This is a genomic window from Serratia sp. Je.1.23.a (assembly GCF_051129805.1).
In the GTDB taxonomy this organism is placed as follows: Bacteria; Pseudomonadota; Gammaproteobacteria; order Enterobacterales; family Enterobacteriaceae; genus Serratia; species Serratia liquefaciens.
Genome location: NZ_JBCPSR010000001.1, coordinates 399,477 through 860,849, shown reverse-complemented (window position 1 = coordinate 860,849; position 461,373 = coordinate 399,477). Strand labels below are relative to the sequence as shown.

The 461,373-nt window shown below is 54.9% G+C and carries 435 protein-coding genes, 5 tRNA genes, 1 other RNA gene, 1 pseudogene, 1 riboswitch and 1 other annotated feature (2 of these 444 running past the window's edge); of the genes and pseudogenes, 191 read left to right on the top strand and 251 right to left on the bottom strand.

Translation table 11 applies throughout. The features are described 5' to 3' along the window. Together artM and artJ are read left to right on the top strand one after the other, a co-directional pair. A protein-coding gene (artM, locus tag AAZT04_RS04180) for an arginine ABC transporter permease ArtM (protein WP_129940212.1) crosses the window boundary here: on the top strand, positions 1 to 258 show its end. 411 nt of this gene lie to the left of the window's left edge; only the last 258 of its 669 coding nucleotides appear in the window; its start codon lies off the left edge, out of view; the stop codon is at positions 256 to 258. A 207-nt stretch (positions 259 to 465) separates the two neighbouring features. Beyond that, positions 466 to 1,200: an arginine ABC transporter substrate-binding protein gene (gene artJ, locus AAZT04_RS04175; RefSeq protein ID WP_115059312.1), complete on the top strand. Its 735-nt coding sequence runs from the start codon at positions 466 to 468 to the stop codon at positions 1,198 to 1,200. A 64-nt stretch (positions 1,201 to 1,264) separates the two neighbouring features. On the opposite strand, the gene rlmC is transcribed toward artJ, so the two are convergent. From rlmC to AAZT04_RS04130, 9 genes are all read right to left on the bottom strand, one after another. After that, complete coding sequence (gene rlmC / locus AAZT04_RS04170; protein ID WP_129940211.1) at positions 1,265 to 2,392, bottom strand: 23S rRNA (uracil(747)-C(5))-methyltransferase RlmC; 1,128 nt, start codon at positions 2,390 to 2,392, stop codon at positions 1,265 to 1,267. Positions 2,393 to 2,460: 68 nt separating this feature from the next. Next, positions 2,461 to 2,940, bottom strand: coding sequence for a YbjO family protein (locus AAZT04_RS04165; protein WP_116691166.1), 480 nt, complete (start codon positions 2,938 to 2,940; stop codon positions 2,461 to 2,463). A gap of 222 nt (positions 2,941 to 3,162) precedes the next feature. Next, positions 3,163 to 4,008 carry a putrescine ABC transporter permease PotI gene (potI, locus tag AAZT04_RS04160; protein ID WP_020826081.1) on the bottom strand — a complete coding sequence of 282 codons (846 nt, stop codon included), beginning with the start codon at positions 4,006 to 4,008 and terminating at the stop codon, positions 3,163 to 3,165. Further along, the gene (gene potH, locus AAZT04_RS04155) at positions 4,005 to 4,970 is read right to left on the bottom strand and encodes a putrescine ABC transporter permease PotH (RefSeq protein ID WP_020826080.1); all 966 of its coding nucleotides are present in this window, start codon (positions 4,968 to 4,970) and stop codon (positions 4,005 to 4,007) included. The genes potI and potH overlap by 4 nt, the downstream gene beginning before the upstream one ends. Before the next feature lie 25 nt (positions 4,971 to 4,995). After that, on the bottom strand, positions 4,996 to 6,129 hold the full coding sequence (gene potG, locus AAZT04_RS04150) for a putrescine ABC transporter ATP-binding subunit PotG (protein WP_020826079.1): 1,134 nt from the start codon (positions 6,127 to 6,129) through the stop codon (positions 4,996 to 4,998). 137 nt (positions 6,130 to 6,266) lie between these two features. Beyond that, positions 6,267 to 7,376, bottom strand: a complete 1,110-nt coding sequence (gene potF, locus AAZT04_RS04145) for a spermidine/putrescine ABC transporter substrate-binding protein PotF (protein ID WP_020826078.1) — start codon at positions 7,374 to 7,376, stop codon at positions 6,267 to 6,269. Between the two features lie 408 nt (positions 7,377 to 7,784). Continuing rightward, positions 7,785 to 8,264 carry a YbjN domain-containing protein gene (locus AAZT04_RS04140; RefSeq protein ID WP_048761800.1) on the bottom strand — a complete coding sequence of 160 codons (480 nt, stop codon included), beginning with the start codon at positions 8,262 to 8,264 and terminating at the stop codon, positions 7,785 to 7,787. A gap of 161 nt (positions 8,265 to 8,425) precedes the next feature. Further along, complete coding sequence (gene rimK / locus AAZT04_RS04135; RefSeq protein ID WP_046374023.1) at positions 8,426 to 9,328, bottom strand: 30S ribosomal protein S6--L-glutamate ligase; 903 nt, start codon at positions 9,326 to 9,328, stop codon at positions 8,426 to 8,428. A gap of 56 nt (positions 9,329 to 9,384) precedes the next feature. Continuing rightward, positions 9,385 to 9,690 carry a YbjC family protein gene (locus tag AAZT04_RS04130; protein WP_044549449.1) on the bottom strand — a complete coding sequence of 102 codons (306 nt, stop codon included), beginning with the start codon at positions 9,688 to 9,690 and terminating at the stop codon, positions 9,385 to 9,387. 242 nt (positions 9,691 to 9,932) lie between these two features. Here AAZT04_RS04130 and AAZT04_RS04125 point away from each other — a divergent pair, with 242 nt between their 5' ends. Further along, positions 9,933 to 10,196 carry a GrxA family glutaredoxin gene (locus tag AAZT04_RS04125; RefSeq protein ID WP_012006074.1) on the top strand — a complete coding sequence of 88 codons (264 nt, stop codon included), beginning with the start codon at positions 9,933 to 9,935 and terminating at the stop codon, positions 10,194 to 10,196. 43 nt (positions 10,197 to 10,239) lie between these two features. Here the strand turns inward: AAZT04_RS04125 and AAZT04_RS04120 are convergent, their stop codons facing one another. Next, positions 10,240 to 10,629 (bottom strand): inner membrane protein YbjM, encoded by a 390-nt coding sequence (locus tag AAZT04_RS04120; protein ID WP_048761796.1) that lies wholly within the window; start codon positions 10,627 to 10,629, stop codon positions 10,240 to 10,242. 166 nt (positions 10,630 to 10,795) lie between these two features. On the opposite strand from AAZT04_RS04120, the gene AAZT04_RS04115 reads away from it, so the two are divergent. Together AAZT04_RS04115 and AAZT04_RS04110 are read left to right on the top strand one after the other, a co-directional pair. Then, positions 10,796 to 10,924, top strand: a complete 129-nt coding sequence (locus AAZT04_RS04115; protein WP_434679044.1) for a hypothetical protein — start codon at positions 10,796 to 10,798, stop codon at positions 10,922 to 10,924. A gap of 132 nt (positions 10,925 to 11,056) precedes the next feature. Then, a complete protein-coding gene (locus tag AAZT04_RS04110; RefSeq protein WP_041414378.1) occupies positions 11,057 to 12,745 on the top strand; it encodes an aspartate:alanine antiporter in 1,689 nt (562 codons plus the stop codon). A gap of 284 nt (positions 12,746 to 13,029) precedes the next feature. Here AAZT04_RS04110 and AAZT04_RS04105 read toward each other — a convergent pair whose 3' ends face one another. The 3 genes from AAZT04_RS04105 to AAZT04_RS04095 form a co-directional block, all read right to left on the bottom strand. Then, positions 13,030 to 13,998 (bottom strand): threonine ammonia-lyase, encoded by a 969-nt coding sequence (locus tag AAZT04_RS04105; RefSeq protein WP_129983586.1) that lies wholly within the window; start codon positions 13,996 to 13,998, stop codon positions 13,030 to 13,032. Between the two features lie 204 nt (positions 13,999 to 14,202). Continuing rightward, a complete protein-coding gene (gene eco, locus AAZT04_RS04100) occupies positions 14,203 to 14,715 on the bottom strand; it encodes a serine protease inhibitor ecotin (RefSeq protein WP_020826071.1) in 513 nt (170 codons plus the stop codon). Between the two features lie 140 nt (positions 14,716 to 14,855). After that, entirely contained in the window at positions 14,856 to 15,704 is an 849-nt protein-coding gene (locus AAZT04_RS04095; RefSeq protein WP_129940208.1) for a 5'-methylthioadenosine/S-adenosylhomocysteine nucleosidase, read from the bottom strand. Between the two features lie 160 nt (positions 15,705 to 15,864). Here AAZT04_RS04095 and AAZT04_RS04090 point away from each other — a divergent pair, with 160 nt between their 5' ends. Both AAZT04_RS04090 and ybjG read left to right on the top strand, forming a co-directional pair. Continuing rightward, the gene (locus tag AAZT04_RS04090; RefSeq protein WP_262032769.1) at positions 15,865 to 16,599 is read left to right on the top strand and encodes a phosphatase PAP2 family protein; all 735 of its coding nucleotides are present in this window, start codon (positions 15,865 to 15,867) and stop codon (positions 16,597 to 16,599) included. A 5-nt stretch (positions 16,600 to 16,604) separates the two neighbouring features. Then, positions 16,605 to 17,210: an undecaprenyl-diphosphate phosphatase gene (gene ybjG, locus AAZT04_RS04085; protein WP_261159378.1), complete on the top strand. Its 606-nt coding sequence runs from the start codon at positions 16,605 to 16,607 to the stop codon at positions 17,208 to 17,210. Positions 17,211 to 17,244: 34 nt separating this feature from the next. Here the strand turns inward: ybjG and AAZT04_RS04080 are convergent, their stop codons facing one another. Next, positions 17,245 to 18,084 carry a hypothetical protein gene (locus AAZT04_RS04080; protein WP_262032768.1) on the bottom strand — a complete coding sequence of 280 codons (840 nt, stop codon included), beginning with the start codon at positions 18,082 to 18,084 and terminating at the stop codon, positions 17,245 to 17,247. Positions 18,085 to 18,302: 218 nt separating this feature from the next. Between AAZT04_RS04080 and deoC the strand changes: the two genes are divergently transcribed. From deoC to AAZT04_RS04060, 4 genes are all read left to right on the top strand, one after another. After that, positions 18,303 to 18,983, top strand: a complete 681-nt coding sequence (gene deoC, locus AAZT04_RS04075) for a deoxyribose-phosphate aldolase (RefSeq protein WP_020826066.1) — start codon at positions 18,303 to 18,305, stop codon at positions 18,981 to 18,983. A gap of 141 nt (positions 18,984 to 19,124) precedes the next feature. After that, positions 19,125 to 19,889 (top strand): DNA-binding transcriptional repressor DeoR, encoded by a 765-nt coding sequence (gene deoR / locus AAZT04_RS04070; protein ID WP_046374028.1) that lies wholly within the window; start codon positions 19,125 to 19,127, stop codon positions 19,887 to 19,889. Between the two features lie 968 nt (positions 19,890 to 20,857). Further along, on the top strand, positions 20,858 to 22,153 hold the full coding sequence (locus AAZT04_RS04065) for an HAAAP family serine/threonine permease (RefSeq protein WP_020826064.1): 1,296 nt from the start codon (positions 20,858 to 20,860) through the stop codon (positions 22,151 to 22,153). A gap of 90 nt (positions 22,154 to 22,243) precedes the next feature. Continuing rightward, positions 22,244 to 23,611, top strand: coding sequence for an L-serine ammonia-lyase (locus AAZT04_RS04060; RefSeq protein WP_020826063.1), 1,368 nt, complete (start codon positions 22,244 to 22,246; stop codon positions 23,609 to 23,611). A gap of 68 nt (positions 23,612 to 23,679) precedes the next feature. Here the strand turns inward: AAZT04_RS04060 and AAZT04_RS04055 are convergent, their stop codons facing one another. After that, the gene (locus AAZT04_RS04055) at positions 23,680 to 24,885 is read right to left on the bottom strand and encodes a serine hydrolase (RefSeq protein ID WP_165366431.1); all 1,206 of its coding nucleotides are present in this window, start codon (positions 24,883 to 24,885) and stop codon (positions 23,680 to 23,682) included. 464 nt (positions 24,886 to 25,349) lie between these two features. Between AAZT04_RS04055 and AAZT04_RS04050 the strand changes: the two genes are divergently transcribed. Further along, positions 25,350 to 26,717 (top strand): pyridoxal-phosphate dependent enzyme, encoded by a 1,368-nt coding sequence (locus tag AAZT04_RS04050; RefSeq protein WP_115059325.1) that lies wholly within the window; start codon positions 25,350 to 25,352, stop codon positions 26,715 to 26,717. A gap of 14 nt (positions 26,718 to 26,731) precedes the next feature. Beyond that, positions 26,732 to 27,877 (top strand): trans-sulfuration enzyme family protein, encoded by a 1,146-nt coding sequence (locus AAZT04_RS04045; RefSeq protein ID WP_129940203.1) that lies wholly within the window; start codon positions 26,732 to 26,734, stop codon positions 27,875 to 27,877. Between the two features lie 69 nt (positions 27,878 to 27,946). On the opposite strand, the gene AAZT04_RS04040 is transcribed toward AAZT04_RS04045, so the two are convergent. Beyond that, a complete protein-coding gene (locus tag AAZT04_RS04040; RefSeq protein ID WP_129940971.1) occupies positions 27,947 to 28,966 on the bottom strand; it encodes an isopenicillin N synthase family dioxygenase in 1,020 nt (339 codons plus the stop codon). Between the two features lie 293 nt (positions 28,967 to 29,259). On the opposite strand from AAZT04_RS04040, the gene AAZT04_RS04035 reads away from it, so the two are divergent. Next, positions 29,260 to 29,916 (top strand): HAD family hydrolase, encoded by a 657-nt coding sequence (locus AAZT04_RS04035; RefSeq protein WP_048761769.1) that lies wholly within the window; start codon positions 29,260 to 29,262, stop codon positions 29,914 to 29,916. A 106-nt stretch (positions 29,917 to 30,022) separates the two neighbouring features. Then, positions 30,023 to 30,643 (top strand): glutathione S-transferase family protein, encoded by a 621-nt coding sequence (locus AAZT04_RS04030; protein ID WP_129940202.1) that lies wholly within the window; start codon positions 30,023 to 30,025, stop codon positions 30,641 to 30,643. Positions 30,644 to 30,682: 39 nt separating this feature from the next. On the opposite strand, the gene AAZT04_RS04025 is transcribed toward AAZT04_RS04030, so the two are convergent. Continuing rightward, the gene (locus AAZT04_RS04025; protein ID WP_434679036.1) at positions 30,683 to 31,780 is read right to left on the bottom strand and encodes a PQQ-dependent sugar dehydrogenase; all 1,098 of its coding nucleotides are present in this window, start codon (positions 31,778 to 31,780) and stop codon (positions 30,683 to 30,685) included. Between the two features lie 131 nt (positions 31,781 to 31,911). Here AAZT04_RS04025 and AAZT04_RS04020 point away from each other — a divergent pair, with 131 nt between their 5' ends. Together AAZT04_RS04020 and corA are read left to right on the top strand one after the other, a co-directional pair. Then, the gene (locus tag AAZT04_RS04020; RefSeq protein WP_434679034.1) at positions 31,912 to 32,331 is read left to right on the top strand and encodes a GNAT family N-acetyltransferase; all 420 of its coding nucleotides are present in this window, start codon (positions 31,912 to 31,914) and stop codon (positions 32,329 to 32,331) included. Between the two features lie 11 nt (positions 32,332 to 32,342). Next, complete coding sequence (gene corA, locus AAZT04_RS04015; protein ID WP_129983581.1) at positions 32,343 to 33,323, top strand: magnesium/cobalt transporter CorA; 981 nt, start codon at positions 32,343 to 32,345, stop codon at positions 33,321 to 33,323. Positions 33,324 to 33,362: 39 nt separating this feature from the next. Here the strand turns inward: corA and AAZT04_RS04010 are convergent, their stop codons facing one another. Continuing rightward, positions 33,363 to 34,745 carry a sodium:solute symporter gene (locus AAZT04_RS04010; protein WP_115059337.1) on the bottom strand — a complete coding sequence of 461 codons (1,383 nt, stop codon included), beginning with the start codon at positions 34,743 to 34,745 and terminating at the stop codon, positions 33,363 to 33,365. A 73-nt stretch (positions 34,746 to 34,818) separates the two neighbouring features. Further along, positions 34,819 to 35,751, bottom strand: a complete 933-nt coding sequence (speB, locus tag AAZT04_RS04005; RefSeq protein ID WP_128864056.1) for an agmatinase — start codon at positions 35,749 to 35,751, stop codon at positions 34,819 to 34,821. Positions 35,752 to 35,997: 246 nt separating this feature from the next. Between speB and AAZT04_RS04000 the strand changes: the two genes are divergently transcribed. Continuing rightward, positions 35,998 to 36,939 (top strand): LysR family transcriptional regulator, encoded by a 942-nt coding sequence (locus tag AAZT04_RS04000; RefSeq protein ID WP_020826050.1) that lies wholly within the window; start codon positions 35,998 to 36,000, stop codon positions 36,937 to 36,939. Here the strand turns inward: AAZT04_RS04000 and AAZT04_RS03995 are convergent. Next, entirely contained in the window at positions 36,932 to 37,756 is an 825-nt protein-coding gene (locus AAZT04_RS03995; RefSeq protein WP_020826049.1) for an SDR family oxidoreductase, read from the bottom strand. The two genes, AAZT04_RS04000 and AAZT04_RS03995, sit on opposite strands and share 8 nt — an antisense overlap. Before the next feature lie 229 nt (positions 37,757 to 37,985). On the opposite strand from AAZT04_RS03995, the gene hisL reads away from it, so the two are divergent. From hisL to hisIE, 9 genes are all read left to right on the top strand, one after another. After that, a complete protein-coding gene (hisL, locus tag AAZT04_RS03990) occupies positions 37,986 to 38,033 on the top strand; it encodes a his operon leader peptide (protein ID WP_101495319.1) in 48 nt (15 codons plus the stop codon). After that, positions 38,009 to 38,135 (top strand) — a sequence feature (His leader region). It overlaps the preceding gene by 25 nt. Positions 38,136 to 38,330: 195 nt before the next feature. Further along, on the top strand, positions 38,331 to 39,230 hold the full coding sequence (gene hisG, locus AAZT04_RS03985; RefSeq protein ID WP_041414374.1) for an ATP phosphoribosyltransferase: 900 nt from the start codon (positions 38,331 to 38,333) through the stop codon (positions 39,228 to 39,230). 4 nt (positions 39,231 to 39,234) lie between these two features. Next, the gene (gene hisD / locus AAZT04_RS03980) at positions 39,235 to 40,542 is read left to right on the top strand and encodes a histidinol dehydrogenase (protein WP_258089964.1); all 1,308 of its coding nucleotides are present in this window, start codon (positions 39,235 to 39,237) and stop codon (positions 40,540 to 40,542) included. Beyond that, entirely contained in the window at positions 40,539 to 41,627 is a 1,089-nt protein-coding gene (gene hisC / locus AAZT04_RS03975; protein ID WP_187962584.1) for a histidinol-phosphate transaminase, read from the top strand. The genes hisD and hisC overlap by 4 nt, the downstream gene beginning before the upstream one ends. Next, on the top strand, positions 41,624 to 42,691 hold the full coding sequence (gene hisB / locus AAZT04_RS03970; protein WP_129940200.1) for a bifunctional histidinol-phosphatase/imidazoleglycerol-phosphate dehydratase HisB: 1,068 nt from the start codon (positions 41,624 to 41,626) through the stop codon (positions 42,689 to 42,691). The genes hisC and hisB overlap by 4 nt, the downstream gene beginning before the upstream one ends. Then, on the top strand, positions 42,691 to 43,281 hold the full coding sequence (hisH, locus tag AAZT04_RS03965; RefSeq protein ID WP_048761755.1) for an imidazole glycerol phosphate synthase subunit HisH: 591 nt from the start codon (positions 42,691 to 42,693) through the stop codon (positions 43,279 to 43,281). Before hisB ends, hisH begins: the two co-directional genes overlap by 1 nt. Positions 43,282 to 43,286: 5 nt before the next feature. Further along, a complete protein-coding gene (gene hisA / locus AAZT04_RS03960; protein WP_020826043.1) occupies positions 43,287 to 44,024 on the top strand; it encodes a 1-(5-phosphoribosyl)-5-[(5-phosphoribosylamino)methylideneamino]imidazole-4-carboxamide isomerase in 738 nt (245 codons plus the stop codon). Further along, positions 44,006 to 44,782 (top strand): imidazole glycerol phosphate synthase subunit HisF, encoded by a 777-nt coding sequence (hisF, locus tag AAZT04_RS03955; protein WP_046374042.1) that lies wholly within the window; start codon positions 44,006 to 44,008, stop codon positions 44,780 to 44,782. The genes hisA and hisF overlap by 19 nt, the downstream gene beginning before the upstream one ends. After that, on the top strand, positions 44,776 to 45,390 hold the full coding sequence (gene hisIE, locus AAZT04_RS03950) for a bifunctional phosphoribosyl-AMP cyclohydrolase/phosphoribosyl-ATP diphosphatase HisIE (RefSeq protein ID WP_046374043.1): 615 nt from the start codon (positions 44,776 to 44,778) through the stop codon (positions 45,388 to 45,390). Before hisF ends, hisIE begins: the two co-directional genes overlap by 7 nt. A 74-nt stretch (positions 45,391 to 45,464) precedes the next feature. Here the strand turns inward: hisIE and gndA are convergent, their stop codons facing one another. Further along, positions 45,465 to 46,871: an NADP-dependent phosphogluconate dehydrogenase gene (gndA, locus tag AAZT04_RS03945; protein WP_020826040.1), complete on the bottom strand. Its 1,407-nt coding sequence runs from the start codon at positions 46,869 to 46,871 to the stop codon at positions 45,465 to 45,467. A 277-nt stretch (positions 46,872 to 47,148) separates the two neighbouring features. Between gndA and AAZT04_RS03940 the strand changes: the two genes are divergently transcribed. From AAZT04_RS03940 to AAZT04_RS03920, 5 genes are all read left to right on the top strand, one after another. After that, positions 47,149 to 48,450 (top strand): hypothetical protein, encoded by a 1,302-nt coding sequence (locus AAZT04_RS03940; protein ID WP_235437177.1) that lies wholly within the window; start codon positions 47,149 to 47,151, stop codon positions 48,448 to 48,450. Next, on the top strand, positions 48,431 to 49,669 hold the full coding sequence (locus tag AAZT04_RS03935) for an oligosaccharide flippase family protein (protein ID WP_434679027.1): 1,239 nt from the start codon (positions 48,431 to 48,433) through the stop codon (positions 49,667 to 49,669). Before AAZT04_RS03940 ends, AAZT04_RS03935 begins: the two co-directional genes overlap by 20 nt. Positions 49,670 to 49,747: 78 nt before the next feature. Further along, positions 49,748 to 50,641: a glycosyltransferase family 2 protein gene (locus AAZT04_RS03930; RefSeq protein ID WP_434679025.1), complete on the top strand. Its 894-nt coding sequence runs from the start codon at positions 49,748 to 49,750 to the stop codon at positions 50,639 to 50,641. Next, positions 50,581 to 51,738 carry a glycosyltransferase gene (locus AAZT04_RS03925; RefSeq protein WP_234530998.1) on the top strand — a complete coding sequence of 386 codons (1,158 nt, stop codon included), beginning with the start codon at positions 50,581 to 50,583 and terminating at the stop codon, positions 51,736 to 51,738. The genes AAZT04_RS03930 and AAZT04_RS03925 overlap by 61 nt, the downstream gene beginning before the upstream one ends. Before the next feature lie 14 nt (positions 51,739 to 51,752). After that, positions 51,753 to 52,901, top strand: a complete 1,149-nt coding sequence (locus tag AAZT04_RS03920; protein ID WP_048761744.1) for a glycosyltransferase family 4 protein — start codon at positions 51,753 to 51,755, stop codon at positions 52,899 to 52,901. A gap of 153 nt (positions 52,902 to 53,054) precedes the next feature. Here the strand turns inward: AAZT04_RS03920 and wecA are convergent, their stop codons facing one another. From wecA to galU, 22 genes are all read right to left on the bottom strand, one after another. Beyond that, positions 53,055 to 54,092 carry a UDP-N-acetylglucosamine--undecaprenyl-phosphate N-acetylglucosaminephosphotransferase gene (gene wecA, locus AAZT04_RS03915; RefSeq protein WP_048761739.1) on the bottom strand — a complete coding sequence of 346 codons (1,038 nt, stop codon included), beginning with the start codon at positions 54,090 to 54,092 and terminating at the stop codon, positions 53,055 to 53,057. Positions 54,093 to 54,605: 513 nt separating this feature from the next. Beyond that, positions 54,606 to 55,619, bottom strand: a complete 1,014-nt coding sequence (gene galE, locus AAZT04_RS03910) for a UDP-glucose 4-epimerase GalE (RefSeq protein ID WP_048761738.1) — start codon at positions 55,617 to 55,619, stop codon at positions 54,606 to 54,608. Positions 55,620 to 55,835: 216 nt separating this feature from the next. Beyond that, positions 55,836 to 57,203 carry a phosphomannomutase CpsG gene (gene cpsG, locus AAZT04_RS03905; protein WP_048761736.1) on the bottom strand — a complete coding sequence of 456 codons (1,368 nt, stop codon included), beginning with the start codon at positions 57,201 to 57,203 and terminating at the stop codon, positions 55,836 to 55,838. 15 nt (positions 57,204 to 57,218) lie between these two features. Next, a complete protein-coding gene (locus tag AAZT04_RS03900; RefSeq protein ID WP_048761733.1) occupies positions 57,219 to 58,643 on the bottom strand; it encodes a mannose-1-phosphate guanylyltransferase/mannose-6-phosphate isomerase in 1,425 nt (474 codons plus the stop codon). Between the two features lie 306 nt (positions 58,644 to 58,949). Beyond that, entirely contained in the window at positions 58,950 to 60,329 is a 1,380-nt protein-coding gene (locus AAZT04_RS03895) for a TolC family outer membrane protein (RefSeq protein ID WP_044549370.1), read from the bottom strand. A 2-nt stretch (positions 60,330 to 60,331) separates the two neighbouring features. Next, positions 60,332 to 61,663, bottom strand: coding sequence for an HlyD family type I secretion periplasmic adaptor subunit (locus AAZT04_RS03890; protein WP_020826026.1), 1,332 nt, complete (start codon positions 61,661 to 61,663; stop codon positions 60,332 to 60,334). A 54-nt stretch (positions 61,664 to 61,717) separates the two neighbouring features. Then, positions 61,718 to 63,484 carry a type I secretion system permease/ATPase gene (locus AAZT04_RS03885; protein WP_434679020.1) on the bottom strand — a complete coding sequence of 589 codons (1,767 nt, stop codon included), beginning with the start codon at positions 63,482 to 63,484 and terminating at the stop codon, positions 61,718 to 61,720. A 385-nt stretch (positions 63,485 to 63,869) separates the two neighbouring features. Next, entirely contained in the window at positions 63,870 to 66,467 is a 2,598-nt protein-coding gene (locus AAZT04_RS03880) for a beta strand repeat-containing protein (protein WP_048761728.1), read from the bottom strand. A 467-nt stretch (positions 66,468 to 66,934) separates the two neighbouring features. After that, a complete protein-coding gene (gene wcaJ / locus AAZT04_RS03875) occupies positions 66,935 to 68,329 on the bottom strand; it encodes an undecaprenyl-phosphate glucose phosphotransferase (protein WP_048761725.1) in 1,395 nt (464 codons plus the stop codon). 203 nt (positions 68,330 to 68,532) lie between these two features. Further along, positions 68,533 to 69,495 (bottom strand): cellulase family glycosylhydrolase, encoded by a 963-nt coding sequence (locus tag AAZT04_RS03870; RefSeq protein WP_434679017.1) that lies wholly within the window; start codon positions 69,493 to 69,495, stop codon positions 68,533 to 68,535. Between the two features lie 88 nt (positions 69,496 to 69,583). Beyond that, positions 69,584 to 70,645 (bottom strand): glycosyltransferase, encoded by a 1,062-nt coding sequence (locus AAZT04_RS03865; protein ID WP_237142405.1) that lies wholly within the window; start codon positions 70,643 to 70,645, stop codon positions 69,584 to 69,586. 39 nt (positions 70,646 to 70,684) lie between these two features. Next, the gene (locus tag AAZT04_RS03860; protein ID WP_048761721.1) at positions 70,685 to 72,124 is read right to left on the bottom strand and encodes a lipopolysaccharide biosynthesis protein; all 1,440 of its coding nucleotides are present in this window, start codon (positions 72,122 to 72,124) and stop codon (positions 70,685 to 70,687) included. A gap of 88 nt (positions 72,125 to 72,212) precedes the next feature. Beyond that, a complete protein-coding gene (locus tag AAZT04_RS03855; RefSeq protein WP_237142406.1) occupies positions 72,213 to 73,355 on the bottom strand; it encodes a glycosyltransferase in 1,143 nt (380 codons plus the stop codon). A 32-nt stretch (positions 73,356 to 73,387) separates the two neighbouring features. Continuing rightward, the gene (locus tag AAZT04_RS03850) at positions 73,388 to 74,461 is read right to left on the bottom strand and encodes a polysaccharide pyruvyl transferase family protein (protein WP_048761718.1); all 1,074 of its coding nucleotides are present in this window, start codon (positions 74,459 to 74,461) and stop codon (positions 73,388 to 73,390) included. Between the two features lie 60 nt (positions 74,462 to 74,521). After that, the gene (locus AAZT04_RS03845) at positions 74,522 to 75,670 is read right to left on the bottom strand and encodes a glycosyltransferase family 4 protein (protein WP_048761715.1); all 1,149 of its coding nucleotides are present in this window, start codon (positions 75,668 to 75,670) and stop codon (positions 74,522 to 74,524) included. Positions 75,671 to 75,726: 56 nt separating this feature from the next. Beyond that, entirely contained in the window at positions 75,727 to 76,824 is a 1,098-nt protein-coding gene (locus AAZT04_RS03840) for a glycosyltransferase family 4 protein (protein WP_048761711.1), read from the bottom strand. A gap of 210 nt (positions 76,825 to 77,034) precedes the next feature. Continuing rightward, positions 77,035 to 78,342, bottom strand: coding sequence for an O-antigen ligase family protein (locus AAZT04_RS03835; protein WP_129983573.1), 1,308 nt, complete (start codon positions 78,340 to 78,342; stop codon positions 77,035 to 77,037). A gap of 131 nt (positions 78,343 to 78,473) precedes the next feature. Then, complete coding sequence (locus AAZT04_RS03830) at positions 78,474 to 80,648, bottom strand: polysaccharide biosynthesis tyrosine autokinase (protein ID WP_012006018.1); 2,175 nt, start codon at positions 80,646 to 80,648, stop codon at positions 78,474 to 78,476. 19 nt (positions 80,649 to 80,667) lie between these two features. Beyond that, positions 80,668 to 81,102, bottom strand: a complete 435-nt coding sequence (locus AAZT04_RS03825) for a protein-tyrosine-phosphatase (RefSeq protein ID WP_012006017.1) — start codon at positions 81,100 to 81,102, stop codon at positions 80,668 to 80,670. Positions 81,103 to 81,111: 9 nt separating this feature from the next. Beyond that, positions 81,112 to 82,248, bottom strand: coding sequence for a polysaccharide export protein (locus AAZT04_RS03820; RefSeq protein ID WP_048761701.1), 1,137 nt, complete (start codon positions 82,246 to 82,248; stop codon positions 81,112 to 81,114). A gap of 292 nt (positions 82,249 to 82,540) precedes the next feature. Further along, a complete protein-coding gene (locus AAZT04_RS03815) occupies positions 82,541 to 83,434 on the bottom strand; it encodes a UTP--glucose-1-phosphate uridylyltransferase (protein ID WP_129983572.1) in 894 nt (297 codons plus the stop codon). A gap of 45 nt (positions 83,435 to 83,479) precedes the next feature. Then, on the bottom strand, positions 83,480 to 84,379 hold the full coding sequence (gene galU / locus AAZT04_RS03810; protein ID WP_129983571.1) for a UTP--glucose-1-phosphate uridylyltransferase GalU: 900 nt from the start codon (positions 84,377 to 84,379) through the stop codon (positions 83,480 to 83,482). Positions 84,380 to 85,073: 694 nt separating this feature from the next. Here galU and AAZT04_RS03805 point away from each other — a divergent pair. Further along, complete coding sequence (locus tag AAZT04_RS03805; RefSeq protein ID WP_129940179.1) at positions 85,074 to 86,660, top strand: TerC family protein; 1,587 nt, start codon at positions 85,074 to 85,076, stop codon at positions 86,658 to 86,660. 28 nt (positions 86,661 to 86,688) lie between these two features. Here AAZT04_RS03805 and dcuC read toward each other — a convergent pair whose 3' ends face one another. From dcuC to udk, 4 genes are all read right to left on the bottom strand, one after another. Further along, positions 86,689 to 88,047, bottom strand: coding sequence for an anaerobic C4-dicarboxylate transporter DcuC (gene dcuC, locus AAZT04_RS03800; RefSeq protein ID WP_020826005.1), 1,359 nt, complete (start codon positions 88,045 to 88,047; stop codon positions 86,689 to 86,691). A gap of 193 nt (positions 88,048 to 88,240) precedes the next feature. Then, on the bottom strand, positions 88,241 to 90,076 hold the full coding sequence (gene asmA / locus AAZT04_RS03795) for an outer membrane assembly protein AsmA (protein ID WP_129983569.1): 1,836 nt from the start codon (positions 90,074 to 90,076) through the stop codon (positions 88,241 to 88,243). A gap of 44 nt (positions 90,077 to 90,120) precedes the next feature. After that, a complete protein-coding gene (gene dcd / locus AAZT04_RS03790) occupies positions 90,121 to 90,702 on the bottom strand; it encodes a dCTP deaminase (RefSeq protein WP_012006010.1) in 582 nt (193 codons plus the stop codon). Positions 90,703 to 90,828: 126 nt separating this feature from the next. Further along, positions 90,829 to 91,470, bottom strand: a complete 642-nt coding sequence (gene udk, locus AAZT04_RS03785; RefSeq protein WP_020826003.1) for a uridine kinase — start codon at positions 91,468 to 91,470, stop codon at positions 90,829 to 90,831. Between the two features lie 243 nt (positions 91,471 to 91,713). Between udk and AAZT04_RS03780 the strand changes: the two genes are divergently transcribed. Continuing rightward, complete coding sequence (locus AAZT04_RS03780) at positions 91,714 to 92,328, top strand: phosphatase PAP2 family protein (protein WP_020826002.1); 615 nt, start codon at positions 91,714 to 91,716, stop codon at positions 92,326 to 92,328. 68 nt (positions 92,329 to 92,396) lie between these two features. On the opposite strand, the gene apbC is transcribed toward AAZT04_RS03780, so the two are convergent. Beyond that, positions 92,397 to 93,509: an iron-sulfur cluster carrier protein ApbC gene (gene apbC / locus AAZT04_RS03775; protein ID WP_048761692.1), complete on the bottom strand. Its 1,113-nt coding sequence runs from the start codon at positions 93,507 to 93,509 to the stop codon at positions 92,397 to 92,399. Positions 93,510 to 93,669: 160 nt separating this feature from the next. On the opposite strand from apbC, the gene metG reads away from it, so the two are divergent. From metG to sanA, 7 genes are all read left to right on the top strand, one after another. Next, on the top strand, positions 93,670 to 95,697 hold the full coding sequence (gene metG, locus AAZT04_RS03770) for a methionine--tRNA ligase (RefSeq protein ID WP_020826000.1): 2,028 nt from the start codon (positions 93,670 to 93,672) through the stop codon (positions 95,695 to 95,697). A 219-nt stretch (positions 95,698 to 95,916) separates the two neighbouring features. Next, positions 95,917 to 97,140 carry an MFS transporter gene (locus AAZT04_RS03765; RefSeq protein WP_048761683.1) on the top strand — a complete coding sequence of 408 codons (1,224 nt, stop codon included), beginning with the start codon at positions 95,917 to 95,919 and terminating at the stop codon, positions 97,138 to 97,140. A gap of 136 nt (positions 97,141 to 97,276) precedes the next feature. After that, positions 97,277 to 97,684: a CidA/LrgA family protein gene (locus AAZT04_RS03760; protein WP_020825998.1), complete on the top strand. Its 408-nt coding sequence runs from the start codon at positions 97,277 to 97,279 to the stop codon at positions 97,682 to 97,684. Next, the gene (locus AAZT04_RS03755) at positions 97,681 to 98,376 is read left to right on the top strand and encodes a CidB/LrgB family autolysis modulator (RefSeq protein ID WP_434679007.1); all 696 of its coding nucleotides are present in this window, start codon (positions 97,681 to 97,683) and stop codon (positions 98,374 to 98,376) included. The genes AAZT04_RS03760 and AAZT04_RS03755 overlap by 4 nt, the downstream gene beginning before the upstream one ends. 135 nt (positions 98,377 to 98,511) lie before the next feature. Next, entirely contained in the window at positions 98,512 to 99,396 is an 885-nt protein-coding gene (gene cdd, locus AAZT04_RS03750) for a cytidine deaminase (RefSeq protein WP_048761681.1), read from the top strand. Positions 99,397 to 99,618: 222 nt separating this feature from the next. Next, positions 99,619 to 101,316: an NAD-dependent malic enzyme gene (locus tag AAZT04_RS03745; protein WP_434679005.1), complete on the top strand. Its 1,698-nt coding sequence runs from the start codon at positions 99,619 to 99,621 to the stop codon at positions 101,314 to 101,316. Positions 101,317 to 101,484: 168 nt separating this feature from the next. Next, complete coding sequence (gene sanA, locus AAZT04_RS03740) at positions 101,485 to 102,222, top strand: outer membrane permeability protein SanA (protein ID WP_020825994.1); 738 nt, start codon at positions 101,485 to 101,487, stop codon at positions 102,220 to 102,222. A 66-nt stretch (positions 102,223 to 102,288) separates the two neighbouring features. Here sanA and mglC read toward each other — a convergent pair whose 3' ends face one another. From mglC to AAZT04_RS03705, 7 genes are all read right to left on the bottom strand, one after another. Then, the gene (mglC, locus tag AAZT04_RS03735) at positions 102,289 to 103,299 is read right to left on the bottom strand and encodes a galactose/methyl galactoside ABC transporter permease MglC (protein WP_012005998.1); all 1,011 of its coding nucleotides are present in this window, start codon (positions 103,297 to 103,299) and stop codon (positions 102,289 to 102,291) included. 11 nt (positions 103,300 to 103,310) lie between these two features. Then, positions 103,311 to 104,819 (bottom strand): galactose/methyl galactoside ABC transporter ATP-binding protein MglA, encoded by a 1,509-nt coding sequence (mglA, locus tag AAZT04_RS03730; protein ID WP_020825993.1) that lies wholly within the window; start codon positions 104,817 to 104,819, stop codon positions 103,311 to 103,313. A 164-nt stretch (positions 104,820 to 104,983) separates the two neighbouring features. Continuing rightward, on the bottom strand, positions 104,984 to 105,976 hold the full coding sequence (gene mglB, locus AAZT04_RS03725; RefSeq protein ID WP_020825992.1) for a galactose/glucose ABC transporter substrate-binding protein MglB: 993 nt from the start codon (positions 105,974 to 105,976) through the stop codon (positions 104,984 to 104,986). Between the two features lie 254 nt (positions 105,977 to 106,230). Next, complete coding sequence (galS, locus tag AAZT04_RS03720; protein ID WP_048761671.1) at positions 106,231 to 107,268, bottom strand: HTH-type transcriptional regulator GalS; 1,038 nt, start codon at positions 107,266 to 107,268, stop codon at positions 106,231 to 106,233. Between the two features lie 129 nt (positions 107,269 to 107,397). Next, entirely contained in the window at positions 107,398 to 108,579 is a 1,182-nt protein-coding gene (yeiB, locus tag AAZT04_RS03715; RefSeq protein WP_129983567.1) for a DUF418 domain-containing protein YeiB, read from the bottom strand. Between the two features lie 68 nt (positions 108,580 to 108,647). Further along, on the bottom strand, positions 108,648 to 109,316 hold the full coding sequence (gene folE / locus AAZT04_RS03710) for a GTP cyclohydrolase I FolE (protein WP_041414357.1): 669 nt from the start codon (positions 109,314 to 109,316) through the stop codon (positions 108,648 to 108,650). Between the two features lie 247 nt (positions 109,317 to 109,563). Further along, positions 109,564 to 110,721, bottom strand: a complete 1,158-nt coding sequence (locus tag AAZT04_RS03705) for a YbfB/YjiJ family MFS transporter (protein ID WP_434679000.1) — start codon at positions 110,719 to 110,721, stop codon at positions 109,564 to 109,566. A gap of 107 nt (positions 110,722 to 110,828) precedes the next feature. On the opposite strand from AAZT04_RS03705, the gene ptrR reads away from it, so the two are divergent. Genes ptrR through fghA form a run of 3 tightly spaced genes read left to right on the top strand, consistent with a single transcriptional unit; the run spans position 110,829 to position 113,759 of the window. After that, the gene (gene ptrR / locus AAZT04_RS03700) at positions 110,829 to 111,746 is read left to right on the top strand and encodes a putrescine utilization regulator PtrR (protein WP_046374078.1); all 918 of its coding nucleotides are present in this window, start codon (positions 110,829 to 110,831) and stop codon (positions 111,744 to 111,746) included. Positions 111,747 to 111,774: 28 nt separating this feature from the next. Beyond that, positions 111,775 to 112,902 (top strand): S-(hydroxymethyl)glutathione dehydrogenase/class III alcohol dehydrogenase, encoded by a 1,128-nt coding sequence (locus AAZT04_RS03695; protein WP_020825986.1) that lies wholly within the window; start codon positions 111,775 to 111,777, stop codon positions 112,900 to 112,902. A gap of 14 nt (positions 112,903 to 112,916) precedes the next feature. Then, entirely contained in the window at positions 112,917 to 113,759 is an 843-nt protein-coding gene (fghA, locus tag AAZT04_RS03690) for an S-formylglutathione hydrolase (protein ID WP_020825985.1), read from the top strand. A gap of 685 nt (positions 113,760 to 114,444) precedes the next feature. Here the strand turns inward: fghA and AAZT04_RS03685 are convergent. From AAZT04_RS03685 to AAZT04_RS03655, 7 genes are all read right to left on the bottom strand, one after another. Next, positions 114,445 to 114,669, bottom strand: coding sequence for a hypothetical protein (locus AAZT04_RS03685; protein WP_434678997.1), 225 nt, complete (start codon positions 114,667 to 114,669; stop codon positions 114,445 to 114,447). A gap of 27 nt (positions 114,670 to 114,696) precedes the next feature. Further along, complete coding sequence (gene gsiD, locus AAZT04_RS03680; RefSeq protein ID WP_434678995.1) at positions 114,697 to 115,605, bottom strand: glutathione ABC transporter permease GsiD; 909 nt, start codon at positions 115,603 to 115,605, stop codon at positions 114,697 to 114,699. A gap of 9 nt (positions 115,606 to 115,614) precedes the next feature. Further along, positions 115,615 to 116,535, bottom strand: coding sequence for a glutathione ABC transporter permease GsiC (gene gsiC / locus AAZT04_RS03675; RefSeq protein WP_046374081.1), 921 nt, complete (start codon positions 116,533 to 116,535; stop codon positions 115,615 to 115,617). A gap of 50 nt (positions 116,536 to 116,585) precedes the next feature. Beyond that, complete coding sequence (gene gsiB, locus AAZT04_RS03670) at positions 116,586 to 118,124, bottom strand: glutathione ABC transporter substrate-binding protein GsiB (RefSeq protein ID WP_020825980.1); 1,539 nt, start codon at positions 118,122 to 118,124, stop codon at positions 116,586 to 116,588. 23 nt (positions 118,125 to 118,147) lie between these two features. Further along, positions 118,148 to 120,025, bottom strand: a complete 1,878-nt coding sequence (locus AAZT04_RS03665; protein WP_371078422.1) for a dipeptide ABC transporter ATP-binding protein — start codon at positions 120,023 to 120,025, stop codon at positions 118,148 to 118,150. A 19-nt stretch (positions 120,026 to 120,044) separates the two neighbouring features. Then, on the bottom strand, positions 120,045 to 121,001 hold the full coding sequence (locus AAZT04_RS03660) for an isoaspartyl peptidase/L-asparaginase family protein (protein WP_020825978.1): 957 nt from the start codon (positions 120,999 to 121,001) through the stop codon (positions 120,045 to 120,047). A 408-nt stretch (positions 121,002 to 121,409) separates the two neighbouring features. Further along, the gene (locus tag AAZT04_RS03655) at positions 121,410 to 121,946 is read right to left on the bottom strand and encodes a DUF924 family protein (RefSeq protein ID WP_020825977.1); all 537 of its coding nucleotides are present in this window, start codon (positions 121,944 to 121,946) and stop codon (positions 121,410 to 121,412) included. 92 nt (positions 121,947 to 122,038) lie between these two features. Between AAZT04_RS03655 and moeA the strand changes: the two genes are divergently transcribed. Together moeA and moeB are read left to right on the top strand one after the other, a co-directional pair. Next, a complete protein-coding gene (moeA, locus tag AAZT04_RS03650; RefSeq protein WP_261439824.1) occupies positions 122,039 to 123,277 on the top strand; it encodes a molybdopterin molybdotransferase MoeA in 1,239 nt (412 codons plus the stop codon). A gap of 2 nt (positions 123,278 to 123,279) precedes the next feature. Then, entirely contained in the window at positions 123,280 to 124,035 is a 756-nt protein-coding gene (gene moeB / locus AAZT04_RS03645; protein WP_334647389.1) for a molybdopterin-synthase adenylyltransferase MoeB, read from the top strand. A gap of 99 nt (positions 124,036 to 124,134) precedes the next feature. On the opposite strand, the gene AAZT04_RS03640 is transcribed toward moeB, so the two are convergent. The 3 genes from AAZT04_RS03640 to cynR all read right to left on the bottom strand — a co-directional run bounded on the left by AAZT04_RS03640 (position 124,135) and on the right by cynR (position 127,288). Beyond that, on the bottom strand, positions 124,135 to 125,727 hold the full coding sequence (locus AAZT04_RS03640) for an ABC-F family ATPase (protein WP_071827008.1): 1,593 nt from the start codon (positions 125,725 to 125,727) through the stop codon (positions 124,135 to 124,137). Between the two features lie 159 nt (positions 125,728 to 125,886). Next, entirely contained in the window at positions 125,887 to 126,303 is a 417-nt protein-coding gene (gene mchS3 / locus AAZT04_RS03635; RefSeq protein ID WP_020825974.1) for an MchS3 family protein, read from the bottom strand. Between the two features lie 103 nt (positions 126,304 to 126,406). After that, positions 126,407 to 127,288, bottom strand: coding sequence for a transcriptional regulator CynR (gene cynR / locus AAZT04_RS03630; protein WP_197820389.1), 882 nt, complete (start codon positions 127,286 to 127,288; stop codon positions 126,407 to 126,409). A gap of 114 nt (positions 127,289 to 127,402) precedes the next feature. Here cynR and AAZT04_RS03625 point away from each other — a divergent pair, with 114 nt between their 5' ends. Next, a complete protein-coding gene (locus AAZT04_RS03625; RefSeq protein ID WP_046374088.1) occupies positions 127,403 to 128,056 on the top strand; it encodes a carbonic anhydrase in 654 nt (217 codons plus the stop codon). Between the two features lie 17 nt (positions 128,057 to 128,073). Beyond that, positions 128,074 to 128,544 carry a cyanase gene (gene cynS / locus AAZT04_RS03620; protein WP_434678989.1) on the top strand — a complete coding sequence of 157 codons (471 nt, stop codon included), beginning with the start codon at positions 128,074 to 128,076 and terminating at the stop codon, positions 128,542 to 128,544. Positions 128,545 to 128,615: 71 nt separating this feature from the next. On the opposite strand, the gene AAZT04_RS03615 is transcribed toward cynS, so the two are convergent. The 3 genes from AAZT04_RS03615 to AAZT04_RS03605 form a co-directional block, all read right to left on the bottom strand. Beyond that, the gene (locus tag AAZT04_RS03615; protein ID WP_434678987.1) at positions 128,616 to 129,110 is read right to left on the bottom strand and encodes an AAA family ATPase; all 495 of its coding nucleotides are present in this window, start codon (positions 129,108 to 129,110) and stop codon (positions 128,616 to 128,618) included. Between the two features lie 224 nt (positions 129,111 to 129,334). Then, complete coding sequence (locus AAZT04_RS03610; RefSeq protein ID WP_020825969.1) at positions 129,335 to 129,682, bottom strand: antibiotic biosynthesis monooxygenase family protein; 348 nt, start codon at positions 129,680 to 129,682, stop codon at positions 129,335 to 129,337. Beyond that, positions 129,679 to 130,662 (bottom strand): cytochrome P450, encoded by a 984-nt coding sequence (locus AAZT04_RS03605; RefSeq protein WP_234529094.1) that lies wholly within the window; start codon positions 130,660 to 130,662, stop codon positions 129,679 to 129,681. The genes AAZT04_RS03610 and AAZT04_RS03605 overlap by 4 nt, the downstream gene beginning before the upstream one ends. 160 nt (positions 130,663 to 130,822) lie before the next feature. Between AAZT04_RS03605 and AAZT04_RS03600 the strand changes: the two genes are divergently transcribed. From AAZT04_RS03600 to AAZT04_RS03575, 6 genes are all read left to right on the top strand, one after another. After that, positions 130,823 to 131,506 carry an ArsR/SmtB family transcription factor gene (locus AAZT04_RS03600; RefSeq protein ID WP_020825967.1) on the top strand — a complete coding sequence of 228 codons (684 nt, stop codon included), beginning with the start codon at positions 130,823 to 130,825 and terminating at the stop codon, positions 131,504 to 131,506. A 63-nt stretch (positions 131,507 to 131,569) separates the two neighbouring features. Beyond that, complete coding sequence (locus AAZT04_RS03595) at positions 131,570 to 132,277, top strand: glutathione S-transferase N-terminal domain-containing protein (protein ID WP_434678984.1); 708 nt, start codon at positions 131,570 to 131,572, stop codon at positions 132,275 to 132,277. Positions 132,278 to 132,543: 266 nt separating this feature from the next. Continuing rightward, positions 132,544 to 133,971 carry an alkaline phosphatase gene (gene phoA, locus AAZT04_RS03590; RefSeq protein ID WP_165366430.1) on the top strand — a complete coding sequence of 476 codons (1,428 nt, stop codon included), beginning with the start codon at positions 132,544 to 132,546 and terminating at the stop codon, positions 133,969 to 133,971. A 188-nt stretch (positions 133,972 to 134,159) separates the two neighbouring features. After that, the gene (locus AAZT04_RS03585; RefSeq protein WP_434678981.1) at positions 134,160 to 134,732 is read left to right on the top strand and encodes a GNAT family N-acetyltransferase; all 573 of its coding nucleotides are present in this window, start codon (positions 134,160 to 134,162) and stop codon (positions 134,730 to 134,732) included. A 447-nt stretch (positions 134,733 to 135,179) separates the two neighbouring features. Next, positions 135,180 to 136,757 (top strand): malate:quinone oxidoreductase, encoded by a 1,578-nt coding sequence (locus AAZT04_RS03580; protein ID WP_020825962.1) that lies wholly within the window; start codon positions 135,180 to 135,182, stop codon positions 136,755 to 136,757. 205 nt (positions 136,758 to 136,962) lie between these two features. After that, the gene (locus tag AAZT04_RS03575; protein WP_044549267.1) at positions 136,963 to 137,421 is read left to right on the top strand and encodes a helix-turn-helix domain-containing protein; all 459 of its coding nucleotides are present in this window, start codon (positions 136,963 to 136,965) and stop codon (positions 137,419 to 137,421) included. Between the two features lie 61 nt (positions 137,422 to 137,482). On the opposite strand, the gene AAZT04_RS03570 is transcribed toward AAZT04_RS03575, so the two are convergent. The 4 genes from AAZT04_RS03570 to AAZT04_RS03555 form a co-directional block, all read right to left on the bottom strand. Continuing rightward, a complete protein-coding gene (locus tag AAZT04_RS03570; RefSeq protein ID WP_434678978.1) occupies positions 137,483 to 138,529 on the bottom strand; it encodes a fimbrial protein in 1,047 nt (348 codons plus the stop codon). Between the two features lie 11 nt (positions 138,530 to 138,540). Continuing rightward, complete coding sequence (locus tag AAZT04_RS03565; RefSeq protein WP_020825959.1) at positions 138,541 to 141,156, bottom strand: fimbria/pilus outer membrane usher protein; 2,616 nt, start codon at positions 141,154 to 141,156, stop codon at positions 138,541 to 138,543. A 28-nt stretch (positions 141,157 to 141,184) separates the two neighbouring features. Then, a complete protein-coding gene (locus AAZT04_RS03560) occupies positions 141,185 to 141,868 on the bottom strand; it encodes a fimbrial biogenesis chaperone (protein ID WP_020825958.1) in 684 nt (227 codons plus the stop codon). A 71-nt stretch (positions 141,869 to 141,939) separates the two neighbouring features. Further along, positions 141,940 to 142,467 carry a fimbrial protein gene (locus tag AAZT04_RS03555; RefSeq protein ID WP_012005952.1) on the bottom strand — a complete coding sequence of 176 codons (528 nt, stop codon included), beginning with the start codon at positions 142,465 to 142,467 and terminating at the stop codon, positions 141,940 to 141,942. Between the two features lie 516 nt (positions 142,468 to 142,983). Between AAZT04_RS03555 and AAZT04_RS03550 the strand changes: the two genes are divergently transcribed. The 3 genes from AAZT04_RS03550 to AAZT04_RS03540 all read left to right on the top strand — a co-directional run bounded on the left by AAZT04_RS03550 (position 142,984) and on the right by AAZT04_RS03540 (position 146,119). After that, on the top strand, positions 142,984 to 143,700 hold the full coding sequence (locus AAZT04_RS03550; RefSeq protein WP_020825956.1) for an EAL domain-containing protein: 717 nt from the start codon (positions 142,984 to 142,986) through the stop codon (positions 143,698 to 143,700). 22 nt (positions 143,701 to 143,722) lie between these two features. Further along, the gene (locus AAZT04_RS03545; protein WP_020825955.1) at positions 143,723 to 144,313 is read left to right on the top strand and encodes a LuxR family transcriptional regulator; all 591 of its coding nucleotides are present in this window, start codon (positions 143,723 to 143,725) and stop codon (positions 144,311 to 144,313) included. 183 nt (positions 144,314 to 144,496) lie between these two features. Further along, a complete protein-coding gene (locus AAZT04_RS03540) occupies positions 144,497 to 146,119 on the top strand; it encodes an FMN-binding glutamate synthase family protein (protein ID WP_020825954.1) in 1,623 nt (540 codons plus the stop codon). Positions 146,120 to 146,249: 130 nt separating this feature from the next. Here the strand turns inward: AAZT04_RS03540 and betA are convergent, their stop codons facing one another. The 3 genes from betA to betI all read right to left on the bottom strand — a co-directional run bounded on the left by betA (position 146,250) and on the right by betI (position 150,226). Further along, positions 146,250 to 147,917 carry a choline dehydrogenase gene (betA, locus tag AAZT04_RS03535; protein ID WP_046374096.1) on the bottom strand — a complete coding sequence of 556 codons (1,668 nt, stop codon included), beginning with the start codon at positions 147,915 to 147,917 and terminating at the stop codon, positions 146,250 to 146,252. Positions 147,918 to 148,136: 219 nt separating this feature from the next. Then, positions 148,137 to 149,609 (bottom strand): betaine-aldehyde dehydrogenase, encoded by a 1,473-nt coding sequence (gene betB / locus AAZT04_RS03530; protein ID WP_020825952.1) that lies wholly within the window; start codon positions 149,607 to 149,609, stop codon positions 148,137 to 148,139. A 20-nt stretch (positions 149,610 to 149,629) separates the two neighbouring features. Then, the gene (betI, locus tag AAZT04_RS03525) at positions 149,630 to 150,226 is read right to left on the bottom strand and encodes a transcriptional regulator BetI (protein WP_048761613.1); all 597 of its coding nucleotides are present in this window, start codon (positions 150,224 to 150,226) and stop codon (positions 149,630 to 149,632) included. A 413-nt stretch (positions 150,227 to 150,639) separates the two neighbouring features. Between betI and AAZT04_RS03520 the strand changes: the two genes are divergently transcribed. After that, positions 150,640 to 152,679 (top strand): choline transporter, encoded by a 2,040-nt coding sequence (locus AAZT04_RS03520; RefSeq protein ID WP_020825950.1) that lies wholly within the window; start codon positions 150,640 to 150,642, stop codon positions 152,677 to 152,679. Between the two features lie 47 nt (positions 152,680 to 152,726). On the opposite strand, the gene AAZT04_RS03515 is transcribed toward AAZT04_RS03520, so the two are convergent. From AAZT04_RS03515 to AAZT04_RS03500, 4 genes are all read right to left on the bottom strand, one after another. Beyond that, positions 152,727 to 153,197 carry a YkgB family protein gene (locus AAZT04_RS03515; RefSeq protein WP_046374100.1) on the bottom strand — a complete coding sequence of 157 codons (471 nt, stop codon included), beginning with the start codon at positions 153,195 to 153,197 and terminating at the stop codon, positions 152,727 to 152,729. 70 nt (positions 153,198 to 153,267) lie between these two features. Next, complete coding sequence (locus AAZT04_RS03510; protein WP_046374101.1) at positions 153,268 to 153,588, bottom strand: pentapeptide MXKDX repeat protein; 321 nt, start codon at positions 153,586 to 153,588, stop codon at positions 153,268 to 153,270. Between the two features lie 58 nt (positions 153,589 to 153,646). Then, the gene (locus AAZT04_RS03505) at positions 153,647 to 154,435 is read right to left on the bottom strand and encodes a molybdopterin-dependent oxidoreductase (protein WP_048761602.1); all 789 of its coding nucleotides are present in this window, start codon (positions 154,433 to 154,435) and stop codon (positions 153,647 to 153,649) included. 10 nt (positions 154,436 to 154,445) lie between these two features. Next, a complete protein-coding gene (locus AAZT04_RS03500) occupies positions 154,446 to 155,057 on the bottom strand; it encodes a cytochrome b/b6 domain-containing protein (RefSeq protein ID WP_048761600.1) in 612 nt (203 codons plus the stop codon). Positions 155,058 to 155,207: 150 nt separating this feature from the next. Here AAZT04_RS03500 and AAZT04_RS03495 point away from each other — a divergent pair, with 150 nt between their 5' ends. Beyond that, positions 155,208 to 155,921 carry a response regulator transcription factor gene (locus AAZT04_RS03495; RefSeq protein WP_020825945.1) on the top strand — a complete coding sequence of 238 codons (714 nt, stop codon included), beginning with the start codon at positions 155,208 to 155,210 and terminating at the stop codon, positions 155,919 to 155,921. A 3-nt stretch (positions 155,922 to 155,924) separates the two neighbouring features. Beyond that, entirely contained in the window at positions 155,925 to 157,391 is a 1,467-nt protein-coding gene (locus AAZT04_RS03490; protein ID WP_020825944.1) for a sensor histidine kinase, read from the top strand. 7 nt (positions 157,392 to 157,398) lie between these two features. Here the strand turns inward: AAZT04_RS03490 and AAZT04_RS03485 are convergent, their stop codons facing one another. The 9 genes from AAZT04_RS03485 to AAZT04_RS03445 all read right to left on the bottom strand — a co-directional run bounded on the left by AAZT04_RS03485 (position 157,399) and on the right by AAZT04_RS03445 (position 168,402). Further along, positions 157,399 to 158,106: a fimbria/pilus periplasmic chaperone gene (locus AAZT04_RS03485; RefSeq protein WP_048761595.1), complete on the bottom strand. Its 708-nt coding sequence runs from the start codon at positions 158,104 to 158,106 to the stop codon at positions 157,399 to 157,401. Beyond that, positions 158,075 to 159,709, bottom strand: coding sequence for a fimbrial adhesin EcpD (gene ecpD, locus AAZT04_RS03480; RefSeq protein ID WP_434678970.1), 1,635 nt, complete (start codon positions 159,707 to 159,709; stop codon positions 158,075 to 158,077). Before ecpD ends, AAZT04_RS03485 begins: the two co-directional genes overlap by 32 nt. Continuing rightward, positions 159,699 to 162,224: a CS1-pili formation C-terminal domain-containing protein gene (locus tag AAZT04_RS03475; protein ID WP_314725651.1), complete on the bottom strand. Its 2,526-nt coding sequence runs from the start codon at positions 162,222 to 162,224 to the stop codon at positions 159,699 to 159,701. The genes ecpD and AAZT04_RS03475 overlap by 11 nt, the downstream gene beginning before the upstream one ends. A gap of 79 nt (positions 162,225 to 162,303) precedes the next feature. After that, positions 162,304 to 162,972, bottom strand: a complete 669-nt coding sequence (locus tag AAZT04_RS03470) for a hypothetical protein (RefSeq protein WP_020825940.1) — start codon at positions 162,970 to 162,972, stop codon at positions 162,304 to 162,306. 79 nt (positions 162,973 to 163,051) lie between these two features. After that, positions 163,052 to 163,639: a common pilus major fimbrillin subunit EcpA gene (gene ecpA, locus AAZT04_RS03465; protein ID WP_020825939.1), complete on the bottom strand. Its 588-nt coding sequence runs from the start codon at positions 163,637 to 163,639 to the stop codon at positions 163,052 to 163,054. 464 nt (positions 163,640 to 164,103) lie between these two features. Further along, positions 164,104 to 164,733: a LuxR C-terminal-related transcriptional regulator gene (locus AAZT04_RS03460; protein ID WP_261138507.1), complete on the bottom strand. Its 630-nt coding sequence runs from the start codon at positions 164,731 to 164,733 to the stop codon at positions 164,104 to 164,106. A gap of 205 nt (positions 164,734 to 164,938) precedes the next feature. After that, positions 164,939 to 165,778 carry a winged helix-turn-helix domain-containing protein gene (locus tag AAZT04_RS03455; RefSeq protein WP_046374108.1) on the bottom strand — a complete coding sequence of 280 codons (840 nt, stop codon included), beginning with the start codon at positions 165,776 to 165,778 and terminating at the stop codon, positions 164,939 to 164,941. Between the two features lie 531 nt (positions 165,779 to 166,309). Then, positions 166,310 to 167,734, bottom strand: a complete 1,425-nt coding sequence (locus AAZT04_RS03450; RefSeq protein ID WP_115059443.1) for a heavy metal sensor histidine kinase — start codon at positions 167,732 to 167,734, stop codon at positions 166,310 to 166,312. Further along, complete coding sequence (locus AAZT04_RS03445) at positions 167,731 to 168,402, bottom strand: heavy metal response regulator transcription factor (RefSeq protein ID WP_020825935.1); 672 nt, start codon at positions 168,400 to 168,402, stop codon at positions 167,731 to 167,733. The genes AAZT04_RS03450 and AAZT04_RS03445 overlap by 4 nt, the downstream gene beginning before the upstream one ends. Before the next feature lie 140 nt (positions 168,403 to 168,542). Here AAZT04_RS03445 and AAZT04_RS03440 point away from each other — a divergent pair, with 140 nt between their 5' ends. Genes AAZT04_RS03440 through AAZT04_RS03430 form a run of 3 tightly spaced genes read left to right on the top strand, consistent with a single transcriptional unit; the run spans position 168,543 to position 170,549 of the window. Further along, on the top strand, positions 168,543 to 169,169 hold the full coding sequence (locus AAZT04_RS03440; RefSeq protein ID WP_046374110.1) for a hypothetical protein: 627 nt from the start codon (positions 168,543 to 168,545) through the stop codon (positions 169,167 to 169,169). 14 nt (positions 169,170 to 169,183) lie between these two features. Further along, positions 169,184 to 169,792: a cytochrome b/b6 domain-containing protein gene (locus tag AAZT04_RS03435; RefSeq protein WP_048761578.1), complete on the top strand. Its 609-nt coding sequence runs from the start codon at positions 169,184 to 169,186 to the stop codon at positions 169,790 to 169,792. Then, positions 169,782 to 170,549, top strand: a complete 768-nt coding sequence (locus AAZT04_RS03430; RefSeq protein ID WP_020825932.1) for a molybdopterin-dependent oxidoreductase — start codon at positions 169,782 to 169,784, stop codon at positions 170,547 to 170,549. Before AAZT04_RS03435 ends, AAZT04_RS03430 begins: the two co-directional genes overlap by 11 nt. Positions 170,550 to 170,624: 75 nt before the next feature. Here the strand turns inward: AAZT04_RS03430 and ygbI are convergent, their stop codons facing one another. Continuing rightward, the gene (gene ygbI, locus AAZT04_RS03425; RefSeq protein WP_020825931.1) at positions 170,625 to 171,395 is read right to left on the bottom strand and encodes a DNA-binding transcriptional repressor YgbI; all 771 of its coding nucleotides are present in this window, start codon (positions 171,393 to 171,395) and stop codon (positions 170,625 to 170,627) included. Positions 171,396 to 171,680: 285 nt separating this feature from the next. On the opposite strand from ygbI, the gene ltnD reads away from it, so the two are divergent. The 6 genes from ltnD to AAZT04_RS03395 all read left to right on the top strand — a co-directional run bounded on the left by ltnD (position 171,681) and on the right by AAZT04_RS03395 (position 177,325). Beyond that, positions 171,681 to 172,595 (top strand): L-threonate dehydrogenase, encoded by a 915-nt coding sequence (gene ltnD / locus AAZT04_RS03420; protein WP_115059444.1) that lies wholly within the window; start codon positions 171,681 to 171,683, stop codon positions 172,593 to 172,595. Then, the gene (gene otnK, locus AAZT04_RS03415; RefSeq protein WP_427691032.1) at positions 172,595 to 173,857 is read left to right on the top strand and encodes a 3-oxo-tetronate kinase; all 1,263 of its coding nucleotides are present in this window, start codon (positions 172,595 to 172,597) and stop codon (positions 173,855 to 173,857) included. Before ltnD ends, otnK begins: the two co-directional genes overlap by 1 nt. Next, entirely contained in the window at positions 173,854 to 174,486 is a 633-nt protein-coding gene (locus AAZT04_RS03410; RefSeq protein WP_122077830.1) for an aldolase, read from the top strand. The genes otnK and AAZT04_RS03410 overlap by 4 nt, the downstream gene beginning before the upstream one ends. Positions 174,487 to 174,489: 3 nt before the next feature. Next, entirely contained in the window at positions 174,490 to 175,266 is a 777-nt protein-coding gene (locus tag AAZT04_RS03405) for an HPr family phosphocarrier protein (protein ID WP_434678964.1), read from the top strand. 105 nt (positions 175,267 to 175,371) lie between these two features. Further along, the gene (locus AAZT04_RS03400) at positions 175,372 to 176,742 is read left to right on the top strand and encodes a GntP family transporter (protein ID WP_256813891.1); all 1,371 of its coding nucleotides are present in this window, start codon (positions 175,372 to 175,374) and stop codon (positions 176,740 to 176,742) included. A 52-nt stretch (positions 176,743 to 176,794) separates the two neighbouring features. Further along, on the top strand, positions 176,795 to 177,325 hold the full coding sequence (locus AAZT04_RS03395; RefSeq protein WP_020825925.1) for a GNAT family N-acetyltransferase: 531 nt from the start codon (positions 176,795 to 176,797) through the stop codon (positions 177,323 to 177,325). Here AAZT04_RS03395 and AAZT04_RS03390 read toward each other — a convergent pair. After that, positions 177,320 to 178,207, bottom strand: a complete 888-nt coding sequence (locus AAZT04_RS03390; protein ID WP_420283167.1) for a LysR family transcriptional regulator — start codon at positions 178,205 to 178,207, stop codon at positions 177,320 to 177,322. The genes AAZT04_RS03395 and AAZT04_RS03390 overlap by 6 nt on opposite strands. Before the next feature lie 94 nt (positions 178,208 to 178,301). On the opposite strand from AAZT04_RS03390, the gene AAZT04_RS03385 reads away from it, so the two are divergent. Further along, entirely contained in the window at positions 178,302 to 179,285 is a 984-nt protein-coding gene (locus AAZT04_RS03385) for a nitrilase family protein (RefSeq protein ID WP_020825923.1), read from the top strand. A 102-nt stretch (positions 179,286 to 179,387) separates the two neighbouring features. On the opposite strand, the gene ompX is transcribed toward AAZT04_RS03385, so the two are convergent. After that, positions 179,388 to 179,906 carry an outer membrane protein OmpX gene (gene ompX / locus AAZT04_RS03380; RefSeq protein WP_020825922.1) on the bottom strand — a complete coding sequence of 173 codons (519 nt, stop codon included), beginning with the start codon at positions 179,904 to 179,906 and terminating at the stop codon, positions 179,388 to 179,390. Between the two features lie 396 nt (positions 179,907 to 180,302). On the opposite strand from ompX, the gene rhtA reads away from it, so the two are divergent. Both rhtA and AAZT04_RS03370 read left to right on the top strand, forming a co-directional pair. Then, positions 180,303 to 181,190, top strand: coding sequence for a threonine/homoserine exporter RhtA (gene rhtA / locus AAZT04_RS03375; protein WP_020825921.1), 888 nt, complete (start codon positions 180,303 to 180,305; stop codon positions 181,188 to 181,190). Positions 181,191 to 181,335: 145 nt separating this feature from the next. Next, on the top strand, positions 181,336 to 181,803 hold the full coding sequence (locus AAZT04_RS03370; RefSeq protein ID WP_115059446.1) for a YhcH/YjgK/YiaL family protein: 468 nt from the start codon (positions 181,336 to 181,338) through the stop codon (positions 181,801 to 181,803). Positions 181,804 to 181,860: 57 nt separating this feature from the next. Here AAZT04_RS03370 and AAZT04_RS03365 read toward each other — a convergent pair whose 3' ends face one another. Next, positions 181,861 to 182,400, bottom strand: coding sequence for an adenylate kinase (locus tag AAZT04_RS03365; protein WP_261286567.1), 540 nt, complete (start codon positions 182,398 to 182,400; stop codon positions 181,861 to 181,863). A 393-nt stretch (positions 182,401 to 182,793) separates the two neighbouring features. On the opposite strand from AAZT04_RS03365, the gene dps reads away from it, so the two are divergent. The 6 genes from dps (at position 182,794) to ybiO (ending at position 188,684) form a co-directional block, all read left to right on the top strand. Further along, complete coding sequence (dps, locus tag AAZT04_RS03360) at positions 182,794 to 183,297, top strand: DNA starvation/stationary phase protection protein Dps (protein ID WP_020825918.1); 504 nt, start codon at positions 182,794 to 182,796, stop codon at positions 183,295 to 183,297. 159 nt (positions 183,298 to 183,456) lie between these two features. Beyond that, complete coding sequence (locus tag AAZT04_RS03355; protein ID WP_020825917.1) at positions 183,457 to 183,723, top strand: DksA/TraR family C4-type zinc finger protein; 267 nt, start codon at positions 183,457 to 183,459, stop codon at positions 183,721 to 183,723. A gap of 359 nt (positions 183,724 to 184,082) precedes the next feature. Beyond that, a complete protein-coding gene (glnH, locus tag AAZT04_RS03350; RefSeq protein ID WP_046374121.1) occupies positions 184,083 to 184,826 on the top strand; it encodes a glutamine ABC transporter substrate-binding protein GlnH in 744 nt (247 codons plus the stop codon). A 105-nt stretch (positions 184,827 to 184,931) separates the two neighbouring features. Then, complete coding sequence (glnP, locus tag AAZT04_RS03345; protein ID WP_020825914.1) at positions 184,932 to 185,591, top strand: glutamine ABC transporter permease GlnP; 660 nt, start codon at positions 184,932 to 184,934, stop codon at positions 185,589 to 185,591. Beyond that, positions 185,588 to 186,310 (top strand): glutamine ABC transporter ATP-binding protein GlnQ, encoded by a 723-nt coding sequence (glnQ, locus tag AAZT04_RS03340; RefSeq protein ID WP_020825913.1) that lies wholly within the window; start codon positions 185,588 to 185,590, stop codon positions 186,308 to 186,310. The genes glnP and glnQ overlap by 4 nt, the downstream gene beginning before the upstream one ends. Before the next feature lie 160 nt (positions 186,311 to 186,470). After that, positions 186,471 to 188,684, top strand: coding sequence for a mechanosensitive channel protein (ybiO, locus tag AAZT04_RS03335; protein ID WP_129942151.1), 2,214 nt, complete (start codon positions 186,471 to 186,473; stop codon positions 188,682 to 188,684). A 3-nt stretch (positions 188,685 to 188,687) separates the two neighbouring features. Here the strand turns inward: ybiO and AAZT04_RS03330 are convergent, their stop codons facing one another. The 9 genes from AAZT04_RS03330 to AAZT04_RS03290 all read right to left on the bottom strand — a co-directional run bounded on the left by AAZT04_RS03330 (position 188,688) and on the right by AAZT04_RS03290 (position 197,093). Further along, positions 188,688 to 189,698: an alpha/beta hydrolase family protein gene (locus AAZT04_RS03330; protein ID WP_129983551.1), complete on the bottom strand. Its 1,011-nt coding sequence runs from the start codon at positions 189,696 to 189,698 to the stop codon at positions 188,688 to 188,690. Then, positions 189,695 to 190,324: a GNAT family N-acetyltransferase gene (locus AAZT04_RS03325; protein ID WP_020825910.1), complete on the bottom strand. Its 630-nt coding sequence runs from the start codon at positions 190,322 to 190,324 to the stop codon at positions 189,695 to 189,697. The genes AAZT04_RS03330 and AAZT04_RS03325 overlap by 4 nt, the downstream gene beginning before the upstream one ends. A 15-nt stretch (positions 190,325 to 190,339) precedes the next feature. Next, positions 190,340 to 190,906, bottom strand: coding sequence for a TetR/AcrR family transcriptional regulator (locus tag AAZT04_RS03320; RefSeq protein WP_129983550.1), 567 nt, complete (start codon positions 190,904 to 190,906; stop codon positions 190,340 to 190,342). A 225-nt stretch (positions 190,907 to 191,131) separates the two neighbouring features. Beyond that, positions 191,132 to 191,674: a fimbrial protein gene (locus AAZT04_RS03315; RefSeq protein ID WP_046374125.1), complete on the bottom strand. Its 543-nt coding sequence runs from the start codon at positions 191,672 to 191,674 to the stop codon at positions 191,132 to 191,134. A 112-nt stretch (positions 191,675 to 191,786) separates the two neighbouring features. After that, the gene (locus AAZT04_RS03310; protein ID WP_158499685.1) at positions 191,787 to 192,329 is read right to left on the bottom strand and encodes a fimbrial protein; all 543 of its coding nucleotides are present in this window, start codon (positions 192,327 to 192,329) and stop codon (positions 191,787 to 191,789) included. A gap of 169 nt (positions 192,330 to 192,498) precedes the next feature. Beyond that, on the bottom strand, positions 192,499 to 193,245 hold the full coding sequence (locus tag AAZT04_RS03305; RefSeq protein WP_401660898.1) for a fimbria/pilus periplasmic chaperone: 747 nt from the start codon (positions 193,243 to 193,245) through the stop codon (positions 192,499 to 192,501). A gap of 54 nt (positions 193,246 to 193,299) precedes the next feature. Then, complete coding sequence (locus AAZT04_RS03300) at positions 193,300 to 195,822, bottom strand: outer membrane usher protein (protein ID WP_129983549.1); 2,523 nt, start codon at positions 195,820 to 195,822, stop codon at positions 193,300 to 193,302. 126 nt (positions 195,823 to 195,948) lie between these two features. Continuing rightward, positions 195,949 to 196,485 (bottom strand): fimbrial protein, encoded by a 537-nt coding sequence (locus tag AAZT04_RS03295; protein ID WP_020825904.1) that lies wholly within the window; start codon positions 196,483 to 196,485, stop codon positions 195,949 to 195,951. 74 nt (positions 196,486 to 196,559) lie between these two features. After that, complete coding sequence (locus AAZT04_RS03290) at positions 196,560 to 197,093, bottom strand: fimbrial protein (RefSeq protein ID WP_020825903.1); 534 nt, start codon at positions 197,091 to 197,093, stop codon at positions 196,560 to 196,562. 667 nt (positions 197,094 to 197,760) lie between these two features. Between AAZT04_RS03290 and AAZT04_RS03285 the strand changes: the two genes are divergently transcribed. Further along, positions 197,761 to 198,042 (top strand): FaeA/PapI family transcriptional regulator, encoded by a 282-nt coding sequence (locus AAZT04_RS03285; protein WP_071888871.1) that lies wholly within the window; start codon positions 197,761 to 197,763, stop codon positions 198,040 to 198,042. Between the two features lie 69 nt (positions 198,043 to 198,111). Here AAZT04_RS03285 and AAZT04_RS03280 read toward each other — a convergent pair whose 3' ends face one another. The 3 genes from AAZT04_RS03280 to rlmF form a co-directional block, all read right to left on the bottom strand. Continuing rightward, the gene (locus AAZT04_RS03280; RefSeq protein ID WP_260629006.1) at positions 198,112 to 199,416 is read right to left on the bottom strand and encodes a methyl-accepting chemotaxis protein; all 1,305 of its coding nucleotides are present in this window, start codon (positions 199,414 to 199,416) and stop codon (positions 198,112 to 198,114) included. Positions 199,417 to 199,739: 323 nt separating this feature from the next. Next, a complete protein-coding gene (locus tag AAZT04_RS03275; RefSeq protein ID WP_434678952.1) occupies positions 199,740 to 202,748 on the bottom strand; it encodes a DUF4214 domain-containing protein in 3,009 nt (1,002 codons plus the stop codon). A gap of 221 nt (positions 202,749 to 202,969) precedes the next feature. Next, positions 202,970 to 203,935: a 23S rRNA (adenine(1618)-N(6))-methyltransferase RlmF gene (gene rlmF, locus AAZT04_RS03270; protein WP_020825901.1), complete on the bottom strand. Its 966-nt coding sequence runs from the start codon at positions 203,933 to 203,935 to the stop codon at positions 202,970 to 202,972. 119 nt (positions 203,936 to 204,054) lie between these two features. Here rlmF and AAZT04_RS03265 point away from each other — a divergent pair, with 119 nt between their 5' ends. Beyond that, positions 204,055 to 204,693: a flavin reductase family protein gene (locus AAZT04_RS03265; protein WP_115059456.1), complete on the top strand. Its 639-nt coding sequence runs from the start codon at positions 204,055 to 204,057 to the stop codon at positions 204,691 to 204,693. Between the two features lie 165 nt (positions 204,694 to 204,858). Beyond that, positions 204,859 to 205,119, top strand: coding sequence for a multiple stress resistance protein BhsA (bhsA, locus tag AAZT04_RS03260; RefSeq protein WP_020825899.1), 261 nt, complete (start codon positions 204,859 to 204,861; stop codon positions 205,117 to 205,119). Positions 205,120 to 205,181: 62 nt separating this feature from the next. On the opposite strand, the gene AAZT04_RS03255 is transcribed toward bhsA (AAZT04_RS03260), so the two are convergent. The 4 genes from AAZT04_RS03255 to AAZT04_RS03240 are packed head-to-tail and all read right to left on the bottom strand — an operon-like array spanning position 205,182 to position 210,205. Further along, positions 205,182 to 207,038 (bottom strand): M3 family metallopeptidase, encoded by a 1,857-nt coding sequence (locus tag AAZT04_RS03255; protein ID WP_129983545.1) that lies wholly within the window; start codon positions 207,036 to 207,038, stop codon positions 205,182 to 205,184. Positions 207,039 to 207,087: 49 nt separating this feature from the next. Further along, entirely contained in the window at positions 207,088 to 208,047 is a 960-nt protein-coding gene (ybiB, locus tag AAZT04_RS03250) for a DNA-binding protein YbiB (RefSeq protein ID WP_434678949.1), read from the bottom strand. 40 nt (positions 208,048 to 208,087) lie between these two features. Next, positions 208,088 to 208,720: an FMN-binding negative transcriptional regulator gene (locus AAZT04_RS03245; protein WP_046374132.1), complete on the bottom strand. Its 633-nt coding sequence runs from the start codon at positions 208,718 to 208,720 to the stop codon at positions 208,088 to 208,090. A 60-nt stretch (positions 208,721 to 208,780) separates the two neighbouring features. After that, positions 208,781 to 210,205 (bottom strand): MFS transporter, encoded by a 1,425-nt coding sequence (locus AAZT04_RS03240; protein ID WP_129983543.1) that lies wholly within the window; start codon positions 210,203 to 210,205, stop codon positions 208,781 to 208,783. 100 nt (positions 210,206 to 210,305) lie between these two features. Between AAZT04_RS03240 and AAZT04_RS03235 the strand changes: the two genes are divergently transcribed. After that, positions 210,306 to 211,142, top strand: coding sequence for a helix-turn-helix transcriptional regulator (locus AAZT04_RS03235; protein ID WP_262259269.1), 837 nt, complete (start codon positions 210,306 to 210,308; stop codon positions 211,140 to 211,142). 2 nt (positions 211,143 to 211,144) lie between these two features. On the opposite strand, the gene AAZT04_RS03230 is transcribed toward AAZT04_RS03235, so the two are convergent. Next, positions 211,145 to 211,774: a LysE family translocator gene (locus AAZT04_RS03230; protein ID WP_020825893.1), complete on the bottom strand. Its 630-nt coding sequence runs from the start codon at positions 211,772 to 211,774 to the stop codon at positions 211,145 to 211,147. A gap of 73 nt (positions 211,775 to 211,847) precedes the next feature. Further along, on the bottom strand, positions 211,848 to 212,762 hold the full coding sequence (locus AAZT04_RS03225) for a LysR family transcriptional regulator (RefSeq protein ID WP_048761500.1): 915 nt from the start codon (positions 212,760 to 212,762) through the stop codon (positions 211,848 to 211,850). A gap of 113 nt (positions 212,763 to 212,875) precedes the next feature. On the opposite strand from AAZT04_RS03225, the gene AAZT04_RS03220 reads away from it, so the two are divergent. Beyond that, positions 212,876 to 214,228: an MFS transporter gene (locus tag AAZT04_RS03220; RefSeq protein ID WP_262259268.1), complete on the top strand. Its 1,353-nt coding sequence runs from the start codon at positions 212,876 to 212,878 to the stop codon at positions 214,226 to 214,228. On the opposite strand, the gene AAZT04_RS03215 is transcribed toward AAZT04_RS03220, so the two are convergent. Beyond that, on the bottom strand, positions 214,187 to 215,101 hold the full coding sequence (locus AAZT04_RS03215; protein ID WP_046374138.1) for a DMT family transporter: 915 nt from the start codon (positions 215,099 to 215,101) through the stop codon (positions 214,187 to 214,189). The genes AAZT04_RS03220 and AAZT04_RS03215 overlap by 42 nt on opposite strands. A 136-nt stretch (positions 215,102 to 215,237) precedes the next feature. Between AAZT04_RS03215 and AAZT04_RS03210 the strand changes: the two genes are divergently transcribed. Next, positions 215,238 to 215,672 carry an Lrp/AsnC family transcriptional regulator gene (locus tag AAZT04_RS03210; protein ID WP_020825889.1) on the top strand — a complete coding sequence of 145 codons (435 nt, stop codon included), beginning with the start codon at positions 215,238 to 215,240 and terminating at the stop codon, positions 215,670 to 215,672. On the opposite strand, the gene dinG is transcribed toward AAZT04_RS03210, so the two are convergent. From dinG to AAZT04_RS03195, 3 genes are all read right to left on the bottom strand, one after another. Then, on the bottom strand, positions 215,673 to 217,871 hold the full coding sequence (gene dinG, locus AAZT04_RS03205; protein ID WP_262259267.1) for an ATP-dependent DNA helicase DinG: 2,199 nt from the start codon (positions 217,869 to 217,871) through the stop codon (positions 215,673 to 215,675). A gap of 62 nt (positions 217,872 to 217,933) precedes the next feature. Continuing rightward, positions 217,934 to 218,320 (bottom strand): tautomerase family protein, encoded by a 387-nt coding sequence (locus AAZT04_RS03200; RefSeq protein ID WP_020825887.1) that lies wholly within the window; start codon positions 218,318 to 218,320, stop codon positions 217,934 to 217,936. 4 nt (positions 218,321 to 218,324) lie between these two features. Continuing rightward, the gene (locus AAZT04_RS03195) at positions 218,325 to 218,642 is read right to left on the bottom strand and encodes a carboxymuconolactone decarboxylase family protein (protein ID WP_020825886.1); all 318 of its coding nucleotides are present in this window, start codon (positions 218,640 to 218,642) and stop codon (positions 218,325 to 218,327) included. A gap of 380 nt (positions 218,643 to 219,022) precedes the next feature. Between AAZT04_RS03195 and ompC the strand changes: the two genes are divergently transcribed. The 3 genes from ompC to AAZT04_RS03180 all read left to right on the top strand — a co-directional run bounded on the left by ompC (position 219,023) and on the right by AAZT04_RS03180 (position 222,030). Continuing rightward, positions 219,023 to 220,120: a porin OmpC gene (gene ompC / locus AAZT04_RS03190; protein ID WP_020825885.1), complete on the top strand. Its 1,098-nt coding sequence runs from the start codon at positions 219,023 to 219,025 to the stop codon at positions 220,118 to 220,120. A 209-nt stretch (positions 220,121 to 220,329) separates the two neighbouring features. Next, complete coding sequence (locus AAZT04_RS03185) at positions 220,330 to 221,178, top strand: GNAT family N-acetyltransferase (protein ID WP_129983538.1); 849 nt, start codon at positions 220,330 to 220,332, stop codon at positions 221,176 to 221,178. A 33-nt stretch (positions 221,179 to 221,211) separates the two neighbouring features. Further along, on the top strand, positions 221,212 to 222,030 hold the full coding sequence (locus AAZT04_RS03180) for a 5'-nucleotidase, lipoprotein e(P4) family (protein ID WP_371078401.1): 819 nt from the start codon (positions 221,212 to 221,214) through the stop codon (positions 222,028 to 222,030). Positions 222,031 to 222,128: 98 nt separating this feature from the next. On the opposite strand, the gene AAZT04_RS03175 is transcribed toward AAZT04_RS03180, so the two are convergent. The 3 genes from AAZT04_RS03175 to AAZT04_RS03165 form a co-directional block, all read right to left on the bottom strand. Beyond that, the gene (locus AAZT04_RS03175) at positions 222,129 to 222,653 is read right to left on the bottom strand and encodes a GNAT family N-acetyltransferase (protein ID WP_020825882.1); all 525 of its coding nucleotides are present in this window, start codon (positions 222,651 to 222,653) and stop codon (positions 222,129 to 222,131) included. A 2-nt stretch (positions 222,654 to 222,655) separates the two neighbouring features. Beyond that, the gene (locus AAZT04_RS03170; protein ID WP_048761487.1) at positions 222,656 to 223,225 is read right to left on the bottom strand and encodes a helix-turn-helix domain-containing protein; all 570 of its coding nucleotides are present in this window, start codon (positions 223,223 to 223,225) and stop codon (positions 222,656 to 222,658) included. Between the two features lie 122 nt (positions 223,226 to 223,347). Beyond that, on the bottom strand, positions 223,348 to 224,844 hold the full coding sequence (locus AAZT04_RS03165; RefSeq protein WP_048761485.1) for an MFS transporter: 1,497 nt from the start codon (positions 224,842 to 224,844) through the stop codon (positions 223,348 to 223,350). Positions 224,845 to 224,948: 104 nt separating this feature from the next. On the opposite strand from AAZT04_RS03165, the gene AAZT04_RS03160 reads away from it, so the two are divergent. The 5 genes from AAZT04_RS03160 (at position 224,949) to AAZT04_RS03140 (ending at position 228,112) form a co-directional block, all read left to right on the top strand. Then, on the top strand, positions 224,949 to 225,602 hold the full coding sequence (locus tag AAZT04_RS03160; RefSeq protein WP_434678941.1) for a helix-turn-helix transcriptional regulator: 654 nt from the start codon (positions 224,949 to 224,951) through the stop codon (positions 225,600 to 225,602). 165 nt (positions 225,603 to 225,767) lie between these two features. Continuing rightward, entirely contained in the window at positions 225,768 to 226,682 is a 915-nt protein-coding gene (gene yedA, locus AAZT04_RS03155) for a drug/metabolite exporter YedA (protein ID WP_142815664.1), read from the top strand. A 193-nt stretch (positions 226,683 to 226,875) separates the two neighbouring features. Next, on the top strand, positions 226,876 to 227,052 hold the full coding sequence (locus tag AAZT04_RS03150; RefSeq protein ID WP_162838007.1) for a hypothetical protein: 177 nt from the start codon (positions 226,876 to 226,878) through the stop codon (positions 227,050 to 227,052). Positions 227,053 to 227,366: 314 nt separating this feature from the next. Further along, positions 227,367 to 227,732 (top strand): DUF6516 family protein, encoded by a 366-nt coding sequence (locus tag AAZT04_RS03145; protein ID WP_046374149.1) that lies wholly within the window; start codon positions 227,367 to 227,369, stop codon positions 227,730 to 227,732. Between the two features lie 2 nt (positions 227,733 to 227,734). Continuing rightward, a complete protein-coding gene (locus tag AAZT04_RS03140) occupies positions 227,735 to 228,112 on the top strand; it encodes a transcriptional regulator (RefSeq protein WP_048761481.1) in 378 nt (125 codons plus the stop codon). A 19-nt stretch (positions 228,113 to 228,131) separates the two neighbouring features. On the opposite strand, the gene AAZT04_RS03135 is transcribed toward AAZT04_RS03140, so the two are convergent. The 8 genes from AAZT04_RS03135 to AAZT04_RS03100 all read right to left on the bottom strand — a co-directional run bounded on the left by AAZT04_RS03135 (position 228,132) and on the right by AAZT04_RS03100 (position 235,379). Beyond that, positions 228,132 to 228,911: a phosphate/phosphite/phosphonate ABC transporter substrate-binding protein gene (locus AAZT04_RS03135; protein WP_434678938.1), complete on the bottom strand. Its 780-nt coding sequence runs from the start codon at positions 228,909 to 228,911 to the stop codon at positions 228,132 to 228,134. Between the two features lie 9 nt (positions 228,912 to 228,920). After that, positions 228,921 to 229,697 (bottom strand): ABC transporter permease, encoded by a 777-nt coding sequence (locus AAZT04_RS03130; RefSeq protein ID WP_116690916.1) that lies wholly within the window; start codon positions 229,695 to 229,697, stop codon positions 228,921 to 228,923. Continuing rightward, positions 229,694 to 230,629 carry an ABC transporter ATP-binding protein gene (locus AAZT04_RS03125; RefSeq protein ID WP_434678936.1) on the bottom strand — a complete coding sequence of 312 codons (936 nt, stop codon included), beginning with the start codon at positions 230,627 to 230,629 and terminating at the stop codon, positions 229,694 to 229,696. The genes AAZT04_RS03130 and AAZT04_RS03125 overlap by 4 nt, the downstream gene beginning before the upstream one ends. Next, a complete protein-coding gene (locus AAZT04_RS03120; protein ID WP_197821228.1) occupies positions 230,626 to 231,780 on the bottom strand; it encodes an ABC transporter permease in 1,155 nt (384 codons plus the stop codon). The genes AAZT04_RS03125 and AAZT04_RS03120 overlap by 4 nt, the downstream gene beginning before the upstream one ends. Positions 231,781 to 231,859: 79 nt before the next feature. Next, positions 231,860 to 232,792 (bottom strand): glycine betaine ABC transporter substrate-binding protein OsmF, encoded by a 933-nt coding sequence (gene osmF / locus AAZT04_RS03115; protein ID WP_434678934.1) that lies wholly within the window; start codon positions 232,790 to 232,792, stop codon positions 231,860 to 231,862. Positions 232,793 to 232,821: 29 nt separating this feature from the next. Next, entirely contained in the window at positions 232,822 to 233,889 is a 1,068-nt protein-coding gene (locus AAZT04_RS03110; RefSeq protein WP_349525982.1) for a fatty acid desaturase, read from the bottom strand. 159 nt (positions 233,890 to 234,048) lie between these two features. After that, entirely contained in the window at positions 234,049 to 234,435 is a 387-nt protein-coding gene (locus AAZT04_RS03105; protein ID WP_434678931.1) for a cell envelope integrity TolA C-terminal domain-containing protein, read from the bottom strand. A 35-nt stretch (positions 234,436 to 234,470) separates the two neighbouring features. Continuing rightward, the gene (locus tag AAZT04_RS03100; protein ID WP_116690920.1) at positions 234,471 to 235,379 is read right to left on the bottom strand and encodes a LysR family transcriptional regulator; all 909 of its coding nucleotides are present in this window, start codon (positions 235,377 to 235,379) and stop codon (positions 234,471 to 234,473) included. Between the two features lie 142 nt (positions 235,380 to 235,521). On the opposite strand from AAZT04_RS03100, the gene AAZT04_RS03095 reads away from it, so the two are divergent. From AAZT04_RS03095 to AAZT04_RS03085, 3 genes are read left to right on the top strand one after another with little or no spacing between them, the layout of a single operon-like run. After that, positions 235,522 to 236,166, top strand: a complete 645-nt coding sequence (locus AAZT04_RS03095) for a hydrolase (protein WP_020825867.1) — start codon at positions 235,522 to 235,524, stop codon at positions 236,164 to 236,166. Between the two features lie 46 nt (positions 236,167 to 236,212). Next, positions 236,213 to 236,758 (top strand): antibiotic biosynthesis monooxygenase, encoded by a 546-nt coding sequence (locus AAZT04_RS03090; RefSeq protein ID WP_115059469.1) that lies wholly within the window; start codon positions 236,213 to 236,215, stop codon positions 236,756 to 236,758. Positions 236,759 to 236,779: 21 nt separating this feature from the next. Then, entirely contained in the window at positions 236,780 to 238,651 is a 1,872-nt protein-coding gene (locus AAZT04_RS03085) for an amidohydrolase (protein WP_434678928.1), read from the top strand. A gap of 102 nt (positions 238,652 to 238,753) precedes the next feature. On the opposite strand, the gene AAZT04_RS03080 is transcribed toward AAZT04_RS03085, so the two are convergent. From AAZT04_RS03080 to AAZT04_RS03070, 3 genes are all read right to left on the bottom strand, one after another. Next, entirely contained in the window at positions 238,754 to 239,884 is a 1,131-nt protein-coding gene (locus AAZT04_RS03080) for a Gfo/Idh/MocA family protein (RefSeq protein WP_020825864.1), read from the bottom strand. A 238-nt stretch (positions 239,885 to 240,122) separates the two neighbouring features. After that, positions 240,123 to 240,746, bottom strand: coding sequence for a glutathione S-transferase family protein (locus AAZT04_RS03075; RefSeq protein ID WP_261103411.1), 624 nt, complete (start codon positions 240,744 to 240,746; stop codon positions 240,123 to 240,125). Beyond that, positions 240,747 to 240,932: a DUF1127 domain-containing protein gene (locus AAZT04_RS03070; RefSeq protein ID WP_390901165.1), complete on the bottom strand. Its 186-nt coding sequence runs from the start codon at positions 240,930 to 240,932 to the stop codon at positions 240,747 to 240,749. Between the two features lie 178 nt (positions 240,933 to 241,110). On the opposite strand from AAZT04_RS03070, the gene AAZT04_RS03065 reads away from it, so the two are divergent. The 5 genes from AAZT04_RS03065 (at position 241,111) to AAZT04_RS03045 (ending at position 245,810) form a co-directional block, all read left to right on the top strand. Next, positions 241,111 to 242,565 (top strand): PLP-dependent aminotransferase family protein, encoded by a 1,455-nt coding sequence (locus AAZT04_RS03065; protein ID WP_048761448.1) that lies wholly within the window; start codon positions 241,111 to 241,113, stop codon positions 242,563 to 242,565. An 83-nt stretch (positions 242,566 to 242,648) separates the two neighbouring features. After that, on the top strand, positions 242,649 to 243,533 hold the full coding sequence (locus tag AAZT04_RS03060; protein WP_434678925.1) for an oxidoreductase: 885 nt from the start codon (positions 242,649 to 242,651) through the stop codon (positions 243,531 to 243,533). An 8-nt stretch (positions 243,534 to 243,541) separates the two neighbouring features. Beyond that, the gene (locus AAZT04_RS03055; protein ID WP_020825859.1) at positions 243,542 to 244,567 is read left to right on the top strand and encodes an AraC family transcriptional regulator; all 1,026 of its coding nucleotides are present in this window, start codon (positions 243,542 to 243,544) and stop codon (positions 244,565 to 244,567) included. Next, positions 244,564 to 245,238: an epimerase gene (locus AAZT04_RS03050; RefSeq protein WP_434678922.1), complete on the top strand. Its 675-nt coding sequence runs from the start codon at positions 244,564 to 244,566 to the stop codon at positions 245,236 to 245,238. The genes AAZT04_RS03055 and AAZT04_RS03050 overlap by 4 nt, the downstream gene beginning before the upstream one ends. Before the next feature lie 71 nt (positions 245,239 to 245,309). Beyond that, positions 245,310 to 245,810, top strand: coding sequence for a DUF523 domain-containing protein (locus AAZT04_RS03045; protein WP_174573934.1), 501 nt, complete (start codon positions 245,310 to 245,312; stop codon positions 245,808 to 245,810). On the opposite strand, the gene AAZT04_RS03040 is transcribed toward AAZT04_RS03045, so the two are convergent. After that, the gene (locus tag AAZT04_RS03040; protein ID WP_149573435.1) at positions 245,807 to 246,223 is read right to left on the bottom strand and encodes an NUDIX hydrolase; all 417 of its coding nucleotides are present in this window, start codon (positions 246,221 to 246,223) and stop codon (positions 245,807 to 245,809) included. The two genes, AAZT04_RS03045 and AAZT04_RS03040, sit on opposite strands and share 4 nt — an antisense overlap. Positions 246,224 to 246,326: 103 nt before the next feature. On the opposite strand from AAZT04_RS03040, the gene sseA reads away from it, so the two are divergent. Then, positions 246,327 to 247,172 carry a 3-mercaptopyruvate sulfurtransferase gene (gene sseA, locus AAZT04_RS03035; RefSeq protein WP_434679514.1) on the top strand — a complete coding sequence of 282 codons (846 nt, stop codon included), beginning with the start codon at positions 246,327 to 246,329 and terminating at the stop codon, positions 247,170 to 247,172. Here the strand turns inward: sseA and AAZT04_RS03030 are convergent. Further along, positions 247,169 to 248,038: a LysR substrate-binding domain-containing protein gene (locus tag AAZT04_RS03030; RefSeq protein WP_261439856.1), complete on the bottom strand. Its 870-nt coding sequence runs from the start codon at positions 248,036 to 248,038 to the stop codon at positions 247,169 to 247,171. The two genes, sseA and AAZT04_RS03030, sit on opposite strands and share 4 nt — an antisense overlap. A gap of 315 nt (positions 248,039 to 248,353) precedes the next feature. Between AAZT04_RS03030 and AAZT04_RS03025 the strand changes: the two genes are divergently transcribed. Beyond that, complete coding sequence (locus AAZT04_RS03025; RefSeq protein ID WP_349525979.1) at positions 248,354 to 249,568, top strand: FAD-dependent oxidoreductase; 1,215 nt, start codon at positions 248,354 to 248,356, stop codon at positions 249,566 to 249,568. A 327-nt stretch (positions 249,569 to 249,895) separates the two neighbouring features. On the opposite strand, the gene AAZT04_RS03020 is transcribed toward AAZT04_RS03025, so the two are convergent. Then, a complete protein-coding gene (locus AAZT04_RS03020) occupies positions 249,896 to 250,051 on the bottom strand; it encodes a hypothetical protein (RefSeq protein WP_164171085.1) in 156 nt (51 codons plus the stop codon). A gap of 128 nt (positions 250,052 to 250,179) precedes the next feature. Between AAZT04_RS03020 and AAZT04_RS03015 the strand changes: the two genes are divergently transcribed. Beyond that, complete coding sequence (locus AAZT04_RS03015) at positions 250,180 to 250,692, top strand: GNAT family N-acetyltransferase (protein ID WP_198640175.1); 513 nt, start codon at positions 250,180 to 250,182, stop codon at positions 250,690 to 250,692. 21 nt (positions 250,693 to 250,713) lie between these two features. On the opposite strand, the gene acpA is transcribed toward AAZT04_RS03015, so the two are convergent. Together acpA and AAZT04_RS03005 are read right to left on the bottom strand one after the other, a co-directional pair. Next, entirely contained in the window at positions 250,714 to 252,426 is a 1,713-nt protein-coding gene (gene acpA, locus AAZT04_RS03010; RefSeq protein WP_434678918.1) for an acid phosphatase, read from the bottom strand. A 169-nt stretch (positions 252,427 to 252,595) separates the two neighbouring features. Further along, positions 252,596 to 253,108: a DUF2165 family protein gene (locus AAZT04_RS03005; RefSeq protein WP_130015971.1), complete on the bottom strand. Its 513-nt coding sequence runs from the start codon at positions 253,106 to 253,108 to the stop codon at positions 252,596 to 252,598. A 140-nt stretch (positions 253,109 to 253,248) separates the two neighbouring features. On the opposite strand from AAZT04_RS03005, the gene AAZT04_RS03000 reads away from it, so the two are divergent. Together AAZT04_RS03000 and AAZT04_RS02995 are read left to right on the top strand one after the other, a co-directional pair. Further along, entirely contained in the window at positions 253,249 to 253,512 is a 264-nt protein-coding gene (locus tag AAZT04_RS03000; protein ID WP_046374171.1) for a type II toxin-antitoxin system ParD family antitoxin, read from the top strand. Positions 253,513 to 253,538: 26 nt separating this feature from the next. Beyond that, positions 253,539 to 253,796: a type II toxin-antitoxin system RelE/ParE family toxin gene (locus AAZT04_RS02995; RefSeq protein ID WP_234529547.1), complete on the top strand. Its 258-nt coding sequence runs from the start codon at positions 253,539 to 253,541 to the stop codon at positions 253,794 to 253,796. Positions 253,797 to 253,805: 9 nt separating this feature from the next. Here AAZT04_RS02995 and urtE read toward each other — a convergent pair whose 3' ends face one another. From urtE to AAZT04_RS02950, 9 genes are all read right to left on the bottom strand, one after another. After that, on the bottom strand, positions 253,806 to 254,504 hold the full coding sequence (urtE, locus tag AAZT04_RS02990; protein WP_020825846.1) for an urea ABC transporter ATP-binding subunit UrtE: 699 nt from the start codon (positions 254,502 to 254,504) through the stop codon (positions 253,806 to 253,808). Positions 254,505 to 254,513: 9 nt separating this feature from the next. After that, on the bottom strand, positions 254,514 to 255,320 hold the full coding sequence (gene urtD / locus AAZT04_RS02985) for an urea ABC transporter ATP-binding protein UrtD (RefSeq protein ID WP_020825845.1): 807 nt from the start codon (positions 255,318 to 255,320) through the stop codon (positions 254,514 to 254,516). After that, positions 255,317 to 256,393 carry an urea ABC transporter permease subunit UrtC gene (urtC, locus tag AAZT04_RS02980; protein ID WP_434678914.1) on the bottom strand — a complete coding sequence of 359 codons (1,077 nt, stop codon included), beginning with the start codon at positions 256,391 to 256,393 and terminating at the stop codon, positions 255,317 to 255,319. The genes urtD and urtC overlap by 4 nt, the downstream gene beginning before the upstream one ends. After that, the gene (urtB, locus tag AAZT04_RS02975; protein ID WP_434678912.1) at positions 256,393 to 257,973 is read right to left on the bottom strand and encodes an urea ABC transporter permease subunit UrtB; all 1,581 of its coding nucleotides are present in this window, start codon (positions 257,971 to 257,973) and stop codon (positions 256,393 to 256,395) included. Before urtB ends, urtC begins: the two co-directional genes overlap by 1 nt. 61 nt (positions 257,974 to 258,034) lie before the next feature. Further along, entirely contained in the window at positions 258,035 to 259,303 is a 1,269-nt protein-coding gene (urtA, locus tag AAZT04_RS02970; protein WP_262244499.1) for an urea ABC transporter substrate-binding protein, read from the bottom strand. Positions 259,304 to 259,410: 107 nt separating this feature from the next. Further along, the gene (locus AAZT04_RS02965) at positions 259,411 to 260,109 is read right to left on the bottom strand and encodes a GntR family transcriptional regulator (protein ID WP_261156789.1); all 699 of its coding nucleotides are present in this window, start codon (positions 260,107 to 260,109) and stop codon (positions 259,411 to 259,413) included. 54 nt (positions 260,110 to 260,163) lie between these two features. Continuing rightward, positions 260,164 to 263,787 carry an urea carboxylase gene (gene uca / locus AAZT04_RS02960; RefSeq protein ID WP_434678909.1) on the bottom strand — a complete coding sequence of 1,208 codons (3,624 nt, stop codon included), beginning with the start codon at positions 263,785 to 263,787 and terminating at the stop codon, positions 260,164 to 260,166. Between the two features lie 89 nt (positions 263,788 to 263,876). Continuing rightward, on the bottom strand, positions 263,877 to 265,748 hold the full coding sequence (gene atzF, locus AAZT04_RS02955) for an allophanate hydrolase (protein ID WP_434678907.1): 1,872 nt from the start codon (positions 265,746 to 265,748) through the stop codon (positions 263,877 to 263,879). Positions 265,749 to 266,069: 321 nt separating this feature from the next. After that, positions 266,070 to 267,956: an aliphatic sulfonate ABC transporter substrate-binding protein gene (locus tag AAZT04_RS02950; RefSeq protein WP_427690966.1), complete on the bottom strand. Its 1,887-nt coding sequence runs from the start codon at positions 267,954 to 267,956 to the stop codon at positions 266,070 to 266,072. A 273-nt stretch (positions 267,957 to 268,229) separates the two neighbouring features. Here AAZT04_RS02950 and ssuD point away from each other — a divergent pair, with 273 nt between their 5' ends. The 4 genes from ssuD (at position 268,230) to AAZT04_RS02930 (ending at position 274,016) form a co-directional block, all read left to right on the top strand. Next, positions 268,230 to 269,390, top strand: coding sequence for an FMNH2-dependent alkanesulfonate monooxygenase (gene ssuD, locus AAZT04_RS02945; RefSeq protein WP_048761395.1), 1,161 nt, complete (start codon positions 268,230 to 268,232; stop codon positions 269,388 to 269,390). Positions 269,391 to 269,406: 16 nt separating this feature from the next. Next, the gene (gene sfnG / locus AAZT04_RS02940) at positions 269,407 to 270,498 is read left to right on the top strand and encodes a dimethylsulfone monooxygenase SfnG (RefSeq protein ID WP_020825836.1); all 1,092 of its coding nucleotides are present in this window, start codon (positions 269,407 to 269,409) and stop codon (positions 270,496 to 270,498) included. Continuing rightward, complete coding sequence (locus tag AAZT04_RS02935; RefSeq protein WP_434678904.1) at positions 270,491 to 271,885, top strand: FAD/NAD(P)-binding protein; 1,395 nt, start codon at positions 270,491 to 270,493, stop codon at positions 271,883 to 271,885. The genes sfnG and AAZT04_RS02935 overlap by 8 nt, the downstream gene beginning before the upstream one ends. A 484-nt stretch (positions 271,886 to 272,369) precedes the next feature. Continuing rightward, a complete protein-coding gene (locus tag AAZT04_RS02930; RefSeq protein ID WP_434678902.1) occupies positions 272,370 to 274,016 on the top strand; it encodes a methyl-accepting chemotaxis protein in 1,647 nt (548 codons plus the stop codon). Between the two features lie 104 nt (positions 274,017 to 274,120). Here AAZT04_RS02930 and AAZT04_RS02925 read toward each other — a convergent pair whose 3' ends face one another. The 7 genes from AAZT04_RS02925 to AAZT04_RS02895 all read right to left on the bottom strand — a co-directional run bounded on the left by AAZT04_RS02925 (position 274,121) and on the right by AAZT04_RS02895 (position 282,486). Further along, positions 274,121 to 274,585, bottom strand: coding sequence for a DUF1456 family protein (locus AAZT04_RS02925; protein WP_020825833.1), 465 nt, complete (start codon positions 274,583 to 274,585; stop codon positions 274,121 to 274,123). Positions 274,586 to 274,864: 279 nt separating this feature from the next. Continuing rightward, positions 274,865 to 277,363: a putative mucin/carbohydrate-binding domain-containing protein gene (locus AAZT04_RS02920; protein ID WP_434678900.1), complete on the bottom strand. Its 2,499-nt coding sequence runs from the start codon at positions 277,361 to 277,363 to the stop codon at positions 274,865 to 274,867. A gap of 341 nt (positions 277,364 to 277,704) precedes the next feature. After that, the gene (gene phnE, locus AAZT04_RS02915; protein WP_041414326.1) at positions 277,705 to 278,604 is read right to left on the bottom strand and encodes a phosphonate ABC transporter, permease protein PhnE; all 900 of its coding nucleotides are present in this window, start codon (positions 278,602 to 278,604) and stop codon (positions 277,705 to 277,707) included. Beyond that, positions 278,601 to 279,464, bottom strand: coding sequence for a phosphonate ABC transporter, permease protein PhnE (phnE, locus tag AAZT04_RS02910; protein WP_020825830.1), 864 nt, complete (start codon positions 279,462 to 279,464; stop codon positions 278,601 to 278,603). Before phnE (AAZT04_RS02910) ends, phnE (AAZT04_RS02915) begins: the two co-directional genes overlap by 4 nt. A gap of 58 nt (positions 279,465 to 279,522) precedes the next feature. After that, a complete protein-coding gene (phnD, locus tag AAZT04_RS02905; RefSeq protein WP_020825829.1) occupies positions 279,523 to 280,455 on the bottom strand; it encodes a phosphonate ABC transporter substrate-binding protein in 933 nt (310 codons plus the stop codon). Between the two features lie 51 nt (positions 280,456 to 280,506). Beyond that, on the bottom strand, positions 280,507 to 281,340 hold the full coding sequence (gene phnC, locus AAZT04_RS02900) for a phosphonate ABC transporter ATP-binding protein (protein WP_020825828.1): 834 nt from the start codon (positions 281,338 to 281,340) through the stop codon (positions 280,507 to 280,509). A gap of 120 nt (positions 281,341 to 281,460) precedes the next feature. Then, complete coding sequence (locus AAZT04_RS02895; protein ID WP_128863973.1) at positions 281,461 to 282,486, bottom strand: zinc-binding alcohol dehydrogenase family protein; 1,026 nt, start codon at positions 282,484 to 282,486, stop codon at positions 281,461 to 281,463. Between the two features lie 141 nt (positions 282,487 to 282,627). Here AAZT04_RS02895 and AAZT04_RS02890 point away from each other — a divergent pair, with 141 nt between their 5' ends. Both AAZT04_RS02890 and AAZT04_RS02885 read left to right on the top strand, forming a co-directional pair. After that, entirely contained in the window at positions 282,628 to 283,533 is a 906-nt protein-coding gene (locus AAZT04_RS02890) for a GntR family transcriptional regulator (protein ID WP_261138559.1), read from the top strand. A 218-nt stretch (positions 283,534 to 283,751) separates the two neighbouring features. Further along, a complete protein-coding gene (locus AAZT04_RS02885; protein WP_046374184.1) occupies positions 283,752 to 285,110 on the top strand; it encodes an MFS transporter in 1,359 nt (452 codons plus the stop codon). A 43-nt stretch (positions 285,111 to 285,153) separates the two neighbouring features. Here AAZT04_RS02885 and trpS read toward each other — a convergent pair whose 3' ends face one another. Further along, positions 285,154 to 286,161 carry a tryptophan--tRNA ligase gene (gene trpS, locus AAZT04_RS02880; RefSeq protein ID WP_261135078.1) on the bottom strand — a complete coding sequence of 336 codons (1,008 nt, stop codon included), beginning with the start codon at positions 286,159 to 286,161 and terminating at the stop codon, positions 285,154 to 285,156. A gap of 157 nt (positions 286,162 to 286,318) precedes the next feature. Continuing rightward, positions 286,319 to 287,254 (bottom strand): LysR family transcriptional regulator, encoded by a 936-nt coding sequence (locus AAZT04_RS02875; RefSeq protein ID WP_261135077.1) that lies wholly within the window; start codon positions 287,252 to 287,254, stop codon positions 286,319 to 286,321. Positions 287,255 to 287,383: 129 nt separating this feature from the next. Here AAZT04_RS02875 and AAZT04_RS02870 point away from each other — a divergent pair, with 129 nt between their 5' ends. Next, a complete protein-coding gene (locus AAZT04_RS02870; RefSeq protein ID WP_129942149.1) occupies positions 287,384 to 288,130 on the top strand; it encodes an SDR family NAD(P)-dependent oxidoreductase in 747 nt (248 codons plus the stop codon). An 81-nt stretch (positions 288,131 to 288,211) separates the two neighbouring features. Further along, positions 288,212 to 289,087, top strand: coding sequence for an NAD(P)-dependent oxidoreductase (locus AAZT04_RS02865; protein ID WP_434678894.1), 876 nt, complete (start codon positions 288,212 to 288,214; stop codon positions 289,085 to 289,087). Positions 289,088 to 289,128: 41 nt separating this feature from the next. On the opposite strand, the gene AAZT04_RS02860 is transcribed toward AAZT04_RS02865, so the two are convergent. The 4 genes from AAZT04_RS02860 to AAZT04_RS02845 form a co-directional block, all read right to left on the bottom strand. Continuing rightward, positions 289,129 to 289,656 carry a cysteine hydrolase family protein gene (locus tag AAZT04_RS02860; protein WP_020825820.1) on the bottom strand — a complete coding sequence of 176 codons (528 nt, stop codon included), beginning with the start codon at positions 289,654 to 289,656 and terminating at the stop codon, positions 289,129 to 289,131. Between the two features lie 27 nt (positions 289,657 to 289,683). Next, positions 289,684 to 290,787, bottom strand: a complete 1,104-nt coding sequence (locus AAZT04_RS02855; RefSeq protein WP_020825819.1) for a suppressor of fused domain protein — start codon at positions 290,785 to 290,787, stop codon at positions 289,684 to 289,686. 164 nt (positions 290,788 to 290,951) lie between these two features. Continuing rightward, positions 290,952 to 291,824, bottom strand: a complete 873-nt coding sequence (locus tag AAZT04_RS02850; RefSeq protein ID WP_261135074.1) for an oxygenase MpaB family protein — start codon at positions 291,822 to 291,824, stop codon at positions 290,952 to 290,954. 58 nt (positions 291,825 to 291,882) lie between these two features. Further along, a complete protein-coding gene (locus tag AAZT04_RS02845) occupies positions 291,883 to 292,863 on the bottom strand; it encodes a quinone oxidoreductase family protein (protein WP_261138566.1) in 981 nt (326 codons plus the stop codon). 120 nt (positions 292,864 to 292,983) lie between these two features. Between AAZT04_RS02845 and AAZT04_RS02840 the strand changes: the two genes are divergently transcribed. The 5 genes from AAZT04_RS02840 to AAZT04_RS02820 all read left to right on the top strand — a co-directional run bounded on the left by AAZT04_RS02840 (position 292,984) and on the right by AAZT04_RS02820 (position 297,125). After that, on the top strand, positions 292,984 to 293,874 hold the full coding sequence (locus AAZT04_RS02840; protein ID WP_020825816.1) for a LysR family transcriptional regulator: 891 nt from the start codon (positions 292,984 to 292,986) through the stop codon (positions 293,872 to 293,874). A gap of 29 nt (positions 293,875 to 293,903) precedes the next feature. Continuing rightward, complete coding sequence (locus tag AAZT04_RS02835) at positions 293,904 to 294,347, top strand: acetyltransferase (protein WP_130015952.1); 444 nt, start codon at positions 293,904 to 293,906, stop codon at positions 294,345 to 294,347. Positions 294,348 to 294,599: 252 nt separating this feature from the next. Continuing rightward, entirely contained in the window at positions 294,600 to 295,625 is a 1,026-nt protein-coding gene (locus AAZT04_RS02830) for a methionine ABC transporter ATP-binding protein (RefSeq protein ID WP_048761358.1), read from the top strand. Then, complete coding sequence (locus AAZT04_RS02825; RefSeq protein ID WP_434678889.1) at positions 295,618 to 296,286, top strand: methionine ABC transporter permease; 669 nt, start codon at positions 295,618 to 295,620, stop codon at positions 296,284 to 296,286. Before AAZT04_RS02830 ends, AAZT04_RS02825 begins: the two co-directional genes overlap by 8 nt. A gap of 17 nt (positions 296,287 to 296,303) precedes the next feature. After that, a complete protein-coding gene (locus AAZT04_RS02820; RefSeq protein ID WP_020825812.1) occupies positions 296,304 to 297,125 on the top strand; it encodes a MetQ/NlpA family ABC transporter substrate-binding protein in 822 nt (273 codons plus the stop codon). Between the two features lie 51 nt (positions 297,126 to 297,176). On the opposite strand, the gene AAZT04_RS02815 is transcribed toward AAZT04_RS02820, so the two are convergent. Continuing rightward, positions 297,177 to 297,821, bottom strand: a complete 645-nt coding sequence (locus AAZT04_RS02815; RefSeq protein WP_046374192.1) for a TetR/AcrR family transcriptional regulator — start codon at positions 297,819 to 297,821, stop codon at positions 297,177 to 297,179. Between the two features lie 175 nt (positions 297,822 to 297,996). On the opposite strand from AAZT04_RS02815, the gene bhsA (AAZT04_RS02810) reads away from it, so the two are divergent. Continuing rightward, positions 297,997 to 298,254 (top strand): multiple stress resistance protein BhsA, encoded by a 258-nt coding sequence (gene bhsA, locus AAZT04_RS02810; protein ID WP_020825810.1) that lies wholly within the window; start codon positions 297,997 to 297,999, stop codon positions 298,252 to 298,254. 203 nt (positions 298,255 to 298,457) lie between these two features. Next, positions 298,458 to 298,715 carry a multiple stress resistance protein BhsA gene (gene bhsA / locus AAZT04_RS02805; protein WP_020825809.1) on the top strand — a complete coding sequence of 86 codons (258 nt, stop codon included), beginning with the start codon at positions 298,458 to 298,460 and terminating at the stop codon, positions 298,713 to 298,715. A gap of 63 nt (positions 298,716 to 298,778) precedes the next feature. On the opposite strand, the gene AAZT04_RS02800 is transcribed toward bhsA (AAZT04_RS02805), so the two are convergent. Continuing rightward, the gene (locus AAZT04_RS02800; protein ID WP_041414322.1) at positions 298,779 to 299,702 is read right to left on the bottom strand and encodes a bifunctional helix-turn-helix transcriptional regulator/GNAT family N-acetyltransferase; all 924 of its coding nucleotides are present in this window, start codon (positions 299,700 to 299,702) and stop codon (positions 298,779 to 298,781) included. A 465-nt stretch (positions 299,703 to 300,167) separates the two neighbouring features. Between AAZT04_RS02800 and AAZT04_RS02795 the strand changes: the two genes are divergently transcribed. The 5 genes from AAZT04_RS02795 (at position 300,168) to AAZT04_RS02775 (ending at position 304,464) form a co-directional block, all read left to right on the top strand. Then, the gene (locus AAZT04_RS02795) at positions 300,168 to 300,839 is read left to right on the top strand and encodes a CsgG/HfaB family protein (RefSeq protein ID WP_020825807.1); all 672 of its coding nucleotides are present in this window, start codon (positions 300,168 to 300,170) and stop codon (positions 300,837 to 300,839) included. An 18-nt stretch (positions 300,840 to 300,857) separates the two neighbouring features. Continuing rightward, the gene (locus AAZT04_RS02790; RefSeq protein WP_041414320.1) at positions 300,858 to 301,214 is read left to right on the top strand and encodes a DUF4810 domain-containing protein; all 357 of its coding nucleotides are present in this window, start codon (positions 300,858 to 300,860) and stop codon (positions 301,212 to 301,214) included. Next, complete coding sequence (locus AAZT04_RS02785) at positions 301,211 to 301,870, top strand: DUF799 domain-containing protein (RefSeq protein ID WP_020825805.1); 660 nt, start codon at positions 301,211 to 301,213, stop codon at positions 301,868 to 301,870. The genes AAZT04_RS02790 and AAZT04_RS02785 overlap by 4 nt, the downstream gene beginning before the upstream one ends. A gap of 131 nt (positions 301,871 to 302,001) precedes the next feature. Further along, positions 302,002 to 303,492 carry an alpha-amylase gene (gene amyA, locus AAZT04_RS02780; protein WP_046374194.1) on the top strand — a complete coding sequence of 497 codons (1,491 nt, stop codon included), beginning with the start codon at positions 302,002 to 302,004 and terminating at the stop codon, positions 303,490 to 303,492. Between the two features lie 123 nt (positions 303,493 to 303,615). Continuing rightward, positions 303,616 to 304,464, top strand: a complete 849-nt coding sequence (locus AAZT04_RS02775) for a PA4780 family RIO1-like protein kinase (protein ID WP_020825803.1) — start codon at positions 303,616 to 303,618, stop codon at positions 304,462 to 304,464. A gap of 29 nt (positions 304,465 to 304,493) precedes the next feature. On the opposite strand, the gene AAZT04_RS02770 is transcribed toward AAZT04_RS02775, so the two are convergent. Beyond that, a complete protein-coding gene (locus AAZT04_RS02770) occupies positions 304,494 to 304,712 on the bottom strand; it encodes a DUF7661 family protein (protein ID WP_041414319.1) in 219 nt (72 codons plus the stop codon). Positions 304,713 to 304,782: 70 nt separating this feature from the next. Between AAZT04_RS02770 and AAZT04_RS02765 the strand changes: the two genes are divergently transcribed. Further along, positions 304,783 to 305,595, top strand: a complete 813-nt coding sequence (locus AAZT04_RS02765; RefSeq protein WP_129940106.1) for an AraC family transcriptional regulator — start codon at positions 304,783 to 304,785, stop codon at positions 305,593 to 305,595. Here AAZT04_RS02765 and AAZT04_RS02760 read toward each other — a convergent pair. Both AAZT04_RS02760 and lsrG read right to left on the bottom strand, forming a co-directional pair. Beyond that, the gene (locus AAZT04_RS02760; protein WP_434678883.1) at positions 305,592 to 306,185 is read right to left on the bottom strand and encodes a LysE family translocator; all 594 of its coding nucleotides are present in this window, start codon (positions 306,183 to 306,185) and stop codon (positions 305,592 to 305,594) included. The genes AAZT04_RS02765 and AAZT04_RS02760 overlap by 4 nt on opposite strands. A gap of 85 nt (positions 306,186 to 306,270) precedes the next feature. Beyond that, positions 306,271 to 306,564, bottom strand: coding sequence for a (4S)-4-hydroxy-5-phosphonooxypentane-2,3-dione isomerase (gene lsrG, locus AAZT04_RS02755; RefSeq protein WP_020825799.1), 294 nt, complete (start codon positions 306,562 to 306,564; stop codon positions 306,271 to 306,273). A 186-nt stretch (positions 306,565 to 306,750) separates the two neighbouring features. Between lsrG and lsrK the strand changes: the two genes are divergently transcribed. The 7 genes from lsrK (at position 306,751) to AAZT04_RS02720 (ending at position 312,810) form a co-directional block, all read left to right on the top strand. After that, on the top strand, positions 306,751 to 308,316 hold the full coding sequence (lsrK, locus tag AAZT04_RS02750) for an autoinducer-2 kinase (RefSeq protein WP_434678881.1): 1,566 nt from the start codon (positions 306,751 to 306,753) through the stop codon (positions 308,314 to 308,316). 235 nt (positions 308,317 to 308,551) lie between these two features. Next, complete coding sequence (locus AAZT04_RS02745) at positions 308,552 to 309,736, top strand: MFS transporter (protein WP_020825797.1); 1,185 nt, start codon at positions 308,552 to 308,554, stop codon at positions 309,734 to 309,736. A gap of 60 nt (positions 309,737 to 309,796) precedes the next feature. Then, the gene (locus AAZT04_RS02740; RefSeq protein ID WP_020825796.1) at positions 309,797 to 310,690 is read left to right on the top strand and encodes a LysR family transcriptional regulator; all 894 of its coding nucleotides are present in this window, start codon (positions 309,797 to 309,799) and stop codon (positions 310,688 to 310,690) included. A 52-nt stretch (positions 310,691 to 310,742) separates the two neighbouring features. Beyond that, the gene (locus AAZT04_RS02735) at positions 310,743 to 311,204 is read left to right on the top strand and encodes a GNAT family N-acetyltransferase (protein ID WP_129983948.1); all 462 of its coding nucleotides are present in this window, start codon (positions 310,743 to 310,745) and stop codon (positions 311,202 to 311,204) included. Between the two features lie 58 nt (positions 311,205 to 311,262). Beyond that, on the top strand, positions 311,263 to 311,604 hold the full coding sequence (yajD, locus tag AAZT04_RS02730; RefSeq protein WP_020825794.1) for an HNH nuclease YajD: 342 nt from the start codon (positions 311,263 to 311,265) through the stop codon (positions 311,602 to 311,604). Between the two features lie 277 nt (positions 311,605 to 311,881). Continuing rightward, on the top strand, positions 311,882 to 312,517 hold the full coding sequence (locus AAZT04_RS02725) for an AAA family ATPase (RefSeq protein ID WP_129983947.1): 636 nt from the start codon (positions 311,882 to 311,884) through the stop codon (positions 312,515 to 312,517). Beyond that, positions 312,514 to 312,810 (top strand): hypothetical protein, encoded by a 297-nt coding sequence (locus tag AAZT04_RS02720; protein WP_020825792.1) that lies wholly within the window; start codon positions 312,514 to 312,516, stop codon positions 312,808 to 312,810. The genes AAZT04_RS02725 and AAZT04_RS02720 overlap by 4 nt, the downstream gene beginning before the upstream one ends. Positions 312,811 to 312,841: 31 nt before the next feature. On the opposite strand, the gene AAZT04_RS02715 is transcribed toward AAZT04_RS02720, so the two are convergent. The 6 genes from AAZT04_RS02715 to AAZT04_RS02690 all read right to left on the bottom strand — a co-directional run bounded on the left by AAZT04_RS02715 (position 312,842) and on the right by AAZT04_RS02690 (position 319,903). Beyond that, positions 312,842 to 313,573: a substrate-binding domain-containing protein gene (locus tag AAZT04_RS02715; RefSeq protein WP_129983946.1), complete on the bottom strand. Its 732-nt coding sequence runs from the start codon at positions 313,571 to 313,573 to the stop codon at positions 312,842 to 312,844. Next, a complete protein-coding gene (locus AAZT04_RS02710; RefSeq protein WP_129983945.1) occupies positions 313,566 to 314,345 on the bottom strand; it encodes an ABC transporter ATP-binding protein in 780 nt (259 codons plus the stop codon). The genes AAZT04_RS02715 and AAZT04_RS02710 overlap by 8 nt, the downstream gene beginning before the upstream one ends. Next, complete coding sequence (locus tag AAZT04_RS02705) at positions 314,338 to 315,336, bottom strand: FecCD family ABC transporter permease (protein WP_129983944.1); 999 nt, start codon at positions 315,334 to 315,336, stop codon at positions 314,338 to 314,340. Before AAZT04_RS02705 ends, AAZT04_RS02710 begins: the two co-directional genes overlap by 8 nt. Next, positions 315,333 to 316,373: an ABC transporter substrate-binding protein gene (locus tag AAZT04_RS02700; RefSeq protein ID WP_434678876.1), complete on the bottom strand. Its 1,041-nt coding sequence runs from the start codon at positions 316,371 to 316,373 to the stop codon at positions 315,333 to 315,335. Before AAZT04_RS02700 ends, AAZT04_RS02705 begins: the two co-directional genes overlap by 4 nt. A gap of 187 nt (positions 316,374 to 316,560) precedes the next feature. Further along, positions 316,561 to 318,858 carry a beta-glucosidase BglX gene (bglX, locus tag AAZT04_RS02695; RefSeq protein ID WP_142815700.1) on the bottom strand — a complete coding sequence of 766 codons (2,298 nt, stop codon included), beginning with the start codon at positions 318,856 to 318,858 and terminating at the stop codon, positions 316,561 to 316,563. Positions 318,859 to 318,973: 115 nt separating this feature from the next. Continuing rightward, positions 318,974 to 319,903 (bottom strand): LysR substrate-binding domain-containing protein, encoded by a 930-nt coding sequence (locus tag AAZT04_RS02690; protein WP_197820294.1) that lies wholly within the window; start codon positions 319,901 to 319,903, stop codon positions 318,974 to 318,976. Positions 319,904 to 320,168: 265 nt separating this feature from the next. On the opposite strand from AAZT04_RS02690, the gene AAZT04_RS02685 reads away from it, so the two are divergent. Together AAZT04_RS02685 and AAZT04_RS02680 are read left to right on the top strand one after the other, a co-directional pair. Further along, positions 320,169 to 321,323, top strand: coding sequence for a pyridoxal phosphate-dependent aminotransferase (locus AAZT04_RS02685; protein ID WP_048761321.1), 1,155 nt, complete (start codon positions 320,169 to 320,171; stop codon positions 321,321 to 321,323). A gap of 42 nt (positions 321,324 to 321,365) precedes the next feature. Beyond that, complete coding sequence (locus tag AAZT04_RS02680; protein ID WP_020825784.1) at positions 321,366 to 322,145, top strand: ABC transporter substrate-binding protein; 780 nt, start codon at positions 321,366 to 321,368, stop codon at positions 322,143 to 322,145. A gap of 36 nt (positions 322,146 to 322,181) precedes the next feature. Here the strand turns inward: AAZT04_RS02680 and ddlA are convergent, their stop codons facing one another. Further along, complete coding sequence (gene ddlA / locus AAZT04_RS02675; RefSeq protein ID WP_020825783.1) at positions 322,182 to 323,285, bottom strand: D-alanine--D-alanine ligase; 1,104 nt, start codon at positions 323,283 to 323,285, stop codon at positions 322,182 to 322,184. A 167-nt stretch (positions 323,286 to 323,452) separates the two neighbouring features. Here ddlA and AAZT04_RS02670 point away from each other — a divergent pair, with 167 nt between their 5' ends. The 6 genes from AAZT04_RS02670 (at position 323,453) to AAZT04_RS02645 (ending at position 329,660) form a co-directional block, all read left to right on the top strand. Beyond that, entirely contained in the window at positions 323,453 to 323,656 is a 204-nt protein-coding gene (locus AAZT04_RS02670) for a ParD-like family protein (protein WP_020825782.1), read from the top strand. Then, positions 323,653 to 324,447: a type I methionyl aminopeptidase gene (gene map, locus AAZT04_RS02665; protein WP_129983941.1), complete on the top strand. Its 795-nt coding sequence runs from the start codon at positions 323,653 to 323,655 to the stop codon at positions 324,445 to 324,447. Before AAZT04_RS02670 ends, map begins: the two co-directional genes overlap by 4 nt. Positions 324,448 to 324,566: 119 nt before the next feature. Next, positions 324,567 to 326,285, top strand: a complete 1,719-nt coding sequence (gene dld / locus AAZT04_RS02660) for a D-lactate dehydrogenase (RefSeq protein ID WP_020825780.1) — start codon at positions 324,567 to 324,569, stop codon at positions 326,283 to 326,285. Positions 326,286 to 326,493: 208 nt separating this feature from the next. Continuing rightward, the gene (locus AAZT04_RS02655) at positions 326,494 to 326,919 is read left to right on the top strand and encodes a PAS domain-containing protein (RefSeq protein WP_020825779.1); all 426 of its coding nucleotides are present in this window, start codon (positions 326,494 to 326,496) and stop codon (positions 326,917 to 326,919) included. A gap of 5 nt (positions 326,920 to 326,924) precedes the next feature. After that, complete coding sequence (locus AAZT04_RS02650) at positions 326,925 to 328,466, top strand: flavodoxin domain-containing protein (protein WP_434678871.1); 1,542 nt, start codon at positions 326,925 to 326,927, stop codon at positions 328,464 to 328,466. Positions 328,467 to 328,808: 342 nt separating this feature from the next. Beyond that, positions 328,809 to 329,660, top strand: a complete 852-nt coding sequence (locus AAZT04_RS02645) for a DMT family transporter (RefSeq protein WP_020825777.1) — start codon at positions 328,809 to 328,811, stop codon at positions 329,658 to 329,660. A 53-nt stretch (positions 329,661 to 329,713) separates the two neighbouring features. Here the strand turns inward: AAZT04_RS02645 and AAZT04_RS02640 are convergent, their stop codons facing one another. Next, a complete protein-coding gene (locus AAZT04_RS02640) occupies positions 329,714 to 330,304 on the bottom strand; it encodes a Yip1 family protein (protein ID WP_020825776.1) in 591 nt (196 codons plus the stop codon). A gap of 204 nt (positions 330,305 to 330,508) precedes the next feature. Here AAZT04_RS02640 and AAZT04_RS02635 point away from each other — a divergent pair, with 204 nt between their 5' ends. The 8 genes from AAZT04_RS02635 to AAZT04_RS02600 all read left to right on the top strand — a co-directional run bounded on the left by AAZT04_RS02635 (position 330,509) and on the right by AAZT04_RS02600 (position 337,744). Next, positions 330,509 to 330,979 carry an acyltransferase gene (locus AAZT04_RS02635; RefSeq protein WP_115059540.1) on the top strand — a complete coding sequence of 157 codons (471 nt, stop codon included), beginning with the start codon at positions 330,509 to 330,511 and terminating at the stop codon, positions 330,977 to 330,979. Continuing rightward, complete coding sequence (locus tag AAZT04_RS02630; RefSeq protein WP_046374208.1) at positions 330,976 to 331,518, top strand: GNAT family N-acetyltransferase; 543 nt, start codon at positions 330,976 to 330,978, stop codon at positions 331,516 to 331,518. Before AAZT04_RS02635 ends, AAZT04_RS02630 begins: the two co-directional genes overlap by 4 nt. Before the next feature lie 103 nt (positions 331,519 to 331,621). After that, positions 331,622 to 332,458 (top strand): DUF1460 domain-containing protein, encoded by an 837-nt coding sequence (locus AAZT04_RS02625; protein WP_041414317.1) that lies wholly within the window; start codon positions 331,622 to 331,624, stop codon positions 332,456 to 332,458. A gap of 190 nt (positions 332,459 to 332,648) precedes the next feature. After that, positions 332,649 to 333,461, top strand: coding sequence for a MetQ/NlpA family lipoprotein (locus AAZT04_RS02620; RefSeq protein ID WP_020825771.1), 813 nt, complete (start codon positions 332,649 to 332,651; stop codon positions 333,459 to 333,461). A 347-nt stretch (positions 333,462 to 333,808) separates the two neighbouring features. Then, positions 333,809 to 334,423, top strand: a complete 615-nt coding sequence (locus tag AAZT04_RS02615; protein ID WP_104410908.1) for a 2OG-Fe dioxygenase family protein — start codon at positions 333,809 to 333,811, stop codon at positions 334,421 to 334,423. Next, the gene (locus AAZT04_RS02610; RefSeq protein WP_115059546.1) at positions 334,420 to 335,649 is read left to right on the top strand and encodes a cysteine desulfurase-like protein; all 1,230 of its coding nucleotides are present in this window, start codon (positions 334,420 to 334,422) and stop codon (positions 335,647 to 335,649) included. The genes AAZT04_RS02615 and AAZT04_RS02610 overlap by 4 nt, the downstream gene beginning before the upstream one ends. Before the next feature lie 288 nt (positions 335,650 to 335,937). Beyond that, positions 335,938 to 336,963: a MerR family transcriptional regulator gene (locus tag AAZT04_RS02605; protein WP_020825768.1), complete on the top strand. Its 1,026-nt coding sequence runs from the start codon at positions 335,938 to 335,940 to the stop codon at positions 336,961 to 336,963. Positions 336,964 to 337,162: 199 nt separating this feature from the next. After that, a complete protein-coding gene (locus AAZT04_RS02600; RefSeq protein WP_048761301.1) occupies positions 337,163 to 337,744 on the top strand; it encodes a GNAT family N-acetyltransferase in 582 nt (193 codons plus the stop codon). Between the two features lie 173 nt (positions 337,745 to 337,917). Here AAZT04_RS02600 and AAZT04_RS02595 read toward each other — a convergent pair whose 3' ends face one another. The 5 genes from AAZT04_RS02595 to AAZT04_RS02575 all read right to left on the bottom strand — a co-directional run bounded on the left by AAZT04_RS02595 (position 337,918) and on the right by AAZT04_RS02575 (position 342,163). After that, entirely contained in the window at positions 337,918 to 338,838 is a 921-nt protein-coding gene (locus AAZT04_RS02595) for a DUF808 domain-containing protein (protein ID WP_046374213.1), read from the bottom strand. A 258-nt stretch (positions 338,839 to 339,096) separates the two neighbouring features. Further along, positions 339,097 to 339,594 carry a GlcG/HbpS family heme-binding protein gene (locus tag AAZT04_RS02590; protein ID WP_048761298.1) on the bottom strand — a complete coding sequence of 166 codons (498 nt, stop codon included), beginning with the start codon at positions 339,592 to 339,594 and terminating at the stop codon, positions 339,097 to 339,099. Between the two features lie 159 nt (positions 339,595 to 339,753). Further along, positions 339,754 to 340,374: a response regulator transcription factor gene (locus tag AAZT04_RS02585; protein ID WP_020825762.1), complete on the bottom strand. Its 621-nt coding sequence runs from the start codon at positions 340,372 to 340,374 to the stop codon at positions 339,754 to 339,756. Beyond that, positions 340,374 to 341,693, bottom strand: coding sequence for a sensor histidine kinase (locus tag AAZT04_RS02580; protein WP_046374216.1), 1,320 nt, complete (start codon positions 341,691 to 341,693; stop codon positions 340,374 to 340,376). Before AAZT04_RS02580 ends, AAZT04_RS02585 begins: the two co-directional genes overlap by 1 nt. Positions 341,694 to 341,758: 65 nt before the next feature. After that, positions 341,759 to 342,163 (bottom strand): VOC family protein, encoded by a 405-nt coding sequence (locus AAZT04_RS02575; protein ID WP_041414313.1) that lies wholly within the window; start codon positions 342,161 to 342,163, stop codon positions 341,759 to 341,761. An 82-nt stretch (positions 342,164 to 342,245) separates the two neighbouring features. Between AAZT04_RS02575 and AAZT04_RS02570 the strand changes: the two genes are divergently transcribed. Beyond that, positions 342,246 to 342,701: a GNAT family N-acetyltransferase gene (locus tag AAZT04_RS02570; protein WP_048761291.1), complete on the top strand. Its 456-nt coding sequence runs from the start codon at positions 342,246 to 342,248 to the stop codon at positions 342,699 to 342,701. Positions 342,702 to 342,736: 35 nt separating this feature from the next. On the opposite strand, the gene pbpG is transcribed toward AAZT04_RS02570, so the two are convergent. The 3 genes from pbpG to AAZT04_RS02555 all read right to left on the bottom strand — a co-directional run bounded on the left by pbpG (position 342,737) and on the right by AAZT04_RS02555 (position 345,924). Further along, positions 342,737 to 343,666: a D-alanyl-D-alanine endopeptidase gene (gene pbpG, locus AAZT04_RS02565; RefSeq protein WP_020825758.1), complete on the bottom strand. Its 930-nt coding sequence runs from the start codon at positions 343,664 to 343,666 to the stop codon at positions 342,737 to 342,739. A gap of 162 nt (positions 343,667 to 343,828) precedes the next feature. Continuing rightward, positions 343,829 to 344,932 carry an adenosylhomocysteinase gene (locus AAZT04_RS02560; protein ID WP_046374218.1) on the bottom strand — a complete coding sequence of 368 codons (1,104 nt, stop codon included), beginning with the start codon at positions 344,930 to 344,932 and terminating at the stop codon, positions 343,829 to 343,831. 47 nt (positions 344,933 to 344,979) lie between these two features. Further along, positions 344,980 to 345,924 carry a GlxA family transcriptional regulator gene (locus AAZT04_RS02555; RefSeq protein WP_046375069.1) on the bottom strand — a complete coding sequence of 315 codons (945 nt, stop codon included), beginning with the start codon at positions 345,922 to 345,924 and terminating at the stop codon, positions 344,980 to 344,982. Between the two features lie 91 nt (positions 345,925 to 346,015). Here AAZT04_RS02555 and AAZT04_RS02550 point away from each other — a divergent pair, with 91 nt between their 5' ends. Together AAZT04_RS02550 and AAZT04_RS02545 are read left to right on the top strand one after the other, a co-directional pair. Beyond that, positions 346,016 to 346,696 carry a DJ-1/PfpI family protein gene (locus tag AAZT04_RS02550; RefSeq protein ID WP_046374219.1) on the top strand — a complete coding sequence of 227 codons (681 nt, stop codon included), beginning with the start codon at positions 346,016 to 346,018 and terminating at the stop codon, positions 346,694 to 346,696. 50 nt (positions 346,697 to 346,746) lie between these two features. Further along, complete coding sequence (locus tag AAZT04_RS02545) at positions 346,747 to 347,310, top strand: DedA family protein (protein ID WP_020825754.1); 564 nt, start codon at positions 346,747 to 346,749, stop codon at positions 347,308 to 347,310. 2 nt (positions 347,311 to 347,312) lie between these two features. On the opposite strand, the gene AAZT04_RS02540 is transcribed toward AAZT04_RS02545, so the two are convergent. Then, positions 347,313 to 347,939 (bottom strand): LysE family translocator, encoded by a 627-nt coding sequence (locus tag AAZT04_RS02540; protein ID WP_046374220.1) that lies wholly within the window; start codon positions 347,937 to 347,939, stop codon positions 347,313 to 347,315. Positions 347,940 to 348,017: 78 nt separating this feature from the next. Beyond that, positions 348,018 to 348,911: a LysR family transcriptional regulator gene (locus AAZT04_RS02535; RefSeq protein WP_020825752.1), complete on the bottom strand. Its 894-nt coding sequence runs from the start codon at positions 348,909 to 348,911 to the stop codon at positions 348,018 to 348,020. A 128-nt stretch (positions 348,912 to 349,039) separates the two neighbouring features. On the opposite strand from AAZT04_RS02535, the gene AAZT04_RS02530 reads away from it, so the two are divergent. Both AAZT04_RS02530 and ansP read left to right on the top strand, forming a co-directional pair. Further along, positions 349,040 to 349,477: a PACE efflux transporter gene (locus AAZT04_RS02530; RefSeq protein ID WP_048761278.1), complete on the top strand. Its 438-nt coding sequence runs from the start codon at positions 349,040 to 349,042 to the stop codon at positions 349,475 to 349,477. A gap of 446 nt (positions 349,478 to 349,923) precedes the next feature. After that, the gene (gene ansP, locus AAZT04_RS02525) at positions 349,924 to 351,387 is read left to right on the top strand and encodes an L-asparagine permease (RefSeq protein WP_046374222.1); all 1,464 of its coding nucleotides are present in this window, start codon (positions 349,924 to 349,926) and stop codon (positions 351,385 to 351,387) included. A 155-nt stretch (positions 351,388 to 351,542) separates the two neighbouring features. Here ansP and AAZT04_RS02520 read toward each other — a convergent pair whose 3' ends face one another. Next, positions 351,543 to 352,322, bottom strand: a complete 780-nt coding sequence (locus AAZT04_RS02520; RefSeq protein ID WP_116690972.1) for a HalD/BesD family halogenase — start codon at positions 352,320 to 352,322, stop codon at positions 351,543 to 351,545. A gap of 113 nt (positions 352,323 to 352,435) precedes the next feature. On the opposite strand from AAZT04_RS02520, the gene AAZT04_RS02515 reads away from it, so the two are divergent. Then, positions 352,436 to 353,338: a LysR substrate-binding domain-containing protein gene (locus AAZT04_RS02515; RefSeq protein ID WP_334647435.1), complete on the top strand. Its 903-nt coding sequence runs from the start codon at positions 352,436 to 352,438 to the stop codon at positions 353,336 to 353,338. Between the two features lie 15 nt (positions 353,339 to 353,353). Here AAZT04_RS02515 and AAZT04_RS02510 read toward each other — a convergent pair whose 3' ends face one another. Beyond that, the gene (locus AAZT04_RS02510; RefSeq protein ID WP_174573893.1) at positions 353,354 to 354,208 is read right to left on the bottom strand and encodes an ATP-grasp fold amidoligase family protein; all 855 of its coding nucleotides are present in this window, start codon (positions 354,206 to 354,208) and stop codon (positions 353,354 to 353,356) included. Between the two features lie 154 nt (positions 354,209 to 354,362). Between AAZT04_RS02510 and AAZT04_RS02505 the strand changes: the two genes are divergently transcribed. After that, positions 354,363 to 355,655: an oligosaccharide flippase family protein gene (locus AAZT04_RS02505; protein ID WP_261158503.1), complete on the top strand. Its 1,293-nt coding sequence runs from the start codon at positions 354,363 to 354,365 to the stop codon at positions 355,653 to 355,655. Between the two features lie 97 nt (positions 355,656 to 355,752). Beyond that, positions 355,753 to 356,796 carry an NAD(P)/FAD-dependent oxidoreductase gene (locus tag AAZT04_RS02500; protein WP_434678859.1) on the top strand — a complete coding sequence of 348 codons (1,044 nt, stop codon included), beginning with the start codon at positions 355,753 to 355,755 and terminating at the stop codon, positions 356,794 to 356,796. A 111-nt stretch (positions 356,797 to 356,907) separates the two neighbouring features. Here the strand turns inward: AAZT04_RS02500 and AAZT04_RS02495 are convergent, their stop codons facing one another. Then, complete coding sequence (locus tag AAZT04_RS02495; protein WP_337047656.1) at positions 356,908 to 357,753, bottom strand: DMT family transporter; 846 nt, start codon at positions 357,751 to 357,753, stop codon at positions 356,908 to 356,910. Between the two features lie 90 nt (positions 357,754 to 357,843). On the opposite strand from AAZT04_RS02495, the gene AAZT04_RS02490 reads away from it, so the two are divergent. From AAZT04_RS02490 to AAZT04_RS02480, 3 genes are all read left to right on the top strand, one after another. Further along, a complete protein-coding gene (locus AAZT04_RS02490; protein ID WP_434678857.1) occupies positions 357,844 to 358,782 on the top strand; it encodes a LysR substrate-binding domain-containing protein in 939 nt (312 codons plus the stop codon). A gap of 200 nt (positions 358,783 to 358,982) precedes the next feature. Continuing rightward, positions 358,983 to 359,744, top strand: coding sequence for an arylamine N-acetyltransferase family protein (locus AAZT04_RS02485; RefSeq protein WP_129983933.1), 762 nt, complete (start codon positions 358,983 to 358,985; stop codon positions 359,742 to 359,744). A gap of 385 nt (positions 359,745 to 360,129) precedes the next feature. Continuing rightward, complete coding sequence (locus AAZT04_RS02480; protein WP_020825741.1) at positions 360,130 to 360,396, top strand: hypothetical protein; 267 nt, start codon at positions 360,130 to 360,132, stop codon at positions 360,394 to 360,396. Between the two features lie 40 nt (positions 360,397 to 360,436). Here the strand turns inward: AAZT04_RS02480 and dusC are convergent, their stop codons facing one another. The 4 genes from dusC to AAZT04_RS02460 all read right to left on the bottom strand — a co-directional run bounded on the left by dusC (position 360,437) and on the right by AAZT04_RS02460 (position 363,679). Then, positions 360,437 to 361,372 (bottom strand): tRNA dihydrouridine(16) synthase DusC, encoded by a 936-nt coding sequence (gene dusC, locus AAZT04_RS02475; protein WP_020825740.1) that lies wholly within the window; start codon positions 361,370 to 361,372, stop codon positions 360,437 to 360,439. An 80-nt stretch (positions 361,373 to 361,452) separates the two neighbouring features. Next, complete coding sequence (locus AAZT04_RS02470; RefSeq protein WP_129983932.1) at positions 361,453 to 362,412, bottom strand: D-2-hydroxyacid dehydrogenase family protein; 960 nt, start codon at positions 362,410 to 362,412, stop codon at positions 361,453 to 361,455. 25 nt (positions 362,413 to 362,437) lie between these two features. Next, positions 362,438 to 362,887 (bottom strand): universal stress protein, encoded by a 450-nt coding sequence (locus AAZT04_RS02465; protein WP_129983931.1) that lies wholly within the window; start codon positions 362,885 to 362,887, stop codon positions 362,438 to 362,440. A 12-nt stretch (positions 362,888 to 362,899) separates the two neighbouring features. After that, a complete protein-coding gene (locus AAZT04_RS02460; protein WP_046374232.1) occupies positions 362,900 to 363,679 on the bottom strand; it encodes an IclR family transcriptional regulator in 780 nt (259 codons plus the stop codon). A gap of 160 nt (positions 363,680 to 363,839) precedes the next feature. Between AAZT04_RS02460 and AAZT04_RS02455 the strand changes: the two genes are divergently transcribed. Then, positions 363,840 to 365,444 (top strand): MFS transporter, encoded by a 1,605-nt coding sequence (locus AAZT04_RS02455; RefSeq protein WP_434678853.1) that lies wholly within the window; start codon positions 363,840 to 363,842, stop codon positions 365,442 to 365,444. A gap of 2 nt (positions 365,445 to 365,446) precedes the next feature. After that, entirely contained in the window at positions 365,447 to 366,475 is a 1,029-nt protein-coding gene (locus AAZT04_RS02450; RefSeq protein WP_020825735.1) for an HlyD family secretion protein, read from the top strand. A 94-nt stretch (positions 366,476 to 366,569) separates the two neighbouring features. Here AAZT04_RS02450 and rhlE read toward each other — a convergent pair whose 3' ends face one another. After that, on the bottom strand, positions 366,570 to 367,931 hold the full coding sequence (gene rhlE, locus AAZT04_RS02445; RefSeq protein WP_149574079.1) for an ATP-dependent RNA helicase RhlE: 1,362 nt from the start codon (positions 367,929 to 367,931) through the stop codon (positions 366,570 to 366,572). Between the two features lie 302 nt (positions 367,932 to 368,233). Between rhlE and cecR the strand changes: the two genes are divergently transcribed. From cecR to AAZT04_RS02420, 5 genes are read left to right on the top strand one after another with little or no spacing between them, the layout of a single operon-like run. Next, positions 368,234 to 368,923: a transcriptional regulator CecR gene (gene cecR, locus AAZT04_RS02440; RefSeq protein WP_258090054.1), complete on the top strand. Its 690-nt coding sequence runs from the start codon at positions 368,234 to 368,236 to the stop codon at positions 368,921 to 368,923. Between the two features lie 18 nt (positions 368,924 to 368,941). After that, complete coding sequence (gene hlyD / locus AAZT04_RS02435; RefSeq protein WP_048761240.1) at positions 368,942 to 369,928, top strand: secretion protein HlyD; 987 nt, start codon at positions 368,942 to 368,944, stop codon at positions 369,926 to 369,928. 10 nt (positions 369,929 to 369,938) lie between these two features. Continuing rightward, positions 369,939 to 371,669, top strand: a complete 1,731-nt coding sequence (locus AAZT04_RS02430) for an ATP-binding cassette domain-containing protein (protein ID WP_122077653.1) — start codon at positions 369,939 to 369,941, stop codon at positions 371,667 to 371,669. Further along, on the top strand, positions 371,666 to 372,820 hold the full coding sequence (locus tag AAZT04_RS02425; RefSeq protein WP_048761234.1) for an ABC transporter permease: 1,155 nt from the start codon (positions 371,666 to 371,668) through the stop codon (positions 372,818 to 372,820). Before AAZT04_RS02430 ends, AAZT04_RS02425 begins: the two co-directional genes overlap by 4 nt. A gap of 11 nt (positions 372,821 to 372,831) precedes the next feature. Continuing rightward, on the top strand, positions 372,832 to 373,938 hold the full coding sequence (locus AAZT04_RS02420) for an ABC transporter permease (RefSeq protein ID WP_020825729.1): 1,107 nt from the start codon (positions 372,832 to 372,834) through the stop codon (positions 373,936 to 373,938). A 116-nt stretch (positions 373,939 to 374,054) separates the two neighbouring features. Here the strand turns inward: AAZT04_RS02420 and AAZT04_RS02415 are convergent, their stop codons facing one another. From AAZT04_RS02415 to moaA, 6 genes are all read right to left on the bottom strand, one after another. Beyond that, a complete protein-coding gene (locus tag AAZT04_RS02415) occupies positions 374,055 to 374,765 on the bottom strand; it encodes a Bax inhibitor-1/YccA family protein (protein WP_020825728.1) in 711 nt (236 codons plus the stop codon). Between the two features lie 129 nt (positions 374,766 to 374,894). Beyond that, on the bottom strand, positions 374,895 to 375,362 hold the full coding sequence (gene moaE / locus AAZT04_RS02410) for a molybdopterin synthase catalytic subunit MoaE (RefSeq protein WP_020825727.1): 468 nt from the start codon (positions 375,360 to 375,362) through the stop codon (positions 374,895 to 374,897). Positions 375,363 to 375,364: 2 nt separating this feature from the next. Next, a complete protein-coding gene (gene moaD, locus AAZT04_RS02405) occupies positions 375,365 to 375,610 on the bottom strand; it encodes a molybdopterin synthase sulfur carrier subunit (protein ID WP_129983926.1) in 246 nt (81 codons plus the stop codon). Further along, on the bottom strand, positions 375,607 to 376,086 hold the full coding sequence (gene moaC, locus AAZT04_RS02400; protein WP_012005756.1) for a cyclic pyranopterin monophosphate synthase MoaC: 480 nt from the start codon (positions 376,084 to 376,086) through the stop codon (positions 375,607 to 375,609). The genes moaD and moaC overlap by 4 nt, the downstream gene beginning before the upstream one ends. 5 nt (positions 376,087 to 376,091) lie before the next feature. Further along, a complete protein-coding gene (gene moaB / locus AAZT04_RS02395; protein WP_129983925.1) occupies positions 376,092 to 376,604 on the bottom strand; it encodes a molybdenum cofactor biosynthesis protein B in 513 nt (170 codons plus the stop codon). 149 nt (positions 376,605 to 376,753) lie between these two features. Beyond that, on the bottom strand, positions 376,754 to 377,740 hold the full coding sequence (gene moaA, locus AAZT04_RS02390) for a GTP 3',8-cyclase MoaA (protein ID WP_020825724.1): 987 nt from the start codon (positions 377,738 to 377,740) through the stop codon (positions 376,754 to 376,756). Continuing rightward, a riboswitch (molybdenum cofactor riboswitch) is annotated at positions 377,727 to 377,869 on the bottom strand. (Overlaps the previous gene by 14 nt.) Before the next feature lie 260 nt (positions 377,870 to 378,129). On the opposite strand from moaA, the gene AAZT04_RS02385 reads away from it, so the two are divergent. Continuing rightward, positions 378,130 to 379,047 carry a gluconeogenesis factor YvcK family protein gene (locus AAZT04_RS02385; RefSeq protein ID WP_116690984.1) on the top strand — a complete coding sequence of 306 codons (918 nt, stop codon included), beginning with the start codon at positions 378,130 to 378,132 and terminating at the stop codon, positions 379,045 to 379,047. Between the two features lie 4 nt (positions 379,048 to 379,051). Here AAZT04_RS02385 and AAZT04_RS02380 read toward each other — a convergent pair whose 3' ends face one another. Then, positions 379,052 to 379,309, bottom strand: coding sequence for a VF530 family DNA-binding protein (locus AAZT04_RS02380; protein WP_129983956.1), 258 nt, complete (start codon positions 379,307 to 379,309; stop codon positions 379,052 to 379,054). A gap of 108 nt (positions 379,310 to 379,417) precedes the next feature. Continuing rightward, positions 379,418 to 381,430, bottom strand: a complete 2,013-nt coding sequence (uvrB, locus tag AAZT04_RS02375; protein WP_020825721.1) for an excinuclease ABC subunit UvrB — start codon at positions 381,428 to 381,430, stop codon at positions 379,418 to 379,420. Positions 381,431 to 382,700: 1,270 nt separating this feature from the next. On the opposite strand from uvrB, the gene AAZT04_RS02370 reads away from it, so the two are divergent. Next, on the top strand, positions 382,701 to 383,411 hold the full coding sequence (locus AAZT04_RS02370; protein WP_041414306.1) for an ATP-binding cassette domain-containing protein: 711 nt from the start codon (positions 382,701 to 382,703) through the stop codon (positions 383,409 to 383,411). Between the two features lie 38 nt (positions 383,412 to 383,449). Here the strand turns inward: AAZT04_RS02370 and bioD are convergent, their stop codons facing one another. From bioD to bioB, 4 genes are read right to left on the bottom strand one after another with little or no spacing between them, the layout of a single operon-like run. Further along, a complete protein-coding gene (gene bioD / locus AAZT04_RS02365) occupies positions 383,450 to 384,124 on the bottom strand; it encodes a dethiobiotin synthase (protein ID WP_129983923.1) in 675 nt (224 codons plus the stop codon). Beyond that, the gene (bioC, locus tag AAZT04_RS02360) at positions 384,117 to 384,884 is read right to left on the bottom strand and encodes a malonyl-ACP O-methyltransferase BioC (RefSeq protein WP_129983922.1); all 768 of its coding nucleotides are present in this window, start codon (positions 384,882 to 384,884) and stop codon (positions 384,117 to 384,119) included. Before bioC ends, bioD begins: the two co-directional genes overlap by 8 nt. Beyond that, a complete protein-coding gene (gene bioF, locus AAZT04_RS02355; RefSeq protein WP_129983921.1) occupies positions 384,868 to 386,019 on the bottom strand; it encodes an 8-amino-7-oxononanoate synthase in 1,152 nt (383 codons plus the stop codon). Before bioF ends, bioC begins: the two co-directional genes overlap by 17 nt. Further along, a complete protein-coding gene (gene bioB / locus AAZT04_RS02350) occupies positions 386,019 to 387,056 on the bottom strand; it encodes a biotin synthase BioB (protein WP_020825716.1) in 1,038 nt (345 codons plus the stop codon). Before bioB ends, bioF begins: the two co-directional genes overlap by 1 nt. Positions 387,057 to 387,146: 90 nt before the next feature. Here bioB and bioA point away from each other — a divergent pair, with 90 nt between their 5' ends. Next, positions 387,147 to 388,421: an adenosylmethionine--8-amino-7-oxononanoate transaminase gene (bioA, locus tag AAZT04_RS02345; RefSeq protein WP_048762180.1), complete on the top strand. Its 1,275-nt coding sequence runs from the start codon at positions 387,147 to 387,149 to the stop codon at positions 388,419 to 388,421. A gap of 4 nt (positions 388,422 to 388,425) precedes the next feature. On the opposite strand, the gene AAZT04_RS02340 is transcribed toward bioA, so the two are convergent. After that, positions 388,426 to 388,827 (bottom strand): YkvA family protein, encoded by a 402-nt coding sequence (locus AAZT04_RS02340; protein ID WP_048761208.1) that lies wholly within the window; start codon positions 388,825 to 388,827, stop codon positions 388,426 to 388,428. Positions 388,828 to 388,992: 165 nt separating this feature from the next. Between AAZT04_RS02340 and AAZT04_RS02335 the strand changes: the two genes are divergently transcribed. Then, positions 388,993 to 389,475, top strand: coding sequence for a kinase inhibitor (locus tag AAZT04_RS02335; protein ID WP_020825713.1), 483 nt, complete (start codon positions 388,993 to 388,995; stop codon positions 389,473 to 389,475). 100 nt (positions 389,476 to 389,575) lie between these two features. Here AAZT04_RS02335 and pgl read toward each other — a convergent pair whose 3' ends face one another. Continuing rightward, positions 389,576 to 390,571, bottom strand: coding sequence for a 6-phosphogluconolactonase (gene pgl / locus AAZT04_RS02330; protein ID WP_116690989.1), 996 nt, complete (start codon positions 390,569 to 390,571; stop codon positions 389,576 to 389,578). A gap of 178 nt (positions 390,572 to 390,749) precedes the next feature. Here pgl and AAZT04_RS02325 point away from each other — a divergent pair, with 178 nt between their 5' ends. Further along, complete coding sequence (locus tag AAZT04_RS02325; RefSeq protein WP_129983919.1) at positions 390,750 to 391,574, top strand: pyridoxal phosphatase; 825 nt, start codon at positions 390,750 to 390,752, stop codon at positions 391,572 to 391,574. Between the two features lie 33 nt (positions 391,575 to 391,607). On the opposite strand, the gene modC is transcribed toward AAZT04_RS02325, so the two are convergent. The 9 genes from modC to AAZT04_RS02280 form a co-directional block, all read right to left on the bottom strand. Further along, entirely contained in the window at positions 391,608 to 392,675 is a 1,068-nt protein-coding gene (gene modC / locus AAZT04_RS02320; RefSeq protein ID WP_046374245.1) for a molybdenum ABC transporter ATP-binding protein ModC, read from the bottom strand. Then, a complete protein-coding gene (modB, locus tag AAZT04_RS02315) occupies positions 392,676 to 393,365 on the bottom strand; it encodes a molybdate ABC transporter permease subunit (RefSeq protein ID WP_020825709.1) in 690 nt (229 codons plus the stop codon). Next, positions 393,362 to 394,135, bottom strand: a complete 774-nt coding sequence (gene modA, locus AAZT04_RS02310; RefSeq protein WP_434678842.1) for a molybdate ABC transporter substrate-binding protein — start codon at positions 394,133 to 394,135, stop codon at positions 393,362 to 393,364. The genes modB and modA overlap by 4 nt, the downstream gene beginning before the upstream one ends. Before the next feature lie 290 nt (positions 394,136 to 394,425). After that, entirely contained in the window at positions 394,426 to 394,575 is a 150-nt protein-coding gene (locus AAZT04_RS02305) for an AcrZ family multidrug efflux pump-associated protein (RefSeq protein WP_020825707.1), read from the bottom strand. Positions 394,576 to 394,744: 169 nt separating this feature from the next. Beyond that, complete coding sequence (locus AAZT04_RS02300) at positions 394,745 to 395,530, bottom strand: ABC transporter ATP-binding protein (protein WP_262032706.1); 786 nt, start codon at positions 395,528 to 395,530, stop codon at positions 394,745 to 394,747. Continuing rightward, a complete protein-coding gene (locus tag AAZT04_RS02295) occupies positions 395,527 to 396,561 on the bottom strand; it encodes a FecCD family ABC transporter permease (protein ID WP_129983916.1) in 1,035 nt (344 codons plus the stop codon). Before AAZT04_RS02295 ends, AAZT04_RS02300 begins: the two co-directional genes overlap by 4 nt. A 1-nt stretch (position 396,562) precedes the next feature. Next, positions 396,563 to 397,318, bottom strand: a complete 756-nt coding sequence (locus tag AAZT04_RS02290; RefSeq protein WP_046374248.1) for a class I SAM-dependent methyltransferase — start codon at positions 397,316 to 397,318, stop codon at positions 396,563 to 396,565. 1 nt (position 397,319) lies between these two features. Further along, positions 397,320 to 398,315 carry an ABC transporter substrate-binding protein gene (locus tag AAZT04_RS02285; RefSeq protein WP_129983915.1) on the bottom strand — a complete coding sequence of 332 codons (996 nt, stop codon included), beginning with the start codon at positions 398,313 to 398,315 and terminating at the stop codon, positions 397,320 to 397,322. Between the two features lie 7 nt (positions 398,316 to 398,322). Continuing rightward, positions 398,323 to 400,488, bottom strand: coding sequence for a TonB-dependent receptor (locus AAZT04_RS02280; RefSeq protein ID WP_434678838.1), 2,166 nt, complete (start codon positions 400,486 to 400,488; stop codon positions 398,323 to 398,325). Between the two features lie 195 nt (positions 400,489 to 400,683). On the opposite strand from AAZT04_RS02280, the gene modE reads away from it, so the two are divergent. From modE to gpmA, 9 genes are all read left to right on the top strand, one after another. Then, the gene (gene modE, locus AAZT04_RS02275) at positions 400,684 to 401,475 is read left to right on the top strand and encodes a molybdenum-dependent transcriptional regulator (RefSeq protein WP_046374251.1); all 792 of its coding nucleotides are present in this window, start codon (positions 400,684 to 400,686) and stop codon (positions 401,473 to 401,475) included. A gap of 90 nt (positions 401,476 to 401,565) precedes the next feature. Continuing rightward, positions 401,566 to 403,038, top strand: coding sequence for a molybdate ABC transporter ATP-binding protein ModF (gene modF, locus AAZT04_RS02270; protein WP_048761185.1), 1,473 nt, complete (start codon positions 401,566 to 401,568; stop codon positions 403,036 to 403,038). A gap of 131 nt (positions 403,039 to 403,169) precedes the next feature. Then, a complete protein-coding gene (locus AAZT04_RS02265; RefSeq protein ID WP_048761181.1) occupies positions 403,170 to 403,742 on the top strand; it encodes a cysteine hydrolase family protein in 573 nt (190 codons plus the stop codon). 153 nt (positions 403,743 to 403,895) lie between these two features. Beyond that, entirely contained in the window at positions 403,896 to 404,717 is an 822-nt protein-coding gene (locus tag AAZT04_RS02260; protein ID WP_129940073.1) for a CPBP family intramembrane glutamic endopeptidase, read from the top strand. 286 nt (positions 404,718 to 405,003) lie between these two features. Continuing rightward, entirely contained in the window at positions 405,004 to 406,056 is a 1,053-nt protein-coding gene (gene galT, locus AAZT04_RS02255; RefSeq protein WP_349525953.1) for a galactose-1-phosphate uridylyltransferase, read from the top strand. Beyond that, the gene (galK, locus tag AAZT04_RS02250; protein ID WP_048761174.1) at positions 406,053 to 407,204 is read left to right on the top strand and encodes a galactokinase; all 1,152 of its coding nucleotides are present in this window, start codon (positions 406,053 to 406,055) and stop codon (positions 407,202 to 407,204) included. The genes galT and galK overlap by 4 nt, the downstream gene beginning before the upstream one ends. Beyond that, positions 407,198 to 408,241: a galactose-1-epimerase gene (gene galM, locus AAZT04_RS02245; RefSeq protein WP_048761171.1), complete on the top strand. Its 1,044-nt coding sequence runs from the start codon at positions 407,198 to 407,200 to the stop codon at positions 408,239 to 408,241. Before galK ends, galM begins: the two co-directional genes overlap by 7 nt. Positions 408,242 to 408,437: 196 nt before the next feature. Next, positions 408,438 to 408,776: a PsiF family protein gene (locus AAZT04_RS02240; RefSeq protein ID WP_020825694.1), complete on the top strand. Its 339-nt coding sequence runs from the start codon at positions 408,438 to 408,440 to the stop codon at positions 408,774 to 408,776. A 213-nt stretch (positions 408,777 to 408,989) separates the two neighbouring features. After that, the gene (gene gpmA, locus AAZT04_RS02235; RefSeq protein WP_004941818.1) at positions 408,990 to 409,742 is read left to right on the top strand and encodes a 2,3-diphosphoglycerate-dependent phosphoglycerate mutase; all 753 of its coding nucleotides are present in this window, start codon (positions 408,990 to 408,992) and stop codon (positions 409,740 to 409,742) included. Between the two features lie 73 nt (positions 409,743 to 409,815). On the opposite strand, the gene AAZT04_RS02230 is transcribed toward gpmA, so the two are convergent. Beyond that, complete coding sequence (locus AAZT04_RS02230) at positions 409,816 to 410,967, bottom strand: YjgN family protein (RefSeq protein WP_020825693.1); 1,152 nt, start codon at positions 410,965 to 410,967, stop codon at positions 409,816 to 409,818. Between the two features lie 274 nt (positions 410,968 to 411,241). Further along, positions 411,242 to 412,294 (bottom strand): 3-deoxy-7-phosphoheptulonate synthase AroG, encoded by a 1,053-nt coding sequence (gene aroG / locus AAZT04_RS02225; protein WP_048761164.1) that lies wholly within the window; start codon positions 412,292 to 412,294, stop codon positions 411,242 to 411,244. A 206-nt stretch (positions 412,295 to 412,500) separates the two neighbouring features. On the opposite strand from aroG, the gene AAZT04_RS02220 reads away from it, so the two are divergent. From AAZT04_RS02220 to zitB, 3 genes are read left to right on the top strand one after another with little or no spacing between them, the layout of a single operon-like run. Continuing rightward, positions 412,501 to 413,106: a response regulator gene (locus AAZT04_RS02220; RefSeq protein WP_048761161.1), complete on the top strand. Its 606-nt coding sequence runs from the start codon at positions 412,501 to 412,503 to the stop codon at positions 413,104 to 413,106. Further along, positions 413,103 to 416,318, top strand: a complete 3,216-nt coding sequence (locus AAZT04_RS02215; protein ID WP_048761158.1) for an ATP-binding protein — start codon at positions 413,103 to 413,105, stop codon at positions 416,316 to 416,318. The genes AAZT04_RS02220 and AAZT04_RS02215 overlap by 4 nt, the downstream gene beginning before the upstream one ends. Continuing rightward, positions 416,318 to 417,280: a CDF family zinc transporter ZitB gene (zitB, locus tag AAZT04_RS02210; protein WP_046374259.1), complete on the top strand. Its 963-nt coding sequence runs from the start codon at positions 416,318 to 416,320 to the stop codon at positions 417,278 to 417,280. The genes AAZT04_RS02215 and zitB overlap by 1 nt, the downstream gene beginning before the upstream one ends. 38 nt (positions 417,281 to 417,318) lie before the next feature. On the opposite strand, the gene pnuC is transcribed toward zitB, so the two are convergent. From pnuC to sdhC, 27 genes are all read right to left on the bottom strand, one after another. Beyond that, positions 417,319 to 418,044, bottom strand: coding sequence for a nicotinamide riboside transporter PnuC (gene pnuC / locus AAZT04_RS02205; RefSeq protein WP_048761155.1), 726 nt, complete (start codon positions 418,042 to 418,044; stop codon positions 417,319 to 417,321). 21 nt (positions 418,045 to 418,065) lie between these two features. Next, a complete protein-coding gene (gene nadA, locus AAZT04_RS02200; protein WP_041415250.1) occupies positions 418,066 to 419,127 on the bottom strand; it encodes a quinolinate synthase NadA in 1,062 nt (353 codons plus the stop codon). Between the two features lie 345 nt (positions 419,128 to 419,472). After that, positions 419,473 to 419,600, bottom strand: a non-coding RNA gene (locus AAZT04_RS02195) — RtT sRNA. Between the two features lie 42 nt (positions 419,601 to 419,642). Beyond that, positions 419,643 to 419,718 (bottom strand) — tRNA-Lys (locus AAZT04_RS02190). Positions 419,719 to 419,773: 55 nt separating this feature from the next. After that, positions 419,774 to 419,849 (bottom strand) — tRNA-Lys (locus tag AAZT04_RS02185). 69 nt (positions 419,850 to 419,918) lie between these two features. Next, positions 419,919 to 419,994, bottom strand: a tRNA-Lys gene (locus tag AAZT04_RS02180). A gap of 7 nt (positions 419,995 to 420,001) precedes the next feature. Further along, a tRNA-Val gene (locus tag AAZT04_RS02175) sits at positions 420,002 to 420,077 on the bottom strand. A 32-nt stretch (positions 420,078 to 420,109) separates the two neighbouring features. Next, a tRNA-Lys gene (locus AAZT04_RS02170) sits at positions 420,110 to 420,185 on the bottom strand. A 179-nt stretch (positions 420,186 to 420,364) separates the two neighbouring features. Next, positions 420,365 to 421,165 carry a cell division protein CpoB gene (gene cpoB / locus AAZT04_RS02165; protein ID WP_020825687.1) on the bottom strand — a complete coding sequence of 267 codons (801 nt, stop codon included), beginning with the start codon at positions 421,163 to 421,165 and terminating at the stop codon, positions 420,365 to 420,367. 9 nt (positions 421,166 to 421,174) lie between these two features. Then, entirely contained in the window at positions 421,175 to 421,690 is a 516-nt protein-coding gene (pal, locus tag AAZT04_RS02160; RefSeq protein ID WP_020825686.1) for a peptidoglycan-associated lipoprotein Pal, read from the bottom strand. 44 nt (positions 421,691 to 421,734) lie between these two features. Continuing rightward, positions 421,735 to 423,027, bottom strand: coding sequence for a Tol-Pal system beta propeller repeat protein TolB (tolB, locus tag AAZT04_RS02155; protein ID WP_020825685.1), 1,293 nt, complete (start codon positions 423,025 to 423,027; stop codon positions 421,735 to 421,737). Between the two features lie 132 nt (positions 423,028 to 423,159). Further along, complete coding sequence (gene tolA / locus AAZT04_RS02150; protein WP_434678829.1) at positions 423,160 to 424,425, bottom strand: cell envelope integrity protein TolA; 1,266 nt, start codon at positions 424,423 to 424,425, stop codon at positions 423,160 to 423,162. Between the two features lie 82 nt (positions 424,426 to 424,507). Beyond that, on the bottom strand, positions 424,508 to 424,936 hold the full coding sequence (gene tolR, locus AAZT04_RS02145; RefSeq protein ID WP_020825683.1) for a colicin uptake protein TolR: 429 nt from the start codon (positions 424,934 to 424,936) through the stop codon (positions 424,508 to 424,510). A 12-nt stretch (positions 424,937 to 424,948) separates the two neighbouring features. Next, a complete protein-coding gene (gene tolQ, locus AAZT04_RS02140; RefSeq protein ID WP_039992358.1) occupies positions 424,949 to 425,632 on the bottom strand; it encodes a Tol-Pal system protein TolQ in 684 nt (227 codons plus the stop codon). Further along, positions 425,629 to 426,033 (bottom strand): tol-pal system-associated acyl-CoA thioesterase, encoded by a 405-nt coding sequence (gene ybgC / locus AAZT04_RS02135; protein ID WP_020825682.1) that lies wholly within the window; start codon positions 426,031 to 426,033, stop codon positions 425,629 to 425,631. The genes tolQ and ybgC overlap by 4 nt, the downstream gene beginning before the upstream one ends. Positions 426,034 to 426,163: 130 nt before the next feature. Then, positions 426,164 to 426,460 (bottom strand): cyd operon protein YbgE, encoded by a 297-nt coding sequence (ybgE, locus tag AAZT04_RS02130; protein WP_020825681.1) that lies wholly within the window; start codon positions 426,458 to 426,460, stop codon positions 426,164 to 426,166. Next, positions 426,460 to 426,573: a cytochrome bd-I oxidase subunit CydX gene (gene cydX, locus AAZT04_RS02125; RefSeq protein WP_004949761.1), complete on the bottom strand. Its 114-nt coding sequence runs from the start codon at positions 426,571 to 426,573 to the stop codon at positions 426,460 to 426,462. The genes ybgE and cydX overlap by 1 nt, the downstream gene beginning before the upstream one ends. A gap of 17 nt (positions 426,574 to 426,590) precedes the next feature. Then, complete coding sequence (cydB, locus tag AAZT04_RS02120; protein WP_020825680.1) at positions 426,591 to 427,730, bottom strand: cytochrome d ubiquinol oxidase subunit II; 1,140 nt, start codon at positions 427,728 to 427,730, stop codon at positions 426,591 to 426,593. A gap of 14 nt (positions 427,731 to 427,744) precedes the next feature. Continuing rightward, the gene (gene cydA, locus AAZT04_RS02115) at positions 427,745 to 429,313 is read right to left on the bottom strand and encodes a cytochrome ubiquinol oxidase subunit I (protein WP_020825679.1); all 1,569 of its coding nucleotides are present in this window, start codon (positions 429,311 to 429,313) and stop codon (positions 427,745 to 427,747) included. A 775-nt stretch (positions 429,314 to 430,088) separates the two neighbouring features. Next, positions 430,089 to 430,961 (bottom strand): succinate--CoA ligase subunit alpha, encoded by an 873-nt coding sequence (sucD, locus tag AAZT04_RS02110; protein ID WP_020825678.1) that lies wholly within the window; start codon positions 430,959 to 430,961, stop codon positions 430,089 to 430,091. Then, complete coding sequence (gene sucC, locus AAZT04_RS02105; RefSeq protein WP_020825677.1) at positions 430,961 to 432,127, bottom strand: ADP-forming succinate--CoA ligase subunit beta; 1,167 nt, start codon at positions 432,125 to 432,127, stop codon at positions 430,961 to 430,963. The genes sucD and sucC overlap by 1 nt, the downstream gene beginning before the upstream one ends. 240 nt (positions 432,128 to 432,367) lie before the next feature. Then, positions 432,368 to 433,582, bottom strand: coding sequence for a 2-oxoglutarate dehydrogenase complex dihydrolipoyllysine-residue succinyltransferase (odhB, locus tag AAZT04_RS02100; protein ID WP_044548916.1), 1,215 nt, complete (start codon positions 433,580 to 433,582; stop codon positions 432,368 to 432,370). Positions 433,583 to 433,593: 11 nt separating this feature from the next. Further along, entirely contained in the window at positions 433,594 to 436,407 is a 2,814-nt protein-coding gene (gene sucA, locus AAZT04_RS02095) for a 2-oxoglutarate dehydrogenase E1 component (protein ID WP_020825675.1), read from the bottom strand. Positions 436,408 to 436,668: 261 nt separating this feature from the next. Further along, entirely contained in the window at positions 436,669 to 437,385 is a 717-nt protein-coding gene (locus AAZT04_RS02090) for a succinate dehydrogenase iron-sulfur subunit (protein WP_020825674.1), read from the bottom strand. 16 nt (positions 437,386 to 437,401) lie between these two features. Further along, positions 437,402 to 439,168, bottom strand: a complete 1,767-nt coding sequence (gene sdhA / locus AAZT04_RS02085; protein ID WP_020825673.1) for a succinate dehydrogenase flavoprotein subunit — start codon at positions 439,166 to 439,168, stop codon at positions 437,402 to 437,404. A 1-nt stretch (position 439,169) separates the two neighbouring features. Continuing rightward, complete coding sequence (gene sdhD, locus AAZT04_RS02080) at positions 439,170 to 439,517, bottom strand: succinate dehydrogenase membrane anchor subunit (RefSeq protein WP_020825672.1); 348 nt, start codon at positions 439,515 to 439,517, stop codon at positions 439,170 to 439,172. Beyond that, complete coding sequence (gene sdhC / locus AAZT04_RS02075) at positions 439,511 to 439,900, bottom strand: succinate dehydrogenase cytochrome b556 subunit (protein ID WP_020825671.1); 390 nt, start codon at positions 439,898 to 439,900, stop codon at positions 439,511 to 439,513. Before sdhC ends, sdhD begins: the two co-directional genes overlap by 7 nt. Before the next feature lie 733 nt (positions 439,901 to 440,633). Here sdhC and AAZT04_RS02070 point away from each other — a divergent pair. Continuing rightward, positions 440,634 to 441,926, top strand: coding sequence for a citrate synthase (locus tag AAZT04_RS02070; RefSeq protein WP_020825670.1), 1,293 nt, complete (start codon positions 440,634 to 440,636; stop codon positions 441,924 to 441,926). Positions 441,927 to 441,983: 57 nt separating this feature from the next. Here AAZT04_RS02070 and nei read toward each other — a convergent pair whose 3' ends face one another. From nei to AAZT04_RS02010, 12 genes and pseudogenes are all read right to left on the bottom strand, one after another. Continuing rightward, the gene (gene nei, locus AAZT04_RS02065; protein ID WP_197820252.1) at positions 441,984 to 442,775 is read right to left on the bottom strand and encodes an endonuclease VIII; all 792 of its coding nucleotides are present in this window, start codon (positions 442,773 to 442,775) and stop codon (positions 441,984 to 441,986) included. Between the two features lie 56 nt (positions 442,776 to 442,831). After that, positions 442,832 to 443,476, bottom strand: coding sequence for a pyroglutamyl-peptidase I (gene pcp, locus AAZT04_RS02060; protein ID WP_020825668.1), 645 nt, complete (start codon positions 443,474 to 443,476; stop codon positions 442,832 to 442,834). Positions 443,477 to 443,485: 9 nt separating this feature from the next. Continuing rightward, entirely contained in the window at positions 443,486 to 444,505 is a 1,020-nt protein-coding gene (locus AAZT04_RS02055; RefSeq protein ID WP_048759462.1) for a DUF979 domain-containing protein, read from the bottom strand. Continuing rightward, positions 444,502 to 445,232, bottom strand: a pseudogene (locus AAZT04_RS02050) (DUF969 domain-containing protein). Before AAZT04_RS02050 ends, AAZT04_RS02055 begins: the two are co-directional and overlap by 4 nt. A gap of 170 nt (positions 445,233 to 445,402) precedes the next feature. Continuing rightward, positions 445,403 to 446,140 carry a 5-oxoprolinase subunit PxpA gene (gene pxpA, locus AAZT04_RS02045; RefSeq protein WP_020825665.1) on the bottom strand — a complete coding sequence of 246 codons (738 nt, stop codon included), beginning with the start codon at positions 446,138 to 446,140 and terminating at the stop codon, positions 445,403 to 445,405. Beyond that, positions 446,130 to 447,062, bottom strand: a complete 933-nt coding sequence (gene pxpC / locus AAZT04_RS02040) for a 5-oxoprolinase subunit PxpC (protein WP_046374265.1) — start codon at positions 447,060 to 447,062, stop codon at positions 446,130 to 446,132. Before pxpC ends, pxpA begins: the two co-directional genes overlap by 11 nt. After that, complete coding sequence (gene pxpB / locus AAZT04_RS02035) at positions 447,056 to 447,712, bottom strand: 5-oxoprolinase subunit PxpB (protein ID WP_020825663.1); 657 nt, start codon at positions 447,710 to 447,712, stop codon at positions 447,056 to 447,058. The genes pxpC and pxpB overlap by 7 nt, the downstream gene beginning before the upstream one ends. Positions 447,713 to 447,864: 152 nt before the next feature. Continuing rightward, a complete protein-coding gene (locus tag AAZT04_RS02030) occupies positions 447,865 to 448,608 on the bottom strand; it encodes a type 2 GTP cyclohydrolase I (protein WP_048759466.1) in 744 nt (247 codons plus the stop codon). Positions 448,609 to 448,626: 18 nt separating this feature from the next. Beyond that, on the bottom strand, positions 448,627 to 449,607 hold the full coding sequence (locus AAZT04_RS02025) for an MBL fold metallo-hydrolase (RefSeq protein WP_048759467.1): 981 nt from the start codon (positions 449,605 to 449,607) through the stop codon (positions 448,627 to 448,629). Between the two features lie 22 nt (positions 449,608 to 449,629). Further along, positions 449,630 to 451,060 (bottom strand): deoxyribodipyrimidine photo-lyase, encoded by a 1,431-nt coding sequence (phrB, locus tag AAZT04_RS02020; RefSeq protein WP_261135030.1) that lies wholly within the window; start codon positions 451,058 to 451,060, stop codon positions 449,630 to 449,632. A gap of 15 nt (positions 451,061 to 451,075) precedes the next feature. After that, the gene (locus tag AAZT04_RS02015; RefSeq protein ID WP_020825659.1) at positions 451,076 to 452,029 is read right to left on the bottom strand and encodes a YbgA family protein; all 954 of its coding nucleotides are present in this window, start codon (positions 452,027 to 452,029) and stop codon (positions 451,076 to 451,078) included. Positions 452,030 to 452,173: 144 nt separating this feature from the next. Beyond that, complete coding sequence (locus AAZT04_RS02010; protein ID WP_020825658.1) at positions 452,174 to 452,380, bottom strand: YbfA family protein; 207 nt, start codon at positions 452,378 to 452,380, stop codon at positions 452,174 to 452,176. A gap of 443 nt (positions 452,381 to 452,823) precedes the next feature. On the opposite strand from AAZT04_RS02010, the gene AAZT04_RS02005 reads away from it, so the two are divergent. The 6 genes from AAZT04_RS02005 (at position 452,824) to kdpE (ending at position 461,018) form a co-directional block, all read left to right on the top strand. Further along, the gene (locus AAZT04_RS02005; RefSeq protein WP_004949718.1) at positions 452,824 to 452,913 is read left to right on the top strand and encodes a K(+)-transporting ATPase subunit F; all 90 of its coding nucleotides are present in this window, start codon (positions 452,824 to 452,826) and stop codon (positions 452,911 to 452,913) included. Continuing rightward, positions 452,913 to 454,601, top strand: coding sequence for a potassium-transporting ATPase subunit KdpA (gene kdpA, locus AAZT04_RS02000; protein WP_434678818.1), 1,689 nt, complete (start codon positions 452,913 to 452,915; stop codon positions 454,599 to 454,601). The genes AAZT04_RS02005 and kdpA overlap by 1 nt, the downstream gene beginning before the upstream one ends. 156 nt (positions 454,602 to 454,757) lie before the next feature. Then, on the top strand, positions 454,758 to 456,827 hold the full coding sequence (gene kdpB, locus AAZT04_RS01995; protein ID WP_434678816.1) for a potassium-transporting ATPase subunit KdpB: 2,070 nt from the start codon (positions 454,758 to 454,760) through the stop codon (positions 456,825 to 456,827). A 19-nt stretch (positions 456,828 to 456,846) separates the two neighbouring features. Then, positions 456,847 to 457,416, top strand: coding sequence for a potassium-transporting ATPase subunit KdpC (kdpC, locus tag AAZT04_RS01990; RefSeq protein WP_048759470.1), 570 nt, complete (start codon positions 456,847 to 456,849; stop codon positions 457,414 to 457,416). A 200-nt stretch (positions 457,417 to 457,616) separates the two neighbouring features. After that, positions 457,617 to 460,310 carry a two-component system sensor histidine kinase KdpD gene (gene kdpD / locus AAZT04_RS01985; RefSeq protein WP_020825654.1) on the top strand — a complete coding sequence of 898 codons (2,694 nt, stop codon included), beginning with the start codon at positions 457,617 to 457,619 and terminating at the stop codon, positions 460,308 to 460,310. Positions 460,311 to 460,328: 18 nt separating this feature from the next. Continuing rightward, positions 460,329 to 461,018, top strand: a complete 690-nt coding sequence (gene kdpE, locus AAZT04_RS01980; RefSeq protein WP_020825653.1) for a two-component system response regulator KdpE — start codon at positions 460,329 to 460,331, stop codon at positions 461,016 to 461,018. A 69-nt stretch (positions 461,019 to 461,087) separates the two neighbouring features. Here kdpE and AAZT04_RS01975 read toward each other — a convergent pair whose 3' ends face one another. Then, positions 461,088 to 461,373, bottom strand: partial view of a DUF3861 domain-containing protein gene (locus AAZT04_RS01975; RefSeq protein ID WP_020825652.1) — the 3' portion only. It continues 14 nt past the right edge of the window; the window shows 286 of its 300 coding nt (coding positions 15-300); its start codon lies beyond the right edge, outside the window; the stop codon is at positions 461,088 to 461,090.

Genomic DNA, 461,373 nt, shown 5'->3' with positions numbered 1-461,373 from the left:
ATCCTGCTGCCCTTTGCCTTCAAGCGCGCACTGTCGTCTTACTCCAATGAAGTGGTGTTGGTGTTCAAGAGCACCTCGCTGGCCTACACCATTACCCTGATGGAAGTGATGGGATACAGCCAGCTGATGTATGGCCGTACCTATGACGTGATGGTGTTTGGTGCTGCCGGGTTGGTCTATCTGTGCGTCAACGGCCTGCTGACGTTGTTGATGCGCATGGTCGAGCGTCGGGCGTTGGCATTCGAGCGCCGCAACTGAGCCCGCCCCCTCAGGTTTCGGAGCCCTGCCATCGTGCAGGGCTTTTTTATTTTCGTCGTAATTTTTTAATCATTTATATTGCATATTAATGCATTAAATGTCAGGGTAAACGTCGATAAACAGCCGCCAAAACCTTTGGGTTATTGTCAGTAAAATCAAGCGGTGAAGAGATAAAAACACGCAGACTTGCAGACAGGAGCTTTACGCATGAAAAAACTATTACTTGCCGCTACGGTATTGGCGGGCATCGCCTTCAACGCCAGTGCAGCTGAGACCATTCGCTTCGCCTCTTCCGCCACCTATCCCCCCTTCGAATCGCTGGATGCCAGCAACAAGATTGTCGGGTTTGATATCGATCTGGCTACCGCGCTGTGCAAGCAAATGAAAGCCGAATGCACCTTTACCAATCAGGCGTTCGACAGCCTGATCGCCGCCCTGAAATTCAAAAAATACGACGCGGTGATTTCCGGTATGGACATCACGCCAGAGCGCAGCAAGCAGGTTTCCTTTACCCAGCCTTACTACGCCAACTCGGCAATCGTCATCGCGCAGAAAGGCAAGTTCAGCTCGCTGGCGGATCTGAAAGGCAAAAAGATCGGTATGGAGAACGGCACCACCCATCAAAAATACATGCAGGATAAGCACCCGGAGATTAACACCGTCTCTTACGACAGCTACCAGAACGCCATTCTCGAACTGAAAAATGGCCGTATTGACGGCGTGTTCGGTGATACCGCGGTGGTCAACGAGTGGCTGAAGAATAACCCGCAATTGGCGCCGGTCGGCGAGCACGTTACCGATGCCCAATACTTCGGCACCGGCCTGGGCATTGCTGTGCGTCCGGACAACCAGGCGCTGCTGGCCAAGCTGAATGCCGCTCTGGACGCCATCAAGGCCGACGGCACCTACAAAGCCATCAACGACAAGTGGTTCCCGCAGTAAGATCTCTCCAGGGCGTGGTATGCACGCCCTATTTCAAACTGTATGCTTATTGCCCAAAACGCCTTTAGTGGCGTACCAGCAGAGTCAGCACTTCGTAGTGGGCGGTATGAGGGAACATATCGAACAGTTGCACGCGTTCAATGCGGTAACCCGGCAACATCTCAATGTCTTTCGCCATCGTCTCGGCGTTACAACTCGAATAGAGAATATAGCCGGGCGCCATCTGATTCAGATAGTCGCACAAATCCTTGCCGATGCCGCGCCGTGGCGGATTGACCAGCACTAATTGGGGGACGCTACCCTCAGCGGTGGCAAATTTCGTGGAATCCAGCGCCTGGAAGTTAACCTGTTGCAGACCGAGCGTTTTCGCTGACTGACGCGCACAGGCAATCGCCTCGGCGCTGATCTCAATACCGGTCAGGCGGGTATCCGTCTGCGCACAGTGCAGGCCAAATCCTCCCACACCGCAGAACAGGTCCCACATGCTTTCGATGCCCAATGCACGAACCCAGTCACGAGCGGTAGCGTACAGTTCAGCCGCCACCTTTGGGTTGGTCTGGAAAAAACTTTGTGGGCGGATATACAACGGCACCTGATTAAATTGCTCTTCCAGCGCCTGCTGTTCGGTCAGTGGGATCTCCAGCTCTCCTTCCATAATCGCCATATGCACCGGCTGAATATTGGCGGAGATCACCCTGAGTTGTGGCAATTGCTGCTGTAACCAGGGCAACGCCGCCCGCAGCTGTGCCAATTTCCCCTCTGAACGCAGTACAAAGCGCAGCATCACGCCGCCGCTGTGGGTGCTTTCGGTCAACAGCAGGTACTTCAGTTCCCCGCGCTTACGCGCCACGTTATAGGGCGTCAAACCGGCGCGGGCGATAAAACTTTTCAACACCGCGAACATGGGCGCAAAACTGGCGGGATACAGTGGACAGCCACTCAGATCAACCGGCGTGCCATCGCGGTGCAGCATGCCGAGCAACGGGCGCTCTACGCTGCCGCTAACCACCATTTTGGCCTTATTGCGAAATGCGCTCTGCTCGCCGGCAATCGGCGCCAGCCAATGCGCGACGTCGCGTTCGGCCAGCAGGGATTGCAGGTGATGCTGTTTGTCTGTCAGCTGCTGCGGGTAAGGCTTTTCCAGCCACTGACAAGAACGGCAGGTGCCCGCCGCATACAAGGCGCAATGCATTAAGTTGACTCTGAGTTCGGGGTGAATAATTAAGGGCGCAGAGTTTATCACTCTACGCCCTTAAAATCTCAATTGCGCGCGGCGAAATAGCGGCGGCTAGTGGCAGGAACGAACAATAAGGCCAGGATGACGACATCGGGGATTTTCTGCAGGATTAACACGTGCAGAATTTGGCCGCTGGTTTCGCCCTCCACGGTAAAGACTTCGGGCAAAAAGCTGCCGATGGTCGCCAACAGCAAATAACCGACCACCGCACACTGACAGGCAACATAGACCCAACGACCCCAATTGCGACCGCGCATTACCGCAAAACCGCAGCTGATTTGCAGGCACAGCAGCACCAGACCAGCCAAAAATATCAGGGTGGAATCCCAGGCCTGGGCGCTGGTGCTGACAAACTCCTGAGCGCCATCGACGCCCAGTTCACCCAACAGCAACAGCACGCTGATGCATTTGATAGCCACCATCGCCGTACCGGCCACCATCACCGGTACTGGCGCATCTGAAGTCGTTCTCATTCCCTGCCTGCTGTTCAGCATGTCTGCCATATCCATGTTCCGCAACGAAAACGCCGTCTATACCCTCATCTTTCAAGTTGCAGCGTGGTTACCTGCGCTCACACCCCAGTTACTTAAGTAAGCGCCTGGGGAAGAGCGAGCTGGCCGCCTGGCTGTAACTCTAAAGCTGTAGGGTATATTCAAACGAGATATATAAAGTCAGGTAATCAATTGCAATACCAATAATTGCAAAAATAGCAGGTTTAATCAGACTCAGCTACGGGCGGCCTTTTGTAATTCGCGCGATCGCTGTTTTTCCGAGCGAGCCATAAACCACCAGGCGATCAGACCGATAATCCCCACCACCAGCAGGATCAAACTGGCCAGGGCGTTGATTTCCGGATTAACCCCCATACGCACGCTGGAGAACACCAGCATCGGCAAGGTGGTCGCGCCCGGCCCGGCGACGAAGCTGGCAATCACCAGGTCATCCAGCGACAGTGTGAATGCCAACATCCAGCCGGCAACCAGCGCCGGTGCAATCATTGGCAACGTGATCACGAAAAACACCTTCAACGGCGTCGCGCCCAAATCCATCGCGGCCTCTTCGATCGAGCGATCCAATTCACGCAGGCGCGAACTGATCACCACTGAAACGTAGGCAGTACAGAAGGTGACGTGCGCCAGCCAGATGGTGAACATGCCGCGTTCCGACGGCCAACCCAACGTATGCCCCATCGCCACAAACAGCAGCAACAGCGACAGACCGGTAATCACATCCGGCATAACCAGCGGTGCAGTCAGCATAAAGGCAAAGCCGGTTGAACCACGAAAACGGCCAAAACGCACCATCACCACCGCAGCAATCGCACCAAGCACTACGGCGGCGGTCGCTGAAGCGGCAGCAATGGTCAGGCTGAGCCCGACGGCGCTGATCATCGCCGAATCATGGAATAACGCGGTATACCAACGTGTCGACCAACCCGCCCACACCGTCACCAGTTTTGAACTGTTGAACGAGTAAATCACCAGCATCAGCATCGGCGCATACAGGAAGGTGAAACCAAGCACCAAAATAGCGATACGCCACGGTGAGCGCACTACCGGCAAGTTGTTCATCCCTGCCCCCCCATTTCCTTGTTCTGGTGCTTGTGGAACCAGATAATCGGCAAAATCAACAGCAGCAGCATCACGGTGGCAACCGCCGAAGCTACCGGCCAATCGCGGTTATTAAAGAATTCCTGCCACAGTACCCGGCCAATCATAATACTGTCAGGCCCGCCCAGCAGTTCCGGGATCACGAACTCGCCGACCGCCGGGATAAACACCAGCATCGAGCCGGCAATGATACCGCCACGGGTCAGCGGCACAATCACGCTGAAGAAGGTTTTCAGCGGTTTGGCGCCCAGATCCAGCGAGGCCTCCACCAGCGAATAATCCAGCCGCGTCAAGGCGGTATAAATCGGCAGCACCATAAACGGCAGGTAGGAGTAAACCACGCCGATATAGACCGCCAGATTGGTATGCAGGATCACCAGCGGCTGATCGATAACCCCAAGCCACAGCAGGAAATTGTTAAGGATGCCGTTGTTTTTCAATATGCCCATCCAGGCATAAACGCGGATCAAAAATGAGGTCCACGACGGCAGGATCACCAACAGCAGCAAAATATTGCGGGTTGATGCTTTGCTGTGCGCCACTGCCCAGGCCAACGGATAGCCAATGATCAGGCAACATACCGTTGACACCGCCGCCACCTGCAGCGATTGCAGATAGGCGTCCAGATACAGCGGATCGTCGGTCAGTTGCAGGTAATTGGCAAAGTTGAGCGCGATGTCCAACTTGCCGTCAGCCCAACTCATCAGGTCAGTGTAGGGCGGGACCGCCAGCGCCAGCTCCGCCAGGCTGATCTTGAACACAATCAGGAACGGTAGCAGGAACAGCAACGTCAGCCACAGCAGCGGCACCGCAATCACCAGTTTGCGGCCGTGGGCCATTTGCAGGCGCTGGAAAAAGGCTTTCAGCGGGCCGGGCCCGTTGGCCGGCGGTTCCGGCGGCGTGCGTTCAGCAAGCATTGTCATAATGATTATTCCTCACCTTCGCCATTCACACCGTTAACACGACACAGCTGTCGGCTTCCCAACACAGCCGCACTTCGTCGCCCCAGGTCGGCATCCCTTTGCGGAAACGGTGACCGTTTTGCAATTGGGCGCTGAGCATCTGGCCGCTGAGCAGCTTCACATGGTAGATCGACAAATCGCCGAGATAGGCAATGTGCACCACCTCCCCCACGGCAAAGTTGCAGCCATCTTCCGGGATCTCTTCGCACAGCATGATTTTTTCCGGTCGCAGCGCAACCTGGATCGGCACCCCGTCCACCACCGAGGCGTCGGAGTCTACCTTGATCGCATGACGCAAACCGGGGCTTTGCAGGATCAGGGCATCGTCCTGACGCTCTTGCAGCACGCAGTCAAATACGTTGACCGAACCGATAAACTCGGCGCTGAAACGGCTGTTTGGGTGTTCGTAGATCTCTTCCGGCTCGCCGATCTGCACAAACTTGCCGCGATTCATGATGGCGATACGGCCTGCCATGGTCATCGCCTCTTCCTGATCGTGGGTGACCATCACGCAGGTCACGCCGACGCGCTCAAGAATGTCCGTCACTTCCAGTTGCATACGGTCACGCAGTTTTTTATCCAGCGCACCCATCGGTTCATCCAGCAGCAGCAGCTTTGGCCGCTTGGCAAGGCTGCGCGCCAGCGCCACACGCTGGCGTTGGCCGCCAGAAAGCTGGTGCGGCTTGCGTTTGGCAAACTCCTGCATATGGACCAGCGACAGCATTTCCGCTACCCGCTCGGTGATTTCCCCACGCGGCATCTTGTCCTGTTTCAGGCCGAAGGCGATGTTTTGCTCCACCGTCATGTGCGGGAACAGGGCGTAGGACTGGAACATCATGTTAATCGGCCGCTGGTATGGCGGCACGTGCGACATGTCTTGCCCATCGAGTACGATTTGCCCTTCCGTCGGCTGTTCAAAACCGGCCAGCATGCGCAACAGCGTCGACTTGCCGCAGCCGGAGGGGCCCAGCAGGGCAAATATTTCGCCTTTGTAGATGGTCAGGCTAACGTCTTCGACCGCATTTTGGCCGTCAAAGGTTTTGGTGAGGTTACGGATTTCCAGCAGAGGGGTGAAGACCTTCTGCGACTTGGCTTGAGGACGAGGGATAGCGTCGTTCAATCGGGGTGCTCTCCGGTGCAAACAGTACAAAAAACCACGGCGATTGCCATGGCCCAAAATGGCAATGCAGGCGGGTAGCCCCGCCTGCTGGTCAAGACAACACTGAAAGCCGGGCCCGGCATTTTGGGCCCTGAGTACTAGCGTCCGCTTTTAACTTTAGTCCAGGCGCGGGTAATCACACGATCCAACTTCGGCGATTGCACGTTCAGCGTGAACAGCTTGGCACGCAGATCGGCCGGCGGGTAGACGTTCGGATTATCACGCACTTCCGCTTTCACCAGCGGAGTGGAGTCCTTCACCGCGTTGGCGTAATAGACGTAGTTGCTGATGCCGGCCATCACATCAGGCTTCATCAGGAAGTTCAGGAACTGGTAGGCGGCGTCCTTGTTTTTGGCATCTGCCGGCATGGCAAACATGTCAAAATAGGTCAGCGCCCCTTCTTTAGGAATGGCATAGGCCACGTTCACGCCGTTCTTCGCCTCTTTGGCGCGGTTGGCCGCCTGCATCACATCACCGGACCAGCCTATCGCTACGCAGATATCGCCGTTCGCCAGGTCATTGATGTATTGGGAAGAGTGGAAGTAACGGATGTTCGGCCGCAGCTTAAGCAGCAGATCGTTGGCCGCACCGGTGTAATCCGCTGCGTTGGTGCTGTTGGGATCCTTGCCCAGGTAGTGCAGTACGGTAGCGTAAACCTCGCTCGGCGCATCCAGGAAGGAAACACCACAGCTTTTAAGCTTCTCGAGGTTTTCTGGCTTGAGGATCAGATCCCAGCTGTCGACCGGCGCATCTTTGCCCAGTACCGCCTTCACCTTGTCGACGTTATAGCCGATGCCGGTGGTCACCATCAGGTAAGGGATACCGTACTTGTTGTCCTTGTCATTGTGTGCCACCAACTGCAGCATTTCGGGATCAAGGTTTTTGTAGTTCGGCATCTTGCTCTTGTCGAGCGGCTCGAAAATACCGGCCTTCGACTGGCGCTCAAGGAAGTTGGATGAAGGCACTACCAGATCATAACCGGTGCTGCCCGCCATCAGTTTGCCTTCCAACACTTCATTGGAGTCAAAGACGTCGTACACCACTTTAATGCCGGTTTCTTTCTGGAATTTGGCTAAGGTGTCCGGCGCAATATAGTCGGACCAGTTATAGACGTGCAGCGTTTTTTCCTCGGCTGACGCCGTGACGGACGCGGCCATCAGCAGGCCGGCAACAACACCCGATAACCACTTTTTACGTTGGGTGACCATCCGTAACTTCCTCCAAAACAGGGGTGAATCATAGAATTGAACTTGTATCGCAAACTGATACAAAACCTTTCCTGATCGAGCGCAATCGTTGCAACCGCGGATTGAATAGCTATGCAGTTGATTGCAGACACCTTTTTCAACTGCCCAGCCCGCATGGTCACCTGGGGAATCGCAAGCCCTTAGCAGAATCAGCAGCATAACCGCTGTTGCCAAAACGCACCAGCCTCCGGGGGCAAAAACGGCTTTTATCGATTTTTTATGCAGTTTCTCTCTATGTGATACGCCATTAATGGCATAAACGGCGAGAAATATCGGGCAAAAGAGGGTAAAACGCAGAATATATTATCGTGGAAGGGAATAACGGCAGCATGCCGCCAGAAGGGCGACATGCATAATCTACAGCGGGGATCAGTGCAACATTGGCAGGCGTTCGGCGCTAGCCGGGTTCTCTTCTTCGTCACCCATAAACAGCAGATCGTTCGCCCGCGCCTCGAGGATCACCATGGAGATCTGCTCTTCGCCCTGCTGCATAAAGTGCGCGAACTGTTCCAGCGTGACGCCCACGGCTATACTTAGTGACTGACAGACGATCAGCTTCGGCAGGTTATCATCCTGGATATCGACAAAGGCTTTGATGGTCAGCGAACTGGCGTTGATCTGGCTGAGATCGGCCACCAGAGGGATCAGCGCGGTCGGCTTCACCTCGGCCAGGGCGGAAAACAGAATAACGTTGTCCACCAGATCGAGTTTGGCGTCAAATACGCCGTCGAAGTTTTGCATGTGCGGCAGGTGCAGCGCCTGACAGGAATCGCACTCAAAGAATGAAATGCCCGATTGATCCAGCCAGCGTCGCAACAACGCCAAATCAGGGACAATGAGTGAATCCATAATACCAGCCTCACAATATTCAAAACGCGAAAAGGCGCATAGCTTACGGAATATTCCCCCGCGATGCCACGATCAATGCGGCTTAATTCGCTATTTGGGCAAATATCGCCGGGAAAAAACCACAAAGCTGGCGATTGCAAAGCCGATTTTGGTCGGCGACATCAGCCGCCCGACTTGAGACGAAATCCCGCTCTGGCGCGCGGCTCGATATACTCGATCATCATGCCGGCAATATCCAATCCCGTGGTGGTTTCCACCCCTTCAAGCCCCGGTGAGGCGTTCACTTCCATCACCAGCGGGCCGCGAGTCGCTCGCAAAATATCTACCCCGGCGACGTCCAGTCCCAGCGTGGTGGCCGCCTTAACCGCAACAGCTCGCTCTTTGGCGGTGATGCTCACTTTGCGGGCGGTACCGCCACGGTGCAAATTGGACCGGAACTCTCCGGGCTTGGCCTGACGCTCAATCGCGGCCACTACCTTGCCGCCGACCACCAGACAACGCACGTCACTGCCCTGTGCCTCGCGAATATATTCCTGCACCAGGATATGGGCGTTAAGGCCGCGAAAGGCGTCAATCACGCTTTCCGCCGCCTGGCGGGTTTCCGCCAGCACCACGCCGATACCCTGCGTCCCCTCCACCAGTTTCACCACCAGTGGCGCACCGCCGACCAGCTCAATCAAATCACCGGTATCGTCCGGCGAATGGGCGAAACCGGTGATTGGCAGATCGATCCCCTGGCGTGCCAGCAACTGCAGCGAACGCAGTTTGTCGCGTGCACGGGTGATCGCCACCGACTCATTCAGCGGGTAACTACCCAGCAGCTCAAACTGGCGCAGTACGGCGGTACCATAAAAGGTGATGGCGGAGCCGATGCGCGGGATCACCGCATCGTAGCGTTCCAACTGACGGCCGCGATAATGAATGGTCGGCGCGGCCGGGTTAATGTTCATATAGCAAGAAAGCGGATCGATAATATCCACGCTGTGGCCGCGCTGCTCTGCCGCCTCCACCAAACGCTTGCATGAGTACAGCGTTCCATCGCGCGAAAGAATGGCAATTTTCACTCGTCACCCCAAAAAGGCAATCACCTGCCAGGCAGGCCTGCACCGACGGCCATCACTCAGCCGCGCGGCTCACTGTCGTTTTTATCGACCGGCGAATGAGGCTTATGCCGATCGTTCTGCGGCGGCTGACCGCCGCGCATTAGCGGGCCAAATCCTTGCACCACGCGCCAAACCAAAAAAGCCGCCGCCGGGACCATCAGCGCCACGCCGAGGAAAATCATGCCCACCGCTGCCTGCTGGGAAGCCAACCAGCCCGGCAATTGAACGTGACCGTGAATGCTCAGATAAGCCAGCACTAATGACAGCATGCCCAGGCCTTCCAAAACCAACACCGTACGGGGTAAGTCACCGAATGAACGCATATTTTTCTTCTCCAGAAGCTCTGCCTCCAGTGTAGTGAATTCCCCCCGATGGCGACAGCCCCGGCGGCTTAATCGGTTAGATGAATCAGATTAACAGGTAATTCCTGCTTTTTTTTCGCTGACCCAACGGGCATAGTAGGCGCCATCAATGCGGGTAATGCTCAACCTTAAGTCTTTTTTGACTGACAGAATGTCATTGCAGTTGCGATTAAATTATTGAATATCAATCTAAGGAGTGTTGCATGTTTGCAGTTATCTTCGGGCGCCCAGGCTGTCCTTATTGTGTCCGTGCGAAAGAGTTGGCGGAAAAACTGACTGAAGAACGTGACGATTTCAACTTCCGTTATGTTGATATCCACGCTGAAGGCATCACCAAAGCCGATCTGGAAAAAACCGTTGGCAAACCGGTAGAAACCGTTCCGCAGATCTTCCTCGATGAGAAACACATCGGCGGCTGCACCGATTTCGAAGCTTATGCCAAAGAAAACCTGAACCTGTTCCAGTAAGTTTCAGGCAAGAACGACAAAAAGGCGCTCAAAGCGCCTTTTTTTATTGCCGTTCGCGGCGGTGACATTGCAGATAAGCCTGCAACAAGCCGCCGATAAACAGCGCCAGCAGCGCGCCAAACATGCACCAGAATACCGCGCTGGTGGCGTAAGCCAATTCCTGCCAGAACGAATAAGAGGGTGTTAACCAAAAGTGGCGGATGATCAGGCACAGCGGCAGTGCATAGAGCGCACCCAGTAACGGGCAGAGAATGCGTTTTTTACTCGACAGATAACTGGCAACCACGCCGGGTATCACGAACAGCAACAGGCCGGTCTCCCCCCGATGCTCATGATCGGTACTGCCAAAGACTCCGCTCTGCTGGCCGAGATACACCAGGCTGAACAGCAGGAAACAGCTCAAAATACCCCACCAATACCGTTCGCTCGCCATACCCTACTCCCCCTTAATCTGTTACCACACCGTAGAAATCAGCCGTGTCACAAAGCCGGTGACGCCTTGCCGAAGAACGGCAACGCTGAACTGAACTTTTTCCTTGGCTACTAAAAGAGAGCTATCCCGCTAAATTTCAGGCTGCGCATCCTCGGCACCGGCGGCTATGCCATTGGGCAGAGCACGTCTCTGGCTGCAGACGACGGCGTTGCGGCTTGAAATACAACGGGTAAAAATGCGTTCGGTGGCGCAGGAACTCAGCTTTATGCTGGCTGTCATGCGCCATAGCGACTAGAATAAACGCCGCCGATCGATGGTTCGAATCGCCTTCCGCTGGTTAGTTATTTATGACGTCGATTTTTGACTGAATTTATATCTTATAGTTATCTATATCAAGCACTTACTGGTAAACAATAAGTTATCCTCCGTGAACATAAACGTCGCTAGTTTGTTAAACGGTAACTACATCCTGTTACTGTTCGTGGTACTCGCACTGGGGCTGTGCCTCGGTAAAGTCCGTCTGGGCTCCGTTCAACTCGGTAATTCCATTGGCGTTTTGGTGGTTTCGCTGCTGCTTGGCCAACAACATTTCGCCATTAACACCGAAGCGCTAAATCTCGGCTTTATGCTGTTTATTTTCTGCGTTGGCGTGGAAGCCGGGCCCAACTTTTTCTCGATATTTTTCCGCGACGGTAAAAATTACCTGATGCTGGCGCTGGTAATGGTCGGTTCCGCGATGGTGATCGCCATCGGTCTCGGCAAACTTTTCCACTGGGATATTGGCCTGACCGCCGGCATGCTCGCCGGATCCATGACCTCAACCCCAGTCCTGGTTGGCGCTGGCGATACGCTGCGCAATACCATCACCAACGGCCCGGCGCTGCTGGCGGCACAGGATCATCTGAGCCTCGGCTATGCCCTGACCTACCTGATTGGCCTGGTGAGTCTGATTTTCGGCGCACGTTACCTGCCTAAGCTGCAACACCAGGACCTTTCCACCTCCGCTCAGCAAATTGCCCGCGAACGTGGCCTGGATACGGACAGCCAACGCAAGGTTTATTTGCCGGTTATCCGCGCTTACCGCGTGGGACCGGAGCTGGTGGCCTGGGCCGATGGCAAAAACCTGCGCGAACTGGGCATCTATCGCCAGACCGGCTGCTATATCGAACGCATTCGTCGTAACGGTATTTTGGCAAACCCGGACGGTGACGCGGTGCTACAGGTAGGCGATGAAATCTCGCTGGTTGGCTACCCTGATGCCCATGCACGGCTGGATCCCAGCTTCCGCAACGGCAAAGAGGTCTTCGACCGCGATCTGCTGGACATGCGCATCGTCACCGAAGAGATTGTGGTCAAGAACAGCAATGCGGTGAACAAGCGCCTGAGCCAACTGAAGCTGACCGATCACGGCTGCTTCCTCAACCGGGTGATCCGTAGCCAGATTGAAATGCCTATCGACGACAGTATCGTGCTCAACAAAGGCGATGTACTGCAGGTCAGCGGCGACGCTCGCCGGGTGAAAAGCGTGGCGGAGAAGATTGGCTTTATCTCGATCCACAGTCAGGTCACCGATCTGTTGGCATTCTGCGCCTTCTTTATCATCGGGCTGTTGATTGGCCAGATCACCATCCAGTTCAGCAACTTCTCGTTCGGCATCGGTAACGCCGCCGGCTTGCTGATGTCCGGCATCATGCTCGGCTTCCTGCGTGCCAACCACCCGACCTTTGGCTACATTCCGCAGGGCGCGTTGAATATGGTGAAAGAGTTCGGCCTGATGGTGTTTATGGCCGGTGTTGGCCTGAGCGCCGGTGCCGGTATTGGCCACAGCCTGGGTGCCGTTGGCGGCCAGATGCTGATTGCCGGACTGATCGTCAGCCTGGTGCCGGTGGTGATCTGCTTCCTGTTCGGCGCTTACGTGCTGCGCATGAACCGTGCCCTGCTGTTTGGCGCCATTATGGGGGCCCGCACCTGTGCGCCAGCGATGGAGATTATCAGCGACACCGCACGCAGCAATATCCCTGCCCTGGGCTATGCCGGTACCTATGCTATCGCTAACGTATTGTTAACCCTGGCCGGTTCGCTGATTGTAGTGTTGTGGCCGGGGATCCTCGGCTAAACGATAAGCAATGAAGATGAATCAGTGGCAAAAATATTTTGAAATTTTTATCCCCGGTGAGAACTTTCCTTGCCGGGGGTAGTCTGAATTAGTGCCACTGCTTTTCTTTGATGTCCCCATTTTGTGGAGCCCGTTAGTCCCGCCTTTTTAGGTTCAAGACTATCGGGTTTTTTGTTGCCTGAAATAAAGTGAGCCGGTGGTTCGGCCCAACAAAACCATTAAATTCATTGATACTCAGACGTGACTTATAAGCAGGCGTCACTCATCCGAAAATTGCGATGAACTCAAAGATTGCGCGAATAACTCACCCATTTCGCCATGTCCCGATGGGATATATTCCCACCGCACACCACCATCCCGATCACCGCATTGGCGGGCAGCTTGGGCGCAATAGCCAGCACAGCGGGAATGAGCGTTCCGGAAGCCAATTCGACCCACTGCTTAGCCTCTTCGCCAAAAGCGATCATCCCTTCGATGGCAGCCTTATCTGAAACAACCACTATGTCTTCGACATAAGCTTGAGCATGCGCAAGCATCATTTCATCAATGACGGGCACCCCCAGCGTGGAAATAATGGACGTGACCTCAATCTCGACAGGTTTCCCCGCGCCAAGCGCCTGATGCATTGAATTGGCGCCCGCAGTTTCAACACCCCAAATCCTGATCTCCGGCTTGATGGTTTTCAGCGCCGTCGCCACACCGGCCAGCATGCCACCGCCACCTACAGCAACAAAAACATCGGTTAAATCAGGACAATCGGCGATAAACTCAAGTGCCAGGGTGCCATGCCCTTCGGCTATCAGCGAATCGTTACAGTCATCGATAACCACATAACCTTCGGCTGCCAAGGCCTTCGCTCGCTCAAACGCCGCATGAACATCCGTTTCTATCATGACGCTACTGCCCAACTGACGGACCCGGGCGATAGCGGTTGAGGGTGCGCTGGGTGGCATAATAATGGTGACGTCAGCGCCAAAGATTTTCGCAGCCTCGGCGATCGCAATACCAAAATTACCGCCGCTCACCGCAACAAACCGGTTATCTTTAAGCTCATCCGCCAGTTTCAAAAATTTGTTAAGCACCCCTCGGGCTTTAAAAGAGCCGCCAAGCTGGGTGTTTTCCAGCTTCAGGAAGACGGGCCGCTGGATCTTTTCAGCCAGTTTCGAACCGGGAATGGCCGGAGTGCGAATCACTTTCTCAGATAAACGCTCCGCTGCTTCAATGATGGCGTTAAATTCAATTAATTTTGTCATGTTGGCCCAGTTAGGTAGATTGCGTTGCTGTGTATCGACACCAAACTACATACTTTTACTGCCGTTTTCTATTGCTATACCCCACTGTGCGACACACAAAAAAAGCCCGTTTGGGGGGCTATGGCCAACGGCGCAATGCACTCCCCCAAACGGGCTTTTATTCGGTAATGACTTAGCCGTGCTAATGGTTAGCACGCATCGATATTATTTCTGCTCGGCCTTGCTCACCGTCTCTTCGGCTTTCCACACGCGGTATTTCACTTCCACGTCTTTCGGCACGTAGACCACAATCGGCAAGCGGCTGTTGTAACGCTGCATGGACGCGTCACCCAAATTGGCAGCGATAAATTTCTGCTGTTTGCTATTGTCTGGGCACCCCATCAAGGTGGAGGCCGGATCGGACAGTTTTTCCAACACCAGATAGTCATAGCCCCAGCCGGAAAGGGTTTTGCTTTCCAGCGTGCCGCCGATCATGTGGTGGTTGCAGTCCACTTCCAGCGTTTTGCCGATCAGCAGTTCCACCTTGAAGTTCTCTTCGTGTTCCTGTTTAGGCAGGTAAATCACCTGACGGCTCATACCTTTTTCCGCTTTAGGGTATGGTGCGACCTTTTCCAGCGGCTGTTTGCTGATATCGGTGTCTTCGGCAGAGGTGGCAGCAATGGCGCTGGCGGAAACGGCCATCAGCAGGCCGGAAAATACGACGGATGCCTTGTTCATGTTTTATCCCTACAATGATTAAATGCTTCGCCCATAAGCTAATACACTACTGACAAGCTCGCCAGCAGTTTAATCTTCTTTACAATGGACAATGGTTAGCAATAACAACCAGAATGCCGACCACAAATCAGGATAAGCAATCAGCGAGATGCGTTTTCAGCGATATAAGCCTTCACCACCTGGTAGACATAATCCTGACACGCAAGCCCGGTCTGCGGATCGTATTTACCCTGGTTGGTAATATTGTTGGACAGGACGCGAATGCCGACAAAAGGAATATTGAAAGCCGCGGCTATCTGAGCGGCGGAAGCCGTTTCCATCTCTTCTACCGAGGTATGATATTTTTCGCGGAAGTCACGAATGCGATCCAGTTCGCTGTTCCAGACGTCGGCGGAGCCAATCACTCCTTCAACGACCTTGCCCTGCGCGTAGCTGCCCTTAACGCTCTCCGCTATCGCCAACAGTTTAGCGTCTGCCGGGAATTGACGGATCGTATGGGGATTTTTATCCTCACCGGCGCTGCCTTTCGAAGCCAGCAAATCCATAGGTTGCCACTGCCGTGAATCACTGCCTTCGCCCTGTGCTTTTTTCGGCGTTTTAAACGCGCCCAGGCTAACCGAATATTTTCCCAGCACGATGTCATACACTTTCAGCGCAGGATCGTGGCCGCCGGCAGTCCCCTGATTGATGATCGCCACAGGGCGGAACTGGGTCGCGGCGATCGCCGTAGCCGCCGCCGCGTTAGACATGCCTTTCAGCGTTTCCGACACCACGACCGGATAACCGTCCACGGTGCCGCGCCAGAAGCGCCAGCCGCCAATTTGTTCTTCACGCGGGTTGTCCAGACGTTGGGCGAAACGTTCCGCCTCCACCGGCATTGCGCCCTGAACCACAATCGGCCCGGGGGCAACGCCCTGCTGCGCCACCGTCAGAGGAGAAATCAGCGCGCCACAGGCCGCCAACAGCACAAGATTCAATTTTTTTGTCATCGCCACATCTTCCCAATAAAAAGCAAACGATTACCTTAACGGAAAGCCGATAGCTCGCCTATCCCTTTCTCGCAGCAGGCTTGCCCGGGCATTAAGGTTTTCTTAAGACAGAATTATTACAGTGGGGCTCTCTATCACTCTGATTGAATCTGAGCCCTGCGTGAATCCAAAACCTTCACTAAATCAATCCTCAACAACACCCCAAATTCAGACTAACGCCCTTTACTCGCTGCCGGCATCCTTTTACCGTTGGCAGGTTTTTGGGTTGATAGCCAGTGGGTTGCTGTTCCTTTGGCTGTCGCGCAATGAACAGCTGGACTGGGCCATCAGCAATTACTGGTTCGACGCCGCCAGCGGGCATTTTCCGTGGCAGAACAATCACTGGCTGGACTTGATTAACCACCGCCTGCTGAAAATCGGCGTGATTACCGGTGCGGTGCTGGCGCTGTTCTGGGGCATTTATCGCCGTAACCCGCGCATGATTGTCACCATGCTGCTGGTCGGCATTGGTCCCTTGGTGGTCGGGATTCTGAAAGCCACCAGCGCACATTCCTGCCCTTGGGATTTAATCGAATACGGCGGTAAGGCGATGTCCTACCCTCTGTTCGGCGCAATACCGGCGGTACCTGGACCGGGGCGCTGCTTCCCCGGCGGCCATGCCTCCAGCGGCTTTGCCGTGATGGCGCTGTTTTTCCTGTTTTATCCGCAACGCCCACGCCTGGCTTACTGGTGTTGGTTCGGCGGCATTGTGCTCGGCATGCTGATGGGTTTTGGTCAGGTCATGCGCGGCGCACATTTTCTTACCCATAACCTGTGGGCGGGTTGGTGGGTCTGGCTCAGCCAACTGGCTGTTTATTGCATGGCGAGCGGGTTTATCCGCCGCAAGACGAGGTAACTATGATAGAGCAGTTGAATTATCTTCTTTTCGCCTGGATCAACGCGACCCCGGCGTCCCCCGAAGGATCGATCGATATCGCCACCTTTCTGGCGCGCGATCTGATCGCTATCGTGCCGATGCTGATTATCGGACTATGGCTATGGGGGCCGCAGAACCAATTGGTGTCGCAACGTGAAGTGGTGGCCAAGACGACAATTGCTCTGCTGTTTGCCATGCTTTCTGCCGCCACTATCGGCATGTTGCTGCCACATGAACGGCCATTCGTCGCCGGTGTGGGGTATACCTTCCTGGCGCATGCACCGGACAGTTCCTTCCCCAGCGATCACGGTACCGCCATCTTTACTTTCGCACTGGCTTTCCTGTTCTGGCACCGTGTCTGGTCGGGGATTTTATTGTTAATCGTGGCGGCTGGCATCGCCTGGTCCCGTGTCTATCTGGGTGTGCACTGGCCGTTGGACATGGTGGGTGGCTTCCTGCTCGGTCTGGTAGGCTGCCTGTTTGCCCAACTGGTGTGGAACCTGTTCGGCGACATCATTGCCGCCAAACTGACGCGCCTGTACCGTTTCCTGTTCGCCTTCCCGATCCGTAAAGGGTGGGTTAAAGAGTAATCTCTCTTCAGACAGGGGCGGCTCCGCCCCTGTCTCACACCACCCCGGTGGTGACACTGAAGGCTCTCATTTTCCCCGCCTCTATCACCATTGCAGGCAGTTTGTCGCCCTTACCGGTGGCCGGTTGGATAAACATGAACAAACGCTGGCTGCCCTGTTGTGTGACGGGGCGCAGACCATAGTTAAATTGTGCGGTGGAAAAACGCGTGACGTATCGCCTGCCCTTTGAGGCCAACATAAAGAACTCGGCCTGATCGACATACAACGACAAATCGTCCGAACACAGCACGCCCCGATCGGCGATGCTCCCCGTTGGCATCAAGGCCGGTGCCGGTAAATTCTGCCGGAAAATGGCTGCTGGGATGCAGCCATAATTTAATTGGCAGACATAATTCAGCGGTAAAGGCGCTTCGGCGAGATTAGTGATTTGCATATCAATGGAAAATTGTGCGCTGTCCGCCGTCAAGCTCACCGCCGGGCGCAACCTGCACTGCCGATCGGCAAGTTCGCCACTGCCGTACAGCGTCAGGGTATTCCCCTCTAGCTTCAACGCTACACGCTGCATGTTTAATTCTGATGATGAACCATCCTCATACGGCCAGGGTGAATGGAAAGCAACGCCGCTATGAGGATGGCAACGGGCCGCCTTGACGCTACGCCGGCCCGACTTCAGCGAGTAGCCATCAAAATCGGCATCCCAAATCGTCATCCCACTGTAGGGCAATACCCGCAGCGAGCCGCGGCTATTTTCCAACGTCAGCATCGGTCCTGCCTGAGCACAATCAACAGCGGTAACCACAAAATCCGCATTGCGGAAAACTTCATCTGGTTGTGCCCCAAACCGCTGTGGCACCAGATTTATTAGCATATCCATAGTTTTTCCCCTGGGTGTTCTCGCAGGTCAAACCTGCATCCAGCACCAAAATGTTATTTAAATAACATATCATCACTGCCAATGTTATACACCACACAGCCTAAAAACGATGATCTGTGCTTCATTTTTAAAATCACGCTATCCTAACCGTCAGATGGATGTTATTATTCTAACATTATTCACATTGTGCTTTGATCAAACCTCAACAAGGAATCGAAATGACGACTGAAAACATTGATTACGCCCGCTATGTCGACCACACCCTGCTGGCGATGGATGCCACCGAAGAGCAAATCGCCAAACTCTGTGAAGAAGCGCAGCAGCACAACTTCTACGCCGTTTGCGTTAACTCCGGCTATGTGCCGCTGGCTGCGCATCTGCTGCAGGAAAGCGAAGTGAAAATCTGTTCGGTGATCGGCTTCCCTCTGGGTGCCGGCCTGACCGTAGCCAAAGCCTTCGAAGCCAAAGCGGCGATTGCAGCCGGCGCGCAGGAAATTGACATGGTGATCAACGTAGGCTGGCTGAAAAGCGGCCTGCTGGATGAAGTCAAAGCCGACATCGCCGCCGTGCGCGAGGTTTGCGCGGCGATCCCGTTGAAGGTAATATTGGAAACCTGCCTGCTCAGCGATGCGCAGATCGTTCAGGTTTGTGAAATGTGTCGCGAACTTGATGTGGCCTTCGTTAAAACCTCTACCGGCTTCAGCACCGGCGGTGCTCGTGAAGAGCACGTCAAGCTGATGCGTGCGACGGTAGGCAGTGAGATGGGGGTTAAAGCATCCGGCGCCGTGCGCGATCGCGCAACCGCCGAGAAGATGATCAAAGCAGGCGCTACTCGTATCGGCACCAGCTCTGGCGTAGCAATCGTTTCCGGTGATCAGGCTGCCGCCGGCAGCTACTGATAAACTGAGGCGCCTCAGTACCGGGCGCGCGCCGTGATAATCTGATGCGGGGTAATGTGTCCAGCCTTAGGCTGGTCAACTATTACCCCGCATTTGTGTGTTCGGCCCTGGAGAATGGCTCTTAACCCTGTGGGAAGACAGATGGAAACTCGGCGCGAAGAACGAATCAATCGGTTAGTCCAGGCGTTAAAGCGCTCTGACAAGATCCATTTAAAAGAAGCCGCCGTGCTGTTAGGCGTTTCAGAAATGACCATCCGCCGCGATCTCAGCGCGGAGCCGGCCGCCGTGGTGCTGTTGGGTGGCTATGTGGTCGCCGATCCCCGCAGCAATGGCGTCACCAACTATTTTGTCTCCGATCAAAAGGCCAAACAGGTCACGGAAAAGCGTCGTATCGGCCTGCTGGCCGCAGCGTTGATCAACGAAAACGACACCGTATTTTTCGACTGCGGCACCACCACCCCGGCGATCATCGATGCCATTGCCGACGATCTGGTGTTCACCGCAGTATGCCACTCGCTAAATACCTTTTTGGCGCTCCAGGACAAACCGAACTGCAAAGTGATCCTGTGCGGCGGTGAATTCAAGCCGAACAACTACATTTTCACCGCCGTCGGCCAACACAACGAGCTGGATCATATCTGCCCGAATATCGCCTTTATCTCCGCCGCCGGTCTGAGCCTGCAGCATGGCGCCACCTGCTTTAATTTTGACGAGCTGGAAATGAAACACCGGGCAATGGCCATGGCACAGCAAAAAATCCTGGTGGCCGATCACAGCAAGTTCGGTAAAACCAAGCCCGCCTGCATTGGTCCGCTGACGCAGTTCGACCGGGTGATTACCGATCGTCAGCCCGAGCCGCAGTTTGCGGACTTTTTCAGTGAAAACGCGATCGCCATTCGTTTTTAAGCTGAATTTTACCGTCGGTTCCAGCCGACGGTGCCCTTCACTGGCTCCCTTCTCTCTGCAAAAATTGAACAAATAATCTTCGATTGATGCGCAAATCTCTTTATCCACAGCCAATCTCAGGTTAATAAATTGCAACAGTTCTTCCTGCTTATTCCTTTAGCACGGATAAATCCCACACAATATTACTTTCACGCCCGGTATCTGCGGGGTTTTATATGATAAATCGCAATAACATCTACAAGATAAATATCAACAATTACGCAACCAATCCGGTTTAAATATAACCAATTTAGTTTATTTATATGATGAATGGTTAAGCATTTTTATCCGCTATCCAGTTAAGTAGTTTACCTTCGTTATTAGCGGGATATTTTAAATAAAACCATATAAAACAATTAATTAAAAGTTAATTCACTTAAAACCACAATGTGATCTACGTCACTAAAACCGCTTATTCCGGGTTTTTAGCTAGATCCAAACCCACGCTTAAAATATATTGCTCGGCTTGCTGACAACGGCAGCGTTTTATCTGGTTACAGATCGTCCACACCGGATAAATCCTGAAACATCCATGAGAGCGTTTTCAGCATGAAATCTTACACAAGTGCGCAACATATGCATGAAAAACCAATAAAAAAGCAATTAACCGCACATATTACGCATTTGAGAGCATGATCACGGTTGTTTCTACTGTAAATCGTTATCTTGCCGCCAACGAAAATCGGCAGGCCATGACCTTCCGGCAGCAGTATCGATGTGAGGCCCTTCGGGAGCGGAATATCATTTGATTAATTATCCGCCACACTGGCCAACGGTAATTAGCATAATAAACAACCAGGGGGACGCCAATTATCCCCGCAAGCAACACCTGATTCTTACCGATGCCGCCATCTGCTCTTGCGACATTCGGTTTTAACCTTAAGTTTTGCCTTTAATTTTAAATTAACGTGTTCACTTCGGAGATATTTATGGACACTACACAGACCGGCACCATTGCCTCTGCGGCTTCTGGCTCTACCAGTACCTGGCGTAAAACCGACACCATGTGGATGTTGGGCCTGTACGGCACCGCGATCGGCGCAGGCGTTTTGTTCCTGCCAATCAACGCCGGTATCGGTGGTTTGATTCCCCTGATCATCATGGCCATCATCGCTTTCCCGATGACCTTCTTCGCCCACCGTGGCCTGTGCCGTTTCGTGCTCTCCGGTAAAAATGCCGGTGAAGACATCACCGAAGTAGTTGAAGAACACTTTGGTATCGGCGCCGGTAAGCTGATCACTCTGCTCTACTTCTTCGCCATCTACCCAATCCTGCTGGTTTACAGCGTGGCGATCACCAACACCGTCGACAGCTTCATTACTCACCAGTTGGGTATGACGTCACCACCGCGCGCCATTCTGTCGCTGATCCTGATCGTGGGCCTGATGACCATCGTTCGTTTCGGTGAGCAAGCTATCGTGAAGACCATGAGCATCCTGGTGTTCCCGTTTGTTGGCGTGCTGATGCTGCTGGCTCTGTACCTGATCCCTAACTGGTCCACCGCCATCTTCGACAACGTTTCCCTGTCTGGCGCCGGTACCGGTATGGGCCACGGCCTGATCATCACCCTGTGGCTGGCGATCCCGGTCATGGTGTTCTCCTTCAACCATTCGCCGATCATCTCCGCCTTTGCGGTAGCCAAACGTGAAGAATACGGCCAGGAAGAAGCCGAGAAGAAATGCTCTCGCATTCTGGGCTTCGCTCACATCATGATGGTGTTGACCGTTATGTTCTTCGTGTTCAGCTGCGTGCTGAGCCTGTCCCCGGAAAACCTGGCGGAAGCCAAGGCACAGAACATCTCCATTCTGTCCTACCTGGCCAACCACTTTAACAACCCGATGATCGCCTACATCGCGCCGGTTATCGCCTTTATCGCCATCACCAAATCGTTCCTGGGCCACTACCTGGGCGCACGTGAAGGTTTTAACGGTCTGATCGCCAAATCGATGAAGAGCCGCGGTAAAACCATCAGCACCAACAAGCTGAACCGCATCACCGCCATCTTCATGCTGGTGACTACCTGGATTGTTGCGACCCTGAACCCAAGCATCCTCGGCATGATCGAGAACCTGGGTGGTCCAATCATCGCCATGCTGCTGTTCCTGATGCCGATGTACGCTATCCGTAAAGTGCCTGCCATGCGCAAGTACAGCGGCCACATCAGCAACGTGTTCGTGGTAGTGATGGGCCTGATCGCCATCTCCGCAATCCTGTACAGCCTCTAATCCAGCCCGGCCGGCGCCCTGTGCGCCGGCTTCTCTGCACGGCCCCCTTTCCTGCATTAACGCCTAACACCTGAAGAAGGAGGCGAAACCATGGTCAGCGTTTTCGATATTTTTAAAATTGGTATTGGCCCATCCAGCTCCCACACCGTCGGTCCGATGAAAGCCGGCAAGCTGTTCGCCGATGAGTTGATCGCCAGCCAGCAGTTGATGGATACCACCCGCGTCGTGGTGGACGTCTACGGCTCGCTGTCTCTGACCGGCAAAGGACACCACACCGATATCGCCATTATTATGGGCCTGGCGGGTAACCTGCCGCACGACGTGGATATCGACGGTATCGCCGGTTTTATCCGTGACGTTGAGCAACGCGGTCGCCTGCTGATGGCCAAGGGTCATCACGAAGTGGATTTTCCGCTGCAAACCAGCATGAACTTCCACAGCAATAATCTGCCGCTGCATGAAAACGGCATGCGCATCAGCGCCTTCGCCGACGAACGTCTGCTGCACAGCAAAACCTATTACTCTACCGGCGGCGGTTTTATCGTCGATGAGGAACATTTCGGCCTGTCGGAGGCGAATCCGGTTCAGGTGCCCTTCCCGTTCAATTCGGCGCGTGACTTACAACAGCACTGCAAGGACGCCGGCCTTTCGCTGTCCGGTCTGGTGATGCAAAACGAGCTGGCGTTGCACAGCAAGGCCGAGATCGACGCGCACTTCGCCGAAGTCTGGCAAGTGATGCGTGCCGGTATTGAACGCGGCATGAATACCGAAGGCCTGCTGCCCGGCCCAATGAAGGTTCAGCGCCGCGCCGCTGCTCTGCGCCGTATTCTGGTGACCGGCGACAAGAACAACATCGATCCGATGAACGTCGTTGATTGGATCAATATGTTCGCCTTCGCCGTGAATGAAGAAAACGCCGCCGGTGGCCGCGTGGTGACCGCCCCAACCAACGGTGCCTGCGGCATCATCCCGGCGGTACTGGCCTATTACGACCAGTTTATTCGTCCGGTGAACCCTAATTCCTATAGCCGTTACTTCCTGACCTCCGGCGTCATTGGCGCGCTGTACAAGATGAACGCCTCTATTTCGGGCGCAGAAGTGGGCTGTCAGGGGGAAGTGGGCGTCGCCTGCTCCATGGCGGCGGCCGGTCTGGCGGAATTGATGGGCGGCAGCCCAGCTCAGGTTTGCATCGCGGCCGAGATCGCTATGGAGCATCATCTGGGGCTGACCTGCGATCCATTGGCTGGCCAGGTTCAGGTGCCCTGTATCGAACGTAACGCAATTTCCGCGGTGAAAGCGGTCAATGCAGCACGTATGGCTCTACGTCGTACCAGCGAGCCGCGGGTGTGCCTGGATAAGGTGATTGAAACCATGTATGAGACGGGCAAGGACATGAACGCCAAATACCGTGAGACGTCGCAGGGCGGTCTGGCGATCAAGGTGGTCGCCTGTAACTGATAAAAGCAGAGGGCGCCATCATGCGCCCTCTGTTTGATACCAACGTGGTCTTTGAACCCTCGTGATAACTAGCCGAACACGCTGCCGAACCACTGGGTCAGTTTCATCATCACCATGTCCCAAATACGGCTGAAGAAGTTCCCTTCTTTCACCTCTTGCATCGCCACCAGCGGATATTGCTCGATGGTTTTGCCGTCAAGCTGGAAATCGATGGTGCCAACCACCTGATTTTTTGCCAATGGCGCTTCCAGCGTCGGCTGGTTCAGCTTGTAACTGGCCTTCAGGTTTTTCATCTGCCCTTTCGGGATAGTGACCGCCGCATCTTTCGCTACGCCCAAAGGCACCTCGCCAACGTCGCCAAACCACACTTTCTGGGTAACAAACGGCTTGTCGGTTTTGATAGGCGTGGCAGTTTCGTAGAAGCGGAAGCCCCAGGTCAGCAGCTTTTCACTTTCGCTAAAGCGGACGCGATCGCTCGGCGCGCCCAGCACTACCGAGATCAAACGCATCGGGCCATCGGTGGCCGAGGCCACCAGGTTATGACCGGCGCCACCGGTGTAACCGGTTTTAATGCCGTCAACGTTCAGGTTGGAGCTCCACAACAGACGGTTGCGGTTAACCTGGCGGATCTTGTTGAAGGTGAACTCTTTTTCTTTATGCAGCGCATATTCATCCGGCACGTCGCGGATTAGTGCCTGACTCAGCAGCGCCATATCACGTGCGGTACTGTACTGCCCTTCCGCATCCAGCCCGTGCACCGTCAGGAAATGGGTGTTCTGCAGGCCCAGCGATTTGGCGTAGTTGTTCATCAGGCCGACAAACGAATCCTGGCTACCCGCGACATAATCGGCCAGCGCGATGCTGGCGTCGTTGCCCGACTGAATGACGATGCCTTTGTTGAGCTCCATCACCGGCACCTGGTCGCCCGGCTTGATAAACATCAGCGAGGAGCCGCGCAACGCCGGGTTACCGGTAGCCCAGGCATCTTTACCTACGGTGACCATGTCTTCCGGCTTGATCTTGCCGGCCTTGATCGCCTGGCCAATCACGTAGCTGGACATGATCTTGGTCAGGCTGGCGGGATCGAGCCGGGTATCGGCATTGCCCTCCGTCAGAATTTTGCCGCTGTTGTAATCCATCAGCACAAAAGCTTTGGCATCGACCTGCGGGGCAGCCGGCGCTTCCGCCGCCTGTACGACAGGCGCAGCCAAGAACAGGATGCTGACGCTAAAGGTTAATTTTTTCAGGGTAGTGGAAAAGTTTTTTTTCATCATGACGTCGCCAGAGTATCCATTCAAATCATTGAAATAGCGTTAACTTTCAAACATATTCACGTTTTCAGCCAACCAGCGAGAGTGGCCCGATACGCGTTTTCCAACCGCAAACTCCCTGCGGCCCCATGACGGGTTGAGCGGCGTACCGAAAATGCCCTTGCTGTGAGTTTATTAGATTCATCTTATTTTTGCAGGGTTTAGCGCGAATTTTCAGCATTTTTACATAACTGTACGCTGTTACGCGTAAATTGGATGAAAAGCCGACGGTGCGTCGTTTTTTTAAACGGCCCACGGCCATACGGCTGAACATCTGCACTGCTGAACATCCATGCCTCCATACGTCCAAATTGAATTAATATATTCCAAAAAGGCATATTGAGTGGTTATTTGTTCTTTTTAATAGGCTTATTGACAGCGCTATCATCCAGATAACGGCTTTAAACCGAATTATTCTGGAGATCCTCATGGCAATACCGCATTCCGTCATCGATATGATCGGTAACACCCCGATGCTGGAACTGACTCAGTTTGATACCGGCCCCTGCCGCCTGTTCGTCAAGCTTGAGAATCAAAACCCCGGCGGCTCCATCAAAGACCGCGTAGCGCTGTCGATGATCGAGCAAGCGGAACGCGACGGCAGCCTGCAGCCCGGCGGCACCATCATTGAAGCCACCGCCGGCAACACCGGCTTGGGCCTGGCGCTGGTGGCGGCCCTGAAGGGGTATAAGCTGTTGTTGGTGGTGCCGGACAAGATGAGCCGCGAGAAGATTTTCCATCTGCGCGCCCTGGGAGTAGAAGTGGTGCTGACCCGCTCCGACGTGGGCAAGGGGCACCCGGCTTACTATCAGGATTATGCCAAACGGCTGGCCGACGAAATCCCCGGTGCGTTTTATATCGATCAGTTTAACAACCCGGCCAACCCGGCGGCCCATACCCGCACCACCGCGCCGGAACTGTGGCAGCAGATGGAGCATCAGGTCGATGCCATCGTGGTTGGCGTCGGTTCCGGCGGCACACTCGGCGGCCTGAGCCACTATTTTGCCGAAGTCTCGCCACAAACCGAGTTCGTGTTGGCGGATCCGGCCGGCTCGATCCTGGCGGACTATCTTGATAACGGCCAGATCGGCGAGGCCGGCAGTTGGCTGGTGGAAGGGATCGGCGAAGATTTCATTCCGCCGCTGAGCGACTTTAACCAGGTGCGCAATGCCTATCGTATCGGCGATGCCGAAGCCTTCACCACCGCACGCGATCTGCTGCGCAAAGAAGGCGTGTTGGCAGGCTCATCCACCGGCACCCTGTTGGCGGCAGCGCTGCGCTATTGCCAGGCACAAACAGAGCCGAAACGCGTGGTCACCTTCGTCTGCGACAGCGGCAACAAATACCTGTCTAAAATGTATAACGACCACTGGATGCTGGAACAAGGCCTGCTGAGCAAGCCGCAGCATCAGGATTTACGCGATTTGATCGCCTACCGTCATGACGAAGGGGCCGCCGTTTCGGTCGCACCGGAAGACACGCTGGCTATCGTTCATGCCCGCATGCGGCTGTATGACATCTCGCAGCTGCCGGTGCTGGAAGGCGATCGGGTTGTCGGCCTGATCGACGAGTGGGATCTGCTCAATGCCGTGCAGGCGGACGCCAGCCACTTCAGTCTGCCGGCCGCCCGTGCCATGACCCATTCGGTCAATACGCTGCAAAAAGAAGCCAGCTATCAGGATTTACTGGCCACCTTCAATCACGGCCACGTAGCGGTCGTCCTCGACGGTGAGCGTTTCCTCGGTTTGATTACCCGCACAGACGTGCTTAACGCCTGGCGCCAAAAATTACGTTAATAAGGAATGATTGTATGGCCAAGTTTGATACGTTGACGGTTCATGCCGGTTACACGCCGGATGCCACCGGTGCGGTAATGCCGGCCATTTATGCGACCTCCACCTACGCCCAACCGGCGCCGGGGGAGCATACCGGTTATGAATATTCACGCAGCGCCAACCCAACGCGCACCGCATTGGAGAGCGCCATTGCCGAACTGGAAGGCGGCAGCCGTGGGTATGCCTTTGCCTCTGGCCTGGCCGCCTGTTCAACGGTGCTGGAGCTGCTCGATCAGGGTAGCCATCTGGTGGCGGTCGACGATCTGTACGGCGGCACCTATCGCCTGCTGGAGAAGGTCCGCAGCCGTACCGCAGGCCTGCGCGTCACCTATGTTTCCCCGGCGGACCTTGCCGGGCTGGAACAGGCCATCGAACCGGATACCAAAATGATCTGGGTTGAAACGCCGACCAACCCACTGCTGAAATTGGCTGATCTGAGCGCCATCGCCACCATCGCTAAAAAACACGATTTGATCAGCGTAGCGGACAACACCTTTGCCTCGCCTTATATCCAGCGTCCGCTGGATCTCGGCTTTGATGTGGTAGTGCATTCCGCCACCAAATACCTCAACGGCCATTCCGACGTGGTCGCCGGTGTCGCTGCGGTGGGGAATAACCCAGAGTTGGCCGAGCAGCTCGGCTTCCTGCAAAACGCGGTGGGCGGCATTCTCGATCCGTTCAGCAGCTTCCTGACGCTGCGCGGCATCCGCACCCTGGCATTGCGTATGGAGCGTCACAGCAATAGCGCCTTGCGTATTGCCCAGTGGCTGGAAGGCCAACCTCAGGTAGAAGAAGTCTACTACCCTGGTCTGCCGAGCCACCCGCAGCACGCGTTGGCGGCCAGGCAGATGAGCAGCTTTGGCGGCATGATTTCCGTACGGCTGAAAGGCGATGATGCCTATGCGCGCCGGGTGATCAAACGTTCACAGCTGTTTACCCTGGCAGAGAGCCTCGGCGGCGTGGAAAGCCTGATCAGTCAGCCGTTCAGCATGACTCACGCTTCTATCCCGCTGGAACAGCGGATGAAAACCGGTATTACGCCGCAATTGCTGCGCCTGTCGGTAGGGATTGAGGATGCGGAAGATTTGATCGCCGATCTGCAGCAGGCACTGGCAGAGTAATTCAAAACAATCGGGTCGAACATGTTCGACCCGACTCACCCGGTTGGGCGCGGTATGCGGCCTCCTCCCTTAAGCAACCACATCCTGGTAATAACGCTGCGCCACATCCGGATGGGAACGGATGCGTCCTTTCAGGTAGTTAAAGCCTACGTCGCGCAACAGCGGATTATGCGGATCGCTGGTTGGGCCATGGGCTTCCGCGGCCAGATATTCAGGCAGCTGATACACAGGCACCACCGCGTCCAGTCGCGCCCCGAGGAAGAAAGCAATCGACAGTCGATCGCTCCCCGCCGGCGGCGTCTCCACCCGATGTACCGTGGCGCGCAGGTAGCCGTTGGTTGCCAACTCTAGCAATTCGCCAATGTTGACCACAAAGGTATCCTCAAGCGGTTCGGCGTCAACCCAACGCCCTTCATCCACTTCAACCTGCAGACCTTTCTGCCGGTCCTGCAGCAGGAAGCTGAGAAAACCGGAGTCTTTATGGGCGCCAACCCCCTGCCCGCTCGCGGTCGCTTCACGCCCTGGATAACGGATCAGTTTGATATGTTCATTGGGTTTGTCGCCGTAGAGCGAATCAAATGCTTGTTCCGGCAGTGAAAGCGACAGGGCAAAGGCGCGCAACAGCCGCAGCGACATGGCGGTCATTGCCTGCTGCCATTGCAATAACAGCGGTTTCAGCTCGGGCAATGCCTCCGGCCATTGGTTCGGCCCTTGCAAACGCGCCCAGCGTGGGGTTGCTTCAGCCAACGGCAGCGCCGCTCGCTCTGCACCGATATCAAACTGTTCGCGCCAGTCTGGCTGGCCGCGGGTCAATTCAGCCGCCGCACGGTTATAGCCGCGAAAATGCGGCGAATGCACCATCTGCACCGCCAGTTTGTCGGCTTCCGGCAGGGCGAAAAACTGCCTCGCCAACCGTTGCAGCTGTGCATTCAGGGCACTATCAACGCCGTGGCCACGCAAATAGAAAAAGCCGACGTCACGCGCCGCAATACGCAAACCGTCAAGAAACGCCTGCCGCTGCCCGGCGTCGCCATCAAGCTGCGAAAGATCCAGCAGCGGCAGCTTCTTCAGCGTCAGTGGGGGTGTCATCATCCTGTTCCTCTTCATCCCCGACAAAAATCGGGCCGGTATAAAGGCGAATTATCAGCATCTTCAACTCCTGGATAGCCAGCGTATTACCCCTATAGTTACCACTGCGGCTCAAGCGTCAGCCAATATTGTTGCGTTCTAAGTTATGCAAACCTTCAACAAAGCGTCGCAAAACTGTCATCAATGCGACTTATGCTCTGCGCAATTTCGTTGTCGCCACTGGCTGGCGACTAACGCTATCCGCTATTCTATAAACAGCCCATTCCCCCTCCCTGCCTGCCGGAGAAATACTGATGGATTTAGCCTTATTCGACCTGGATGAAACCCTGATTGATGAAGACAGCGCCAGCCTATGGATGCGTTGGTTGGTCACTGAAGGGTTTGCACCGGCGGAACTGGAACAGCAGGAACAGCAACTGATGCAGCACTATTATCAGGGCAAGCTGTCCATGGAGGACTACATGCAGGCCACGCTGGCGCCGCTGGCCGGCCTGAGTACCGAAACGGTGGCCGGCTGGGTGCAGCGCTATATTCGCCGCGATATCCTGCCGCGAGTCTACCCTGCCGCCCGCGAGCGGCTGCTGTGGCACCGCGAGCGTGGTGATTGCATTCTGGTCATTTCCGCCACGGGCGAGCACCTGGTGGCCCCCATTGCCGCCCAGCTTGGCGCCGACGGCGCGCTGGCCATCGGCGTCGAAGTGCAAGACGGCCGCTTCACCGGCAACACCTACGGCACCATGACCTACCAACAGGGCAAGGTTATCCGCCTGAAAAAGTGGTTGGCTGAACATCCGGAACTGAGCTTCGAGCACAGCCACGGCTACAGCGACTCCCTCAACGACAAGGCGATGCTGGAATACGTCGACAGCGCCACGGTGATCAACCCCGACAGCGAGCTCAACGCGTTGGCGCTGGAGCAAGGCTGGGAGATCTGCCGCTGGGAGCGCTGAATGTGTCGCCCACGTCGGCAAAAAATGCCTTCCAGTGTGACAAGCGCTGAATTGTGGAGTAGGAATAATTAGTTAGGTTGATTAACCCACGTAAAAGAGGCGTTCTATGCTGACCATTTGGGGTCGTGAAAATTCGAACAACGTCAGGAAAGTGCTGTGGTGCGCCGCAGAGTTGGAGCTGAGTTACAGCCATATCAACGCCGGAGGCGCTTTCGGCAAGGTGAACGACGAACTCTACCGTTCATTGAACCCGAATGGCCTGGTGCCGCTGCTGCAAGACGATGACTTTGTGCTGTGGGAGTCCAACACCATAGTGCGCTATCTGGCCGCGAAGTTTGGTAGCGAACCTTTCTACCCGCAGGATCTGCAGGCGCGTGCCAGTGCCGAAAAATGGATGGACTGGACCACGGCCACCATTGTCAGTCACTTTAGCGTGGTGTTCTGGGGTTTGGTGCGTACCAAGCCGGAACTGCGTGACATGGCGAAGATCGAAGCGGCGATTGCCACACTGGAAAAGCATTTCGACATTGTGGAAGACACCTTGGGTCATCAGCCTTACCTGTCCGGTGAAGACTTCGGTATCGGCGATATCCCGCTGGGCAGTTTCGCCTACGCCTGGTTCTCCATGCCGATCAAGCGCCAAGCTCGCCCGAACATGGAGCGCTGGTATAAGCAACTGACCGAGCGGCCAGCCTATCAGCGCGGTGTGATGAGTGAGTTAACCTGAGTTTCCTGCGCCCCGCATCCGCTGGGGCGCAATTCTCTCCTAGAGCCCTACCCGCAGCAGCTTGCCGTTGCTTGCATCGGTTAACAGGTAAAGATAACCGTCAGGCCCGAGCCGCACTTCGCGAATGCGTTCACCGCGATCCTCCAGCAGCCTTTCTTCAGAAACCACGTTGTCTCCCTGCAGCGTCAGGCGGATCAGCGCTTCCTGGGCCAGCGCACCAATAAACAGCGAATGCTTCCAGGCAGGGAAACGCGGCGAATCATAGAATGCCATGCCGCTGATACCCGGCGACACCGGCCAATAATGCAGGGGTTGTTCGGTGCCCGCGACCTTCTGCCCTTTCGCCTCCGGGATCGCCAGCCCGGAGTAATTGATGCCATAGGTGGCTATCGGCCAGCCGTAGTTTTTCCCTGCCTGCGGAATATTGACCTCATCGCCACCGCGTGGACCGTGTTCGTTCTCCCATATCACCCCGCTCCACGGATTCAACGCCAACCCCTGAGGATTACGGTGGCCGTAGGACCAAATTTCCGGCCGCTTGCCGGCCTGGCCGACAAAAGGATTATCCGGCGGTACCGCGCCGTCGGCGGTTAAGCGCACCATTTTGCCCTGTAACTTGTCCAGATCCTGCGCCGTCGGCCGCTGATTATTCTCCCCGAGCGCGATAAACAGATTCCCCTGACGATCAAACGCCAGCTTGCCCCCAAAATGATTGCCGACCGACAGCTTGGGTTGCTGGCGGAAAATCACCTTGAAATTCTCCAGCCGTCGGTTGTCGGTGCTAAGTTGCCCGTAGCCTACCGCCGTCCCCGCTTTACCCTCATCGCCCGCTTCGGCGAAGCTGAGGTAAACTCGTCGGCTGGTGGAAAAATCGGGCGCCAGCAACACTTCCAGCAAACCGCCCTGGCCTTCGGCATATACCTGCGGCACACCGGCGATAGGCGCCGAAAGCCCCTGGCCCGGCTGCCACAGCCGTAAACGCCCCGGCCGTTCGGTGATTAACATTCCTTGTTCGCCGGGCAGAAATGCCAGCGACCACGGGTGTTCCAACTTGTCCTGCAATTGCGTTACCGTCGGCGCGGCGTGCAGCAAGCCGCTGAACAACAGCAAAGCGGCTATCATAGTCAATCGGTGCATAGCGTCCTCCTGGACAAAAAACAACCTACTCAGTGTAGCCCAGCAGGCTGATTTTGACGTTTGTTTTAAATTTCAACGTGTTGCCTTTTAGTCAGACTGTGCTTAAGTTAAGGGTTCACCAAGGAGGAAAGATGAACATCACCGTAACCGAGACGCTCAATGAAGACACCCTCGACGTTATTCGTCAGGGGCTTAGAGCCCACAACAGCCCCTATGTGGATCCCAGCCTGCGTAAGCCGCTTGGCATTTACGCCCAGGGTGCCGCCGGCCAGGTGGTCGCCGGCCTGACCGGCGAGACCTGGGGCAACTGGCTGAGCGTTGAATGGCTATGGGTAGCGGACTCGCAACGCGACAGCGGCCTGGGGCGTAAAGTATTGCTGGCGGCGGAACGGGAGGCGAAAGCACGCGGCTGCCGCTATGTTCGTTTGGATACCTTTAGTTTTCAGGCGCGGCCGTTCTACGAAAAACTCGGTTATCAACTGCAGATGACGCTGCAGAATTACCCGGTGGAACATGAATGTTACTTTCTCACCAAAACCCTAATTGAATAGCAGGTGACCTGATGGAAACCGCAACCATGGTTGTGAATTGCGTGGCATACAAGGCCGGTGAACGGCTGGGCGAAGTGACCATTGATGATATCAGCGAGGTGGTCAAACAGCCGGATACCTTCGTCTGGCTCGGGCTGTGGCAGCCGGAAGACGCCTTTATGCGCAAAGTGCAGGAGGAGTTCGGGCTGCACGATCTGGCGATTGAAGATGCGCTGTGCGCCCACCAGCGACCGAAGCTTGAAGCCTACGGTGACTCGCTGTTTATCGTGGTCAAAACCGCGCAATGGGGCAATGACGAAATTGAGTACGGCGAAACACACTTCTTCGTGGGCAAGAACTTCCTGATCACGGTACGACACGGTGCATCGCCCAGCTACGCCCCAATCCGCGCCAAGGCCGAAGAGAACCATAAGCAAATGTGCCGCGGCCCGGGCTTTGCCTTGTATTCGGTGTTGGACTTTGTAGTAGATAACTACCGTAGCGTGGTGGCGAAGTTCGAGGCAACCATTGAAGGCATTGAAGCCAACATGTTCAAATCGGAATTTGATCAGGCCGCCATCGAGAACGTCTACACCCTGCGGCGGCACCTGCTGGCGCTGCGCAATGCCGCGATGCCGATGGACGAAATCTGCAATCAGTTGATCCGCCTGCATGAAGAAGTGATCCCGAAAGAGCTGCGCGCCTACGTACGCGACGTGCAAGACCATGCGCATCAGGTGGTCAGCAATATCGACGATATGCGCGAAATGCTGACCAACGCGATGCACGTCAATCTGGCGCTGGTCACCGTAAAACAGAACGAAGTGGTGAAACGCCTGGCCGGTTGGGGGGCGATCCTGGCGATCCCTACGGTGATTTTCAGCCTGTACGGCATGAACTTCGCCGACATGCCAGAGCTGAAGTTCCCCTGGGCCTACCACGCCACGCTGGGGGTCACCGTCGTCGGCTGCTTCTTCCTCTACCAGAAGCTGAAGCGCTCCGGCTGGCTTTAAACGAGGATGGGGCTGCGCATGGCAGCCCCTGATTACCGGTTACTCGGGCTGTACCTGCGGCTGTGGGCTTGGCCGGGTCAGTAAGCTGCCCATCACGAAGGCCGCGCCGCCCGCCAGCAAGCCGCCGTAGATAGGGCTGTTGGCTTCAATACCCTGATAATACATCAGCCCCAAAACGCTCAGGCTGCCGGTCAGCATGCTGGCGATAGCGCCGGTGCTGGTGGCCCGTTGCCAGAAAATCGCACCAATCAGCGGGATCAGCATGCCGCCCACCAGCAGGTTATAAGCCAGCGTCAGCGCCGCCATCACATCCCGCACCACAAACGCCAACCCCAGCATGATGCAGCCCATGATCAGCGTAGTAAATCGCCCGGCGGTCAGTCCGCCCGAGGGACGCTTGCGAATCGCCGGCAATACGTCCTCCAGCGCGATGGTCGATGACGCCAGCAGGCAGGCGCTGGCGGTCGACATCAGCGCAGCCAGTGCGGCGGCGGCCACCAATCCGCTGACGCCCGGCGGCAGTACCGCCTGCGCAATGGCGGCAAAAGCCCCGTCGGTATTAGCCAACTGCGGCAGCACCAGCTTGCCGGCCATGCCGATCAACGCACCGGCTACGCCATACAGCACGCAATACACGCCGGCCCCTAATCCGGCATAACGAGCAATAGTGTTGCTGCGGGCGGTAAATACCCGCTGCCAGATATCCTGACCAATCAAAATGCCGAAGAAGTAGATCAGGAAGAACACCGCGATAGTATCCAGCCCGATGGATGATAGCCGGTAGTAGCTATCCGGCAGTTGGCTACTGAACGCCGTCCACCCCCCGGCTTTGACGATGCTCATCGGCATCAGCACCAACATCATGCCAACGGTCATGATGATAAACTGGATAATGTCGGTCAGCGTCAGTGACCACATGCCGCCCAACGTTGAATACAGCACCACCAAACCGCCACCGAGCAAAATCGACGTGATAAACGACAGATCGAACATCACCTGCATCACGCTGCCGATGGCAATGATCGACGTCACCGCCACCATCAGATCGTAGGCCAACATAATGGCGCCGCTGGTGACTCTGGCCGCTGGGTGATAACGGCGCGACAGCACCTGGCTGACGGTGTAGAGCTTTAGCTTAAGCAGCGGCTTTGCCAACACCATGCTCAGCACCACGATGCCCGCCCCCAGCGCACCGCACAGCCACACGCCAGAGATGCCGTAGGTATAACCCAGTTTGACGCTGCCGATGGTTGACGCCCCGCCCAGCACCACCGCAGACAGGGTGCCCAGATACAAACAGGGCCCCAGATTACGTCCGGCAACCAGATAATCCTCTTTGGTCGTCGCCCGGCGAACGCCTAACCAACCCACCGCTCCTATCACCAAAAAGTAAAACACCACTACCAGCAGATCGAGATTCATGAGTCACTCCGCATGTTTATTATTGTTATTGGATCCAGGCGCAACGGCTCCGCCGGTCAGGTATGGCGACGTCTTATCGCCCAGGCAGCACGCATAACATTTCAAACAGCAGGTTGGCCGCCAGCAGCGCGGTATTACCGGAACGATCGTAAGGCGGTGAGACCTCCACCACGTCGGCGCCGATCAGATTCAGCCCCCGGCATCCTCGGACAATTTCCAGGCCCTGCCATACCGACAACCCGCCAACTTCCGGCGTGCCGGTACCCGGAGCAAACGCCGGATCCAGCCCATCGATATCGAAGCTGAGATAAACCGGCCCACTGCCCATCTGCTCGCGCACTTCGGCCATCAGCGGCGCTAAAGAGCGATACCAACACTCTTCCGCCTGCACCACGCGAAACCCCTGCCGGCGCGACCAGTCGAAATCGGCAGCTTCATAGCCGCTGCCCCGCAGCCCAATCTGCACAACCCGTTGCGGTGCCAACAGCCCCTCTTCAAAAGCGCGACGGAAAGTGGTGCCGTGCGCCAGTTGCTCGCCAAACATCTCCTCATTGGTGTCTGAATGCGCATCCACGTGAATTAAACCGACCGGGCCATGACGGCCGGCGGCGGCACGCAGGATCGGCAACGTCAGCGTGTGATCGCCTCCCAGCGTCAGCGGGATGCAGCCATGGGCCAGAATGTCGCTATAGGCCAGTTCGATACGCCGAACGCTGTCCGCCAGACTGTAGGGATTGATGGCGACATCCCCCAGATCGGCAACCTGCAACCGTTCGAAAGGGGCAGCGCCGCTACCCATGTTGTACGGGCGGATCATCACCGACTCCTGACGGATCTGCCGAGGCCCATAGCGCGTGCCGCTGCGGTTTGAAGTGCCAATATCAAGAGGAATGCCAACGAAGGCCGCATCCAGACCGCGCGCATTTTCGGCAACGGGCAGGCGCATCATGGTAGGGATACCGGCAAACCGCGGCATGTCGTTGCCACTTTGGGGTTGATTAAGCATGTGTTTTCCTCGTTCTGGCATGATTTAATTTCAACATTTAGATAACAAATACAGGCTACCCCGATGGCCGACAGGGCTACCATTCCATCTTTGTGATGTAAGCATTGAAAACACCGATGTTTTGTAACGCGTTGAACTGTTGGTTTTATTTGTAATCTGTGACATAAAAAGAGTGGTATGGGCCCATCAGAGCGATGCCACAAATGTTACCGATCGGTTAACAAGGAAAGTTTTGCGGAGGAAAAGATGCTCACAAATCTAAGCGACATCGATCTGCGCCTGCTGCGGGTGTTCGTCGCCGTCGCAGAAGCCCATGGCGTCAGCGCCGCCCAGGAGCCGCTGTTGATGAATCAGTCGACTATCAGCACCCATCTTGCGACGCTGGAAACCCGGCTGGGGTTTCGTCTGTGCCAGCGAGGGCGCTCCGGTTTTATGCTGACGCCCAAAGGAGAGCGCATATTGATCGCCTGCCGCACGCTGTTTAACGCCGCACGCGACTTCACCCGGGTCAGCCAGTCGCTGAACGGTCTGCTGACCGGCGATCTGCAAATCGGGCTGGTGGATAATCTGGTGTCGCTGCCGGGCAACCCCTTCAGCCGTGCTATCAAACAGTTTCAACGCCGCCATCAGGACGTGCAGTTGCAGTGCCGAATTTGCGCCCCCGGCGAAATTGAACAGGGGCTGCTGAATCAGCAGCTCGATTTGGGCATCGGTTATTTCGGCCAGCAGCTGGAAGCATTGCAGTATCAACCCTGGATAAGCGAAACGCAGGCGGTCTACTGCAGCAGCGATCATCCGCTGTTTACCGCAGAGCAACCGGGTCGCGAACAAATTGAGAATGCGCGTTGGGTCAAGCGCGGTTATCTGTTGGCACAGCAGCTCTGCCCGTTGGCGCCGTTAAACCTTGGTGCCGTCGCCCACCATATGGAGGGGGTCGCCCATCTGGTGCTCAGCGGCGAATATCTCGGGTACCTGCCGACCCATTATGCCGCGCGCTGGGTTGAACAGGGAGCACTGCGGCAGTTAGGCGGGCAGGCGCTCTCCTACCAGGCAACCCTGAGCCTGGTGACCCGACCCGGAGCGCCAAAGGAGGCCTTGTTGGCGCTGATAGAGGATTTGAGCGGATTGGCACGAGCGCCACAGACAAAAAACCCCGCAGGCGCGGGGTCAGATACTGATATTAATTGACCGGCATGCGCGCCGGATCCGGATACTGATATTCGAACCCCAGCTCATTGCAGATGCGGCTACCGTCCACCAGGCGCCCACCCTGCTCTGCCTCAATGGCGAACTGCGGCGGGGCCAGATGCAGCTGTTCGGCCAGCGCCGGGTAAAATTCACGCTTGGTGGGATGGGCCGGGGCGCAAAGGTTATAAACGTGACCGCCTTTCGGCAGTTTCAGCAACAGTTGAATCGCGGCGATCACATCGTCCTGATGCACCAGATTCACCCCTTGCGAACCGCCTTTGACGTCGACTTTGCCGGCCAGGAAACGACCGGGGTGACGATCCACACCCACCAGTCCCGCCAACCGCAAGATATCCACCGACGTGTTTGGCAGTTCATGCAGCCAACGCTCCAGTTCCACCAGCACTCGCCCCGAAGGCGAAACCGGCTGCAGCGGCGAATCCTCGCGTACCGTGCCGGTAGTTTCACCGTATACCGAAGTCGAACTGGTAAACAGAATACGCGGTACGCCAAAAGCCATCGCGCTGTCCACCAGCATGCGTACCGCATTGAAGTAGTTCTCGCTGCCCTCGACAGTGCGGCGCGCAGGCAATGTCACCACCAGCGCATCAACGCGCAGCAAAGACTCCAGATCCTCCGGTTCGCAAATCAGCTCCGGCGTCATTTCCAACTGATAACATTCAATGCCGCTCATCCGCGCGGCCTCAACGCCATCCGGCGTCGTTTTACTGCCAACGACGTCAAACCCACGGCTCATCAGCGACAGGGCCAACGGCATGCCCAGCCAGCCCAGACCAATAATGGCTACCTTTTTCATCACCTTCCTCTCCTGAAGATCGCAGCGCTTTACCCATTAAGGCTACGCCACTGCGTGAAGTGATACAATCCACCCAGTTTAAGCTTAGGTAAAGTCGCGTCCAGCTAATTACTCAACCTGTTTCAATAAATTAAATTTATGACCGTAAAAAAGGGTTGCGTGACAGACGGCGGATAGTTTAGGTTAATTAGCAATTGAGTTTGTAGCGACTTTATACAGAGAAAACACCATGACACGCATTCAGTTCAGCCACCATCATCACCATCATCCTGACTAGTCTTTCAGGCGATGTGTGCTGGAAGACGGTTTTTTAATCTTCCAGTGGCGCGCAGAATGCAAGAGAGAGCCCTCGGAAGATTTCTTCCGAGGGTTTTTTTTTGGCTCCGGACAGACAGAAAAAATAATTTTTAAAATAAATTCAAATACCCCAAATAATTCGAGTTGCTTGTAGGCGGCAACTGAGTGAATCCCCAGGAGCTTACTCAAGTAAGTGACTGGGGTGAATGAAGGCAGCCAACACCCAAGCCACTTGAAGTATGACGGGTATAAAATTACAGATTAAACAGAGGTTACCATGCTGGACAAAACACGTTTACGGATAGCAATGCAGAAGTCAGGCCGCCTGAGTGATGAATCCCAGGAATTACTGGCGCGCTGCGGCATTAAAATCAACCTGCAGCAACAGCGCCTGATTGCCTTCGCGGAGAATATGCCGATTGATATCCTGCGCGTCCGTGATGACGATATCCCAGGGCTGGTGATGGACGGCGTGGTCGATCTGGGGATTATCGGTGAGAACGTGCTGGAAGAAGAGCTGCTCACCCGCCGCGCTCAGGGCGAAGATCCCCGTTACTTCACCCTGCGTCGCCTGGACTTCGGCGGTTGCCGTCTGTCGCTGGCTACCTCGCTCGACACGGAATACACCGGCCCGCAAAGCCTGCAAGACGCCCGCATCGCCACCTCTTATCCACACCTGCTGAAACAATACCTCGATAAACAAGGCGTGCGCTTCAAATCCTGCCTGTTGAACGGTTCGGTGGAAGTGGCACCGCGTGCCGGTCTGGCCGACGCCATCTGTGATCTGGTCTCCACCGGTGCCACGCTGGAAGCCAACGGCCTGCGCGAAGTGGAAGTGATTTACCGCTCGAAAGCCTGCCTGATCCAACGTGACGGCGAAATGCCGGAAGCTAAACAGCAATTGATCGACCGCCTGATGACCCGTATTCAGGGCGTGATCCAGGCACGCGAATCCAAGTACATCATGCTGCACGCGCCGAGCGAGCGCCTGGACGAAATCGTTGCGCTGCTGCCGGGCGCGGAACGCCCAACCATTCTGCCACTGGCCGGTGCGCAAAATCGCGTGGCAATGCACATGGTCAGCAGCGAAACCCTGTTCTGGGAAACTATGGAAAAGCTGAAAGCGCTGGGTGCCAGTTCGATTCTGGTGTTGCCAATTGAGAAGATGATGGAGTAACGCCATGTCGACTTTCAAGACTCCGGTCAATTGGGCAGACTGCAGCGCCGAACAGCGCGCGGCACTGTTGATGCGCCCGGCGATCTCCGCCTCGGACAGCATCACCCGCACGGTGAGCGAGATCCTCGACAACGTGAAGGCCAACGGTGACCAGGCGCTGCGCGATTACAGCGCCAAATTTGATAAAACCGAGGTTGGCGCGCTGCGCGTCACCGCCGACCAGATCGCCGCCGCCAGCGCTCGTCTGGGTGATGATATAAAACAGGCGATGGCAGTCGCGGTCGCTAACGTCGAAACCTTCCACAATGCGCAAAAGCTGCCGCCGGTGGATGTGGAAACCCAGCCGGGCGTGCGTTGCCAACAGGTCACCCGCCCGATCGACTCGGTCGGGCTGTATATTCCCGGTGGCTCCGCGCCGCTGTTTTCTACCGTACTGATGCTGGCGACGCCGGCACGTATCGCCGGTTGCCGCCGCGTGGTGTTGTGCTCACCGCCGCCGATTGCCGATGAAATTCTCTATGCCGCGCAGCTGTGCGGGGTAAAGGAAGTGTTTCAGGTTGGCGGCGCACAGGCGATTGCCGCTATGGCATTCGGCACCGACTCCGTACCGCGCGTGGCGAAGATCTTCGGGCCGGGCAATGCCTTTGTCACCGAAGCCAAGCGCCAAATCAGCCAACGGTTGGACGGCGCAGCGATCGATATGCCAGCCGGTCCTTCCGAGGTGTTGGTGATTGCCGATGCCGGTGCGACGCCGGCGTTTGTCGCCTCTGATTTGTTGTCGCAGGCGGAGCACGGTCCAGACTCGCAGGTGATTCTGCTGACGCCGGACGCCGTTATGGCACAGGCGGTAGCCGAAGCGGTCGAACAGCAACTGGCGCAACTGCCTCGCGCCGAAACCGCTCGTCAGGCGCTGGCCAGTAGCCGACTGATCGTCGCCAAAGATCTGGCCGAGTGCGTGGCGATCAGCAATCAGTATGGCCCGGAACACCTGATCATTCAGACCCGCGATGCCCGCGCCCTGGTCGACAGCATCACCAGCGCCGGTTCGGTATTTCTCGGTGACTGGTCGCCAGAGTCCGCCGGTGACTATGCGTCCGGTACCAACCACGTATTGCCGACCTACGGGTATACCGCGACCTGTTCCAGCCTGGGCCTGGCGGATTTCCAAAAACGCATGACGGTGCAGGAACTGACGCCGCAAGGCTTTATGAACCTGGCCGCCACCATTGAAACCCTGGCCGCCGCCGAGCAGTTGATTGCCCACAAAAACGCCGTCACCCTGCGCGTTACCGCACTGAAGGAGCAAGCATGAGCATTGAAAACCTGGCGCGCGCCAACGTTCGCGAGCTGACCCCGTATCAATCGGCTCGCCGCCTGGGGGGCAATGGCGATGTGTGGCTGAACGCCAACGAATACCCGATCGCCCCGGAATTCCAACTGACCGCTCAAACCTTTAACCGCTATCCGGAGTGCCAGCCGGCACGGGTGATCGAGCGCTACGCCGATTACGCCGGGGTTAAAAAGGAACAGGTGCTGGTCAGTCGTGGGGCGGACGAAGGCATTGAACTGCTGATCCGCGCCTTCTGCGAGCCGGGCAAAGACGCCATCCTGTTCTGCCCGCCGACTTACGGCATGTACGCCGTCAGCGCTGAAACCTTTGGCGTGGAGCGTCGCACCGTGGCGGCCAAAAAGGACTGGCAATTGGATTTAGCTGCCATTGCCGACAGCCTGGATAACGTGAAACTGATTTACGTCTGCAGCCCAAACAACCCAACCGGTAATCTGATCGATCCCAACGATCTGCGCACCCTGCTGGAAATGGCCAAAGGCAAGGCGATCGTCGCGGTGGATGAGGCCTATATCGAATTCTGCCCGCAGGCCAGCGTGGCCGCCTGGCTGAGCGACTATCCGCACCTGGCTGTCCTGCGCACTCTGTCAAAAGCCTTCGCGCTGGCTGGCCTGCGCTGTGGTTTTACTCTGGCCAACGAGGACTTGATCGCCCTGCTGCTGAAGGTGATCGCACCTTATCCGCTGTCTACTCCGGTCGCCGATATCGCTGCACAGGCGCTCAGCACCGAGGGGATCCGCGTGATGCGTCAGCGCGTTACCGAGATTGCCGCCAACCGCAGTTGGCTGCAGCAGGCGCTGCAAAACTGCGCTTGCGTTGAGCAGGTTTTCGCCAGCGACAGCAATTACCTGCTGGCTCGTTTCACTGCTTCCAGTAATGTGTTTAAAACCTTATGGGATCAGGGCATTATCTTAAGAGACCAAAATAAACAACCTGGGTTGTCCGGCTGCCTGCGCATCACCATCGGCACCCGTGACGAATGCCAGCGCGTGGTTGACGCGCTGTCTGCCCTGCCCGGTGCAACCGAGACTCGCCAGGAGCCAATGTGAGCCAGAAATTCCTCTTTATTGACCGTGACGGCACGCTGATTGCTGAACCCCCAGAAGACTTCCAGGTTGATCGCCTGGACAAGCTGGCGCTGGAGCCGGACGTCATTCCTTGCCTGCTTGAATTGCAGCAGGCAGGTTACCAACTGGTGATGATCACCAATCAGGATGGCCTGGGTACCGCCAGCTTTCCGCAGGAAACCTTCGATCCGCCGCACGGCCTGATGATGCAGATCCTCAGCTCCCAGGGCATTCACTTCGAAGATATCCTGATCTGCCCACACCTGCCGGCGGACAACTGCGATTGCCGCAAACCCAAAACCGCGCTGGTCAAAGGCTATCTGGAGCCCGGCGTGATGGATACCGCTCACAGCTACGTGATAGGCGATCGCCCCACCGACGTTCAACTGGCGGAAAACATGGGCATTCAGGGCTTGCGCTATCAGCGCGATACCCTGGGCTGGAAAGAGATCACCCGCCAACTGACCCAGCGCGATCGTCATGCGCAGGTTAACCGCGCCACCAAAGAAACCCAGATCGACGTCAACGTCTGGCTGGATCGCGAAGGCGGCAGCAAGATCAAAACCGGCGTGGGTTTCTTCGATCACATGCTGGATCAGATCGCCACCCACGGCGGCTTCCGCATGGATATCAACGTGAAGGGCGATCTGTATATCGACGATCACCACACGGTAGAAGACACCGGTCTGGCGCTGGGCGAAGCCCTGAACAAGGCGTTGGGCGACAAACGCGGCATCGCACGTTTCGGCTTTGTGCTGCCAATGGACGAGTGCCTGGCGCGCTGCGCGCTGGATATCTCCGGCCGTCCGCACCTGGAATACAAGGCTGAATTTAACTATCAACGCGTCGGCGATCTGAGCACCGAAATGGTCGAACACTTCTTCCGCTCGCTGTCTTACACCATGGGTTGCACGCTTCACCTGAAAACCAAAGGCAAAAACGACCATCACCGCGTCGAAAGCCTGTTCAAAGTGTTTGGCCGTACGCTACGCCAGGCGATCCGCGTTGAGGGCAATACCCTCCCGAGCTCGAAAGGAGTGCTGTGATGAACGTGGTGATTTTAGACACCGGCTGCGCCAACCTGTCTTCTGTCACCTACGCGGTGCAGCGACTGGATTATCAGCCGCAGGTAAGCCGTGACCCGGAGATCGTGTTGCGCGCCGATAAGCTTTTCCTGCCGGGCGTCGGCACAGCACAGGCGGCCATGGATCAGTTGAAGCAACGCGAGTTGATCGATTTGATCAAAGCCTGCACTCAGCCGGTGCTGGGTATTTGCCTCGGTATGCAGTTGCTGGCAAAAAGCAGCGAAGAGAATGGCGGTATCGACACGCTGGGCATTATCGAGACGCCGGTCACCCAGATGACCGACTTCGGTCTGCCGCTGCCGCACATGGGCTGGAACCAGGTGTCGGCACAGGCCGGCCACCATCTGTTCCGCGGCATTGAAGACGGTGCCTACTTCTACTTCGTTCACAGCTATGCGATGCCGATATGCCCAAGCACCATCGCCCAGGCGAACTACGGCGAGCCCTTCACCGCCGCCGTGCAAAAAGACAACTTCTTCGGCGTGCAGTTTCATCCAGAACGTTCTGGAGCAGCCGGTGCGCAACTGTTGAAAAACTTTCTGGAGATGTAGGCAGCATGATTATTCCAGCTTTGGATTTGATCGACGGCAACGTGGTGCGTTTGCATCAGGGTGATTACGGCCAACAGCGCGACTACGGTAACGATCCGCGCTCACGCCTGCAGGACTATCAACAACAGGGTGCACAGGTATTGCATCTGGTCGATCTGACCGGGGCCAAAGATCCTGCTGCACGCCAGATCCCGCTGCTGCGCCAACTGCTCGCCGGGGTTAACGTGCCGGTACAGGTTGGCGGCGGCATTCGCAATGAGCAGGACGTTTCGGCACTGCTGGAAGCCGGTGCGACCCGCGTGGTCATCGGCTCCACCGCAGTGAAACAACCGCAGTTGGTGCAGGGCTGGTTTGAGCGCTATGGCGCAGAGGCCATGGTGCTGGCGCTGGACGTGCGTATCGACGCCGACGGCACCAAGCGCGTGGCGATCAGCGGCTGGCAAGAAAATTCAGACGCCACTTTGGAACAGGTGGTGGAACAGTTCCTGCCCTACGGCCTCAAGCACGTGCTGTGCACCGATATTTCCCGCGATGGCACGCTGGCTGGCTCCAACGTGGCGCTGTACCAGGAAATCAGCCAACGCTATCCGCAGATTGACTTCCAGGCATCCGGCGGCATCGGCAACCTGGACGATATCGCCCAACTGCGTGGCAGTGGAGTTAAAGGTGTGATTGTGGGGCGTGCCCTGTTGGAAGGTAAGTTTAGCGTTGAGGAGGCAATCGCATGCTGGCAAAACGGATAATCCCGTGTCTGGATGTCAAAGACGGGCAAGTAGTGAAAGGCGTGCAGTTCCGCAACCATGAGATCATCGGTGACATCGTGCCGCTGGCGCAACGTTATGCGCAGGAAGGTGCGGACGAACTGGTGTTCTACGATATCACCGCCTCAAGCGATGGTCGTGTAGTGGACAAAAGCTGGGTGTCGCGGGTGGCGGAAGTGATTGATATCCCCTTCTGCGTCGCCGGTGGGATCAAAAGCCCGGAAGACGCCAGCCAGATCCTCTCTTTCGGCGCCGACAAGATTTCCATCAACTCTCCGGCGCTGGCCGACCCCGATCTGATCAGCCGTCTGGCAGATCGCTTTGGCGTACAGTGCATCGTGGTGGGTATTGATACCTGGTTCGAAGCCTCAACCGGCAAGTATCACGTTAACCAATACACCGGCGACGAAAGCCGCACCCGCGTCACCCAATGGGAAACCTTGGATTGGGTTAAAGAAGTGCAAAAACGCGGTGCCGGCGAGATTGTGTTGAACATGATGAACCAGGATGGCGTACGCAACGGTTACGATCTGGAACAGCTGCGGAAGGTCCGTGAGGTATGCAAGGTGCCCCTGATTGCCTCCGGCGGCGCGGGCACCATGGAACACTTTCTGGAAGCGTTCCGTGATGCGGACGTTGACGGCGCCCTGGCCGCGTCGGTGTTCCACAAGCAAATCATTAATATCGGCGAACTGAAAAAGTTCCTGGCCGCCCAAGGTGTGGAGATCCGCCTGTGTTAACAGAACAACAAAGAAGCCAGCTCGACTGGGAAAAAACTGACCACCTGCTGCCAGCGATTGTGCAGCATGCCGTTTCCGGCGAAGTGCTGATGCTCGGCTACATGAACCAGGAAGCGCTGACCGCTACCGAACAAAGCGGCAAGGTCACCTTCTTCTCTCGTACCAAGCAGCGCCTGTGGACCAAGGGCGAAAGCTCTGGCAACTTCCTCAACGTAGTGAGCATCACCCCAGACTGTGATAACGACACGCTGTTGATTTTGGTCAATCCGATTGGCCCGACCTGCCACTTGGGCAACACCAGTTGCTTCTACCCGGCCGCCAGCGATTGGGGTTTTCTGTATCAGTTGGAGCAACTGCTGGCAGAGCGCAAAAACGCCAGCCCCGACAGCTCTTACACCGCCAGCCTGTACGCCAGCGGCACCAAGCGTATCGCGCAGAAAGTCGGTGAAGAAGGCGTGGAAACCGCATTGGCCGCAACGGTGAACGATCGCGAAGAGCTGACCAACGAGGCCTCCGATCTGATTTATCACCTGCTGGTGCTGTTGCAGGATCAGGATCTGGATTTGAGCAAGGTGATTGGCCGGCTGCGCGAACGCCACCAGAAATAGTCTTGCTTTGCAGGCAATAAAAAAGCCGCCGGGCGTTAACCTCGGCGGCTTTTTTTATGCTTCAAACGTTGGGATTATTCCATCCATTCGGTATGGAACACGCCTTCTTTGTCGATACGTTTGTAGGTGTGAGCACCGAAGTAGTCACGCTGCGCCTGGATCAGGTTGGCAGGCAGAACCGCTGAACGGTAGCTGTCGTAGTAGGAGATTGCCGCAGAGAAGGTCGGCGTAGGGATGCCGTTCTGCACCGCGTAGGACACCACGTCACGCAGCGCCTGCTGATATTCGTCAGCAATCTGCTTGAAGTAAGGTGCCAGCAACAGGTTAGCGATATCCGCGTCCTGTGCATAAGCGTCGGTGATTTTCTGCAGGAACTGTGCACGGATGATGCAGCCGGCGCGGAAGATCTTGGCAATGTCGCCGTAGTGCAGATCCCAGTTGTTTTCTTTGGAAGCCGCTTTCAGCTGAGAGAAGCCCTGCGCATAGGAAACGATTTTGCCCAGGTACAGCGCGCGGCGCACTTTCTCGACGAATTCGGCTTTGTCACCGCTGACTGGCGTCACTTTAGGACCGGTCAACACTTTAGATGCGGCAACGCGCTGGTCTTTCAGTGAGGACAGGTAACGTGCGAATACCGACTCGGTGATCAGCGACAGCGGTTCGCCCAGATCCAGAGAGCTCTGGCTGGTCCATTTGCCGGTGCCTTTGTTGGCAGCTTCGTCCAGGATCACATCAACCAGGTATTTACCTTCTTCATCTTTCTTGGTGAAGATATCTTTCGTGATGTCGATCAGGTAGCTGTTCAGTTCACCTTTGTTCCACTCGGCAAAGGTATCAGCCAGTTCTTCATTGCTCAGGTTCAGCGCCTGCTTCAACAGGGAATAGGCTTCTGCGATCAGCTGCATGTCGCCGTATTCGATGCCGTTGTGCACCATCTTCACATAGTGACCGGCGCCATCAGCGCCGATGTAGGTCACGCAAGGCTCGCCTTCCGCTACCGCAGCGATTTTCTCCAGGATTGGCGCCACCAGCTCGTAAGCTTCTTTCTGGCCGCCAGGCATGATTGAAGGCCCTTTCAGCGCGCCCTCTTCACCACCGGAAACACCGGTACCGATGAAGTTGAAGCCTTGATCAGACAGTTCGCGGTTACGACGAATGGTGTCCTGATAATAGGTGTTGCCACCGTCGATCAGAATGTCACCTTTATCCAGGTGCGGAGTCAGGGAAGCAATGGTCTTGTCAGTCGCTTCACCCGCTTTCACCATCAGCAAGATGCGGCGTGGTTTTTCCAGCGATTCAACGAACTCTTCGACGGTGTAGTGCGGCACCAGGTTTTTACCTGGATTCTCGGCAATAACTTCATCAGTTTTATCGCCTGAACGGTTAAAGATCGAAACGGTGTAACCACGGCTTTCGATGTTCAGTGCCAGATTGCGGCCCATTACCGCCATGCCGACAACGCCGATTTGTTGCTTGGACATTGAAGAACTCCTGTCTGAGGATGACCCTGTTAACAACTGTGGCCAACAGGTTTTGTGATGTGGCACACATGTTAACTCAGGAAGCTGCTGCGTGGGTAGTGATTGGTGCGATAGTTATTTTTGTAACAAACGGGCAGCACTGCAACGGTGTAAAAACATAACAACATGAATAATAAACAAAAAATAATATTATTCTTCATTGTATAAGACAAATCAGTATTGCTGCTTACACGGGATGCTGTACAATCCAGCGATTTAACTGGTTTAGGAATGGAAAGTGAGAGCCACCTCAAGCATTTTTACATTATTTTTCATTGTTTTAGCCATGTTGGGTACCGTCAAAATTTATATCGGTGGCAACATCAATTGGTTAATTCAAATAATGTTATTATTGGCAGCCACTGTAACGTCTCTGGCGGCATCCCAACTTTCCACTGGTCAAACGCTACTTGGCCGTCTCTCCCGACTTGGTGACTATAAACCGATGTTGCTCGGCTGGTTGCTTTTTATGGCGGGTATCGCTGCAGCATCATTAGCTAACCATGGTCTAGGGTTTTATACTCTGGCTAAGTATTTGGCCTTTATGCTCGTGCTCGTCATGCTGGTTGTGATTTCACCACTCACACCAAAGCTACTCGAGAAGTCGCTAAGCGCAGCGTTGATCGTTTCATTGATCCCATTAATATTACTGGCATTGTTTCGACAAACTGACGCAATGGTGATTTTGGGGGATGGACGAATGGGCTGGCTTGCCAGTTGGCCTGGTGTTATCTGGAAAGCTGGCGCATTCGTCTGGCCTTTCGCTGTTTGGCGCTGCCTTAAACAGCCACACACACGTAATCTCTTACTAGCTTTTAGCGCTGTGTTAGTTATGGCCCTCGACGGTAGCCGCACATCCATGTTGTGGTTGGTGCTGGTTTGGGGCGGATTAGCCGCTGTTGCATTTGCCAGCAAGATACATGTTAAACCGGTACGTAGTCATCTTGGCCTTCTTCTTGTTACCATTTTATCCTTTTCGATCATCCAACCTATACTCCTCAATTGGGTATCAGGCCACTATGATCCATTGATCACACAACTGCTCAGTAAAAGCGAAAGCAATGGTAATATTATCAATGAATTACAAAAAGAATATGTTACCCCGAGCAGTGAATCAACGGCAGACCGCTTAGTCAGTGGTGATAATACAACCCGCCTGGAGATGTTACGTGTAGGTTGGCAACATGCAGTAGAGACATTTCCTTGGGGAGGCGGTTTTGGCAGCACGAGGGTGATGGACTTCGGCGCCAGTAGTGTCATTCACATGACTTACCTGCAATTACTCGCAGACGATGGCGTGTTGGCCTTTGTTGGCTATATCCTGTTCCTGCTATACCCTCTCTACCGAGGGGTGAGATTCGTCACCAGCCAACGAGAGCTGTTTGTTGAACGTTTTGACTCTATGTTATGCCCACTTTCGACTCTGACTCTGTTCCTGTTTATGGGATTATTCCACCCATTAAGTAACGAACTTACTGAATGGGGTATTATTTTGGCAGCGCTAGCTATTGTGGTCACCCATGTCTCGCGTCGCCACTAATACCGCCTGGTTAATGATCGCTCAAATCGGGGGATTGGTTATCCCCTTGATTGAGCTTCCGGTCTTAGCACATGCGCTAGGTCAGCAGGGGTACGGGCAGGTTTTGTATGCGCTGGGCATCGCGTTAACAGCATCAGTATTCGTTGAGTTTGGTTTTAATTTCAGCGCAGCACGCAGTGTGGTGAAAGCCCAAGGTAATCAGAAACAATTGGCGCAGTTGGTTACCAATGTCTTGCTAGCGAAACTGCTATTGAGCCTGGTTGTGGGTATCATTGTCGCTATCTTGATTTTTTCAGGTATCGGGGCCACGACAATCCCGAACCACTGGTTCATCTGGATATCGTTGTTCATACTGGCATTTGGTTTTACCCCGCTTTGGTACTATATCGGTCTCGAAAGGCTTATTTTACCCGCCTTGCTGGATATAGGATTACGCAGTATTGGCTTGCTGGCCACCATAGTTTTGGTTTCCACTCCCGCCCATGCGCAACGTGTGTTGGCTATCCAGGCTACGGTTGGAATAATCAATACATTGCTCCCAACCTTACTTATTGTGCGTACTACCGGTTTTGGCCGTATGAGTTTCTCGGGAGCAACCACCGTTTTACGCGAAAGCTGGGAACTATTTCTTTATAAAGGGGCCCAAAGTATCATGGGTTCAATTGCATCTACACTCTTAGGTTTACTCGGGGGCGCGCGCGCAGTCGGCGCTTTTGTGCCAGCTGAAAAACTGGTCAAAGCTGCGAGTGGATTTGCCGGACCGGTGTTAAATGCCGCATTTCCTCATTTAGTACGTCTGCAACACAATTCGGCTCGTGATGCGAAAAAAATGGTTGTGCTGATTTTAATTGGCTTATTCATCGCAACTACACTATTTGCACTCGTTACCCTTTGGCTCGCACCATGGATTGTCAATATGGTATTCGGGCCAGGTTATGAGGACGCCATCGAATTATTAAGAATTTTAGTATGGGTTGTTCCTTTGCGTATCAATAATATGGCACTGGCCATACTATGGTTTATTCCTAGTGGAAAAGAAAGAATTGCCAGCAGAGCTATGATGCTGAATATCGGTATTATTTGCCTGCTCTCTTTGTTGCTAGTTCCCGTGTGGGGCGGTTTAGGCATGACCATTGCATTCCTAAGTGCCGAAATCGTAATGTTTACTCTATTTCTACTGTTATTTTGTAGGAAAGCCACCAAAGCAAGCGACAAATGATAATGATTTACGTTATCGTTAAGCATGGCAAACTATTATTAACTGCTTTGCTTTATTAGTATAATGAAGGAAATGAGTTTGAATAACTTCACATTAAGCGTCGTCATTGCCACCTACAACCGACCAGAGCTGGTTGTTCGCGCGGTAAACTCAGTCATAGCTGAAAGAAATGCGAAGCATACGATTGAAATAATTGTAGTTGATGATGCCTCGACCACTCCACTGCCAAAGTTTGAGACAGAAGGTTTGGTTTATCATCGCATGCCCGTCAATGGTGGTCCTGGCCCCGCTCGTATGGAAGGGATAGCGTTAGCCAACGCACCGTGGGTGTTGATACTGGATGATGATGATACTCTCGAGCCTGGAACCGCCGATTATCTGGAAAAAATACTTCCTCTTGACGAAAATGCCAGTCATCCGGTTTACCAATTTGCTATAACGGCACAAAACCAAAAAGAAAAGTATCAGCTGATTACTTTTGATGACTACGTAAATAAGAAAATTGAGGGTGACTTTACCCCTGTATTCAACAAGAAAATATTTCTTGATACCGGTTTTCGCTATCCGGAAAACCGAGCAGGCGGTGAACACTTACTTTGGTGGAGAATCGCCGAAAAATTCGGCATACCATCGTACAATCACCCTTTAGTTCGCGTTTCTGATGACGCCGCATTACGTTTAACACATTACTCATCACAAATAAAAAAATCGGTCTGCCATAAACAACTGGCAGAAATAGCATTAGAAAACTTTGGTGAGAAATTACGCAATAATCACCCACAAGAATTTCAACGCATTAATTTGGCACTTATTACCTACACTCTGTTAAGTAATGAGCCGCAGCAAGCACGTAATTATTTAAAAAAATCCCCACTCGGGAAAAAATTGAAGATTGCGTTATGGAGCATCAGTTGGCTGCCACAACCCTTGATAAAAAAATTATTCCTAATTTACAGGAAGAATCAAGGATAATAAAAGTTATGCAAATAGATTACGTTATTACCGGTTTAGAAATTGGTGGCGCTGAATATCAGGTTGTTTCTCTGCTAGAGAGGTTGGCTCAAAAAGGTCATCAGATGCGATTGATTTCACTGACACCACCTTCGTCGGCTGTTTTTATTGAAAGGCTCGCCGCTGCTGGCGTTCCCTTACTATCCTTGGAAATGAAATCTGCCAAGGACTTGCCGTTGGCGTTACTACGCTTGTGCAAGATATTGCGCCAATCAAAACCGGATATTGTGCATGCACATATGGTGCACGCCAACCTTCTAACGCGCTTGGCGCGGCTGTTCCTACCTTCGTTGAAAATAATCTCTACCGCACATAATACACACGAAGGCGGCAAACTTAGAGACTGGGCTTATCGTCTGACAAACCCCCTATGTCAGATAAACACGACTATCAGCGAAGCCGCAACCCGCAGATTCACTAATGAAAATGTGCTGCCGCGGCATAATACTTACACCGTTTTCAATGGAATTGATACGGATAGGTTTATACCGCCGACGATAACAAAGGTGACAACTTCCCCTTTCTGTTGGCTCGCAGTAGGACGACTCGTTGATCAAAAGGATTATCCGACGCTCATTCAAGCATTCACGCATATTTCAAGCAGCAAATTACTGATAGCTGGGCAAGGGCCACTGGATGCAACCTTGAAACAGCTGGTAAAACACTATGGTATCGAAGATCGGGTTGAGTTTATCGGGTTGTGTGATGATACTGCACCTTTATACCGGCAGGTCGACGGCTTCGTTTTGTCATCCGCTTGGGAAGGCTATGGTTTAGTCGTTGCGGAAGCTATGTCTGCGGAACTTCCGGTAGTTGTTACTGATAGCGGCGGGCCACGTGAGATTGTCGGCAGTGATGGGACGTCAGGATTGATAGTGCCAATTAAAGATCCATTGGCTTTAGCGAATGCCCTGATGTCTATCGAAAAAATGCCAGCCCATGAAAGAGAAAAAATGGGTGCTATCGCGCGGACCAGAATACAGGAAAAATTCTCATTGAATGAAATAGTTACTCAGTGGGAGAACATTTACACAGAGCTGAAAAATAAGAACAAATAGCTTATAAGGTTTTTATGAAAATAGTATTGATAGGCACAACAGCAAACTGCGTTATAGGTTTCAGAGCAGATCTGATTAAGTCATTGCATCAGCAAGGGCATATCGTTTACGCATTTGCGCTTGATTATGATGATAAAAGCCGCAAGCAGGTCGCCGCATTGGGCGCCACGCCAGTGAATTATCGTTTCAGTCGCACAGGTCTTAACCCGATAAAGGACCTCTATGATACTTATACACTCAGTAAACAGTTGAAAAGCATTGCGCCAGATCTTGTGTTTTCTTATTTTTCAAAACCATGTATCTTCGGCACACTAGCTGCGGTCCTTGCCGGCGTCAAGAAACGTTACGCGATGCTCGAAGGTTTGGGTTACCTGTTCACTGAACAACCTCAAGGGGTTAGCTGGAAAGTTAATCTGCTGAAGAAAACCCAGACAACACTATACCGTTTAATTTTTCCCAAGCTAGACGCTTTAATTTTATTGAATCCAGACGATCGCAACGATCTATTAGTTAAGTCAGGGATAAAAGTAAAAAGAGCTCATGTGTTAGGTGGGATAGGTCTTAAACTAACTGATTATCCCTTCACTCCTACTCCAACAGAGCCGATATCATTTATTTTTATCGCTCGCCTTCTGGCGGAAAAAGGGGTACACGAGTATGTTACAGCGGCAAAGGCAGTAAAACAGCGTTATCCTGACGTTCAGTTTTATATGTTAGGGGCCGTCGATAAACAAAACCCTGGCAGCCTGACTGAAAACAGTCTCAAAAAACTGATAGAAGACGATGTCATTATTTACCCTGGCCACGTTTCGAATGTGCAAGAGTGGATAAAGAAATCCAGTGTTTTCGTTCTACCATCATATTATAGGGAAGGAATCCCCCGCAGCACTCAAGAAGCAATGGCTATGGGTAGAGCGGTGCTTAGCACTGATGTGCCAGGATGCCGCGAAACGGTTATTCACGGGGTCAATGGGTTTTTAATCCAACGCTGGTCGCCAGAAGAATTGACCGCACGTATGATTGAGTTAATAGAAGATCCTGCAAAAATCGTTGAGATGGGGCTCGCAAGTTACCAGTTGGCACAACAGAAATTTGATGCTCATGAAGTCAATGGTCGCTTATTGGAGATGCTCGAGATCCCGCAGGATAAAATGCAGAACTAGTATTCTAAATGTAAAAAGATAGAGCGTGGCCAAAGCCACGCTCTATCTAAATGTAATCAGGAAAGTACTTAATTTCTTCAAAAATTAAGATTTCGCTTTGTTGAGGTAATACGCTCAACTCTCTAACAAAGCCACCAGATTATTTGGCTCAACCTACTTCAGATAAATTTGATTACTGCGTGCTTGAGCAAGTAAATTGATAACCAAGCAGTAAAGAACAAAAACACACATAAAAAACAACAGCGAAAAAACTTCTGCAATATGCAGCATTTCGCTTACGATGCCAATAGCCGCCAAAAGAGTGGCAATAAAGACCATAATTATTACAGTCCTACGAGCAGAACTGCCGGAACGCATCAGAATATGGTGCAGATGTTGACGATCAGGTTTGAAGGGACTGTTGCCACATCGAATTCGGCTAATCATGACTCTGACCATATCCATTAATGGCACAGCAATCAGCCAAAGGGCAGTTACCGGTTGCATGACTTTATTTTCGCCCTGGCTTCCCAAAATCAGTACCCAGATAACTGTAAATCCAATCAAAGTACTACCAGCATCTCCCATAAAGACCTTGAACTTGCGTCCCCAGATCACACCCAAGTTAAGTAAGAGATAGGGCAAACATGAAACCATAAGGCATAAACACCACAACGCCATGTCGGTATTACCGTGAATATAAAACACAACCGTTAATGCGCAAAAAGTCACGCAAGACAAGGCTCCAAGCAAGCCATCAACCCCATCAACCATATTGAAGGCATTGATTGCTCCCCATATTGCAAATACTGTAATAACGGTGCCACCAATCCCCAAAACAAGTTCGTGTCCAAAAAAGATCTCGCCAAAACTTTTGAGGTACAATCCATTACAGATCATCAATACAGCGATTGCAGCTTGTAGCGCAACCCGAGGCCACACTGGTAAATCATAGCGATCGTCGAGTACGCCAATAGCTAACAGCAACGTGGCACAAACCATATAAAGAGTGAAATCTGGCAACCACGTCGGTTGCATCAAGTAAAGAATCCAAAGTGAAAGATAGACAGAAACCCCACCAACCAAAGGGATATGACCTTGATGAAATTTTCGACTATTGGGTTTGTCGACTAGTCCAACTTTCCTTGCGACCTTCCTCGCCATAAAAAGAACGGCAAGCGCACTGAAAAAAACGGCCACAATTTCTTGCATATATCAAATACCCCTAGTACTTTTCCTGCTATTTTACCAGACACGAGCCTTCTTCTGCAGGCAGAGGCTAAAAATGCCGTACTTCTATGTCGTTACACACCCATAGAGTTGACACATTACGTTTTCTGCTACAGCAATTAGTCAAGATTATTCTGATTATCCACAATCTGCGCGCCACTATACTGACAAAATAGCATAAGTTTGTCTAAACAAAGATACAATGAGACAAACATTGATAGGTACATAGTTCTCCCCTATCTCCAGTCCTGACAACCGAGACCTGTGTACTTGATAAACATAGACTAGTTCGCTACTCGAAAATATTTTGTTTTATAATAGCTTACAAATTCTAACGCAAAGCCTGACCACTGGAATCGATGAAAACCAATAGATGCAGTCAAATTATTGTCAGTGCAATGAATAAGCGGATGCATCGGGATTTGGGAATAGAAAATGGAGTAAGTAAGCAATTACCGCACCTTCTGGCACGGTAATATTATATGGTGAGCTTTACTACCGGTAACCTTTCGGGTTTTTCTTCTGCCAATTCCAGGTATCGCGCATCATTTCATCAATACCACGACGCACCTCCCACCCCAGTTCCTTACGCGCCAGATTAGCATCCGCCCAGAAAGCGGGGAGATCCCCATCACGTCGCGGCAAGATTTGATAAGGTATCTTCACACCTGAAGCTCTCTCAAAACCCTGCACCATACTCAATACCGAGTGGCCCACTCCCGCCCCCAGATTGTATGCTTTGAATCCATCAACTTTCTTCAGATGATCCATAGCCATCAAATGTCCCTCAGCCAGATCCATCACGTGGATGTAATCACGCTCGCCGGTGCCATCTTTCGTCGGGTAATCCCCACCAAAAATGCCCAGTTTTTCCAACTTGCCAATGGCCACCTGGGAGATATAAGGCAACAAGTTATTCGGGATACCGTTCGGATCTTCACCGATCTCACCGGACTCATGAGCACCTACAGGATTGAAATAACGCAAGGCGATAATAGAGAACTGAGGTTCTGCCTTAGAGAAATCCTGAAGAATCTGCTCGACCATCAGTTTAGATGTACCGTAAGGGCTGGTGGTTCCACCTATTGGCGTTGTTTCTATATAAGGAACCGGAGAATTTGCGCCGTACACTGTTGCCGACGAGCTGAAGATGAATTGGGTCACCCCAGCGCGACGCATTTCCTCTAGCAGCACTAGCGTCCCGGCCACGTTGTTTTGATAATACTCCAGCGGCTTACGAGTCGACTCTCCTACCGCTTTCAAACCAGCGAAATGAATCACGGCGGTAATATCATGGTCATCAAAAATGCGTCGCAGACACTCAGCGTCTTGGATATCTCCTTGGTAAAACACGGCAGCTTTGCCCGTTAACTTTTCTACACGACGCAAAGACTCTTCTGATGAGTTCGACAGGTTATCTAACACAATGACCTTTTCACCACGTTCCAGCAGGGTCAGAACTGTGTGAGAACCGATATAACCGGCACCGCCAGTGACTAAAATAACCATAACAACTCCTTATTTTTATCCATGCCGTTTAAATAGATTTGCTGCATCAGGTCTGCAAACTTTCTATCGGACTTACTCTAATTCAAATACCTTATATATCAACGTTCTTTTATTCATATTCAGCGCAGTATACACTTTAAATCAAAGACATTTACAACCCAAGAAAAAGAGCGGCCTAGGCCGCTCCCCATAAAAACGCATCATCACGGATGTATCTTAACGTGATAACATTGCCAAAATTTCGTCGGTTTTTTCTTGCATCAATACCACGTTCGCACGTGATTCAACATTGAGACGAACTACCGGCTCGGTGTTGGACGAACGCAAGTTAAAACGCCAATCGCCAAACTCCATGCTGATGCCATCGGTGTAATCCACTTCACCAGCCTGCGCCAGATAATGTTGCTTGACGCTGTCAATTGATGCAGCCGGCTGTGCCAGTTTGATATTGATCTCCCCGGACGAAGGGTACGCCGCAATACGGTCCTGCACCAATTCCCCCAGAGTTTGTCCTTTAACACACACCAATTCAGCCACCAGCAACCATGGGATCATGCCGCTGTCGCAATAGGCGAAATCGCGGAAATAATGGTGCGCACTCATTTCGCCGCCATAAATCGCGTCTTCCGCACGCATGCGTTCCTTAATAAATGCATGCCCGGTTTTCGACATTACCGGTACCCCGCCCGCTTCGCTCACCACATCGATGGTGTTCCAGCTCAAGCGTGGATCATGAATGATTTTTGCGCCTGGTTGTTTTTGCAGGAAAGCTTCTGCCAGAAGGCCAACAATATAATATCCTTCAATGAAGTCGCCTTTTTCGTCAAACAGGAAGCAACGGTCAAAATCGCCGTCGAAGGCAATCCCCATATCTGCACCATGCTCACGCACCGCATTGGCAGTATCTGCACGACATTCTGGCAATAACGGATTAGGGATACCATTCGGGAAGGTACCGTCCGGCTGATGATGAACCTTGATAAACTCCAACGGAACGTTCAAAGCTTTGAGAGAGGCTTCAATAGCATCGATCACATGCCCGGCAGCACCGTTACCAGAGTTGATAACCAACTTCAGCGGCTTAAAGTTTGCAACATCGACATAGGAAAGCACATGTTTAACATAATCTGCCAACACATCCTGACGAACATAGCTGCCACGAGTAGCTGCAGGCTCAGGGAATTGGTTTTTCTCCGCCAGTTCCTGGATTGCGCGCAAACCGGTATCACCGCTGATAGGGCGCGAACCCTCACGCACCAGCTTCATTCCGTTGTAGTCGATCGGGTTATGGCTTGCGGTCACTTCCACACCGCCATCTGCTTTAAGATGGGAGGTGGCAAAATAGACCTCTTCGGTGCCGGTCATACCAATATCGATAACGTCGGTGCCGGCATCCTGTAGGCCCTTTGCCAAAGACAGCTTCAAGCTTTCGCTGGTCAGGCGTACATCGCTGCCGAGAACGATAGTCTTCGGCTTCAGGAATTCGCCATAAGCGCGCCCAATTCGGTAGGCGATATCATCATTTAGTTCCTCACCCAACTTACCGCGCACATCATAAGCTTTAAAACAGGCTAACTTTTCCATCACCAAATCCTTTAATTAAACTCGGCCGTACCGATCATGTAAACGCTCAATGTCATCTTCTTCCAGGTAAAATCCTGATCGAACCTCAATGATTTCAAGATCGATTTTCCCAGGGTTCTCCAGGGTGTGGACACTGCCAGCAGGGATGAATGTAGACTGGTTCTCTGATAAGAAGAATTCTTTATCTTCAACATTTACCTTTGCCGTACCGCTAACGACGACCCAGTGCTCTGCGCGATGAAGATGACGCTGTACTGACAATCCCTCACCAGGGCGAACAATGATTTTTTTGACCTGGAAATGTTCGCCGTTGTCGATATCACAGATCTTGCCCCATGGGCGATAAGCAGAGGAGTGCTGGCGAAAGTGATGAAGGTTGCGTTTTTTTAGCTCATCAACCACTTTCTTAACGTCCTGAACGCGATCCTTAGTCGAGATCAACAACGCATCATTGGTATTGATCACGATAAGGTCATCCAGCCCGATAGTAGCCACTAGCGCGCCATCAGATGAGATATAGTTATTATTGGAATCTATGGAGATAATCTCACCGACGTTAACATTGCCGAGAGCATCCTTTTCTGACACGTCCCACAGAGATGTCCATGAACCTACATCGCTCCAGCCGGCATCTATGGGGATCACCACTGCATCACGTGTTTTTTCCATCACCGCATAATCGATGGAGTCACTTGGGCAATGCTTAAATATTTCTTGATCAACACGGATAAAATTCATATCACGCTGGCTGTCGACCACAGATTGTTGTGTTGTACTGAATATTTCAGGGCTGAACTGTTGCAGCTCTTGCAGGAATTTGGCAGTTTTAAACATGAACATGCCGCTGTTCCAACTAAACTCACCACTGGCAAGATACTCCGTTGCCTTTTCCAAGCAAGGTTTCTCCACAAATGCATCAACTTTGAAGCATTGGCTGGAAAGTGCAGAACCACGCTTGATATAGCCGTAACCCGTTTCCGGATGCCCAGGAATAATACCAAAAGTCACCAAATTATCTTCGGCGGCATGCATAATTGCCGTTTTTATAGCTGCGTGGAAGTTCTCCACTTTTTTAATCAAATGATCTGCGGCCAACACCAAAAGTATGCTGTCATCGTCTTCTTCAGCAGCCAAATGTGCTGCCAATGCAACAGCAGGCGCAGTGTTACGCCCAATAGGCTCTAAAATAATATTGGTCGCAAGCTGATCAATTTCGCGCAGTTGCTCCGCTACCAGAAAACGATGATTCTCATTGCAGATAACTAAAGGCGCGGCGACTTCGACTCCATCCAACCCTGACAAACGTTGCAGAGTTTGCTGTAGCAAACTGAACCCACTGTCATCAATGGAGAGAAATTGTTTGGGGAATGATTCGCGCGACAGTGGCCACAACCGGCTACCTGTACCACCGGCCATAACCACAGGAATTAGTTTTGACATTATTAACCCTTAACTCAGTCGTCTGTCTTATAAACGAGAGTGCGGCGTAGCGCCTGCCAACCCAGCATTATAAAAGTCATACAATCACACACGAAAATTACGTGTATGCTAAAAAACCCCTACCTAAACTCATCTCGCCCCATAGATATACACGCGATGATCTATACCGGAAAATACTGTGCTATCGGCAAGGTAGGAGCACCACTGGTTGCTAACATAACGTATTGAGACAAAAAAGAGCAGCTCAGGGCTGCTCTTTCAGACAAATACTCATGGTGAGTATTTGAACCATTTCCCACTACTTGCTCAACGGTTCATGGAAAAATACTGCGCCACTCGTTTCACGTCCTTTTCGTCAAGCGTTCCAGAGTCGCTCAACAGGGTGATCCAGGACTTTATGTAGGTGTACTTAGCCGAAGCCAGGTCTCGCTGCGCGCTGTAAAGTTGTTGCTCGGCATTCAGCACATCGACGTTGACGCGCTGCCCTGCCAACACGCTCTGGCGGGTGGCAGTTACCTGCGTTGTGGCCGATTTTACCGCCAGTTCATACGCCGCTAATTTTGCGCGACTACTGATGCAAAGATTGAACTGCTTACGCAGATCGTTCAGCGTGGTACCGACTTGTGCATCCATTTCATACATCGCCTGCCCATAGCGTGAAGCCGCCTGGCGAGTCGATGCGGACACCCCACCGCCGGCATAGATCGGCACACTCACCTGCACGCCGATACTGTCGGTGCGGTATTTTTGGTTAACCGTGTTATCACTGCTGGAGTCATTTTCCGAATGCGAAGCATAGAGCTGAACCTGCGGCATAAAGCCCGCGCGGTTTCTCTCCACTTCATACTTGGCGGCATCAACGCCATGGCGCGAGGCAGCCAACATCGGGTTATTCTCCAGGGCAATTTTTTGCCACTCTTCAAATTTGGAAGGGATTAACGGCGCCACCTGGAATTTACCGGGGCGCAGTACCTGTAACTCATCCAGTTGATCGAGCGGTACGCCAATAATCACCTCCAGCTCGCGTTGTGCCGCATCCAGAGCATCACGTGCCTCAATTTCCTGCGCCTCTGCCAGACTGTAGCGCGCCTGGGTCTCTGAAACGTCGGTAATGGTGCCTTCACCCGCGCTCATTAAGCGATCGTTTAGCGCCAATTGCTCTTTGTAAGCCGCCTTTTGCGCTGAGGCCAGCGCGATCTGGTCTTTGGAGTAAGCCACTTCAACATAGGCGGAGATCACCCGCACAGCCAGATCCAAATATTTACTGCGGTAACGCTCATCTGACATCAGCGTTTGCGCCACGCCGGCCTTGTAACGCGCATAGGCTTCGTAATCGAACAACGGTTGCGTCAGCGTTATCGAACTGGAATGGCTGCGATACTGCTGTCGTTTGGTCGCCTCACCAAGGCTGTTGCCAAAAATGTCACTCGCCGGATACTTTTGCGTCTGCCAGTTACGCGGTGAATTCTGGTAATTGGCCGACACCTTCGGCAGCAGCCCCGCCCTGCCGATGTTTTCGTTTTCATCCCCCGCTTCTTTTTCTTTTATAGCCGCCCGAAAGGTCGGATCTTTTTCAAGTGCCAGCGAATATGCGTCTAGAATCCCTATCGAATGAACCGGCGCAGATATCGCAAACAAGAGGGTACTGATAGCAAGGCCAGCAACCTGTCGTTTAAATTGAATCAAAATTATTCCTCGGTTAATGAAGTATGAGCGCGATCCAAAATAGGTTTAAACAAATAGCTTAGCAGTGAGCGTGACCCTGTCTTCACGAACACCTCAACAGGCATACCCGGCTTAACATCCTCCCCGCCCAGCATTTTCATGCCTTCAGGAGATACCGTGACCTGCATTTGGTAGTAGGGTTCGCCATTGGCCTTGTCAACCAAACGGTCGGCAGAAACCAATGTCACCGTCCCCGGGATTTTCGGGGTTTTGTTCTGGTTGAAAGCGGTAAACATCAAATCCACCGGCAACCCGTTGTACACCTTGTCAATCAACTCTACCTTCAGGCGGGAATCCACCACCAGCGTAGCCTGACTGGGTACAACGTCCATCAGGTGGTCACCCGCTCCCACGACGCCCCCCTGAGTAAAGATATTCAATCCGACTACGGTGCCATCCACCGGCGAGGTGATCGCGGTATTGCCGAGATCAAAATTCGCCATTTCCAGCTTGTTTCTGAATTCGCTTGCATCCATCTGCGTTTGCGCCAGTTGGGTTCTGACTTCGCGCTGATAGTCGGCAAAACGCTGATCGATCCGCTGCTGAGACTCCTGCAGCTGTTTTTGTACTTGGCCGATCCGCCCGACGGTTTCATCGATGCTGCTGTTAACTTCCGCAAACTGACGCTGCACTTCAAGATAACGGTTACGCGGTAAATAGCCGTCGGCAGCCAGTTGTTTCATGCTGTTCATCTGCTCGCGCAGGCTGGAAAGCTGGATCTGCTTGTTGACCCTGGAATCCTGCAGGCCTTTTAGTTGGAAGCGCATACCGTCCATCGACTGTTTATAACCGTCGACTTCGCTTTGCAGCCCCTGACGGCGTGAGGAAAAGAGCTGGGTTTGCAGCGCGATGATCTCGGCAACCCGCGGCTGAGCCTGGAGTTGTTCGAAGACCGGCGAGAAAGTCACTTTGCTTAATCCATCACGTTCAGCAAGCAGGCGGCCTTCGGTGGCCAGGGTGGTGTAGTATTGATCGCGCAGAGAATCAACCTGCGCCTGCGCCTGTACCTGACTCAGTTGCACCAATACTTCACCGGCTTTAACCCTGTCGCCTTCTTTTACAGTGATACTTTTAATGATGCCGCTGGCTGGCGCCTGTACGGTCTTGCGGTTGCCGGAAACAATCACCGAGCCTGGCGAAGCAACCCCTTTATCCAAAGGTGCAAATGCAGCCCAGGCGAAAAAACCAAACAGGCCAAGCCCCACCACCAACCATCCCATGCGGGTAAAACGCCGCTCGTCCTGTGGGATCTCTTCTGAATACGAGTCTTGCGGCTCGCCAATGTGCGTAGACATACCAACTCCTTCGACTGCAGGCGGCGCTTTTGCCCCGCCCGGCAAGTTCACGGCTTAATTAATTTGAGTTTTTGGGATATTGCCTTCGTCCGGCTCGGAATTGACCGCACGCACGGCTTGCTGTGGAGTCTGCGCTTTTTGCGCATTGGCCAAGGCTTGCAGAACCTGCTGCGTTGGGCCAAACGCATTGACGCTACCGTTGACCAACAGCAGCAGCTTGGTGGTCATCGACAGCAGGTTGGTGCGATGGGTAATCAGAATCACCGTTTTATTACGCTGCTTGAGGAACAAAATGGCCTGATTCAGCGCTTTCTCACCGGCGTCATCCAAATTGGAGTTAGGCTCGTCCAACACGATCAGAGATGGATCGCCATACAGCGCACGCGCCAGGCCAATTCGCTGCTTCTGTCCGCCGGATAACCCTGCCCCGCCGTTACCGATGATCGAGTCGTAACCATTAGGGAAGCGCAGGATCAGTTCATGCACCCCGGCCAGCTTGGCGGCTTCAATAACTTTCTCGGAGTCTATGTCGTTAAAACGAGCGATGTTTTCGGCGATGGTACCGGCAAAGAGTTCGATATCCTGCGGCAGGTAGCCAATGTAGGGCCCCAGCTCATCTTTATTCCACTGGTAGATATCAGCATTATCAAGACGCACAATGCCTTCACTGACTGGCCAGATACCGACCAGTAAACGCGCCAGCGTAGACTTGCCGGAAGCGCTTGGCCCGATAATCCCCAGCACGTCGCCCGGTTGAATAGCAAAGCTGACATTGTGCAACACCGCATCGGCTTTTGATCCCGGTGGGGTGGCGGTGACGCCTTCAACCGAGATGATCCCTTCAGGACGGGGAAGCGACATCCCCATTCCGCGCGGTGGATGCTTATCAAGCAGTTTGACCAAACGCTGATAGGATAGTTTGGCTGAGCTCCAGCTTTTCCAGACGTTAATTACCTGCTCGATGGGCGCCAGAGTTCGCCCCATCAAAATAGAGCCCGCGATCATCATGCCGGGTGTGATATGCCCATCAATCGCCAACCATCCCCCTAGCCCCAAGACCAATGACTGCAGAGAGAGACGAACAAATTTGGTGATGGAACTGACGGTAGTCGCGCGCTCGCTGGCAACACGCTGGCTATTGAGAAATCTCTGATGCAATCCAAACCAACGTCGTTTTAGATTAGGCAGCATGCCCAATGCTTCGATCACTTCAGCATTGCGCAAATTGGTACTTGCCAGGCTGCTGGACATGATCGATAACTTGCTCGCTTCGCCCAAGGGTTGCTTGGACACCATTTCGTTGACCACCGCCAACGCAACCAGCATCAATGAGCCAACCAGAGCAAACAAACCCAACCACGGGTTGAACAGGAAAATCACCAGCAGGTAAATCGGGAACCAGGGCGCATCGAAGAAAGCAAACAGTGCGCTGCCGGTCAGGAACTGCCGTACGGTAGTCAAATCACCCAGCATCTGCCCTGCATCGGAAGAACCATTCTTAAGGTTAGATTCGTACGCTGCCGTATAAACCCGCGTATTCAAACGCATATCCAATTGGCTACCGATACGGATCACCACCATGCTGCGCACATACTCCAGCAGCGCCATCATGCCGAACATTCCCAGCATAATCAGCGTCAGCATCAGTAAGGTGATTTCATTGCGCGAAGGAAGCACCCGGTCATAAACCTGGAGCATATAGATTGAAGGAACAAGCATTAACAAGTTAATAAATGCGGTGAATATGCCAACGGTCCAAAAAACTTTACTGCGTGTCCGTATAACATCCGCAATTTCATTGCGCGGTATAAATTGATTCACATTCTGCCCTTACATCATGTGCACTGTCAGTCCAATCCGCATTGATTTCTTCTAAGGAAATTCCTAAAAAAAACAAAAATAAAGAAAATCCTAAAGAAGCCTCCCCAAACATGCTCGAGACTGCAGATACTTTTTTTAACTATAGATAGTGAACGGCCATATCAGCAAGGCAATACGTAAAAAAAAACCGCAAAGACATTTGTTAGAAACGCAGGAAAAACAACAAGATGAAAGACATGATGAAATGTGAGGGAATTATGAGGAATGGAATAAGTTAGAGATAATGATGCCGATCACAAAATAAAACAATACGGGAAGTTTGACCTCCCCGTATTATTTAACTAATAACAGTTTCAATGGAAACTATTAACCTGCAGAGCTTACCTTATGCGTAATGCAGAGTATCCAGCAGTTGCTGATGATTTTGCCCTGTCAGGTAAACAACGCTGTCGCTAGTATCCAGCGTGTGGTTATTGTTGTTATCAATAATCACATAAGAGCTGGCATTATCGCCAGTACCGCCAAACACTACTGACGCCACACCCACTTTAGCCGTCAGTGCGTTGCTGCTACCGAGACCGAGGATACCGCCCAACAGGCCAATAACGCCGTTGGTCAGCCCGCCAACCAGAGTACCCAGCAGCGCATCCAGAGTATCAGAAGCACGAGTGCCGTAATCCGCCACCGCAGTACCACTGGTATTGCCGGAGATGGTCAAAGCAGAAGCCGCATCAACGATCTTGTCTTTGGTACTGTCAAAGTCGGTAATGGTAACACCGGCCTGAGTGGTACTGGACTTCAGTTGATAGGTATTCACACCATTGCCACCGGCCAGGGTGGTGTTACCCAGAACGTTGAAGCTGTCAGCCGCACCGGTCCCTTCGACAGTCAGTTGATAACCATTCAGACCCAGAGCGGTAAGTACCGGAGCCAACAGCCCTGTAGTCACGGCACTCAACGGCAGGATGTTAAGCAATTGAACGATAATACCGTCACCGGTACCGGCATGGTTTGAGTTCAGATCCAAACCACCAGTATTAGCAGAAGCGTTAATATCACGCACGTTACTAAAACCACTGCCCACAGTCAGATCCAGTAAGTGATCGCCTGTAACAGCAATGTTTTGCACCTGAGCATTTGTGCCAGTCAGTGACAAGATATTGTCAAAACTACCGGTACCGCCAGACGCAATGTTCAGCGTGCTCAGTACAGTTGGCAACAACAGACTGCTGCTGCTGTTCAGAGCCAGTGAACCGGCATTCACATCGGTTGAACTAACGGCATCGAAAGTGACGTTAAAGTGGTCCGTGGCATTCTGCAGGAAAGTAATTTCCACACTACTTGCCGCCGTCGCATTACCGGTCACTTCCAACTGCGCGGAGTTACCGCCGGCAGCATTAATCACTTTCACTGCCTCGGCCAAACCAGACAACACAAAACCTTGTGAGCCAATAGTGGAAGTTGCTGCCTGATTGACCGTGGTGCTAAGAGTCCCAGTAAGGCTTGATTCTGAGGTGGCGCGCCCAGTTAATACACCAAAGTCAAAGGTATGGTTGGCAGCCGTTGAACCACTGCTAACCGTCGCTTTGCCAATATAACCAGCCAGGTCAATTTTCTCAAAGTTAGAGAATTGTGAGGAGTTGGTGGTAATCGTCGCCGTACGAGCCAGAGCGTTCCCTCCCATCACCACGTTTTTGGTAATAAAGTTGGCCGAAATGGTATCAACCCCATTACCACCGTTGGCCTGGATGTTGGCACTTACCGTGTTAGCACCACCAACCGCGGCATTGCCTAACCATTTCAGGCTGTCATTGCCTTCGCCGAGGTTAAACTTGGCCGTCGAAGTTGCAAGGCCAACGTTTGCATCGGTAGTAACGAGAACATCATCAGCACCAGAACTGGCGTTAAGAATAACGTTGCCGTTATTCACAGTAATGTCCACACCTGGGTTGACGCCATTATCTGACAGGTTAACCGTTGCTGCGCTGGAGCCGTTAATGGTCAGATTCGCCAGATGATCGGCGAACTTCAAATTAACGACGCTAGCAGAGTTAGCGTTCAGAAGAACATTAGTAAGCACCGCTGTTTCAGCATTACTTAACACATGATTTGTATAAGAATTTATAGATCCCGTCGCATTGCCACCTGTAGCTGTAGCCGTTAAAGTAGCACTGGTTTTGTAATCCAAACTGGTACCAATAATATATTCAAAAGCATGCTGCTGGGAAACGGTAGTATTATCAGTTGCCGTGGAGTTACGCATATCATTTATAATTGCAGCGGCAAGGACAGCTTTGTTACTCCCTAGGGCTGCAAAAGCAGCAACTTGAGCATCAGTAGCTACAGCTCCGTGCACAATTTTGTAGATTTTTTGAATGTACTCATCACCATTAAGTTGCCCCACTCTTTTCTGATATTCAGAAGTTAACAACTGTTTAGTAATCATATTGGTATAACTAGTTCCGCTATTTAAGTCAGCACTCCAATATTTTAAACCTCCAGCGTCAACCCATCTGTCCCGTCCCAACAATCCAAGATAGGATGCTGCTACCTGCTCCTGAACTGCCAAAGGAGCAATACTCGAAGTTGTTGAATACAATATAGAATCAATTTTTTGATCAAAAACTGTTTGAACATTGATTACTGCAGGATCAAAACCTTGATAATGAACTACGTTATTCACGAGAGTGGCTAAAGCAGAGGATAAACCTCCAGTAGATAGAAGATCCGTAACCACGTTAGCCGCTGGGCTACTACCATAGACTAAAGTATAAACCTGAGTAACAATCTGGTTATTACTTAACCCTTGGAAAAGGGTCTGACCAGCACTACTATTAAGCAAGGATGTAACAAAAGTTTCATTAGTAAAGGTACCGCTTTCGATTTGTTGCCCAAAATGTTTAAACTGGGTTTCAGTCGGATTTTGCCCCAGAACAGCATAGTACAAGGCAGCTGCCGTTGTTTGATTAGCAAGAGAAGCCATGATTAACCCCTATTTAATGTATTCTCAACCCGGCGGAAAGGAATCGCCCTGAGAAAAAACGTTTGATTGAGCAGAAGATGACAATCTCCTACAATCTAAATAAAGGCTGGATAAGCTATTTTGTCAAGGTCACACTACGCAGCATTTGCCCAGAAAATTTCATTTTTTTTATCCAATGAAAAAAAACACAACTCACTGATATTTAATAATAAAAAAAAACTAAAAAACATAAGAGTGGTAATTCAGTTAAAAAATCCTAAACCAGTTAGTGGAAGTAAAGTCAACTATGCCAATGACCATACGGATAATTTTTTATGCAAAAATCATATAGTCCTAAATTTATTATATAGATCATAAGGATGCAGTCGAAATCGTTTCACGTCATTTAAATAGCACGCTAGTTAAATGCAAAAAAAAAGCCTCGGAATTTCACTTCCAAGGCTAGAAATTTTATCTTTAAGAAAGAGTCAGTATGCAGACTTATGCACAAACCCCTTAAAAACAGTAAGGATAATTATTTTTATATCGAACCAAACACTCCATTCACGAATGTATTCAAGATCGTATTCTACACGCTTCTGCATTTTGTCTAGTGTGTCGGTCTCCCCTCTCCAACCATTTATTTGAGCCCAACCCGTTATCCCAGGCTTAACTTTATGTCTAAGCATATAGCCTTCAATCAGACTACGGTATTGTTCATTATGAGAAACGGCGTGTGGTCGTGGGCCTACAATAGACATTTCACCAAATAAAACATTGAAAAATTGAGGGAGCTCATCTAAGGATGTTCTTCGTAAAAATTTCCCAACTTTAGTAATTCTAGCATCGTGTTTTTTTGCCTGTACAACAGTATTATCATTTTCCATAACACTCATTGAACGAAACTTCCAAACTTTGATAGGTTTTCCGTCCATGCCGTAACGTATCTGTCTAAATATCACAGGACCGGGTGATGTAAACTTAACAAATAAAGAGATCAAAATTAGCACAGGTGAAATAAAGGCCAATATCATCATCGAAAGAATAATATCTTCCAACCGTTTGAAAACTTTGTTAATACCATTCAGATGAGTATCGAACAATGGAACTACTGGTACTCCATTAACTTCTTCCGTTCGAGACTGTAAAATATTAAAAGTAAACAAATCAGGTATAAGCATGACCGAACACGTTGTATCCGTCAGCTTTTTCACTAAGTTTTTAATCTTAACCTCATCCCCCATACTCATAGCAATATAAATTCTATCAAGTCTTCCTTCGCGTGCATCTTCGATTAATTTGGAAAAATCCCCAACATACTCAATACCCTCTTCCGAAATAGGGGTATCGTCATAAACACCAACGACCATAAAACCTAGCCAAGAGTCAGCTTTAAAACCGCGGAGTAAGCTTAGTCCAACAGGCATTGAACCAGCAACTGCAACTCTCCTTGTATTATAACCAAGGTTACGAACGAAGCCTGCGATAAATCGTATCGCGATACGACACCCGACGAGACCAAGGCTCACTAAAAGATACCATTGAAAGAAAATTTTGAGAGAAAAATCAAACTCAGGTAGAAACGAAACTAAACCTATTGTAAAAATAAAACTCAGCGTCCAATTTTGTATAATTAAAATAAGTTCCGTTGATATTTTACCGCCACGCCATGACCGATAAAAATCAGTCATCCCTCCAATCATCTGATAAACGACCAGAACTATTAAAAATACCAATAAATGCCTATAATTAAAAGGCTGGGAATTTAAAAAAACAATAACATACAGACCAAGAAAAATAATAAATATATCAGAAAATCTTTGCGCCATAGAAATTAATGATGCATTGGTTTTTGAATGGGTTCTATGATGTAAGATTGCCATTAAAATTACCTAATTTAGAATAGACGTATAACCAACCGAAAGCACCGTTTTCTATCCCCGAAATAAAGATGATGATGGAGTTGAAAAATTTGACTCTACACCGTCTTTTCCATTACAGGATATTTATATTAATCAATTAATATTACTTATTTTCAGCAATTCAACTAGAGAATAGTTATCCATACATAAAAATAAATCAACAACTACTTCACAATCAATTTTTGATTTAACACACCAAACCTATGTTCGCGATTCTTCACATTGCTACCATCGTCGATAAGGTCGTACCACCATACACCTTTAATAAAATCTCTTTTTTCAGCCTCATCCATATACTGTTGCATATACTGATAAACTTGAGAGTCAGAGACTCCGTTTGGACCATTATACGAAGTATATCCTACTTCTGTAATATAAAGAGGGATCGATTTTCCTAGTATCCCTTTTAAATGATCTTCGTATTTGTCTATGGCTTTAATATTGTTTTCTGGAATACGCATACTCATATCTGGGTTACCATACGAGTAAGGATGAAGTGATATTCCATCGACGTAATCTAACATGCCATTTGCAATTAGATTATCCATCCATTCGAGCTCTTTTTCTTTGAAAGGATTTATTGAACCTGCAACTATAATTGCATTAGGATCCTGTTTTCTTATAGCTTCAGACGACTTCTTCACTAACTTTAAATAAACTTGGAAGTCAGGTGGTGTTGACTTGAATGGAATCCCTGTTCCATATAGCCACTCATTCCAAATTTCGTAATACTTAACCGTGCCTTTACACCGCGCAGCGGTAAAAGATACATATTTAACAAAATTATCAATATCTTCTTCAGTCCTAGGGTAATCAAAATTTGTTAACTTTTGATTACCATAGGCTAATATCAGCATACTGCTAATATTCGGATGCTTTTGAGAGAAAAGATAATCAACTTTATTCACATTTCCCGATAGTAAAAAATCTTTACCATTTTTTTGAAGTAGCTGCCAAGGATAATCATCACGGATAGATGTAAAACCATACTTTTTAGCTAATTGAATATAAAACTCTGAGTCACGGGGGTAATGTTTAAAGTGTATGTTAATGCCTCTTTCGAAAGCACTAACCGATGGGCTTATAAGTACAGCAGCTAAAATTAAATTTTTAATAAAAAATTTCATATTAAGCGCCTCGATCATTGAAATTAACTTAAGACAAAGCCTTAATGTTACAACGTCTAATGATAATTACAGAATGCGATAAAAATTTTTATTTTAACAAGGCTTCATAATCTTGATAAATTTTAACAATCTCTTTTTCATCAAGCGAAACTTTAGTTAGCTCCATAGCTTTATCCAAAGAAGATTGAAGTTCCAACTCGATATCACAGATGACTCCATTACTCATGTTAATGATCTCTTTAATTCCTCCAGGGTAGTCATTCGCAATAACCGGTGTTCCACAAGCTATAGCTTCAATAACCACATTAGGATATCCCTCCCAACGAGAACTAGAAATAAAAACATCAGCATGTTTCATATATACATAAGGGTTATCCGTTGAATCAACAAAAGATACTCTATCTTTGATTTCAAATCTTTTTATAATTTCAACTAACTCATCCTTCTGCTCACCACTACCAATTAATGTCAAATGATATTTGTTTTTATCCAGTTTTGAAAATGCAGTTAAAAGTAGATCAAATCCTTTTTGGTAAGTAAGACGACCAATAGATAACAAATTAATCTTACCCTCTGGGTATATATCAGAGGCAGGCATTGAGCTCATCTTAACTATTCGTTCAATATCAACAGGATTATTTATCTTGATTAACTTGCTTTTTGGTATTCCCATTTTTTCCGATAAATCAGAGTACATTTCATTGCTCTGCACCACGATAGCATCGTAATTTTTATAGCAGGATTTATAAAGAAACTTAATTAAATTATTTTTTTCAAACAGCGTCGGTAAATTAGACTCTCGTGCTATTTTTTTTACTTTATTTCCCAATAAAAAAACAAATGGTGAAAGGGCAGCATTAGATACACCGTCACTAATAAAAAGTGTATCTATACTATTTTTTTTACAATACCCCTTAATTCCAAAAACAAACTTAAATATAGAATCTCTAATTCTCCCATCTAAGTTCAAATATGACACAATAACATCTTTAGATAAGTCAGAAAGCAAAGAGTTTCTCTTGTCATCTTTTTTGTAAAGAAGAAGATGTACGCGGAAATCCTCTTTATTTAGATTATTCAACAAATTAAAAACAACGCGCTCAGCACCTGTCCATCCTAAATATGGCATGATAAAGACTATATTCTTCAAGACGTAACCTCTTATTCACGAAACTGGCTTAATAAAAAATCATTTTTTGAAAATTCTTTTCAAAAAAACAGAATTTATTTCTTGGCAGGTTTTTATTTTCATGATTAATGCGCAAAAATAATATACAACAGCCCCCAAAAAAACTTTAATTAAAATCTCATACAAACCATTTTCTAAATGAATAAAGTATATCGATAGGGCCATAACTAAAGCACATAAAATAATAGGTGCCATGGTTTTTATTTGCTTAAACGCCCCATATCCAAACCATTTCCCAGGATAGTATGCATTGATAAAAAAGCAAATAAACGATACAAGCGCACTCCCCATAACTACAACTTTTAAACCGTATGGTACGGTCAATAATAATGCAGCGATAGTAATAGGCAATTTAGCAAGATCGATTCTCAAGTAAGCATCAGAACGACCGACAGCATTAATCAAACTACAATTTAATGCACTGATAGGAATTATAAGTCGTGATAACGCTATCCATTGCATCACGATAATAGCTCCCTCCCACTGAGCTGAAAGAAAATACCTGACGAATGGCTCTGATATTAACATTAAACCTACCATCACAGGAATTATAATGAAAGCGACACCTTCAATTCCGCGGTGATAAAATTTAATCAATGATTCTCGATCATTTTGCAAACTGGACATTACCGGAAAGAAAACATTTTGCAGTATGGTAAATAGATTCATTGATATAAGATCAGGAATATTTCTCCCTTGTGTATAAAGACCCACATCTTTAATTGAGAGATATCTACCAATCAATATCGCATATCCATTATCTACTATGCTTCTAACCAAACCTGCGATAAGCAACTTGGAACCAAATCCAAACAGACTAACAAGTGAGTCAAGTGAAAAAACTAATGCAGGGAACCATCTGATAAAAACAAATGAGAGCAACACAATCAGTGAGTTATTAATTATCTGTTGCCAAACAAGGGAATATACTCCAAAACCTTTGTTTGCTAAGACAATAGCTACAACCCCACTAATTAATGCACTAATTAGATTTATTTTAGTTCTAAGCTTAAAATTCAGTTTTATAGATAATATAGTCATTTGCACTAAGTATAGTGGTTTAATCATAACCACAATCGACAGCATTTTAAGAATGCCTTCCAACTCAGGTTTATGATAATAACTTGAAATACTTGGTGACAATGCAAAAAGTAAAATATATAAAACAATTCCAATTACGATATTAAAATAAAACACAGTAGATAAGTCTGTGTTATTCCTATTTTTCTTTTGAATCAAAGCTTGGGAAAAACCACTATTTATTATAATGTCAGATATAAGAATGAATACCAAGATTATACCGACTAAACCAAACTCCGCTGGAGAGATAATACGGGCAAGAACAATACTGACTATAAACTGAAATCCCTGGACAGAAAACCGCTCTACCGCACTCCAGAGCAGTCCTGATATCGTATTTTTTTTTATGTTATCATTCATCTCATCTTTCTCTTGATGGCATTAACATAAAATATCCTCTCAACATTTAAATCACATTCAAATAATCACAATGCAAATAGACTTACATTTAATAATTAAAGATCATTTCAATTAAGGATTTCATCTCAATTTCCTGATGATCTTTTACATATAAAGAATGTTTAATCCCTTTCAAGCTTAAAGAATTGTGACACTCGCTATCTAAATGAATTCTAAAGATTCTGTTTTCTATTTCCATTACGTTTTTCGGATCAAAATAAAGTACATTATCTTTGCAAACTTCTGGAATACTTGATACAGAAGAAGCTAGAACCGGGGTACCATAACGCATTGCTTGCAGTGGCGGATATCCATACCCTTCGTTAAGAGATGGATATATGAAACTGTATGCATTCTTATAGAGCCAATTAAGCGATGATGTATCTATGTAATCCATAAAAATAAAATTTGAATTTCCCTCTAAAAACGAAGGTGGTTTCTTGAGGCCTGTTACTACTGTTTTTATACCGCACTCGCGATTTTTTTTATAAAAATTAGACAAGGCCATCAATGCTCGATGGTTATTCTTCATCCATCTATTGGCGCTCACTAACAAAAAGAAACCGTTATTTTTTAGAGATAATGTTTTAAGTTCCGATGATAACTCAGGTTCTTCATCCCCGAACGGACAAGGAGCAGGATATACATGCACAAATTCAGGTTTCAAATGGCTAAAGTTCGAAAGAATCGAATATTTTGTATGTTCCGAAACCGTAACTATAGATATATTTTTTTTGGTTAGCAGCCTTTCAAATAACGATAGGTATTTTTTTTGTGTATGGTTCTTAAAAATAGTCCGTTTTATTAATAGTTTGATCTTTGGAATTAAACCAAAAGTATACTTCCATTGCACATCGTCATATGGGCACTCGATCTCCCTTAACCCATGGACAGTCATAATAAAATGAGTATCTTCAGTTGGAAGATTATACAATTCATAGGGCATTGCCGAGTAAAATATTTTCGGCTTGAGATCTTTTATATAATTACAGAGTTGCTCAACACTTTCCACAGCATGTAAATATATGTTGTTTTCATTGCAAGCTTTGAGAATATTACCTTCGAGTTCGTAATTGCTATTGTAAACACATTGGAAATTTACAAACCCATTGCTTATAGCTCTAAAAAAAATCTCCTTAGCATATTCACCGCCCCCGTGAAACTTTGCGTCCTTGGTAGCCTGCGTTGCCATCAGATCCATTATAATCAAAACATTATCTCCAACTATTGTAACAGGTTAACCTGAACCGTTTCGTATACCTTTCGCTTCAAATCCATTGCTGAAAGTGATGAGTACTCATGCATGTAATATTCTATTTTCTTAGAGAGTATGGCCGGTGATAGCTGACAATTATTAATGTGCCCTAATATTAATGTGTGCATCCGCCCTGAATAAACTACTTTTGCATCTTTAAGGTGGTTTAAATATTCGTTTAGGCTTGGGACATTCTCAATCAAATTAATATAGTTTTTATTTTCATCACATATTATCTTATCGTAGATGAATTTATTCAAATCGGCATCCTCTACAGTTGTAGATACAAGCTGAACAAAATTACCAGTTTGAATTTCTTTTTCGATTATATTTATCCAGTATGATACATAGCTTTCAAAATCACCCTCATCAACTGCATTTATTTCATCAATATTTTTTTTGTGAACATAATATGCTGTAGCTCCAACGATTGAGATATTCTTCTTTTTAATTTCAATGGTTGAGTGCTCATCGTACAAGGCATATGCTAGATCAGGTATATAACCAGGCTTAACCGAAAAGAAACTTTCAATTTTCTCAATAGATTTTTTCTCACGAACAAAAAATCCTGATGAGTAAGAGAATGCTTTTTTATATAACCATTTATCTATCTTAGTAAATTTTTCTGCGCAACCAACTCCTACAATATAGAAAGGAATTTTATTTTTCTTGGCCTCTCTAGACCAAATATACATTGCAATTGGGAAGGTACCACCCGACTGAATTAGTTGCCCACCTCCAACAATCATTGCCCCATAGTTATCAACAAAAACATTTCTAATTCTTTTTATATTATTAATGTACCATCTCGTGTACTTAACAAATTGGTTTTTCCAAAAAATATAATGCCTGACTCTCCTGATAAAACTTACTTTAGTGTTTTTTTTCACAGGCTGGGATTTGACATTTTTTTTACCCGCATCAAACCCGATACTTTCAGCTATATAACCAGCATCACTAACTACTTTTCTTATTCCTTCATTAATAGCATGATCGCCAATATTGTCAGAACAAACTTCGTTTACAATGAGTATTTTTTGCATATATAACCAAATGTAGTTAAATTAAATTTCACTTGTCCTGTATAAATAAACTCACGCTATCTACAAGATTTCAATATTTTTCAGAAAGTTAATTCTAACCTTACCTTCTGAAAAATTATTCATTACGTATGATCGTCCCCTAGCTCCGATTTGTTGTAGTTCTTCTGGAGAGTATCTCAATTCAATAATTTTATTTGCGAATTCATTCGAATCATTACATTCGATGTATTCTACTCCGGCAGTAACACCAATACCTTCGACACCAATACTATTTGTAATGACGGCAACACCATAACTCATAGCCTCAACAACTTTAACTTTTATTCCTGAACCAAAAGGAATTGGCGCGATCAAGCATGCCGCGGTAGACAGCGCTGAGCTAATATCTTCAACCATCCCTTTCAGAATAATTTGGTTACTACTTGCACAGAGGTCAATAGCTCGCTGATCATAATCACCATAAACGTATATCTTTATATTTTCATTTTTTAAATTTTCTGTAGCGAATATATTTGAAATTTCTCGTAGACATGCCAAATTATGATTTGCTTTTAAATTACCAACAAATACATAGTAATTATCTTCATCCAATAATTTTTCAGTGAAGACATTTTCGGGAACACATGGTGGATTAAAGAAAATGTTTTCCAGTCCAGTCGACTCTTTGAATAATGATGCCTCCAAAGGCGATGTGAAAGACAAATTATTAAATTTTCTTGAAAGAACCACTTCTCTATTACCAATAAGAGAACTCTCCATGGAAAGGATCATTTTTCTGAATGGCTTAACAATTGTTGCAAAAAAAGAGGGATATTTTTCGGAATATGTGCCGAGTAAATCTATATTGTCAGAAAAACTACTCACCATTCGTTTGTATCTTAAACTTAGCAAATCATCATATTCCAATATTTTTTTTACTTTTTCCTCTTCTACTAAATATGCCATCCTAACCATGTCAACTAAAACCAGATCATAGTTATTTTCTCTTATTAACTTAGCTACCATTTTCTTGGCTCTTGCCGAGTAAAATAGACGTTCTTGGAAGGAAAATTTCCACCTAAAAATACCGTTAAATAGGATTTCTAAAGGATGAGGTTTTGGCATTTGGATGTGGTTTTTTTTATCACATTTTTTTTTATTCTCATCAAAATGCGCAATGTCTACCTTAACCTCGCCTTCTAGCAAGAATCTTATGTTTTGATTTATCATGTACTCCCTACCTGCATACGAAGTCGGTAGCCTAGATACTATGTAAAGTACTTTTTTCATAAAATTCTGACCAGTTTATTTATTACGTTTTCAGTTGAAAAACGCTGTGAATTGATAACCCCAGATAATTTTAATTCATCGCGGTCGTTTTTGTTTAACTTTAATATTTTTACAAGCTCAGCTTTCCAAGCTTCAACATTATTAATATCCTTGACCAGGACAGCGCTGCCATTAGTTATTTCTCGATGAGCGTCAATATCCGATGCAATGACGATACTTGAGTTAGCCTGAGCTTCGACAACAGTCCGCCCGAATCCTTCATAAGTTGATGGGGCCAAATAAACATCAGTGAGTCCATATATATAATTTATCATTTCATTTGATGAAGAACCAAACAACATATAGGTGATGTTATTTTTTTTACACTCCTGTATAAACTCATCTTCTCTTATATTGTCTATGGCAACCCCGACCTTCACTAATAATATTGGTCCAGTTTCTGTCATTGCTTTAGCCACTAACTCTGGGAGTATACTTACGTTTTTCCTCGATTCGAAACTTCCTACATTGGAAACAACAACGTAACCTTTACTTTTGTATTCTTTAATCTTCGAGATAAAGGCTTGCTCCTCATTTAGCGGCAATACCATTTCCATTAGTTTATCTTTTGGAGTGTTTTCTTTAATAATATTTGGTATTTCGAAAATATTCTCTTTATGAATTCCATATTTCTCAGAAAGACTTTCTTTTGTAAAGTCAGACGGAGTGATATAACAAACACTCTTGCTGAGCCTCAAAGCCGAAAATATAAATTTCAAATACATTCCCTTGAGACTTCTATCGTTACTTTCTGGCACATGGTGTATTATTACCATTGTTTTTTTTCGGGAAAGAAATCTAAAAAAAGTCAAAAAAGAGAATGCTTCTTGGTATACTACGAGGTCATATTTATTATATTTAACCAAGGTGTTAAAAGGCAATGAAATGAATTGCCAAATATATCTTTTTAAAGAATTTGGCTTACCGTTGTCCTCATAATAAATCGTATTTACGTTTATTTCGCTAATATCAGTCAAGCCATCAATAAGCTCAAAACTATACTTTGCCACACCGGTATTGAATCTACTTTTGGGCCCTACAATCCATGCAATCATCTCTTACCTTAATTTTAACCGAGATTAATAATAATGTTTTAATAATACCCCTGCAGTGACACTGTTTAAAACATATTATGATATTACATTAAAGCCAAATCCGTACTGGAATCTTTATACCCTAGACTCAGGTCTGTTAAAAATAAAAAGATTGCAACAATGTAACCCGCTTCGACTTTATGATTATTTATAACTGAATTACGAAGGGATTCATTTTTCAGAGAGCGAAGGAGAAATGCTTTCTCGGCTTTGGCTATTTTTATAGTATAATGACAAATAAATAAAAATGTAGAAAAACAGATTCAATGGGAAATTCATCAATATATTGTTTGTGAAAAACTCAATCCCTAAATGATAAAACAGTAAAACCAAAGCTAAATTCGTTCCAATACCAGGCTTAGCTATAATGTTAAGCATGATTGTTAAATACACAACTAAATATACAATAACCCCAAGCAAACCATAGTTACTTAACACGTTCACATACGTGCTATCCAATGCTTTGCTTGCTTGCTTTAATCCGCTTGGTCCTTCCGTGCCATTAGTACCAATACCTACTCCGGTTAATAATGAGTTTTTTTCCACGTCATTGAATATATCGTTGTGTTGCTGAACTCGAATGAATATAGAACTGTATGCGGAATCATGCAGGCTGGTATTTTTCACTTGGTCATACACAAAATAACTATTAAATACAAACATTGACACAAAGAAAACAGTTACTGATGCTCCTCCCCAGATCACTCGCTCAAGTTTTCTATCTACTCTAAGAAAAATAAGAAATAATTTAATAATTGTATAAGCCGCAATTCCTATTATAGCAGTTTTATATAATGTCGCTATTGCTCCAGCAAGGAATGCAGTTGCGAGTATTATTTTGATTTTTTTACTAACAACCCCGGATTCGAGTGTCACAAAAAAGCATAACACCATCAGAGTTCCCGAACCGATAAAACTAGTTAATGTTCCCATTGCCCTCAGGTTGTCACTAACATTATCAAGCCGTAAGCCACTTCCCCTGGATGAGTTATTGAATTCATCTACTTGAAGAAAAACCATAAACCATTCGGTGAAAACCTTTTGAACTATTATTACACCGATATTTATTATACCGACAATTATTAATGTTTTACAAAGTTTTCTATAAAGTTCAAGGCCATCATCAAATGATAGGAATACATTCACTAACCCCAAAACAAAGAAAAATGGTATGAAGTCGCTTTTAAATTGATACAAAACAAGTGCTAATTCATCACCAAGAGAACTTATGACATAGGTGGTTAGGATAAAGGCTGGTATGATAATCCCTAAGATTAAATTAACTACTTTAATCTTCCCTCTAAGAAGGATAAAGAAAACTGACAACAAATAGTATATTATAACCAACACTTCTTTCCATAGTTTAAGCGCAGGATTATCAAGTCTAGCTGCGACAAGACTAAATATACTTGTAAAGCAAAAAATGAAGAAACAAACCGTGGTGAAAGTCACCATTATTTTTTTAGTGTTCTGTTTCATTACACACCATTAAATACAAATACGGTTTATAAAGTAATTTATAAATACAAGAAAATTCTATAAAACCTATGAAAACTTAGCTATATAGTAATATAGCAGCCATCATTTTAGATGGCTGCTATATCTAATTGCTATTTTTTATTTTCCGAATAATTATAATCATAGTTACTATATCCATAACCATAATAACTACTCGCTTTTTTTACCATACCATTCAGGATACAGCCCTTAACATGAACACCACTTTGTTCAAATCGTTTTAGACTAACCTCGATTTCTTTTACTGTATTTTCTTCAAAGCGGACAACAAGAAGTGTTGTTCCTGCATAGCGACCAATAATAGCTGCATCAGTAACCGCTAATACAGGAGGTGTATCAACAATAACTAGATCATAATTTTTTGATGCCCATTCAATAATTTCATTAAATCGTGGGTGCATTAAAAGCTCTGCCGGATTGGGTGGGACTTGCCCTCTGGAAATAAAGTCAAAATCGACTGAAGGTATATGATTTAGAGTGTTTTCAACTTTAATTTTTCCCGAAAGGATATCTGACAAACCATCAACGTTTCCAAACCCAAAGAGCTTGTGCGCATAACCTTTACGCATGTCGGCATCAATAAACAGTACTTTTTTCCCAGTCTGAGCAATAATAGCGGCCAAGTTACTACTAACAAACGTTTTACCTGCATCAGGACTAGCACCGGAAATCATGAGAACATTATTATTAGCCTCCATCATTGCAAAGTGCAAGCTTGTACGTAATCCCCTTATTGCCTCGATAGCTAAGTCAGCTGGATTTTCCACAGCTAAAAAATTAGGTTTAATAGTCTTATTTTTATTAATTGATTTCTTACTATTTCCTATATTTTTCTGCTGTAACCATAGTGAAACAGGAATGCTTGCATAGACATTAATGCCTAACTCCTCAAGCTGCTCTGCTGTTTCAACACCTCGGCGAAGCAACACTCTGAACAAAACTGCGCCAATAGAAACAATACCACCTAAGATGATCCCCAATAAGACGACAATCGTTTTCTTAGGTTTAACAGCATGTGGCTCGGTTACTGCTGAGTCAATGATCCTGACATTACCAATTGCACTCGACTTTGCTATGTTCAATTCCTGTTGACGATTAAGCAGCTGCATATATACAGCTCGTCCAGATTCAACATCCCGGCTAAGGCGGAGTACTTCCTGTTGTGTTGCAGGCATTACTGACACACGTTTATTTAAACGTTCTTTCTCACTTTGTAGTGTTTCACGTTTTTCCATTAAAGCTTTATATGTGGGGTGTTCTTTTGTATATAGCTGAGATATCTCTGCCTCGCGGAAAGTTAATTGATTAAGTTGATTATCAGCATTTACAATTTGATCTAAGACTGACTTAGCTTCCATTGTCAAATCGACAGAATCTTTTTGACGGCGATATTCATTTAACTTATCTTCAGCTGAATCTAATGCACTCCTTACCTTTGGTAATTGCTCTTGCAAGAAATCAAGACTTTTCGCATTTTGCGCGGCTTGGCGAGCAATGTTCTGCTCTAAGTAGTTTTGAGTGATGCTGTTTAATATCTTAGAAATTAATACAGGATTATCACCACTAATTGTCAAATTCAACATGCCTGTATTTTTCCCCTGATCTGTGACAGAGAAAATATCTTGCAAGTCTGAAATTGCTTCTAAATTGGTATGATATTTGATGACAAATTCAGTTCCCGGCAATGCATTGATTTTTTCGACTAACAGTGTAATTCCATTTTTATCAAGAACCTTTCCAGTTTCTCCAGTAGCCTCAATATTTTCGCCAGCTATCCGATAATGTGTATTATCAACGACTGTCAGAACTATTTGTGCCTCACTCTTACTCTCATTCGGCGGTAGATAGAGACGGCTAACCGAAAGCTCGCCTGGCTTTTCACCCATCAAGCGAGCCCAACCTTGCCCAAAGATCGGGAAGTACTTTTGACTCACTACAGCCTGCAAATTCAGATCATTTACTGTTTTACCTAAAATCATGCGGGATTGTAAGAGTGCTATTTCTGGCGCTGATTGCGGTTGGCTATCAGGCAACACTTGACTCAGACTATCAAGGATAGCATTACCCTGTTTTTGCTCTACTTGGATAAGAGCATCAGACTGATAAATTGGCGTCGCAAATAGAGAGTAAATAATTGCTAGCACTGTAAAAATTGATGTCACACCCAAAATCAAATATCGATGATCAATTAGCTCACCGATGAGACGTCCCAGATCAAGTTCATCTGATTCGGTGTTATTTGGTTTATTAGAACTGACAGATTGCATGCGCTTATTTCCTGACTAATTATTTGTTGATTTTTTCTACCCAGCGTTGACAGGATTGATCAATTAGTTGATAGACAAACTCAAAAGCTTCCTTGCTTTGCCGGTATGGATCGGGAATCTCCTTTTTATCCAACCATTGCCCCAACAGCATTGTCTTTCCTCTCACTTCAGGAGCGATGCTAGTAATTTTCTCAATATGCTTTCTTTCCATTACTAGAATCAAGTCATATTGACGCCCTAATTGAGCTGTAAACTGAGTGGCATGATGGCCTTCAAGAGATAAGTTATATTTTTCAGCAACAACGATCGCAGACTGATCTGCTGAATGATCAACTAATGCTCCAATTCCTGCCGAGTCAATTTTCTTATTTGGCAACGCTTTGCGTAGTAGTCTTTCTGCTATCGGAGAACGGCAAATATTCCCAACGCAAACAACCAGTATTGAATCAAACATTGTTTATTCCTACGGCCAATTACGAATTCGTAACGTACCTTCACTGAGATCATTATAGCTAGAAATAGTCGGAGCTAACTGACTGATCAAACGATTCCAGCGGGCAACGGGAGCTGCCGTCACATACACAATATCATATGGCTGCAAATGGAACTCAGCCCCCATAACCATCGCAGTCGCATCTGCCATGTTTAATTGGTAAATATTGGCAAGCTTGTTACCTTCAGTACCATGTAATGGGCGTATAACAAAAACACCAGTCGCATCTGCGGAGGATTGGCTGATGCCTTCCGAATTTCCCAAAGCTTCAGTCAAAGTCATCCCGCTTCTATCCATTTTTAGTGTCGCAGGAGTTTTAACTTCACCCATGACAAACACTTTCAAATCATCATTACGTGGTACGTAAAGAATATCGCCTGGATAAAGAAGATGGTTTTGTGTCAAATCGCCTTTTTGCATTAACGCCTGTAGAGAAATACGCTGCTCTTTACCATTATGAGTTAATACAACATTACGCCAATCAGCATTTTCTGCCAAACCGCCTGCGGCGTTGATGGCATCCATCACAGTTAACGGCACGTTGGTAATAGCTTGCTGGCCGGATTTAGAAACCTCTCCTGTGATATACGTTTTCTGTGACCGGAATGCTGCAATACTCACATCAACCTGAGGGCTTTCTATATAGTGAGATAAACGCGATGAGATTTCATTTCTAACTTGGACAACCGTTTTACCAACAACTTTTACCTTGCCGATATAAGGATAGAATATGGTTCCATCTGAATTCACCCAGTTACCAGTATCGCTGGCGCTACGGTATTGACCAGCTGGGGTAGTTAATTCTGGATGATCCCAAACGGTCACCATTAAAACGTCACCTACACCAATGCGATACTCATAATTCTGCAATTCACGTTCCAATGCACTATTCGGTTGCGCTATCGCAGGCTTTGGCCTCATTTTGCTAATCAATCCTGGTGTCATTGGATAGACGTTTACCAGTTTATCAATATCAAAATCGCTATCTTCTTGTTTTACAATATCTTTACCACTAGTGGAAAGGTGGGTGCCGGGGATGATTGTACAACCACTGATCACACTAATCGATACCAAAATCGGTATCAGTTTCCATTGTTTTTTTGCCATCGAGTTATCATCACTATCAAAGTAAGAATGTTTGCGGTGCTAAGCCCCGGGTCACCATAGCGCTTTCACGGCACTCAGCAAAATGATTTGTCATCAGCCCAAGCAGGCATGAAAAATTCGCACTCATTGTGCAAGCATTGAGTTCGTACCTGCTACTATAAAGTAACGTCAAAAGTATTATCGCATAATAATCAAAAAAAAAGTGTGCCTAACTAGGCGCATTTCGATTCAGCATAGTAAAAGGCCACGTCAGAATTGCTCTGAGGTAGCCATAGAATTTTCGTGATTAGCGTTACAATGAGAGTTGGTCAGCCCACTCTCGAAACGCCTTACCCTGTGTAGGGTGACGTAAGCCATAGGTGACAAATGCCCGCAGATAACCCATCTTCTCGCCACAGTTGAAAGACTCACCTACCAGCTCCATCGCCTCGACCGGTTGGTGTTTCAACAGTTCAGCAATGGCATCTGTAAGCTGAATTCTTCCCCAAGCGCCTGGCTCTGTTTTCTCCAACAGTGGCCAAATATCCGCGGACAAAACATAGCGTCCTACTGCGGAATAATTGGACTTCAGTTGAACCTCGCGACCTGGCTTCTCGATAATCGAGGTCATTCGCGAGCTCTCACCTGGCTGTAAGCTGTTAGTCTCACATTCAACAACGGAGTAATCATGCAGCACATGCTCATCAGCTGCCTGAACCAGCACCTGACTCAGGCCTGTCTGTTCAAAGCGGGCAATCATATGCGGAAGGTTGTCTTTTTTCAGATTGGCTTTTGTGTCGTCGAGCAACACATCCGGTAATAGAACCACAAAAGGCGAATCACCTACCAAGGGTTTGGCACAAAGTACCGCATGCCCTAACCCTTTTGGTTGACCTTGACGAATATGCATCAGTGTTACACCTTTTGGTGTAATCGACTGTACCTCGTCCAGCAACTGACGTTTTACACGCGCTTCAAGCATCGCTTCCAGTTCGAATGAGGTATCGAAATGGTTTTCAATCGCATTTTTAGAAGAGTGCGTCACCAAAATAATTTCTTTGATTCCTGCCGCAACACACTCATTGACAATATATTGAATCAATGGCTTATCGACGATCGGCAACATTTCCTTGGGAATAGCCTTGGTTGCAGGCAGCATACGCATACCCAACCCTGCAACAGGAATGACAGCTTTCAACTTGGTCATGGTAATCCTCTTTCAATATTATGATCGTCTTTTCAGCCGCAACTCTTACTTGCCGTTCAACGTCTGCTTTAACCACTGGGTAAAGCCTTCGCCTTCCGAGGTGTGACGCAGACCATACTGCACGAATGCCTTCATATAACCCAACTTATCACCACAGTCATGTGATTTGCCGCTCATGTGGAAAGCCTCTACGGTTTCCTGCTTCATCAATGCCGCAATGGCATCGGTCAGCTGAATTTCATCACCGGCGCCCGGTAAGGTTTTTTCCAGTAGCGGCCAGATATCGGCCGACAGAACATAACGCCCCACAACCGCCAAGTTAGAAGGCGCATCTTCAAGCGCTGGCTTTTCAACGACCGCCGTCATCGGGGTACTCTGACCTGCAGATAACGTTGCACCACCGCAATCGACAACCCCGTATTTCGAGACGTCTTGCTCCGGTACCGGTTCCACCATGATCTGGCTAAAACCAGTCTCCGTAAAACGTTCGATCATCTTGGCCAGGTTTTCTTTACGCAGGTCTGCGGTGGAATCATCCAACAATACGTCAGGCAGCAAAACGACAAATGGCTCATCACCTACCATAGGTTTGGCACATAACACCGCGTGACCTAAACCTTTTGCCTGACCCTGGCGCACTTGCATAACCGTCACGTCGGCTGGGCAGATGGTCTGCACTTCTTCCAGTAACTGACGCTTTACGCGGGATTCCAAAACGGCCTCGAGCTCAAAAGAGGTATCGAAGTGGTTTTCAATCGCATTTTTTGAGGAGTGGGTGACCAGCACAATGTCTTTGATCCCGGCAGCCACACACTCGTTAACAATGTACTGAATCAGTGGTTTATCGACCACCGGCAGCATTTCTTTAGGAATAGCTTTTGTCGCCGGCAACATACGGGTTCCCAGGCCAGCTACGGGGATCACAGCCTTCAGTCTCTTTTGCATGTTTTTTTATCCACAATCAAATAACTATAACGCAGCTGAACTCAGCCTATCCCGAGACGCTTATGAAATCTGGCTCAACGTGGTTTAGCCACGCTACCGCCCCTGGCTTTCAGCTACCAATGCACTGTCATCGTTCTCTTATGTCGGCGTTGTATGGGCGTCCGGCGACTAATCGCATTTTAATGTAAGTTAAGGATCCTGCTCTTTTGTTAAGCGATAGACAGATCACAGAAAAGACAAAATAAATACACCCTTATAACCAAACGATGATACTTGTAAATGTTTATATGGCTAAGATTCTTATACTATTGCCTTATCGATACAAGCCTAAGATACCCGTTAAGTACCCTTTTCAGAATAAGACTACCAAGACGGAAAAATTGTACAAAGTCTAACAGTCCATAATGTCCCTAACGATATGTTTTTAAAACCTTATATTTCCGTTGATTTTATCTACAACTTCCCATACTTCTGCTCCGGCAGCAGATTCTTCACTCCAAAATCCTCGTATTTCCACATCGTATTGTGTTGTTCTCCACTTAAGGGGGTGATTTTTTATGCACTATTTTGGCCATTTCCTTCATTTTGCTTGCTTGTCATGCCAGACAGCGGTTTTAAAGTTGAATTTTCCCCGCCCAGCACCCATCATTCACAGGCGGCATAAGCCGTCGAACTTACAGGTGAAATTGGGCGTATGGAATGGATCGCAGATCCAACAATTTGGGCCGGCCTGGCCACTCTGGTCGTGCTGGAAATCGTTCTGGGTATAGACAACCTTATCTTTATCGCCATTCTGGCGGAAAAATTACCTAAACATCAAAGAGATAAAGCCCGCGTCGTTGGTTTGTTACTGGCACTGCTGATGCGCTTGGCCCTGCTGGCTTCCATCTCGTGGTTGGCCACGCTCACCCAACCGCTGTTTTTTGCCGCCGGTCATCCGTTTAGCGGACGCGACCTTATTATGCTGGTCGGGGGTATCTTCCTGTTGTTCAAAGCTACCATGGAGCTTAACGAGCGGCTGGAGGGTAAAGATGAAGAGCAACATGGTTCGCGCAAAGGCGCCCGCTTCTGGCCTGTGGTGGCGCAAATTGTGGTGTTGGATGCCGTCTTCTCGCTCGACTCGGTGATAACCGCCGTCGGCATGGTCGACCATCTCGCCGTCATGATGATTGCGGTTTGTATCGCTATCGGCTTGATGCTGTTGGCCAGCAAGCCATTAACACGCTTCGTCAATGCCCATCCGACAATCGTCATCCTGTGCCTGAGCTTCCTGCTGATGATCGGCTTTAGCCTGGTCGCCGAAGGTTTTGGCTACCACATTCCTAAAGGCTATTTATACGCTGCAATAGGCTTCTCCGTAATGATTGAAGCATTGAACCAGCTGTCACAGTTTAATCGCCGCCGTTTTCTTTCCAAGGTGCGGCCCCTGCGCGAACGAACGGCTGAAGCCGTGCTGCGCATGCTGAGCGGCAAGCATGAGGAAGCTGAAGTGGACAGCCACTCCGCCAATCTACTGGCCGACAGCGACAGTGAAAGCGGCGAGATTTTCAATCAGCAGGAACGTCACATGATAGAACGCGTGCTGGGCATGGCACAGCGTACGGTTAGCAGCATCATGACCTCCCGCCATGATGTGGAATACCTTGAGTTGAACGATCCACAAGAAAAACTGACCCAGTTGCTGGAAAAAAACCAGCATACGCGCATCGTGGTGGTGGAAAACAGCGCCAGTGATGAGCCGCTCGGCGTCATCCATACTATTGATGTGTTGAAACAGCAGTTGAACCAAACCCCACTTGATTTACGCTCTCTGGTGCTGCAACCGCTGATCTTCCCCGAACAGTTAACTCTGCTGAGTGCGCTGGAGCAATTCCGCCAGGCACAGACGCATTTTGCCTTTGTGGTTGATGAGTTCGGCTCGGTCGAAGGGATTGTCACGCTGACCGACGTGATGGAAACCATCGCCGGTAACCTGCCGGAAGCAGGTGAAGAAGTCGATGCCCGGCATGACATCCAGCAAAATGAGGATGGCAGTTGGACTGCCAATGGCTATATGCCACTGGAGGATTTGGTACTTTATCTGCCATTACCACTGGAGGATAAGCGTGAGTACCACACGCTGGCTGGCTTGTTGATGGAGCACAGCCAACGTATCCCTCAGGAAGGTGAACAATTGCGGATCGGTGACTACCTGTTTGAACCGCTGGAAGTCAGCAGCCACCGTATTTTGAAAGTGAAAATCACGCCGTTGTCAGTACCAGAACCGGACTACGAAGTTTAAACTCAGGCCGGGCCTAGCCCGGCTCCTTTTATAAATGCTGGGGAACCAGCAGCTCCGTCGCCACTATAACCACGATTAACCCGACGATCACCGGCACCGAAGTGCGTTTTACCACTTCGAAAGGCGAGATCTTAGCCATGCCGGCCACCGCAACTACCACGCCGGAAACCGGTGACAGGGTGCGTCCCAGATTTGACGCCTGTAGCATCGGGATCACCAGATACGCCGGATTAACCCCCATCTGTGCCGCCAATTTAGGGATAAGCTCAACGAAAGCATAAAATGGTGCATTACCCGAACCGGTCGTCATAGCTGCCAGCATGGTAATCACCACCAACACCAACATCATGATAATGCCACCGGTACCGAACGACTGCGCCAGGCTAATCAGCCCACTGATAAACCCGACGGTACTCAACCCTTGAGCGAAAACGCCGGCTGCCACCAACAGCATAACGACGCTGGCGAACGCATCCGCCATACCGCGATAGGCCACTTCCAACCCGGTGAATACCTGTTTGGCGCTAAAACTGCGCAGAAATTCGATTACCGCCGCCAGCAACATGCACCCGACCAACACGGTGATGATATGCAGTTCCGGCCCCCATTTGCCATCAAATACCAATACACCGAGTATCGGTGTGAAAGGCAGTACGGCGTAGAAACCCGGTGCGTGGGTGGTGATTTCACTCACATCCATAATGTGATGCTGTTCGTTGTTCTTTTTGTCCAGATAGCGTTGCCAGAAGAAATGCGCGATGGCCATGCAGACAATGGCCGCAATGGAAATCGGTAAAGTGGTTTTAAATGCAAAATCGACCAGCGGCATTTCCGCCGCCTTGGCTGCCAACACCACGTCACCCGAGGTGGGCGCCAGGATAATCGCCGCAGGCGAAGCACAGATAGCTGCCGCCGCCCCCCTGCTGATGCCGACATTGACCATCAACGGGAATAACGTGGCCATCAGCAATACGCCCAGGCCCGTGGCTGAAGAGACCGCCAGTGACATCAGACAAGCGACAAAATAAGCCGCGACCATCAAAAGATAGGGAGAGTTGATCATCTGCAGCGGACGAGAAGCCAGCTTCACCACCACATCATTCGCGCCAATGTGCGTCATATAAGCGGCAAAGCCACACAGCATCATAATCATCATGCCAAGATCGCCACCGCGACTCATCAGCAAGATTTTGACGTATTCGATGATGTCAGTCGCACGCCACCCGGTAGTGGCAGCACTGGCAGGCAACAGGCTTTTGCCCATCAGGGCGCTGATTGCCAACAGCAATAAGCCCCCCACCATCAACACCCCGGTAGCGGAGTAGCCCTTGATGATGTAGCGGCCAACGCCCGCCGCGACGACCGCCCCAATCAGAAGCTCTATCATATTCCCTCAACTTATCTTTATCGTTATTGACCATGCCAAAGCGTATAAATCGCTTAACTGCGCACACTCTGCACAAACTCAGCCAAATGCATCATGATGTTCGTCAATGTTACGGGAGGAAATTATTGGGGGGAGAAACACTTTACGGGGTTTATCAAAAATGCGGGCCGAGAACCGACCCGCATCGTTAAGATTAGAGTTTATCGAGCAGCTTTTTCAGATCCTGCCCTTCGCGTGAATCCTGGTTCTTTTCAGCCCATTTGTTCAGCGCGTCCTTCGCCCGGTTCTGCAGCGTTTTACGCAGTACCTGATCGACCTGCAATTGGTAGTTGAGCTGATTCCACGGGCCATAAACCCGCAACGGAATCGGCGTTTTCTGCAGTTGTTCGATCAGATCGCTGCGCCCTTGCCAACCACCGGTTACCCGCACATTAAGCGCCATATCGCACTGTTTACCCGGCATATTTACGCTGCCGCCACCACTGAGGTTCAACAACGGTGAGTCTGCGCCCAGCTCGGTGATTTTTATCATGCCGTGATTTAGGCTGGCTTTCGCCGACAATTGCTTCACTTCGGTGTAACGCTGGTAATCGTCTTGCCCGCGCACGCTGTTGTCGTTACGCGCCACCGCTTGCTGAATCAGTTGCTGAATATTCAGGCCATGCAACTGCGCATCCTGCATCGTCATCTGAGCCGTGCCCTGCCAGCGTCGTTCAAATGACTGTGAGGTAAAGCGATCGCCGGTTAAATCCCCCTGCATGCTGAATTTGCCGGTCAACACCTGTGGCATCTCGAACGCTTTCAAAACGGTGCCAAGTTCAACCTGTTTCACAACCGGCTGCACAGTGATTACCGGGTGGCTGCCCCGGGCGTCGAGCGTCCCCGGCAACGCGAAATCACCACCGGCCAATTGCCCGGAGAGCGAATGCGATGTTAACAAGCCCTGGCGGTTTTCCGCCTCTAGCACCAAATGGGCAATGCTCATACCGCGATAGGTCAGTTGATCCACGTTCAGTTTGAGTTGCGCGTTAAAGTCTCGCAACACCTCTAGATTTTGTTGCGGATCGTCAATTTGGCTGGCAATGACCGGCGCCGAAGTCACGCCCTGCACTTGCTGGACTTGCGAATCGGTGGATTGCCAACCGGTAAACGCATCCATATTCACCGCAGTGGATGCCAGGTTCAGCACATAAGTCGGGATTTCACCGAGTTTAATATCGGCTGCACCGGTAAACCGGCTGTCATTAGCGCTAACATTCAGTTGGCTCAGCGCGACTTGCTGTGGTGTTTGTTGATATACCACCTGAGTGGTGCCATCACCCTTGATGCCACCGGCCAGAATGTCTGCACCTTCCAGTTGGTAACTGAACTGGCTCACATTGGCCGCAATACGCCGAGGGTATTGCTGTAAATCGATATCCGCTGCGATGCTGAAACTCAGATCGCGTTGATTGCGGTTCACCCGGCTGGACAGTTCCATTTGCGCCTGGCGTTTGGCATTTTGCTGCAGGCTGAGGTTAATATCACGAACGTTAATCTGTTCGTTATTGGGGCGCTGCCAAATTAGCAGGCTGTCCACCACGCGAAGGTTATCGATATCAAATTTCCACGGCGCCTCTGCCGACTCTTCGGAATGGCCCGCGGGGGCGATCGGTGCGTCAGGTTGAGTCTGCTCTTCACTGTCTGGCGTAAGGCGGATGACGGCATTTTTCAGCATCACCTGTTTTACAAACAGTTGATGCGACAGCAACGGCAGCAGTTTGACATCAAGACGCATATTTTCTGCGCTGACCACTGGGGCTGTGGCCCCCGGCGCGGTCAGCGTCATACGCCCTGCAAGAATGCTGAGCTGTGGCCAGATATGCCAACGCAGATCGCCATCCAACGTCAGATGATAACCGCTCTTTTGTTCAACCTTCGTGACCATGTAGGCACGAAAATCATTCGGATTAACCAACAGCACCAGCGCAGACATCCCCGCCACCAGCACCACCAGCAAAATCACCAAAGTCGTCAGTAATCTTCTCATGCCATCCTCTTGTCAACGCCACACCGACAGTGCTTCCAGCGCTGTTAGTCCTTGTCGATTCGACTGGCTACCGCACCCTGTTGATCGCGGTATTTTGCATCCTGCCGGCTGTTGTAAGGACGTGCCGCCGGCCCTGAAAGCGGTTCAAAACTCAGCGCGCCAATCAGCATGCCCGGGCGTAATGCCAGCGGTAGCTTACCTGAATTATAGAACTCCAGAACAATTCGGCCCTGCCAGCCTGGGTCGATACGGTGTGCGGTAACGTGCACCATTAACCCCAGGCGCGCCAGAGAGGAACGACCGTCCAGCCACCCAACCAGATCGTTTGGCAGCGTTACCGACTCCAGCGTCACCGCCAGTGCCAGTTCGCCAGGATGCAGGAAGAAGGCTTCGCCTTCTGGCAGAACGATTTCATCACTCATCACGCGATCCAGCGCGGCACTGACTTCATCCTTGGGTCCGCTGAGATCAATAAACGCGGCGGTGTGGCCGCGAAACACGCGGAACTGATTGCCTAAACGGACATCCACTGTGGCCCCGTTAATACGCTCAATCGGCGGACGCGGTGAAATCACCAGTTTTTCGCAATCCAGCCAGGCTTCTATATCACGGTCGCACAGTCTCATTTGTTTATCTCCATCAAAGCGTGTCACTAAAACAAAAATTGCCACACAACGAGCGAAAGGTCTACGCCGCAGCGTAAATAGTTGCCCGCTGGCCGGAAACACAGGTTTCCCGGCCATTGAACGGCATTATTCAAAGAATTGGCTGATTTTGGCTTTCAGAATATCGATCGCAATGCGGTTTTTACCCCCGCGAGGAACGATAATGTCAGCATATTGTTTGGAAGGTTCGATAAACTGCAGGAACATCGGACGAACGGTTTTCTGGTATTGCGCCATCACCGAATCCATTGAACGACCACGCTCATTCACGTCGCGCTTCATACGGCGCATCAAGCAAATATCCAGTGGCGTATCGACAAAGATCGAGAAGTTCATTTCCTGACGCAAACGGATGTCCGTTAATAGCAGGATCCCCTCCAAAATAATCACCTTTTTCGGTTCAAGGTGAACAGTCTCTTTTTTGCGCGTGTGTTCGGTGTAGCTATACAAAGGTAATTCTATCGCCCTGCCTGATTTCAGCATTTGCAGATGCTGGAACAGCAGATTGTGGTCCATGGCACTCGGGTGGTCATAGTTGGTCTTGACCCGTTCTTCCATGGTCAGGTGTGTCTGGTCTTTGTAGTAACTGTCTTCAGGAATAACGCCGATATGTTCATCGCCAACCTGATCGCGAAGCTCACGATACAATGTACTGGCGATAAGGCTTTTTCCGGAGGCAGATGCGCCGGCGATACCAATAATGACGCACTGATGCGGCTTGTCAGTCATAAAATTAAAGACCTGATTTCGTAGTGTGAAGGGGGGGACTAAAACGCGACAATTATAGGGAGTTAGCGGGCATTGCGCCAGACTATATTGGCGCCGTTGGGCGCTATCTGCGGTTATTTCGCCAGAATAGGCATGGCAGCGTTTTAAGATTATTGCGTCTAGGGCAATTGAACGCCACAGGGTAAACTCCGACGCTTGCTCATCATCCTGCTAATGGGATGATATCTTTTACCGGAGATTGACGTGCTGGACTGGCATTTTCTGACATTTTTTGGCGACAGCATGTTGCTGTTGCCCTGCTCGCTGATTCTTTTTGCCGTATTGGTCGCCCCTCGCACCACCCGGACTGCCGGCTGGCAGTGGGCGCTGGTCTTCGGCTGCGCCGGTGGCGTGGTGTGTGCATCCAAACTGGCCTTTATGGGCTGGGGCATTGGCATTAAAAGCTATGATTTTACCGGTTTTAGCGGCCACTCTGCGTTGGCGGCCAGCATCTGGCCAGTACTGCTCTGGACGTTGACCGGCCGATTTTCTCATGCCGTGCGCAGCATGGCGCTGGTGGTGGGTCTGGTCTTGCCGCTTACCATCGGGCTCTCTCGGCTTGCTATCCATGTGCACTCACCTTCGGAAGTGGTGAGCGGACTGATTCTGGGTTATCTGGCCAGCACCCTGTTCCTGTGGTTGCAGCGTGGTAAACCACGCCCCCAGCTTTCCGTTCCGCAGATTATCGTCGCACTGGCGCTACCAATGGTGCTCATGGGCGTACGGCAACCGGCACCGACTCAGGGGCTGTTGGAGCATATTGCCACCGTATTGGCACAGATCGAACGCCCGTACACCAGGGCTGATTTGCACAAATAAGTTATTCCCCCATAAGCAAAACCCCGGAAATATCCGGGGTTTTATCTTTCTGCCTGCGACGATTACAACTACAACGCGCGGAAAGAAATTTCTGTTGGGATAGCTTCGCCCTGCCAGTACATTTGCGCGGCCACCCGGCCGGCAAGTTGGCGATACAGTTCGGCAAACTCACTGTCCGGTCGGCTTATCACCGTTGGCGCACCGCGATCCAAATCCTCGCGCAGAGAAATGTGCAGCGGCAGTTGCCCCAACAGGCGGCTGTGGTATTTCTTCACCAGCTTCTCCGCCCCGCCGGTACCGAAGATCGGCTCGTGATGTCCGCAGTTGCTGCAAATATGCACGCTCATGTTTTCCACGATACCCAAGACCGGCACATGCACTTTTTCAAACATCACAATGCCCTTGGCGGCATCGAGCAGCGCAATATCCTGCGGTGTTGTAACAACCAGAGCGCCAGTGACCGGAATATTTTGCGACAGCGTCAACTGGATGTCGCCAGTGCCCGGCGGCATATCCAGCACCAAATAGTCCAGATCCGGCCACAGCGTGTCCTGCAGCAGTTGCATCAGCGCCTTGCTGGCCATTGGACCACGCCAAACCATGGCGTTGTCATCGGTCACCAGATAACCGATCGAGTTGGTCGCTAACCCGTGGGCCACGATCGGCGCCATGTGCTGACCGTCCGGCGAGGTTGGTCGCTCGTTTTCGGTCCCCAGCATGTTCGGAATTGACGGGCCATAGATGTCGGCGTCCAAAATACCGACCTTGGCGCCTTCTGCCGCCAGCGCTAACGCCAGGTTAACCGCTGTGGTGGATTTGCCCACCCCGCCCTTGCCGGAACTGATGGCGATGATATTACGCACGCCCTTGATGCCGGCCTGATCGTTGGCGCGTTTCAGCGTGGTGATATCATGCTTCAGTTTCCAGTCAATCGCCTCGGCGCCGGTCACGCGCAGCAGTTCTGCGCTGACGCTGTCTTTGAGCGCCTCAAAACCACTTTGCCAGGCAAAGGGCATGGTCAATTCAATATGCAGCACATTATCCAGCAGCGCGCAGTGGTGAATTGCCTTCAGCGCAGTCAGATTGTTTTTTAACGTCGGGTGTTCAAAGGCGGCCAGTACACCGGTCACCAGGACACGCAGAACTTCGGGGTTGGTCTGCTCGGGGGATTTTGCGTTCATCCCGGCTCCTTGATTTTGAATGGATAGCTTCCCGCTAAGCATATCAGAAGTGAGAGCCGGTCGGCGCATGTCCGCACAAAGAAACCGCCCTAGCCGTGGCGGGCGCGATCGGGTAACATCGAAGACCCTTTTTATTCATTACAGAAACCAAGTTCTCACTATGGCTCAAGTCGCGAAAAAATTATTGGTGACGTGCGCGCTACCGTACGCAAATGGTTCCATCCATCTCGGCCACATGCTCGAGCATATCCAGGCAGATATCTGGGTTCGTTACCAACGAATGCGCGGCAACGAGGTTCATTTCATCTGTGCGGACGACGCGCACGGCACGCCAATCATGCTGAAAGCTCAGCAGTTGGGTATCAAGCCGGAAGAAATGATTGCGGAGATGAGCCAGGAGCACCAACAGGATTTCGCCGGTTTTGGCATCAGCTATGATAACTATCATTCCACCCATAGCGATGAAAACCGTGAACTGTCGAGCCTGATTTACGGCCGCCTGAAAGAAAACGGCTTTATCAAGAACCGCACTATTTCCCAGCTGTACGATCCGGAGAAAGGCATGTTCCTGCCCGACCGTTTCGTCAAAGGCACCTGCCCGAAATGTAAATCACCGGATCAATACGGCGACAACTGCGAAGTCTGCGGCGCGACCTACAGCCCGACCGAGTTGATCGAGCCGAAATCCGTGGTTTCCGGGGCAACGCCGGTATTGCGCGATTCAGAGCACTTCTTCTTTGATCTGCCGTCGTTCAGCGAAATGCTGCAGGCCTGGACCCGTTCCGGCGCGCTGCAAGAACAGGTGGCAAACAAGATGCAGGAGTGGTTCGAATCCGGCCTGCAACAGTGGGATATCTCCCGCGATGCGCCGTATTTCGGCTTTGAAATCCCGGACGCGCCGGGCAAATACTTCTACGTCTGGCTAGATGCGCCTATCGGTTACATGGGTTCATTCAAAAACCTGTGCGACAAGCGCGGCGATCTGGATTTTGACGAGTTCTGGCGTAAGGACTCCACGACCGAGCTGTATCACTTTATCGGTAAAGACATCGTTTATTTCCACAGCCTGTTCTGGCCGGCGATGCTGGAAGGAAGTAACTTCCGCAAACCGACCAATCTGTTCGTGCACGGCTATGTGACAGTGAACGGCGCCAAGATGTCCAAATCTCGCGGCACTTTCATCAAGGCCGGCACCTACTTGCAACACCTGGATGCCGACTGCCTGCGTTATTACTACGCCGCCAAGCTGTCTTCACGCATTGACGATATCGACCTGAATCTGGAAGATTTCGTGCAGCGGGTGAACGCCGACATCGTCAACAAAGTGGTCAACCTGGCTTCGCGCAACGCCGGCTTTATCAGCAAGCGTTTCGGTGGCCAACTGGCCGACAAGCTGGCCGATCCGGCGCTGTACCAGACCTTCGTTGACGCAGCGCAAAGCATCGCCGACGCCTACGCCAGCCGTGAGTCGGGCCGTGCAATCCGCGAAATCATGGCGCTGGCCGATTTGGCTAACCGCTATGTGGACGAACAGGCTCCTTGGGTGGTGGCGAAGCAAGAAGGCCGCGATGCCGATCTGCAGGCCATCTGTTCCATGGGTATCAACCTGTTCCGCGTGCTGATGACCTATCTGAAACCGGTGCTGCCGTCACTGACCGAACGTACCGAAGCCTTCCTCAACTGCGAGCTTACCTGGGACAGCATCCAGCAACCGCTGTTGGGGCATCAGGTCAACGCATTCAAGGCGCTGTTCAACCGTATCGACCTGGATAAGGTCAATGAAATGGTTAGCGCCTCGAAAGAAGACATGGCGGCAACGAAAGTGGTCAGCGGGCCGTTGGCGGACGATCCTATTCAGGAAACCATCACCTTTGACGATTTCGCCAAGGTTGATATGCGCATTGCGCTGATCAAGAGCGCCGACTTTGTTGAAGGTTCAGACAAGTTGCTGAAGCTGCAGCTGGATCTGGGCGGCGAATCACGTCAGATCTTCTCTGGCATTCGCTCCGCTTACCCGGATCCGAAAGCGCTTGAAGGCCGTCTGACCATCATGGTCGCCAACCTGGCACCGCGTAAAATGCGCTTCGGGATTTCTGAAGGCATGGTGATGGCTGCCGGCCCAGGAGGGAAAGAGATCTTCCTGCTGAGCCCGGACAGCGGCGCACAGCCAGGAATGCAGGTGAAATAATACCTGTTTTCCAACCTCTAAAGGGTCGAGCTTGCTCGGCCCTTTTTATGCGCTTAGTCCAGTAGTGATACGCCAGGCTTCAGGCTAAAACCGGCAAGTAATCCCTCTCCAGGAGCTTACCGAAGTAACCTCTTTTTTTACATCGCCTCTTCCCAGACGGCCAAAATGAGCTATGTTATCCATACTGGTTTTATCACTGTATGCATAAACAGGTCTGATATGAAGGGATTCCCACCGCTGATTAACGCCTTGCTGGTCAGTTCGCTGGTACTGACCATTGGCCGCGGCGTAACGCTGCCGTTCATTACTATCTATCTGACCGGGCATTTTCATCTGCTGCCCAAAAGCGTCGGCATCATTCTGGGTATCAGCCTGGCGCTCGGCATTTTCGCCAGCCTGTATGGCGGCTACCTGGTAGACAAATTCAACAAAAAAACGCTGATCCTGATTTCCATTCTTTTGTTCGCCCTGAGTTTTTTCGCTATCCCGTGGATCCCGCGGCCAGGGGGGATCGTTGTGGTTTTGGCTATTTTACATACCGCCTATTCCGTATTGGGCATCACCATTAAAGCGTGCTTTGCCGACTGGCTGCCGGTCGCGCAGCGCATCAAAGCCTTTTCAATAAACTATACGCTGGTCAACGTCGGCTGGGCGGTTGGATCATCGTTGGGGGTACTGGTGGCAGGTCTGGATCCGCTGTTGCCGTTTTACCTTTCCGGTGGATTGGCTTTATTCACGGTGGCGACGCTGAACTTCATCCTGGGCAAGCAGCCCGCTACGGCCCCGGTCGCGCTGGATGCAACGCCCGCCGCCCGCCCTAATTTTCGCCAAACGCTGACCATCCTGCGTAACGATCGCCGGCTGATTTACTTTACCCTTGGCAGTACGCTGGGTGCGGTGGTTTTTGGCCAGTTCTCCGGCTATTTATCGCAATACCTGATCACCGTTTCTAATGCAGAGTTCGCTTATCAGGTCATTGGGGCGGTGATGATCGTCAACGCCTGTATCGTCATCGCCCTGCAGTATCTGCTCAGCCGCGGCATGCGTCAGGAAAATATGCTGCGCTGGCTGGCGCTGGGCACGCTATTTTTCATTCTCGGGCTGATCGGTTTTTGGCTGGCCGGGCAATCGCTCTGGCTCTGGATCCTTGCCATGGCGATATTCACCCTGGGCGAAATCATAGTGATCCCGGTGGAATATATGTTTATCGACTTCATCGCGCCACAGCACCTGAAAGGCAGCTATTACGGCGTACAAAACCTAAGCGCTCTGGGCGGCGCCATCAATCCGGTACTGTGCGGTTTTATTCTCAGCTACGCCGCGCCGCAAATGATGTTTCTGATGTTGATTGCTGCTGCGCTGCTCAGCCTGCTATTCTTTTTTCTCGGGCATCGCCTGGCGCAGAGGCAACAACAGAATGCCAACTTCGCCAGTGCAGAATAAACCTGCGTCCCTTTTCATCGTGGTTGTCAACCAGCCCCATCGGCATGGTAGCCATAGAGAGAATTCATGGTGTGATTTGTGGCGAAGATCACAGTTTAATTGTATGATGAATGCATCGGTTAAACGGGATTAAGTTATGGCCAAGCTACTCACTCTGTGCTGGAAATACCTGAGGGCATTCGTCCTTATCTACCTTTGTCTGTTCGCCGGCAATGCCATCGCGGCTCTGCTGCCGATCGCCATTCCGGGCAGCATTATCGGCATGCTGTTGCTGTTCGCCCTGCTCTCCACCCAAATTCTGCCGGCCAAATGGGTCAAACCCGGTTGCCACCTGCTGATCCGCTATATGGTGCTGTTGTTCGTGCCTATCGGCGTGGGAGTGATGAAATACTATGACCAAATTATCGAGCATCTGGGGCCGCTGGTGGTGTCCTGCATCGTCAGCACCCTGATGGTGTTGGTGGTGGTCGGCTACACCTCACATTATTTCCACCGGGAGCGCACCATCATCGGCAAGCCGGATGCCGCGGAGGGCGAAAAATGATCCATGAAATCTGGTGGTCATTACCGCTGACGCTGGCCATCTATTTTGCAGCGCGCAAACTGGCGCAATGGCTGAACATGCCGTTGCTGAACCCACTGCTGGTGTCGATGGCGGTGATCATCCCCCTGCTGTTGCTGACCGGTATTCCTTATGAGCGTTATTTTCAGGGCAGTAAAATCCTCAATGACTTGCTGCAACCGGCCGTAGTGGCACTGGCTTATCCGCTGTATGAACAGCTGCATCAGATCCGCGCGCGCTGGAAGTCCATTATCGCCGTCTGCTTTATCGGCAGCCTGACCGCGATGATCAGCGGCGGCGCCATCGCTTTATGGATGGGGGCCACGCCGGAAATTGCCGCTTCCATCATGCCAAAATCGGTCACCACCCCCATCGCCATGGCGGTCGCAGAGTCGCTCGGCGGCATTCCGGCAATCAGCGCCGTTTGCGTGATTTTCGTCGGTATTCTCGGCGCGGTTTTCGGGCATACGCTGTTCAAAGTATTGAAAATCACCACCCGCTCGGCACGCGGGTTGGCAATGGGGACCTCGTCACATGCGCTGGGCACGGCACGCTGTGCGGAAATGGACTATCAGGAAGGGGCATTTGGTTCACTGGCCCTGGTGATCTGCGGCATCATCACCTCGCTGCTGGCGCCGTTTCTGTTTCCGGTACTGTTGCACCTGTTTGCCTGAGGCCTAAAACTTGCGATACATCTCGCATTTATGGTTTTCATTGCATTGATTTCATCAATAAAGAGATTTGCATCACACTTTATTCGCACCGGGCTGCCTAGAATGTTATCCCGTTAACCTGTAGAGAGAGTTTCTATGCACCCGCGTTTTCAAACCGCTTTTGCTGAACTGCCCGCCACATTGCAATCCGCCCTGCTGCCTTATTTTGATGCGCCTGATTTTCCGGCCATGCTCAAGGCGGAACAAGTGGATGCTATCAAGCAGCGCTGCGGGCTGGATGATGATGCTCTGGCATTCGCTCTGCTGCCGCTGGCGGCGGCCTGCTCGTTAGCGCCGATTTCGCAGTTTTATGTTGGCGCCATTGCTCGCGGGCAGAGCGGCAACCTGTATTTTGGCGCCAACATGGAGTTCAGCGGCGCGCCGATGCAACAAACCATTCATGCAGAGCAGTGTGCCGTGACTCATGCCTGGCTACGCGGCGAATCAGCGTTAGCCTCCATCACCGTTAACTACACGCCTTGTGGTCACTGCCGTCAGTTTATGAACGAACTCAACAGTGGTACCACGCTGAAAATTCGTCTGCCCGGTCGCGAACCTGCCACCCTGGGCGACTATCTGCCGGATGCCTTCGGCCCGAAAGACCTGAATATCGCCACGTTGCTGATGGACCGCGTCGATCATGGTTTTCAACTGACGCTGACCGACGAACTGGAGATGGCCGCGCTGGCTGCCGCCAATCAGAGTCACGCGCCCTACAGCAATGCCCACAGCGGCGTCGCACTGGAAGCCGAAGACGGGACGATTTATAGCGGTCGCTATGCGGAAAACGCAGCCTTCAACCCCAGCCTGCCACCGCTGCAGGCCGCACTGATTCTGATGAACGTCTCCGGCGGCGACTGCCAAAAAGTGGTTCGAGCGGTGCTGGCCGAGCCCGACAGTGCCATCCTCACCCAATGGGATGCTACCCGCGCCACGTTGGCCGCGCTGGGTTGCCAAAATGTCAGTCGTATCACTTTCTAAATCTGCCCCCTGGCGGTGCTGCCCGGCACCGCTGTTACCAGCCCCGCCAGCCGATTACAATGGCATTCACGTCTTAAAACACTTTCTTTAGTTAAATTAGGACTTGATCGTCGATAATTACGCCAATTTACCTCATGATCCGATAACAATTGCTGTACATATTTCCCCGATCTTTTAGGATCTAGCCCATAAAGTTATCCGATACGTTGAAGAGCAAAAGCCATGGAACTTGAATACGAAAGCAAACGCCCTCTCTACATCCCTTATGCCGGCCCTATTCTGCTGGAATTTCCGCTGCTCAATAAAGGCAGCGCTTTCACCGAGGATGAACGCAGCCATTTCAACCTGCACGGGTTGCTGCCAGAAGCGGTAGAAACCATCGAAGAGCAGGCGGAACGTGCCTACCGCCAGTACCAGGATTTCAAAAACGACAGCGATAAACACATTTATCTGCGTAATATCCAGGACACCAACGAAACCCTGTTCTATCGCCTGCTGGAAGCGCACCTGAGCGAGATGATGCCGATCATCTACACGCCGACGGTGGGTGAGGCCTGTGAGCACTTCTCCGATATTTACCGCCGGGCGCGTGGGCTGTTTATCTCCTACCCTAACCGCGACCGCATTGACGACATGCTGCAAAACGCCACCAAGCAAAACGTTAAGGTGATCGTCGTCACCGACGGTGAGCGCATTCTCGGTCTGGGCGACCAGGGTATCGGCGGCATGGGCATTCCAATCGGTAAACTGTCGCTATACACCGCCTGCGGCGGCATCAGCCCGGCCTATACCCTGCCGGTGGTACTGGACGTCGGCACCAACAACCCGCAGCGCCTGAACGATCCGCTGTACATGGGCTGGCGTCACCCGCGTATTTCAGGCGACGAATACCACGCCTTTGTTGAAGAGTTTATCCAGGCGGTCAAGCGCCGCTGGCCGAACGTGCTGCTGCAGTTCGAAGATTTTGCGCAGAATAACGCCACCCCGCTGCTGAACCGCTACCGTGACGAAATCTGCTGCTTCAACGACGACATTCAGGGCACCGCAGCCGTCACGCTGGGCAGCCTGATCGCCGCCAGCCGCGCCGCCGGCAGCCAACTGCGCGATCAGACCGTCACCTTCCTGGGCGCCGGCTCTGCAGGTTGCGGTATTGCCGAGCAAATTATCGCGCAGATGAAATCCGAAGGCCTGAGCGAAGACGAAGCCCGCGCGCGCGTCTTTATGGTCGACCGTTTCGGCCTGCTGACCGACAAACTGCCTAACCTGCTCGATTTCCAGAGCAAGCTGGTGCAAAAAAGCGAGAGTCTGACCGCATGGCAGACAGAAAGCGATGCCATTTCCCTGCTGGACGTGGTGCGTAATGCCAAGCCAACCATTTTGATCGGCGTTTCGGGCCAGCCAGGCCTGTTTACCGAAGAACTGATCCGCGAAATGCACAAGCACTGCCCGCGCCCGATCGTCATGCCGCTGTCCAACCCAACTTCCCGCGTGGAAGCCCGCCCGGAAGACATCATTAACTGGACTGAAGGCGCTGCATTAGTAGCAACCGGCAGCCCGTTTGCGCCGGTGAGCTACAAAGATCAGGTCTTCCCGATTGCCCAGTGCAACAACTCCTATATCTTCCCGGGGATTGGATTGGGCGTACTGGCCTCCGGCGCCACCCGCGTCACCGACGCGATGCTGATGGCCGCCAGCCGTGCGCTGGCCGACTGTTCGCCGCTGGCAACTGACGGGCATGGCGCACTGCTGCCGAATATCGACGATATTCAGGGCGTGTCCAAATGCATTGCCATGGAAGTGGGTAAAGCGGCACAGCTGCAAGGCGTTGCTGTGGTCACCTCAGAAGAAGCGCTGTCGAAAGGCATCGAACACAACTTCTGGCGCCCGCAATACCGCAGCTATAAGCGCACTTCATTCTGATTTGCGCAGTTAAACATCAGGCCCGGCTCGCCGGGCTTTTTTTATGCTCAAAACCGCCTAAAAATGCGGTGCAATGCTTGCTTGATAGGGCGTCAAGCTTGCGTCGGCCTGTCAGGTAAAGTAGCCTTGAGCCATCTTTTTTGGCCCCTGTGCGCGTAAGGCAATAACATGTGGAAACGCCTGATAATCAGCCTGTTCATCATCACTGCGCTGTTGATGCTTTCGGCTCTCGCGCTCGATCGTTGGATCAGTTGGAAAACCGCGCCTTACGTCTATGACGAACTGCAAGGCCTGCCTCATCGCCAGGTCGGCGTGGTACTGGGCACGGCCAAATATTACCGCACCGGCGTGATCAACCAATATTATCGCTACCGCATTCAGGGCGCGATTAATGCCTATAACAGCGGCAAAGTGAAATACCTGCTGCTGAGCGGCGACAATGCCCAGCAAAGCTACAACGAGCCGATGACCATGCGCCGCGATTTGATCGCCGCCGGCGTGGCGCCCAGCGATATCGTGCTGGATTATGCCGGTTTCCGTACTCTTGACTCTATCGTACGCACCCGCAAAGTGTTCGACACCAACGACTTTATCATTATCACCCAGCGCTTCCATTGCGAGCGCGCGCTGTTTATCGCGCTGCATATGGGGATCCAGGCTCAGTGCTACGCTGTCCCTTCGCCAAAAGACATGATGACGGTACGGGCACGCGAGATCTTCGCTCGCCTTGGAGCGCTGACCGATTTGTACATACTAAAACGCGAGCCGCGCTTCCTCGGGCCACTGATCCCCATTTCCGCCATGCATACCGTACCGGAAGATGCCCAAGGCTACCCGGCAGTTTCGCCAGAGCAATTGGTTGAGCTGGAACACAAGCTGGCTGCGGAAAAACAAAAGGCCAAATAAGCTTTATACCGCCCTGGAAACAGCAACGGCCAGCATTTGCTGGCCGTTTTCATAGCTGAGACACAACTATTTTTTCTTGGCGTATTTTAAGGAGTCCAACGCCACGGCGAAGATAATGATGCCGCCCTTGATGATGTACTGCCAGTAAGGGTTAACGCCAATGTAGGTCAGGCCGTAGTTGATAACCGTAAAGATGATGACCCCGGTCACGACCCCCAGAACCGTCCCGACACCGCCGGCAAAGGACACCCCGCCTACCACGCACGCCGCAATGGCGTCCAGTTCATACATAAAGCCCAGGTTATTGGTGGCGCTGCCGATACGGCCCGCTTCCAGTAAGCCGCCGAAGGCGTAGAACACCCCGGACAGCGCATAAATCATGATCAGGTTCAACGGCACGTTCACGCCGGAAACCTTGGCTGCCTCAGGGTTGCCGCCGATGGCGAAAATATTTTTGCCAAAGCGGGTTTTATTCCACAGGATCCAGACAAAAATAATCGCAATGATGGCGTAGAAGGTGATGTACGACAGCTTAAAGTCGCCAAAACGCAGGAACCCCTGGGCAAAGGTGGAAAACTTGGGATCAAACCCCGCCACTGGCGATGCGCCAACAGAGTCGTAATACAGCGAGTTGATGCCGTAAACGATGATCATGGTGCCCAGCGTGGTAATAAACGGCGTCACATTGAGGTAAGCGATGATCAAACCGTTCACCAGACCGATCACCGCACCCACGGCGCACACCAGCAGGATCACCAGCGGGATCGACCAGGTTTCCATATGCGGGAATACCTTGTTCACGTTATCCATCGACTGCAACAACGTCGCCGCGATCACCGCCGCCAGGCCAACCTGGCGCCCGGCGGACAGGTCGGTCCCCTGGGTAACAATCAGCCCCGCCACGCCCAGTGCAATAATGATGCGCACCGAAGACTGGGTCAGGATATTGCTCAGGTTCATTAGACTGAGGAAGGTCGGGTCCTGGATAATAATAATTGCCAGCAGCACCAGCAACACTACGTAAATGCCACCTTCCTTGAAATAGGTGAACAAAGTTTTTTTATTCAGCGCGTTCATAATTCTGATCCTTAAAGGTGCAGGGATGCGAGACGTAAAATTTCATTTTGCGAGGTCTGTTTGGTGTTAACGATGCCCGCAACCTGACCATTACTCATCACCAGTATTCTGTCGGTAATTCCCAAAAGCTCCGGCATTTCAGACGAGACAATAATGATCCCCTTGCCCTTCTTCGCCAGTTCGGTCATCAGCTGATAAATTTCGAATTTGGCACCGACGTCAATGCCGCGCGTCGGCTCATCCAGCATTAATATTTCCGGCTGAGTCAGCAGCCAACGGCCGATGATCACCTTCTGCTGATTACCGCCCGACAGCGAACCTATGTGGGTATGGTGGCCCGGGGTTTTGACCCGCATGGCATCGATCACCCACTGGGTATCGCTTTTCATGCGGGCGTTATCCAACAGGCCGATTTTATTTTTGTAGTTGCGAATATTGGAGATCAGCGAGTTGAACCCCACGTCCAGATAGGCATAAATCCCGGTTGAACGACGTTCTTCGGTGACCAGTGCGAAACCGTGGTTTATCGCCTCATTGGCGCTGTGGTTGTTGATGGTTTTGCCGTGCAGCTTGATGGTACCCGCAATTTTTTCGCGGATGCCAAACAGGGTTTCGACGATGTCGGTACGTTTGGCCCCCACCAGCCCGGCGATGCCGAGGATCTCACCCTGATGCAGATCGAAAGAGACGTCGCGAATCGAAGGCTGGCGCAAGGAGGTCAGGTTCTTCACCTCCAGGATCACCTCGCCCGGCGTATTCTGTCGATCGGGGAAACGCTGGCTGAGCGAACGCCCCACCATCATCGAGATGATCTTGTCCATATCCAGCCCTTCCAGCGGCTGGGTGGCGATCCACTGGCCATCACGCAGAATGGTGATTTCGTCGCACAGCTGGAAGATCTCTTCCATCTTATGCGAGATATAGACGATGCCGCAGCCGCGTTCCTTCAGCTTGCGGATAATGGTGAACAGGTGGTTCACCTCTTTTTCCGTCAGCGATGAAGTGGGCTCATCCATAATGACAATCTTGGCGTCATAGGAGAAAGCCTTGGCGATTTCAATCATCTGCATTTGCGATACCGATAGCGTGCCCACTTTATCCCGCGGGTTAATATCAATATCCAGCTCGTCGAATATCGCCTGGGTATCTTTCAGCATCTTGTCCTGATCGACAAACATGCCCTTGGTCGGGTAGCGCCCCAACCACATGTTGTCCATCACGGTGCGCTGCAAGACCAGGTTTAATTCCTGATGCACCATGGACACGCCGTGTTCCAGCGCCTCTTTAGAGCTTTTGAAATCTATTTCCTGGCCCTGAAAAATAATACTGCCGGCATCCTTTTTATAAATGCCGAACAGGCATTTTAATAATGTCGATTTCCCCGCGCCGTTCTCTCCCATTAATGCATGAATGGAGTGCGGACGAACGCGCAGATTCACATTATCCAATGCCTTGACGCCGGGAAATGATTTACTGATATCAGTCATTTCCAGCAAAAATTCGCGTGGGCTGTCGGCCATAAATACACCTGGCTATGTGACCCGACACCTTCCAAACCGCCGCCTAATTAGCTGCAGCTTGAAACTCATCGGATCTGGGCTGTGATTTTAAGAAAAATTACCCCGCCGGCGGCTTTCCTGGTGTTGGCGCTGGGCAGCGCACCGCAGGCGGGGCCATTCAGAACTTACTTAACAAATTTGGACAAATTGTCCTTATCTACGCCAACGTAAGGAATGCGCACCACTTTATTGTCGATTTTATATTGGGTGCCGTCGGCAGCAGGTTTGCCCGCCGCCAGGTTTTTCGCCAGCTCGAAGGTGGCTTTGGCCTGATTGTCGGCATCGTTCAGCACCGTCCCTGCCATTGCGCCGGATTTCACCATCGCCAGAGCCTCTGGCAAGGCATCGACACCGAATACCGGGATGCTGGATTTGTTGTGCGCTTTCAGCGCTTCTACCGCCCCCATCGCCATGGCATCGTTGTTGGCGATAACCACTTCGATTTTGTTGGCGTTAGGGCCGGACAGCCAGGCGTCCATCTTGTCTTTTGCCTGTGCGGTGTCCCACATCGCGGTGTCCATCTGCAGTTGCTGAGTTTTGATACCGTCGTCATTCAGCGTTTTCACCACGTAAGTGGTACGCGCTTCTGCATCCGGATGGCCCGGTTCACCTTTCAGCAACACGTACTGGATCTGGCCGTCTTTATTCAAATCCCAGTTCGGGTTGGCCTTCCAGTGTTTCTCAATCAGTTGGCCCTGGATCACGCCGGACTCTTTAGAGTCGGTGCCCACGTAATAGGCTTTGTCATAGCTGTCCAGCGCTTTGCGGGAAGGCTCTTTGTTGTAGAACACGATAGGGATATCGTTTGCGCGTGCCTTATCAATCACCACCGGGGCAGCCGCTGGATCCACCAGGTTAATCGCCAGCGCTTTTACGCCCTTGGCGATCAGCACGTCGATCTGGTCGTTTTGTTTGGATTGGTCGTTCTGCGAGTCATTCATCAGCAGGGTGACATCCGGAGAGGCCTTGGCGTCTTTCTCGATTGCCTTGCGCACCACCGACATAAAGTTGTCGTCATATTTATAAATCGTGACGCCAATACGGGTATCTGCGTGAGCTGCGGCGCCAAACATCATGGCTGCGGCCGTCGCGGCCAGGGTGAAAACCTTCTTATTCATTGTGTGTCTCCGGTTTATGTAGGGTCTTGCTCGGTATTAGGCCAAGGGCAACCGGCGGTGTCAGCACGACCGGGCCTGGCAGTTTCCCTGTCATCCGTGAATCATGTTATTCCTGAAAAATGTGGCGCCAGCGTGAGTTAAAACAGCAGCGGCAAGTGCCTTTACGCTGGAAAACGCCTAGAGCATAGACGGCGTGATGTTAATAATCTGTGAATTTTCTCACAGATTGAAAACGGTTACACAAGATTAAATGTTCAGAGAGTGACCGCCGCCTCACTTTGCCAAGGAGCCACAGAATGGCGTCGGACCAGGGTCGGCATAAACAAATGGCGGGCCTGCGGCTCCAGCTTGCCTGCCGCGCCCAGCAAGGCCAGTTCGGTGGCCAGCGTCGCCATGGTGACAATCGGGTAACGCACCGTGGTGAGCTTGGGGCTGGTGTAGCGAGCGATAGGGATGTCGTCGAACCCAACCAGCGAAAAGTTTTGCGGTACTGTGATACCGTTTTCTTTCAGCACCGCCATCGCCCCAGCGGCCATGGCGTCGTTGTAGGCGAATACCGCACTAAGATGCAGGTTGCGGCCAAGCAGTTCGATCATCGCCTCTTCCCCTCCCTGCAAATCTGGCGAACCATAGGCACGCCAGCTGTCGGGCGTTGCCAGCCCGGCCGCCGCCATCGCCTGCGTGTAGCCTTGTTGGCGCAGCGGCCCGTCTTCGATTGGATGGTTCGAGCCCAGATAACCAATACGCTGGTGGCCCTGCGACAGCAGCAAACGCATCGCCATCTCTGCACCACTGACGTTATCGAGCCCGACGCAGCGATGTTCATAGCCGGGTATGATTCTGTTGATCAGCACCATACCCGGCACCTGATCGAGAAAGGCGATCAGCTCGGCATCACACAGAGTTTTAGCATGAACAATCAAGGCGTTGCAGCGTTGGCGAATCAGCACCTCGATGGCGTGGCGCTCTTTATCCGCCTGGTGATAGCTGTTACCGATCAACAGGTATTTGTGGTGCTGTTGCGCCACGGTGTCTACCGCTTTCACCAGTGCGCCGAAGAAGGGATCGGAGACGTCCATCACCACCACCCCAAGGGTATCGCTGCTCTGGGTGGCCAGGGCTTGCGCATTGGCATTGGGTCGATAGCCCAGTTCAGCCACCGCCTTCAATACCTGCTCGCGCGTCTCTTTGCTGGTCAGGGCGCTGTGATTCAGCACGCGGGAGACGGTCGCCACAGACACGCCCGCACGCTTCGCCACGTCGCGAATGGTGGTTGGGTGAACAGAGGTCATGAAGGATCCTGAGGTCGGGGTAGTTGACAGTGGCGCTATCCTACCCCGTTTGTCATCCTCCTCTGCGTGAATTACGTCACAGGAAAGAAAACGTTTACATACATTTTTTTAACCTACCTGAGCCAGATCTCAATTCACCGCCTTGGGCTCTACCTTGCCGGTAGCCAGGGCGGTGAGTTTGCGCCACAGCCACTCCACCGGCCCCTGCTCGAAATAGCGCAGCCACAGGTTTGAAAACAACAGGTTAGCCAGCCAGACCAACGGAACGAAAGCCAAAAGTTGCAGGCGGTCAAACTGTTGATACAGGCCAAAGCGATAAAACAGCGTGGTGCAGATCAGCGTTTGCAGCAGGTAATTGCTCAGCGCCATGCGCCCGACCTGCGTCAACCAGTGTCCAATGCGCAAACGCGACAGCGTCGGCCAAAAACCGTAGCACAGCGCCAGATAGCCCATCGCCTGCAGGGGCGCCCCCAGCTCACGTGGCACCTGCAATAAAAAACCGCTCCAACGGTAGTCCCAGTGAAGATGCCATTGCAGCACCACGGCCGGCAGTTGGATCAGCAATGAAAGCGGTATCAGCCATGCTGCTTGCCGGCGGTAGTAACCCGGTGAATAAGTGCCGCGTAGCCAGCCACTGCGCATTAAACCGGCGCCGAACAGCATCAGTCCCGCCAACTCCCAACCGTATTGCGCGCCAATCGCCAGCAGGCTGGAGGAGAGAAGATCGGTGCGGCTGCGCCAGGCTTCCATCCCGCCCTGCAGCTTCCAAAACTTCTCATATTGCAGCTCTGCCACGCCGGGTTGCCAGAAACTGCCAGGTTCACCGTGCGAAATGAAGCCCAACAACAACAGCACCCCGACGCCAATCAGGTACAGCACCACGCCGGTTTTCAACAGTTGATAGGTTTCTTTCGCATCGCGGATCATCCGCCAGCACACCAACCCGATCAGCCCATAGGCCAGCAGGATATCGCCATCCCAAAGGAAAATGGCATGTCCCAGGCCAAACAGCACCAGCCACGACAGCCGTGCACGTATCCAGCCTTTGCCGCGGCGCAGCAGCATCTGCAACCCCGCGCCAAACAACAGGGCGAACATCGCCAGGAATTTAGCCTGCGCGAAAATGTCCAACAGCGCCCAGGTCCAGGTATCGCGCGTTGTAGGCAGGCCCAGATAGGCCGGATTGAGATAGGCCGCCTTCGGCAGGCCAAAGGCGCTGATATTCAGCAGCAAAATGCCAAGGATGGCGATACCGCGCACGCAGTCCATCGTGGCGATGCGCGGCAAAGGAGCCGTTGGGCTAGTGTTCATTATTTTATCGCCGTATTCCGCTCATTAAAAAGGCGCCCGCAGGCGCCTGTTACCATTCTAGCGACCCATCACGACTGGTGATGGCGCACCGCGCGCAGGAATTCCTGACGGGTGTTCTGGCTGGACTTGAACAGCCCGCCCAGAGAGGTCGTGGTGGTGGCGCTGGTCGCGTCACGGATACCGCGCGCCTTAACACAATAATGGACCGCATCAATTGATACCGCCACATTATTGGTGCCCAGCAAGGTTTGCAATGCCACCAGGATCTGCTGAGTTAAGCGCTCCTGCACCTGTGGGCGCTGGGAGAAGAACTGCACAATACGGTTGATTTTCGACAGCCCAATCACCGCATCCTTGGGAATGTAGGCAACGGTCGCCTTGCCATCGATGGTGACGAAATGGTGTTCGCAGGTGCTGGTCAGGGTGATATCACGCACCGTCACCATTTCATCCACCTTCATCTTGTTTTCAATGACGGTGATTTTTGGGAAGTTGGCGTAGTCCAGGCCGGAGAAAATCTCATCGACATACATTTTGGCGATGCGGTGCGGGGTTTCCGCCAGGCTGTCGTCGGACAGATCGAGATTAAGCAGCTGCATGATTTCGGTCATGTGCTCTTTAATACGACGTTTACGCGTTTCGCGATCCAGCACTTCGCCGCGCAACGGAGTTTCCAGACCGCGCTCTTCGAGCGCCGCGTGAACCAATGCAGCTTCTTTACTTAATGATGATGTCATTTCTTCTCTCCAACGGACTTGAACTCACCCATCCGGCTGTTTTACCGAGCAGAGGGATGAATTGCATACTCTCCTGACGACAGACGTTTCCGCAGTTAATAACGTGAACCCAGTCAAGATTTTGCCCCCACTCTAGATGAGAGCGAGGGGATTATCCAGTGATTGTGTTTCATCCGCAGGTGAAATATTCGCATTTAGCACAATCAGGCCGGCTGCGGCTATTCCACGTTTTTTGTACGGAATTTAATCACTGCGCCATCGGTTTTCGCGACAGCTCGCGCGCCGACGTATTGACCACCAGCAGACCGGCCACAATCAGCGCCGCCACGGCCACGTACAATGCCGGTTCCAGCCGGTGGGTCAATGCGGTAGACAACGCCGACAGCGTCGGACCAACCAGTTGGCCAATCGCATAACCGGTGGTCAGCAGTCCCGCCATATAACGGGCATGGTTGGGGGCCAGCTCACGGCCATGCTGGATCGACAGCTGCACCACGCTGAGGAAGCCGCCACCGGTCAGCAACGCGCCCAGTGCCAAGCCGGCAACTCCCGGTACGATTTCCGCGCTTAACACCCCCAATGCCTGTACCCACAGGGTAATAGCCAGCCGGGTTTGAGTAGTCAGCCGGTGACGGGTCAGAATACCGATGACAATCCCCAGCACCGCCGCCCCACCAAAGATCGGCCAGACAAATTGCGCGAACAGGCTGCCGGGAAAGCGCGCCGCGGCCATTTGCGACAAAAAAGTGGCCGGCAGAATATAACCAAAGCCTGCGAGACTGTAGCTCCACACCAGACGTTTCAGCGCCGGGGTCAACAACAATGGCTCAGGCGCCACGTCAGGACGATGCAATTCGCCGGGCTTCGGGAGATTAATGCTGATCGCGCCAATCAATACCAGCGCCAGTACGCCGTAGACCAGCCAGGCCTGTGACGCGGTCAACGCCAGGCTGTGGATCCCCACCGCCAGCATGCCGCTGATAAAAATCCCGGCGCCCGGGCCGGCAAACACCGCCGCGCTGAGCGCCGGTCGGCCATAGTGTGCCAACCGTTCGTTGGTCCAGGCCGCTACCAGTACCATCGACCAACCGCTGGCCCACCCGATGAAGAAACGCACCGCTCCGTGCCACCACTCCCCCTGCACCCAGGCGGAAAGCAGCGTCAAGATTACCGCCCCCCACACGCCCAACCACAGCCGACGTTCCACGTGTCGGCTGGCACGCATGGCATCGTAAGCGCCGCACAGATAGCCCAGATAGTTGATGGCCGCCACCAACCCGGCGCCGGTCAGAGTAAACTGATGCTCAGCAATCATCAGCGGCACCTGCGGGGTAAAGGCGAAACGGCCGATCCCCATGGCAACGATCAACGCGATAAAACCGCTCAGGGCAATTCTTAAGGCCATGTAGAGTTATCCATACTGTTAAAAGAAAGTTGCCAGTATCATGCAGCAGTATTACACTCACAAAAACTGAATAATACTCATCAAGTTCATCACGAAAAGAGAAGATAATGGATCTGACCCAGCTCCGCATGTTTTGCAGCGTCGCCGAAACCGGCTCCGTCGCCCGTGCCGCAGAGCAATTGCACCGCGTCCCCTCGAACCTGACCACACGCCTGCGTCAGCTCGAACAGGAACTGGGCACCGATCTGTTTATCCGTGAAAAACAGCGACTGCGCCTTTCGCCGATGGGCCATAACTTTCTCTGTTATGCCAACCGTATCCTGGCGCTGAGCGAAGAAGCCATGAGCATCACCCATGCCGGTGAGCCGGCGGGTAACTTCGCCATCGGCTCGATGGAAAGCACCGCCGCCACCCGGTTGCCCACCCTGTTGGCGGCGTATCATCAGCGTTTTTCGCAGGTGTCGCTGTCGCTGACCACCGGCACCTCCGGCGAGATCACCGAGCGAGTCCGCGCAGGTACGCTGGCGGCCGCGCTGGTCGACGGGCCGGTACAGTATGACGAACTCAATGGCTGTATTGCCTTCCCCGAACATATGGTGGTGATCTCCTGTCTCGACCACCTGCCGATCCATAACGCCAAAGATGCCAAGGGCGAAACCCTGTTTGCCTTTCGCGCAAGCTGTTCTTACCGTCTGCGGTTGGAGTCCTGGTTCAAGCGCGAAGGTGCACTGCCAGGCCAGATTATGGAAATCCAGTCCTACCACGCCATGCTGGCCTGCGTCGCCAGCGGCGCCGGGCTGGCGATGATCCCGCATTCGGTACTAAGCCTGCTGCCCGGCCATGAACGGGTGAAAGTACACACCCTGCCGGACGACATTGCCCAAACTGCCACCTGGCTACTGTGGCGACGCGACGCCTTTGGCCCGAACGTACGCGCCCTGAAAGAACTGATTATTGAACAGGCAGAAACCGTTGCGGTTGAAAATACTGCCCATGACTTACCCGATGCTATCGACATAGCCTGATTTAAAAAATAGACCACTGGAGACTATGATGGAAATGATCAAAACCCGTGCCGCCGTTGCCTGGGGACCGAACCAGCCGCTGAAGATCGAAGAAGTCGATCTGATGCCACCGCAAAAAGGCGAAGTGCTGGTGCGGATCGTCGCCACCGGTGTCTGCCACACCGACGCCTACACCCTGTCCGGTGCCGATCCCGAAGGCGTGTTCCCGGCAATCCTCGGCCATGAAGGCGGCGGCGTGGTGGAAGCCATCGGCGAAGGCGTGACCAGCGTGGCGGTAGGCGATCACGTGATCCCGCTGTACACCCCGGAATGCGGCGAGTGCAAATTCTGTAAATCCGGCAAAACCAACCTGTGCCAGGCGATCCGCGCCACCCAAGGCAAGGGCCTGATGCCGGACGGCACTACCCGCTTCTTTAAGGACGGCAAGCCTATTTTCCACTACATGGGCACTTCAACCTTCTCCGAATACACCGTGGTACCGGAAATCTCACTGGCCAAAATCAGTAAAGAAGCACCGCTGGAAGAAGTCTGCCTGCTCGGCTGCGGCGTCACCACCGGCATGGGTGCGGTTATTAACACCGCCAAAGTGCAAAAAGGCGATACCGTTGCCATCTTCGGCCTTGGCGGCATCGGTCTGTCAGCCATTATCGGCGCACAGATGGCCGGTGCAGGTCGCATCATCGGCATCGACATCAACACCAGCAAGTTCGATCTGGCGCGCAAGCTGGGCGCTACCGATCTGATCAACCCGAAAGACTACGATAAGCCGATTCAGGACGTGATCGTTGAACTGACCGACGGCGGCGTAGATTTCTCCTTCGAGTGTATCGGCAACGTCAACGTAATGCGTTCAGCGCTGGAATGCTGCCATAAAGGCTGGGGCGAATCCGTAATCATCGGCGTCGCCGGTGCAGGGCAGGAAATCTCTACCCGTCCGTTCCAACTGGTGACCGGCCGCGTCTGGCGCGGCTCTGCCTTTGGTGGGGTGAAAGGCCGTTCGCAACTGCCGGGTATCGTCGAGCGTTATATGAACGGCGAATTCGCGCTGAATGACTTTATTACCCACACCATGGGCCTGGAGCAGATTAACGAGGCGTTCGATTTGATGCACGAAGGCAAATCCATTCGTTCCGTTATTCACTTCGACAAAAAATAAGCCAGGAGGCAGAGATGACCTTGTCATTAGAACTTCTCGAAGAGCACCGCATGTTTGGCGGCTGGCAACAGCGTTACCGCCATGCGGCGCAGAGCCTGAATTGCAACATGACTTTCAGCATCTATCTGCCGCCACCGCGCGATGATAACCCGCCGCCGGTGCTGTACTGGCTGTCGGGGCTGACCTGCAATGACGAAAACTTCACGCTGAAGGCCGGTGCGCAGCGTATCGCCGCCGAGCTGGGACTGGTATTGGTGATGGCCGACACCAGCCCGCGCGGCGACGATGTGCCGAATGATGAAGGCTACGATTTGGGCCAGGGCGCAGGCTTCTATCTGAATGCCACCCAAGCGCCGTGGGACAAGCACTTTCGCATGTACGACTACATCAGCGATGAACTGCCGGCGTTGATAAACCAGCATTTCAGCGTCAGCGAGCGCCAGTCGATTTTCGGCCATTCGATGGGCGGCCACGGCGCACTGATGATGGCGTTCCGCAATCCGCAGCGCTTCCGGTCGGTATCGGCGTTTGCGCCGATCGTCAATCCCTGTCAGGTGCCCTGGGGACGTAAAGCCTTTGCCGCCTATTTGGGCGACGACGAAAGCCAGTGGCTGCAGTATGACAGTTGCCACCTGCTGGCCAACGGCGCGGAAAAAATGCCGGTATTGGTGGATCAGGGTGACGACGATCAGTTCCTGGCAGATCAACTGCAGCCGGCAAAACTGGCCGAGCTGGCACGCCAGCGCGACTGGCCGCTGATCCTGCGCATTCAGCCGGGCTACGATCACAGCTACTTTACCATCGCCAGCTTTATCGAAGACCATCTGCGCTTCCACGCCGAACATCTGTTCCGCTGATCATAAAACCGTAACAGTGCTTGCGATAATCGCTATCGCAAGCACTTATTACGGCGACTGCTTATTCCCGGCCATTAAACCAATAATAAAAATTCTCAAGAGAAGTCAGTACCGCCTTCACGCCAAAAAAGGCGAAAACCGCCACGGCAATATCCACATAGCTATTATGAGGTTTCATAAGGGCCAGTGAAGAGTATTGAATTAAATCAAATGATACCCATATCCATAAACGACATATATAACGTCTTTCATTTGATATTCCATTGATGCGGTGAATATTACCAACGGCACTGACCATTCACACTATTAGGGCTATTATTTCCACCCAAAGCACCCTATCGGCCCCGGTCCGCATAACCAGAGTCAGCATTTCCACCCGAAATAAATCAAGATCCTGTGATGTTAACTCACGAACAGCCCTATTATTCACCCCATAAATTAAGGTTATTAAACCCTCACAAACTAACACACCGGACAATCAAAATAACAATATAACTACAAAAATGAAACACGAATTTCATTTAGTAAAAACGTGACGAGAGCAATAGGTTAATCATGTATTCTTCGGTTATTAACCGACAACACTAAAAGACTCAATTTAATAGAACACTAAAAACTTAGCGTATTAACCTTGAGATAAATTCATCTTATCCGGTACGTTAGCCTTCTCTCACGCTAAAGATCATCAAACATTCTCGATGCCGTTATACCAACGGTAGAAGGCTTGCATCAGGTTACAGGCCTTCCAGATACCAAAAAATGCCAGCAAACCAACAACCACATCCACATAGCTAATATTGGGGTAGGCTACCAGAAGCGACGAATTGCGCACCAGATAGGATCCTCCCCAATAGGTGATGATGGTAATCAGCATGCTTGTTTTAATTCCCTTTTTACTGATATGGCTCATAGCCAGCTCCTTTGGACTAAAAAACGGTTATCCCTTCAACTTCGGATCCAACGCATCGCGCAAGCCATCCCCCAACAGGTTAAACGCCAGCACGGTGATAAATATCGCCAGGCTGGGGAAAATCGCCACGTGCGGCGCAATCACCATATCCGCCCGCGCTTCATTGAGCATCGCGCCCCACTCCGGCGTTGGCGGCTGGGCACCCAGCCCGAGGAACGACAGGCTGGCGGCGGTGATGATTGAAGTGCCGATGCGCAGGGTAAAATACACCACAATCGACGAAATTGTCCCCGGCAGAATATGCCGCATGATGATGGTCCAGTCTGACGCGCCAATGCTGCGTGCCGACTCGATGTAGGTCAGATGCTTCAACACCAGGGTGTTGCCCCGTACCAATCGGGTGAATGCCGGAATGCTGAAAATGGCCACGGCGATAATCACGTTGGCCATGCCGCTGCCTATAATCGCCACCACGCCGATCGCCAGCAGAATGCCGGGAAAGGCGAACAGCACATCACAGATACGCATGGTAATGCGATCCCACCAGCCTTCGTAATAGCCCGCCAGCAGCCCCAGCAGCGTACCGATCAGCCCCCCCACCAGCACCGAGAACACCCCGGCGGCCAGCGAAATACGGGTCCCCATCAGAATGCGGCTGAAAATGTCCCGACCCAGCGAATCCACCCCCAGCCAATGCATCAGGGAAGGGCCTTCGTTCAGGCGGTCGTAATCAAAGTAATTTTCCGCGTCAAAGGGAACCAGATAGGGTGCCAGCAGCGCAGCAAACACCAACAGCAGCACCAATAGCGCTGCGACCAGCGCCACGCGTTGCTGACGGAACCGCCGCCAGAATTCATGCCACGGCGTTCGTACCGCGTTAGGGTCAATTGTCGGCATCGCCTTCAGTGCGGCGTCACGTCGCCAATGCTTAATCATGCAGCGCCCTCATTTGTATCGTATTGCCGGGTTAATTGCCGCATACAGCAGGTCCACCAACAGGTTAATCAGAATAAACTCCAGCGAGAACAGCAAGACTTCGGCCTGGATCACCGGGTAATCACGCATCTCCACCGAATCGACCAGCAGCCTGCCCAACCCCGGCCAGTTGAAGACCTTCTCCACGACGATCGAGCCGCCGAGCAGGAAGCCAAACTGCAATCCCATCATGGTGACGACCGGGATCATCGCGTTGCGCAGCCCGTGTTTCACTACCACCATGGTTTCCCGTACGCCTTTGGCGCGCGCGGTACGCATGTAGTCTTCCTGTAGCACCTCAACAAACGAAGCGCGGGTAAAACGCGCCATCACCGCCGCTACCGCAGCCCCAAGGGTGATGGAAGGCAAAATATAGTGCCGCCAACTGTCGGCGCCCACCGTCGGCAACCAACCGAGATTGACGGAAAACACCTGCATCAGCAGCATACCCAGCGCAAAGGCGGGGAACGAAATCCCGGAGACCGCCAGGGTCATGCCGAGACGATCGGGCCAGCGGTTGCGCCACACGGCAGACACCATGCCGATGCCCATACCGAAAATCACCGCCCACAGCATGCTGCTCAGCGTCAGCCACAGGGTCGGTAAAAAGCGCGAGCCGATCTCTTCGCTCACCGGGCGCTTGGAAACCATCGAGGTACCGAAATCCCCCCGCAGCGCATTGACAAAAAAGTGCACGAACTGTTGCGGCAGCGGCTTGTCCAGCCCCAGATCCTTACGCACCAGCTGTACTACCGCTTCGTCGGCTTCCGGTCCTGCCGCCAGCCGCGCCGGATCGCCAGGCAGCATATGGACGAACAAAAACACCAACACCGCGACAATCAGCAGCGTCGGGATCAGGCCCAGCAGTCGTTTAAGAAAATAATTAAGCATCTTGGGTGCGTCCCTTCACCCCGCCCTCCAGGAGAGCGGGGATCGGTGCCTTATTTAAGATCGGCATTATCAAAGTTGAACGAGGTATCCGGCATCACGTAAAAGCCGCTCAGCTGTTTATTGTTAGCCGACAGCAAGCGCTCGGTGGCCAGGAAAATCCATGGCGCATCTGCCCAGATACGATCCTGCGCGTCCTTGTACAGTTTCTGCTTTTCGGCACGGTCGGTGGTCGCCAGCGCGCCGGTCAGATCCTGATCCACCTGCGGATTACTGTAGAACGCCGTGTTGAACTGCTTCGGCGGCGCAGCCTGGGTTGAGAACAGCGGTGACAAGGCCCAGTCCGCTTCACCGGTTGATGCTGACCAGCCGGTATAGAACATACGCACGCCGGTGTCTTTCACCCCAACGCTTTCCACCTGGGCCGCACGCTGACCGGCATCCATCGCCGTCACCGTCACTTTCACGCCAACCTGCGCCAACTGCTGCTGGGCAAACTGCAGCACTTTCTGCGCGGTGCTGTGGTTATGAGACGACCACAGGGTGGTGGTGAAACCGTTAGGATAACCGGCCTCTTTAAGCAGTTCGCGCGCCTTGGCAGGATCATAAGGCCAAGGCTGGTAACGGGTGGCAAAATCGATCGCCGGCGGCACCGGGCCTTCCGCCGGAACGGCGTAGCCGGAGAACGCGACCTTGATCAGCGCGTCTTTGTTGATGGCGTAGTTCAACGCCTGACGCACTTTCAGGTTATCGAATGGCTTTTGAGTCACGTTCAGGCTGATATAACGCTGCAGGATCGACGGCGCGGCCACCAAATCGAGCTTGGCATTGCCTTCCAATACCTTGGCCTGCTCATAGGGGATCGGGAAGGCAAAGGTCGCTTCACCGGTCTGCAGCATGGCAGCGCGGGTATTGTTATCCACGACCGGCCGCCAGGTGATGCTGTCGAGCTTCGGCAGCCCCTGTTTCCAGTAACCGTCAAACTTTTTCACCTTGACGAAATCGGTCTGGTTCCAGGTCACGAACTGATAAGGGCCGGTCCCCACCGGGTGGAAACCAATCTCTTTGCCGTACTGCTTCAACGCGGCCGGCGAAATGATCACCGCCGCCGGGTGCGCCAGGTTGTTGATAAAGGCCGAGAATGGCGCTTTCAGCACGATCTTCACCGTATTGGCGTCCACCACTTCGGTTTTGTCGATCATTTTGAACAGGTTGTAGCGCTTGAGGTGATTGTCCGGGTTGCTGGCGCGATCCAGGTTCACCTTCACCGCTTCGGCGTTAAACTCGGTGCCGTCATGGAATTTCACCCCCGGATGCAGCTTGAGGGTGTAAGTCAGGCCGTCTTTGCTCACCTCGTAGCTGTCCGCCAGCACGTTCACCAGTTTCATGTCTTTATCGAAACCGAACAGGCCCTGATAGAAGGATTTGGCCACCGCCTGCGACAGCGTATCGTTGGCGTCATACGGATCAAGCGTGGTGAAATTGGACGCGACGGCGATCACCGCATCTTTCGCAGCCCAGGCTGGGCCGGCGACCGCGGCCGCCAGCAGCACGGCGCCCGCTAATGCCTTACGTTTGAATGAGTGCTTCATGGTGCTTGTCTCTCCTGAGGTCACTAAAAGGCACCGGCGATCGGATGGCGGGCGACAAAATGCCCCGGTCCAACCTGCACTAGCGGTGCGGTAACGGGTTCATCGCCCAGCGCGCGGATCGGGCTGGGGATTTCATCGACCAGCAGCGGCTGGCGTTTATAAGCATGGTTAGGATCGGCCACCGGCACCGCCGCCATCAGCTTGCGGGTGTAAGCGTGCTGCGGGTTCTCAAACACCGCCCGACGCGGGCCAATCTCGACAATCTGCCCGAGATACATCACCGCTACGCGGTGGCTGATGCGCTCTACTACCGCCATATCGTGCGAGATAAACAAAAAGGCGATGCCGAACTCACGCTGCAGATCGAGCAGCAGATTGACGATCTGCGCCTGAATCGACACGTCGAGCGCCGACACCGATTCGTCAGCGATCACTACCTTGGGATTAAGCGCCAACGCGCGCGCAATGCAGATTCGCTGCCGCTGGCCGCCGGAAAACTCATGCGGATAACGACGCGCATGCTCTGGTTTAAGCCCGACGCGTTCCAGCAGCCAGGCCACCCGCTCTTGTGCCGCCTTGCCACGCGCCACGTTATGTACCAGCAGCGGTTCCATGATCGAGAACCCGACGGTCAGACGCGGATCGAGCGAGGCGTAAGGATCCTGGAAGATAAACTGGATGTCCCGCCGCAGGTGCTGCAACGCCGGGCCTTTCAACTGATTGATCTGACGACCGTCAAAGGTAATGGTGCCGCGCTGGCTGTCCACCAGCTTCAACAACGAGCGGCCAGTCGTGGATTTGCCGCAGCCGGACTCTCCCACCAGCCCCAGCGTTTCGCCGGGGTAGAGATCAAAACTGACGTTTTCCACCGCATGCACTCGCCGGGTGACGCGATTTAAAATACCGCTGCGTAGGTCAAAGCGCGTAACCAGATTTTCTACCCGCAGGATCGGCGTCGCCCCCGGCGGTACGGTATTCTGTGGCCCGCCATTGTCTGCGCCGTTCGGCAACGGGAATTTCGCCGGGAAGTCCAACTCCGCCATTGATCCCAGCCTGGGCACCGCCGCCAGCAGCGCTTGGGTGTAGGGCTGTTGCGGCGCGGCAAACAGTTCGCGCACCGGCCCCTGCTCCACCTGTTCCCCCTGACGCATGACCAGTACCCGATCGGCTATCTCCGCCACTACGCCCATATCGTGGGTAATAAAAATCACCCCCATCTGCATTTCCTGCTGCAGTACGCGGATAAGCTGCAGGATTTGCGCCTGAATGGTGACGTCCAGCGCTGTGGTAGGTTCATCGGCAATCAATAAGGCCGGCTTGCAGGACAGCGCCATGGCGATCATCACCCGCTGGCGCATACCGCCGGAGAGCTGATGTGGGTAACGGTTAAGTACGTCTTTGGCTTCGGGAATGCGCACTAAATCGAGCATCTGCAAGGCGGCTTGTCTGGCGGCGCGGTGATCCATCGCCTGATGCAGGCGCAGAGATTCGGCGATCTGTTCCCCTACCGGGAATACCGGGTTCAGCGAGGTCATCGGTTCCTGAAAGATCATCGCCATATCGGCACCGCGCACCGTGCGTAATGTACCCTGACGTGCGTGGGCCAGATCGAGCACCTCGCCGTTACGCCGACGAAAGGGCATCGTCCCGCTGACGATATTGCCACCGCCCTGTTCGACCAGGCGCATCAATGCCAGAGAGGTGACAGATTTACCCGAACCGGATTCACCGACGATCGCCAGCGTCTCGCCGCGATCGAGATCGAATGACAGGTTGCGCACCGCTTCTACGGTATCGCCCTGTTGTTGAAATTGGACGCTCAGATCGCGCACCGACAGCACGCGCTGCGGCGGCAATAATAGCCCGGCGTCGGCCGCAAGCGGCATTAAGGCATCGGTCATGCACCCTCCTGGCGATCGGTTAGCGGTAAATCCCTACGGACGGCGCATCGCCGACATAACCGAAACCACGGTACATGCCTTCACTGTTGAAAGGCAGCGCCACGTTGCCGTGACTGTCGATGGCAATCATGCCGCCGCTGCCACCCATCGCCAGCAGTTTTTCCATCACCACCCGGTCAGTGGCCTGCTGCAGACTGAGCCCGGCGTACTCCATCAACGCGGAAACGTCATAGGCCGACACGCCGCGCATGAAGGTTTCCCCGGTACCGGTGCTGGAGACCGCCACCGTGGCATTGTTGGCGTAACAACCGGCACCGATGATCGGCGTATCCCCCACCCGGCCGGCCTGTTTGTTGGTCATGCCGCCCGTCGACGTTGCGGCCGCCAGGTTGCCTAGGGCATCCAGCGCCACCGCGCCAACGGTACCGAATTTACGATCGGGATCGATCGGCTCACCGCTTTGCGCAGCGCCATCGTGATCGAGCAACACACGCCCAAGCTCGGCCTGAGCACGGTGCAGTTGGTCAAAACGTGGTTGGGTAAAGAAGAAATCGGGTGCGACCATTTCAAGATCGTGGGCGGCGGCAAATTTCTCCGCACCCTCCCCAGCGAACAGCACGTGCTGGCTGTTTTCCAATACCGCGCGCGCAGCCAGCACCGGATTGCGTATCCGGCTGACGCAGGCCACGGCACCGGCATCGCAGGTGCTCCCATCCATCACACAGGCATCCAACTCGTGGGTGCCCTGATGGGTGAATACCGAGCCTTTACCGGCATTAAACAATGGGCACTCTTCCAGCAGCCTCACCGCCTCGGTGACCGCATCCAGGGCGCTGCCACCCTGGGCCAGGATCTGCTGGCCGGCGGCGACGATGTCGGACAACGCCTGAATATACTCCTGTTCCTTTTCAGCACTCAACGCCGCACGGGTAATTGCGCCCGCGCCGCCATGAATGGCAATCACTGGTTTGCTCATTTGCCTGTCACCCTGTGTTAATCCTGCCAATCCCGCCCCTCATTAAGGGGAAATAGATTCACCTCGGCGGCAGCCCACAACGCGGCGGCCGGCAAGGCGACGGGTATAATTATTATTCGGCCTTTTCCCGACTATATTTAGCCGCGCTATCGAAGTAAAGCATAAAGTCTTCGCCCAGCTTTTAGCGTAGCCCGCTTAGATTATTTCGCACATTGAAATAGCTTAATGGAATAAAAACAGAGGGTTATAAATTGGAAAAACCGTTCTGAATAACGATTGGGATTTTTGGTAGAAACCCGTGAGGGGCACACAGTAATTACCGGCAAAAATAATCGATATCTCTAAATATCCGGCCGTTGTGCGTTCAACCTGCTGTTTTTTAGCCGGCTGAACGCAGATGATCAATATTTAGAATCCTGACCCCGGCAACAGCAGAAAAGCTTCCTCCTCCGGGGTAGAGACTCGGCCTAATATCGCATTACGGTGTGGGTAACGGCCAAAGCGGTCAATAATGGCTTTGTGCCGCACTTCAAACTCCAACTGATTGGCATTGCCCAGCTCGGTATACAACGCCAAAGCCTGTTGATGAATCAACGCCGACTCTGAATGCATAAAGGGCAAATAGAGAAAGCCCCGTTGCTCTGGCGTAAGTCGTTCACATTGCCCACTACGGACCGCTTCCTGTGCCAGCACCAACGCCATGCAGTCGCTGGCAAATGAACGCGGCGTGCCGCGGAACAGGTTGCGACTGAACTGATCGAGCACGATCACCTCCGCCAACCGCCCCTCAATGGTGTCTCGCCAGTGCGCCAGCTCGCCGGCGGCGGCGGCCTGCCAGATCTGACCAAAGCGCGTATGCAACAGGCGATCGAAATCATCGTCCTTTTTGAACCACATTGCCGGTTCGATCTCGTCAAACCAAAAGTCTAATACCTGTCTGTGCATCACTGCCTCCCGTTGTTTACTTCAGCATAGCATCCTTCATAATACCCCCACTTTGCCGCCATTTGTCGCGCACCCTGATTACGGAGTTCCTTATGGATCATTGCCATACTTCCGATCTTATTTCCCTGGAGCAGGCGCTGGAGAAGATGCTCAGCCAGATCTCCCCCCTTCAGCAGATCGAATCCATTGCCCTGACCGCCGCCGCCGGCCGCATTACCGCCGCGCCGGTCATTTCGCCGATTGATGTACCGCCCTTCGCCAATTCGGCCATGGACGGCTATGCCGTGCGCCTCGCCGATCTGCAAGCCAACGCGCCGCTGCCGGTCGCGGGCAAAGCTTTTGCCGGTGCTCCGTTCGACGGCAACTGGCCAACCGGTACCTGCGTACGCATCATGACAGGCGCGCCTGTCCCAGCAGGGGCCGAGGCGGTGATCATGCAGGAGCAGGCCGAGATCAGCGATGCCGGCGTGCGCTTCACGGCCGAAGTGCAAGCCGGGCAAAATATTCGCCTGGCGGGGGAAGATATTCGCCAGGGTGCCGGGGTTTTACCTGCGGGTATCAGACTGGGCGCTGCGCAGCTGCCGCTGTTGGCCTCGCTCGGCGTCGCCGAGGTGCAGGTGGTACGTAAGCTGAAGGTAGCGGTGTTCTCCACCGGCGACGAGTTACAGCCGGTCGGGCAGCCGCTGCAGGCGGGCCAAATCTATGATACCAACCGCTTTGCCGTACGCCTGATGCTGGAACAGTTGGGATGCGAAACGCTGGATCTGGGCATTATCCGTGATGACCAAAACGCGCTGCGCGCCGCCTTCGAGCAGGCAGACCGCCAGGCCGATGTGGTGATCAGCAGCGGTGGCGTCTCGGTCGGTGAAGCCGACTACACCAAGCAGATGCTCGACGAGCTGGGCGAAGTCGGCTTCTGGAAGCTGGCGATCAAACCCGGTAAACCCTTTGCCTTCGGCAAGCTCAAGCAGGCCTGGTTCTGCGGCCTGCCGGGCAACCCGGTTTCCGCAGCGCTGACCTTCTACCAACTGGTGCAGCCGCTGTTGGCGAAGCTGGCGGGCCACAGCGACTGGCATTTGCCACCGCGTTTGCAGGCTCGCGCCCTGACCCCCCTGAAGAAAGCGCCGGGACGCCTTGATTTTCAGCGCGGCGTGTTTAGCAGCAACGCTCAGGGCGAGCTGGAAGTGAGCACCACCGGCCATCAAGGGTCACACGTGTTCAGTTCTTTCAGCCAGGGTAACTGCTTTATCGTGCTGGAGCGCGAACGCGGCTCCGTGGCAGTGGGCGAAAAAGTGGACATTGAGCCCTTCAACGCCTTGCTGAGGAGCTGAGCATGCTGCCGGAATTAACCGATGCCGAAGCGCTGCGCTATAACCGCCAGATTATCCTGCGTGGCTTTGACTTCGACGGCCAGGAAAAACTGAAGGCCGCCCGGGTACTGATTGTCGGCCTCGGCGGGTTAGGCTGTGCCGCCGCCCCCTATCTGGTCGCGGCGGGCGTCGGCCACCTGACGCTGGTTGATTTCGACACCGTTTCACTCTCTAACCTGCAGCGCCAAATCCTGCACCGCGATGCGCGCATCGGTATGGCGAAAGTTGAATCGGCCCGTCTCGAACTCAATGCCATCAACCCACATGCTCAGATTGAAACTGTTGATGCACAGCTGGACGACGACCAGATGGCGGCGCAGATTGCCGCCTGTGATTTGGTGCTGGACTGCACTGACAACGTGGCGACACGCAATCTGCTAAATCGACTCTGTCATGCTCAGCGCAAACCCCTGGTGTCCGGCGCGGCGATCCGCATGGAAGGGCAGCTCAGCGTCTTCACCTATCAGCCCGGAGAACCCTGCTACCGCTGCCTGAGTCGGTTATTCGGTGACAACGCCCTCACCTGCGTCGAGGCCGGTGTCATGGCACCGCTGGTCGGTACCATCGGCACGCTGCAAGCGATGGAGGCCATCAAACTGCTGACGCAGTACGGCCAACCGCTCACCGGAAAACTGCTGATGTTTGATGCCATGACGATGCAGTTCCGCGAGATGAAGCTGCCGAAGGATCCGCATTGCGACGTTTGCGGCGGGGAATAGCAGAGACAAAAAAGGCGGGAATGCTCCCGCCTGAGTTTGATGACAAATTCGTCACCGGTTATATCTTCGGGCGCAGCATGCCGCGCCCCTGCCGCTGGGTTACACGATACCCTGGCTACGCAGATAATCTTCGTAGTTGCCGGTAAAGTCGATCACTTTGGTCGGCGTCATTTCCAGTACGCGGGTCGCCAACGAGCTAACGAATTCACGGTCGTGGGAAACGAAGATCAAGGTGCCTTCGTACATTTCCAGCGCCATGTTCAGCGACTCGATGGATTCCATATCCAGGTGGTTGGTCGGTTCATCCATAACCAGGATATTAGGACGCTGCATCATCAGCTTGCCAAACAACATGCGGCCCTTCTCCCCCCCGGACAACACCTTCACTTTCTTCTTGATGTCGTCCTGGCTGAACAGCAAACGGCCCAGCACGCTGCGCACCGCCTGCTCGTCGTCTTTTTCCTGCTTCCACTGGCTCATCCAGTCGAACACCGTCAGGGTGTCATCGAATTCGTATTCGTGATCCTGAGCGTAGTAACCGATCTTGGCATTTTCAGACCATTTCACGGTACCGCTATCCGGCAACGTATCGCCCACCAGCGTTTTCAGCAGGGTAGATTTACCGATACCGTTCGGGCCCAACACCGCCACTTTCTCGCCCACTTCAACCATCAGGTTGAACTTGCTGAACAGAGGACCGTTGTCGAAACCTTTGGCCAGCGCTTCCACTTCCAGCGCGTTACGGAACAGTTTTTTGTCCTGTTCGAAACGGATGAACGGGTTCTGACGGCTTGAAGCCTTAATTTCTTCCAGCTGGATCTTGTCGATCTGGCGGGCACGTGAGGTTGCCTGCTTGGATTTGGAGGCGTTGGCACTGAAGCGGCTCACGAACGATTGCAGTTCGTTAATCTGCGCCTTCTTCTTGGCGTTATCCGCAACCAGACGTTCACGCGCCTGCGTAGCCGCCGTCATATATTCGTCGTAGTTACCCGGATACACGCGCAGCTCACCGTAGTCCAAATCCGCCATGTGAGTACAAACCATGTTCAGGAAGTGACGGTCGTGCGAAATGATAACCATGGTGCTGTTACGTTCGTTCAGCACCTGCTCCAGCCAGCGGATGGTGTCGATGTCCAGGTTGTTGGTCGGTTCGTCGAGCAACAGAATTTCCGGATCGGAGAACAGCGCCTGCGCCAGCAATACGCGCAGTTTGAAGCCCGGTGCGATTTCGCTCATCGGGCCATAATGCTGTTCAACCGGGATGCCGACGCCGAGCAGCAGTTCGCCGGCGCGCGCTTCAGCGGTATAACCGTCCATCTCGCCGTAGGCCACTTCCAGATCGGCCACTTTATAGCCGTCTTCTTCGCTCATTTCAGCCAGCGCATAAATGCGATCGCGCTCTTCCTTCACCGCCCACAGTTCGTTGTGGCCCATGATGACGGTGTCCAGCACGCTGTATTGCTCGAAAGCGAACTGATCCTGACGCAGTTTACCCAGGCGCTCGTTCGGGTCGAGGAACACGTTGCCGCCGCTCGGCACCAGATCGCCGCCCAGGATTTTCATAAATGTGGATTTGCCGCAGCCGTTGGCGCCGATCAAACCATAGCGGTTACCGCCGCCAAACTTAACGGAGATGTTTTCAAACAGCGGCTTACTGCCAAACTGCATAGTGATGTTGTTAGTGCTTAACACAGCGCTCGCTCTTCATATCATTGGGAATGTGATTTGGCGCGCATTATGCCATAACGGGCAACAGAGATCGCGGGAAGTTTCGGTGACAATTTGAGCAAAGGTGCGGCGGCAGGCCAAGTGGAAAGAACGTCTCGGCCTGAGGGAGGTGAATGCAGAGGTTTACCAACACCCCTGTTTTAGAATACTGAAATAAACATCGCTGAATTTTTCTTTCCTTAAAACATCCCCTTTCAAAACCGAAACCGGTTGATCCCACACTTGGGTGAAATTGGGTTCGCCGGTTTTGTTATTGAGCTTTTTTAAGCCACAGGCAGCATAAAGTTTCGCTTCTGGGGTTGCCTGCGGGTTATTGGCAATACGCAAAAAAACGGCCCCCGCGTCCTGGTAGGTTAGGATTTCTATTACTTCGGTTTCTCCGGCACTACCAATGCCAACAAACCCGTTCATTCCCAAAGAGAAATGAGTCACCTTGGATAAATTATTTTCTGTCGCTTCACGGTGTTGCTCAGCGGCGTAACCGTTGAGGGAAGAGAAAGAAACAAAAACCAAAGTAATAACGCTCAAGATCCTTTTCACAAAAACCTCCCTATTCAGCCAAGAATGAAAGTGACGATCGGACCAGCTCGGTGCGCCAGACTACCACGGTATTTAGCCGGTTTTATAGCGGGCCGAAATGTCCCTAGCTAAATTTCTGCCGGTGCAAGACCTCGATAAACGCCCGTGACGCCGCGCTACGGTAGGCGTCTTTACGCTGCAACAGCACCGCCCGGCGAGCGGGCATGACCTCGGTAAGCCGTACCGGGTGCAACTGCGGGTTTTCCTGCGCAACCGCTGCCGGTAGCAGGGTAGCCAGTTGGCCACGTCGCACAATTTCAATGATGGCACCAATTGCGTTGGCCTCCATTGCTACCCGGGGGCGGATCCCCTGTCGACGACAATAATCGTCGATAAATTGACGGGTAGCAAAGTCCTCGCTCAGTAATACCAGCGGTTGCTGTTCGAACACCTGTGCACTCAAAGGCTCACGCTGTTGAACCAGCGGGTGCTGAGCTCCAACCATCATATTCAGTGACTCGGTAAACAGCTCCTCGGCCACGATGTCCACCGATTGCGCCTGACTGAACGCGATCCCCACATCCAGCCGGTCTTCCGCCAGAAGCGCCTCGATCCTGTCCTGCGTCATTTCATGAATACTCACCGAAACGCCCGGATATTGCCGATAAAAAGCATCGATAACAGGCCCCACCAGATAGGCGGTAAAGGTTGGCGTCATCGCCAGCCGCAAATTACCGCGTTCCAGCGTCGCCACGTCGTGGATCGCCCGAGTGCCGGCTTCCAGATCCTGCAGCGCCAGCCGGGCATAGCGCATCCAGGCCATACCGGCGTCGGTCAGGCGCACCGTTCGGCCGGAACGATCAAACAGAGGCGTCCCCAGGTTTTCTTCCAACTGCTTGATTTGTTGCGAAAGCGTCGGTTGCGAAACGTGTAGCGCTTCGGCGGCGCGGGTGAAGTTGCCCTGTTCGGCAACGGCAAGAAAATAACGGATGTGTCGCAACAGCATAACGCCTCAACTATTAGTAATTCCTATGGTGACCATTATAAATGGGTCTTAGACCCTATAGCCAGAGCGGCGCATCATGCCCCCATCGCTTAACGGCATCCTGATGGAGACAGCATGAAAGAGGTTATTGAGGGTTTTTTGAAGTTCCAGCGCGAGGCGTTTGTCGAACGTTCCGAACTGTTCCGGCAGTTGGCCACGCGCCAGAATCCACGCACCCTGTTTATCTCATGTTCCGACAGCCGCCTGGTGCCGGAACTGATCACCCAGCGTGAGCCGGGTGACCTGTTCGTGATCCGCAATGCCGGCAATATCGTGCCTTCGTTCGGCCCGGAGCCGGGGGGCGTAACTGCTTCTGTGGAATATGCCGTCGCCGCACTCGGCGTGGAAGATATCGTGATCTGCGGACACTCCGACTGCGGCGCAATGACCGCCATCGCCACCTGTCAGTGCCTGGATCATATGCCAACCGTAGCGAATTGGCTGCGTTACGCCGATTCAGCCAAGGCGGTGAATCAGGCCCATCCGCATACCTCTGAAAGTGAACGCGTCAGTTCGATGGTGCGTGAGAACGTCATCGCACAACTGACCAATATTAAAACCCATCCTTCAGTGGCGCTGGCGCTTGAGCAGGGCCGGTTGAAGCTGCACGGTTGGGTCTATGACATTGCCAGCGGCTGTATTGAAGCGCTGGATGGCGAAACCCGCCGCTTTATTCCACTGGCCACCAATCCAAATGTCACGGCTACCCCTGCCGTATCCCGTTTTTAATCTCATAAGGAGATAACATGACACAGTCCCTGCATTATTCATCCCCACGCGAAACCTTGACCGACACCATTATGGCCGCCAAGATCCGTAACAACCTGACTTTCGAAGCGATCAACCAGGGTACCGGGCTGAGTCTGGCCTTCGTCACCGCCGCTCTGCTGGGTCAGCATCCGCTGCCAGAACAGGCGGCACGTGTGGTGGCCGCCAAACTCGATCTGGACGAAGACGCCATCCGTCTGCTGCAAACCATTCCGCTGCGCGGCAGCATCCCTGGCGGTGTGCCGACCGATCCAACCATTTATCGCTTTTATGAAATGGTGCAAATTTACGGCTCCACGTTGAAAGCGCTGGTGCATGAGCAGTTTGGCGACGGCATTATCAGTGCGATTAACTTCAAACTGGACATCAAGAAAGTGCCGGATCCGGACGGTGGCGAACGCGCGGTGATCACCCTGGACGGTAAATACCTGCCGACCAAGCCTTTCTGATCCTGACGATGCCGGCGATAGCGTCGCCGGCATCGGATGCTTTTCTCCGCAGTCTCTGCGCTTCACCCCATCTATTCACCGTATCTGATAAGGCTCAGGCGTTCTTCCCCGGTAGGGGCGACAAAATATTGCGTGAGCAGATCGAAGGTCTCTTCACTGAGCACAAAGGGATGTTCACCTTGCTCATTTCTGTGTTTTATTCTGCTCTTGCACTGCGCATTGCTGACGTCCAGAAAATGCAGGCAGTGCGCTACACCGGCCTCCTCCGCCAGTTGTCTGGCCCATAAGCGCCGATCCGGCGTATTCATCGGAAAATCCAGCACCACCGACAGACCATGCCGCAGCAGTTGCACCAAATGCTCGCTCAACACCTGCCGCAGGTTGGCGGAATAACGAACGTAGTCCTGTAGGGTTTTCATCTGCTGGTCATATAACGTTGCCAACCAGCTATCTTCAACGATCAGCAGCGTATGGGGCTGCTGCGCCAGTCGATTTGCCAGGGTTGATTTGCCGGAGCCGGCTTTGCCGCACATCAAATGTAAAACGGCGTGGGAGGAATTATTCATGGCGTTCTCCTGAAGGTGAGTACCGGCAGGAGGAAAAGATGACCCGCCTTACCGGCGGGTTTTAGCATGACACAGACGCGCTATCCCACCACTCCGAGAATGGTGATAATAATCTGCGCGAATGAAACCTTGTTTATGCTCATACATTATCAATAAGGCAAATCCCCACATATTGTCAACAACGCTGTGCCTCACAGAGTCATAACTGATAATGGCCGCGCACTTTACCCCGCGTGATAGCCGCGGCTGTCATGAGGGGTCTGTTCTCGCTGATCCAGACCATAGTCCCGCACCACCTCAGCCACCCGCAGGCGATACTGTGCCAGCACGCCATGGCGGCCCCGTTTCTGTGCGGCTCGGTGCTGCTCGACATTTCGCCACTGCTGTACCGCCGCCTCATCACGCCAAAAGGACAATGACAGCAGCCGCTGCGGATCGGCCAGGCTTTGAAAACGCTCAATGGAAATAAAACCGTCAATTTCTGCCAGTAGCGGCTTCAGATCGGCGGCCAAATCAAGGTAGGTCTCACGTTGGCCGTCAGCGGCCTGCAGCTCAAAAATAACGGCAATCATAAGGCGCTCCTGTCAGAGAAAAATTCGGGTACGCGCGCATTTTGCGAAACCCGCCAGCGAACGTTGTTCAACGTTTGAACATCAACGCCCAATGCCAATAAATGCTGAATGCCACACTGTGCGATAATTTTCGCCCAGTCAGCCCCCGGGCAGCGATGCGCACCTTCGCCGAAAGCAAAACTTTCGTCTCCTGCACACAGCAAAACCAATACGCTTTGTCCGGCCAACACCTGGCAGCCGGCGACCTGGGTATCCTGCCGGGCAAAGCGGCGAGTATTTTGGATCGAGGGCATTTCAGTCAGTATCTGTTCAATGCGTTGTGGCACACTTTCCGTGTTGTCGCCCATCAGCAATAACGTCTGACCGATCAAACCGGCGGTGCTTTCGCAGGCCTGGAGCATCAAACCGATGGCGTTGGCCACCACGACCCGATCTTCAATGCCGAGTTGTGCAGATACCTGCTGCAATTCCTGCCATAGTGGACCACAACAGTTTGTGAGACGTGCCGAAATAGATTCTACCGCCCGGATCCCGAGCGCCACCTGAGGCGCACTGCCCCCAGGCGCTATACAGCGGGAAAAGTCCAGTATCTCGTCAACCAGCTCAGCCCATTCCTTGGCGGGGATGCCCAAAAGTGCCGCGATAACACACACTGGCAGAGCATAATTAAAACGGGTGATCTGCCTCGCATTCGCTATTGCAGGCATCAATTCTTGCGCCACAGCCCTCGCGGTTTGTTGGACTAGAGATGAGTCAAAAGCCGCTAAAGTTTGCACGATGGCCTTTTTAAGCCTGACATGCTCGTCGCCATCTCGCATACGCACCAAATTGCCAAAGATGGATTGCGCCGGTGTACCCAGCAAGGCTGCCGGGATAGGTTCATCTGTGGGCCGAACGCCAAAGTCAATATTGTGCAAAACCTCCCGCACGGCTAAAGGCGAAACGGCGATCCAACTTTGCTTTTGCGGCTGAAACTGCATGGGTTCCAATTGCATATAATTGGCCCGCGGATCATCGGCCGTGACGGCAGCAATGGCGCGGGAATAAGGGCAGGTTGCCATGTTGTTCTCCAGTAGGCTTGGCCGGTGTGAACCCATCCTAACGGTGGACGCACAGCCATACTTCGCCTAATCTCGAAGTATGAATAACATCGATATTGAAGATCGTCTGGCGGCACTGAGCGGTGCCATTGCCGACCGCACCCGGGCGCGCATGCTGTGCCTGCTGATGGATGGTCGCGCTTATACCGCCACCGAACTCAGCGCCGCGGTGGACGTTGCCGCCTCTACCGCCAGCGGCCATCTGGCACGCCTGCAGGAACAGCGACTGATCGCCTGCGTCAAGCAAGGGCGTTACCGCTATTTCCGTCTGGCGGGGCCGGAAGTCGCCGCCGCGCTGGAAACGCTAATGGCACTGGCCGGCGTCGAAAAGCCCGTGGTGAAAAGCACTACTCCGACGTCGCTGCAATTCGCTCGTACCTGTTATGACCATCTGGCCGGTGAAGTGGCGGTAAAACTGCACCAACGCCTGCATCAGCTAACCTGGTTAGAAGGTGAGGAAGACTATCGGTTAAGTGAGGCCGGCCACGCTGCACTCACTCGGTTGGGCGTCGACTGTTCCCCTGCGCCCTCACGAAGGCGCTTCGCCTGCGGCTGCCTGGACTGGAGCGAACGCAAGGCCCATCTGGGTGGTGCATTAGGTGCGGCGATGCTTACCGCATTTATCCGTCGTGGCTGGATAAAACGCCAGTTGGAGAGTCGTGAACTGCAGCTCACCGCCAGCGGGAAAAAAGCGCTTAAAGCACATTTTGACCTCACTGTTTAACCTCACAACAGGTTAGTTTTGGTGCAATACTCAATAAGCAAACCGTCAACCCGAGGACTCCCCATGCTCGATCAAACCCAATTCCCAATCACCAAACTGTGGCCGGCGCAGCATCCGGAGCGGCTGCAGCTCTATTCGCTGCCCACGCCGAACGGGGTAAAAGTTTCTATCATGCTGGAGGAGATCGGCCTGCCGTATGAAGCGCACCTGATCGACATCGGCAAAAACGAGACCTGGACGCCCGAGTTTTTGTCGCTGAACCCGAACGGCAAGATCCCGGCAATCATCGATCCCGATGGTCCAGGAGGCGAGCCATTACCCCTGTTCGAATCCGGCGCCATTCTGCTGTATCTGGCGGAAAAAAGTGGCAAGTTCCTGCCGCAGGATCCGGCTCTGCGTTATGAAACCATTCAGTGGGTATTTTTCCAAATGGCAGCCGTTGGCCCCATGTTCGGTCAGCTCGGCTTCTTCCACCGTTTCGCCGGTCGTGAATACGAAGATAAACGCCCGCTTGAGCGTTATAAGAATGAGTCGAAACGCCTGCTGGGCGTACTGGAAAGCCGGCTTGAAGGCCGCGACTGGATCATGGGCCAGGATTACACCATTGCCGACATTTCACTGTTGGGCTGGGTGCGTAATCTGATCGGCTTCTACGAAGCCCGCGAGATAGTCGATTTCGACAGTTTCCCACGCGTAGGGCAATGGCTGGAGCGCGGTCTGGCACGACCGGCGGTGCAACGCGGCGTCAACATTCCCGCCCGCAGCGAATAATGGCTTGCCTGGGATAGCCGCCCGGCTATCCCTTTTGCGTCTTCTTTACCGTCATAAAAGTGTCACACCCCTGCATTACCCTCCCTGCTTAACAAGTTCGTGTTATACCCCTATGATTTTTAAGCCACAGTCAGGCACCCAGCTCGCTCATCCCCAGGCGCAAACTCCAGTAAGTAACTGGGGTTAGCGAGTGCTGGTAACCACGCTGTAGCTTGAAAGGCGACCGGGTATTTATGTTTTTTTATTACGACAAGGAGCTTTCCCCGATGTTGCAGCCTGTTTCTCTGATCGCCAGTGCCGTGTTATCCACCTTATTATGCTCAAGCGCCTTCGCCGATGAGACGCCGGCCAACGCTGCCGGACTTTACGAGCGTGCGGCTCGCGGCAATATCGTTGAACCCGGCGGAGCACGTCGCCTGAGTGGCGATCAAACCGCGGCATTGAAAGCTTCGTTGTCTGATAAAACGGTCAAGAATGTGATTTTGCTGATTGGCGACGGCATGGGCGATTCGGAAATCACTTCGGCACGCAACTATGCCGAAGGCGCAGGCGGCTATTTTAAAGGCATCGATGCCCTGCCGTTAACCGGCCAATACACCCATTATTCGCTGGACAAGAAAACCCACAAGCCGGATTACGTCACTGACTCCGCCGCCTCGGCGACTGCCTGGTCCACCGGCGTCAAAACCTATAACGGCGCGCTGGGCGTTGACGTTAATGGCAAAGACCAACCGACCTTATTGGAAATTGCCAAAGCGGCGGGTAAAGCCACCGGCAACGTTTCCACCGCAGAGTTGCAAGACGCCACACCTGCGGCACAGATTTCCCACGTCACCTCGCGTAAATGTTACGGCCCGGAAGAGACCAGTGAAAAATGCGCAACCAACGCGCTGGAAAATGGCGGCCGCGGTTCGATCAGTGAACAGTTACTCAAAGCCCGCGCCGACGTCACCTTAGGCGGCGGAGCAAAATCCTTTAATCAGTTAGCCAAAAGCGGCGAATGGCAGGGAAAATCACTGAAAGAGCAGGCAACTGCATTAGATTATCAGTGGGTGGAAAACCTCGATGCCCTGAACGCCGTTAACGTCGCCAATCAGCAAAAGCCACTGTTGGGGCTGTTTGCCGCCGGCAATATGCCGGTACGCTGGCAGGGGCCGAAGGCCAGCTATCACGGTAATCTCGACCAACCGGCGGTGACCTGTCAGAACAACCCGGCACGTACGGCGGATATCCCGACGCTGGCGGTTATGACCGAGAAAGCCATCGACCTGCTGAAAACCAACAAAAATGGTTTCTTCCTGCAGGTTGAAGGCGCATCGATCGACAAACAGGATCATGCCGCCAACCCATGTGGCCAGTTCGGGGAAACTGTCGATCTGGATGAAGCCGTGCAGAAAGCATTGGAATTCGCCCGTGCCGACGGCAACACTCTGGTGATCGTCACCGCTGACCATGCTCACTCCAGCCAGATTATCGCCGCCGACGCCAAAGCGCCGGGCCTGACGCAAATGCTGACCACCAAAGATGGCGCGCCGATGACCATCAGCTACGGCAACTCGGAAGAGGATTCGCAGGGCCACACCGGCACCCAGCTGCGTGTTGCCGCCTACGGCCCGCATGCCGCCAACGTCGTCGGGCTGACCGATCAGACAGATTTGTTCTATACCATGCGTGACGCCATGGCGATCAAGTAAGCTAACGACCCCGTCCACTAATTAATTAAACCCTGTTCATCGTTGCTCACGCCGGCGATGAACAGGGTTTTCGCCGTTTGAAACCTCCAGGCTACTGCTATATTGTGGGACCTGTATTCCTCGCAAAAATGTTCTGCCCTGTCCGTAAACAAACCAATGTGATCCCACCCGACAATAAGGATGAGCTCTTGCATTTGATTACCCTGCCCTTCGACACCGAACGCCTGCAACTGCGCCGCTTCACGCCCGACGATCTCGAAGCCTACTCGACTTACCACCGTTTGCCGGAGGTCTATCGTTATCTGTATGCCCCCACCCCGGACAACGCGCAACTGGCCGATCAGCTTGCTCAGGCGATAGCTTCGCGCTTCAGTCAGGACGGCGATATTTTTTATTGCGCCGTCACCCTAAAGGACAGCGGAGAGTTGATCGGTGAAGTGTTGTTGAAACTGGCTAACCGCGCAGCATTACAAGCCGAGATCGGTTATATCTTCAGCCCGACTTATGCCGGTAAAGGTTATGCCAGCGAAGCCGTGCAAGCGATGTTGGATCAGGGGTTTAACCAAGTGGGCTGCCACCGCATTTTTGCCCGGCTCGATGCTGCCAATCAGGGGTCTATCGGGGTCGTCGAACGTCTGGGGATGCGCAAAGAGGCGCACCTGCGACAAAATGATCGTTTCAATGGCCAATGGGGTGATGAACTGATTTATGCACTGCTGAAAGAAGAGTGGCCATCGGCAGCAATGAAGGCCCGCCGCTAAGCGTCAACCAGCATCTTGGCCGCACTGAAATGCCCGGCGGCCATTTTCATTTTGTTACCTGCTGCTATTTGCCATTATTCCATAAATATTGTGTGATATTGGCATATCGTTTAAATCAGCGGCAATTAGACCTTATTAATTTAGAGGTTATATTTAAATAAAAATAATAAATGAATGATTCCTGCCTTTAATGGGCTTTTTTTAGTTACAAAAGTAGTTTTTAACAATATTGCAAACAATAATATCCCCGCAGTAACCAGAGTTGAACAACCTGTCCCCAGACAGCCTGTAATAATCCACTTTTCGTTAAGAAAACGATTAACAAAAAGACATTATCACTGTCACTCGGCTTAGCCGGGCGGGTTAGTTTTACTTATTTCCAGGGTAACTCCCGATAAATTCTTTCACCTGCAATGAGTAGAATTTACACACAAGAGATTTGATTCAATGAGAAAATTACTCGTCCTGATCTTCTGTCTGAACCTGTTTGGCGTTACGCAACAGGCGACGGCGGAAGAGAATAAGTCCGTTGATGTGGTACTGATCGGCGGTGGCATCATGAGCGCCACGCTGGGGACCTACCTGCATGAGCTGGAGCCAAACTGGTCCATCGACATGTATGAGCGCATGAACGGCGTGGCTGAAGAAAGCTCCAACGGCTGGAACAACGCCGGTACCGGTCACTCCGCCTTCGCTGAAATGAACTATACCCCGGAAAAAAAAGACGGCACCATCGACATCAGCAAAGCCGTGGTGGTTAACGAGTCTTTTGAAATCTCGCGTCAATTCTGGTCTTATCAGGTGAAAAATAACGTCCTGAAAGATCCAAAATCCTTTATTAACAGCGTGCCGCACATGAGCTTTGTCTGGGGTGACGACAACGTCAACTTCCTGCGCAAACGCTATGCCGCACTGCAACACAGCACCCTGTTCCGTGGTATGGAGTACTCAGAAGACCCTAACCAGATTAAACAGTGGGCTCCGCTGGTGATGAACGGCCGCGATCCGGCGCAGAAAATTGCTGCGACCCGCATGCCGCTGGGTACCGACGTTAACTTTGGCGTGATCACCCACCAACTGGTGGACACGCTGACCAAAAACCCGAACTTCAAGCTGAACCTGAGCCATGAAGTCCGCGACATCAAGCGCAATGCCGACAACACCTGGCGCGTCACCGTGGCCGATCTGAACCGCGACGGCAAAGAAACCACCGTGAATGCCAAATTCGTGTTTATCGGTGCAGGCGGTGCTTCTCTGACGCTGCTGCAGAAAACCGGCATTCCCGAAGCCGAAGGCTACGGTGCCTTCCCTGTCGGCGGTCAGTTCCTGGTCACCACCAACCCGGAAATCGCTGACCAACACCTGGCCAAGGTTTATGGCCTGGCCAGCGTAGGTTCACCGCCGATGTCGGTTCCGCACCTGGATACCCGCATGCTGGACGGCAAGCGTGTCTTGCTGTTCGGACCGTTCGCCACCTTCTCCGGCAAGTTCCTGAAAAACGGTTCACTGTTCGACCTGCTGCACTCCCTGAGTACTTCGAACCTGATGCCAATGACCCACGTCGGGCTGGACAACTTCGACCTGGTGAAATACCTGGTGGGTCAGTTGATGATGAACGACGACGATCGTTTCGCTGCGCTGAAAGAGTACTTCCCTGAAGCCAAACAGGCAGACTGGAAACTGTGGACCGCCGGCCAACGCGTGCAGATCATCAAAAAAGATGCAGATAAAGGTGGCGTACTGCAGTTCGGTACCGAAGTGGTCAGCTCCGAAGATGGCAGCATTGCCGCTCTGCTGGGTGCATCACCGGGCGCATCAACTGCCGCACCGATCATGCTGCACCTGATGGAAAAAGTGTTCAAAGATAAAGTGGCTACGCCGGAATGGCAGAGCAAACTGAAAGAGATCATTCCGTCTTACGGCCACAAGCTGAACGGCGATATTGAAATGACCAACAAGATCCGCGGCTACACCAGCAGCGTCTTGCAGTTGGACTATATCGAAGTGAAGCCGGAAACTAACTGATCCCCGTCTTTCCCCTCTTTGCTCAAGGCCGCCACGTGCGGCCTTTTTCATTTCCCTGCGACCCAAAGAGCACGTTTAGCCACCTTTTTCCACCGGGTTAACACTTGCGTAACCCGTCTCCGCGGCCTATTATCAAAGCATCAACTTGGATAATTACTGTTACCTACTGTGACCTGAATGTCGTACCCGCAGGAGAACTAAAACAATGGATCGCGTTAATATCATTCACGATTTGCTGGACTGGATTGAAACCCATCTGGATCAGCCGTTACTGTTAGACAACGTAGCGGCGAAGTCAGGCTACTCCAAGTGGCACCTGCAAAGGATGTTCCGCAGCACTACCGGGCATGCTTTAGGCAGTTACATTCGCGAGCGTCGACTGTCGCAAGCCGCGCAAGCACTGCGTTCGACCCCGCGCCCTATTCTCGACATTGCCCTGCAGTTCCACTTTGATTCTCAGCCGTCTTTTTCACGCGCATTTAAAAAACAGTTCGGCAAAACGCCGGCGGTTTATCGTCGCACAACCCGCTGGGACGTCGCAGAGATGCACCCGCAGCCGATAGAACCGCTGAACGGGCATCGCCATGAGTCCCCTGGCGTGCATCTGTGGTATGCCGGTAAATGCCTGGACAGTGTCTGTACCAACTGGGTTGGTCAACACTGAGATAAATTGCATTAAAAAAGGGGTTCAGCCTGCGCTGAACCCCTTTTTTTATTGAGAAATCTTACTTAAAGGTGACGTCGATATTGGCCGACGCGGTGAATGGCCCCACCTTCGGGTTGGTATTCAGCCATTTCAGGCTAGCCATGAAGTTCTTTTCAACGGTGCTACCATTGACCAGGCCCAGATCAACCGGGGAGTTCATCTTGATTGGCGTGTTTGGTGTCGCCGCCTGCGAAATCAAGATACCAAATCCGCTGTCGCTGGTTGGCAAGATCGTCGTAGCGTCCTGCACTGGATAAGTGGAGCTGAAACTGGCCTGCAGTGTCTCGCCCTTGCAATCCTGACCGGTAGCCGGATCAGACATATTGGCGCTGACCGAGAACGGTACTTGTTTTTCTATCTTGCCAGCTACCGCATTCTGACGCGGAATGGTGCCAAAATTCACGGTTGAGCCATTGTTAGCCACTACGGTGATTTTCGGATTGCAGGAAATAAACTGAATATTTCCCAGACCGTTAATATAGGCATTGAAGTTGCTGCCGACCACGTTGTTGAGACCGCCGACCCCATCAACCTGAAATACGGAATAAGTGCCATTGTTGGTGATTTTCCCACCTGCAGGCGGAGGTGCCCCTGTCGCCTTGATATAAAGCGAGTAGGTCACCGTCACACTCAAGGATTGGGCTGGTTTGGCACAACCACCGCGACCATTTGGACGACATTGTGTACCCGGACCAACATCCTGTCTTGCGCCATTGGTCAGCTTATAATCCACGCTGTTGTAGTTGACACCAACCTCGATAGATTTGTCGATATTGCGCATGTCCTTCTTCGGATCCCAGTAAAGATAGGCATTTTCGCCTTTGGGATAATCACGGTCATCGACACATTGGAAAGTCGACGTGAAGGTTTGCGAGCGCCACAGCAGAGCCCCCGCCGCCGTATTAGCGGTTGACACTTTAATTGGCTTATCCAGCGTAATAATCTGACTGACGCTGCCATTCTGCTTACAAGACAGCGCAAAGCTGCTCTGCGAGAACGTCCCCAGCGTGACCAGCAGCCCTGCCGCCAGCCCGAGTTTTTTATGTTTTAACAACAAAGAAGACATATTCATTCCTTTTACGGTTTTCCGCAGGTCAGCGAAAGTTCCTGATAGCCCATCAGCTGTTCGGTCGCCGATTTCAGTTCCGGCACCACCAGTGAACAGCTGTCGCCGGCATCGCTGCCCCATTTAACCAACAGGCGATCCCCTGCGGATGCGCCGGAGATATAAATATCCCCATTGGTACCCACGGTACCGTTGTTCTTGCCGTCGGCGCTAAACACGTTGGCGCCGATTGGCGGTACGCTGCCGTCCAACAGTTTACTGTGTACCAGCAGGCTTTGGCCGGTGTGCGTTTCAAATTTCACGCGGGTAATGGCGCCATATGTCGGTACCACGTCGCGGGCCGCCATCGGGATATCCAGGCCGTTGCCGATATCCTCAGTGCGCAACGCCACGCGGTTATGACGATAAGGTGAGGCCGAGGTCATTACCGCGTAACCGAAGCGGTCGATAGCCACACCCGGCTGGTTTTCCAGACGGACGCCCTTGGCATCTTTGGCCTCAACCAGCACAAAGGTATTTTGCAGCGGCTGGGTCAGCGTCACGCCGCCGGAGTGCGCCACGATACCGCCCGACACGCCCAGGGTAGACTGCTGGTAATCATTACTGTAGCTGTAACCGGCATTGACGGTACCCATGCTGCCCTGGTAGCCGACGTTAGCCGAGCTGGTTTGGCCGGAGTAACGATCGTGGCCACTTTGCACCGCGTAGTTCAGGCGGTTATCGTCCAGCGCGGTACCACTCAGGCCAGCGCTGTATGTATTACCGCTCTGCTTGCTGTGACCGGCGTTGAAGCTGGCCGTCATATCAGACGAATCGCGGCTGAAGAAGCTGAACGGAATAGAGACGCTCATGTTGATGCTGCGATCTTTATAACCGTAGTTGCTGCGGCTGTCCTGATAGAACACGCCGTAGCTGATATTTTTGTAGCTGCTGTTAAAGCCGGTTTGAACTGTACGATCCTGGCCGGAGCCGCCCCAATATGACTGGTTGCTGATATTGGTGTACAGCGTTGAGTTACCGGCAATACGCTGGTTGATCGACAACTCTACACGCTGGCGTTTGTTATTGAAACGGCTGGTGTAATAGGTACGACGACGTGATTCTGCCCAATCCGGCACGCCCAGATTGCGGTCATTCTCATCGTAGTAATCGTTACGGTAGACGCCGTTTTCATAGCGATCGCGTTCCGCAACCGCATCAGAGAAATCATAGTAACCGGAGGTCGAGTAACGGTAACCGGCGATCTGGAATTCGGTGCCCCAGTCGTTGAGCGATTTGGAGTACAGGAAGCGGAAGCTCTCCCCCTGTTTGTCGTCACCGTTGACCAGGTTGGTGTCGGAATAGGACATATCGAAGGAAACTGCCCCCCAGACACCCATGTTTTTACCCATACCCACTACCGCCGAACGGTAATTTTCCGCGACCAGCACCCCACCATAAGGCGTGATGTCATACGCCATGCCGTGGGACAAGGTGCCTTGCACAAACTTCGGCTGGTATTTGGTGGTGCCGTCATGGTATTTACCGGCGGTCATCTGGTAGTCCCAGATCCCTTCGCGCAGCATGTTCGGCACGGAAGAGAACGGCACCACGAAAGAGGTTCTTGAACCGTTGGCCTCAATGACCGTGACGTTCAGGTTACCGCTCAAGGTGCTCGGGAAGATGTCGGTCAGCGCAAACGGACCCGGCGGCACGTTGGTGCTGTAAATGGTGTAGCCGTTTTGGCGGATCTCAACGCGGGCGTTGGTCGACGCCACGCCACGGACCACCGGCGCGTAACCGCGCTGGCTTTCCGGCAGCATATCGTTGGCGCTGGAAATCTGCACACCGCGGAACTGAATGCTGTCGAATACATTGTTATTGGTGTTGGTCTGGCCAATCACCAGACGGCTGCGCAGGGAAACGATGTCGGTTTCCGCCCAGCTTGAAACGGTATTCCAGTGCGTGCCGGCACCCGACTGCTGATTCAGCGTCGAGTTGTTACGCAGGCGCCAATTACCGACATTGATGCCGTTGTTCAGGCTCAGGAAGTAGTAGTCGGATGTTTTATCGTTGGCGTTATTACGGTAATTATTATGGTTGCCGCTGAAGTTATAGTTAACGAAACCGGCGTTAATCCCGCGATCGTAAACCTTCGGCGAGATGGCACCCTGTGGACGCGGCTCCAGGAATATCTGCGGCACTTCCAAATCCATACGCTGTATGGCTGCGTCGTAGCTCAGCTTGGCACCCGAAATTTGCTGTGACAGAGCGTAGCACTGCGCGGCGCCTTCGGTTTTCATATCGCCCGGCAGTTTTACACCGTAGTCCTGGTAATCCTGCGCAGTCAGGCAAGGCGTTACCGGCGTGTCTTTGGCGTCTTTTTTGAATTCGATGTCACGGTGATCGATACGCTGTCCGTTCAGGTAAATATCGAACGGATATTTACCAGGCAGGATGTCATCGCCGCTGGACAACGCTGCCACCTGGGCAATGTTGTCATCGCCATGGATGAAGGAGGTGTTGAACTGCTCCTCCGCCATGGCCATATGAGAGAATGAAAATGGCACCGCAGAAAAATAAATTACACCATTAATCAGCCTGACCAAACGTTTTGGCGTGAGGGTTGTTATTCTTTTATGTGCCATTTTTTGTTCATTCCTTGAAGGGCTTAAATCAATTTAATGCAACGTTCTTAATCTCGGTGTGGCCGCCGTAATCGTTGATATAGGTGAACGACATACTGTTGGCCGACTGCGCGCCCTGTGGCAGAGCAATCCGCAGGCTATCTTGCGGTTTCACCATGTCGGCATTCACTTTCCAGCTTTTGCCACCGCTTTTCAGCGTCAGTACACCCAGCGTCACAAACAGTGGACCATTGTTGGTCACCACCAGATTGCTGCCCTGACGCTGCCATTTCAGAGCCTCTGCCTGCTGTTGCAGGTTGGCCTTCAAGGCTTCTGGGCGGTAGAACAGTTTGATACGGGTACGGATCGCCACCTGCAGCACGTTGTCTTGCTTAGGCGTTGGCGGAATTTCCTGTACGTTTACCCAGAGCAGACTTTCTCTGTCCTGCGGTAACCCGCTGCCGGAATAAATAAAGCGCAGAATTGCGTCTTTTTTGGCAGCCAGTTTTAAAATAGGTGGAGTGACCACGATCGGTAAATTCTTCGGCATCTGGCTTGAATCGCCAGTATCCAACCAGGTTTGCACCATATAGGTGTCGTCGCTGTCATTGCTGATTGAGAGCGATGCGGATTTACTTCCGCTGTTATAAATTACGCGCGTCGAATCAACCTGAATTCCGGCAAAAGCATTTACGGAAAACGCGAATAAAATACAAGAAAGCACTTTTTTCATCGGAATATCTCAACTCTCAGAATTTAGCCGTCCGTGGCCAATAGCTCTATCTATCCTGCCAGCGAATTAAATTACTTGTATTCGATGGTGAAGGTAGCGTTAGAGTTTGCCTGACCCGCAGTTACCAGATCCTGGTAAGATTTATAACGAGCGCGCAGGTTGAAAGTCGCAGAACCTGGGTTGTCGCCATCAGCAGCAACAGAAACGGTCGCTGGGGTAGCAACTTCCTGAGAGATTGGCAGAGTTGCGCCGTTGTTATCCAGGATTTCAACGCCAACGCCGTTAGCGCCGCCAGTTACAGCCAACAGCTCTGGGTGGCCAGCTGGGGTGTTACCGTCGAAACGCAGGGTGTAGTTACCCGCTTCACATTTCTCCAGGCTAATATCGAAAGCTTTAGCACCGCTGGTAGAACCAGAAGTTGGGAATGCGGTAGTAGGGTATTTACCCAGGTAAACTTCTTTATTCTGGTCTTTATCAACAACTTTACAGGTGGACTGTACGATTTCACCGGTGAATTTAACGTTGCCGCTTGCAGCAGTAGCGTTATAAGCAGTAGCAGACAATACCAGCGCGGCCAAAGGCAATAATACTTTTTTCATTTCCAGCTCCATAGAAAAACAATAAAATAATCGATTCAGTGACAGACGAATATATAGTTCCCCGGCACTGAGCATACACTCAGCGATAGCACTCCTTGCTTAAAAGGAGTGTTGCCTCGATGAACCCATTGCCGGACGAAATATAGACTAAGCGCATTCTTATTGTTAAATCGTTTAAAACATTCATAACCCCCCTCTTGATAGGAATAAACTATCAACAAATACCTATCGATCGATGTTGACGATTCAATCGAATAGGAATAATCTGTGTTTTGGAAAGTCATGCAGTCAGACATTTTTCTTTAAGGCCTGATTAACAGCATATTATTCCGTATATTTACATTTTGTTACCTTTAGAGCCCTTTGGACTTCACGACTAAATGCGCGTTAAATGGTCTGCAAGCGACATTTCACAATCACGTCGCACCAAATAAGACATTTACCTATAAACAGCCTGATATTGAATTAATTTTAGTTAAAAAACAGGTAGTTACATATCAATCAAGGGATTGAGGAATGCGCAGTTCTTTTAGAGAGAAAAATAACGGAATTAATTATGTTTTCCAGCCAATGTTCGCAAAATCCGGACAATTGCTGGCCGTTGAGTGCCTATCTCGATTCACTTTTAATAGTGAATATGCGCATTTCTCTCCTGAACAGTTCTTTCGTACTGCCGATAGCGAGACCCGAATTGAGATTCTGTTAGACCAGGTCAGTCTGATAGAGAAATATAATCACTGGTTTCGTGAAAATCAGGTTATAGCCACGCTGAATGTAGATGACCATTCTCTACGGTCGTTGGCCAATAGCCATTTTGCAGAAAGAATTAACGCCACTCGCTGTATACATTTCGAAATCAGTGAGAACTCAACCCGTTTGGTTAAAGATCGCGTTCATGGCGATCCTTCACTAAAGAGCTATTCATTTTGGCTCGATGATTTTGGTTCTGGCTATGCGGGTTTTTCCGCGCTGTATAACAGCCAGTTCCGCTTCGTTAAACTCGACCGTTTTTTGTTATGGGACTTTATGAAAAAGTCCGGCGGCGACGGTTTAATGCGCGCTTTATTGCGCTTTTTTTACCTTAATCATTACAAGGTAATTATTGAAGGGGTTGAAACCCCCGAGCATAAAAAATGGCTGGACGAAATGCCATATTACGCACTGCAGGGAAAGCTGTGGAAGGAATCCGACATCAAGGATTTGAACTCGCTTCTTACAGCTGAATACTTTTAACTCATTATGGGTGTTTGCCATTATGTCTAAAAACAATGTCCTTGTTATTAGTGAGTGTAAGTACAGCTATGTCGGCCTTTCGGTGTTACTGAAAAAACATTACGGCAAGTACGATATCAGACTGTTTTCAGATTTTATGCACGGTGGCGCCAAGGCGGAGAAAATAATTAAGCACGACATCGCCCTGATCTTCACCTCACAAAATCTGGAGCAAAGCGTTAACGTCATTGAAAGCCTGGTGTCTTTGCATCAGCAATACAACTCCAAAACGCGTCTGTTGGTGTTTTATGACGATGAACGCGTGGTGAAACTATTGTCGATCCTGGGCATCTCCGTTGAATTGGTGTCTACACGCATTCCACTTTATTCGCTGCAGGAAAAAATACAGAACCTGCTGGAAAGCAAAGAGCCCGGGGGGATAAAAATGCAGAAAACCCGCGAGCTTAGCCCGGCGGAAAGCGACGTTATCTTCAACCTGTTGCGCGGTGACAGCCTGCTGCATATTGCCCAAAAGCGCGGCACCCACCCCAAAACGATTTTCTCTCAGAAATACAGTGCGATGAAAAAGCTGCGTCTGCGCAGCATGAGCAGTATTTTCGTTGCCAGCAAGTAACTCCCTCCTCCCCTTCAGGCTGCCACCCGGCGGCCTGAAGGGCGGACTTAACGTTAAATTAATGTAACAATCAACGATAAAGCAGTAACAGCCACATAACACTCCTGTCTATTGGTTAGGATCCGCTCAGCAAACTTTCTGTGAGCCATGTCGTCTGGACTAATAAAAACATCAGGAGATGTTATGAAGTCATCATTATTCAGCCGTTATACCTGCCTTGTGTTGAGTCTTTTGCTGACGTTGGCGTCTTTGGCGCTGTTGTCCCATAGCCCCTGGTTTTGGCTACCGACGATCATTTTTGGTGGTCTGAGCGCTCTGGGCATTTATGATCTGACCCAACAACGCCACGCCATCTGCCGAAACTATCCGATCATCGGCCGACTGCGCTTTTTCTTCGAGTTTATTCGCCCGGAAATACGCCAGTACTTACTGGAAGAAGATAACGCGCAGATCCCGTTTTCACGTACCCAGCGCACGCTGGTTTACCGACGCGCCAAAAACGAAATGGGCGATAAGCCGTTCGGTACCCAGTTGGACGTTTATCAAACCGGCTACGAATGTATCGGGCACTCCATGCGTCCGGTCGAAGTATCTGACCCCACCAGCTTCCGCGTGACGATCGGCGGTCCAGATTGCAGCCAACCCTACTCCGCGTCGATCTTTAACATCTCCGCCATGAGCTTCGGCGCCCTGTCGGCCAACGCCATTCGCGCCCTCAACCTCGGCGCGGCAAAGGGCAATTTCTACCACGACACCGGCGAAGGCAGTATCAGCCGTTATCATCGCGAAAATGGTGGCGACCTGGTCTGGGAATTGGGCAGCGGCTACTTCGGTTGCCGCACCGCCGACGGCCATTTTGATCCGCAACGCTTCACCGAGCAGGCTAAAAAACCGCAGGTGAGAATGATTGAAATCAAGCTCAGCCAGGGTGCTAAACCCGGACATGGCGGCATACTGCCGGCGAAAAAAGTGGATGCGGAAATCGCCGCAACGCGCGGCGTACCTGAAGGGGTCGACTGTATTTCTCCGGCTTCGCACAGCGCCTTCAGCACGCCAATTGAAATGATGCATTTCATCCAGCAGCTACGTGAATTGTCCGGTGGCAAACCCGTGGGCTTCAAACTCTGTATCGGCCACCCGTGGGAATTTGTCGCCATCGCCAAAGCCATGTTGCAAACCCAGATCTTGCCGGACTTTATCGTGGTGGACGGCAAAGAAGGCGGAACCGGCGCAGCACCGCTCGAACTGTCCAACTATATGGGCATGCCGCTGCGCGAAGGGTTGTTATTCGTCCATAACACCCTGGTGGGCTGCGGACTGCGTGACAAAATCAAGATTGGTGCCAGCGGTAAAATCATCAGCGCCTTCGACATCGCCAGCGTGCTGGTGTTGGGCGCCGACTGGGTGAACTCAGCCCGTGGTTTTATGTTCGCCGTCGGCTGCATTCAGTCGCAAAGCTGCCATACCAATCACTGCCCTACCGGGGTCGCCACCCAGGATCCACTGCGACAGAAAGCCCTGGTGGTGCCAAACAAGGCCGAACGCGTTTATCACTTCCACCAGAATACGGTGAAAGCGCTGGCAGAAATGCTCGCGGCGGCGGGCGTCAGCCGCCCTGAGCAGTTGACTTCGCATCATATGCTGCGCCGTATTACTTCAACCGAAATCAAGGTCTACGCCGACATCTATTACTACCTGGAGCCTGGTGCACTGCTGCAAAAAGAGATCGAAAGCGATTTTTATGCGCGCATGTGGCGCATGGCGACGCCAAACAGTTTCGATCAGGCGATCGCCCTGCCGGCTTAAGGGGTACGTTTGTACCTGCTGAGGTGAAAGATAACGGGAATGAATTGCCCCCTCGCCTCGGGGAAGGACATTGGAGAGGGGGTTGCTTGCTACAGCGGCCCTCCCCCTCAACGGCGAGAGGGCATGTGGGTTATGGCTTACGCGCCGGGGCGTCGCCGGCCACGTAATAGTCGGCAGTGCTACGCGGCAACGGCGTGCGCTGGCGAATACGATCGGCAATCTTCTCGGCGATCATGATGGTGGTGGCGTTCAGGTTACCGGTGATGATCAGCGGCATAATGGACGCATCCACCACCCGCAGGCCTTCCATACCGTGCACTCGCCCTTGCCCATCCACCACCGCCATCTCGTCTTCGCCCATTTTGCATGAGCAGGAAGGATGGAAGGCGGTTTCGGCATGCTCACGCACAAAAGCGTCCAGCTGTTCGTCGGTCTGCACTTCTGGCCCCGGGCTTATCTCGCGGCCGCGGTATTCGTCCAATGCAGGCTGCGCCATGATTTCGCGCGTGATGCGAATGGCATCGCGGAACTCCTGCCAGTCCTGTTCGGTCGCCATATAGTTGAACAAGATGCTCGGATGTTGGCGCGGATCCTTCGATTTCACCTGCACCCGGCCACGGCTCGGGGAGCGCATTGAACCGACGTGCGCCTGAAAACCGTGCTCTTTCACCGCGTTGCTGCCGTTGTAGTTAATCGCCACCGGCAAGAAATGGTACTGAATGTTCGGCCAGGCGAACTCTTCGCGGCTGCGGATAAAGCCACCGGCTTCAAACTGGTTGCTGGCGCCCACGCCGGTGCCGTTGAACAGCCACTCTGCGCCGATCTTCGGCTGGTTGAACCATTGCAATGCCGGGTACAACGACACCGGTTTTTTACAGGCGTATTGCAGGTACATTTCCAGATGGTCCTGCAAGTTCTCGCCCACGCCGGGGAGATCGTGCACCAGATCGATGTCCAGGCGGTTCAGCAGCGCCGCTGGACCAACGCCGGAACGCTGCAAAATCTGCGGCGAGGCAATCGCCCCGGCACACAGCAACACTTCACGACGCGCACGGGCACTGGTGATTTGGTTACTTTCGCCCTGCAAGTAGTCAACGCCCACCGCACGCTTACCCTCGAAGCGGATGCGGTCGGTCAACGCGTGAGTGACAATCTTCAGGTTTGAACGGGAACGAGCCTGATCCAGATAACCCCGAGCGGTGCTGGCGCGACGGCCTTTCGGCGTGACCGTGCGATCCATCGGGCCAAAGCCTTCCTGCTGGTAGCCGTTCAGGTCATCAGTACGCGGATAACCCGCCTGCACACCGGCCTCCACCATTGCGTGGAACAATTCGTTATTACCGGCTTTCGGCGTGGTCACGCTGACCGGGCCGTCGCCACCGTGATAATCATTAGGCCCGATATCGCGGGTTTCCGCCTTGCGGAAATATGGCAGGCAGTCCAGATAACTCCAGTCCTCCAACCCCGGTGCTTTTGCCCAGTTGTCGAAGTCCATCGCGTTGCCGCGGATGTAGCACATGCCGTTAATCAGTGATGAGCCGCCCAGCCCTTTACCCCGGCCACACTCCATGCGGCGGTTGTTCATGTGCGGCTCAGGATCGGTTTCATACGCCCAGTTGTAACGACGGCCCTGCAGCGGGAATGCCAGCGCGGCCGGCATCTGGGTGCGAAAATCCATCCGATAATCCGGGCCGCCGGCTTCCAGCAGCAATACGCTAACATCAGCGTCTTCGGTTAAACGGGTGGCTAAAACGTTACCGGCTGAACCGGCACCGATAATGATGTAATCGTATTCCATACATTATCTCCTAAATATTCGTATGCCTGAATGATGCGAATGGCTTGAATATCGCATGCTGAATATATCCAGGCAGTTTTGGATGCAAGAAAGGATTATCCCCTATGGATTTCGCGTTACAGCTAGGCGGCAAGGGCGTGGAACCCCAGGAGTCAAGTAAGTGACTGGGGTCCGCGTTCGCAGCCAACAACGCTGTAGCTTGAAAGACGACGGGGATATTTAAAAGATGGAAATATATTCGCCCAGCTCGACTTGTACCGATTTGACCTGGGTGTAATGTTCCAGCGTACTGAGGCCATTTTCACGGCCGACGCCAGACTGCTTGTACCCGCCGACCGGCATTTCCGGCGCCGATTCACCCCAGGTGTTGATCCAGCAAATGCCGGCCTCCAACTGGTGGATCACCCGATGCGCCCGGGTCAGATCGTTCGTCACTAAACCGGCAGCCAGGCCGAAGGTGGTGTCGTTCGCACGGCGTACCACTTCTTCTTCGCTGTGGTAAGTGAGAATGCTCATTACCGGCCCAAAGATCTCTTCGCGCACGATCTCCATCTCGTCACCGCAGTCGGTAAATACCGTCGGCGCCACATAAGCCCCTTTGGCGTATTCCCCCTCAGTCACACGTTCGCCGCCGCACAACAGGCGAGCGCCGCTTTTCTTGCCGCTTTCGATGAAGCGTAATACCGACTCCATATGCGCGAAGCTGACCAGCGGGCCGAAGTTGGTTTGTGGATCGGTAGGATCCCCCAGGCGAATGCGCTTAACGCGCTCGAGGATTTTGGCTTCGAACTCGGCCTGCAACGCTGCGGGGACAAATACTCGAGTCCCATTGGTGCACACCTGGCCGGAGCTGTAGAAGTTGGCCATCATGGCGATATCGGCGGCGCGATCCAGGCAGGCGTCGTCAAAAATAATCAGCGGGGATTTGCCACCCAGCTCCATGGTGACTTCTTTCAGCGTCGAACCTGAGGCGTTAGCCATCACTTTCTTACCGGTTTTGACACCGCCGGTGAAGGACACCTTGGCAATGCCGGGATGATCGGTCAGGTACTGGCCGACTTCTGCGCCGCTGCCGGTGACCACGTTGAATACGCCGTCCGGCAAACCGGCTTCGGTATAGATTTCCGCCAGCTTCAGCGCCGTCAGGGAAGTGACTTCACTGGGTTTGAAGATCATCGCGTTGCCTGCTGCCAGTGCCGGTGCGGATTTCCACAGGGCAATCTGGATCGGGTAGTTCCAGGCGCCAATACCGGCCACCACGCCCAGGGGCTCACGACGGGTATAAACAAAGGCGCTGTCACGCAGCGGGATCTGCTGGCCTTCGATCGCCGGGATCAGACCCGCATAATATTCCAATACGTCGGCACCGGTAACGATATCCACCGCAGTGGTTTCCGACATGGCCTTGCCGGTATCCAACGTTTCCAGCGCAGCCAGTTCGTCGTTGCGTTCGCGCAGAATATCCACCGCACGGCGCAGAATACGAGAACGTTCCATCGCCGTCATCGCCGCCCACACTTTCTGTCCGCTGGCTGCACTGGCCACCGCACGGTTGACGTCTTCAGCGCTGGCGGACTGGATCTCGGCAAGCACTTCACCGTTCGCCGGGTTAACCGCGTTGAAAGTTTTTCCATCGGTACTGTCTACATAGGCACCATTAATATAGAGCTTCTGTAAGCCAAAACGGGACATAGGTTCTCCTTGGGTTATCCTCAGGGTGGCGTTTGCCCCCGGAGTTGAAACGTAATGTATTCGGTCGTGAGCGCGATCGCCTGCGTCTGGTTGAACGCCGCGCCGCGCAACGCACTGCGCAGCCACAGGCCGTCAATCAGTGCTGCCAATCCTTTGGCTGCCAGTCGCGCCTGCGCCTTGGGCAGTTGGCGACTAAATTCGGCACACAGGTTGGAATACAGCCGACGGCCGTTCACCTGTTGCAGCCGATTAAGCTGCGGCTGGTACAAGCTGCTGGCCCAAAACGCCAGCCAGGTTTTCATCGCCGCACTGTTGATCTGGCTGTCGTCGAAGTTACCGGCGACGATCGCCTGCAGCCGTGATGCCGGGCTCTGGTCGCTTAACGCCTGTAGCCGCAGCTTCACCGCCTCGCCCAAATGGCTAATCAAATAGCGCATAGTGGCTTCCAGCAGGCCGTTCTTGTCCTTGAAATAATGGCTGATGATGCCGTTGGAAACTCCGGCCCGCCGCGCTATTTGCGCGATGGTGGCGTCATGCATTCCCACTTCGTTCACCGCGGCCAGCGTGGCATCTATCAACTGCTGCCTTCTGATTGGCTGCATTCCTACCTTTGGCATAATTCGACTCTCACAAAACCGACTTCGGCCTCGTCTCAGCAGCGGGATTTCACGCCCTTTTCACCTGCTGAACTTGGTCTTCATGCTCACTATTAAACTTTTTTTTGATTGAACGTTCAATAAAAATTGCATATATTTTATTACCGCTTGGTTACAAATATGTACTTTTCGGTTGTGGAACTGGCTGATTTTTGTGAGGTATTTAACGAATCTGACCAAAATCAGTGTCTGTAAGCGGTTCCCACCACGAAACGATTTTCTGTTTCGTTAACAAGCAAAGCGGCAATCTTTGGCAAGCAGAATAGCGATTGCCGCGGCTTTATATCCGCACTTTTCCGGACGGCGCCGATGCGTCCGTTCAGGCTGGTGTGTGGGCACGATTTTACTCAGTTGTTAAAAAACAGAGGAAGACGATGACAACACGCGAAACCTCCTCAAAACCACAAAAGGATGGCCTTAATCCGGTGGTTTTCTTTACCTCGGCGGGGCTGATTCTGGCCTTCTCGCTGATGACCATCTTTTTTACCGATTTCTCCGGGCGATGGATCACCCGCACCCTGAATTGGGTTTCAACCACCTTCGGCTGGTATTACCTACTGGCCGCTACTCTGTACATCGTATTTGTGGTGTTTATCGCCGCGTCGCGCTTCGGTTCGATCAAGCTCGGGCCAGAACAGTCGAAACCCGAATTCAGCCTGATGAGTTGGGCAGCGATGCTGTTCGCCGCCGGCATCGGCATCGATCTGATGTTCTTCTCGGTCGCCGAACCGGTGACGCAATATATGATGCCACCGGAAGGCCAGGGCCAGACGATGGAAGCCGCCCGCCAGGCCATGGTGTGGACACTGTTCCACTACGGGCTGACCGGCTGGTCGATGTATGCGCTGATGGGCATCGCCCTCGGCTACTTCAGCTACCGCTATAACCTGCCGTTGACCATCCGTTCGGCGCTCTACCCGATTTTTGGTAAACGCATCAACGGCCCGATCGGCCACAGCGTAGACATAGCGGCCGTGCTGGGCACTATCTTCGGCATCGCCACCACGCTGGGTATTGGCGTAGTGCAGTTGAACTACGGGCTGAAAGTTCTGTTCCACATTCCGGAAAACCTGACGGTTCAGGCCGCGCTGATCCTACTTTCGGTGATCATGGCGACCATTTCGGTGACCTCAGGCGTTAACAAGGGCATCCGCATTCTGTCCGAACTCAACGTGCTGTTGGCGTTGGGACTGATCATGTTCGTGCTGTTCTTCGGGGATACCGAATTCCTGCTCAATGCGCTGGTGCTCAACGTTGGCGACTACGTTAACCGCTTTATGGGAATGACCCTTAACAGCTTCGCCTTCGATCGTCCGGTAGAATGGATGAACAACTGGACCCTGTTCTTCTGGGCCTGGTGGGTTGCCTGGGCGCCGTTTGTCGGCCTGTTCCTGGCGCGTATTTCGCGTGGGCGCACCATCCGCCAATTTGTAGTCGGTACGCTGATTATTCCTTTCGTGTTCACCCTGCTGTGGCTGTCGATTTTCGGCAACAGCGCGCTGTATCAGATCATTCACGGTAACGCCGCTTTCGCGCAGGAAGTAATGCAGTATCCAGAACGCGGTTTCTACAGTCTGCTGGCTCAGTATCCGGGCTTCACCTTCAGCGCCTCGGTGGCAACCATCACTGGCCTGCTGTTCTACGTCACGTCGGCGGATTCAGGTTCACTGGTTTTGGGTAACTTCACCTCGCGTCTGAGCGACATCAACAACGATGCGCCCAACTGGCTACGTATTTTTTGGTCAATAACCATTGGCCTGCTGACCATCGGCATGCTGATGACCGATGGCGTGCCCGCGTTGCAAAAAACCACGGTGATCATGGGCCTGCCGTTCAGCTTTGTGATCTTCTTCGTGATGGCCGGATTGTATAAGTCATTGCGGGTGGAGGATTACCGCAAAGCCAGCGCGTTGAACACCAGTGCGCCAATGCCGGTGTCCAGCAATGACGTGCTCAACTGGAAACAGCGCCTGTCGCGCGTAATGAATTATCCTGGCACGCAGTACACGCAGAAAATGCTGGATACCCGTTGCCGACCGGCGATGCAAGAAGTGGCGCGTGAGCTGGAACTGCGCGGTGCCAAAGTGGAATTCAGTGAGGTACCGCCGACCGAAGATGAACGTTTGAGCCATCTGGAGCTGCTGGTTCATCTGGGCGAAGAGCAGAACTTCATCTACCAGATCTGGCCACAGCGTTATTCGGTGCCGGGCTTTACCTATCGCGCCCGCTCCGGCAAGTCGCATTACTACCGGTTGGAAACCTTCCTGATGGAAGGCACCCAGGGCAATGACCTGATGGATTACAGCAAAGAACAGGTGATCGGCGATATTCTCGATCAGTATGAGAAACACCTGAACTTTGTGCATATCCACCGTGAGGCACCGGGCAATACCCTGACCTTCCCGGATATGTGATCCGTTCATCATGGCCAAAAGGCGCAGTTTAAAAACTGCGCCTTTTTTTACGGTATATCGTCAGGCAAGTCGGCTTTTAGCAGCAGTATCGAACCCGCCAATAACACCAGATCCTTTAGCAGAAAGCTGGTGGCACCCCCCATCGCCGGAAAGCCACCGGCCGAAGCTTCCCAGGCACCCGGAGTGGAGAAGATCAGCGTCAGGGTCGTCAGATAAGTCAGCGTCGATCCCACCGCCCCCAATAACCCCAAACGTCGCGACCAAAAACCGGCCAGCAGCAAAAGACCAAAGCTCCACTCGGCAACCCCTAACGCATAACTGGCACCGCGAATGCCAAACACATCGTGCATCCAGGCCAGCAGCGGGCTATTACCAATCAGAGGCACCAGCCCCTGCGCTTCATAATCAAACCACTTGGCATAGCCGAAAGCGGCGAAGATCACCACCAGCGCCAGCCGCATAAAGGCCACGTCCCAGTTCGAGCGCTTAAAGCGCTGCAGCCACATTGTCTGAACCATCGTCCCTCCCGTTGTACTTGCCCGCAGCCGGGATTAAACCAGCGACCATCCGGCTGCGGGGCGCGGCGGCTTACTGCCCCATAGCGTCTTTTTGCATAGCGTCTTTACTCATACTGTCTTTCTTCATGCCGTCATGCTTCATGGCGTCTTTACCCATGCTGTCTTTCTTCATGCCATCATGTTTCATGGCATCTTTGCCCATGCCGTCTTTCTTCATGCAATCCTTGCCCATACACTCTTTTTTCATGCCGTCTTTGGCCATACCGTCGTGCGACATCTGGCTCATGCCGTCTTTTTTCATCGCGTCTTTGCCCATGCTGTCGGCGGCATTGGCACCGAGGGAACCTAACATCAACGCGCTACACATCATTACTGCGAATAACTTTTTCATGGTATTTCCTTTTCTCATTTAAAAAGCACCTGTGTGCCGGGGATAGTTGGGGCCGTCGTTAGCTGCCGCCAAACCAGTTGTAACCTTGATCTTCCCAGTAGCCGCCGGGAAAGCGGTTGGTGATCTCTATGACCTGAATATGTTTCGGGTTCTTGTAGCCGAGTTTGGTCGGCATGCGCAGCTTCATCGGATAGCCGTATTTACGTGGCAGGATCTGGCCATCGTAAGTCAGCGCCATAATGGTTTGCGGATGCAGCGCCGTGGCCATATCGATGCTGGTGTAGTAGTCGTCGGCGCATTTGAAGCTGACATAGTTGGCGCTCAGGTCCGCGCCAATCGCCTGCAGAAATTGCGCAAAGGGTACGCCCCCCCACTTACCGATGGCGCTCCAACCCTCAACGCAGATATGGCGCGTCACCTGGCTGATTTGCGTCATACTGTGCAATTGCGGCAAGGTCCACGGCTGCTTATTCAGCACTAACCCTCTGACCTCCAGCCGATAATCCTCGCCATTGATATCCGGCGCCTCTTCCTCGGCGTAAAACGCGTTGAACGGGAACGGACGAGTAATCTGCGACTCGGCATACACCGGTGCCAAATGGTCGGCGTTAAACAGCCACCCCTGCACCCGATCGTTAAAGCGCGAGATACGGCTCAACGCCTGTTCCACATGGGTGTTGTCGCTAAGATCACAGCCGGTGAGCATCGCAATGCCACCCAGCGTCAACCCGTTACGCAGAAAACGGCGGCGTGAAGAGGAGGTCAACTGGCGCGCCAGCAACTGCTGTGCTTCCCTGACAATCTCCCGGCCTTCACTCAGGCTGATAAGGGGTTTATCTGTTTTCATCGGGTTCTCCTTAACGTCCACGCAGCATGGCCAACAGCGTGCGTGGTACCAGCGCCACCATGACCAGGTGCACTACTACAAACCCCACCAGCGCCGACATGGCGTAAAAGTGGATATAACGTGCCGCTTCATAGCCGCCGAGTAATTCGCGCAGCAGCGGAAATTGCACCGACTTCCACAACACCAGGCCAGACATCACCATCACTACGCCTGCCACCATCACAAACAGATAAGCAGCTCGCTGCACCATGTTGTAATGACGCAAATCGCTATGACCGAGTTTGCCCCGCAGCGCCGCCAGCAGATCGCTCAACAAGGCTTTTGGGCTGAGCGGCCAAAATTTACGTTTCAGACGGCCGCTGAACAGATTGATCAGCAGATAACACAACCCGTTGATCCCAAAAAGCCACATGCCGGCGAAGTGCCATTGGAGCGCCCCACCCAACCAACCGCCCAGCGTCAGCTCATTGATAAAACTGAAGTTGAACAGCGTGGAAGCGTTGTAGATGCGCCATCCGCTGGTGACCATGATCAGCATCGCCAACGCATTCAGCCAATGCGTCAGGCGCAGCCACAGCGGGTGGATCAGTGCGGGTTTCTCCGGCGTAATGGACATGGCCATGACGTCTCTCCTGACGGTGGCGGTTTCGATGGGCTGAGTATCCGTCCGATTTGTTCCCCAAGACCTCACGCAAAGTTAAATAAAATGTGATAACTCAGGCTCCGGTGGTTGTGTAGACTTCACTAAGGCCTGGCAATCAGCGGTGAGAGAATGGAAAAGCCAAAGAAAATTTTAATCGTCGAGGATGACGGCAATATCGCAGAGCTGCTGCAGTTACATCTGCGCGACGAGGGTTATGACATCAGCCATGCCGCCGATGGCAATCTGGGGATGGCGATGCTGGAACAGGGCGGCTGGGACGCATTGATCCTCGATTTGATGCTGCCGGGGATCGATGGGCTGGAGATCTGCCGCCGTGCGCGCAACATGACGCGCTACACGCCGATCATCATCACCAGCGCGCGATCCAGCGAGGTACATCGCGTGCTGGGGTTGGAACTCGGTGCCGACGACTATCTCGCCAAACCCTTTTCGATGCTGGAACTGGTGGCCAGGGTTAAGGCACTGTTTCGTCGTCAGGAAGCCATGAGCCGCAACCTGAAAATGGACGCCGGCACCTTGAGCTTTGACGGCCTGACCATCGATCCGATTGCGCGTGAAGTACTGTTGAATCATCAAGCCATCGACCTGACGCCGCGTGAATTCGACCTGCTGTATTTTTTTGCCAAACACCCCGGCAAGGTCTTTTCCCGCTTGAGCCTGCTCAATCAGGTGTGGGGATATCAGCACGAAGGCTATGAGCACACCGTGAATACCCACATCAACCGGCTGCGCATCAAGATTGAAAGCAACCCGGCGGAACCCGAGCGCATCCTCACCGTGTGGGGTATGGGCTACAAATTCGCGGCAGCGCCGCAAGAGTGAATCATGAAAAACCTTACGTTAACGCAACGTCTGACCCTGATCTTCGCACTGCTGATGGTAGTCAGCTGCGCCATATCCGGCTGGATGCAGGTGCGCAGCAGTACCCAGTACAGTCAGGCGGTGATCCAGCGGTTGTCCGGTAATCTGGCGCAGCACATTGCCGACAGTAACCCGCTGTTGGGGCAAAACGGGCTGAACGCCCCCTCGGTTCACAGCCTGTTCGATCAACTGATGGCGGTAAACCCCAGCGTTGAGGTCTACCTGCTCGACAAACAGGGCAATATCATTGGCAACGCCGCGCCGGCCGGCCACCTGAAACGCCAGAAAGTGGATTTGCTGCCGCTGCAGGCCTTGTTCGATGGCGCCAGCATGCCGGTTTACGGCGATGACCCGCGCAACCCGAATGCCAGAAAAGTGTTCAGCGCCGCACCGCTGAAGGTCAATGGCCAGGTTGAAGGCTATTTGTACGTGGTGCTGCTGGGCGAAGACTACGACGCGCTGGCCAGCAACGCGCTGTTTAGCTCTGCGGTTTCCATGGCGCTGTGGTCATCGGGCCTGATGGTGCTGTTCAGCCTGTTGGCCGGCGGATTCGCGTTCTATTGGGTCACCCGGCCAATCCGTCGTCTTACGCGTCAGGTCAGCGAGCTGGACAGCGGCGGCATCGCTGCGGTACAGGCCTATGCCGCGCTGCCGGTCGACGCCGCCGGACGCGACGAGGTCAGCCGACTGCAGCAAGCCTTCAACAGCATGGCGCAACGCATCGCCTTACAGTGGCAGTCGCTTTCACAGCAGGACCAACAGCGCCGCGAGTTTATCGCCAATATCTCGCACGACCTGCGTACCCCGCTGACTTCGCTGCACGGCTACCTGGAAACGCTGTCGGTAAAATCCGCCAGCCTGAGTGAAAACGATCGCCAACGCTATCTGGAGATCGCGCTGGCGCAGAGCCGCAAGGTTGGTCGGCTGGCGCAGGAGCTGTTCGAGCTGGCACGGCTGGAGTATGGCGTGGTGAAACCGCAGAAAGAGCCGTTCTCGCTCAGCGAGCTTGTGCAGGATGTGTTCCAGAAGTTCGAGCTGGCAGCCGAGGCTCGCCAGCAACGGTTGCTGGCTGATATCGCCCCAGGCATTCCATTGGTGTTCGCCGATGTCAGCATGATTGAACGCGTGTTGACCAACCTGCTGGACAACGCTATTCGTCACACGCCACAGGGGGGCGAGATTGAAGTGCGGCTCTGGCAGCAGGCAGGCAAGGTGCTGGTTCAACTTAACGACAGTGGCCCCGGTATCCCACAGGAGCTGCGCGCCGATCTGTTCGTTCGCCCTTCTATTCTGAGCAGCGCGCGTCGCCACGCCAGCGGGCTGGGATTGATGATCGTGCGGCGCATTTTGTTGCTGCACGACAGCGATATCCAACTGATCGAACAACCGCAACGCGGTGCCTGCTTCCGCTTCTCAATCCCGCTGCGTTAGCGCGTTATTATTCGTTGAGGCAGCTTTTATCGATGCTGATAAATTTGTCGTTATAGATAATAAATTTCTGCCCTTTCTGGCGAATACCGGCATGAGTCAAAGTATCGCCAGGACGCAGGTATTCGGTTACCCCTTCTTCGTCGGTACTGTCGCAACCGGGCTTGATCAACAGCTTGAAGTAGGTGTTGCCGGTATTGGTGACGGTGCCGCGCTGTGAATCGAGCCGATAGGCAAAATTGGTCTGACGTGGCCGCACCACCAAAATGGTGTCCATTACCACGATTGGCTCCAGCGTCACGCCAGTCGCCTTTTGCCCTGCGGGATCGAATAAGCGGGTCGGAATTTCTCGGAACGATACCCGGTAATAGCGTTCGCGGTTATCCTGCGGCCCGCGGTAAAAGAACTTGTAATATTCGCTCTGTCCCGCCTGCAGTTGGAGTTGACGAGGGGCAAACAGCAGTTCGCCATCGGCCGGTTTGCTCCGCGTTTCGCTATCACCCGGTCGATCAATGGCTCGCAGCGTCACCTGATAAATACGCGCGCTGCGGTTATTGTTCAGCACCCGCTTGGCGGTGAAGGATTGGTCCTGATCCATGGCGAACGTCAGGGTGCCAACGTTAATCGCGCTGGCATAAAATGGCAGGCACAATAGCCCGAGCAGCAAGCTTCTCACAGCCTTTCCCCTAGTTAATGTTGCGCCAGGTGGCTTCAACATGGATCTCCCCGGCGGCGCTAACGTCGCCGTACCAACCATTACCTTCAATCGTCCTCAGTGAAATCGGGTTATTCATCGGGATACTGAATTTCACCCGTGTTTTGTTTAACACCCCTACCTCGCCGGAAATGTCATTCCACGGCGTACTGCTCCATAACGCATTCGTCATGTCATGCCACTGCCCGTCGCAGCCGGCGTCATAATCCTGCTGCCCGTTGGTGCTGGTAGTGATGCTCAGCGTCGCCGGGAACGGTACTTTGGTGCTGTTATCCGCCGAGGAAAAAATGCAGTAGCTTCTGCCGCTGAGGGCCTGTGTCGGGCCGGTGGCCATGACTCTCACCTCATCGGCAGCGGTTTTACCACTGGTGGTAACAATATAAGTAAACTCCAGTGGTGGCTCACCCGGTCCAACGTAACCTTCACGATGAGGGGTATTGTCATAGTCGTCAGAAATAATGCTAATGCTGAAATCGCGCGGTTTAATAATCAGCTGGTTTGAGGTGGAAAACTCATACCAGCCGGACTCCGGCGACGTGGTGTTCTGGAAGCGGAAGTTAATCAGGTCGCGAGTGCCACTGTCGGAGATCCCCAGCTTCACCATCTGCTTAAAGAAGTTGCTGGCGAAAAAGACGTAGATGGCATTGCTGCTTTTCAGCTCGTTAAAGGTGTAATAGCTGCCGGTACCGGAAGTGTTTTTCCAGGTGTTGCCGTTCAGACTGAACTGCAGGTCGGCGGCGTTGACCGCCGAGGACAGCGCCGCATGGTTAATGGCCGGGAACACGTGAATTGAGGTATTGCTGACGCTGCCATCGGTCTGCAGATCGTAGCTGACCATTTTGCACATGATGCCGGCGCGCGCACCGATAGTCTGGTTTTTACAGTCGGCATTCCCCTCACCGATGATCGGCACGCCGTCGCTGTTAACAAACACTTCCGATACCGCGTTGGTGTTGATAAAGCGCAGATGCGCGGCCTTGCTGTGGGTCACGGTGCGTTTGTACCAATTACCGCTGGCCTGGTTCTGGCACCGTCCCCCAGCGCCGGCATCATAAGTGGCCGAGGTCTGGCAGCTGTTAATCTGCATGCTGAATGCATCGCCGGGGGCCATCTGCTGCAAATATTGGTAGAAACTCGGCGACATCATGCCGTGCATCCATTTTGCGCCGCCCGGCGTCACCACCGCACCATAAAACCCTTTTTCATCGGTGCTTTGCGGTAGGATCAGGCTGGTGTCCATATTACAGCCCGCATACCAGTTAATGCAGCGCAGGCCGAGGAACGGATTTTTTATCGGGGCATTTTCCAGCCACATGTCAAAGCGGTTGTTCGCTGACAGGCCGGTGTTATAACCATTGTCCACATAGCCCAGGCTCTGCTGATAAATGGTGCCGGAGCCGCCGTATTTCAGGCCGGTCCATTTATTCGCACCGGTCATGCGCGGATCCAGCACCCCGGACGGCGTAACGAAAAAGTTGTCGTCGGCGTTGTTTTCAACGAACACGAACTTCACGGTCGCGGCGTTTGGCCAGTTGTTAACGGTAACCGCCGCACGCAACGGCAGGGCTACCCACAGCATAAGCAGCAGCGCAGTTTTAGCCTTCATTGATCGTATCTCCTGCCTGCATATTGTTGCCGGCATAGGTTTTCAGCCCGGTACAGACCACGTCACCGACCCACACGGCGCCCTGAGCCTTGCTCAGATCCAGATCCACTTCGCAGCTCTGGTTACCGCTATGCGTAAAGTCGATAACCGGGAATTTCTTATCGACATCCATAATGAATTCGCCTTTGTCATCGGTGCGGGTGCGCCCGATATGGTTTTTGATATAGGCGTTGGCCAGCAGCGTGCCGTCTTCAGCCTTGATGCGACCGAACACCGTCACCATCTGTTTAATTTCTGGCGTGATCACCGCCACGTTACCCGGATACAGCGTCAGCTTGCTCTTGCGTTTGGTGACGATATCGAAGCTTTCCGCCGAGTTTTTATTGTTCATCAACTCCACTTCGTACTGACCGTACGGCGACAACGGCACATAGTTTTTATTGCCGGTCAGCTTGACCGTCCGTCCGTCGACCCGGGCGGTCAGCATGCCGTCGTTTTCAATACCGGTATTAAAGATGATGCCTGCATTGCCTTCGCTTCTGCCGCTGACCGCAATATCACGCCCCTGCCAACCCACGCTGCCGCTGGCGGACAGGCTTGAGTTGACGTAACCGTCGGCGGAGCTGCTGACGTTGACCGTACCGGCGGAATATTTGGTATCAAAGCGCGCGTATGCACCGCCGTTAAGGCTGTTATCGCCGTTGGTGTCGCCGGATATCGCCCGCGACAGGTTGGCGCCGAGGGTGCGGATCGGCCCGTTTTGAATATCCTTGCGCGCCGCCAGGTTAGCCGTGGTATAGCCGTTTTGATTGGAAACTCCTGCGCTAAGCCAATTGCCCATCGGCAAAGAGAAGTCCAGCGCAATATATTTACCGGTATTTGCGCTGTAGCCACCGTTGTTATAGCGCTGTATGCCAGCGCGTACGCCCAGCGTACCAAAGCGGCCGGTAAACACATTTTGATAATAATCGGCGTTATAGTAATGACTGTTGTTCTTCTTATCGTCGTTGTAGCTGAGACTCAGGCTACCCAACGGCGACCATAGCGCACCAAAATTCATCGTGCCGCCGATGGCACGGTTATATGCATCGTTTTGCAGCAGTTTGTCGCCAATCGAGGTTTTTTCCTGATTGATCCACACACTGCTGAAACCGCCAGGCAGAGCTGCGCTGACGCTGTTAACCAGGCTCCATGAGCTGTCGGAGGCCGCCATGTTCTGCAGGTTGAACTGAATCGACTCGGTGAGCGGTACGCTGATGCGGCTTTCACCGACCGCGTTGCTGTCAAACGAATAGCCGGACAGCGCCCAGTTGAGCCTGTTTACGTTGCCGGTAGCAGAGGCACCCAGCAGATAAGAATCTTTCGCCGGTCGCTGACGTTGGTTATCACCGCGCCAGTCGTCCATACGGATCATTCCGCCCCAAAACTGCCAGGCCAGCGGCGCATTGGCACCACGATTGGGGCTGAACAGTTTGTTCACCCGCTGCATGCGCTTATCTACCACCTTGCCGTTGACCACCACTTCGACTTCGACGTCATAAATGCCGTAAGGCAAGTTACCGGTATCCACTTCATGGTTACCCATGGCAAAATTTTGTACGCTGAGCAGCCGCCCTTCACGCGACAAGTGCACTTCCCCCGCCGATGGAAAAAATGCCACGATCGGCGTCAGCGACTGGCTGTTATCAAAAACGGTAGAGTTGGCACGGTTACCGTAGGACAGGCCGTAGATCTTGCTGGAGTTGATGGTGGTGACCGGTCCCAGCGACTGCAGGTTCCAGCTGTCGAGCATACCGGCGGCAAAGCGGCGGCCGGCAAAATCGCGCTCGTACATCGCCTTATACAGCGTAGCGTTTTCGTCGCCGCTGCCGATGCCGTAAATCGAACCGTTCACTTCCATGTGGTGCTCGCGCAGAGCGGTAACGCTGTTGAGTGACAGGTAACTGGAAGTGTTGCCCTCGCTGGCACGGGTGCGGTTATCGTAAATACCAAGGTTATAGTCCAGCGTGCTGCTGACGGCATTGACGCTCGACGCGCCAATGTCGCTGGAGCGCGCGCGGAGCAGGGTTCCCATCGCGGACGCTTTCACCACCAGCTGTAAATTGAGCTGGCGGAAATCCAGCGCCAGCCAGGCGTCGGGCGCCAGCGCAATACGCTGCTGCCGATCAAATGCGGCCTCCTGCAGCGCCTGCAGCTGTTTGATGGTTTCCGCAGTCAGCGGTGTCCCCTCGTCACCCTCTTCCAGGGTAATTTGGCGAATTTTTAGTTGGTCGTTTTCGAGGTACAAAAAGGCATGGCCAATACGGCGGTCGTCTTTTACACCGCTGTTTTTTTCAAAGTGCAACAGCAAGGGGATGCTCATGCCTTCACGCAACGCCAAGCTGAAGGTCTGGGGGATCAAGACGCCATCAATCTGGGTCAGTCCGGCAGCCATCGTCGTCTGACCCGGCAACAGCACGGCAGGAAGCACAAGCGCGCCGGCGGCAAGCAGGGTTTTCAACAACACATCATCCAGCGCACCTTTCACATCCACTCCTTGAATTCTTGTTATGAGTTCCATTCCGTATAGGCTTTGCCGTGGGTTACGCAGTCCGTTATTTCACCGGGATAAACTGGTCGCCATGCCACAGCGCAACGCGACCCTTCTTGTCGCTGACGTCCACCTTGCTGAAAGCTCGAGCCTTGCCCGGCATGACGAAATAGTTTTCCTTGCAGTCATTCCCCTCTTTCTTGTCGCGGCAATTACCATAGGCCACCACCTTAAAGGTGGCGTTGCCGGTGTTTTTGATCTGGCCGTCGGCAAACTGATAGTCGAATTGGTCCTGCCGTGGCGCCACCACCAAAATGGTGCCGATACGTGCCGATGTGGTGGCAACCGCGTTGCGTTTAGCCGAGTTTTTCCCCACATCGCTCAACGCCTGATCGAACCAGACAATGCGGTAATACCGTTCCTGGTTGTCGCTGGGGCCTTTGTAATAGAAACGGATCACGTCGCTGGCGTTGGCCGGCAATATCAGGCTGGCCGGCGACAGTAACATTTCATCTTTACTGCCCATCGGGAGCACCGTGCCGGACTCCAGCGGGCTGGAAATTCGCTCGATCTTGATATTCACCAGACGACCGCTGTCGGTGGTGTTCTTGATTTCTTTACTCAGACGCGCGCTATCGCTGTGCATGAACGAGCTGATCTCACCGACGTCGAGCGCGAAAACAGGTTGAGACAGCGATAGCAACAGGCAGGCGGCGAGAGAGAGTCGTTTCATAACGGTATTCCAGTGACGTTCTTCAGCGGGGTGGAATAAGCAGGGGATTGCCCCCTGCTCTAAACCAGCAACTCGGGGATTACGCAGTCCAGGTGGCGTTGAATTCCACGCTCACATCACCGCTCCAGATACCTTCCGGCAGGGTGCTGAAGTCGGTGACCGCAGTGGTACCGTCAGAGGTGGCGCCAATAATGGTGAAAGTAAACTGATCTTGTGCGCTGGTGCGGACAGCCTGATTGTAAGCGTTGGATAACGCACTCAGGTTGCCACCCAAAATGCCGGCAGAGGTGTCGATCATGGTGGTTTCCGCCGTTTTCTCTACCGCTGCGCCGTTGTAGTTCACGCCGACATTCAGAGTTGAGCCAGAGGTATCCAACTGAGTCAGGGTGTTTGAAACCAGTTTAGAAGTCAGTTTGAAGGCAGTTGCAGTGGCATCCCCTTCTACGGTCACGTCAAACAGACCTTTCTGGCTGTTGAAACCCTTGATGCCTTCCGCATAGTTGAAAGACAGGCTGCCGATTGGGGTAACAACCAGTTTGCTGGTGGTGTCTTTCTTCGCGGTAGCAGACCAGGTAGCCAGCGCCTGAGCGGTAACGTCGGCGGCTTGAGCAGTGCTGACCGCAGCGAAGGCGGAAATGATTGCCAGAGCCAGTGTAATTTTCTTCATGGTAAAACTCCCTTCAACTTTAAATATGATTGTGCGTCCATTAGCCTGACGTGCCTTAATCAGTCACTTGCATGAGTGCTTTTAGCCAGTCTGCTTGACGGAGAAAAGAGTAACCGCATCAAATCAAAAAAGAACCATTAACTACCAATGGTCAAATATTTAGATTTTTATTCTTACTTTAATGTTTATTTTGCTGCCAGTAAGTTAAAAGGGCCATGTAATGATGCTACAGGGAACAAAACACCTATTGTTTTCACCCCCTCTAAAACCGCGTTAACGGTATATAAAACGCACTATTGCGTCAGCACATAAATAAGGGCGACAGGTTTATTTTTGTAGGATGTTTAATTTGATGCAGATCAATTCATCTGGGTGGCTGGCAGGAAATAAAGGGATAAGCGCTTGGAACGAGAAAGTATTAAACCGCCGGCGCGGCGTGTGCCATTACAACCGACGGCGAATTTTTAGGCCGGGTGTTGAGTCCTGAATGCCAAAATCAGGTGCATAAACCCTGCTTGATTAAGCCTCAGCTTACGCATGATATTCAGCTTATGGCTACTGACCGTTTTACAACTGCGATGGGTAATACTGGCGATATGTCGCGGATTGGCGCCGGCGATCATCATCGCCAATATTTGCCATTCGCTACGGGACAAGGGCTCTACCGTGGATATCAACGCTTCCTGAATCGCGGGACTACGGTAACTTACCCCCGTGCCGACAGCATCAATGGCCTGATACAGGCAATCCAAGGGATCGTCTTTGGCCACCAGGGATAAATGCGTTTGAGCAGCCAGAATGGTCAATATGCTGGCATTGGTCACTTCAGTAAATATGATCAGTGGCGTCTTGGGCCAAATATCCTTTATCGTCAGGATGAAATGTAATACATCATACAAACTCTCACTTTCATTATACAGCTCCATTATGAGGATTTGTTTCTCATTCTCCTTTAACCCTGCCTCCACTGCCCTGATGCTGTGCACAAATTGGTAGTGTATGGGTTCGGTTCCAATAAGTGCCCGTAATCCTTTTCTCACCCAGGGGTTGGGTTCGAAAAAGAGAATGTCCTCCCTGAAAGAGATATTTTTCATAATCTATTACCATAATTAGGTATCACAAAAGCGGTTGGCGCGGAAATGCAAGGCAGCGCCGGCGAGCAAAATATAAGGCTTGCATCGAATAAATGCTGCATTATTAACCATGTGGTGAAAATTAAGTATTTAATATCAAGACAATAAAGATTGGTGGCATATTCCTTTCCCCCGGGGTGGCGTTCATCCTGACACCGATTGATGATTAATTAAGAATTGCGGCGTTGTCGCTTTCGAGTCCAGAGCAAATCTCTACCCGATGTTCACGTAAAATGCGACAGCGCAGAAAAAACAGGCGGGAAATGCCCGAAATGTAAGAACGTACCTGATTGCTGCGTACTACCAACAGGAATTCGTCACCGCTGCACTCTGCCGTTTGCGGGCCCGCATAGGCCAGAATGTCGCGACTTAGAGCAGCACTGACGGCAGCTGAGGCGCCCGGCATCGACATAAACACCTTACAACTGCTGACTTTGCCCAGATAGATTTCTTGCCGGGAAACCGAACCGGTGAGATAGGTGGTAATGCCAACCGCCAGCATAATTACCCCCAATGCCACTACGCTGACTATCGCCCACCAGCGCCGGGAATACCCGGTATAAACCGCTTCGGCTGCGGCTGAAGAGCCTGACGAAGGCGCGATTTCCGCTTGAACCGGCGCCGGTGGAGGGGAATTTATATCTCCATTTACGAAGCGATCTTCCGGCCCTTCGCAAGACTCCACCATAATTTCATATCGCAGCATAAAACCGACCTTGGGGACGGTGACAATCACCTCGTCCTCAATGCCCAGATTTTTAATAACCCGACGTAATTTACTCACACATTGGTTAAGATTATTGTTGCCTGACACCATGCCATAATCATCCCAAACCTTCTTGAATATTACCTCCCGCCCCACTGGCTCGCCATGATGCGTAATCAATAGCAGCAGTAACCGCTTCGACGGATTGGAAATAGAGATGGGATCGTCAGGAAACTCTGTCAGGCTCATGGTTCCCGTATCCACGTCAAAAATGATGTGGTCATTAATTCTATATTTCATTTTTCACAGGTTTCACTCTAGGATTATTTATCGCCGGCGTTAAATGTTAATAGAATATTAAGCAATATTTAATCAGATTAATTAGCCAACCTTAGCCACTGACCCTTCTGAAAATCAATTAACGCCACAAAGTAAATATTTCTCACCTTATCATTTTTGATATAAGAATTTTCTCATATGCCATAACCAAAGATTATACAAACATCCACATCATTGATATATTTATATGTAAAAGATCTTAAAGTTAGTTTTTTGTTTTGTAAATTACCGCCTTTAAGCTGAAAATTCTCGTCATTCCTTTAATGCAAGCAATTTTAATAACAACGTAACGAAGGGTGAATTTTGCCAAAAGGGGTCGCCGCCAAAAAACCGGGCCTAGGCCGCAACATTGCCCTAATTCTGGTCAGAATTAATCTTTTGATCCGGAGGTGATTGGGTTAGCCCAGCGGTAAATGAAAGTAAATAGTTTCGACCAGGCCGGATAAACGGATTTGGCCGCCCCAGCCAATCAAATCCGACGTGGGAAATAGGCTATTCTTGCGCGGGGAATATCAGGCTGAAGGTGATGCGAGCAGTATTTTCCTCGACAACACAATGGGCGTGCGCTGTGCCGCCATGCAGTGTCATGATCGCACGGACGATCGCCAGCCCCAGTCCGCTGGCATGGCTGCCGGAACTGCGGGCGGCATCGGCACGATAGAAGCGGTCGAACAACTTGTTCAGATGCGCCGGGAAGATCGGCGGGCCCTGATTAATAACCAGTATCGCCAGCCCACCATCGGCCTGACTGACAGCCTGCAGCTGTACCTGACTGTTTTCATCGGCATAGCGTACCGCGTTGGAGACCAGGTTACTCAATGCGCGCTGAAACAGCATAGCATCCGCCATCCATTGCCCTTCTCCCTGGCAGACCAACGTAATGCCGCGTTCTTCCGCCAAACCTTCGAAGTAGTCAGCCACCCGTTGCAGCTCTTGTGCCACATCAAGCCGCTGAGGGTTCAACACCGCTTGCCCTTCGCCGGCGCGCGCCAGAAATAGAATATTTTCCACCATACGGGAAATACGCTCCAGCTCCTCCATGTTGTTCGACAACAAGGTTTCATACTCTTCCACACTGCGCGCCTGATACAGCGCTACCTGACAGTGCCCCATCAGTGCCCCTACCGGCGTGCGGATTTCATGGGCCAAATCGGCGGAGAATTGCGTCAGGCGCAGATAACCTTCATTCAGGCGATCCAACATGGCGTTGAACGAACGGGTCAGTTGCTGCAATTCCTTCGGTACCCCGTGCTCGCTCAGGCGAGTCGACAGCGTGTTCGGGGTGATCACCGCCGCCTGCGCCGCCATTCGCCACAGTGGCTGCAGTCCGCGGCGCATCACCCAGTACCCCAGCAATGCAATCAGAATAAATGCCACCGCGACGGCGGCGACGATCCGCCAGAGATAACGCGCCAGCATCTTCTGCTCATTGACCATCACATGGGCAGCCGAGATTTGCAGCAGGTTACCGTCCTCCAGCCTGACCAGTGCCGATGCGGCACGCAATGGCACTCCTTGAGCGGTCACTCCGCCTTGAACCGCGCTCAAGCGCTGCGGCGTGCCGACCGGCGTCGGGCTCACCGGTGGCAGGATCAACCTCGCCGGATTCACGTTGATTAACGGTTTTTTCCCCGGCTGCTGAAAAATCAGCACGTCCTGTTCGTTACCCAGCATATTTTCGAACAGGCCGGTATTCGCCGTCAGACGCTCCAACGGAAAACGCTGACTCAGCAAATTGCGGTAATACTCCACCCGGCCGGTAACCTGCAAATCGCTACGGGTAGTCATCTCCTGACGCATTGCACCGTACAGGTAGCCGCCCGCGCCGCTAACCACCAGAGCCGCCACCAGCGCAAACAGCATGGCGCTGCGCAACGTCAGTGACAAGACGCGCCAACGCTGGATCACGGCCTTCATGAACGCGGTTCGCAAACGTAACCGATACCACGCACGCTGTGGATCAGCTTGACCTCGAACGGCCGGTCAATCTTGGCACGCAGCCGCTTGATGGCGACATCCACCACGTTGGTATCGCTGTCAAAGTTCATGTCCCAAACCTGGGAGGCGATCATGGTGCGTGACAACACCTCCCCCTCACGTCGCACCAACAGGTGCAACAACATAAATTCTTTATTGGTCAGCGCGATCACCTGCTCCTGCCGCACCGCTTTACGGCGCAGCACGTCGAGCTGCAGGTCGGCTATCACATAGTGATCGGCTTCACGTACCGTGCCACGCCGCAGCAAAGTGCGCAGACGCAACACCAGTTCCGTAAAGGAGAAGGGCTTAATCAGGTAATCATCGGCACCCAGTTCGAGGCCATGAATGCGATCCTGCACCCCATCTCGCGCGGTCAGAAATAGAATGGGCACATCACTTTTCTTGCGCAGTACCTCAATAATCTGCCAGCCGTCCAGCCCCGGCAACATTACGTCCAGCACGATAGCGTCATAGCCGTGTTCCAGTGCCCGAAACAGGCCGTCGGTGCCGTTACGTGCCAAATCGACGCTGTACCCCGCCTCTCCCAGCCCCTTTTTCAGGTAATCACCCGTGCTGATGTCGTCTTCAACCACCAGTATTCGCATTATCGCCACCTCATGACTCTTGCGGAAATACTAGCAGTTCTGGCGGACATTCTTGATGACATTAATGTCATCAAACGGACATGGTGCTGTCCCCGGTGTTCAACCATGCTTAACCGGCAACCTAAACAAAGGAGAACCTTATGATTACCCGTCATCGTTTTGCCGGTTTACTGCTTTCCACTCTCATGCTGTGCAGCGGTGCGGCCGCCGCAGCGCAAACCCCAGGCAAGGTGATTGCCCCGCTGCGTGGCGTTATCGATCAGGTGAGCGACACCAGCCTGCAGGTCACCGATCGCAAAGGGGAAAAGGTCAGCGTCAAGCTCAATGACCAGACCCGAGTGCTGAGCGTGTCGAAGGGCACGCTGGATGATATCAAGCCGGACAGCTTTATCGGCACCGCTGCCGTACCGCAGCCGGACGGCTCTTTGAAAGCGTTGGAAGTGCACGTGTTCGCAGCCAGCCTGCGTGGCACCGGCGAAGGCCACTCGGCCTGGGAATCCGCCGACGGTAAGGTCGACACCATGACCAACGGCACCGTGGGCAAACTGGTGAAGTCCAACGGCCGCACCCTGACCGTGACCTACGGCAACCAGCAGAAAACCGTTAACGTGCCGGAAGATGTGCCGATCGTCACTCTGGATCCCGGTGACCGCAGCCTGTTGAAACCGGGTGCGCATATCGTGTTGTTCTCCGCCACGGACGATAAGGGCGAACGCGTCGCTACCCGCATATCTGCCGGCAAAGACGGTACCGTTCCACCGATGTAATTCAGGAGTGCATGATGAAAAGCAACGCGCCGCGGCCGGTGCATCGCTGGCCGGTCCGCCTGACCCATTGGATTAACCTGTTCGCCATGGTCTGCATGTTCATGAGCGGCTGGGAAATCTATAACGCTTCGCCGCTGTTCGGCTTCCGCTTTCCGCCGCAAGTCACGCTCGGCGGCTGGCTGGGCGGCGCGATCGGTTGGCATCTGGCGGTGATGTGGCTGCTGGCCTGCAACGCGCTGTGTTATGTCTTGTGGAGCCTGTTCAGCGGCCACTTGCGGCGCGATCTGCTGCCGCTTGGCCTCGGCGCGCTGCGGCGCGATATCTGGCAAGCCGTGACGCTGCGGCTCAAACATCAGCATGGTCATTACAACGCCATTCAAAAACTGATGTACCTCGGCGTACTGTTTCTGGGGCTGCTGCTGGTGCTCTCCGGGCTAGCCATTTGGAAACCGGTGCAGTTACAAGGTTTGGTTAGCCTGTTCGGCGGCTTTGACATTGCGCGTTACGTACATTTTTTCGCCATGGCAGGCATTGGCTTATTTGTGGTGATTCACCTGCTGATGGTGATTATCGTGCCGCGCACGCTGTGGGCAATGATAACGGGTGGCAAACATGACGGATAAAAAACAACGCCCCATGGCACCGGGGCTGGAACCGGCACAAAAGAAACAGCTGGTTAATTTGCAGCGCCGCCTGATGCTTCGCTCCGGCCTGACGCTGGGTGGCGTCGCCATGCTGACCGGCTGCAACCTACAGGACGGTGACCAGGTGGATAAAGTGCTGTGGGCAATGTCCCGCTGGAACGATCGGGTGCAAGCCTGGCTGTTCAACGGCCAAAAGCTGGCGCAGACCTACCGTTCGGATCAGATTACCCATCCGTTCCCGTTCAACGCGTATTACCCGGAATACAACGTTCCGGAAGTGGATCTCGCCAGCTACCGGCTGGAAGTCTCCGGTAAAGTAGAAAAAAAGGCCCCCTGGACGCTGGAGCAACTGCAACGCCTGCCGCAGCAAAGCCAGATAACCCGGTTAATCTGCATCGAGGGCTGGAGCGCCATTGGCCAATGGGGTGGCGTGCCGCTGCGCAATTTCCTGCAGCACATCGGGGCGGATCTGAACGCCCGTTATGTCGGATTCAAATGCGCGGATCGTTACTATTCCAGCATCGATATGGCCACCGCACTGCATCCACAAACCATTCTGGCGCTGGATTTCGGCGGCAAGGCGCTGCCGGCCGATTACGGTTACCCGCTGCGGCTGCGGGTGCCGACCAAGCTGGGCTTCAAGAACGCCAAACATATCGCCGCCATTTTCGTCAGCGATACCAATCCCGGCGGTTACTGGGAAGATCAGGGCTATAACTGGTTCAGCGGCATTTAATTTCTGCGTAGCGCTGCGCACAGAGCTCACCCCCGCTGGTGCATTTATTCCGACGCTGTTAATACGAGGCTATGTTCAGCTTTTCTCCCCGGTCGTCATCAGCGTGATATCCGCCTGCAGGATCGCCTCTCGCGCTGCGGCGGGCAGATTATCATCGGTAATAATCGCGTCAAATACCGCAATCGGCAACGCCAGATAGGTGGCTATTTTACCGTATTTTGAGGTATCGCTGAGCAGGATACAGCGGCGACTGGCGTCAACGATGGCTTTCTTCACCATCACCTTATCTTCATTGGGCGTCGACAGGCCGCGCATGCTCCATGATGAAGCGGAAATAAACGCCAGGTCGATAAACAACCCACGTAGCGCCTGAGCCGCCGCTTCACCAACGCAGGAACGGTTCTCGCGGCAGACGGTGCCGCCGGTGTGAATGATCTTGCACTGGCTGTGTTCTATCAGGTAGCCCGCAATCACAAAATCATTGGTGACCACCGTCAGATCCTCGCGCTCACTGAGGTGCTTTGCCAATGCCAGCGTAGTGGTGCCCGCATCCAGATAAATGCAGCTGTTGGGCGGGACCTGCCGGGCAGCCAACTGACCAATGGCCGCTTTCTGTTGGCTGTACATCCCTTCCTTATCCTGATGAGAAGGTTCAATCGCCACCCGTTCAGCAGATTGCACCCCGCCTGACACTGCCAGTACCGCGCCCTGCTCCTCCAGTTTTTGCAGATCGCGGCGAATCGTCATATGCGACACTCCCAGCCGCTCGGTCAATTCGGCAATACTGACCACCCCGCGTTCTGATACCAGCGCTAAAATTTGCTGATGGCGTTCTACAGGTATCACGGTTCCCTCTCTTTTTACCGCAGTGATAATAATTGTGATTTTACGTCAATTTTCGTTCGATGAAAGCAGCCATTTTACAGGCCGTGAGATCGCTCATGGTATCGATGACTTATTTTAAATATTTTTAAAACAGTGAGATAACTCGACATCAACCTTTTTAAGCGCATCTATTAAGGCTTCTCTCAATGTTAATAATTGTGATATCGATCGCTGACTCAGCGCATCAATGCGCTTACATTTAACACAACAAAACAAATTATCACTAAAATTAACACGAGGTGCCAAATGACACAGCCAGGGGATTTTGCAGTTTGCATCGTAGGGTTAGGTTCCATGGGAATGGGGGCGGCGAAGTCGTGCATTAATGCCGGGCTAACGACTTATGGTGTCGATCTTAACCCACAGGCGCTGGCCACATTGCAGCAGGCCGGGGCCAAACAGGCTGCCACCAGCGCAGATGGATTCGCCTCTGAGTTAGATGCGTTATTGCTGCTGGTGGTTAACGCTGCTCAGGTCAAGCAGATCCTGTTCGGCGAAAACGGCCTGGCGGCGAAACTGAAGCCCAATACGCCAGTCATGGTCTCTTCCACCATCTCCGCTGCCGATGCCAGACAGATAGAACAACAACTGCTGGCGCTTGGCCTGACCATGCTTGACGCTCCGGTTTCCGGTGGCGCAGCCAAGGCGGCTGAAGGCCAAATGACGGTGATGGCATCCGGCGCAGAATCCACATTCCAACAATTGCAGCCGGTGCTGGACGCCATTGCCGGCAAGGTCTATCGCATTGGTGAAGAGATTGGCCTGGGTGCCACGGTGAAAATCATCCACCAATTGCTGGCCGGGGTGCACATCGCCGCCGGAGCCGAGGCCATGGCGCTGGCTGCCCGCGCCGGTATTCCTCTGGATGTCATGTACGACGTCGTCACCCACGCGGCCGGCAATTCCTGGATGTTCGAGAACCGTATGCGTCACGTGGTTGACGGCGACTATGCGCCCAAATCGGCGGTGGATATCTTCGTGAAGGATCTGGGGCTGGTGGCGGATACCGCCAAAGCACTGCATTTCCCGCTGCCGCTGGCATCTACCGCTTTTAATATGTTTACCGCCGCCAGCAATGCCGGTTTCGGCAAAGAGGATGACAGCGCAGTGATCAAAATCTTCTCCGGTATCGACCTGCCGCAAAAGAAGGAGAACGCATAATGCTGCTCGGCGTAATTGCAGATGATTTTACCGGCGCGACCGACATTGCCAGCTTTCTGGTGGAAAACGGCCTGTCGACGGTGCAGTTAAATGGCGTACCGCATGATGAAGTACCGATTGAAGCGCAAGCGGTCGTTATCAGCCTGAAATCAAGATCCTGCCCAGCTTCGCAGGCAGTTGAACAATCTTTGCAGGCGCTGGCCTGGCTGCAGCGCCAGGGCTGTCGGCAATTTTACTTCAAATATTGCTCAACCTTCGACAGCACTGCGCAGGGTAACATCGGCCCGGTGACCGATGCGCTGCTTGATGCGCTGGGCGAAAGCCAAACGGTGATTTCCCCGGCGCTGCCGGTCAACGGCCGGACGGTGTATCAGGGCTATCTGTTTGTGTTGGATCAACTGCTGTCGGAGTCCGGCATGCGCCACCACCCGGTGACGCCGATGACCGACAGTAACCTGCTGCGGTTAATGGAAGCACAGGCTCAGGGACGCTGCGGACTGGTAACGGCCGCAGATATGGATTGCGGTGCCGGCGCGGTGGTGGAAAAGCTGCAACAGCTGGCGCAGCAAGGCGTGCGATATGCGGTGCTGGATACGCTCAATGAGCAGCACTTGCTGACCCAGGGCGAAGCGCTGAAAAATATGAAGCTGGTGACCGGCGGATCGGGACTGGCCATCGGCCTCGCACGGCAATGGGCTCAGCCGGGACAAGGTCGTCCGCAGGCCGCGGGAGCCCCACAGGGGGAGAAAGCGGTGGTCCTGTCCGGCTCCTGCTCCGTCATGACCAATCGACAGGTCGCCCGATATCGTCAACAGGCCCCGGCCATGGCTATCGACGTGGCGCGTTGCCTTAGCGAATCTGACCGCGCGGCCTATGTCACAGAACTGGCCGACTGGATACAGCGGCAGGAAAATGCCCCGCTGGCCCCGCTGCTGTATGCCACCGCCGAACCGGAGAAACTGCAGCAGGTTCAGCAACAATATGGCATGGCTGCAGCCAGTCAGGCAGTGGAGTCACTGTTTGCCGGGGTGGTTAAACAGCTCCAACAATCAGGGTACCGTCGCTTTATCGTTGCCGGCGGCGAAACCTCTGGCGTAGTGACGCAGGCGTTGGGCATTCGCGGCTTCCACATAGGCCCCTGCATCTCTCCCGGCGTACCCTGGGTTCGCGCCATCGAACAACCGGTTTCACTGGCCCTTAAATCGGGCAATTTTGGCGATGATAACTTTTTCGCCCGGGCACAAACGGAATTCCCATTATGACAATGACGACCGAACAACAGGCACGCGAAGAGATGGTGCGCCTCGGAGCTTCGTTCTTCCAACGCGGCTACGCCACGGGCTCTGCCGGTAACCTTTCGCTGTTGCTGGCGGACGGCACGCTGCTGGCAACCCCGACCGGATCCTGCCTGGGCGAACTGCAGGCCGAGCGGCTGTCGAAAGTCAGCCTGAACGGCGAATGGCTGTCCGGCGACAAACCCTCGAAAGAGATCAGCTTTCATCGCGCGCTGTATCTGAATAACCCAGAGTGCAAAGCGGTGGTGCACCTGCACTGTACCTACCTCACCGCGTTATCGTGCCTGCAAGGGTTGGACGTGGAGAATGCCATTAAACCCTTCACCCCTTATGTGGTGATGCGGGTCGGCAAGGTGCCGGTGGTGCCGTACTACCGCCCGGGTGATTTACGGCTGGCGGAAGATCTGGCCAAACTGGCACCGACCCACCGCGCCTTTTTGCTGGCCAATCACGGCCCGGTGGTTACGGGCAAGGATCTGCGGGCGGCAGCGGATAATACCGAAGAGATGGAAGATGCCGCCAGGCTGATTTTCACCCTCGGCGACCGCCCAATACGCTATTTGACCGATGATGAAATTACCGAACTACGGAGCTGAACCATGCCTAAGTTTGCCGCCAATTTATCGATGATGTTTAACGAACTGCCATTCCTGGAAAGGTTCGAGGCTGCCGCAGCCGAAGGTTTCACGGCAGTCGAGTTCCTGTTTCCCTATGACTATCCAGCCGAATTGCTGGCGGAACAACTGCGCAGCAACGGTTTGCAGCAGGTGCTGTTTAATACCGCGCCGGGCAATGCCGAAGCCGGCGAATGGGGGCTGGCGGCGGTGCCGGGCCGCGAGCAAGATGCGCGTGCGGATATCGATCGCGCCCTGGCTTACGCCATTGAGCTGAACTGCCCCAACGTGCACGTGATGGCCGGCGTCGTTCCCCCTGGAGCGGACTGGCAGCGCTATCGCGATACCTTTATCGATAATATTCGCTATGCCGCAGACCGCTTCGCCCAGCACGACATCAAGGTGCTGATTGAAGCGCTCAGCCCACAGGTTAAGCCGCATTATCTGTTTTCCAGTCAGCACCAGGCAGCCGAACTGGTCGAGGCCATCGATCGCTCGAACGTCTTCGTACAGTTCGACTTTTTCCATGCTCAGTTGGTGGACGGCAACATCAGCGGGCTGATGCATTCGCTGGCCGGCCGCTACGCCCATATTCAGATTGCCTCGGTGCCGGATCGTCATGAACCGGACGACGGCGAACTGAATTACCCATGGCTGTTCGATCAACTGGACGCCATCGGCTATCAAGGTTGGATCGGTTGTGAATACCGGCCGCGTGGCGATACCACCGTCGGGCTTGATTGGCTAAGACCTTACCAATAAGGCACTGCGCCAACCCAGGGATTTCCAAAACATAAAAATTAAACGCACCCGTATCGCCAGCCGGCGATCGCGGTGCCTGACTCTTACCCGATTAAAGGCTATTTCATGTCTACCTCTATGCTTTTGTTGATTGCCGTATTAGGTGTGGTCCTGCTCTTGCTGATGGTCATCAAGGCCAAGATCCAGCCCTTTGTCGCCTTGCTGGTGGTCAGTCTGTTGGTGGCGTTGGCCAGCGGCATTCCTACCGGCGAAGTGATGAAAGTGATGACCGCAGGTATGGGCGGCGTACTGGGTTCGGTGACCATTATCATCGGCCTGGGCGCGATGCTCGGCCGGATGATCGAACATTCTGGCGGTGCCGAATCGCTGGCCCAGCGCTTCAGCAAAGCTTTGGGGCCGAAACATACCGTGGCCGCCCTGACCATCGCCGCATTTATTCTCGGCATTCCGGTCTTTTTCGACGTCGGCTTTATCATCCTGGCGCCGATCATCTACGGTTTTGCCAAGGTCGCTAAAGTTTCGCCGCTGAAGTTCGGCCTGCCGATGGCCGGCGTAATGCTGGCGGTGCACGTCGCCCTGCCGCCACACCCAGGCCCGGTCGCCGCAGCCGGGCTGCTGAACGCCGATATTGGCTGGCTGACCATTATCGGTCTCGCGATTTGTATTCCGGTAGGCGTGATCGGTTATTTCACAGCCAAGCATTTGAATCGTAAAACTTATCCACTGTCGATTGAGGTACTGGAACAGCTGCAGCTGGCGGCGCCCGAACCGGCGCCGGAAGGCAAAGCGCCATTGAGCGACCGCATCAATCCGCCTGGCGCCGGGTTGGTGGCCGCGCTGATCGTCATTCCTATCGCGATTATCATGCTGGGCACCGTTTCGGCCACGCTGCTCGAGCCGGGTTCAGCACTGCGCGACACGCTTTCGTTGCTCGGCTCACCGGCAGTAGCGCTGATGATTGCCCTCTTGCTGGCATTCTACTTCCTGGCCATTCGTCGCGGCTGGAGCCTGCAACACACCAGCGACGTCATGGGGGGCGCTCTGCCGACCGCCGCGGTGGTGATCCTGGTCACCGGTGCCGGTGGCGTATTCGGCAAAGTCCTGGTGGAGTCAGGCGTGGGCAAGGCATTGGCAGACGTGCTGACCACCATCGGCCTGCCGTTGATCCCGGCAGCTTTTATCATTTCGCTGGCGCTGCGCGCCTCTCAGGGGTCCGCTACTGTAGCGATACTCACGACCGGTGGCCTGTTATCGGAAGCGGTTAGCGGGCTTAATCAGCTGCAATTGGTACTGGTCACTCTCGCCACCTGCTTCGGCGGGCTGGGCTTGTCGCACGTAAATGACTCCGGCTTTTGGATCGTCACCAAATACCTCGGACTTTCGGTCGCCGATGGCCTGAAAACCTGGACGGTACTGACGACGATCCTTGGCCTGAGCGGTTTCCTGTTCACCTGGTTACTGTGGCTGGCGGTGTAATTTCTCTGGCATACTGCACAGACCGCCTCTGGCTCTGTGCAGGAAAAAAATAATGCCTCTTATCACTACCGCACCGCTGTTGCTTACCGAACGTTTACGCCTTGATGCACATACGCTGGACGATTTTGACTCATTGGCCGCCATGTGGGCCGATCCTGAAGTGGTTCGTTATATCGGCGGCACGCCGAGGGATCGTGAAGATTCCTGGGGCCGCCTGATGCGTTACGTCGGCCATTGGGCGTTGCTGGGTTATGGCTACTGGGCCGTGCGCGATAAAGTCAGCGGTGCCTACCTTGGCGGCATCGGTTTTTCCGACTTCCAGCGCAATATCCATCCGGCGCTTGATGCCCCCGAAATGGGCTGGACGCTGGTGACCTCGGCACAGGGTAAAGGCTATGCCACCGAAGCGCTGCGCGCGGCTTTGGCCTGGGGAAAAGACCATTTACCGGGCGATAAGGCGGTATGCATTATCTCCCCGGAAAATCAGCCCTCATTGGCATTGGCGAAGAAAGTCGGTTTCAGCGAAAGTCATCGCAGCGAGTACCACCAAAGCCCAATTCTGGTGATGCACTGCCCGCTATAAATCGGCAACCTGACCCGACGCGGTAGCCAAAGCCACCTCGACAAAGTTATCCCGTAGCGCATCAGGCTGCTGCGGGTTCCAGGCGATACCGACTTGCCATTGGGTCTGTTCGCCGCTCAGCGGCAGAATATCGATGCCCGCCGGCGCAATATGCGTGACGCTATGCGGCAGCAGAGCAACGCCAATGCCGGCGGCAACCAGTGCCAGCAAGGTTTGAATATCACCGGCCTGCTGTACCACGTTAGGTGCCAGTTGATGGGCGGCAATAAAACGCAGCGACTGGTCGCTCAGCCCGCGCCCACGCTTGGGCGTCAACTGTAACAACGGTAAGGTGTTGAATTGCTCCATCAGGGTGTCCGCCCGCAGCGCCAGCGCCGAAGGCGCCGCCAGCACCAATCGGTCACTCAGCAACGCACCGGCACGCAACGGCGTACTGACAGGTAATCGCACAAATCCCACCTGCAGCTCCCCCTGCAATAGCAACTGATATTGCCGTTCTGAAGGCAAGTCTTCCAACCCCACGGCAACCTCGGGAAAGCGATGACGGAAAGCGGCCACCAACTGCGGCGCCAGATGAAAGCTGGACAGGCCAAAGCCGATTGCCAAACGCCCCGCCTCCCCCCGTACCACCTGCACGGCTCGCTGCTGAAACTGCAGATGCTGAGCGACTAACGTTTGAGCTTCAGGATAGAGCCGTTGGCCGCTGGCGGTCAGTTGCGCCCCCTGACGGCCACGGTTAAACAAGCGGGCGCCCAGCATCGTTTCCAACGCCTGGATCTGTTTGCTCAGCGCCGGCTGGGTGATGCACAGCCGCTCTGCCGCCAAGCGATAATTGCCCTGTTCGGCCAGCACCACGAAGGCGCGGAGTTGTCGTATATCCATTCCGTTAGGTTATCAAAAAAGGAATTTAATTGATTATACAGTAATCAATGGCTTTGCTGTAATCAACGCCAGATAACAGCCAAAAGGTAATCCTATGACAAACTCTTTACGCGCCGCGACGGTGCAGTTTCAGCATCGCGCCAATGATAAAAACTACAACCTGTCGGTGATCGAGGGCTTTATCACCCGCGCCGCCGCCGAACAGATCCAGCTGCTGACCTTCCCGGAAATGTGCATCACCGGCTATTGGCACGTACGCCACCTCAGCGCCGGTGAAATTGGCGCACTGGCGGAGCCCATCGCCGACAGCCCTTCGCTGGCGCGCATTCGCCCGCTGGCCGAACGCTATAACATGGCGATCGGCGTCGGACTGATTGAACTGGGCGATGATGGCAAATATTACAATGCCTACGCCGTCTGCCTGCCCGACGGCAAGCTTCACGTTCACCGTAAACTGCATGCCTTTGAACACCCGGCAATCGCCAGCGGCGACAGTTTCACCGTGTTCGACACCCCATGGGGTATCCGAATGGGGGTGCTGATCTGTTGGGACAATAACCTGGTTGAGAATGTCCGCGCGACCGCATTGCTGGGGGCAGAGGTGCTGTTGGCACCGCATCAGACCGGCGGCACTCATTCGCGTAGCCCGCACGGCATGAAGCCGATCCCACTGGAAATTTGGCAACGGCGGCAGGAGGATCCGGCGGCGATAGAGGCGGCGTTTCGTGGCGAACACGGGCGTGGCTGGCTGATGCGCTGGCTCCCGGCACGTGCCCATGACAACGGTTTGTTTGTGTTATTCAGCAACGGAGTGGGACGTGACGATGACGAAGTGCGTACCGGCAATGCGATGATCCTCGACCCTTATGGCCGCATTCTGGCGGAAACCTGGGCGGCAGAAGATCAGATGGTCACGGCCAACCTTGATCTGTCGCTGATCCCACTCAGTACGGGCCGCCGCTGGATCCACGGTCGTCGACCGGCACTGTACGACATTCTTACGCAGCCGCAAGGCTATGAGCGAGATGCCCGCAGCGCACGGTTTTCAACGGAACCGGCGCAAAAACTGGGCAAGTGACCGACGCCGAATAACAGGCAAAAAAAAATCCGCCCGAAGGCGGATTTTTATCTGATGCGGCCAACTGCGCCACATGCTCATGCCCGCAGGCATGGAGAAATCTTAGAAACGGTAGCCTACGCCAACGCTCCAGATACCAACGTCAACACTGCGGATACGGCTCTGCTCGTAACCAACGTCCAGTGCTACGTCCTGGATTGGGTTGAACTGCAGGCCAGCACCGTAGGTGAAGCCGTAGTCGCTGCTGCCGTTACGGTCAGTACCGTTTTGAGCGTTGTCGATGTTTTTACCGTAACCAACACCCACTACACCGTAGATGCTTGCCCAGTCGTTGAAGCGGTAAGCTGGACCGGCAGTGATAGAGTTGTACTGAGCTTTACCGTAGTAACCGTTCTCAGAACCGTTCTTCTCTACGTGGGTAAAGGAACCGATAACACCCAGTGGGTTGTTGTCGAACTCGTAACGGTATTTCAGGTTGAAACCGTCGGCTTTGTTAGCAACGCCTTGGAGATCACCCTGCGCATAGCCAGCGGATACGGTGCTCTGACCAGCGAATGCGGTACCTGCGGTTACTGCTAATACACAGGCTGCTACTGCGGAAAGACATGCAATTTTTTTCATAACCACCTCAAACGCGTTATATTTTTAAGTAAATCCATTTGTTCATGCATTGAAAATATAACAAAAATTAGCGTGAAACTCTGCCTTAAAATGAGTGTCTAATGCTTTATATCGTGTAACATTAGATTTCAAGAACAGTGTATCTACTTCATTTCGCTCTATTTTCGAGCCGCATTCTACGCGTTTCTGTGATAAGAATCACCTATTTAATATCCAGACAATTCTTAAAAAAAGAGCACTTTTTGACCATAAAAGCTGTTCTGGCGCCGTAAGCCAGCGCTTTTTTTCGTTGAAAATGCTTTTCTCAGACACATTTACCGCAATTCATTTACACTGCCGTCATCCAAACATCGACCTCTTCCCAGATCGTGGGAAATGCATAAAAGGCTCTAAAGGATGTCTTCGTCTGCAACCGCAAAAGCGTCTTCTACGCTGCTGCCAATCTGCCTGTTGATCATCGCTATGGTCTCCATCCAAAGCGGTGCCTCTCTGGCCAAAAGCCTGTTCCCGCTGGTCGGCGCAGAAGGCATCACCACGCTGCGTTTGAGTATCGGCACGCTGATCCTCTTTATTATCTTCCGCCCGTGGCGCATGCGATTTGCCGCCGGCAGCCGACTACCGTTGTTCATTTACGGTCTGGCGCTGGGCGCGATGAATTACCTGTTTTATCTTTCCCTGCGTACTCTGCCGCTAGGTATCGCCGTGGCATTGGAGTTCACCGGCCCGCTGGCGGTCGCCATGTTCTCTTCACGCCGTGCGATTGACTTTTTGTGGGTGGCACTGGCGATCGCCGGACTCTGGTTCCTGCTGCCGTTGGGCCATGACATGGGCAGCATCGATCCCTTCGGCGCCGCCTGTGCACTGGGTGCCGGTGCCTGTTGGGCGGTCTACATTATCTGCGGCCAGAAAGCCGGTGGCGACCACGGGCCGGGAACCGTTGCGGTGGGCTCACTGATTGCCGCCGTGGTGTTTTGCCCGATTGGTGCCTGGCAAGCCGGCAGCGCACTGCTGAACGTTGATATCCTGCCGGTCGCCCTGGCCGTAGCTATCCTCTCTACCGCGCTGCCCTATTCGCTGGAAATTATTGCGTTGCCAAAAATACCGGCGCGGACTTTCGGCACATTGATGAGTTTGGAACCGGCACTGGCTGCGCTTTCGGGCATGTTGTTCCTGAATGAACACCTCACGACGGTGCAATGGCTGGCGCTGGCGGCGATCATTACCGCCTCTATGGGGGCGACCCTGACCATCAAACCCAAACCACAAATCGAAAACTTGTCCTGAGGATCGACCGCGCCTGCATTTACCCCAAGCAGAATGCAGGCGGGTTAACTGTTTTCACGCTGGCAAACAGGCATACTTTTCCCCGCAGTCCCCCCACGTTGTTATGGAAATAAACCCGGCAGGGTTAACCACATGGAGAGTTAAAGTGATTTATAACACGCTGTTTAACCCACGCTATGGCCGTGGGCTGTCACCGATTCTGATCGAGACCCTCACCAGGTTACGCCAATACGATCTGCCCGAACTGGCACAGGGGCGACATGAAATAAAGGGGGAAAAGATCGTTATGGACGTGATGACGTTAACCACCGGGTTAGCGGAGGCCCAGCATGCAGCACTGCATCAGGAATATGCCGTTATCCATCTGCTGCTCAGCGGCGAAGAACGCATTGATTATAGTGTGGCGGGAGATTGGCAAAACGAATTGCCCTATGACGAAGTGCGGGACATACAACTGCTGGATATCAAGCGCCACAGCCAAACGCTGGCGATGTTCCCCGGTATGTACGCCATCTTTTTCCCCCATGAGCCACATAAAACCGGCTGCCAACTGAACGTACCTATGTCGATCAAAAAGGCGTTAGTGAGAGTGCATTACACCCTGTTGCTGTAGCCGGCCTGCCGGTCTGAGTGACCGGCTTGTCCGCCATTTAATATGAACCTCTCATAGCTATTGCCGGGACAATGCGCGAAGAAACTTTTCGGTATGCGCCGGAGAGCGCAGTTGGATAAAGCGGATATGGCGATACCGGGCATCGTTCATATCCGCAAGGTAGCCGGCCCGGTTTTTACGGTAGGTTTTGATAGTCCATAAAACGATGGAATCACGGCTGAAAAAGGAACGGCGGAAGCTCTCACGGTTACCGGTGCCGGGCCACAACTCGGTACCTTGCCATGCACGTGTAGCGGCACGACGAACCGCCTGAAACAGCGTACGACAAAAGCCATAATCTACCCATACCACCCAATCAACGCTTTCCCATTTAATCGTTTTGGTCCGGCTGTAATTGCCGTCAAGCACCCAGCCGGACTCCGCCTTGGCCAGCGCCTGCGCGACCTGCGCCAAAAACTCGTCATCGGGTGTACCCTGCCATTGCGGACGCCAAAACAGCTTGTCCAGCTCGATATGAGGCAGCGCAAACTTTTCCGCTAGCTGGCGCGCCACCGTGCTTTTGCCACTGCCACTGGTTCCAACGACGTTAATTTTCATGGGAGCGAATTCTGAGATGGGGGAAAATAGCTTAGCGGGATGTTATTCGTCTATCAATATGAATTAACAGGCAATTAATAAAATGAAATAAAAATGATTTAGAATGACGAATTTTGATGAAAATATAAATGAAAATGGTTATTAAACGCCTTCCTGAAATTATTACCCTGCGGAACCACCCTCACGAGAGAAGACGAAACAATATCATTACAATTCAAACCATTAGTAAAAAAATAAATATATCCCTATAACCTTACCCTTACTGGAGTTAATTTTCAATTCGTTAGAGCCTATTTATCCAATAGCCATTTTCGACCTGCAAAATGCTATATCGCTGCTATAATTACTCCCGTGACAAAAATAGGACAACGAACTAACGAGAGGATATCTGATATGAGTACCGCTAAACTGGTGAAAACGAAATCTTCTGAGCTGCTTTACACTCGTAATGACATGGACGAAAAAACCAAACTGGAAGCCATCAAGGCGTTGAACCATCAGGTGGTGCAGTTTACCGACCTGTCGTTGATCACCAAGCAGGCGCACTGGAACATGCGTGGCGCCAACTTCATTGCCGTGCATGAAATGCTGGACGGGTTCCGTACCGCCATCATCGATCACCTGGACACTTTTGCCGAGCGCGTGGTGCAGTTGGGCGGCGTGGCGTTGGGTACCGTGCAGGTCGTGAATGATAAGACCCCGCTGAAAAGCTATCCGACCAACATCCACAGCGTGCAGGAACACCTGAAAGCGCTGGCCGATCGCTACGGTGTGGCCGCGAACGACATTCGCAAGGCCATCACAGAAGTCGCTGATGAAGATACCGCGGATATGTTTACCGCTGCGTCACGCGATCTGGACAAGTTCCTGTGGTTTATCGAGTCCAACATCGAATAAATCTGCGCGACAAACAATCAAAGCGTTCCGCATTGCGGGATTGAACAGGCTGCGGGCTTTGCCCCGGCCTGTTTTTCTTTTACGCCGCTTGAATTGCTCAAAAAACAGCCCATAGTAGATAAAACGAACTGATGAAGACTCAGCACAAGCGAGGTGATCATGGCAAGCGGATGGGCGGCAGACGGCGCCGTACAAGATCAAATCGACTCTACCGTCGATGATGCCGTACAGCGTGCCAGACAGGCGCTGGGACAGGGCGAAAGCGAACATTACTGTCAGGAATGCGGAGAGGAAATCCCTCTGGCGCGTCGGCAGGCGCTGAAGGGCGTGCGTTATTGCCTGGCCTGCCAAACCGAGTTGGATAAAAAGCAGGCGGCAAGCAGTTTATATAATCGTCGCGGCAGCAAAGACAGCCAGCTGCGTTGAGCTTATCGACGCAAAATACCCCCCCATGACCTCTCTGACAGAACACTCCTGCACCAAATGCAACAAGCTTGCGGCATAAAAGTTAGAGTTAGTTATCAATATTGAAGCGAAACCGTTAACTATCGGTTGTTTCAACCCCATTATTTGGTTAATGATAGACGCATGCACCAACAGGTCGCCAAAAGCACCATTTTGGGGCCTCAATTTGGTGCATAAAAATAATAATTCGACCTTCAGAGCCAACATCACACCGCAACTCTTTGTTTTTATAGTAGTTGAAAACATGGCACGATTTTTTCATGACACCAACTGCAATATAAAAAATGGGTAATCCGCAACCTGTACAGGAAATTCCTCTCATGAAGTCAATTTTTAAAGTCTCCCTGGCCGCACTTTCGCTGGCCTTTGCCGTAAGCTCCCACGCAGCAGACAAACTGGTCGTCGCCACCGATACCGCCTTCGTTCCTTTTGAATTCAAACAAGGCGATAAATACGTTGGTTTCGATATCGACTTGTGGGCCGCTATCGCCAAAGAACTGAAACTGGATTACACCCTGAAGCCTATGGATTTCAGCGGCATCATCCCGGCACTGCAAACCAAAAATATCGACCTGGCGCTGGCTGGCATCACCATTACCGAAGAACGTAAAAAAGCCATCGAATTCTCTGACGGCTACTACAAAAGCGGCCTGCTGGTGATGGTTAACGCCAACGATAACAGCATCAAGGGCATTGACGATCTGAACGGCAAAGTGGTGGCGGTGAAGAGTGGCACCGGCTCCGTGGATTACGCCAAGCAGCACATCAAAACCAAAGACCTGCGTCAGTTCCCGAACATCGATAACGCCTATATGGAACTGGGCACCAAACGCGCTGACGCGGTGCTGCACGACACGCCAAACATTCTGTACTTCATTAAAACCGCCGGCGCCGGCAAGTTCAAAACCGTTGGCGACTCGCTGGAAGCACAGCAATACGGCATCGCCTTCCCTAAAGGCAGTGACGAACTACGCGTCAAGGTGAATGGCGCGCTGAAAACGCTGCGCGACAACGGCACCTACAACGAAATCTACAAAAAATGGTTCGGTACCGAACCTAAATAACGGATGAAGTCAGTCACTGATTCACTTAAGCACAGGGGTGGTGCCTTAGCCCCTGCGCTTTGTTGTATCTGATTCCCACGTTTGGGATCACCGGGAGAAAACACCATGCAGTTCGACTGGAGCGCCATCTGGCCCGCCATCCCTATCCTGTTAGAAGGCGCCAAAATGACCCTGTGGATTTCGGTCCTCGGTCTGATTGGCGGCCTGATCATCGGCCTCGTTGCCGGTTTTGCCCGTACCTACGGCGGTTGGATTGCCAACCACATCGCCCTGGTATTCATCGAAGTTATTCGCGGCACGCCTATCGTGGTGCAGGTGATGTTTATCTACTTCGCCCTGCCGATGGCGTTCAGCGATTTGCGCATCGATCCCTTTAGCGCGGCGGTGGTCACCATCATGATCAACTCCGGCGCCTACATTGCGGAAATCACTCGCGGCGCCGTATTGTCGATCCACAGCGGCTTCCGTGAAGCAGGTCTGGCGTTGGGTCTGTCGCGCCGCGAAACCATCCGTTATGTCATTATGCCACTGGCGCTGCGCCGCATGCTGCCGCCGCTGGGTAACCAGTGGATCATCAGCATTAAAGACACCTCGCTGTTTATCGTGATCGGCGTGGCGGAACTGACCCGTCAGGGCCAGGAAATTATTGCCGGCAACTTCCGCGCGCTGGAAATCTGGAGCGCCGTGGCGGTTATTTATCTGATTATTACCCTGGTGCTGAGCTTCGTGCTGCGTCGTCTGGAAAGAAGGATGAAAATCCTGTGATTGAATTTAAAAACGTCTCCAAGCACTTTGGGCAAACCCAGGTGCTGCACAATATCGACCTGAAAATTAATCAGGGTGAAGTGGTGGTGATTATCGGGCCTTCCGGCTCCGGCAAATCCACGCTGCTGCGTTGCATCAACAAATTGGAAGAGATCACCAGCGGCGATCTGATCGTCGACGGTCTGAAAGCCAACGATCCCAAGGTTGACGATCGTCTGATCCGTCAGGAAGCCGGCATGGTATTCCAACAGTTTTACCTGTTCCCACACCTGACCGCACTGGAAAACGTTGCCTTCGGCCCAATCCGCGTACGCGGTTTGAAAAAGTCGGACGCGGAAAAACTGGCGCGCGAACTGCTGGCCAAAGTCGGCCTGGCGGAGCGTGCACATCACTACCCTTCCGAGCTTTCCGGCGGCCAACAGCAGCGCGTGGCCATCGCCCGTGCGCTGGCGGTAAAACCGAAAATGATGCTGTTTGATGAACCGACCTCCGCACTTGATCCGGAACTGCGCCATGAAGTGCTGAAGGTTATGCAGGATCTGGCGGAAGAAGGCATGACCATGGTGATCGTCACCCACGAAGTCGGCTTTGCCGAAAAAGTGGCTTCGCGACTGATCTTTATTGATAAAGGCCGGATTGCAGAAGACGGCAACCCGCATGACCTGATCAACCACCCGCCAAGCCCGCGCTTGCAGGAGTTCTTGCAGCACGTATCCTGATTTACCCTACCCAGCGGTGGGCCTGTTCCGGGCCCGCCGTTTCTATATGGCAATAGCACGCGTTATCACTCCCTGCGCCTCTTCATTTTCTACTATATTCTTTGTTTTTCTTAACATTTGTAATTAATCCGCCGATTTACAGAGCCCCAAGAGAGGATACATGCCCGCAACCGCATACTCCCGATTCGGTTCTCATCTGCGAGAACAGCTGTTTCCCCTGTTGCTGCTGCTGATCACTTATGCAGTTTCTCCACTGGCAACGGCGCAGCCCGCACAGGATCCCGCGCCCAGTGGCCAAACCGAGCAGCAAAAAGCCTCCTACGCGGCGCTCGCAGATATTCTGCAAGACGACAAAGCCCGTGCCGAACTGATTAACCATCTGAGACAGGCGGCGGATCAACCAGCCGCAGCGCAGCCCAAGTCAGCAACGCCCGAGCCATCAGACTCGCTAAGCGAAAGCCTGACCAGTTTGGCGCAAGACAGCCTTAGCACCCTCGACAAGAAGTTAAACTCGAGGCAAAAACTGATCGACTCTGGGCCAAAACGCACTTTCCATCCGGACGTTTTTTTTCGGGCTTTGGGCTATTTTCTGCTGACGGTTGCGCTGACCTTTGCCCTCTTCCATCTGATCCGCCGGATAATCCGCCCGCTATACAAACGCATCGGCAACTGGGGACACAACGCCAAACTTCAGCATGATTCGTGGTACAAACTGCCAACGGCGATCCTCGGCGCCTTCGCTATCGATTTGCTGGTGTTGTTGCTGGCACTGACTGCGGGTAACCTGTTTGCCCGTCATGTCCACGCCGACAACGCCACCATATTGCGGCTGCAAACCCTGTTTCTTAGCGCCTTCGCGGTGATCGAATTCTTCAAGGCGGTGCTGCGGCTGATTTTTGCACCCAATTTCGATTACCTGCGTCCTTTTGCGTTCTCCGATGCCGTCGCCCATTACTGGAATACGCGCCTTGCCTGGCTGAGTGGCCTGATCGGCTACGGCCTGATGGTGGTGGTACCGGTGGTGGCGACACAGATCAGTTACCCCGCAGCCGCCGCAGCCAATCTGGTCATCATGCTGGCACTGACGCTATACGCACTGGCGTTGATCCTGCGTAACCGCAAGCCGATACAGCTCCAGATTAACCTGTTGGCCGAACGATCGATGGCGTTCTTCAGCATCATTCTGCGCGGTTTGGGCCATGTCTGGCACCTGCTGGCGATCGCGTATTTCCTGGTGCTGTTTGTCCTGTCGCAATTTGATATTGGCAACAGCCTGAACTTTATGATGACCGCAACGGTAAAAAGCCTGGTGGTTATCGGCGTCGGGGCGTTGATCTCCGGCCAACTGACCCGCTGGATTTTCCGTCGTATTTCGCTGCCTGATGATGTCAACCGACGCTATCCGATGCTGGAACGACGTATTAATTCCTATATTCCCAATGGGTTGAAAATATTGCGGGTGATGGTGGTGCTGACGGTCACGCTGCTGCTGTTTGACGCCTGGCATCTGATCAACCTTTACCAGTGGGCAAGCAGCGAAAACGGGGAAAAAATCGTCGGCGGACTGGTACATATCCTGCTGATCCTGGTGATTGCGGTTATCAGCTGGACGCTGATGGCCAGCGTTATCGAACATCGACTGGCGCTGGAGTTGAGCAACGGCATCCGTCCCAGCGCGCGCGAACGCACGCTGCTGACGCTGTTTCGTAACGTGCTGGCCATCGTTATCAGCACCATTACCATTATGATTGTGCTGTCGCAGGTGGGGATTAATATTGCCCCGCTGCTGGCCGGGGCCGGGGCGTTGGGGCTGGCCATCAGTTTTGGCGCGCAAACGCTGGTAAAGGACGTGATCACCGGCGTATTCATCCAGTTTGAGAACGGCATGAATACCGGCGAGTACGTCACCGTCAGCGGCATTACCGGTACGGTTGAGCGCATGACCATCCGGTCGATTGGCCTACGGGACGATTACGGCGTCTATCATATCGTCCCCTTTTCTTCGATCACGACGCTGGCGAATTACGCCCGTGAATTTGGCGTGTACCGCGCCAACTACAGCGTTAGCCGTGACGAAGATATCGATCATGTCCATGAGGTACTGCATCAGGCCGTCGCCGCGTTGAAACAAGACGAACAGGTGAAGAGCTTTTTGGTGGGCGAACCGGTGTTCAACGGTGTAGTGGCGCTGGGCGATCGCTCCTTCACCACCCGGGTGACCGTACGCACCCAAGCGTTAAAGCAGTGGGTGGTGCAGTATGCCCTCGACCGTCTGGTCAAAATACACTTTGATCAAGCCGGTATCGCCATGCCGCAACAGGCCATTCAACTTTCTTATGCGCCGGACAATGGTGAACCACCCGCAGCTCAATAACGATTATTGTCCATGGCTACAAGACTGAGCGCCAAGGAAGGCCGCAACGTCTTGCAGATAGGCTTCGTCCTGCACGGAGCGAGGAGCGAACAGGCCAATCACATTTATCAGTAGTGGGTGGCGTGTAAACAGCGGTTTTAACATCATATGATCGGCATCTTCAATACGGGTTACCGTCAACAGATCCGCAGGAATATTGTGTCTGTAAATACGCTCGGTTTCATCGACGTCGACATTAAGATCGCGCCCACCGACGATCAGATGCACCGGCGTTTTGAAGCTGCGTAACCCCTCCGTCGCGTCGCTGATCATATTGGCGCGAATAAACTGCCAGCGATCGACGCTGATTGTCGCTGAATCACCAAACTCTTTACGGTACTGTGTATAGCCGTCAGGCTGACGGAGCAGTGACAACAAACGCTGGTCCTGCCGCTCACGAGCCTTAATCTGCGCTTGCGTTTTTCCCGCAGCCATCATTTCCGCCCGGGTGTTATAGTCCCCTTGACGAAGCCAGTTAATCGCCGGCGCCACTGCCAACGTGAAGGCGATATCCGGCCGTTGAGCGGCAACACTCGGCATGACCCATCCCGCCTGACTGGCCCCCCACAACCCGATGCATTGCGAATTAAAACGTCCGTCTTTTCTTGCCCAGTCGATAATATCGACCGTTTCCTTAGCCCGGTCGCTCATGGTTTGATGCAGCCAGTTGCCGGAGGAGCCGCCAACCCCCGCTTTGTCGAAGGCCAAAACGGCGTATCCTTGTTCAGCCAGGGTTTCCCAGAGGCTGTAGTAACCTTCATCCCGGTCTGCATTGGCCGGGCCGTCACCATGAATAAGCACAATGACGCCCGGTTTATCCACGGTTTCTTTCGGCAATACCAACGTGCCAGTAAGCCGATTGCCGCCCGCATTCAACGCAATAGGTTCGGCGACAAATTGATAATCGTTGGCGTAGATGATCCACCCCAGCATCATCAGGATCAGGGCCAACAAGCAAACCGCTGTTTTTTTCATCGCTTATCCCCGATAGGTTTTTCCAAGAACAACCAATGGGGCTGGCGGAACAGCAACCACAGCAAGAGATATTTCCTGACGGCCTTGCGCCTGAAACCGCACTGCTGATACAGCCGCAAAGCACCGACATTTTGCTGGCTTACATGCAGACGCAGCCATAGGTTCGGTCGGTAGGTCACGGCGTAGCGCGTTATCCATTCCAGTAATTTTTTCCCCAAGCCCCTGCCACGCTGTTTTTCATCCACCGCCAGATAAGAAAGATACAGTTCATCGGACGCAGGCTGATGTTGCAGCAGCGCAATTTGCAGATACATACGCCAGAAATTCAGCACGCCATAGCAGCGGCACAAACGCATTACCGGTAGCGCCCGTTCCCGCAAAATCACATTTCCCAACTGGCTGACAGATTTCAACCCGAATGCGGCCACCACCTGGCCTGCATGCCTAACGACAAAACTGTGCTCCTGGCTATCGCTCTGTTTCCAGACCCACAACCGGTAAAATAGCCGCCATTGCTGACGTTCGCTTAAGCCGCATGGGCGTTGAAATTTGTCGCTAAAGGCGGAAAAGATCAGTGCAGCGGTTTGCAAACGACAAGATTCACGATATGGCTCTACCTCAAACATCCCCGACCTCCGCTATTACCGGCCAAAGATCAACTGCTCCAGCAATTGGTTTGGCGGTACCCTTGTCGGTTCCCGGGACGGGAAAATCGTCTGCCGCCAGGCTTGGCTTTCAACAACATCCAGGATTAATTGAGCAAGTTCGTGAGGGTTTAACGACGCTTCGATGTCGCCACTTTGCTGGGCCAGTACCACAGCCTGCTTTAACGCCGCCACCAGTTGTTGCTGATTGACGCTGAATTTCTCAGCCAGTACTGGATTTCGCGCGACTTCAGCCACTATTTCCGCCGACAGTTGTACATTGCCCGGGGACGAGACGAAATCATAATAGGCGCTGATAAAATCGGATAACGCCTGCTTAGGTCGCTCATGATCAGCGAGCAACGGGGTAGCAAAATCGGCAAAAACCCGATGCTCCAAAAACGCAATTTCGTCGATCAGCGCTTCCTTACCGGCAAAGTGGTTGTAAAGGTTTCCCACGCTGACCCCTGCCGCAAGCGCAATATCCCGCATACTGGTCTGGTGGAACCCTTTGTGAGTAAAGCTATGCAACGCAGCTTCAACGATTTTGTCGCGATTACCCATTAATACTGCCCCGGCATAAGGAGGCGGCTGTCGCCGCCGAATAAAATGAACGAACGTTCATTCATATTCTAGCCTGGCCTAACGGATGTCAAGCCGATGCACTTAAACGGAAGGTCAACAATCCAGGGAGTGACAGAACGGCAAAAACGCCAACCCTGTTTGCCAGGGTCGGCGTGCGGGGCATCAGTGCGTTACCGCAATAGGATGTTCTAAATAAGCTGAATGCTATTCGTATTCCAGATTAAAGGTTGCCGACGCGCTAAAAGAACCGCGACCAATACTTTTCGTCGCGATCGCGGCTTGCTCCGCTTTGACATATGCCTTAAGCATAATCACATTACTACCCGCCAGTATTGGGTACTTCTTGGTCTCATGGGATAAAAGCACCGGGACGCCTTCGTCCGTCTCAATACCGATCCCCACGCCAGAGGCCATACTCCCCGAATCCAGGGCCAATAAGCCTGGCAGTTTTGGGTTCTCGGTACCGCTGAACGTCATCCTCACCGTATTACCCAGGCTAAGGTCACAGTCACTGAGACGTAACTCAAATTGTTGACCATGGGTACGTCCGTTCAGATACAGATATTTATCGATTACCGTTCCAAAATCCAACTGAATGTCGGCGTCCGCAGGTAATATCACGCAAGGTTCAGCTACCAGAGTGCCGTGCAACTTCAAATTGTCAGCGGCCTGTATCGGTAGGCTGAACATCAGCGACAGTCCCCATAATCCCCCTTTCCCTAGACCACAAAATCGCGCTCGTTTCATGTTCATCCCCTCTTTGCCGGCACGTCACCCTTTAGGTGGTCAAAGTCCCCTATGCTCCAGCCAGTACTCGATATCAATAACAGACAGGCATTAAAAACACGTAAATCTCGCATCAGTCGTAGTTCAGTTTAAAGTTGATCTGCGACCAAAAGGCCCCAGCACTCAGGGCAGCACGGGTTCGTTCCAGCATGATCTGATAGACCAGTTGATCCTGGCCCGGCGTCAGCAGCAAGGGCGTTCCGCGCTGCCCTAAAACCACTTCCCGACCGGTACTGTCCAGCAGTCGCAGCCCTACCCCTTCAGCGCCGCTGACCTGCACCAGTTGGGGATTATCGTCGTCCGCCGGTGCCACAAAGTACACCGTCGCCGAGGGTTGCTCGGCGCTCCATTTTCGCGTCGCTGTTCGTTCATCTACATTGCGAGACCCACTAGACAGACAGTCCAACAGTTTGAACGTTACCGTCACCGGCGTACCACGTGCGCCAATATGCTGGAATCGACCGGTTCCTACCTCACCCAGCGAAATATCCTGCCACGCTGACGTCATATCTAACCGGCAGGCACTCTCCGTCAATGCACCGCGGACATGCAGGACGCCGACATTACCGTCGTTACCCCACTGTTTTTCCGCGTCGGCGGCGGTAGCGGCGGGCAAAAGAACACTGCTCTGCCCACCAGCCAGCACCAAAATCAGGGCGCAACCGCATCTCCGTCTCCACGCAGGGCGCTGCCGCTTACAAAAGCTATCCTGATACGTTTGCAGTATCCTTTTATACCATTGCATGTCTTGCTCCTTGAGCCGCAGGGTACCTCTGAGTCCATGATTAACCGTTTTTTAGCGACTTAGCCTGGCAGGTACTGCCCGCACAGGTAAACTGGAGCTGTGGTCGCCCGCCATAGTCGTTTATGTAGGTCAGTACCGGGTTGCTACCCAGTGCCTCTGCGTTCAGATTCAACATGCCTTCGCTTTTCGGCGCCAACATCAGCGGTTCAAAACCCTTCAGAGGCAATCCCTTTGGGCTATTACTGCCGTCTACGATAGTGACGAAGTACGGCGTCGGATTGATCAGTTTGTACTTGTTCCCAACCTTGCTCAGCGTTAATGCTTCCTGAGCCGGTGACGCCGAGGCCGTCGGCTGAATAGCCTGGGGCCGGTAAAACAGTTTGATGCGCGTTTGTAATGCGATTTGCAGCGTGTTCGGTTTCTCACTGCGCGGAGGAATTTCGCGCAAATTAAAATAGAACAGTGATTCGCGATCCTGAGGTAACGTACTCAGCGCCGGCAAGCCCTGTACCTTCACCTGACTCTTGGCGCCGGGCTCGATGCGCTGCACCGGTGGCAACACCGTCAACGGGCTGGTGATTTTGTTGCCCTTTTCATCCTCAATCCATCCCTGTGCCAGATAGGGCAATTGCTTGTTCTCGTTACTGACGTTCAAACTCACTGACTTCTCACTACCGTCAAAAATCACCCGGGTTCGATCCAGCGCAATAGCGGCGTAAGCAGACTGAACTCCCAGTGCGCAACACAAGGTGCTCGCGACAAGGAAGGCGTTCATTTTCATTTTCATTTTCATTTTCATTTTCATTGATTTATTTCCATCTTATTGATTCGTCTGGTTGCATTATTTAGCACTGCCCGGCAGGTGACATGGCAGCAGCAGATTAGTCGTCCCGGTATTCGGCAACACCGCCGGCAATTCCAGTACGCACTGCAATTTGTCATCCCAGTGAACCGTCATGATCTCACCGGCGTTGATACCGCTGAGGTAAACGCTGCCGTCGTCGCTGACAATTCCAACGTTCTGTTTCTTGCTATTTAGCACCGTAGCACCGAACGCCGGTGTGCTGCCGTCCGCCAGGCGAAGTACTGCCATGGCTTTCTCGCCAGAAACCACGTCAAAGCGTCGGTAGCCGATAGCGCCCTCGGTAAGGGTTGCCTGCACCACCGATTTGCTCGCTTCTGCGTTATCCGGCATGGCATTGAGATCAATGCTCATCTTGTTGCGGTTGTAGCTGCTGACATCCGACACCACCAGCTTGCCCCAGTGGTTACTCAGCGCAGTTGCACCGTAACCACGAACCGGAATTCCGGCCACGCCGTCGGTATCTATCAACACCCGAGTCCCCCCCATTATGCCGGTACGGTGCAGTGCAGCCCCGTTGGCGGTAGCGGTCGCCCCCCCCTGGAAGGTAACCCCAAGTGACGAGTAGCTGCCCGCCTGGTAACTGGCGTTGGCGCTCACCTGGGCCAAATCGCCTTGGTGGTTGAAGTAACCACTGCTGGTGGCGCCGGTGTTAGAGCCGCCCGCACTGATCTGGTAGCTGTCGCGTTCATTCAGGCGATCGTAATAACTGGCTTGCTGTGAATTACCATTGCGATCGACGCTGCCGTTATAACTGAGGGTGCCGCTGTTGCCCCAAGGAACTGACAGCGACAGATACATGCCGTCGTCGTTAACGCCGTTATAAGCATTGCGATATCCGGTCAAAGACAGGTTCAGGTTTTTGACACGCCCCATATCGAAGTATCGCGACAAGCTCAGGCTGTAACGGTCGTTATCCGACTGATTCCAATAAGTCTGGTGGCTATAGTTCAGGTAGGTGCTAAAACCCAGATCTTGGAATTGCTTATTAAAGGAGACGGTATACATCTCCTTGCTACTTTGTGAGCGGGTACCGTAAGTGCGATAGTCCAGGTATTCGCTCATACTCATATAGTTCTGTTCCGAAAACCGATAGCCAGCAAAGGTCACCTGACTGTTGTACTCATCAAACCGTTTCGAATAACTCAGGCGATAAGAGCGCCCACTCAGCATCTCATTGCTCTGCGGCAAGCTGGCCCGTGACTGAGTGACATCAAATGAGAGCGCACCAAACATCAGTAAATCCCGACCGATACCCGCCGCCAGCGCGTTGTACTCACCACCGGCTACGCCACCGCCATACAGAGACCAGCCGTTATTGATACCCCAGGAAAATTCGCCGGTGGCAAATACCGGGCCATTGGTATTGTGCTGCCAATCGGTTGGTCGCCCCATGGCCACTTTGTAACGCACCTGTCCAGGACGGGTCAGATAGGGAATGCTGGCGGTATCCATCTTGAATTGCTGTACCGTGCCGTCTTGTTCTTCCACACGCACATCCAGTTGACCGGATACGGCATCGTTCAGATCCTGAATTCGAAACGGGCCTGCGGCGACCTGGGTTTCATACAGTACTCGGCCTTGCTGGCTCACCACGACTTTGGCATTAGTGCGAGCAACACCGGTCACTTCGGGTGCGTAACCACGCAGGTTTGGCGGCAACATGTTGTCATCGGTCGTCAGACTGGCGCCGGCAAATCGGAAGCTGTCGAAAATATCGGAGCTAAGGTAGTTTTCTCCCAGCATCAGCCTGGCCCCCAGGCGGGAAATGGCTCGGTAAGCGTAGTAGCGACTCCAATCCCAACTTTTGTCGCTAGGCGTACCGGAACCCGTTTGGTGCTGATAGCGACTCTGCCAGTCGGCACGCAAACGCCATGGCCCCAGATTGGCCCCGACAACGCCGTTACCGCTTAGGTTATAACCTTGTGTACCGGCTTTTTCCTGCCGCTGAGTTTGGGCGTTAACGTTGTAGTCAAACAGCAGTCCCGGAATGCCCTCATCCCAGCGTGACGGTGGATCCCAGTTCGCTGCGGTATATTCCAGATACGCCTGCGGGATGCTCACATATAACGCACCGGCGGCAATATCGCCCTTGGTCGTCATGCCTTTCAGGCTACTCACCGTCAGACATTCTCCCTGATGCCACCAGGTCAGCCCGTTTTTAGCACTCGGTTGCAGGCCTAATTGTTCAACCAATTGTGGACTCAGGCACGCTTCGCTGCCCTTGGGATCGTTGTCTGGGGGATAAAATGGAATATCTTGCTCTGGCAGTTCCTGCTTATTGAGATGTACCGCCATGCTGTAATTTCCTGGCATAATAAATCCGCCACGGGAAAACTGCCCAAGATCAATATTAGCGCGGTCTTTCACATCCAATACATCAGTGTTGAATTGAATGTCATCGGCCCAAGCGATATTCGTTACGCCGCTGAGCAAAGAAGTGATTAACATTCCCAATAAACGTGGGCGAGAGGGGAACGCCACAAAATGAGATAAGGTCATAATCCATAGGCCTTTTAATTATCCGTTAAGTGTTATCATCATTATTTTTAATAAAACCCTGCCCTCCCGTCTGAACAGGATTGAATGATCGCCACCCCTCTTCATATAAATATCGCCAAGATGTGATCAGTAATAATCCATTTTAAAACGCACGGTGGAGAAATAATCTCCAGGTTTTAATATCTTTTTATTACTTACCAGCCGCAGAGTGTAATTCAGATACCTATCACCGGGGGTTATTCCGATTGCAGGCATAGGAACGCCGGGAATGGCAATATGGCCGCGCTCATCAGCAATTTGTAACGCAACGCCCTTGGCTTCCCCTTCCAGATTAAAACCACCGGTGTCCGCGACACCATCAAAGGTGATTTGGAAGTTCTGCCAATTGGGCTGTTTAGGATCTAAACGCACTAACGTGCAATTCACCAACTTAACCACAAATAAACGCATGCTCCCCACGCCATCACGGCTGATTTGGCTAACAGGCATAGTTGCCATAGTGATAGTTTGATCGCGGCTGGATGTATCGATAGCACAAGCGGTTTCAAGAATAGCGCCCTGCATCGTGACGCGCCCCCATCCCTGCGGAGTAGCAAGACAGACATTACAAGCTGTCAGCCCTGCCACCAACAATGTCAAAGCGGCTCTTGCTTGTCGTGACATAGGTTCGTTCCAGAAGCAGAGTTTGAGCAAAAAGCATGCGGACAAACCCGCATGCTTACTCTGAAACGACTGACTTACAGGTAAGCCAAGGTGAAATCAGCAATCCCCGTAAAGTCACCCGGTACCACATCAATAGTTGCACCAGCTGCGGTTTTACCATCCCCTTTCAGATAAGCAGAGAAGCTCAGGGTATTTTTCCCATCCTGAATGCCCTGAGCATCCGTTGCTTTACCCAGTTCAATCGCTGCGCCCTTACCATCGGTGATAACGATGCTGGCGCCTTTAGCCGTGCCGGTAATGCCCAAACCGTTCACACCCTTGGCGCCAGTAAAGGTGGTAGTCACTGTCTTGGCGGTACTCAGAGTGCAATTTTCCAGACGGATCTCAAAATTCTTAGGTGAAGAAGAGCCGCCGTCTTTCAGCGCCACGTTGGAAATCTGGCCCAGTTGCACGGTTTGGTCGATGCTGTCCGGGTCGATAGAGCATGGAGCATCAATGATGGAGCCTTTGAAGGTCACTTTGCCGTGACCGGCATCCACAGCGTTAGCGGCAAAAGAAGAAACCCCCATTGCCATAACGGCGGCCAGCATAATTTTGTTCAATTTCATTTTTAATCCTTAAAAATAATGCGTTAACGATTTCCAATAATGACCGACATCCTGAGAGCGGGAAGACATAGCCTCAGTTGGCCATTAGTATTTTCAGCACCGAGCTGGACATCATCGTTCTTGCGAAATAGACATCCCTCTGCCAAAAGGCGTACGCGCTCATTCCGTTGAATAGGCGATAAATTTAATTTTTACTGGCGTAATCACATCACTAACAGGCAGTTTACATCGCCTGACCTAGTCCATAATCATATGAAAAACATACGGATAATTAATCTAAAACTCAGAGTTTATTTTAGCCTTCGCACTGTTGATACGGAGAAGTATGACAAAACATGTTCATAGTTAAAAATAAAATTTCCAACATGATTTAATTACGCCAGATTTATCCACTCTTGTATTACAAAGAAAGGTTTCACGATCTTTATGCCTAAAAAACCCAGCTTTTCACAAAAAAAAACCAAATGTCAAAGCATCGCGTTATTTTATATCTTAAAGTAATATTTTTTCGATATAATGCCGCAATTGTCGTAACACATAGGTCCCACACCAAACCGGGAAAGGCAGTACAAATTCCGTTGTATAAAGCACATCACACACCTATTTTTTTGTGAGGAATAATAGGGAGCAGCCAGTTATTCTTTGCTGAAGAGAGGGAAACCAAAGCATGAAATCCAGTGAAACAGAAAAGAAGAAAATAATAAAAAAACAGCTCATGAAATCTTTATATGAGCTCTGCGCAGTCAAGTGCATCTCACCGGAAACACCGCCGGAGAAATGGCTGAGCACTCGAGAAGTGGCCGATCAATGTCAATTGGGTATTTATCAGGCCCGCTATTTCTTATTACAACTGGCAGAAGAGAATTTAGTGGTAACGACGTCAGGATCTGTGAATAACGCATTAAGATGGCGAATAACGGATCATTCATGTTACCCGGCCAGCGAGTAGCCAATAATAAACCGGCCCCTATTGAAAAGAAGAGACGCTAACCGACACCCAGGTTAGCGCCTATTGGCCTCAGTGGGTTGTTTCCTCCTGCTTGACCGTGGTAAACGTCTGCATCAGTTTGACCACATCCTGCATACCTATATTCACCCGATTAATCACTTCACCGGCATCGTGCGTCAAGGTTACGCCACCGCCAGCCTGTTCCACACAGACCGCCATGCCGGCTATGGCCGCCGCCACTCCCTGCTGAATAGATTTGGTGATACGTTCAATTTCAGTCGCCGCCTGGCGAGACTGTTCCGCCAGAGTACGTACTTCATTAGCGACAACGGCAAATCCGCGCCCATGCTCACCCGCATGCGCTGCCTCAATCGAAGCATTAATCGCCAACAGGTTGGTTTGAGAGGCGATTTTACGGATTGCCTCCACCATAGTGCCTATCTGCTGTGAACCAATGCCCAGCTCACTGACCACCGCGGAAGTATCGCGCGCGGCCGCTTCAACCTGTTGCATGCCTGCGACCGCCTGCTGGACGATCACGGCCCCTTGTGCAGCGGTCCGGTCAGTATCCAGTGATAAATGGTGGGCATTACGCACCATTTCCTCTTCGTGCTGCTGTTGGATCATCTGCCGGGTGATATCTTGAGCAATTTTCACCACTTTGACCACTTGCCCATCATCATCAAGAATCGGGTTGTAGCTGGCCTCCAGCCATACCCGCTCTCCGCGTCGGTTCACCCGTTCAAAACGCCCGGTGATAAACTCACCGCGTGCGAGACGCCGCCAATGCTGGCGGTAATCGTCAGAATGGGCAAACTCAGGTGGACAGAGCACCGCATGCACCTGTCCCCGCGCCTCCTCGATTCGGTAGCCCATCAATTTCAGCATATTGTCGTTGGCGGCAAGGATCTTGCCCTGCGCGTCAAAGGTGATCATTGCCATCGAACGGTTTAGCGCCGACAGCAGGCTCTGATGCTCCTGCGCCTGAGTGATGCGCTCCGTCACAACGCTGGCGATCTTGACGATCTCCACCACCCGCCCCTGTTTATTCATCACCGGGGTATAGGTGCCCTGCAGCCACACGGCCTCGCCGTCTTTGCGAATGCGTTTTATATTATCGGTAATGGGCTTGCCGTTATTTAACATATCCCAGTGTTTGCGATATGCCGGGCTGACGACATATTCCGGGGAACAAAAGAGGCGGTGATGCTGGCCGATAACTTCCTGTCGTTGAAATCCCATCGTTTTTAGAAATAAATCGTTAGCGCGCAGCACGGTGCCATCGGGTTTAAATACGATCATGGCAACGGCATTTTCTATCGCGCTCAACTCGGCACGGCTGTGGGTGTTTAACTGACTGAATCGTAACAGCATAGGGTTAAAATCCTTCTGGCAGATGATTTAGCAGACAAATGCTTTTCATTTTATTTTTTCTGCACGCCGCGCCCACACGCAGACGTGCATCACCCTGAGAAACAGGCAGGCCTCATTCTCCTGGCAGATAAAACTCACCGGATTAAAATATCAATTAAGTAAGGTAACTATTGTGTTTTGAATAAATAACTTATTTAAGATTTTTAGTATTTGACGACGTATTGAGAATAACGCAACATGCGGAAATTGAAAGGGAAACGCGAAGATTTATAGGTGCCGGTCAAATAACCGGCACCAGAGTACATTAATCAAACAACCAAGATTCAGGCAACCAATAATTCCTCCGTTGATGCCGAACCGGTGACAGTGACCTCCGGTGGAACATAGCGCAGTTCGCTAAGTAACATCTGGTGATCCTGGCCCAAAAGTAAGATCACGCTGTCTGCAGCATCCAGCCGGTGATCGTCGTTATTGTCGACAATAATATAGCTGCTGTTTTGATCGGCCAATACACTGCTCACCCCCACCTTAGCGCTGAGCGCCCCCGGTCTGTCCAGATCCAACAGTGCCGCCAGCAGTTGGCTAGGGCTCCCCATCTGTTCATCTGTCAGCGCACCGATCCGGCCTTCAATATTTTGACCGTCGCTGGTACCGTAATCTGCCAATGAGCTCCACCCGGCATTATGGGATAAGCGTACGCCAGACAAAACGTCAGTAACGCTGTCTTGCTGTAGTGAAAATCCCTTGAGAGTGACGCCGGAAGCTGCCGTACTTGATTGCAGAGTTATACTGTTTTTCCCTGCACCTGCGATTAGCGTGGTATCGCCCATGATATTGAACTGATCATTGCCGCCCCCACCTTTGACTAACAATTGCTCACCCACCAGCCCCAATTCGACCAATAACGGAGCTAATTTCGCCTGGCTAGCGCCGCTGAGGGGCAGTAAATCCAGCATCTGAATCAGCGTACCGTTTCCGCTGCCGCCATGAGCCGAATTGAGAGTGAACGCGTTGCCAACAAAGGCTGAAGCGTCAATTAAACCCACATTGTGATACCCTTCTTCCAACGTCAGGTTGAAGCTCGAACGACCCGAAAGCACAATGTCATGCACCTGGTCATTGCTGCCGGTCAACGTCAGTGCACTGAGGCCCCTACCCGCGGCATTGATGGCAATCAGCTCCAGCGGATTTTCACTGCCGTGGGAATCCAGCGCCAAAAATCCGACGTTTCCACTGCCGGAAAATAACAGATCGACGCGGTGAGTAGCATTTTCCAGGAAATCGATTTCGATCCGGCTGTCAAACTGATTGCCCACACTGCTGAATTCAAGCCGTGCGGCTTGCGCATTGGCGTTAATCACTTTAACGTTATCTGCCCGGCCGGAAAGCAACAGTCCACCACTACCAAGATCGTTTGCCACCCGATCCTGAATGACATACCCACCTAGGGTTCCCTCAACCGTTGCGTTACCGCTTATCACGCCGTAGTCAAAAACGTGCGCTTCAGTGGCCAGTTTTACCGTCTGAATCCCACTCCAACTGACCTTATTCAGGGTCGCTTCGGCCTGGCCGATATAACCAGCCAGATCAAGCTGCTCAAAATGGCTGAAATTTGCAGCGTTGCTGCTAACCGTGCTGACACGCATTCCCCAAAGGTCTAGCGTGGACGTGAGTTTGACGATCAGATTAGCGGACAGAATGTCCATGCCTGCGCCACCGTCAGCCTTCAGCGACCAACCTACATGATTGGCGCCTCCGGTAGAGTTCCCGGCCCACAGCAGGCTGTCATTGCCCTCACTCAGATTAAAATTCCCGGTTGCGGCAGCGACATCGGCCAGCTCGGTTAACTGTACCCGATCGCTACCGTAGGTACCGTCGAGGGTGACGTTAGCATTATTTACGGTCACCGCCACGCCATATTTGACGTTCGGATTGTTGTGCAACTGAATGGCTGCAGCCCCATCCCCATTGATAATCAGATAGGAAAGTTGGGCAGCGTAGCTCAGATCCACTGCGGCATCCGTATCTGCATTAAGGAAAACCCGGAACAGTACCGCAGTTTCGGCGTTGCTCAACGAGTGTCCGACATGAGTGTTTACCGTCCCGTAGGCATTTCCGCCCTCTTCGCTGGTGCTTAGCGAAGCCGTGGTTTTATAGCCCAGGCTTCGCCCAATTTCGCGGGCAAACGCCCATTGCTCACTCTGAGTAACGCCGCCGATGATGTCGCTAGTCACCAGATCCTCAACCACGGCCTGCGTGATTAGCCCCTTGTCGCCACCCAACGTCCGGTAATGCGCCAACTGTTGCTCATCTGCTGCCCTGCCATGAACGGCTTGATACACGTGCTGAATAAAAGCATCCCCCTGCAGGTTGCCAATTTGTTCCTGAAACTCGGGAGTTGCCAACAGGGCAGCCACCAACTCAGCATAGCTCAGGGTGCCAGAGGCCAGGGTTTTGCTCCAGGTATCCAATGAACCGGCATCGATACTCCGTTCAGGAATAGCGCGGAACAGTGCTGCCACCTGTTCCAAATAAACCGTTGCGGGCAACTCCCCCGATGGATATTCATAACCGGCATCATTAAAATGCTGTTGCGCAGTTTGATCTGCCGGTGCCACTTCGCCACGTAATTGCTCAATCATGGCAACCAGCAGCTCACCACGTGTCGCCCCTTCCGCCAGTTGATGCTGATAATCGGCCAGCTCAGCCGCCGTTGGCGAACGCTCGAAACCCTGTTCAAACAACTGTTGAATAAAATCGCCGTCAGAAAGATTATTGATTGGCAAGGTCTCTATTTTTTCCTGCGCCAGAACAGCCAGATCTCCCCCCTGATTAATCTGACGGCCATACGAATTGATTTCGTCAGCTAGCCAAGGGGCTTTCAGCAGGTAAAACATAGCGATGGCATCGCCTGCCCCTCCGACAGCTTCCGCAGCGACGGAAGGAAAGAGACCCTCAGCAATCCGTTGGTCCAACGCATCACGCTGCGCCAGAATAGCGGGATCGTCACCAAGATAATTAAAAAGACTGATGACCACACTGGCGATCGCGCTGTTGAAATGGCCCTGAATAAGCAGCTCGTTAATATAATCCGGATCAGGATAAGTGTTATAAACCGAAAGATAGACTGAGGAGAGAATATCGTATTCGCTCAGGCCGTTCATCCAGTCGGCATCAGGCTGACTCATTAAAAAACTGGCAATATAAGCCGGCGGCTGACCGCTGATATCAAATTGACTGTCGTAATAGTCGATTTCTGAAACCGTTGGCAGACGCCCAAAAATACCGATAATCAGGGCGCCGACTTCTTGTTGCATAGATAAAGGAATCATAATAACCCCCCGCTAATGTATCGAATGAAAGATACGGCACATCGGTGCCGCAACCTGTCTCCTGCGACATGGAGAGAGACGATGCACACTGCTGGGATAGCTATTATTAGTATGGCTACAGTTAAGGAATCTTAATAGAATATGTCAAGAAAGGGAGTCAAGCCTAAAGCCGGTATGGGAGTTATCTCCCATACCGACAAAAATCTATGCAAACCCCGAAATTAACGCCAGCGTTCTGCCGCCCAGGCAGCCTGCTGTTCCGCGTCGTGGAAGGTCCAGGCTACAAAACGGCTGATCTTTTGCCCTTGCGCCATCTCAATGGTGCGCACTTCGGCGGCGCCGGCTAGCTTCAACGCGTGGTAAATCGATGGCAAAGTGGTGTTTTTGGAGATAAGCGAGGTGAACCACAGGCAGTTTTGCGCCTTACTCACGCTTTCCTCTACCATTTTACGCACGAAGGCTTCTTCGCCGCCTTCGCACCACAGCTCGTTATTTTTGCCGCCAAAGTTCTGTACCGGCTTATCCGCCACCTCACCCTTGCCCAGCTTATGCAGTTTGCGGCGGGTACTCGCCTGCGCTTCCTGCTCTGAACCGTGGAACGGTGGGTTACACAACGTGGCGTCGAACTTCTCCGCCACGCCAATGATGCCGTTAAAGATAAACTCAGGCTGTTTTTGCAAACGTAAACGTACGCTGTTTCTCAGTGTCGGGTTCATCTCGACAATCATTTTGGCCGAATTGAGCGACACCGGATCGATCTCTGAACCGGTAAAGCGCCAGCCGTATTCACGCAGGCCGACGATCGGGTAAATGCAGTTAGCGCCAATGCCTACGTCGAGGATCGCCACGCCTTTACCACGCGGTATCTCACCGCCGTTGCTGGTCGCCAACAAGTCGGCCAGGTGGTGCAAATAGTCGGCGCGCCCTGGGATCGGCGGACACAGATAATCGGCGGGAATATCCCAATGTTCGATACCATAAAAATGTTGCAGCAACGCACGGTTGAGCATTTTAACCGCCGCCGGATCGGCAAAATCTACCGAAATATCGCCCCAGGCATTCGGCTTGACGAACGGCTCCAGCGCAGGGCAACTGGCGATCAGCGCCGGGAAATCATAGCGCGAGCGATGACGGTTACGCGGGTGCAGGCCGCTTTTCTGCTGCGGGAAGGTTTTCTTTTTTTCCACCGTGACGGGCTCTCTTAAAGGTATTTCTGGCGCGTAAGATACCATAAAGCAGCGGCAAACTTGCAGCCGACGGGAAACCCGTCAGAATAAAAGTTCTGTTTAGCCACCCCAGGTCACTTATGAGCAGTCAGTCCCGATATTACTACGAACCCGCGACAGGCCATGGTCTGCCGCACGATCCCCTGAACGCCATCATCGGCCCACGCCCCATCGGGTGGATCTCATCGGTCAGCGCGAGCGGCCAGCGCAATCTGGCCCCCTACAGCTTTTTCAACTGCTTCAACTACCGCCCGCCGATCATCGGTTTCGCCAGCAGCGGTTGGAAAGACAGCGTGGCAAACATCGTCGAAACCGGGGAGTTTGTCTGGAATCTGGCGACGCGCCCGCTGGCCGATGCCATGAACAACAGCTCGGCCAGCCTGGCCCGCGGTGAAGATGAATTTGCCTTTGCCGGCGTGACGCCGCTGCCCAGCCGTCGGGTGAAAGCGGAAAGGGTGGCGGAAAGCCCGGTGAACTTTGAATGCCGCCTGTCACAGTGCATTCAGTTGCAAAGCGCCGACGGAGAAAAGGTGGATACCTGGCTGGTACTGGGAGAAGTGGTCGCGGTACATATCGATTCGTCACTGCTGGACCAACACGGCGTTTATCAGACCGCTGCTGCCGAACCTATCCTGCGCGCCGGCGGGCCGACGGCCTACTATGGCATCTCGGAGCAACACCGTTTCGATCTGGTTCGCCCGGATGCGCAAAAACGATAATAAACGGCCCTTTCCTCCTCTGGAGGGAGGGCTTAATTAATAATCAAATAAACTGAACGATATTATCAATACTCTCCGATTTCATCCTTCCTGTCGCTGCGCAATAATCACTCCATCGAAAGGAAAACGCCTTTCTCCCTTAAAAACAAGACAGGAATGACTATCATGAAAAACATCAAAACTTTTGCTGCTGCTATCGCTCTGAGCGCCGTCTCTTTCACTTCTTTTGCTGCCGACTACGTCAGCGCACAAGATGCCACACAGTTTGAGAAGGCCGGTGTGATCTCTGCCAGTGGCGCGACCGACCTGAGCAGCCTGAAAGCGCAACTGTCCGCCAAAGCCGATGCGGCCGGTGCCAAAGCTTTCACCATTACCTCCGCTGGCGGCAACAACCTGATGCACGGCACCGCGGTAATCTACAAGTAATTAACGGATTACAATGAAAAAGCCCGCCGATACGCGCTATCGGCGGGCTTTTTTATGGCTATTTAATTCAGGCGGGCATTAATCGCCGCGGCGAAATCACGGCACATCTTTTCATCGCCTTCGGCGTTATCGGCCAGCACGCGATCGCCATCCACCACGCGGATATGTGCCGCCAAATCGAAGTCTGCCGCCGGCTGTGGCCGGGCAACCGCAGCCGCTATGGTTTGCTGCGCAGCCTGCCAGGCCTGCGCCACCGTCTGATTACAGGCCTGCGCCAGATAGTCCGGATTGAAACCTTCACCGGTCAAACTACGCAGCGTGTCATCGTGGCTGACACCGTTACCCGGCAGCCAGTAATGACGCGCCAGATCCGGACCAATTGCCGGGTTATCGGTAAGGTAACCGTCGCGCTGCAAGAAGAAGTGTCGCGTCTGCTCAACCGCCATCAGCGCCAGCAGATAGCCCTGATATGAGCAGGCCGATTCCAGCGACAACAAATGCGGGATCGCCAGCGTCGGCCGCGGGCTGCCGCTGATGCCCAATATTTTTTGTTCAACTTCACGTGCCAGTGCGGTTATCGCTTCCGGCGTGCGCTGTTCGTCATCCCACTGATACAACGCCCACTCAAAGTAAGGCACCAGTAAAATATGACGTTCGTTGAACGCACGCATCGGCTGACGCGCAGCGATGCTGGCCTCAATCAACGTATCCGGCACGGCCTCACCCGCCGCGTTTTTCGCATAGCGTTTCAACCAATCGGCGTCGTCCAGCAGGCTGTCACAGAACATCGACTGGGTTTCGGCGTAGGCCATCGAGGTCGGGGGGAATTCCTGCGAAAAACAGGGCGCATTCTGGCAGATATTGGCAAAGTGCGCGGCGTGACCGCCTTCATGGAACAAGGTATTTAAACCATGAGCCCCGCTGCCGACCTGATCCGGCTGCGCCAGGCTGGTAAAGTTAATGCGTGCCGGTAGCCATTTGCCCTGCTGGATAAACGGCGGCACTGGCCCATGCATAAACCCGTTTTCATACTTGCCCTCGCGCACCAGCAGATCGAGATCCATCTGCGCACCGCGAAACCCGATATGCAGCCGTTTAAAGCTGTTGATCCAACGCTCCAGCGACTGGGCAAACGGGAAGTATGGATCCAGTTGGCGGGTCACATCACCGGCGCTGGCAAAACGTACGTTCCAGGGTTCCAGCGCCTGTTCACCCTTCTCCGCCGCCAACTGCTGCAGGCTTCGTGAGTTGGCTTCACGAGTTTGCTGCTCGAAGCGATCAAGGATGGCGAACAGCTGTTCCGGCGTCATACGCTCGGTTTTGTTCACCTTGTAGTCAAAATAGTTACGAAAGCCCATCTGGCGAGCAAAACGGTTTCGCAGGCTAATCAGCTCCGGCAGGCCGTTATGCAACAGCCACTGCTCCAGTTCACGCAGCGCGTTCTGCGAGCTGCGACGAAACTCTTCATTTTCATTGGTCGCCTGATTGGTCAACAGCTCGCCGAGCGAGGCGTTCACCCGCTGCCCGGCGGCATTCAAGTGGCTGACCGGGTTAGCCTTGCGGCGGGTATAAAGATCCGCCTCAGCGCTGATGATTTGATCCAACAGCGTTTGAGCCTCGGCATCTTCAATCGCGTTGCAATCAAAAAAGCGTAGCCAACCGTTCAGCCCGTGCTGCAGCGCATCTCGCTGAGCATCCTGCGGCAGGGCCTCCAGCCCGGCCAACAGTTGACGAATTTCCGCTAACCGACGCGGCTCGGCGATAAAACGTTTATAGGCGCTTTCCGCCGCCGAGAAGCGGGCCGAAACGCCCTCATCGCCAATACCCATATAGTTCTGCCAAAACAAATCTTCTTTGGTGCGGTGCACCTCAAGATAGTCCTGATTCAATTGATTGAAGTAATCGAGAGCCTGTTGCATAACCATCCTTTCAGCCGATTAGCGAAATATTCCAGTATAGACAAGGGTTTTACGCGCTGCGTAAACGTTCAAGTCCCTGTTCCAGGGTGTCGACTTCACCGGCGGCCAACAGGCAGCAGGCGATCTGGCGTTGGATCGCCAGCGGGATCGCCACGTCCCCCGCCAGGCAACGCTCAGTCCAGCGAGCGGTGGTTTCTGCATCCTTGGCTGCCGGCAGCTCCGGCGTGGGATCCTGCTCCGGACGCTCCAGCAACACTTGCTGCTCGCCGTTAACGATGTAATGGATCTGCGGGCAGCGCTGAGGATTGGCGTACGCCTCCCCTTCGGTGCCGTGCATCAGCAAGCCACGGGCGCCAATTTGACGGAAGAAAGAAGCCACCCGACCGACGTATTCCGGATGCGACACGCTGGCAATGCGCAACACATCCTGTTCACCAAACGGCGTTGCCAGTTTGGCCAGCGTATGGGCGCTGTTACGTACCCCTATGCGCCAGCGCAGGCCAAGTTGCAGATCCAAAGGGGCAGACAGCGCCGAGACCGGGATAAACACCGTTTCGCCGTTATCCAAACGCCGTTGGGCATGGGCAGCGTCTGGCGACCAGGGCAGGCCCAGCGCCTGAAAAGTTTCCGCGCTGGTAACCCGGGTACTGTCGTCCAACACGCCGTGCACCACTACCGGCAACCCGACGCGCGTCAGCAACAACGCCAACAGCGGTGTCAGGTTCGCCTGCTTGCGTGCTCCGTTATAGCTTGGCAGCACCACCGGCATCGGCCGCCCCTGCGGCGCCTGCAGACGCATCACCTGTTGCTGCATCGCCTGATAAAAACCGAGCATTTCCTCTTCGGCTTCGCCTTTAATCCGCAGGGCGATCAGAATACCGCCCAACTCCAGTTCGCCCACCTCACCGGCCAGCATCTTTTGATAGAGCTGGAAAGCGGTTTCCCGATCCAGATCGCGCGCATGGTTTTTGCCACGGCCGATTTCTTTGATAATTTTGGTGTAATCCATCGTTCTGCTGTCCCCTGATCCAATCTGGGATCAGCATACCCTATCCGCGTCGACGCTCAACCTCATCCGCCAGTTGCTGCTGGTCCGAATCGCCTGCTCGCAGCCCGGCGATCACCCCATCAGCGTCTTCGGCACTGCGGTTTTGGCTCATTTTCCATTTGCCCAAACGTTCGGTTACGACTATCTCAATGCCGACAATGCCCTGGATCTGTGCGGCAATATAGTGGGCCGGAGCATCTTCCATTCGCCAGGGTTCAGGTTGACGCCCCTCCTGCAGCGCAGTTAAACCCTCCAGCTGTTGTCGCAGCCAGCGGGCATCTTCCGTGATCCGTGGCGTACCGCGCAGCTGTACCACGCTGTAATTCCAGGTGGGTACCACTTTGCCGCTCCGGCGTTTGGTCTCATACCAACCAGGGGAAATATATCCGTCTCTTCCCTGAAAAATCACCAGGCACTCACTGGCAGCCTGCAACAGCCGCCAATGGGAATTGGCACGGGACAAATGCGCCCGCAGCAGGACGTTACCCTGCTCATCGGCATCGATTAAAAAGGGCAGCGGATCCGCCACCAGGCCCTGCTCCCCCTGGCTGATTAACATGCCGAGCGGGTTGGCGCGCACCAGCGCAATTTGAGCGTCCAGTTGGTCTTCACGGAATGAGGCGGGCAGATACATTACCTTGGCTCCTTGGGGATTTACGGTTGGCGGTAAATAGCAATAACACCCGCCATGGGTTTACTGAAGGGCCAGTTTGCGTTGTTTTCGGATGATCCACCTCAGCAAGCCGAAGGCAACGGCCATCGCCAGCAGGTTGTAAACCATCGCGCCGGCAAACGCCTGTCCGTAACGTTCTGCGCCAGCACCGCCCGCCAACAGGGGAACAAAAAACGCGCCGCTGGCGGCAATCCCCAGCGCCCCGCCCACCTGCTGCACGGTCGAAATGACCCCGGCGGCCATGCCGGCATGATGCTCTTTCGCCAGCCCGAGCACCAAATTAAGCAAAGGCGTCATGCTCAGCGCCTGGCCGAAGCCCAGGATCACCAGCCCCGGCAATAACCACAACGGCTGTACCAACGCCGCGCCCGACAGCACCTCCACCACCAGCAGCGCCATTCCGGCGGCATAGACTGCGACGCCAAGCGCCAGCACGCCGTTCCCCCAGCGTTGCACCAGCCCCGGTGCCAGGAACGAGGCCAGCATAAATGCCGCACTGGCGGGGGCAAACAGGCTACCGGCCTGAAACGGCGTCAGGCCTATTCCCGCTTGCAGCAGCAGGGCAAAACACAGAAAGAACGAAGAGGCGGTCGAGTAAATCGCCAGCACCACGCCCACCCCAGGGGCAAAACTGCCCTGCCGCAACAGCGCAGGATCCAGGACCGCATCCCCAGAACGCTGCGCCAGACGCCGCTCCCAACGAATAAAAGCCCACAGCATGCCAATTCCGCAAGCCAACGCCGGTAATACCCACCAGGGCCAGCCGCGCGATGGCCCTTCCAACAAGGGCACTAGCAGCAACAGCAAACCGGTCGCCGCCAACAGCAAGCCCATGCCGTCCAGCCGCTGTGCTTGTTCAAGACGTGACTCGGGAATGCGACGCGCCGCCACGATTGCCAATACGCCAATCGGCAGATTGATCAGAAAAATCATACGCCAGCCGCTGCCGAAAACATCGGCTTCAATAATAAACCCGCCGAATATCTGGCCGAAAATCGCCGCCAGCCCCAGCGTCATCCCCAGCCAGGCGAAGGCGCGCCGCCGCTGATGTGGGTTGTACAATACGCGCATCAACGCATATATCTGCGGAAACAGCAGCGCTGCCGCCGCGCCCTGAAGAAAACGCGCAACGATCAGCATACTCAGTGACGTAGCCATACCGCACAGCGCCGACGTCAGCGAAAACCCCAGCATGCCGAGGCTAAACATACGCTGTCGCCCGAAGCGATCGCCCAGACGTCCACCGGCAATCAACAACACGCCGAATGCCAACTCATAACCGGCAATGATCAACCCCACGCCAGCGAAACTGGCCGCGAACTGCTGCTGGATCACCGGCGCCGCGACGTTCACCACAAACAGGTCAAACACCGTCACAAAACCGCCCAACAGCAACACCGGTAACCCCACCAGACGACGATCGCCTTGTGCTAATGACTGTTCCATACGTGCCTCCAAAGATTACGATGGCAGCAGTATGGAACATGTCATAAACTGTTACTATATAGCCAGTTATACTATTACTAACAGCAACAGGACGGCCGCTATGCCACCGCGTACCCTCAACCGAACCCGTCAGGATCTGGCGGATTTCCTGCGTCAAAAACGCGAGAAGCTGTCACCGCAGGCCGTCGGCTTACCGAGCGGCACGCGTCGCCGTACGCCGGGGTTGAGGCGCGAAGAGGTCGCCGCGTTGGCAGGCGTAGGATTGACCTGGTACACCTGGCTGGAACAGGGGCGGGAAATCAACGTTTCGGTCGATTTTCTGGAAAATCTGGCGCGGGTATTAAAGCTGGATGCGACCGGGCGCTACCATCTGTTTTTGCTGGCGCATCAACGCCCGCCGGTACCGGTCGGTCATCAGTGGTGTCAGGTTTCACCGCTGGCGCGCCGCTTGCTGGACGATCTGCAACTGCGCCCGGCTTACGTGATGAATCTGAGCTGGGACATCATCGCCTGGAACCCGGCGGCGGAACGGCTATTCGCGATTGGCGATCGCCCGGCGGATCAGCGCAATATGCTTTGGATGCTGTTTGCCGATCCCCAACTCAATCAACGGCTGGTGGAATGGCAAGCGCAGGCACCGCAAATCCTCGCCAGCTTTCGCCGCGACTATGCGCGTGCGCCACAAGACGCCACCATGCAACAGCGGGTGCAGGCGCTGGAGCAGGTTTCGCCTCAGTTCCGTCAGCTGTGGCAACAGCATGACATTCACGGTCGCTGCCAGGGAGAACGCACGTTCATTGTGCCGGGCGCCGGCCAGGTGACCTTCGAACATGCGTCGTTTATTGTCGATGAAGAAAATCATTTGCGGCTGGTGATGTACAGCGCGCTGCCGCAATGCCCGGCCAGCGCGGCTTTTGAAGCATCCTTGCAGGAGTAAGGCTATTTGCGGCTGTCAAAAATCAGCTTGCAGGCCAGCCCGGCGAACACGCCGCTCAACAGGTAATTCGGCCAGCGCGCACTGAAGCGGCGGCCGATAAAACGGTTTTTCATGCCGCTGACCGCCAGGATCAACCCACCGTTAATCACCAACCCCACCAGATTTAACACCGTCGCCAGCAACAGCATTTGTACCACCAGCGAACCGGCATGTGGATCGATAAACTGTGGGAACAGCGCTAAAACGAACAGCGCCATTTTTGGGTTAAGAATGTTGGTGAATAATCCCTGCCGGAAAATACGTGCAGCCGGTACCGCCGCCAACCCCGCAGAAGCCTGCAAACTGCTGCCGGATCGCAGCGTTTTCCACGCCAGATACAGTAAATAAGCAGCGCCCAACATACGCACCGCATCATAGGCCAGCGGGACCGCGACAAACAGTTGCGACAGGCCTAATGCCGCCGCCAGCGCGTGGCAATAGGTACCCAGTTGGATCCCCGCCAGTGACGCGAAACCGGCACGGCGCCCCTGGCTAACGCTGCGCGAGGCAATCAGCAACATATCCGGCCCAGGGGTCACCGTCAGCGCCAGACAGGCCCCGGAAAACAGCAAAATGGTGGAAGCATCGATCATAAGTCACCCGTACGCAGCATGGTGGGAAGCAGGCTTTATCATAGCCGCGCCACCGGCGTTTACCAGCGCCAAATCATTGCCACGGCGCTTGGGGAGTGAAGGCCGCCAGCAGGGCATCAATGGCGACCCTCACCCGTAACGGCATGCCGGTCCCTTTTAACCAGACCACGTTAATCGCCAGCCCCGCACCGCAGCTGCCGGGTAAAACCTCACGCAACGTCCCGGCCGTCAGCGCATCATGCGCCAGCCAACGCGGCAGCATGGCAACCCCCTGACCGGCGCAGGCAGCCCCCAGCACCGCCTCCATATTGCCCAATCTTAAACGGGCCGGTGGCGACAGCCGCTGAGCTTTCCCCTGTTCATCCAGCAAATGCCACGGCTGGCTACGCCCATCACGCAGTAAGCCAATCGCCTGATGCTGCAACAGTTCTGCTAACGTGCTCGGTTCCCCCTGTCGTGTCAGATAACCCGGAGCTGCGCAGAGTATTTGCTGCTGCTCACCCAGTTGCCGGGCGGTGATGGCCGCGGCATCACCCGGCGAACCGATCCGCACTGCCAAATCGATCCCCTCTTCCGCCAAATCTGCCGCACGGTTGGAAAACAACGCTTCGATGTGCAATTTCGGGTAACGGTCCGCCAATGCCAGCAGCGGCGGCATCACCCACTTTTGGCCGAACAGCACCGGCAGCGATACCCGCAGTCGTCCCTCCGGCGTTTGGGCCCGAACCGCCAGCTGGTTTTCCGCCGCTTCCAGCGCCGCCAGCGCCTTCAGGCAATCGTCATAGAACAACTGCCCTTCATCGGTCAGCGACAGGCTGCGCGTGGTGCGTTGGAACAACCGCACCTGCAGCCGCTGTTCCAGCCGAGCCACGGCTTTACCTACCGTTGAACGCGAAAGGCCCAGTTGCTCGGCGGCACGGCTAAAACCACCGGCCTGCACCGCCTGCACAAAGGCGCGGATTGCATGTAATCGTTCGCTGGAAATCATCAGGCCTGCCCTATTGGCGATATTAATTCGCCTATTAAACGATGAAACAACGCCACTGGCTACCGCCTTCGCTGAGTAAACTGAACGCACTCTTTCTCTGCCAGGAAACCCCTATGAGCGAACGCAGTGAAATTCTGACCGACAGCGGCACCCCCCAACTATGGCGTCTGCTGATTGGCATCAGTATCGCCAGCTTTTTGGGCTGTATCGATTTCACCATCGTCAATACCACCATCCCCGCGATCCAGCGTGAGCTGGCCGCCAGCCTGAGCAGCGTACAATGGGTGATGACGTTGTTCGTGATGGCACTGTGCGCCTTTATGGTCAGCGCCGGGCGGCTGGCGGATCTGTATGGCCGTCGTCGGGTGTTGTACTTCGGAATGCTGACGTTCGCCGCCGCGTCGTTGGGCGCCGGGCTCTCAGGCAGTATTGAGCTGCTCAACGTCTGGCGTTTTGTGCAGGGCGCCGCCTGCGCGGTACTGTACACCGCCACTACGGCCATTGTCGCCGATGCCTGGCCGCCGCAGCAGCGCGGTCGTGCAATCGGCATTTTGCTGGCGGTCAACGGCCTGGGTCTGGCGATCGGCCCGGTGGCCGGTGGCCTGTTGGTCGGTTCCCTGGGCTGGCGCTGGGTGTTTCTGTTGAACGTGCCGCTGATTGCGCTGAGTTTCGCCTTCTGCCTGGGAACCGTTCGAGAGTCTCGCGCCCAACAAGGCAGCAGGCTGGATATCCCCGGTTTATTGCTGTTGGTGATCGGCGTTGCCGGGCTGCTGCTGACCATCAGTCAGGGCAGCCAATGGGGATGGCTGAGCGCAAAAACCGGGTTAACAGCTGCACTGGCGCTCGCCGCGCTCGGCCTGCTACTGCCGGTTGAACGACGGGCACATTCGCCGCTGGTACCGCTGGTTTTGCTGCGGCGTCCCGCCTTTTTGCGCGTTTGCCTGATGAGCGCGCTATTGGCCTTTTTCTACTGCGCCGCTTTCTTTTTGATGCCGATTTACCTGGAGAACACCCGCCACTACCAGGGAACGATGCTGGGACTGTTGTTGCTGCCAACCACCGCGGTGATGGCAGCCCTCTCGCCCTGGGTCGGCAGATGGGTGGATAAATCCGGCCCTCGCGCGACGTTGATCCTCGGTTTTACCGCCCTTGCCGGCTCCGCCGCCCTGCAAAGCCGGTTTAGCGTCGACAGCCCGCTGCCGCTGCTGCTCGGGGCCTTCGCCCTGATGGGGCTGGGCTGGGGCTGCATTCTCGGCCCGCTGGTGTTGGCGACGCTCAACAGCGTCAGCGAGTCGCAAAGCGGCGGCGCGTTAGGCATCACCTGGACACTGCACAATCTCGGCGGCGCCGTTGGCCTGGCGGTGGCGACCCTGATTTACCCGAGCTACGGCTACACGCCGGTGATGCTGTTGTTATTGGCGTTGTCATTGTTCGGGGGCCTGCTTGCCGCCTGGCGCAGCCGCTAGCCGAACGCGGCGCTCCCCCAGCAGGTTCATGCCTGCCGCCGCCAGCAAAATGAGGGCAGCGCCGGCAAACTGCAGCGCCACCAATCGGTGACCGAACGCCAGGCGATCCACCAGCATGGCGGCGATCGGATAAATAAACGACAGCGAACCTGTCAGGTTGGTCGGCAACTTTTGGATCGCGCCATACAGCAACACATACATGATCCCGGTGTGCAATACGCCCACCGTCACCAGCATGCCCCACTGTCCGGCATTGGCCCGCGCGTGGAAATCTACCATCGGCAACAGCATCAGCGCGCCGACCGTTACCTGGATCAAGGCGATCAGGTGCGGTGGCGTCCCTTTCAGCCGTTTGGCGGCCAGCGCCATCAGCGCGTAAAAAAATGCCGCGCCCAGCGACAACAAAATGCCCATCAGGTAGTTGTTCTGTCCACCGGCCTGTTTGGGCTGCGCCAACACCACCAGCGTCATGCCGATAAACGCCAATACCAACCAAAACAGCTTACGCAGGGTCAGCTTCTCGCCGAGAAACAGCGCCCCCAGCGCCACCAGCATGAACGGCTGCGTGTTATACACCGCCGTCGCGATGGAGATCGACGCATAGGAATAGGCAGCAAACAACAACAGCCAATTAACCACCAGCGCTACGCCGCCGGCGATTGCCACCAGCAACGTAGTACGCGTCAGGCTGTCGCGCCGCAGCTGCCCCAGCGCAGCACAAATGGCCAGCAGCACCAGCGCCCCTACCGCACAGCGCCAGAACACCACGTTGATCACCGGCTGGCCGGACATCAGCACAAACCAGCCGATGGTACCGGAAATCAGCATCGCGGCGATCATCTCCAGCGAGCCGCGTTTTATCTCTGCATTCATCTTGGTTTCCTCACAGTAAGCCTATGCACTTAGCTTGCGGCTTTCCTGCAGCGGTTTCCATGGCATAAAAAAGGCAATAATGCTTAAATTCCTTTTTAATTAAGGCATGAATTGAAAAACACCTAATGGAGAGCCTATGGATGCTATCGATCGTCAAATCCTGAACCTGCTGGCAGAGGATGCGCGGGTATCGCTGAAAACCCTCAGCGCCAGCGTCGGGTTGTCATCACCCAGTACCTCGGAGCGGCTGCGGCGGCTGGAGGAGAGCGGCGTGATCCAGGGCTACACCCTGAACGTCAATTTGCAGGCGTTGGGCTACGCTTTTCAGTCGCTGGTGCGCATCAAACCGCTGCCGGGCATGCTGAAAAAGGTCGAGCAAATGATTCAGGAGATCCCGGAGGTGGTTGAGTGTGACAAGGTGACCGGCGAAGACTGCTTTATCGTGCGCCTGGTGGCACATTCGATGGAGCAACTCGACCAGATCCTCGATCGGCTGGCCGAGCGCGCACAGAGCAATACCTCCATCGTCAAAACAACGCCGGTGAAACGCCGCCTGCCGCCAATGCTGTGATTAACGGGTACGTTTGCGGGCGAACGGGCTCTTGCGCTTCTTGCTCTTTTTCTCCGCTTCGGCGGCGGATTTAAGCGCTGCCTGGTGTGCCTTGTCGGCTTCAGGCACCTCACGCTGTTCGATGGGGAACACCGGCAATGCCGCCAGCAGGCGCGAGCCATAGCTTTTGGTCAGCAGGCGGCGATCGTAAATCACGATCTCGCCGTGGCATTCGTTGCTGCGGATCAGTCGGCCCACCTGCTGGATCAGGTTGAACGAAGCGCTCGGCAGGCTTTGTACCTCGAAGGGATAACGCTTCAGCGACTTCAGCCACTCGCCTTCGGTCAGGATCACCGGGCTGTCGATCGGCGGGAAGGCGATCTTGTGAATATGCACCTGGGTCAGCAATTCCCCTTTCAGATCCAACCCTTCAGCAAACGACTGCAGGCCGATCAGCACGCTGGCAGTGCCTTTTTCGACCCGCTTGCGGTGCTCTTCCACCAAGCGATAACGCGGTTGATCACCCTGTACCAACAGCATCAGGCGCAAATCGGTCACGTAGCTGAGGAAGGTCTGCATCGCCCGATGACTGCTGAACAGGATCAGCGTGCCCTTGTGTTTGCCGCTGGCCTGCTCGGCGCGGAAAAAGCGCGCCATCTCTTCCAGATGCTCAGCTTCGTTGGCCATCGCCGGTTCGAAACGCATGTTCGGGATGACAATCTTGCCCTGCTCAACGTGGTTAAACGGCGAAGACAGGGTTTCGAAACGATCGCCGGCCTTCTCGCTCAGCCCGCTCATTTCCTGCAGGCGCGCAAAGCTGTTCAATGAACGCAGAGTCGCCGAGGTGACGACCACATGCGGCACCTTGCGCCACAACAGCTTTTCGAGCTGGTCGCTCACGCGAATGCCTACGCAGTGCAAATACAGGTGCGTCACGTTATCGCGCAAATCGCGCGTGACCCATTTGGAGATCGGCGCATTGGAAGACTTGTCCAGCGCCGCCAGCCGCCACAGTTTGCTCATCGCCTCCAGATAACCCAGGGTGCGGCTCATCTGAATGATTGAACGGTGCAGTCGCACAATGTCGTGCTTACCGGTTTGCTCGCTGAGATCGTTGAGGATAAATTCCGCCACCCCACGCAACGCGTCAGTCAGCTTGAACAAGCGTGCGCTGGTTTCCACCATCTCCGCAGGCAGTTCGCCCATTTCAAACCGGTGTTCGGCAATCACGGTGTCGGTCGGCAGATAGGCGCTGACCTGATGCTCGAAAATCTGGATCAGCTCACGCATCTCTTCGCAGTGATTTTTCAAACGTTCATCGTTGGTCAGCCCCGGTGGGCTTTTCGGGCGATATTGCGTCATGCACTGTTCAACCTGACGCACGATCATGTCCAGTTGCAAATTGGTCGACAGCGCGGTGATTTCGCCGTCAATCTCTAGCGCGTCACGCGCCACTTCCGGCAGGTGATGGCCTTCGTCCAGCACCAGCAACAGCTCTTTCGGGTTGGGCAGTACCGATTCCGTTTCCAGCGCCGCCATCACCAGAGCATGGTTAGCCACCACCACGTCGGCGGTTTCAATCTCTTTACGGGCGATATAAAACGGGCATTCGCGGATGTAGTGGCAGTTACGCCCCAGGCAGTTGGCCTTGTCGGTGCTGAGCTTAATCCACAGCGGATCGTCGATCGTCAGCTGATAGTGGTCTCGCAACCCGTCCCACTCATGGCGGCTGAGCGCTTTGCTCAGTTTCTGGCACAGCGCCTGCTCTTCCCCGCTGGAAGGCGCCAGTTCGTCATCCAGGAACAGCGTCAGATCACCCTGCTCGCTGACGTCGGTGCTCAATGCCGCCAGATTACGCGGGCAAACATAGCGCCCGCGGCCAAAGGCGCCAGTGAATTTCAAATCGGGAATGATCTTCTTCAGCAACGGCAAATCCTTGCTGTAAATCTGATCCTGCAGCGCCACGTTGGCGGTACTGACCACCAGGGGTTTGCTCTCCGCGCGGCCTACGGCGATCCCTGGGATCAGGTACGACAGGGTTTTGCCCACGCCGGTCGGCGCCTCAATCGCCAGGTGGCGCGGATAATCTCCGGCCAGGGTTTTCGCGACTTCGGCGATCATCTGCCGTTGCGGTGCACGGGAAATAAAATCCGGTATTTGTTGCTGCAGGGCTTTGTACCACTGGCCAATCTGATCTTTAACTGCGGGGGAGAGCGCCATTCAACTCTGTATCTCAACGAAATGATGGCGCTATTGTCCCACAGACGGTCGGCTGCGTCAGCCTAGCCTTCGATCATTGAAGCGCGACCCGCACTGAACGACCACTCGTCCTGTTGGGTGGTGGTAATCACTACCATCACATCCTGCGGGCTCAACTGCAGGTTTTCTGCCAGCAACGCCGCCAACCGCTGATAAAAACGCTGCTTGGTGGCGGTATCGCGCGGACGGCCAATGGTGATGTAAAACAGCACATAATCCGCCGAACGTGGGCCGCCGAGATAATGGGGATCGTAAATCAGCTCGCCGGGGCGGTATTGATCAATGGCCTGAAACTTGTCGGCCGGCGGCACGCTAAAAGTCTCGACCAGCGCCTGGTGCAGGCTGTCAGATAAGGTTTTCAGATATTGCGCTGACTTGCCCTGATGCAAAGCGATACGGCTGAATGGCATGGGACTACTCCTGTTTCAATTCGCGCAGGCGTGCCACGGCAGAGGCCGCCGCTGGCCAACCGGCATAAAACGCCAGATGAGTGATCGCCTCGGCGAGCTGTTCAACGCTCACGCCATTGCGTTCGGCCAGTTGCAGATGAAACGGCATCTGCTCCACGCGGTTGAGCGCCACCAGCGCCGCCACGGTGATCAGACTGCGCTCGCGCGGCGTGAGCCCCGGTCGCTGCCATACATCGTCGAATAATACGCTGTCGCTGAGCTGCGCCAACTTGGGGGCAATGTCGCCAAATGCCTGCTGGCCAGCCTGTTGGGAAGGTTGCATCTTGCACTCCTGCTGCTTAAGGGAAGCTTTACGCTACCCTCAACCCGCATGGGTGAAAATCGGGATTTTCAGCATCAATCATTCACATAAACAGGACAATAAGCCCTCCTGATGCGCTGAAGGAAGTCGTCAACGTATAAATCTCACGCATGATTTTTGGCAGCGACCTGATAGGCATCACGGGGAATTCTGGGTGCCCGTAGAAGAAACAGACGCTTTCCGCGAGATTTTTAATCGTTCGACATGGAAATGAATATTTTGTCATAAATAGATCACATAACTACGGTAAAAAATCCTCGCTGCAAACAAACAGGCGGCACAGTGAAACAGCAGTACTACTGATGATAAGCGTCTTTCAATCGAATAAAGCAGGGTAAATCATGAAACGTAATCTTCTGGCCGTTATTATTCCGGCACTTTTAATTGCGCAGACAGCACAGGCAGCAGAAATCTACAATAAAGACGGCAACAAACTTGATTTTTACGGCCGCGTAAAAGCACTGCACTATTTCTCTGACGATGCCGGTAATGATGGCGATAAAACCTATGTGCGTATCGGTTTTAAAGGCGCTACTCAAATTAACGATATGCTGACTGGCTATGGCCAGTGGGAATATCAAATAGCAGCCAACCACTCTGAATCTGACGGCACAAAAGATACCAAAACCCGTTTGGGCTTCGCCGGTCTGAAATATAAAGATATCGGTTCATTCGACTACGGCCGCAACTACGGCATTATCTATGACGTCGGCGCCTGGACGGATATGCTGCCTGAGTTCGGTGATGACGCCTACGTCAAAACCGACAACTTTATGAATGGTCGTACCAACGGCGTGGCAACCTACCGTAACAATGACTTCTTCGGCCTGGTCGAAGGTCTGAAGTTCGCGGTACAGTACCAGGGCAAGAACGAAAACGACGGCCGTTCCAACAGCAAGGCGAACGGCGACGGTTGGGGTCTGTCTTCCAGCTATGAAATCATCGACGGCCTGAGCGTGGGTGCCGCCTATGCCTCTTCCAACCGTACTGCCGGGCAAAAAGCGGGCACCTTCGGTAAGGGCGACAAAGCTGATATTTGGGCCGGCGGCCTGAAATACGACAACAACGATGTTTACCTGGCAGCGACCTATTCGCAAAGCCGTAATATCGCGCCAATCTCCGGCACCGCCACTATCAATAATAATTCCACTTCCGTAAGCGGCTTTGCCAATAAGGCGGAAGGTCTGGAGTTGGTTGCTCAATATCAGTTCGACTTCGGTCTGCGTCCATCGCTGGGTTATGTTCAGCAGAAAGGCAAAGATATTGAAGGCATCGGCGACGCCGACCTGGTGAAATATATCGACGTTGGCGCCTACTACTATTTCAACAAGAACATGTCGACCTATGTCGATTATAAAATCAACCAACTCGACGGCGATAACAAGCTGGGTCTGAAAGACGACAACGTGATTGCCGTCGCCCTGACCTACCAGTTCTGATGTGATGAATAACCACCACTGCAAACCTTAGCTTCACTTTATACCCAGAGTTACTTCGCCGGGCGGCAACGCCCGGTTTTTTCATTTGTGCTTTTACCGCCTGTTCCTGCCTCATTTACCGCTGCATATCCCGTAACCGCACGCGGAAACTTGCCTTATAAAACAATCGGGTCTAGATGTATAGCTTCCGCCTTAGACAGGGAAAGCTCATGCACACCGATGAAAGCTTCGAGTATCAAAGCGCCCTGCGCTACAGCAGCGACGAGCTGGCGCAGATCCTTTGTCATTGTTTTGAAAACTATATTGTACGTTTCGTGATTGACGGTGATACCTTCGCCCGCCGTTTTGGTGCCGAAGACCTCAGCCTGAACGACAGCATTATCGTTACCCACCAGCAACAACCGGTAGCGCTGGCGCTGATCAGCCGCCGTGGCCTGCACAGCCGGATATCGGCACTCTCCATCCATCCGGAAATGCGCGGCAAAGGCTTGGGAAAAGCCTTGATGAAGCGCATTGTCGCCGACGCGCATCAGCGCGGCGATCGTCAACTGTCATTGGAAGTGATTGAAGGGAACGAGGCAGCGTTGGCGCTCTACCATCGGGCCGGGTTGCAAATCGTCCGTACGCTGACCGGGCATCTGGCCGCTACGCCGGTACTTGCCGAAGTTGCGCAGTTGCAAGAGATCGACCCGCTGTTCGTCTCTCACCGCCTGATTGCCGAGGGTGCCACCGACCTGCCCTGGCTGATCGCGCCGGAATCGTTGTTCAAGCTACCCGGCAAACCCCATGCTTTCAGCCTTGGCCACCAGGCCTATGCGGTGGTGCAGTTGGGCGTCGACAAGTGCTTTTTGCGCATGATCTACGTGCCGCCGCAGCACCGCAGTCAGGGCCATGCCCGTACCATGCTGGCTGCATTACAGGCGAAGTTTGCGCCGTTACCGCTGGTAGCCAACGTTTACGTTCCTGAAGTGGCCGCCCCCTTCTTCGACCGACTCGGCTGGCAGCAGGACGCGTTGCGCCAGTTTGAAATGACGATGACCTTGAACACACCACAATAACAATCAGAGAGTGATTTATTTATGGCAGGAATAATGAGACAGAAAATGGCCCTCGGCGCGGCGATCGGCATTGCGCTGGTGACCCTGACTGGCTGCGTGCAGCCAGCAAAAACCGATCGGCAGGCCCAACAGCAGTTGGCGGAGCAATCCGTGCTGGCGCTGAACTGGTTCCAGCAATCCGGCGAATATCAGGCGCTGACGCACCAGGCCTTCAACAGCGCCAGGCTGGCCTTTGATCAGGCCAAGGCCGCGCCGGGCAAGAAGAAGGCCGTGGTGGTCGATTTGGACGAAACCATGCTGGATAACAGCCCTTATTCCGGCTGGCAGGCGCAGCAGGGCCAACCTTTCGCCGCTGCCACCTGGGCGAAGTGGTCACAGGCGCAACAGGCCGGCGCGGTGCCAGGTGCCGTGCAGTTTGCCCGCTACGTCAACAGCCATCAGGGCACCATGTTTTACGTCTCTAACCGCAAACAGTCTGAATACGCCGCCACGCTGGCCAATATGCAAAAATTGGGCTTCACCGGCATGTCGGAAAAAACCGTGCTGTTAAGCGGTGATACCTCCAACAAGCAGACGCGTTTCGACGCAATCAAGAACGCCGGTTACGACATCGTGGTTTACGCCGGTGACAACCTGAACGACTTCGGCGCCGCGACCTACCACAAAGATAACGCGCAGCGGCGGGCGTTCGTCGCCGACAACCAAAGCAAATTCGGCACCGAGTTTATCGTGTTGCCCAATCCGTTGTACGGCGATTGGGAAAGCGGCATGGCGAAGGACTATAACAAGCTGACGCCAGAGCAAAAGCTGCAGATTCGCCAACAGGCAATCAAGGCCTGGAACGGACAATAACTTCCTGAGCCTTGCAGGGACGGCGCTGGCTGCGTTCTGATTAAGGGGGCGATACGTTCGCCCCCTTAGGCGATAACGCTTGAAAAACGACGGGGTAGTCAGAGCAATTTATACATATAACTGGTGGCATCCAGCGCACCGCCATTGCTGGCGCGAGCGTATTGCGGAATGCTGCCCGCCAGTTGAAAGCCCAGCCGACGGTACAGGCCTTCCGCCGTGTCGCCGGTCAGGGTATCCAGCACCAGTAAATGCCGTTGATGCTCAACCGCCAGCTGTTGCACCTGCAACATCAGGCTGCGGGCAATGCCCTGACGGCGAGCATCCGGGTGCACCATCAGCTTCACCACCTCCGCCCGGTGGCGGCCGTTATCAGGCATATCCAGCAGCAGTTGCACCGTACCGACCACCCTTCCGGCATCTCGATCTCGGGCCACCAGCAGCAGCCTTTCCTTCCGTTCAATAGCCGGCAACAGACGGTGCCAGAACGCCTGCGCCTGCTCAAGGCTAAACGGCATGACAAAACCGATGCTCGCCCCCTGCGAGACGCTGGCATGCAGCATCGCCGCCAGTTCAGGGATCGCACTCTGTACCGCATCGACGTTCAATTGCTGTATCTCAATCATGATTATGGCCTGCAGATAACGAGGGTGTAATGGGCCGGCTCGGGGCCGGGTGCATGAAATTTTGAAGCGCCGAACAAGCGGTAACGCAGGCAATCGCCCGGTTCTAGCTGAAAAGTTCGCGCCTCCAGCGTCAATTCAAGCCGGCCTTCCAGCAGCCATAAATGGTGTTCAAGCGCGTGTATCGAAGGGGCGTCATAAGCGATCACCGCGCCGGCCTCCAGCGTGCCCTCGATAAATTCCGCCTTATAGAGGGCGGCGGGCGGCGATACCGAACGACGATGAAAACCGCTGGCGCGATCAACCCACACCGTCTGCTGTTCGCGATGCAGCAACTCGGGCGGTTCGTCCTCAACCTCGCTCAGCAGCCGTGACATGGTCAGCCCATACGCCGCGCACAGTTTGTTCAACAACGAGGCGGTCGGGCTGGTTTCCGCACGCTCAACCCGCGATAGCGTTGCCCGGCTGATGCCGGTTTGCTGCGCCAACGCTTCCAGCGACCAGCCCTGCTGCTGGCGTAAATCAGACAGCCGTTGCGCCAAGCGAAGGTCGGCGCTGTCCACTCCGTTATCCATGATCTCTATAGCCCTGACATGAAGAATCCCATATAAGAGAAATAATCTCAAATACGGGATTCGTCAATCAGATTTTAAAGTAAACCCTGCGAAGTTATAAAACTCAGCAGGCGGCACCCGCCTTATTCAGGACGAACGCATTCGCTCACAGGGGTGACAGAGAGCGACAGCCCCGGCGATGCCAGCGCAACCTCGGCATCGCTGGTTGCCACAACAGGTGGAGTAATCGCCGCACAGCGCCAGGCGCTAAAAACCGCCAGCAGCGGCGCCAAGGCAAACAGCAGGAACAGCCAGCGCGCGGCGGAGGCGGCACCCGGTGCCCCACCCGGCACGTTCAGTCCGGCCAGGTTGGCGACCATCCCCGCCAACGCGGCACCGAACGCGGTGGCAAACAGTTGCACCGTAGTGATCGACGCGCCGGCAATATCCTTATCCGCCTCTGGCGAGACTTGCAGAATACGCGTCAGCAGATGTGGCCAGCCAAAACCGATACCAAACCCCACCACTGTCAGAGCGATAACAATCGGCGTCAGTGCCGACCAATGACCACCGGAAGGCGTTGGCATCAATACGCCCAGGGCCAATAGCCCGACAAACACAAACAGCGGCCCGCTGATAATGGCCCGACGCATACCCGCACTGCGCCAGCCCGAACTGAGGATCTCCGACAGCGTCCAGCCCGCCGCCATGGTGGCTGCGATATAGCCGGAAATCAGCGGTGACTGCCCGTGCAGCGTTTGCAGGAAATAAGGCACGAAGATTTCGCTGGTCATGCCCACAACCAGCAGGGAGACGGTGATATACAGCGAAGCCAGAGGGGAACCGCGGCGTAAAGCGCCTTGAGGCAGTAGACGGGCGCGGGAGTGTGCTTCACGGCGAATCAGCCAAACCATCATCAGCACGGCCAATGCAATACCGCCAAAATTGACCCAGGCGCTGTCGGCCAGGCTGCCGGCGGATACCACCAGCACCGCCACCGCCAACAGCAACAGCTGGGCTACCGGCAGCGGCGCTGCCTGCTGTTGCGGTTTGCCTTTCGGCAGGATCAGGAAGGTGAACCCGGCATACAACACCATGATTGGCAATAGGATACCAAAGGCCCAGCGCCAGGCGTTCAGTTCGGCGAAAATGCCGCCCACCGCCGGCCCCACCAGCGTAGCAATACCCCACATCGCCGAAATCAGCGCCATTGCCCGCGGCCAAAGTCTTTGCTCAAACACCAGGTTGATCATGGCGTACGAAAGCGCGAAAATCAGCCCGCCGCCGAACCCCTGCACGGTGCGACCTATCAGCATCACCGGCATCGACGGCGCCAATGCACACAGCATTGCCCCGGCAATAAAGAACAGCGACGCCACCAGATAGGCACTGCGTGCACCGTAACCACTGAGCAGGCGTGCAGATAACGCCGATCCGAGAATCGACGCCACCACAAACAGCGTGGTGTTCCAGGCATACAGATTCAGGCCACCAATATCCTGCACCACCGAGGGCAGAATGGTGGTGGCGACCAGAATATTGATCGCATGCAGCGCTACGCCGAGTGAGAGCGCGATCGCACTGGCGCCATTTTTGCCAGAGAATAAGTCGGCCCAGCGGCTATCATCGTTGGTTATCACGGTTGTCGTCCTGTTTTCAGAGGAAGGGCATTGAGTTAATAGTGATATTGCGTTAAATTTAACAAGAGTTAACTTGGAATAATGGTAGGGCGAGGCGGAGAAATATGTCAAGAATAAACTTGGAAAATGGCGGTGGTCCCGCACAATCGGTCAGTGACCGTTTGCTGACACTATTAAAAACCCGCGGCCCACAGCAAGCGTCTGATGCAGGAAAGGTTCTTGGCACCACAGGTGAGGCTGCGCGCCAGCAGTTTGTCAAACTGGCCAAAGACGGGCTGGTTGAAGCCGTGGCGGAAACCCGCGGCGTCGGCCGACCGGTGCAGCTCTGGCACCTGACCGCCGCCGGCAATGCGCGCTTTCCGGATACCCATTCAGAATTGACGGTACAGTTGCTGCGTACCGTACGCGACAAGCTGGGCGAGCAGGCGATTGAATTATTGATTGACACCCGCGAGCAAGAAACGCGGATTAATTACAAGCAGGCGATGATTGGCGCTACCGACTTGCAGGAACGGGTTCAGCGTCTGACGGCCATTCGTTGCCGCGAAGGCTATATGGCCGAATGCCGTACTCAGGAAGACGGCTCCTTTCTGTTGGTAGAGAACCACTGCCCTATTTGCGCCGCCGCTACCGTTTGTCAGGGGTTCTGCCGTGCTGAGCTGAGTATTTTCACCGAGGTGTTGCAGGCGCAGGTTGAACGTTCCGAACATATTCTGGCCGGTGCACGCCGCTGCGCCTACCGTATTTCGCTGCTGTAATCGGCACTCGGCTCAAGGCTATCTGCAGGCTGGCGTTCTCTCTCGATTCTCATCGGTTCGCCAGCCGACCTTGCCGTTAAAAAATAGTGAAAAGCGTTGCTAATCTTCCGTGCGATCGGGTTTACTGAGTCCTCTAATAATAACCTCCCTGCAGAATAAATATCCATGCTGAGTCAAAGTAGCCGTAACGTCCTGCCGTTAATCGGGGCGCTGTTCACGTTATATATTGTCTGGGGTTCTACCTACTTCGTTATTCGTCTGGGCGTGGAGAGCTGGCCACCGCTGATGATGGCCGGTATCCGCTTTTTGGTCGCCGGCATAGTGCTGTTCAGCTTTTTAGCATTGCGCGGCCATGCATTACCAACCCCCCGGCAGTGGCTGGCCGCTGGCACTATCGGTATCTTGCTACTGGCGGTGGGTAACGGTCTGGTGACCGTGGCGGAACACCAGCACGTACCTTCCGGTATTGCCGCCGTGATGGTCGCGACGGTACCGCTGTTCACCCTGTTCTTCAGCCTGTTTTGGGGCATGCGCAATACCAAGCTGGAGTGGGCAGGTATCGCATTGGGCCTGGTGGGGATCGTATTGCTCAATACCGGCAATAACCTGGTGGGCAACCCTACCGGTGCGTTACTGATCCTGCTGGCTTCCGCCAGTTGGGCCTTTGGCTCGGTGCTGGGGTCACGTATTTCGCTACCGGCCGGACCGATGGCGGGCGCGGCGGAGATGCTGGTTGCCGGAGTGGTTCTGCTGGTCGTCAGTCAGCTCAGCGGCGAACGCCTGACGCAGATGCCCAGCGCCAAAGGTTTCTTCGCGCTGGGATACCTGATTATCTTCGGTTCCATGTTGGCCATTAGCGCCTATATGTTTTTGCTGAAAAACGTGCGTCCGGCGGTAGCCACCAGTTATGCCTATGTCAATCCGGTGGTGGCCGTGCTGCTCGGCATCGGTTTTGCCGGCGAATCGCTGGCACCGCGTGAATGGGCGGCGCTGGTGATTATCGTAGCGGCGGTGGTGCTGGTGACGCTGGGCAAATTCCTGTTTGCTCGCCCGGTCAGTCGCATAAGCAGGGAAAGGTAGGGACGCTGCACGCTGCGGCCGAATTAATCGGGGCGAATGTATTCGCCCCCTACAGCGGCTGGAGTGACAAATCCACCGGAAACAGATTTAAACGCTGCCGCTTGAAAGACGACGGGTATTAAAACGATTCTTGTTTCATATTACGAAGCGTCTATAATTCCCGTTGTTCCTGGCAACCTGCGAAATCATCCCCATGCTGAAAAAATCGTTCATTATCGTTATCTTTCTGTGTGCCTTTGGTTCACTCGGCGGCGTATTCCTGGCCGGGCTGAATATGTACACCCGTTCCACCACGCCGCTAGAAGAGACCGCCACGTCACACGAAGCCGCCGCCACTGCCACTCCGGCAGAGAGCATTCAGGCCAAGTGATGCGTCCCGCGCTGGCAGCGTTGTTGTAAAAAAACGCTGCAGTCGCCCGACGCGCGCCGGTATCTGCAAAGGGCGCGGTAACCGCCTCATTGCTCCATTTCAGCAGCAATTCCCCTTCTCTTCTTTCGCCAACCGTTGGTGCGATTTTCTGCGCGCTGCCGCCGACAGAAACGTCAACAAATTACCGCTGTGTTCAACCCCATTCTGCGGTCAAAGTCTCATCTATTCAGTCTGCCACTCTTCCTGATGAAATAGCATTGACCGTAAAACACTCAAGAGTTATGGTTAAATCATAACTTTCTGGAGTACTGAAAATGGATGCAAGCAATGGACTGGACTACATCCTTAGCCTTCATGGCACCCGAGTAAACCGTGAAGATGGCTACTGGTGGAAAATAGAAGCATGGAAAGTAACCAAAACGGCTTTCATTCCCCATGGCATACGCTACAACTTGACGCTGCATGATAAATACAACACCCGAGTGTTTGGCATCGACAATGCCCATGCCATTAAAGTCCCTAGAAAAGGGCGATTTTCAGGCCGAATACTTTACGACCACCAACATCAGACGCCCACGGATAAAGGCTCACCCTATGAGTTTCATTCCGCTTTTCAGTTGGTGGAAGATTTCTTCACTAAAATCGATGAAGTCATAAGCAAGAGAGAAAACCGAGGTTGAAGATGAAAGCACTGATTGGCGTAATGCCTGAAGAGTTGATCCGCAAACGGATACTGGCCATTGCAAAAGGTGAATACCAGCCGCAGGAGCGTGAACCGCAGGTCTGGTTCACCTCAATGATTGCTTTGGCCCAGGTGCTCAGCAATGAAAATATTGCCTTGCTGCGGATGATTGATACGGAAAAACCGGAAACCATGAGCCGATTGGCGGAACTCTCCGGTCGGCAAATAAGCAATCTTTCCGCCACGCTGAAAACGCTCAGCGGCCACGGTCTGGTATCGATGGAAAAACGCGGCCGAACGGTCAAACCCAAAGCCTTATTTACTGACTTCGAGATCATTGTCGATCAAAAATTGAACGCACGCTTTAGCGCCGCCTGAACACGGGCCAGTCATAAGCTTACAGCGCTGTCACCCCGCGGGCGGCGGCCTGCTGCTCCAGCTCGGTGATTATTTGGTATGCCGAACGCGGCACCAGGCTGAAATCGCCGATCAGCAGATTGTCGCTTACCGCTTCGCCCAGCATCGCCTTCGCCCCGGCACGCAGTATTTCCAGCTGTTCCGGCGGGGTCTGCGACGAGGTAATCAAGGGTAGCCCCGGCACGCTGGCCGTTCGTCCAATAATTTTCAGCCCGGCCAACGCCTGTGGCCGTGCCCGTTTCAACAGTTCCAGGCTGACGCAGTCGACGGCGGCAATGTCTGCCTGCCGGTTTTGGATCAGCTTGAGCGACTGATAGTGCGCCCCGGAGGCGATGGCAGCACTGAAGAATCTGCCGTTCTGTGCCAAGGGTGCGATCAGCGCACGCAAGCTGTTATGCCCTGACTGAGAGTCGGTACTGTTGTATGCGGCGATCCGGCCGCGAAAATCCGCCAGCCGCTCGCCTGGGTCGTCGTCGCGCACCACTAACCAACTGCTGTAGTTCGCGCCCTCGCAACCCTCGACGCGGTAGTGATAAGTCCCGATCAGCTGCACCTGCTGCAGGCTGCTGACCAGCGGATAACCGCAGGTTTGGCTGAGCAATAAATCGTCCTGTAGCCAGTGCTGAGCCAGGTCGTGCGGCCAGACGAGCTGTTCAGGAGCCAGCGGCAATCCCAACTGCAGTAATTTATCGCGCAGCACTCGCCAGAAAGATTCGGCCGGCTGATGGGTCACGCCGTACATCGGCAAAGATACTTGCATCCTATTCCCTTACCCCGCAGAAGAAGCCGCCTGCGTCTGCTGACGCCAGGCGGTGAGATAGCGCACCCAGCGCTCAAACAGCATATCGGTAATGATCGCCAGCAGCGCCACCACTACCGCGCCCTGGATCACGTAGGCGGTATTAAAACCGCTCAGGCCAATGATTATCGGCGAACCAAGCGTTTTGGTGCCGACGGTGGAAGCGATTGCCGCCGTGCCGATATTGATGATCACCGAGGTCCGAATACCGGCAACAATCACCGGCGCCGCCAGCGGCAGTTCGACGCGCCACAGAATTTGCCTGGCGCTCATACCAACCCCTTGCGCAACCTCGCGGGTCGCGCTGGGTACCGATTCAATACCCGTCAGCGTGCCCTGCAAGATCGGCAGCAAACCGTACAGCACCAGTGCGATAATCGCCGGCTGTTCGCTAAAGCCCATCACAGGTACCGCTACCGCCAGCACCGCCACGGGCGGAAAAGTCTGGCCGACCGCTACCACGGTTTCCACCAGCGAACGAAACGCCTTACCGGCAGGGCGCGTCACGCCGATCCCAGCCGCTACGCCAATCACCACGGCGATCAGACTGGAGACCGCGACCAGCAACAGATGTGCCCACACCAGCGAGATAAAACTGTCCTGCTGATACACCGGCCTTTCCAGATCGGGAAACCAGGCAGCAAACAGGCCATGCAGATGATTCATGCCAAACACCAGCGCCAGCAGCAGGGCAAAGGTCCAGGGCAGCGGATCGCGCAGCCAACGCAGGGCTTTAGGCGCACTCATGACAGCGCCTTTTGGGCAATCAGATCGTTGAAATGCAGCACGCCGAGTGCCTCTCCTTGCTCCCCCACCACCGGCAAGCATTCACTGCCGCGCGCCACAAATACCGACAACGCTTCACGCAGGTTCATGGTGGAGGAAATAGGTTCACCGTCCGCATGCCCGGGCCGCACCCGTTCCGCCACCGTGCCTAAAGAAAGCAATTTGATGCCTCGATCGCTTCGGCCAAAGAAATCGCGCACAAAATCGTTGGCCGGTGCAGTCAGTAGCTCCAGTGGCGTGCCTTGTTGCACCACACGGCCCTGATCGAGCAACACGATGCGATCGGCCAATGCCAGCGCTTCGTCAATGTCATGCGTCACCAGTACGATGGTGCGCCCGGAGAGATGATGAATACGCGCAATCTCCGTCTGCAGCGCGGTGCGCGTTACCGGATCGAGAGCGCCAAAGGGTTCGTCCATCAACAACACTTCCGGATCGGCAGCCAACGCGCGCGCCACTCCCACCCGCTGCTGTTGCCCGCCGGAAAGCTGGTGCGGATAACGGTGTCGGAACAGTTCCGGCTCCAGGTGCAACAGCTCCAGCAATTCGGTCACCCGATCGCGGATCCGTGCCCGCGGCCATTTCAGCAATTGCGGCACGGTGGCGATGTTCTCCTCTACCGTCCAATGCGGAAACAGGCCGATCGACTGAATGGCATAGCCCATGCGGCGCCGCAGATCCTGCGGTTTGAGTTTTTGGATCTCTTCATCGGCAAAGTAAATTTTGCCCTGATCGTGTTCGACCAGCCGGTTGATCATTTTTAATGTGGTGGATTTACCGGAGCCTGAGGTACCGATCAGTACGGCAAATTCGCCTTTGGCAATCTGCAGCGTCAGATCGTCCACCGCCGGCTTACCCTGAAAAATCTTGCTGACCTGATTAAACTGAATCATCGGCGTGACACTTCCAAAATTGAAACCATAAATTTAAACAGCGAATCGACGATTACCGCCATCACGATCACCGGGATCACGCCCAGCAGCACCAGATCCAGCGCGCTGCTCAGCAAACCCTGGAAAACGATGGCGCCGAAACCTCCGGCACCGATCAACGCGGCTACCACCGCCATACCGACGGTCTGCACCGCCAGAATGCGCACGCCGGTCAGAAACAGCGGCAAAGCCAACGGCAGCTGTACGCGAAAGAAAATCTGGCCGCGCGTCAGCCCCATACCGCTGGCAGATTCGATCACGCTGGCAGGCACGCTCTGTAACCCGGCCACCACGCTGCGCACCAGCGGCAACAGGGCGTACAACACCAGGGCGACTATCGCCGGCGCCATGCCAATGCCGCTGACGCCGTGTTCCGCCAGCCAGGGCACCGCCTTCGCCAATCCGGCCAACGGTGCGATCAGCAGGCCGAACAGGGCAATCGACGGCACGGTCTGGATAATGTTCAGCGTGGAGAAGATCGGGGTTTGCAAACGGGATGAACGAAAACACAACACCCCGAGCGGCACGCCGATCAGCAGCGCCGGGACCATCGTCGCCAGCAGAATAGTCAGGTGCTGCAACAGCGCGGCATCAAACACATCTTGCCGGTTGTAATACTCTTTCAGCAGCGAAAGCTGATCCAACTGGTGGCCGAACAGCAGCGCCAGCGCAGGCAATATCACCAGCAGGTTGCCGAGCATGCGCCACAAATGCGAAGATGTGATGCGGGTGATGGCATCGGCAGCCATCAGCAGGCTCAGCGCCAGCATCAGCCAGCAGCCGCTGCCCCAGGAGGTACGCGCCAGTTTTGAACCTTCCTGCGCCAACTGCTGCGCGGCATGCCCGCTCAGCCAGAAGGTGAGCGCCAGCAGCGCTGCAGCCGCCAGCGCGGTCAGCAATGCATTGCGCCTGAGCGGTGGCAACAGGCTGAGCACTGCCAGCATCAACAGCGGGGCCAATAGCCACAGCGCCGGGCCGTGCAGCAGGGAAATCAGGGAAATGCTCTTGCCCGACAGCAGGCGATTGGGGGCATAGCTGAGGAACGGCAGGCCAAATGCGGCCAGCAGCAACAGAACAAGCAGCGTCAGTAATACGCGGTTTTTTACGGCAATAATCAAAGAAACTCTCCGGCTCCATAGTCAATGGGCCCTGCTCTCCCTCTCTCCCATGGGGAGAGAGGGAATATCAGCGCTATCCCTTAACCAATCCTTTTTCTTTCAGATAAGCGGCCGCAACCTGTTTGGCATCCTGACCTTCCACCGCGATCTGCGCATTAAGTTTTTGCAGCGTCGGGCCGTCCAGCGTTGCAAAGACCGGCTTCAGCAACTCGGCGATATTGGCGTGCTGTTTCAGCGCGGCTTCACGAATGATCGGTGCCGGTGCGTAAATCGGCTGCACCCCTTTTGGGTCTTCCAGCGTTTGTAGCCCCAGAGCCGCCACCGGGCCATCGGTGCCGTAAGCCATGGCCGCGTTCACGCCGGAGGTTTGCTCCGCCGCCGCTTTAATGGTCACCGCCGTGTCCCCTCCAGCCAGCGACAGCAGTTGATCCTGATTCAGCTTAAAGCCATAGGCATTCTGGAATGCCGGCAGTGCGTCCGGACGTTCGATAAATTCTGCCGAGGCCGCCAGTTTGAACTTGCCGCCGCCGTTGATCCATTTGCCCAGATCGGCCAGCGTCTTCAGGTGGTTGGCGTCCGCCACGTCCTGACGGATGGCAATAGTCCAGGTATTGTTGGCCGGCGAAGCATCCAGCCAGACAATTTTGTTCTTGTCGTAATCGAGTTTTTTGACCTTCTCAAAACCGGCCTGGGCGTTCTTCCACGCCGGATCTTTTTCATCGGAGAAGAAAAATGCGCCGTTGCCGGTGTATTCCGGGTAGATGTCAATCTCGCCGGAGGTGATCGCCCCGCGCAGCACCTTGGTGGTACCGAGCTGTAATTTGTTGGTGGTTTTGATGCCGTTGGACTCCAGCACCTGCACGATGATGTTACCCAGCAGCGAGCCTTCGGTATCGATTTTTGAGCCCACGCGCACCGTATCGGCCGCCTGAGTCACGCCGATACTCGCGGCAAGTAAACCCAGTGCCAAAGCGAAAACGCGACCACGTAATGGGGTGATTGCCATACTTTTTCCTCTTGTTGTGTATTTTCCGGCTATTTGGCCAGATCGATTGGAAAATCCTGAGACGCGCGTTTCCATCGCACGATAAAAGTCTCCGCCGGCCAGGCTTCGGTTTCGCCCTGAACTTCCTTTAGCGGCTCGCCGGCGTTAAACGGATGAACCTCAACGGCGACCGGGGTAAAAGCGTATTCGCTGACCCATTGGCCATAGCCCTGCACCACAAATCCCTGGCTGCGCTGCTGGTAAGCACCGCGCTCCGCCAGATAGACCTGCCTTAAACCGTACCACGGCAAGCCGGGGAGATCATGGTGAACTAAATGATAGTTCAGATTGAGAAACAGCAGCCGCCACGGCCAAGCCGCCTCATTAATAATAGAACGTGCCTGCGGAGCTTCAACGGCTCGGTGCTCAAAAAACGATCTTATCTTGGTCAGCGCCAGCGCTGGATAGCCGATCGCCAACAGGTAAAACGCCGTGCCAATGCCATGTTGCTTCAGCCAAACCAGCACTGCCGCCAGCAGCAGCAGATGCACCAACCACATCGCCAACGTGCGCAGTTCACCGGCGGCAATCGCTTTCAGCGCATTAACCCCCGTCGCGACGATATCCAGCGCCGGACCGAACACAATCCGTCCGCTAAGCGTATTGCGCACCTTGGCCAACAGCGGAAACAATCTGGGATAACGCTGCCACTGTGTCTGACTGAAATAATAACTTTCGGGATCTTCATGCGGGTCGGTCAGATGTTCATTGCGGTGATGCTGAATATGCGAATCGCGATACAGCCCATAGGGATACCACACCGCCAGCGGCAACAGGCCAAAGAGTTGATTGATGCGAGGCCACCGCGTCGGATGGCCGTGGATCAGCTCATGCTGCAACGACATATACCAGGTGGCCAACAAAATCAGCAACGGCGTGCCAAGCCAGGGTCCCAGCGACTGCCAGTAGTGCACCACCCCAAACCAGCCGCCGTACACCGCCGCCATGATGCCCCAGGTCGGCAACTCGCATCGCCAATACCAGCGCTGGTTAAGCTTTTGAATCCAAAGGCGTTGTGCAGAATGCAAATAGTGGCTGTGGCTTTTGGCTGAGGACATGCGGCGGCTCGCTGTGGGTCATTTTCCTCAGTATCTGCGAGCAGCGCAGGCGCTCAAAATAACGAAAGCGGTAAAGCAAAGTTAAAAATCAGCTATTTATGCCGTACTTTTGATGCCCCACACAATCGCGAGCTCATCCGATGCGGTAAGCCATCGGCATCAGGGAACGAAATCCAGCACCGAGCTGTTGAATAAGGCGTATTCGGTCTGACTGGTCATTTTGGGCAGTTTGACGCGCTGTACTGCCTGACTTGCTACAGCGCAAAACTCAGCATCGCCTGCCAGTACCTTGAAGTCCTTCAGGGAGCCGTCCGGTAACAGATGAATGCTGATCGAACAGGTTTGGGATTTGTATTTGCCGAGCGTCGGCATTTCTTGCGTAATAGCACGACGCATTCTTTCCGGGTAGTTGCCCGACGGCGGCTGCACCGATGCCGCGACAGCCATCGGTTTTTCCAGCCCGGCAATCTCGGTACGGTGGTCCGTATTACAACCGGCCAGCAACGGTAACAACGCTACCAAAAGCCACATCCCTGTTCTCATCATTCTGCATCCTTGTCGTTCCGCACAATGGCGGGGCATCAAGATGCCGGGTACAGGCTCCCGGCATCGGCACACTGCTGCAAGCGTTCACGCCACCATTTGGACGCCAAACCGGCGTTATTCTCACGCCAGCCAAAATAAGCGACGTCGCTGCAGCGCTCAGATTCGACGTTTTTCGCAACCAACTCGCCACTTTTCAGGTAAGGTTCAGCCAGATAACGCGGCAAATAACCACAGCCGAGACCGCTGAGCTGCGCCCGCAACTTGGCGTCGAAACCGAACACCGTCAAGGTGTCCTGCTCCTCGAGAATATTCAGGTTCTGCGGTGCGTTCACCCTTGAGGTATCACGCACCACCACGGCTCGGTGCTGACGGATCTCTGCCTTCGGCAAAGGCTCCGGCATTGTCGCCAGCGGGTGTTGCGGCGCGACGGCAAATACGTAGTCCAACCGACCCAACTGACTAAAAGCATAGCCTACCCGCGACGGGGGTTCACAAATCGCGCCAATAATAATATCCGCACAACCATAAACCAGCGACTCCCAGGATCCCGCCAGCACCTCGTGACTAACGCGCAGCCGGGTATGGTGATTCTGCTGATAAAATTCTTCCATCAGCGGCAACAGGCGCTCAAAAGGAAACGAGGCATCGATACCGAGAGTGATCTCGCTTTCCCAGCCGTTTTCCACATAGCGAGCCTGCTGCTCCAAATCCTGTGCGGCGCGCAATAGCACCCGGCCCTTTTCCAACATCAACTTGCCGGTATCGGTGAATTTGGCGCGGTGGCCTGAGCGATCGAGCAAGGTGATGTCGAGATCGCTCTCCAGTTTTTGCACCATATAGCTCAACGCCGAAGGTGTTTTAAACAGCACGGCGGCGGCGGCCGCAAATGACCCGTGCCGATCGAGCGCATCCAGAATCAATAACGCCTCCAGGTTTAACCTCATCGCTTCCTCTCCGTGTATAAAAAAACTCAACAAGACGGCAAAAATTCTGCGCTATCTTTGAAATCAGCCCCTGCCTACCATGCGGTTTATCGACGTTACATTCACCCGTTGTTAAACCTAAGTCTTTCTGGGAAGGTAAATAATGTCTAAGTTTCAATTGCTTGATAAAGATAATTCTGCACTGATTTTCATTGACCACCAGCCGCAAATGTCTTTTGGCGTGGCCAATATTGATCGCCAGCAGCTGAAAAACAACGTGGTCGGTCTGGCGAAAGCCGGCAAGATTTTTAATGTTCCCACCCTTTTCACCTCGGTTGAAACCGAAAGTTTCAGCGGCTACATCTGGCCAGAACTGTTGGCGGTTCACCCTGAAATCACCCCGATTGAACGCACTTCGATGAACTCCTGGGAAGACGCAGCCTTCGTAAAGGCCGTTGAAGCCACCGGTCGCAAAAAGCTGGTGATTTCCGCGCTGTGGACCGAAGTCTGTCTGACTTTCCCGGCGCTGATGGCGCTCGAGGCAGGCTATGAAGTTTACGTGGTCACCGACACTTCCGGCGGTACCTCGGTGGATGCGCATGAGCGTTCCATCGACCGTATGGTGCAGGCCGGTGCCATCCCGGTAACCTGGCAGCAGGTGCTATTGGAGTATCAACGCGACTGGGCGCGCAAAGAGACTTACGACGCGGTTATGGAACTGGTGCGCGAACACAGCGGTGCTTACGGCATGGGCGTTGACTACGCTTACACCATGGTGCATCACGCCCCGGCGCGGGTGGCGAAATAAACCTTAACCCCGGCCGCGTCGCCGGGGTTTTTCTGGAGTCGGTGCTATGGCCCACCCGCAGCATGTCACGCTAGTTATCACTCACCGTTTGGCGCCGGGGCAGGAACCGGCCTACGAGGCCTGGCTGAAGCGCATTATGCCCGAAGCCGCCAACTTTGCCGGACATCTGGGCGTTAACGTGATCCGCCCCACCGGTCATGAGCAGGCCTACACCGTACTGGTCCGTTTTGACAACCTCGACAACCTGTCCCAGTGGGTGAATTCACCGCTGCGCAAACGCTACATCGAGGAAGTTTCGCCGCTGCTGCTGGAGAGCGACAGCATTGAAATTCGGCCCGGCGCAGAATTCTGGTTCACGCCGCCGAGCGCCAATACCCGCCAGCCCGCCAAGTGGAAACAATTTTTGATCACCCTGCTGGTGATTTTTCCGTCCACCAATCTGGTGCCCTGGTTTTGGGGAAACCTGTTGCCGCAGTTGAACGGCACGCTGGTCGGCCACCTGCTTAATGACGCCACCGTCGTCGCCCTGGTGGTCTTCCTCTGGATGCCGATAGTCACACGCATATTTCATCAATGGCTCACCCGCCGTTAGGCGGCCTGCCGGGAGAACATTATGAGTAATTCTGCTTCCCTGATTATCACCAACGGTAAATTTCACACCGTCGATCGCGAGGCGCCTACCGCCCAGGCGGTTGCTATCCGCGACGGCAAATTCCTCGCCGTCGGCAGTGAAAACGACGTTATGCAGCATGCAGGACCTGAAACTCAGGTGATTGACCTGCACGGCCACACCGCCGTCCCCGGCCTCAATGACTCGCACCTGCACCTGATCCGCGGCGGTCTGAACTACAATCTTGAGCTGCGTTGGGAAGGCGTGCCGTCGTTGGCCGATGCGCTGCGCATGCTGAAAGAGCAGGCACTGCATACCCCCAGCCCACAATGGGTGCGGGTGGTCGGCGGCTGGACCGAATTCCAGTTCGCGGAACGCCGCATGCCAACGCTGGACGAAATCAATCAGGCGGCGCCGGACACCCCGGTGTTTATTCTGCACCTGTACGATCGCGCTTTACTCAACCGAGCCGCGCTGAAAGTGGTGGGCTACACCAAGGACACGCCAAACCCGCCGGGGGGTGAGATCCAGCGCGATGGCAACGGCAACCCAACCGGCATGCTGATTGCCAAGCCTAATGCCATGATCCTGTATGCCACGCTGGCCAAAGGGCCCAAGCTGCCGCTTGAACAACAGGTCAATTCCACCCGTCAGTTTATGCGCGAGCTCAATCGCCTGGGCCTGACCAGCGCCATCGACGCCGGCGGCGGCTTCCAGAACTACCCCGATGACTATCAGGTGATTTCCGAACTGCACGATAAGCAGCAACTCACTCTGCGTATCGCCTATAACCTGTTCACTCAGCGACCGAAGCAGGAGCTGGAAGATTTCCAGCTGTGGACCGACATGCTGAAACCCGGTCAGGGCACCGATTTTTACCGTCATAACGGTGCCGGTGAAATGTTGGTGTTCTCCGCCGCCGACTTCGAGGATTTCCTCCAGCCGCGTCCGGATCTGCCGGAAGGTACGGAAGATGAGCTCGAGCGCGTAGTGCGCCATCTGGTCGAGCACCGCTGGCCGTTCCGCCTGCATGCCACCTATGACGAATCCATCAGCCGCATGCTGAACGTGTTCGAAAAGGTGAATCGCGATATTCCGTTCAATGGCCTGCACTGGATCTTCGACCACGCGGAAACCATCTCAGAACGTAACATCGAGCGGGTGAAAGCGCTGGGCGGCGGCATTGCCGTACAGCATCGCATGGCATTTCAGGGGGAATACTTTGCCGAACGCTACGGCAAAGAAGCCGCCAAACAGACGCCGCCGGTCGCAAAAATGCTGGCGGCCGAGTTGCCGGTAGGGTTAGGCACCGACGCCACCCGCGTGGCCAGTTATAACCCGTGGACGGCGCTGTATTGGCTGGTGTCCGGCCGTACCGTTGGCGGTATGGCGATGTACGACGACAGTGCGCGACTGGATCGCGAAACGGCCCTGATGTTGTGGACCCAGGGCAGCGCCTGGTTCTCAACCGAACAGGGTAAAAAAGGACAGATTAAGGTCGGACAGTTAGCCGATCTGGCCGTGCTGTCGCAGGATTATTTCAGCGTACCCGAGGAGCAGATCAAGGGGATTGAATCGGTGATGACGGTGGTGGACGGCAAGGTGGTGTACGCCGCCGGCAGTTTTTCACCGCTGGCACCGCCGGCAATTCCGGTACTGCCTGACTGGTCGCCGGTGACCCAGGTGCCGGGGCATTATCGCTCTGCCCCTCCTTCTGCCGCGGCCCGCGTCGGGGTGCTGAGCCAGGCGCACCAGTGTTGCGGCCCTTGCGGCGTGCACGCGCATCAGCATGACGTCGCCCGCCGTTCCAGCATTCCTGTTTCAGACGACAATGCCTTTTGGGGCGCATTCGGTTGTTCCTGCTTCGCTTTTTGATTGGCAGGCTATCACCGCAGCAAGTTATCAAGCTAATAGCTTATTAACTTATTAGCCAGTTAAGCTATGACGCTCTCAAGTTGTGAGCGTCATAGCCCTGGGTTAATCGCGATTAATTTCCAGCCAGCGCCGTTGTTCGGCGGAGGCGGCTATCGCATCCAGCACGCAAGATACTTTCCAGCCCTCTTCAAAGTCAGGCCACATGCGATCACCGGCGGCAATGCCGTTAACCAGGTCGCGGATCTCCACCGTTTTCTGATCGTTAAAACCAATGCCGTGCCCTGCGCTAATACAGAAGGCGGCGTAATCCGGATGCTTAGGGCCTACCAGCAGCGTTTTAAACCCTTGGCGCTCCGCCGGCTCATCGTGACGATACAGCTTCAGCTCCGCCATTCGCTCCTGGGTGTAACTTAACGTACCCTTGGTTCCGGTGACCACGTAGGTCAGCCCCATCTTGCGCCCGCAGGCAATGCGTGAAGTCTCGATGGTACCCATGGCGCCACCGGCAAAACGCACCAGCGCGCTGGCCTGATCCTCATTTTCAACCTGATGCATCAGCGTAGGGTCTTTCGCATCCGGGCGCTGTTTGATGATGGTCTGCATATCGCCGGAGACCGCCACAATGTCACCCACCAGGTAATGCGCCATGTTGACAATATGCGCCGCCAAATCGCCCAGCGCGCCTAACCCGGCCGTGGCCTTGCGGCAGTGCCAGTCGATAGGCGTACGCGGATCGGCGAGATAATCTTCATTGTGAGTGCCGTAAAAATGCACCACTTCGCCAATCTCGCCATTGGCGATAATTTCGCGCGCCAGCTGGCTGGTCGGGTTCTTCATATAGTTGAAACCCACCAGCGTTTTAACCCCCTTGGCGCGAGCGGCCTGCACCATTTCAGCGGCGTCTTTGGCGTCCAACGCCAGCGGTTTTTCAGAATAAACGTGTTTGCCGTGGCGAATCGCTTCCAGCGCCATCTCCTTATGCAGGAAATTCGGCGCGCAGATATCCACCACATCAATAGCCGGATCGGCCACCAGCTGGCGCCAGTCGGCGGTCGAACGAGAGAAACCAAATTCCGCAGCGCGCTGCTGCGCCAGCTCCGGCGTCACTTCCGCCAGCATTTCCAACACCAGTTCCCCCTTCAGTGGAAATACCGTGGCAGCCTGCGCATAAGCAATAGCGTGGCAGCGCCCAATGTAGCCAGTGCCAATCAAACCAACGCGTACCTGTTTCATCACCCTCTCCCGTTGCCTGTATCCGTAATCTGGTCAGCGCGCCACTCAATGAAACGCACCGTCTGTGATACGGTTATATGAAATATAAATTTCAATAACAAGCAAAGAGAAAAATAAAACTCATATCCGTGATGCCGTTCATGAAACCTTGCAGACGGGAATGTAACGAGGCCGCCTCGAGGGTACGCTGCGTCTTCTGGCCAAAGATGTCAGGCCAAAATGAATATTTTATTTCATATCACGGCAACCCGTTGGCACCATACAGCAAGAAACCCGGCCGCTGTTGCAGCCGTTGCAAATACCCTTGTAACCCTGGGTAATCCGGGCGCGAGAAAGGCGTCATCAGCCAACGATTGAGCGACAGCCCAATGACCACATCCGCCAGGCTAAAGGTCGTGCCAGCAATATAAGCATTCCCCTGCGCCAAATGCTGTTCGAGCATGCCCATTAACCTGTTCCACTCCCGCTCCGCCGCTGCCAGTCGCTCCTGATCCTGGTAGGCGGCATCCTGGCGAACTCGCGACATGAAAACATAGCGCCAGGCGTTGTTGAGATCGGTGGCCTGCCAGTCCATCCACATTTCTACCGCTGCCCGTGCGCCCGGTTCTGTCGGCAACAGATCCTGACGCCCTTCCCGGCCCGCCAGGTAACGACAAATCGTGTTGGATTCCCACAGCACCCGATCGCCGTCAATCAATACCGGCACCAGGCCATTGGGGTTGAGGGCCAAAAACTCCGGTGTTTGCGTGGATCGAAAACCACTGCCCCAGTCTTCTCTGGACAGCGGCAACGCCAGTTCATGGCTGGTCCACAATACTTTGCGCACATTGATCGACGAGGCCTTACCCAACAATTTCAACATTTATGTTCTCCAAAAAGGCTTGCGCCCTTCTTGCATTGCCTGCGCGCGCGACAGACCAATGTCCGCCAGTTGAACATCGTCCAACTGCAACAAAGATCTACGGGTGCGATAACGCTGCAGGTACAACTGCCAAAGTGGAAATCTCGCCCGGTGCTGTACCGGTTCGCCCTCAACAGAAATGCTCATCACAGGTCCTCTTTCGGTTTGGCCACGAAACCTATGATGCTGATCGAGCGAAAAACAATACAGATTCAGGGCGTTGATATTTTTTCCATACAAAAGCTGTCTCTGCCTATCTGAATGGTCTAATTTAATCTCATCTGTACCGGTTTTTTCCTCAACCACTCTCACTTTGGGTATCTGTATGACACGCTACGCCACCCTGGCCGCGCTCCTTAGCCAACGCATCGAACAGGGGCTCTATCCGGCCGGCGATCGTCTGCCGTCGGTGCGCGCCCTAAGCCTGGAACACGGCGTCAGCATCAGCACGGTGCAACAGGCCTATCGCCTGCTGGAAGAGAGCCAACTGGTGGAAGCGCGCCCCAAATCCGGCTATTTCGTACAAAGGCGCCGCACTCTGGCCGAGCTTCCCGCCGTCACCCGTCCGGTGCAACGACCGGTAGATATTTCGCAGTGGGAGCAGGTACTGGAACTGATCCGTAATAAACCACGCGAAGATGTGATCCAGCTCGGCCGTGGCATGCCGGATATCAGCGAACCTACGCTGAAACCGTTGACCAAAGCGCTGGGCACCCTGGGCCGTCACGGCGATCTGCGCAGCCTGCTCTACGACAGTATTCAAGGCGTTATCGGCTTGCGTGAACAAATCGCCCGGCTGCTGCTGGACTCCGGTTGCCAGATTAGCGCCGACCAGTTGGTGATCACCACCGGCTGCCACGAGGCGTTGTTCACCGGCCTGCGCGCCGTCTGCCAGCCGGGGGATATCGTGGCGGTAGACTCCCCCTGCTTTCACGGCACCATGCAAACGCTGAAAGGGTTGGGCATGAAGGCGTTGGAAATCCCTACCGATCCGCTGACCGGGATCAGCCTGGAGGCGCTGGAACTGGCGCTGGAGCAGTGGCCGGTGAAAACCATTCTGTTGACGCCCAACTGCAATAACCCCTTGGGTTACATTATGCCGGAGGAGCGCAAACAGCGTTTGCTGACGCTGGCGCAGCGCTACGATGTGACGATCATCGAAGACGACGTATACGGTGATATCGCCTACCAATACCCAAGGCCTCGCACCATCAAATCCTTCGATGAAGACGGCCGGGTATTGCTGTGCAGCTCGTTCTCCAAAACGCTGGCCCCCGGCCTGCGCATCGGTTGGATTGCCCCAGGGCGTTATCTGGAGCGCGTGTTGCACATGAAATATATCGGCACCGGCTCTACCGCGACCCAGCCACAGCTGGCGATTGCCGAATTCATCCGCCACGGCCACTATCTGCAACATTTGCGGCGCATGCGTACCCGCTACCAGCAGAACCGGGACGTGATGACCGGATGGATTATGAAGTACTTCCCGCCCGGTACCCGTGTTAGCCAACCGCGCGGCGGCTTTATGCTGTGGATTGAGCTGGATGAAGCGTTTGATACCCTGCGGCTAAATCGCCATTTGGAACAACAGGGTGTGCAGATCGCCGTCGGCAGCATTTTTTCCGCCTCCGGTAAATACCGTAACTGCCTGCGTATCAACTATGCGCCCAAGCTGACGCCAGAGATTGAACAAGCGGTGCAACGGGTTGGCGAGACCATTCAAATGCTGATGCTGGCGCACGCCCCAGAGCGCGACATCACATTGGCGCGATCGGATTAAACTCTGGCGCAATCGGATTATCCGCATGTGGACGAACCTTCTAGAGTAGAACCTCTTCAACAAGCAGGTACAGGAAGGTGGTTATGTCTCAGTCTCAGGTATGGTTAATTACCGGCAGTTCACGCGGTTTGGGCCAGCAGTTGGCGCAGGCTGTATTGGCCGCCGGCCACCGTCTGGTCGCGACCGCACGCCAGCCACAGCAGTTACAGTCGCTGGTGGAACAGTACGGTGAGCAAGTGGTCACCGTGGCGCTGGACGTTACTGACGCCGTGGCCGCCAAACGTGCGGTACAGACAGCAATAGACAGCTTCGGCCGACTGGATGTGGTGGTCAACAATGCCGGCTATGGCAACATCGCGCCGGTGGAAGATGCCGATGAAGCCGATTTCCGCGCCCAGGTCGATACCAATTTCTATGGCGTTTTTAACGTCACCCGCGCGGCGCTACCGGTGCTGCGTCAACAGGGCAGCGGCCATATCATTCAGATCTCCACCATAGGCGCACGCCTTGGCGTACCGGGTCTGAGCGCTTACCACACCGCCAAGTGGGCGGTCGAAGGCTTCTCCGAATCGCTGGCAAAAGAAATTGCGCCCTTCGGCGTGAAGGTGACCCTGGTTGAACCCGGCGGTTTCCGCACCGACTGGGCCGGCTCATCAATGACCATCGCCCCTGTCAGCGCCGCTTATCAGGCAACGCTTGGGCCCATGCTAGACTACTTGCAACAGCATAACGGCAACCAACCCGGCGACCCGGCCAAGGCCGCGCAGGTTATCTTGCAGATCGCCGAGATGGATGAACCCCCGCTGCGCCTGTTACTCGGCAGCGATGCGGTATTTATCGCCGGACAGGTGCAGGCCGAACGGGAAGCGGCGGATGCCAAATTCCGTTACCTCAGCCTGAGCACCGACCGGGACGATAGCCAAGCGGATCACGAAACCATGGCGGCGTTAGTGGCCGGCAAATCATAAGGAACACCATGAGCAGCGATCAAATCCCGGTCTCCAGCGCCTTAGCCATTCGTCTCAAAGCGCTGGGGGTGGATATTGAAAAGCTTGGTCAACTGGCCGGCCTCCCCAGCGGGCTGCTCAGCCACGGGCGCGAAAAGGTCAAGCTTTCCACCAGGCAGTTCTTTGATATTTGGCAGGCGCTCCCGCGCCTGACCGATGATACGGCCTTTGGTCTTCGCCTCGGCAGTGACGTCGCACCGGAGCATTACGATATCGCTTCGGTCGCGGCGCTGCATTCGGCGACGCTGGGGGAGGCCTTGCAAAAAGTCGCCCGCTACAAGCGGTTGGTGTGTCCCGAAGAACTGACGCTGACGGAAGACGGCGAGGCCGTGCGGTTGCACACCCGTTGGACCATGGCCGAAGGTCATGCCCCTGAACTGTTGGTGGACGCCATGTTTGCGTCCATCACCACTCTGTGCCGTCGTGGCACCGGCCTGGCTATTCAACCGAGGGCGATTGAACTGACGCGGCACCACGATCCCGCTTCGCCGTTGCTGCGCCATTTTAGCTGTCCGATCCGCTTCGACGCCCCGTTGGACGTGTTGATATTTGATCGTGCGCTGATGCAGCAGCCCTTTATCACCTATAACCAGGACATGCTGGCCGTGCTGCTGCCTGGGCTGGAAGCCGAGTTAGCCAAGGTCGAGCAGGACGACAGTTTGCCCGCACGGGTGATGGCAATCCTCACCCGTAGCATGCGCGGACAACGACCCAGCGTGAACAGCGTGGCTGCCGAGCTGTACCTCAGCCCACGCACCCTGCAGCGTCGTCTGCAACAGCACGGCTACAGCTATCAGCAACTGTTGGATAAAACCCGCCACCGTACGGCCTGTCATCTGCTGTCGGATACCGATCTGGAGCCCGGTGAAATTGCCTTCGTGCTCGGGTTCGAAGAACTGAATTCATTTAGCCGCGCCTTTATGCAATGGGAATCACAAACGCCGAACCGCTGGCGTCATCAACGCATCGCCGGGCGTCAGGAGAACAGGTTATGAAAGTGATAATATTCGGTGCCAGCGGCATGGTCGGGCAAGGCGCACTGCGCGAATGTCTGCTCGATCCGCAGGTGACGGAAGTGCTGAGCATCGGCCGCAGTGAACTGGCGCAAAGCGATGCCAAGCTCCGCCAACTGACGTTGCCCGATCTGAGTGATTTGTCCGCCCTGGAGACTCAGCTCAGCGATTATGACGCCTGCTTCTTCTGCCTAGGCGTATCTTCCGCCGGCATGAGCGAAGCACGCTACCGTGCCCTGACCTACGATCTGACGCTGGCTGCGGGCCGCCCGCTGGCGCGGTTAAACCCGAACATGGTCTTTATTTACGTCTCCGGCGTCGGCACCGACAGCAGCGAACAAGGCCGCAGCATGTGGGCACGGGTCAAGGGCGCAACCGAAAATGCCTTGTTGGCGCTGCCGTTCCATGCGGTGATGTTCCGCCCGGGCGTTATCGTGCCGCTGCACGGCATCCGCTCCCGAACCCGGCTTTATGATCTGCTGTACCGGCTTTTTAAACCGCTGTGGTTTGGCGCCCAACGGCTGTTCCCCAATCAGGTCACCACCACCGAACGTATCGGACTGGCAATGTTGGCCGTGGCACGGCGCGAGACAGACTTGCGCATCCTTGAACCGGTGGAGATTAACCGTTTGGCCCTGCCCTCGGCGGGTTGATTCTGCTATGTTAAAGCCGCGCGCGTGGGCCACCTGTGCCACGCTTTCGCCACTGCGACAGAGACAGACCCATGCCGTCAAAAATTTTATTCAGCGCCTGCCTGGCCGGTTTTAAAGTTCGCTATAACGGTTCCGATAAACCATTGCCCCATCTCACCCTGCTGCGCTGGCAGCGCGAAGGCCGTTTAGTGGTTTGCTGCCCGGAACTGGCCGCCGGCTTCTCCACGCCACGTCCCTCAGCAGAAATCACCCCGGCCGCCGAAGGGGCCACGGTGCTCGCGCAACGGGCTCGGGTTATGGAGATCAGCGGCGGTGACGTCACCGACAGTTACCTGCTTGGCGCCCATCTGGCGCTGGAAATCGCACGGCGCCACGGGTGCCGCTTTGCCCTGCTCACCGACGGCAGCCCGTCCTGCGGCAGCCAATTTATCTACGACGGTTCTTTCAGCGGCCAGACCAAACCCGGCAGCGGCGTCACCGCCGAACTGCTGCGTCAAAATGGCATTGAGGTCTTTTCCGACCGTCAGTTGGAGGCGCTGATCGCCCGGGTGGAGGCCGAGGAGCTACCCTAACGCTGCAGGTGCTCCGCCAGCCGCTGTTGAAGATGGGAGATCCCCTGCGGGTGATGGATAAAGCGGTCGAGTGTCATCATCTGCCAGCGCTGCCCTTCATCGCCAAAGCGAATGGCGGCAATCTGCTGCGGGGTGATTTCGCCCAGCATAAACCAGGTCGGTGGATAGCCAGCGAAAATCCCCTCGTAGCGCTGCTGGTGAAGAACCTGTCCCGCGGCAATCCGCAGGCCGAACTCTTCCTGGGTTTCCCGCTGCACGCATTGCAGCGGCGTTTCGTCGTTTTCGCGCCCGCCACCGGGCAGATCCCAGCAGCCAGGCCAGGGAATGTCGGGCTTGTCGTCTCGCTGATAGGTCAGCACGCTGTTGCCGCATAACAGCGCGATTTTCGCGCCGCCAAAATGCTTATCCGTCATCCCGCTAGGCTCCCGTTTTCGCCATTGAGCTAACATCTTACCTCATCGGAGTGCGCGCTGGTGTATAGTGAAAAACCGTTTTCACCACAGGCGAACAATGACGATGAACTCTCCGTTTCTGGTTACCCCCCAATGGCTTGCACAACATATCAACGATGAAAATCTGGTCGTGGTCGATGTCAGAATGTCACCGGTCGGCCTGGTACCGAAAAAAGATATGCTTGCCGAATTTGAACGCGGTCATATCCCGGGCGCGGTGTACTTCGATATCGATGACGTCGCGGATAAAAACACCGATCTGCCGCATATGCTGCCCACGGCGGAAGCCTTCAGCGCGGCAGCAGGCAAGTTGGGCATTAGCGATCAACACACCATTGTGTTCTATGACGAGGGCAATCAGTTCTCTGCCCCACGCGGCTGGTGGACCTTCCGTAACTTTGGCGCGCAGCAGGTTTATGTGCTGGACGAAGGCCTCAACGGCTGGACTGCGCTGGGCCAACCGCTGGAAACCGGCGCAACGCAACGCACGCAGCAAACCTTCAACGCCCGCTTCAATGCAGACGCGGTAGTCACTATGCAGCAGGTGGAACAGGCGCTGAACACGCAGGTGCAGATCCTCGACGCACGCGCCGCGCCGCGTTTTTACGCTGAAGCCCCAGAGCCGCGCCCTGGCCTGCACCGTGGCCATATTCCCGGCAGCATCAATATTCCTTACGGCGAACTGCTGGAAAACGGCCGCTTCAAATCGCTGGAAGCCTTCAAGAAAACCTTCAGCGACAAGGGCGTCGATCTCAACGGGCCAATCATCACCAGCTGTGGCTCCGGGGTAACTGCGGCAGTGCTGGCTTTTGGCCTGCTTTCCCTCGATGCAAAACAGGTGAAACTGTATGACGGCGCCTGGACCGAATGGGGTGCGCTGAGCGGCAATCAGCCGATCGAGCAGGACTAGTTTTTGATTCTGTCGGCCACGATTTGCGCCAACCGCTGAATGGCCGCCGTTGGAGTTTCTTGTGCGCGATGCAACACCACGCCAAGCGGGCTTAACGCCGGTAACATGCCGGGCGGCAGAAGGGATAATCCCGACGGCAGCCCGGCATCGGTGCGTACCGTCACTCCCAGCCCGGCGCTGACGGCGGCCCATACGCCATTCAGGCTACGGCTGGTAAAGGCGACACGCCACGCAATCCCGGCGCGATCCAATGCCTGCGTCGCCGCACTGCGCATCAGGCAAGGGGCGTCGAACATCACCAGCGGCAGCGGTTCATGCCCACTGCGCCAAAGCGACAGATCAAAATCAGGCGAGGCGATCCAGTGCATGTGCCTTTGCCCCAGCGCCTGGTGAAATGGCGTGCTGATGCCCCCGTCCCACGCCAACGACAAATCCAGCTCCCCTTTCAATACCCAGTCGATCAGCTCGGCATTGCGGGCGATCCGCGCTTCGATGCGCACACGCGGATGCGCGCGAGTGAAACTGCCCAACACCTGCGGCAAAAAGGTTTCCCCGAAGTCCTCCTGTAACCCCAAGCGTACCCGGCCATGCAAATCCAGCCCGCGCACCGCCGCGGCGGCCTCATCGTTCAGCTCCAGCAGCCGGCGGGCGTAGCCCAGCAATGTCTCGCCGGCCTCGGTCATCACCATGTTGCGCCCGGCCTTGCGCAGAATCGGGGTGCCAACCTGTTGCTCCAGCTTTTTCAGGTGTGCGCTGACCGCCGAGGTTGAGCGCCCCAGCCGCTCCGCCGCTTTAGCGAAACTGCCCAACTCAATACCGGTAACGTAGCTGCGCAGATCTTCGAGATCAAAGGTGACACGCCCCATACTGACCGTCCCGTTTTTAAGAACCATTAATCAAAATAATACCGATTTATGGATAAACATGGCGCGTCAGGCATCGCGGGTCAACCGCTTTCAGCAAGGCGTTCGGGAATACGCTTCCCCCTGCCCGCCGGTGACGACGGGCTGCCATTCAGCATGAGGTAAAGCCTGACGCCAGGCGAGCACGGGTAAAAATCGGTTTTCACTCTTTGACCACACAGTGCCACGGGTTGACAGCCTTATTTGATATTGATAATCATTATCACAATAAAGTTTTCAATAACGATTTGCAGGATGCGACTCGTTGAGGTCACCGCTATGCCACAGTCCCTGATCACGCCTTATGTCACCCGTTGCTGTATCGTTGGCGGCGGCCCCGCCGGGCTGATGCTCGGCTATTTGTTGGCTCGGGCTGGCATTAACGTGACGGTGCTGGAAAAACATGCCGATTTTCTGCGAGATTTTCGCGGCGATACCATTCACCCCTCGACGCTGGAAATCATGCACCAGCTTGGCCTGCTGGAAGCATTGCTGGCTCTGCCACACCAGCGTGCGGAAACGCTGCATGCCGAGATCGCCGGGCGTGACATTCGGCTGGCAGACTTCACACGCTTGCCAACCCGCTGCAAATTTATCGCCTTTATGCCGCAATGGGAGTTTCTCAACTTTCTGGCAGAAAAGGCCGCCGCCTTTCCCGAATTCACACTGATCAAGTCCGCGCAGGTGCACCAGCTGTTGTACGATCGCGGCCAGGTCTGCGGCGTGCTGGCGGACACGCCGCAAGGGCCGATCCGCGTTCGCTGCCAGTTGGTGATAGGTACCGACGGACGCAACTCGGTGGTGCGTGAACAGGCTTCTCTCAGCAGCCACAGTTTTGGCTCACCGCGCGACGTGTTGTGGATGAAAATCGATAAACAGGAAGGCGATCCGGCCTGGTCGATGGGCCACACCGGGCCAAAGCAAAACTTCATCATGATCGACCGGGGTGAATACTGGCAGTGTGGCTATTCGATCGACAAAGGCAGCTTCGAGGCGATCCAACAAGACGGGCTGGAGAATTTTTTACTGCAGATTGCCGAGGTGGCACCGTTCCAGGATCATCGCCTGCAAACGATCGTCAGTTGGCAACAGGTGAAGCTGCTCAGCATCCGCATCGATCGTCTGGATCAGTGGGCCAAGCCGGGCGTGCTGTGCATTGGCGATGCCGCGCACGCCATGTCACCCATCGGTGGCGTTGGGGTGAATCTGGCGATTCAGGATGCAGTCGCGACCGCCAACGCGATCATTCCCCCGCTGCGCAGCCAGCGCTTGCAGCTAAAACACCTGCAGCAGGTACAGCGACGCCGCAACTTCCCCACCAAAGCCACTCAGTTCCTGCAAATCAAAATGAGCCAGCGCAGGCCGAAAAAACGCCGTGCCGGCGAGAGCTCCAAACTGATGGCCCGGGTAGGCAATAGCCGTTGGTTGCCACATTTGTTTGGCCGGATTATCGGTCTGGGATTCAGGCGCGAGACGCCGAAACATTTGGACTGATCGGGCTCAGTCAGGATCAGGAAGAAGAGAGGAAGAGAGGAAGAGAGGAAAAGCGCTAAACCGATAATATTGGCGTGCTCAACCCCCCTCCAGAAGCGTCATCCCCATGCGATCGGCCAGTTCGAATAGATGTATTAAAACGCTTTTATCTGTTACTGATACCGTGCTAACAGCAATAGATAACTCGTTTCCATTAAAGCGTCAGGTTCACTGGCTTCGCTTTCAATGTCGACTGCAGCTACCGGAACCTTCACTCCAGCAGACTTTGTCACCCTATCCCACGCAATCTCCAGCATTTGCATCGCCGTATTCGGATCCACCGCGGAGTCACGTCAGTTTTTTACGCAAAGCGTTATTACCGACGTGACTCTGGCCTTGGGGTTGATGAGCATCGGGATCGATTTCAACTACCAGGAATCGCGCCGAACCTTTACTTGGCTTAAGATGCTGTAGCTGATCGGCAGTGAGCATCTGCATGGCCATGGATATCCCTGTCGACGATGGGTGTGTTGTTTCTCGGTCATACTCCCTCCGGTATGCGGATATTGAGTATGCGCTGGATTGCCTAAATCCTCGCCAACGGCCCTGTTCCTATCCATCAAGAGGTTTACATGTTCAGTATTCGCCAGGCTTTACGCCATGATTTAGCGCTAGTTCGTGACGTCGGTATTCGTACTTATCAGGCCCATTTTGGCGAACTTTGGCACCATAAAGCGGAATTGGATGCTTTTTTGGCTCAGGACTTTGCGGTCGAAGCCCTGGAGCAGACCCTGCAGGATCCGGACGTGTGCTGGCTATTGGGCTATGAAGACGAGCGTCTGGTGGGCTATGCACGGCTGAACTTCAACAGCCTGCTGGCGCCCACTCAACAGACGGGCGCAGAACTGCAGAAAATCTATTTCCTGCCGGAATATGCCGGCCAGGGTTACGGCCAGCGTTTTTTTGAACAGGTACAGCAGCGGGCACTCGAACGCCAGCAGACAACGCTGTGGCTGGAGGTGCTAAAGCGCAACACCAGCGCCCAGCGTTTTTACCAACGTCAGGGGCTGAGCATTTGCGGCGAGACCTGCTACACCAGCGCCCAAGGTTCCATCGGCATCTGGTATATGTCGAAAGCGCTGTAACTCCAGCGCTCAAGCATGAGATTACCCCGGAAACTCCAACGTGCCGGTCAGATCCCCCAAGGGTTTCTGGCCACGCGTCGCCATTGCCTTATCGCGATCTGCCAGCCCTTCCAGCGTTGGCAAATCAAACACCCGACTGATGAGTCGCAAGATGGATCCGGTATCGTACACTTGGTGATCGACATATCCCTTACGGGCGAACGGTGAGATCACCAACGCTGGAATGCGCGAGCCAGGTCCCCAACGATCCCCCTGCGGCGGTGCAACGTGATCCCACCAGCCGCCGTTTTCATCGAAGGTAATGACCACCACGCTGTTATCCCACTGCGGGCCATTACGCAGGCTATTGATAATATGGGAAATATGACGGTCGCCGGCTTCGACATCCGAATAGCCGGCGTGCATATTGAGGTTGCCCTGTGGCTTGTAGAAAGCGACCGGCGGCAAGGTGCCCGCTTCCACTGCAGCCAGGAATTTATTGCCGGCGGTTGAATCGCCAATGCCGCCATCACGTAAATGAGCTTCGCGCGCCTGCGGGTTGGCCGGCCCCAGATTTTCAAAGTAATTGAACGGTTGATGATGATACTGAAAATCCGGTGCGCCGGGGAAATCACCCTGATCTTTGCGGTTGTCCAGCGCGTACTGCCAACCACCGGCGTACCAGGCCCAATCGATCCCTTTCTGGCTGAGCAAATCACCAATGTGCGGGTGTTTCTGTGGCGGCATAACGTTGGGCATGGTGGCATCCGCCAACGTCGGATCTTTCTCATCCTGCGTCCATGACGGCCAGTACGGTGGCGCCATGGTATTGACCGCGTAACCATCCGGCGTCAGCAGGCTTTTGCCGAACAGCGGAATGCCGAATGAAGCGCTGACCGGCGAATCGCTCAGCGGCTTTAAACGCCAGTCCGTCACGTCGTCGCTTTCAAGCTGAGCAATGCCGTCTTTGGCGACAGAATTTTGCACGTCGGGGTAGAACGGCGGGCGGGCGCAAATCAGATACTGATGATTGAGGAACGAGCCGCCAAACGCCCCCTGGAAGAAGTTATCGCACAGGGTAAATTCCTGCGCCAACGTCCATAGCCGCAGGTTGTATGCGCCGTCGCCGTAATAGCCCATGGTCAGAGCACCGGAATCGGCCCAGGCGACGAATTTGTCATTTTTGCCGCCGTTGATCTGCATCTGGTTCTGATAAAACACGTGCCACAAATCACGAGTTACCACGCCATGCGGCAGGTTTTCGCCCTGCGGCCCGGCCAGCACAAACGGCTGGTTCGGCAGTTGAGTGGTAAAAACCGCATCTTCGTCGATTTTGTAGTTAACATGCCCGACTTCCTGAGCCTTCGGCACCAGGCCTTTCCAGATCGGCGGCAGCGTATCCAGCAGTTGACCATCGCGATCGCGCTGCTGGTACTCCTCCGGCTTGAGCGCCGACAGCGGTTTTTCTACCCCGGGGAAATTGGCGAACAGGTTGTTGAAGCTGCGGTTTTCGGCGTAAATCACCACCACATTCTTCACATAGCGCCGCAGCAACGAGTTTTGCGCACTTTGCGGCAAAGCGTTTAGCAGCACTTTTTTGTTCCCCTCCGCCGCGGCTCCGGCCAAGGGGGCAATAGAGGCGCCAACGCCCAATGCCGTCGCCCCCGCCAAAAAGCGGCGACGCGCCGGGTTGCTCGGTTGCTGCTGTTGATCCTGCGCCGACGGCGGCAAATCATTCTGTGGTTTATCGCTCATGTCTGTCCCCTTAAAAAATTTAACCTGTTGATTTATTATCAATTTATTTAAGAGTCATTATGCTATGGCACAATTATGAACGAAATGTGACAGACTGCGGCAGGTTAGCATTTGGCAACACTTTCGCGAACTTCGCCGCAGTTTTATCAAAATGCCGCCCCCTCAGCGCCTATCGCGAGTCCCGTTGCAGCATCAACAACATCAGCGCCAGCGTATTGGGCACCATATACAGTAAGGCACCCAGCTGCACCGCCAGCGGATCCTCCTTGGCCTGCCAGGCCATAAACCAGTCGCCGGCGACCACCATAAAACCGATCCCCCATACTGTAATCGCACATAGCGCACCCAGCATGGCCCAGGCTTTGCCTCTGGCGAACGTCGCATAAGAGTGACCCATATGTTTCACCATCAACACTATGCCCAAGGTTGCCGCGATCCCGGCCAGAGATTCCAGCAGGGTAATAAACGCCAACCCGACCATTCCGGCCCAGGGCGCGGTGATGGCACGCCACATCAGACCGGGCACCTGATAGGTATTTTGCATAGTTAGCAGGGGCCCCACGGCATGCCGGGCGGTATTGGCAAAATCCGCAGTATTGTTCAGCAGGCTGAAAATCCCCCACAGGGCCGGGAACAGTGACAGGACGATACAAGACAGGCGTGAGATATTGATTTCGTTCATAATTATCCTTAATTATTTTAGGTGTATCCCCGATTATCCAAACGGACCGAGGTTTGCAGTCGGTCAGTTCCTGGAGTATCTTAGCAACTATATTGTAAGAACAAATCTTACAAAAGAGACATAATTGATGGAGGCGCACAATGGGCAGAACGTTAACGGTAGACCTGGGTGAAGAACTGCGTGGGTTTGTCGAAGGCCTGGTCGCCAGCGGCGACTACCGTACCCCAAGTGAGGTCATCCGCGAATCGGTACGTACCCTGCGCGAACGTACAGCTGCATCAAAACTGGAAGAACTGCGCCGCTTGATCGCCGAAGGTGAAAATAGTGGCGATGCCCAAGAGTGGGATCGAGATGTGTTCATGGAAAGAATACGGAGTAAAACAAAAGGATGCGGAGAAAAATAGTCGTCCGCCCAAAAGCGCTGGATGACATGGAAAGTATTTATTTCTATGGCCTGGAGCGGTATGGATTACAAGCCGCCGAAGACTACCTTAACCATATTCATAAGGCATTTGATAATCTTAGCCATTCTCAGCTTGGCAGAAACGTAGCCTTGATTGCACAAGATCTCTGCGTTCTGCCAGCCGCTGGGCATCTCATTTATTTTCGTGAAGATATCCATTGGGTAAGAATCATCAGGGTTTTGCATCACTCCCAGGATCCCACCCGCACGCAATTTATTGGGTAATCCCCACGTTTATATCGCCACCAGCCCGCGTACGCCGTCCTGCTCCATCGCGCTGCCTGCCCCGCGCTGAATGATGCTGCCACGCGACATCACGAGATAGCTGTCTGCCAATTCGGCGGCAAAATCATAGAACTGCTCTACCAGCAGGATCGCCATATCGCCACCTGCTGCCAACTGCTTGATCACAGCGCCGATCTCTTTGATCACCGAAGGTTGGATCCCCTCGGTCGGCTCGTCGAGGATCAACAACTGCGGCCGACAGGCCAGCGCACGCCCAATCGCTAACTGCTGTTGCTGCCCGCCAGAGAGATCGCCACCACGCCGATCTTTCATCTGCAACAGGACAGGGAATAACTCATAAATATGCTCCGGCACCTTACGTGCCTCGGTGCCGGAAAAACGCGCCAGCCCCATCAGCAAGTTTTCCTCTACCGTCAGCCGCGGGAAAATCTCTCGCCCCTGCGGCACATAGGCGATCCCCGCTTGTACACGCTGGTGCGGTTTTTTGCCGTTAAGGGCCGTTCCCTGCCAACTGAGGGTGCCGCTTTTAACCGGGATCAGCCCCATCAGGCATTTCAGCAGCGTGGTTTTCCCCACGCCGTTGCGCCCCAGCAGGCAAGTCACCTCACCGATGCGGGCCTCAAACGACAGGCCGCGTAAAATATGGCTGCCGCCGTAGTATTGATTCAGCTCGTTAACCTGCAACATAGTGGTTCCTCAGCGCCCCAAATAGACTTCAATCACCTGCTCGTTGGCCTGCACCTGCGCCAAAGAGCCCTCCGCCAGCACCTGGCCCTGATGCAGTACGGTGACATGATCGGCGATGGTTTCGACAAAGCCCATGTCGTGCTCTACCACCATCAGCGAATGCTTGCCCGCCAATGCGCGGAACAGCTCGGCGGTGTACTCGGTTTCCGCATCCGTCATCCCGGCTGCCGGTTCGTCGAGCAGCAACAGGTGCGGCTCCTGCACCAACAGCATGCCAATCTCAAGAAATTGCTTCTGCCCATGGGACAGCAGTCCGGCGGGCCGATGTCGCTCATGGCCCAGCCGCAAGGTTTTCAGCATCTCATCGATACGGTCGCGCTGTTCGCCGCTCAGCCTGGCGCGCAGGCAGGCCCACACCGATTTCTTCGCCTTCTGGGCAATCTCAAGATTTTCGAACACCGTCAGTGCCTCAAACACCGTAGGCTTTTGGAACTTGCGGCCAATGCCGGCCTGGGCAATCTGCATCGGATCCAACGCGGTCAGATCGACAGTTTGATCGTAAAACACTCTGCCGCTGTCCGGCCGGGTTTTGCCGGTGATCACATCCATCAAGGTGGTTTTCCCTGCCCCGTTTGGCCCGATCACACAGCGCAATTCCCCTACGCCAATCTGCAACGACAAATCGCTCAGTGCGCGAAAACCGTCGAAGCTGACGTTGATCTTGTCGAGCAACAGCACCGGATCGGTTTGCTGGCGATGTTTATCCGCCGGCAACGGTTGGGTAAACAACTCGTCGGTCATTTGCAGCGAATTCATTGTGATTTCCCTCTGCGTAGCAGGCCGATAACCCCTTTGGGCAAGAACAGCGTGACGATGATAAACATCAGGCCAAGGAAGAACTGCCAGTATTCCGGGATCGCCATGGTGAACCAACTTTTGGCGCCGTTGACGATACCGGCACCGAGCAGCGGCCCCACCAAGGTGCCGCGCCCGCCTAATGCCACCCAGATGGCGGCTTCAATCGAGTTGGTCGGCGACATTTCACCCGGGTTGATAATGCCCACCTGCGGCACATATAACGCTCCAGCCAGGCCGCACAGCACCGCCGACAGCGTCCAGACGAACAGCTTGAAACCTTTTGGATCGTAGCCGCAAAACGTCAGGCGATTCTCCGCATCGCGCACCGCGGTTAACACCCGGCCAAACTTGCTGCGCGCCAGGGCAAAGCCGATCGCCAAACTGGCCGCCAGCAACAACACCGTTGCCAGAAACAGCGCCACCCGCGTGCCGGTCGCGGTGATCGGAAAACCCAGCAGCGTGGTGAAGCCGGTAAAGCCGTTGTTACCGCCAAACCCGGTTTCGTTGCGGAAGAACAGCAGCATGCCGGCATAGGTCAATGCCTGCGTCATGATGGAAAAATAGACGCCTTTGATTTTTGAACGGAAGGCGAAGTAGCCGAAGACAAAAGCCAGCACGCCCGGCACCAGCACAATCAGGCACAATGCCCAGGCGAAATACTGGGTGCCGCTCCAAAACCAGGGCAGTTCGCTCCAGGACAGGAACGCCATAAAGCTCGGCAGGCCCTCTCCCGCCGCCTGGCGCATCAGGTACATGCCCATGGCATAGCCACCCAGAGCGAAAAACAGCCCATGACCCAGGGACAACAACCCGGCATAGCCCCACACCAGATCAAGCGCCACCGCCACCACGGCATAGCACAGAATTTTGCCTACCAGCGTCAGGGTATAGGTGGAGATCGCCAGCGGGTGATCCACCGGTAACAGCGCGAGAAACGGCATGATTAACAGCGTCAGCAACGCCAGCCCGCCGATGCCGAGCGCCAGCCGGGGGGCCGTTTGCACCCCGGTTACAGTCAAAGGTTGGCTCATCAGTCATTCACCCTGCCCTTGAGGGCAAATAGCCCCTGAGGACGCTTTTGAATAAACAGGACAATCAGCGCCAGGATCAGGATTTTACCCAGCACGGCGCCAATCTGTGGTTCGAGAATTTTGTTGAGGATGCCGAGGCCAAAAGCCGCCACCACCGTACCGGCCAACTGGCCCACGCCGCCAAGCACCACCACCAGGAAGGAGTCGATGATATAACCCTGCCCCAGCTCGGGCCCGACGTTGCCCAACTGCGACAAGGCTACGCCGCCCAACCCGGCAATGCCGGACCCCAACCCGAATGCCAGCATATCGACACGGCCGGTGGGCACACCGCAACACGCGGCCATGGCGCGGTTTTGCGTCACGGCTCGCACGTTCATGCCCAGTCGGGTTTTATTCAGCAACAGCCAGGTGAGGATCAGGACCAGCGCCACAAACACGATGACGGCAATGCGGTTCCACGGCAGCACCAGATTCGGCAGGAGCTGAATACCGCCCGACAGCCAGGCCGGGTTTGCGACCTCCACGTTTTGCGCACCGAACAGCACCCGTACCCCTTGGATCAGCACCAGGCTAATGCCCCAGGTGGCCAACAGCGTTTCCAGCGGTCGGCCGTAAAGGTGGCGGATCACCGTGCGCTCCAGCGCCATGCCGATGCAGGCCGTGATGGCGAACGCCACCGGCAGCGCCACCAGCGGATACAGCGCCAGCCACTGCGGCGCAAACTGCTGAAACAGCCCCTGTACCAGATACGCCGAATAGGCGCCAAGCATCAGCATTTCGCCGTGCGCCATGTTGATCACCCCCAGCAGGCCATAGGTGATTGCCAAACCGAGCGCCGCCAACAGCAGGATCGAACCCAGCGACAGACCGGTAAATGCCTGGCCGATCAGGTCACCGATCATCAGCCGATGTTTCACGCTGCTCAGGCTTTTCATCGCTTCGGCACGTACCGCGGCGTCCGGCTCATGGCCTGTCTCCGTCAACGCCTGCAGGCGCGTTTGCGTTTCAGGATCGCCCGAGCTGCCAAGCAAGCGCACCGCGTTAAGGCGTACCCCGGCATCGGCATCGTTCAGTTGCAGATTCGCCAGCGCGATGCTCAATGCCTCATGCACCCGGTTGTCTTGTTCCAGCGCCAAACGCTGGGTCAGCAGCGGCAACTGATCGCTTTGCGCCTCGCGCTGCAGGGCCTGCGCCGCCTGTAAACGCACAGCCGGGTCCTCGCTGACCAGCCGATGCGCCGACAGTGCGTTGGCAATCAGGATGCGCAGCCGGTTGTTCAACCACAGCTTCTTCGGTGTGCCGACCGGGGCAGCGCTGCCAGACAAGGGCTGGTAGTTTTCGCCCTGCTGGACAAAAGCATGTTTGGCGTCGTCGATCACCACACTTTCTTGTTTCAGCGCTTGCAGCAACGGCAGTCGCGAAGCATCCGGCGCGGTGGCCCATGCCTGTAATAATTTGGCTTGCTGCGTGCGATTGGCCGTAGCAAATTCATCGGCCGGACCCGCCTGCGCGAACATCGGCAGGCAGCACAGCAGAAAACACAGAGGCCTGAGTTGGCTTAAAGAGAAAAGTTTCATCGGGTGTCTCGTCGCAATGGGGCGTCGTAGCCTGCCCCCGCCGCAGCGGGGGAACCGGGTTTTACTGACCGCCTTTTACCGGGTGATCCGGCTTTTTATCGTTGCCGGCAATGTACGGGCTCCACGGCTGAGCGCGAACAGGCGCGTCGGTCTGCCACACCACGTTGAACTGACCGTTGCCTTCAATCTCACCGATCATCACCGGCTTATGCAGATGGTGGTTGGTGGCGTCCATGGTCAGGGTAAAGCCCGATGGCGCAGCGAAGGTCTGTCCGGCCATGGCGGCGCGCACCTTATCAACGTCGGTAGTTCCGGCCTTCTCAACCGCCTGCGCCCACATGTGAATGCCGACATAGGTCGCTTCCATCGGGTCGTTGGTCACGGCGGTGGCGTAGTTCGGCAAGTTATGGGCCTTGGCGTAGGCTCGCCATTCGCTGACAAACTGCTTGTTGGTCGGGTTATCCACCGACTCGAAGTAGTTCCAGGCCGCCAGGTTACCCACCAGCGGTTTGGTGTCGATACCGCGCAGCTCTTCTTCACCGACCGAGAAGGCAATCACCGGCACATCGGTAGCCTTGATCCCCTGGTTGGCCAGCTCTTTGTAGAAGGGGACGTTGGAGTCACCGTTGATGGTGGAGATCACCGCCGTTTTGCCCCCGGCGGAGAATTTTTTAATGTTGGCGACAATGGTCTGATAGTCGCTGTAACCGAACGGCGTATAGACCTCTTCAATGTCTTTATCCGGGATCCCTTTCGCATGCAGGAAGGCGCGCAGTATCTTGTTGGTGGTGCGCGGATACACGTAGTCGGTTCCCAACAGGAAGAAGCGTTTGGCCGCTCCGCCGTCTTCGCTCAGCAGATACTCCACCGCCGGGATTGCCTGCTGGTTAGGCGCGGCACCGGTGTAGAACACGTTCGGCGACATCTCTTCCCCTTCGTACTGCACCGGGTAAAACAGCAGGCCGTTGAGCTCTTCAAACACCGGCAGCACTGACTTGCGCGACACCGAAGTCCAGCAGCCAAACACCGCCGCCACCTTGTCCTGACTCAACAACTGACGCGCCTTCTCGGCGAACAGCGGCCAGTTGGAGGCCGGATCCACCACCACCGGCTCAAGCTTTTTACCCAACACGCCACCTTTGGCGTTGATATCGTCGATGGTCATCAGCGCCACGTCTTTCAGCGGCGTTTCAGAAATCGCCATGGTGCCGGACAGCGAGCTCAGGATACCGACCTTGATGGTGTCGGCGGCCTGTACGCCCCAGGCCATCCCCATGCCGATCACGGTGGCGGACAACGCAAAAGCTTTTATAAAGTGACGACGTTGCATAATTCAAACTCCTGATGTTGATGTTAGAAAACCCACCTTGTTAAGAAGAATTAACCCTAGGAATTTCGAGTTACCGCCAACAACGCTGCAGCTCGAAAGACGCCGGGTTATGGCTGACGAAGCCGGGCCTGATGCAGCATATGCAGAGTTATTTTTCTTACTTCAGCCTTGCTGACGGCAATATGGTGACTGAGCCGCGTTTGCGCCTCCTCGGTTCGGTGTTGCAAGATCGCCAGCAAAATGGCGGCGTGTTCGTTGTAGGTCGCCTCCACCCGGCTTTCCTGGGTGAAATCGAGCCGACGTATGATGCGAATTTTCTCGGTCAAATCGCGGTGAATACGCGCCATTTCTCCATTCCCCGCCGCCTCGACCAGCGCCATATGAAACTGCTCGTCGTGCACTGAGACGGTTTTTCCCTCCTCCAGCCGCGGTTCGTCGATCCAAAAACGGGTAAGCGCCGCCAACTGCCCCGGCACCTCGCCCATTGGCCGAGCGCACAGCCGTTTTACCGCTTCGCACTCCAACACGATGCGCAGGTCATACAGTTCTTCGAAGTAGGCAAAATCGAACGGCCGCACCTGCCAGCCGCTGCGAAAATGCACCTCTACGTAGCCCTCGCGCTCCAGCCAGAACAACGCCTGACGCACTGGCGTACGGCTGACGTCCATACGCACGGCAATTTCGTTTTCGCTGAAGCGATCGCCCGGCAGCAGGTGAAAATCAAAAATGTCGTCCTTGAGCTGCAGATAGATACGTTCCGCCAGCCCCTCCGGCCGAGCCTTGCTGCGGTTATTGGTGATTTGCATCGCATGCCTCTCCGTGGGCGCGGCATAGCGCGCCCCGACGTGAATGATTGAGCGTCAGCTGGCGTGTTCCAGCCACAGCAGCGCATCGCCCGGCCCCACCGGTCGCCCCTGCTGACAACTGATGCGCTTGATGATCCCGGCGCGCGGCGCGGTGACCGCCAGTTCCATTTTCATCGCCTCGACCACGATCAGCGGCTGACCGGCTTCCACCCTCTGCCCCGGCTCAACCAGGATCTTCCACACGCTGCCATTCAGGTCGGCGCTGACCAGGTCGCCATCCACCTCTTCCTCATCAGTCTGCGGTGGCAACAATTGGGCCTCGGCCTCCCCCTCTTCCGCCTGCCAGCGCGTCACTTCGTGGCTGAATGCTTGTTGCTGGCGCTGCTGGAAGGCGCTGATGTCTTCCGCGTTTTCCGCCAGAAAACGGCGGTAATCGACAAAATCGAATTCGCTGTCCTCAATGCGGATCTGCGCGCGCCCTTCGCGGAACGCCTCGCGCTGCTCATCCAGCTCCTGCTCGCTCACCGGGTAGAAACGGACCTGATCGAAGAAATGCAGCAGCCAGGGCTCGCCGGGGTTGAACTGCGGGTTTTTGAGAAATTTGTTCCAAATCGGCAAGGTACGTCCGACCAACTGATAGCCGCCCGGCGAATCCATGCCATAGATGCACATGTACATGCCGCCGATGCCAACCGTGCCTTCGGCGGTATGGGTGCGCGCCGGGTTGTATTTGGAACTGAGCAAACGGTGCCGCGGGTCGATCGGCACCGCGCAGGGTGCGCCCAGGTAGACGTCGCCCAGCCCAAGGATCAGGTAGCTGGCGTCGAAGATGATGTCGCGCACCTGCTCGCGGCTGCCGAGCCCGTTGATGCGCTGGATAAAATCGACGTTGTTCGGCAACCAGGGGGCCGACGAACGCACCGTCTGCTGGTAACGTTCCACCGCGCCCAGCGTGGCGGAATCTTCAAACGCCATCGGCAGATAAACCGTTCGCGTCGGCACTTTCAGCTGGCTGACATCACCCAACGCCTGTTCGCGCGCCAACAAGCGCTGGAGTAAATCGGCCTGACCGATAATGCGGCTGTCATAACGGATCTGCAGCGATCGCACGCCGGGTGCCAGCTCCTCCACGCCCAGGATCACGTTCTGCTTGAGCGATTGCATCAGCAAATGGATGCGCAGCCGCAGCGCCAGATCGAGCACGTTGTCGCCGTATTCCAGCAAAATGTAACCATCCCCGGCCTGGCGATAGACCACTGCCGGCCGACTGTCGGTGGCCGGTAACGCCGCCACTATGGCGGCGGAGGCGGTCGTGCCCGGCATCAGATCCGGCGGTGCCAGGGTGATGGCCTTCACCGCCGCCAGGGCTTCGATACTGCCGAGCTGCGCCTGCTCCAGCGACTGCGCCTGCTTGAAACCGATAGGATGAAAACGGATGCGATCCCCTGGTTTCACCTGACCGACCTTCCACAGCTCCGCCCTGGCGATGGTCACCGGGCAAACAAAGCCGCCCAGGCTCGGTCCGTCGCGGGTAAGGATCACCGGGAAATCGCCGGTGAAGTTAATCGAACCGATGGCGTACTCGCAGTCGTGCACGTTGGACGGGTGTAGACCGGCCTCGCCGCCGTCCTGTCGCGCCCATTCCGGTTTAGGCCCGGACAGGCGTACGCCCAACCGGTTGGAGTTGTAATGCACCTGCCATTCGGCGGCAAAGAAACGTTCGATGGATGCCGGGGTAAAGAAGTCGGGTGCGCCGTGCGGACCATACAGCACGCCGATATTCCACAGATTGCCGTACTGCGGGATCAGGCTTTCGTCCATTGCCTGCGGGGCCGCAATCGGCGCCGGGGTAGTGGCGGCGGCCAAACCCGGTTGCGATACCGCCAGCATGTCCGCCACGCGCAGGGTACGGCCGGCGTGGCCGCCAAACTGCCCCAGCGCAAAGGTCGAACGGCTGCCCAGATACACCGGCACGTCAAAACCATTGCGTACCGCCAGATAGGTACGGCATCCCCGCTGTGCTCGCCCCAAACGCAGTACCTGACCGGCACACACCGCTATCGGCTGCCAGTAGGCCACGGCCTCACCGTCCAGATCGGCGGGACAATCCGCGCCGGTCAGAGCAATGATGGCGTCGCAGTGAAAGCGCAAGGTCGGCCCCTGCAGGGTAAACTCCAACCCGGCGGCGCTGGGGTGGTTGCCGACAATGCGGTTGGCCAGCCGGAAAGCGAAGTCGTCCATCGGCCCGGACGGCGGCACGCCGATATCCCAATAGCCAACACGGCCGGGATAATCCTGCACGCTGCTGTAGGTGCCCGGCTGCAGCACTTCAATGCTATTGGGTTGGAACCGGAAGCTGTCCAGCATGCGTGTCCAGACGCTGCCGTTCTGGAATGCCTCGGTCGCAATCACCTGTCGCAGGTAGTCCAGGTTAGTGGCAATCCCGTGCAGTCGGGTTGCATCCAGCGCGACACGCATTTTCTCCAGCGCCTGGCGGCGGTCTTCGCCATGAACGATCAGCTTGGCGATCATCGGGTCATAAAAGGCCGACACTTCGCTGCCGGTGGCCACCCAACCGTCGACGCGCACGTCGTCCGGAAAGTGCACTTCAGTCAGCACGCCGGGGCTGGGTTGGAAATGCTTCAGCGGATCTTCGGCATAAATGCGCACTTCAATCGATGCCCCCTGCGGCGCTCGTTGCAACGCCGCCCAGTCCAGCGCATCGCCCGCCGCCACCTGCAACATGCATTCAATCAGATCCAGCCCGGTGACACATTCAGTCACCGGATGCTCCACTTGCAGGCGAGTATTCACTTCCAGAAAATAAAACTCGTCACGCGCAGCGTCGTAGATAAATTCCACGGTGCCGGCGCTGCGGTAGTTGACCGATGCCCCCAGCGCCACTGCGGCTTGATGCAGCGCCTGACGCGTGGCGGCGGGCAGATTCGGTGCCGGGGTTTCCTCCACCACTTTCTGGTTGCGGCGTTGCAATGAGCAGTCGCGCTCACCCAGCGCCACCACCCAGCCCTGACCGTCGCCAAATATTTGCACTTCCACGTGCCGGGCTTGATCGACAAAGCGCTCAATAAAGGCCCCTGAGTCGCGGAAGAACTGCTCGCCCAGGCGTTTTACGCTGTCATAAGCCTCACGCAGCGCGGCTTCATCGTCGCAGCGCGTCAGGCCAATGCCACCACCACCGGCGGTACTTTTCAGCATCACCGGATAGCCAATGCGGCCGGCGGCATTGACCGCCTCCTCAACGCTGTTCAGCAGACCCGTACCCGGCGTCATCGGCACCTGCGCCACCGCCGCCAGCTCGCGAGCACGGTGTTTCAGGCCAAACTCGCGGATTTGCGCCGCCGTCGGACCGATAAAAGCGATGCCCGCCGTTTCACAGGCGTCGGCAAACTCGGCGCTCTCGGAAAGGAAGCCATAGCCCGGATAAATCGCCTGCGCGCCGGTTTGCGCCGCGGCAGCCAGGATCTTGTCGATGCACAGATAGCTGTCAGCGGCCTTGTCGCCACCGAGCGGTATCGCCAGATTAGCCTCGGTCACGTGCGAGGCGTTGCGATCGGCGTCGGAATAGACCGCTACGCTGGTGATGCCCAGACGTTTCAGGGTGCGGATCGCCCGGCAGGCAATTTCGCCGCGGTTGGCAATTAATACGGTAGTAAACATAATGAAACCCTTATAAGACCAGATTCGCTATACCCAATAGTTTTCAGGCAGTGGCTAGGCGGCAAACAGGTAAATCCCCGGGAGCTTACTCAGGTAAGTGACTGGGGTGCGCCTGTGCAGCCAACAACGCCACGGTTTGAAAGATGACGGGTATAGTGGCGCCAACCGCCAAATTCAGTGATGTCCGTCGCGCCCTCTAGCGCCCAGGGTTCGCAGATAAAGCCTTTCACCCGTCGCCCGTCTGCCAGCAGCAAGGTGCCCATACCCAGCGGCGCCGGGATCTCGGCCACCAACTCGCCGAAACGCGCCAGCGGGATATCCCATAGTTCGACGCTGATGGCGGCCCCCTGAGCGGCTTTGACCAACCCCGGCTTTGGCGGTTGGCTATTGGCGAGGGCGTAGAGGCGATAGCACGGCGCGGTAGTGGTTTGCTCTACGAAGGTTGCCGCGCGTTGCACGAGCTGGAAATTCAGCGGCATATCGCTGAGGTGCGCACCGACCACCGCTACCCGCACGTGCTGGCTGGATGGCGTCAAGAATTGAGCAGCAGGCAACCGGCGACCCGTTGCGCCAAGCGGCAGATCCTGGGCCTGCTGCCAGCGCTGGCCGAACGCCGCCAACGCACGATCGTGCCAGGCGGGTGCAATCAGGGTGATACCGGCAGGCAATCCGTCGTCACGCATCGGCGCAGGCAGCGCCAGTGCGCTCAGATCGGCCAGGTTGGTGAAATTGGTGTAGGTGCCGAACTGCGAGTTAAACAACACCGGCTCTTGCTCCATTTCCGCCAGGGTGCGGATCGTCGGCGAGGTCGGCACCACCAGCGCATCAAAGGGAGCCAGTTGCTGCTCAATCTGCCGCGTCAGTTCGGCACGCAGGTATTCCGCCTTGTAAGCATCGCAGGCGCTGTACTTCAGGCCGTTATTGACGATGCCGCGCACCACCGGATTGATGGCCTGCGGGTTGGCGCTCAGCATCGCTTCGACCGCCACGGTGCGCTCCGCCACCCAAGGGCCGTAGTAGAGCTGCTCCGCCAGCACGCGAAACGGCGTAAAATCGAGGGTTTCCAGCGTCACGCCGCTGCTTTTCAACTGCGCCAGCGCCCGCTGAAATGCCCGCTCGGCCTGCACATCGCCGAAAAATTCGAGTTGCGCAGGCACCGCGAAACGAGGTGACACAGGTAAATCCGCCGGGGCGGTGCGGGGGTTAATGCGGGAATAGGCATCGGCTGCGTCATAGCCGCCGGCCAATTCGGCCACCAGCGCTGCGTCCGCCACCGTCAGGGCAAACACCGATACGGTGTCATTCAATCGGCAAGCGGGCACCACGCCACGGTTCGACAACCCGCCTTTGGTCGGTTTCAGGCCGACAATATTGTTGAATCCGGCCGGAACGCGCCCCGAACCTGCGGTGTCGGTGCCCAGAGAAAACGGCGTCAGGCCGCGCGCCACTACCGACGCCGAACCGGAGCTGGAACCGCCGCTGACGTAGCGACTATCGAAACTGTTGACCACCGCGCCGTGTGGCGAACGGGTGCCCACCAGCCCGGTCGCAAACTGATCGAGATTGGTTTTACCGATCGCGATGGCTCCGGCAGCGCACAAATTGGCGACCACGGTGGCATCCGATGCCGCCAGATAAGCGAACTCCGGGCAGGCCGCGCTGGTCGGCCAGCCGCCGACGTCGATGTTGTCTTTTACCGCAAAGGGTACGCCAAACAGCGGAAGCTGGCTGATATCGCCGGCAACCGCTTCAAGTCGCTGCGCCAATCTTTGGTACTGCACTTCACGCTGTGCGGCGCTGGCAAGATACAGCCAGGCGTTGTCATCCGCCGGCAGGTCGGCGGCCAGTGCAGTCAGGGTAGCGCGCACGCAGGCAATGCGCTCGTCGGCCGGGCGGGTGTGATAGTGGTGTTGCCATTCGCTGAGGGTGAAACCGCGTAGCGTATTAACAGGCTGGGTCATCGGCTGAATTCCATCTAGTACACAAGATGGGATTCAATAGAGCAACCGACGTGCCAATTTTTAATCGTATGATTTCAATAAATTATAATTAAAACTTATGACAATAAAATAATCATCCTGCACCAGCGCTGCACAATCGGCGAGCAAAAAAGGTGCAGTACACTTTCTGTTATTACAGCGCTGGCGGGGCTTTCTGGTATGCACCACGCTCTCGACTCACGCGGCTAAATGCCGCTTTTCGATTGATCACAAACAAGCCGCAGCCCACTTTGATGAATATATTAGCGCCAAGGGAACTGGGTTGATGACGGAAGTAACCCGTCACTGCCATATCGCCTCGCGAACTTTAATCGCTCGGGGTAACAGCCCCAAAGCGTAAAAACGGTCGGCTATCGCCTGCTGCTGGCGAATGATATTTAAATCCATTCGGCGTGTCTGATGGCTGCGACGAGCCAGTGCGTGGGTGAGCGAGGGGATACCTTGCCCCAGTTCTGCCGACAACAGCGTTGCCGCTTCGTCGCGATGGGCGTCAATATAGTGCCCGGTTTGTTCCAGCGCCGCCATCAGGCCGTGCAGCAAATCGGAAGAGTGGCCGGCGAAATCGCGGTGAGCAAGATAGAACTGATGGTTGTTCACCCTCCCTACGCCGTTGGCGATAACCCTGAACTGCCCGCTTTGTTCAGCATCGCTCAGCAAGGGATCCCACATCATCCAGGCATCCACCGCATGATGATCGCTGGGGGTCAGCGGGTATTTTGGCGGCGCATAAACCACCCGTACGTCTTCCAGCGTCAATCCGGCTTCATCAAGGATCTGCAACAGCAGATAATGCACATTGGAGCCTTTATTGACCGCAATCCGCTTTCCGCGCAGGTCGGCAAGAGTGCGGATCGGGCTGTTGTCGGTAACCAGCAACGCCACGCTTTGTGGTGCGGCCGGTTCCCAGGCAACGTACAGCAATGGGCTGTTAACGGCCTGAGCAAATAAAGGAGGAACCTCGCCGGTAGTGCCAAAATCGATCTCTCGGTTAGTCAGGGCATGCAGCAACTGAGGACCGGCAGGAAACTCGCTCCACAACACGCTCACCCCACTGTCGGCCAGGCGCGCCTCCAACGACTGACGGGCCTTGAGTATTCCCAGGTTGCCAAACTTCTGGTAACCAATACGCAATTCGCGTTCGCGGCTGCCGGTCTCCCGGCCTGATTTTAACGCCGTGCCGCCGACGCTTCTCCTGGCTTTGATTAAGCCAAGATGCCCCAGATGGGTACGCAGCGTATTACGGCTGATGCCCAACAGCGCCGCGGCCTGCAACTGGTTACCCTGGCTCAGTTCAAAAGCATTACGCACCAGCGAGTCGATCACCCGCTGGTAGAGGGGGCCATCGTTACCCACCAACTGCTGGCGAAGAAAGCTGTCCAGCGAAGCATCCCCCTGAGGCGCCAAGCTGGCCATTTCAGCGCTTAGCCTCAGCTGCTGCGGCGTAATCAGCGGCGCTTTGCTGAGCAGCACCGCATTATGCAGGGTGTTTTCCAGCTCGCGGATATTTCCCGGCCACGGGTAATCCATCAGTGTGGCCAGCGCCTCTGCGCTAAGACGCAGCTGAGGGCGCCCCAACCGCCGCGCGTACAGCGTCAGGAAATGCTCAGCCAACAGTGGAATATCCTGCCGCCGCTGGCGCAAGGGAGGCAGAGTGACGGCGGCCACGTTGAGCCGGTAATAAAGATCTTCACGAAAGCGGCGTTCGCGGATGGCATTCGCCAGATCCACATGGGTAGCGGCCACGACGCGGACGTTCACTTTTACCGGCCGATGGGAGCCCACCCGGGTCACTTCCCGTTCTTGCAATACACGCAGCAGCTTTACCTGTAGCGGCAGGCTTAACTCACCGATTTCATCCAGCAGTAAGGTGCCCCCTTCTGCCGCCTCGAACCACCCCTGGTGGCGATCCACCGCCCCGGTGAAAGCACCTTTCTCATGTCCAAACAGTTCCGACTCGGCAAGGCTCTCCGTCAGCGCGCCACAGTTCACCGCCAGAAAGGGGCGATCGCGCCTTAGGCTGTGATGGTGCAGATAGCGGGCCATTAGCTCCTTACCCGTGCCGGTTTCGCCCACGATAAGCACGGTGGCGTCCGTCGGAGCCAGACGATCCAGAACGTTTTGGAAGGCAAGAGAAGCGGGGTCAATTAACCGCGGACCGGAGCTTTGCATCGTCGATACCTTTAAGGGAACAGTACAGAAACAATACCGACAGCGGCCAGACAAGACGAGAGGCTGAACCGCCCCGTTGCTGCAAATGCAACAGCCTGCCATCAGTCACTGCTGCATTTGCAGCAAAACCGTCCACGGCAAAAATTGCTAACTTGTTAATAGATAAGAACAAAAACAACCACTCATTTTGGCATGCTTTCTGCTTGGTTGTTTATAACCAAGCATGGAAATTCTATTGAATAAATTAAGATATCGTTATATAGGAAATGACTAATGAGCGAACGGCAGGCGCAAAACATCAACGTATTCTGGTTCTTACCAACCCACGGCGACGGCCGTTATCTGGGCACGACCGAGGGCGGAAGAGCCGTAGATCTGCCTTATTTGCAACAGGTTGCGCTGGCGGCAGACAACCTTGGCTATTACGGCGTGCTGATCCCAACCGGCAAAAGCTGCGAGGATTCCTGGCTGGTCGCGGCCGCACTCGCCCCCCTCACCAAACGTCTGCGCTATCTGGTCGCCGTGCGCCCTGGGTTACAGCCCCCGAGCCTTGCCGCGCGGATGGCCGCCACGCTGGATCGCCTTTCGGAGGGACGTCTGTTAATCAACGTGGTGACCGGTGGCGATCCCGTCGAGAACAAAGGCGATGGGATCTTCCTCAGTCACGCCGAGCGCTATCAGGTCACACGCGAGTTTCTGGAGGTCTATTCCCGCCTGCTGAAAGGCGAAAAGGTCGATTTTCAGGGCGATTATTTGCGGGTTGAAGGCGCTGAAGTGCTGTTTCCGCCGGTACAGGAGAACGGGCCGCCGCTATTTTTTGGCGGCTCGTCAGAGGAAGCGCTGGAGGTGGCGGCGAGCCAGATCGACACCTATCTCACCTGGGGAGAACCGGTTGAGCAGGTGGCGGAGAAAATTGCCGTGGTGCGTCGGCGCGCACAGGAGCGCGGACGCACGCTGGACTACGGCATTCGCCTGCACGTCATTGTTCGGGAAACGGAAGAGGAAGCCTGGGCTGCCGCCGACAAACTGATTGCCCATTTGGATGATGACACCATCGCCGCCGCACAGAAAATTTTCTCGCGTATGGACTCGACCGGACAGGCCCGCATGAGCGCACTGCACGGTGGCTCGAAGGACAGTTTGCGCATCGCCCCCAACTTATGGGCAGGCGTGGGGCTGGTGCGCGGCGGCGCAGGTACCGCACTGGTCGGCAATCCACAACAGGTTGCCGAACGCATCCGTGAATATCAGGCATTGGGGATCACTAATTTTATTTTCTCGGGTTATCCGCACTTGGAAGAGGCTCATCGGTTTGCCGAACTGGTAATGCCGCTGTTGCCGCTGGCGGGCAACGTCGAAAAACGACAGCGCACGGTTAACACCGGGCCATTTGGAGAAACCATCGGCGGCGATCGTCGTCCGGTGAAAAAGTGAAACTGAGGAGAAAACCATGAGCAATGAACCGATCAAGTTCGCCTACTGGGTCCCTAACGTGTCGGGTGGCCTGGTGATCAGCCAAATCCCTCAGCGCACCAGTTGGGATGCAAACTATAACCGCAAGCTGGCGCAAATTGCCGAGCGTGCCGGGTTTGACTATGCCCTGACGCAGATCCGCTTTACCGCCGGCTATGGCGCGGATAATCAACATGAGTCGGTGACATTTTCGCAGGACTTGCTGGGAGCGACGGAGAAGCTCAAGGTCATCGCCGCCCTGTTGCCGGGCCCATGGAATCCAACCCTCGCCGCCAAACAGATTGCCACCATCAGCCATCTGTCCAACGCGCGTATTGCGGTCAATATCGTCAGCGGTTGGTTCCGGGGCGAGTTCAAAGCCATTGGCGAACCCTGGCTGGATCACGAGGAGCGCTATCTGCGTTCGGAAGAGTTCATTCGCTGCCTGCAGGGCATCTGGCAGCAGGACAGCTTCACTTTTGCCGGTGATTTCTACCGCTTCCGCGACTATTCGCTGAAGCCGAAACCGCTGGATCCGCAACCGGAGATTTTCCAGGGAGGCAGTTCAAGAGCCGCGCGGGATATGGCCGCACGAGTGTCCGACTGGTACTTCACCAACGGCAACACCCCGGAAGGTATCCGTCAGCAGGTTGAAGATATCCAGCTAAAAGCCGCCGAAAATCAGCACAAGGTCAAGATCGGCGTCAATGGCTTCGTCATTGCCCGCCAAACGGAGCAGGAAGCGCAAAGCGTACTGCGTGATATCCTGGACAATGCGAATCCGGATGCGGTGAAAGGGTTCCAGTCTGAGGTGAAAAATGCCGGTAGCGCCTCCCCTGAGGGGGAAGGTAACTGGGCGAAATCGACGCTGGAGGATTTGGTGCAATATAACGATGGCTTCAAAACCAACCTGATTGGCACCCCGCAGCAGATAGCGGAGCGGATCGTCGAACTCAAACAAGCCGGCGTGGATCTGATGCTGCTGGGCTTCCTGCATTTTCAGGAAGAGGTGGAGTTCTTTGGCCGCGAAGTGATCCCGCGGGTTCGCGAGCTGGAACGCCAACAGCAACCGGTGTTAAGTCATGGCTGATCGGCAGATTGTCATCATTGGCGGCGGCTTTAGCGGTACCGCGCTGGCTATTCATCTGGCGCGGTTGGGCCAATCCGGCCTGAAGGTGATCGTTATCGAGCCTCGAGCCCAGTTGGCTCAGGGCGTGGCTTATGGCACGGTCGACCCGGCGCATCGCATAAACGTCCCTGCCGCACGTATGCAGCTTTCCGCCGCCGAAGAAGGTGATTTCGACCGCTGGCTGAGGGCGGAGGGAGGCCTCATACAGGATGACAAAGCGCTCTGGACGGATGGCAGCCTTTATCCGCAACGGGGACGGTTCGCCGCCTATATTGTCGACAAGCTGGCCGCTGCGCTGGAAACATCGCCAGTAGAGGTCACCCATGTTCAGGATTATGCCGTGGCGCTGCAAAATGCAGAGGTGCTGACGGCCTCCGGGGATAGATATCGCGCGGATGAGGTGGTGCTGGCCATCAGCCACCCGCCCCCTGACGTACCGAGACAACTACAGCAGGTGCCGCAAGACCATCCAGGCCTGATCGCCAACCCGTGGCGGACAGATGCGTTAATCGAGGTGGAGAAGAGTGCGCGGGTGGCTATCATCGGTTCCGGATTAACCATGTCTGACGTGGTGGCATCGCTTGACCGCCAGGGGCATCGTGGGCCGATCCTGGCATTCTCGCGCCGCGGCCTGCTGCCCCGGCCAAATCTGACCGGTGAGTCGCCGCCTCGCCAGCTTGATTATCGGCGTCCACAGGCCGACAGCGCCCGCGCCTGGGTGCGGCGAGTCCGACAGGAAGTAGCGCTGGCCGCCAAGGAAGGCCTGCCCTGGCAAGGGGTACTGGATGACATACGGCTGAACGGACAGCAGATTTGGCAACGGCTTTCGCTGAAAGAACAGCGGCGCTTTCTACGCCATCTGCGTCCATGGTGGGACGTGCACCGTTACCGCATTGCACCGCAGGTCAGTGAGGTATTGTCCCTGCTACAGCAAAATGGCCGCCTTAAGGTGCTGGCCGCCAGCCTTAGGCAGGTTGAGGTAGACAAAGAAACGCTCATTCTGACGGTGAAGGCACGCGGTAAAGCCGCCACGGAAACTCTGCGGGTGGATAAACTGATTGTCACAACTGGCCCGGCGCACGGTGCGTTGCTCAACAGCGATGCGCTGCTGAAGCAGCTCGCAGCGGAAGGGGCTATCCAGCCCGATCCGCTGGCGCTGGGAATTTGGGTTGATGCCCACTCGCGAGCGATTGATCGCCAGGGAAAAAGTAACGATCGTCTCTACGTGGTAGGCCCCGCCGCTCGCGGACGCTTCGGTGAACTGATGGGGTTGCCGCAGGTGGCGCAACACGCAGAATCGCTGGCGCAGCAATTGCTCGGCGCTTCGCCAATCCCCCCTGCGAGCTGAAGCCGTTGACAAAGTGCTCTGTTGTTTAATGGTAGGGGCGCCGCATGCTGCGCCCAATAGCATAATCAATGAATTAAATCGGGTCGAACATGTTCGACCCCTACCGGTTTAGCCTTTTCGAGCGTTTGTCAGCAGTCTGAGCCCTGTTTGGGTTTGGCTGCACCGCCATTAAAATAGAAACATGATTAATAATTACCGGGAAAAATAAATACGCTCCGTTACAAAATCTTAAGCTATTTTCCCTCGAGGTATCGCTATTACTTTACTGCCGGGCTTTAGATAATAGACCTCAGGCCAGTTCATGTTATCTGTATGTTTCAACTAAAAACGAAAAGTTAAAAACAAAGATATTATGGCACTCAAAATCCCGTTCCCAATTAATCACTAAAGTTTTATCGTAATCTGCCGAAAACACACAGCACTTCTCGCGGCAAAATAGTGTTATTTGCCGCACTGGCACCTCACTGAAATCTCAGGTTGTACTATGTTTGAACGATTAAAAATCTCCCACGGGCTAATGGGGATTTTAACCCTATTCTGTATTATTCAGATATTCTCCGGCGTATGGAGCATTCTGGATGCCTCAGGCACCAATAACCGCATTACACAAATCTCCTCCGGCTTTAATCAAATCATGGCAATGGATAATGCCTACGCTTCCGTTACCGAGATCCGTGAAGACGTGCTGAAAGATGCCTTGATGCTCAGCACGCAGCCACAAAATCACAATGCAAAAAAATCTCTGGGCGAACTTCGCCAGCGCCTCACTGAAGTTGATAAATTGATGGAAGAATTTTATCAACTGTCACTGAAGGATCAGGATGAACAAGCGCGGACCAAGAACGTCAAGAATCTGTATGAAAAAGCACGCGGCGACCTGCTTAAATTAATTATCAGCCTGGAAGATGGCGATATCTCCCGTTTCCAAACAATTATGCACAATAGCTCAGCCACGCATTTCATGTCTGCGCTTGATGAGACATCAGCCTACGTTGCCAACGATATTATTACTCCAGCGGGTATTGCGGCACAGGACAGTTACCATAAAATGGTGCCTTTATCGTTGACGTTTATTTTTATCTTTATTCTGCTCACCGGCGTGGTACTGGTCTGGATCAGAAAATATGTGATCAACAAAATCAATCAGATTATCGACTATCAAGCTGAAATTGCACACGGAAATTTGGCGATAGAAATTAATGCCAGTGGGAATAATGAAATTGGCAAGCTGATGCAAGGGCTCGTCAATATGCGTGATGAGCTGGCGAATACCGTCAGCGCCGTCCGTGCAGGCACGCAAAATATTTATACCGGCGTGCAGGAAATTGCCGCGGGTAACAACGACCTCTCAAGCCGCACGGAAGAACAGGCAAGTTCACTGGAAGAAACGGCGGCCAGCATGGAGCAGCTTTCTGCTACGGTGAAAAACAACGCAGAGAGCGCCGGCGCTGCCACTTCGTTGGTGAAAAGCGCTTCGCAAAGTGCCATCAACGGCGGCGAGATTACTCGCAAAATGGTGGTCACCATGAGCGATATCGCCGACAGCTCACGCAAAATTGGTGATATCACCAGCGTCATTGACGGTATCGCTTTCCAAACCAATATTTTGGCCCTGAATGCGGCAGTGGAAGCGGCGCGTGCAGGTGAACAAGGCCGTGGCTTTGCCGTGGTCGCCGGTGAAGTGCGCAACCTTGCACAGCGCAGCGCTCAGGCAGCCAAAGAAATTAAAACGCTGATTGATACGTCGGTGCTGCGCGTCAGTCAGGGCAACGATCTGGTAGAGAACGTTAACGGAGCCATGACGGAGATTGTAACCGCCATCGGTCAGGTCACGGAAACCATGCAGGAGATCTCAAGCGCCTCAGAAGAACAAAGCCGTGGGATTGCACAGATCGCGCAGGCCGTTAACGAAATGGATAAGGTGACCCAGCAGAATGCCGCGCTGGTTGAACAATCAGCTTCCGCCGCCAGTGCGCTGGAAGATCAGGCCAATCACTTGAACCAAACCGTCGCCGTTTTCAAACTATCCACGTCCGTGCCCGCCGCGATTAATGTCCGCCCGCAGGTTATTACCGCACCGAAAGGACCAGCGCTTGCCGATGATGACACGGAGAATTGGAGCCGTTTTTGAGGCGCTAAATAAGAGTTAAGCTCGATTTTGGTTCATATCGCAGAAAGAACAACGCCAACAGGATGTTGGCGTTGAGAAGCGGTTTTCATCAATGGTGGCGTAACTTATGCGCCGCGCAGGCGTTGCGCCAAACCTTTGAGGAAATAACGCAGCATCTGATCGCCGCACGGGCGGAAGTTTTTGGTGCCTTCTTTGCGGAACAGCGCGCTCAGTTCTGGCTTGGAAATGCGGAAATCTACGGCGGTGAATATCTGATGCATGTCGGTATCTTTCAGCTCAAACGCCACGCGCAGCTTTTTCAACACCAGATTATTGGTGATCGGCAGTTCCACTTCCGGCGCCGGGAACTTGTCGTCCTTGCCGCGTTTGAAAAACACCAGACCGTTCAGGAAGTGAGCCATCACTTCGTCCGGGCACTTCTCGAAACCTGGCTCACCTTCTTTGATGACGTAAGCACCCATTGCCGAGACCGCAACATCGAAATTATCCAGCTTGATAATCTCGACCATTTTCGCGTCGTTAATACTCAGCATGTAGCGCACGCTGCGCAGCACGTCATTGTTGATCATAGAATTGCCTTTAGCTTGTAAACCGGAAGGCGTGCTCGCGTTGTTAAATCAAATAAGTGCCGCACGCCTTGAATATGTGCGGCAGTATAAGGATCAGTGCAGGGTTTCTCAATCGATTTGGCTTTTGGGTTATCAAACCGGCACCATATATATACCCTAAATAATTGGAGTTGCATCAAGGCGGCAAGGGAGCGCATCCCGATGAGCTTACTGTAGTAAGTGATTCGGGTAAGTGAGCGCAGCCAACACAGAGGCAGCTTCAAGTATGACGGGTATAGGTTATTCAGTAATCCGTTCCAGCCCTACCGGCGTGAGGCAATAGCTCTGCTGCTTGCCCTTTTCAGCCAGCCGGACGTGCTGCATCTCGTTGGTGATAATCAGGCGGTTATCCGGTTCCTCATGACGCAGTTGAATCACCTCGCCGCCGTAGCCGGAAATTGGCAACACGACCGAACGAGCCTGTTGCTCCTGGTTACCCACCAGCTCATCGCTATACAGCACGTTACCTTCCGCATCCGTGTAGCTAACGGCCGCATAAACATCCGTGAAGTAATGATGTGCAATCCCTGCCCCTATCGACAGGGTGAAAGTTTTCTTCACCAAATCGACCGTACCGGTCAGGAACTGACGATCGCCAATGCCTTTGCCGGCAATGGTAAAGGCATTGCCCAGGTGATCTCCCGGCCGGGTATTGTGAACCGGAATGCAATCCTGATAGCTTGCCGATAACTGCTCGCGCTGCGGGCTGTCGAAGGTATTGATCGCCAGATAGATATCGTCTTTAAACTCACTGAACGGCGCTAAATACGCCTGACGGTATTCACGCAGACGCTGTACCGCTGCCTCAAGACGCACCAACAGAGCTGCCTGCGGATCTCCCGACAAGGTTTCGTTCTTCAATCCGTATTGGGTGATCGTCAATACGTTGGTTTTATTTTTATTATCAATGATATCCGGAGAGGCCGGTGCCACCCGTACGCGTCCCGGTTCCACATGATAGATTTCAATTTTGTCGCCGACGGCAAGAGGCAACTCATCATGGCTCAGGCTCGCGGCGGTGCCCTGGATATCCTTGCTGAAGATCACCGCATCTTGTGCATTGCGCAGGGTGATTTTGGCATAGGTCTCTCCGGGGAAGTAAGAGTGCGGTTCCTTGCTGGTAACGTCAATCACCACTTTGCCCCTGCCGCGATCGGCCACAACCGTGGCGAAAACGGCATCACTCAGCCCCAACAGATTAATTTCTTGCGTGGCGATCGGCGACGCAACTTTTTTAACCAAGCCGAGCTTCAGCGCGTTATCGCCCTGTTTCAGCACCAGGTAACCCTGGGCCAACTGATACTTCCGGTCTTTGCCGGTAGGCAGTCGCAGGGTATAAACGCCAATCGGTAGCTCTTTCAGCACCAGGGTTGGGCTGTCGATCCGCATTTTGCGAAGGTAACGTGCCCCTTCCAGCAGGATCAGATCTTCGCCATAAATCTGGGTGAAATCGTCAATGTCAAAGCTCAGGGTAACGTTGCCTTTCAGGCCGGTAGCCTTCAACTGGGCGGAATCCACCAGACGCAGGGTGGAGTCCAGCTTCAACTGCGTTTTCACCGCATCAAGATCCTGCGCGGCAACCAATTGATAGAGAGGATAAACCGCTTTCGCATGGCTAAAGACATTACGCTTCTGCTGGACCGGTGTGACGTAGCCGCCGACCAGTTGGATAAATGGCGTAACGTCAACCTGCTCGCCGGAGACCGCAAAGCTTTCGCTGAGCATATCCAGCAGCGCATGTTCGGAAGGAACAAAGCCTGGGGTGTTGCAACTTTTACGGTATTGCTGATTAAAGTGAGTGAAGGCATTTTTGCCCGCCTTATCCACCATCAGAACCGCAAAGTAGAGTTTCGAGCGCAGGTCCCATTGATTAAGCGGGATAGCTTTGGCGATAAAATCGACAATAACCTTCTCCACGCCAGCCATATCGCCATGCGCATACAACCAGCCCTCTTGATATTTGCGCGCCCCCAGCATCACGTCCTGATAACAGGCAGCATAGATATTGTTCCACATCTCACCGGTGGCGAAGTATTTATCGCCCATAAAATGGCCCTGATAACCATGGGCAATTTCATGCAGGCTTCCCCAGTTATTGTCTTTCGGGGTTAGCCAGAAACTGCTGACCGAATTACTGGTTTCCGCCGTCCAACGACCACCGTAATAAGCAGCGCCGGCGCCATTTTTATCAGCCTTAATAAAGTAGCGGTTTTTAATATTAAGATCCGAAGCATTCTCAGCCTCGAATGACACCCCCGCCAGCGCATTATAAAAAGTGAAAATGCGATCGTAATAGGCGATCAGGCCGTCGATGTTTTTAGCTTCGCCCAGCGCCTTCAGCTCTTTTTTGCTGATTTTTGGCACCAGCAGCGCCGCGTAGTCGGACTCGACAAGTGCAAATTCCGCATCCTGATTATCCCAGCGGGCGAAGAACGCCGTTTCGTTTTCGCCTTTACGGTAGACCGGCAAGATTTTCGACGTGTCCGGGTACTCAACCTCCACGACGGGCGCCCCAGCCGCGTATGGCGTGTCGATAAACGGCACGGATACGGCCTTCACGCTGGCCTCAACCCAGCTGCTGCCGATAGTGAATTCGGCCTCGGTTTTGCTGTCGTCGTTCAGCAAGCGCAGCTTCAGCTTGCCGCTAAAGGCCGAATTGGTCTGGCGAACGCGTACCACTTGGCCGGCGGCGAGAATAATCCCCAGATGTTGACGATCGTGGTCAATCCCTTTGCTCATGCCCGCAGCATCTAACCAAACGGGTCGCGTCAAAGTATAAAGTGATTTTGATTTAGTAATAGTTGGCATCCTGCATTCCTCAAGGTTATTTTGTCCTCTAACAGACCTGGATAAAATAATTAAGAATGCACTTACGCACTAATCGATAGCGATTACTGAAGTACCACACAACACATAGAACATCGAGGGGGATAAATCCCATAAAAATAACAAGGCGCAACGGTGACATTGCGCCTTAATCATAATTACCTGGCTATTTATACGCTGCGTTAATCTTGTAAGTGGATAACGCAGCATCAGAAGCCAAATATGTCCAACCGCCAGTGAAATAGTGTCAGTGCTTAATCGATTTGGCTTTTCTGCTGATACAACGGAATGTCTTCGCCGATAATGTATTTATTACGCAGGATCGATGACACCTTATCCATAATCATCACCACCACCACCAGGATCAGCGTGATAAACATCACGACGTCCCAATTCCACAGCCGCATGTTTTCCGCATACACCAACCCTATCCCGCCAGCCCCCACAAAGCCCAGCACTGCCGCCGAGCGGGTGTTGGATTCAATCTGGTAAAGGCTTAACGCCAGAAAGGTCGGGAACGACTGGGTGAAGATACCGTAACGGTGCTTTTGCAGGCCGTTGGCCCCCACCGCCGTCAGACCACGACTCGGGGATTTATCGACCGCCTCATGCCCTTCCGCATACAGTTTTCCGAGCAGACCAACGTCCTGCATCACGATCGCCAGCACCCCGGCCAGCGGCCCCATACCAACCGCGCGGACAAAAATAAGCCCCCAGATCGCCATATCGATGCCACGAAAAATATCTAAAAACCGCCGCACCACCACCGATATGGGTCGCAACAGCGGCGTTGACATCACGTTGCGCGCTGCGAAGAACGACAGCGGCAAGGCGATCAGCGAAGCGGTAATGGTCCCGGCGAACACAATGCCGATGGTGATGAAAATCTGCTGGAAATAGTACATGAACGGCCAGTTGACGAAATCATGCCAGACGAACATACGCATAAAATAGCGGCCAAGCTGATGGCATCCGTTAACGAACTGCGGCCAGGAGATGCCGAAAAACTGGAAGAAGAACAGGTAATACAGCGCGATCGCTACCGCGATAATGCCGACGGTGCGCAGGTAGCGACGCTGCTGCGAGAATATTTCCGGATGCTGCTGCTTGAGCGCCTGCATTCCTTCCGCCGTGAGCGTTGGTGCTGTGATCATTTTTTCCCCTCCACGACCCGTTTGCGCAGTTCGCCCGAGGCATAGTCCAGCAGCGAAACCACCAGAATTATCAGCAGCAGCGTCATGCTGACCTGGTCATAGCGATCGAGTTTGATATTGGTCATCAGCTCTTGGCCGATGCCGCCCGCCCCCACCAGCCCCAAAATGGTCGACTGACGGAAGTTGATTTCCAGGCGCATAAAGCTGTACGACAAGAAGACCGGTTTTACCTGCGGCCAAAGGCCAAACCGCATGCGCTGCAGCGGCGTCGCGCCACAGGCCGCCAGCCCACGTACCGGCTTGTTGGACGCGGTTTCGATCGATTCATAAAACAGTTTGGTCAGGCTGCCGATGGTGTGCAGCGCCAGGGCTAAAAAGCCCGGAATGGCGCCGATGCCAAACGCCATCACGAACATGACCGCCCAGGCCAGCTCCGGCATGGTGCGCAAAAACGCCACCAGCGTCCGGATTGCCAGCCGCAACGACGCCGGGCTGTGGGTATTATTGGCCGCCAGGAATGCCAGCGCCCCCGCCACCAGTACCGAAAGAATGGTGGCCGCCAGCGCCAGCTGCAGCGTTTCCCAAATCAGCGGCAGTTGGATATTCAACCGATAGCCCCAGTAGGCCAAAGAGCCTTCGGTGCGGCCATCGGCGAACAGCAGATTCCAATGCAGGGTGGGGATGGTTTCCGCCAGATAATCAAAGAAGTGAGGAATGGAGACCCACACGGTATGCAGGTTGAACTCGGCGATGCTGCCGGCGCCCAGGTAGAGCGCCACCAGACCGAGCGACCAAAACAGCGTCTCGCGCTTTTGCTTGCTGCGGATCTGTTGGTAGTAGTGCGCAAAATCTGTATTCAAAATAGGTTTCCGACGTGAGGAATTCAGCGGGGCTCGACCAGGCCGAGCCCCGTCAGCATTAACGGTCGCCTTTGGTCAGCTCACGTTTCATGTCGATGATGTTCTGGTATTCCGCCAGAGTGGTGTCACCGATGTGCTGTTTACCGCCCATGGCCTTGATGAAGCACTGGTGATCGTCCTTATCCAGCTTCTTGATGGCCGTCACGACCTTGGCTTTGAAATCAGCCGGCAGCGAGTTGCTCACCAGGATTGGGCCATTCGGGATCAGCGGCGACTGCCAGATAATGCGCAGCTGTTTCATCAGATCGGGATGGTCCATACGGATCATGCGGTTGAACGCGCCGCTGGTATAGCCGGTGTTGTAGTCGCCGATCATCGACGCCCAGGTCACCGCGCCTTCGAACTGGCCGTTCAGCACGCCAAGGATGTCCTGCTCATGGCCGCCGGAGAAGGTGACGCTAGAGAAGGCGTTGTTATATTTATTGTCTACCGTGCCGCCGAACAGTTTCTTGAACTCCTGGTTCGGGATCAGGAAACCGGAAGTGGAATCCGGATCGGCGAAGCCGATGGCCTTGCCCTTCAGATCTTCCAGCTTTTTATACGGGCTACCGGCTTTAACCACTACCACGGAGTGGTAACCGCGAGATTGGTCAACGTCATCTATCGCGATGCCGACGATATCAACCGCTTTCGGATCCTTGATATAGACCGAGGCAAACGACGACGGTGACATGCTCAGCACCAGATCGATTTTGCCGCCCAGCAGGCCCTGGATCACGCCAGAATAGTCAGAGGAGTTGCGCAGCTTGGTGTCCACGTTCAGTTCCTTGTCCAGGAACTGCTTCACGCACTGGTTGTCGCCGATTTGCTGGGTGGCGTTCTGTCCGCCAAGAATGCCCAGATTCAGTTCTTTAGGTGCATCCGCTGCGGCAGCATTAAATACCATCATCGCGCCGGCCATCACTGTGGTCAGACTCAATACTTTTTTCATTACAATGCCTTGTGTGTGTAAAGGTAAAAGTGAAGATAAAGGTTCTGGTGGTTAATGGATCTGATTGGCTTCCTCGCCGTACAGCTGGTGCAGTATCCGTTCGTTCAATTGCGAAGGGTGGCCGTCAAACACGATCTTGCCCTGTGCAATGCCGATCACCCGGGTGCAGTACTCTTTTACCAACTCGACCGAGTGCAGGTTCACCATCACTGCGATGTCGTTTTCGCTGACTTTTTGCAGCGCATCCATAATGCGACGGGTATTTTTCGGATCGAGCGATGCTACCGGCTCATCGGCCAGCAGGATTTTGGGGTTTTGCATCAGCGCGCGGCAGATCGCCACTCGCTGCATCTGACCGCCTGACAGGTTTTCGGCGCGCTGCAGGGCATGCGGCAGCATATTGAGCCATTGCAACAGCTCGATAGCGCGGGCGCGGTCGGTATCGTCAAACAGTTTGAAGAAGGATTTCAGGGTCGAGGTGTGGCTCAGTCGCCCCAACAGCACGTTGGTCATCACGTCCAGCCGTGGCACCAGGCAGAAGTCCTGGAAGATCATGCCGCAGCGGGCACGCCATTGCCGCATCTGACGAGGGGAAAGCTGCGCGATATCCTGAGCTACGCCGTCATCCTCAAAGTGCAGCATCTCGCCACAGCTCGAAGGAATGGTGCCGTTCAGGGTATGCAGCAAGGTGGATTTGCCGGCGCCGGAACGCCCGATCACCGCCACGAATTCACCGACGTGCAGATCGAAGTTGATGTCATCCAGCACGCGATGCTGAGATTTATACGCTTTTCCCAAACCTTTAACCGATAACACTTTTTGTAGTTGAACCGGTTGCTGCCCTGGAAAATCGGTTGGTGCCAGTTTTAACAGTGCCTGAGCCATATGATTTCTCTGGTTTCAGTGACTAATCATTATGGGCACCTATTAACGGATAAGTTTATGACAACGGGATGATGCTTTTGTGGCCGGGAAATGACGCGTGCCATCATTTCCCGCAGGGGCTTATTGAAAGTGAATGACACCCTTAATTAACTGCTTGTTGTTGATCACCTGCGCTTCGTAATGCTCCGCCAGGGTATCGAAATCAAAATGGTGTGAAAGCATCATCTGCGCGGTGATTTTCCCTGCCGCCATCAGCCGCCCCACCTTGGCAAAGTCTTCGCTGGTCGCGTTGCGGCTGCCCATCAGGGTAGTTTCCTTTTTATGGAACTCCGGATCGGAGAACTGCAGGTCGCCCTTAAACAAGCCGACAAACACGATGCTGCCGCCGTGACGAATCAGATCGACGGCGTGGTTCATCGCCTGCGGGTTGCCGGTGGCGTCAATCACCTTGGCGGCCAATTTGCCGTCGAACTGGCCGCGCAGCGCCGCATCAAAGCGTTCATCCTGCGGATCAAGCGTTGGTAACTGCAACACCTGCTCGACGTGCCGCCGACGCTCGGCGCTGGTATCCGCCACCACCACCTGCGCGCCATCGGCTTTGGCGATCGCCGCGACGCCCAGCCCGATAGGCCCGGCACCCACCACCAGCAGCTGATCGTCCGCCGCAATTCCGGCACGACGCACCGCATGAGCGCTGATGGCAAAGGGCTCAATCAGCGCCGCCGCTTCAGGAGCCACATCGTCCACCGCCAGCAGGTTGCCGATCGGCACGCTGAGGTATTCGCAAAAACCGCCATCCTGATGAACACCCATCACCGAAATATTCTCGCAGCAGTTGGTTTTGCCACTTTGGCAGGCGCCACAGCGGTGGCAAGAAATATACGGCATTACCGCCACCCGCTGGCCCACCTGCCAGTCAGTGGTGTTATTGCCGACGCTGACAATTTCACCGCATATTTCATGACCCAATACGCGTGGATAACTGAAGAAAGGCTGATGACCGGACCAGGCATGAATATCCGTGCCGCAAATGCCGACGGTGATTATTTTTATCACCACTTCCTGCGCGGCAGGAAAAGGCACCGGACGCCGTTGATAAACTAATTTTGTCGGCTGCTCACACACTAAGGTTTTCATTGTTGTCATCGTTTTTCCTCCACTAATGATGAGGAGGTTATTAAATAAAAACCGGAGCGCCGCCGATATGTTCAGACAAATCTGTGAGGTATCGCTAAATAAACCGATTTAAATTGGTTTTAAATGCATAAAAAACACCTGAGGCACAGCATGAGCAGAACCCAAAACCTGCGGCAAAACGTAGTAAACCAGATGATCGACAGCATCAATAACGGTCACCTGCGCTCGCCGCTGCCGTCTCAGGCCGCCCTGGCCGAAATGTACAACATCAGCCGCACCACCGTGCGCCATACGCTGGCGCACTTGTCCCAGTGTGGCGTGCTGGAAAAAGTCGGCGATGACTACGTTATTTTACGCCGGGCACTGCCGCAAGATGGCTTCGACTGCCAGAGCCTTTCTCTTGATGAACAGGGGAAAAAGTTTGAAAAGGCGTTCTACCAAATGATCAACCAAAAGCAGCTGCGCGCCGGCGATACCTTCAGCGAACTGCAGCTGTCGCGTGCTGTCAACGTGAGCCCGGTGGTGGTGCGGGAGTTTCTGCTGCACTTCAGCCGTTACAACCTGATCGACAGCGTCCGGCGCGGTCAGTGGAGCATGAAGAAATTTGGTCAACGCTACGCCGAACAGCTGTTTGAATTGCGCCAGATGCTGGAAACGCACGCCCTTTCCCACTTTATCAATCTGCCGATGCACGACGAGCGCTGGCTGCAGGCCAAAGAGCTGCTGAGCCGTCACCGCCAACTGCGGGAAAACATCAGCGACAACTATCGCCTGTTTTCCCAATTGGATCGCGATTTCCACGGGCTGATCCTCTCCGCCGCCAACAACCCGTTCTTCAACCAGTCGCTGGAGATCATTTCCGTGATTTTCCATTTCCACTACCAGTGGGATGAAACCGATCTTAAACAGCGCAATATCGTCGCCATTGAAGAACACATGACTATTCTCAGCGCGTTGATCTGCCGTAACGATCAGGAAGCCATCAACGGCCTGCACCGCCATCTGGACACCGCCAAGCAGTCCATGATCCGCTCGATCAATCAGAGCATCGCCTGATTCGGGATGGCGTTCTTTATTGATAAAAAACACCCCCACAGCATTTAAAACCGATAAAAAGCAGCAAAATATTGGCTGCTGCACGGAACCGCGACAAAACACACCGCCAACCCCATTTCGCCCACTAGGCTTACTGCCGACCACCTGCTAATGCACTTCCCAGGGGAATACCCGGAATAATAAATATTATTAATGCGAAATTCTGGAGGCAAAGAAAGATGGAAAGAACCCATACCGTCGATAGCGGCAAACCACAAACGGATCCCTATTCTGATAACATAATTCCTATGCCGCCGGAGGGCATGTTAGTCCGCTCGGCAAAAATTAAAAAAATCCAAACTACGGCCATGTTGTTGCTATTTCTGGCGGCAATAATCAATTTTCTCGATCGCAGCTCGCTCTCAGTGGCGAACTCCACCATTCGGGAAGAAATGGGGCTGAGCGGTACCGAAATCGGCTTGCTGCTGTCGGCTTTTTCATTGGCCTACGGCATCGCCCAACTGCCCTGCGGGCCGCTGTTGGATCGAAAAGGCCCACGTCTGATGCTGGGGATCGGGATGTTTGTCTGGTCGCTGTTTCAAACGCTGTCCGGCATGATCCATAACTTCACCCAGTTTATCTGGGTACGTATCGGGCTGGGGATCGGCGAAGCGCCAATGAATCCGTGTGGTGTAAAGGTGATCAATGACTGGTTCAACATTAAAGATCGCGGCATGCCCATGGGCATTTTCAATGCCGCTTCGACCATCGGACTGGCGATCAGCCCGCCGATCCTCACGGCCATGATGCTGGCCTTCGGCTGGCGCGGTATGTTCATCACCATCGGCGTGTTGGGGATCGCCCTGTCGATCGGCTGGTACATGCTGTACCGCAACCGGCAGGACGTCAGCCTGAGTGCTCAGGAACAGGCCTATCTGAACGCCGGTAGCGTCAGCGCGCGGCCTGAACCGATGAACTTTCGCGAGTGGCGTGGGCTATTCAAAAACCGCACCATGTGGGGCATGATGATCGGCTTTAGCGGCATCAACTACACCGCCTGGCTGTATCTGGCCTGGCTGCCGGGTTACCTGCAAACCACTTACCATCTGGATCTGAAAAGCACCGGGCTAATGAGTGCCATCCCCTTCCTGTTTGGCGCCGCAGGTATGTTGTCGAACGGTTTCGTCACCGACTTTTTAGTTCGGCGCGGAATGGCACCGCTGAAAAGCCGCAAAATTTGCATTGTGGCCGGCATGCTGCTGTCCGCGTCCTTTACCGCCGTGGTTGCCCAGGCTACCACCACCTACAGCGCGGTGTTGTTGATCGGCATGGCGCTGTTTTGTATCCACTTTGCCGGCACCTCCTGCTGGGGCCTGATCCACGTGGCGGTAACCTCGCGTATGACGGCCTCCGTCGGCAGCATTCAAAACTTCGCCAGCTTTATCTTCGCTTCGTTCGCGCCGGTGGTCACCGGCTGGATCCTCGATACCACCCACTCTTTCAACCTGGCGCTCATCCTCTGTTCCTGCTTCACCCTGATAGGTGCACTGTCGTATATCTTCGTGGTTAAACACCCGATCGTTGACAGCGCCGCCTAAGGATTTCACTCCGCCGCCCTCTCCCACGGTTGAGGGCGTGCGTTCAACACAGGCTAAAGAAATCCAGCCCCAACGCGCCTTTCACCTGTGCCAGCGTCTGCTTGCTGATCTTATCGGCACGCTGGGTGCCCTGCTGCAGAATACGCAACAGCTCGCCCTTGTCGGCCAGATACTCGGCCCGACGGGTACGAATTGGCTCCAGCAGGCTTTGCAGGCAATCTTCCAACAGGCGTTTGATTTTCATGTCCCCCAGCCCGCCACGACGATAATGCGCCTTCAGATCGGCAACCAGATCGGCATCCTCACAGAAAGCATCCATATAGGTGAACACCATATTGCCCTCCACGCGGCCGGGATCCTTCACGTTCAGGTGACCAGGATCGGTAAACATACTCATTACCGCCTTGTGCACCTGCTCGGCATCGGCGCCCAGAGTAATGGTGTTGCCGCGCGATTTCGACATCTTGCCCTGCCCATCCAGCCCCGGCAGGCGGCCGACGTTGCTCAGCAACGGCTGGCATTCCGTCAGTACCGGTCTGCCAACGATGCGATTAAAACGCCGCACGATCTCGTTGGTCTGCTCCAGCATTGGTAGCTGATCGTCACCAACCGGCACGTGGGTCGCGCCAAATGCGGTGATGTCCGCCGCCTGGCTGACCGGGTAAACCAGAAAACCGGCCGGCAGGCTGCGGGAAAAGTCTTTTTCGATAATTTCGCTTTTCACTGTGGGGTTGCGCTCCAGCCGTGCCACGCTGACCAGATTGAGAAAATACATCGTCAGCTCAGCCAGCGCCGGCAACGCGGATTGCAGGCAAATCGTGGTTTTCTCCGGATCAATGCCGACCGCCAGGTAGTCGGCGACCAGATTCAGCACGTTGGCGCTGATTTTTTGCGGATTGTTGCCGTTATCGGTCAGCCCCTGCAGGTCCGCGACCAGCACCGTTTGCTGATGCTGTTGTTGCAGCTCAACGCGCTGGCGCAAGGATCCGACGTAGTGGCCTAAATGCAGGGATCCGGTGGCGCGATCGCCGGTCAAAATGGTGTAGCTCATTGCATTGCTCCTGAAAGTAAATACACCACCGGATCAACGCAATAAAAATGCCGCCAGAACCGGCGGCATTGAAAAGAGGTGTGAATACCCGTGCCGCCTTCAGAGGAGGCGCCACCAAGACTGGCTGTGAGTGGAGTGCATCGGCATATTCATGCTTTTAAGGTATCCCCCCACTGCGCCGGTTGTCAATAACCGCACGCTGCCAGGCCGCCGCCTGTTCGACGGCGATACGACAAAATGCCTCGTTCAGCGGTGAAGGGGTGCGTAACGCCAGCGCCAGCGTATAGGGCACCGGGCTACCTGCGCCACTCAGTTCGCGGAACACCACGCCGGGTGATTTCAGTACCGCAAACAGAGCCGGCATCAGTGCAATCCCCACCCCACCGGCCACCAGCCCGCCGATGGTTTGCATCTGCCGAGCTTCCTGCACGATACGCGGGCTGAACCCCGCCACCGCACAGGCCTGCAAAATCGCCGCGTGCATCCCCGGCCCATAATGTGCCGGAAACAGCACCCAGGGCTGATCGGCCAAATCGCTCAGCGTCACGTGCCGTTGCGTCGCCAAAGGGTGGTGATCCGGCAGCGCCAGCACCATGCGATCCTGTAAAAAAGGCAGAATCTGCAGCTCATCCTGTGGCGCTATCGGCAGGACCACCATACCGATATCGGCGCGATCGTCGCGCAGCGCGATCAGCTGTTCGGCGGTGGTGGCCTCCTGCAAATGGAACTCCGCCTGCGGGTGCGCCTGACGAAACTGGCGCAGGATCCCCGGCAACAGGGCATTGACCGTGCTATCGACAAAGGTCAACCGCAGCGATTCCGTCAGGCCACGCGCCGCACGTCGGGTATTGCCAAGGGTGCGCTCAAACTGCGCCAAGGTCCGCCGCGCCTCGATCAGAAACACCTGCCCAGCCTCGGTGATGCGCGTGATCCGGTTGCCGCGTTCCAGTAAGGGGACACCCAGCTCCTGCTCAATCTTTCTGATGGCGGCCGTCAACGGCGGCTGCGCCATGTGCAATCGCTCGGCGGCGCGGTGAAAGCTCATCTCTTCGGCGACGGCGACAAATTGCCGCAGTTGGCGTAGCTCAATCACGTGATACCTTTTTCGTATTTTGGAAGCATAAATAGAGTATTGGATGTATCGATAGCGAAAGCCAATACTTTCCGAACCCTCAAGTTCTGCGCCATTCCGGCGTGGACCACGGGCACAGGAGAATCAGCTATGACGCAACGTACAGCGGTGATTACCGGCGGATCCAGCGGTATTGGACTGGCCATCGCCCAGCAACTGGCACAACAGGATTACCGCATCGCCATCGTGGCGCGTAACCCTCAACGCCTGCAACAGGCGGCGCAGCAAATTGGCCACGGCACCCGCTATTATGCGGCGGACTTGAGCCAACGTGGCGCGGTGGAAGAAGTGGCCGCCCAGTTGGCCGCCGATCTGGGCACTTTGGATGTGCTGATCAACAACGCCGGTTTTACCCGGGTGATTGCCGCCGATACGCCCCTGGCGCAGGCCGAGCAGGAATGGGACGCGGTGATCGACGGAAACCTGAAAAGTACCTTTTTGTTTACGTTGGCGATGTTGCCGTACCTGCGTAAACCGGGCGGTCGCATCATCAACCTGAGTTCGATCGCCGCCCAATGCGGCAGCGGCAGCGCCGGTGCTCTGGGCTACTCTGCCGCCAAGGCCGGCGTGCAAGGTTTTACCCTCAGCCTGGCACGCGAACTGGGCGAAGCAGGCATCACGGTTAACGCCATTGCGCCGGGCTTTATCGCCGATACTCGCTTTTTCGGTACCGGTTTGCCGCAGGATCGCATTGACGCCATCGCGGCCGAAACGCCGATGGGGCGCACCGGCCGGGTAGAGGATATCGCCAGCGCCGCGCTGTGGCTGGCTTCGAAGGAGGCCTCTTTCATCACCGGAACCGTTACCTCGATTAACGGGGGGGCGCGGGTCGGTTAAGAAAGCGTTACATTCCGCCATTTGCGTTCTCCGAGCGTCGCGTTAGGGTGAAGGAAGATAACCTGAGAAAAGGAACGCGATATGAAGATCGGATTTGCCGGCCTGGGCGGTATGGGCAGCGCGATGGCCGCCAACCTGTTGCAGGCTGGCTATGGGGTAAAGGTATGGAACCGTTCGCCCCAGGCAGCACAGCCTTTGGTGAACGCCGGGGCCGTGCAGGCTCGGCAGCCGGAAGAACTGGCGGAGGTGGACGTACTGATCACCATGCTGGCCAACGATGCCGCCACCGAGCAGGTAGTGGTGGAAAGCGGGCTGCTGCAACAACTGCGGGCGGGAGCGATTCACATCAATATGGCGACGGTTTCGGTGGCGTTGGCCAAACGGCTGGCGTTGCTGCACGCGGAGCGCAACGTCGGTTATATCGCCGCACCGGTGTTGGGGCGGGTGGACGTAGCCGCAGCCGGCAAGCTGAATATTCTGGCGGCGGGCGATCCGCTGTTGCTCGCCAAAGTGCAGCCGCTGTTTGAGGTGCTCGGCCAGCAGACCTGGCATTTTGGCGACCAGCCCGAACAGGCCAACATCGTTAAAATCGCCGCCAACTTCACGTTGGCCAGCGCCATTGAGACGATGGCGGAAGGCAGTGCTCTGGTGCGCAACTACGGCGTTTCCGGCGCGGATTATCTGCACATGCTCACCAGTACCCTGTTTGCCTCTCCGGCTTACAAGGGTTATGGAGGGTTGATCGCCGAAGAAAAGTTTGAACCTGCGGGTTTTAAATTAAGCCTGGGGATGAAAGACGTCGGCCTGGCGCTGGAGGCCGGCGCCAACAGCCACACGCCAATGCCGTTCGCCAGCGTGCTGAAGGACAACTTCCTCGACGCGGTGGCGCAAGGCGACGCAGATTTGGATTGGTCGGCGTTGGCCAAAGTGGCGGCACGCAGAGCCGGATTGAAGTAATCCTGATAGGCCCGGATCGCTCCGGGCTTTTTATTTGGCCGTCAGAAACGAATTTCTGCCGTTGGCAGTGCGTCGATCAGGACACCAAAGCTTTCGATATTCGACAGTGTGGCATTGTGATGGGCGCGGATCTGCAGGCCGGAGGCATGCGCTTTGTCGTGGCTGGTATGCGCATCGGCCGCCAGCGTCACCGGGTAACCCAGCGCGGCGGCGCGGCGGGTGGTGGTATCCACGCAAAATTCGGTGGAATAGCCGCAAACCACCAGATGCGAGATACCGTTCGCAATCAACAGCGGCCCCAATCCGGTACGCAGGAATGAGTCCGGCGTGGTTTTCTCTACCCGATGATCTCCCGCCTTTACCTGCAAACCGGGATCAAGTTGCCAGGCGTCACTGCCGTGCGCCAACTCATCATGCTGCGTTTGATGCTGAATGAAAATCACCGGCACGCCGGCCTGACGGGCAGCGGCGCTCAGGGTGTTAATGCGATCGATCGTCGCTTCGGCATCCGCCGGCGGCGGTGTAAACAACCCTTTCTGCACATCAATAACCAACAGCGCTGACTTCATGATTAGCTCCAGAGAATAAATTCCGTCTCAGCATACCGGCTGACGCGGGCGGAAGATATGGTCAACGCCCTGCTCACGCAGTTTGTTAACCAACTCATGACCCCCATTCGGCGTCGCATGCGCCAGCAGACGCTCGGCTTCAAATACCGGGCTGGCCCAGAAAATATTGACCGGATCGCCATACTGTTTCGGCAAGCTCAGATGCTCGTGATACGGATAAAAGGAGGAAGACAGCACGTAGCCCTCATAACCCTGAGGCGCCACTTCGGACTCCAAGGTATGCCCTTCGCCAAACCAGGTGATTTTTGACCAGGGCACGTGGGCGAAACCGGCCAACGCGCTGGCCATCTGTATCGCATTTTCCTCGGTCATGTATTGACCGTCGATGGCGATACCCATTTCCATGCGGCGATAGCGGGAGGCGTCGTCGTTAAACAGGATCTCTACCCACGGCATCGGCCGGATGCTGACACCCAGGGTAAGGAAATAGTAGATGCCGTCGCGTTCATGCTGAGTGATCGCCATCGGCGGCCACTTGCCCTGATCGATGGCGTAGTATTTCACCGAGGGGCCAAAATGCTGCTCGTAATGCGCCTGATAATCGCTCTGCATCTTGGGCCAGGGATTCCCTTCCTCCCGCTGCCAACTGCGCCAGAACTGACGGGTACTTTCCGCCAGTGCATACTGGGTATTGGTGGAAGCGGAACCTAGCGGATAAGCCAGCGGGCTCTCTTTAATGCAGCTGGCGGAATAACATACCGAATGGTCGATATACAGGCTCCAGCCGGGGATCACCGCCAGCAATTGGCCGTAATACCACAGTGCCGCGCCGTCGTCGCTCTCGGTCCAAACCACCGTCAGCCCTTCCGGGTTCAGCGGCGCTTCCCCTTCCAGATTGCGGCAAAACTCGGCCGCCAGCATCGGTGGCTGCCCCAGCGCCAGTGCCGCGCTGTCTTCCTGCTGCGGCGCAGCGGCCAGGTTACGCAGCCAGCAAGCGCGCACCTGAAAACGTTCGCTATTTTCTTCTGAAGGGTAAATATAAAAATAAGCAGCCCGGTGATCTTGCTGAACCACCGCGACCAGCGTCTGGTTCTCATTACTGACTTCAGCAAGTACGTGTGACTCGTTCATATAACCTCAAATAGGCTCAAGGCGCAGAATAATGCTGCACGCTAAATAAAATGGAAATTGGCTTTTATCCAGTGTAAAGCGCATTACCGCTCGGATCACCCGTAAAAGTCTCAAAAGTGCCCCGAAACATCGGGTTATTGGTAAGAATTATAGTCTGCGCCGATTCAGGCCTGTCGGTTAATTCGGCGCAGCGCACGCTGATATGAACCATTACGCATTGAGGCACGCAGCACTTTACCGACGCCCCCTGCACCGGTGCGCACCAGGCGGCGGCGTAAGTTTCCGGGATAAAAATCAAACTGTTGTTGCGCCCAGTCAGGCAGCAGGTCGATACCCGCCTGCATCACTAAAGCGCCAAAAGGCCGGGCCAATGCGCTGGGGGCCGGCGCGGCCAGCAGAATACGCGCGACTTCCCGCGTGCGCTCATCGCACACCAATTGCGGACGCATCCGTTGCAGATACTCCTCTACCGCCGTGCAGGAGGTTGGGATTTCTTCCGCCCCCAAGGCTGCGGCTACGCGTGCAGCCTCACGGTAATATTGGTCCTGCTTTTCACGGGGAAGAGACGGGTTGCGGTAGCGTAAATGGCTGGCCAAAAAACGGCTGCTTTCCACCACGTGCACCCAGGTAAGCAACTCAGGATCGCTGGCGGCGTAAGGCCTGCCGTCGCTGCTGACGCCGTTGACCCGCAGGTGAATAGCTTTGACTTTGGCAATCAGGCGTTCGGCTTCGGCGGTGGGGCCAAAAGTGGTGACGGAGACAAACTGGCTGGTACGGCGCAGGCGGCCGAGCATATCTTCACGAAAGTTGGAATGATCCCACACTCCCGCCAACGCCAGCGGGTGCAGCATCTGCATCAACAAGGCGCTGACGCCCCCGCACAGCATCGAGGTAAAATCGTTGTGCACCTGCCAGATAACCGACTGCGGGCCGAACAGGCCCGGATCCCCCGGCGGATTTTCAAAATCAATGCCGCCGAGCGCCAGCCCGGTCAGGCTGATGACCTGTTTTTCTATCGCTGCGCGTATCACTTCCATCCTGACTGGCCCCGTTTAGCTTCTGGCGGCCAGTGTAACATGAAGCGAAATACGGCTTTTAACTCCGCGGGTCGCTATCGTTGAGCAGCACAATTTTACCGGCAAAGCTGCGATCTTCCAGGCGACGGTGCGCCGACGCCCCCTCTTTGAGCGGGAAGGTTTCGATGTGCGGGATAGCAAACTCCCCATTCTGCCAACTGCTGAACAGACGCTCGGCCCGCGTACGTCGCGCCTCTGCGCTATTGAGGTAAGTCCAGAGATCGCCCCCCACTACGCCTTTGGAATCCATCATCAGCTGATAGGCAGAGATCGCCGGTGCCTCACCCCCGGCCATGCCGAAGGTGACCACCCGACCGCCGGGGCGCAGCGCGTCGATGCTTTGTTGCAGGGTGATGCCCACGGAGTCAAAACCGTACTCAACGCCGCCGTCGGTCAGAGCGGCAATCTGCGTGACCCAATCCTGCTGATAAGTGAAGGCCGCCGTCGCGCCGTTGTTTAACGCAATCTGCTGTTTATGCGCCGAAGAGACAACGGCGTAAACCTGCGCGCCACGCGCCACCAGCATCCGGGTAAGGATCTGTCCGACACCGCCGGCGGCGGCATGCACCAGGGCGCGATCGCCCGCCTTGACCTGAACGCTGTCATTGATCAGGTACTGCGCCGTCAGCCCCTGCAGCAAAATAGAGGCGGCTTCAACGTCGCTCAACGCCTGCGGCAGACGCAGCGCGTGCTCCACCGGCACATTGATGCGAGTGGCATGACAAAAAGGTACGTCAGCAAAACCGATCCGCTCTCCGAGTTGCCACCCCTGAACGCCCTCACCCAAGGCAATGATGGTCCCGACCCCTTCGTAACCGCCAATATGAGGGGGATTGCCGTGCAGCACGTAATTGCCCTTACGGCGATAGATATCGGCAAAATTCAGCCCGGCGGCCCCCATGCGTACCTGTACCGCACCCGCAGGTACCGCCGGCGTCGGCAGCTCAAGGTATTCGAGCACGTCCGGCCCGCCAAATTGTTCAAACGCTAATGCCTGCATGTCGCCACTCCGGAAAATTTCCGCCAATAACACACTGACGGTCGATAGATTGATTATCGCAAAGCGCTATACTCGGCAACAGTGGCCAAAAAAGCATTCAGAAAACACCAGGGGTTTATAATGGATCGATTAACCAGCATGGCGGTGTTTGTACGGGTGGTGGAAAAAGGCAGCTTCGTCGCCGCCGCCGAAGAGATGGCTATTTCACCGACCATGGTTGGCAAACACATTCGCGCTCTGGAACAACGGTTGAATGCGCCGCTGCTTAATCGTACTACTCGCCGCCAGGGGCTGACCGAGGCCGGTCGGGTGTTTTACGAACGCTGCCGCCGACTGCTGGCCGATGCCGACGCGGCCGAAGCCAGTGCGCGGGCGCTGTTAAGCTCCCCGAGCGGGCTGTTGCGCATCAGCGCGCCGGTCACCTTCGGTAACCGCGTTCTGACACCGATACTGACCGAGTTCCTGCAACGGCACCCGGAGGTGGAAGCGGAAGTGGTGCTGTCGGATCGCAAGGTGGATTTGATCGAAGAAGGCTACGAGGCCGCGTTTCGCATCGGGCCGGTGGCGGACGACGGCCTGGTGGCACGCGCCCTGCCCGATTACCGCATGACGCTGGCTGCCTCGCCGGATTATCTGGCACAGCACGGTGAACCCACACGGCCGGAGCAGCTCAGCGCACACTGCTGCTTTGGTTTCAGCCAGTGGGATGGCAACCACTTTTGGCGACTGTTGGGGCCGCCGGGAGAGATCAGCGTACCGGTCAGGCCTCGATTGAGAATGGACTCCGGTGAAGGGGTACGCCGGGCGGCATTGGCGGATTTTGGCATCGCGCTGCATGCCACTCTGCTGCTGGATGAAGATATCGCCGCCGGCAGATTGGTCCGGGTACTGCCGGAGTATTCACCACTGCCGCGCCCGATGCACCTGGTCTATCTGCCCGAAAGGCGGCAATCCGCCAAGCTGGAAGCCTTTATCGCCCTGACCGTAGCCAGACTGTGGGGCCGGGTTTAAAATAAATGAGTTCAAATACGGGAGTTACCATGTTCACTATCCGAGCTCGCGCGGCAGAAGACAATGCGCAACTGGTGGAGATTTGGCAGCGTTCGGTACGCGCTACCCACCATTTTCTTACCGAAGAAGACATCGCCAAACTCTATCCGTTGGTGCTGAACGATTACCTGCCTGCGGTCAACGTTTGGGTTGCCGTGGACGGCACCGGCCAGCCCTGCGGTTTTATCGGACTGAGCGGCAACAAAGTGGAAATGCTGTTTATCGATCAGGATCAGCGTGGCAAAGGCGTCGGCAAGGCACTGCTGGAGCATGCGGAAACCTTGCATGACGAGTTACAGCTGGACGTCAATGAACAGAACCCGCAGGCCAGCGGTTTTTACCGCCACTACGGGTTTGAAATCACCGGGCGTTCCGCGCTCGACGGCCAGGGCAACCCTTTCCCACTGCTGCACATGAAGCTCGCCAAACGCTAACGCCAATCCCTCGGCCATGGTCTGCCCTGGCCGTCGTTTTACCATCACTTCCGCTCATCACTTGATATACCAAATCAGAATAACTAATAGAATTTACATTCTTCCTGTCACTATAAACCCCCGGTAGGATTGGCCCGTATTCACCCAGCAACAGAGGTTCCGTCTGCCCTTATCCCAAGAAGCCGATCCCTTTCCGGCGTGACGCGCTCCGGACGGAATTCTGTGATGTATTAAATAAGGATTCGCTTCTCTATGATCGTTCTTTCGAACGTTTGCAAAACTTTTGACAGCGCACAGGGCCGCGTTGTCGCAGTGGATGACGTCAACCTGACGGTCGAGGCCGGGCAAATCTACGGCATCATCGGCTACAGCGGCGCCGGTAAAAGCACGCTGATCCGCTTGCTGAACGGGCTGGAAACGCCCAGCAGCGGCAGCATTCAGGTTGAAGGTTTCGATATCGCCGGAGCCGAAGGCAATGCCTTGCGCCAGGCGCGGTTGAAAATCAGCATGGTGTTCCAACACTTCAACCTGCTGTGGTCACGCACCGTCAGTCAGAACATTGCTTTTTCCATGCAAATCGCCGGCGTGCCCAAAGCACAGATTAAACCGCGAGTGGCGGAGCTGGTCGCGCTGGTTGGGCTGCAGGGCCGCGAAGATGCCTATCCGTCGCAGTTGAGCGGCGGACAAAAACAGCGCGTCGGCATCGCCCGCGCGCTGGCCAATAATCCGGGGGTTCTGCTGTGCGATGAGGCCACTTCGGCGCTCGACCCTCAAACCACAGACTCGATTCTCGATTTGCTGCTCGACATCAATCGCAAGCTGAACCTGACCATTGTGCTGATCACCCATGAAATGCACGTCGTGCGCAAAATTTGCCACCGGGTGGCAGTGATGGAAAACGGTCGCATCGTAGAGGAAGGCCCGGTGATTGACGTGTTCACCCGGCCGCAGCAGCCGATCACCCAACAGTTCGTCAAACAGGTTTCGCAATATCAGGAAACCGAGGAAAGCTTCAATCCGCTGTTGAACCAACATCTGTCGGGCGTGATTTTCAAGCTGACGTTTGTCGGCGTGCAGACCCATCAGGCGGTGATTTCCGACGTTATCCTGCGTTACAAGGTAAGTATCAACATTCTGCACGGCAAAATCAGTCAAACCCTGAATGGTTCCTTTGGCGAACTTTACATTCACGTCGAAGGCAACGACCTGCAAATCGACAGCATGCTGAAGCTGTTAAAAGAGCAACAGATCGCCGTTGAGGTCATTAAACATGCTTGAGTCACTGTTCCCTCATCTGCGTCTTGATTCGTTGTTGAACGCCACCTGGGAAACCCTGTATATGACCTGGATCGCCGGTTTGGCGACGCTGGTACTTGGTATCGTCCTCGGGGTGTTGCTGTTCCTGACCTCCCGCGGTCAGCTGCTGCAAAACCGCGCCGTCTATTCGCTGATTTCAGTGCTGGTCAACGTGTTCCGCTCCATTCCTTTCATCATTCTGATCGTGTTGTTGATCCCGTTCACCAAGACGTTGATCGGCACCATTCTGGGCGCCGATGCGGCATTGCCGGCGCTAATCGTCGGCGCGGCGCCGTTCTACGCCCGATTGGTCGAGATTGGCCTGCGCGAAGTCGACAAAGGGGTGATTGAGGCGGCGCGATCGATGGGCGCCAAAACCAGCACCATTATCTTCCGCGTGCTGCTGCCGGAATCTTCACCGGCACTGGTTTCAGGCATTACCGTTACCCTGATCGCGCTGGTGAGCTACACCGCGATGGCCGGGGTAATTGGCGCAGGCGGGCTGGGCAATCTGGCCTATCTGGAAGGTTTTCAACGCAACCACGGTGACGTGACGCTGGCCGCAACGCTGACGATTTTATTGATCGTTTTCGTTATCCAGTTCATTGGCGACACCCTTACAACCACGCTCGATAAACGATAAATAACCAGGGAATAATGATGATGAAAAAACAAATTATGATGCTGGCTTTCGCCTCACTGACCGCGTTGGCCTCTTTGGGTGCCTCGGCGGAAACCAAGCTGGTGGTCGGCGCATCTAACGTGCCGCACGCGGAAATCCTCGAGCAGGCCAAGCCGATACTGGCGAAGGAAGGCATAGATTTGGTGATCAAACCTTTCCAGGACTACATCCTGCCCAACACCGCGCTGGCCAGCCACGATATTGACGCCAACTATTTCCAACACGTGCCTTACCTGAATTCGGTGCTTAAGGATCATGCCGACGACAAGAGCTACGACTTTGTCAGCGCCGGCGCTATCCATATCGAACCTATCGGTATTTACTCCAAGAAGTACAAAAGCCTGAAGGATTTACCGGACAACGGCAAAATCATCATGCGTGACGCGGTGGCGGAAGAAGGTCGTATTTTGTCGATCTTTGAAAAAGAGGGCGTGATTAAACTGAAGCCGGGCGTGAGCAAGGTGGATGCGCGCATTTCTGACGTGGTGGAAAACCCGAAACACCTGAAATTCCAGGCCAATGTGGAAGGTGCACTGCTGCCGCAGATGTACAACAACGACGAGGGCGATGCGGTGGTGATTAACGCCAACTACGCCATCGACGCCGGGCTGAACCCGACCAAAGACCCGATTGCGGTGGAAAGCGGCGAAAACAACCCTTATGCCAACATCATCACCGTGCACAAGGCCGACGTGAACAAGCCGGAAATTGTGGCGCTGGTGAAGGTGCTGCACTCCAAGGCGATTCAGGATTTCATCCGCGAAAAATACCAGGGTGCGGTGATCCCGGTTAACCAATAATACCGACCAAGGCCGCAGCGATGCGGCCTTTATTCCTGTCGTGTGCCCTGCTTAGACCTTATTGCCCACCTGACTCAGGCGCGGCCAGACCAGCATCAACGCATCAACCAAACGCAACAAATCTTCACGGCTGGCGCCTTCGCGTGCCTGAGTCGACATGCCCTCAATGGTACAAATGATAAATTTGGCCAGCAGCGCGGTATCGGTTTTCACCAACAGTTCGCCCTGTTCTACCTTGCGGTCGAAGCAAGCCTTCAGGCTGGCCTCCTGCATATGATGTTTCTTGCGCAGCATCTCGGCCACATCACCAGAAGAAGATGATAACGCCGCGGACGCACAAACCATCAGGCAGCCGGACGGTTTTTCCGGATCGGTGAACAGCTGCGCCAGAGAACGCACATAATCCTCGACGATCTCCGCCACCGGCAAATCCTGCTCCAGCCGTTGGTCGATGCACGTGGTGTATTTTTCCAGGTAGCGCTCTACCGCTGCGCGGAACAACCCTTCTTTATTGCCAAACTCCGCATACAGCGTAGGCGCTTTGGCACCGGTCACCTCGACCAGATCGGCCATCGAGGTGGATTCATAACCATGCAGCCAGAACAGATCGAGTGCGCTGTCCAGCGCACGGTCGCGATCAAACTGCTTCGGTCTGCCACGCGTTTTTTTGGCGCAGACTTCTTCATTGATGCTCATAGACCCTCTCTTATCCCGCTCCGCAGCAGGGCTTGCCAATTAAATTAACGGTCATTATAAAAAAATATTGCGCTCTCGTCGAGAAGAGATTATCATTTAGTTATCGATCGTTAAGTAATTAGCGACAACCAATTTAAATACGCCCATTTACGTTGATAAAACAGGAAATAACTTCATGAAAAACTTAAAAATGACGCTTGCAGCCCTTGCGCTGGCCTCTGTTTCATTCGGCAGCTTCGCCGCCGATCTGGTTAACAGCCAACCGGCAGATCAGCAGAAAGCCGGGGTGATCACCGTCAGCGGGGCTTCAGACCTCACCGCTCTGGAAGCCGGTTTGGCGGCCAAGGCTGACGCAGCCGGGGCAAAATCGTTCCAGATCGTTGGCGCAGGCGGCAACAACCAACTGCATGGCACCGCATTAATTTATAAATAACAATAAGTTGATTAAATAATGCTGGAGTGGCTACGGCTTTTGGCCTTCCAGCAAAAAGCTGTCAGAAAAAATTAATTAACGAACACTAAAAAAATAGTTGCAAAGCGTCGAACAGGCGTCTAACATTAAATTATCGATCGTTAATTAATTTAACGACCCAACAGACAAAACCTTATACAGAATATAAAGATAGGAATAAGACTATGAAAAACCTGAAAATCACCATCGCAGCCATCGCACTGGCCACCGCTTCATTCGGCAGCTTTGCCGCCGATTTGGTTAACGCTCAACCGGCAGATCTGCAAAAAGCCGGCGTAGTCACCGTCAGCGGTGCATCCGACCTGACCAGCCTGGAAAACAAACTGGCGGCCAAAGCGGATGAAGCAGGCGCTAAATCATTCCAGATCATCTCAACTACCGGCGACAACAAGCTGCACGGTACTGCGATCATCTACAATTAATGGCTGAATCAGCTATTGCGCAAAGAGGCGGCCTTGGGCCGCCTTTTGTTTTATGGTTGGTACTCAGTCGCTTTGCAGATTCTTGAGCAGGTAAATATTGCAGCCGTGGTGGCCGGTATTGCCGCGTCTTTCCGTCAGCAGCGTAAAACCCAGCGCATAATACAATCCCAGCGCCTCTTTCAACTGCTCGGTGGTTTCCAGATAACAGTAGCGGTACCCCGCTGCCCGCGCCGCTTTCAGCGCCTGCACCACCATGTAACGCGCCATGCCTAACCCGCGTACGCTGGGTTTGAAAAACAGTTTTTGCAGCTCGCAGTAACCGACGTCACCGCCCGCCAAAGGGGCAATGCCGACGCCCCCCACTACCTGGCCTTCCTGTTCCAGCACCCAATATTTTCCACCGTTATCCTGGTAAACGCCGGTCAGGCGATCCAAATCGGGATCGTGCAGACTAACGCCTTCCATTTTATCCATGCCGTACTCGCGGAATACGTTGCAAATAATCCCCGCCATCGCGGCATCATCATCCTGGGTTATCGGACGAACCCGCAAAGCGGCGTCACGCTGCTTACGTGCGTTACGTAATGCCGAGGTCATCTTTTTCATCGCGGCCGTAGTGGCAGCCAACTCATCATCGTCCAACTGCGCCAATGCATCCTGCATAAATCCATCGGCATTGGTGTCTATCGCCGCCAGCGTTTTACGGCCCAAACGGGTCAGTTGATTCAGGTTGTGGCGTTTATCGTGCGGATAATCCACCGCTTCAATCATGCCTGCGGCAACCAGGCTACGCACCGCCCGGCTGGCACTGGCCTTATCGATACACAACCGGGTGGCCAGTTCGGTCACGCCCAGGGGTAGCGTGCTGATCTCAATCAGAATATGGATCTGTAATGGTGAAAAACGGCTGCCGTTACTCTGTTTATTCAGCATGCCCAGTTCTCTGACCAGGTTGCGCGACAATGCCCTGAAATCTCTGATGTTCACAATCAATGTCCCCGTTGATACCAGCGCTAAAACACTTCACTTAGTTGATAGTGTTACCTAATATTCATTACCATAACGGATTTTTAAACGGCGTGAAATCTCAACCTGACGAGAGACCTGCAGCAATCTGTCGCCTCAAGTAGAATTACATTCTTTACTGAATTAAATTTACAAAATAAAAATCCATAAAATATATATTTTACAAATAATAAACCCATCAAAAACCGGGCAATTCAGCAAACCAGATAAAATACGAATGATATCCTTACACAATCCATTGTATTTGAATGAGTTATTTAATCCCCAATAGCGCCAATTATGTCGATATTCAGTTGTATTTTGTTACATATCCATGGCAGGATTGCCCCGTTTAAATAGCACCTGTTATTTCCCCTGCCGTTTAAATTCCTGGCGCAAAACGGTCTGTCTTGCGCGCTTTTATAATCATGGAGAGATTGTATTCCGATGAAAAAATCACTCGTTGTCTGCTCAGTCGCCCTTTCCGTCAGCCTGCTGGCAGGCTGTGCTACTGAATCCTCGCGCTCTCTGGAAGTGCCTAAAGTGGCGTCCTACAACACCAGCTACCAGGGGCAGCGCAGCCCTATCTCCGTCGGCAAGTTCGATAACCGCTCCAGCTATATGAACGGCATCTTCTCCGATGGCGTCGATCGCCTGGGCAACCAGTCAAAAACCATCCTGATCACCCATCTGCAGCAAACCGGCCGCTTCAACGTGCTTGATCGCGCCAATATGGATGAGTTGAAAACTGAAGCCGGCATTAAAGGCCAAACCCAGACGCTGAAAGGCGCCAACTACGTGATCACCGGTGACGTGACCGAATTCGGCCGTAAAGAAGTGGGCGATCACCAGCTGTGGGGCATTCTGGGGCGCGGTAAAACGCAGGTGGCCTATGCCAAGGTCAATTTGAATGTGGTCAACGTACAGACCTCAGAAGTGGTTTACTCCACCCAGGGTGCCGGCGAGTACCAACTATCCAACCGTGAAATCATCGGCTTCGGCGGCACCGCCAGCTACGATTCCACCCTCAACGGCAAAGTGTTGGATCTGGCCGTACGCGAAGCGGTCAATAACCTGGTTGCCGGTATCGAAAGTGGCGCATGGCGCCCTGCTAACTAACGGAATAGAAGCAGCAATATGATAACTAAAAAAATGGGTGGGGCGCTGTTCGCAGCGACCCTGCTGGCCGGCTGCGCCGCGCCAAAAACGCTCTACAACTGGGATGGCTATCAAACTTCGATTTACCAATATTACCAACAGGATGGCCAAAGCCCTGAACAACAGATTTTGACGCTAAAAGAAATTGCCGAAAAATCTCGCGCCAAGAATAAAGCCGTGCCGCCGGGCCTGCATGCACAACTGGGGTTGCTGTACAGCAAAACCGGCAATACCGGCCAGGCCATGACCGAGTTCAATACAGAGAAAACGCTGTTCCCGGAATCAGCGCCGTTTATGAATTTCCTGATGGCTAAGGATAAGGGGAGCTTTAAATGAAACGTGCATTAGGTTTCTTCAGCGTCGCCGTTACCCTGCTGTTGAGCGGCTGCGCCAAACAAGCACCTTACGATTATGCAGCCTTCCACGAGAGCAAGCCGAAATCCATCCTGGTGCTCCCCCCTGTCAATCAGTCGCCGGATGTCAAAGCCAGCCATAGCGTCCTTGCAAGCACCACGCTGCCGTTGGCGGAAGCCGGTTACTATGTGCTGCCGGTCGCCGTGGTCGAAGAGACTTTTCAGCAAAACGGCCTGACCAACGCCAACGATATCCGTGCGGTCAGTATCCAAAAGCTGCATAAGATCTTCGGTGCCGACGCTGTGTTGTACCTGGATGTCACACAATACGGCACCAGCTATATCGTTATTAACAGCGAAACGCGCGTTACCGTGAAAGCCAGGTTGGTCGATTTGCGTAACGGCAAACAACTTTGGGCCGGCAGCGCTACCGCCTCCAGCAACGAAAATAACAACAACTCCAGCGGCGGTCTGCTGGGTATGGTAATCAGCGCCGCCATCGCGCAAATTGCCGATACCATCAGTGACAAGGGGTTCGATGTTGGTGCCATCGCCAATACCCGCTTGTTGTCAGCAAACGGCCAGAACGGCGCCATTTTGTATGGCCCGCGCTCGCCGCATTACGCCAGCCAACGCTAACCTCCAAGGGCGGCAGATCCGGCCGCCCAAACCTGGTTTCCCTTTTGCCAAAAGTAGCCCATGCTGTAACAGTGATGAGGTGAGCTACCGCTCATCTTGCACCTCCTTTTGGCAAACAGGACGGCTTGCTCATGACGAAAAAAACCACGTTGCTGCAGTTTTTCCATTGGTATTACCCCGATGGCGGTAAGTTATGGCAGGAAGCCGCCGAACGCGCAGAGCAAATTGCCGGGATCGGCATCACCGACCTGTGGCTTCCCCCTGCCTATAAAGGCGCTTCCGGCGGCTATTCGGTAGGTTACGACAGCTATGATCTGTTCGACCTGGGGGAGTTCGATCAAAAAGGCAGTCGCGCCACCAAATATGGTGATAAAGAGGCGTTGGCCCTTGCCGCTAACCGGCTACGCGACAACGGCGTAAGGGTCATTTACGACGTGGTGTTTAACCATAAGCTCGGGGCCGACGAAAAAGAGCAGGTGCACGTATACAAAGCGGATGCCAACAACCGCAATGACATCAACGATCAGGGTTTTGACGCCCTGGCCTATACCCGCTTCACCTTTCCAGGGCGGCAAGGTACCTATTCCAAATTCATTTGGGACTACAAATGCTTCGGCGGAGTGGATTACGTAGAACAGCCCGATGAAAAAGGCGTTTTCAAAATCGCCAATGATTACGGCGACGACGGCTGGAACGATCAGGTCGGCGACGAGAAAGGCAACTACGATTACCTGATGGGCGCCGACGTTGAGTTTCGCAACCCCGCCGTGACGGAGGAACTGAAATACTGGGCTCGCTGGCTGATGGAGACTCTGCCCTGCGACGGTTTCCGGCTGGACGCCGCCAAACACATCCCGGCCTGGTTCTTTAAAGAGTGGGCTGATCATGTGCGTGACAGCGCGCAGCGCGATCTGTTTATCGTCGCCGAATATTGGTCGCACGATCTGGCAGCGTTACAACAGTATATTGACCTGGTCGAGGGCAAAGTGATGCTGTTCGACGTAGCCTTGCACCTGAAGTTTCATCAGGCATCCAAGCAGGGGGACGGGTTCGATATGGCGCAAATTTTCACCGACACCCTGACCGCCGCCGATCCGGCCCATTCGGTCACGCTGGTCGCCAACCACGACACCCAGCCGCTGCAATCGCTGGAAGCTCCGGTCGAACCCTGGTTCAAACCGCTGGCCTATGCTCTGATCCTGCTGCGCGAACAAGGCGTACCCTGCGTGTTCTATCCCGATCTGTACGGTGCCAGCTATAAGGATAAAGGCAGTGACGGCCAGGAATACCAAATTGATATGCCGGTGATCCCGGAGTTGGAAAAGTTGATCCAGGCGCGTCAACGCTTTGCCAACGGCGTGCAAACCGATTATTTTGATGATAAAAACTGCGTCGCTTTCACCCGTAGCGGCACCGCCGATGCCCCTGGCTGCGTGGTGGTGCTCACCAACGGAGCTGAAAGCGGCAAAGCGGTTTCGCTGGGCGATGCTCTGGCACATAAAAGCTGGCGTGATCTGCTCGGCAACCGTCAGGATGAGGTCATCACCGACGAACTGGGGCAGGCAACTTTCCCGGTTAACGGCGGCAGCGTCAGCGTTTGGGTGTTGGCGGAAACCCTGTAGCGGGTACGCCGTTGCGGCGTTCGGTCGCAACGGCGGCAAACTATTTTTTGCCTTTCAGGTCTAAATTGGGGTAACACCTTAGCAAACCATTCACACCGGAGCCTAAATAGGGTACAAGGCTGCATGAAAATTCCAAAACGACTCCAGCCATTGGTAGATGATGGTTTAATTGACGACGTCATCCGCCGTTTGAAAAGTGGCAAAGAAGCCGACGTCTTTATCGTGCGCTGCGGCGAAGAGATCCGCTGCGCCAAAGTCTACAAAGAAGCAGAAAAACGTAACTTCAAGCAGGCCGTGAACTATCAGGAAGGGCGCAAAGTGCGCAACAGCCGTGATGCACGCGCCATGAGCAAAGGCTCTAAATTCGGCCGCCAGCAGCAGGAAGAAGCCTGGCAGAACACCGAGGTCGATGCGCTGAACCTGCTCGCCAAAGCGGGCGTTCGCGTGCCGCAGCCGGATATCTGTCTGGATGGCGTACTGCTGATGGAACTGATCACCGACGAAGAAGGCCTGGTAGCGCCGCGCTTGAGCGATGTTACCCTGACGCCGGAACAGGCACGGGCCGATCACGCATTGATGATGAACTATGCGGTACGCATGCTGTGTGCCGGGCTGGTGCATGGCGACCTGTCGGAATTCAACGTGCTGATGGACAAAAACGGGCCGGTGATTATCGATCTGCCGCAGGTGGTGGATGCCGCCGCCAACAACCACGCCAAAAGCATGTTCGAACGTGATATCAACAACATGTCGCAGTTTTACGGTCAGTACGCGCCAGAACTGCTCGGCAGCAAATATGCCAAAGAGATTTGGGCGCTGTACCAGGAAGGTAATCTGACCCCGGCGAGCGTGCTGACCGGCAAGTTTGTCGAGAGCAACAAACGCGCCGATGTCGGTTCCGTCCTGGAAGAGATCCAGGCGGCCAGCGAAGAGCACCAACGCCAACTGATGGCCCGCAACGAAGAAGATTAATCCTCCGGCCCTTTTTATCGGGCCGGGGTTTATTCGATCCTGACGACGTCAGGATGGCGTTCCGTCGCGGCTTCGTGGTAAATGTCCCCCAGATAGCCGGCTATCTCGCTTTCGGTCAATTCATCCGGCAACACGATGTCGTAACTGCGCGCATACTTGCGCTCCGGCAACGTCACGCGAAACAGCTGCCACTGCCCCCCTGCCCGTTTGACCCCCAGCAGGCGGCCGAACACATTAAAAATCATCACCCGCATTCCCTCCCCGGCGCGTTTTAGGCTATAACACAAGCTAGCCCCGCCGCATCGAAAAGGAAAGACAATGACCGCTAATGCGCCACAGTTCTGGCGTGATCCGCAGCTCCCCTTCGTGGAAGCCCGCGCCATTGAAGATGGCCGTAAGGTTTGTTACGCCCTGCACAGCCATGAAATCTTTTCCATCGGCGCCATCACCGACGGCACCAGTATTTATATTAACGGCAGCCAAGCGTTGCAGGTCAGCACCGGCGATGTGGTGATCATCAATCCGCAGCAGGCCCACGCCTGTAACCCCATCGGCGACCAGCGCTGGTCATACATCATGTTTTATATTGATGCCGCCTGGCTGGGTAAATTGCATCAAGAAATCGTCGGCGGCGACGGCCGTTTTATCCCCTTCACTCAGGTGCTCAGCCGTGACCCCGAACTGTTTGGTGGCCTGAACCGGCTGTATGAGCTACTGATCGACCCACTGCGCTGCCATTTGGAAAAACAGATCGCTCTGGTGGAATACTTCAGCGATTTGCAGATCTCTTTGGGGAATACGCCAGTTACCCCCTACGAGCACCCAAGATTGGCGGCCGCGGCAGCCTTTATCAACGCGCATTGCACCCAACCGCTCACGCTGGAAGCCATCTGCCAGGCGGCAGCGCTTTCGCCCTCTTACCTGATACGCGCCTTTAAACAGCGTTACGGCATGACGCCGCATGCTTATCTGGTTAACCAACGCATTCAATTCGGTCACCGGTTGCTGAAACGCGGTTATCCGATCGCCGCAGCGGCCAGCGAAAGCGGTTTTGCCGATCAGGCGCACTTTCAGCGCACCTTCAAACTGTTGCTGGCCGCCACCCCCGGCCAGTACCAAAACCCACGCTAAATGCCGTCGGCCAACAGATAGCAGGCGCTGGCTGCCAACAGCAGCGCCATCAAGCGATTAAAACGCCGTACGTTGCGTGCCTGCTGCAGCAGGCCGGTCAACATCGCGCCGGTGTAAGCCCAGCAGGCCACCGAGGCATAACAGATCACAAAGTAAATTACCGCGAACTGCCACAGCAGCAGGCGATCGCCATCGGCAACAAACGCTCCCAGACTGGCCACCGACGCCAGCCAGGCCTTGGGGTTCAGCCACTGCAACAGCGCGCCGTACCAGAAAGAAGGGGCTTGCGGTTGACTACCCTGCCCCAAGCGGCCGTCATCAAACGCCAGTTGATACGCCATAAACAACAAAAACGCGATGCCCGCCCACTGGATAACCTGCGTCAGCACCGGCCACAGCACCAACAGCGAGTTCAGCCCCAGACCTAGCAGGATCAACAGCAGAGTAAACCCCAGCGTGGCGCCCGAAACATGGCGCAGAGTGGCGTTGAAACCGAATTGTGCCCCCGCGCTCAGTGCAACGATATTGACCGGACCGGGGGTGATGGAAGAGGCCAGCGCAAATGCGGCCATGGAAAGATAGATATTCATTAAAGGCACCTGAGAAAGAGTTCACAGATGCCAGACTGACGGTTTGGCTTGTCACTGTATTGAACAGAATTACCCTACGCCGGCGCTAACCCGGCATCAGGCCGATAAAGCTGGTTTTCTTGCGTGGGCCGGTCATCAGCGCTTCCAGTTTCTCCACGCATTGCAGATAGTGCGGCGTCTTTTTGTGAGCGGCGACCGCCTGCTCGTCCCGATAGGCTTCATAAATATAAAACCGCGTCGGGATGGATTCATCTTGCAATACGTCAAAACGCAGGTTGCCCGGCTCTTCTATCGCCCCCAGGTGATTGGCGCGAAAGACCTCAATAAACTCGTCGATTTTGTCCTGTTTAACGTTAATTTCTACCAGTGTGACGTGCATGGCGACTCCTTGTTAAACCTCGAAGGTCAATGTTCTTTCCAACCATAGGTTTAATCCCACAGATTGCCCCTCCGCAAGGGTAATTTTGCAGCCTGGCTCACAAATCCCGCCAGGCCTGTCGCTTCCCCCACCGGGGCGAACAGTACGGCATCTATAGTTAAGGTTCCTCCCCAGAGAGTGTGAGCTATGGATAACTATTTGATGGCGCTGGATGCAGGCACCGGCAGCGTTCGCGCGGTAATCTTCGATCTGGCGGGTAACCAGATCGCTCAGGGCCAGGCAGAATGGCAGCATTTGGCCGTGCCGGGCGTGCCCGGTTCCATGGAGTTTGACCTCAGCCACAACTGGCAGTTGACCTGCCAATGTATCCGCCAGGCGCTGCAAAACGCCGGTCTCTCTGGCCAGGCCATCCGTTCCGTGGCCTGCTGCTCCATGCGTGAAGGCATCGTACTCTACGATCGCGACGGCGTGCCGATCTGGGCCTGCGCCAACGTTGATGCCCGTGCCAGCCAGGAAGTCAGCGAACTGAAAGAGCTGCATAACCATAATTTTGAGCGCGAGGTTTACCAGTATTCAGGCCAAACGCTGGCGTTGAGCGCCATGCCGCGCCTGCTGTGGCTGGCGCATCACCGGCCGGACATTTACCGTCAGGCGGCAACGCTGACCATGATCAGCGACTGGCTGGCAAATATGCTCAGCGGTGAACTGGCGGTGGATCCCTCCAACGCCGGTACCACCGGCATGCTCGACTTGGTCAACCGCGACTGGCGTCCGGCGCTGCTCGATATGGCAGGACTGCGTGCCGATATGCTGTCGCCGGTGAAAGAGACCGGCTGTGTGCTGGGACACATCACCGAACAGGCGGCACAGCAAAGCGGCTTACTGCGCGGCACACCGGTCGTGATGGGCGGCGGCGATGTGCAACTGGGCAGCCTGGGGCTGGGGGTGGTGCATGCCGGGCAGACAGCCGTGCTGGGCGGCACCTTCTGGCAACAGATCGTCAATCTGCCGGAACCGGCCACCGATCCGGAGATGAACATTCGCATCAACCCACACGTGATCCCCGGCATGGCACAAGCGGAGTCGATAAGTTTCTTCACCGGGTTGACCATGCGCTGGTTCCGCGACGCCTTCTGTGCCGAAGAGAAGCTGCTGGCGGAACGGCTGGGGGTCGATGCCTACAGCCTGCTGGAAGAGATGGCGGCGCGCGTGCCGCCTGGGGCCTACGGCGTGATGCCGATATTTTCCGACGCCATGCATTTCAAGACCTGGTACCACGCCGCGCCGTCGTTTATTAACCTGTCGCTCGACCCGGAACGCTGCAATAAGCAGACCCTGTTCCGTGCGCTGGAAGAAAATGCCGCCATTGTGTCGGCCTGCAATCTGGAACAAATCGCCAGCTTCTCCGGCGTGCAGGCCCGTTCGCTGGTGTTCGCCGGCGGCGGCTCGAAGGGCAAGCTGTGGAGCCAAATCCTTAGCGACGTTACCGGCCTGACGGTGCGTGTGCCGGTGGTGAAAGAAGCCACCGCGCTGGGTTGCGCGATTGCCGCTGGGGTGGGGGCGGGACTGTATGAATCGTTGGCGCAAACCGGGGAACAGCTGGTGCGTTGGGAGCGAGAATATCAGCCGGATATGGCCAACCATGAGCTGTACCGGCACCAAAAAGAAACCTGGCGTCAGGTGTATGCCGATCAGCTCACCCTGGTCGATCACGGCCTGACCACCTCGATGTGGAAAGCGCCGGGCTTGTAATACACGACCGGGTGCAGCCTGCTGCACCCATCGCATAAGCTTATGCCAATTAAACATTTAGCCAGCCTGACGGCCGATAGCCCATGCCAGACTGGCCCCACGCGATTATTCCCGCTCAGAAACAGTGTAACCACCGTAAACGGATTTATCCGCCGCAGAGGCCTGCGTAAATTGTGATCTCTGTCACTCCGCGCCTACCGCGCGGTTTACGCATCCACCTGGGACGAGCGGTACTATGCTGAATAATAATGAGAAACCTGCACCATCACCCTGGCTGGCGATCTTCTCGCTGACCGTCGCCTGCTTTGTGATGGTTACCACCGAATTTCTACCGATTGGCCTGCTGACCAATATCGCCCCATCGCTGGACGTCAGCACCGGCAAAGCCGGACTGATGGTGACCGTGCCCGGTATCGTCGCGGCAATCGCCGCCCCTGCCCTCAGTCTGGCGGCCGGTCGGCTCGATCGTCGCCTGCTGATGCTGGCATTGAGCGTGCTATTGACGGTTTCCAACCTGGTCTCCGCACTGGCGGTAAACTTCCCCATGATGTTGCTGGGCCGCGTGCTGCTGGGCATCTGCGTCGGCGGTTTTTGGGCCTTTGCCGCCAACTACGGCCGCCATCTGGTGCCGGAAGCCAGCCAGGGCCGGGCCACTGCGCTTATCCTGAGCGGCATTTCGGTCGGCGCCGTGTGCGGCGTTCCTGCCGGTGCGTTGATTGGAGACCTGTTCGGCTGGCGCGCCGCTTTCTTTGGCAGCGCGGTGCTGGCGGTCGGGGTGTTATTGGCACAGCTGCGCCTGCTGACATCGGTACCCCCCACCCGGCCGGTTACGCCACGCGATCTGCTGTTGCCGCTGCGTCTGCCGATGGCGCGTACCGGGCTTATTGCCATCGTGCTGCTGTTTATCGGCCATTTTGCCGCCTACACCTACCTGAAACCGCTGCTGCAGCAGGTATTCGTCCTCAGCCCGTCGGCGATTTCGCTACAGCTGCTGGCCTATGGCGCGATTGGCCTGCTCGGAACCTTTTTGGGCGAGAGGCTGGCCGAACGCAGCCTGCGCGCCACCTTTATCCTGATTGCCGCCATGTTGGCTGCCATTCTGATTGTGTCGCCGTTCCTCAGCGGCATCGCCGGGGCTACGCTGATGGTGATGGTATGGGGGTTAGCGTTCGGCGCCGTGCCAGTGTGCGCTACCAACTGGATGTTCGCTGCGGTACCGCAGGCACCGGAGGCCGGCCAGGCACTGTTGGTCTGCGTGATCCAGATTGCCCTGGCCTCCGGCGCGCTGCTGGGTGGAGAAGTGGTTGACTGGCAGGGCGTCAGCAGCGCCATGTTGTTCGGTGGCGCACTGACCCTGTCCGCCGCGCTGGTGTTCGGCCTGACCTTGCGCTCCGGCATGATTAGCGCTAAACAGTCATAATCATTATTTACTGGCAGAAACACTCCCCGGCTTGCCGCCGGGGTTTGCACTGAGAGCGCTATGGATCATCATTTACTCGCTATCCGGGTGTTTAACCGAGTGGTGGAAACCGGCGGCTTCACCCGTGCCGCGGACTCGCTGCGGATGCCCAAAGCCACCGTCACCAAGCTGATCCAGAGCCTGGAAGATCACCTGCAAACCAAGCTGTTCAAGCGCACCACCCGCAGCGTGTCGGTAACGCCCGAAGGCGAATGTTACTACCAACGAACGGTTAAATGGCTGGCAGAGCTGGAGCAAATGGAAGGCAGCATGACCGAGTCGCAGAGTGCGCCGCAGGGCGTGCTGCGCATCGACGTTGGCGGTGCCACCGCTCGCCAACTGCTGTTGCCGGCGCTGCCGGACTTTATTGCCCGCTATCCGCAAATACAGATTGATCTGGGCGTGGGCGATCGACTCATCGACCTGATCAACGACAGCGCTGACTGCGTGATCCGCAGCGGTCCGCTGGCCGACTCCAGCCTGATTGCCCGCCGGTTGTTCGAGCTTGAATGGGTAACCTGCGCAACCCCGGCCTATCTGGCTCATTACGGTACGCCGCAGCATCCCTGCGATCTGGAACTGGGGTATCCGCTGGCACACTATCGTCATGCGTTGAACGATCGCATCCTGCCGCTGCACTTCGTCGATCGAGGCAAAGAAATCGATATCCAGCACCGCTATCACGTCAGCGTCAACGAAAGCAATGCGCTGCTGGCGGCGGCGCTGGCCGGATTGGGTATCATCCAAACCTTCCGTTTTATGGCACAACCGCATCTGGACAGCGGCGAGCTGGTCAGCCTGCTGCACGACTGGCAACCACCGGCTGAGCAGATGTATGTGGTGTACCCCTCCAACCGCCATCTGAGCGCCAAAATGCGGGTATTTATCGATTGGGCGATCGAGACCTTCAAATAGGCGAAAATCGTCGCTATAGTTGTCTGCCCTTGGGCAAAAAATGAACCGAATCATGCGTATCGAACGACTTTCTGCGCATCGCCAGCGCATTGGTGAACTGGCCGCTTTACTGCATCAGGAGTGGCAGGACTTCCCCCCGTGGAGCTGCCGAGAGAAAATCAGCCAGCGCCTGGAACAGCGCTGTGAACCACAGCACCCCGGGCTGGCGCTGTTGGCTCTGTCACCGCAACAACAGATCCTCGGAACCGCCAGCCTGATCGTTTACGAACTGGCAGATAAGCCAGAGCGCAAGTTCTGGCTGGGGGAAGTCTTTACCCATCCACAACACCGCGGCCAGGGCGTGGCTAGCGAACTGATCGCCCAGTGCATTGCCCACTGCCGACGAGAACAGATCACCGCGCTGTATCTCTACACGCCCGACCAACAACCGCTTTATCAGAAACTGGGCTGGCAACCTGTTGAGCAACGTGAAGTTTGTGGCGAAACCGTCACGGTGATGTGCCACACGCTGTAAGCCGGCGCTTTGTGGTATTATTTTACGCATTATTATTATCACCCGACGGGCATACACCATGGCATATATCCCAAAAAACTACGCGAGGCTGGAGACCGGCTACCGCGAAAAAGCGCTGAAAATCTTTCCCTGGGTCTGCGGACGCTGCTCGCGTGAGTTTGTGTACTCCAACCTGCGCGAACTGACGGTTCACCATATCGATCACGACCACAGCAACAACCCGGAAGACGGCAGCAACTGGGAAATGCTGTGCCTGTATTGTCACGACCATGAGCATTCAAAATACACCGAAGCCGATCAGTATGGCTCAACGGTTGTTGCCGGTGAAGATGCGCAAAAAGACGTCGGTCTCGCGACCCATAACCCGTTCGCCAACCTGAAGTCGATGTTGAAAAAGTAGCGTTCTGGCAGCGTCATCATTAGCAGCTTAATAACTTATTAAGCTGCTAAATTAAAAAAATCCTTCCGCTTGTCCCCCCTTCCCAGAACATTCCTACTTACCCGCTGACTACGTTACCAGCAAAATAGGCTGTAAAGTTAACCGCATACTGGCTTGGCAAGCCGCCGACATTGGTGCATATTGTTCAGGCTCTGTTGTAGTTAACCTGTTTAGTTATCAACCTAATAAGCACATTAACTTAATAAGTTACCAGCTTAATAAATTGAGAGATGGCAGCATGATTGTTTTGATTGGCTCGCAAAAGGGTGGCGTAGGGAAATCGACCAAGGCGGTCAATATCGCCGGATATCTGATCCTCAAGCAGGGAAAAACGGCCATCATCGTCGATGCCGACGATCAGAAATCAATCATGACCTGGTATAACGATCGCCAAAATGTTGAAGGTCTGCCGCATATTCCGGTGGTTGCCGCCTCGGGTAAAATCAAAGAGACGCTGCTGGAGCTGGATCGCCATTACGATTATGTGATTGTCGACACTGCCGGCCGCGACAGCGCCGAACTGCGCTCGGGCCTGTTGGCCGCCGATCTGTTCCTTTCTCCGCTGCGCCCGTCGCAGATGGATCTGGATACCGTCGGGTATCTGTCTGAAATGTTCGCCGCGGCGCAAGAATATAACGAGAAGGTGAAAGGCTACATCGTGCTGAACATGTGCCCGACCAACATCTTCATTAATGAAGCCAACGAAGCGGCGCAGGTATTAAGCGAATACCCGGAACTGACGCTGGTCAGCAACCGCCTGTGCGACCGCAAGATTTACCGCGACGCCTGGGGCGAGGCGATTACCGTGCATGAGGCGCATAACGAAAAAGCGCAGGCGGAAATCGAAAGCCTGGTGAAGGAGGTGATCCTGTGAAAAAACGCACCCCAACCCACCGCATGTCGGAAGACGAATTTATCAATAGCGCCACGTCGCACACTTTGCTGGTTCCCGCCCCCGAAGCCAAGCCGCAGGGTCGCAAACGCACTTACAAAGCCATTTCAGTCAGCCTGACCGATAATCACGTCGACGCCATCGATGAAATCATTGTGCAGGCGGCGCGTAACGGCGTGGTGCGCATTACCCGCTCCGATATCATCAAGCTGGCGATTGACGGCCTGGCGGAGAAGAGCGAAGAACATCTGATGCAACTGCTGAAAAAGCTGTAATAGCCTCTTAACCTGCCAACTTAATAAGCCATTAGCTCACCAGGTTGGCAGGTAAAAACCCCTGTTCACGCAGTATCGCCTGCCCCTGTTCCGCCAGAATAAACTCGGCCAAGGGCTGTGCCCGTCCATCCAACAGACACAGACCGTAGTCGGCCTCAATCGTCAGCCAAGGCGGTAACTGCCGCACCACCAGCTCGGGAAACCTTGCCAACGCCGCACCATAGCTGGCGTAACCGAGGAAGATATCCGCCTGCCCGCTGTTGAGCAGATACTCAGCCGCTGGCCGGTCCATCGGCAACGGCGCCGAATCTGGGCCACCCACCAGAGCCAAAGCCCGTTGCCGCAGGGCTGTCCCCTGCCCCGGCAACAGGGATTCAATACGTTCAAATAATTGCAGCGCATAGTCACCGGAAGGATCGGCACCCGGCGTTGAGGTCGCCACCCGCCAACGCGAGTCCAGCAGTACCTCCAACAACGGGCGTTCTGTTAGTCCGGCACTATTACGTACCGTCGCGCATAACCGGTTACGGGCAAAAGTTTGTACCCGTGGCGATAAATGCAGATCGACCAATCGCTGCGGATGCGCCAGATTGGCCGAAGCGAAAACATGCGGCCGTTCACCGGCTTCAATGCGCTGACGCAGCAGGCCTGCGGGACCAAATACCGCATCTACAACCTCGCCGGTTTGTGCCTGAAACGCGGCCAGCAGCGGCCCAAATGCCACACGCAGGCTACCGGCGGCAAACAGCAGAAGATTACTCATGATGACGCTCCCTTTGACTGCGATATAAAGGCACCAGCGTTTCAAACTGCCGCCCCTCAATCTGCAAAGCCACCCGCTCAATCGCCAAATCAAACAGTGGCGACAAGCACTCGGCCGTCAGCACCCTGGCACAGGGCCCGATTTGATGCTGTCCCTCGGCCCCCAGCAGCAAGGCGCGATCGGCCACCGCATGAGCATGGTTGGGTTGATGGGTCGAAAACATCACCGCCATCTGTCGTTCCCGCGCCAGTGACGAGATCAGGCTCAGCACCCGATCCTGGTGATGAAGATCCAATGCCGAAGTGGGTTCATCCAGTATCAGCACCTCGCAGCTCATCGCCAATGCGCGGGCAATCAGCACCAGTTGCCGCTGTCCGCCCGATAAACTGCCAAATTCACGGTCGGCAAAGCCCAACATATCCAGCGACTGCAGGGCTTCTTTCGCCAGCCGATGATCCTGCGCCGAAGGGGAGCGGAACAACCCCACATAACGCGCTCGCCCCATCAGCACGATATCCAGCACCCGATAGGCAAAAGGCGCCGTGAAATGCTGCGGCACAAAACCGATGCATCCGGCACATTCAACCGCCCCCTGTTGCAGCGGCAGGGTGCCGAGCAACAGCTGCATCAGGGTACTTTTGCCGCGCCCGTTGGGGCCCAGTACCGCCAAGACTTCGCCACGCGACAATTGCAGGCTCAGCGCGTTAAACAAAGGCGCTTGGCCGGGCCAACCAAAACTGAGATCTTTAACCGTCAGTAATGTCTCAGCCATGCCAACCTCTCAGTTGCGCACGGCGCAGCAGCAACGCAAACAGCGGTGCGCCAATCAATGCCGTTAAAATGCCCAGCGGAATTTCACTGCTGCTCAGCGTGCGTGCCAAATCGTCGATCAACACCATATACAACGCCCCCAAACACAGAGAAGCCGGTAACAGACGACGATGATCGGGGCCAACCAGCAGCCGGGCAACGTGCGGAATAACCAACCCGACCCAGCCAATGCTGCCGCTGACCGCAACCTGTGCGGCGACAATCGCGGCGCACAACGTCAGGATCAGCCAGCGGGTGCGCTCGACGTTAATGCCCAGTGCAGCGGCATCCTCATCCCCCATCGACAGCAAATTGATGCGCCAGCGCAATGCCAATAACAGCCCGCCAGCCAACAACAACGGCAGGAAAAGCATCAACAGTTTATTGTCGTCGGCGGTGGAGAAGCTGCCCAGCAGCCAGAACACGATGCTCGGCAGTTTCTCTTCGGTATCGGCCAGGTATTGCAACAGGCTGACGCAGGCGGAGAAAAAGCCGCTGAGGATCACCCCAGCCAGCACCAACGACAAAATATTGCGCCGGGCGATGGCGCTGGTAATGGCAAAAATCAGCAGCAACGCCGCCATGCCGAACACAAATGCAGACAGCAACAGCGCGGCCATCGGCAGGCTGAGTAAAATTGCCAGCGTGCCGCCAAAGGCCGCACCGGAAGAGACGCCGATGATATGCGGATCCACCAGCGGATTACGAAATACCCCCTGCAGCGCGGCGCCACACAGGGCCAGAGAGGCGCCGGCCCCCATCGCCAATAACACTCTGGGTACGCGAACCCCCAGAATCACCTGGCGTTGAACCGCATCGATAGCACCGTTCGGGCCGGTCAACGGCTCCAGCAGGATCATCAGACTGTGAGCTGCCGATACCGGGTAACGGCCAATCCCCAACGACAGCAGCGCGCAAAGCAACGTCAGCAGGAGCAGCCAGCCAAGCCTCATTGCTCGCTCTGGCAACAGCTGCTGCGATAATACTGCCGGTAATAGGCATCCACCCGCTGCTGCAAATTGACGTCGCTAAAACGCTGCGGATACAGCTTTTTCGCCATCCAGAGTTCACCCAGCGCCAGCGCTTCCGGCATCGGGTAACCCCAGGCCTTGGTGTATTCCGGCATCAGATAGACGCGTTTATTTTTTACCGCGTCAATCCCCTGCCACTGCGGCGAACTGAGGATTTGCTGCACCACCTCGGGATAACGCTCCTGAACGAAAATCACCGCTGGGTTCCACTTCAGCACGTCTTCAATCGATACCTGCTTAAAACCCTGAATGTCCTTCGCCGCCACGTTTAGCGCACCGGCGTGCTGCATCATCAGTCCGGTGTATTTGCCCGATCCATAAGTGGTTAAATCCGGATTGGCCATATACACCCGAACCCGTTGGTCCGCAGGCAGGTCTCGCAGCCGGTCGGCCACCAGCGTTCTCTGCTGAAAAACGTCCTGGATCATCGACTCTGCCTGCGGCTGGTGCCCCATCACCTTGCCGATCAGGCGGATACCGTCCTGCAGGCCAAGGTTATAGGCCTGATCTTCATCATTGAGTACCGGGTTCATTTTCCCGGCCTGATCCGCCGCCTCACGGCGCAACGAAATAGCCACCACCGGAATACCGGCCCGTTCAATCTGGGCAATCATTTCCGGCGGTGCATAGTTGGCGACAAACACCACCTGCGGGTGCAGGCTGAGCAGGCTTTCGATGTTCACCGAGGTGAGATCGCCCGGCATCGGCATTTTTGCCAACCCAGGTGCCAGTCGCAGATAATTCGGCCCCAGCTGTTTCTTCCAGCTACTGAGCACACCCACCACCTGCGGTAGCGCATCGAGCTGCACCAGCAGGTTCAGCGTCTGGTGTTGCAGCACCACCGCGCGGGTGATGGTATCGGGCAATGTGACCTGTCTGTTGAGTTGGTCGGTGACCTGGCGATCCGCCTGTGCGGCGGAAGAGAAAAGAATAAAAATCAGCAACAAGCGTTTGAACATGGGGGTTTCCGGTGAGTTATCGTTATATATAAAATCATATAGCGATAGCTGTGGCGAAACAATCAGCGGGATCAAAACAACGGGATTTTCCGTGCGAAAGCAGAACGGTTATGCGTTGAAGGGCTTGGGATCTCAAAAGCAACGCAAACCCTCTCCCACCGCGGTGAGAGAGGGTCAGAGAGGGTGATTACTTCAGCGTAAAGCTCTGTGTTTGCACGTTGTCGGAATCCAGACCCACCATCACGTTAAACTTGCCCGGTTCCGCGCCCCACTTCAGGCTGGCGTTGTAGAACTTGAGATCGTCTTCGGTGATCGGGAGCTCGACGGTCTGCGCCTGGCCCGCTTTCAGCATCACTTTCTTAAAGTTGCGTAGCTCTTTCACCGGACGGCTGACCGAGGCGGTCACGTCCTGCAGGTACAGCTGCACAACGGTGGCACCATCATATTTGCCGGTATTCTTCAGCGTGACGCTGGCGGTGATCTTGCCGTTGCGCGCCATTGTCGGGCTGGAAAGTTTCAGGTCCGACAGGCTGAAGCTGGTGTAGCTCAGGCCATAACCGAAGGGATACAGCGGACCGTTCGGCGAGTCAAAGTAGCGCGAGGTGTATTTGCCCGGGTTTTCCTTGCCGAACGGACGGCCGGTGTTCAGGTGGTTGTAATACATCGGGATCTGACCGACCGAACGCGGGAAGGTCATCGGTAACTTGCCCGACGGGTTGTAATCGCCAAACAGCACGTCGGCAACCGCATTACCGCCTTCGGTACCGCTGTACCAGGTTTCCAGCATCGCATCCGCCTGCTGGCTTTCCCAACTCAGCGCCAGCGGTCGGCCGTTCATCAGCACCAATACCAAAGGCTTGCCGGTGGCTTTCAGCGCCGCGATCAGGTCGCGCTGGCTTTGCGGGATAGTAATATCGGCGCGGCTGGACGCTTCATGCGCCATGCCCTGCGATTCCCCGACCACCGCTACCACCACGTCGGCTTTCTTCGCCGCCTGTACCGCTTCGTCAATCATCTGCTGCGGTGGACGGGTGTCAAACGCCACCGCCGGCTCATACTCGTTCAGGTAGTCGATAATGCTCTTGTCCTGAGTGACGTTGGCCCCCTTGGCATAGAGGATTTTCGCCTTGTCGCCCACCGCACGTTCCAGCCCTTCGCGGAGGGTCACCGACTGTTTGATCACCCCGGCCGCCGACCAGCTGCCCATCACGTCACGCTGGCTGTCGGCCATCGGCCCGACCAGCGCAATGGTCGCCTGTTTGCTTAACGGCAATGTCTGCCGGTCGTTCTTCAACAGCACCATAGTCTTACGCGCGATCACGCGCGCTTCGGCACGGTGCAGGCGGCTTTCGGCATTGGTGTCCTGCGGGTCGGAACCTGCCGGGCCAAGATGGGTGTAAGGGTCTTTAAACAGGCCCATATCATATTTGGTGTTCAACACGTCGCGACAGGCACGGTCAATGTCGCTTTCCGACACCAGCCCGTCTTTCACCAGCCCCGGCAGGTATTGGTCGTAATATTCGTCGCTCATGCTCATGTCGACGCCAGAGGTGATCGCCAGTCGTACTGCATCACGCGCGTCCGCTGCCACACCGTGTTTTATCAGCTCTTTGATCGCACCGTGGTCGCTGATGGTGATGCCCTTGAAGCCCCACTGATCGCGCAGCAGGTCCTTCAGCAGCCATGGGTTAGCGGTGGCCGGAATGCCGTTCACCGAATTGAGCGACACCATGACACCACCGCTGCCGGCTTCCACCGCCGCTTTATAGGGCGGCAGATAGTCCTGATACATCCGCAATGGGCTCATATCGACGGTGTTGTAGTCGCGGCCGCCTTCAGTAGCGCCGTACAGCGCGAAGTGCTTCACGCTGGCCATGATTGAGCCGGGCTTGGACGGGTCACCGTTTTGGTAGGCATCCACCATCACCTTGGCGATTTTGGATACCAGCCAGGTGTCTTCACCGAAGCCTTCAGAGACCCGGCCCCAACGCGGATCGCGGGTGATGTCGACCATCGGCGAGAAGGTCATGTTCAGGCCGTCGTCGCTGGCTTCCTGCGCCGACACTCGACCGCTGAGTGCGATGGCTTCCAGATCAAAGCTGGCCGCCAACCCGAGGCTGATTGGGAACACGGTACGTTGGCCGTGCACCACGTCATAGGCAAAGAACAGCGGGATTTTCAGGCGGCTGAGCTGCATCGCCTGATCCTGCATAACGCGGATATCCGGTCGGGTGACGGTGTTGAAGATCGCGCCAATCTGCCCCTTGCTGATGCCGTCGCGGATCGCCTCTTTCGGGTTATCCGGGCCGACGCTGATTAACCGCAGCTGGCCGATTTTTTCTTCCAGCGTCATCTGCTTCATCAGGTTGGAAACAAAGGCATCGCGCTGCTGGGCATTAACGCCTTGCGTTACGGCGTTTTCCTGTGCAAAAACCGGGCTGATGGCCAGACCGGACAACATACTCACCACACAAAGCCATTTCATATTTTTTATCTCAGGCATGCTCCCGTCGCAGAGCGCGGCGGAGATGATTAATCGACGTGAAAAGGCAGTGTGCCATACTCCTTTTCACCGCAGAAATACTTTGTAATGTTAAAGGTTACAAGCTATTAGCGCGGGCCGGGCGATAGTTTCTCAGCCGGGTGCGGCTTTGCGCCGCCTCATCGCCCAGGAAATCCACCAGCGTAGTTAATGCCAGCGGTTGCACTGCTCGTTCAGGATAGACCAGATAGTAAGCCGCACCGCTGAGCACGCTGAGTGGGAACGGCGTAACGATACGCTGCGCCTGAATGTCTTCCTCCAGCAAACATAAATCACCGATGGCGATGCCAAAACCCTGCAGTGCCGCACTCATCGCCAGATCGAGCGTATCGAAATGCTGCGCCTTACCGGAAGGCAGCGTTTCCTGCCCCGCCGCCTTTAGCCACAGCAGCCAGTCGCGGCGATCGCGCGTGGGATGTAACAGCGTTTTCTCCGCCAGATCGGCCGGCGTTGGCGGGCGGGATAAATCGGGCAGGTAAGTCGGCGTGCAGACCGGCGTGAGAATTTCATCGAACAGATGATGCACCGTCAGTTTTTTGCCCTGCGGCTGGCCGAACACCACCGCGGCATCGAAGTGTTCCGCAGCGAAATCCAGCCCGTGCGATACCGAAGCGGTCAGCTCAATATGCATTTCCGGTCGCTCGTTTTGAAGCCGGATAATACGCGGCAACACCCAGCGCATGGCACAGGTCGGGCACTTGATCCGCAAGGTCCCCGGCTGCGCCCCGATTCTGCTCAGCGCCTCGTCCAACTGTCCCAGGGCTTGCTGCACCGGGGCCAACAGCATGGCTCCCTGCGGCGTCAACGTCAGGCCACGCGCGCGTCGGCTAAACAACGGATAACCCAGATGCTGTTCCAGCCCCAGTATTTGCCGGCTGACCGCGCCCTGCGTCAGGTGTAGGCTCTGGGCGGCGTGAGTGAAATTAAGACGCTGGGCCACCACCAAAAAGGTTTTCAATACGTCGAGCGACGGCAGTGATGACGACATGGCGAGTTCCTTGATATCCCCTGAAATTCCAAGAATTCCCCCAAATAATTGGAACGACATCAAGGCGGCCAGTGAACGCAACCCGATGAGCTGACATGAGTCAGTGATTCGGGTAAGTAAGCGCAGCCAACGCCGAGATCGTTTCAAGAATGAAGAGGAATCAGTCATGATCTGAGTGCATGGCAAGTATGACAAACTTTCCCTTGTTGGCCTACCGTCATTGATGCTTAATCAAGCGATATCCCCCTATTCCCTGGAGCCACTCATGCAGAGCGCATGCGCACAACGCTCGAAGTTGCCGGACGTCGGCACCACTATTTTTACCGTTATCGGCCAGCTCAGCGCCGAACACCAGGCCCTGAATCTGTCGCAGGGCGCGCCAAACTTCGCCTGCGAACCGCAATTGGTAGAGGCAGTGTCGCAAGCCATGCGTGCAGGACATAACCAGTACGCGCCGATGAGCGGCGTGGCAGCATTGCGTATCGCGCTGGCGGATAAAGTTGAACGTTTATATGGCGCACGCTATGACGCTGGCGAAGAAATCACGGTCATTGCCAGCGCCAGCGAAGGGTTGTATTCCGCCATCAGCGCACTGGTGCACCCTGGCGATGAGGTGATCTATTTTGAACCGGCGTTCGACAGCTATGCGCCGATCGTGCGTCTGCAGGGCGCCACTCCGGTGGCGATTAAACTGTCGCTGGAAGATCTGCATATTGACTGGGATGAGGTCGCTGCGGCCATCAACAGCAAAACGCGGATGATCATCGTCAACAGCCCGCACAACCCAACGGGCAGCGTATTCGGTGAACATGATATCGAACGGCTGACCGCCCTGACTCGCAATACCGACATCGTCATTCTGTCCGACGAAGTTTACGAACACGTGGTGTTCGACGGCGATATTCATCACAGCATGGCACGCCACCCGCAGCTGGCCGAACGCAGCGTGATCGTTTCGTCGTTTGGCAAAACCTATCACGTCACCGGCTGGCGCGTCGGTTACTGCATGGCACCGGCGGCGCTGATGGACGAGATCCGCAAGGTACACCAGTTTATGGTGTTTTCCGCCGATACCCCGATGCAGTACGCCTTCGCCGAAGCCTTGGCTAACCCGCAAAGTTATTTAGGGCTGGCGGCTTTCTACCAGCAGAAACGCGACCTGCTGGCGAACGCCCTGCAAGATTCGCGCTTTGAATTACTGCCCAGCCGTGGCAGTTTCTTTATGCTGGCCCGCTTTAGCAGTTTCAGCAGCGAAAGCGACAACGATTTTGCGGTGCGTCTGATCCGCGAAGCCAAAGTCGCCACTATCCCGCTGTCGGCGTTCTACAGCGACGGCACCAATACCGGCATTATTCGACTGAGTTTTTCAAAAGATAACCAGACCCTGCTGGAAGGCGCACGCCGTCTGTGTCAGGTGTAATGCATCCACTTTTGCTTTGACCATGGGAAAAGGGCTCTGAATATGAAATCACTGAAAACGTTGATCGCCGCAGGCTGCCTGCTGGCCGCCGGTTCCACGCTGGCGGCGGAAAACACCTTGCGTTTTGGCCTGGAAGCGCTGTACCCACCGTTTGAATCCAAATCTGCCAGCGGTCAGCTCGTCGGTTTTGATATCGATCTGGGCAATGCCGTTTGCGCCGCCGCCCAGTTGAAATGCAGCTGGGTTGAAACCTCTTTCGACAGCCTGATCCCGGCGCTGAAGGCGCGCAAGTTTGACGCCATCAACTCGGCGATGAACGTCACCGATCAGCGTCGCCAGGCCATCGACTTCACCGATTCAATCTATCAGGTACCGAACCGCCTGATCGCCAAGGCCGACAGCGGCCTGTTGCCGAACGCCACCTCGCTGGCAGGCAAACACGTCGGCGTGCTGCAAGGCTCGATTCAGGAGACTTACGCCAAGGCTCACTGGGCGCCGCAGGGCGTGGACGTGGTGTCTTATCAGGATCAGAACCAGGCCTATCTGGACCTGACCGCCGGGCGTCTCGACGCCACGCTGGTGATGGCCCCGTCGGGACAAAGCGGCTTCCTGGCGCACCCGGACGGTAAGGGCTTTGCCTTCGTCGGCGATGCGGTCAGCGACGACAAAATCCTTGGCGAGGGCATTGCTTTCGGCCTGCGTAAAGGCGATGAGGCGCTGAAGAAAAAACTGAATGAGGCGATCGTCAAAGTGAAGCAGCAAGGCACGGTGAGCGAGCTGGCGAAGAAATATTTTGGCGATATTGACGTAACGGTGAAGTAAAAATCAGGGGCGAAAATCGCTTCGCCCCTGACTGTTTTAGCGATCGAATACCGAACTGTTCAACGCACGATCCTGCTGATGGCGCTCCAGCGCCAGCTCAATCAGACGGGTAATCAGTTGGCTATAGCTGATGCCGCTGGCGGCCCACAGTTTGGGATACATGCTGATATTGGTGAAGCCCGGCAACGTGTTGATCTCGTTGATCACCACGTTGTTGTCCGGCGTCAGGAACACGTCCACGCGCGCCAAACCGAAACATTCCAGCGCCCGGAAGGCTTTCAGCGCCACCTCACGGATTTTGTCGCTCACCTCCGGCGTAATCGCCGCCGGTACCACGACCTGAGCACCCTGCTCGTTGATGTATTTGGTGTCGTACGAATAGAAGGCGTCGCTCAGCACGATTTCGCCACACAGGCTGGCCTGCGGATCATCATTGCCCAGCACCGCACACTCGATTTCGCGGCCGACAATCGCCGACTCCACCAGCACCTTGTGATCGAAACTGAACGCCAGCGCCACTGCGGCCTCATAGCCGGCGCGATCCTGCACCTTGCTGACGCCCACCGAAGAACCCTGGTTAGCCGGTTTAACAAACAGCGGCAGCCCCAGGCGTTCGCTGAGCTGTTCAAACGTGAATTTGGCGCGGTTGCTGCGCGTCAGGGTTACAAAGGGCGCGACCGCCAGCCCGGCATCACGCAGCAGGCGTTTGGTGACGTCTTTGTCCATGCTGACCGCAGACCCCAACACACCAGCGCCGACGAACGGCAAATTCGCCATCCGCAGTAGCCCCTGCAATGAACCGTCTTCCCCCAGCGTGCCGTGCACTATCGGGAACACCACGTCGAGCTGGCCCAGCGCACCGGCGCTGCCTGACTCGATCAACTGCTGTTTTTCCTGACCGGGGATCAGCGCTACATTTTTATTTGAGCGGTTCAACGCAATCAGCGCCGGGTTTTCCGCATTCAGCAGGTAGTTGGACGCATCGTTGATGTGCCAATGCCCCTGCTTGTCTATCCCCAGCAATGTGACGTCAAACTTCTCTTTGTCTATGGCATCCACAATGTTTTTTGCCGACTGCAGTGAAACCTCATGCTCCGCCGATTTACCGCCGAAGATCACCCCAACACGTAATTTGGTCACGCCCTAATCCTTCTGAAAAATCATGGCAAAAAAGTCGTTTATCACAATAAACGCATTGCCCCGTGGCAGCAATCGTTGCAACCCGGAAAATGACCACCCCACGGAATGCCAAATTGCGACCATCCAAAACGTATACACTTCGTATATTACTCACTGAGGAGCAGCCTATGGGCATTGTGAAAATTTCAGACGCGCTGCATGACGATCTGCGCCTCGCCAGCCTGACGATGACGCGTTCGATCAACGCGCAGGCGGAATACTGGATCAAGATCGGCATGCTGGCGGAGTTCCATCCGGAACTGACCTACCCCCAACTGGTAAAAAAAATGATGAAAGATAACGCGATGACGTTAAAGGAGATTGTCGGGTGAAACAGATTGTGATCAAAACACCGGAAGAGATTGTCAAAATGCGTCACTCTGGCGCGCTGCTGGCAAAGGTGTTTGCTATGCTCGATGAGGTGATAGTCGAAGGTATCTCCACGATGGAGATTAACGACCGCGCCGAAGCCTTTATCGTTGATGAGCTGAAATCGCGCCCGTCTACAAAAGGACAGTACGGTTTTCCCTATGTGCTCAATACCTCGATTGACGAAGTGATCTGTCACGGCGTTCCGTCGGTCAGCAAAATACTGCGCTCCGGCATGATCGTTAACGTCGACATTACGCTGGAACACGACGGTTATATTACCGACTCCAGTAAAATGTACTGCATTGGGCAGATCACGCCGCTGGCCAAACGGCTGGTGAATAACGTCTATGAGTCGATGTGGCAAGGCATCCGCATGGTGAAACCGGGCGCGACGCTGGGGGATATCGGCCATGCAATTCAACAGCATGCAGAACAGGCCGGATACAGCATCGTGCGGGAGTACTGCGGCCACGGTATCGGCCGCGAGATGCACGAAGAGCCGGCGGTAATGCACTTTGGCAAACCGGGTACCGGAATGGTGCTGCAGGAAGGCATGGTGTTTACCATCGAGCCGATGATCAATCAGGGCGACCACCGCATCAAGCAAAAGAAAGACGGTTGGACAGTGGTTACGCGCGACAAAAAGCTGTCTGCCCAGTGGGAGCACACCGTGGCGGTCACCGCCGACGGCGTGGAAATCCTGACGTTGCGCGACGAAGAGCGCCAGGCTGGTTACAAAGAACGATACTAAGTTATTAAGCCATTAAGCTACCAAGTTAATGACTTACTAAATTAATCACCTCATGGATTTCACCGGGCAATCGACAAGGCTGCCCGGTGGAAAACGATGGGGACGACAGGGAGATCGGCATGACGCAGTCCACCAGCGCCACCAACCAGGCGTTTCTCAGTAAACTCAAAAGCATCGTCGGTGGCCCGCAGCTGCTGACCGGTGAACGCAGCACCGAACGTTACCGCAAGGGCTTCCGCTCCGGCGAGGGCCAGGCGCTGGCGGTGGTGTTCCCGACACGCCTGCTGCAGTTGTGGCAGTTGCTTGAGGCCTGCGTCGCCGCCGATAAAATCGTCATCATGCAGGCGGCGAACACCGGTCTGACCGAAGGTTCAACGCCCAGCGGCAACGACTATGACCGTGATATCGTCATTATCAGCACCCTGCGGCTCAACCATGTGCAGGTGCTGGACAATGGCAAACAGGTGGTCGGCTTCCCCGGCAGTACGCTCAACCAGTTGGAAAAATTGCTCAAGCCTTATGGCCGCGAACCGCATTCGGTAATTGGCTCGTCCTGCATCGGCGCTTCGGTGATCGGCGGCGTGTGCAACAACTCCGGCGGTTCACTGGTCAAACGCGGCCCTGCCTATACCGAGATGGCGCTGTATGCCCAACTGGGTGAAGACGGTCAGTTGCGTCTGGTTAACCATCTGGGCATTAACCTCGGGGACACGCCGGAAGAGATCCTTACCCGCCTGGAGAAAGGCGACTACCGGCCGGAAGATGTCGAGCACGGCGAACTGCGTGCCTCCGACAATGAATACGCCAGCCGCGTACGCGACGTTGATGCCGATACGCCCTCCCGTTTTAACGCCGACAAGCGCCGCCTGTACGAAGCCTCCGGCTGCGCAGGCAAGTTGGCGGTATTTGCCGTGCGGCTGGATACCTTCGAGAAAGAAGGCAAAGAGCAGGTGTTTTACATCGGGACCAACGACACCGCCGTACTGACCGAACTGCGCCGCCACATGCTGAGCAAGTTTGACAACCTGCCGGTTGCCGGCGAATACATGCACCGGGATATTTTTGATATCGCCGAAGTGTACGGCAAAGACACCTTTATGATGATCGATAAGCTCGGCACCGATCAGATGCCGACCTTCTTCACTCTGAAAGGCCGCATGGACGCCAGCCTCAACAAGCTGCCGTTGCTGCCGCATAACCTGACCGACCGCCTGATGCAGGGCCTGAGCCATCTGGCGCCCAGCCACCTGCCTAAACGCATGAAAGAGTATCGCGAGCGCTTTGAACACCACCTGCTGCTGAAAATGGCCGGGCCGGGCGTCGAAGAGGCGCAGCAGTACCTGAGCCAATACTTTGCTCAGGCCAACGGGGCGTTCTTCGTCTGCACCCCGGATGAAGGCAAGAAAGCTTTCCTGCACCGCTTTGCCGCCGCCGGTGCCGCGGTGCGTTACCATGCGGTGCACGCCGACAAGGTCGAGGATATTTTGGCGCTGGATATCGCGCTGCGCCGCAACGACACCGACTGGTTCGAAACCCTGCCGCCGGAAATCGACAGCCAACTGGTGCACAAGCTGTATTACGGCCACTTTATGTGTCACGTCTTCCATCAGGATTATGTGGTGAAAAAAGGCGTCGACAGCCATGCGCTCAAGGAAAAGATGTTGGAGATCCTCAACCAGCGCGGCGCGGAGTACCCGGCGGAACATAACGTCGGCCATCTGTACACCGCCAAGCCGGATCTGCAGGCGTTCTACCGCAGCGCCGATCCCACCAACAGCTTTAATCCCGGTTTGGGCAAAACCAGCAAGCGGAAGCACTGGGCCGGTAACGGTCAATAACCTTCTTCCCTCCGGCTCGCCGCTGCACGGGCGAGCCCTCCTTCAAGATGCTTCCCTCTTTTGCAATCTTAAAGATGCATTTTTATTGCAACTTTAAAGTCTGCTGATTATTATGCGGTGTAAATAAGAATCAATAACAAATTTGTCATGACGGATACGTGACATCTGCCGTGACGTTCACCGCAAAATTAATGAGAAGGAACCTACCATGAGCCAGACCCTCGATTCCGCCCAACTGCTGTCTGCACTGGACAAAGTGATGGTGATCTCCACCACCGACCTGCAAGGCACCATCACCTATGTCAACGACCTGTTTTGCCAGCTCACCGGCTTTACCCGGGAAGAACTGGTCGGGCAACCCCACAACATCGTGCGTCACCCTTCCGTCCCCAAGGCCATCTACAAAGAGATGTGGGATACCATTAAAGCCGGAAATATCTGGACCGGCATCATTCCCAACGTTGGCAAGGGTGGCGTGCTGTATGTGGTCGACACCACCGTGCAACCGCTCTATGACGCTCAGGGCAAAATCGAGGCCTACATCAGTATCCGCCGTGTGATCAACGATCTGATGACCGATTTCGACTCCGTCGAATTCTCCAAAGAACAGTTCGACAACCACTACGATAAGTAAGAAACATGGCCGATATCATCGAACGTATCCTGATTGGCTACGGTTCGGAATCGGGCAAAGCCCAGGCGCTGGCTACGCGCTTGGGCGAGTTACCTTTTCTGCACCCTTACGCCCCCACCCTATTGACCCTCAACGAAATTTCACCGGCAAACCTGGGGAAAGGCGACCTATTGCTTATCGTATCCAGTTCGTTTGGTGACGGGGAGCCGCCCGCCAACGCCGAGCTTTTTTTCGACGTTCTGACACACACGCCAAACCTCGCGCACCTGCGCTACGCCATTTTCGGCTTGGGCGACACGGCGTACCCGCGTTTTTGCGGTTTCACGCAATGGCTTGACGCCGGGTTGTCCGAACGCGGCGCGCAGGCCATCGTCAACCGCGTTGATGCCGACGTAAACTTCGAGAGCTTTTTCACCACCTGGTCAGCCGTAGTGGAACAGGTGATTGCGGGGGATTGGCAGGCCGGTCGCGATCTGCATCTGCGCGTCACCGCCTATGGCGAGGACAATGCTTTTGCCGCCGGCCTGCTGGAGCGCCGTTCGCTCAGTGCCCGCGCGCCGCATGCCTGGCATCTTCGTCTGGATATCAGCGGCAGCGGCATCGCCTACCGGGCAGGCGATACGCTCTACCTGTTGCCGGAAAACGACGAGGATTTACTGCTTCGTCTGTCAGCCTGGTTCGACCGGCCGGAGGCCGCAGAGGCGCTGCGCAGCCGGGAACTGCGCCAAATAAGCAAAGCGACATTGCGCGAACTGGCGCAGCTTGCCGGCAGCGAAGACCTTAAGGAGATGCTGAAAATCCGCCAGCGCAAAGCGCTGGAAGCCTACCTGTACGGCGCCGATCTGCTGGACGTGCTGCAAGAGTTTTGCACGCCGCAGTCGGTCACTTTGGATGATCTGCTAACGCTGCTCCCTGCCTGCTTACCGCGCGCCTATTCGATCGCTTCGGCTTCGCGAGAAGACAGCCTGGATTTGTGCGTTCGCGAGGTTCGCTACGAGCGTAATGGGCGCACCCGAAACGGCACGGCCACCGGCTGGTTGCTCGATAACCCAGGCCCCTTCCGTGTCTTCTGCCGCGCCAATCCCAACTTCTACCTGCCATCCGATCCGCAAACTCCCGTGCTGTTCATCGGCACCGGTAGCGGTATCGCCCCGTTGATAGGCTTGCTGCGTGAAATGGCGATCGACGGCGGACAGCGAGAAACCGCCTTAATCTTCGGCGAAAAACGCCGTGACGAAGACTTCCTATACCGCGAAGAGCTTGAGTCACTGTGCAAGAATGGCGTACTGAATCGGCTCATTACCGCGTTTTCCCGCGATGGTACCGCCAAATACTACTTGCAGCACGCGATCGAAGAACATGCCGATTACGTGAGGGAGCTGTTGCTTAAGGGGGCACACCTCTACCTGTGCGGCAACCGACAGTATCTTGAAACCGCCGTCGCGCAGGCGCTGGAAAAGGCCTGTGCTCCAGGGGACGAAACCGCGACGGACAGCCTGTGGCAAAGGCTGACGCAACAAGGGCGTCTGCATCTGGAGCTGTACTGAGAACGGTTGCGGAGTGCGCCGTTTTTAGGTTGCGCCCTCCGCCAAACTTGACTATCTTGAAGAGGTTAATCACTCCCTGTATTCAGGAATATCCATGACAGAGTTTGCGCACGCTACCGATCCAGAAAACACGCCGCTTGCGGCCGTCGTTCTGCTGTGCGCATCCTCAGCCCCACCCGCCCTTTTCTCTGTCGTTACCGCGGTAGCCGCTTACCCACCACACGCCGTGGTTGTGCGTTAAGCCAAACCGAATTTCTCACCTCCAGCTTTCCTTGCTTTGCGCTCAGGCGTAGAACGCCGCGCGTGCTGGAGCTTGTTATTTTCACGACAGGTGAAAACAAAATGCGATTGATTTCTCACTGGGCCAACGTCGGCTTGGCTACGCTATTCGTTCTGCTCTGGAGCAGCGGCGCAATTTTCTCGCGCTGGGGGTTGGAGCATGCTTCCGCCTTCGCTTTTCTCTTCTTTCGTTGCGCCATCGCACTGGCGCTGCTGTTGGCTATCGGCCTGTGGCAACGGCAGTGCTTGCCGGCTCCGGGCACCCGTCTTCGGGTGGCGCTGATCGGTCTGCTGATGATCGGCAGCTATCAGATTTGTTATTTGCTGGCGCTGGAACAGGGCATTACCCCCGGCGTATTGGCGACGCTGCTCGGCGTTCAGCCGATACTCACCCAGTTCATTACCGAACGCCGCTGCTCAGGGTTGCGCGGCTTGGGCCTGCTGCTGGCGATGGCCGGACTGACGCTGGTGGTGTATCAAAGCCTGATGATTGCCCACTTCTCACTGGTCGGTATGCTGTGCGCCTTTATCGCGCTGGGCTGCATAACCGCCGGGACTTTGCTGCAAAAAGGGCTTAGCCAACCGCCGCTGGCGGTATTACCGCTGCAGTATGCAGTTGGGCTGCTGATGTGTTCGCTGGTGCTGCCGTTTGAACCGCTGCGGGTCGATTGGAGCCTGGCATTTGTTCTGCCGCTGCTGTGGATGGCGGTGGTGATTTCGGTGTTGGCCACCTTCCTGCTGTACCGGCTGATCCAGCGCGGCAATCTGGTGCAGGTCACCAGCCTGTTTTATCTGATCCCGGCGGTAACCGCCCTGCTGGACTATCTGCTGCTCGGCCACGCGCTGGCGGCCATCAGCATGCTGGGCATGGCAGCCATTCTGCTCGGGGTGATGCTGGTGTTTCGCCAACCTTAAATAGCAAAAGCCCCTCACGCCAGGCCGGCGTGAGGAGCTAACACTCAATCACTTCAGAACAACCAGGAACCATACCCCCACAGCAGCACCGTAACCCCAAGCAGTAACTCAAGCAGCAGGATGCCGATGGCAAAGGTAGAGCTGGAGAAAATAAAGCCTTCTTTACTGTCGATATTCAGGAAGTGAGGTATGCCCAGGTTCAGCAGATAGCCTGAATAACACAGGCCAATCACGCCGACAAACAGACACAACCACACGACGGGATATAACGCCACGATGCCGCTGAGGAACATCGGGGTGGCGACATAACCGGCGAACACCATGCAACGATGCAAGCTGGGACGAACCTCATAACGGCGCGCCATCCAGTGGATCACTTTCCCCATGATAGCTACGCCTGCCAGCATCAGCAGGTAAAACGCGACCGCCGTATAGGAAGCCGTAAACATATCGAGCCGGATAGCGTGCCCTTCGCCGGAAAGCCAGCCCAGTTGGGTGGTACCGATAAACGCGCAGATCACCGGGATCAACGCCAGCAACAGCACGTGGTGGGTGTAAAGGTGCGAGACGCTTTCGTTCTCGCTTTTAATGTGTTCGAACTCGGTGCTTGGATGCGCCAGAAGTCCCCAAACATGATTAACCATGAGACACCTCCTCCATCGCCGTAGGTCGCGATCGGCGAACGAATTTACCCCTCTGACGGATTGCTAACCGTACGAGGATTGCGGCCACGGGGCTCTCTCCCCTGTACTAATTATAGTCTTTCGCTGAAAAAACGTTCAGAAAGCGCAGACGCGGCGGCAGTTTGTTTTATAATTCCCGCCTGCTTATCCGCCGTGAGGAATGCCATGTCATCCGCCATCAAGATTCGCCAGGTCGGCATCGTCGATGTCGACGCCGGGCAAAATGTCACCGTCGTAGAGCCCTGTAATCTGTACGGCTGCCGACTCGGTGACGGGGTGTTCGTCGGCCCCTTTGTCGAAATCCAAAAAAACGTCAGCATTGGCGCCCGCAGTAAAATCCAGTCTCACAGCTTTATCTGCGAATATGTCACCATCGGCGAGGACTGTTTTATCGGCCACAACGTGACCTTCGCCAACGATCTGTTCAAAGGTGGCGCCCCCAATGCCGATCCGGCAAGCTGGGGCCGCACGCGGATTGGCGACGGCGTCTCCATCGGGTCCGGCGCCACGGTACTGGCGGTGGAAATCTGCAGCGGAGTGGTGATCGGCGCCGGTGCGGTGGTCACCAAAAACATCACCCGCAAGGGGATTTACGCCGGCAATCCTGCCCGCCTGCTAAGGGAACTGACCCCATGAGCGAAGCGATTCAAATTACCCCGGTGACCCAGTTGCCCGACGGATACTTGACCGGCTGCGACTTCAGCTTTCAGATTGCCCACTACGCCCAGCCGATTTTCAACGCGCCGATTGACAGCTGGCCGCTGCTGCCGGTGACGCCGTTTCGCAAGCACTACCCGCTGGCACCGTTCGTCAATGATGAAAGCGAAACCTTTCTGGCGCGTCATCGCGGGGAGGCGGTCGGCCATATCACGCTGAGCAATAACTGGAATGGCTATGCGCTCATCGAGGAGATTGTCGTCAGTGCTCATGTGCGCCGACTCGGCGTCGCCACGGCGCTGCTGGAGAGCGCACGGCTCTGGGCGCAACGTCACGAAACCGCCGGGCTGATGCTGGAAACGCAAAACACCAATTTGCCTGCCTGCCGCTGCTACCAGCGCTTTGGGTTTATCCTCGGCGGCATCGATCATCTGCTGTATCGTGCTCAACCTGATATTCCCGATCACGAAATTGCCCTGTTTTGGTATTTGCCGTTTAACAGCGAAATCGGGTATTAAGCGATCGCCGAACGTTGAGGCTATGTTTAAACATTAACCATCCTGGCCATGGTGAGAACTGTTATCATTTCTACGATCACAAGCCGAACCATTGGAGGGTAAAATGTACAGGGTAGTTTCAATGATATTGGCTATTGCGCTTAGCGGTTGTGCAGATAAAATTCCGGTCGGGCAAACACCTGAACCCATCACTACCCCACCTGCAGATCTCAAGGCCAGCATGGACAACGACACGTTAAACAAACTCAATGAGCTTCTCGCCCTGCGCGCCAAGGCAACGCCCGAGCAACGGCAGGATAACGGCCGCATGATCGACCTGCTGTCACGACCTTTCCTCGGTACGCCCTACGTCGCCAACCGGCTGATTGGCTCGCAGACTACGCCGGAAGAACTGGTGATCGACTTCCGCGGTCTGGATTGCTTCACCTACATCGACTATGTCGATGCGCTGCGCCAGGCCAACAGCCAGGCTGACTTTGTACAGCGGCTGATTCAAATCCGCTATGCCAATGGCGATATCAGCTTCCTGAAGCGTAAACACTTCTTCACCGACTGGTCGCATCAGGCCAAAACCAACGTAACGGACGTTACAGCCACGCTCAGCCCGCATGCCGTGACGCTGGTGAAAAACCTCAATCAAAAATCAGACGGCAGCAGCTATCTGCCAGGGCTGAAAAACGTTCGACGCAGCATTACCTACCTGCCCAGCGAGGCGATTGACGACAAGGTTCTGGCCCGGTTGCACACCGGTGATTACATCGGTATTTATACCAACCTGGCCGGTCTGGACGTCACCCATACCGGTATCTATATCATGACCGAAAACGGCCCAGTATTGCGCAATGCCTCGTCGCGTAAAGAGAATATGCAGGTGGTGGACTCGCCGTTTATGGAGTACGTCCAGGCTACGCCAGGCATCGTGGTGCTGCGCGCCAAATAACATTCCCCTCCCCCTTCAGGCTTTGCGCTTGCCGCTAACGGCGTAGCGTCTTGCAAGAAGGGGGATTTAAAACTTCCCGTTATGAGCTATAAGCGTTTGTGCTGAGCAAGCGTTTGACTTCCCCGCAGGTTCAGGCTTAGCTAGCAGCACAAAACCAACTGATTTCATTGTTTTTTTCAGGGAGCACTCGATGACCAAAAGCTGGCGTTATACCCCTCTGCTGGCGGCGTTTGCCGCGGTGCTGGCACTGCAGGGCTGTGAACAGAAAACCGATCAGAATCACATCAAGGTAGGGGTCATCAACGGCGCGGAACAGGACGTAGCGGAAGTCGCCAAGCAGGTGGCGAAAGAGAAGTACGGCCTGGATGTTGAACTGGTCGGTTTCAGCGGTTCATTGCTGCCCAATGACGCCACCGACAAAGGTGAACTGGATGCCAACGTTTTCCAACACCGGCCATTCCTCGAACAACAGAATAAAGATCACGGCTACAAACTGGTTGCGGTAGGCAATACCTTCGTGTTCCCGATGGCCGGCTATTCGAAAAAAATCAAATCGCTGAAAGAGCTTCAGGACGGCGCGGTTATCGCTATTCCGCTGGATCCCACCAACCTCGGCCGTGCGCTGCTGCTGCTGGAAAAAACTGGCCTGATTAAGCTGAAACCGGGCAAGGGGCTATTGCCGACCTCACTGGATATCAGCGCCAACCCGCATAACTACAAGATTATGGAGCTGGAAGGCGCACAGCTGCCGCAGCTGCTGGATGATCCGAAAGTCACCGTGGCAATCATCAGCACCACCTACATTAATCAAACTGGCCTGACGCCAACCAAAGACGGCATTTTCATCGAAGACAAGGATTCGCCGTACACCAACATCATCGTGACGCGTGAAGACAACAAGGACGCGCCGAACGTACAAAACTTCATCAAAGCCTACGAGTCGGATGAAGTGGCCAAAGCCGCCGAAAAGATCTTTAACGGCGGTGCGGTCAAAGGCTGGTAAAACAGCGCTCCACTGGCGAGCACCTGTGCAGGTGCTCGCACTTTTAATCTCTCCCCAGGTTCAGTCCCCCGACCATCGCCGCCCTCGGTCCGGCAGCTAGCCAAAACCATTCCGCAGCTCATTACAGCCCCGAACGCCAGCCTCACCGCACCGGGTAAATCATTGGCCGCGCAACACCCAACATTCTCTGCGTTCATCCCCGTTTACAGCCACATTTGCGGGGCGACGGCCAAAAATTGCTTTGGCAAAAGTGTCGACTACAATTCAATCGAAATACCTCCCTACAAAGTCATCATTCAATAATATTAGAGGTGATTATGTTACAGAAACACGAAAACGTAATAAGTATGACTACGCTTAGCCGTCAGGCCACCCAACAATTAACGCCGTCGTTTTCTGCATTGCCCCATACGCAACACGCTGACGGAAAATACCGCTTACGGCGCTATTCGGTAGTCAAACATCTCAATGGCCATGTGGTAGAGGTTGGCCAACGCAATTTCGTGCAGTCCGATGAGATCAATCACTTCCAGGGCAACGTGGTACGCCATTTTGAACCCATTGATAGCGACGTGTTGCAAAGCGCCGGTATGGATGAAATGTGTAATCTGTTCGCGGAAAGTAATGACTTACCCGAAGGCGCGGAGATAGAAATTCACCAGATGCGCGTGGTCGCCATTCATAATGAAACGCAGGTCGCGCCGGAAGGGATCCATCAGGATGGTTTTGATCATATCGCGATGATTGCTATTCATCGGCAGAATATTGTCGGCGGCGAAATCATGTTATACGCCGATAATCACCAGCCTCCCTTCTTTAAAAAAGCGCTGGCGGACGGCGAAGCCGTTTTACTGGCGGACAGCAAGTTATGGCATAACGCCACGCCGATCAGCGCCATTGTCCCGGAAGAAGAAGGACACCTGGATATCTTTGTCCTGACTGCCCGCGGAGAAAAAGCATGACCTTTACGCCCGAACTCGCCCGAGCCCAGTTTAGCGCGCTGACCCAGCATTATAACGATCAACCGGTGATCTTCTTCGATGGTCCTGGTGGGTCTCAGGTTTCACGAGGCGTACTGGAAAAAATGACGGACTACCTGGGGAAATATAACGCCAATCTGGGCGGGCACTATTTTTCCAGCCACGTGACCGGCGAAGTGATGAATAATGCCAGGGAGTCGGTGCGCGCCTTATTAAACGCGCCGACGCCCGATAACATCATTTTTGGCATGAATATGACCTCGCTGACATTCCATCTCAGCCGAATCATTAGCCGTCACTGGCAGGCCGGCGATGAGATTATCGTCACCGAACTGGATCATTACGCCAATGTCTCCAGTTGGCAACAGGCGGCAAACGATAAACAAGTCACCGTGCATCAAATCCCCCTGCAACAAGCAGACTGTTCTTTGGATGTTGCCCGACTGTGCGAACAGATCACCGCTAAAACCCGTCTGGTGGCGGTGACCTACGCGTCCAACGTTACCGGCAGCATCGTCGATATAAAAACCATCACCGAAGCCGCTCACCGGGTCGGCGCTCAGGTTTATGTCGATGCCGTGCACTATGCCCCACACAATCTGATCGATGTGCAGGCATTGGGGTGTGATTTTTTAGTGTGCTCCGCCTATAAATTCTTTGGTCCGCACATCGGCATGGCCTATATCGCGCCGCAGTGGTTACAGCGGCTGCAACCCTATAAAGTAGAACCGGCTACCGACGTGGGGCCAGGACGTTTTGAGACGGGTACTCAGAGTTTTGAAGGGCTGGCAGGAGTCACGGCAGCCGTTGACTACCTGGCGCAATGGGGAACGCCCGGCGCGTCCTTAAGGCAGCGTTTGCAGGAAAGTTTTGCCGACTACCATCGCCATGAAGAGAACCTGTGCCGTTATTTTTTGCAGCGCTTACAGCAAATAGACGATGTACAACTGTACGGTTCCCCTCAGGCGGATTGCCAACGCCGCACGCCCACCTTTGCACTGACCTTTAAGCGACATGCCCCCGAACAGGTTGCGCGCCGATTAGGCCGGCACAATATCTGCGTCGGCAGCGGGCACTTCTATGCGCAAGGCTTAATCCAACGGCTGAACCTGCAAGACAGCGGCGGCGTATTGCGTATTGGGATGATGCATTACAACACCCTGCAGGAAATCGACACGCTGTTTGAGCTGCTCGTCAGCGAAAGGTAGCAGCACATAGATCCACAAAGCCCAGCCCCCTGGCTGGGCTCATACGGCTGCCCCCCCTGCATATGGGTTAAGTCGGTAGGGGTCGAACATGTTCACCCGATTTAATCTGTTGATTATGTAATAGGGCGCAGCATGCAGCGCCCCTACTACGAAATAACAGAACACTTCGCCAATATTCCCTAAGGCAAAGCCCCTCCTCCTTTGCCAAAAATATCCTTAACTCCGCTATTGACCCTCACGCTACGTCAGGTTTTAGTATCCCGGAACGCACAAGGGAGGAGCACACCGATGTTATTGAAAGTGGGCGAACTGGCCCGCCGTTCCGGCATTACCGTCCGGACGCTGCATTATTACGACAGCATTGGCTTGCTGGTTCCTTCTGCGCGTTCCGACGCCGGGTATCGGCTATACAACCGGGCTGACATCACTCGCTTGCACCACATTCAGGCATTGCGCCGAATGGGCGTCTCGTTGGCAGAGGTCGGGGCAATTTTGGCGCGTTCGGGGATGGCGCTCACTTCGGTGATAGAACAGCAAATCGTCATGCTGGAGCGGCAGTTGGAACAGACCGCCGCGCTGCGCGATCGTCTGCAGCATATGCATGCTCAGCTCACCGCCGGAGACGAACCGGAACTGAACGACTGGCTGACTACGTTGGAGTTAATGACCATGTACGATAAATATTTTACCGCAGACGAACTGGCCCAATTGCCTTTCTATCAGGCCGACCCGAGCCGCAATCAGGAGTGGGCCGAGTTGGTCAGCAGCATGCGCCAGTTGATCGATGGCGGCGTTGAGCCGCAAGCGTTGCAGGCCCAGGCGCTGGCGCGTCGTTGGATGCTGATGCTGGAACGCGATACGGCGCGTAATCCGGCGTTTCTCACCCGACTCAACGCCATGCACGCCGATGAGCCCGCGATACGCGAACAAACCGGCATTACCCCGGCTATGACCGACTATGTGACTAGGGCATTCGCCGAAACCAAGCTGTCAATCTACCAAAAATACCTGTCGGCGGAAGAATACGCCCATGTGCGCCAGCACTACTTTACCCGCCTGCAGGAATGGCCGGCACTGATCGCCCAGTTCCATCAGGCGCTGAATGAGGGCATACCGCCAGAGTCAGCGCGGGCAAAACAGCTGGCAGCCCAATGGCTTGAACTGTTCCAGTCCTACGCCGGTCCCCATCCGGCCACCCAGATGAAAATCCGCCAGGCCATGGAGCAGGAACCGACGCTGACGGAAGGCACCTGGCTGACCCCGCCGCTATTACGCTACCTGCAGCAGGCGGTGGCGCACTTCATGCGCGGCTAGCCCGGGGTTATTCCCCCGTCCGAATGCTGCTCGCAGCGGCTCCCGGCGCATGGCGAAGATCGTCATGCGCCATTTTTTCGTTTCGCGGATGGGTATAACTTTTTTTTATCTTCAGCATAAGAAAGCCCAATTTTCCTTGTCGCCAGGCGCGGCGCATAATGCGCTTATCTTCTGATTTCCAAGGTAAACATGAATCACTATGCCCCACACCGCTCCGCTGATCCTCACCGACGCTACGCCGGACGACATAGCCGCCATCCAACAGATTTACGCCCATCACGTGTTATTCGGCGCCGCTTCGTTTGAAGAAACGCCCCCCACGCAGGAAGAAATGCGACAGCGGCTGGGCAAAGTGCAAGAGGCCGGGCTGCCCTGGCTGGTGGCCAAGCGGGATCATCTCGTCGTGGGCTACTGTTACGCCACGCCTTATCGACCGCGTCCAGCCTACCGATTCACCGTGGAAGAATCGGTATATATCGCCGAAGGGCAACAGGGTCAGGGCATCGGCAAAGCGCTACTGATCGAGCTGATTGCCCGCTGCGAGCAGGGGCCGTGGCGCCAAATGTTGGCTGTCGTCGGCAATGCCGGGGAAAACCATGGCTCGCTGGCTTTGCATCAAAAACTGGGGTTTGGCAGCGTGGGGACGCTAAAGGCGGTAGGGTTTAAATTGGGTAAGTGGCGCGACACCCACATCATGCAGCGTGCGTTAGGCGAAGGTGGCGACAATCCCCCTGATGGGCTTGCAGCGAGCAATTTGCGAATTATCGACTACAGTAAATAATGATTTCATCAGGTTAGCGAAAACTCGCGCCGTCATTCAAATCAATTGGGAGAGACGAATGAAAATCATTCTGTGGATTGTCGCTATTATCTTTATCGTTGGCCTGCTCACCATCACCGGCGTGTTCAAGCTGATCTTTTAAATGACCCCGCGCCGAGAGGCGCGGGATTAGCTTAGGCCTTTAAACGTCCCCGGATCGCCCCCAGAGCCGAAACCACCAGCAGGACTACGCCGCCGGCAACCAGACCAAACACCACGTTGAGCAAGGCGGGAATCACACCCTGCAGGATCTGACCGAAGGTAGGCACCACGGTGGCGTACGACGCCCAGTCCTCAAACAAATGATGCACCGGCGGCAAGCCATGGGTCAGGATACCGCCCCCGACCATAAACATGGCGATGGTGCCGACTACCGACAGGGTCTTCATCAGATAAGGTGCCGCACTGACAATACCGCTGCCGATTGAGCGGGCCAGCGCACTGCTTTTACGGCTCAGATACAACCCCAGGTCGTCGAGTTTGACGATGCCGGCCACGATGCCGTAAACCCCCACCGTCATCACAATCGCGATACCGCACAGCACAATCACCTGCTGGCTGAAGGTCGCCCCGGCCACGGTGCCCAGAGTAATGGCAATAATTTCGGCCGACAGCACAAAATCGGTGCGGATAGCTCCTTTCACCTTGCGTTGTTCATAGGCCGCCACGTCTTCATTGGCGTTCAGCGCTTCTTTATTCTCTTCCCCATCCTGTTTTTTGTGGGTCAGGCTGTGGAACACCTTCTCGAACCCTTCGTAACACAGGTAAGCCCCACCCACCATCAGCAGCGGCGTGATCGCCCAAGGGGCAAATGCGCTGATCAGCAACGCCAGCGGCACCAGGATCGCCTTGTTGATAAACGAGCCCTTGGCCACGCTCCACACCACCGGCAGCTCGCGATCGGCCTTTACGCCGGTGACCTGCTGCGCGTTAAGTGCCAGATCGTCTCCCAATACCCCGGCGGTTTTTTTCGCCGCCATCTTGGTCATCAGCGAGACGTCGTCCAGCAGTGAGGCAATATCGTCGATTAAAGTCAGTAAGCTACTTCCAGCCAAAGTGGTTCATCCTTTTCATATTCACGAGTCACGATCTCTTCGTAGAGATTCATACTACAACATTAATGATTGTCGATTTGCTAATGAATATTTTAGTGGAGAAATAACGATTGGGAGGAGAGACGGGGGATAAACAGGAAGTATTGCTGGATGATTGCCCAGGAGGTTGCAGCAAATCATCCAGTGGGTAAAAGCGTATAGCCGTGCCGGTCATCAGGTTAACGCGCCCTAAGAAGCGGCGGTAACCGTTAAAAAAGATCACCCGGCATTCAGGCTACTCTGGTTATTTTTCAAGGCTTCCAGCGCGCACTGCTGATCAAGATCCCCGCCCGGTGCCCCACCAATGCCAATGGCACCGATGACCACGTCCCCAGATTTCACCGGTACGCCGCCCGCCAGCAACAAGAAGCCCGGGATATCGCGCAGGTTTGCCGCCCCTGGGTTAGCCTGAGCATTCTTCATCACGTTTTCCGTCGGGTTTTTGGTGCTGAGGGCGGTAAACGCCTTCATGCGACTGGCTTCGATCGTATGCGGACCGGCGTTATCCATTTTCTTGATGACAAGCGGGGTACCGGCGCGATCGACCAGCGTAACGGCGACGTTATAGTTTTTCGCACTGCAGGTCTGAATAGCGCTCTGAGCCAGTTTATCGGCCAGGTCGAGGGAAAGGTTTTTTTCACTGAGAACGCCGCCGGCCATGCTGGCGAACGACGTCACGCTGCTGAGTAAAATGATGCTTGAAATGATGATTTTCATACTGGCTTGCTCCTTGCTTGTCCCTTGTGGATATCAGGAATAGTAAAAGGTGCAGCCGCAGCACACTATTGGCGTGATTACCTACGCGATTAAGTAATTTTACCTAGAATGCCCTTGGGACGGGACTTGCGCCCCATTTTCATCAATAACAAAGCGTTTTTACATTTTTTTCAGCAGCGCCAGCTCGCCATATTCGTTCATCAGTTTGGGCAGAGAGTTGACGTCCAGCTTGGCGAAGATGTTGGCCCGGTGGGCCTCCACGGTGCGCGGCGACAGTGCAAAAACGCGAGCGATCTCCTTGCTCGAATTCCCCTGCATAATGTGCTCAAAAATATCCTGTTCGCGAGCAGTCAACGTAGCCAGCCGGTGTTGCATCAGGCGTATTTTTTGTTGCCGCTCCTGCAAGTTCTGCTGCTGTTCCAATGCGCTGCCGACCACTTCGAACAGTAAATCGGCGTCGATCGGTTTGGTCAGGAATTCGAAGGCGCCGTTTTTGAAGGCCCGGCGGCATAAATCAATGTTCGCGTGCCCGGTCATGATGATCACCGGGATCGCCAACCCTTGCCGTTGCCATTCCTCCAACAGCGTCAGCCCGGTTTTGCCCGGCATCCTGATATCCAGCAGCAGACAGCCGGTTAAGCCATGCAGCTCACCGACGCCTTGCTGAAACGCCAGCGCACTGCTGTAAGTACGGGTTTGCCAACCGACGGTACCCAGCAAGGCGCTAAGCGAGGAGAGAATGGCCGGTTCGTCGTCAATAAGGTAAATGGTTTGGTTCATCATCTCTCCTCAGGGTGTATCGGTAACCAGAGTCGGAAGCAGGCCCCTTGCCCGACAATATTCGTCGCTTCGATGGTGCCGTTAAGACGTTGGATCAGCGTATCCGTCAAGGCCATCCCCAATCCTATACCCTGGGCGCGCGTGGTGAAAAACGGCATAAATACATGCTGCAGAGCCTGTTCCGATAGCCCTGGGCCACCGTCAGTCAGGGTTAAAGCAATCCCCTCGTCGGTCGCCGTGGCTGCCAGGTTGATCCAAGCCGTCCCGACAGCATTATTTTCTTGCGCCTGAATCGCATTGCTGGCGATGTTGTGCAGAATTTGCTCTATCCACAGCGGCGGAGCAAACAGCCTGGGCAAATTGTCAGGAATGCTGCTGTTAATTTTGACTTTATTGCCCCGAATTTCATTGTCCAACAGCGTCCTCACCCGGGCCCAGAGTGCGCCCAGCGCGACGGGTTGATAATCGACTCGCTCACTGGTCAGCTTCTGACGAAATTGCTGCAGTAATGCGTCGGTGCGCTTGATTTGAACCACGGCGGCCTCAAGCAACTGCGGCAGTTGTTCGGTGTGCTGTTGCCGAACCAGACGCAAGGCCGTTTGGTTGTAACTCAAAATCGCGGTGAGGGGCTGGTTAAGTTCATGCACGATACCGGCGGTCAGTTCGCCCAGGGTATTGAGCCGTGTGATTTCGGCGTAATGGGCACGCAGATCGGCGATATCTCGCCGCCGACGGTTGGTTCGATATTGGTTAATCAAGTAAAGCACCAGTCCCCAGAACAATGCAGGAGACAGGATCAGGGGCCAGGGCAGCGTAGCCCAGTTCGGATCGTCACCGGCGGCCAGCACAAAAGGCTGCGACTGGCTGGCTATCACCTTTTCCCATTGCCAATAGTAGGAAGCCTGCGCCGCCCCGCGCTCAAATAAGGTCTGACCGTTCCAACGCACCACCAGGTGCCGGAAGCCGTTTTCTCCCACCAATTCGTTCATCAATTGGTTCAGATCGATCAACAACGACTGGTTACCGGCATTGAGCCAGTAGCGCCCATTTTGTTCCACTACGATGAGCCGTCGCGGTTCAATACCAGGATGAGAACGCCAATGGATGATTTGCGGAAAGATCCTCTGCACTTCCCGGCTGTATTGGCTGGCCGGCAATAGCGGAATGATGGCGTCGTGCTGTGAAAGCTTCACCGTCACGTCGCGATAAAGTATACGAAAATCAGCGCTTTTCTCTTCGTACTGCTGCTGCAAAAAATAGGCTGTCAGCCCGCCGCTGGAGAGCAGAGCCAACGCTAACCAGCCCATTATCTTGAACATACCCATCCATCCCTGCGCAAATTTTCTGAACGCTTAAATACCATAAAAGAGCGGGTGCGGGTATCTCAGCCGGCATCACCGGCAGGCACGTTCAGTTGCCAGGACAGGCCAAAGCGGTCGTTCAACCACCCGAAGCGCGCGCTGAAACCATAATCATCAATCGGCATAAGCACCTCGCCGCCCTCTGCCAAGCGGGCGAAGATCCTTTCAAGCTCCGCCTCGGTGGCCAAGTTCACGTGAAGCGAGACCGCCGGGGTAAAGCTGAAGTCATGGCTGACCGGGCTGTCAATAAACACCAGATTATGCCGATCAAAATCGATGGTAGCCTGCTTGATCCGTCGCGGCCCGCCATCGCGCTCATCAAAATGCAGCAGTTGCTGAACCTGGAAACCGGCAAACAGTTCGCTATAAAGATCTATCGCCTGTTGGGCCTGGCCCTGAAACATGACAAAGGTAGAAACGTGGCTCATGGGATGCTGCCCTCGCGTGCAATATGGTATTAATTGATGATAGCGGATGGATACGCCTTCACGGCGATTGAAAGGAGGAAATATGACCGTCATCCACCGTCAGGCCCAATTGAGCGATCTTGCCGGCCTGCAGGCGCTGTACAGGGAGTTACGCCCGCAGGATCAGCCACTGCGTCCGGATAATGCCCAGCGTACTTTGCAACGCCTGCTGGACAACCCGTCGATTCGTCTGGTGGTCAGCGTGGTCGATGACCAACCGGTGGCGACCTGCATGCTGGCGATGGTGCCGGGGCTAGTGAATCAGGGGCAACCCTTCGGCATCATTGAGCACGTGGTCACTGCTCAGGCGTATCGCGGACAAGGTATTGCTTTAGCGATGCTTGAATACGCATTGCAACTGGCATGGCGGAAAGGTTGCTACAAAGTGATGCTGCTCTCCGGTCAACAGCGCACCGGGGCACATCAGCTGTATCTGCGCGCCGGGTTCGACGGCGATCGGGAGCGGGGTTTTGTGATCCGGCGTCCTGAGGGACGGTAACGGCCTGCGAACAGCTCCGCAGGCCACAGCATCGATTATTCGGTTTCGTTCTTCGCCAGACGGGCGTCTTTCTGACGGCGGTAGTCACGGGCAGCGGCAGGGATTGGCGTCACCTTACCGGTTTCGATCCAACTGCGCAGGCGGTTGGCATCGGCGAAGTGGGTATACTTGCCAAAGGCGTCCAGCACCACCAGCGACACGGAATGACTGCCGATCATGGTGCGCATCGCCAGGCAGTGTCCCGCTTCGTTAGTGAAGCCGGTTTTGGTCAGCTGGATGTTCCATTTCGGGTTGTATACCAGATGATTGGTATTGCGGAACGGCAGCGTATAGTTCGGATCCTTGAAGCTCGCCATGCGTTCGGTGGTGGTGCTGAGCTGGCCAATCAGCGGATATTGCTTGGTGGCGATCAACAGTTTGGTCAGGTCGCGGGCGGTAGAGACGTTTTTGATCGACAGCCCGGTCGGTTCCACATAACGCGTGTTGGTCATGCCCAGCGCCCTGGCTTTGGCGTTCATCGCTTTGATAAATGCACCGTACCCACCCGGGTAATGATGCGCCAGACTGGCGGCAGCACGGTTTTCCGACGACATCAGCGCCAACAGCAGCATATCTTTACGGCTGATCTCACTGTTCAGCCGTACGCGCGAATAGACCCCTTTCATCTCCGGCGTCTGGTGAATATCTACCGACAGCATTTCATCCAGCGGCAGATGGGCGTCCAGCGTCACCATTGCCGTCATCAGCTTGGTGATGGAGGCGATCGGCACCACTTCATCCGGGTTGCGGGCATACATCACCTTGTGGGTCTGCATATCCACCACCATGGCGCTGCCGGAAGCCAGCTCAGGCTGGGCGGCCCGGGTGACGGCGTTATTTTCGCTGGCCAGCGCGCGCGGCGCGAAGCCTGCCCCTGCCTGCAAAGCGAGCAGGGCTAGTACCAAAACACGTTTTTTCACATGCATTACTCTGTCACTGAAGAAGATGAAGGTCTTATTTGGCCGAATTATATGTGAGGGTTCTCCCATTGGCACTGGGATTATGTCAGCCGATTTGTGACAAATTCTGTCGGAGAGATAATTGCGCAAACCGCGAGCGCTCTGGGATGAACGCCCGCGTTGAAAAAGTTACAGTGCCGGTTGCCAGGCCGACTGCGGCAACAGGTACAACCCAGGGGCCTGGCGTGCGCCGTCCCCGACGATATGGCCAATGCCTGCAGCCATCACCGCCAGCGTCACATCGAAGGCATTCAGGCTGTCGCCGTAGCCCGCCGTCAGATTGAACATTGAACCATTGGCCAACAAGTACAACTGTTTGTCGCCAAGTTGGTAGGCATTTACAAACGGCATAGGCTCGCTGTGCGGCAAGTTCTGCAGGAAACCGACGTCAATTTCCGCCGTTACATGGCCGACGTTGAGGATGAACACCCCGTCTTTCGCCTGCTGCAGATGCTGCGCTGATAGCACGTTTTTTGCCCCGGTTGCCGTGGCAATTACATCGGCCTGGCCGACCGCACTGGCCAAATCAACGACCGCCCAGCCGTCATAACGCGCCTGCAGCGCACGCGCCGGATCGATTTCCGCCACGATCACCTGGCCGCCGTAAGCTTTCGCCGCTGCCGCAACGCCCTGCCCAACCAAACCATAGCCAATCACCAGCACGCATTTCTCATGCAGCGTCAAATGGGTGGTCTGGAAGAAGGTGTGCCAGGCGGTCAAGCCGACCATGTGACGGTTATGCAGCCCTTCTTTTACCGGCAAATCGTCCCAGTTAAAAATAGGATAGCGCGGTGCCATACCGTTCAGTCGACTGATGCCGGAACCTGTCGCTTCCAGCCCGGCGATAATCTGCGGGCCGTCGGCAGACTGGTGCAGGCGGGTAGTCAGATCCGCCCCCATTTCGCACAGGTGGGTAGGCCCCCAGGCCAGCGCGCGGTCAAACGATGCCGACCAATCGGCGTCGCTCATGTCGCGCCAGGCGTGAGCCTGTGCCCCACGGCGTTCCAGCCAGGCGACCACGTCATCCTGCACCGTGGTCGGGTTGCAGGTGGTCAGATAGATGGCAGCGCCCTTATCCAACAGGCCCGCCACCAGCGGGGCCATTTTCAGATCCAGGTGCATATTGCACGCCAGACGCACGCCGCTTAAATCCGGCAGTGCAGCAACGGCCGCCCGGGTACGCGGCATGTGACGCATCGCCCAGTTCAGCTCACTTTCAAAATCCTGATACATCTGTCGCTCCTCTACTGCGCCGCGCCACCGGGGCACGGCAGAATGATTTAACCACTGCGGCTCAGGCGCTTTATCGCCTGTGGCGACAGGCCAAACAGACGGATGAAGGCCCGCCGCATACGCTCCGGGTCACTGAACCCGACGGCGCGGGCGATGCTCTCCAGCGCTTCGTGACCTTCTTCAATCCTGACCCTGGCGGCCTCGACTCGCAATTGTTCAATCACCTTGGCCGGCGTCTGGCCGGTTTCGGCGCGGAACAAGCGGCCAAACTGCCGCTCGCTCAGACAGGCGGCGTCCGCCAGATCGCCCACCGTCAGCGGATGATGGAGGTGTTCGCGAGCATAAGAGAGCGCGTTGCGAATGCGATCTGAAGACGGGTTGAGCTCCAGCAGCAAGGAATACTGCGACTGCCCGCCCGGACGCCGGTGATACACCACCAGTTGCCGCGCCACACTGGCCGCCAATGCGCTACCGAGATCTTCCTCGACCATCGCCAGCGCCAAATCGATACCGGCAGTGATGCCCGCCGAAGTCCAGATCGCACCGTCGCGGATATAAATACGATTGCTGTCGACGCGGATACGCGGATAACTCTGTTGCAGCCGTGCGGCATGGTACCAATGAGTAGTCGCGCGCTTGCCGTCCAGCAACCCGGCAGCCGCCAGTATAAATGCACCGGTGCACACGCTGGCCATGCGCCGTGCCTGCCGGCTTTGCCGGTGCAGAAACGCCAATAGCCCCGCCGACTGGGTGGCGACGACGTTGCCGCTGCCTCCGGCAATCAATAGCGTATCAAGGCGATGTTCGCCAAACGGCTGAGTGAGCACTTCCACACCCGAAGAGCTCGCCACGCTGCCGCCCCGTTCCGAGAGCGGCAGACACCGATAGGCCTGGGTCGCCGTAAACTGGTTGGCATTATCAAAGGCCGCCAATGGCCCGGCGAAGTCGAGCAGATTAAAGCCGGGGAAGACCACAAAGCCGATATTTTTCATCATGGCGCTTTTTGAGGGTTATCCGTCATATCAGCCAAAAACAGGGTCGCTATTATTACCCAAAGCAAATGACAAAACTGAGGCGAATATCATGTCTGAACCATTAGTGATTGTTTTTCCGATCTATCAGGGCGTCACCCAGCTGGACTTTACCGGGCCACTGCAGTTCTTGCGACACATGCCGGGGGCCGAAATTGTCGTGGCCTCCGTCGGTGGCGCAGATATCAGCGCCGAAGGATTGTACTTTACCCAGTTGCAGAAGCTGGAAGAAGTCACGCGCTGCGACGTGCTGTGCGTACCGGGCGGCGCCGGCTGTACCCAGGCGCTGGAAAACGACGCCTTTATGAGCCAGATCCGCCGTCTGGGACTTGATGCCCGCTATCTGACCTCCGTGTGTACCGGTTCGCTGATCCTGGCCGCTGCCGGTTTGCTGCAGGGCAAACGCGCCGCCTGTCACTGGAGCATGCGCGAAAGCCTGGCGCTGTTCGGTGCCCTCCCCAGTCATGCCCGGGTAGAGCGTGACGGTAACGTCATCAGCGGCGGCGGCGTGACTGCTGGCATCGATTTCGCCCTGGCATTAATCGCCGAATTGCACGATGAGGAAACCGCGCAAATGATCCAACTGTATCTGGAATATGCGCCGGCACCGCCTTTCCAGGGAGGGACGCCGGAACTGGCGCCGGCGCATGTCCTGGCCCGGGTTCAGGCGCAAATGGCCGACAGTTTGCGGCAACGTCGAGCGTTGGTGGCGCAGATTGCCGCCCGCGGCTAGCGCACAGGGCGTATACTTAACCTTATGTGTTAAAGACATAGGGGATCAGAATGGCGGATTTAGCCCACTACATTACGGACTACGGTTATTGGGCGCTGTTTATCGGCTGTCTGGCCGAAGGCGAAACCATCACGCTGCTGGGCGGCATTGCGGCACATCAGGGACTGTTACATCTGCCCTGGGTTATTGCGGTGGTGGCGTTGGGCGGCACGCTGGGGGATCAACTGCTGTTTTTCCTGGGCCGTCGCTTCGGCGGACGGGTCATTTCACGTATGAAAAGCCAGGAAAAACGCATCGAACGCGCCAGAAAGCTGATCGCACGCCACCCAATGCTGTTCGTGATTGGCGTACGTTTTATGTATGGCTTCCGCATTATCGGCCCGGTTCTGATCGGCGCCAGCAAGCTGCCGCCGTCACGCTTTGTACCACTGAACATTCTGGGCGCCATCCTGTGGGCGACAATCTTTGTGCTGCTGGGCTATTTTGGTGGCGAGGCGATCGGCCGCTTTATCTCGGGCTTCGATAAAAGACTCACCAGCGTGCTGTTCTGCGCGCTGGTGATCGCCGCCATTCTGCTAGTACGGTTTTGGTGGCGCCGTCGGCATGCCGATTAAGCTTATCGGTTCAGCATCAGTTTCACACCGAGCAAGGCCAACACTCCGCCGCCTACCCGATCGAACCAGGCTTTAAAACGCAGGTAGGCGCGACGCGGACGTGGTGATGACAACACAAAGGCCACGAAGGCATACCAGAGGACGTCAACCGTCAGGGCGATCACCGGCAGAATAATGTACATCAGCGGCGAGATTTTATGGCTGAGCAAGGCGGCAAACACGCTGCCGAACACGATGGCGGTGTTCGGGTTGCTCAACTGGGTCAATAGCCCCGTGGTAAAGGCCTTGCGAAAGCCCAGAGACTGCGCGCCGACGACCTCCACGTTCAACGGTTGACTCGCCCCACGCAGCATTTTGAACGCCAGGTAGACCAGGTAAGCGCCCCCCAGCACTTTCAGCGTGGAGTACAGCCATGGCAATGCCAACAGCAATGACTGCAGCCCCAACAGAGCCACCAGTGCAAAAATAAAGCAGCCGACGCCCATACCCAGCGCGACTGCCATACCGTCGCGGCGCGACGATGCCACGGCCGTACGCGCCACCAGAATAAAGCTTTGTCCCGGACTCATTGCCCCCAGCGCAATGGCGCCAGTAATGCTCAATACCGATAATGCCGTCTCGCTGATCATACTTTCCGCACTCCCTTCGTAAATGCCACGGTTCAAAGTAGCCCAGCGATAAAAACAAAAGCAATACGGCCGCCGGGATTATTCCGCCTGCGACGCGTCGCGCATCAGGGCCACCAGTTCGCGGGCGGCCTTATCCAACGGTCGGCTTTTCAACCAGACAAGATGTATCGGCAATCGCAGCTCATTTTTGGTGTTTTTAAATTTCAGCCTGATCAACCGACCCTGAGCTAACAATGGTGCGGTCAGCGATAGCGGGAAATTGCCCCACCCCAAACCCGCCTCGACCATGTTCAGCGCCATCGGCAGGCTGTCGGTGCGCCAGTAAGATTCCGCCACCCGCGGCCGCAGATCGGCGATCGGCAAATCACGGCTGGCCACCATTATCTGCCGCACGTTGACCAAATCCTCGAGGAACAGCTCATCCGGCGCCCCCTGCAACGCCGGGTGCCGTGGCGAAAGCATGGCAACCAGCGATTCCGCGCCGACGAAGTGAAACTGTTCCTGGCTGTTGATGTTTAGTCCGCCAAATGCCAGGCAAACGTCGACTCGCTCTTGATGCAGCATATGCACCACGTCATCCTGCGGAGCGGTCAGCACTTCAATATTCAGCAGCGGATAGCGCTCCGCCAGCGTGTTGATCGCCGTCAGCAGGCCACTGCTATTGATGTCCGAGGCAACGCCAATCGACAAGGTGCTCTCCAGCCCTTGCGACAGTTCGATAGCGTGGTTCTGCAACTGCTTAAGCTGTTCGGCTATCAGTCGCGCATGGGGCGCCAGGGCCAATGCCAACGCGGTCGGCACCGGCTCGCGGTGCGAACGATCAAACAGTTGAAACCCCAGTTCCGCCTCCATATTGGCGATCCCCATACTCACCGCCGAAGGTACGCGGCGCAGCGATCGGGCCGCGGCGGAAAACGAACCGCGATCCAGTACCGCCAGAAACAGCTCTATATTGTCGCTGGAAAAATTCATTGCGCCTTCCTGTCAGTAAAACTGACAGCTCCTGACTTTTTCTATCAATGTAGTTGACGTTATCTTACCCGCCAGACGGCAAAAGGTCACTCGACCACAAAGCCAAGAAATCAGTCAGGAGATGAGTAATGCAAGGCGTTAAACGCAAACTGGTGTATGTCACCGCCTATGAAATTATCGGCATGGCGATCTCAGCGCTCGGGCTGGCGCTGCTTTCCGGCAGTGCCCCCAGCAGCACCGGGCCGCTGGCGGTGATCATTACCACTATCGCCGTCACCTGGAACTTCATCTACAACTCGCTGTTTGAGCTGTGGGAAAGTCGCCAGGCCTCACGCGGCCGTACGCTTAAACGCCGTATTCTGCACGCCATAGGCTTTCAATTAACGTTAGTGGTTTACCTGATCCCGCTGATTGCCTGGTGGATGGGAATTACGCTGTGGCAGGCGCTGCTGCTGGATATGGCCCTGATAGTGATTATCCCGTGCTACACCTTTGTGTTTAACTGGGTGTTCGACAAGGTATTCGGCCTGCCGACTTCGGCTCTGCCGGCCGGTGAATCCGCCTAAAAATCGGCCAAATATCTCCGTTTATTATCTCCCGCCTGCGGACAATATCACCACAGGTTGGGAGGTCTTATTATCCCCTCCTTTCACCTCACCCATTAATAAGAAAAATTCCCTGTAGTTTGCACGGTAATTATTATTATGTGATTTTAATCACTTTTTATTCCTCGATATTTCCGTCTTGATAAAATCAACCATCTTATTGAATAATATATTCTTTTATATATAGAACAAAAAACAAACACACTTGTTCACGATTTATACGCAGGATTTTTTGCCACATTTACTGAGAAAAGGTAGCATGCTTCGCCGTTATTTCGTGGCGGCTTGTATACACAATAAACAGCAGAATGATGCCATGACCTCATTCTCATAACGATTGTCCATAGCAATCGTTTGCTCTGAAGCCAGAGCAGGGTAATTCCATAGACAGGTAAACAGGACGGATAATGCAATCAAATAAAAAGTCTGCGCATGACAAGCACGCAGCCAGAAGACGATGGTTAGACTCCCATGAATCCGGTTATCACAAAAGCATGGGCAATCGACAAATACAGATGATCGCTATCGGCGGTTCAATCGGTACCGGCCTGTTCCTCGGTACCGGTGGCCGTCTGGAATTGGCCGGCCCGGCACTGGCGCTGGTATATCTGGTGTGTGGTATATTCTCTTTCTTCATTCTGCGCGCATTGGGCGAATTGGTTTTGCATCGCCCGTCCAGCGGCAGCTTCGTGTCTTATGCCCGTGAGTTTCTCGGCGAAAAAGCCTCTTACGTCGCCGGGTGGATGTATTTCCTCAACTGGGCAATGACCGGCATCGTCGATATCACCGCGGTGGCGCTGTACATGCACTACTGGGGCACCTTCGCCGACGTCCCACAATGGCTGTTCGCGCTCTGCGCCCTCGGCGTGGTTGCCACCATGAACATGATCGGCGTGAAGTGGTTCGCCGAAATGGAGTTCTGGTTCGCCCTGATCAAAGTCGTCGCCATCGCATTGTTCCTGGTGGTGGGGGTAGTGTTCCTCGGCACCGGTACCCCGGTGGCCGGCAACACCACCGGCCTGCACCTGATTACTGAAAACGGCGGCATGTTCCCGCACGGGCTGCTGCCAGCGCTGGTGTTAGTGCAGGGTGTTATCTTCGCCTTCGCCGGGATTGAGCTGATCGGCACCGCCGCCGGTGAGTGTAAGGATCCGGCCAAAATGATGCCAAAAGCGATCAACAGCGTGATCTGGCGCATTGGCCTGTTCTACGTCGGTTCGGTGGTACTGCTGGTGCTGCTGCTGCCGTGGAACGCCTACCAGGCGGGCCAAAGCCCGTTCGTTACCTTCTTCAGCAAGTTGGGCGTGCCTTATATCGGCACCATCATGAATATCGTGGTGCTGACCGCAGCACTTTCCAGCCTCAACTCCGGCCTGTACTCCACCGGTCGTATCCTGCGTTCACTGTCGATGGGCGGGTCAGCGCCGAAATTCATGGCCAAAATGAGCAGCCAGCAAGTGCCTTACGCCGGCATTCTGGTGACCTGCGGCATCTATGTGATTGGCGTTTTGCTTAACTATCTGGTGCCTTCGCGGGTGTTTGAGATCGTGCTGAACATCGCTTCGCTGGGCATTATCGCCTCATGGGCGTTTATCATCGTGTGCCAGATGCGTTTGCGCAAAGCCGTACGCGAAGGTCGCGCCCAGCCGGTATCCTTCAGAATGCCCGGCGCGCCCTTCACCTCTTGGCTAACGCTGGCATTCCTGCTGGCGGTCGTCATCATGATGGCGTTCGACTACCCGAACGGCACCTGGACTATCGCCACCATTCCGGTGCTGGCGGTGCTGCTGACGCTGGGCTGGTTCGGCCTGCGCAAGCGGGCTCAGGAAGTGAAGCTGGAACAGCAGGCTCATGAAGAAGCCCACCACTGAGTCTCTTAACTGCCCCTTTCGGGGCAGTTATTCGTAGTAGGGGCGCTGCATGCCGCGCCCTACTGCATAATCAATCGGTTAAATCGGGTCGAACATGTTCGACCCCTATCGGTTAACCCTTATGCGGGCTTGTCAGCCCTCTGAATTTTTTATTCTTAAAGTCGGCCGTAAAAGGTCATTCTGGCGCTCTCCGACAGCGCGATATCCGGCTGGGCATTGTAGGCCAGCACCACCAGCATGCGGGTGGTATCGCCTTCGGTTGGCGTGACGCGGTGCATGGCATTGCGTCCCCGGAACAGCACCAAATCCCCCTCTTCGATCGCCAAGGTCTTAACCGCCCGTTCGCCGTCCAATACCTGCGACACGCCAGCGTAATTCATCTCCCCACGATCGGCATCCCGCAGGTTTTCCACGTACTCGAATTGCCCACCGGCGCGCGGTTTCTGGATCAGCAGCGTGATGGCAAACGACGAATTGTCAAAATGCCAGCCCAGCTCCTGCCCGCGATGGGCATAATGCAGATTGATTGAAGACAGCCGATCGGCGTAAGGGTACAGCTGTTGTTCTTGCAGTACCGCACAGAGGAAATCGCGGAAGGATTGCGCATCGTACAGCGTACGCAGCGGCGACTGCGCCGGGATATCCTCGTCGGTAATGCACCCCTTGGAAGAAACCACCAGCCGGTTGCGTGGGTGATCGGCCGGCAAGGCGTCGTCCTGCGGCTTCAGGTAGACATTGTGCTTGCTGGCGGCATAAAACGCCGCAGGGCTGTGCTCTGCCCCCTCCAAACGCACCGTCGCCAGCGCCGCGGCGGTCAAAAAGCCGGGTAACACCAGCGCCCCTGCCGCATCCAGCGTCGCCCGGCAACGGGCCTGAAAGGCAACATCGCCAATCGGGTTGGCGGATAAATCAATGATATGAGCAAGTTGCTGCATGCTGAACTCCTGAGGGCATAAGGGCCGGATAACCTCACTGTAGCGAATGTCGGATTGCCGTAATAACAAAAATGCGTTAAGGATGAGCTAACCAATTCTTAGCGATAGCCACCATGAACGCACCTTCCCGCAGCCGCCTGCCCAAACTGAGCGCCATTCTGGCGTTTGAAACCGCTGCCCGTACCGGCAGCCTGGCCAGAGCGGCAGACAGCCTGGCGCTGACCGCCGCCGCCGTCAGCCAGCAGATCCGCCAGCTCGAGCAGCATCTGGGCATCACACTGTTCATTCGCGCCAAAAGCGGCGTGACGCTGACTGAACAAGGGGCGGATTACCTGGCCTACGTGCAGCAGGCGTTTGAAACGCTGCGCGTGGCGCAACAGCATGTCGATCGCCAACGGGGCCAAGAGGCATTGACGATTTTTGCCTTGCCGGCCCTGGCGTCAAAATGGCTGAACCCGGCCATCGGCAAGTGGCTGAACCAGCATCCGCAGATGGATATTCGCCTGCACGCCACCCACGCCGAGGTCGATTTTGCCGCTTCAACGGCGGATTTTGCCCTGAGCTTTGGCGATCAGGACTATCCATTGATGGAAAAAGTGCGGCTGTTTCAGGACGGCGTGCAGCCGGTATGTAGCCCGCAGTTACAGAGGATCGGCGACTGGACTCAACAGCCGCTGATTCAGGTGGATTGGGGGAAGGAGAGCCAGTTTCTGCCGGGCTGGCATGAGTGGTTCAGCGCCGCCGGGTTACCACCGCCGCAGCGGCGCGGCCTGACTTATAATCTGACCTCGCTGGCGATTGACGCCGCGGTTGAGGGCCACGGCGTTTTGCTCGGCCAGCAGCAGCTGATCCAGCGTGAACTGGCTCAGGGAACCCTGGTGCCGCTGGCAGAACCGACGCTACCGCTGAGCAAGCCTTACTATGTGGTCTACCCGCAACGCACGCTGGACAAACCCAAAGCCGCCGAATTTCTGGCGTGGCTGCAAAGCATCGCACCGGCGGACAGCGCGCGGTAAGCGGCGTCGCAATGTTTACCCGTCTTTGGACATCATCTCGCCCAGCAGCAGATTCGTCGCGCGCGGCAGATAAACTTCGTTGCCTGCGCCAGGCGTGAGCGTCAGTTCACCAATGTAGATCTGGTCGCGAGTGAGATAAAAATCGACGCGGCAATAATCCAGATCTGCCGAGACCGCTTTCGCCACCTGGATCATTTCATCCCAAAACGCCGGTTTCTGGTTCAGCGTATTGATCTGCGGAATGTCACCCTGGGTGAAAAAACAATGGTGGGCATATTCGTCCAAAAACTCCAGCGAAGTCGGCTCTGGCCCGCCACGTAACAACTCAACGAATAAATAAGAGTATTTGCCGTTAAACACGTGCACTTTGTAATCTATCAGCTCACCGTCGCATTCAATATCCAGCAGCTCCTCAACAATAATTTTCTGCGGAATATTAGCGTAGTGTTTTTCTCGAAATCTTTTCCAATAGGTTATTCCAGACCATTCCCTAAGAATTTTCGTAATATCCTGATAGGTGACCTTACTTTTATCTTTAACTATCTTGACCTGCTGAGAGGCATTATTGGTTTTGATAACAAATGATTGTGGCAAGGCCAGGTAGTCCCGTTCGCTAAAATTATCGGTAATCATGATAATGGGCGTTAGGTATTTATCTGAAACCCGCTGAGAAATATACTCTCTGACCGCCACCTTATCCGCTAACATACTGAAATCATTATGCGGGTAGCGCATGCGCTGATAAATCTTCTCTGAAAATGTTTTCGGGTTTTTGAAGCTAACCCAAGAGCCGTGGGCAAGATAATGGCTAACTTGGTAATAGATAAAATCGGGTGCGGCCCGATAGAGTCGTTTTGCGAGTTTTCTCATTCTTCTCTTTCTTCCATGAACATAGCATACGCAGGAATGCTTCTCACATTCCGATTATTGCATCTCAATTATAAAACCCTGCGGGGCATCCCTTACAGTGGGTAAGGGAATAATCGGACGATTCCTATTATTAGAGGCGACAGGGAAAGTACCAATGAAATTAAAATTCATAGATATCAATATTGTGAGAAATGCGTTTTGGATGATATCCGAAAAAATGGTCTCTATTCTGGGGGTCATTTTCATTACCGCCTATATGGCGAAATACATTGGCCCGGAAAGCTTCGGCAAGATCACCTTCGCTACCGCTATTTTCGCCATTACCCAAACGCTGGCGCTGCTGGGCTCCGATACCGTGCTGTTCAAGCGGATTAGCCGCAACCCAGGTTCCGGAACCGCCCTGATGTTCTCCACCAACCGGCTGCGACAGGGCTGCTTTGTGCTGCTCTCTGCGGCAATATTGATTTACACCGGGCTGCGTGAAGATTTCATTACCTTCTATTTTTGCGCTGCCACCTTTGTCGCCAGCTTCTTCTCGCTCAGAGACGTGTTCACCATTTATCACGACGCCCGGCTGGAATCACGCTTCAATACGCTGGCTAACGTAGCCGGGTTGGGCAGCGCACTGCTGGTGCGTTATCTGATTGTTTATCTTGATCTGCACCTGTACTTCCTGGCAATCCCGATCGTGATGGTTTACCTGATCCCCTACCTGATTCGCCACCATATCTACCACCGCCGTTACCCGCGCTTTGTCGCGCCAAAACGCGTACGGCGTAAATATGTGCGCTATTTGCTCGCCAGCGGCTTGCCACTGGCGGTTTCCAATGTCTCCATTGCCATTTATACCCGGCTGGCGCAGCTGTTCCTGATGTGGTTCGTCTCGGCGCAAGCGCTGGGCATTTACTCGGTTGCCATCACCCTGGCAACCGCCTGGATGTTTGTTACCGATGCGGTGATCACCTCGTTTTTCGCCAAAATCTTCGCCTATCACCGCGATGACGCAATGCGCACCGCCGCCAAACTGAATGGGCTGGTGCTGGCCATCGCCGCCGCCATCGTGACCGGTATCGTTTTGCTTGGCAAACCGGTCATCGTGTTGCTGTACGGGGAGCAATATTTGGCAGCCTATCCGGCGATGGGCGTCTTGGCGGTTTCAACGCTGCTTTCCGCGTTGGGCACCGTAGCCTACAAATACATTGTGCTCTTCTCCGGCTATGGCTTCCTGTCGAAGAAGATGTTTCTGGTGTTTATCATCAACATCCCGCTGTCGTACTTTCTGATCCGCCAGTACGGCATGATGGGCGCCGCTTATAGCACCCTGCTGACAGAGCTGTTGTCACTGACCCTGCTTAACTACTTCTTCCGCCGTGGCGCGGTATTGCAAATGCATCTGCGTTCGCTGAACCCCTGGACCTATATCAGACGCACTCAGCACGCAGGTTGAGGTTGGTAGGCTTCGGGGAGCAAAGCACATTTATCTGCATGAAACCGTTAATTTATGGGATAGTTTGTGCCCGGTACATGCGAGGTAGAACGTGGGTATGGATCTCTCTGACAGGCATATTCTTATTGTGGGCGCAGGCATTATCGGCGCGACCATCGCTTATCATTTGGCTCGCCGTGGTGTGAAGGTCACCGTCATTGACCAGCACCACCCGGCATCCGGTGCCACCGGCAGCTCTTTCGGCTGGATCCACAGTACGGTGAGGGATGATGCGCCCGATGTCCTGCTCCGCCGTACGTCCGTGGCCGACTGGCATAGGCTGGAGAACGAAGTGCCAGAGCTTTGGCTGCATTGGGCTGGCGCACTCAGTTACGACAGCGATTCATTGGCGGCTCAGGCCCATGAAAAAATGCTTGAGCAATCCGTGATCTCCCAGCTTGAACCCGCGATGAATAATCCGCCTCCACAGGCTTATTATGCAAAACAGGATGGCGCCGTTGACCCTATCGACGCCACCCACGCCTTGCTGGATACGGCTTGCCGCCTCGGCGCTGTATTAAAAACCCAGACGCCGGTCATCGGACTCGTCAGAGAAGGCGATGCCATTACCGGCGTTGACACCCTGCAGGGAACATTCAACGCAGATTGTGTCGTGCTGGCCTGCGGAACGGGTATTTCCCCTTTGCTAAACGCCATTGGTATCTCACTTCCGATTAAAGCTTCGCCGGCAATTTTGCTGCGCTACAGCACGCAGGACCACGTCATCAATACCCTCATTTCAGGGGATGATATAGAAGTTCGCCATGCCCGCAACGGCGATATCCTGGCCGCTGAAGATTATCCGGCCGTTGGTGGTGCTGATGAGATGGCTTCCGACACCTTGGCGGCAATAGCCAAAAGGTTGAAAGGGACAGGATCCGCACGCCTGCTCAGCCAATCGGTGGGACAACGGCCCGTACCCGAGGACAAATGCCCCGTCATGGGGTTTATCGGTGAGGTTACTGGGCTTTATGTGGCCGTGATGCATCCGGCGGTAACCTGCGCCGCCACGGTTGGAAGGTGGGTCAGTGAAGAACTGATCGACGGTAAAAACCGGGAAATCCCCGAGCGTTATCGACCCAATCGTTTTTGCGAAAAATAGCAGGCCACGCAGTAAAACCGGGCGAAATTCAGGGTTGGAATGAATATCGCCCGCTCAGATCATCAATGCAAACAATGGCCCAAATTAAAACGCTGCTGGTTATGGGTTAGGTCACTTCATATGCAGCACCAGGGCACCCGCCAATACCGTCAATACCCCAAGCCACTGCAAGGAAGATAGCCGCTCGCGCAGTAACAGCGCGCCGAGCAGTGCGGCAATGCCACCAGACAGGGTGCTCAGCACCGTCACAATCGCCAGCGATCCGCTACCGGCCCCCATGGCAAATGCGCTAAAGCCCGCCAGACTCAGCAGGCTGGCCAGCAACAGCACTCCACCCTGCCGCCAACTGGGCCGGGCCATCAATGCGCGTCGGTCAGTATTCAGCGCTAGCAGAGCCGTCAGCCCCACCGTATAACCAAGCCACAGGCTAAGGCTCGGCCCCAGCACCGGCAGCGTGTATTTCCCTTGTAACCAGAAACCGGTGCCATAACAAAAGGCGGCGATCAACGCAAAGGTCACTGCGGGCAAAGTCGAGCGCGATCTGCCCGGCTGACGCCCCGGACTCACGGCAGTCAACATGACGCCCAGCAGACACACCGCCAGCCCTGCCAGGGTCAAAGCTCCCAGCCGTTCACCGCTGATCCACGATAACAGCGTAGTGACCGCCCCGTAGCTGGTAACCAGCGGCGCCACCATCGCCGCCTTGCCAATGGCAAAGGCCTGCGACAGCGCAAGCGTTCCCCCCACGGTCAGGCAAGCGGCCAGCAACGCCAGCCCCCAAATGGAAGCTGAAGCTTCTAACCAAGGAGCCGAAGTGGCCCATAACCACGCGCTAAAAATCACAAAGCCGATCGCCTGCGAGAAAAATACCGCTCTGCGCACCCCCACCGCTCGGGCGTTAATGCCAATCAAAAAATCCGTGCTGCCCCAGCACAGCGCGGCGGCCAGCCCCATCATTACGTCCACGCGATACTCCCGTCCGATTGTTGCCCCAAAAGTAAGCAAAAAATCGCTTGTGGAACATCGATAGATTGGCAATATGGTTGAATGAAACTCAAGCTGAACGCTCAACCTCGCCTGCCGTCGCTGAAAGCCTTGCATACCTTCGAGGTTGCTTCCCGCTGCGCCAGTTTTACCGAAGCGGCGGAAGAGTTGAACGTGACGCTGGGTGCGGTCAGCCGCCAGATACGTCATCTGGAGAACGAGCTGGGGGTGGAACTGTTTCACCGCAAGGGCAATGCGGTAGCGCTTAACGAGACCGGAAAAAGGCTGGCGATTGATGTCACCCGCGCGCTGACGCTGCTGCAAAAAGCCAGTGACCGCGCCCGGCCAGAGCAACAGCAAACGCTGAAACTGACCTGTACCCTGGGGATCGCCAGCCATTGGCTGGCGGCACGTTTGCCGGCGTTACGCCGTGCCGATCCCGATGTTTCGCTGGTGTTGGATGCCAACGAAAGCTTACGCGATCTGGCCAGTGGTGAAGCCGACATTGCTATCCGCTATAGCCCCACGGACAACCCGCCGCCACACTCGCACGAACTCCTCGCCGATGCCTTCGCCCCGCTGGCAAGCCCAAGCTTTCTCGCCGCCCATTCAGCGCCGATCACCGCCGCTGACTTGGCATGGTTGCAGCTGATCCACTCGCCGTGGAAAGACGGGCATAAGCTCGGCGTTGCCGGTTGGCAGGACTGGTTTGCCGCCTTTGGCGAAGGCACCACCGCGCCACGCGGAATAATCACCTTCAACAGCGTCGGGCATGCGCTGCAAGAAGCCATCGACGGCAACGGCGTGGTGCTCGGTAGCCTGGCTGTCGCTGAGGACGCCCTGGCTGCCGGCAAGCTGGTTCGGGTGTTTGGCGAAAACCAACAACTGCCCGCAGCCTATCAATATCGCCTGTGCTGGGCGGACAGCGCGTTCGTTAGCACCACCACCCGCCGCTGGGTGAATTTGCTGCTGCAAGCGGCAGGCAAGCCCCCGGCGTTCTGACGCAGCACTTATTGCTCCCACAGGTGCGAAAAATCCATCTATTTTATATATCCAAAATAATTCGAGTTGCATCGCGGCGACAACTAAGCGCATCCCCGGGAGCGTACAAACAGTACGTGACTGGGTAAGCGCAGGAAGTCAACAAAGAGGCAGCTTGAAGTATGAAAGATATAATCAAATTTTTTGCTGCGAGACAAACCGTGGATAGACAACGCTACCTGCAACATATTGGATTCGCAGGCATCCCCCAACCAGACCTTCTGACGCTGCAGCAATTACACCGTGGCCATATGCTGCGGGTTCCCTTTGAAAACCTGAGCATTATTTACCATCAGGGCATTCATCTGGAAGAACAGGCGCTGTTCAATAAAATTGTCGAACGCAACCGCGGCGGTTTTTGCTATGAGCTGAACCGGCTGTTCGCCCTGCTGCTGAAAGACATCGGTTTCAAGGTGAATTTTATTTCCGGCGAGATCCGCGCCCGCGACGGCAGCTTCGGCGCGCCCTTCGATCATATGGCGCTGATGGTAGAGCTGGATCAGCCGTATCTGGTGGACGTGGGGTTTGGTGATTCGTTCCTGACGCCGCTGAAAATCACCACCACCGAGCAGCAACCGCAGACCAGCGGCACCTTCCATTTAGAACAGGAAGGCGAGACCTACTATCTGGAACGCCGCAATGGCGACAACCGTTCGCATGCCAAAACCCTGTACCGCTTTACCCTGCAAAAACGCGAGCTCAACGAGTTTGCCGACATGTGTGAATACCACAGCACTTCACCGCAGTCGCACTTCACCCAAAAACTGGTGTGTTCCCACGCCACAGAAAATGGCCGCGTGACGATCAGTGAGAACAAGCTGATTATCACCGAAGATCACCACCGTCGGGAGTCGACGTTGCATTCGGAACAGGAGCGCCGTGAAGCGCTGATGCGCTATTTTGATATCGATCTGGACAACTGACGCTCTGAATTAGCTATGGCATGGCCCGGTGGCGCAGTATAAAAAGGGCTAAGCCGCCAACAGGGAAATAACGCCCCTTTCAAGAGGGAATATTCCCTATATTTTATACCGCCACGAAAATTAAATATTTACGTTTTCCTTCCGCCTTCAAAATATAAGACACAGACTATTGACAATTTAATTAACACCCATAAAAACGATTTAATAATGATAATTTATAAAATTTTACAATTGGCATATTATTTTGTTTATAAAGCAATTTTAACGATATATATCCCACGATAATCAGTCATGGCAGCTCATAGCACTGATATATTTTTCCAGATAGGGTAGTCTTTATCTGGCAGTCGCAATTATTTAAACGACGTACCCCAAGGAGCTATGCATGAGTGACAATGAAAACAGCAAAACGCAGATTGATAATTTACGTGATGTGGTTTCTCAGCTGAAGGAAATGAGACACTATGCACAATCCAATACCGAGACGCTGTCTGCGCAATGGCTGGCTTTCGACCAAGGCGAATATAAACATAAGGAATTCGCTGGGGCGATTGGCGACCTGCTGAATAAACAGGGTGCCTGCCTTGAAGGGTTGGAAAAAACCATTCAGGATATCGAGATAGAAATAAATCGTCTCGACAGTGAGTCCTGATAATACGAATTTACGCTAACCCGCTTTAGGCGGGTTTTTATTATTCCGAGCGGCAAATTACCCGGGCGATATCTTTTGAATTATTCAAGGTGCGCACTTCGCCGAACAGCTCGGTCGCCTCGTCATATTCCTTACGCAAATAACCCAGCCACTGCTTGATGCGCGCCACGTGATAAAGGCCAGTATCGCCCTGCTTTTCCAGATGAACATATTTTTGCAGCAGCTGCACCACCTGCGGCCAGGGCATGCGCGGTTCGTTATACTTCACCACCCGGCTCAGGTTAGGGACGTTAAGCGCGCCACGCCCCAGCATCACCGCATCACAGCCGGTGGTTTGCAGGCAATCTTGCGCACTTTGCCAGTCCCAGATTTCGCCGTTGGCGATCACCGGTATGGTCAGCCGCTTGCGGATCTCGCCAATCGCCGCCCAGTTGATGCGTTCCGCCTTGTAGCCGTCCTCTTTGGTGCGGCCATGCACCGCCAGTTCGGTGGCGCCCGCCTGCTGGACCGCGTCGGCAATTTCGAAACTGCGGCTGTCGCTGTCCCAACCTAACCGGACTTTTACCGTGACCGGCAAATGATCCGGCACCGCCGCACGCATCGCTTTGGCCCCCTGATAAATCAGCTCCGGATCTTTCAGCAGCGTCGCGCCACCGCCGCTGCCGTTGACCAGCTTGGATGGGCAGCCGCAGTTGAGATCGACGCCATAGGACCCGAGTTCAACCGCACGGGCGGCGTTTTCCGCCAGCCACTGCGGATATTGGCCCAGCAATTGGATGCGCACCAGGGTGCCGGACGGCGTGCGGCTGGCATGATGCAGTTCGGGGCACAGGCGATAGAAAGATTTGGCGGGTAACAGCTGATCGACGACGCGCAGAAATTCGGTGATGCACAGGTCGTAGTCGTTCACTTCGGTGAGTAACTCACGCACCAAAGAATCGAGAACGCCCTCCATCGGAGCCAATAATACGCGCATGATTACCCCTGCTAAAAAAGACGCGCAATGATACGGGCGAATACCCGCATCAGACAAGCATCCAGGGGAATAAAAGCCGGCTAGCTCAAACGGCGTATCGGTTCATTGGCGAGAAACGCCACGATGTCTTCGATCGCTTCGCGGAAATAAATGCCATAGTTATCATCCGCCACGTAGCCCAAATGCGGCGTCGCCAACACATTGGGCAGACGGCGGAAGATATCGTCGAGCGGCAGAGGCTCGACTTCGAACACATCCAGCCCGGCCCCAGCTATCCGCTGGTTCTGCAAGGCGTCAATCAACGCAGCACGGTCGACAATGGCCGCACGTGAGGTGTTGATCAGGTAAGCGGTTTTTTTCATTGCCTGCAGCTCCTGCTGGCCCACCAGCCCGCGAGTGCGTTCACTTAGCACCAGATGGACGGAAACAAAATCGCTTTGTTCAAACAGCGCCTGTTTAGATTCCGCCAGGTGAACCCCCTGCTGCGCGGCTTTTTCCGCCGTCAGATTTTGGCTCCAGGCCACCACTCGCATGCCAAAGGCCTGCGCGACCACCGCCATCTGGCTGCCAATCTTGCCCAGGCCCAACAGCCCCAACGTTTTCCCTTGCAGCGTCACGCCCAGCGCCTGCTGCCAGGGGCCGTTATTACGCAGCCCGGCGTTTTCCGGCACGATATGCTTCGCCAGCCCAAGCAACAGCGCCCAGGTCAGCTCCATCGGCGCGGCCGAACCGCTGGCGGTACCGCAGACCACAACGCTACGTTGCGCCGCCGCGGCCAGATCAACAGACGCATTGCGCATACCCGAGGTGATCACCAGCTTCAACTTAGGCAAACGCACCAACAGCGAGGCCGAGATTGGCGTGCGCTCGCGCATGATCACCAGAATGTCGCAATCCTGCAGGTGCACGGCCAACTCCGCTTCGTCGGTAAAATGCTGACTCATGGCGAATACTTCTACCCGATCGGCAATAGCCGACCAGTCCGCCATGCCAAGCGCCACCTGCTGATAATCATCAAGAATTGCACACTTCAATTTCATCTTCGGCTCCGGGAAGCAGAGACAGTCAATCAGCGCGTACGTCGATCAGCACCGGGCAGTCGGCGTTTTCTATAACCAAAGCGCTGTTCGAGCCTCTCAACAAACGGTTAAAGGGTGAAAGATGCCTGCGGCCCATAATAATCATGCTGGCATTCAGCTCTTTAGCCTGAGCCACTATGGTTTCCGCCGGTTCACCGGGCACTACCTTGCCACGCGCGCTGACACCGGCATCTTTCAATTCACTCAGCGCCTGACGCACTACGGCTGCCGCTGCGCCTTGTTCATCCTGTGCGTAGCCAAAATCCGCCGGATCTTCACCGACGGCAATGTCATAGGGGCCCGTCGTGGAATAGCTGAGGTCCACACAGCATAGCACCACTACCGTTGCCCGTTGGGCCAACCCCTGTTCAGCAGCCAGTGAAATAACTTTACGAGCAGTGGCGGAATTATCAACTGCGACCAACAGCGTTTTCATCGTCTTCTCCCGTCAATCTCGCGATGTGCCTTTACCAATCTCATCGATCAGCGCCTCTTTGCATTTGAGGATCTCCTCACGATAGCGAGCTTCGTTTTTGATCAAGCGACTGCTGGGCACTAACAGGCTGATGGAGAAGCGCCCGAGGATAGTGTCGATAGCCACCGCCATGGTGGAGACGCCTTCCAGCGTTTCTTCCCGGTCGTAAGCCAGCCCGGTACGGCGTATTTCAGCCAAGCGATCCATCAACCCGGCAAAATCACGTACCGTCAAGTCAGTCACCGCCTGATAGGCTTCACCCAACAGATCCCGCGCCGCATCATCGCTGTTCAACGCCAGTAGCGCGCGCCCGCCGGAGGTGCTGTACAGCGGCAAATTCATGCCGATGCGCGGTACGACTCGCAGTTCCCGATCCGCTACGATGTAGTGCACTACAGCCAACTGCAGCCCGCTGGCTCGTCCCAGAGATACCGTCTCACCGGTAGCATCGCTCAATGCCTGCAACCAGGGGGTGGCAATCGCCACCATTTCAGTATGTACGCTGGCAATCAGCCGCAACAGCGACGGCCCCAGGCGTACGCCGCCAGCTCCGCCACGCACCAGTTGTACAGAATCCAACGCATTGACAATACGCTGCACGGTGGAGCGCGGCAGATCGACCGCCGCAGCGATTTCCCCCAGGCTCATGCCGTTCGGTTTTTCACCCAGGGCATCAAGGATTTTCGCTGCACGGGTAATGACCTGAATACCACCGGCCCTTTCATCATCACAGTAGGTTGTAGGTTCAGACATTGAGGCTCTCTCCCTGACTTTTGGCCCACACTGTAACATTTTTTTATTCCCCCAGACACGATGTACCACATTGCAATACAGCGAACCACAATGTAGCATGCATCACATTGTACCACCATGCAATACAGTGCATCGTTAGTTTCGTTTCCGGAGTCACACTATGAATGTTCAGCCTGCGCCTGCCGCTGCACCGCATCCTTTCACCCTGCGCCTGGCATTAGGCCTGGTGGGGGTACTGATTGCTGCCCTGACTTCGGGGCTGAATGACCGGTTAAGCGATCTGGCGTTGGCGGATATTCGTGCGGCAATCGGCATTGGCTATGACGAAGCCAGTTGGATCACCTCGTCTTATCAGGCTGCGGAGGTGGCCGCAATGATGGTCGCGCCCTGGTTTGCCGTGACGTTCTCACTGCGGCGCTTTGCCCTGGTGATGGTCAGCGGATTTGCTGCGGTCGGCGTACTCCAACCCTTAATCTCTGATCCCACGCTGTTTATTGCGCTACGAATCGTTCAAGGCCTGTTTGGCGGCGCCCTGCCGCCGCTGCTGATGACGGTCGCGCTGCGTTTTCTGCCGCCGGGTATCAAACTTTATGGTTTGGCCGCCTACGCGCTCACCGCCACCTTTGGTCCCAACGTCGCGGCGCCGCTGGCGGCGCTGTGGACCGATCATCTGGGCTGGCAGTTTGTCTTCTGGCAGGCTATCCCGCTGTGTGTTATCGCTTCTTTATTGATGGGATGGGGGTTACCGCAGGATCCATTACGCCTTGAACGTTTACACCAGATCGATCTGTTCGGCATGCTGACCGGTTGCAGTGGCATTGCATTGTTGATCCTGTCACTAACGCAGGGAGAGCGGCTCGACTGGTTTAATTCGCCGTTGATTAGCCTGATGCTGCCGGTTTCCATCGCATTGCTGGTAACGTTTTTAATCAACGAATGGTATCACCCGCTCCCCCTGTTCAAGCTGCAAATGCTGAAGCGGATAAACCTGTCTCATAGTCTGCTGACGCTGGCAGGCGTACTGATACTGGGGCTGTCCGGCTCACTGCTTCCTTCATTCTATTTCTCGCAGGTTGAAGGTTTCCGCACCGCACAATTCGCGCCACTGGCGCTGACCATTGGCTTACCGCAGTTAGTGATAGCGCCACTCGTCGCTACCCTGCTGAATTTCCGTTGGATTGACTGTCGCTGGATGCTCGCCGCCGGTGCGGGCCTCATCGTCAGCGCTTGCTTGCTGGGTATGCAATTAACCGATGATTGGGCACGGCAAAACTTCTGGCTGATCCAGAGCCTGCTGGCGTTTGGTCAACCGATGATGATTTTGCCGGTCCTGATGACCTCCACCAGCGTCGTGCTGGCACCCGAGGGGCCTTTCGCCTCAGCGATGTTTAACACCGTACGCGGCTTCTCGACCGTGGCGGCGGGGAGTCTGGTGGAGAATTTCATGAGTCACCGGGAGAAGTTCCACTCTCAGGTGCTGGTGGATCGACTGGGCAATAGCCCATGGCTAATGACCGCAGAGAACTCAGAACAAGCTAGCGGTGCCATGCCGTTATTGCCGGACGGATCGGTCAGTTCTGCGGAAAACCTCGGGCATTTTTCAACGTTGGTAAAACATCAGGCGATGATCCTCAGCATCAGCGATGCCTATCTGCTGATTATCTGCTGTGCCCTGCTGCTGGTGCTGTTGACTGCCTGGCTACCGACCCGCGTCTACCCGCCGCAAACCCTTTTACCTTTAGTTCCAAAAACATCAGGATCATAACCATGAGCTTCACTCCTGCAAAACGAACCTTAACTCTGGCGCTGCTGCTGGTCATCCTGTTGGCCATCGCTTTCTTTGTCTATTCATCGCTTACCCGCCACCATTTTCGTACCGACGACGCGGTGGTGACGGCCGATTACACACTGGTGGCGCCCAAGGTTTCCGGCTACATCCGCAGCGTCAACGTAACCGATAACCAGCAGGTTAAACCCGGCGAAGTATTGGCCACTATCGACGACCGCGACTATCGCGTGGCGCTGGAAACGGCAGAGGCCAATCTGCAAATTAGCCAGGCCAAGCTGGCCAGTATTCAAGCGCAGCTGGATCAACAACAGGCCAATATTGCCCAACAGGAAGCCGGCGTCAGCGCCAGCCAGGCCACGCTCAACTACGCGGGGCAAAATGCCGACCGCTATCGCCGACTGCTAAAAACCGGCACCGCAACCGCCGATGAACAGCAAAAGTCCGCCTCCGCGATGCAAACCGCCGCGGCACAGCTGAAGCAAAACCAGGCTGGCGTGGTCTCTGCACGCAAAGAGGTCGGGGTATTGCAGGCCAGCAGGAAACAGGCCGAAGCCAATATTGCCGCCTCACAGGCCAGCGTTGACCAGGCACGCCTCAATCTTTCTTATACGCAAATCATCGCGCCCATTGCCGGCACCGTGGGCCAGCGAGCGGTACGCGAAGGGGCCTGGGTCTCTGCCGGGACGAGGTTGCTGGCGGTAGTGCCACTGCAGCAGAGCTATGTTGTCGCCAACTTCCTGGAAACTCAGTTGGCCAATGTCTCCGCCGGCCAACCGGTATCGATCCGCGTAGATGCGCTGCCCGGCGTAACGCTGCGCGGTCATGTCGACAGCATAGCGCCCGCCACCGGCGCCACCTTTGCCGCCATCAGCGCCGATAATGCCACCGGCAACTACACCAAAGTGGTGCAACGTCTACCGGTGAAAATTCTGCTGGAGCCGAACCAGGCTGACCTGGCACGGTTGCGGGTCGGTATGTCGGTGGTGCCAGAACTCGAAATGCGCTGAGAGTTTTTGCCCCTCGCTTTGACGCGATCATCTGGGTTTCACGTAAAAAAAAAAGCCACCGTAAACGGTGGCTTTTTTATCATCAGGTATCAGCTTACTCGGCAGGACGGCTGCGCGGACGACGCGAAGGTGCGCCTGAACGCGGTTTGCCATCACCCTGTGGGCGGGCGCTGCCGCCACCGCGGTTTTCACGCTGGCCGCCGTTGCCACTGCGCTGGCCGCCACCGTTACTGGCGCGTTGACCACCGCCGTTGCCGCGCGGCGCACCACGTCCACCACCCTGACGGCCGTTAATGATCGGCTCCGCCTTGATGCTTGGATCTGGCTCGTAGCCTGGCAATGCGATACGTGGGATTTCACGCTTGAGCAGGCGTTCGATATCGCGCAGCAGCTTGTGTTCATCCACGCACACCAGTGAGATAGCCTCACCGGTACGTTCTGCACGACCGGTACGACCGATACGGTGTACGTAGTCTTCCGGTACGTTAGGCAGTTCGTAGTTCACCACGTGTGGCAACTGGTCTATGTCCAGACCACGCGCCGCGATGTCGGTAGCAACCAATACGCGAATTTTGCCGTCTTTAAAATCGGCCAACGCACGGGTACGAGCGCCCTGGCTTTTATTGCCGTGGATCGCAGCGGCCGTGATGCCGTCTTTATTCAACTGTTCGGCCAGGTGGTTAGCACCGTGCTTGGTGCGGTTGAACACCAGCACCTGCTTCCAGTCACCTTCACCGATCATCTGGGACAGCAATTCCCGCTTACGCTTCTTGTCTACGAAGTGCACGCTTTGTTCGATCTGCTCAGACGCGGTATTGCGGCGCGCCACTTCAACCGATGCCGGGTTGTGCAACAGCTTGTTGGCCAGCCCTTTGATATCGTCGGAGAAGGTCGCAGAGAACAACAGGTTCTGACGCTTGGCAGGCAGCTTGGCCAGCACGCGGCGGATATCATGGATAAAGCCCATATCCAGCATGCGGTCGGCTTCGTCCAGCACCAGAATTTCAACTTTGGACAGGTCAACGGCGCGTTGGTGTTCCAGATCCAGCAGACGACCCGGTGTTGCCACCAGAATGTCGACGCCGCCGCGCAGTTTCATCATCTGCGGGTTGATGCTCACACCACCAAATACCACCAGCGAACGCAGGCGCAGGTATTTGCTGTAGGCTTCGACGTTTTCGCCGATCTGCGCTGCCAGCTCACGGGTTGGCGTCAGGATCAACGCGCGTACCGGACGGCGGCCTTTGACCGGATGGTCATGCTTACTCAGCAGCTGCAACAGCGGCAGGGTAAAGCCAGCGGTTTTACCGGTACCGGTCTGGGCGCTGGCCATCAGGTCACGACCTTCCAATACGACAGGAATCGCCTGGCGTTGAATTGGCGTAGGTTCGCGATAGCCCTGTTCTTCAACAGCGCGCAGAATTTCAGCACTTAAGCCGAGGGTTTCAAATGACATAAAGAGAAAAACTCCAGATCCCCCCTAACCTAACAGTGTTCGGTGCAGTTTCCTGGGAGGATTATCAGACGGGACATTAAGCATGACCACGAGGGATTGGCACAAACTGCAGTGCACCAAGCGGGCGATTGTAGCAGAACTCGAACAAGAAAACGCAATTTTACTGGCTCAAAGCACAATATGCCGGGAATTCAGCCTAGTCCGAAAAAATAACCTTAAATAAACGATGCCTACTGGTTGCATTTTACCCAAGCTGGCATAAAGTTAATCATATGATTGATTAACTTTAGCGAGTGCCATCAATGCCAAATAACCAGACCGCCAGCCGGGCACGGGGTGAGCAGGCGCGACAGCAGCTGATCGCCGCCGCCATCGAGATGTTCGGCGAATATGGCATTCAGGGTGCGACCACCCGCGATATCGCCCAGCGCGCCGGGCACAATATCGCCGCCATCACCTACTACTTCAATTCCAAAGAAGGCCTGTATCTGGCCGTTGCACAGTGGATTGCCGATTTTATCCAGCAGGCGTTTCGCCCCCTGGCCGACGAGATTGATCGCTTCTGGCAGTTGCCGGCCACTGAACGCCTGCCGGAGCACTGCCTCGACCACCTGAAGCGCGGCCTGCTGGCGTTCAGCGATCTGATGACGCAACCGCAGACGCTGAACCTGAGCAAAATCATGTCGCGCGAGCAGCTTTCCCCCACCGATGCCTACCCGCTGATCCACCAGCAGGTGGTCGCACCGCTGCATGACAAACTTTGTCGCCTGCTGGCGGCCTACACCGGCCTGGATGGGAATTCGACCAAAATCGTGCTGCATACCCACGCGCTGATCGGCGAAGTGCTGTCGTTTCGCGTGGCGCGGGAAACCGTTCGCCGTCAGGCCGGCTGGCAGCAGATCGGCGCGGCCGAGGCGGAACAAATCAGCGAGGTGCTGGCTGAACATATCGAGATTCTGGTTAATGGGCTGCGCCAACGCTATGGCGCGTAAATTCAGGCAGGGAGTGTTATGAACAAGAAACGCAGTGCCCTCATTGTGGCGGCTATTGTGCTGATCGCCGCGGCCGTTTACGGGGTTTGGTATTACCAGCAGCAGCAGGACAAACCGCTGACGCTGTATGGCAACGTGGATATCCGCACGGTGAATTTGGGCTTCCGCGTCGATGGGCGGCTGGCGTCGCTGACGGTGGATGAAGGCGATGCCCTTCAGCCGGGGCAATTGCTCGGGAAACTGGACGACGCGCCTTACATCAACGCCCTGCAGCAGGCGCAGGCTAACGTCGGCAGTGCCAAAGCCAAACTGGCGCTGCTGCTGGCCGGTTATCGTACCGAAGAAATCGCCCAGGTGCGTTCGGAAATGGCGCAGCGCCTGTCCGCATTCAGCTACGCCGACAGCTACTTGAAGCGACAACAGGGACTGTGGGCGAAAAACGCCACTTCTGCCGACGCGCTGGAAGATGCCCGTACCGCACGCAATCAGGCGCAGGCCAACCTGCAGGCGTCAAAGGACAAGCTGGCGCAATACCTGAAAGGCAACCGGCCGCAGGAGATTGAAGAAGCCAAAGCCAATCTGGCGCAGAGCGAAGCCGCACTGGCTCAGGCACAGCTTAATTTACACGACACCACTCTGGTTTCCCCGTCGGCCGGCACCGTACTGACTCGGGCCGTTGAGCCAGGCACCATGCTCAATGCCGGCGGCACGGTGTTTACTCTGTCGCTGACCCGTCCGGTCTGGGTACGCGCCTACGTGAACGAAGCCAACCTGGGTAAAGCAACGCCGGGCACCGAACTGGAAATTTATACCGACAGCCGACCGGACAAGCCCTATCACGGCAAAATTGGTTTTGTCTCACCGACCGCTGAATTCACGCCGAAAAGCGTCGAAACCCCAGACCTGCGAACCGATCTGGTGTACCGCTTGCGGGTGATCGTCACCGATGCCGATGACGCGCTGCGCCAGGGGATGCCGGTTACCGTTCACTTTGCCAAACCTTGAGGGGACGGTGATGGAACAGGTGATTGAGCTGGAAGCGCTGGAGAAACGTTTTCCGTCGCTGCAAAAACCGGCGGTCGCCAGCCTGACCACCCGGCTGACCAGCGGCGCGGTTACCGGGCTGGTTGGCCCGGACGGCGCCGGAAAAACTACCCTGCTACGCATGCTGGCCGGTTTGCTCAAACCCAGCAGCGGAACGTTACGCGTCGCCGGGCTGGATCCGATCGCTCAGGATCGCCAGTTGCATGCGATCCTCGGTTATATGCCGCAAAAGTTTGGCCTGTACGAAGATCTGACGGTGATGGAGAACCTGACGCTGTATGCCGATCTGCGCGGCGTCACTGGCGATCTGCGTAAACAGACTTTTGATCGGCTGCTGACATTTACCGATCTCACCCGCTTCACCACCCGACTGGCGGGCAAACTGTCGGGCGGCATGAAGCAGAAGCTTGGGCTGGCTTGTACGCTGGTCGGGCAACCGCAGGTGCTGTTGCTCGATGAGCCCGGCGTCGGCGTCGATCCGATCTCGCGCCGCGAGCTGTGGCGCATGGTGCATGAGCTGGCTAACGACGGCATGCTGATCCTGTGGAGCACTTCCTATCTGGACGAAGCGGAACAATGCCGTGAAGTGCTGTTGCTCAATGAAGGGGAACTGTTGTTCAGCGGCGCACCTAAAGATCTCACCCAGCGCATGGCCGGGCGCACGGTGTTGATAGCACCACCAGCCGGCAGCCACCGTGCCTTGCTGCAACGGGCTATCTGCCTGCCTGCGGTCACCGACGGCGTGATCCAGGGCAAATATCTGCGCCTGATCCTGAAAGAAGGCGAAGATCACCGCCAGGTGTTGCAGGCGTTGGATCTGCCGGACGCCGAACTGAGCGAAGCGGAACCGCGCTTTGAGGATGCATTTATCGATTTGCTCGGCGGCGGGCCGAACAGCAAGTCGGCGCTGGCGGAAATCATGCCAACCGTCGAAGGGGAAAGCACCGAAACCGTGATCGAAGCGCAGGGACTGACGAAGAAATTCGGTGACTTTGCCGCCACCGACCACGTGGATTTTAAAGTGCAGCGCGGCGAGATTTTTGGCCTGCTGGGCCCCAACGGGGCCGGTAAGTCGACCACTTTCAAAATGATGTGCGGGCTGCTGGTGCCAACCGAAGGCAAGGCGTTGGTGCTGGGAATGGACCTGAAAACCAGCTCGGGCAAGGCGCGCCAGCATTTGGGCTATATGGCGCAAAAATTCTCGCTGTACGGCAACCTGACGGTGGCGCAAAACCTGAAGTTTTTCTCCGGCGTGTATGGCCTGAGCGGCAAGGCGCAGCGCGAAAAAATCAGTGAGATGTCCCGCGCCTTCAACTTCGACCCCATCATTAACCAGACGCCAGATTCCCTGCCGCTTGGCTTCAAACAACGGCTGGCGTTGGCCTGCGCGCTGATGCACGAACCGGATATCCTGTTTCTCGACGAACCCACCTCCGGTGTCGATCCCCTCACCCGGCGTGAATTCTGGCTGCATATCAACGGTATGGTAGACAAGGGCGTCACCGTCATGGTCACCACCCACTTTATGGACGAGGCGGAATATTGCGACCGCATCGGGCTGGTGTATCGCGGCAAAATCATCGCCGCCGGGACCCCGGACGATCTCAAGCATCAGGTGGCCAGCAGCGAGAACCCCAACCCTTCGATGGAGCAGGCATTTATCGAACTGGTGCAGGGCTATGATCAGGAGGAAAAAGCATGAATAGCGAAACGGCCAGCACCGACGACAGCGGTTTCTCCTGGCGGCGGCTGCGCGCGCTGTGCCTGAAAGAGACGCGGCAAATTATGCGCGATCCGAGCAGCGGGCTGATCGCCTTCGTCATTCCGCTGATGCTGCTGTTTATTTTTGGCTACGGCATCAACCTGGATTCCAGCAAGCTGCGGCTGGGGATTTTGATGGAACAACAAAGTGAAGAGGCGCGCGATCTGGCTAACGCTTTTACCGGTTCGCCCTATATCGAGCCCACCATCAGCGACAATCGCCAGCAGTTGATCCAGTTGATGCAAGCCGGGCGCATCCGCGGGCTGGTGGTGATCCCCAATGATTTTGCCCAACGTATGGCGCGGCCGCACGACAGCGCCCCCTTGCAAATCATTACCGACGGCAGTGAACCCAATACCGCCAACTTCGTTCAGGGCTATACCCAGGGAGTGTGGCAAATCTGGCAACAGCAGCGCGCCACCGACAGCGGGCGCGAAGAAAAACCGCTGATCGACGTGCAGATGCGCTACTGGTTTAACCCGGCGGCCATCAGCCGGCATTACATCATTCCCGGCGCCATCACCATTATCATGACGGTCATCGGCGCTATCCTCACCTCGTTGGTGATCGCCCGCGAATGGGAGCGCGGCACCATGGAAGCGCTGCTTTCCACTCAGGTGACGCGAACCGAACTGCTGCTGTCGAAGCTGGTGCCTTACTACTTCCTCGGCATGATCGCCATGGTGCTGTGCATGGTGGTTTCGGTGTGGGTGCTCGGGGTGCCCTATCGCGGCTCTCTGCTGATTCTGTTCGTCATCAGCAGCCTGTTCCTCGCCAGTACGCTCGGCATGGGGCTGCTGATTTCCACCATTACCCGCAACCAGTTCAACGCGGCGATGGTGGCGCTGAACGCCGCCTTTCTGCCGTCGATTATGCTGTCCGGCTTTATCTTCCAGATCGACAGCATGCCGGCCATCGTACGCGCCGTCACTTACATCATTCCGGCGCGTTACTTCGTCAGCACGCTGCAAACGCTGTTCCTGGCGGGCAACGTCGGCACGGTGTTGATGATTAACCTGCTGTTCCTGATCGCTTCTGCGGTGGTATTTATCGGCCTGACGGCCTGGAAAACCCAGCGGCGACTGGATTAAGGGGAAAGAAGATGTTTCACCGTCTCTGGACGTTAATCATTAAGGAAATGCAATCGCTGCTGCGCGACCCGCAAACCCGCGCGATTCTGATTTTGCCGGTTATTCTGCAGGTGCTGCTGTTTCCCTTCGCCGCCACGCTGGAAGTGACCAATGCCACCATTGCGGTGTACAGCGAAGACAGCGGCCATGCCTCGGTCGAGCTGACCCAGCGCTTTGCCAAGGCCAAGGCCTTCTCCCACGTGCTGCTGTTGCGCAGCCCCCAAGAGATACAAAGCGTTATCGATAACCAAAAAGCGCTGCTGCTGATCCGTTTCCCGGCACAATTTTCACGGGATATCGCCAGCGGCAATACGGCCCCGCTGCAGTTGTTGCTCGATGGGCGTAACTCCAACAGCGCACAGATCGCCGCCAACTATGTGCAGCAGATTGTGCAGGACTACCAAAATGAGCTGATCGGCAACCGTGCCAAGCCTAACAACAGCGAACTGGTGGTGCGCAACTGGTATAACCCGAATTTGGACTACAAGTGGTTTGTGGTGCCGTCGCTGATCGCCATGATCACCACCATCGGCGTGCTGATAGTGACTTCGCTGTCGGTGGCGCGCGAACGTGAACAGGGCACGCTGGAGCAACTGCTGGTGTCGCCGTTAACCACCTGGCAGATTTTTATCGGCAAAGCGGTGCCGGCGCTGATCGTCGCCACCTTCCAGGCCAGCATAGTGTTGCTGATCGGCATCTTTATCTATCAGATCCCGTTCGCCGGGTCGCTGCTGTTGTTCTACGGCACCATGTTGATTTACGGGCTGTCACTGGTGGGGTTCGGCCTGTTGATTTCGTCGCTGTGCGCCACCCAGCAACAGGCGTTTATCGGCGTGTTCGTGTTTATGATGCCGGCCATCCTGCTCTCCGGTTATGTTTCACCGGTGGAGAATATGCCGGTGTGGCTGCAAAACCTCACCTGGGTAAACCCCATCCGCCACTTCACCGACATCACCAAACAGATCTATTTGAAAGACGCCAGTTTCAGCATCATCTGGCACAGCCTGTGGCCGCTGTTGGCCATTACCGCCACCACCGGCAGCGCCGCCTATGCCATGTTCCGCCGTAAAATTGCATAAAAAAAGACTCTGCGATCGAGATCGCAGAGTCTTTCTCTTCGCTGTAAATCCTATGGATTTCATGCTGCGGCTAGGCGAGCGCAGCCAACAACGCTGCAGCTTGAAAGACGACGGATTTAGCGGCGGTTGCCGAAAATGCGCAGCAACATCAGGAACAGGTTGATGAAATCGAGATACAGCGTCAACGCGCCAACAATGGCGTATTTGCGGAAGCTGTCTTTATCATCGGCATTCAGTTGCTCGCCCATGGCCTTCAGTTTCTGGGTGTCGTACGCCGTCAGGCCAACAAACACCACCACGCCGATATAGGTAATTGCCCACATCAGCGCCGTGCTTTTCAGCCAGATATTGACCAGCGAAGCCAGCACAATCCCGATCAGCGCCATAAACAGCATGCTGCCGAAACCGCTCAGGTCGCGCTTGGTGGTGTAGCCGTACAGGCTCATCGCACCGAACATGCCGGCGGTCACCACGAAGGTGCTGGCGATCGAGCTGTAGGTGTAAGCGATGAAAATGCTGGAAAGCGTCAGCCCGGTCAGCGCCGAATAGAGCATAAACAGCGAGGTGGCGACCGTGCCACTAAGACGATTGACCATGCCGGAAATAACGAAAACCAACCCCAACTGCGCGATGATCAGGCCAAAGAAGGTGATCTGGCTGGAGAAGATAAAGTTAAGGATCGCAGGCGTGTTGGCCGCGTACCAGGAAACAAACGCCGTCAACAGCATACCGCAGGTCATCCAGCCATAAACCTGCGCCATATAAGCCTGAATGCCGCTGTTGGCACGTTCGACGATTGAACCATTAGAGCGTGGATATCGGTCCATGACGGTTACCTTTTGCATATGAAACAAGATTTCGACCCCCATTTGTGGGGCTCGGCCTGCTATAAGCGTACCACATAAAACCTGATGGCAAAGCGGCAAAGGTATTGATTTGTTTCCGCTGTTTAACGGTTATTTATCTGCGTTATGCCAGCGTTCCGCCGCCTGGCGATCGCTGTCGCGCGCATCGACCCAACGGTCTCCCTGCCCGACGGCTTCGCGTTTCCAGAAGGGCGCCCGGGTTTTCAGGTAATCCATGATGAACTCGGCAGCCTCGAACGCCATACTGCGGTGCGCACTGGTCACGCCAACGAAGACAATCTCATCACCGGGAAACAGTTCGCCCACGCGATGGATCACCGTCGCGCGCTGCAAGGGCCAACGGCTACGGGCTTCGTCCAGGATCTCGGCCAGCGCTTTTTCGGTCATGCCAGGGTAGTGCTCGAGCGTCAGCGCACTGACGTCATCGCCCAGATTATGATTGCGTACCTTGCCGGTAAAGGTGACCACGGCGCCATCATCGTCGCACTGCGCCAACCACTGGTATTCGTCGCCGACGCTGAACGGCGCTTCCCCCACGCGGATACGGGTATTTTCCACTCTTAACCTCCGGTTACCGGTGGAAAGAAAGCGACTTCATCGCCGGCGCGCAGCGGATGTTCGGCCGTCACCAGCGACTGGTTCACCGCGGTCAACAGCTTGCCGGACTCCAGCGCCAACGCCCAACGGTCGCCACGTTCGCACAGCGCCTTACGCAGCGCCTCTACCGTCGGGTAATCTGCCGGCATCGATAAATCGCCGATGCCAACCAGTTCGCGTACCTGAGCAAAAAAAAGAATATTAATCATAGTTCCACCTTAAAATCACCGGATTTGCCGCCGCTTTTCGCCAGCAGCCGCACCGGGCCGATCACCATGTCTTTCTGTACCGCTTTACACATGTCGTAAATGGTCAATGCAGCCACTGAAGCCGCGGTTAACGCTTCCATTTCAACACCGGTCTTGCCGGTCAGTCGGCAACAGGTTTCAATCCGCACACGGCTGTGTTCCGGTTGGGCCTCCAACTGCACTTCGACCTTGCTCAGCATCAGCGGATGGCACAGCGGGATCAGCTCCCAGGTGCGTTTCGCCGCCTGAATACCGGCGATGCGCGCCGTGGCGAACACGTCGCCCTTGTGGTGGCTGCCCTCGATAATCATCGCCAGAGTGGTCGGCAACATCTCGACGAAAGCTTCGGCGCGCGCCTCGCGCACCGTTTCTGCTTTGGCTGAAACGTCAACCATATGGGCTTCGCCCGCGGCGTTAATGTGAGTTAGCTGCGTCATAATTTTTATTTCTTCAGATGTTGCAGAAAGTTGCACGGGCGATGACGCGCGTCCAACTGCTCTTCAATAATGCGTTCCCAGGCGGTGCGACAGGCGCGGGTGGACCCCGGCATGGCAAAAATGACCGTCTGGTTGGCCATACCGGCCAGCGCGCGTGACTGGACCGTGGCGGTGCCAATCTCTTCGTAAGACACCATGCGGAACAGTTCGCCGAACCCTTCCACTTCGCGATCGAACAGCGGCAGCAGCGCTTCCGGGGTGTAGTCTCTGGCGGTAAAGCCGGTGCCCCCGGTGATCAGCACGGCCTGTACCGTTTCGTCTGCAATCCACGTGGAAACGCGTGCGCGGATCAGGTATTTGTCGTCTTTGACGATGGCGCGATCCACTACCCGGTGTCCGGCTTCAAGCGCCGCTTCTTGCAGGTACTGGCCCGAGGTGTCTTCCGCTTCGCCACGGCTGTCCGAAACGGTCAAAATAGCGATATGTACCGGAATGAATTCACTGCTGGCATGACTCATTGTTCACTTTGCTCCTATTCATAGGATACCCAATAGATTTCAAGTTGCAGCTAGGCGGCAAGGCCGTAAATCCCCAGGAGCTTACTCAGGTAAGTGACTGGGGCGAGCGCCCGCAGCCAACAACGCTGCGGCTTGAAAGATGCCGGGGATCAGCCGCCGATAAACGACAGGTTCTGCGTTATGCCACTGTTACCCTGATGCAGGAAGTGAGTCTGTTTCTTACTCAGCAGCCCGCCCTGGATGCGGTCCTTCAGTTCATCAAGCTGCTGATCATTCGTCAGCAGATCGCGCAGACCAATGCCCTGCTCGCCGAACAGACACAGGTGTAAATTGCCGATAGCGGAAACACGCAGCCGGTTGCAGCTGGCGCAGAAATCTTTTTCATACGGCATGATCAAGCCCACTTCACCCTGATAATCCGGGTGGCTGAACACCTGCGCCGGGCCGTCGCTGCGGCCGCGCGGCTGACGCTGCCAGCCCTGCTGTTCCAGCTGCAAACGGATCACTTCACCGGAAACGTGGTGCTTGCGAAACAGATCGCCCCCCTCGCCGGTTTCCATCAGTTCGATAAAGCGCAGTTGAATCGGACGGTCTTTGATCCAGTTAAGGAAGGCGCCCAGCTGTTGGTGGTTCACGTCACGCATCAGCACCGCGTTGACCTTCACCTTGCTGAAACCGGCGGTAAAGGCGGCGTCGATGCCGTCCATCACCTGGCGGAACTTGTCCTGCCCGGTAATGGCATGAAATTGGCGGGGATCCAGGCTGTCGACGCTGACGTTGACCGCCGTCAGGCCGGCATCACGCCAGCCGGCGACGTCGCGCGCCATACGGTAACCGTTGGTGGTCACGGCGAGCTGGCGGATGGCCGGGTTTTCACGCACGGCAGCGATGATCTCGGTGAAATCGCGGCGCAGAGAAGGCTCTCCGCCGGTCAGGCGCACTTTTTCGGTGCCCAGTTCGGCGAATGCGCGACTGACGCGTCGGATCTCATCAAGCGACAAGAATGTTTTCGGGCTGCCGTTCGGGCGGTAGCCGTCCGGCAAGCAGTAGGTGCAACGAAAGTTGCACACGTCGGTGATCGACAGGCGCAAGTAATAGAACTTGCGCTCATAAGCATCAATGAGTTGCGGCACCATAACACCTTCCAAAGTCGGGAGATGCGAACGTTTCCGCTCTGCACCCTGGTGGCTGACTTCGCCACGGCCCAAGTGCCATATTGTTCGCAGGAACAACGTAGGCCCAGAGGCTAGGAGTTTTGGTCTCAGTTCCCGCAGTCGGAGTAGCCGGAACGAAACCGTGGTTTTCATCGGAATTCTAGCGCTAAACAAACGCGATAGCCAACGCGCAATTTCGCTATATAATTGTGTATACAGCGATTTTAGGCGATTCCTAATCTGGTAAACCATGATAAACAGCCTTTAGGGAGACGAATTGACCGGAATCACGCAAACCACACTCTTTTTCGCGTTTTTACGCCAAATCCGCTACTTTATGCGGGCAGTTAAGCCCCCTTGTAAGGAAATTTATGCGTAATCGAACCCTGGCCGATCTCGATCGGGTAGTGGCATTAGGCGGCGGTCATGGTCTTGGTCGCGTGATGTCTTCCCTGTCGTCTTTAGGCTCCCGTTTAACCGGTATTGTCACCACCACCGATAACGGCGGTTCTACCGGCCGTATTCGCCGTTCGGAAGGGGGCATTGCCTGGGGCGATACCCGTAACTGCCTGAATCAGTTGATCACCGAACCGAGCGTGGCTTCCGCGATGTTCGAATACCGCTTCAGCGGCAATGGCGAACTGTCTGGGCACAACCTCGGCAATCTGATGTTGAAAGCTCTGGATCACCTGAGCGTACGCCCATTGGAAGCGATCAACCTGGTGCGCAGCCTGCTGAAGGTGGACGCGGCGCTGATCCCGATGTCCGAACAGCCGGTGGACCTGATGGCGCACGATCATGAAGGCAACCACGTTTACGGCGAGGTGAATGTCGATCAACTGACCGACATGCCACAGGAGCTGATGCTGTCGCCCTATGTCAACGCGACGCGCGAAGCGCTGGATGCTATCGCGCAAGCCGACGTGATCCTGATAGGACCGGGCAGTTTTCTAACCAGCCTGATGCCTCTGCTGTTGCTCGATGACCTTACGCAGGCTCTGCGTCGCAGCAGCGCCAATATGATTTATATCGACAACCTCGGACGCGAATTAAGCGTCGCGGCGGCAGCCTTGACGCTGAAGAACAAGCTGGAATTGATGGAGGCGAAAATTGGCCGCCAAATGATCGATGCCGTCATTGTCGGACCAACGGCAGATACCCGTGAAGTGCAAGATCGGGTGGTGATCAAACAGCCGCTGGAAGCGCAGGATATTCCTTACCGCCACGATCGTCAGTTGCTGCGCCAGGCGCTGGATCAGGCGTTGATCGAGTTAGGTGCCCGCGCCTGAGCGTTTATTTGCCGCCACGTAGCCACGGGTTATCACTGGCGGCCTGCTCAACCATATCGAGATAAAGATCTTCCACCTGTTTGCGCGCCCAGGGCGTGCGACGCAGAAATTTCAGGCTGGACTTGATGCTGGGATCGCTGCTGAAGCAGTTGATGCGAATGCGTTCAGCCAGCCCTGACCAACCGTAGTTTTCCACCAGTTTATTCAGAAGCTGTTCCAGAGTGATGCCGTGCATCGGGTCTTTGGACTGGTATTGGGTCATGGTCGGTGGCTCGCAGTAGTCAAATGGCCGCACACCATAATCAGCTTTGGCGGAGGCGACAAGGATTTTATGTTTTGGCGGCGCCGCGGTCTGCAGCGCGCCAATGGGTTATGAAATGGCAATAAACTGCTCGCGCAGCTGGTGGATTTCGTCACGCAAGCCCGCCGCCTGCTCGAACTCCAGGTTTTGCGCGTGGGTATACATCTGCGCTTCCAACTCGCGAATCTTCTGATCCAGCGCTTTTGGCGTAAGATTTTGGTACTGGGCGGCGTTTTCCGCAGCTTTCCCCTTCCCTTTGCCTTTGCTGCGGGTACTGGGTTTGCCCAACTGCAAAATATCGGAAATTTTCTTGTTCAAGCCCTGCGGTACAATGCCGTTTTCTTCGTTGAACGCCTGCTGCTTGGCACGGCGACGCTCGGTCTCGCCGATCGCTCTGGCCATCGAATCGGTAATTTTGTCACCGTAGAGGATAGCTTTACCGTTGAGGTTACGCGCCGCACGGCCAATGGTCTGGATCAATGAACGTTCGGAGCGCAGGAAGCCCTCTTTATCGGCATCCAAAATCGCCACCAGCGACACCTCTGGCATGTCCAGCCCTTCACGCAGCAGGTTGATACCCACCAGCACGTCAAACTCGCCCAGGCGCAGGTCACGAATGATTTCGACCCGTTCCACGGTATCGATGTCCGAGTGCAGGTAGCGCACCCGCTCGCCATGCTCTTCCAGGTATTCGGTCAGATCTTCCGCCATGCGTTTGGTCAGCGTGGTAACCAGCACACGCTCGTTGATCGCCACCCGCTTGCGGATTTCGGAAAGCAGATCGTCCACCTGGGTGGTCACCGGCCGCACTTCGATTTGCGGATCCAGCAGCCCGGTTGGGCGCACCACCTGATCGATAATGTCACCACCGGATTTTTCCAGCTCGTATTTGCCCGGCGTAGCAGACACATAGATAGTCTGTGGCGCCAGCGCTTCGAACTCTTCAAAGCGCAGCGGGCGGTTATCCAGCGCCGACGGCAGGCGGAAACCGTATTCCACCAGCGTTTCCTTGCGTGAACGGTCGCCTTTGTACATACCGCCGATTTGCGGAATGGTCACGTGGGACTCGTCAACCACCAGCAGGCCATCCGCCGGCAAATAGTCAAACAGCGTCGGCGGTGGCTCACCCTCGCCGCGCCCGGACAGGTAGCGCGAATAGTTTTCAATGCCGGAGCAGTAGCCCAGTTCGTTCATCATCTCCAAATCAAACTGGGTGCGCTGCGTCAGACGCTGTTCTTCCAGCAGCTTGTTATTGGCCAGCAGCACCTTGCGCCGCTCGGCCAGATCCACCTTGATCTCTTCCATCGCCTGCAGGATCCGCTCACGCGGCGTCACATAGTGCGATTTGGGGTAAATGGTAAAGCGCTGCACTTCTTGTTCGATCTGGCCGGTCAGGGGATCAAACAGCGAAAGCCGTTCGACCTCTTCGTCAAACAGCTCGATGCGCAGCGCCAATTCATCCGATTCCGCCGGGAAGACGTCAATCACTTCACCCCGCACGCGGAACGTCGCGCGCTGGAAAGCCTGATCGTTGCGGCTATATTGCAGCTCCGCCAAACGGCGCAGGATCGCCCGCTGATCGATGATCATGCCTTTGGTCAGGTGCAGCATCATCTTCAGGTACAAATCCGGATCGCCCAAGCCGTAGATCGCCGATACCGACGCCACCACGATCACATCGCGACGTTCCAACAGCGCTTTCGTCGCGGAAAGGCGCATCTGCTCGATGTGTTCATTCACCGAGGCGTCTTTTTCGATAAAGGTGTCGGAGCTGGGGACGTAGGCCTCCGGCTGATAGTAGTCGTAGTAAGAAACGAAATACTCGACCGCATTCTCGGGAAAGAACTCTTTCATCTCACCATACAGCTGCGCCGCCAAAGTTTTATTAGGCGCCAGCACCATGGTGGGCCGGTTGAGATCGGCGATCACATTAGCGACGGTGAATGTCTTGCCCGAGCCGGTTACGCCCAGCAGCGTTTGGTGAGCTAGGCCGTCTTCCAGGCCTTCTTCCAGCTTACGGATGGCTTCCGGCTGGTCGCCGGCCGGCTTGAATTCGGAATGCAGTTTGAACGTTTTACTCATTGACTCGGCTACCCTGTGGAGATGCGCGCGCTCAGGCGGCCATGGAGCTGCTGCTCGGTGAATGGCCTCTAATTATGGAAAGCCCCGGCGATTTTCGCCAGTGCCTATGATACTGGATATAAAACCAGCTTCAAGCGATTCGTCGCTTTGGCGTGCGTCAAACCGGGCTGCATGCACCGCCAGGGTTACAGTCGCGTGACATTTTTATTGTCAATAACAGTTTTATCCCCAAAATCCGTCACGAATTAACTTATTGATAGCACTGTGGCCAAAAATCATACATAGACACTTCATCAATACAGAGGCCGCTTGATTTTAGTTAATTTATTGATAAATAATGAATTTATAAAAGAGACGAGATTGCGGACAAAGCGAACAGAACCCGCGTCCGCTCTCGCTTTAAACCGGTTTTCTAAATCTAATGCACAAGGTTATCCACAGGAATAGTGGATAACTCTCACCGCCCCGCCCCCGGCGGGAGTTGCAGAAAGAACGCTTTTTGGCGTTTCTTCTCGCCAAGATGGCTTTTTTAGTTATTTTTTCACAAAAATATCGCTTTGTTTATGCCGATTAATGCTAAAAATCCCCATTGCCAAAAACAGATTCATCCCATTGTTACCCTCAACTGCTGCATCTTGCGGCGACAGGCGAAATAGTTTGCACCATAACTATTCCTGGCAGCACTGGAAGAGTGCAAAAATTGTCCGCGTTAACTTTCGACCCTATTTTCACCAGGGCTGCCTGGGCCGCTGTAGGCACGCCAGGCCGTTAACAAGGCAATAACAATCTCTGATTTACAGCGTTCAAAAAGTTGGCCCAAGGGTTGCATTACCCTTTAACGGCGAAAGTGGGCTCGGGGAAATCTACGCCCCGAAACGGCAGAATGAGCTGCTCGGGGTTTAGCGTCACGCCAATGCGAATCAACTGACATTGGCGAGATAAACATGAGAGAGCGCTGACGAATGGCCTTTAGGTGCCATTTTCACCTATGTATTGCTCGCTTAAGTCAAAACTTAACTACCTCGTTGAAGGTAGCAGATCAGCATTTTGTTCCAGACATTGAAACACTCGGGAAAGAAACCGCTAAGGCGGAAATCGCAGTAGGGAGTGGATTAAGCGAGGAAGAAGGGGTTCGCCCCCCTTCCCTGCACCGGCCGCCCTGCAGTTCCGGCAGGTGAAATCGGCGCGGTCTGTTAACGCCGCGTTACGCTGACGCCCGCTAGGGGCTTACAACCACGAGTGGAAGACAGGTCTTTGAGGAGAATGCCGGATGTTAAGTTTAAGGTCAGTGAATCAGTTTTATGGGCAAAACCATACCCTGTGGGATATCAATCTGGAACTGCCGCGTGGCCAATGCACGGTACTTATCGGTCGTAACGGCGTGGGCAAAACTACGCTGGTCAATTGCATTATGGGCCATTTGCCGGTAGTCAGCGGCAGCATGACCTGGCAGTTGGCAGACGAACCCCCGCAAAATCTGCTGCAGCAGCCGGTAGAAACCCGAACGGAGCTGGGGATCAGCTACGTTCCCCAGGGTCGACAGATATTTTCGCAACTCAGCGTTGAGGAAAACCTGCAGGTGGCGCTAATGGCCGGGCGCGATAAATCCCGCCGCATCCCGCCGTTGATTTATAACCTGTTCCCCAACCTGCGGGAGATGCGCGGACGTCGGGCCGGCGATTTGGGCGACGGTGAACAGCAGCAGCTGGCGATTGGCCGCGCACTGGTACTGGAACCAGAGCTGCTGATCCTCGACGAACCCACCAGCGGTGTTCAACCGTCTATCGCCGCCGATATCGGCAACGTGATCCGCAAACTTAACCGGGAACTGGGCATGACTATCCTGCTGGTGGAGCACAAACTGCCCTTTGTCCGCCGCGTGGCAGATCGCTTTTGCCTGATGGATAAGGGCCGCAGCGTGGCGGATGGTACGCTGGAACAGTTGGATGAGGACTTGATCAATGCCTATCTGGCGGTGTGACGAACAGGATATGGGGGAAGAAATTTCCCCCAGTCCCTTTATAAAACACTCAAATCCAGATACTGCCCCAGCGCCTGTCGTTCGGCTTCGGGCAGATGGGGGATCTCCCCCAGCAGCGGGGCCGGTAACATGCGGCGCAGCGTGGCCATATATTCCTGATGGCGGCGACCCGGTGCGCAGACGTCATTGGCGATCCAACCGACCAGCGGCAATCCCGCCTGCCGGATAGCCTGTGCGGTCAGCACGGCATGGTTGATGCAGCCCAGCCGTATTCCCACCACCAAAATGACCGACAGTTGTTCCTGCTGCACCCAGTCGGCAAAGGTATGTTGCTCACTAAGCGGTGTAAACCAGCCCCCGGCGCCTTCGACCAACAGCCACTCGGCCCGCTGCTCCAGGTGACGTAACCCGGCGGAAAGCTGAGCCAGTTCGATCGGCCGCCCTTCGTCGGCGCTGACAATGTGCGGTGAGGTCGGTTCTGCAAACACATAAGGGTTTACTTCGTCATAGCTTAGCGCCACCGAACTATTGGCCTGCAATGCCAACGCATCGCCGTTACGTAGCCCTTCCGCGGTTATCTCGCTGCCTGAAGCTACCGGCTTGTAGCCGGCCGTGCGGTAACCCGCCAAATTGGCTGCCTGCAGCAAGGCGCTGCTGGCCACGGTTTTGCCCACTTCGGTGTCAGTTCCGGTGACAAACCAACGCTTAATCACGATAAATCACTCCATAAACCAGATGATAGCTGAGCGGAAATTGTCCACGGCGGCAGGGATAGGCTGCCTGCAAGGCGGCGAGGCGCTGTCGGGACAGTAACCCAGCCTCTCGTCCCTGATGCAAATGGGTCGCACCTATCCCCTTGAGGGATCGCATCAACGCCATTACGTCCGGGTAATTCAGGGTTTGCCATTCCGCCTGCAGGTGATGGCGATAATCCGCACAGGCCGCCTCAATCTGCGCCAGCGGCAGAAAATCATTAACATGGCGCTCACCGTCCACCTGCTGCCAGGCGTCACCCAATTCATGCAGCGAACCTTCAGCCAGGGTGGAAAATAAAATCACGCCGCCCGGGCGGGTAACGCGGTACAACTCTGCCAACGCCCGCGGCAGATCGCTGCACCATTGCACCACCAGGCTGCTGAAACTGATATCCACGGCAGCATCGGCTAAGGGAACATTTTCGATGTCGCCCAGCAGATAATGATCCGCTGCCTGCTGCTGGCGGGCAAAGGCCAGCATACCCGGTGCCAAATCGAGTGCCGTCACCTGCTTGCCCAGTTCGCGCCAACGGCGGCTGAAATAACCGGTGCCACAGCCGGCATCGAGCAGTTGCTCGCCCCGGTGCTCCTGCGCCATCCCCAGTAAGCGCTCACCCACATCACGCTGCAATACCGCTGCCGCGTCATAACCCACGGCCGCACGGCTAAAGGCCGAGGCGACCGCTTGCTTGTTAACCTGTTCAAACGCTGACGTCATGCAATACCTCCAGCAGACGATCGATATCCTGTGGCTGATGCGCCGCCGTCAGGGTAATACGCAAACGCGCACCGCCCGGCGGTACCGTTGGCGGGCGGATCGCACTCACCCACAGGCCTTGCCCCCGCAGGTGCTGCGCCAAATCAAGCGCTCGCTGATTATCCCCCACCAGCAACGGCTGAATGGCGGTTAGAGACTCCGTCAGCGTCAGCGACAACTGGGCCGCCCCCTGGCGAAATCGCTGAATGTTCGTGTTCAACCTCGTGCGTAATTCGTCGCCCTGCTGGATACAATGCAACGCTGCCTGCAGCGCACAGGCCTGTGCCGGCGGCATCGCCGTGCTGTAAATCAGATGGCGGGCAAACTGCAACAGGTATTCGGCCGTAGATTCATCGCACAGGACCGCAGCGCCACTGAGGCCAAAGGCTTTGCCGAAAGTGACCACCAACAACTCGGGCCGTACGCCCTGCTGCCAGCAACTGCCGCGCCCCTGCTCACCCTGAACGCCAATGCCATGTGCGTCGTCAACCATCAGCCAGGCGCCTGCGTCGCGGGTCAAACGATGCAGCTCTGCCAAAGGGGCACTGTCGCCGTCCATGCTGAATACCCCTTCGGTGACCGCCAACGTCTGGCCGCCGCAGGGTTTTGCCAGCAAATCGGCCAACGCCTGCGGTTGGTTATGGCGAAAGCGTCGGAGTTGGGCCGGTGAGTGAGCTGCCGCCTCCAGCAGCGAGGCGTGGCTAAGCCGATCGGCCAGGATGCGATCCTCGCCCTGCATCAGCGCCGCCAGCAGCGCCTGATTGGCGGCATAGCCAGAGATAAACAGCAGCGCGCGCGGATAGCCCAACCACTGCGCCAATTGTTGTTCCAGCGCCTGATGCGCGGTACAAAAACCGGTGACGTGGCCGGAACCGCCGGACCCCACGCCATATTGCTGCGCGCCCTGCTGCCAGGCAGCGATCACCTGCGCATTCTGGCTCAGGCCCAGATAGTCATTGCCGGAAAAATTCAGGTAGCGTTGGTCGTTAAGCTGAAGATGGCGGCCATTGCCGCCCTGATTCACCAAACGGTGGCGGTAAGCGGCGCTCTGTTGCCGCTCCTCCAGCGCCTGTTCAATACGTTGTTGCCAGCTCATTACAGCGCCGCGTTGTAAAACTCAGCGGTATCGGCCTGCATCAGGCGCGCAGCCAGCACTTCTTGTTGCTGGTTGTCGCCGTGCTCGGTTTCGGTCTGCTGCGGGTTGAGGCCCAGCTTGCGGAACAATTGCAGATCCTTGTCCTCTTCCGGGTTTGGCGTGGTCAGCAGTTTGCAACCGTAGAAGATGGAGTTGGCGCCGGCCATAAAGCACATCGCCTGGGTTTGTTCGTTCATCTGCTCGCGACCGGCTGAAAGACGCACGTAAGAAGACGGCATCATGATGCGTGCCACTGCGATAGTACGAATGAAATCAAAAGGATCGACGTCGTCGTTGTCCGCCAGCGGCGTCCCCTTAACCTTCACCAACATGTTGATCGGCACGCTCTCCGGCGGCGTGGGCAGATTGGCCAGCTGTACCAGCAGCCCTGCGCGGTCACGCACCGTTTCTCCCAGCCCAACGATGCCACCGGAACAGACTTTGATACCCGCACCACGCACCTTGCCCAACGTATCCAGGCGTTCCTGATAGCTACGGGTAGTGATGATATTGCCGTAGAATTCCGGCGAGGTATCCAGGTTGTGGTTGTAATAATCCAGCCCGGCTTCGGCCAGGCGTTCCGCCTGTGAGCCATCCAACGTGCCCAGGGTCATGCAGGTTTCCATCCCCATGGCCTTCACGCCTTGCACCATCTGCTGCAGGTAAGGCATATCGCGCTCGTGCGGGTTTTTCCATGCCGCGCCCATACAGAAGCGGGTCGAACCGTTGGCCTTGGCCTTGCGCGCCGATTCCAGCACCTGTTCCACCTGCATCAACCGCTCCGACTCCAGGCCGGTTTTGTAGCGGGAGCTCTGCGGACAGTACTTGCAGTCTTCGGGACAGGCGCCGGTTTTGATTGATAACAGCGTGCTCACCTGCACCTGACGCGGATCAAAATGCTGGCGGTGAACCGTCTGGGCTTCAAACAATAACTCAAGCAGGGGTTTATCAAACAGGGTCTGGGCGAGACCCACTGTCCAGTGAATGCGATCGGCCATCACGGCGTCTCCAAAAAAGAAAAAAGTGTCGTCAGTTTAGATATTGTGGATATACTGTCAACCATTACACACATGATTTGGTTTACAAGTATGTCTGTCACTGACTCCGACCTGGAATTCGATCAGCGCCATATCTGGCACCCTTACACCTCGATGAGCCACCCACTGCCCTGTTATCCGGTAGAGGCCGCCAGCGGCGTTGAACTGCAGTTGGCCGATGGCCGACGCCTGATTGACGGTATGTCGTCCTGGTGGGCGGCCATTCACGGGTATAACCACCCGCAGTTGAACCTGGCCGCCACGCAGCAGTTGGAAAAGATGTCGCACGTGATGTTCGGCGGCATTACCCACCCCGCCGCGATTGAACTGTGTCGCAAGTTGGTCGCTATGACGCCGGAAGCGCTGCAATGCGTGTTCCTGGCGGATTCCGGATCGGTGGCGGTGGAAGTGTCGCTGAAGATGGCGTTGCAATACTGGCAAGCACGCGGGGAACGGCGGCAGCGTATTCTGACCCTGCGTCACGGCTATCACGGCGATACCTTCGGCGCGATGTCGGTATGCGATCCGGACAACTCGATGCACAGCCTGTATCAGGGCTATCTCGCGCCGCACCTGTTCGCTACCGCGCCGCAGTGCGGTTTCGATCAGGCCTGGGATGAAAATGATATCGCCCCGTTCGCCGCGCTGCTGGAACAACACGCCGGTGAAGTGGCGGCGGTGATCCTGGAACCGGTGGTCCAGGGGGCGGGCGGCATGCGCATCTATCACCCGACTTACCTTAAACGGGTACGTGAACTCTGTGACCGCTATCAGGTGCTGCTGATTGCCGACGAGATCGCTACCGGCTTCGGACGTACCGGCAAGCTGTTCGCCTGTGAACATGCCGAGGTAGTACCGGATATTCTGTGTCTGGGCAAGGCGTTGACCGGCGGCTATATGACGCTTTCCGCCACCCTGACCACCCGCCACGTGGCGGAAACCATCAGCAACGGCGCTGCGGGCTGCTTTATGCACGGTCCTACCTTTATGGGCAATCCTTTGGCCTGCGCAGTGGCGAATGCCAGCCTGTCGCTGCTGGCGGAAAATCGCTGGCAACAGCAGGTGGCCGCCATCGAGACCCAGTTGAAACAGCAGCTATTGCCGCTGAAAATGCAGCCAAAAGTAGCGGACGTGCGGGTATTGGGGGCGATTGGCGTAGTGGAAATGCGCGAGCCGGTGAATATGGCGCAGCTACAGCGCGGATTCGTCGAGCGCGGCGTGTGGATCCGCCCGTTCGGCAAACTGATTTATTTAATGCCGCCTTACATCATCGAGCCTGAACAGCTCAGCAAATTGACCGCCGCAGTCACCGCCGCGGTCCAATAACAGATTACCAATGCTGGTCCAGATAACGGGCCAGCAATACCAGACACAACACCCACAGCAAAATGATCATTACCGCCGCCATCCGCCCGGTAGGATTGTCGATACGCCTTTGCGCCTTCTCGCGGAACTCCACCATCAGCGGCTTGGGGATCAACCGCACCGCCAGCATTATGCCCAGCGGCACAATAATCACGTCGTCCAGATAGCCCAGCACCGGAATAAAGTCCGGGATCAGATCGATAGGCGATACCGCATAACCCGCCACCAGCAGGGCGATCAATTTGGCATACCAGGGCGTGCGCCGGTCACGGGCGGCCAGCCAAAGAGCATAAATATCGCGCTTGATGCCCTTGGCCCAGCGGCGCAGCCAACCAAACCACGGCGTGCGTTTTTTTAATGAAATCATGATTGCTTGTATCGATCTGTGAATTATTGATGTCGCGTATGTAGCTTCGGCGTTAACGAGGATAACTCATAGAGCAGGCCGCTGGCGAGGCGCAATGAGGCTTGTGTTATTACGTCAAAAAGGTCTAGCTTAGGCATTCAGCTTTTACCGACCAATGGAGTCATTATGAGCTTTCGTTTGTACAGCAACGATTTGCAGGACGGCGCGAAAATGCCGGAGCGCCAGGTATTCAACGGCATGGGCTATCATGGCGATAATCTGTCGCCACATCTGGCCTGGGACGGCGTGCCGGAAGGCACCAAGAGTTTCGTGATTTCGGTATACGATCCCGATGCCCCGACCGGCTCCGGCTGGTGGCACTGGGTGGTAGCCAATATCCCGGCTGCCACGCGTGAACTGCCGCAGGGCGCAGGTTCCGGCAAGGGCGGCTTACCGGCCGGCGCCGTGCAGACCCGCACCGATTTTGGTTCCGCCGGCTATGGCGGCGCGGCGCCACCGCAGGGAGAAAGCCACCGCTATCACTTCACCGTCCACGCACTGGACGTAGAAAGTATTGAGGTGGATGAAGGTTCCAGCGGCGCGCTGGTCGGTTTCAACGTGCACTTCCATAGCCTTGGCAGCGCCACGCTGACGGTGAAATACAGCTGATTTTCGGGAAAAACAACCCCAACCCGAGAGACTGTAGGGGCGCAGCAAGCTGCGCCCTCATTATTCATTCACCCTTACGGCAATTGGGCATCATTTACTTCTACTTCGCTAATACGCTTACCCACATCGGGCCTTTACCCACCGGGTAACGTGCCAGAGTGCTCAGCTTGCCGCTGGCCTGATCGATTTCATATACCCCGATATGATCGGACTTCTGGCCGGACGAGATCACAAAGCGGCCGCTGTGGTCGATGTTGAAGCCGCGTGGCTGCTCTTCAGTCGGGTGGTAGCCAACGACCGACAGGGTACTGCCGTCTTCGGAGACGCTGAAAATGGTCAAAATGCTGGCGGTGCGGTCGCTGGTGTAGAGGAAGCGGCCATTCGGCGTGAGGTGAATATCCGCCGCCCAACGGGTGCCGTTGAAATCGGCAGGCATGATATCCAGCGTTTGCGCCAGGGTGTATTTAGCGCCGTTTTCACTGATGGCCAGCACGTCTACCGTGCCGTCCAGCTCGTTGACGCAGTAGGCAAATTTGTCGTTAGGGTGGAATGCCATGTGGCGCGGGCCAGCACCGGCTGCGGTTGCAACCGCTTCCTGAGCATGCGGCGTCAGTTCACCCTGTTGATCCAAATTGAACAAACGAATGCGATCTTCTTTCAGGCAAGGCACCAGCAGCAGCTGATTGGTCGGATCAATATTGGCCGAGTGCGGCGCAGTTAAACCGTCAATCTGCTGAAGAGGTGCGCCCACTACGCCGTCATGGCCGATCGGACTGACGCTGGCGCAGTTGCCGCTGTAGGAGGCGGAGAACAGATAACGCCCCTGCAAATCGGTGGAGATATGGGTCGGGCTGCCCGGCAGCGGTGCCATGCCCGCCTGTTGCAGCGTGCCATCCGCCTCGATGCGGTAGCTGACAATGCCGAACGCCGGGCGCACGCCGACGTACAGGTGCGTTCGGTCCGGGTGGATCGCCATCGGTTGCACCTGACCCGGGACTTCGACGGTTTGCAGCAGCGCCAGGGCCCCTGCATCGCCTAACTGCCAGACGTGAATTTGTTGGCTTTCCGGGCTGGCGACATAAACGATTTGCTTCATGTGTTCTCCTTGAATAGGGTAAGAGAGAAACCGGTTTCAGGTTTTTCGGTTTCCCCTAGCTTACCTCACATCCGTGACATAACAACCCTGTGTTGCTGAGGAAATCTGTGCTGTTTTATCCATCGCTTATCCGGTGTACCATCGGTTTAATTTTGTTGCTAACGATAATGAGATCCCTATGAGCTACCGCGTCATTGCCCTCGATCTGGATGGCACCCTGCTGGACAACCAAAAACGCATTTTACCGCAGTCGCTGGCAGCCCTGGCGCAAGCGCGCGCTGCCGGTATCAAAGTGATTGTCGTCACCGGCCGCCATCACGTGGCGATCCACCCGTTTTATCAGGCGCTGGAGATAGACACCCCGGCAATCTGCTGCAACGGCACCTATCTGTATGACTTCCAGCAGCAAAAAGTGCTGGCCGCCGATCCGCTGGCCAAAGATCAGGCCAAACTGGTGCTGCAAATGCTGAAACAAAGCGGCATTCACGGCCTGATGTACGTGGACGACGCCATGCTGTATCAGGAACCCAGCGGCCACGTCACCCGTTCACTTGCCTGGGCGGAAACCCTGCCACCGTCGCAGCGCCCAACGCTGTTGCAGGTCAACAGCCTGGTACAGGCGGCCGATGAAGCACAATCCATCTGGAAATTCGCCACTTCGCACGCCGATATTCCCGCGCTGCGCCAGTTTGCCGAAACGGTGGAAAAAGAGCTGGGGCTGGCCTGCGAATGGTCGTGGCACGATCAGGTCGATATCGCCAAAGGCGGCAACAGCAAAGGAAAACGCCTGCAGCAGTGGGTCGAGTCGCAGGGCCTCAGCATGGATCAGGTAGTGGCGTTCGGGGATAACTACAATGACCTCAGCATGCTGGAAGCGGTAGGTCTGGGCGTGGCGATGGGCAATGCCGATGACGCTATCAAGCAACGCGCCGATTTGGTGATCGCCGATCACCTGCAGCCCGGCATCGCCGAGGTGATCCGCACGCGCGTGCTGGGTCAGTAATCTGATTGCCCTCCCTCACAGGGAGGGCGCTATTTAACGCGCCTCGCGGCTGATCGACACGCTTTTCACCTGCGCATACAACCATTGACCCGGTCGGATCGCCAACTCATCACGCGCCCACGGCGTAATACGCGCCCACAGCACGCTCTCTCCCACCGCCAGTTTCACCTCCACCTGTCCATCCACGTCCAGGCACTCGCTCACCTTGGCCGGCAGTACGTTGCGGATACTGCTGTTGACCGGCGGCTGCAGCACCAATGAAACGTCGGCGGCGTTGATTCGGATGCGCAGTTGAGCGCCCAACGCGGCATCGACTCCGCTGACCCACAGGCGTTGGTCGCCCAACGCCAGGGCCGTCATGGCGTAGCGCGCATGATGTTCAATTACGCTGACGCGCAGCACGCTGCTTTGATCTTCACGCTGCAACCATGGCCGCAGTGCGCTGCTGGCCCACACTTCTTCCAGCCCGCCGAATGCCCTTACCTGACCGTTATCCAGCACCATCACCTGCTCGGCCAAACGCAGAATTTCATCCATGCTGTGGCTGACATAAAGGATCGGCGTATTGACGTCCTGAGCCAACCGCTCCAGATACGGCAGCAGTTCGCGCTTGCGCGGCAGGTCCAGCGACGCCAGAGGTTCATCCATCAGCAGCAACTCCGGCGCGGTCAATAAAGCACGACCAATCGCCACCCGCTGTTTTTCACCGCCGGACAGCGTCAACGGCAGGCGGTTGAGCAAGGGTCCGATACCCAGCAGTTCAACAATGTTGTCGAACTGAGCACGCATACTGGTCGCCATACCGTATTGCAAGTTGCCGCGTACCCGATAATGCGGGAACAGACGCGCGTCCTGAAACACGTAGCCAATCCGCCGCTTCTCCGGTGGCAGGCACAGGCCGCTGGCGGTATCCACCAGCGTACGGCCATTGAGCACAATGCGGCCTTGCTGCAGGCGCGTCAGGCCGCCAATGGCATTGATTAAGGAAGTTTTACCCGCACCCGACAGGCCAAAAATCGCGGTGATGCCCTGCGCGGGCAGATCGGCGCGCACGTTAAGGTTTAAATCCCCAAGGCGTTGGGAGAAATCCAGCTCCAGCATTTACACGCCCATCCGTTTACGACCCCAGCGGGCCAGCCACTCGGAAACCATCAGTGAAAGCAGTGACAGCACTATGGCAATCACGCACAGGCGCGCGGCGGCGGCTTCAGCCCCCGGCGTTTCGATCAGGGTATACATCGCCAGCGGTATGGTGCGCGTCTCGCCGGGAATGTTGGAAACAAAGGTAATGGTGGCGCCAAACTCGCCCAGAGAACGGGCAAAGGCCAATACCACACCGACAATCACGCCGGGCAGCGACAGCGGCAGCGTGATAGTGAAAAACACCCGCCACGGGTTGGCCCCCAGGGTGCGGGCAGCCTGCTCCAGCCGGGTATCCACCGCCTCCAGCGCCAACCGGATGGCGCGCACCATCAGCGGGAACGCCACCACGGCAGAAGCCAGCGCCGCACCGCGCCAGCTAAAGCTGAAACTGAAGCCAAACCAGTCATACAGCCATTCACCAATCACGCCGCGCCGCCCCATGGCGATCAGCAATAAATAACCGACCACCACCGGTGGCAGTACCAGCGGCAGGTGAATAATACTGTCCAGCAGCGATTTACCCGGGAAGCGGCAGCGTACCAGCACCCAGGCCATCAGAATGCCAAAGGGTAAACTGCACACCACCGCCAGGGCGGACACTTTCAGGCTCAGTTCAACGGCCTGCCACTCATACTCACTCAGGATCATTTACGCGGGGAGAATCCATAATGTTTGAAAATAGCAGCCGCTTCCGGGCTCTTCAGGTAGCTGTAGAACGCGCTGACGGCCGGGGTTTGATGACCTTTCACAATCGCCATCGGGTATTCCACCGGTTTGTGGCTGTCTTCCGGGAAGATGGCCACCACGCTGACTTTATCACTGGCTACCGCGTCTGAACCATAAACAATGCCCAACGGCGCCTCGCCACGTTCTACCAATGCCATGGCGCTGCGTACGTTGTTGGCCCGGGCCAACTTAGGTTCCAGCACGGTCCAGGCTCCGAGATTCTGCAGCGCTTCCTTGGCATAAATGCCGGCCGGTACGTGGTCCGGATCGCCCACCGACAGGCGGCCGCCATTGAGCAGTTTTGCCCAGTCGGTTTGCTTGTCGAGCGTGATTTTAGCCGGTTTGGCGTCTTTTGCCGCGATCAGCACCAGTTCGTTGCCCAACAGGGTATAACGGGTGTCTTTGACCATTTGCTGTTTGTCGATGGCGTAATCCATCCACTGCTGATCGGCAGAGATAAACAGATCGACCGGGGCGCCCTGCTCAATCTGGCGCGCCAGCGTGGAAGAAGAGGCGAATGAGGAAACCACCTGCACATCCTTGCCTTTCTGGTATTGGGTCGCGATATCCTGCAGTGCGTTAGTCAGCGAGGCGGCCGCAAAAACGGTAATTTTATCCGCTGCCGATGCCTGCATAACCATACCGGATGCCAATACGATACCGCCGACCCACTTAGTCCATTGCTGTTTCATTGTTTTCTCCGCAAGTTAACGTGCATTATCACTCTTCGTTATATAAAAAATAATATAACGTCGCGCAGAAGCTTGTCATGCGGTTTATCGGCAGGGTGTGAGATATCTTGATATACCCGTCATACTTCAAGCTGCTTGGGTGTTGGCTCTCCTCGTTCACCCCGGTCACTTACCAGAGTAAGCTCCCGGGGATTCACTGCGTTGCCGCCTACAAGCCACTCGAATTATTTAGGGCATATATCTACCTGCCGAACGACGCCGGCAGGCTTTGAAATGGGGATGGGTAACGATCAGTGCTGGGTACGATTTTCTTTCGAACGGCCCACTTTGGAGAAAATGTTGAACACTTCCGCCAAACCGTAGATCAGGCCGAGGATGATGGCCATCACAACCGGAACCATGACCACAGCGAACAGCAAACTTTTCAATAAATCCAACATGGTAGCCTCACTTAACTGCCCATTGAGCGGTAATGAACACCGCCACGTAAATTCTAGTTTAAACCAAAAACCCGACTAAAACGGGGTTATTTTAAAGACTGGGCGGAATTTGTAACCGGCCAAACGTGCCATTTGTGCTCCGGTGGCGCCTATCGGCCTGCGGCGCACGCTATTGAACAGGGTAATAGATCAGCGGCGCGGCATAATCGCTAACCGCCGCCAGCCTGGCCTCTACCCCATAAACCCTGTCTATCGTCTCCGATGTCAGCACCTGCTGCGGGGGGCCGAACGCGTGTAAACCGCCCTGCTTTAACAACATCAGCCGGTCACAGTAGCAGGCCGCCAAATTCAGGTCGTGCAGCGAAACCACTACGCTGATGCCCAGCCGCCGCAATAACGCCATAAACTGCTGCTGATGGGCAATATCAAGATGGTTGGCAGGCTCATCCAATAACAGCCATGGCGTTTGTTGCGCCAGCGCGCGTGCCAGATGAACGCGTTGCTGTTCCCCGCCGGACAGCTGATGCCATTCACGCTCGGCCAGGTGCGAAATGCCGACCTGCTCCATCGCCTGCCCGGCAATGCGATAATCTACCGCGCTGAACCCTGCCCAGCGGCTGGCGTAAACCAGACGCCCGAGCAACACCACGTCTTTCACCGCAATGGCAAAGGCGCCGGGCCCGGACTGTTCGAGGAAAGTCATGGATTTGGCTCGTTCGCGCCCTTTCATTGAGGCAATATCGGTTTGCTCCAAATACACCCGGCCACGGCTGGGGGGAATCAATCCCGCCAGTAACTTGAGCAGCGTAGATTTTCCGCTGCCGTTGACGCCGAGCACGCCGGTAATTTCACCGGGCCGGGCGTGAAAACTGAGGTTATTCAGCACCACTCTTTCTGCCGTTGACCACCCCAACCCTTCGGCACGCAGCCCCGATAACCGGCTTTCAATGTTCATGCGTTTATTTTCCGATACAGCAAGGCGAGAAATACCGGGACACCCAACAACGCGGTCAAGACGCCCACCGGCAGTTCACGCGGTTCAAACAAGGTTCTGGCCAGGGTGTCCGCCGCGACGGCAAACAACGCGCCGCACAGCGCGCTGGCCGGCAACAGCAACCGGTGACGCGGCCCGACCAGCAGTCTGGCGACGTGCGGCACCGTCAGCCCAATAAACCCCACCGCGCCGCTGAATGCGACGATAACGGCCGTCAGCGCCATGGTAATGCCGTACAGCAGCAGCTTCAGCGGCGCCACCGCCACTCCCAACGACGCCGCGGTCAGGCCGCCGAACGCCAATGCGTCCAGCTCACCCGCTTTCATCCAGCAAATCGCCAGTGCCGCCGCCAGCAGCAGAGCGCAAAGCCCCACCTGCGACCAGCGGGCGTCACTGAAGGATCCCAGTAACCAGAACATCACGCCACGCGTGGCGTTAGCGTCCGCTTGCCACAGGGTAATCAGCGAGGTCAGTGCCGAAAGCAGTTGCGTGACCGCGACCCCCGCCAAAATAAACAGCGATGACTCGGCGTTCAAGGAACGCCCGGCGAGCAGTAAAACCAGAGCAAAGGCCCCGGCCGCACCGATAAATGCTCCGCCAGACACCGACAACAGGCCGCCGCCGAGCCCCAACACCAGCACCAGAACAGCGCCCACGCCCGCCCCGGAAGAGATCCCCAGCACCCAGGGATCGGCCAACGGGTTGCGCGTCAGCGACTGCAGGACGGTGCCGGCCAGGGCCAGACCGGCCCCTGCCACCGCGGCCAACAGCGCCCTCGGCATTCTCAATGACCAGATTATCCGTTGATAAATCTCGCTACCGTCCTCGGCGTTAGCGGCGCCAGGGGCAGACAAAATACGCCACGCGTCATGCAGCGATATTGGCGCCGGTCCGTACAACAAGGCAGCGAGCAAAAATAGCGGCAACGCCAGCGCCAGCATGCACAACCAACCGCCTGAACGCCTGGCCCCCCGACGAACCGATCCGTCCATACTATTTCCAGCCTGCAATCACGTAGTCATCCAGCAGCTGCCAGACCGGCCCTACTTCGGTAAACCCCGCCTGCGTCAGGCTGGCAAGTTGGAAATCCAATGCCGTCGCCGGAGGGACAGGACGCCCGGCGAACAGCTTTTCCCGCTGTTGCCGATATTGCGCCAGCTCCGGCAGCTGCTGCACCTTGTCAAACCACTGCTCCCAGTCTTCGACACCGTTGCGCCAGGCCTGTTGCTGCGTCTGGTTATCGTGCAGTTCAGCCAACGTTTTAACGCGTGGCTGCCGATGGTCATAGCGCTGGTGGTCAGCATTCAAAAATACGCCCCCCGTGGGCAGCCGTTCGGCGATGTTGCGATACAGCACCGTCAGCTGTTCCGGCATTAACCAGTGCAGCGCCGTGCTGGAAACCACCGCGTCAGGCGTTGCCCCCTCGAGCGATGAGAAACACTCAGGATCGGCGAGATCGGCCTGAAGAATGCGGATCCTGTCGCCATATTCCGCCAGGGCACCGCGGGCGATAGCTAACAGTAACGGATCGAGATCCATCGCCGTCACTTTGGCCTGCGGGAAACGCTGAAGGATGCGCAGGCTTAGCGATCCCGGCCCACAAGCCAGATCTAGTACGTGAAAATCCTCGCCGACCGAAAGCGCTAACACCTCAAGTTGGGCATTAAAACGCGCTTCTCGCTCGGCGATGTAAGCCCCTTGTTGCTGATCCCACGAGGTCAACAGTGAGGAGAATGAAAGAGAAGACATATCAGGGTTCCTTTTTAAGAATGGATGATCCTAGGGCCTGTTGCTGCAGGCCCCGAATTAAACGCTGCAAGGCTGCCAGGGTACGCACCGAGGGATCCAGGTCGTAGCCGGGTAAAATGACATAGCGTTTTTGGCGCACGGCGCGCAGGGTTGAGGTCAGGGGGTGATGCTCAAGAAAATGGATCTTATCTTTGGCACTGTCGCCGAGGCCGCCACGGGGTAAATCGCCCAGCACAATCACGTCGGGATCGCGGGCGGCAATGGTTTCCCAGGATACGATGGGCCAAAGCTCGGGCAGATCCCCAAACAGATTTTGACTGCCAATCTGACGGGTCAACAGTGCAGGTGCGCCGCAGCATCCCGCCACATAAGGGGTTTGCGTACCGGCATACCACCAAAGTAGCCGCTGTTGGGGCAAGGACACCGCCTGTCGCTCCAGTTCCCGCAGTTGTGACTGCTGCTTTTTAATTAAGCGTTCAGCCACGCCGGTGACGTTAAAAATTCGGGCAATTTCACGCAGTTCGGCAAAAATACCCTCGAAGCTCGCCGAGCGGCTTACGGTACTTTGTTGGCCACTGCAGACGTCAGGCGAGAGATAGGTGGCGATTCCCCACTCCGTCAGCCGATCGCGGCTGGGCGTTTCCGGGCTGTTAAACCAGTAGTAACTGGCCGAATAGACCAAATCCGGATTGAGCAACAGCAAAGGTTCCGCCGCCGGCGGTGCGGCGGCCGACAGCTGGCTCAGGGCTTTGCCCCGCGTCGTTGGAGACGGAGCCGTATCCCGTGCATAGTCATAACCGATAATGCCGACGATGCGCTGCGCCAGTCCCAGCGCCAGCAGGTTTTCCAACGCGGGGTTGGCGTAAACCAGCACCCGCTCAGGCGCCGTGGGGTAGCGGTAAGCCTGGTCACAGTTATTGAGGGTGACAGCACCGGCCTGTGCCAGCGCATGAAACGACAGGCCCAGCGCCACCAGCAGGCAGATTATCGGCTGCATGGCAGGATCAGAACCTCACCGAAATAAAGCTTTCATAGGTGCGTGATGGCGCAATCAGCACCTGATCCGGGTAAGTACGTTGATAGGCATACAACTGGTTGGTGACGTTTCTGATACGCACGCCCACACCCACGGTCCGGGTGATCTGATAGTCCGTCGCCAGATCGAGCGTGGTGTAGGATGGCATTTTACGCTGGTTGGCGTCGTCGTTATAACTGCTGCCCACGTAGCGCAGCGATGAGGTGAGCCCCCACTGTTCCGTCGGCATATAACGTGCCGTAAGGTTGGCGGTCCAGTCAGGGATGTAGGCCGGACGATTACCGTTATAGCTACGTAACGGGCTGCCGCCGCGGTACTCATCATAACGGGCGTGGGTGTAGGCCGCATTGGCGGCCAGCTCCCAGCGTTCGCTGGGGCGCAACATCAGGCTTAATTCCACGCCGCGCGAGGTCTGCCGGCCAACGGCATTTAGCGTATCCGGCTGCTGCGCATTGGGCACAAACAGGTTGTCCTTGCGCAGTTCGTACAACGCCAGCGTGGCCTCTCCCTTGTTATCCCAAAACTGCCCCTTGGTGCCGACTTCCCATTGGCGTACCCGGGTGAGCGGCAGACCGGTTTGCGCCGGACTTAAAAAGAACAGGTCGTTGCCCGGCTCCTTGCCGGTAGTGTAGTTGGCGTAAATATTGATGTTATCGGTCAAGGCATAGCTGGGGCCAAGGCTCCAGACGCTGAAGGCGTAGGTTTGCGCGGAGCGCTCTTCTTGCGGGCCCTGAAAATGCCAATCCATATCCATATGGTTGTAGCGCAACTGCCCCAGCAGGGTTAAACGTTCAGTCAGGCTGAAGCGGTCTTCCAGAAAGGCGGCGTACTGGTTTTGCATAACGTGGCGAACCGGTGAACGTTGGCTAGCGGTGCCCTGTGAAAAACTTTCTCTGATCGGTGCCTGCAGCGGAACCTCTTCGGAACCGGGGAAGCCGTTGGAGTAGTACTGAAAGCGACGTTTACTCAGATCAAAACCGACAATAAACCGGTTATCGAAGCCGCCCAACGGCCGGTCGAACACCAGTGAACTGCGGTTGCCGATCAGGTCGTCATCGTGGGCCAGCGCCCCGAATGAATCGCGATTGACATAGCCGGGCTGGGTGGCGGCCGAGATGCGAAAGCGTTCCACATTGCGCCATTCACGAAAGCCGCTGTAGTAGTAGAACTGGTTATGCAGCTCAATTTCAGGCGTGGTGAACCAATCCAGGCTGGCCTGAAACGACGTGGCGTTGCTCTGGATACGGCTGTCGGTCAGGTTGTTGTAGTTGATATCACGCAGTTCGCGGGCGATGTTCCCTTCCACCAGCGGCGTGCCGTAGTAAGGGTTGTTGATGCGATTGAGCATGCGATCCAGGCTTAACGTCAGCAGGGCATTATCAGACAGTTTAAACAGCAGCGCGCCGGATACCCGTTTCTGTTTGTCACGCTCATATTGCACATTGGTGCCGCTGTCGCTGCCGCTGACGTCCAGACGATAAGCTGCCACGTCGTCGACTAACGTCCCTCCCGCTCCCAGGTGCAGGCGCTGGCTGTTATAGCTCGACAGGCCATAGTCGAACTCGATGGGCTGGCGGCTGAAGGTCGGCTGGCGCGAAAGCAGATTGACGCTGCCGCCGGCGGCGCTCAGGCCATTGAGCACCGATCCGGGGCCGCGCAACACTTCTACACTGCCGTAATGGGAAGGATCCGCTAGCTGAAGGGTGCTGCCCGGCGTTTCGACGCCGTTATACAGCCAAGACACCGGCCTGAAACCGCGAAGTGAAAAGTTATTGCTGAGCGTGGGGGAAGCCACGCCGGACATGCCGGGAGCACGCTCGACAACGGCGGCGAGCGATTTATCACCCCGCTGCTGGATAGCCTGTGCGCTGATAACATCAATACTGCGTGGGGTTTCCAGATTGGTCAGCCCCAGGCGCGAAGCCGACTGGGTGACGACCTCCAGCGAGCCATAGGTGCTCTGGGGCTGGCTGGATGCCTGCACGGTTAAGCTGTCTTCGCAACGTGATGACTTTTCGGTTTTGTCGCAAGCGCCGACGGCCAGCGCGGCGTTCGGCAGGCTTAACAGCAAAGCGGTAATCAGGTAATAAGGTGGTTTTTTGGGCGTGACGAAACCCAGACGTGCAGCACTCATTTACAGCATCCCTTTGGTGAAATAAAAACCCGCCGTGGCCGGCATCAATCATTATATTTTCTGTTATGTTATAACATTTCAATTATTGAAGGCCAGTTTTTATTGTTACCGAGCCCTGACTGTAGCCGACGCATCCTTTGGCGCTTTGCGGCTAAATCGGCGACAATAAGGCTTTTGCAGCCGACAGGACGCGTTATGCAGGCCGAAATTCTTCTTACCCTAAAACTTCAGCAGAAGCTGTTCGCCGACCCGCGCCGCATCGCGCTGCTTAAACAGGTCCGGCACACCGGTTCCATCAGCCAGGGCGCCAAACTGGCGGGCATCAGCTATAAAAGTGCCTGGGACGCGATTAACGAAATGAACCAGTTGGCGGAGCAGACGGTGGTGGAACGTGCCACCGGCGGCAAAGGCGGTGGCGGTGCGCAGGTGACTCGCTATGGTGAGAGGTTGATCCAGCTTTACGATCTGCTGGGGCAGATCCAACAAAAAGCCTTCGACGTGCTGCAACAGGACGAGTTGCCGCTCGATAGCCTGTTAGCGGCAATCTCGCGTTTCTCGCTGCAAACCAGCGCCCGCAACCAGTTCTTTGGCACCGTGATCGAACGCGATCACCAGCAGGTGCAGCAGCATCTGGATATTCTGCTTAACGACGGCAAAACCCGTCTCAGCGCGGCCATCACCCAACAGAGCGCCGATCGGCTGCAGCTCTCCCCCGGCAAGGAAGTGCTGGCGCTGATTAAAGCCCCCTGGGTGAAACTGAATACCGATCCGGCCCTGGTCGGGGCAGCGGACAACGCATTGGCGGGCGTGGTCGCCAGCATTCAACCGGGTGCCGATCACAGCGAGGTGCTGGTCACGCTGACGGGCGGTGAAACCCTGTGCGCCACCGTGGCCAACCCAGAGCTGCAGCAGCTTAAACTGCGCACCGGCAGCCAGGTTCACGCCTTGTTTAACGCCGATCGGGTGATTGTCGCCACGTTGTGCTAAACGCAACGTAACGTTGCATTTTTGCCGATTGACATCGCTCCGCAATGCGCCTATTTCTAAACAAAATAATTGCATAAAAAGGAACAGGTGATGTCGTCGTTGCACATTTCGCAAGGTTCATTTCGCTTAAGCGATACCCGTACCCTGACGCTGGAAGCGCTGGAGATTCAGGCCGGCGACAGCTGGGCCTTTGTCGGCGCCAACGGCAGCGGCAAATCCGCCCTGGCACGCGCACTGGCCGATGAACTGGTGTTGCTCAACGGCGAGCGCCACAGCGATTTCAAGCATGCGGTGCGCATCTCCTTCGAACAGTTGCAAAAGCTGGTCAGCGACGAATGGCAACGTAACAATACCGACCTGCTCAGCCCGGGCGAGGAAGATACCGGACGCACCGCAGCGGAAATCATTCAGGAAGAGGTCAAAGACCCCACGCGTTGCGCGCAGCTGGCGGAGCAGTTCGGCATTACCTCGCTGTTGTCACGTCGCTTTAAATACCTTTCTACCGGCGAAACGCGCAAAACCCTGCTGTGTCGGGCGCTGATGCCACAACCCGATTTACTGATCCTGGATGAACCCTTCGACGGGCTGGACGTGAATTCACGCGCTCAGTTGGCTACGCTGTTGAATGACCTCTCCGGGCATGGCTATACCCTGGTGCTGGTGCTCAATCGCTTTGACGAAGTGCCGGACTTTATCCGTAACGTGGGCGTGCTGGCCGATTGCACCCTGGCAAGCCAGGGGACGCGCCGGCAGGTGATGGCGGAAGCGCTGGTAGCGCAACTGGCGCACAGCGAGAATCTGGATGGCCTGGCGCTGCCGGAAACCGAAGATCCGGCGCAGAAAACCACGCTGCCGGCGGATCAACCGTTAATTATCCTGCGCGACGGGAGGGTCAGCTACAACGATCGACCTATTCTCAATCACCTTGACTGGCAGGTTAATCCCGGCGAACACTGGCAGATCGTCGGCCCGAACGGCGCCGGTAAATCGACGCTGCTCAGCCTGATCACCGGCGATCACCCTCAGGGGTACAGTAACGATCTTACCCTGTTCGGCCGCCGGCGCGGCAGCGGGGAAACCATCTGGGATATAAAACGCCATATCGGCTACGTCAGCAGCAGTCTGCATCTGGATTACCGCGTCAGCGCCAGCGTGCGCAACGTGATCCTGTCCGGTTTTTTCGATTCGATCGGCATTTACCAGGCGGTATCCGACCGCCAACGGCAGTTGGCTGACCAGTGGCTGGCGTTGCTGGGGCTGGGCGGGGCAAACGGCGAGGCCCCCTTCCACAGCCTTTCCTGGGGCCAGCAACGGTTAGCGCTGATCGCCCGCGCACTGGTCAAACACCCGGCGCTGTTGATCCTCGATGAACCGCTGCAGGGGCTGGATCCCCTCAATCGCCAGTTGGTCCGTCGCTTTGTCGACGTGTTGATCGGCCAGGGATCGACCCAACTGCTGTTTGTCTCCCACCATGCGGAAGACGCGCCGCAAAGTATTACCCACCGCCTGAGCTTTGTCCCTGACGGCGACGGCTACCGTTATCAGTTGGATACGCTGATCTGAAATCCTCGATAATCCGCGCGGATGGGTAGCCCCGCTACTCATCCGATGACATATCCGGCAACACTTCCTCTGCAACACATCACATTTGGCCTTTTATCATAAGGAGTAAAGGATCCGCTTCTGGAGACACCATGTCCGCCGCACTGATTATTATCGATCTTATCGACGATCTGATTGGCCCCAAAGGGCGTGCGAATCATTGCCGTGAGCAGGTGTTGGCACAAGACCTGATTGCCAACACCAACGCCGCCGCGGCTTACGCCCGGGTACGTAAAATTCCTGTGATTTGGGTGCGCGTCGGTTTTGCCGACGATTATCACGACATTCCCGCTCACTCTCCGCTGTTTAGCCACCTGAAACAGATTGGCGCACTGCGTCTGAGCAGCCCCGGCTGCCAATGGGATAAGGATTTGCAGGTGCTGCCAACGGATTTTCAGTTCGAAAAGCACGGCGTTGGCGCCTTTGCCGGTAACAATTTGTTAGCCTGGCTGCAGCAGCATCGCTGCCATCATTTGCTGCTGGGCGGGGTCAGTACCCCACTGGCGATCGAAAGCACCGCAAGACAGGCGCACGACGCCGGTTTTCAGGTGACCGTCTTGCAGGACTTATGCGCCGCACCGACGCAGGAAATCCACCAGCAGAGTCTGGATATCCTGCAGAACCTGGCGGAAATCACCCGTTCGCAGGCCTGGATGAAAGGTTAACTGTACGATTTTAACCACTGCACCGACCTTTATCGTCATTTCGCTGTGCTACTATCCGGCATAGTGCCCAACTCACCGATCATTCGCACACCGATAAAGCAATGATTGCCTTCGGTAATGGGTACCGTGTGCATATTTTAAAGGGACATAGTTATGTGGGGCGTACTGGCTTCTTCGTTATTCTTTTTGCCATTTAACCGGCTTATTGCCTGGTTGATTCTGGCCGCATCGGCGGGGATGGGCATGTACCACGCGGTACTCACCCCGCTCAGCCTGACTTGCTTATTAGGCATTGCCGCCCTCGCAGGGCTGCGACACCATTTTCGGACACGGCGTAATCTGGCTGTCCCGCTCGAAGTGTTAGTGGTTTTAAGCTGTGTGGCGCTCTTCCTGCATCTGGTGCCGGGGATCAATAACCAATTGATGATCGACGGCGATAAAGCAGGCCCGTTAAGCGCACCCTTCACCATGTATTACAACTTTGACAAGGCGATAGTGCCCTTCCTGTTGTTCGCCTGTCTGCCAACGCTGTTTAAACTCGATAAACCTGAAAAAAGCGTAGGTACATCGGCCTGGACGGCGCTGATTATCAGCGTTCCGGCCTTGCTGTTGCTGGCGGTGGCGCTCGGCGGCCTGAAGATTGAGCTACATACCCCAGCCTGGATCCTGCCGTTTATCATGGCCAACCTGTTCTTTGTCTGCATGGCTGAAGAAGCGCTGTTCCGCGGTTATCTGCAGCAACGGCTGAGCCAATGGTTGGGGGCCTGGCCGGCATTGATTATTGCCGCGCTGATTTTTGGCGCCGCGCATCTGGCCGGTGGCATGCTGATGGTCATTTTCGCCACGCTTGCCGGGTTGATTTACGGCCTGGCATGGATGTGGAGTGGCCGCTTGTGGGTGCCGATTTTATTCCATTTCGGACTTAATCTGACCCATCTGCTGCTGTTCACTTATCCGCTGTACCAGCATTCCTGATCGCCATAACCGGCAGGTAAACGCCTGCCGGTTACCAGTGTGAAAACGCTATCACTCCCAGCCCGATGCCAACTTTTTCAGCTTTCCCCCTCCTACACTGCCAGCGGTTTTCTCACTTGCATCACACAGTGTAAACGATTCCATTTTTCGCTCTGGATCACCTTTTTCCCCCGTGGGACGTGCTATCTTTTTGCTCATAGTTATCCATTTGTATGAGTCAAGGGTAGGTTAGCGGCAGATGAAAGCGATTACACCGCGCCGCATCGCCCCAGAAAAAGGAACCACCATGACGGATTTTAACCCCGTAGATCATCCCCATCGCCGCTACAACCCGCTGACCGGCCAATGGGTATTAGTCTCGCCACACCGTGCCAAACGGCCGTGGCAAGGCCAGCAGGAGTCAACACAGCAAGAAACGTTGCCGCAGCACGATCCCGACTGTTTCCTCTGCCCGGGCAACACCCGTGTTACCGGCGATAAAAACCCGAACTATCAGGACACCTACGTATTCACCAACGACTTTGCCGCGCTGATGACGGATACCCCGCTGGCACCGGAAAGTCAGGATCCGCTGATGCGCTGCCAGAGCGCCCGTGGCACCAGCCGGGTGATTTGTTTCTCGCCCGATCACAGCAATACCCTGCCGGAATTGCCGCTGCAAGCGCTGGAACGAGTGATTGCCACCTGGCAGGAACAGACCGCCGATCTGGGACGCAGCTATCCGTGGGTGCAGGTTTTTGAAAACAAAGGCGCCGCGATGGGCTGCTCTAATCCGCATCCGCATGGACAGGTTTGGGCCAACAGCTTCTTGCCGAACGAAGTCGAGCATGAGGACCGGCTGCAACGCGAGTATTTCCAACGGCACCACTCCGCGATGTTGACGGATTACGTCCAGCGCGAACAGGCTGACGGCAACCGTACGGTAGTGGAAACCGAACACTGGCTGGCCGTGGTGCCCTACTGGGCGGCCTGGCCGTTTGAAACGCTGCTGTTGCCGAAGAGTTCAGTGCAGCGCATTACCGATCTCAGCGCCGAACAGAGCCGTGACCTGGCCGTCGCGCTGAAAAAACTGACCAGCCGTTACGACAACCTGTTCCAGTGCTCCTTCCCCTACTCCATGGGCTGGCACGGCGCCCCGTTTAACGACGCAGATAACCGCCATTGGCAACTACACGCCCACTTCTATCCGCCGCTGCTGCGTTCCGCCACGGTGCGTAAATTTATGGTGGGTTACGAGATGCTGGCAGAAACCCAACGCGATTTGACTGCAGAACAGGCCGCAGAGCGCCTGCGTGCCGTTAGCGATGTTCATTACCGTGAAGCCGGAGCCCAACAATGAGTTTAAAGAACCTTACCCACACCCTTTTTACCGAACGTTTTGGCTACGCGCCCGCACTGACTATCCAGGCCCCGGGCCGGGTGAACTTGATCGGCGAGCATACCGACTATAACGACGGTTTTGTGCTGCCGTGCGCCATCGATTACCAGACGGTGATCGCCTGCGCCAAACGCGACGACCGTCAGATCCGGGTGATCGCCGCCGATTACGACGCCGAGCAGGATCTGTTTTCGCTCGACGAACCGATCGTCAGCCATCCAACCCAACGCTGGTCCGATTACGTACGCGGCGTGATCAAACACCTGCAGCAACGCAACAGCGATTTTGGCGGTGCAGACCTGGTGATTTCCGGTAATGTGCCGCAAGGTGCTGGCCTCAGTTCTTCCGCCTCTTTGGAAGTCGCCGTTGGTCAGGCCATGCAGGCACTGTATGTCCTGCCGCTGGATGGCGTAGCGCTGGCCCTCAATGGTCAAGAAGCAGAGAACCAGTTTGTCGGCTGTAACTGCGGGATTATGGATCAACTGATTTCCGCGCTCGGCGAACGGGATCATGCTTTGCTGATCGACTGCCGAACGCTGGAAACCCGCGCAGTATCGGTGCCGGAAGATATCGCGGTGGTGATCATCAATTCCAATGTGAAACGCGGTCTGGTAGACAGCGAATACAACACCCGCCGCAAGCAGTGTGAGGAAGCCGCGCGCTTCTTCGGTGTCAAAGCGCTGCGCGATGTCAGCCCGGATCTGTTTTTCCCGATCCAGCATGAGCTGGATCCGATCGTCGCCAAACGAGCGCGTCATGTGATCAGCGAAAACGATCGTACACTGGCTGCTGCCGATGCGCTGGCCGCCGGTGATATGAAGCTGATGGGCAAACTGATGGCGGAGTCGCACGCCTCGATGCGTGATGATTTTGAAATTACCGTGCCGCCGATCGACCGGCTGGTGGAGATCGTCAAAGCCGTTATCGGCGACCGCGGCGGTGTACGCATGACCGGCGGCGGTTTTGGCGGCTGTATCGTGGCGCTGATGCCACAGGCGCTGGTCGAGCCGGTCCGCGAGGCAGTAGCACGCGAATACCCGCTGCAGACCCATGGGCTGAAAGAAACCTTTTACGTCTGTAAGGCGTCAGAGGGGGCCGGCAGATGCTGAGCGACAGTCAAACGTTGGCCCCTGACGGCCAGCCCTACCAATTGACCCAGTTGAAAAACGCTGGCGGAATGACGGTAACGCTAATGGATTGGGGCGCCACCTGGCTCTCCGCAGTATTGCCGCTGAAATCGGGCAAAACGCGCGAGTTGCTGCTGGGGTGTCGTACCCCAGCGGACTACCTGAATCAAGCGGCCTACCTGGGCGCTACCGTCGGGCGCTACGCCAACCGCATCGCGCACGCCAGCCTGCAGATTGATGGCAAACCGCATCCGCTGGTCGCCAATCAGGGAGAACACCAGCTGCACGGTGGGCCGGAAGGCTTTAATGCCCGCCGCTGGCGCATAATCCAGCAGGATCAGCAGCAGGTGAGCTACGCATTGCATTCGCCAGACGGTGACCAGGGTTTTCCCGGCAATCTTGACATTCAGGTCAACTATCGACTCACTGCCGACAATAGACTGGAAATCAGCTATCAGGCGCGGACCGACAGCGCCTGCCCGGTCAATTTAACCAACCACGCCTACTTCAACCTCGACGGTGCCGGAACCGACGCCCGCCATCAGCGGCTACAGCTGTTTGCCGACCGCTATCTGCCGGTCGACAGCGAAGGCATCCCCTGTGCCGATCTTACCCCGGTGGCAGACAGCGGCATGGACTTCCGCCAGCCAAAAACGCTGCTACAGGATTTTTTGAGCGATCGCTGTCAACAGCGGGTAAAAGGCTACGATCATGCCTTTTTGCTGCATCGTACCTGTGGCGCATTGGACTGCCCGGCGGCCCATCTTTGGTCGGCTGATGGCCAGGTACAAATGAGCGTCTTCACCAGTGCGCCGGCGTTGCAGCTCTATAGCGGCAACTATCTGGGCGGAACCCCGGCACGCGAAGGCGGCAGCTATGCCAATTACGCCGGCGTGGCGCTGGAAAGCGAGTTTTTGCCGGACAGCCCGAACCACCCGGAATGGCCGCAGCCCGACTGTTGGCTGCAGCCGGGACAACAATACCTGAGCGCCACCCACTATCAGTTTTATCCTATCTGACCCGCTACGCCCCTTGCCACGCGGCGAGGGGCCGTTTGTTATAAATGCTTACCTTTTTACCCCGCTGCCGCGCCGAGGGCTGCCTTTCCTTATTCCAAAGCGCGCACTAGAATCAGGCTACGGTGATAAGCACAACATCTTGTGCAACGTCACAATTTTCGGCCACCCCGGCCGGCCAATAGCTGAAGGAACACCTATGCGTCTGATTACTGCACTTCCATTACTGGCGGGTTTACTGCTGAGCACCAATCTGATGGCTGCCGAGACCGCAGCAAAAACGCCATCACCGGCACAGGCCGCGCAGCAGAAACGCATGACCGATTGTAATCAACAGGCCACCAGCAAAACGCTGAAAGGCGCGGATCGCTCTACCTTCATGAGCACCTGCCTGAAATCCGAAGGCACCGCTGCGACCAAAACGCTGACTCCGCAGCAGCAGAAAATGAAAACCTGTAACGCCGACGCCAAGACCAAAAGCCTGAAGGGTGACGAGCGCAAAACCTTTATGAGCAATTGCCTGAAAAAAGCAGCCTGATTGCCCTTCCCCACGGCACGGCTGAATCCCCTTTCGCCGTGCCGCACTCCCTGTCTGCACCAGCCTGATCGATTCAGCTTTTCCTCAGAACAGCACTTACTTTGCGGCAAGAAATTGGCTATGGTTAAACACTATCGATTGCCGAGCCCCCGGCCGCGGCAATATAATGATTTTCGTTATCATTGAAATGTCAGATTATTAAGGAGTTAAGCTATGGCTGTAACTAAGCTGGTTCTGGTGCGTCACGGCGAAAGCCAGTGGAACAACGAAAACCGCTTCACCGGTTGGTATGATGTTGATTTGTCCGACAAAGGCCGCACCGAAGCGAAAGCAGCAGGCAAACTGTTGAAAGACGAAGGTTTCTCTTTTGACTTTGCTTACACCTCCGTACTGAAGCGCGCTATCCACACCCTGTGGAACATTCTGGACGAACTGGATCAGGCCTGGCTGCCGACTGAGAAATCCTGGAAACTGAACGAACGCCACTACGGCGCGCTGCAGGGTCTGAACAAGGCTGAAACCGCAGAAAAATACGGTGACGAGCAGGTTAAGCAATGGCGTCGCGGCTTCGCCGTTACTCCACCAGAGCTGACCAAAGATGACGAACGTTACCCGGGCCACGATCCGCGTTATTCCGCGCTGACCGAGAAAGAGCTGCCGCTGACCGAGAGTCTGGCGCTGACCATCGATCGCGTGATCCCTTACTGGGACGAAGAAATTCTGCCACGCATCAAAAGCGGCGAGCGCGTTATCGTTGCTGCACACGGCAACTCCCTGCGTGCGCTGGTGAAATACCTGGATAACCTGAGCGAAGACGAGATCCTCGAGCTGAACATCCCAACCGGCGTGCCGTTGGTGTATGAATTTGACGAGAACTTCAAGCCAATCAAACGTTACTACCTGGGCAATGCCGACGAGATCGCTGCTAAAGCGGCCGCCGTGGCAAACCAGGGTAAAGCGAAGTAATTTTCGTCGCGTGATCTAAAAAGCCCCCGGTTTTGGCCAGGGGCTTTTATCGTTTAGCGTAACGATTTATCTGTTATACCATTGCGACAGCTTCAACCTCTGCACTGTTCTCTGTCATCTGGTGAGTTGCCGTATCCAGCGTTGAGAGATCCCCTTCGACTGCTGTACAGTTCGCCATATATCGGGCAAATCTGACTTTCGCCACAGGGAAAGCAAAGCCTAAGGTGAGTACAGTCATAAGGCTATTACTCAGTATCAACCACATATATGGGAACATTTTCACAGAAGAGTGAAACCTGATATTCGTATTCAACGTCATTTGATTATAAAGATAATTTCGCTGAGCCACGGTATAGTAACTATTGGCAATCAGGATGCCGAACAGTAATACAAACATATTCAAAAGTAGAATACCGCCATTATCCTGCAGCAAGGACAACACATCAAATACCCTCCCCAATACCACCGTCTGATACAGGGAAATATAAAATGTTCTGCCAAGCACGAGCGAACTAATCAAAAATAATATGATAATTGACCAACTAACAAGATAAATTTTTATAAAGGATAACTTCTTCAATTTAACGACGAACGGGCTATGACCAAAGTACATGTTTTTTACGTACAGATCATATTGCATCGCACAAAGTATACCGTTGATCAGCGCCAACGCTGGCACTATCAAAATAACAACTGTCAGTAGCATAATGGCATATCCAAAGATACTACTGATACCGGCTAACACCGCCAGTGCGGTATAAACGCCAGCACCCAGTAGGGCTGGGCACAGCATTAAAACCCAATATGTACGCAAAACACGACAAGTGTAATTAAATCGGACGCCGCGATAGCTTGACATGACGGCATTGTAACGCCAATTATGAATAATTCCCCAAGGAATCAACGCCATCAATAACAGCAATACTGCTAATCCCTGCTTTGGTGCCATTTTTAAAAGAAAGAATAAAATGACGATACCGGCAACCACCAATAATCTGCCGATGAGAATTTGCAATGGCTGTGCGTGATAATCAAATTTTTCGCCATCCAGCTCCATATGATTATAAAAATAGCGATGTTCGCGCACCGTTGCCCAAGCAGAATACACGCCCAATGTTATCGTTATTAAGAAAATATTAGTTAACCAAATAAAAAAGTATTCGCTACTTTTACCAGTGAATTTCATACGATGCAGCCCTTGCAGCTGCGACTTGTTTTCAGCCATAACCCTTTCATCCTGAAGGTAATAAATAACGTTCCATGTCCCCTCACAAATAAAGGGAACAGCTTAACGGAATATAGAAAGCGTGCTATTTAATCATAGTTTTCAGATGACAGCAAACATTTTATTCTTAAAAGCGTCATAAGTAATAAATAAAAAACATAAATATCATTTTTTAAAATTATTTAAATTTTAAAATACAAAATATTTATATATTTTTAGTTAAATAGATAAAAAAAGGGCCACCTTTTTAGGCGGCCCTATAAATATCGGTTTATCAACCGCGGCGCGCTTTCACCGCTGTTGCCAACTCGCGCAGCACGGTTTCGGTGTCTTCCCAACCGATGCAGGCGTCGGTGACGCTCTTGCCATAAACCAGCGGATCACCGCTTTCCAGGTTTTGGTTGCCTTCCACCAGATGGCTTTCAATCATCACGCCCATAATCGCCTTTTCGCCGCCGGCAATCTGCTTGCAAACGTCAGCATTCACTTCCAGCTGCTTTTTGAATTGCTTGCTGCTGTTGGCATGGCTGAAATCGATCATCACCCGCGCTGGCAGACCTGCTTTGACCAGGCCTTCTTTGACTTCTTTCACATGCGCTGCACTGTAGTTCGGCTCTTTGCCGCCGCGCAGAATAATGTGGCAATCACCGTTACCGCTGGTGTTCACAATGGCTGAATGGCCCCATTTGGTCACCGACAGGAAACAGTGCGGTGCGCTGGCAGCATTGATGGCGTCAATAGCAACCTTGATGGTGCCGTCGGTACCGTTCTTGAAGCCAACCGGGCAAGACAGGCCGGAAGAGAGCTCGCGATGCACCTGAGATTCAGTGGTACGAGCGCCGATCGCGCCCCAGCTCATCAGATCTGCCAGATACTGCGGGGTGATCATGTCGAGGAATTCGCCCGCCGCCGGCAAACCGGTATCGTTGATATCCAGCAGCAGCTTACGGGCCAGACGCAGACCGTCGTTGATCTGGAAGCTGTTATCCATTTGCGGATCGTTGATCAACCCTTTCCAGCCCACGGTGGTACGCGGCTTTTCAAAATAAACCCGCATCACCACTTCCAGCTCGCCGCTCAGTTCCTGACGCAGCGACAGCAGGCGACTGGCATACTCTTTCGCCGCTTTGGTATCGTGGATTGAACAAGGGCCAATCACCACCAGCAGGCGATCGTCACTGCCGCGAAGGATCTGATGAATGGCACTGCGTGCCTTTGACACCGTCTCTGCTGCACGTTCAGTAGCCGGAAACTTCTCTAACAGGGCCACCGGTGGCAGGAGTTCCTTAATTTCTTTAATGCGTAAATCGTCGTTTTGGTAATTCATAACTTTTCCATTCGGTATCGAGAGGCGGTATTTCGCAGAGCATAGATCCAACCAATTTAGCCTGTGCGGATAACGCTGTAAATCACCTTTGCCACCTGCCGAATGAACCTCTAAATTAACAGTGGATTGTGCTGTTTCATCAGGGGAGCGCAGTGGCTCCTTTTTCGTTATGCTAACGGCCAGGATACTGTTACTCGAGCCAAGCCATGCCCTCTTTGTTATTAGTTGATGACCACCCGGTGGTTCATGTCGCACTGGAAGCGGCGCTAATCAAGTCATCCCGCCACTATCACCTGCAGGCGGTGCAAGACGACGTTCAGGCAATGGCCCAATTGGCCACGGCCGACTTTGCGCTGGTGATCCTCGATATCGGTCTGCCACAGGTGGACGGTTTGCAATTATTGAAAAAAATCCGCCGCCACTATCCGCAGCAACCGATCCTGATCTATACCGCACAGGAAGAAGATATCTACGCCCGTATGGCCTATTCGGCCGGCGCCAACGGATTTGTGCACAAGGGCAGCCGCCTTGAAGAACTGGTGCTGGCGATTGAAACCGTACTGGATGGAAGCTTGAGCTTTCCCGCCACCGCCATGACCGAGGAGGCGCTACCGGCAGAAGGCACGCTGCTGACGCCAAAAGAACTGCAGGTGCTCGGGCTGCTCAGCAAAGGCTTGTCCAATCTGCAAATCGCCGAGATGCTGAACATCAGCAACAAAACCGTCAGTACCCACAAGAAGAATATTCTGCGTAAGACCGGCGCCAGTAATCTGTTGGAGCTGGTGGCGGTATTTAAAGAGCTGGCGCCATGATGCGTGCGCTTTTGCTGCTGGTAACGATGTTGCTGTGCGTCGGCAGCCTGGCGCACGCGGCGCAGCCGGTACGTTATCAATTGGTCAGCAACCTGAATATCCCGCCCGACCTGCTGATTGCCAGCGAGAAAAACCCCTGGCGCGACGCGACGTTGCGCATCGGTATCATCAGTGAAAATACCAGCCCTTATAACATTATTGTGGATGACGACCTGTACGGTCTGAATGCCGACTACCTGGGCTATGTTCAGCAGGTCACCGGCATCCACTTTCAGATCTACGGCTTCTCCGATCTGGCGAAACTTGAGCAAGCGCTGCATGACGGGACTGTCGATCTGGTGTACGGCATTCCACAAAACGAAGCGCTACACGGCCTGAAAATTTCTCAGCCTTATTACGTCAGTAACCTGCGCGTACTGCGGGATCGCAGCAACGATCGCAAAGTGATGCTCAATTCCGCCAATGCCCGGGTGGCGATCAGCACCCTGACCGATATGCAGGCCGGCAATGCGCTAAAGACGGTGTCGTCCCACGTACAACGCTATGACAACAACCTTCAGGCGGTGTATGCCCTGCTCAATGGCAGCAGCGACTACTTTATTGCCGATGAAGCCAGCGCCAGCTTTATTATCGACCAGCTGCAGCTCGGCCAGCTTTATCAGATCGAAAGTACCCTCAACCTCGGCAACCTGTCGTTCGTATTTGCCGCCGCCAACCCGGCGCTGATCGAGACCCTCAACGTGGCCATCGCCGACACCCCGATGGAGTTGATGAATGCGATCCAAAGCCGCTGGAGTAAAAAGATCCCCAGCTATCTCGATACCGGCAACGCCGATCTGACGCAGATGGAGAAAAGCTGGGTGAAGACTCACCCCACCGTCTATTACGCCGCCATCGAGAATAACTTCCCCTTCGCTTACCGCGGTTCCGGTGGGCAAGCGCGCGGTTATGCCATCGACATTTTGAATATCATTGCGCAAAACACCGGGTTGCGCTTTGTTCCGCTGTGGGCGCGCAATGCCGAACAGGCCGATCAACTGGTGCAATCCGGCCAGGCCAGCTTTCGCACCGCGTTACCATTGGCGCGTGGGGTTAAAGCGCGCTACAGCGCAAGTATGCCCATCCACCGTTCGCTGTGGGGGGTGTATGTTGGCCAACACGACAACGGGATTTCCACCTGGAGCGATCTGGCCGGTAAACGCATTGGCGTACTGCAAGGTGATCTGGCACAAGGCCTGGTGCCTGCCAACGAAGAACAGATCCGTTTTGCCGACAGTAAGGCCATGTATGACGCTCTGGCTAACGGCCAGTTGGATGCGCTGGTGGATAACGTGATTTCGGCAAACTTTGTCGCTTTGTCTCGTTACTCCGGGGCGATAAAGTTGGCGTTCGCCGCCAATAATATTGCCTACCCGGTAGCGTTCGGCGTGCGGCAGGATCAGCCATTACTGTTGGCTATCCTCGATAAAAACCTGATGCAGATCCCGTCGGAAACGCTGCAATCACTGCGCGATGAGTGGATTGTCGATCGTAGTAACCTGATTGACGCCGTGAATGAAAACCGTATGCAGCCACAAACCACCTGGCTGCTGGCGCTGCTGGCTGCGGCAATCCTGTTGCTGCTTGGGCTGACCCTGCGCCGGTTTATCCTGCAGAGACGGGATAAGCGCGAACGGGAAGTGCTTGAACAGGCTCGTCGGCATGCGGAAGCCGAAAACCGAATGAAGAGTAAATTCCTGGCTACCGTCAGCCATGAATTGCGCACTCCGATGCACGCCATTCTTGGTTTGTTGGAGCTAGAGCTGAAACGTCAGCCAACGCCCGAGGGGCTGCCGGTGATCTACAGCTCGGCATCATCGTTGCTCAACCTGCTCAATGACTTGCAAGATCATGCCCGGCTGGCCACCGGCTCGTTAACCTTAGCGCCCAAGGCCGTAGCCCTGCACCCTTGGGTGGCCCACATTAGCGCCCTGTACCGACCGCTGATTGGCGAACGCCCGGTGACGCTAAACGTGAGTGCGGCCGACAACCTGCCCGCAGCCGTTCTTATTGATGGTGAGCGTTTACTTCAGGTCGCTAACAATCTGATAAATAATGCGATTAAGTTCACCCCGCGCGGTAGTATTCAGGTCAGCATCGGCTGGCGTGAGCAGTCTGCACAGCAGGGAGAACTGTCGCTGACGGTGACCGACAGCGGGTGTGGCATCGCCGCCGATGAGATTGGCAAACTGTTCCAGCCGTTTTACCGCGCGCGTGGTGCACAGCGTGTATCCGTGCAGGGAACCGGATTAGGGCTGTCTATTTGCAAGGAAATTATCGAACAAATGGGCGGACGGATTGAGTTGCACTCGCGTCTCGGCGTCGGCACTGAGGTTTCCCTGTCGGTACCGGTCACCGAGGTTGCTCTTGACTCGGCGACACAGCAAACCGATAAGCCGCTCAACCTGCCGCCGCCGAGTTTGCGCGTGGCGCTGATTGACGATCACCCCACCAATCTCCTGCTGATGGAACGACAGTTGCGCCACTTCGGTCTGCAGCCGACGCTGTTCGAGCAGGGTTATCCGCTGCTGAAAGCCCATCGTCGCCAGCCATTTGATCTGCTGTTCATTGATTACAATATGCCGCGCCCGGATGGCCTGACGCTAGCAAGGCTGATACGCCGCGACGAGCAACGCCATCATCTCCCGGCTTGCCAAATTATCCTCTGCTCGGCGGACGTGCAGGAATTTACCCGTATCCCGCCGGAGCTGGTGGCTATAGATCGCTTTTTAACCAAGCCCATCTCGCTGGACGCACTCGCTCAAGCGTTGCCACAGCAACCCCAGGCGCTGGAGCAGCAGTTAGTCCTTACTGACCTTCAGCAGTCCCTGGCCGATATGGCCGGTAATGACCGACCGATGATCCAACGTTTGGCGACAACGCTGCTGACAACCCTGCAGCAAGACCGACAGCGGCTCGCGCTAGCAGCACAAAGCGAGGACTGGCTACAGCTTGGGCAAGCCGCGCATCGCATTAAGGGTAGCCTGTTGATGTTGCAACTGCCGGCAGCGGCCAGCCTGTGCCAACAATTGGTGGAAAGCGGTCGTGAAGGAACATTGCTTCAGGACGCCTATACTGAACTAAGTACGTTAGTGGAACAGATACTGATAGAACTGGATGATCTGGTCAGCGCTAACGAGTCGTATATTGCTATGCATCATAAGGATGAATAATGTCGGATAGCCCGCACGTACACCTACCGAAAGACAGTAATAGTAAACGCCTACTGACCGCTTTTTTAGTCACTGCGGTATTCATGATCGCCGAAGTGATCGGTGGGTTAATTTCAGGGTCCCTGGCGCTGCTGGCCGATGCCGGCCATATGCTCACCGATGCGGCGGCGCTGCTGGTGGCATTGATGGCGGTGCACTTCTCGCAGCGTAAGCCCAATGCACGCCATACCTTCGGTTATCTGCGCTTGACGACGCTGGCGGCTTTCCTCAACGCCGCCGCGCTGTTGGTGATCGTGGTATTCATACTGTGGGAGGCGATACGGCGTTTCTTCGAACCACAGCCGGTGATGGGTACCCCAATGCTGATTATCGCCATAGCGGGGTTGCTGGCTAACCTGTTCGCCTTCTGGCTGTTGCACCGCGGCAGCGAAGAGAAGAACATCAACGTGCGGGCCGCGGCATTGCACGTATTGGGAGATTTACTGGGGTCGGTGGGTGCCATTGCCGCGGCGATTGTGATCCTGACCACCGGCTGGACGCCGATCGACCCGATATTGTCGGTACTGGTATCCTGCCTGGTGATACGCAGTGCCTGGCGGCTTCTGAAGGAGAGCTTCCACGAGCTGCTGGAAGGTACGCCACAGGAAGTGGATATCGCCAAACTGCAAAAAGACCTGTGCCTGAATATTCCGGAAGTACGCAATATCCACCACGTCCACGTCTGGCAGATTGGTGAACAGAAGCTGATGACGCTGCATGCGCAGGTGATACCGCCGAATGACCATGATGGCTTGCTGCGCCGCATTCAGGGCTATCTGTTGGAACACTACCGGATTGGCCACGTGACCATTCAAATGGAATACCAGCATTGTGATACGCCCGACTGCGGAATTAATCGAGCTCCCGAGCCGAGTGACCACTCACATTCCGGCTCGCATTCCCATCTGGGGCATCATCACTAAAACAAACGGGGCGCCTTATACGGCGCCCCAGCGATATTTTAAGGTGCGGAAGACAAAGGCCGCGATTGGTTGTTGCCAGCGCTTTTGACCCACAGCCAGGAACCGTTCAGCGCAATCAGCGTCAGGATCACGTATTCCAGCGCCATGGCGTAAACGCCCTGATAGGCAAAAATCGCTACGCTAATCACATCAATCACCACCCACAGCAACCAGTTTTCCACGTACTTGCGCGTCATCAGAATCATCGCGACGATCGACAGCACCATCATCGCCGAATCCCAGAACGGGAAGGCGTCCGGTTGCAGCTCAGGCATTTGCACGCTGAGGCCCAAGCCCTGCATTACCGTCACTGCAACCTGCGTCAACCAGGCGAAAACGCGGTCGATATTGAAGGTCATCAGTGCAATGCCGATCACACATACCGCCGCCCAGCCCAATGCCTTCGGCAGCGGTAACCAACGAATCTTCAGCTCGACCTGATTATCCTGCGTCTGGCGACTCCAGGCGTACCAGCCGTAGATATTGGCAACAAAGAAGAACAGCTGCAGCAGCAGACTGGCGTAAAGCTGGATTTGGAAGAAAATCACCGCGAACAGCGTGACGTTAATCAGGCCGAACAGGTAATTGATGATTTTCTCTTTGCTGGCATACCAGATACACAACAAACCGAACAGGGTGCCGATCGCCTCAATCCATGACAGATCATAACCCCCCGCGCCCAGCGGGATATGCACCAAGATATTGCTGGTACTGAAAAAGCTCATTTTATTATCCTTATTAAACGGTTAAGCGTTCCCTTTTACCTGCATTTTTAATTGGGCAGCAAAATCCAACATCCGGTTCAGCGGGATTAACGCCTTTTGACGTAACGCCGCATCCACGTGGATCTCATGCAGTGCACCGCCCTGTTCCAGCCCGTCGGCAATCGCCTTCAGGCCGTTCATCGCCATCCATGGGCAGTGCGCACAGCTGCGGCAGGTGGCGCCTTCACCGGCGGTCGGTGCTTCAAAAAGCTCCTTGTCCGGGCAGGCCTGTTGCATCTTATAAAAAATACCGCGATCGGTGGCGACAATCAGTTGCGGATTAGGCAAAGTTTTCGCCGCCTGTATCAATTGGCTGGTTGAGCCTACCGCATCGGCCAGATCAACCACCGCCTGTGGCGACTCAGGGTGCACCAGTATCGCCGCGTCAGGGTATAAGGCCTTCATGCGCATCAGTGCCTGGGTTTTAAACTCGTCATGGACGATACAGGCCCCCTGCCAACACAATACGTCGGCGCCCGTCTGCTTTTGCACGTAGTTGCCCAGGTGACGGTCCGGGGCCCAGATGATTTTCTCGCCCAGGCTGTCGAGGTGCTCAATCAGTTCAACGGCGATACTGGAGGTAACTACCCAGTCCGCGCGAGCTTTTACCGCCGCCGAGGTATTAGCGTAGACCACCACGGTGCGATCGGGGTGGCTGTCGCAAAATGCATGGAATTCTTCTTCCGGACAGCCAAGATCCAGCGAGCACTCTGCGTGCAGCGTCGGCATCAGCACCTGTTTTTCCGGGCTGAGGATTTTGGCGGTTTCGCCCATAAAGCGCACGCCGGCGACCAATAAGGTCGAAGCCGGGTGATTACTGCCAAAGCGCGCCATTTCCAGCGAGTCCGCCACACAACCGCCGGTTTCCTCCGCCAGCGCCTGGATCTCAGGATCGGTATAGTAATGGGCCACCATCACCGCATTGCGCTGCTTGAGCAGGGTTTTAATCTTCTCACGATAAAACGCCTTCTGCGCGACGTCTAACGGCACGGGTTTGGGCGGGAACGGGTACACCGCCGCATTAACATCAAACATTTCACTCATCGCTGCAATCTCTGTGCTAGGCTGGGTGTCTGCTGCCCGGGTATTACCCATCGCAACCCCCTTCGTTTTATATACTAAACAAAATACCTAAAATTGAGCGAAAAGTCCGCTGATATTTTCAATATCACGCCGATGAAGTTTAATGGATTGAATTTTTGATCAAAGAGCGAGATCTGCAGGGGGAAAGTGCTTTCGTGATAGAGAGAATGGAGTGCGCATGCCAACAAAAATGGCGGAGGGTGGAACGTACCGGAGATCTTGTCGAACCTGAGCGCAGCTTCTCACCTGCACGATTCGTGCTATATGAATTTTAATTCTGGGGAAGTACTGAGGGACTATGAGAGATGGTGGGTCGTGCAGGATTATTCGGCCTTTGGCCTCACCCTGCGGGCCAGCGCAAGCGCTGTTCAAAATTGACAGGCAATTTTGTCGAATCTGAGCGCAGCTTCTCACCTGCACGATTCGTGCTATATGCCAATTCAGAGTTTTTAATAAGGGGGGTATTTCTTTAAGAATGGTGGGTCGTGCAGGATTCGAACCTGCGACCAATTGATTAAAAGTCAACTGCTCTACCAACTGAGCTAACGACCCACTGGTGTGGTTTACTGCTGAACCGCGTTAGCAGGAGAGGAACTCGCTGCAAGAATGGTGGGTCGTGCAGGATTCGAACCTGCGACCAATTGATTAAAAGTCAACTGCTCTACCAACTGAGCTAACGACCCACTGACGTGGTTTACTGCTGAACAGCCAATACAAACCGAAGCCTGGATTGAGGAAAAACAATTCTGAAATGGTGGGTCGTGCAGGATTCGAACCTGCGACCAATTGATTAAAAGTCAACTGCTCTACCAACTGAGCTAACGACCCACAGCAGTGGTGGGTGATGACGGGCTCGAACCGCCGACCCCCTCCGTGTAAAGGAGATGCTCTACCAACTGAGCTAATCACCCACTGACGTGGTTACTGCTACTACTTCAGAAATTGGTGGGTCGTGCAGGATTCGAACCTGCGACCAATTGATTAAAAGTCAACTGCTCTACCAACTGAGCTAACGACCCAATTTCCTTGCTGCTTTAACATCTTGCAAGATGTCTTGGCAACGGCGGCATATATTACTAATTTATCTTGGCAGCGCAACCTAAATTTTTGAACAAGGGGTTCAACTGCTTGTTCTTCACGCGAATGAGCCCAGAAAGCGGTCAAATCGACTAACTTCTGGGCTCATTATTTTTTCTGACTAACCGGCTACGCGACTTTTCGCCTGTTTGGCCGCCGCACTGGTTGGGTATTGTTTAATCACCTGCTGGAACACGGCTTTGGCTTTATCGGCCTGCCCTTTCTCCTGCATGATGATACCTACCTTGTACATGGCGTCCGGCGCCTTAGGTGACTTTGAGTAATTCTTCACCACGACCGCATAATAGTAAGCCGCATCGTCTTTCTTACCCTTGTTGTAATACAACTGGCCCAGCCAATAGTTGGCATTAGGCTGGTAAGTAGACTTTGGGTACTGTTTTACGAAGGTCTGAAAAGCAGAAATTGCCTGGTCATACTGTTTTTTTTCCAGCGCCAATGAAACAGCGGCATTGTAGTCGCTGTTTTCATCACCCTTGCTGGCCGGCGCTGCTGCTGTAGCGCCCGCAGACGCACTGTCAGCACCGTCGGAGGACGCAGCCGCTGCTGCTCCACCCGCGGCACCCGCTGCGGCAGCAGAGCTCTGAGCGCCGCCCTGGCTGATGCTATCCATCTGCTGATAGATTTGCTTTTGGCGTTCAACGACCTGATTCAGTTGATATTGGCTTTCCTGGATTTGCCCGCGGAGCGAGTCAATATCGCGCTGATTGTCAGAGAGTTGTTGCTGGAGTTGGTTTAAAAGCTGGCCTTGAGCATTGCTGATGCGCTCAAGCGAGGTGACACGGTCTTCGACCGAGCCGGAGCCGACATTACTGATTGGCGCTTGGGCAGTAGCGGCCCATGGGACCGCTACGCCAACCAGTAACGACAGACTCAACAAGTGACGTCTGAAGTTACTGTTCATGCGATTCTCTTAGTAAACCAGAACTGCACGACGGTTTTTAGCATAAGCCGCTTCGTCGTGGCCCAGTACTGCTGGTTTTTCTTTACCGTAAGAAACGATAGAGATTTGGTCAGCTGAAACGCCTTTACCTTGCAGGTACATTTTCACGGAGTTAGCACGACGCTCACCCAGGGCAATGTTGTATTCCGGCGTACCGCGCTCATCCGCGTGGCCTTCTACGGTCACTTTGTAAGACGGGTTGTTACGCAGGAATGCAGCGTGCGCGTCCAGCATCTGAGCGAACTCAGAGCTCACGTCATACTTGTCCAGACCGAAGTAAACAATGTTGTTCTTCTGCAGTTCTTGCATCTGCAGACGAGCTTGTTCTTCAGAAGACAGGTTGCTGCTGCCGTTTTCTGTACCAGTGCCAGCGCCAGCGCCCAGACCAGATTGGTCGTTGTTTGCGCTTTTGTTAGAACTACAAGCTGCTACAGCCAGGACTGGCAGTGCCAGCAGAAGCCCTTTCAGCACTTTGTTCAGTTGCATTTCTTTAATCCTTTTATAGTTTGCCATACATATTTACACATGCATCACAGATACGGCGACCAGGCAGGGAATTTGACCTGTCCATCAGTTGCCGGAAGACGCGCTTTAAAACGCCCATCAGTCGATACCAGTTGCAACACGGAGCCCATACCTTGCGTGGAGCTATAGATCACCATGGTGCCGTTTGGCGCAATACTAGGCGTTTCGTCCAGGAAGGTGCCGGTCAAAACTTGAACTGCACCCGATCCGAGATCTTGTTTGGCGATATGCTGAGCACCATTGTTTGAGCTCACCATCACCAGGAATTTACCATCAGAGCTGACTTCAGAATCCTGATTCTGAGAGCCTTCCCATGTCAGACGCTGTGACGCACCGCCACTGGCACTGACTTTATAAATCTGTGGCCGGCCACCCTGATCGGAGGTATACGCCAGAGACTGGCCATCCGGGAACCAGGTCGGTTCGGTATTGTTGCTGCGCCCGTCGGTGATTTGAGTGATCTGGCCAGAGCCCAGATTCATCACGTACAGGTTCAGGCTGCCGCTTTTAGACAGCGCGAAGGCCAGACGACTGCCGTCCGGTGAGAACGCCGGTGCACCGTTGTGGCGCGGGAACGAGGCGATCTGACGGATAGCACCGTTAGCCAGGGTCTGAACCACCAGCGCAGAGCGGCCGCTTTCAAAGGTCACGTACGCCAGTTTGCTGCCGTCCGGCGACCAGGCCGGGGACATCAGTGGTTCCGGTGAACGGTGTACCACAAACTGGTTGTAGCCGTCGTAATCCGCTACGCGCAGCTCGTATGGGAATTTCCCGCCGTTGGTCTGCACAACGTAAGCGATACGGGTACGGAATGCGCCCTTGATACCGGTCAGCTTTTCAAACACTTCGTCACTGGCGGTGTGAGCAGAATAACGCAACCACTGTTTGGTCACTTTATACTGGTTCTGCGCCAATACGGTGCCTGGAGAACCTGAAGTGTCCACCAGTTGATAAGAGATCAGGTAGCCGCCGTCCGCACCAGGTTGAACCTGACCGACCACGACTGCGTCAATGCCCAATGCAGTCCAGGCCGCCGGCGTCACTTCAGACGCGGTGGTCGGTTGCTGCGGCATGCGCGCTACGTCAATTGGGTTGAATTTGCCGCTGTTGCGCAGGTCTGCGCCGACAATCTTGCCAATATCTTCCGGAGGCGTGCCTGGGCCAGCCCATTTAAACGGCACCACACCAATCGGGCGAGCGGAGTCGACCCCTTGGGTGATTTCAATGCGAACTTCCGCGTGAAGAACGGAGGCCCACAGTATTAAAAAACCTAACGCTACTCGAAATGCCTGCTTCATCTCATCTCCCTTATCCAGGCGGGATGCCTGCGATAAATTAGCAGAATTTTAACAAACCAACGCAAACAAAACTACATAATCCCTGTTGGTTACCTTAGTACATCCCTGCGATATGACTTAGCTAATCAACCGTTATTGTGGCTTAAATACAAGGGTCGAATTCTTAAAGTGCTGATAAACGGCATCGCTCGGTGGTTTCGGGATCTTCGCCTGATTCGCAGCAGCTACAGCCGCCTGGCACAGTGCAGGATCGCCACCTACCGATTTCACGTCAATCAAAAAGCCATCAGGCCCCAGCTTGATGCGTAGGTCACAGGTCTTACCGACAAACGAACTGGCATCATAAAACTTATTCTGAATTGCTGTGCGAATCTGCCCAGCATAGCCATCAATATCGGCACCACTCGCCCCTGCAGCCTTGGCATTGCCCTGACCGGCCGGTTTACCGTCACCCTTAGCTTTAGCCCCGCCGCCTTTCGGCGCGTTTTTACCGTCCGCCAGGTCGCCAAACAGATCATTGACGTCCGAAGACTGAGCTGCCGCTGCGGCAGCCGCTTTCTTCTTGGCGTCTGCGGCTTTCTTGGCAGCAGCTTTCTCAGCGGCGGCTTTTTCGGCAGCGGCGGCTTTTTTCTCAGCTTCTGCAGCCGCTTTCTTCTCAGCATCAGCTGCGGCTTTTTTCTCGGCTTCTGCTGCAGCTTTCTTCTCGGCTTCGGCAGCGGCCTTTTTCTCTGCAGCTTCGGCAGCAGCGGCCTTCTTCGCTTCTTCCGCCTGTTTTTTGGCGGCAGCGGCGGCAGCGGCTTCTTTCTTGGCTTCAGACTCCGCTTTCTTCTGCGCGTCGGCCTGTGCTTTAGCGACTTTATCTGCCTCGGCCTTGGCCTTGGCGGCGGCCGCTTCCGCTACTTTCTGTTGTTCTTTGGCTTTCGCCGCGGCGTTCTCGGCCGCTTTTTGCTGTTCAGCAGCCTGCTTTTGTTGCTGCGCCGCCTGTTTTTGCTGCTCTGCGGCCTGCTTCTGCTGTTCAGCCTGTTCTTTCGCGTCCTGCGCCGCTTTTTCCTGCGCAGACAAACGCTCTTTCTCCAGCTCTTTCAGGCGCTGTTGCTCCGCCGCTTGCTTCTGCTGAAGTTCTTCGGCTTGTTGTTCCGCTTTTTTCTGGCGCTGCTTTTCAGCACGCTGCGCGTCGTTACTCTGCTGTTGCTGGCGGTTGTACTGCTCCACCACTGCCCCGGGATCGACCATCACTGCACCGACGACAGAACCATCGCCACCGCCGCCAGCACTGTTCATGTCGACGTTTTCTTGCAGCGATCCCCAAATCAGCAGGGCAATCAATACAAAGTGCAGAACGACCGAAACAATAACGGCGCGGTTCAGCTTATCGTTTTGCTCAGTTGCCTTTACCAAAATAGATTCCCAAAAACTGGTGTTGCTTATACGGGGTTCCTGAGCCAACGGCACAGGAACCGGGTTGCCACTGACCTTAGGGTCAGATTGGCTGGGTCATTAGCCCCACGGAAGCCACGCCCGCCTGATGGAGAATATTCAATGCCTTGATAATCTCATCGTACGGTACTTCCTTCGCCCCACCGATCAAAAAGACCGTTTTCGGGTTGGCCGCTAAACGCGACTTGGCTTCAGCGGCAACCTGTTCCGGCGGCAGCAGCTCCATGCGGTTGTGATCCACCACCAGGGTGTATTGACCCACGCCTGAAACCTCAAGGATCACCGGCGGGTTATCATCGCTGGACACCGTCTTGGAATCGGTGGCGTCCGGCAGATCAACCTCAACGCTCTGCGTGATAATCGGCGCCGTTGCCATAAAGATCAGCAACAGCACCAGCAACACGTCGAGCAACGGAACGATGTTTATTTCGGACTTCAGCTCGCGCCGATTACGTCCACGAACTCTCGCCATGCTACCTCCTACTTATTTGCTGTCGCTGGAGAAGGCCTGACGATGCAGAATAGCGGTGAACTCTTCCATAAAGTTGTCGTAATTCTGCTCAAGCTTGTTGACGCGCTGGTTGAGGCGGTTATAGGCCATAACGGCCGGAATAGCGGCGAACAAACCGATGGCGGTTGCGATCAGTGCTTCGGCGATACCCGGTGCTACCATTTGCAGCGTGGCCTGCTTCACCGCGCCCAGTGCGATAAAGGCGTGCATAATCCCCCACACGGTGCCGAACAGACCGATATACGGACTGATCGAACCCACGGTGCCGAGGAAAGGAATGTGGTTTTCCAGCGTTTCGAGCTCGCGGTTCATCGAGATACGCATGGCGCGTGACGCCCCTTCGATCACCGATTCCGGCGCATGGTTATTAGCGCGGTGTAAACGAGCGAACTCTTTGAAACCAGAGTGGAAAATTTGCTCTGAGCCGGTCAGGCTATCGCGACGCGCCTGGCTTTCCTGGTACAGGCGAGAAAGCTCGATACCGGACCAGAATTTGTCTTCAAAGGCTTCGGCGTCACGCGTGGCCGCATTCAGGATGCGGGTGCGCTGGATGATGATCGCCCAAGAGGCCACTGAGAAGCATATCAAAATCAACATGATAAGCTTAACCAGCAGGCTCGCCTTCAAGAATAAATCTAGGATGTTCATGTCAGTCACTGCTTAAACTCCGCGACAATAGACTTAGGAAGCGCTATCGGCTTCATTTGGTGTGGATCAATGCATGCAATCAACACATCGGCCTGACTCAAAAGAGTCCCGTCAGAATTGACAATGCGTTGGGCAAACGTGAGAGAGGCCCCGCGCATTGAGGTGATTTCACTCTGCACTTCCAGCTGCTCGTCGAGACGAGCCGGAGCCAGGTAATCCACCGTCATGCGCCGAACCACGAAAGCGACATGTTCACTGAGCAGCTGCTGTTGATGAAAGTTGTGATGACGCAGCATCTCGGTGCGCGCTCTTTCAAAAAAGGCGACATAGCGGGCGTGATAGACCACACCACTGGCATCGGTATCCTCGTAGTAAACGCGAACCGGCCATCGAAACAACGTATTACTCACTCTACTTCCCAGCAATGCAATTTAACGGTGCTACTATACGCAAGACAGATCGGGTTGGGAATGGGTTACAAGAGGGGAACGAAAATAATTATGGGCCGGAAGGGCCCATAACTCGGGGTTATAACGGAGATTATAAAGAAACGTAAAGTAATCCTGCGGCGAGGATCACAATTGCCGGAAGTGGCGCGAAAAAAGCGCGCCATAACGTCCGTTGCGGTTTGAAGCCAACGCCGTGAACCACCCCGGCGCAAACTGCCCAAATCAGCAGCAGCCCTTCCCAAATCTCCAGCGAGCTGGTCTTCGCCGCAAAGCGGGTCGGATCCCAAAAAATACAGCCCGCCAAAATCAACGCCAGCACCAGTGAAAGGGCCCGGACAGGGCCCTTGTCAGTCATGGCGTACAGCTTGTCAGTTAATGACGAACTCATCACTTACCGTCTTGCTGTGCTTTTGAATCTTCGTGGTGCTCAAGCGCCAGCGCCGTGATGATACCGAAGGCACAGGCAAGAAGCGTTCCGAGAATCCAGGCAAAATACCACATGGTTTAGCTCCCTATCCTTAATACAGCGAATGCTTGTTGTTCTCGACGAAGTTTTTGTCGAGACGGCCGAACATTTTGTAGTACGACCAGCTGGTGTACCCCAGAACGATAGGCACGAAGATCGCCGCGACAACGGTCATCACTTCCAACGTCAACAGACTGGAGGTGGCATCCCACATGGTCAGGCTGATGTTAGGCACGGTGCTTGACGGCATCACGAACGGGAACATGGTCACACCGGCAGTCAAGATCACGCAGGCAATGGTCAGTGACGAAGTCACGAACGCCAGCGCGTCTTTCGACATGCGGGAGAACAGCACCGTAAACAGCGGCAGCACCACACCCAGGGCAGGCAATGCCCACAGCAGCGGATACTTGTTGAAGTTGATCAACCAGGCACCGGCCTGATGAGCCACTTCTTTACGCATCGGGTTAGACTCCGCCATGGTATCCAGCGCCGAGGTAATCACATAACCATCGATGCCTTTCACCAGCCAAATGCCGCCCAACAGGAAGAACACCGCCATCACCAACGTGGAGATCTGCGCCGCGGCACGTGCACGCAGGTGGATCTCACCGCTAGTACGCATCTGCAGGTAGGTTGCCCCCTGGGTCACCAGCATGGTCAGGCTGACGACACCCGCCAACAGGCCAAACGGATTCAGCAGTTGGAAGAAGTTGCCGGTGTAGAACAGACGCATGTATTCGTCCATGTGGAACGGCACGCCCTGCAGCAGGTTGCCGAACGCCACGCCGAATACCACCGCCGGCACGAAGCTGCCGATGAAGATGCCCCAGTCCCACATGTTGCGCCAGCGGCTGCTTTCCAGCTTCGAGCGGTAGTCAAAACCGACCGGGCGGAAGAACAAGGCGGACAGCACCAGGATCATGGCGACGTAGAAACCGGAGAACGCCGCCGCATAGACCATTGGCCAGGCGGCGAACAGCGCACCACCGGCCGTGATCAGCCACACCTGGTTACCGTCCCAGTGCGGCGCGATGGAGTTGATCATCACCCGGCGCTCAGTATCGGTTTTACCGATAATGCGCACCAGGATGCCGACCCCCATGTCGAAACCGTCGGTGACGGCGAAACCGATCAGCAGTACGCCAATCAGGACCCACCAGATAAATCGCAGTACTTCATAATCAAACATACGTGGACTCCTGTTTAGCGCGCTTCCTGCACGGCGGCAGTCGGTTGTTCAAAGTGGTAGCGGCCAGTTTTCAGGCTGCTTGGACCCAGACGTGCAAATTTGAACATCAGGTACATTTCAGCCACCAGGAACAGGGTGTACAAGCCGCAAATCAGCCCCATCGAGAACAGAATGTCGCCCGCAGTCAGTGAAGAGTTGGCAACCGCAGTCGGCAGCACCTCACCAATCGCCCAAGGTTGACGACCGTATTCAGCCACAAACCAGCCGGCTTCGATGGCAATCCACGGCAGCGGCAGGCCATACAGCGCCGCACGGTGTAGCCACTTTCTCTGGCCAATGCGGCCACGAAGCACGCTCCAGAACGACAGACCGATAATCAGCAACATCAGCACGCCACAGGCCACCATGATACGGAAGGCGAAGTACAGCGGTGCTACGCGTGGGATAGAGTCTTTGGTCGCCTGCTGGATCTGCGTTTCCGTCGCGTCGGTGACGTTCTGGGTATAGCGCTTCAGCAGTAAACCGTAGCCCAAGTCTTGCTTGGCTTTATTGAACTCGGCGCGAACCGCCGGATCGGTATTGCCACTGCGCAACTCTTCCAGCAGTTGGTAGGCTTTCATCCCGTTGCGGATACGCACTTCATGCTGCGCCATCAGATCTTTCAGGCCGGTGACCTGAGTATCCGTTGAGCGGGTGGCAATCAGGCCGAGCGCATAAGGAATTTGGATCGCGTAGGAGTTTTCCATTTTATCCTGATTCGGAATACCGAACAGGGTAAAGGAAGCCGGAGCCGGTTGAGTGTCCCACTCGGCTTCGATGGCGGCCAGTTTGGTTTTCTGCACGTCACCCATTTCGTAGCCGGATTCATCACCCAGTACGATTACGGACAGTACGGCAGCCATACCGAAGCTGGCAGCGATTGCGAAGGAACGTTTGGCAAAGGCAGTATCACGGCCTTTCAACAGGTAGTAAGAGCTGATACCCAGTACGAACATCGCACCACAGGTGTAGCCGGCAGCTACGGTGTGAACGAACTTAACCTGCGCAACCGGGTTGAGCACCAGTTCGGAGAAGCTGAGCATCTCCATACGCATGGTTTCGAAGTTAAAGTCCGAGGCGATAGGGTTCTGCATCCAGCCGTTGGCCACCAGGATCCACAGCGCGGAGAAGTTTGAGCCCAGTGCCACCAGCCAGGTTACGGCCATGTGCTGCACCTTGCCCAGACGATCCCAGCCGAAGAAGAACAGGCCGACCAGCGTCGATTCAAGGAAGAACGCCATCAGACCTTCGATGGCCAGAGGGGCCCCGAAAATATCACCGACGTAGTGTGAGAAATATGACCAGTTGGTCCCGAACTGGAACTCCATGGTCAAACCGGTGGCCACACCCAGAGCAAAGTTAATTGCAAATAACTTGCCCCAGAATTTGGTCATATCTTTATAGATTTGTTTGCCTGACAGTACATATACCGTTTCCATAATTGCCAGCAAAAACGCCATGCCTAGCGTTAATGGGACAAATAAGAAGTGGTACATCGCCGTTAAAGCAAACTGTAAGCGCGACAGTTCGACAATATCAAACATCTTGACTCCTTGCTCCTCGCAGGAAGACTCCGACATGCGGTTATCGATATGACTTCGGGTGAAGCTACCGGTAACGCCCCGCAGTGAATGCCCTTAAAAACAACAAAAATTTGATCCAGCTTCTCCGCTTTCAACCATGCATTCGACGCGGGCCGTACTGGCCAGTGTACTAAACACACCACTGAAAACCGACAACGGGTAACAAATGCAACAAGATCAACCATCCATATTCACCATGGATGATACTCGCCCAATCCCACACAATAAATAGGTTTTTACGTGATATGGGTTAGACTTTTGGTTACAGGTCAAATTTTAGCCCAAAGAGGTACTCAGCCCTAATTTGATCTGGAACAATTTAAGCCTATCTGAATTTTATTTCCAGATTCAGCTCACAATTTCTCATAATTATCTTGTGGTTATGTTACATAATGGTTTCGTAGTCTATCTAGGTACTTTTTGTGTTAAATAGATGTGATATTTAGTGGTTATCTGTATTTAAATGAAGTCTCGAGTGTGAATGATGTTAACGCTTATTAACCTGCTAATAGGACAAGCTTAGCTTATTTTTTTACTCTGATAATTGTAGGCAATAAAAAGAATAATTATCGATAAAGCAGCGCTTAAATACGTCCGCCCATCCCCCCCCTTTAATTGATGCCGCTAACACTCACCACGGCCACTGCAATGCCCTATTCCCTCTCGCGCAGGCAAAAAAAAACAGGGCCAGACACTTGGTCTGACCCTGCTTGAATACGGACTACCGCAGATTAAATTAGCGGTTCAGAACCGCTTTAACTGCCTCGCCGATGTCAGCCAGGCTGCGCACGGTTTTAACTCCTGCCGCTTCCAGCGCGGCGAATTTTTCGTCCGCAGTGCCTTTGCCGCCGGCAATGATGGCGCCGGCATGGCCCATACGCTTGCCTTTCGGCGCGGTAACACCCGCGATGTAGCCAACTACTGGCTTGGTCACATGTTCTTTGATGTACGCCGCTGCTTCTTCTTCTGCGCTGCCGCCGATTTCACCGATCATGACGATCGCTTCAGTTTGCGGATCTTCCTGGAACAACTTCAGGATATCGATGAAGTTAGAACCTGGTATCGGGTCACCGCCGATGCCTACACAGGTAGACTGGCCCAGACCGGTATCGGTGGTTTGCTTCACCGCTTCGTAGGTCAGGGTGCCGGAGCGGGAAACGATGCCCACTTTGCCTGGCAGGTGGATGTGGCCTGGCATGATGCCGATTTTGCACTCGCCCGGGGTGATAACGCCTGGGCAGTTCGGGCCAATCATACGCACGCCGGCTTCATCCAGCTTCACCTTGACGGTCAGCATATCCAGCGTCGGGATGCCTTCGGTAATGGTGATGATCAGTTTGATGCCTGCATCGATAGCTTCCAGAATGGAGTCTTTGCAGAATGGTGCCGGTACGTAGATAACGGACGCCGTGGCGCCGGTCGCTTCTACCGCTTCACGCACGGTGTTGAACACCGGCAGGCCCAGGTGCTGAGTGCCGCCTTTGCCCGGCGTCACGCCACCGACCATTTTGGTGCCGTAAGCGATAGCTTGTTCGGAGTGGAAGGTCCCCTGGCTACCGGTGAAACCCTGACAGATAACTTTGGTGTTCTTATCGATTAAAATGGACATTATTTACCCTCCACTGCCGCAACAACTTGCTGAGCCGCATCAGTCAGGCTGGTCGCAGCAATGATATTCAGACCGCTGTCCGCCAGTTTCTTGGCGCCCAGTTCGGCGTTATTCCCTTCCAGACGCACCACCACCGGGACGTTAACGCCCACTTCGGCTACGGCGCCAATGATACCGTCAGCGATCAGGTCGCAGCGCACGATACCACCGAAAATGTTAACCAATACCGCTTTCACCTTGTCGTCAGACAGGATGATTTTGAAGGCTTCGGTCACGCGCTCTTTGGTTGCACCACCGCCTACGTCGAGGAAGTTGGCTGGCTCACCGCCGTGCAGCTTAACGATGTCCATGGTCCCCATCGCCAGGCCTGCGCCGTTAACCATGCAGCCGATGTTGCCGTCGAGAGCAACGTAGTTCAGCTCCCACTGTGCCGCACGGGATTCACGCTCGTCTTCCTGAGACAGGTCGCGCATTTCACGCAGCTCAGGTTGACGGAACAGTGCGTTACCGTCAGCGCCCAGTTTACCGTCCAGACAGATCAGATCGCCCTGCTTGGTCACCACCAGCGGGTTAATCTCAACCATCGCCAGGTCGCGCTCCAGGAACAAGGTCGCCAGGCCCATGAAGATCTTGGCGAACTGGCCAACTTGCTTGCCGGTCAGGCCCAGTTTGAAGGCCAGTTCACGGCCCTGGTAAGGCTGTGGGCCTGCCAGTGGGTCGATGGTCATTTTGTGGATCAGTTCCGGCGTTTCTTCCGCAACTTTCTCAATCTCAACGCCACCCTCGGTGGATGCCATGAACACCACACGACGGCTGGCACGGTCTACTACCGCGCCCAGGTACAGTTCTTTATCGATGTCGGTTGCGGCTTCTACCAGGATCTGGTGAACCGGTTGGCCCAGCGCGTCAGTCTGGTAGGTCACCAGACGCTTGCCCAGCCAGGCTTCAGCGAAAGCGCGGATATCTTCTTTGCTGTTTACAACTTTAACGCCGCCAGCTTTACCGCGGCCGCCAGCATGAACCTGACATTTAACCACCCACGGGCCGGAGCCGATTTTGGATGCGGCTTCTTCCGCTTCACGCGGTGTGGTACAGGCGTAACCGGTTGGTGCCGGCATGCCATACCGAGCAAACAGCTGTTTTGCCTGATATTCGTGTAAATTCATGATGTTCTATCCATTCAGTTCTGAAGGTTTTAGCCGAGTCATTTTGGCGGAAAACCGCATGACTTTCGTCGGCCACATAGCACAGAGTGTGGGCGCGGCAATCTCTGTCATCCTTAAAGCTGCATCTTTGTTGGCTGCCTTCTCTCACCCCAGTCACATAGTTGACTATGCTCCTGGGGATTCGCTCCGTTGCCGCCGCGATGCAACTTCAATGATTTAAGATATACGCGCCCATCAGGGTTATACGTCCAGCAGCAGACGAGCCGGATCTTCCAGCATCTCTTTTACCGTCACCAGGTAACCGACGGATTCTTTACCGTCGATCAGGCGGTGATCGTAAGACAGTGCCAGATACATCATTGGCTGGATCACAACCTGGCCTTTAACCGCCATTGGGCGATCTTTAATGGCGTGCATGCCCAGGATGGCGCTCTGCGGTGGGTTGATGATCGGGGTAGACATCAGCGAACCGAATACGCCGCCGTTGGTAATGGTGAAGTTACCGCCGGTCAGCTCTTCCACAGTCAATTTGCCGTCACGGCCTTTAACTGCCAGCTCTTTGATTTTCTTCTCGATGTCCGCCATGCTCATGGTGTCTACGTCACGCAGTACCGGGGTTACCAGGCCACGTGGAGTAGATACCGCAATGCTGATATCGAAGTAGTTGTGGTACACCACGTCGGTACCGTCGATGGAAGCGTTCACTTCCGGGAAGCGCTTCAGGGCTTCAACCACCGCCTTGATGTAGAAGGACATGAAGCCCAGACGTACACCGTGACGTTTTTCGAAGGCTTCACCGTACTGCTTGCGCAGATCCATGATCGGCTGCATGTTGATTTCGTTGAAGGTGGTCAGCATCGCAGTGCTGTTCTTCGCTTCCAACAGGCGCTCGGCCACGCGTTTACGCAGGCGGGTCATCGGCACGCGTTTTTCGCTGCGGCTGCTCAGAGCAGGCTGCGGTGCGGCTTCGACGGCGGCAGGTTTGTCGGCTTTTTTGCCGTTAGCCAGGTGCGCTTCCACGTCTTCACGGGTGATACGGCCACCCACGCCGCTGCCTTTGATGGCGGCAGCATCGAGATCGTGTTCGGCGATCAGGCGGCGGATCGCCGGGCTGAGCGCGTCATTGCTCTCTTCTTCCAGGCTGGCAGTCGCGCGCTGTGCAGGCGTGGCTTCTTTCTCCTGGCTCTTCTCGGCGGTCGGCTTGCCGGAGCTGTCACCCGGGCGGATGCGGCCTAGCAGTTGGCGAGAAAGCACGGTTGCGCCCTCTTCTTCCACGATCGCATCGAGGATCCCGGCTTCACTTGCCGGAACTTCCAGAACCACTTTGTCAGTTTCGATTTCAACCAGAACTTCGTCACGCTGGACGCTGTCACCTGGTTTCTTGTGCCAGGTGGCTACGGTCGCATCCGCAACCGATTCAGGAAGGTCAGGTACCAGAATATCTACGCTACTCATTTAGCTTTCCCTTAATCTTTAACAATATTCAGCGCGTCATTAACCAGAGCCTGTTGCTGCTTCTGGTGTACGGACATGTAACCGACTGCCGGAGAGGCAGAGGCTGGACGTCCTGCGTAACGTAAAGAAGCCCCGAACGGCACCACTTCACGGAAGTTGTGTTGGCTGCAGTACCAGGCGCCCTGGTTCAGCGGCTCTTCCTGACACCAGACGAAATCATGCACGTGAGCATACTTCTCCAGCACCGCCTGAACGGCCTGATGCGGGAACGGGTACAACTGCTCGATACGGATGATAGCCACGTCTTTCTGGTCGTTCTTGCGGCGTTGTTCCAGCAGATCGTAATAGACCTTACCGGAGCACATGACCACGCGTTTGACCGCTTTCGGATCCAACTCGTCGATCTCGCCGATAGCCGGCAGGAAGGTGCCGTTAGCCAGCTCTTCCAGAGACGAGGTTGCCAGCGGGTGACGCAGCAGAGATTTCGGCGACATCACCACCAACGGACGGCGCATACCGCGCAGCGCCTGACGACGCAGCATATGGTAGACCTGTGCCGGAGTGGACGGGATGCACACCTGCATGTTCTGCTCAGCACACAGCTGTAGGTAACGTTCCAGACGCGCAGAGGAGTGCTCTGGACCCTGGCCTTCGTAACCGTGCGGCAGCAGCATCACCAGGCCGCACATACGGCCCCATTTCTGCTCGCCGGAGCTGATGAACTGGTCGATCACCACCTGAGCGCCGTTGGCGAAGTCACCGAACTGCGCTTCCCAAATGGTCAGGGTGCGCGGTTCTGCGGTGGCGTAACCATATTCGAACGCCAGTACGGCTTCTTCCGACAGTACGGAGTCCCACACTTTGAACTCGCCCTGCCCGCTGTGAACATTGGCCAGCGGAACGTAGACCGAACCGTTTTTCTGGTTGTGCACCACAGCATGGCGGTGGAAGAAGGTACCGCGACCGGCGTCTTCGCCGGAAAGGCGAATCGGGATGCCTTCATCGACCATGGTGGCATAGGCCAGCGTTTCCGCCGCGCCCCAGTCGAACGCTTTGTTGCCTGCCGCCATCTCTGCGCGGTCTGCGTAGATTTTCGCTACGCGTGACTGCATTTCGATCGCTTCCGGCACGGTGCTGATGCGACGGGCCAGTTCCTGCAGGCGCTTCATCTCAACCTTGCTTGGGTACTCTTCATCCCATTCGTGGTTAAGGTACGGCGACCAGGTAAAGCTATGCAGGTTCATCGGACGCCACTCTTCAACCACGCAATCGCCGCGGTCGAGTGCATCACGATACAGGTTGACCATTTCCGTGGCATCTTCCAGGCTGGCGACTTTTTGTTCGGTCAGCACGTCAGCATAAAGCTTGCGCGGCGTTGGGTGTTTTTTGATCTTCTGGTACATCACCGGCTGGGTTGCACTTGGCTCATCGGCCTCGTTATGCCCATGGCGACGGTAGCAGACCAGATCGATCATCACGTCACGTTTGAAGGTGTTACGGAAATCCAACGCCAGGCGGGTCACAAAGGCCACCGCTTCCGGATCGTCAGCATTTACGTGGAAGATCGGCGACTGCACCATCTTGGCGATGTCAGTACAATATTCGGTAGAACGCGCATCCAACGGGTTGGAGGTAGTGAAACCAACCTGGTTGTTGATCACGATACGCACCGTGCCGCCCACTTCGTAGCCGCGAGCCTGCGACATGTTCAGGGTTTCCTGAACCACGCCCTGGCCGGTAATGGCGGCGTCACCGTGGATGGTGATTGGCAGTACCATATTGCTGCGCGCTTCGTCCAGACGGTCACGACGAGCACGCACTGAGCCCATGACCACCGGGCTGACGATCTCCAGGTGCGACGGGTTAAACGCCAGCGCCAGGTGAACCATGCCGCCTTCGGTTTCTACGTCGGAGGAGAAGCCCTGGTGATATTTAACGTCACCGGTGCCGAGGTGTTCTTTATGCTTGCCGGCAAACTCGTCGAACAGATCGGCAGGTTTTTTGCCCAGTACGTTGATCAACACGTTCAGACGGCCGCGGTGGGCCATGCCCAATACCACTTCGCGCGTACCGTTCTTACCGGCGTGACGCACCATCTCTTTGAGCATCGGTACCAGCGCATCGCCACCTTCCAGCGAGAAGCGTTTCGCCCCTGGGAATTTGGCACCGAGGTAACGCTCCAGACCTTCCGCTGCGGTCAGTTCGTTCAGGAAGCGGCGTTTCTCATCATCGGTAAAGCTGGCGTGCCCCACCACCGATTCAATACGCTGCTGGATCCAGCGTTTCTCTTCAGTGTTGGTAATGTGCATGTATTCCGCACCGATCGAGCCGCAGTAAGTCTGCTTCAGCGCGGCATACAGGTCGCCCAGCTTCATGGTTTCTTTGCCGATAGCGAAAGAACCCACGTTGAAGGTTTCCTGGAAGTCGGCTTCGGTCAGGTTGTGATAGGCGGGTTCAAGGTCAGGAACTTGCTCACGCTGCCACAGACCGAGCGGATCGAGGTTGGCATGCTGATGTCCGCGGAAACGGAAGGCGTTAATCAGCTGCAGTACCTTGACCTGTTTGGCATCGGTGTCTGGGTCGTTGATGGTGGTGTTGTAACGCGCGGAGTCTTTCGCCAGGCGGCGGAAGTAGTCACGCGTTTGAGAGTGAAGCTGATCGGGTTTTACACCCGCGGTTGGTAGCTGTTGAAAAATGGAACGCCAGCTATCTTCAACGGAGCCCGGATCGGTTAAGAAGTCTTCATAGAGCTGTTCTATGTAAGACTGGTTCGCGCCCGCCAGATAGGAGGAATCCAGCCAGGCCTTCATTGCGCCGTTCTGCATCATGATCCCTTAAGCTTTGAAGCTTTAGTTTTCGCCGTGGTTAACATAATTACCGTGATGGATACGGTTTGCCGTAGAAACGGTTCACTCGACGTACTTTTACGGTACGTTCTGCTATGGACCTTGCGGTCCCTTACAAGGAACCTCTAAAAACCGGCGGGCGAACCTGGCTGCATAGTGCCGCAGCCACGGGTCAGTTTTTAGAGGCTCCCTCCTTTGTGATGTGCGCCGGAAACTGCCCGGCGCAGCATCTCATTCCGCTTATGCGCCGCGTTGCAGCAGCATAGACTTGATATGACCGATAGCACGCGTCGGGTTCAAGCCTTTAGGACATACACTGACACAATTCATAATGCTATGGCAGCGGAAAACACTGAAAGCGTCGTCTAGATCGTCTAAACGTTCTTCGGTTTCCGTGTCGCGGCTGTCAATCAGGAAGCGGTATGCCGCCAGCAGGCCAGCCGGGCCAATGAATTTGTCCGGGTTCCACCAGAATGACGGGCAAGAGGTCGAACAACAAGCGCATAAAATGCACTCATAAAGTCCGTCCAGCTTGGCGCGCTGCTCTGGCGATTGCAGGTGTTCACGCGCCGGCGGGTTCTTGCCGTCGTTCTGCAGGTAAGGTTTGATCTTTTCATACTGGGTGTAGAACTGACCCATATCCACCACCAGATCGCGCACTACCGGCAAGCCAGGCAGCGGGCGGATCACAATCTTGTTGTTGCCTTTACGCAGCGACGAGATCGGGGTGATGCACGCCAGGCCGTTTTTACCGTTCATGTTGATCCCGTCGGAACCACACACGCCTTCGCGGCAGGAACGACGGAACGACAGGCTAGGATCTTTTTCTTTCAGCAGGATCAAGGCATCCAGCAACATCATGTCGCGACCTTCTTCCGCTTCCAGGCTGTAATCCTGCATGTGCGGAGCGTCATCAACATCCGGATTGTAGCGATAAATTGAAAATTCGAGTTTCATCAATCGATCTCCGCAATTAGTAAGAACGCACTTTCGGCGGGAATGCCGGGCGCAGCTTCGGTTGCATGTTCACTTCACGACGCGTCATGCTTTCCGATTGCGGCTGATACAGCGAGTGACACAGCCAGTTGGCGTCATCACGTTCCGGGAAGTCGAAGCGGCTGTGTGCGCCACGGCTTTCGGTACGGAAGTTGGCCGACACGGCGGTGGAAAACGCGGTCTCCATCAGGTTATCCAACTCCAGGCATTCGATGCGCTGGGTGTTGAACTCGCTGGAGGTATCGTCCAGACGTGCGTTCTTCAGACGTTCACGGATCACTTTCAGCTCTTCCAGGCCTTTCGCCATTGCATCGCCTTCGCGGAATACCGAGAAGTTGTGCTGCATGCAGGCTTGAAGCGCCTTACGGATTTCGACCGGATCTTCACCGGAACGGGTGTTGTTCCAGCGGTTCAGACGATCCAGCGATGCTTCTACATCAGAATCGCTGGCATCACGGCTTTCGCCCTGCTCCGCCAGAGACTCATGCAAATGCATGCCGGCGGCACGACCGAACACCACCAGGTCCAGCAACGAGTTGCCGCCCAGACGGTTGGCACCGTGCACTGAAACGCAGGCAATTTCGCCCACGGCGAACAGACCCGGGATCACCACGTCTTCGCCTTTTTCGTTCACGGTCAACGCCTGGCCGGTCACTTTGGTCGGAATACCGCCCATCATGTAGTGGCAGGTTGGGATAACCGGAATCGGCTCTTTCACCGGGTCGACGTGCGCGAAGGTGCGCGACAGTTCCAGAATGCCCGGCAGACGGGATTCCAGCACTTCTTTGCCCAGGTGATCCAGCTTCAGCTTGACGTGTGGGCCCCATGGACCGTCACAGCCGCGGCCTTCGCGGATTTCAATCATGATAGAACGGGCTACGACGTCACGGCCCGCCAGGTCTTTGGCATTCGGCGCATAGCGCTCCATGAAACGCTCGCCGTGTTTGTTCAGCAGATAACCGCCTTCGCCACGGCAACCTTCGGTCACCAAGACCCCGGCGCCGGCGATGCCGGTCGGGTGGAACTGCCACATTTCCATGTCCTGCACCGGCACGCCGGCGCGCAGCGCCATGCCGACACCGTCGCCGGTGTTGATATGGGCGTTGGTGGTGGACTGGTAAATACGGCCCGCACCGCCGGTCGCCAGCACGGTGGCCTTGGCTTTGAAGTAAACCACTTCACCGGTTTCGATGCAGATAGCCGTGGTGCCGACCACTGCGCCATCCTGGTTTTTCACCAGATCCAGCGCATACCACTCGGAGAAGATAGTAGTGTGGTTTTTCAAATTCTGTTGGTACAGGGTGTGCAGCAACGCGTGACCGGTACGGTCAGCCGCCGCAGCGGTGCGTGCCGCCTGTGCGCCACCGAAGTTCAGTGACTGGCCGCCGAACGGACGCTGATAAATGCGGCCTTCGTCCGTACGGGAGAACGGCAGGCCCATATGTTCCAGCTCCAGAACCGCTTCCGGGCCGGTTTTACACATATATTCAATGGCGTCCTGGTCACCGATATAATCGGAACCCTTCACCGTGTCATACATATGCCATTCCCAGTTATCATCGTGGTTGTTACCCAGCGCAACGGTGATACCGCCCTGCGCAGACACGGTATGGGAACGGGTCGGGAATACTTTGGACAGCAGGGCACAGCTGGAGCCTGCTTGAGAAATTTGCAGTGCCGCGCGCATACCTGCGCCGCCTGCACCGATAACTACAGCATCAAATTCTCTGATCGGCAGTTTCATCTTATGCACCCCACACTACGATTGTTCCGTACAGTAAATAGACCAGCAACACGACAACAATCGCCAGTTGCAACACCAGACGTACCGCCAAAGGTTTGACGTAATCCGTCAATACCTGCCACAAACCGACCCAGGCGTGAACCAGAATCGACAGCAGCGTCAGCAGAGTGAACACTTTCGTAATAGAGGTGGCAAAGAAGCCGCGCCAGATTTCGTAGGTGAGATCCGGAGCCGTAACGAAGAAGCCCAGGATATACAGAACATACAGGGTGATGACGATAGCGGAAGCACGCAGTAACAACCAGTCGTGTACGCCGTTGCGTCCTAATGCAGAAACATTGTTTACCATACGAGGACTCCAGCCAGAACTGACAGCACGACGGTCAGACCGATCGCCACCTGGGCAGAACGGGTACCGGCAGCTAAACTCTCTTCGATATAGCCAAAATCCATTAACAAGTGGCGAATACCACCGCAAATGTGATAGGCCAGCGCCGTGAGGATGCCCCAGAATATGAATTTGACAACGAAGCTATTCATGATGGCGGCAGCCTGCATGAACCCCTCTTGGGAAGAGAGAGACAGGCCCAGCAGCCAGAGGAGGATACCCACGGCAACGAAGGTAATTACGCCAGAGACTCGGTGTAAGATGGACGCTATCGCAGTTACGGGAAACCGGATCGTTTGCAGATCCAGGTTGACAGGTCTTTGTTTTTTCACGTTTTTGCCCACACAGCTCTTATTATTTTCCTTCCTCCGGCCTGGGCGGGGATCAGACAGCGTTAAGAGCCAAAACCCTCACACGTCACGCGCTCAAACAACAACATCCTCTGTGCTTAAACGGCGCGTAGTTATAACGCTGGGTGCTCCTACTTCAGGGTATCCCGGAGACCTGGCGGCAGTATAGGAGGATCACATTCTGATTACAATTCCCATACAATCCCTTTGGTAACATTTCCCCCGAACAGTGATTTAGATCACGAATTTCACAATTGGCACAAAATTAATTATCTGATTTGACAAGAGATCAACAATTCCATTACATATAGGGGCACAAACGGTCCTATGATGCGCTATAGGTCAGCAGATACACTTCCCCCTGTGTTCAAGATATGCAACAGTGTATTTGGCAGAACCTATCCCAATGGCGGTTTTTGCCGGACATGTTTGCAGCAGTTCGCCGCAGATTAAACAAAATAAGGCATATAAAACAGTTTATTGGGATAGGTTCAACAACCCCCGAACACGTCGTAGGTAAGATTAACAGAATATAACGAATTCCGATGAATCGTTAACAACTGGTCACCCGCCTCGTTCGCCTGGTTAGCACTCTGTACCCTACCCGCGCATTTGCGCAGTCGCTCACAGAGTTAGCGTCCGCACCATTTTTTGCGGGCAACCTGAGGAGAATTAAGGTATTTCAGTTGTTAGAGGTTTTTAAAATAAGGCGCTAAGGAGACAGTAAATGACTGATAAGAAAGCGACGCTAACCATTAATGATGGTGAAGCTCCAATCGAACTGGGCGTATTATCCCCGACACTGGGCCCCGATGTCCTCGATGTCCGCGCCCTGGGCTCCAAAGGTTATTTCACGTTTGATCCCGGCTTTACCTCTACCGCTTCCTGCGAATCAAAAATCACCTTTATCGACGGTGACAAAGGCGTGCTGCTGCACCGCGGTTTCCCGATTGAACAGCTGGCGAAAGAGTCTTCTTACCTGGAAGTGTGCTACATCCTGCTGTACGGCGAGACCCCAACCGCAGAAGAGTTCGAAACCTTTAAAACGACCGTAACCCGCCACACCATGATCCACGACCAGATTACCCATCTGTTCCGTGGTTTCCGCCGCGACTCACACCCAATGGCAGTACTGTGCGGCGTGACCGGTGCCCTGGCGGCGTTCTACCACGATGCGCTGGACGTCAACAACGAGCGTCACCGCGAGATCACCGCGTTCCGCCTGCTGTCCAAAATGCCTACCGTGGCGGCCATGTGTTACAAATATTCCCTGGGCCAGCCGTTCGTTTATCCACGTAATGACCTGTCCTACGCCGGTAACTTCCTGCACATGATGTTCGCAACCCCGTGTGAAGAATACGTGGTGAACCCTGTGCTGGAACGCGCAATGGATCGCATCCTGATCCTGCACGCAGACCACGAGCAGAACGCTTCCACTTCTACCGTACGTACCGCAGGTTCTTCAGGCGCTAACCCGTTTGCCTGTATCGCGGCCGGTATCGCCTCCCTGTGGGGGCCGGCACACGGCGGCGCCAACGAAGCCGCGCTGAAAATGCTGGAAGAGATCAAAACCGTTGAGCACATCCCTGAGTTTATCAAGCGCGCCAAGGACAAGAACGACTCCTTCCGCCTGATGGGCTTTGGCCACCGCGTGTACAAGAACTACGACCCACGCGCCACCGTGATGCGCGAAACCTGTCACGAAGTGCTGAAAGAACTGAACAAGAAGGACGACAACCTGCTGGAAGTGGCGATGGAGCTGGAACACATCGCGCTGAACGACCCGTACTTCATCGAGAAGAAGCTGTACCCGAACGTCGACTTCTACTCAGGCATCATTCTGAAGGCAATGGGTATTCCTTCATCCATGTTCACCGTAATCTTCGCCATCGCCCGTACCATCGGCTGGATTGCACACTGGAACGAAATGCACGACGAAGGCATCAAGATTGCCCGTCCGCGCCAGCTGTACACCGGCTATGCCGAACGCGATTTCAAATCCCAGGTGAAAAACAAATAACGCCGCTTTACCCTACATAAAGCAGCACAAGCCGCCCGATGGGCGGCTTTTTTTTTGCTATTTCTGACAGCCTGGACACCAATAAAACGGCCGCGACGACAACGAGGTACGGACGATCATCGCGCCGCAACGTTCACAGGGTTCACCGCTGCGGTGAAACACCTTGAAACTGAATAACGCGCCGTGATGGCGGTTCTCATCCACCTGCCCGCGAGTCTGGTAAGACAGCCTCGGTACCGCCAGCAGGGCCTTTGCCAGCCGTTGCAAAGCCTCCGGTGACAGATCCTGCGGCTTATGCTGCGGTGCCAGTTCGGCCTGCCAGAGAATTTCGGCACGCAGGTAATTGCCCAGCCCGGCGAGAAACGCCTGATCGAGCAACATGCCACCCAGTTGCCTGCGGCGAAACCTCGGCGACAACAGTCGCTGTTCTACCGCGGTTTCCGTCAGCGTCATATCCAGCACGTCGGGGCCGATACGTTGCAAAAACGGATGCTGTTCAATTTCTTCGCGTGGCCCCAGGGTAATATCTGACGCGCTGTACAACAGAATTGCCCGCTCCGCCGTTTCCAGCCGTACGCGCAGATCCCGTTTGGTTTCCGGCGTTTCCCCCGCGTTCACCACCTTCCACACGCCATACAATTGGTTATGGCTATAAAGCGTCAGCCCATTGGAAAAGTGAGTCAGTAACGCCTTGCCGCGCGGTTCGATAGCAATGATCCGCTCACCGATTAACCGGTCGCGATAGTGTTTAAGCTGGGGAAAGGCAAAACCGACGTCGGTCAACGGCTGGTCGATCACCGCCGCCGCCAATGCATCTGCCGCCCGGCGAATCTCCGGTCCTTCCGGCATAGAATCACTCCTGAGTAGCCCCGACGCGACAAACCGCGCCGGGGTAAAAACGGCGATTAATGCGTCGCGCCGCCGACGACTTTCAAATCGTGTTCAACCTGCAGCGCAATGGAAACGGCCAATTCCAGCGCAAACAGGACAGTGGTTGCCGCCATGCTGGGGGCACCAGGATGGGCGGCAGCCTGCTCCGGTAGATAAGGGATATGAATAAACCCGCCCTTGATCGCCTGCTGTTTGCTCAAACGGTGCAACAAGCCGTACATCACATGGTTGCAAACGTAGGTGCCGGCCGTTTGCGATACCGAAGCAGGGATACCCGCTTCACGCATCGCCTCGACCATAGCCTTGACGGGCAAGGTACTGAAATAAGCCGCAGGCCCCTTTTCAACGATAGGCTCGTCTATCGGCTGCTGCCCCTGATTATCCGGAATACGCGCATCGTCGATATTGATTGCCACGCGTTCCAGCGTAATGTCAGTCCGTCCACCGGCCTGGCCGATAGCTAACACCATCACTGGCTGCACGTCATCAATCGCCTCATTGAGCGCTTCCAGCGCCGCGCCGAATACGCAAGGCAGCTGGCGCGCAATAATGCGCGCGCCGGAAAGCTCCATATCATTGAGTTGCTTTACCACTTCCCACGAAGGATTAACGCGCTCGCCGCCAAAGGGCTCAAAGCCCGTGATCAATACCTTTTGCATGCGTTCTCCTTAAAGGAACATCAGGAAATAAAGCAGGAACACGTTCACCAGCAGCAGCAGCACCCCGGTCGGTACCTGCGCCTTGATCACCGCATTCTTGTCCGGCAATTCCAGCAACGCCGCCGGTACAATATTAAAGTTAGCAGCCATTGGCGTCATCAGCGTGCCGCAATAGCCGGAAAACATGCCGATGGCCGCCATCACCGCCGGGTTACCACCGTGTTGCAGCACCAGGATGGGGATACCGATACCGGCGGTGACGATAGGGAAAGCGGCAAAGGCGTTACCCATCACCATGGTCAACAGCGCCATACCGATGGCATAAACCGCCACCGCGATGAAGCGGTTATCCACCGCCAGATACTCTTGAGTCAGATGAGAGATGGCAGTACCGACGCCTGCGGTGGTAAACAGCAGGCCCAGCGTGGCGAGGATTTGCGGCAAAATAAACGCCCAACCGATGGAGTCCAGCAGGCGGCGCGCTTCCTGAATCGGCTGCAGCGCTTTCTCATGGGTCATTTTCACCGCAATGACCAACCCCAGCAAACAACCAACGGTCATCGAGAACAGAGTAATCAAGGTTGCGTGGTTACCACTGCCGAATACCGCCGTTTGCAATGCCGGAATATTGTTGAACAGCAGCACGCCAACCACCGTCACCACCGGGATGGCCAGTGCCGGAATAAACAGCCGGTTACCCAGACGTTTCGCGCTCTCTTCGCGCTGCTGTGGGGTACGTTGATGATAGCTCCCCAGACGCACACCGCCAAAGCCGGCGATCAACGCCATCACCACGACCACCACGCCGACGATAATATGCAGCATGCGTTTTTCGTTGCTGCCCTCCCCCAGCACGTCGCCCAACAGGCTATAGGTCCAGTCGCCAACCAGGAACACCACACCGTACAACGCCCAGAACAAACCGGTGGTAATACGCCGCGGGTTGGCGCGATCGCGGAACGACATCACGGCGACAATCAGCAGCACCACGCCGGCCAGCCAATAGAGATATTGTTGTTGGAAAGTCATTGGGCATCTCCTTTGGCCTGCAGTGCCGCCTGATTAAGCTGCGACAATTCAGCGCTGAGCTGCTTATCCATCCGGTAAAGTCGAAACGCATGGATCAGGAAGGCGAAGATAGGGTGGGAATGCCCCACAAGGCGATATGCAGCGGCTCGGTCTGGATACCGCCGGATTCGAGCATAAAGTTATGCATGAAGATGATCGCGCCGAAGGCCACAAAAATGTCTTCGCCAAAGAATAACCCGACGTTATCCGTCGCGGCAGACATGGCACGCAGGCGGTGACGCGTACGCTCCGGCAGCTCACCGTAACGGTTTTCCGCAGCCCCTTCCGCCATGGGTGCTAACAGCGGACGCACCATTTGTGGGTGCCCGCCCAGGCTGGTCAGCCCCATGGCGGCAGTAATTTCACGCACGAACAGATAGACGATCAACAAACGTCCAGCGGTGGCGCTTTTGATTTTGGCGATCCATGCCTGTGCACGCTCTTTCAAACCATGGCGTTCCAGCAAACCGATCACCGCCAACGGCAGCAGCAGGATCAGCGGCAGGTTACGGGTATTCAAGAAGCCCTCACCGAGTTTTTCCAGGATCACATCCAGCGGCATCAATGCCGCCAGCCCGGTGATAATGCCGGCGACAATCACCACCAGCACGGGGTTAAAGCGTAAAACAAACCCGACCACGATGGCGGCAATGCCAATCAGTGGCCATAAGTTAACAACCTGTTCCATAGCGCCTTCCTTTTCCCCTCGTCTTTCAAGCCACAGCGTTGTTAGCTGCATGGGCAAACGCCAGTCACTTACTCACGTAAGCTCCTGGAGATTTACCCCCTTGCTGCCTGGCGGTGACTCGAAATCCATTGGGTATTATTGTGTTGTGTGTTGTGTATGTTTAATTATTTTTATTCTGCGCTGACGTTAATGCCTTCCACGGCAAAACGTTGGCGCAGCGTGCGCGCGTATTCCAGCGCATGTTCACCGTCGCCATGCAGGCAGACGGTTTCGGCCCGAACGGCGGCCCAGGTGCCGTCCAGAGTGCGAACCCGATGGTGGCGTACCATTTCCAGCGTTTGCGCCAGCGCCAGTTCGTCGCTGGTAATCAAAGCCCCTGGCTGGCCCCGTGGTACCAGCGTGCCATCGGCCTGATAACCGCGATCGGCAAAGACCTCTTGTCGCGTCGCCAAACCTTGCTTTTCACCGGCGCGGATCAGTTCGCTGCCCGCCAGCCCCACCAGGCGCAAAGCCGGATCGACTGCTTTAACCGCGCGGGCAATGGCTTCCGCCAGCGCCGGCTCCACGGCCGCCTGGTTGTACAACATGCCGTGCGGCTTCACGTGCACCATTACCCCGCCTTCTGCACGGGCGATCGCCGCCAGCGCACCGAGTTGATACACCACCTGCGCATACACCGTTTCCGGCGGCAACTGCATGCGGGTACGACCAAAGTTCTCGCGATCGGGAAAACTCGGATGCGCGCCAATCGCCACGCCGTACTGCAGCGCCCAACGCACCGACTGGCGCATGGTTTGCGCATCTCCGGCGTGAAAACCGCAGGCGATATTGGCCGAACTGACCAATTGCAGCAGCGCCTGATCGTTAGCGCAGCCCTCACCCAGATCGGCATTCAAATCAACGTTCATCTAACCCCCAGGCAATCTGTTGGATAAAGTGCTCCTGTTCGGCCTTGGCGCGCTGCGCCTGGGCCAGGGTACAGGGTACAAAGTGGATAGCTTCGCCCAGACGGATTTGCGCCAAATGATAGAGATCGGCTTCGATCACGCAGGCAATGCGCGGGTAACCACCGGTAGTTTGAGCATCGGCCATCAACACGATAGGCTGACCGTTATGCGGCACCTGCACCACGCCCGGCAACAGGCCATGCGACAACATTTCGCGTTCAGTGGTACGGTTCAGCGCGCTGCTGCCGTGCAAGCGGTAGCCCATGCGGTTGCTCTGCGGGCTCAGTTGCCAGGCAGTACGCCAGAAAGACTCTTTTGCCTCTTCGCTGAATTCGTCATATTCCGGCCCCGGCAAGGCCCGGATACGGTTGTTGAACAACAGTTGTTTCACGCCGGTGCTTTGCTTTTGCAATTCGCGCCCCGCTCCCAACGGCAGGCAGTCGCCATCTCGCAGGTTACGTCCTTCCAGCCCGCCAAAAGCGGCTTTGTTGTCGGTGCTGCGTGAGCCGAGTATTTCCGGCACCGCGATGCCACCGTCTATCGCCAGATAACTGCGCATGCCACGTTTTGGCATTTTCAACATCAGCTGTTGGCCCGCATTGACCTGATAACGCCAGCCGGTCCACAGCGGCTTGCCGTCCAGTTGCGCATCACAACCGGCGCCGGTCAGCGCGATCCAGCCTGGCCGGGTAAATTCGGCGCTAAATTGCCCGAGGGTGATTTCCAGCCCGGCGGCATTCGTATCGTTACCCACCAGCAGGTTGGCGATCCTCAACGCGGGTTCGTCGAGCGCGCCGCCCTGGCTGACGCCCAGACGACGGAAACCGTTACGGCCCAAATCCTGCACCGTGGTGTAAATGCCCGCACGCAGGATCTTCAGCATACGCCCTCCTTCTGTGGCACAAACCGCACGCTGTCGCCAGGGCGCAGCAGGGTCGGCGGCATTTCATAGGGATTAAACAACGCCAGAGGTGTACGGCCGATTAACTGCCAGCCGCCGGGGGTCACCAGCGGATAAATACCGGTCTGACTGCCACCGATACCCACGGAGCCAGCCGCCACCGACAGGCGCGGTTCGGCACGGCGCGGCGTTGCCAACTTGTCCGGCATGCCGCCCATGTAGGAGAAACCAGGTTGAAAACCAAGGAAATAGACTACGTAATCCGCAGAGGAGTGGCACTCCACCACCTGCTGCGGAGTCATGCCGGTGTGGCGCGCTACCTCATCCAGATCGGGCCCGTCCTGGCCGCCGTAGATCACCGGAATATCCACCTGACGTGATTCCGGCACCAGGATCTCCTCGCTGTCCCATCCCTGTTGCAACAGCGCTAACATCATTTCGGCGTCGGCCTGCGGCGTCTTCAGCAACAGCGTAAGGTTGTTCATGCCGGGCACCACTTCGCGCACGTCGGGATGATGATTCAGCTTTTCGGCCAGCGCCCAAATCCGCTGCTGGCTTGGCAGCGTCACCGGCGGCGACAGTTCAAGCACTACCGCGCGTTCACCTAACAGGTAACATCGTGCTCGTTGCACCCTTTTCTCCTTATTATTATCGCGATGAAAACACATCAGTTATGCGCGACAGCGCTCCGGCTGTCAATAGAACAACCTTCGAGAAAATAAGGGATTAGGCTATTAAAAGGATTCAGCCTCGGTATAAACCGGGCTGGATCCTCGGAGGGAAATCAGGCGGGATTCGGGATATCGATAAAGGTCACATCAAAACCATGCTGCTCGGCCAGCCATTCACCGAGCGCCTTGACGCCGCCGCGTTCAGTGGCATGATGCCCGGCGGCAAAAAAGTGAATGCCCATTTCACGCGCGCTGTGAATGGTTTGCTCAGAAACCTCTCCGGTAATGAAAGCATCGACGCCAAATCGCGCGGCGCTGTCGATAAAGCCCTGACCGCCACCGGTGCACCAGGCCACACGGCGGATATGCGCCGGGGCGTTATCACCACAGTGCAGAACGGCCCGTCCGAGGCGGCTCTCAATACGTTGCTGCAGTTCAACGCCGGTCAGCGGCTGCTCGAATTCCCCGTGCGGCACCAGCGGTTCCACTTCGCCAATCACCCGAATGCCAAGTTGATGCGCCAGCTGCGCGTTGTTGCCCAACACCGGATGCGCGTCCAGCGGCAGGTGATAAGCGTACAGGTTGATATCATTGCTCAACAGCGTTTTCAGCCGATTGCGCTTCATGCCCCGTACCGAGGGCGCCTCGTTTTTCCAGAAGTAGCCGTGATGTACCACAACGGCGTCGGCCTGGTGTTCCACCGCCGCATCCAGCAGCGCCTGACAGGCGGTAACGCCGGTAACGATACGCTGCACATGGGGCCGCCCTTCCACCTGCAACCCATTAGGGCCGTAATCCTGAAACGCGACGGTATTCAGTTCGGTGTTGATCAACTTTTCAAGATCGAGGTTACGCATAAAAATTCTCTCTTCAATTCAAAATGTCTGGCGGTCGCCCTGTTCCATCAGGATAAATTTCACGCCCAGATCGTTGCCCTGTTCCAACTGCTGTTTGATGGTCGCCCGCACATCTTGCCCTTGCTTCAGACTGGGTTTGATATGGCTGATCACCACCGGGAAATCCTTCAGCGATCCTTCTCCCCCACTGTACTGGGTCAGGTTTTTCAACTCTTTCAACAACCATGCCGGCGTCAGGTGCCCGTAGAGATTTTTATCTTCAACCTCGTTGGGATAGGAGCTTTCGATGATCATGCCTTTCAGCTTTTTCTGTTCGATGAGCGGCCCCAACGCGCGCCAGGCGCCGTCCAGATTGCGCGACTGCTCAAGCGCATCCGGGCCGGTATCGCCGAAATAGGCGAAAGAGCCGCTGCGATCGGAGACCAGCAGCATCGAAGAAGGATACCGATCGTGGCTGAGCGGATACATTACGCCGCTCAAACCGGTCACGCCCAGGGTCACACGCTGCTGCGGACGCACGGTTTGTAGCCGGTAAGTCCCCAACCGCGATCCGTTGCCGGAATCGGTGAAGTTGGGCCAGGCCTTCCAGTTAAAGTAATGATTGCGCAGGGTCAGAATGGTATCGGCCTGGGCATAGATATTCTTCTTGCTGTCCTCCGGCGAACCGATTATCAACCCTGCCACGTGGTCCAGATGACCATGGCTGATAAAGTAAGCGCCGATCAGTTGGCGGAATACATAACCCTGCGGAGTATAAGGCGCCGCCAGTTCAGGGGTCACCTGCGGGAAACTCCCCTTCTCCAGCCCTTTGGCGATACCCGGTAACAACGAGCCGGCATCCAGCGCCAGATACTGCGGTTGGTTGTCGCTGCGGATCAGATAAGAGGTCAGATTGCCGTCGCTAACGCCGCCATCCACGCCCAGCGCCACCACGTCAAAACCGGCCAGCGCCAGGGCTGAATAGCCGCTCAGGCACAGGGCCAGCACCTTTTTCATCATTATTTCGCTCCTTGCTGTTGCCTTAATATTCCCCGCGCTTCGCCGCCTCAAAGGCCGCCAGCGTTTCCAGCCGCGCCTGCTTGTGGTCGACAATCGGCAGCGGATAATCCAGCACGCGCTGCTGTTGTTCTGCCCAGCGATGGGGTTGATGGATAGCATTGTCCGGTACATCCGCCAGCTCGGGCAACCATTTACGGATAAAAGTGCCTTGCGGATCAAAACGTTCGCCCTGAGTGGTCGGGTTAAAGATGCGGAAATACGGCGCGGCGTCGGTACCGGTGGAAGCCGCCCACTGCCAACCGCCGTTGTTGGCCGCCAGATCGCCGTCCAGCAGTTGCGACATGAAATAGCGCTCACCTTCGCGCCAGTCGATCAATAAGTCTTTCACCAGAAAACTGGCGCTGATCATGCGTAACCGGTTATGCATCCAGCCGGTTTTATTCAATTGGCGCATAGCGGCATCAACGATCGGATAACCGGTGGCGCCCTGCTGCCAGGCCTGCAGCAGCTCACGGTCGTTCCGCCAGCGTACCTTATCCGTCCAATCGATAAAGGGACGGTGCTTGCATAACGCAGGATAGGCCACCATCAAATGCCGATAAAACTCGCGCCAGATCAGTTCATTCAGCCAGCCAAAAGCGCCGCCGTCGGGATTTTCCAGCACCTGTGGGCATTCAGCACGCAGGCGGTTAAAGCATTGGCGCGGTGACAACACGCCAATCGCCAAATAGGGCGACAGGCCGCTGGTACCGTCAATGGCCGGCAGATCGCGCTGCTGAAGATAGTCCTGCACCTGCTCCCGGCAAAAAGAACGTAATCGCTGCAAAGCCGCCTCTTCCCCGCTTGGAAAATCCCCGGTCGGCTCTGCCGGTGGATAATCGAACGCCTCGGGTACCGCAGGGGTGGGCAGTGCGCCACCGGCTCGCGGTTTAGGTGCGGGAACAGAGCGGATGTCGGATTCGGTCAGACGCTGGATAAAGGCTTTACGAAAAGGCGTATAGACCTTGTACATTTCACCGCCGCCGGTTTGCACGCTCCCCGGCGGCAGCAGCAGGCTGTCGTCGAAACTCTGGCAAATCACCTGCCCGGCTAAACGCTGTTCCAGCCGTTGGTCGCGCTGGCGCTCGTTGATTTCGTACTGGCGATTGTAAAACAGCGCATCCACCCGCTCCTGTGTGCAGTACGCCACCAGCCAATCCACTGCAGCTGAGAAGTCGTCGCATTGGTGATAGCTAAGGGGAATGCCGCGCTCGGCAAGGGCCTGCTGTACCTGCAGCAAACCCGCATGGATAAACGCCGCCTGACGTGGCGCCATTTGGTGCTGCTGCCATTGTTGCGGCGTGGCGATAAACACCGCCAGCACCCGAGCTTCGGGATCGCTACAGGCGGCGTACAGGGCTTTGTTGTCGGTGATACGCAAATCGTTACGCAACCAGACCAGATGCGTGGTCATAAAACTCCTTGTCAATCAGTGGCCATAACGCAGGCGCAGCGCCTCGGGATAGGGCTCGAAATAGCGTTGGTCGGCCAGATAACGATCGGGGTATTCGGCCATGTAGTGTTTGAGCAGGGTTATCGGTGCCAACAACGGCTGCACGCCCTGCCGATAACGATCGATCAACTGCGCCAGTTCCTGGCGCTGCGCGGAGCTCAGATGATTGCGGAAATAGCCCTGCACATGCATCAATACGTTGGTGTGGTTACGACGGGTAGCCTTGTGCGCCAGCAGTTTCATCAGGCGACTGCGGTATTCTAGGGTGAAGGCTTCCAGCGAATCCCATTTATCGATGCCCGCCACAAAACGCCCAAGCTCCCGGTATTCCTGCTGCGAATGCGCCAACAGCGACAGCTTATAGCGACTGTGAAAGGCGATCAGGCCGCCGCGGCTCAGGCCTTTACGCCACAGCATGTTTAACTCATACAGCGCATAAACGCGTTCGACAAAGTTTTCCCGCAGTGTAGCGTCGTTCAGCCGCCCGTCCTCCTCCACCGGCAGCCAGGGCATTTGCCGCAGTAGCTCGGCGGTGAACAATCCGACGCCACTTTTACGCGCGCCGCTACCGTTCTCATCATACAGACGGACCCGCTCCATGCCGCAGCTTGGCGAGTTGGCGCAAACAATGTAGCCGCACAGGTGCTGCAAAGCGGCGATTCGTTGCTCGGAAAACTGCTGCATGCGCTCGGTTACGTCAATGCTATCGTCATTGCTGTGGCGCAGTGCCACATGATGTTGTTTTTTGATCAACCGCAGCGCCGGGCGCGGGGTCGGTAAACCGATGGCCATTTCCGGGCAAATCGGCTCAAACCGCACAAAAGGGGCCAGTTGTTCCACCGCAAAGGCCAGCCGTTTATGGCCGCCGTCAAAACGTACCGTCTCGCCAAGCAGGCAAGCGCTGATACCGACCGGAATTTTGTCACTCATTGATAGGCTCCCGCAGCGTTGGATGTGACTAAAAGTGTAGAAGAATTCGCGCTATGACACGAACGCTATCGACACCATGCCCGAACCGCAGCCATAAAAAAACCCCCGCTGGAAAGCGAGGGTTTTCGTTGGGGCAAGCTGCGATCAGTAGAAATCGCAGGACGCCAGTTCCGCCTGTTGCAGCCAGACCGGCTTATCGCTGGTTTTTGACCAGACGCGGTGCAAATAGCTGTAAAAACGGGCGCGGTCGCTGCGGAACAGCATTACCGGTAAAGCCAACACACCTGCCAGGATCACTGCGCTGCGGCGCAGGAGAATCCGATGCAATGAATAAGCGTGATAAGTAGACATGCGAACCTCCTCAAAAACGCCTGGCCGTTGATTTGCTGCGAAACAGCGCTGGCGTAAACAATAGAAACAAGAACATTTGGTAACTGGACAAAATTTTAGCGCAATTGATGAAAGTTTACTACTCATCCGACCACTGAATCGCACAAAAAATCGCAAATAATTCGCCTAATCCGTAATTTTGTTACATCAAGGTTAATAATTAACTAACCATTGGTTACATTGTGGTTATTTATACCCTGTTTATGCAAACCTTCATCTTCGCGCCCCCAAACAGGAGTCTAATCGCGCTACGCCCCCCAAAATCGAGGCTAAAAAGCCATTTTCTGCTGTAATTTCAGCCATTTTTATACTTTTTTTACACCGGCCAACGCTATTTTTTCATCTTCTTTCTACCGCCCTCCCTACACTCGCTCTATCAAAAACTACACCTCTGGAGGTGTCCCGTGAGTATCAGCGTTATTGGTGGTGCGCTGTTGGTTCTGCTGCTGTTGGGCTATCTGGTTTATGCCCTGTTCAATGCGGAGGATTTCTGATGGCAGCTTCAGCCTTTTTATTGATTGCCAGCTTCCTGCTGGTGCTTCTGCTGCTGGCGCGGCCGCTGGGCGGTTTCCTGGCACGCCTGATTGAAGGAGAGCCGCTGCCGGCGCTGCGTCGGCTGGAAGCCGGCATTTGGCGTTGCTGTGGCACAACCCCCGCCGAAATGAACTGGTGGCAATACGCACTGGCGATCCTGTGGTTTAACCTGCTCGGTCTGGTGCTGCTGTTCGCGTTGCTGATGGCACAAGGCTCGCTGCCGCTTAACCCGCAGGGCTTCCCCGGCCTGTCCTGGGATCTGGCGTTCAATACCGCGGTCAGCTTTGTCACCAACACCAACTGGCAAGCCTACAGCGGTGAAAGCACTCTTAGCTATCTCAGCCAAATGGCCGGCCTGGCGGTGCAGAACTTCCTGTCCGCCGCGACCGGTATCGCCGTGGCCTTCGCGTTGATCCGCGCCTTCACCCGTCGTTCCAGCGCCACTATCGGCAACGCCTGGATCGATATGTTCCGCGTGACGCTGTATGTGCTGCTGCCGATTTCGCTGTTGATCGCTTTGTTCTTCGTCAGCCAGGGCACGCTGCAAAACTTCCTGCCCTACCTGCACATCAACACGCTGGAAGACGCGCAGCAGACGCTGCCGATGGGGCCAGTGGCCTCTCAGGAAGCGATCAAGATGCTCGGCACCAATGGCGGCGGTTTCTTCGGCGCCAACTCGGCTCACCCGTTCGAAAACCCGACCGTGCTGACCAACTTTGTGCAAATGCTGGCGATCTTCCTGATCCCCTGCGCGTTGTGTTTTGCTTTCGGTCAGGTTGCCGGTGAAAACCGCCAGGGCCACGCGCTGATCTGGGCGATGGCGCTGATCTTCGTGGTTGCCGTGGTGGTGGTGATGTTCGCCGAACTGGCGGGTAACCCTCATCTGGGCGAATTGGGCGGTGCCAGCAACATCAATATGGAAGGCAAGGAGTCGCGCTTTGGCATTCTCGCCACCAGCCTGTTCTCGGTGGTGACCACCGCGGCGTCCTGCGGTGCGGTCAATGCGATGCATGACTCCTTCACCGCGCTGGGCGGCATGGTGCCGATGTGGCTGATGCAGATTGGCGAAGTGGTGTTTGGCGGTGTGGGCTCGGGCCTGTACGGCATGCTGTTGTTCGTCCTGCTGACGGTGTTTATTGCCGGGCTGATGATCGGGCGCACACCGGAATACCTGGGCAAAAAGATCGACGTCTACGACATGAAAATGACCGCTCTGGCGATCCTGGTCACGCCGACGCTGGTGCTGTTGGGCACTGCGCTGGCCATCGCCACCGACGCCGGTCGTGCAGGCATCCTTAACCCGGGCGCGCACGGCTTCAGCGAAGTGCTGTATGCGCTGTCTTCCGCCGCCAACAACAACGGTAGCGCCTTTGCCGGCCTGAGCGTCAATACGCCGTTCTATAACCTGCTGCTGGCCTTCGCCATGTTCGTCGGCCGCTTTGGGGTGATCCTGCCAGTGCTGGCCATTGCCGGTTCGCTGTGTGCGAAGAAACGTCAGCCGGCGGGCAACGGTACTCTGCCAACCTACGGGCCGCTGTTTATCGGTCTGCTGATCGGCACCGTGCTGCTGGTGGGCGCATTGACCTTCGTACCGGCGCTGGCGCTGGGACCGGTGGCCGAACATTTGCAACTTTGGCTGGCCAAATAACAGGCGCATTCCCGTCGCCTTTCGAGCCGCAGCGTTGTTACCTGGCACTCGCTCACCCCAGTTACTTACTCAAGTAAGCGCCTGGGCATGAGCGAGTTGGGTGCCTAGCTGCAACTCGAAATCCATAGGGAATGAAATAAAGAGAGAGATTAAGTGATGACTCGCAAACAACGTGCGCTGTTTGAACCGGCACTGGTCCGTACCGCGCTTATCGATGCGCTGAAAAAGCTGGATCCACGCACCCAGTGGCGTAACCCGGTGATGTTCGTGGTGTATATAGGCAGCATCCTGACTACGGCCATCTGGCTGGCGATCCTCGCCGGACAGACCGACGGCAGCGCGGCTTTCACCGGCAGTATCGCGCTGTGGCTGTGGTTCACCGTGCTGTTCGCCAACTTTGCCGAAGCGCTGGCCGAAGGGCGCAGCAAAGCCCAGGCGGAAAGCCTGAGGGGCACCAAGAAAACCAGTTGGGCGAAAAAATTGGCCGCGCCGCGCCGTGATGGTGCCACCGAGAAAGTGTCAGCCGAAAGCCTGCGTAAGGGTGACATCGTACTGGTGGAAGCCGGCGATACCATCCCCTGCGACGGCGAAGTGCTGGAAGGTGGCGCCTCCGTGGACGAAAGCGCCATTACCGGCGAATCCGCCCCGGTGATCCGTGAATCCGGCGGTGACTTCTCGTCGGTGACCGGCGGTACCCGCGTGCTGTCCGACTGGCTGGTGGTGCAGTGCAGCGTTAACCCGGGCGAAACCTTCCTCGACAGGATGATCGCCATGGTGGAGGGTGCCAAACGGCGTAAAACCCCAAACGAAGTAGCGTTGACCATTCTGCTGGTCGCACTGACCATCGTGTTCGTGCTGGCGACCGCGACGCTGTTTCCGTTCTCGCAGTACAGCGTGGACGCCGCCAACGGCGGTTCGGTAGTCACCATTACCGTGCTGGTGGCGCTGCTGGTCTGCCTGATCCCTACCACCATCGGCGGGTTGCTGTCGGCCATTGGCGTGGCCGGGATGAGCCGAATGCTGGGGGCCAACGTGATCGCCACCAGCGGGCGCGCGGTGGAAGCCGCTGGTGACGTTGATGTGCTGCTGCTGGACAAAACCGGCACCATTACGCTGGGTAACCGTCAGGCCTCCGAGTTCTTGCCTGCGCCGGGCGTGAAGGAGCAAGATCTGGCCGACGCGGCCCAGCTGTCATCCCTGGCGGACGAAACGCCGGAAGGCCGTAGCATCGTGGTGCTGGCGAAGCAACGCTTCAACCTGCGCGAACGTGACCTGCAGGCGCTGAACGCCACTTTCGTGCCCTTCTCCGCCCAAACGCGCATGAGCGGCGTCAACGTGCAGGACCGGATGATACGCAAAGGGGCGGTGGACGCCATTCGTCGTCACGTGGAGTCCAATCAGGGCCACTTCCCGCAGGCGGTGGACGAACTGGTCGCCAGCGTGGCGCGCACTGGCGGCACACCGCTGGTGGTAGCAGAAGGCCCGCGCGTATTGGGCGTGGTAGCGCTGAAGGATATCGTCAAGGGCGGCATTAAAGAGCGTTTCGCCGAGCTGCGTAAAATGGGCATCAAAACGGTGATGATCACCGGTGATAACCCACTGACCGCCGCCGCGATCGCCGCCGAAGCCGGGGTAGACGACTTCCTGTCGGAAGCGACGCCGGAAGCCAAGCTGGCGTTGATTCGCCAATATCAGGCGGAAGGCCGCCTGGTGGCGATGACCGGTGACGGCACCAACGACGCCCCAGCGCTGGCTCAGGCTGATGTGGCGGTGGCGATGAACTCAGGCACTCAGGCCGCTAAAGAGGCGGGCAACATGGTCGATCTGGACTCTAACCCGACCAAGTTGATTGAAGTGGTGCACATCGGCAAACAAATGCTGATGACGCGCGGTTCACTGACCACGTTCAGCATCGCCAACGACGTGGCCAAGTATTTCGCCATTATCCCGGCGGCGTTTGCGGCAACCTATCCGCAGCTTAACGCCCTGAACGTGATGCATTTGCACTCCCCAGCCTCCGCCATTATGTCGGCGGTGATCTTCAACGCCCTGGTGATCGTATTCCTGATCCCGCTGGCGCTGAAAGGGGTGAGCTATAAACCGATGAGCGCCGCTGCACTGCTGCGACGCAACCTGTGGCTCTATGGCGTGGGCGGTCTGTTGGTGCCTTTTGTCGGCATCAAGCTGATCGACCTGCTCCTGGTCGCCTTGCACATCGCCGGTTAATCATTGAGAGGAAATGAAAATGTCTTATTTACGCCCTTCGTTGGTGATGTTGATTCTGCTGACGTTGATTACCGGTATCGCCTACCCGTTGCTGACGACCGGACTTTCGCAGCTGCTGTTTTCCGGCGCGGCCAACGGTTCGCTGCTGTATCAGGGCGATAAGGTGGTCGGCTCCGCGTTAATCGGCCAAAACTTTACCAAACCCGAGTATTTCTGGGGCCGCCCTTCTGCCACCGGCGATTCGGCCTATAATGCGATGGCGTCCGCCGGCAGCAACCTGGCCGCCACCAACCCGGCGCTGGATAAAGCCATCGCCGAGCGTGCCGCGCAATTGCGTCTGGCCAACCCGGCGATGAAGGGCCCGATCCCGGTCGATCTGCTGACGGCCTCGGGAAGCGGACTGGATCCGCAGATCTCCCTCGCGGCGGCGCAATATCAACTGGCCCGGGTTGCGGCGGCGCGCCAACTACCGCCGGAGCAAATCGCCAAGCTGATTGATCAAAGCACCGATCAGGCCACCCCCAACTTTATGGGCGAGTCGGTGGTAAACGTGCTGAAATTGAACCTGGCGCTCGACGCATTGAAATAATCCGTTGCGTGTTAAAGGATAAGTATCGGGTTCGGCGTGCCGAACCCGATATATATACCCAAAATAATTCGAGTTGCTTGTAGGCGGCAACTGAGTGAATCCCCAGGAGCTTACTCAAGTAAGCGACTGGGGTGAGTGAAGGCAGCCAACACCCAAGCAGCTTGCAGTATGACGGGTACATTGCTGCAAAAGGAACTCCGATGGTGGATGAGGAACAACAGCGCCCTGACCCTGACAGCCTGCTGGCGCTGGCCAATGAAAAGCCCCGCGGCCGGTTGAAGGTTTTCTTCGGCGCCTGTGCCGGAGTGGGCAAAACCTACGCCATGCTGCAGGAAGCCCAGCGGCTGCGCAGTCAGGGGTTGGACGTGCTGGTCGGCGTGGTGGAAACCCATGGCCGCAGCGAAACCGCAGCGCTGCTGAACGGCTTGGATCTGCTGGCGCAAAAACGCATCCAGCATCGCGGACGCTTAGTGCAGGAATTTGACCTCGATGCCGCTCTGGCACGCCACCCCGCACTGATCCTGATGGATGAGCTGGCGCACAGTAACGCCTACGGTTCGCGCCATCCGAAGCGCTGGCAGGATGTGGAAGAGCTGTTGGACGCCGGTATCGACGTGCTGACCACCGTCAATGTCCAACATCTGGAAAGCCTGAACGACGTGGTCGGCGGCGTGACCGGCGTGCGGGTACGTGAAACGGTGCCCGATCACGTGTTCGACGAGGCCACCGAGGTGGTGCTGGTTGACCTGCCGCCAGACGATCTTCGTCAGCGATTAAATGAAGGCAAGGTGTACATTCCCGGCCAGGCCGAGCGCGCCATCGAGCACTTTTTCCGCAAGGGCAATCTGATCGCGCTGCGCGAACTGGCGCTGCGCCGCACCGCCGACCGGGTCGATGACCAGATGCGCGCCTTTCGCGATACTCAGGGCCGCGAGCGGGTATGGCACACTCGCGACAGCATTTTGCTGTGCGTGGGGCATAGCAGCGGCAATGAGAAACTGGTGCGTATCGCGGCGCGGCTGGCGGCCCGATTGGGTTGCCACTGGCACGCGGTATATGTAGAAACACCGAAACTGCACCGTTTGCCGGAGAATCAACGCCGGGCGATCCTGAGGGCGCTGCGGCTGGCGCAGGAGTTGGGGGCTGAAACCGCTACCCTGTCTGAACCTTATGAAGAACGTGCGGTGTTGCGCTATGCCCGCGAACATAACCTGGGCAAAATCATTATCGGCCGCCGCAGCGAACAACGCTGGAAACTGCGCGGCAGCTTTGCCGATCGTCTCGGTCGCCTGGGACCCGATCTGGATCTGGTGATCGTCGCGCTGGAAAACGACACCCCTGCACCGCAGGGGAAAGAACATGATGGCCGCAACTTTACCGAAAAATGGCGCATGCAATTACGCGGCTGCGCCGTGGCCGTTGCACTCTGCGCCCTGATCACCCTGCTCTCCCAATGGTTGTTGCCGGGCTTTGACCAGGCCAACCTGGTGATGGTGTATCTGCTCGGGGTGGCGATCGTCGCGCTGTTCTTCGGCCGTTGGCCCTCGGTACTGGCGGCGGTGATTAACGTCGCCAGCTTTGATCTGTTTTTCGTCCAGCCTGAATGGTCGTTTGCCGTCAGCGATATGCAGTATCTGCTGACCTTCGGCGTCATGCTGATCGTCGGTATCACCATCGGCAATCTGACCGCCGGCGTGCGTTATCAGGCGCGAGTGGCCCGTTATCGCGAGCAAAGAGCTCGGCACCTGTATGAAATATCTCGTGGGCTGAGCCAGGCGCTGACCACCGAAGATATTGCCAAAACCAGCCGCCACTTCCTTTCCAGCAGCTTCCAGGCCAAAACCGTCCTGCTGCTGCCACAGGAAGACGGCAAGCTGCAGCAAATGGTTGGCGAAACGGGCGGGCTGCTGTCGGTGGATGAGGCTATCGCCCGTTGGAGTTTCGACAAGGGCATGCCGGCCGGCGCCGGTACCGACACCTTGCCTGGAGTGCCTTACCAACTGCTCCCGCTCACCACGTCGAAACAAACCTTCGGCCTGCTGGCTATCGAACCCAGTAACCTGCGCCAACTGATGGTGCCGGAACAACAGCGGCTGCTACAAACCTTCGCGGTGCTGATCGCCAGCGCGCTGGAACGATTGCATCTGGCGCGCAGCGCCGAGGAAGCCAAACTGGACGCCGAACGGGAACAGCTGCGCAACTCGCTGCTGGCGGCGCTGTCCCACGATTTGCGCACGCCGCTGACGGTGCTGTTCGGCCAGGCGGAAATTCTGACGCTCGATCTGGCCGCGGAAGGCTCCAACCATGCTCCGCAGGCCAGTCAGATCCGCCAGCAGGTATTGAGCACCACCCGCCTGGTGAACAACCTGCTGGATATGGCACGCATTCAATCCGGTGGCTTTAACCTGCGAAAAGAGTGGCAGTCGCTGGAGGAGATCGTCGGCGCTTCGCTGCACATGCTGGAACCGCTGATGACCCAACACCAGATCAAGGTTGAGCTGCCGCCGGAGCTGATATTGGTTAATTGCGACGGCAGCCTGCTGGAGCGGGTTTTCACTAACCTGTTGGAAAATGCCAATAAATACGCCGGTATCGATGCTACTATCGGCATTCGCGCCCATACGCTGCCCGACTGGCTGGAAGTCGAAGTCTGGGACGATGGCCCAGGCATTCCTGAAGGGAAAAAACAGCTTATCTTCGATAAGTTTTCCCGCGGCAATAAAGAGTCGGCCATTCCCGGCGTAGGTTTGGGGTTAGCGATTTGCCGTGCCATTATTGAAGTGCACGGCGGCCGCATTTGGGCGGAAAACGGCGCTAACGGCGGTGCCAGCTTCCGCTTTGTGCTGCCGCTGGAAAAACCGCCGGAAATAGACAGCGAAGCCTTTGATCTCTAACCAACTCCAGGGAGCCTTGTGAGCAGCACGCCAACCAATATTCTGATTGTCGAAGATGAGAAAGAGATCCGGCGCTTCGTCCGTACCGCGCTCGAAAGTGAGGGGCTACGGGTGTTTGAAAGCGAAACGCTGCAGCGCGGGCTGATTGAAGCCGGCACGCGCAAGCCGGATCTGATTATTCTCGATTTAGGGTTGCCGGACGGTGACGGGCTTAACTATATCCGCGATCTACGCCAGTGGAGCGCCATTCCGGTGATTGTGCTGTCGGCGCGTAATGCCGAAGAAGACAAAATTGCCGCGCTGGACGCCGGGGCGGATGACTATCTCAGCAAACCGTTTGGCATCGGCGAACTGCTGGCCCGCGTGCGAGTCGCCTTGCGCCGCCATTCAGGCAGCCTACAGGAAAGTCCGTTGGTCAGCTTTTCCGAAATCACCGTCGATCTGATCAACCGCCGGGTACTGCGCCAGGGTGAAGATCTGCATCTGACACCGATAGAGTTTCGCCTGCTGGCCGAACTGCTGGCCAACTCCGGCAAGGTCATCACCCAGCGTCAGCTATTAAGCCACGTCTGGGGACCGAACTACGTCGAACACAGCCACTATCTGCGAATTTATATGGGGCATCTGCGGCAAAAACTGGAGGCCGATCCGGCCCGGCCAAAACACTTGCTGACCGAAACCGGCGTCGGTTACCGCTTTATGCCATGAGGTGAAACGGCGCAGCATACGGTTAAGCTGATGCAAAATTCGATTAAACGGGTGCAGCATGTGGCACCCCTACACGTTTTGGCCTTTCTTCAGCCCAACCATAAATTCTTTGAACGCCTCGCGCAGCGGGGCAAACACCGGGTGCTTGCGGTTTTCGATCATCACTTCAGAGAACAGCTTCAAGCCGACGGCGAAGGCCGCGCTGTTATTCTCGCCAAAGTTCAGATCTTCGCGCGCTTTGATGCGCTCAACGATGCCAAGAATATCGTCGTGGTTTTCCACCTCAAAACTCAGTGGCGTTTTCTCAACGGGCTCGCCTTGGCGATCGCTCAGGGCTTCAACGGTAATGCGGAAA

Coding starts and splice junctions, on each gene's coding strand:
- artJ (WP_115059312.1), top strand. CDS start 466: ATGAAAAAACTATTACTTGCCGCTACGGTATTGGCGGGCATCGCCTTC.
- rlmC (WP_129940211.1), bottom strand. CDS start 2,392: ATGCATTGCGCCTTGTATGCGGCGGGCACCTGCCGTTCTTGTCAGTGG.
- AAZT04_RS04165 (WP_116691166.1), bottom strand. CDS start 2,940: ATGGCAGACATGCTGAACAGCAGGCAGGGAATGAGAACGACTTCAGAT.
- potI (WP_020826081.1), bottom strand. CDS start 4,008: ATGAACAACTTGCCGGTAGTGCGCTCACCGTGGCGTATCGCTATTTTG.
- potH (WP_020826080.1), bottom strand. CDS start 4,970: ATGACAATGCTTGCTGAACGCACGCCGCCGGAACCGCCGGCCAACGGG.
- potF (WP_020826078.1), bottom strand. CDS start 7,376: ATGGTCACCCAACGTAAAAAGTGGTTATCGGGTGTTGTTGCCGGCCTG.
- AAZT04_RS04140 (WP_048761800.1), bottom strand. CDS start 8,264: ATGGATTCACTCATTGTCCCTGATTTGGCGTTGTTGCGACGCTGGCTG.
- AAZT04_RS04130 (WP_044549449.1), bottom strand. CDS start 9,690: ATGCGTTCATTCGGTGACTTACCCCGTACGGTGTTGGTTTTGGAAGGC.
- AAZT04_RS04125 (WP_012006074.1), top strand. CDS start 9,933: ATGTTTGCAGTTATCTTCGGGCGCCCAGGCTGTCCTTATTGTGTCCGT.
- AAZT04_RS04120 (WP_048761796.1), bottom strand. CDS start 10,629: ATGGCGAGCGAACGGTATTGGTGGGGTATTTTGAGCTGTTTCCTGCTG.
- AAZT04_RS04115 (WP_434679044.1), top strand. CDS start 10,796: ATGCCATTGGGCAGAGCACGTCTCTGGCTGCAGACGACGGCGTTGCGG.
- AAZT04_RS04105 (WP_129983586.1), bottom strand. CDS start 13,998: ATGACAAAATTAATTGAATTTAACGCCATCATTGAAGCAGCGGAGCGT.
- eco (WP_020826071.1), bottom strand. CDS start 14,715: ATGAACAAGGCATCCGTCGTATTTTCCGGCCTGCTGATGGCCGTTTCC.
- AAZT04_RS04095 (WP_129940208.1), bottom strand. CDS start 15,704: ATGACAAAAAAATTGAATCTTGTGCTGTTGGCGGCCTGTGGCGCGCTG.
- AAZT04_RS04080 (WP_262032768.1), bottom strand. CDS start 18,084: ATGGATATGCTAATAAATCTGGTGCCACAGCGGTTTGGGGCACAACCA.
- deoC (WP_020826066.1), top strand. CDS start 18,303: ATGACGACTGAAAACATTGATTACGCCCGCTATGTCGACCACACCCTG.
- deoR (WP_046374028.1), top strand. CDS start 19,125: ATGGAAACTCGGCGCGAAGAACGAATCAATCGGTTAGTCCAGGCGTTA.
- AAZT04_RS04065 (WP_020826064.1), top strand. CDS start 20,858: ATGGACACTACACAGACCGGCACCATTGCCTCTGCGGCTTCTGGCTCT.
- AAZT04_RS04060 (WP_020826063.1), top strand. CDS start 22,244: ATGGTCAGCGTTTTCGATATTTTTAAAATTGGTATTGGCCCATCCAGC.
- AAZT04_RS04055 (WP_165366431.1), bottom strand. CDS start 24,885: ATGATGAAAAAAAACTTTTCCACTACCCTGAAAAAATTAACCTTTAGC.
- AAZT04_RS04050 (WP_115059325.1), top strand. CDS start 25,350: ATGGCAATACCGCATTCCGTCATCGATATGATCGGTAACACCCCGATG.
- AAZT04_RS04045 (WP_129940203.1), top strand. CDS start 26,732: ATGGCCAAGTTTGATACGTTGACGGTTCATGCCGGTTACACGCCGGAT.
- AAZT04_RS04040 (WP_129940971.1), bottom strand. CDS start 28,966: ATGACACCCCCACTGACGCTGAAGAAGCTGCCGCTGCTGGATCTTTCG.
- AAZT04_RS04035 (WP_048761769.1), top strand. CDS start 29,260: ATGGATTTAGCCTTATTCGACCTGGATGAAACCCTGATTGATGAAGAC.
- AAZT04_RS04030 (WP_129940202.1), top strand. CDS start 30,023: ATGCTGACCATTTGGGGTCGTGAAAATTCGAACAACGTCAGGAAAGTG.
- AAZT04_RS04025 (WP_434679036.1), bottom strand. CDS start 31,780: ATGCACCGATTGACTATGATAGCCGCTTTGCTGTTGTTCAGCGGCTTG.
- AAZT04_RS04020 (WP_434679034.1), top strand. CDS start 31,912: ATGAACATCACCGTAACCGAGACGCTCAATGAAGACACCCTCGACGTT.
- corA (WP_129983581.1), top strand. CDS start 32,343: ATGGAAACCGCAACCATGGTTGTGAATTGCGTGGCATACAAGGCCGGT.
- AAZT04_RS04010 (WP_115059337.1), bottom strand. CDS start 34,745: ATGAATCTCGATCTGCTGGTAGTGGTGTTTTACTTTTTGGTGATAGGA.
- speB (WP_128864056.1), bottom strand. CDS start 35,751: ATGCTTAATCAACCCCAAAGTGGCAACGACATGCCGCGGTTTGCCGGT.
- AAZT04_RS04000 (WP_020826050.1), top strand. CDS start 35,998: ATGCTCACAAATCTAAGCGACATCGATCTGCGCCTGCTGCGGGTGTTC.
- AAZT04_RS03995 (WP_020826049.1), bottom strand. CDS start 37,756: ATGAAAAAGGTAGCCATTATTGGTCTGGGCTGGCTGGGCATGCCGTTG.
- hisG (WP_041414374.1), top strand. CDS start 38,331: ATGCTGGACAAAACACGTTTACGGATAGCAATGCAGAAGTCAGGCCGC.
- hisD (WP_258089964.1), top strand. CDS start 39,235: ATGTCGACTTTCAAGACTCCGGTCAATTGGGCAGACTGCAGCGCCGAA.
- hisC (WP_187962584.1), top strand. CDS start 40,539: ATGAGCATTGAAAACCTGGCGCGCGCCAACGTTCGCGAGCTGACCCCG.
- hisH (WP_048761755.1), top strand. CDS start 42,691: ATGAACGTGGTGATTTTAGACACCGGCTGCGCCAACCTGTCTTCTGTC.
- hisA (WP_020826043.1), top strand. CDS start 43,287: ATGATTATTCCAGCTTTGGATTTGATCGACGGCAACGTGGTGCGTTTG.
- hisF (WP_046374042.1), top strand. CDS start 44,006: ATGCTGGCAAAACGGATAATCCCGTGTCTGGATGTCAAAGACGGGCAA.
- gndA (WP_020826040.1), bottom strand. CDS start 46,871: ATGTCCAAGCAACAAATCGGCGTTGTCGGCATGGCGGTAATGGGCCGC.
- AAZT04_RS03935 (WP_434679027.1), top strand. CDS start 48,431: ATGTCTCGCGTCGCCACTAATACCGCCTGGTTAATGATCGCTCAAATC.
- AAZT04_RS03920 (WP_048761744.1), top strand. CDS start 51,753: ATGAAAATAGTATTGATAGGCACAACAGCAAACTGCGTTATAGGTTTC.
- wecA (WP_048761739.1), bottom strand. CDS start 54,092: ATGCAAGAAATTGTGGCCGTTTTTTTCAGTGCGCTTGCCGTTCTTTTT.
- galE (WP_048761738.1), bottom strand. CDS start 55,619: ATGGTTATTTTAGTCACTGGCGGTGCCGGTTATATCGGTTCTCACACA.
- cpsG (WP_048761736.1), bottom strand. CDS start 57,203: ATGGAAAAGTTAGCCTGTTTTAAAGCTTATGATGTGCGCGGTAAGTTG.
- AAZT04_RS03900 (WP_048761733.1), bottom strand. CDS start 58,643: ATGTCAAAACTAATTCCTGTGGTTATGGCCGGTGGTACAGGTAGCCGG.
- AAZT04_RS03890 (WP_020826026.1), bottom strand. CDS start 61,663: ATGTCTACGCACATTGGCGAGCCGCAAGACTCGTATTCAGAAGAGATC.
- AAZT04_RS03880 (WP_048761728.1), bottom strand. CDS start 66,467: ATGGCTTCTCTTGCTAATCAAACAACGGCAGCTGCCTTGTACTATGCT.
- wcaJ (WP_048761725.1), bottom strand. CDS start 68,329: ATGGCAATCTTACATCATAGAACCCATTCAAAAACCAATGCATCATTA.
- AAZT04_RS03870 (WP_434679017.1), bottom strand. CDS start 69,495: ATGAAATTTTTTATTAAAAATTTAATTTTAGCTGCTGTACTTATAAGC.
- AAZT04_RS03860 (WP_048761721.1), bottom strand. CDS start 72,124: ATGAATGATAACATAAAAAAAAATACGATATCAGGACTGCTCTGGAGT.
- AAZT04_RS03855 (WP_237142406.1), bottom strand. CDS start 73,355: ATGGCAACGCAGGCTACCAAGGACGCAAAGTTTCACGGGGGCGGTGAA.
- AAZT04_RS03850 (WP_048761718.1), bottom strand. CDS start 74,461: ATGCAAAAAATACTCATTGTAAACGAAGTTTGTTCTGACAATATTGGC.
- AAZT04_RS03845 (WP_048761715.1), bottom strand. CDS start 75,670: ATGATAAATCAAAACATAAGATTCTTGCTAGAAGGCGAGGTTAAGGTA.
- AAZT04_RS03840 (WP_048761711.1), bottom strand. CDS start 76,824: ATGATTGCATGGATTGTAGGGCCCAAAAGTAGATTCAATACCGGTGTG.
- AAZT04_RS03835 (WP_129983573.1), bottom strand. CDS start 78,342: ATGAAACAGAACACTAAAAAAATAATGGTGACTTTCACCACGGTTTGT.
- AAZT04_RS03830 (WP_012006018.1), bottom strand. CDS start 80,648: ATGCAATCTGTCAGTTCTAATAAACCAAATAACACCGAATCAGATGAA.
- AAZT04_RS03825 (WP_012006017.1), bottom strand. CDS start 81,102: ATGTTTGATTCAATACTGGTTGTTTGCGTTGGGAATATTTGCCGTTCT.
- AAZT04_RS03820 (WP_048761701.1), bottom strand. CDS start 82,248: ATGGCAAAAAAACAATGGAAACTGATACCGATTTTGGTATCGATTAGT.
- AAZT04_RS03815 (WP_129983572.1), bottom strand. CDS start 83,434: ATGACCAAGTTGAAAGCTGTCATTCCTGTTGCAGGGTTGGGTATGCGT.
- galU (WP_129983571.1), bottom strand. CDS start 84,379: ATGCAAAAGAGACTGAAGGCTGTGATCCCCGTAGCTGGCCTGGGAACC.
- AAZT04_RS03805 (WP_129940179.1), top strand. CDS start 85,074: ATGGAATGGATCGCAGATCCAACAATTTGGGCCGGCCTGGCCACTCTG.
- dcuC (WP_020826005.1), bottom strand. CDS start 88,047: ATGATAGAGCTTCTGATTGGGGCGGTCGTCGCGGCGGGCGTTGGCCGC.
- asmA (WP_129983569.1), bottom strand. CDS start 90,076: ATGAGAAGATTACTGACGACTTTGGTGATTTTGCTGGTGGTGCTGGTG.
- dcd (WP_012006010.1), bottom strand. CDS start 90,702: ATGAGACTGTGCGACCGTGATATAGAAGCCTGGCTGGATTGCGAAAAA.
- udk (WP_020826003.1), bottom strand. CDS start 91,470: ATGACTGACAAGCCGCATCAGTGCGTCATTATTGGTATCGCCGGCGCA.
- apbC (WP_048761692.1), bottom strand. CDS start 93,509: ATGAACGCAAAATCCCCCGAGCAGACCAACCCCGAAGTTCTGCGTGTC.
- metG (WP_020826000.1), top strand. CDS start 93,670: ATGGCTCAAGTCGCGAAAAAATTATTGGTGACGTGCGCGCTACCGTAC.
- AAZT04_RS03765 (WP_048761683.1), top strand. CDS start 95,917: ATGAAGGGATTCCCACCGCTGATTAACGCCTTGCTGGTCAGTTCGCTG.
- AAZT04_RS03760 (WP_020825998.1), top strand. CDS start 97,277: ATGGCCAAGCTACTCACTCTGTGCTGGAAATACCTGAGGGCATTCGTC.
- AAZT04_RS03755 (WP_434679007.1), top strand. CDS start 97,681: ATGATCCATGAAATCTGGTGGTCATTACCGCTGACGCTGGCCATCTAT.
- cdd (WP_048761681.1), top strand. CDS start 98,512: ATGCACCCGCGTTTTCAAACCGCTTTTGCTGAACTGCCCGCCACATTG.
- AAZT04_RS03745 (WP_434679005.1), top strand. CDS start 99,619: ATGGAACTTGAATACGAAAGCAAACGCCCTCTCTACATCCCTTATGCC.
- sanA (WP_020825994.1), top strand. CDS start 101,485: ATGTGGAAACGCCTGATAATCAGCCTGTTCATCATCACTGCGCTGTTG.
- mglC (WP_012005998.1), bottom strand. CDS start 103,299: ATGAACGCGCTGAATAAAAAAACTTTGTTCACCTATTTCAAGGAAGGT.
- mglA (WP_020825993.1), bottom strand. CDS start 104,819: ATGGCCGACAGCCCACGCGAATTTTTGCTGGAAATGACTGATATCAGT.
- mglB (WP_020825992.1), bottom strand. CDS start 105,976: ATGAATAAGAAGGTTTTCACCCTGGCCGCGACGGCCGCAGCCATGATG.
- galS (WP_048761671.1), bottom strand. CDS start 107,268: ATGACCTCTGTTCACCCAACCACCATTCGCGACGTGGCGAAGCGTGCG.
- yeiB (WP_129983567.1), bottom strand. CDS start 108,579: ATGAACACTAGCCCAACGGCTCCTTTGCCGCGCATCGCCACGATGGAC.
- folE (WP_041414357.1), bottom strand. CDS start 109,316: ATGACATCATCATTAAGTAAAGAAGCTGCATTGGTTCACGCGGCGCTC.
- AAZT04_RS03705 (WP_434679000.1), bottom strand. CDS start 110,721: ATGGCCTTAAGAATTGCCCTGAGCGGTTTTATCGCGTTGATCGTTGCC.
- ptrR (WP_046374078.1), top strand. CDS start 110,829: ATGGATCTGACCCAGCTCCGCATGTTTTGCAGCGTCGCCGAAACCGGC.
- AAZT04_RS03695 (WP_020825986.1), top strand. CDS start 111,775: ATGGAAATGATCAAAACCCGTGCCGCCGTTGCCTGGGGACCGAACCAG.
- fghA (WP_020825985.1), top strand. CDS start 112,917: ATGACCTTGTCATTAGAACTTCTCGAAGAGCACCGCATGTTTGGCGGC.
- AAZT04_RS03685 (WP_434678997.1), bottom strand. CDS start 114,669: ATGAGCCATATCAGTAAAAAGGGAATTAAAACAAGCATGCTGATTACC.
- gsiD (WP_434678995.1), bottom strand. CDS start 115,605: ATGATTAAGCATTGGCGACGTGACGCCGCACTGAAGGCGATGCCGACA.
- gsiC (WP_046374081.1), bottom strand. CDS start 116,535: ATGCTTAATTATTTTCTTAAACGACTGCTGGGCCTGATCCCGACGCTG.
- gsiB (WP_020825980.1), bottom strand. CDS start 118,124: ATGAAGCACTCATTCAAACGTAAGGCATTAGCGGGCGCCGTGCTGCTG.
- AAZT04_RS03665 (WP_371078422.1), bottom strand. CDS start 120,025: ATGACCGATGCCTTAATGCCGCTTGCGGCCGACGCCGGGCTATTATTG.
- AAZT04_RS03660 (WP_020825978.1), bottom strand. CDS start 121,001: ATGAGCAAACCAGTGATTGCCATTCATGGCGGCGCGGGCGCAATTACC.
- AAZT04_RS03655 (WP_020825977.1), bottom strand. CDS start 121,946: ATGCACAGACAGGTATTAGACTTTTGGTTTGACGAGATCGAACCGGCA.
- moeA (WP_261439824.1), top strand. CDS start 122,039: ATGGATCATTGCCATACTTCCGATCTTATTTCCCTGGAGCAGGCGCTG.
- moeB (WP_334647389.1), top strand. CDS start 123,280: ATGCTGCCGGAATTAACCGATGCCGAAGCGCTGCGCTATAACCGCCAG.
- cynR (WP_197820389.1), bottom strand. CDS start 127,288: ATGCTGTTGCGACACATCCGTTATTTTCTTGCCGTTGCCGAACAGGGC.
- AAZT04_RS03625 (WP_046374088.1), top strand. CDS start 127,403: ATGAAAGAGGTTATTGAGGGTTTTTTGAAGTTCCAGCGCGAGGCGTTT.
- cynS (WP_434678989.1), top strand. CDS start 128,074: ATGACACAGTCCCTGCATTATTCATCCCCACGCGAAACCTTGACCGAC.
- AAZT04_RS03615 (WP_434678987.1), bottom strand. CDS start 129,110: ATGAATAATTCCTCCCACGCCGTTTTACATTTGATGTGCGGCAAAGCC.
- AAZT04_RS03610 (WP_020825969.1), bottom strand. CDS start 129,682: ATGATTGCCGTTATTTTTGAGCTGCAGGCCGCTGACGGCCAACGTGAG.
- AAZT04_RS03605 (WP_234529094.1), bottom strand. CDS start 130,662: ATGCAGTTTCAGCCGCAAAAGCAAAGTTGGATCGCCGTTTCGCCTTTA.
- AAZT04_RS03600 (WP_020825967.1), top strand. CDS start 130,823: ATGAATAACATCGATATTGAAGATCGTCTGGCGGCACTGAGCGGTGCC.
- AAZT04_RS03595 (WP_434678984.1), top strand. CDS start 131,570: ATGCTCGATCAAACCCAATTCCCAATCACCAAACTGTGGCCGGCGCAG.
- phoA (WP_165366430.1), top strand. CDS start 132,544: ATGTTGCAGCCTGTTTCTCTGATCGCCAGTGCCGTGTTATCCACCTTA.
- AAZT04_RS03580 (WP_020825962.1), top strand. CDS start 135,180: ATGAGAAAATTACTCGTCCTGATCTTCTGTCTGAACCTGTTTGGCGTT.
- AAZT04_RS03575 (WP_044549267.1), top strand. CDS start 136,963: ATGGATCGCGTTAATATCATTCACGATTTGCTGGACTGGATTGAAACC.
- AAZT04_RS03570 (WP_434678978.1), bottom strand. CDS start 138,529: ATGTCTTCTTTGTTGTTAAAACATAAAAAACTCGGGCTGGCGGCAGGG.
- AAZT04_RS03565 (WP_020825959.1), bottom strand. CDS start 141,156: ATGGCACATAAAAGAATAACAACCCTCACGCCAAAACGTTTGGTCAGG.
- AAZT04_RS03560 (WP_020825958.1), bottom strand. CDS start 141,868: ATGAAAAAAGTGCTTTCTTGTATTTTATTCGCGTTTTCCGTAAATGCT.
- AAZT04_RS03555 (WP_012005952.1), bottom strand. CDS start 142,467: ATGAAAAAAGTATTATTGCCTTTGGCCGCGCTGGTATTGTCTGCTACT.
- AAZT04_RS03550 (WP_020825956.1), top strand. CDS start 142,984: ATGCGCAGTTCTTTTAGAGAGAAAAATAACGGAATTAATTATGTTTTC.
- AAZT04_RS03545 (WP_020825955.1), top strand. CDS start 143,723: ATGTCTAAAAACAATGTCCTTGTTATTAGTGAGTGTAAGTACAGCTAT.
- AAZT04_RS03540 (WP_020825954.1), top strand. CDS start 144,497: ATGAAGTCATCATTATTCAGCCGTTATACCTGCCTTGTGTTGAGTCTT.
- betA (WP_046374096.1), bottom strand. CDS start 147,917: ATGGAATACGATTACATCATTATCGGTGCCGGTTCAGCCGGTAACGTT.
- betB (WP_020825952.1), bottom strand. CDS start 149,609: ATGTCCCGTTTTGGCTTACAGAAGCTCTATATTAATGGTGCCTATGTA.
- betI (WP_048761613.1), bottom strand. CDS start 150,226: ATGCCAAAGGTAGGAATGCAGCCAATCAGAAGGCAGCAGTTGATAGAT.
- AAZT04_RS03520 (WP_020825950.1), top strand. CDS start 150,640: ATGACAACACGCGAAACCTCCTCAAAACCACAAAAGGATGGCCTTAAT.
- AAZT04_RS03515 (WP_046374100.1), bottom strand. CDS start 153,197: ATGGTTCAGACAATGTGGCTGCAGCGCTTTAAGCGCTCGAACTGGGAC.
- AAZT04_RS03510 (WP_046374101.1), bottom strand. CDS start 153,588: ATGAAAAAGTTATTCGCAGTAATGATGTGTAGCGCGTTGATGTTAGGT.
- AAZT04_RS03505 (WP_048761602.1), bottom strand. CDS start 154,435: ATGAAAACAGATAAACCCCTTATCAGCCTGAGTGAAGGCCGGGAGATT.
- AAZT04_RS03500 (WP_048761600.1), bottom strand. CDS start 155,057: ATGGCCATGTCCATTACGCCGGAGAAACCCGCACTGATCCACCCGCTG.
- AAZT04_RS03495 (WP_020825945.1), top strand. CDS start 155,208: ATGGAAAAGCCAAAGAAAATTTTAATCGTCGAGGATGACGGCAATATC.
- AAZT04_RS03490 (WP_020825944.1), top strand. CDS start 155,925: ATGAAAAACCTTACGTTAACGCAACGTCTGACCCTGATCTTCGCACTG.
- AAZT04_RS03485 (WP_048761595.1), bottom strand. CDS start 158,106: ATGTTGAAGCCACCTGGCGCAACATTAACTAGGGGAAAGGCTGTGAGA.
- ecpD (WP_434678970.1), bottom strand. CDS start 159,709: ATGAAGGCTAAAACTGCGCTGCTGCTTATGCTGTGGGTAGCCCTGCCG.
- AAZT04_RS03470 (WP_020825940.1), bottom strand. CDS start 162,972: ATGAAACGACTCTCTCTCGCCGCCTGCCTGTTGCTATCGCTGTCTCAA.
- ecpA (WP_020825939.1), bottom strand. CDS start 163,639: ATGAAGAAAATTACACTGGCTCTGGCAATCATTTCCGCCTTCGCTGCG.
- AAZT04_RS03460 (WP_261138507.1), bottom strand. CDS start 164,733: ATGAAAAATATCTCTTTCAGGGAGGACATTCTCTTTTTCGAACCCAAC.
- AAZT04_RS03455 (WP_046374108.1), bottom strand. CDS start 165,778: ATGAAATATAGAATTAATGACCACATCATTTTTGACGTGGATACGGGA.
- AAZT04_RS03450 (WP_115059443.1), bottom strand. CDS start 167,734: ATGAAGGCCGTGATCCAGCGTTGGCGCGTCTTGTCACTGACGTTGCGC.
- AAZT04_RS03445 (WP_020825935.1), bottom strand. CDS start 168,402: ATGCGAATACTGGTGGTTGAAGACGACATCAGCACGGGTGATTACCTG.
- AAZT04_RS03440 (WP_046374110.1), top strand. CDS start 168,543: ATGATTACCCGTCATCGTTTTGCCGGTTTACTGCTTTCCACTCTCATG.
- AAZT04_RS03435 (WP_048761578.1), top strand. CDS start 169,184: ATGAAAAGCAACGCGCCGCGGCCGGTGCATCGCTGGCCGGTCCGCCTG.
- AAZT04_RS03430 (WP_020825932.1), top strand. CDS start 169,782: ATGACGGATAAAAAACAACGCCCCATGGCACCGGGGCTGGAACCGGCA.
- ltnD (WP_115059444.1), top strand. CDS start 171,681: ATGACACAGCCAGGGGATTTTGCAGTTTGCATCGTAGGGTTAGGTTCC.
- otnK (WP_427691032.1), top strand. CDS start 172,595: ATGCTGCTCGGCGTAATTGCAGATGATTTTACCGGCGCGACCGACATT.
- AAZT04_RS03410 (WP_122077830.1), top strand. CDS start 173,854: ATGACAATGACGACCGAACAACAGGCACGCGAAGAGATGGTGCGCCTC.
- AAZT04_RS03405 (WP_434678964.1), top strand. CDS start 174,490: ATGCCTAAGTTTGCCGCCAATTTATCGATGATGTTTAACGAACTGCCA.
- AAZT04_RS03400 (WP_256813891.1), top strand. CDS start 175,372: ATGTCTACCTCTATGCTTTTGTTGATTGCCGTATTAGGTGTGGTCCTG.
- AAZT04_RS03395 (WP_020825925.1), top strand. CDS start 176,795: ATGCCTCTTATCACTACCGCACCGCTGTTGCTTACCGAACGTTTACGC.
- AAZT04_RS03390 (WP_420283167.1), bottom strand. CDS start 178,207: ATGGATATACGACAACTCCGCGCCTTCGTGGTGCTGGCCGAACAGGGC.
- AAZT04_RS03385 (WP_020825923.1), top strand. CDS start 178,302: ATGACAAACTCTTTACGCGCCGCGACGGTGCAGTTTCAGCATCGCGCC.
- ompX (WP_020825922.1), bottom strand. CDS start 179,906: ATGAAAAAAATTGCATGTCTTTCCGCAGTAGCAGCCTGTGTATTAGCA.
- rhtA (WP_020825921.1), top strand. CDS start 180,303: ATGTCTTCGTCTGCAACCGCAAAAGCGTCTTCTACGCTGCTGCCAATC.
- AAZT04_RS03365 (WP_261286567.1), bottom strand. CDS start 182,400: ATGAAAATTAACGTCGTTGGAACCAGTGGCAGTGGCAAAAGCACGGTG.
- dps (WP_020825918.1), top strand. CDS start 182,794: ATGAGTACCGCTAAACTGGTGAAAACGAAATCTTCTGAGCTGCTTTAC.
- AAZT04_RS03355 (WP_020825917.1), top strand. CDS start 183,457: ATGGCAAGCGGATGGGCGGCAGACGGCGCCGTACAAGATCAAATCGAC.
- glnH (WP_046374121.1), top strand. CDS start 184,083: ATGAAGTCAATTTTTAAAGTCTCCCTGGCCGCACTTTCGCTGGCCTTT.
- glnP (WP_020825914.1), top strand. CDS start 184,932: ATGCAGTTCGACTGGAGCGCCATCTGGCCCGCCATCCCTATCCTGTTA.
- ybiO (WP_129942151.1), top strand. CDS start 186,471: ATGCCCGCAACCGCATACTCCCGATTCGGTTCTCATCTGCGAGAACAG.
- AAZT04_RS03330 (WP_129983551.1), bottom strand. CDS start 189,698: ATGAAAAAAACAGCGGTTTGCTTGTTGGCCCTGATCCTGATGATGCTG.
- AAZT04_RS03325 (WP_020825910.1), bottom strand. CDS start 190,324: ATGTTTGAGGTAGAGCCATATCGTGAATCTTGTCGTTTGCAAACCGCT.
- AAZT04_RS03320 (WP_129983550.1), bottom strand. CDS start 190,906: ATGGGTAATCGCGACAAAATCGTTGAAGCTGCGTTGCATAGCTTTACT.
- AAZT04_RS03315 (WP_046374125.1), bottom strand. CDS start 191,674: ATGAAACGAGCGCGATTTTGTGGTCTAGGGAAAGGGGGATTATGGGGA.
- AAZT04_RS03305 (WP_401660898.1), bottom strand. CDS start 193,245: ATGAAAATGAAAATGAACGCCTTCCTTGTCGCGAGCACCTTGTGTTGC.
- AAZT04_RS03300 (WP_129983549.1), bottom strand. CDS start 195,822: ATGACCTTATCTCATTTTGTGGCGTTCCCCTCTCGCCCACGTTTATTG.
- AAZT04_RS03295 (WP_020825904.1), bottom strand. CDS start 196,485: ATGTCACGACAAGCAAGAGCCGCTTTGACATTGTTGGTGGCAGGGCTG.
- AAZT04_RS03290 (WP_020825903.1), bottom strand. CDS start 197,093: ATGAAATTGAACAAAATTATGCTGGCCGCCGTTATGGCAATGGGGGTT.
- AAZT04_RS03285 (WP_071888871.1), top strand. CDS start 197,761: ATGAAATCCAGTGAAACAGAAAAGAAGAAAATAATAAAAAAACAGCTC.
- AAZT04_RS03280 (WP_260629006.1), bottom strand. CDS start 199,416: ATGCTGTTACGATTCAGTCAGTTAAACACCCACAGCCGTGCCGAGTTG.
- AAZT04_RS03275 (WP_434678952.1), bottom strand. CDS start 202,748: ATGATTCCTTTATCTATGCAACAAGAAGTCGGCGCCCTGATTATCGGT.
- AAZT04_RS03265 (WP_115059456.1), top strand. CDS start 204,055: ATGAGCAGTCAGTCCCGATATTACTACGAACCCGCGACAGGCCATGGT.
- bhsA (WP_020825899.1), top strand. CDS start 204,859: ATGAAAAACATCAAAACTTTTGCTGCTGCTATCGCTCTGAGCGCCGTC.
- AAZT04_RS03255 (WP_129983545.1), bottom strand. CDS start 207,038: ATGCAACAGGCTCTCGATTACTTCAATCAATTGAATCAGGACTATCTT.
- ybiB (WP_434678949.1), bottom strand. CDS start 208,047: ATGGATTACACCAAAATTATCAAAGAAATCGGCCGTGGCAAAAACCAT.
- AAZT04_RS03245 (WP_046374132.1), bottom strand. CDS start 208,720: ATGTATCTGCCCGCCTCATTCCGTGAAGACCAACTGGACGCTCAAATT.
- AAZT04_RS03240 (WP_129983543.1), bottom strand. CDS start 210,205: ATGGAACAGTCATTAGCACAAGGCGATCGTCGTCTGGTGGGGTTACCG.
- AAZT04_RS03235 (WP_262259269.1), top strand. CDS start 210,306: ATGCCACCGCGTACCCTCAACCGAACCCGTCAGGATCTGGCGGATTTC.
- AAZT04_RS03230 (WP_020825893.1), bottom strand. CDS start 211,774: ATGATCGATGCTTCCACCATTTTGCTGTTTTCCGGGGCCTGTCTGGCG.
- AAZT04_RS03225 (WP_048761500.1), bottom strand. CDS start 212,762: ATGATTTCCAGCGAACGATTACATGCAATCCGCGCCTTTGTGCAGGCG.
- AAZT04_RS03220 (WP_262259268.1), top strand. CDS start 212,876: ATGAGCGAACGCAGTGAAATTCTGACCGACAGCGGCACCCCCCAACTA.
- AAZT04_RS03215 (WP_046374138.1), bottom strand. CDS start 215,101: ATGAATGCAGAGATAAAACGCGGCTCGCTGGAGATGATCGCCGCGATG.
- AAZT04_RS03210 (WP_020825889.1), top strand. CDS start 215,238: ATGGATGCTATCGATCGTCAAATCCTGAACCTGCTGGCAGAGGATGCG.
- dinG (WP_262259267.1), bottom strand. CDS start 217,871: ATGGCGCTCTCCCCCGCAGTTAAAGATCAGATTGGCCAGTGGTACAAA.
- AAZT04_RS03200 (WP_020825887.1), bottom strand. CDS start 218,320: ATGCCATTCAGCCGTATCGCTTTGCATCAGGGCAAGTCAGCGCAATAT.
- AAZT04_RS03195 (WP_020825886.1), bottom strand. CDS start 218,642: ATGCAACCTTCCCAACAGGCTGGCCAGCAGGCATTTGGCGACATTGCC.
- ompC (WP_020825885.1), top strand. CDS start 219,023: ATGAAACGTAATCTTCTGGCCGTTATTATTCCGGCACTTTTAATTGCG.
- AAZT04_RS03185 (WP_129983538.1), top strand. CDS start 220,330: ATGCACACCGATGAAAGCTTCGAGTATCAAAGCGCCCTGCGCTACAGC.
- AAZT04_RS03180 (WP_371078401.1), top strand. CDS start 221,212: ATGAGACAGAAAATGGCCCTCGGCGCGGCGATCGGCATTGCGCTGGTG.
- AAZT04_RS03175 (WP_020825882.1), bottom strand. CDS start 222,653: ATGATTGAGATACAGCAATTGAACGTCGATGCGGTACAGAGTGCGATC.
- AAZT04_RS03170 (WP_048761487.1), bottom strand. CDS start 223,225: ATGGATAACGGAGTGGACAGCGCCGACCTTCGCTTGGCGCAACGGCTG.
- AAZT04_RS03160 (WP_434678941.1), top strand. CDS start 224,949: ATGTCAAGAATAAACTTGGAAAATGGCGGTGGTCCCGCACAATCGGTC.
- yedA (WP_142815664.1), top strand. CDS start 225,768: ATGCTGAGTCAAAGTAGCCGTAACGTCCTGCCGTTAATCGGGGCGCTG.
- AAZT04_RS03150 (WP_162838007.1), top strand. CDS start 226,876: ATGCTGAAAAAATCGTTCATTATCGTTATCTTTCTGTGTGCCTTTGGT.
- AAZT04_RS03145 (WP_046374149.1), top strand. CDS start 227,367: ATGGATGCAAGCAATGGACTGGACTACATCCTTAGCCTTCATGGCACC.
- AAZT04_RS03140 (WP_048761481.1), top strand. CDS start 227,735: ATGAAAGCACTGATTGGCGTAATGCCTGAAGAGTTGATCCGCAAACGG.
- AAZT04_RS03135 (WP_434678938.1), bottom strand. CDS start 228,911: ATGCAAGTATCTTTGCCGATGTACGGCGTGACCCATCAGCCGGCCGAA.
- AAZT04_RS03130 (WP_116690916.1), bottom strand. CDS start 229,697: ATGAGTGCGCCTAAAGCCCTGCGTTGGCTGCGCGATCCGCTGCCCTGG.
- AAZT04_RS03125 (WP_434678936.1), bottom strand. CDS start 230,629: ATGATTCAGTTTAATCAGGTCAGCAAGATTTTTCAGGGTAAGCCGGCG.
- osmF (WP_434678934.1), bottom strand. CDS start 232,792: ATGGCAATCACCCCATTACGTGGTCGCGTTTTCGCTTTGGCACTGGGT.
- AAZT04_RS03110 (WP_349525982.1), bottom strand. CDS start 233,889: ATGTCCTCAGCCAAAAGCCACAGCCACTATTTGCATTCTGCACAACGC.
- AAZT04_RS03105 (WP_434678931.1), bottom strand. CDS start 234,435: ATGATGAGAACAGGGATGTGGCTTTTGGTAGCGTTGTTACCGTTGCTG.
- AAZT04_RS03100 (WP_116690920.1), bottom strand. CDS start 235,379: ATGAGGTTAAACCTGGAGGCGTTATTGATTCTGGATGCGCTCGATCGG.
- AAZT04_RS03095 (WP_020825867.1), top strand. CDS start 235,522: ATGTCTAAGTTTCAATTGCTTGATAAAGATAATTCTGCACTGATTTTC.
- AAZT04_RS03090 (WP_115059469.1), top strand. CDS start 236,213: ATGGCCCACCCGCAGCATGTCACGCTAGTTATCACTCACCGTTTGGCG.
- AAZT04_RS03085 (WP_434678928.1), top strand. CDS start 236,780: ATGAGTAATTCTGCTTCCCTGATTATCACCAACGGTAAATTTCACACC.
- AAZT04_RS03080 (WP_020825864.1), bottom strand. CDS start 239,884: ATGAAACAGGTACGCGTTGGTTTGATTGGCACTGGCTACATTGGGCGC.
- AAZT04_RS03075 (WP_261103411.1), bottom strand. CDS start 240,746: ATGTTGAAATTGTTGGGTAAGGCCTCGTCGATCAATGTGCGCAAAGTA.
- AAZT04_RS03070 (WP_390901165.1), bottom strand. CDS start 240,932: ATGAGCATTTCTGTTGAGGGCGAACCGGTACAGCACCGGGCGAGATTT.
- AAZT04_RS03065 (WP_048761448.1), top strand. CDS start 241,111: ATGACACGCTACGCCACCCTGGCCGCGCTCCTTAGCCAACGCATCGAA.
- AAZT04_RS03060 (WP_434678925.1), top strand. CDS start 242,649: ATGTCTCAGTCTCAGGTATGGTTAATTACCGGCAGTTCACGCGGTTTG.
- AAZT04_RS03055 (WP_020825859.1), top strand. CDS start 243,542: ATGAGCAGCGATCAAATCCCGGTCTCCAGCGCCTTAGCCATTCGTCTC.
- AAZT04_RS03050 (WP_434678922.1), top strand. CDS start 244,564: ATGAAAGTGATAATATTCGGTGCCAGCGGCATGGTCGGGCAAGGCGCA.
- AAZT04_RS03045 (WP_174573934.1), top strand. CDS start 245,310: ATGCCGTCAAAAATTTTATTCAGCGCCTGCCTGGCCGGTTTTAAAGTT.
- AAZT04_RS03040 (WP_149573435.1), bottom strand. CDS start 246,223: ATGACGGATAAGCATTTTGGCGGCGCGAAAATCGCGCTGTTATGCGGC.
- sseA (WP_434679514.1), top strand. CDS start 246,327: ATGAACTCTCCGTTTCTGGTTACCCCCCAATGGCTTGCACAACATATC.
- AAZT04_RS03030 (WP_261439856.1), bottom strand. CDS start 248,038: ATGGGGCGTGTCACCTTTGATCTCGAAGATCTGCGCAGCTACGTTACC.
- AAZT04_RS03025 (WP_349525979.1), top strand. CDS start 248,354: ATGCCACAGTCCCTGATCACGCCTTATGTCACCCGTTGCTGTATCGTT.
- AAZT04_RS03020 (WP_164171085.1), bottom strand. CDS start 250,051: ATGGCCATGCAGATGCTCACTGCCGATCAGCTACAGCATCTTAAGCCA.
- AAZT04_RS03015 (WP_198640175.1), top strand. CDS start 250,180: ATGTTCAGTATTCGCCAGGCTTTACGCCATGATTTAGCGCTAGTTCGT.
- acpA (WP_434678918.1), bottom strand. CDS start 252,426: ATGAGCGATAAACCACAGAATGATTTGCCGCCGTCGGCGCAGGATCAA.
- AAZT04_RS03005 (WP_130015971.1), bottom strand. CDS start 253,108: ATGAACGAAATCAATATCTCACGCCTGTCTTGTATCGTCCTGTCACTG.
- AAZT04_RS03000 (WP_046374171.1), top strand. CDS start 253,249: ATGGGCAGAACGTTAACGGTAGACCTGGGTGAAGAACTGCGTGGGTTT.
- AAZT04_RS02995 (WP_234529547.1), top strand. CDS start 253,539: ATGGAAAGTATTTATTTCTATGGCCTGGAGCGGTATGGATTACAAGCC.
- urtE (WP_020825846.1), bottom strand. CDS start 254,504: ATGTTGCAGGTTAACGAGCTGAATCAATACTACGGCGGCAGCCATATT.
- urtD (WP_020825845.1), bottom strand. CDS start 255,320: ATGAATTCGCTGCAAATGACCGACGAGTTGTTTACCCAACCGTTGCCG.
- urtC (WP_434678914.1), bottom strand. CDS start 256,393: ATGAGCCAACCTTTGACTGTAACCGGGGTGCAAACGGCCCCCCGGCTG.
- urtB (WP_434678912.1), bottom strand. CDS start 257,973: ATGAAACTTTTCTCTTTAAGCCAACTCAGGCCTCTGTGTTTTCTGCTG.
- urtA (WP_262244499.1), bottom strand. CDS start 259,303: ATGCAACGTCGTCACTTTATAAAAGCTTTTGCGTTGTCCGCCACCGTG.
- AAZT04_RS02965 (WP_261156789.1), bottom strand. CDS start 260,109: ATGCAAATCACCAATAACCGCAGCAAGGCTCGGCCGGAGGGGCTGGCG.
- uca (WP_434678909.1), bottom strand. CDS start 263,787: ATGTTTACTACCGTATTAATTGCCAACCGCGGCGAAATTGCCTGCCGG.
- atzF (WP_434678907.1), bottom strand. CDS start 265,748: ATGACCCAGCCTGTTAATACGCTACGCGGTTTCACCCTCAGCGAATGG.
- AAZT04_RS02950 (WP_427690966.1), bottom strand. CDS start 267,956: ATGCAAAGCTCCGGTCCGCGGTTAATTGACCCCGCTTCTCTTGCCTTC.
- ssuD (WP_048761395.1), top strand. CDS start 268,230: ATGAGCGAACGGCAGGCGCAAAACATCAACGTATTCTGGTTCTTACCA.
- sfnG (WP_020825836.1), top strand. CDS start 269,407: ATGAGCAATGAACCGATCAAGTTCGCCTACTGGGTCCCTAACGTGTCG.
- AAZT04_RS02935 (WP_434678904.1), top strand. CDS start 270,491: ATGGCTGATCGGCAGATTGTCATCATTGGCGGCGGCTTTAGCGGTACC.
- AAZT04_RS02930 (WP_434678902.1), top strand. CDS start 272,370: ATGTTTGAACGATTAAAAATCTCCCACGGGCTAATGGGGATTTTAACC.
- AAZT04_RS02925 (WP_020825833.1), bottom strand. CDS start 274,585: ATGATCAACAATGACGTGCTGCGCAGCGTGCGCTACATGCTGAGTATT.
- AAZT04_RS02920 (WP_434678900.1), bottom strand. CDS start 277,363: ATGAGCAAAGGGATTGACCACGATCGTCAACATCTGGGGATTATTCTC.
- phnE (WP_041414326.1), bottom strand. CDS start 278,604: ATGATCACAGCACCAACGCTCACGGCGGAAGGAATGCAGGCGCTCAAG.
- phnD (WP_020825829.1), bottom strand. CDS start 280,455: ATGAAAAAAGTATTGAGTCTGACCACAGTGATGGCCGGCGCGATGATG.
- phnC (WP_020825828.1), bottom strand. CDS start 281,340: ATGGCTCAGGCACTGTTAAAACTGGCACCAACCGATTTTCCAGGGCAG.
- AAZT04_RS02895 (WP_128863973.1), bottom strand. CDS start 282,486: ATGACAACAATGAAAACCTTAGTGTGTGAGCAGCCGACAAAATTAGTT.
- AAZT04_RS02890 (WP_261138559.1), top strand. CDS start 282,628: ATGAGCAGAACCCAAAACCTGCGGCAAAACGTAGTAAACCAGATGATC.
- AAZT04_RS02885 (WP_046374184.1), top strand. CDS start 283,752: ATGGAAAGAACCCATACCGTCGATAGCGGCAAACCACAAACGGATCCC.
- trpS (WP_261135078.1), bottom strand. CDS start 286,161: ATGAGCTACACCATTTTGACCGGCGATCGCGCCACCGGATCCCTGCAT.
- AAZT04_RS02870 (WP_129942149.1), top strand. CDS start 287,384: ATGACGCAACGTACAGCGGTGATTACCGGCGGATCCAGCGGTATTGGA.
- AAZT04_RS02865 (WP_434678894.1), top strand. CDS start 288,212: ATGAAGATCGGATTTGCCGGCCTGGGCGGTATGGGCAGCGCGATGGCC.
- AAZT04_RS02860 (WP_020825820.1), bottom strand. CDS start 289,656: ATGAAGTCAGCGCTGTTGGTTATTGATGTGCAGAAAGGGTTGTTTACA.
- AAZT04_RS02855 (WP_020825819.1), bottom strand. CDS start 290,787: ATGAACGAGTCACACGTACTTGCTGAAGTCAGTAATGAGAACCAGACG.
- AAZT04_RS02850 (WP_261135074.1), bottom strand. CDS start 291,824: ATGGAAGTGATACGCGCAGCGATAGAAAAACAGGTCATCAGCCTGACC.
- AAZT04_RS02845 (WP_261138566.1), bottom strand. CDS start 292,863: ATGCAGGCATTAGCGTTTGAACAATTTGGCGGGCCGGACGTGCTCGAA.
- AAZT04_RS02840 (WP_020825816.1), top strand. CDS start 292,984: ATGGATCGATTAACCAGCATGGCGGTGTTTGTACGGGTGGTGGAAAAA.
- AAZT04_RS02835 (WP_130015952.1), top strand. CDS start 293,904: ATGTTCACTATCCGAGCTCGCGCGGCAGAAGACAATGCGCAACTGGTG.
- AAZT04_RS02830 (WP_048761358.1), top strand. CDS start 294,600: ATGATCGTTCTTTCGAACGTTTGCAAAACTTTTGACAGCGCACAGGGC.
- AAZT04_RS02825 (WP_434678889.1), top strand. CDS start 295,618: ATGCTTGAGTCACTGTTCCCTCATCTGCGTCTTGATTCGTTGTTGAAC.
- AAZT04_RS02820 (WP_020825812.1), top strand. CDS start 296,304: ATGATGAAAAAACAAATTATGATGCTGGCTTTCGCCTCACTGACCGCG.
- AAZT04_RS02815 (WP_046374192.1), bottom strand. CDS start 297,821: ATGAGCATCAATGAAGAAGTCTGCGCCAAAAAAACGCGTGGCAGACCG.
- bhsA (WP_020825810.1), top strand. CDS start 297,997: ATGAAAAACTTAAAAATGACGCTTGCAGCCCTTGCGCTGGCCTCTGTT.
- bhsA (WP_020825809.1), top strand. CDS start 298,458: ATGAAAAACCTGAAAATCACCATCGCAGCCATCGCACTGGCCACCGCT.
- AAZT04_RS02795 (WP_020825807.1), top strand. CDS start 300,168: ATGAAAAAATCACTCGTTGTCTGCTCAGTCGCCCTTTCCGTCAGCCTG.
- AAZT04_RS02790 (WP_041414320.1), top strand. CDS start 300,858: ATGATAACTAAAAAAATGGGTGGGGCGCTGTTCGCAGCGACCCTGCTG.
- AAZT04_RS02785 (WP_020825805.1), top strand. CDS start 301,211: ATGAAACGTGCATTAGGTTTCTTCAGCGTCGCCGTTACCCTGCTGTTG.
- amyA (WP_046374194.1), top strand. CDS start 302,002: ATGACGAAAAAAACCACGTTGCTGCAGTTTTTCCATTGGTATTACCCC.
- AAZT04_RS02775 (WP_020825803.1), top strand. CDS start 303,616: ATGAAAATTCCAAAACGACTCCAGCCATTGGTAGATGATGGTTTAATT.
- AAZT04_RS02765 (WP_129940106.1), top strand. CDS start 304,783: ATGACCGCTAATGCGCCACAGTTCTGGCGTGATCCGCAGCTCCCCTTC.
- AAZT04_RS02760 (WP_434678883.1), bottom strand. CDS start 306,185: ATGAATATCTATCTTTCCATGGCCGCATTTGCGCTGGCCTCTTCCATC.
- lsrG (WP_020825799.1), bottom strand. CDS start 306,564: ATGCACGTCACACTGGTAGAAATTAACGTTAAACAGGACAAAATCGAC.
- lsrK (WP_434678881.1), top strand. CDS start 306,751: ATGGATAACTATTTGATGGCGCTGGATGCAGGCACCGGCAGCGTTCGC.
- AAZT04_RS02745 (WP_020825797.1), top strand. CDS start 308,552: ATGCTGAATAATAATGAGAAACCTGCACCATCACCCTGGCTGGCGATC.
- AAZT04_RS02740 (WP_020825796.1), top strand. CDS start 309,797: ATGGATCATCATTTACTCGCTATCCGGGTGTTTAACCGAGTGGTGGAA.
- AAZT04_RS02735 (WP_129983948.1), top strand. CDS start 310,743: ATGCGTATCGAACGACTTTCTGCGCATCGCCAGCGCATTGGTGAACTG.
- yajD (WP_020825794.1), top strand. CDS start 311,263: ATGGCATATATCCCAAAAAACTACGCGAGGCTGGAGACCGGCTACCGC.
- AAZT04_RS02725 (WP_129983947.1), top strand. CDS start 311,882: ATGATTGTTTTGATTGGCTCGCAAAAGGGTGGCGTAGGGAAATCGACC.
- AAZT04_RS02715 (WP_129983946.1), bottom strand. CDS start 313,573: ATGAGTAATCTTCTGCTGTTTGCCGCCGGTAGCCTGCGTGTGGCATTT.
- AAZT04_RS02710 (WP_129983945.1), bottom strand. CDS start 314,345: ATGGCTGAGACATTACTGACGGTTAAAGATCTCAGTTTTGGTTGGCCC.
- AAZT04_RS02705 (WP_129983944.1), bottom strand. CDS start 315,336: ATGAGGCTTGGCTGGCTGCTCCTGCTGACGTTGCTTTGCGCGCTGCTG.
- AAZT04_RS02700 (WP_434678876.1), bottom strand. CDS start 316,373: ATGTTCAAACGCTTGTTGCTGATTTTTATTCTTTTCTCTTCCGCCGCA.
- bglX (WP_142815700.1), bottom strand. CDS start 318,858: ATGAAATGGCTTTGTGTGGTGAGTATGTTGTCCGGTCTGGCCATCAGC.
- AAZT04_RS02690 (WP_197820294.1), bottom strand. CDS start 319,903: ATGTCGTCATCACTGCCGTCGCTCGACGTATTGAAAACCTTTTTGGTG.
- AAZT04_RS02685 (WP_048761321.1), top strand. CDS start 320,169: ATGCAGAGCGCATGCGCACAACGCTCGAAGTTGCCGGACGTCGGCACC.
- AAZT04_RS02680 (WP_020825784.1), top strand. CDS start 321,366: ATGAAATCACTGAAAACGTTGATCGCCGCAGGCTGCCTGCTGGCCGCC.
- AAZT04_RS02670 (WP_020825782.1), top strand. CDS start 323,453: ATGGGCATTGTGAAAATTTCAGACGCGCTGCATGACGATCTGCGCCTC.
- dld (WP_020825780.1), top strand. CDS start 324,567: ATGACGCAGTCCACCAGCGCCACCAACCAGGCGTTTCTCAGTAAACTC.
- AAZT04_RS02655 (WP_020825779.1), top strand. CDS start 326,494: ATGAGCCAGACCCTCGATTCCGCCCAACTGCTGTCTGCACTGGACAAA.
- AAZT04_RS02650 (WP_434678871.1), top strand. CDS start 326,925: ATGGCCGATATCATCGAACGTATCCTGATTGGCTACGGTTCGGAATCG.
- AAZT04_RS02645 (WP_020825777.1), top strand. CDS start 328,809: ATGCGATTGATTTCTCACTGGGCCAACGTCGGCTTGGCTACGCTATTC.
- AAZT04_RS02640 (WP_020825776.1), bottom strand. CDS start 330,304: ATGGTTAATCATGTTTGGGGACTTCTGGCGCATCCAAGCACCGAGTTC.
- AAZT04_RS02635 (WP_115059540.1), top strand. CDS start 330,509: ATGTCATCCGCCATCAAGATTCGCCAGGTCGGCATCGTCGATGTCGAC.
- AAZT04_RS02630 (WP_046374208.1), top strand. CDS start 330,976: ATGAGCGAAGCGATTCAAATTACCCCGGTGACCCAGTTGCCCGACGGA.
- AAZT04_RS02625 (WP_041414317.1), top strand. CDS start 331,622: ATGTACAGGGTAGTTTCAATGATATTGGCTATTGCGCTTAGCGGTTGT.
- AAZT04_RS02620 (WP_020825771.1), top strand. CDS start 332,649: ATGACCAAAAGCTGGCGTTATACCCCTCTGCTGGCGGCGTTTGCCGCG.
- AAZT04_RS02615 (WP_104410908.1), top strand. CDS start 333,809: ATGACTACGCTTAGCCGTCAGGCCACCCAACAATTAACGCCGTCGTTT.
- AAZT04_RS02610 (WP_115059546.1), top strand. CDS start 334,420: ATGACCTTTACGCCCGAACTCGCCCGAGCCCAGTTTAGCGCGCTGACC.
- AAZT04_RS02605 (WP_020825768.1), top strand. CDS start 335,938: ATGTTATTGAAAGTGGGCGAACTGGCCCGCCGTTCCGGCATTACCGTC.
- AAZT04_RS02600 (WP_048761301.1), top strand. CDS start 337,163: ATGCCCCACACCGCTCCGCTGATCCTCACCGACGCTACGCCGGACGAC.
- AAZT04_RS02590 (WP_048761298.1), bottom strand. CDS start 339,594: ATGAAAATCATCATTTCAAGCATCATTTTACTCAGCAGCGTGACGTCG.
- AAZT04_RS02585 (WP_020825762.1), bottom strand. CDS start 340,374: ATGAACCAAACCATTTACCTTATTGACGACGAACCGGCCATTCTCTCC.
- AAZT04_RS02580 (WP_046374216.1), bottom strand. CDS start 341,693: ATGTTCAAGATAATGGGCTGGTTAGCGTTGGCTCTGCTCTCCAGCGGC.
- AAZT04_RS02575 (WP_041414313.1), bottom strand. CDS start 342,163: ATGAGCCACGTTTCTACCTTTGTCATGTTTCAGGGCCAGGCCCAACAG.
- AAZT04_RS02570 (WP_048761291.1), top strand. CDS start 342,246: ATGACCGTCATCCACCGTCAGGCCCAATTGAGCGATCTTGCCGGCCTG.
- pbpG (WP_020825758.1), bottom strand. CDS start 343,666: ATGCATGTGAAAAAACGTGTTTTGGTACTAGCCCTGCTCGCTTTGCAG.
- AAZT04_RS02560 (WP_046374218.1), bottom strand. CDS start 344,932: ATGTATCAGGATTTTGAAAGTGAGCTGAACTGGGCGATGCGTCACATG.
- AAZT04_RS02555 (WP_046375069.1), bottom strand. CDS start 345,924: ATGAAAAATATCGGCTTTGTGGTCTTCCCCGGCTTTAATCTGCTCGAC.
- AAZT04_RS02550 (WP_046374219.1), top strand. CDS start 346,016: ATGTCTGAACCATTAGTGATTGTTTTTCCGATCTATCAGGGCGTCACC.
- AAZT04_RS02545 (WP_020825754.1), top strand. CDS start 346,747: ATGGCGGATTTAGCCCACTACATTACGGACTACGGTTATTGGGCGCTG.
- AAZT04_RS02540 (WP_046374220.1), bottom strand. CDS start 347,939: ATGATCAGCGAGACGGCATTATCGGTATTGAGCATTACTGGCGCCATT.
- AAZT04_RS02535 (WP_020825752.1), bottom strand. CDS start 348,911: ATGAATTTTTCCAGCGACAATATAGAGCTGTTTCTGGCGGTACTGGAT.
- AAZT04_RS02530 (WP_048761278.1), top strand. CDS start 349,040: ATGCAAGGCGTTAAACGCAAACTGGTGTATGTCACCGCCTATGAAATT.
- ansP (WP_046374222.1), top strand. CDS start 349,924: ATGCAATCAAATAAAAAGTCTGCGCATGACAAGCACGCAGCCAGAAGA.
- AAZT04_RS02520 (WP_116690972.1), bottom strand. CDS start 352,322: ATGCAGCAACTTGCTCATATCATTGATTTATCCGCCAACCCGATTGGC.
- AAZT04_RS02515 (WP_334647435.1), top strand. CDS start 352,436: ATGAACGCACCTTCCCGCAGCCGCCTGCCCAAACTGAGCGCCATTCTG.
- AAZT04_RS02510 (WP_174573893.1), bottom strand. CDS start 354,208: ATGAGAAAACTCGCAAAACGACTCTATCGGGCCGCACCCGATTTTATC.
- AAZT04_RS02505 (WP_261158503.1), top strand. CDS start 354,363: ATGAAATTAAAATTCATAGATATCAATATTGTGAGAAATGCGTTTTGG.
- AAZT04_RS02500 (WP_434678859.1), top strand. CDS start 355,753: ATGGATCTCTCTGACAGGCATATTCTTATTGTGGGCGCAGGCATTATC.
- AAZT04_RS02495 (WP_337047656.1), bottom strand. CDS start 357,753: ATGATGGGGCTGGCCGCCGCGCTGTGCTGGGGCAGCACGGATTTTTTG.
- AAZT04_RS02490 (WP_434678857.1), top strand. CDS start 357,844: ATGAAACTCAAGCTGAACGCTCAACCTCGCCTGCCGTCGCTGAAAGCC.
- AAZT04_RS02480 (WP_020825741.1), top strand. CDS start 360,130: ATGAGTGACAATGAAAACAGCAAAACGCAGATTGATAATTTACGTGAT.
- dusC (WP_020825740.1), bottom strand. CDS start 361,372: ATGCGCGTATTATTGGCTCCGATGGAGGGCGTTCTCGATTCTTTGGTG.
- AAZT04_RS02470 (WP_129983932.1), bottom strand. CDS start 362,412: ATGAAATTGAAGTGTGCAATTCTTGATGATTATCAGCAGGTGGCGCTT.
- AAZT04_RS02465 (WP_129983931.1), bottom strand. CDS start 362,887: ATGAAAACGCTGTTGGTCGCAGTTGATAATTCCGCCACTGCTCGTAAA.
- AAZT04_RS02460 (WP_046374232.1), bottom strand. CDS start 363,679: ATGTCTGAACCTACAACCTACTGTGATGATGAAAGGGCCGGTGGTATT.
- AAZT04_RS02455 (WP_434678853.1), top strand. CDS start 363,840: ATGAATGTTCAGCCTGCGCCTGCCGCTGCACCGCATCCTTTCACCCTG.
- AAZT04_RS02450 (WP_020825735.1), top strand. CDS start 365,447: ATGAGCTTCACTCCTGCAAAACGAACCTTAACTCTGGCGCTGCTGCTG.
- rhlE (WP_149574079.1), bottom strand. CDS start 367,931: ATGTCATTTGAAACCCTCGGCTTAAGTGCTGAAATTCTGCGCGCTGTT.
- cecR (WP_258090054.1), top strand. CDS start 368,234: ATGCCAAATAACCAGACCGCCAGCCGGGCACGGGGTGAGCAGGCGCGA.
- hlyD (WP_048761240.1), top strand. CDS start 368,942: ATGAACAAGAAACGCAGTGCCCTCATTGTGGCGGCTATTGTGCTGATC.
- AAZT04_RS02430 (WP_122077653.1), top strand. CDS start 369,939: ATGGAACAGGTGATTGAGCTGGAAGCGCTGGAGAAACGTTTTCCGTCG.
- AAZT04_RS02425 (WP_048761234.1), top strand. CDS start 371,666: ATGAATAGCGAAACGGCCAGCACCGACGACAGCGGTTTCTCCTGGCGG.
- AAZT04_RS02420 (WP_020825729.1), top strand. CDS start 372,832: ATGTTTCACCGTCTCTGGACGTTAATCATTAAGGAAATGCAATCGCTG.
- AAZT04_RS02415 (WP_020825728.1), bottom strand. CDS start 374,765: ATGGACCGATATCCACGCTCTAATGGTTCAATCGTCGAACGTGCCAAC.
- moaD (WP_129983926.1), bottom strand. CDS start 375,610: ATGATTAATATTCTTTTTTTTGCTCAGGTACGCGAACTGGTTGGCATC.
- moaC (WP_012005756.1), bottom strand. CDS start 376,086: ATGACGCAGCTAACTCACATTAACGCCGCGGGCGAAGCCCATATGGTT.
- moaB (WP_129983925.1), bottom strand. CDS start 376,604: ATGAGTCATGCCAGCAGTGAATTCATTCCGGTACATATCGCTATTTTG.
- moaA (WP_020825724.1), bottom strand. CDS start 377,740: ATGGTGCCGCAACTCATTGATGCTTATGAGCGCAAGTTCTATTACTTG.
- AAZT04_RS02385 (WP_116690984.1), top strand. CDS start 378,130: ATGCGTAATCGAACCCTGGCCGATCTCGATCGGGTAGTGGCATTAGGC.
- AAZT04_RS02380 (WP_129983956.1), bottom strand. CDS start 379,309: ATGACCCAATACCAGTCCAAAGACCCGATGCACGGCATCACTCTGGAA.
- uvrB (WP_020825721.1), bottom strand. CDS start 381,430: ATGAGTAAAACGTTCAAACTGCATTCCGAATTCAAGCCGGCCGGCGAC.
- AAZT04_RS02370 (WP_041414306.1), top strand. CDS start 382,701: ATGTTAAGTTTAAGGTCAGTGAATCAGTTTTATGGGCAAAACCATACC.
- bioC (WP_129983922.1), bottom strand. CDS start 384,884: ATGACGTCAGCGTTTGAACAGGTTAACAAGCAAGCGGTCGCCTCGGCC.
- bioF (WP_129983921.1), bottom strand. CDS start 386,019: ATGAGCTGGCAACAACGTATTGAACAGGCGCTGGAGGAGCGGCAACAG.
- bioB (WP_020825716.1), bottom strand. CDS start 387,056: ATGGCCGATCGCATTCACTGGACAGTGGGTCTCGCCCAGACCCTGTTT.
- bioA (WP_048762180.1), top strand. CDS start 387,147: ATGTCTGTCACTGACTCCGACCTGGAATTCGATCAGCGCCATATCTGG.
- AAZT04_RS02340 (WP_048761208.1), bottom strand. CDS start 388,827: ATGATTTCATTAAAAAAACGCACGCCGTGGTTTGGTTGGCTGCGCCGC.
- AAZT04_RS02335 (WP_020825713.1), top strand. CDS start 388,993: ATGAGCTTTCGTTTGTACAGCAACGATTTGCAGGACGGCGCGAAAATG.
- pgl (WP_116690989.1), bottom strand. CDS start 390,571: ATGAAGCAAATCGTTTATGTCGCCAGCCCGGAAAGCCAACAAATTCAC.
- AAZT04_RS02325 (WP_129983919.1), top strand. CDS start 390,750: ATGAGCTACCGCGTCATTGCCCTCGATCTGGATGGCACCCTGCTGGAC.
- modC (WP_046374245.1), bottom strand. CDS start 392,675: ATGCTGGAGCTGGATTTCTCCCAACGCCTTGGGGATTTAAACCTTAAC.
- modB (WP_020825709.1), bottom strand. CDS start 393,365: ATGATCCTGAGTGAGTATGAGTGGCAGGCCGTTGAACTGAGCCTGAAA.
- modA (WP_434678842.1), bottom strand. CDS start 394,135: ATGAAACAGCAATGGACTAAGTGGGTCGGCGGTATCGTATTGGCATCC.
- AAZT04_RS02305 (WP_020825707.1), bottom strand. CDS start 394,575: ATGTTGGATTTATTGAAAAGTTTGCTGTTCGCTGTGGTCATGGTTCCG.
- AAZT04_RS02300 (WP_262032706.1), bottom strand. CDS start 395,530: ATGAACATTGAAAGCCGGTTATCGGGGCTGCGTGCCGAAGGGTTGGGG.
- AAZT04_RS02295 (WP_129983916.1), bottom strand. CDS start 396,561: ATGGACGGATCGGTTCGTCGGGGGGCCAGGCGTTCAGGCGGTTGGTTG.
- AAZT04_RS02290 (WP_046374248.1), bottom strand. CDS start 397,318: ATGTCTTCTCTTTCATTCTCCTCACTGTTGACCTCGTGGGATCAGCAA.
- AAZT04_RS02285 (WP_129983915.1), bottom strand. CDS start 398,315: ATGCAGCCGATAATCTGCCTGCTGGTGGCGCTGGGCCTGTCGTTTCAT.
- AAZT04_RS02280 (WP_434678838.1), bottom strand. CDS start 400,488: ATGAGTGCTGCACGTCTGGGTTTCGTCACGCCCAAAAAACCACCTTAT.
- modE (WP_046374251.1), top strand. CDS start 400,684: ATGCAGGCCGAAATTCTTCTTACCCTAAAACTTCAGCAGAAGCTGTTC.
- modF (WP_048761185.1), top strand. CDS start 401,566: ATGTCGTCGTTGCACATTTCGCAAGGTTCATTTCGCTTAAGCGATACC.
- AAZT04_RS02265 (WP_048761181.1), top strand. CDS start 403,170: ATGTCCGCCGCACTGATTATTATCGATCTTATCGACGATCTGATTGGC.
- AAZT04_RS02260 (WP_129940073.1), top strand. CDS start 403,896: ATGTGGGGCGTACTGGCTTCTTCGTTATTCTTTTTGCCATTTAACCGG.
- galT (WP_349525953.1), top strand. CDS start 405,004: ATGACGGATTTTAACCCCGTAGATCATCCCCATCGCCGCTACAACCCG.
- galK (WP_048761174.1), top strand. CDS start 406,053: ATGAGTTTAAAGAACCTTACCCACACCCTTTTTACCGAACGTTTTGGC.
- galM (WP_048761171.1), top strand. CDS start 407,198: ATGCTGAGCGACAGTCAAACGTTGGCCCCTGACGGCCAGCCCTACCAA.
- AAZT04_RS02240 (WP_020825694.1), top strand. CDS start 408,438: ATGCGTCTGATTACTGCACTTCCATTACTGGCGGGTTTACTGCTGAGC.
- gpmA (WP_004941818.1), top strand. CDS start 408,990: ATGGCTGTAACTAAGCTGGTTCTGGTGCGTCACGGCGAAAGCCAGTGG.
- AAZT04_RS02230 (WP_020825693.1), bottom strand. CDS start 410,967: ATGGCTGAAAACAAGTCGCAGCTGCAAGGGCTGCATCGTATGAAATTC.
- aroG (WP_048761164.1), bottom strand. CDS start 412,294: ATGAATTACCAAAACGACGATTTACGCATTAAAGAAATTAAGGAACTC.
- AAZT04_RS02220 (WP_048761161.1), top strand. CDS start 412,501: ATGCCCTCTTTGTTATTAGTTGATGACCACCCGGTGGTTCATGTCGCA.
- AAZT04_RS02215 (WP_048761158.1), top strand. CDS start 413,103: ATGATGCGTGCGCTTTTGCTGCTGGTAACGATGTTGCTGTGCGTCGGC.
- zitB (WP_046374259.1), top strand. CDS start 416,318: ATGTCGGATAGCCCGCACGTACACCTACCGAAAGACAGTAATAGTAAA.
- pnuC (WP_048761155.1), bottom strand. CDS start 418,044: ATGAGCTTTTTCAGTACCAGCAATATCTTGGTGCATATCCCGCTGGGC.
- nadA (WP_041415250.1), bottom strand. CDS start 419,127: ATGAGTGAAATGTTTGATGTTAATGCGGCGGTGTACCCGTTCCCGCCC.
- cpoB (WP_020825687.1), bottom strand. CDS start 421,165: ATGAACAGTAACTTCAGACGTCACTTGTTGAGTCTGTCGTTACTGGTT.
- pal (WP_020825686.1), bottom strand. CDS start 421,690: ATGCAACTGAACAAAGTGCTGAAAGGGCTTCTGCTGGCACTGCCAGTC.
- tolB (WP_020825685.1), bottom strand. CDS start 423,027: ATGAAGCAGGCATTTCGAGTAGCGTTAGGTTTTTTAATACTGTGGGCC.
- tolR (WP_020825683.1), bottom strand. CDS start 424,936: ATGGCGAGAGTTCGTGGACGTAATCGGCGCGAGCTGAAGTCCGAAATA.
- ybgE (WP_020825681.1), bottom strand. CDS start 426,460: ATGAGTTCGTCATTAACTGACAAGCTGTACGCCATGACTGACAAGGGC.
- cydX (WP_004949761.1), bottom strand. CDS start 426,573: ATGTGGTATTTTGCCTGGATTCTCGGAACGCTTCTTGCCTGTGCCTTC.
- cydB (WP_020825680.1), bottom strand. CDS start 427,730: ATGTTTGATTATGAAGTACTGCGATTTATCTGGTGGGTCCTGATTGGC.
- cydA (WP_020825679.1), bottom strand. CDS start 429,313: ATGTTTGATATTGTCGAACTGTCGCGCTTACAGTTTGCTTTAACGGCG.
- sucD (WP_020825678.1), bottom strand. CDS start 430,961: ATGTCCATTTTAATCGATAAGAACACCAAAGTTATCTGTCAGGGTTTC.
- sucC (WP_020825677.1), bottom strand. CDS start 432,127: ATGAATTTACACGAATATCAGGCAAAACAGCTGTTTGCTCGGTATGGC.
- odhB (WP_044548916.1), bottom strand. CDS start 433,582: ATGAGTAGCGTAGATATTCTGGTACCTGACCTTCCTGAATCGGTTGCG.
- sucA (WP_020825675.1), bottom strand. CDS start 436,407: ATGCAGAACGGCGCAATGAAGGCCTGGCTGGATTCCTCCTATCTGGCG.
- AAZT04_RS02090 (WP_020825674.1), bottom strand. CDS start 437,385: ATGAAACTCGAATTTTCAATTTATCGCTACAATCCGGATGTTGATGAC.
- sdhA (WP_020825673.1), bottom strand. CDS start 439,168: ATGAAACTGCCGATCAGAGAATTTGATGCTGTAGTTATCGGTGCAGGC.
- sdhD (WP_020825672.1), bottom strand. CDS start 439,517: ATGGTAAACAATGTTTCTGCATTAGGACGCAACGGCGTACACGACTGG.
- AAZT04_RS02070 (WP_020825670.1), top strand. CDS start 440,634: ATGACTGATAAGAAAGCGACGCTAACCATTAATGATGGTGAAGCTCCA.
- nei (WP_197820252.1), bottom strand. CDS start 442,775: ATGCCGGAAGGACCGGAGATTCGCCGGGCGGCAGATGCATTGGCGGCG.
- pcp (WP_020825668.1), bottom strand. CDS start 443,476: ATGCAAAAGGTATTGATCACGGGCTTTGAGCCCTTTGGCGGCGAGCGC.
- AAZT04_RS02055 (WP_048759462.1), bottom strand. CDS start 444,505: ATGACTTTCCAACAACAATATCTCTATTGGCTGGCCGGCGTGGTGCTG.
- pxpA (WP_020825665.1), bottom strand. CDS start 446,140: ATGAACGTTGATTTGAATGCCGATCTGGGTGAGGGCTGCGCTAACGAT.
- pxpC (WP_046374265.1), bottom strand. CDS start 447,062: ATGCTGAAGATCCTGCGTGCGGGCATTTACACCACGGTGCAGGATTTG.
- AAZT04_RS02030 (WP_048759466.1), bottom strand. CDS start 448,608: ATGCGTAACCTCGATCTTGAAAAGTTGATCAACACCGAACTGAATACC.
- AAZT04_RS02025 (WP_048759467.1), bottom strand. CDS start 449,607: ATGATGAAAAAGGTGCTGGCCCTGTGCCTGAGCGGCTATTCAGCCCTG.
- phrB (WP_261135030.1), bottom strand. CDS start 451,060: ATGACCACGCATCTGGTCTGGTTGCGTAACGATTTGCGTATCACCGAC.
- AAZT04_RS02015 (WP_020825659.1), bottom strand. CDS start 452,029: ATGAGTGACAAAATTCCGGTCGGTATCAGCGCTTGCCTGCTTGGCGAG.
- AAZT04_RS02010 (WP_020825658.1), bottom strand. CDS start 452,380: ATGTCTACTTATCACGCTTATTCATTGCATCGGATTCTCCTGCGCCGC.
- kdpA (WP_434678818.1), top strand. CDS start 452,913: ATGGCAGCTTCAGCCTTTTTATTGATTGCCAGCTTCCTGCTGGTGCTT.
- kdpB (WP_434678816.1), top strand. CDS start 454,758: ATGACTCGCAAACAACGTGCGCTGTTTGAACCGGCACTGGTCCGTACC.
- kdpC (WP_048759470.1), top strand. CDS start 456,847: ATGTCTTATTTACGCCCTTCGTTGGTGATGTTGATTCTGCTGACGTTG.
- kdpD (WP_020825654.1), top strand. CDS start 457,617: ATGGTGGATGAGGAACAACAGCGCCCTGACCCTGACAGCCTGCTGGCG.